Source organism: Spongiibacter sp. C9W (assembly GCF_057370015.1).
On record NZ_CM170672.1, the window covers coordinates 1322280 to 1783652 of the forward strand.

At 54.3% G+C, this 461373-nt stretch carries 416 protein-coding genes, 9 tRNA genes, 3 rRNA genes, 2 pseudogenes and 1 riboswitch (2 of these 431 running past the window's edge); of the genes and pseudogenes, 164 read left to right on the forward strand and 266 right to left on the reverse strand.

All coding sequences use genetic code 11. The annotated features are described in order from the left end of the window. From AC2Q8J_RS06355 to AC2Q8J_RS06375, 5 genes are all read right to left on the reverse strand, one after another. Positions 1–1534 carry the 5' portion of a TonB-dependent receptor gene (locus AC2Q8J_RS06355; RefSeq protein ID WP_486452425.1) on the reverse strand. 986 nt of this gene lie to the left of the window's left edge, so 1534 of the gene's 2520 nt are visible here — the first part of the coding sequence; its start codon is at positions 1532–1534; the stop codon falls past the left edge of the window. 83 nt (positions 1535–1617) lie between these two features. Next, positions 1618–3753: a molybdopterin oxidoreductase family protein gene (locus AC2Q8J_RS06360; protein ID WP_486452426.1), complete on the reverse strand. Its 2136-nt coding sequence runs from the start codon at positions 3751–3753 to the stop codon at positions 1618–1620. Positions 3754–3850: 97 nt separating this feature from the next. Further along, positions 3851–6232 carry a beta-glucosidase gene (locus tag AC2Q8J_RS06365; protein WP_486452427.1) on the reverse strand — a complete coding sequence of 794 codons (2382 nt, stop codon included), beginning with the start codon at positions 6230–6232 and terminating at the stop codon, positions 3851–3853. After that, positions 6229–8505: a hypothetical protein gene (locus AC2Q8J_RS06370; RefSeq protein ID WP_486452428.1), complete on the reverse strand. Its 2277-nt coding sequence runs from the start codon at positions 8503–8505 to the stop codon at positions 6229–6231. Before AC2Q8J_RS06370 ends, AC2Q8J_RS06365 begins: the two co-directional genes overlap by 4 nt. Before the next feature lie 87 nt (positions 8506–8592). Continuing rightward, entirely contained in the window at positions 8593–9327 is a 735-nt protein-coding gene (locus AC2Q8J_RS06375) for an SDR family oxidoreductase (protein ID WP_486452429.1), read from the reverse strand. 58 nt (positions 9328–9385) lie between these two features. On the opposite strand from AC2Q8J_RS06375, the gene AC2Q8J_RS06380 reads away from it, so the two are divergent. The 5 genes from AC2Q8J_RS06380 to AC2Q8J_RS06400 all read left to right on the forward strand — a co-directional run bounded on the left by AC2Q8J_RS06380 (position 9386) and on the right by AC2Q8J_RS06400 (position 16046). Next, positions 9386–10198, forward strand: a complete 813-nt coding sequence (locus AC2Q8J_RS06380; protein WP_486452430.1) for a queuosine precursor transporter — start codon at positions 9386–9388, stop codon at positions 10196–10198. A gap of 149 nt (positions 10199–10347) precedes the next feature. After that, on the forward strand, positions 10348–12537 hold the full coding sequence (locus AC2Q8J_RS06385; protein WP_424142472.1) for a peptidase M19: 2190 nt from the start codon (positions 10348–10350) through the stop codon (positions 12535–12537). Between the two features lie 9 nt (positions 12538–12546). Beyond that, positions 12547–12909, forward strand: coding sequence for a cupredoxin domain-containing protein (locus AC2Q8J_RS06390; RefSeq protein WP_486452431.1), 363 nt, complete (start codon positions 12547–12549; stop codon positions 12907–12909). Then, positions 12906–14330 carry a hypothetical protein gene (locus AC2Q8J_RS06395; protein ID WP_486452432.1) on the forward strand — a complete coding sequence of 475 codons (1425 nt, stop codon included), beginning with the start codon at positions 12906–12908 and terminating at the stop codon, positions 14328–14330. Before AC2Q8J_RS06390 ends, AC2Q8J_RS06395 begins: the two co-directional genes overlap by 4 nt. Before the next feature lie 123 nt (positions 14331–14453). Continuing rightward, positions 14454–16046: an ABC-F family ATPase gene (locus AC2Q8J_RS06400; RefSeq protein WP_204995259.1), complete on the forward strand. Its 1593-nt coding sequence runs from the start codon at positions 14454–14456 to the stop codon at positions 16044–16046. Positions 16047–16060: 14 nt separating this feature from the next. Here AC2Q8J_RS06400 and AC2Q8J_RS06405 read toward each other — a convergent pair whose 3' ends face one another. The 9 genes from AC2Q8J_RS06405 to hemP all read right to left on the reverse strand — a co-directional run bounded on the left by AC2Q8J_RS06405 (position 16061) and on the right by hemP (position 23770). Continuing rightward, positions 16061–16822 (reverse strand): ATP-binding cassette domain-containing protein, encoded by a 762-nt coding sequence (locus AC2Q8J_RS06405; RefSeq protein WP_424142469.1) that lies wholly within the window; start codon positions 16820–16822, stop codon positions 16061–16063. After that, entirely contained in the window at positions 16819–17841 is a 1023-nt protein-coding gene (locus AC2Q8J_RS06410) for a FecCD family ABC transporter permease (protein WP_286836782.1), read from the reverse strand. Before AC2Q8J_RS06410 ends, AC2Q8J_RS06405 begins: the two co-directional genes overlap by 4 nt. Next, on the reverse strand, positions 17819–18688 hold the full coding sequence (locus AC2Q8J_RS06415) for a heme/hemin ABC transporter substrate-binding protein (RefSeq protein ID WP_486452433.1): 870 nt from the start codon (positions 18686–18688) through the stop codon (positions 17819–17821). The genes AC2Q8J_RS06410 and AC2Q8J_RS06415 overlap by 23 nt, the downstream gene beginning before the upstream one ends. Further along, a complete protein-coding gene (locus AC2Q8J_RS06420) occupies positions 18675–19097 on the reverse strand; it encodes an ExbD/TolR family protein (protein WP_372878947.1) in 423 nt (140 codons plus the stop codon). Before AC2Q8J_RS06420 ends, AC2Q8J_RS06415 begins: the two co-directional genes overlap by 14 nt. After that, entirely contained in the window at positions 19094–19663 is a 570-nt protein-coding gene (locus AC2Q8J_RS06425) for a MotA/TolQ/ExbB proton channel family protein (RefSeq protein WP_486452434.1), read from the reverse strand. Before AC2Q8J_RS06425 ends, AC2Q8J_RS06420 begins: the two co-directional genes overlap by 4 nt. Continuing rightward, complete coding sequence (locus AC2Q8J_RS06430; RefSeq protein WP_486452435.1) at positions 19663–20697, reverse strand: hemin-degrading factor; 1035 nt, start codon at positions 20695–20697, stop codon at positions 19663–19665. The genes AC2Q8J_RS06425 and AC2Q8J_RS06430 overlap by 1 nt, the downstream gene beginning before the upstream one ends. A gap of 12 nt (positions 20698–20709) precedes the next feature. Further along, the gene (locus AC2Q8J_RS06435) at positions 20710–21420 is read right to left on the reverse strand and encodes an energy transducer TonB (RefSeq protein ID WP_486452436.1); all 711 of its coding nucleotides are present in this window, start codon (positions 21418–21420) and stop codon (positions 20710–20712) included. Continuing rightward, positions 21414–23543, reverse strand: a complete 2130-nt coding sequence (locus AC2Q8J_RS06440) for a TonB-dependent hemoglobin/transferrin/lactoferrin family receptor (RefSeq protein WP_486452437.1) — start codon at positions 23541–23543, stop codon at positions 21414–21416. Before AC2Q8J_RS06440 ends, AC2Q8J_RS06435 begins: the two co-directional genes overlap by 7 nt. 62 nt (positions 23544–23605) lie before the next feature. Continuing rightward, on the reverse strand, positions 23606–23770 hold the full coding sequence (gene hemP, locus AC2Q8J_RS06445; protein ID WP_084498074.1) for a hemin uptake protein HemP: 165 nt from the start codon (positions 23768–23770) through the stop codon (positions 23606–23608). A gap of 249 nt (positions 23771–24019) precedes the next feature. Between hemP and AC2Q8J_RS06450 the strand changes: the two genes are divergently transcribed. Continuing rightward, positions 24020–24415 (forward strand): GreA/GreB family elongation factor, encoded by a 396-nt coding sequence (locus tag AC2Q8J_RS06450; protein WP_486452438.1) that lies wholly within the window; start codon positions 24020–24022, stop codon positions 24413–24415. Between the two features lie 250 nt (positions 24416–24665). Here the strand turns inward: AC2Q8J_RS06450 and AC2Q8J_RS06455 are convergent, their stop codons facing one another. The 4 genes from AC2Q8J_RS06455 to AC2Q8J_RS06470 all read right to left on the reverse strand — a co-directional run bounded on the left by AC2Q8J_RS06455 (position 24666) and on the right by AC2Q8J_RS06470 (position 30140). Next, the gene (locus tag AC2Q8J_RS06455) at positions 24666–26927 is read right to left on the reverse strand and encodes a TonB-dependent receptor (protein WP_372878953.1); all 2262 of its coding nucleotides are present in this window, start codon (positions 26925–26927) and stop codon (positions 24666–24668) included. A 19-nt stretch (positions 26928–26946) separates the two neighbouring features. Continuing rightward, positions 26947–27831 (reverse strand): DUF1295 domain-containing protein, encoded by an 885-nt coding sequence (locus tag AC2Q8J_RS06460; protein WP_486452439.1) that lies wholly within the window; start codon positions 27829–27831, stop codon positions 26947–26949. 360 nt (positions 27832–28191) lie between these two features. Next, the gene (locus AC2Q8J_RS06465) at positions 28192–29169 is read right to left on the reverse strand and encodes an SMP-30/gluconolactonase/LRE family protein (protein ID WP_486452440.1); all 978 of its coding nucleotides are present in this window, start codon (positions 29167–29169) and stop codon (positions 28192–28194) included. Beyond that, a complete protein-coding gene (locus AC2Q8J_RS06470) occupies positions 29166–30140 on the reverse strand; it encodes a winged helix-turn-helix transcriptional regulator (protein WP_486452441.1) in 975 nt (324 codons plus the stop codon). The genes AC2Q8J_RS06465 and AC2Q8J_RS06470 overlap by 4 nt, the downstream gene beginning before the upstream one ends. Positions 30141–30281: 141 nt before the next feature. Here AC2Q8J_RS06470 and AC2Q8J_RS06475 point away from each other — a divergent pair, with 141 nt between their 5' ends. The 5 genes from AC2Q8J_RS06475 (at position 30282) to AC2Q8J_RS06495 (ending at position 35593) form a co-directional block, all read left to right on the forward strand. Further along, positions 30282–31754, forward strand: coding sequence for a carotenoid oxygenase family protein (locus tag AC2Q8J_RS06475; protein ID WP_486452442.1), 1473 nt, complete (start codon positions 30282–30284; stop codon positions 31752–31754). Between the two features lie 72 nt (positions 31755–31826). After that, on the forward strand, positions 31827–33530 hold the full coding sequence (locus tag AC2Q8J_RS06480; RefSeq protein WP_486452443.1) for an AMP-binding protein: 1704 nt from the start codon (positions 31827–31829) through the stop codon (positions 33528–33530). 5 nt (positions 33531–33535) lie between these two features. Further along, positions 33536–34771: an acetyl-CoA acetyltransferase gene (locus AC2Q8J_RS06485; RefSeq protein WP_424144191.1), complete on the forward strand. Its 1236-nt coding sequence runs from the start codon at positions 33536–33538 to the stop codon at positions 34769–34771. A 71-nt stretch (positions 34772–34842) separates the two neighbouring features. Beyond that, positions 34843–34919, forward strand: a tRNA-Pro gene (locus AC2Q8J_RS06490). Between the two features lie 275 nt (positions 34920–35194). Then, positions 35195–35593 carry a hypothetical protein gene (locus AC2Q8J_RS06495; RefSeq protein WP_204995243.1) on the forward strand — a complete coding sequence of 133 codons (399 nt, stop codon included), beginning with the start codon at positions 35195–35197 and terminating at the stop codon, positions 35591–35593. 36 nt (positions 35594–35629) lie between these two features. Here the strand turns inward: AC2Q8J_RS06495 and AC2Q8J_RS06500 are convergent, their stop codons facing one another. After that, a complete protein-coding gene (locus AC2Q8J_RS06500; protein WP_486452444.1) occupies positions 35630–37069 on the reverse strand; it encodes a sigma-54-dependent transcriptional regulator in 1440 nt (479 codons plus the stop codon). 36 nt (positions 37070–37105) lie between these two features. Continuing rightward, positions 37106–37885, reverse strand: coding sequence for a response regulator (locus tag AC2Q8J_RS06505; RefSeq protein WP_486452445.1), 780 nt, complete (start codon positions 37883–37885; stop codon positions 37106–37108). A gap of 284 nt (positions 37886–38169) precedes the next feature. Here AC2Q8J_RS06505 and AC2Q8J_RS06510 point away from each other — a divergent pair, with 284 nt between their 5' ends. The 7 genes from AC2Q8J_RS06510 (at position 38170) to AC2Q8J_RS06540 (ending at position 48586) form a co-directional block, all read left to right on the forward strand. Further along, positions 38170–40893: a response regulator gene (locus tag AC2Q8J_RS06510; RefSeq protein ID WP_486452446.1), complete on the forward strand. Its 2724-nt coding sequence runs from the start codon at positions 38170–38172 to the stop codon at positions 40891–40893. A 205-nt stretch (positions 40894–41098) separates the two neighbouring features. Beyond that, positions 41099–42340, forward strand: coding sequence for a WecB/TagA/CpsF family glycosyltransferase (locus AC2Q8J_RS06515; RefSeq protein ID WP_486452447.1), 1242 nt, complete (start codon positions 41099–41101; stop codon positions 42338–42340). A 240-nt stretch (positions 42341–42580) separates the two neighbouring features. Beyond that, the gene (locus tag AC2Q8J_RS06520) at positions 42581–43858 is read left to right on the forward strand and encodes a polysaccharide biosynthesis/export family protein (protein ID WP_424144186.1); all 1278 of its coding nucleotides are present in this window, start codon (positions 42581–42583) and stop codon (positions 43856–43858) included. A gap of 21 nt (positions 43859–43879) precedes the next feature. Then, positions 43880–45286 carry a GumC family protein gene (locus AC2Q8J_RS06525; RefSeq protein WP_204995237.1) on the forward strand — a complete coding sequence of 469 codons (1407 nt, stop codon included), beginning with the start codon at positions 43880–43882 and terminating at the stop codon, positions 45284–45286. Further along, a complete protein-coding gene (locus AC2Q8J_RS06530) occupies positions 45226–46533 on the forward strand; it encodes an O-antigen ligase family protein (protein WP_424144185.1) in 1308 nt (435 codons plus the stop codon). The genes AC2Q8J_RS06525 and AC2Q8J_RS06530 overlap by 61 nt, the downstream gene beginning before the upstream one ends. Before the next feature lie 17 nt (positions 46534–46550). Further along, entirely contained in the window at positions 46551–47642 is a 1092-nt protein-coding gene (locus AC2Q8J_RS06535) for a polysaccharide pyruvyl transferase family protein (RefSeq protein WP_486452448.1), read from the forward strand. A 2-nt stretch (positions 47643–47644) separates the two neighbouring features. Then, the gene (locus AC2Q8J_RS06540; RefSeq protein ID WP_486452449.1) at positions 47645–48586 is read left to right on the forward strand and encodes a glycosyltransferase family 2 protein; all 942 of its coding nucleotides are present in this window, start codon (positions 47645–47647) and stop codon (positions 48584–48586) included. A 39-nt stretch (positions 48587–48625) separates the two neighbouring features. On the opposite strand, the gene AC2Q8J_RS06545 is transcribed toward AC2Q8J_RS06540, so the two are convergent. The 5 genes from AC2Q8J_RS06545 to AC2Q8J_RS06565 all read right to left on the reverse strand — a co-directional run bounded on the left by AC2Q8J_RS06545 (position 48626) and on the right by AC2Q8J_RS06565 (position 53389). Further along, a complete protein-coding gene (locus AC2Q8J_RS06545; RefSeq protein WP_486452450.1) occupies positions 48626–49420 on the reverse strand; it encodes a glycosyltransferase family protein in 795 nt (264 codons plus the stop codon). Continuing rightward, the gene (locus AC2Q8J_RS06550; protein ID WP_486452451.1) at positions 49413–50066 is read right to left on the reverse strand and encodes a hypothetical protein; all 654 of its coding nucleotides are present in this window, start codon (positions 50064–50066) and stop codon (positions 49413–49415) included. Before AC2Q8J_RS06550 ends, AC2Q8J_RS06545 begins: the two co-directional genes overlap by 8 nt. A 72-nt stretch (positions 50067–50138) precedes the next feature. Beyond that, the gene (locus AC2Q8J_RS06555) at positions 50139–51155 is read right to left on the reverse strand and encodes a glycosyltransferase family 2 protein (protein WP_486452452.1); all 1017 of its coding nucleotides are present in this window, start codon (positions 51153–51155) and stop codon (positions 50139–50141) included. Positions 51156–51214: 59 nt separating this feature from the next. Then, on the reverse strand, positions 51215–51904 hold the full coding sequence (locus AC2Q8J_RS06560; protein ID WP_204995230.1) for a sugar transferase: 690 nt from the start codon (positions 51902–51904) through the stop codon (positions 51215–51217). Between the two features lie 237 nt (positions 51905–52141). Beyond that, positions 52142–53389, reverse strand: coding sequence for an oligosaccharide flippase family protein (locus AC2Q8J_RS06565; RefSeq protein WP_286836733.1), 1248 nt, complete (start codon positions 53387–53389; stop codon positions 52142–52144). A gap of 303 nt (positions 53390–53692) precedes the next feature. Here AC2Q8J_RS06565 and AC2Q8J_RS06570 point away from each other — a divergent pair, with 303 nt between their 5' ends. The 3 genes from AC2Q8J_RS06570 to AC2Q8J_RS06580 all read left to right on the forward strand — a co-directional run bounded on the left by AC2Q8J_RS06570 (position 53693) and on the right by AC2Q8J_RS06580 (position 55413). Then, positions 53693–54664 carry a DMT family transporter gene (locus AC2Q8J_RS06570; protein ID WP_486452453.1) on the forward strand — a complete coding sequence of 324 codons (972 nt, stop codon included), beginning with the start codon at positions 53693–53695 and terminating at the stop codon, positions 54662–54664. A gap of 88 nt (positions 54665–54752) precedes the next feature. Further along, positions 54753–55169 carry a hypothetical protein gene (locus tag AC2Q8J_RS06575; RefSeq protein ID WP_286836731.1) on the forward strand — a complete coding sequence of 139 codons (417 nt, stop codon included), beginning with the start codon at positions 54753–54755 and terminating at the stop codon, positions 55167–55169. A 118-nt stretch (positions 55170–55287) separates the two neighbouring features. Continuing rightward, the gene (locus tag AC2Q8J_RS06580; protein WP_275587302.1) at positions 55288–55413 is read left to right on the forward strand and encodes a hypothetical protein; all 126 of its coding nucleotides are present in this window, start codon (positions 55288–55290) and stop codon (positions 55411–55413) included. Between the two features lie 45 nt (positions 55414–55458). Here the strand turns inward: AC2Q8J_RS06580 and AC2Q8J_RS06585 are convergent, their stop codons facing one another. From AC2Q8J_RS06585 to AC2Q8J_RS06595, 3 genes are all read right to left on the reverse strand, one after another. After that, positions 55459–55953, reverse strand: a complete 495-nt coding sequence (locus tag AC2Q8J_RS06585; RefSeq protein ID WP_286836730.1) for a nitroreductase family deazaflavin-dependent oxidoreductase — start codon at positions 55951–55953, stop codon at positions 55459–55461. A 56-nt stretch (positions 55954–56009) separates the two neighbouring features. Then, the gene (locus AC2Q8J_RS06590; protein ID WP_486452454.1) at positions 56010–56903 is read right to left on the reverse strand and encodes an acyltransferase; all 894 of its coding nucleotides are present in this window, start codon (positions 56901–56903) and stop codon (positions 56010–56012) included. Between the two features lie 128 nt (positions 56904–57031). Continuing rightward, positions 57032–57913, reverse strand: a complete 882-nt coding sequence (locus tag AC2Q8J_RS06595) for a LysR substrate-binding domain-containing protein (protein ID WP_486452455.1) — start codon at positions 57911–57913, stop codon at positions 57032–57034. Between the two features lie 109 nt (positions 57914–58022). On the opposite strand from AC2Q8J_RS06595, the gene AC2Q8J_RS06600 reads away from it, so the two are divergent. Then, on the forward strand, positions 58023–59972 hold the full coding sequence (locus tag AC2Q8J_RS06600; RefSeq protein ID WP_486452456.1) for an acetoacetate--CoA ligase: 1950 nt from the start codon (positions 58023–58025) through the stop codon (positions 59970–59972). Positions 59973–59986: 14 nt separating this feature from the next. Here AC2Q8J_RS06600 and AC2Q8J_RS06605 read toward each other — a convergent pair whose 3' ends face one another. Both AC2Q8J_RS06605 and AC2Q8J_RS06610 read right to left on the reverse strand, forming a co-directional pair. Beyond that, the gene (locus tag AC2Q8J_RS06605) at positions 59987–60772 is read right to left on the reverse strand and encodes a DUF1295 domain-containing protein (protein ID WP_286694456.1); all 786 of its coding nucleotides are present in this window, start codon (positions 60770–60772) and stop codon (positions 59987–59989) included. Beyond that, positions 60769–61701, reverse strand: coding sequence for an oxidoreductase (locus AC2Q8J_RS06610; RefSeq protein WP_286836726.1), 933 nt, complete (start codon positions 61699–61701; stop codon positions 60769–60771). Before AC2Q8J_RS06610 ends, AC2Q8J_RS06605 begins: the two co-directional genes overlap by 4 nt. A gap of 62 nt (positions 61702–61763) precedes the next feature. Here AC2Q8J_RS06610 and AC2Q8J_RS06615 point away from each other — a divergent pair, with 62 nt between their 5' ends. The 4 genes from AC2Q8J_RS06615 to AC2Q8J_RS06630 all read left to right on the forward strand — a co-directional run bounded on the left by AC2Q8J_RS06615 (position 61764) and on the right by AC2Q8J_RS06630 (position 67001). Next, entirely contained in the window at positions 61764–62354 is a 591-nt protein-coding gene (locus tag AC2Q8J_RS06615; protein WP_286836725.1) for a tRNA-uridine aminocarboxypropyltransferase, read from the forward strand. A 184-nt stretch (positions 62355–62538) separates the two neighbouring features. Then, entirely contained in the window at positions 62539–63486 is a 948-nt protein-coding gene (locus AC2Q8J_RS06620) for an NAD-dependent epimerase/dehydratase family protein (RefSeq protein ID WP_286836724.1), read from the forward strand. Positions 63487–63524: 38 nt separating this feature from the next. Next, entirely contained in the window at positions 63525–66122 is a 2598-nt protein-coding gene (locus AC2Q8J_RS06625) for a TonB-dependent receptor (protein ID WP_486452457.1), read from the forward strand. Between the two features lie 66 nt (positions 66123–66188). Beyond that, positions 66189–67001 (forward strand): SDR family NAD(P)-dependent oxidoreductase, encoded by an 813-nt coding sequence (locus AC2Q8J_RS06630; RefSeq protein WP_486452458.1) that lies wholly within the window; start codon positions 66189–66191, stop codon positions 66999–67001. Positions 67002–67013: 12 nt separating this feature from the next. Here the strand turns inward: AC2Q8J_RS06630 and AC2Q8J_RS06635 are convergent, their stop codons facing one another. The 5 genes from AC2Q8J_RS06635 to AC2Q8J_RS06655 all read right to left on the reverse strand — a co-directional run bounded on the left by AC2Q8J_RS06635 (position 67014) and on the right by AC2Q8J_RS06655 (position 75588). Continuing rightward, the gene (locus AC2Q8J_RS06635) at positions 67014–68306 is read right to left on the reverse strand and encodes a DsbA family protein (protein ID WP_486452459.1); all 1293 of its coding nucleotides are present in this window, start codon (positions 68304–68306) and stop codon (positions 67014–67016) included. A gap of 1 nt (position 68307) precedes the next feature. Beyond that, entirely contained in the window at positions 68308–69273 is a 966-nt protein-coding gene (locus AC2Q8J_RS06640; protein WP_288362779.1) for a PleD family two-component system response regulator, read from the reverse strand. 3 nt (positions 69274–69276) lie between these two features. After that, positions 69277–73512, reverse strand: a complete 4236-nt coding sequence (locus tag AC2Q8J_RS06645) for a response regulator (protein ID WP_486452460.1) — start codon at positions 73510–73512, stop codon at positions 69277–69279. Between the two features lie 186 nt (positions 73513–73698). Further along, positions 73699–74490 carry a polyphosphate kinase 2 family protein gene (locus AC2Q8J_RS06650; protein WP_424142675.1) on the reverse strand — a complete coding sequence of 264 codons (792 nt, stop codon included), beginning with the start codon at positions 74488–74490 and terminating at the stop codon, positions 73699–73701. Between the two features lie 18 nt (positions 74491–74508). After that, a complete protein-coding gene (locus AC2Q8J_RS06655) occupies positions 74509–75588 on the reverse strand; it encodes an ADP-ribosylglycohydrolase family protein (RefSeq protein WP_486452461.1) in 1080 nt (359 codons plus the stop codon). A gap of 165 nt (positions 75589–75753) precedes the next feature. Between AC2Q8J_RS06655 and folE the strand changes: the two genes are divergently transcribed. After that, the gene (gene folE / locus AC2Q8J_RS06660) at positions 75754–76407 is read left to right on the forward strand and encodes a GTP cyclohydrolase I FolE (protein WP_204995211.1); all 654 of its coding nucleotides are present in this window, start codon (positions 75754–75756) and stop codon (positions 76405–76407) included. A 24-nt stretch (positions 76408–76431) separates the two neighbouring features. Here the strand turns inward: folE and AC2Q8J_RS06665 are convergent, their stop codons facing one another. Then, positions 76432–76743 carry a DUF6482 family protein gene (locus AC2Q8J_RS06665; protein WP_204995210.1) on the reverse strand — a complete coding sequence of 104 codons (312 nt, stop codon included), beginning with the start codon at positions 76741–76743 and terminating at the stop codon, positions 76432–76434. A gap of 125 nt (positions 76744–76868) precedes the next feature. On the opposite strand from AC2Q8J_RS06665, the gene AC2Q8J_RS06670 reads away from it, so the two are divergent. Next, positions 76869–77681: an enoyl-CoA hydratase-related protein gene (locus AC2Q8J_RS06670; protein WP_424142673.1), complete on the forward strand. Its 813-nt coding sequence runs from the start codon at positions 76869–76871 to the stop codon at positions 77679–77681. A 20-nt stretch (positions 77682–77701) separates the two neighbouring features. Here the strand turns inward: AC2Q8J_RS06670 and AC2Q8J_RS06675 are convergent, their stop codons facing one another. The 6 genes from AC2Q8J_RS06675 to AC2Q8J_RS06700 all read right to left on the reverse strand — a co-directional run bounded on the left by AC2Q8J_RS06675 (position 77702) and on the right by AC2Q8J_RS06700 (position 84446). Beyond that, entirely contained in the window at positions 77702–79222 is a 1521-nt protein-coding gene (locus AC2Q8J_RS06675) for a SpoVR family protein (protein ID WP_486452462.1), read from the reverse strand. After that, complete coding sequence (locus AC2Q8J_RS06680) at positions 79219–80445, reverse strand: YeaH/YhbH family protein (RefSeq protein ID WP_486452463.1); 1227 nt, start codon at positions 80443–80445, stop codon at positions 79219–79221. The genes AC2Q8J_RS06675 and AC2Q8J_RS06680 overlap by 4 nt, the downstream gene beginning before the upstream one ends. Positions 80446–80478: 33 nt before the next feature. Further along, on the reverse strand, positions 80479–82401 hold the full coding sequence (locus AC2Q8J_RS06685) for a PrkA family serine protein kinase (protein ID WP_486452464.1): 1923 nt from the start codon (positions 82399–82401) through the stop codon (positions 80479–80481). A gap of 271 nt (positions 82402–82672) precedes the next feature. Continuing rightward, a complete protein-coding gene (locus AC2Q8J_RS06690) occupies positions 82673–83380 on the reverse strand; it encodes an SDR family NAD(P)-dependent oxidoreductase (RefSeq protein ID WP_204995205.1) in 708 nt (235 codons plus the stop codon). A 27-nt stretch (positions 83381–83407) separates the two neighbouring features. Beyond that, complete coding sequence (locus tag AC2Q8J_RS06695) at positions 83408–83905, reverse strand: 6-pyruvoyl trahydropterin synthase family protein (protein ID WP_036256633.1); 498 nt, start codon at positions 83903–83905, stop codon at positions 83408–83410. 10 nt (positions 83906–83915) lie between these two features. Then, complete coding sequence (locus tag AC2Q8J_RS06700) at positions 83916–84446, reverse strand: shikimate kinase (protein ID WP_486452465.1); 531 nt, start codon at positions 84444–84446, stop codon at positions 83916–83918. Positions 84447–84591: 145 nt separating this feature from the next. Between AC2Q8J_RS06700 and pyrC the strand changes: the two genes are divergently transcribed. The 3 genes from pyrC to AC2Q8J_RS06715 all read left to right on the forward strand — a co-directional run bounded on the left by pyrC (position 84592) and on the right by AC2Q8J_RS06715 (position 86953). Beyond that, positions 84592–85626 (forward strand): dihydroorotase, encoded by a 1035-nt coding sequence (gene pyrC, locus AC2Q8J_RS06705; protein ID WP_348655288.1) that lies wholly within the window; start codon positions 84592–84594, stop codon positions 85624–85626. Between the two features lie 3 nt (positions 85627–85629). After that, positions 85630–86256 (forward strand): ribonuclease T, encoded by a 627-nt coding sequence (gene rnt, locus AC2Q8J_RS06710; RefSeq protein WP_204995202.1) that lies wholly within the window; start codon positions 85630–85632, stop codon positions 86254–86256. Between the two features lie 112 nt (positions 86257–86368). Continuing rightward, positions 86369–86953 carry a superoxide dismutase gene (locus AC2Q8J_RS06715; RefSeq protein ID WP_027874454.1) on the forward strand — a complete coding sequence of 195 codons (585 nt, stop codon included), beginning with the start codon at positions 86369–86371 and terminating at the stop codon, positions 86951–86953. Between the two features lie 230 nt (positions 86954–87183). Here the strand turns inward: AC2Q8J_RS06715 and AC2Q8J_RS06720 are convergent, their stop codons facing one another. Continuing rightward, positions 87184–87786: a peroxiredoxin gene (locus AC2Q8J_RS06720; protein ID WP_027874453.1), complete on the reverse strand. Its 603-nt coding sequence runs from the start codon at positions 87784–87786 to the stop codon at positions 87184–87186. Positions 87787–88029: 243 nt separating this feature from the next. On the opposite strand from AC2Q8J_RS06720, the gene AC2Q8J_RS06725 reads away from it, so the two are divergent. Then, positions 88030–88227 (forward strand): bacterioferritin-associated ferredoxin, encoded by a 198-nt coding sequence (locus tag AC2Q8J_RS06725; RefSeq protein WP_027874452.1) that lies wholly within the window; start codon positions 88030–88032, stop codon positions 88225–88227. Positions 88228–88362: 135 nt separating this feature from the next. Then, positions 88363–88845, forward strand: a complete 483-nt coding sequence (bfr, locus tag AC2Q8J_RS06730; protein WP_027874451.1) for a bacterioferritin — start codon at positions 88363–88365, stop codon at positions 88843–88845. Positions 88846–88910: 65 nt separating this feature from the next. Here the strand turns inward: bfr and AC2Q8J_RS06735 are convergent, their stop codons facing one another. The 5 genes from AC2Q8J_RS06735 to AC2Q8J_RS06755 all read right to left on the reverse strand — a co-directional run bounded on the left by AC2Q8J_RS06735 (position 88911) and on the right by AC2Q8J_RS06755 (position 96533). After that, on the reverse strand, positions 88911–89378 hold the full coding sequence (locus AC2Q8J_RS06735) for a hotdog fold domain-containing protein (protein WP_286694436.1): 468 nt from the start codon (positions 89376–89378) through the stop codon (positions 88911–88913). 241 nt (positions 89379–89619) lie between these two features. Then, the gene (locus tag AC2Q8J_RS06740; protein ID WP_486452466.1) at positions 89620–91827 is read right to left on the reverse strand and encodes a TonB-dependent receptor family protein; all 2208 of its coding nucleotides are present in this window, start codon (positions 91825–91827) and stop codon (positions 89620–89622) included. Positions 91828–92053: 226 nt separating this feature from the next. Further along, positions 92054–92386, reverse strand: coding sequence for a Grx4 family monothiol glutaredoxin (gene grxD / locus AC2Q8J_RS06745; RefSeq protein ID WP_204995199.1), 333 nt, complete (start codon positions 92384–92386; stop codon positions 92054–92056). 91 nt (positions 92387–92477) lie between these two features. Further along, on the reverse strand, positions 92478–94010 hold the full coding sequence (locus AC2Q8J_RS06750) for a hydantoinase B/oxoprolinase family protein (protein WP_486452467.1): 1533 nt from the start codon (positions 94008–94010) through the stop codon (positions 92478–92480). 126 nt (positions 94011–94136) lie between these two features. Further along, positions 94137–96533 carry a TonB-dependent receptor gene (locus tag AC2Q8J_RS06755; RefSeq protein ID WP_486452468.1) on the reverse strand — a complete coding sequence of 799 codons (2397 nt, stop codon included), beginning with the start codon at positions 96531–96533 and terminating at the stop codon, positions 94137–94139. Positions 96534–96881: 348 nt separating this feature from the next. On the opposite strand from AC2Q8J_RS06755, the gene AC2Q8J_RS06760 reads away from it, so the two are divergent. The 5 genes from AC2Q8J_RS06760 (at position 96882) to AC2Q8J_RS06780 (ending at position 104771) form a co-directional block, all read left to right on the forward strand. Then, positions 96882–98072 (forward strand): acetylornithine transaminase, encoded by a 1191-nt coding sequence (locus AC2Q8J_RS06760; protein WP_286694429.1) that lies wholly within the window; start codon positions 96882–96884, stop codon positions 98070–98072. Between the two features lie 32 nt (positions 98073–98104). Continuing rightward, a complete protein-coding gene (gene argF, locus AC2Q8J_RS06765) occupies positions 98105–99010 on the forward strand; it encodes an ornithine carbamoyltransferase (protein WP_486452469.1) in 906 nt (301 codons plus the stop codon). Positions 99011–99066: 56 nt separating this feature from the next. Continuing rightward, entirely contained in the window at positions 99067–100152 is a 1086-nt protein-coding gene (locus AC2Q8J_RS06770) for an ABC transporter ATP-binding protein (protein ID WP_286837763.1), read from the forward strand. Positions 100153–100546: 394 nt separating this feature from the next. Continuing rightward, positions 100547–103420, forward strand: coding sequence for a ribonucleoside-diphosphate reductase subunit alpha (locus tag AC2Q8J_RS06775; RefSeq protein WP_286694427.1), 2874 nt, complete (start codon positions 100547–100549; stop codon positions 103418–103420). Positions 103421–103505: 85 nt separating this feature from the next. Further along, positions 103506–104771 (forward strand): ribonucleotide-diphosphate reductase subunit beta, encoded by a 1266-nt coding sequence (locus tag AC2Q8J_RS06780; RefSeq protein WP_286694426.1) that lies wholly within the window; start codon positions 103506–103508, stop codon positions 104769–104771. A gap of 245 nt (positions 104772–105016) precedes the next feature. Here AC2Q8J_RS06780 and AC2Q8J_RS06785 read toward each other — a convergent pair. Then, positions 105017–106164 (reverse strand): IS3 family transposase gene (locus AC2Q8J_RS06785; protein WP_486452169.1). Its coding sequence is split into 2 segments (ribosomal slippage): positions 105017–105930 and positions 105930–106164, totalling 1149 coding nucleotides; the frame shifts between segments, so codons are not numbered across the junction. A 150-nt stretch (positions 106165–106314) separates the two neighbouring features. Here AC2Q8J_RS06785 and AC2Q8J_RS06790 point away from each other — a divergent pair. From AC2Q8J_RS06790 to nadS, 4 genes are all read left to right on the forward strand, one after another. Further along, positions 106315–106671 (forward strand): hypothetical protein, encoded by a 357-nt coding sequence (locus tag AC2Q8J_RS06790; RefSeq protein WP_486452470.1) that lies wholly within the window; start codon positions 106315–106317, stop codon positions 106669–106671. 105 nt (positions 106672–106776) lie between these two features. Then, entirely contained in the window at positions 106777–107091 is a 315-nt protein-coding gene (locus tag AC2Q8J_RS06795; RefSeq protein WP_486452471.1) for an HNH endonuclease, read from the forward strand. A 94-nt stretch (positions 107092–107185) separates the two neighbouring features. Further along, the gene (locus tag AC2Q8J_RS06800; RefSeq protein WP_486452472.1) at positions 107186–107527 is read left to right on the forward strand and encodes a type II toxin-antitoxin system RelE/ParE family toxin; all 342 of its coding nucleotides are present in this window, start codon (positions 107186–107188) and stop codon (positions 107525–107527) included. Then, a complete protein-coding gene (gene nadS, locus AC2Q8J_RS06805) occupies positions 107520–107807 on the forward strand; it encodes a NadS family protein (protein WP_486452473.1) in 288 nt (95 codons plus the stop codon). Before AC2Q8J_RS06800 ends, nadS begins: the two co-directional genes overlap by 8 nt. Before the next feature lie 139 nt (positions 107808–107946). Here nadS and AC2Q8J_RS06810 read toward each other — a convergent pair whose 3' ends face one another. Continuing rightward, entirely contained in the window at positions 107947–108303 is a 357-nt protein-coding gene (locus AC2Q8J_RS06810; protein WP_286694421.1) for a DUF3127 domain-containing protein, read from the reverse strand. 138 nt (positions 108304–108441) lie between these two features. Continuing rightward, positions 108442–109101, reverse strand: coding sequence for an alpha/beta hydrolase (locus AC2Q8J_RS06815; RefSeq protein WP_486452474.1), 660 nt, complete (start codon positions 109099–109101; stop codon positions 108442–108444). A 204-nt stretch (positions 109102–109305) separates the two neighbouring features. Here AC2Q8J_RS06815 and mltF point away from each other — a divergent pair, with 204 nt between their 5' ends. Further along, positions 109306–110670, forward strand: a complete 1365-nt coding sequence (mltF, locus tag AC2Q8J_RS06820) for a membrane-bound lytic murein transglycosylase MltF (protein WP_486452475.1) — start codon at positions 109306–109308, stop codon at positions 110668–110670. A gap of 151 nt (positions 110671–110821) precedes the next feature. Next, on the forward strand, positions 110822–111100 hold the full coding sequence (locus tag AC2Q8J_RS06825; RefSeq protein ID WP_486452476.1) for a hypothetical protein: 279 nt from the start codon (positions 110822–110824) through the stop codon (positions 111098–111100). Positions 111101–111116: 16 nt separating this feature from the next. On the opposite strand, the gene AC2Q8J_RS06830 is transcribed toward AC2Q8J_RS06825, so the two are convergent. From AC2Q8J_RS06830 to AC2Q8J_RS06845, 4 genes are all read right to left on the reverse strand, one after another. Further along, on the reverse strand, positions 111117–111422 hold the full coding sequence (locus tag AC2Q8J_RS06830) for a DUF2149 domain-containing protein (protein ID WP_486452477.1): 306 nt from the start codon (positions 111420–111422) through the stop codon (positions 111117–111119). Positions 111423–111426: 4 nt separating this feature from the next. Then, complete coding sequence (locus AC2Q8J_RS06835) at positions 111427–111870, reverse strand: MotA/TolQ/ExbB proton channel family protein (RefSeq protein ID WP_486452478.1); 444 nt, start codon at positions 111868–111870, stop codon at positions 111427–111429. 22 nt (positions 111871–111892) lie between these two features. After that, a complete protein-coding gene (locus AC2Q8J_RS06840) occupies positions 111893–116338 on the reverse strand; it encodes a cobaltochelatase subunit CobN (RefSeq protein WP_486452479.1) in 4446 nt (1481 codons plus the stop codon). A gap of 184 nt (positions 116339–116522) precedes the next feature. Next, a riboswitch (cobalamin riboswitch) is annotated at positions 116523–116750 on the reverse strand. Positions 116751–116846: 96 nt separating this feature from the next. Continuing rightward, positions 116847–117452, reverse strand: coding sequence for a TetR/AcrR family transcriptional regulator (locus AC2Q8J_RS06845; RefSeq protein WP_486452480.1), 606 nt, complete (start codon positions 117450–117452; stop codon positions 116847–116849). A gap of 126 nt (positions 117453–117578) precedes the next feature. Between AC2Q8J_RS06845 and AC2Q8J_RS06850 the strand changes: the two genes are divergently transcribed. Then, positions 117579–118724, forward strand: a complete 1146-nt coding sequence (locus tag AC2Q8J_RS06850; RefSeq protein WP_486452481.1) for an aromatic ring-hydroxylating oxygenase subunit alpha — start codon at positions 117579–117581, stop codon at positions 118722–118724. A 92-nt stretch (positions 118725–118816) separates the two neighbouring features. Here AC2Q8J_RS06850 and AC2Q8J_RS06855 read toward each other — a convergent pair whose 3' ends face one another. Beyond that, on the reverse strand, positions 118817–119356 hold the full coding sequence (locus AC2Q8J_RS06855) for a redoxin domain-containing protein (RefSeq protein ID WP_486452482.1): 540 nt from the start codon (positions 119354–119356) through the stop codon (positions 118817–118819). 24 nt (positions 119357–119380) lie between these two features. Continuing rightward, on the reverse strand, positions 119381–119965 hold the full coding sequence (locus AC2Q8J_RS06860) for an NAD(P)H-dependent oxidoreductase (RefSeq protein ID WP_486452483.1): 585 nt from the start codon (positions 119963–119965) through the stop codon (positions 119381–119383). A 148-nt stretch (positions 119966–120113) separates the two neighbouring features. Here AC2Q8J_RS06860 and AC2Q8J_RS06865 point away from each other — a divergent pair, with 148 nt between their 5' ends. Both AC2Q8J_RS06865 and AC2Q8J_RS06870 read left to right on the forward strand, forming a co-directional pair. Then, on the forward strand, positions 120114–120473 hold the full coding sequence (locus AC2Q8J_RS06865; protein WP_204995175.1) for a winged helix-turn-helix transcriptional regulator: 360 nt from the start codon (positions 120114–120116) through the stop codon (positions 120471–120473). 75 nt (positions 120474–120548) lie between these two features. After that, a complete protein-coding gene (locus tag AC2Q8J_RS06870; protein WP_486452484.1) occupies positions 120549–120842 on the forward strand; it encodes a Dabb family protein in 294 nt (97 codons plus the stop codon). A 73-nt stretch (positions 120843–120915) separates the two neighbouring features. Here the strand turns inward: AC2Q8J_RS06870 and AC2Q8J_RS06875 are convergent, their stop codons facing one another. Further along, positions 120916–122379, reverse strand: coding sequence for an alkaline phosphatase PhoX (locus AC2Q8J_RS06875; RefSeq protein ID WP_424145744.1), 1464 nt, complete (start codon positions 122377–122379; stop codon positions 120916–120918). A 152-nt stretch (positions 122380–122531) separates the two neighbouring features. Next, positions 122532–123434 carry a LysR family transcriptional regulator gene (locus AC2Q8J_RS06880; RefSeq protein WP_486452485.1) on the reverse strand — a complete coding sequence of 301 codons (903 nt, stop codon included), beginning with the start codon at positions 123432–123434 and terminating at the stop codon, positions 122532–122534. 98 nt (positions 123435–123532) lie between these two features. Here AC2Q8J_RS06880 and AC2Q8J_RS06885 point away from each other — a divergent pair, with 98 nt between their 5' ends. Beyond that, the gene (locus tag AC2Q8J_RS06885) at positions 123533–125773 is read left to right on the forward strand and encodes a molybdopterin-containing oxidoreductase family protein (RefSeq protein ID WP_486452486.1); all 2241 of its coding nucleotides are present in this window, start codon (positions 123533–123535) and stop codon (positions 125771–125773) included. A 16-nt stretch (positions 125774–125789) separates the two neighbouring features. Here AC2Q8J_RS06885 and AC2Q8J_RS06890 read toward each other — a convergent pair whose 3' ends face one another. Together AC2Q8J_RS06890 and AC2Q8J_RS06895 are read right to left on the reverse strand one after the other, a co-directional pair. Next, positions 125790–126347: a lipocalin family protein gene (locus AC2Q8J_RS06890; RefSeq protein WP_486452487.1), complete on the reverse strand. Its 558-nt coding sequence runs from the start codon at positions 126345–126347 to the stop codon at positions 125790–125792. 98 nt (positions 126348–126445) lie between these two features. Then, entirely contained in the window at positions 126446–127492 is a 1047-nt protein-coding gene (locus AC2Q8J_RS06895) for an MDR family NADP-dependent oxidoreductase (RefSeq protein ID WP_486452488.1), read from the reverse strand. Between the two features lie 188 nt (positions 127493–127680). On the opposite strand from AC2Q8J_RS06895, the gene AC2Q8J_RS06900 reads away from it, so the two are divergent. After that, positions 127681–127869: a hypothetical protein gene (locus tag AC2Q8J_RS06900; protein ID WP_348655325.1), complete on the forward strand. Its 189-nt coding sequence runs from the start codon at positions 127681–127683 to the stop codon at positions 127867–127869. Positions 127870–127991: 122 nt separating this feature from the next. Continuing rightward, positions 127992–128771, forward strand: a complete 780-nt coding sequence (locus AC2Q8J_RS06905) for an outer membrane protein (RefSeq protein WP_486452489.1) — start codon at positions 127992–127994, stop codon at positions 128769–128771. A 343-nt stretch (positions 128772–129114) separates the two neighbouring features. Here the strand turns inward: AC2Q8J_RS06905 and AC2Q8J_RS06910 are convergent, their stop codons facing one another. Then, positions 129115–129696 (reverse strand): ISL3 family transposase, encoded by a 582-nt coding sequence (locus tag AC2Q8J_RS06910; protein ID WP_486451405.1) that lies wholly within the window; start codon positions 129694–129696, stop codon positions 129115–129117. Further along, positions 129687–130319: a transposase family protein gene (locus tag AC2Q8J_RS06915; RefSeq protein ID WP_486452490.1), complete on the reverse strand. Its 633-nt coding sequence runs from the start codon at positions 130317–130319 to the stop codon at positions 129687–129689. Before AC2Q8J_RS06915 ends, AC2Q8J_RS06910 begins: the two co-directional genes overlap by 10 nt. A gap of 319 nt (positions 130320–130638) precedes the next feature. Here AC2Q8J_RS06915 and AC2Q8J_RS06920 point away from each other — a divergent pair, with 319 nt between their 5' ends. Together AC2Q8J_RS06920 and AC2Q8J_RS06925 are read left to right on the forward strand one after the other, a co-directional pair. Beyond that, positions 130639–131715 carry an acyltransferase family protein gene (locus AC2Q8J_RS06920; RefSeq protein WP_486452491.1) on the forward strand — a complete coding sequence of 359 codons (1077 nt, stop codon included), beginning with the start codon at positions 130639–130641 and terminating at the stop codon, positions 131713–131715. Between the two features lie 30 nt (positions 131716–131745). After that, on the forward strand, positions 131746–132624 hold the full coding sequence (locus AC2Q8J_RS06925) for an alpha/beta hydrolase (RefSeq protein WP_486452492.1): 879 nt from the start codon (positions 131746–131748) through the stop codon (positions 132622–132624). Here the strand turns inward: AC2Q8J_RS06925 and yghU are convergent. Together yghU and AC2Q8J_RS06935 are read right to left on the reverse strand one after the other, a co-directional pair. Then, positions 132621–133463, reverse strand: coding sequence for a glutathione-dependent disulfide-bond oxidoreductase (gene yghU, locus AC2Q8J_RS06930; RefSeq protein WP_288362843.1), 843 nt, complete (start codon positions 133461–133463; stop codon positions 132621–132623). The two genes, AC2Q8J_RS06925 and yghU, sit on opposite strands and share 4 nt — an antisense overlap. Positions 133464–133583: 120 nt before the next feature. Beyond that, on the reverse strand, positions 133584–134489 hold the full coding sequence (locus AC2Q8J_RS06935) for a DMT family transporter (RefSeq protein ID WP_486452493.1): 906 nt from the start codon (positions 134487–134489) through the stop codon (positions 133584–133586). A gap of 349 nt (positions 134490–134838) precedes the next feature. Here AC2Q8J_RS06935 and AC2Q8J_RS06940 point away from each other — a divergent pair, with 349 nt between their 5' ends. Next, positions 134839–135984, forward strand: a complete 1146-nt coding sequence (locus AC2Q8J_RS06940) for an iron-containing alcohol dehydrogenase (RefSeq protein ID WP_486452494.1) — start codon at positions 134839–134841, stop codon at positions 135982–135984. A 7-nt stretch (positions 135985–135991) separates the two neighbouring features. On the opposite strand, the gene AC2Q8J_RS06945 is transcribed toward AC2Q8J_RS06940, so the two are convergent. Continuing rightward, positions 135992–136762: a glutathione S-transferase N-terminal domain-containing protein gene (locus tag AC2Q8J_RS06945; protein WP_424144907.1), complete on the reverse strand. Its 771-nt coding sequence runs from the start codon at positions 136760–136762 to the stop codon at positions 135992–135994. Positions 136763–136980: 218 nt separating this feature from the next. Between AC2Q8J_RS06945 and AC2Q8J_RS06950 the strand changes: the two genes are divergently transcribed. After that, a complete protein-coding gene (locus AC2Q8J_RS06950) occupies positions 136981–139212 on the forward strand; it encodes a prolyl oligopeptidase family serine peptidase (RefSeq protein ID WP_486452495.1) in 2232 nt (743 codons plus the stop codon). A 277-nt stretch (positions 139213–139489) separates the two neighbouring features. Here AC2Q8J_RS06950 and AC2Q8J_RS06955 read toward each other — a convergent pair whose 3' ends face one another. Genes AC2Q8J_RS06955 through AC2Q8J_RS06970 form a run of 4 tightly spaced genes read right to left on the reverse strand, consistent with a single transcriptional unit; the run spans position 139490 to position 143905 of the window. Further along, complete coding sequence (locus AC2Q8J_RS06955; protein WP_486452496.1) at positions 139490–140218, reverse strand: DUF2894 domain-containing protein; 729 nt, start codon at positions 140216–140218, stop codon at positions 139490–139492. Next, entirely contained in the window at positions 140215–140850 is a 636-nt protein-coding gene (locus AC2Q8J_RS06960; RefSeq protein WP_204995153.1) for an OmpA family protein, read from the reverse strand. The genes AC2Q8J_RS06955 and AC2Q8J_RS06960 overlap by 4 nt, the downstream gene beginning before the upstream one ends. Then, positions 140847–143135: a DUF802 domain-containing protein gene (locus AC2Q8J_RS06965; protein ID WP_486452497.1), complete on the reverse strand. Its 2289-nt coding sequence runs from the start codon at positions 143133–143135 to the stop codon at positions 140847–140849. Before AC2Q8J_RS06965 ends, AC2Q8J_RS06960 begins: the two co-directional genes overlap by 4 nt. After that, entirely contained in the window at positions 143132–143905 is a 774-nt protein-coding gene (locus AC2Q8J_RS06970) for a DUF3348 family protein (RefSeq protein WP_288363525.1), read from the reverse strand. Before AC2Q8J_RS06970 ends, AC2Q8J_RS06965 begins: the two co-directional genes overlap by 4 nt. A gap of 308 nt (positions 143906–144213) precedes the next feature. On the opposite strand from AC2Q8J_RS06970, the gene AC2Q8J_RS06975 reads away from it, so the two are divergent. After that, a complete protein-coding gene (locus AC2Q8J_RS06975; protein WP_424144901.1) occupies positions 144214–145017 on the forward strand; it encodes a DODA-type extradiol aromatic ring-opening family dioxygenase in 804 nt (267 codons plus the stop codon). A 158-nt stretch (positions 145018–145175) separates the two neighbouring features. After that, entirely contained in the window at positions 145176–146438 is a 1263-nt protein-coding gene (locus AC2Q8J_RS06980; RefSeq protein WP_486452498.1) for an NADH:flavin oxidoreductase/NADH oxidase family protein, read from the forward strand. Positions 146439–146453: 15 nt separating this feature from the next. On the opposite strand, the gene AC2Q8J_RS06985 is transcribed toward AC2Q8J_RS06980, so the two are convergent. Further along, positions 146454–147488 (reverse strand): esterase/lipase family protein, encoded by a 1035-nt coding sequence (locus AC2Q8J_RS06985; RefSeq protein WP_486452499.1) that lies wholly within the window; start codon positions 147486–147488, stop codon positions 146454–146456. Between the two features lie 105 nt (positions 147489–147593). On the opposite strand from AC2Q8J_RS06985, the gene AC2Q8J_RS06990 reads away from it, so the two are divergent. Further along, positions 147594–148493 carry an alpha/beta hydrolase gene (locus AC2Q8J_RS06990; RefSeq protein ID WP_286694380.1) on the forward strand — a complete coding sequence of 300 codons (900 nt, stop codon included), beginning with the start codon at positions 147594–147596 and terminating at the stop codon, positions 148491–148493. Between the two features lie 16 nt (positions 148494–148509). On the opposite strand, the gene AC2Q8J_RS06995 is transcribed toward AC2Q8J_RS06990, so the two are convergent. Then, positions 148510–150204 carry an NAD-dependent malic enzyme gene (locus AC2Q8J_RS06995; protein WP_486452500.1) on the reverse strand — a complete coding sequence of 565 codons (1695 nt, stop codon included), beginning with the start codon at positions 150202–150204 and terminating at the stop codon, positions 148510–148512. Between the two features lie 292 nt (positions 150205–150496). Here AC2Q8J_RS06995 and AC2Q8J_RS07000 point away from each other — a divergent pair, with 292 nt between their 5' ends. Then, positions 150497–150955 (forward strand): response regulator, encoded by a 459-nt coding sequence (locus AC2Q8J_RS07000; RefSeq protein ID WP_486452501.1) that lies wholly within the window; start codon positions 150497–150499, stop codon positions 150953–150955. Here AC2Q8J_RS07000 and AC2Q8J_RS07005 read toward each other — a convergent pair. From AC2Q8J_RS07005 to AC2Q8J_RS07015, 3 genes are all read right to left on the reverse strand, one after another. After that, positions 150935–152422 carry a PQQ-dependent sugar dehydrogenase gene (locus tag AC2Q8J_RS07005; RefSeq protein ID WP_486452502.1) on the reverse strand — a complete coding sequence of 496 codons (1488 nt, stop codon included), beginning with the start codon at positions 152420–152422 and terminating at the stop codon, positions 150935–150937. The genes AC2Q8J_RS07000 and AC2Q8J_RS07005 overlap by 21 nt on opposite strands. Before the next feature lie 42 nt (positions 152423–152464). Beyond that, on the reverse strand, positions 152465–157330 hold the full coding sequence (locus AC2Q8J_RS07010) for an NAD-glutamate dehydrogenase (RefSeq protein WP_486452503.1): 4866 nt from the start codon (positions 157328–157330) through the stop codon (positions 152465–152467). 128 nt (positions 157331–157458) lie between these two features. Then, positions 157459–157926, reverse strand: coding sequence for a hypothetical protein (locus tag AC2Q8J_RS07015; RefSeq protein ID WP_486452504.1), 468 nt, complete (start codon positions 157924–157926; stop codon positions 157459–157461). A 288-nt stretch (positions 157927–158214) separates the two neighbouring features. Between AC2Q8J_RS07015 and AC2Q8J_RS07020 the strand changes: the two genes are divergently transcribed. The 6 genes from AC2Q8J_RS07020 (at position 158215) to AC2Q8J_RS07045 (ending at position 167059) form a co-directional block, all read left to right on the forward strand. Continuing rightward, entirely contained in the window at positions 158215–160299 is a 2085-nt protein-coding gene (locus AC2Q8J_RS07020) for an LruC domain-containing protein (RefSeq protein ID WP_486452505.1), read from the forward strand. Between the two features lie 27 nt (positions 160300–160326). Continuing rightward, the gene (locus tag AC2Q8J_RS07025) at positions 160327–160842 is read left to right on the forward strand and encodes a hypothetical protein (RefSeq protein ID WP_486452506.1); all 516 of its coding nucleotides are present in this window, start codon (positions 160327–160329) and stop codon (positions 160840–160842) included. Positions 160843–160994: 152 nt separating this feature from the next. Continuing rightward, a complete protein-coding gene (locus AC2Q8J_RS07030) occupies positions 160995–163604 on the forward strand; it encodes a TonB-dependent receptor (protein WP_486452507.1) in 2610 nt (869 codons plus the stop codon). Positions 163605–163640: 36 nt separating this feature from the next. Then, a complete protein-coding gene (locus tag AC2Q8J_RS07035; RefSeq protein WP_204995139.1) occupies positions 163641–164519 on the forward strand; it encodes an SDR family NAD(P)-dependent oxidoreductase in 879 nt (292 codons plus the stop codon). Between the two features lie 96 nt (positions 164520–164615). Then, complete coding sequence (locus AC2Q8J_RS07040; protein WP_286694373.1) at positions 164616–165482, forward strand: alpha/beta fold hydrolase; 867 nt, start codon at positions 164616–164618, stop codon at positions 165480–165482. Positions 165483–165562: 80 nt separating this feature from the next. Continuing rightward, positions 165563–167059 carry a CoA-acylating methylmalonate-semialdehyde dehydrogenase gene (locus AC2Q8J_RS07045; protein ID WP_204995137.1) on the forward strand — a complete coding sequence of 499 codons (1497 nt, stop codon included), beginning with the start codon at positions 165563–165565 and terminating at the stop codon, positions 167057–167059. A 29-nt stretch (positions 167060–167088) separates the two neighbouring features. On the opposite strand, the gene AC2Q8J_RS07050 is transcribed toward AC2Q8J_RS07045, so the two are convergent. Next, the gene (locus tag AC2Q8J_RS07050) at positions 167089–167691 is read right to left on the reverse strand and encodes a TetR family transcriptional regulator (RefSeq protein ID WP_204995136.1); all 603 of its coding nucleotides are present in this window, start codon (positions 167689–167691) and stop codon (positions 167089–167091) included. Positions 167692–167899: 208 nt separating this feature from the next. Between AC2Q8J_RS07050 and AC2Q8J_RS07055 the strand changes: the two genes are divergently transcribed. Further along, complete coding sequence (locus AC2Q8J_RS07055; protein ID WP_286694371.1) at positions 167900–169066, forward strand: alkane 1-monooxygenase; 1167 nt, start codon at positions 167900–167902, stop codon at positions 169064–169066. A 63-nt stretch (positions 169067–169129) separates the two neighbouring features. Further along, a complete protein-coding gene (locus tag AC2Q8J_RS07060) occupies positions 169130–171679 on the forward strand; it encodes a TonB-dependent receptor (protein ID WP_286694370.1) in 2550 nt (849 codons plus the stop codon). Positions 171680–171692: 13 nt separating this feature from the next. Here AC2Q8J_RS07060 and AC2Q8J_RS07065 read toward each other — a convergent pair whose 3' ends face one another. From AC2Q8J_RS07065 to AC2Q8J_RS07075, 3 genes are read right to left on the reverse strand one after another with little or no spacing between them, the layout of a single operon-like run. Further along, a complete protein-coding gene (locus AC2Q8J_RS07065; RefSeq protein WP_204995133.1) occupies positions 171693–172745 on the reverse strand; it encodes a 2-oxoacid:ferredoxin oxidoreductase subunit beta in 1053 nt (350 codons plus the stop codon). Beyond that, a complete protein-coding gene (locus tag AC2Q8J_RS07070; RefSeq protein WP_286694369.1) occupies positions 172745–174592 on the reverse strand; it encodes a 2-oxoacid:acceptor oxidoreductase subunit alpha in 1848 nt (615 codons plus the stop codon). The genes AC2Q8J_RS07065 and AC2Q8J_RS07070 overlap by 1 nt, the downstream gene beginning before the upstream one ends. After that, positions 174589–176376, reverse strand: coding sequence for an FAD-dependent oxidoreductase (locus AC2Q8J_RS07075; protein ID WP_286694368.1), 1788 nt, complete (start codon positions 176374–176376; stop codon positions 174589–174591). The genes AC2Q8J_RS07070 and AC2Q8J_RS07075 overlap by 4 nt, the downstream gene beginning before the upstream one ends. A 279-nt stretch (positions 176377–176655) precedes the next feature. Here AC2Q8J_RS07075 and AC2Q8J_RS07080 point away from each other — a divergent pair, with 279 nt between their 5' ends. Beyond that, entirely contained in the window at positions 176656–177687 is a 1032-nt protein-coding gene (locus tag AC2Q8J_RS07080) for a DUF4382 domain-containing protein (RefSeq protein ID WP_204995130.1), read from the forward strand. A gap of 52 nt (positions 177688–177739) precedes the next feature. Here the strand turns inward: AC2Q8J_RS07080 and AC2Q8J_RS07085 are convergent, their stop codons facing one another. The 3 genes from AC2Q8J_RS07085 to AC2Q8J_RS07095 all read right to left on the reverse strand — a co-directional run bounded on the left by AC2Q8J_RS07085 (position 177740) and on the right by AC2Q8J_RS07095 (position 179644). Further along, a complete protein-coding gene (locus AC2Q8J_RS07085; RefSeq protein ID WP_424145404.1) occupies positions 177740–178300 on the reverse strand; it encodes a PhnA domain-containing protein in 561 nt (186 codons plus the stop codon). A gap of 67 nt (positions 178301–178367) precedes the next feature. Further along, positions 178368–178790, reverse strand: a complete 423-nt coding sequence (locus tag AC2Q8J_RS07090) for a bactofilin family protein (protein ID WP_286836635.1) — start codon at positions 178788–178790, stop codon at positions 178368–178370. Next, entirely contained in the window at positions 178694–179644 is a 951-nt protein-coding gene (locus AC2Q8J_RS07095; protein ID WP_204995127.1) for a M23 family metallopeptidase, read from the reverse strand. Before AC2Q8J_RS07095 ends, AC2Q8J_RS07090 begins: the two co-directional genes overlap by 97 nt. Positions 179645–179856: 212 nt before the next feature. Between AC2Q8J_RS07095 and AC2Q8J_RS07100 the strand changes: the two genes are divergently transcribed. Beyond that, a complete protein-coding gene (locus tag AC2Q8J_RS07100) occupies positions 179857–180798 on the forward strand; it encodes a histone deacetylase family protein (protein WP_486452508.1) in 942 nt (313 codons plus the stop codon). A 44-nt stretch (positions 180799–180842) separates the two neighbouring features. Here the strand turns inward: AC2Q8J_RS07100 and AC2Q8J_RS07105 are convergent, their stop codons facing one another. Together AC2Q8J_RS07105 and AC2Q8J_RS07110 are read right to left on the reverse strand one after the other, a co-directional pair. After that, positions 180843–182312, reverse strand: a complete 1470-nt coding sequence (locus AC2Q8J_RS07105) for a hypothetical protein (protein WP_486452509.1) — start codon at positions 182310–182312, stop codon at positions 180843–180845. Between the two features lie 199 nt (positions 182313–182511). Then, complete coding sequence (locus AC2Q8J_RS07110) at positions 182512–183852, reverse strand: hypothetical protein (RefSeq protein WP_486452510.1); 1341 nt, start codon at positions 183850–183852, stop codon at positions 182512–182514. 320 nt (positions 183853–184172) lie between these two features. Here AC2Q8J_RS07110 and AC2Q8J_RS07115 point away from each other — a divergent pair, with 320 nt between their 5' ends. Genes AC2Q8J_RS07115 through AC2Q8J_RS07145 form a run of 7 tightly spaced genes read left to right on the forward strand, consistent with a single transcriptional unit; the run spans position 184173 to position 190474 of the window. Then, entirely contained in the window at positions 184173–184628 is a 456-nt protein-coding gene (locus AC2Q8J_RS07115; protein WP_286836643.1) for an acyl-CoA thioesterase, read from the forward strand. Positions 184629–184688: 60 nt separating this feature from the next. Then, the gene (locus AC2Q8J_RS07120; RefSeq protein WP_486452511.1) at positions 184689–185069 is read left to right on the forward strand and encodes a PH domain-containing protein; all 381 of its coding nucleotides are present in this window, start codon (positions 184689–184691) and stop codon (positions 185067–185069) included. After that, positions 185066–185365: a hypothetical protein gene (locus AC2Q8J_RS07125; protein WP_286694359.1), complete on the forward strand. Its 300-nt coding sequence runs from the start codon at positions 185066–185068 to the stop codon at positions 185363–185365. The genes AC2Q8J_RS07120 and AC2Q8J_RS07125 overlap by 4 nt, the downstream gene beginning before the upstream one ends. Then, positions 185365–185697 (forward strand): DUF3301 domain-containing protein, encoded by a 333-nt coding sequence (locus AC2Q8J_RS07130; protein WP_286694358.1) that lies wholly within the window; start codon positions 185365–185367, stop codon positions 185695–185697. The genes AC2Q8J_RS07125 and AC2Q8J_RS07130 overlap by 1 nt, the downstream gene beginning before the upstream one ends. A gap of 2 nt (positions 185698–185699) precedes the next feature. Continuing rightward, on the forward strand, positions 185700–187487 hold the full coding sequence (locus AC2Q8J_RS07135; protein WP_486452512.1) for an ABCB family ABC transporter ATP-binding protein/permease: 1788 nt from the start codon (positions 185700–185702) through the stop codon (positions 187485–187487). A gap of 53 nt (positions 187488–187540) precedes the next feature. After that, on the forward strand, positions 187541–188977 hold the full coding sequence (locus tag AC2Q8J_RS07140; RefSeq protein WP_374972246.1) for a wax ester/triacylglycerol synthase family O-acyltransferase: 1437 nt from the start codon (positions 187541–187543) through the stop codon (positions 188975–188977). A 27-nt stretch (positions 188978–189004) separates the two neighbouring features. Next, positions 189005–190474 carry an AAA family ATPase gene (locus tag AC2Q8J_RS07145; RefSeq protein WP_486452513.1) on the forward strand — a complete coding sequence of 490 codons (1470 nt, stop codon included), beginning with the start codon at positions 189005–189007 and terminating at the stop codon, positions 190472–190474. 8 nt (positions 190475–190482) lie between these two features. Here AC2Q8J_RS07145 and AC2Q8J_RS07150 read toward each other — a convergent pair whose 3' ends face one another. Then, positions 190483–191406: a glycosyltransferase family A protein gene (locus AC2Q8J_RS07150; protein ID WP_486452514.1), complete on the reverse strand. Its 924-nt coding sequence runs from the start codon at positions 191404–191406 to the stop codon at positions 190483–190485. A gap of 91 nt (positions 191407–191497) precedes the next feature. Here AC2Q8J_RS07150 and AC2Q8J_RS07155 point away from each other — a divergent pair, with 91 nt between their 5' ends. The 7 genes from AC2Q8J_RS07155 to AC2Q8J_RS07185 all read left to right on the forward strand — a co-directional run bounded on the left by AC2Q8J_RS07155 (position 191498) and on the right by AC2Q8J_RS07185 (position 199513). Then, the gene (locus AC2Q8J_RS07155; RefSeq protein ID WP_424142722.1) at positions 191498–192379 is read left to right on the forward strand and encodes a putative RNA methyltransferase; all 882 of its coding nucleotides are present in this window, start codon (positions 191498–191500) and stop codon (positions 192377–192379) included. Positions 192380–192498: 119 nt separating this feature from the next. Further along, a complete protein-coding gene (locus AC2Q8J_RS07160; protein WP_286694353.1) occupies positions 192499–193455 on the forward strand; it encodes an AAA family ATPase in 957 nt (318 codons plus the stop codon). A 36-nt stretch (positions 193456–193491) separates the two neighbouring features. Next, positions 193492–194409 carry a DUF58 domain-containing protein gene (locus AC2Q8J_RS07165; protein WP_286694352.1) on the forward strand — a complete coding sequence of 306 codons (918 nt, stop codon included), beginning with the start codon at positions 193492–193494 and terminating at the stop codon, positions 194407–194409. After that, positions 194406–194888 (forward strand): DUF4381 domain-containing protein, encoded by a 483-nt coding sequence (locus AC2Q8J_RS07170; RefSeq protein WP_424145188.1) that lies wholly within the window; start codon positions 194406–194408, stop codon positions 194886–194888. The genes AC2Q8J_RS07165 and AC2Q8J_RS07170 overlap by 4 nt, the downstream gene beginning before the upstream one ends. Next, positions 194882–195886 carry a VWA domain-containing protein gene (locus AC2Q8J_RS07175; protein ID WP_486452515.1) on the forward strand — a complete coding sequence of 335 codons (1005 nt, stop codon included), beginning with the start codon at positions 194882–194884 and terminating at the stop codon, positions 195884–195886. Before AC2Q8J_RS07170 ends, AC2Q8J_RS07175 begins: the two co-directional genes overlap by 7 nt. Then, on the forward strand, positions 195883–197844 hold the full coding sequence (locus AC2Q8J_RS07180) for a vWA domain-containing protein (protein ID WP_486452516.1): 1962 nt from the start codon (positions 195883–195885) through the stop codon (positions 197842–197844). Before AC2Q8J_RS07175 ends, AC2Q8J_RS07180 begins: the two co-directional genes overlap by 4 nt. Next, positions 197831–199513 carry a BatD family protein gene (locus AC2Q8J_RS07185; RefSeq protein ID WP_486452517.1) on the forward strand — a complete coding sequence of 561 codons (1683 nt, stop codon included), beginning with the start codon at positions 197831–197833 and terminating at the stop codon, positions 199511–199513. The genes AC2Q8J_RS07180 and AC2Q8J_RS07185 overlap by 14 nt, the downstream gene beginning before the upstream one ends. A 7-nt stretch (positions 199514–199520) precedes the next feature. Here AC2Q8J_RS07185 and AC2Q8J_RS07190 read toward each other — a convergent pair whose 3' ends face one another. Both AC2Q8J_RS07190 and AC2Q8J_RS07195 read right to left on the reverse strand, forming a co-directional pair. After that, entirely contained in the window at positions 199521–200411 is an 891-nt protein-coding gene (locus tag AC2Q8J_RS07190; protein WP_486452518.1) for a DMT family transporter, read from the reverse strand. A 119-nt stretch (positions 200412–200530) separates the two neighbouring features. Next, positions 200531–200902 (reverse strand): HvfA family oxazolone/thioamide-modified RiPP metallophore, encoded by a 372-nt coding sequence (locus AC2Q8J_RS07195; RefSeq protein WP_204995108.1) that lies wholly within the window; start codon positions 200900–200902, stop codon positions 200531–200533. Positions 200903–201099: 197 nt separating this feature from the next. On the opposite strand from AC2Q8J_RS07195, the gene AC2Q8J_RS07200 reads away from it, so the two are divergent. The 3 genes from AC2Q8J_RS07200 (at position 201100) to AC2Q8J_RS07210 (ending at position 202669) form a co-directional block, all read left to right on the forward strand. Beyond that, on the forward strand, positions 201100–201723 hold the full coding sequence (locus AC2Q8J_RS07200; RefSeq protein WP_486452519.1) for an HvfX family Cu-binding RiPP maturation protein: 624 nt from the start codon (positions 201100–201102) through the stop codon (positions 201721–201723). Between the two features lie 95 nt (positions 201724–201818). Beyond that, the gene (locus AC2Q8J_RS07205; RefSeq protein WP_286837529.1) at positions 201819–202433 is read left to right on the forward strand and encodes a sigma-70 family RNA polymerase sigma factor; all 615 of its coding nucleotides are present in this window, start codon (positions 201819–201821) and stop codon (positions 202431–202433) included. Then, a complete protein-coding gene (locus AC2Q8J_RS07210) occupies positions 202427–202669 on the forward strand; it encodes a zf-HC2 domain-containing protein (protein WP_286837531.1) in 243 nt (80 codons plus the stop codon). The genes AC2Q8J_RS07205 and AC2Q8J_RS07210 overlap by 7 nt, the downstream gene beginning before the upstream one ends. Before the next feature lie 5 nt (positions 202670–202674). Here the strand turns inward: AC2Q8J_RS07210 and AC2Q8J_RS07215 are convergent, their stop codons facing one another. Both AC2Q8J_RS07215 and AC2Q8J_RS07220 read right to left on the reverse strand, forming a co-directional pair. Then, positions 202675–203883, reverse strand: a complete 1209-nt coding sequence (locus AC2Q8J_RS07215; RefSeq protein ID WP_286837533.1) for a sensor histidine kinase — start codon at positions 203881–203883, stop codon at positions 202675–202677. Between the two features lie 94 nt (positions 203884–203977). After that, the gene (locus AC2Q8J_RS07220; protein ID WP_486452520.1) at positions 203978–204604 is read right to left on the reverse strand and encodes a lysophospholipid acyltransferase family protein; all 627 of its coding nucleotides are present in this window, start codon (positions 204602–204604) and stop codon (positions 203978–203980) included. 163 nt (positions 204605–204767) lie between these two features. Here AC2Q8J_RS07220 and traF point away from each other — a divergent pair, with 163 nt between their 5' ends. Next, the gene (gene traF, locus AC2Q8J_RS07225; RefSeq protein ID WP_424145182.1) at positions 204768–205889 is read left to right on the forward strand and encodes a conjugal transfer protein TraF; all 1122 of its coding nucleotides are present in this window, start codon (positions 204768–204770) and stop codon (positions 205887–205889) included. Between the two features lie 33 nt (positions 205890–205922). Here traF and AC2Q8J_RS07230 read toward each other — a convergent pair whose 3' ends face one another. Then, complete coding sequence (locus tag AC2Q8J_RS07230; RefSeq protein WP_486452521.1) at positions 205923–207578, reverse strand: GMC family oxidoreductase; 1656 nt, start codon at positions 207576–207578, stop codon at positions 205923–205925. Positions 207579–207702: 124 nt separating this feature from the next. Between AC2Q8J_RS07230 and AC2Q8J_RS07235 the strand changes: the two genes are divergently transcribed. Beyond that, on the forward strand, positions 207703–208359 hold the full coding sequence (locus AC2Q8J_RS07235; protein ID WP_204995100.1) for a TetR/AcrR family transcriptional regulator: 657 nt from the start codon (positions 207703–207705) through the stop codon (positions 208357–208359). Here the strand turns inward: AC2Q8J_RS07235 and AC2Q8J_RS07240 are convergent. Genes AC2Q8J_RS07240 through AC2Q8J_RS07250 form a run of 3 tightly spaced genes read right to left on the reverse strand, consistent with a single transcriptional unit; the run spans position 208341 to position 213679 of the window. Further along, positions 208341–209066, reverse strand: coding sequence for a M48 family metallopeptidase (locus tag AC2Q8J_RS07240; protein ID WP_286694338.1), 726 nt, complete (start codon positions 209064–209066; stop codon positions 208341–208343). The genes AC2Q8J_RS07235 and AC2Q8J_RS07240 overlap by 19 nt on opposite strands. After that, positions 209047–210600: an ATP-binding response regulator gene (locus AC2Q8J_RS07245; protein ID WP_486452522.1), complete on the reverse strand. Its 1554-nt coding sequence runs from the start codon at positions 210598–210600 to the stop codon at positions 209047–209049. The genes AC2Q8J_RS07240 and AC2Q8J_RS07245 overlap by 20 nt, the downstream gene beginning before the upstream one ends. Beyond that, positions 210590–213679: a cache domain-containing protein gene (locus tag AC2Q8J_RS07250; protein WP_486452523.1), complete on the reverse strand. Its 3090-nt coding sequence runs from the start codon at positions 213677–213679 to the stop codon at positions 210590–210592. The genes AC2Q8J_RS07245 and AC2Q8J_RS07250 overlap by 11 nt, the downstream gene beginning before the upstream one ends. Positions 213680–213852: 173 nt before the next feature. Between AC2Q8J_RS07250 and fixJ the strand changes: the two genes are divergently transcribed. After that, complete coding sequence (fixJ, locus tag AC2Q8J_RS07255; protein WP_204995096.1) at positions 213853–214476, forward strand: response regulator FixJ; 624 nt, start codon at positions 213853–213855, stop codon at positions 214474–214476. Positions 214477–214509: 33 nt separating this feature from the next. Here the strand turns inward: fixJ and AC2Q8J_RS07260 are convergent, their stop codons facing one another. The 3 genes from AC2Q8J_RS07260 to AC2Q8J_RS07270 are packed head-to-tail and all read right to left on the reverse strand — an operon-like array spanning position 214510 to position 218150. Continuing rightward, positions 214510–214851 (reverse strand): YqcC family protein, encoded by a 342-nt coding sequence (locus AC2Q8J_RS07260; RefSeq protein WP_486452524.1) that lies wholly within the window; start codon positions 214849–214851, stop codon positions 214510–214512. Between the two features lie 4 nt (positions 214852–214855). Next, a complete protein-coding gene (gene dinG / locus AC2Q8J_RS07265) occupies positions 214856–216979 on the reverse strand; it encodes an ATP-dependent DNA helicase DinG (RefSeq protein ID WP_486452525.1) in 2124 nt (707 codons plus the stop codon). A 19-nt stretch (positions 216980–216998) separates the two neighbouring features. After that, positions 216999–218150: a 1-acyl-sn-glycerol-3-phosphate acyltransferase gene (locus AC2Q8J_RS07270; RefSeq protein ID WP_204995357.1), complete on the reverse strand. Its 1152-nt coding sequence runs from the start codon at positions 218148–218150 to the stop codon at positions 216999–217001. Between the two features lie 255 nt (positions 218151–218405). Between AC2Q8J_RS07270 and AC2Q8J_RS07275 the strand changes: the two genes are divergently transcribed. Both AC2Q8J_RS07275 and AC2Q8J_RS07280 read left to right on the forward strand, forming a co-directional pair. After that, the gene (locus tag AC2Q8J_RS07275; protein WP_204995093.1) at positions 218406–219173 is read left to right on the forward strand and encodes an SDR family NAD(P)-dependent oxidoreductase; all 768 of its coding nucleotides are present in this window, start codon (positions 218406–218408) and stop codon (positions 219171–219173) included. 119 nt (positions 219174–219292) lie between these two features. Then, positions 219293–219369: transfer RNA gene (locus AC2Q8J_RS07280), tRNA-Met, on the forward strand. Positions 219370–219905: 536 nt separating this feature from the next. Here AC2Q8J_RS07280 and AC2Q8J_RS07285 read toward each other — a convergent pair. From AC2Q8J_RS07285 to AC2Q8J_RS07305, 5 genes are all read right to left on the reverse strand, one after another. Then, entirely contained in the window at positions 219906–220415 is a 510-nt protein-coding gene (locus tag AC2Q8J_RS07285) for a Mov34/MPN/PAD-1 family protein (RefSeq protein ID WP_335986488.1), read from the reverse strand. Further along, complete coding sequence (locus tag AC2Q8J_RS07290; RefSeq protein ID WP_286855217.1) at positions 220412–222160, reverse strand: ThiF family adenylyltransferase; 1749 nt, start codon at positions 222158–222160, stop codon at positions 220412–220414. The genes AC2Q8J_RS07285 and AC2Q8J_RS07290 overlap by 4 nt, the downstream gene beginning before the upstream one ends. After that, the gene (gene mblB, locus AC2Q8J_RS07295; protein ID WP_286855216.1) at positions 222135–223355 is read right to left on the reverse strand and encodes an anti-phage 6A-MBL system MBL-fold protein; all 1221 of its coding nucleotides are present in this window, start codon (positions 223353–223355) and stop codon (positions 222135–222137) included. The genes AC2Q8J_RS07290 and mblB overlap by 26 nt, the downstream gene beginning before the upstream one ends. Further along, the gene (locus AC2Q8J_RS07300) at positions 223352–224038 is read right to left on the reverse strand and encodes a hypothetical protein (RefSeq protein WP_286855215.1); all 687 of its coding nucleotides are present in this window, start codon (positions 224036–224038) and stop codon (positions 223352–223354) included. The genes mblB and AC2Q8J_RS07300 overlap by 4 nt, the downstream gene beginning before the upstream one ends. 306 nt (positions 224039–224344) lie before the next feature. Beyond that, on the reverse strand, positions 224345–224629 hold the full coding sequence (locus tag AC2Q8J_RS07305; RefSeq protein WP_472835764.1) for a helix-turn-helix domain-containing protein: 285 nt from the start codon (positions 224627–224629) through the stop codon (positions 224345–224347). Positions 224630–224699: 70 nt separating this feature from the next. Here AC2Q8J_RS07305 and AC2Q8J_RS07310 point away from each other — a divergent pair, with 70 nt between their 5' ends. The 9 genes and pseudogenes from AC2Q8J_RS07310 (at position 224700) to AC2Q8J_RS07350 (ending at position 230425) form a co-directional block, all read left to right on the forward strand. Next, positions 224700–224942 (forward strand): hypothetical protein, encoded by a 243-nt coding sequence (locus AC2Q8J_RS07310; RefSeq protein WP_286855214.1) that lies wholly within the window; start codon positions 224700–224702, stop codon positions 224940–224942. 34 nt (positions 224943–224976) lie between these two features. Continuing rightward, a complete protein-coding gene (locus AC2Q8J_RS07315) occupies positions 224977–226191 on the forward strand; it encodes a tyrosine-type recombinase/integrase (RefSeq protein WP_286855213.1) in 1215 nt (404 codons plus the stop codon). After that, complete coding sequence (locus tag AC2Q8J_RS07320) at positions 226175–226654, forward strand: antitoxin Xre/MbcA/ParS toxin-binding domain-containing protein (protein ID WP_286855212.1); 480 nt, start codon at positions 226175–226177, stop codon at positions 226652–226654. Before AC2Q8J_RS07315 ends, AC2Q8J_RS07320 begins: the two co-directional genes overlap by 17 nt. After that, complete coding sequence (locus AC2Q8J_RS07325) at positions 226647–227168, forward strand: 5' nucleotidase, NT5C type (protein ID WP_286855211.1); 522 nt, start codon at positions 226647–226649, stop codon at positions 227166–227168. The genes AC2Q8J_RS07320 and AC2Q8J_RS07325 overlap by 8 nt, the downstream gene beginning before the upstream one ends. 17 nt (positions 227169–227185) lie before the next feature. After that, positions 227186–227770 (forward strand): hypothetical protein, encoded by a 585-nt coding sequence (locus AC2Q8J_RS07330; protein ID WP_286855210.1) that lies wholly within the window; start codon positions 227186–227188, stop codon positions 227768–227770. Positions 227771–227840: 70 nt separating this feature from the next. Then, the gene (locus tag AC2Q8J_RS07335; RefSeq protein WP_286855209.1) at positions 227841–228077 is read left to right on the forward strand and encodes a hypothetical protein; all 237 of its coding nucleotides are present in this window, start codon (positions 227841–227843) and stop codon (positions 228075–228077) included. Between the two features lie 85 nt (positions 228078–228162). Next, the gene (locus tag AC2Q8J_RS07340; RefSeq protein WP_286855208.1) at positions 228163–228513 is read left to right on the forward strand and encodes a hypothetical protein; all 351 of its coding nucleotides are present in this window, start codon (positions 228163–228165) and stop codon (positions 228511–228513) included. Positions 228514–228768: 255 nt separating this feature from the next. Next, positions 228769–229740: pseudogene (locus tag AC2Q8J_RS07345) on the forward strand (IS5 family transposase). Between the two features lie 175 nt (positions 229741–229915). After that, positions 229916–230425 carry a styrene oxide isomerase gene (locus AC2Q8J_RS07350; protein WP_284450016.1) on the forward strand — a complete coding sequence of 170 codons (510 nt, stop codon included), beginning with the start codon at positions 229916–229918 and terminating at the stop codon, positions 230423–230425. 36 nt (positions 230426–230461) lie between these two features. Here the strand turns inward: AC2Q8J_RS07350 and AC2Q8J_RS07355 are convergent, their stop codons facing one another. From AC2Q8J_RS07355 to AC2Q8J_RS07430, 16 genes are all read right to left on the reverse strand, one after another. After that, positions 230462–231055, reverse strand: a complete 594-nt coding sequence (locus AC2Q8J_RS07355; RefSeq protein WP_486452526.1) for a phenylacetic acid degradation protein PaaY — start codon at positions 231053–231055, stop codon at positions 230462–230464. Between the two features lie 83 nt (positions 231056–231138). Next, complete coding sequence (locus AC2Q8J_RS07360; protein ID WP_486452527.1) at positions 231139–232539, reverse strand: NAD(P)/FAD-dependent oxidoreductase; 1401 nt, start codon at positions 232537–232539, stop codon at positions 231139–231141. A 211-nt stretch (positions 232540–232750) separates the two neighbouring features. Continuing rightward, on the reverse strand, positions 232751–234121 hold the full coding sequence (locus AC2Q8J_RS07365) for a DUF1329 domain-containing protein (protein WP_417765729.1): 1371 nt from the start codon (positions 234119–234121) through the stop codon (positions 232751–232753). A gap of 84 nt (positions 234122–234205) precedes the next feature. Next, entirely contained in the window at positions 234206–236254 is a 2049-nt protein-coding gene (locus AC2Q8J_RS07370; RefSeq protein ID WP_486452528.1) for a DUF1302 family protein, read from the reverse strand. A gap of 39 nt (positions 236255–236293) precedes the next feature. Next, a complete protein-coding gene (locus tag AC2Q8J_RS07375) occupies positions 236294–237307 on the reverse strand; it encodes a WD40/YVTN/BNR-like repeat-containing protein (protein WP_486452529.1) in 1014 nt (337 codons plus the stop codon). A gap of 60 nt (positions 237308–237367) precedes the next feature. Continuing rightward, positions 237368–238759, reverse strand: coding sequence for a DUF1329 domain-containing protein (locus tag AC2Q8J_RS07380; RefSeq protein ID WP_486452530.1), 1392 nt, complete (start codon positions 238757–238759; stop codon positions 237368–237370). A gap of 73 nt (positions 238760–238832) precedes the next feature. Beyond that, on the reverse strand, positions 238833–241322 hold the full coding sequence (locus AC2Q8J_RS07385; RefSeq protein WP_486452531.1) for an efflux RND transporter permease subunit: 2490 nt from the start codon (positions 241320–241322) through the stop codon (positions 238833–238835). A 161-nt stretch (positions 241323–241483) separates the two neighbouring features. Continuing rightward, positions 241484–242488 (reverse strand): MDR family NADP-dependent oxidoreductase, encoded by a 1005-nt coding sequence (locus tag AC2Q8J_RS07390; RefSeq protein ID WP_169530622.1) that lies wholly within the window; start codon positions 242486–242488, stop codon positions 241484–241486. Positions 242489–242768: 280 nt separating this feature from the next. Further along, positions 242769–243755, reverse strand: a complete 987-nt coding sequence (locus AC2Q8J_RS07395; RefSeq protein ID WP_022958323.1) for a helix-turn-helix domain-containing protein — start codon at positions 243753–243755, stop codon at positions 242769–242771. A gap of 100 nt (positions 243756–243855) precedes the next feature. Next, positions 243856–244338, reverse strand: a complete 483-nt coding sequence (gene styC, locus AC2Q8J_RS07400; protein ID WP_486452532.1) for a styrene-oxide isomerase StyC — start codon at positions 244336–244338, stop codon at positions 243856–243858. A gap of 328 nt (positions 244339–244666) precedes the next feature. After that, on the reverse strand, positions 244667–246148 hold the full coding sequence (locus AC2Q8J_RS07405) for an aldehyde dehydrogenase family protein (RefSeq protein WP_286855202.1): 1482 nt from the start codon (positions 246146–246148) through the stop codon (positions 244667–244669). A 122-nt stretch (positions 246149–246270) separates the two neighbouring features. Further along, entirely contained in the window at positions 246271–246585 is a 315-nt protein-coding gene (locus tag AC2Q8J_RS07410; RefSeq protein ID WP_286855201.1) for an EthD family reductase, read from the reverse strand. A 1-nt stretch (position 246586) separates the two neighbouring features. Further along, positions 246587–247771 (reverse strand): thiolase family protein, encoded by a 1185-nt coding sequence (locus AC2Q8J_RS07415; protein ID WP_486452533.1) that lies wholly within the window; start codon positions 247769–247771, stop codon positions 246587–246589. Positions 247772–247781: 10 nt separating this feature from the next. Continuing rightward, positions 247782–249092, reverse strand: coding sequence for a phenylacetate--CoA ligase PaaK (paaK, locus tag AC2Q8J_RS07420; protein WP_486452534.1), 1311 nt, complete (start codon positions 249090–249092; stop codon positions 247782–247784). A 161-nt stretch (positions 249093–249253) separates the two neighbouring features. Then, positions 249254–250018, reverse strand: a complete 765-nt coding sequence (locus AC2Q8J_RS07425; RefSeq protein ID WP_486452535.1) for a nuclear transport factor 2 family protein — start codon at positions 250016–250018, stop codon at positions 249254–249256. Positions 250019–250107: 89 nt separating this feature from the next. Next, positions 250108–250530 (reverse strand): Rrf2 family transcriptional regulator, encoded by a 423-nt coding sequence (locus tag AC2Q8J_RS07430; RefSeq protein WP_486452536.1) that lies wholly within the window; start codon positions 250528–250530, stop codon positions 250108–250110. A gap of 227 nt (positions 250531–250757) precedes the next feature. On the opposite strand from AC2Q8J_RS07430, the gene AC2Q8J_RS07435 reads away from it, so the two are divergent. The 8 genes from AC2Q8J_RS07435 to AC2Q8J_RS07470 all read left to right on the forward strand — a co-directional run bounded on the left by AC2Q8J_RS07435 (position 250758) and on the right by AC2Q8J_RS07470 (position 257068). Beyond that, a complete protein-coding gene (locus AC2Q8J_RS07435; protein WP_286855197.1) occupies positions 250758–251177 on the forward strand; it encodes a hypothetical protein in 420 nt (139 codons plus the stop codon). An 83-nt stretch (positions 251178–251260) separates the two neighbouring features. Continuing rightward, a complete protein-coding gene (gene tatA, locus AC2Q8J_RS07440; protein WP_022958334.1) occupies positions 251261–251446 on the forward strand; it encodes a twin-arginine translocase TatA/TatE family subunit in 186 nt (61 codons plus the stop codon). Between the two features lie 205 nt (positions 251447–251651). Next, the gene (locus AC2Q8J_RS07445; RefSeq protein WP_486452537.1) at positions 251652–252821 is read left to right on the forward strand and encodes an alkane 1-monooxygenase; all 1170 of its coding nucleotides are present in this window, start codon (positions 251652–251654) and stop codon (positions 252819–252821) included. Next, a complete protein-coding gene (locus tag AC2Q8J_RS07450) occupies positions 252821–252991 on the forward strand; it encodes a rubredoxin (RefSeq protein ID WP_022958336.1) in 171 nt (56 codons plus the stop codon). The genes AC2Q8J_RS07445 and AC2Q8J_RS07450 overlap by 1 nt, the downstream gene beginning before the upstream one ends. A 3-nt stretch (positions 252992–252994) precedes the next feature. Then, positions 252995–253156 carry a rubredoxin gene (locus AC2Q8J_RS07455; RefSeq protein ID WP_168451121.1) on the forward strand — a complete coding sequence of 54 codons (162 nt, stop codon included), beginning with the start codon at positions 252995–252997 and terminating at the stop codon, positions 253154–253156. Between the two features lie 12 nt (positions 253157–253168). Beyond that, a complete protein-coding gene (locus tag AC2Q8J_RS07460; RefSeq protein ID WP_022958337.1) occupies positions 253169–255310 on the forward strand; it encodes a PQQ-dependent dehydrogenase, methanol/ethanol family in 2142 nt (713 codons plus the stop codon). A 59-nt stretch (positions 255311–255369) separates the two neighbouring features. Further along, on the forward strand, positions 255370–255996 hold the full coding sequence (locus tag AC2Q8J_RS07465) for a class I SAM-dependent methyltransferase (RefSeq protein ID WP_028968206.1): 627 nt from the start codon (positions 255370–255372) through the stop codon (positions 255994–255996). 82 nt (positions 255997–256078) lie between these two features. Next, a complete protein-coding gene (locus tag AC2Q8J_RS07470; protein ID WP_022958340.1) occupies positions 256079–257068 on the forward strand; it encodes an AraC family transcriptional regulator in 990 nt (329 codons plus the stop codon). Positions 257069–257090: 22 nt separating this feature from the next. Here AC2Q8J_RS07470 and paaI read toward each other — a convergent pair whose 3' ends face one another. From paaI to paaZ, 9 genes are all read right to left on the reverse strand, one after another. Beyond that, entirely contained in the window at positions 257091–257528 is a 438-nt protein-coding gene (gene paaI, locus AC2Q8J_RS07475; RefSeq protein ID WP_022958341.1) for a hydroxyphenylacetyl-CoA thioesterase PaaI, read from the reverse strand. Between the two features lie 39 nt (positions 257529–257567). Next, a complete protein-coding gene (locus AC2Q8J_RS07480) occupies positions 257568–258659 on the reverse strand; it encodes a 2Fe-2S iron-sulfur cluster-binding protein (RefSeq protein ID WP_022958342.1) in 1092 nt (363 codons plus the stop codon). A 27-nt stretch (positions 258660–258686) separates the two neighbouring features. Then, a complete protein-coding gene (paaD, locus tag AC2Q8J_RS07485) occupies positions 258687–259208 on the reverse strand; it encodes a 1,2-phenylacetyl-CoA epoxidase subunit PaaD (protein ID WP_022958343.1) in 522 nt (173 codons plus the stop codon). 18 nt (positions 259209–259226) lie between these two features. Next, positions 259227–259991: a 1,2-phenylacetyl-CoA epoxidase subunit PaaC gene (paaC, locus tag AC2Q8J_RS07490; protein ID WP_417765721.1), complete on the reverse strand. Its 765-nt coding sequence runs from the start codon at positions 259989–259991 to the stop codon at positions 259227–259229. Positions 259992–259999: 8 nt separating this feature from the next. Continuing rightward, positions 260000–260287: a 1,2-phenylacetyl-CoA epoxidase subunit PaaB gene (gene paaB, locus AC2Q8J_RS07495; protein WP_022958345.1), complete on the reverse strand. Its 288-nt coding sequence runs from the start codon at positions 260285–260287 to the stop codon at positions 260000–260002. A 12-nt stretch (positions 260288–260299) separates the two neighbouring features. Further along, positions 260300–261271: a 1,2-phenylacetyl-CoA epoxidase subunit PaaA gene (paaA, locus tag AC2Q8J_RS07500; RefSeq protein ID WP_022958346.1), complete on the reverse strand. Its 972-nt coding sequence runs from the start codon at positions 261269–261271 to the stop codon at positions 260300–260302. Positions 261272–261283: 12 nt separating this feature from the next. Then, a complete protein-coding gene (gene pcaF / locus AC2Q8J_RS07505; protein WP_417765720.1) occupies positions 261284–262501 on the reverse strand; it encodes a 3-oxoadipyl-CoA thiolase in 1218 nt (405 codons plus the stop codon). Between the two features lie 64 nt (positions 262502–262565). Continuing rightward, positions 262566–263357 carry a 2-(1,2-epoxy-1,2-dihydrophenyl)acetyl-CoA isomerase PaaG gene (paaG, locus tag AC2Q8J_RS07510; protein ID WP_022958348.1) on the reverse strand — a complete coding sequence of 264 codons (792 nt, stop codon included), beginning with the start codon at positions 263355–263357 and terminating at the stop codon, positions 262566–262568. 22 nt (positions 263358–263379) lie between these two features. After that, the gene (gene paaZ / locus AC2Q8J_RS07515) at positions 263380–265422 is read right to left on the reverse strand and encodes a phenylacetic acid degradation bifunctional protein PaaZ (RefSeq protein ID WP_417765719.1); all 2043 of its coding nucleotides are present in this window, start codon (positions 265420–265422) and stop codon (positions 263380–263382) included. Positions 265423–265609: 187 nt separating this feature from the next. On the opposite strand from paaZ, the gene AC2Q8J_RS07520 reads away from it, so the two are divergent. Continuing rightward, the gene (locus AC2Q8J_RS07520) at positions 265610–267718 is read left to right on the forward strand and encodes a 3-hydroxyacyl-CoA dehydrogenase NAD-binding domain-containing protein (protein ID WP_486452538.1); all 2109 of its coding nucleotides are present in this window, start codon (positions 265610–265612) and stop codon (positions 267716–267718) included. A gap of 140 nt (positions 267719–267858) precedes the next feature. Then, the gene (gene paaX / locus AC2Q8J_RS07525) at positions 267859–268791 is read left to right on the forward strand and encodes a phenylacetic acid degradation operon negative regulatory protein PaaX (protein ID WP_022958351.1); all 933 of its coding nucleotides are present in this window, start codon (positions 267859–267861) and stop codon (positions 268789–268791) included. A 551-nt stretch (positions 268792–269342) separates the two neighbouring features. On the opposite strand, the gene AC2Q8J_RS07530 is transcribed toward paaX, so the two are convergent. From AC2Q8J_RS07530 to AC2Q8J_RS07555, 6 genes and pseudogenes are all read right to left on the reverse strand, one after another. Further along, on the reverse strand, positions 269343–269894 hold the full coding sequence (locus tag AC2Q8J_RS07530; RefSeq protein WP_486452539.1) for a hypothetical protein: 552 nt from the start codon (positions 269892–269894) through the stop codon (positions 269343–269345). A gap of 53 nt (positions 269895–269947) precedes the next feature. Continuing rightward, positions 269948–270865 (reverse strand): annotated as a pseudogene (locus AC2Q8J_RS07535) (IS3 family transposase); the annotation flags it as partial. A gap of 74 nt (positions 270866–270939) precedes the next feature. Next, positions 270940–272282 (reverse strand): IS3 family transposase gene (locus tag AC2Q8J_RS07540; protein ID WP_486451988.1). Its coding sequence is split into 2 segments (ribosomal slippage): positions 270940–271935 and positions 271938–272282, totalling 1341 coding nucleotides; the frame shifts between segments, so codons are not numbered across the junction. Positions 272283–272336: 54 nt separating this feature from the next. Then, complete coding sequence (locus tag AC2Q8J_RS07545; protein ID WP_486452540.1) at positions 272337–273725, reverse strand: hypothetical protein; 1389 nt, start codon at positions 273723–273725, stop codon at positions 272337–272339. After that, positions 273718–275052: a hypothetical protein gene (locus AC2Q8J_RS07550; protein WP_486452541.1), complete on the reverse strand. Its 1335-nt coding sequence runs from the start codon at positions 275050–275052 to the stop codon at positions 273718–273720. The genes AC2Q8J_RS07545 and AC2Q8J_RS07550 overlap by 8 nt, the downstream gene beginning before the upstream one ends. A 1363-nt stretch (positions 275053–276415) precedes the next feature. Further along, the gene (locus AC2Q8J_RS07555; protein WP_486452542.1) at positions 276416–276979 is read right to left on the reverse strand and encodes a hypothetical protein; all 564 of its coding nucleotides are present in this window, start codon (positions 276977–276979) and stop codon (positions 276416–276418) included. A 438-nt stretch (positions 276980–277417) separates the two neighbouring features. Between AC2Q8J_RS07555 and AC2Q8J_RS07560 the strand changes: the two genes are divergently transcribed. Beyond that, positions 277418–277687 (forward strand): hypothetical protein, encoded by a 270-nt coding sequence (locus AC2Q8J_RS07560; RefSeq protein ID WP_486452543.1) that lies wholly within the window; start codon positions 277418–277420, stop codon positions 277685–277687. Between the two features lie 44 nt (positions 277688–277731). On the opposite strand, the gene AC2Q8J_RS07565 is transcribed toward AC2Q8J_RS07560, so the two are convergent. Continuing rightward, complete coding sequence (locus tag AC2Q8J_RS07565) at positions 277732–277929, reverse strand: helix-turn-helix domain-containing protein (protein ID WP_486452544.1); 198 nt, start codon at positions 277927–277929, stop codon at positions 277732–277734. 131 nt (positions 277930–278060) lie between these two features. On the opposite strand from AC2Q8J_RS07565, the gene AC2Q8J_RS07570 reads away from it, so the two are divergent. The 4 genes from AC2Q8J_RS07570 to AC2Q8J_RS07585 all read left to right on the forward strand — a co-directional run bounded on the left by AC2Q8J_RS07570 (position 278061) and on the right by AC2Q8J_RS07585 (position 281560). Next, the gene (locus tag AC2Q8J_RS07570; RefSeq protein ID WP_486452545.1) at positions 278061–278297 is read left to right on the forward strand and encodes a hypothetical protein; all 237 of its coding nucleotides are present in this window, start codon (positions 278061–278063) and stop codon (positions 278295–278297) included. Next, positions 278290–278688: an Arm DNA-binding domain-containing protein gene (locus tag AC2Q8J_RS07575; RefSeq protein ID WP_486452546.1), complete on the forward strand. Its 399-nt coding sequence runs from the start codon at positions 278290–278292 to the stop codon at positions 278686–278688. Before AC2Q8J_RS07570 ends, AC2Q8J_RS07575 begins: the two co-directional genes overlap by 8 nt. A 60-nt stretch (positions 278689–278748) precedes the next feature. Then, a protein-coding gene (locus AC2Q8J_RS07580) for an IS3 family transposase (protein WP_374964823.1) occupies positions 278749–279905 on the forward strand; the annotation gives its coding sequence in 2 pieces (ribosomal slippage) (positions 278749–278994 and positions 278997–279905; 1155 coding nt in all). Between the two features lie 312 nt (positions 279906–280217). Next, positions 280218–281560 (forward strand): IS3 family transposase gene (locus tag AC2Q8J_RS07585; protein WP_486451988.1). Its coding sequence is split into 2 segments (ribosomal slippage): positions 280218–280562 and positions 280565–281560, totalling 1341 coding nucleotides; the frame shifts between segments, so codons are not numbered across the junction. Between the two features lie 7 nt (positions 281561–281567). Here AC2Q8J_RS07585 and AC2Q8J_RS07590 read toward each other — a convergent pair. The 25 genes from AC2Q8J_RS07590 to merR all read right to left on the reverse strand — a co-directional run bounded on the left by AC2Q8J_RS07590 (position 281568) and on the right by merR (position 303225). Then, entirely contained in the window at positions 281568–282005 is a 438-nt protein-coding gene (locus tag AC2Q8J_RS07590) for a cation:dicarboxylate symporter family transporter (RefSeq protein WP_486452547.1), read from the reverse strand. A 50-nt stretch (positions 282006–282055) separates the two neighbouring features. Beyond that, positions 282056–282322, reverse strand: a complete 267-nt coding sequence (locus AC2Q8J_RS07595; protein WP_486452548.1) for a DUF5676 family membrane protein — start codon at positions 282320–282322, stop codon at positions 282056–282058. A 38-nt stretch (positions 282323–282360) separates the two neighbouring features. Continuing rightward, positions 282361–282831 carry an ion channel gene (locus AC2Q8J_RS07600; RefSeq protein ID WP_015006082.1) on the reverse strand — a complete coding sequence of 157 codons (471 nt, stop codon included), beginning with the start codon at positions 282829–282831 and terminating at the stop codon, positions 282361–282363. After that, a complete protein-coding gene (locus tag AC2Q8J_RS07605) occupies positions 282828–286034 on the reverse strand; it encodes an efflux RND transporter permease subunit (protein ID WP_486452611.1) in 3207 nt (1068 codons plus the stop codon). Before AC2Q8J_RS07605 ends, AC2Q8J_RS07600 begins: the two co-directional genes overlap by 4 nt. Beyond that, complete coding sequence (locus tag AC2Q8J_RS07610; protein ID WP_486452549.1) at positions 286027–287571, reverse strand: efflux RND transporter periplasmic adaptor subunit; 1545 nt, start codon at positions 287569–287571, stop codon at positions 286027–286029. Before AC2Q8J_RS07610 ends, AC2Q8J_RS07605 begins: the two co-directional genes overlap by 8 nt. Further along, positions 287564–288931: a TolC family protein gene (locus AC2Q8J_RS07615; RefSeq protein ID WP_486452550.1), complete on the reverse strand. Its 1368-nt coding sequence runs from the start codon at positions 288929–288931 to the stop codon at positions 287564–287566. The genes AC2Q8J_RS07610 and AC2Q8J_RS07615 overlap by 8 nt, the downstream gene beginning before the upstream one ends. Before the next feature lie 94 nt (positions 288932–289025). Beyond that, positions 289026–289376: a hypothetical protein gene (locus AC2Q8J_RS07620; protein WP_258332818.1), complete on the reverse strand. Its 351-nt coding sequence runs from the start codon at positions 289374–289376 to the stop codon at positions 289026–289028. A 55-nt stretch (positions 289377–289431) separates the two neighbouring features. Continuing rightward, positions 289432–289749, reverse strand: coding sequence for a c-type cytochrome (locus tag AC2Q8J_RS07625; protein WP_486452551.1), 318 nt, complete (start codon positions 289747–289749; stop codon positions 289432–289434). After that, the gene (locus AC2Q8J_RS07630; protein ID WP_486452552.1) at positions 289721–290077 is read right to left on the reverse strand and encodes a hypothetical protein; all 357 of its coding nucleotides are present in this window, start codon (positions 290075–290077) and stop codon (positions 289721–289723) included. The genes AC2Q8J_RS07625 and AC2Q8J_RS07630 overlap by 29 nt, the downstream gene beginning before the upstream one ends. A gap of 26 nt (positions 290078–290103) precedes the next feature. Continuing rightward, positions 290104–290463: a cation transporter gene (locus AC2Q8J_RS07635; RefSeq protein ID WP_486452553.1), complete on the reverse strand. Its 360-nt coding sequence runs from the start codon at positions 290461–290463 to the stop codon at positions 290104–290106. A 107-nt stretch (positions 290464–290570) separates the two neighbouring features. Continuing rightward, positions 290571–290825: a hypothetical protein gene (locus tag AC2Q8J_RS07640; protein WP_486452554.1), complete on the reverse strand. Its 255-nt coding sequence runs from the start codon at positions 290823–290825 to the stop codon at positions 290571–290573. Positions 290826–290916: 91 nt separating this feature from the next. Beyond that, positions 290917–291567: a methyltransferase family protein gene (locus tag AC2Q8J_RS07645; protein ID WP_486452555.1), complete on the reverse strand. Its 651-nt coding sequence runs from the start codon at positions 291565–291567 to the stop codon at positions 290917–290919. A 21-nt stretch (positions 291568–291588) separates the two neighbouring features. Next, entirely contained in the window at positions 291589–291885 is a 297-nt protein-coding gene (locus tag AC2Q8J_RS07650) for a DUF2933 domain-containing protein (RefSeq protein WP_486452556.1), read from the reverse strand. Positions 291886–291889: 4 nt separating this feature from the next. Next, positions 291890–292255, reverse strand: a complete 366-nt coding sequence (locus AC2Q8J_RS07655) for a cupredoxin domain-containing protein (RefSeq protein WP_486452557.1) — start codon at positions 292253–292255, stop codon at positions 291890–291892. 12 nt (positions 292256–292267) lie between these two features. Beyond that, positions 292268–294511 carry a heavy metal translocating P-type ATPase gene (locus AC2Q8J_RS07660; RefSeq protein ID WP_486452612.1) on the reverse strand — a complete coding sequence of 748 codons (2244 nt, stop codon included), beginning with the start codon at positions 294509–294511 and terminating at the stop codon, positions 292268–292270. Positions 294512–294554: 43 nt separating this feature from the next. Beyond that, positions 294555–295001, reverse strand: coding sequence for a MerR family transcriptional regulator (locus tag AC2Q8J_RS07665; protein WP_486452558.1), 447 nt, complete (start codon positions 294999–295001; stop codon positions 294555–294557). 760 nt (positions 295002–295761) lie between these two features. Next, positions 295762–296112 carry a hypothetical protein gene (locus AC2Q8J_RS07670; protein WP_486452559.1) on the reverse strand — a complete coding sequence of 117 codons (351 nt, stop codon included), beginning with the start codon at positions 296110–296112 and terminating at the stop codon, positions 295762–295764. Between the two features lie 16 nt (positions 296113–296128). Continuing rightward, positions 296129–296683 (reverse strand): c-type cytochrome, encoded by a 555-nt coding sequence (locus AC2Q8J_RS07675; RefSeq protein WP_486452560.1) that lies wholly within the window; start codon positions 296681–296683, stop codon positions 296129–296131. A 90-nt stretch (positions 296684–296773) separates the two neighbouring features. Next, entirely contained in the window at positions 296774–297073 is a 300-nt protein-coding gene (locus tag AC2Q8J_RS07680; protein WP_486452561.1) for a hypothetical protein, read from the reverse strand. 56 nt (positions 297074–297129) lie between these two features. After that, a complete protein-coding gene (locus AC2Q8J_RS07685) occupies positions 297130–297882 on the reverse strand; it encodes a copper resistance protein B (protein ID WP_486452562.1) in 753 nt (250 codons plus the stop codon). Positions 297883–297895: 13 nt separating this feature from the next. Further along, the gene (locus tag AC2Q8J_RS07690) at positions 297896–299770 is read right to left on the reverse strand and encodes a copper resistance system multicopper oxidase (protein ID WP_486452563.1); all 1875 of its coding nucleotides are present in this window, start codon (positions 299768–299770) and stop codon (positions 297896–297898) included. 27 nt (positions 299771–299797) lie between these two features. Beyond that, a complete protein-coding gene (locus tag AC2Q8J_RS07695; RefSeq protein ID WP_486452564.1) occupies positions 299798–300307 on the reverse strand; it encodes a DUF411 domain-containing protein in 510 nt (169 codons plus the stop codon). 903 nt (positions 300308–301210) lie between these two features. Continuing rightward, positions 301211–301369 (reverse strand): DUF4917 family protein, encoded by a 159-nt coding sequence (locus AC2Q8J_RS07700; RefSeq protein ID WP_486452613.1) that lies wholly within the window; start codon positions 301367–301369, stop codon positions 301211–301213. 41 nt (positions 301370–301410) lie between these two features. Next, a complete protein-coding gene (locus AC2Q8J_RS07705; protein ID WP_486452565.1) occupies positions 301411–302700 on the reverse strand; it encodes an ISL3 family transposase in 1290 nt (429 codons plus the stop codon). A 78-nt stretch (positions 302701–302778) separates the two neighbouring features. Beyond that, the gene (merR, locus tag AC2Q8J_RS07710; protein WP_006911920.1) at positions 302779–303225 is read right to left on the reverse strand and encodes a mercury resistance transcriptional regulator MerR; all 447 of its coding nucleotides are present in this window, start codon (positions 303223–303225) and stop codon (positions 302779–302781) included. 73 nt (positions 303226–303298) lie between these two features. Between merR and merT the strand changes: the two genes are divergently transcribed. From merT to AC2Q8J_RS07745, 7 genes are all read left to right on the forward strand, one after another. Next, positions 303299–303649, forward strand: coding sequence for a mercuric ion transporter MerT (gene merT / locus AC2Q8J_RS07715; RefSeq protein WP_027965778.1), 351 nt, complete (start codon positions 303299–303301; stop codon positions 303647–303649). Positions 303650–303662: 13 nt separating this feature from the next. Next, positions 303663–303959 (forward strand): mercury resistance system periplasmic binding protein MerP, encoded by a 297-nt coding sequence (merP, locus tag AC2Q8J_RS07720; RefSeq protein ID WP_022519794.1) that lies wholly within the window; start codon positions 303663–303665, stop codon positions 303957–303959. Positions 303960–303961: 2 nt separating this feature from the next. Then, complete coding sequence (merF, locus tag AC2Q8J_RS07725) at positions 303962–304219, forward strand: mercury resistance system transport protein MerF (RefSeq protein ID WP_033988342.1); 258 nt, start codon at positions 303962–303964, stop codon at positions 304217–304219. Positions 304220–304292: 73 nt separating this feature from the next. Continuing rightward, on the forward strand, positions 304293–304532 hold the full coding sequence (gene merF / locus AC2Q8J_RS07730) for a mercury resistance system transport protein MerF (protein ID WP_027965777.1): 240 nt from the start codon (positions 304293–304295) through the stop codon (positions 304530–304532). Further along, positions 304525–306174 (forward strand): mercury(II) reductase, encoded by a 1650-nt coding sequence (gene merA / locus AC2Q8J_RS07735; protein WP_082051506.1) that lies wholly within the window; start codon positions 304525–304527, stop codon positions 306172–306174. Before merF (AC2Q8J_RS07730) ends, merA begins: the two co-directional genes overlap by 8 nt. A gap of 5 nt (positions 306175–306179) precedes the next feature. Continuing rightward, positions 306180–306383, forward strand: coding sequence for a hypothetical protein (locus AC2Q8J_RS07740; protein WP_169516148.1), 204 nt, complete (start codon positions 306180–306182; stop codon positions 306381–306383). A gap of 60 nt (positions 306384–306443) precedes the next feature. Further along, a protein-coding gene (locus tag AC2Q8J_RS07745) for an IS5 family transposase (RefSeq protein WP_486452566.1) occupies positions 306444–307297 on the forward strand; the annotation gives its coding sequence in 2 pieces (ribosomal slippage) (positions 306444–306786 and positions 306786–307297; 855 coding nt in all). A gap of 32 nt (positions 307298–307329) precedes the next feature. Here AC2Q8J_RS07745 and AC2Q8J_RS07750 read toward each other — a convergent pair. Together AC2Q8J_RS07750 and AC2Q8J_RS07755 are read right to left on the reverse strand one after the other, a co-directional pair. After that, positions 307330–307620 carry a signal peptidase II gene (locus AC2Q8J_RS07750; protein WP_442908304.1) on the reverse strand — a complete coding sequence of 97 codons (291 nt, stop codon included), beginning with the start codon at positions 307618–307620 and terminating at the stop codon, positions 307330–307332. A gap of 3 nt (positions 307621–307623) precedes the next feature. Continuing rightward, positions 307624–308520, reverse strand: a complete 897-nt coding sequence (locus AC2Q8J_RS07755; RefSeq protein WP_004574643.1) for a cation efflux transmembrane domain-containing protein — start codon at positions 308518–308520, stop codon at positions 307624–307626. Between the two features lie 95 nt (positions 308521–308615). Here AC2Q8J_RS07755 and cadR point away from each other — a divergent pair, with 95 nt between their 5' ends. From cadR to AC2Q8J_RS07770, 3 genes are all read left to right on the forward strand, one after another. Further along, a complete protein-coding gene (cadR, locus tag AC2Q8J_RS07760) occupies positions 308616–309023 on the forward strand; it encodes a Cd(II)/Pb(II)-responsive transcriptional regulator (protein ID WP_004364961.1) in 408 nt (135 codons plus the stop codon). Positions 309024–309723: 700 nt separating this feature from the next. After that, on the forward strand, positions 309724–310134 hold the full coding sequence (locus AC2Q8J_RS07765; RefSeq protein WP_486452567.1) for a hypothetical protein: 411 nt from the start codon (positions 309724–309726) through the stop codon (positions 310132–310134). Between the two features lie 210 nt (positions 310135–310344). Continuing rightward, on the forward strand, positions 310345–311181 hold the full coding sequence (locus AC2Q8J_RS07770; RefSeq protein ID WP_486452568.1) for a hypothetical protein: 837 nt from the start codon (positions 310345–310347) through the stop codon (positions 311179–311181). Positions 311182–311196: 15 nt separating this feature from the next. On the opposite strand, the gene AC2Q8J_RS07775 is transcribed toward AC2Q8J_RS07770, so the two are convergent. From AC2Q8J_RS07775 to fusA (AC2Q8J_RS07785), 3 genes are all read right to left on the reverse strand, one after another. Continuing rightward, positions 311197–316554, reverse strand: coding sequence for a hypothetical protein (locus AC2Q8J_RS07775; protein ID WP_486452569.1), 5358 nt, complete (start codon positions 316552–316554; stop codon positions 311197–311199). A gap of 384 nt (positions 316555–316938) precedes the next feature. Further along, positions 316939–318162: an alpha/beta fold hydrolase gene (locus AC2Q8J_RS07780; protein WP_486452570.1), complete on the reverse strand. Its 1224-nt coding sequence runs from the start codon at positions 318160–318162 to the stop codon at positions 316939–316941. A 238-nt stretch (positions 318163–318400) separates the two neighbouring features. After that, the gene (gene fusA / locus AC2Q8J_RS07785) at positions 318401–320485 is read right to left on the reverse strand and encodes an elongation factor G (protein WP_486452571.1); all 2085 of its coding nucleotides are present in this window, start codon (positions 320483–320485) and stop codon (positions 318401–318403) included. 537 nt (positions 320486–321022) lie between these two features. On the opposite strand from fusA (AC2Q8J_RS07785), the gene katG reads away from it, so the two are divergent. Continuing rightward, a complete protein-coding gene (gene katG, locus AC2Q8J_RS07790; protein WP_486452572.1) occupies positions 321023–323224 on the forward strand; it encodes a catalase/peroxidase HPI in 2202 nt (733 codons plus the stop codon). A 78-nt stretch (positions 323225–323302) separates the two neighbouring features. On the opposite strand, the gene AC2Q8J_RS07795 is transcribed toward katG, so the two are convergent. Next, entirely contained in the window at positions 323303–323620 is a 318-nt protein-coding gene (locus tag AC2Q8J_RS07795; RefSeq protein ID WP_204995089.1) for a DMT family transporter, read from the reverse strand. A gap of 159 nt (positions 323621–323779) precedes the next feature. Between AC2Q8J_RS07795 and AC2Q8J_RS07800 the strand changes: the two genes are divergently transcribed. From AC2Q8J_RS07800 to AC2Q8J_RS07810, 3 genes are all read left to right on the forward strand, one after another. Further along, entirely contained in the window at positions 323780–324241 is a 462-nt protein-coding gene (locus AC2Q8J_RS07800; protein ID WP_027874935.1) for a 2,4'-dihydroxyacetophenone dioxygenase family protein, read from the forward strand. A 14-nt stretch (positions 324242–324255) separates the two neighbouring features. Continuing rightward, positions 324256–325452, forward strand: a complete 1197-nt coding sequence (locus AC2Q8J_RS07805; RefSeq protein WP_486452573.1) for a cytochrome P450 — start codon at positions 324256–324258, stop codon at positions 325450–325452. Between the two features lie 168 nt (positions 325453–325620). After that, positions 325621–328023 carry a neutral/alkaline non-lysosomal ceramidase N-terminal domain-containing protein gene (locus AC2Q8J_RS07810; protein ID WP_486452574.1) on the forward strand — a complete coding sequence of 801 codons (2403 nt, stop codon included), beginning with the start codon at positions 325621–325623 and terminating at the stop codon, positions 328021–328023. A gap of 73 nt (positions 328024–328096) precedes the next feature. Here AC2Q8J_RS07810 and AC2Q8J_RS07815 read toward each other — a convergent pair whose 3' ends face one another. Beyond that, positions 328097–328636 carry a hydrolase gene (locus AC2Q8J_RS07815; RefSeq protein WP_486452575.1) on the reverse strand — a complete coding sequence of 180 codons (540 nt, stop codon included), beginning with the start codon at positions 328634–328636 and terminating at the stop codon, positions 328097–328099. Between the two features lie 78 nt (positions 328637–328714). Next, positions 328715–331720, reverse strand: coding sequence for an ImpA family metalloprotease (locus tag AC2Q8J_RS07820; RefSeq protein ID WP_486452576.1), 3006 nt, complete (start codon positions 331718–331720; stop codon positions 328715–328717). Positions 331721–331930: 210 nt separating this feature from the next. On the opposite strand from AC2Q8J_RS07820, the gene AC2Q8J_RS07825 reads away from it, so the two are divergent. Both AC2Q8J_RS07825 and AC2Q8J_RS07830 read left to right on the forward strand, forming a co-directional pair. Beyond that, the gene (locus AC2Q8J_RS07825; protein ID WP_286694273.1) at positions 331931–333199 is read left to right on the forward strand and encodes an O-acetylhomoserine aminocarboxypropyltransferase/cysteine synthase family protein; all 1269 of its coding nucleotides are present in this window, start codon (positions 331931–331933) and stop codon (positions 333197–333199) included. A 116-nt stretch (positions 333200–333315) separates the two neighbouring features. Further along, positions 333316–334440: an alpha/beta hydrolase family protein gene (locus AC2Q8J_RS07830; protein ID WP_486452577.1), complete on the forward strand. Its 1125-nt coding sequence runs from the start codon at positions 333316–333318 to the stop codon at positions 334438–334440. Positions 334441–334464: 24 nt separating this feature from the next. On the opposite strand, the gene AC2Q8J_RS07835 is transcribed toward AC2Q8J_RS07830, so the two are convergent. Next, on the reverse strand, positions 334465–334884 hold the full coding sequence (locus AC2Q8J_RS07835) for a BLUF domain-containing protein (protein WP_286837573.1): 420 nt from the start codon (positions 334882–334884) through the stop codon (positions 334465–334467). A 69-nt stretch (positions 334885–334953) separates the two neighbouring features. After that, positions 334954–335913, reverse strand: a complete 960-nt coding sequence (locus tag AC2Q8J_RS07840; RefSeq protein WP_486452578.1) for an AraC family transcriptional regulator — start codon at positions 335911–335913, stop codon at positions 334954–334956. A gap of 97 nt (positions 335914–336010) precedes the next feature. Here AC2Q8J_RS07840 and AC2Q8J_RS07845 point away from each other — a divergent pair, with 97 nt between their 5' ends. The 7 genes from AC2Q8J_RS07845 to AC2Q8J_RS07875 all read left to right on the forward strand — a co-directional run bounded on the left by AC2Q8J_RS07845 (position 336011) and on the right by AC2Q8J_RS07875 (position 344201). After that, entirely contained in the window at positions 336011–337333 is a 1323-nt protein-coding gene (locus tag AC2Q8J_RS07845; protein WP_486452579.1) for a flavin-containing monooxygenase, read from the forward strand. Continuing rightward, the gene (locus AC2Q8J_RS07850; protein ID WP_486452580.1) at positions 337323–338225 is read left to right on the forward strand and encodes a bile acid:sodium symporter family protein; all 903 of its coding nucleotides are present in this window, start codon (positions 337323–337325) and stop codon (positions 338223–338225) included. The genes AC2Q8J_RS07845 and AC2Q8J_RS07850 overlap by 11 nt, the downstream gene beginning before the upstream one ends. After that, entirely contained in the window at positions 338218–339150 is a 933-nt protein-coding gene (locus tag AC2Q8J_RS07855; RefSeq protein ID WP_486452581.1) for an SDR family oxidoreductase, read from the forward strand. The genes AC2Q8J_RS07850 and AC2Q8J_RS07855 overlap by 8 nt, the downstream gene beginning before the upstream one ends. Beyond that, positions 339147–339932, forward strand: coding sequence for an SDR family NAD(P)-dependent oxidoreductase (locus AC2Q8J_RS07860; RefSeq protein ID WP_372879565.1), 786 nt, complete (start codon positions 339147–339149; stop codon positions 339930–339932). The genes AC2Q8J_RS07855 and AC2Q8J_RS07860 overlap by 4 nt, the downstream gene beginning before the upstream one ends. Next, the gene (locus tag AC2Q8J_RS07865; RefSeq protein ID WP_027874923.1) at positions 339932–340663 is read left to right on the forward strand and encodes a sulfite exporter TauE/SafE family protein; all 732 of its coding nucleotides are present in this window, start codon (positions 339932–339934) and stop codon (positions 340661–340663) included. The genes AC2Q8J_RS07860 and AC2Q8J_RS07865 overlap by 1 nt, the downstream gene beginning before the upstream one ends. A 50-nt stretch (positions 340664–340713) precedes the next feature. Beyond that, positions 340714–343077, forward strand: a complete 2364-nt coding sequence (locus AC2Q8J_RS07870) for a TonB-dependent receptor (protein ID WP_486452582.1) — start codon at positions 340714–340716, stop codon at positions 343075–343077. Positions 343078–343193: 116 nt separating this feature from the next. Continuing rightward, a complete protein-coding gene (locus AC2Q8J_RS07875; RefSeq protein WP_486452583.1) occupies positions 343194–344201 on the forward strand; it encodes a cytochrome-c peroxidase in 1008 nt (335 codons plus the stop codon). 65 nt (positions 344202–344266) lie between these two features. On the opposite strand, the gene AC2Q8J_RS07880 is transcribed toward AC2Q8J_RS07875, so the two are convergent. The 16 genes from AC2Q8J_RS07880 to lpxL form a co-directional block, all read right to left on the reverse strand. Next, positions 344267–346417, reverse strand: coding sequence for a PQQ-dependent dehydrogenase, methanol/ethanol family (locus tag AC2Q8J_RS07880; protein ID WP_486452584.1), 2151 nt, complete (start codon positions 346415–346417; stop codon positions 344267–344269). Positions 346418–346500: 83 nt separating this feature from the next. Further along, positions 346501–347937, reverse strand: a complete 1437-nt coding sequence (locus AC2Q8J_RS07885; protein WP_424143197.1) for a coniferyl aldehyde dehydrogenase — start codon at positions 347935–347937, stop codon at positions 346501–346503. Between the two features lie 158 nt (positions 347938–348095). Further along, the gene (locus tag AC2Q8J_RS07890; protein ID WP_486452585.1) at positions 348096–348944 is read right to left on the reverse strand and encodes a universal stress protein; all 849 of its coding nucleotides are present in this window, start codon (positions 348942–348944) and stop codon (positions 348096–348098) included. Next, positions 348944–350437 carry a SulP family inorganic anion transporter gene (locus AC2Q8J_RS07895; RefSeq protein WP_486452586.1) on the reverse strand — a complete coding sequence of 498 codons (1494 nt, stop codon included), beginning with the start codon at positions 350435–350437 and terminating at the stop codon, positions 348944–348946. The genes AC2Q8J_RS07890 and AC2Q8J_RS07895 overlap by 1 nt, the downstream gene beginning before the upstream one ends. Before the next feature lie 178 nt (positions 350438–350615). Beyond that, a complete protein-coding gene (gene rffA / locus AC2Q8J_RS07900) occupies positions 350616–351758 on the reverse strand; it encodes a dTDP-4-amino-4,6-dideoxygalactose transaminase (protein WP_486452587.1) in 1143 nt (380 codons plus the stop codon). A gap of 64 nt (positions 351759–351822) precedes the next feature. Then, positions 351823–352524 carry a NeuD/PglB/VioB family sugar acetyltransferase gene (locus tag AC2Q8J_RS07905; RefSeq protein ID WP_486452588.1) on the reverse strand — a complete coding sequence of 234 codons (702 nt, stop codon included), beginning with the start codon at positions 352522–352524 and terminating at the stop codon, positions 351823–351825. Further along, positions 352524–353603 carry a TDP-N-acetylfucosamine:lipid II N-acetylfucosaminyltransferase family protein gene (locus AC2Q8J_RS07910; RefSeq protein ID WP_486452589.1) on the reverse strand — a complete coding sequence of 360 codons (1080 nt, stop codon included), beginning with the start codon at positions 353601–353603 and terminating at the stop codon, positions 352524–352526. The genes AC2Q8J_RS07905 and AC2Q8J_RS07910 overlap by 1 nt, the downstream gene beginning before the upstream one ends. Further along, the gene (gene rfbA / locus AC2Q8J_RS07915; RefSeq protein WP_486452590.1) at positions 353600–354469 is read right to left on the reverse strand and encodes a glucose-1-phosphate thymidylyltransferase RfbA; all 870 of its coding nucleotides are present in this window, start codon (positions 354467–354469) and stop codon (positions 353600–353602) included. Before rfbA ends, AC2Q8J_RS07910 begins: the two co-directional genes overlap by 4 nt. Next, positions 354466–355542: a dTDP-glucose 4,6-dehydratase gene (gene rfbB, locus AC2Q8J_RS07920; RefSeq protein ID WP_486452591.1), complete on the reverse strand. Its 1077-nt coding sequence runs from the start codon at positions 355540–355542 to the stop codon at positions 354466–354468. The genes rfbA and rfbB overlap by 4 nt, the downstream gene beginning before the upstream one ends. Positions 355543–355562: 20 nt before the next feature. Continuing rightward, a complete protein-coding gene (locus tag AC2Q8J_RS07925) occupies positions 355563–356498 on the reverse strand; it encodes a glycosyltransferase family 2 protein (RefSeq protein WP_486452592.1) in 936 nt (311 codons plus the stop codon). 11 nt (positions 356499–356509) lie between these two features. Beyond that, a complete protein-coding gene (locus AC2Q8J_RS07930; RefSeq protein WP_036256965.1) occupies positions 356510–357553 on the reverse strand; it encodes a glycosyltransferase in 1044 nt (347 codons plus the stop codon). Beyond that, the gene (locus AC2Q8J_RS07935) at positions 357550–358296 is read right to left on the reverse strand and encodes a YrbL family protein (protein ID WP_374961431.1); all 747 of its coding nucleotides are present in this window, start codon (positions 358294–358296) and stop codon (positions 357550–357552) included. The genes AC2Q8J_RS07930 and AC2Q8J_RS07935 overlap by 4 nt, the downstream gene beginning before the upstream one ends. After that, entirely contained in the window at positions 358293–359333 is a 1041-nt protein-coding gene (locus AC2Q8J_RS07940; RefSeq protein WP_027874910.1) for a glycosyltransferase family protein, read from the reverse strand. Before AC2Q8J_RS07940 ends, AC2Q8J_RS07935 begins: the two co-directional genes overlap by 4 nt. 100 nt (positions 359334–359433) lie before the next feature. Beyond that, entirely contained in the window at positions 359434–360582 is a 1149-nt protein-coding gene (locus tag AC2Q8J_RS07945) for a glycosyltransferase family 4 protein (RefSeq protein WP_486452593.1), read from the reverse strand. Further along, positions 360575–361498 carry a mitochondrial fission ELM1 family protein gene (locus AC2Q8J_RS07950; RefSeq protein ID WP_486452594.1) on the reverse strand — a complete coding sequence of 308 codons (924 nt, stop codon included), beginning with the start codon at positions 361496–361498 and terminating at the stop codon, positions 360575–360577. The genes AC2Q8J_RS07945 and AC2Q8J_RS07950 overlap by 8 nt, the downstream gene beginning before the upstream one ends. 6 nt (positions 361499–361504) lie before the next feature. Continuing rightward, positions 361505–362395, reverse strand: coding sequence for an LpxL/LpxP family Kdo(2)-lipid IV(A) lauroyl/palmitoleoyl acyltransferase (gene lpxL, locus AC2Q8J_RS07955; protein ID WP_204995056.1), 891 nt, complete (start codon positions 362393–362395; stop codon positions 361505–361507). Positions 362396–362543: 148 nt separating this feature from the next. Between lpxL and AC2Q8J_RS07960 the strand changes: the two genes are divergently transcribed. Both AC2Q8J_RS07960 and rpsT read left to right on the forward strand, forming a co-directional pair. Beyond that, positions 362544–362918: a diacylglycerol kinase gene (locus AC2Q8J_RS07960; protein ID WP_374961441.1), complete on the forward strand. Its 375-nt coding sequence runs from the start codon at positions 362544–362546 to the stop codon at positions 362916–362918. A 130-nt stretch (positions 362919–363048) separates the two neighbouring features. Beyond that, positions 363049–363321, forward strand: a complete 273-nt coding sequence (rpsT, locus tag AC2Q8J_RS07965; protein ID WP_204995055.1) for a 30S ribosomal protein S20 — start codon at positions 363049–363051, stop codon at positions 363319–363321. 64 nt (positions 363322–363385) lie between these two features. On the opposite strand, the gene proB is transcribed toward rpsT, so the two are convergent. The 4 genes from proB to rplU form a co-directional block, all read right to left on the reverse strand. Beyond that, complete coding sequence (proB, locus tag AC2Q8J_RS07970) at positions 363386–364516, reverse strand: glutamate 5-kinase (protein WP_204995054.1); 1131 nt, start codon at positions 364514–364516, stop codon at positions 363386–363388. 9 nt (positions 364517–364525) lie between these two features. Further along, a complete protein-coding gene (gene cgtA / locus AC2Q8J_RS07975; protein WP_204995053.1) occupies positions 364526–365728 on the reverse strand; it encodes an Obg family GTPase CgtA in 1203 nt (400 codons plus the stop codon). A gap of 99 nt (positions 365729–365827) precedes the next feature. Then, positions 365828–366085 carry a 50S ribosomal protein L27 gene (gene rpmA, locus AC2Q8J_RS07980; RefSeq protein WP_204995052.1) on the reverse strand — a complete coding sequence of 86 codons (258 nt, stop codon included), beginning with the start codon at positions 366083–366085 and terminating at the stop codon, positions 365828–365830. A gap of 18 nt (positions 366086–366103) precedes the next feature. Continuing rightward, positions 366104–366415 (reverse strand): 50S ribosomal protein L21, encoded by a 312-nt coding sequence (gene rplU, locus AC2Q8J_RS07985; protein WP_027874901.1) that lies wholly within the window; start codon positions 366413–366415, stop codon positions 366104–366106. Positions 366416–366686: 271 nt separating this feature from the next. Between rplU and AC2Q8J_RS07990 the strand changes: the two genes are divergently transcribed. Both AC2Q8J_RS07990 and pgi read left to right on the forward strand, forming a co-directional pair. After that, positions 366687–367646 carry a polyprenyl synthetase family protein gene (locus tag AC2Q8J_RS07990; RefSeq protein WP_286694252.1) on the forward strand — a complete coding sequence of 320 codons (960 nt, stop codon included), beginning with the start codon at positions 366687–366689 and terminating at the stop codon, positions 367644–367646. Between the two features lie 117 nt (positions 367647–367763). Then, positions 367764–369401 (forward strand): glucose-6-phosphate isomerase, encoded by a 1638-nt coding sequence (gene pgi, locus AC2Q8J_RS07995; RefSeq protein WP_486452595.1) that lies wholly within the window; start codon positions 367764–367766, stop codon positions 369399–369401. Positions 369402–369476: 75 nt separating this feature from the next. Here pgi and AC2Q8J_RS08000 read toward each other — a convergent pair whose 3' ends face one another. Beyond that, positions 369477–370826, reverse strand: a complete 1350-nt coding sequence (locus AC2Q8J_RS08000) for a phosphohexomutase domain-containing protein (protein WP_486452596.1) — start codon at positions 370824–370826, stop codon at positions 369477–369479. Between the two features lie 3 nt (positions 370827–370829). Further along, a complete protein-coding gene (gene galU, locus AC2Q8J_RS08005; protein WP_204995049.1) occupies positions 370830–371666 on the reverse strand; it encodes a UTP--glucose-1-phosphate uridylyltransferase GalU in 837 nt (278 codons plus the stop codon). Positions 371667–371895: 229 nt separating this feature from the next. Here galU and fabA point away from each other — a divergent pair, with 229 nt between their 5' ends. Together fabA and fabB are read left to right on the forward strand one after the other, a co-directional pair. Then, complete coding sequence (fabA, locus tag AC2Q8J_RS08010; protein ID WP_286837609.1) at positions 371896–372420, forward strand: bifunctional 3-hydroxydecanoyl-ACP dehydratase/trans-2-decenoyl-ACP isomerase; 525 nt, start codon at positions 371896–371898, stop codon at positions 372418–372420. Between the two features lie 65 nt (positions 372421–372485). Beyond that, positions 372486–373709: a beta-ketoacyl-ACP synthase I gene (gene fabB / locus AC2Q8J_RS08015; RefSeq protein ID WP_204995047.1), complete on the forward strand. Its 1224-nt coding sequence runs from the start codon at positions 372486–372488 to the stop codon at positions 373707–373709. 76 nt (positions 373710–373785) lie between these two features. Here fabB and AC2Q8J_RS08020 read toward each other — a convergent pair whose 3' ends face one another. The 5 genes from AC2Q8J_RS08020 to AC2Q8J_RS08040 form a co-directional block, all read right to left on the reverse strand. Beyond that, positions 373786–374976 carry a molybdopterin molybdotransferase MoeA gene (locus AC2Q8J_RS08020; RefSeq protein ID WP_486452597.1) on the reverse strand — a complete coding sequence of 397 codons (1191 nt, stop codon included), beginning with the start codon at positions 374974–374976 and terminating at the stop codon, positions 373786–373788. A 2-nt stretch (positions 374977–374978) separates the two neighbouring features. Next, positions 374979–375500, reverse strand: coding sequence for a molybdenum cofactor biosynthesis protein B (moaB, locus tag AC2Q8J_RS08025; RefSeq protein ID WP_486452598.1), 522 nt, complete (start codon positions 375498–375500; stop codon positions 374979–374981). Next, positions 375487–376323 carry a sugar nucleotide-binding protein gene (locus AC2Q8J_RS08030; RefSeq protein WP_486452599.1) on the reverse strand — a complete coding sequence of 279 codons (837 nt, stop codon included), beginning with the start codon at positions 376321–376323 and terminating at the stop codon, positions 375487–375489. Before AC2Q8J_RS08030 ends, moaB begins: the two co-directional genes overlap by 14 nt. Positions 376324–376425: 102 nt before the next feature. Then, positions 376426–376953, reverse strand: coding sequence for a single-stranded DNA-binding protein (gene ssb, locus AC2Q8J_RS08035; RefSeq protein WP_027874890.1), 528 nt, complete (start codon positions 376951–376953; stop codon positions 376426–376428). Positions 376954–377031: 78 nt separating this feature from the next. Further along, positions 377032–378381 (reverse strand): MFS transporter, encoded by a 1350-nt coding sequence (locus AC2Q8J_RS08040; RefSeq protein WP_288363891.1) that lies wholly within the window; start codon positions 378379–378381, stop codon positions 377032–377034. Positions 378382–378534: 153 nt separating this feature from the next. On the opposite strand from AC2Q8J_RS08040, the gene uvrA reads away from it, so the two are divergent. Then, on the forward strand, positions 378535–381360 hold the full coding sequence (gene uvrA / locus AC2Q8J_RS08045; RefSeq protein WP_286837316.1) for an excinuclease ABC subunit UvrA: 2826 nt from the start codon (positions 378535–378537) through the stop codon (positions 381358–381360). 81 nt (positions 381361–381441) lie between these two features. On the opposite strand, the gene rplQ is transcribed toward uvrA, so the two are convergent. From rplQ to tyrS, 57 genes are all read right to left on the reverse strand, one after another. Further along, positions 381442–381831, reverse strand: a complete 390-nt coding sequence (rplQ, locus tag AC2Q8J_RS08050; RefSeq protein WP_027874887.1) for a 50S ribosomal protein L17 — start codon at positions 381829–381831, stop codon at positions 381442–381444. Positions 381832–381887: 56 nt separating this feature from the next. Beyond that, positions 381888–382889: a DNA-directed RNA polymerase subunit alpha gene (locus tag AC2Q8J_RS08055; protein WP_027874886.1), complete on the reverse strand. Its 1002-nt coding sequence runs from the start codon at positions 382887–382889 to the stop codon at positions 381888–381890. Positions 382890–382922: 33 nt separating this feature from the next. Then, complete coding sequence (gene rpsD, locus AC2Q8J_RS08060) at positions 382923–383543, reverse strand: 30S ribosomal protein S4 (RefSeq protein WP_027874885.1); 621 nt, start codon at positions 383541–383543, stop codon at positions 382923–382925. A 23-nt stretch (positions 383544–383566) separates the two neighbouring features. Next, positions 383567–383959, reverse strand: coding sequence for a 30S ribosomal protein S11 (rpsK, locus tag AC2Q8J_RS08065; RefSeq protein WP_022960548.1), 393 nt, complete (start codon positions 383957–383959; stop codon positions 383567–383569). A 74-nt stretch (positions 383960–384033) separates the two neighbouring features. Further along, on the reverse strand, positions 384034–384390 hold the full coding sequence (gene rpsM, locus AC2Q8J_RS08070; RefSeq protein WP_027874884.1) for a 30S ribosomal protein S13: 357 nt from the start codon (positions 384388–384390) through the stop codon (positions 384034–384036). A 132-nt stretch (positions 384391–384522) separates the two neighbouring features. Continuing rightward, the gene (rpmJ, locus tag AC2Q8J_RS08075) at positions 384523–384639 is read right to left on the reverse strand and encodes a 50S ribosomal protein L36 (protein ID WP_084495682.1); all 117 of its coding nucleotides are present in this window, start codon (positions 384637–384639) and stop codon (positions 384523–384525) included. 32 nt (positions 384640–384671) lie between these two features. Continuing rightward, positions 384672–386000, reverse strand: coding sequence for a preprotein translocase subunit SecY (secY, locus tag AC2Q8J_RS08080; protein ID WP_027874883.1), 1329 nt, complete (start codon positions 385998–386000; stop codon positions 384672–384674). 13 nt (positions 386001–386013) lie between these two features. Then, positions 386014–386448, reverse strand: a complete 435-nt coding sequence (rplO, locus tag AC2Q8J_RS08085) for a 50S ribosomal protein L15 (protein ID WP_204995350.1) — start codon at positions 386446–386448, stop codon at positions 386014–386016. A gap of 12 nt (positions 386449–386460) precedes the next feature. Next, positions 386461–386637, reverse strand: coding sequence for a 50S ribosomal protein L30 (gene rpmD, locus AC2Q8J_RS08090; RefSeq protein WP_027874881.1), 177 nt, complete (start codon positions 386635–386637; stop codon positions 386461–386463). A gap of 19 nt (positions 386638–386656) precedes the next feature. Then, positions 386657–387169, reverse strand: a complete 513-nt coding sequence (gene rpsE, locus AC2Q8J_RS08095) for a 30S ribosomal protein S5 (RefSeq protein WP_027874880.1) — start codon at positions 387167–387169, stop codon at positions 386657–386659. A gap of 10 nt (positions 387170–387179) precedes the next feature. Then, on the reverse strand, positions 387180–387530 hold the full coding sequence (gene rplR / locus AC2Q8J_RS08100; RefSeq protein ID WP_027874879.1) for a 50S ribosomal protein L18: 351 nt from the start codon (positions 387528–387530) through the stop codon (positions 387180–387182). Between the two features lie 10 nt (positions 387531–387540). Beyond that, a complete protein-coding gene (gene rplF / locus AC2Q8J_RS08105) occupies positions 387541–388074 on the reverse strand; it encodes a 50S ribosomal protein L6 (protein WP_027874878.1) in 534 nt (177 codons plus the stop codon). Positions 388075–388100: 26 nt separating this feature from the next. Beyond that, positions 388101–388496, reverse strand: a complete 396-nt coding sequence (rpsH, locus tag AC2Q8J_RS08110) for a 30S ribosomal protein S8 (RefSeq protein WP_027874877.1) — start codon at positions 388494–388496, stop codon at positions 388101–388103. A gap of 52 nt (positions 388497–388548) precedes the next feature. After that, entirely contained in the window at positions 388549–388854 is a 306-nt protein-coding gene (gene rpsN, locus AC2Q8J_RS08115; RefSeq protein WP_027874876.1) for a 30S ribosomal protein S14, read from the reverse strand. 12 nt (positions 388855–388866) lie between these two features. Continuing rightward, positions 388867–389406 (reverse strand): 50S ribosomal protein L5, encoded by a 540-nt coding sequence (rplE, locus tag AC2Q8J_RS08120; protein WP_027874875.1) that lies wholly within the window; start codon positions 389404–389406, stop codon positions 388867–388869. Positions 389407–389419: 13 nt separating this feature from the next. Beyond that, a complete protein-coding gene (rplX, locus tag AC2Q8J_RS08125) occupies positions 389420–389737 on the reverse strand; it encodes a 50S ribosomal protein L24 (protein ID WP_027874874.1) in 318 nt (105 codons plus the stop codon). A 34-nt stretch (positions 389738–389771) separates the two neighbouring features. Further along, entirely contained in the window at positions 389772–390140 is a 369-nt protein-coding gene (gene rplN, locus AC2Q8J_RS08130; protein WP_027874873.1) for a 50S ribosomal protein L14, read from the reverse strand. A gap of 59 nt (positions 390141–390199) precedes the next feature. Continuing rightward, a complete protein-coding gene (rpsQ, locus tag AC2Q8J_RS08135) occupies positions 390200–390466 on the reverse strand; it encodes a 30S ribosomal protein S17 (protein WP_027874872.1) in 267 nt (88 codons plus the stop codon). Position 390467: 1 nt separating this feature from the next. Then, entirely contained in the window at positions 390468–390659 is a 192-nt protein-coding gene (rpmC, locus tag AC2Q8J_RS08140) for a 50S ribosomal protein L29 (protein WP_027874871.1), read from the reverse strand. Further along, positions 390659–391072, reverse strand: a complete 414-nt coding sequence (gene rplP, locus AC2Q8J_RS08145) for a 50S ribosomal protein L16 (protein ID WP_027874870.1) — start codon at positions 391070–391072, stop codon at positions 390659–390661. The genes rpmC and rplP overlap by 1 nt, the downstream gene beginning before the upstream one ends. 11 nt (positions 391073–391083) lie before the next feature. Continuing rightward, entirely contained in the window at positions 391084–391758 is a 675-nt protein-coding gene (rpsC, locus tag AC2Q8J_RS08150) for a 30S ribosomal protein S3 (protein ID WP_027874869.1), read from the reverse strand. A 13-nt stretch (positions 391759–391771) separates the two neighbouring features. Further along, positions 391772–392110: a 50S ribosomal protein L22 gene (gene rplV, locus AC2Q8J_RS08155; RefSeq protein WP_027874868.1), complete on the reverse strand. Its 339-nt coding sequence runs from the start codon at positions 392108–392110 to the stop codon at positions 391772–391774. 25 nt (positions 392111–392135) lie between these two features. After that, positions 392136–392411: a 30S ribosomal protein S19 gene (rpsS, locus tag AC2Q8J_RS08160; protein WP_027874867.1), complete on the reverse strand. Its 276-nt coding sequence runs from the start codon at positions 392409–392411 to the stop codon at positions 392136–392138. A gap of 28 nt (positions 392412–392439) precedes the next feature. After that, complete coding sequence (gene rplB, locus AC2Q8J_RS08165; protein ID WP_204995042.1) at positions 392440–393264, reverse strand: 50S ribosomal protein L2; 825 nt, start codon at positions 393262–393264, stop codon at positions 392440–392442. Between the two features lie 17 nt (positions 393265–393281). Continuing rightward, positions 393282–393578, reverse strand: coding sequence for a 50S ribosomal protein L23 (gene rplW / locus AC2Q8J_RS08170; RefSeq protein WP_027874865.1), 297 nt, complete (start codon positions 393576–393578; stop codon positions 393282–393284). Further along, positions 393575–394195, reverse strand: a complete 621-nt coding sequence (gene rplD / locus AC2Q8J_RS08175) for a 50S ribosomal protein L4 (RefSeq protein WP_027874864.1) — start codon at positions 394193–394195, stop codon at positions 393575–393577. The genes rplW and rplD overlap by 4 nt, the downstream gene beginning before the upstream one ends. Before the next feature lie 11 nt (positions 394196–394206). Beyond that, entirely contained in the window at positions 394207–394851 is a 645-nt protein-coding gene (rplC, locus tag AC2Q8J_RS08180) for a 50S ribosomal protein L3 (RefSeq protein WP_204995041.1), read from the reverse strand. A 111-nt stretch (positions 394852–394962) separates the two neighbouring features. Continuing rightward, a complete protein-coding gene (rpsJ, locus tag AC2Q8J_RS08185) occupies positions 394963–395274 on the reverse strand; it encodes a 30S ribosomal protein S10 (RefSeq protein WP_022960525.1) in 312 nt (103 codons plus the stop codon). A 242-nt stretch (positions 395275–395516) separates the two neighbouring features. Then, entirely contained in the window at positions 395517–396740 is a 1224-nt protein-coding gene (gene tuf / locus AC2Q8J_RS08190; protein WP_486452600.1) for an elongation factor Tu, read from the reverse strand. Between the two features lie 31 nt (positions 396741–396771). Continuing rightward, positions 396772–398880, reverse strand: a complete 2109-nt coding sequence (fusA, locus tag AC2Q8J_RS08195) for an elongation factor G (protein WP_486452601.1) — start codon at positions 398878–398880, stop codon at positions 396772–396774. Between the two features lie 33 nt (positions 398881–398913). Next, positions 398914–399384, reverse strand: coding sequence for a 30S ribosomal protein S7 (rpsG, locus tag AC2Q8J_RS08200; protein ID WP_027875075.1), 471 nt, complete (start codon positions 399382–399384; stop codon positions 398914–398916). A 91-nt stretch (positions 399385–399475) separates the two neighbouring features. After that, positions 399476–399850 carry a 30S ribosomal protein S12 gene (gene rpsL / locus AC2Q8J_RS08205; protein ID WP_027875074.1) on the reverse strand — a complete coding sequence of 125 codons (375 nt, stop codon included), beginning with the start codon at positions 399848–399850 and terminating at the stop codon, positions 399476–399478. A gap of 134 nt (positions 399851–399984) precedes the next feature. After that, positions 399985–404196, reverse strand: a complete 4212-nt coding sequence (gene rpoC / locus AC2Q8J_RS08210) for a DNA-directed RNA polymerase subunit beta' (RefSeq protein ID WP_204997529.1) — start codon at positions 404194–404196, stop codon at positions 399985–399987. Positions 404197–404267: 71 nt separating this feature from the next. Continuing rightward, positions 404268–408344: a DNA-directed RNA polymerase subunit beta gene (rpoB, locus tag AC2Q8J_RS08215; protein WP_204997530.1), complete on the reverse strand. Its 4077-nt coding sequence runs from the start codon at positions 408342–408344 to the stop codon at positions 404268–404270. Between the two features lie 182 nt (positions 408345–408526). Then, complete coding sequence (rplL, locus tag AC2Q8J_RS08220) at positions 408527–408904, reverse strand: 50S ribosomal protein L7/L12 (RefSeq protein WP_204997531.1); 378 nt, start codon at positions 408902–408904, stop codon at positions 408527–408529. Between the two features lie 56 nt (positions 408905–408960). Next, positions 408961–409488 (reverse strand): 50S ribosomal protein L10, encoded by a 528-nt coding sequence (gene rplJ, locus AC2Q8J_RS08225; protein WP_204997532.1) that lies wholly within the window; start codon positions 409486–409488, stop codon positions 408961–408963. Between the two features lie 281 nt (positions 409489–409769). Next, positions 409770–410471 carry a 50S ribosomal protein L1 gene (gene rplA / locus AC2Q8J_RS08230; protein WP_204997533.1) on the reverse strand — a complete coding sequence of 234 codons (702 nt, stop codon included), beginning with the start codon at positions 410469–410471 and terminating at the stop codon, positions 409770–409772. Next, positions 410472–410903, reverse strand: a complete 432-nt coding sequence (gene rplK / locus AC2Q8J_RS08235; protein WP_027875068.1) for a 50S ribosomal protein L11 — start codon at positions 410901–410903, stop codon at positions 410472–410474. A gap of 94 nt (positions 410904–410997) precedes the next feature. Then, positions 410998–411528 (reverse strand): transcription termination/antitermination protein NusG, encoded by a 531-nt coding sequence (nusG, locus tag AC2Q8J_RS08240; RefSeq protein ID WP_204997534.1) that lies wholly within the window; start codon positions 411526–411528, stop codon positions 410998–411000. Between the two features lie 10 nt (positions 411529–411538). Beyond that, a complete protein-coding gene (gene secE, locus AC2Q8J_RS08245; RefSeq protein WP_204997535.1) occupies positions 411539–411904 on the reverse strand; it encodes a preprotein translocase subunit SecE in 366 nt (121 codons plus the stop codon). Positions 411905–411973: 69 nt separating this feature from the next. Further along, a tRNA-Trp gene (locus AC2Q8J_RS08250) sits at positions 411974–412049 on the reverse strand. A 32-nt stretch (positions 412050–412081) separates the two neighbouring features. Then, positions 412082–413305, reverse strand: a complete 1224-nt coding sequence (tuf, locus tag AC2Q8J_RS08255) for an elongation factor Tu (protein WP_486452602.1) — start codon at positions 413303–413305, stop codon at positions 412082–412084. An 80-nt stretch (positions 413306–413385) separates the two neighbouring features. Next, positions 413386–413461: transfer RNA gene (locus AC2Q8J_RS08260), tRNA-Thr, on the reverse strand. 34 nt (positions 413462–413495) lie between these two features. Then, positions 413496–413569: transfer RNA gene (locus AC2Q8J_RS08265), tRNA-Gly, on the reverse strand. A gap of 31 nt (positions 413570–413600) precedes the next feature. Beyond that, a tRNA-Tyr gene (locus AC2Q8J_RS08270) sits at positions 413601–413684 on the reverse strand. 87 nt (positions 413685–413771) lie between these two features. Next, positions 413772–413847: transfer RNA gene (locus AC2Q8J_RS08275), tRNA-Thr, on the reverse strand. 38 nt (positions 413848–413885) lie between these two features. Further along, positions 413886–414320 (reverse strand): SPOR domain-containing protein, encoded by a 435-nt coding sequence (locus AC2Q8J_RS08280; RefSeq protein WP_486452603.1) that lies wholly within the window; start codon positions 414318–414320, stop codon positions 413886–413888. Beyond that, complete coding sequence (locus AC2Q8J_RS08285) at positions 414317–414604, reverse strand: hypothetical protein (RefSeq protein WP_486452604.1); 288 nt, start codon at positions 414602–414604, stop codon at positions 414317–414319. The genes AC2Q8J_RS08280 and AC2Q8J_RS08285 overlap by 4 nt, the downstream gene beginning before the upstream one ends. After that, positions 414601–415347, reverse strand: a complete 747-nt coding sequence (locus AC2Q8J_RS08290; protein WP_486452605.1) for a type III pantothenate kinase — start codon at positions 415345–415347, stop codon at positions 414601–414603. Before AC2Q8J_RS08290 ends, AC2Q8J_RS08285 begins: the two co-directional genes overlap by 4 nt. Continuing rightward, complete coding sequence (locus AC2Q8J_RS08295) at positions 415347–415595, reverse strand: hypothetical protein (RefSeq protein ID WP_486452606.1); 249 nt, start codon at positions 415593–415595, stop codon at positions 415347–415349. The genes AC2Q8J_RS08290 and AC2Q8J_RS08295 overlap by 1 nt, the downstream gene beginning before the upstream one ends. Further along, a complete protein-coding gene (locus tag AC2Q8J_RS08300) occupies positions 415583–416317 on the reverse strand; it encodes a biotin--[acetyl-CoA-carboxylase] ligase (protein WP_486452607.1) in 735 nt (244 codons plus the stop codon). Before AC2Q8J_RS08300 ends, AC2Q8J_RS08295 begins: the two co-directional genes overlap by 13 nt. A gap of 771 nt (positions 416318–417088) precedes the next feature. Beyond that, positions 417089–417203 (reverse strand): 5S ribosomal RNA (gene rrf / locus AC2Q8J_RS08305). 166 nt (positions 417204–417369) lie between these two features. Then, a 23S ribosomal RNA gene (locus AC2Q8J_RS08310) occupies positions 417370–420266 on the reverse strand. 251 nt (positions 420267–420517) lie between these two features. Then, a tRNA-Ala gene (locus AC2Q8J_RS08315) sits at positions 420518–420592 on the reverse strand. Positions 420593–420645: 53 nt separating this feature from the next. Next, positions 420646–420722: transfer RNA gene (locus AC2Q8J_RS08320), tRNA-Ile, on the reverse strand. Positions 420723–420882: 160 nt separating this feature from the next. Beyond that, positions 420883–422420 (reverse strand): 16S ribosomal RNA (locus tag AC2Q8J_RS08325). The 16S, 23S and 5S rRNA genes sit together here with 2 tRNA genes alongside, the layout of an rRNA operon. A gap of 654 nt (positions 422421–423074) precedes the next feature. Next, complete coding sequence (gene tyrS, locus AC2Q8J_RS08330) at positions 423075–424379, reverse strand: tyrosine--tRNA ligase (RefSeq protein WP_486451049.1); 1305 nt, start codon at positions 424377–424379, stop codon at positions 423075–423077. A 248-nt stretch (positions 424380–424627) separates the two neighbouring features. Between tyrS and AC2Q8J_RS08335 the strand changes: the two genes are divergently transcribed. Both AC2Q8J_RS08335 and AC2Q8J_RS08340 read left to right on the forward strand, forming a co-directional pair. Continuing rightward, positions 424628–425971, forward strand: coding sequence for an OapA family protein (locus AC2Q8J_RS08335; RefSeq protein ID WP_204997400.1), 1344 nt, complete (start codon positions 424628–424630; stop codon positions 425969–425971). Then, positions 425968–427089: an anhydro-N-acetylmuramic acid kinase gene (locus AC2Q8J_RS08340; protein WP_486451050.1), complete on the forward strand. Its 1122-nt coding sequence runs from the start codon at positions 425968–425970 to the stop codon at positions 427087–427089. Before AC2Q8J_RS08335 ends, AC2Q8J_RS08340 begins: the two co-directional genes overlap by 4 nt. Positions 427090–427097: 8 nt before the next feature. Here AC2Q8J_RS08340 and AC2Q8J_RS08345 read toward each other — a convergent pair whose 3' ends face one another. From AC2Q8J_RS08345 to AC2Q8J_RS08360, 4 genes are all read right to left on the reverse strand, one after another. Continuing rightward, positions 427098–427766, reverse strand: coding sequence for an OmpW/AlkL family protein (locus tag AC2Q8J_RS08345; RefSeq protein WP_286696211.1), 669 nt, complete (start codon positions 427764–427766; stop codon positions 427098–427100). A gap of 181 nt (positions 427767–427947) precedes the next feature. Then, complete coding sequence (gene erpA, locus AC2Q8J_RS08350; protein WP_027873028.1) at positions 427948–428301, reverse strand: iron-sulfur cluster insertion protein ErpA; 354 nt, start codon at positions 428299–428301, stop codon at positions 427948–427950. Positions 428302–428381: 80 nt separating this feature from the next. Beyond that, the gene (gene argC, locus AC2Q8J_RS08355) at positions 428382–429422 is read right to left on the reverse strand and encodes an N-acetyl-gamma-glutamyl-phosphate reductase (protein ID WP_286696212.1); all 1041 of its coding nucleotides are present in this window, start codon (positions 429420–429422) and stop codon (positions 428382–428384) included. A gap of 15 nt (positions 429423–429437) precedes the next feature. Then, positions 429438–430838 (reverse strand): chloride channel protein, encoded by a 1401-nt coding sequence (locus AC2Q8J_RS08360; RefSeq protein ID WP_286696213.1) that lies wholly within the window; start codon positions 430836–430838, stop codon positions 429438–429440. A gap of 132 nt (positions 430839–430970) precedes the next feature. Here AC2Q8J_RS08360 and hemJ point away from each other — a divergent pair, with 132 nt between their 5' ends. From hemJ to AC2Q8J_RS08385, 5 genes are all read left to right on the forward strand, one after another. Beyond that, positions 430971–431390 carry a protoporphyrinogen oxidase HemJ gene (hemJ, locus tag AC2Q8J_RS08365; RefSeq protein WP_204997406.1) on the forward strand — a complete coding sequence of 140 codons (420 nt, stop codon included), beginning with the start codon at positions 430971–430973 and terminating at the stop codon, positions 431388–431390. Positions 431391–431507: 117 nt separating this feature from the next. Further along, the gene (gene hemL / locus AC2Q8J_RS08370; protein WP_486451051.1) at positions 431508–432791 is read left to right on the forward strand and encodes a glutamate-1-semialdehyde 2,1-aminomutase; all 1284 of its coding nucleotides are present in this window, start codon (positions 431508–431510) and stop codon (positions 432789–432791) included. Positions 432792–432815: 24 nt separating this feature from the next. After that, positions 432816–433826, forward strand: a complete 1011-nt coding sequence (gene hemB, locus AC2Q8J_RS08375) for a porphobilinogen synthase (protein WP_486451052.1) — start codon at positions 432816–432818, stop codon at positions 433824–433826. A gap of 85 nt (positions 433827–433911) precedes the next feature. Then, positions 433912–434649: a TIGR04219 family outer membrane beta-barrel protein gene (locus AC2Q8J_RS08380; RefSeq protein WP_204997394.1), complete on the forward strand. Its 738-nt coding sequence runs from the start codon at positions 433912–433914 to the stop codon at positions 434647–434649. A gap of 106 nt (positions 434650–434755) precedes the next feature. Then, positions 434756–435382 carry a hypothetical protein gene (locus AC2Q8J_RS08385; RefSeq protein ID WP_424142914.1) on the forward strand — a complete coding sequence of 209 codons (627 nt, stop codon included), beginning with the start codon at positions 434756–434758 and terminating at the stop codon, positions 435380–435382. Here AC2Q8J_RS08385 and AC2Q8J_RS08390 read toward each other — a convergent pair. Together AC2Q8J_RS08390 and AC2Q8J_RS08395 are read right to left on the reverse strand one after the other, a co-directional pair. Then, positions 435344–435919: an NUDIX hydrolase gene (locus AC2Q8J_RS08390; RefSeq protein ID WP_204997405.1), complete on the reverse strand. Its 576-nt coding sequence runs from the start codon at positions 435917–435919 to the stop codon at positions 435344–435346. The two genes, AC2Q8J_RS08385 and AC2Q8J_RS08390, sit on opposite strands and share 39 nt — an antisense overlap. Positions 435920–435979: 60 nt before the next feature. Beyond that, positions 435980–437134: a pyridoxal phosphate-dependent aminotransferase gene (locus AC2Q8J_RS08395; protein WP_424142917.1), complete on the reverse strand. Its 1155-nt coding sequence runs from the start codon at positions 437132–437134 to the stop codon at positions 435980–435982. 200 nt (positions 437135–437334) lie between these two features. Here AC2Q8J_RS08395 and dksA point away from each other — a divergent pair, with 200 nt between their 5' ends. The 13 genes from dksA (at position 437335) to acs (ending at position 453238) form a co-directional block, all read left to right on the forward strand. Then, on the forward strand, positions 437335–437772 hold the full coding sequence (dksA, locus tag AC2Q8J_RS08400; protein WP_027873037.1) for an RNA polymerase-binding protein DksA: 438 nt from the start codon (positions 437335–437337) through the stop codon (positions 437770–437772). A gap of 39 nt (positions 437773–437811) precedes the next feature. Then, positions 437812–438681, forward strand: a complete 870-nt coding sequence (gluQRS, locus tag AC2Q8J_RS08405) for a tRNA glutamyl-Q(34) synthetase GluQRS (RefSeq protein ID WP_486451053.1) — start codon at positions 437812–437814, stop codon at positions 438679–438681. A 68-nt stretch (positions 438682–438749) separates the two neighbouring features. Continuing rightward, a complete protein-coding gene (locus AC2Q8J_RS08410; protein WP_486451054.1) occupies positions 438750–438923 on the forward strand; it encodes a hypothetical protein in 174 nt (57 codons plus the stop codon). Next, entirely contained in the window at positions 438916–441906 is a 2991-nt protein-coding gene (locus AC2Q8J_RS08415) for a sodium:solute symporter family transporter (RefSeq protein ID WP_486451055.1), read from the forward strand. Before AC2Q8J_RS08410 ends, AC2Q8J_RS08415 begins: the two co-directional genes overlap by 8 nt. Before the next feature lie 72 nt (positions 441907–441978). Continuing rightward, positions 441979–443412 carry a sigma-54-dependent transcriptional regulator gene (locus AC2Q8J_RS08420; protein ID WP_486451056.1) on the forward strand — a complete coding sequence of 478 codons (1434 nt, stop codon included), beginning with the start codon at positions 441979–441981 and terminating at the stop codon, positions 443410–443412. A 359-nt stretch (positions 443413–443771) separates the two neighbouring features. Further along, positions 443772–445160, forward strand: coding sequence for a polynucleotide adenylyltransferase PcnB (pcnB, locus tag AC2Q8J_RS08425; RefSeq protein WP_204997388.1), 1389 nt, complete (start codon positions 443772–443774; stop codon positions 445158–445160). Further along, positions 445157–445663 (forward strand): 2-amino-4-hydroxy-6-hydroxymethyldihydropteridine diphosphokinase, encoded by a 507-nt coding sequence (gene folK, locus AC2Q8J_RS08430; RefSeq protein WP_424145203.1) that lies wholly within the window; start codon positions 445157–445159, stop codon positions 445661–445663. The genes pcnB and folK overlap by 4 nt, the downstream gene beginning before the upstream one ends. Further along, positions 445653–446318 (forward strand): deoxynucleoside kinase, encoded by a 666-nt coding sequence (locus AC2Q8J_RS08435; protein WP_424145202.1) that lies wholly within the window; start codon positions 445653–445655, stop codon positions 446316–446318. Before folK ends, AC2Q8J_RS08435 begins: the two co-directional genes overlap by 11 nt. A gap of 18 nt (positions 446319–446336) precedes the next feature. Then, on the forward strand, positions 446337–447128 hold the full coding sequence (gene panB / locus AC2Q8J_RS08440) for a 3-methyl-2-oxobutanoate hydroxymethyltransferase (RefSeq protein WP_486451057.1): 792 nt from the start codon (positions 446337–446339) through the stop codon (positions 447126–447128). Positions 447129–447396: 268 nt separating this feature from the next. Then, on the forward strand, positions 447397–448281 hold the full coding sequence (gene panC, locus AC2Q8J_RS08445) for a pantoate--beta-alanine ligase (protein ID WP_027873043.1): 885 nt from the start codon (positions 447397–447399) through the stop codon (positions 448279–448281). A gap of 35 nt (positions 448282–448316) precedes the next feature. Continuing rightward, positions 448317–448697, forward strand: a complete 381-nt coding sequence (panD, locus tag AC2Q8J_RS08450; protein ID WP_027873044.1) for an aspartate 1-decarboxylase — start codon at positions 448317–448319, stop codon at positions 448695–448697. A 252-nt stretch (positions 448698–448949) separates the two neighbouring features. After that, a complete protein-coding gene (locus AC2Q8J_RS08455; RefSeq protein ID WP_486451058.1) occupies positions 448950–451109 on the forward strand; it encodes an FAD-binding protein in 2160 nt (719 codons plus the stop codon). A gap of 191 nt (positions 451110–451300) precedes the next feature. Then, the gene (gene acs, locus AC2Q8J_RS08460; protein ID WP_486451059.1) at positions 451301–453238 is read left to right on the forward strand and encodes an acetate--CoA ligase; all 1938 of its coding nucleotides are present in this window, start codon (positions 451301–451303) and stop codon (positions 453236–453238) included. A 67-nt stretch (positions 453239–453305) separates the two neighbouring features. On the opposite strand, the gene AC2Q8J_RS08465 is transcribed toward acs, so the two are convergent. The 8 genes from AC2Q8J_RS08465 to AC2Q8J_RS08500 form a co-directional block, all read right to left on the reverse strand. Further along, positions 453306–455099 (reverse strand): acyl-CoA dehydrogenase C-terminal domain-containing protein, encoded by a 1794-nt coding sequence (locus AC2Q8J_RS08465; RefSeq protein ID WP_372879797.1) that lies wholly within the window; start codon positions 455097–455099, stop codon positions 453306–453308. Between the two features lie 126 nt (positions 455100–455225). Further along, on the reverse strand, positions 455226–456977 hold the full coding sequence (locus AC2Q8J_RS08470) for an alpha-amylase family glycosyl hydrolase (protein WP_486451060.1): 1752 nt from the start codon (positions 456975–456977) through the stop codon (positions 455226–455228). Further along, positions 456974–458197 carry a glycosyltransferase family protein gene (locus AC2Q8J_RS08475; RefSeq protein WP_372879799.1) on the reverse strand — a complete coding sequence of 408 codons (1224 nt, stop codon included), beginning with the start codon at positions 458195–458197 and terminating at the stop codon, positions 456974–456976. Before AC2Q8J_RS08475 ends, AC2Q8J_RS08470 begins: the two co-directional genes overlap by 4 nt. Positions 458198–458292: 95 nt before the next feature. After that, positions 458293–459120 carry an HAD-IIB family hydrolase gene (locus tag AC2Q8J_RS08480; RefSeq protein WP_372879800.1) on the reverse strand — a complete coding sequence of 276 codons (828 nt, stop codon included), beginning with the start codon at positions 459118–459120 and terminating at the stop codon, positions 458293–458295. Then, positions 459117–460007, reverse strand: a complete 891-nt coding sequence (locus tag AC2Q8J_RS08485; protein ID WP_372879801.1) for a phosphoribulokinase — start codon at positions 460005–460007, stop codon at positions 459117–459119. The genes AC2Q8J_RS08480 and AC2Q8J_RS08485 overlap by 4 nt, the downstream gene beginning before the upstream one ends. Before the next feature lie 173 nt (positions 460008–460180). After that, positions 460181–460645 carry an FKBP-type peptidyl-prolyl cis-trans isomerase gene (locus tag AC2Q8J_RS08490; RefSeq protein WP_027873052.1) on the reverse strand — a complete coding sequence of 155 codons (465 nt, stop codon included), beginning with the start codon at positions 460643–460645 and terminating at the stop codon, positions 460181–460183. Between the two features lie 101 nt (positions 460646–460746). Beyond that, positions 460747–461118: a hypothetical protein gene (locus AC2Q8J_RS08495; RefSeq protein ID WP_486451061.1), complete on the reverse strand. Its 372-nt coding sequence runs from the start codon at positions 461116–461118 to the stop codon at positions 460747–460749. 69 nt (positions 461119–461187) lie between these two features. Beyond that, positions 461188–461373, reverse strand: the 3' end of a protein-coding gene (locus AC2Q8J_RS08500; protein ID WP_204997376.1) for a LysR family transcriptional regulator. 762 nt of this gene lie beyond the right edge of the window; the window shows 186 of its 948 coding nt (coding positions 763–948); its start codon lies beyond the right edge, outside the window; its stop codon occupies positions 461188–461190.

Sequence of the window (461373 nt, forward strand, 5' to 3'; positions counted from 1 at the left end):
TGCTGCCGATCTGGGCATTGAGCCGACTCGCGTATTCATCGTAGTCCGGCGTGCCTTGAATTTGCACCGTACTGCGCTCTTCTTCGGTATAGCGCAAACCCAATGTCAGCTGCAGGGTCTCGGTCATATCCCATGTTCCCTGCGCAAACACTGCCGCAGTGGTGTTTTCGTAGTCGGCCAAGGCAACGGCGTTGGCCTGCACGGGCAACACCAGGGTATTGGGAAGCGGAATGCCCAGATCAACCGCAGCGCCCGGCCCTACCGCCACCAAGCCGTTGTCGCCCACCTCGGTGCCATCAATGCTATTGTCCAAACTCTCCTCGGCGTAGAACACACCAAAGGTGTAGTTCAAGGTATCGTCCCAGGCGGTGCCGTTGAATTTCACCTCCTGACTGAATTGCTCACGCACGGCATCGCCGACCGATGGATCATCAGAGCCATTGAGTACCTGATAACCGGCATCCGGGCCAACCGCCACTGCACGAATCGCCGTGCCATCAGAGTCGCCACTAATTCGGATATTGTCCTGCATCGCGTAGCTGGTAATGCTCTCTACATCTATTCCCGCAACCGAGCCGCGCAAGGTGAGTGCCAGCATATGGTTGTCGATCGCATAGACCGCATCCTCCGCGGTTTGACTGACCTTAAAGGTTTTCGCTAATTCAGAGCTCTCGTTACAGGCGGCCTGTAAATCCGAACCATCAGCCCCTCGGTAAATGCCCTGCGCAAGAATGGCACTGCTGTTTTGAAAAACGCAGTTGTAGGGTGAACCGCGCTCATCGATACGACTTAAAAAGCCGAAGACGTCGACTTCGAACTCATCGTTGACATACCAAATCAGCCGCGATGACACCGCCATGCGGTCCTGGTCAAACAGCGCATAGTCAGCGGCGACATTATCGATTGAGCCATCGCTGCGCTTGGCATTCACCGCGACACGCATAGCGATGCTGTCGCTGAGCGGTAGGTTGGCATCGAGCTTGGCACTTTTCTGCCCGTAATTCCCCGCGCCAAGTTTTGCGCCAAATTCAAAGCCGTCGGTAAACGGTTTTTTCGAATCAACCAGTATGGCGCCACCAATATTGTTCTTGCCGAACAGCGTGCCCTGAGGGCCGCGCAATACCTGTATCGACGCCACATCAACCGCATCGAGCAGCTGGGCATCAGAGCGCGGCACGTAGACGCCGTTCAAGTACATGCCCACCCCCGGGTCCAGCACGGGATTACCCGAGCGCTGGCCAATGCCGCGAATAAAGACCGCCGGCGCTTTGTAGTTAGTCTGCGAGAACTGCAGACTGGGCGCCAGTGTTTCCACGTCTTCAATATCGCTGATACCCATTTGCTCAAGCATATCCGAGCCCAACGCCGATACCGCCAGCGGGGTATCCTGCAAGCTCTCTTCGCGCCGCCGAGCGGTGACCACCACCTCTTCCAGCATGGCGCGATTTTCAGTTTGCGCAAAACTCGGCGCGACGCACAACGTCGATAGCGCAGACATCGCCAGCGGGAACAACACAGCTTTGTTCGTTTTCATTTACAGCTCTCCAGCATTCCATGGAACATGGTTATCTTTTTTTATTATTGGCAAACCCTGCGTGGCAAATCCCGTGCCATCGCCTATGCAACCGCTTCTACGTTCACCGGCACACCGTTCAGTGCCGCATTTCCCGACAGGCTGTCAATAAACTGCTCGTCAGTGAGGTCGTTAACACTCACCCCAGCATTGGCCTCTGCGCGGCGCCAGGCCGTGCCACTGCGGTGGTGGCCCCAACCGTGTGGAATGCTCACCACACCGGGCATCACCTCGTCGCTGACTGATGCCGGTAACTCAACACTGCCAACCCTCGAACTGACTCGCACGGTGTCATCGTCGGCAATATTCAAGCGCCGGGCATCATCGGGGTGAACCAATACCGTGCAGCGCGACTTCCCTTTCACTAAGCGCTGGCTGTTATGCAACCAAGAATTATTGCTGCGCACATCCCGGCGGCCGATAAGTAAGAATGCTGCCGCGCGCTGTTGCTCGAAGAAGCGTTGCTCAACACGGGGCAGGTCAGCCAGGAAAAACGCCGCGCTCAAGTGAATACGCTTATCTTTATGATAAAGCCCCTTCGGCAGCTGCTGCTGCAACGGCCCCAGATCAATACCGTGTGGCGCGGATTTCAGTTTAGACAGCGTCAATCCCTTAAAGGGATGCAAACCTGCACCGTAGGGACCCCGGCGCAATAGGAAGGCCAACAGGCCGCTTGGCCCGAGGCGTTGTTCAACGCGGCGGCTCAGCCGTTCCTTCATCGAGCGAGGCGGTGCGAGGCGGTCCCGCAGGCCCAACAAAATTTGCCAATCGTGGCGGGCTTCAGCACCGGGAGGGAATAATGCTGGCGCGTAGCGAACATTGTTGCGCACCGCCAACAGATTGAAAATCACATCGAAATGCTCGCGCTCAAGCGGGCTGACCGGCGGCAAAATAAAATCGGCATGGCGGCTACTTTCATTCAGATAGAAGTCTACCGACACCAGTAAGTCCAAGCTGGCAAAGGCCTTATCTAACTGGTCGCCATTGGGCGTAGACAGTACGGGGTTTCCCGCGATCAGCACCATGCCTTTAATCTGGCCTTCACCGGGGGTGGTAATTTCCTCTGCCAGCGTGGAGACCGGCAGCTCGCCATTAAATTCTGGTAGCTGGCGAACCCGGCTGTGAAAGCGCCCCATGTTTCCGCGCCCGGTCTGAGGCAAAATGTCGGCTGCGGGCGTGGTGAACATCAAGCCGCCGGGGCTATCGAGCGTACCGGTAAGCACGTTGAACAGCATAATCAAGTACTGACACAGCGCGCCAAACTCCTGCACCGACACGCCCATGCGCCCATACAACACCGGCGCCTCGGCCGCACAAAACTCGTCGACCAGTCTGCGAATATCAGCGGCACTGATGCCAATATGTTCCGCCACCCGCTCGGGAGTGTAGGCATCAAAATGCGGTTTGAGCGCCACTGGGTCGCTATCGAGCAAACTGCGATAGTGACCGGACGTCACCTGCGCTGAGGCAAACAAGTGATTCAACATCGCCAAGAGCAGCAGTACATCGCTACCGGGGCGGATAAAGTGATGCTCATTAGCCAGCTCTGCCGTTTGACTTCGCCGCGGGTCAATCACCACCACTTTGCCGCGCTGCCTTACCTGCTTTAACCGACCGCGCACGTCCGCCACACTCATAATGCTGCCGTTCGACGCCAGCGGGTTACCGCCCATAATGACAAAATAATCACTGCGATCGATGTCGGGAACAGGGATGCGCAATTGATGCCCGAACAGTTTCCAGGCGACCATATGGTGGGGCAGTTGGTCTACCGACGTCGCCGAAAATTTATTGCGCGTTTTTAGCGCGCGCAAAAAACCGCCGTTGAGCAGGGTTCCACCCAGATTATGCACATTTGGGTTGCCCAAATAGACCCCAAGTGCATCCTTCCCATGCTCCTCTTGGAGACTGCGCATACGCTCGGCAACGTTATCCAGCGCCTCCTCCCACTCCAGCTCATGCCACTGGCCATCGCGCTTTTCCATTGGCTTGCGCAGGCGATCGGGATCCTCATACAGGTCTTTTAGAGCCAGCGCTTTGGGGCAGATATGGCCGCGACTAAAAGGGTCGTTTTCATCCCCTTTTATCGCGATAATCTGCTCCTCTTCCAGCGTTATCGCCACACCGCACATGGCTTCACAGAGGTTGCAGGTTCGACAAAACGTACCGGATCGCGGCATAACAGGCCTCTCTTGCACACGCTTATTATTATCTGCGCGCCATCGCGCACAATGTATTCACTGCATACACTCTAGCAGCAAGCGCCGTAAACTGCACTCACAGGCCACCCAGCGATAGCTGCTGTTGCATAACACGGTCGCGAGAGGACCAGCCCAGCGCGAATTGGTAGTCACCGGCCGCCATGGCCCAGTCTTTGGCGCTGTCATCCCAATAGCTCAAATCCCGTGAGCTAAGCTGATAGCGCAGGCTTGCTGACTCGCCCGGTGCCAACCAATGCTTGGAGAAGTCTTTTAGCGCCCACGGCGGCTGTTCAATACCAGCAGCCGGGCTTGGCAGGCCAACATATAGCTGCGGCACCACCCAACCGGCGCGGTCGCCGATATTGCTCGCCCGCGCCGTTACCACGACCCCACCCTCGTCGCGGATAACTCGCAAGTCCGTCAACGAATACTCGCTATATGACAAACCGTAGCCGAAGGGGTAGGCGGGCTCACGCGATTGCTGATCAAACCAACGATAGCCGATAAAAACGCCTTCACTATGCTCCGCTTGATTGGCAAGGCCCGGGTAGCGCCGAGGGTCTCCGGCAACAGGGTTGTCCAGCTCCTCCTCCGGAAAGCTCAGCGGCAGGCGGCCGCCCGGGTCGGTATCGCCAAACAGCAGCCGGGCAATGGCACTACCGCCCTCCTGCCCTGGGTACCAGACCTGCAATAGCGCGTTAACCTGCTCGCGCCACGGCGTGAGCACCGCCCCCGAATTTTGTAACACCACCACGGAATCGCGATTCGCGGCCGCCACCGCAGTGATTAATGCATCCTGGTTGTCGTGAGACACCGGCAGCAACGGCGCGCCTAACAGCAGCGGCGCAAACAGTTGATCAAGTACCTCGCGTATTGGCGAACTGGCAAATACCGGGTCTGTCAGCTGATCCAATAAGGTGGGGGCTCCCCCTTGGAGGTTGTTTAGCAATAGGGAGTCAGGCGCATCGGCGAGTGTGCAGTCGAGTGCCAAACAAAAACGATCGCTGCCCTCGGTTGCCAAATTGCTGGCAAACACCAATGCGACATCTGCCTCGGCGGCGCCCGCTACTGCGGCAGCGATATCACCGCCATCATAGTACGAAACTTCTACATCTTCGCCCGCCCGTTCCGTTACCGCCTCGAGTGGCGTTTTAAAACGAAATGGCGTCACGAAAGAGGAACCACCGCCGCTCGGGCGCGTTTGCGCCGACGCGCCGATCACCGCGATGCGGCGAACATCGTCGTTCAACGGCAACACCCCTTCGTTGCGCAGCAGCACCGCCCCTTGCTCGGCAACATCTTGCGCCAATACCGCATGGGCAGCCTGGTCGATATTGTCGTCGTTGCGCTGATAACGGGGGCGGTCAAAAAAACCGACGCTGAACAAGCGCCGAAATATCTGGGTAAGATTGTCGTTCAGAACCTGCTCAGGCACCGCGCCAGACTGCACAGCCGCCTGCAACAAAGGCTGGGAGAAAAATACGCCGTAGGGCATTTCGATCATGGGCGAGGCATTTGCGGTTTGCACCGTATCTTTCTGGGCAAAGAAGTAATCGGTGACTAAAAAGCCGTCAAAACCCCATTCATCGCGTAATACGCTTTTCAACAAGTACTCTGAAGAACACGCTGGAGCACCGTTCACGTAGTTATAGGCGCACATTACCGAAGCAACATTCGCTTCCTTCACCGCGGCTTCGTAGGGCGGCATATACAACTCGCGCATACTGCGCTCATCCACCACCGCATTCACTACCGAGCGGCCACCCACCACCGCAGCGACGGGCGGCACACTAACGATGCCTTCCTGGGTGTTCATCAAATAGTGTTTGATATTGGCCATTACGCCCTGGGCTTGGCTGCCTTTTACCCACTCGACAACCATTCGTGTTGCCAGCAGGGGGTCCTCGCCAAAGGTTTCGAAGCTGCGCCCCGCCAGCGGGTTGCGCACTACATCGGCCACCGGCGCATGCACGAGATCATTACCCTTGTTACGCACTTCATTGGCGATCGCTGCACCGGTTTCATGCGCCAGCGCCGGGTTAAAACTTGCCGCCAAGGCCAGTGGTATCGGCATCGCCGTGGCCGGACTTCCGCGCACGCCAACCGGGCCGTCGCTCATTCTCAGCGGCGGGATGCCCAAGGCATCGATACCATTAACGATGCCGACATAGGGGTCGCCACTGGCCGAGGCCTGGGGATCATCGCCCGCGAGGTAATCGATTTTTTGCTCTAGGCTCATTGCAGACACCAACAATTCCGCGCGCTGCGCGGCTGATAGCGAGGCGTCACACCACGGTCGTTCACTAAGCTCGCCGCAATGTTGGCTTATTGGGTCTGGCGTTATTGTTTCAGAGGGTGAAGAACTGCCCCCGCAAGCGACTAACAGCGCGCTCACAGCGGCGAGAATTACTAGCCCGTTAACGGGGAAGCCACACTTACTGGGAACACCACGCTTCATGGGAACACCACCTGGCTGTCGCCCGCTGGCATACTCAATACAAGCTCGCCGTTACGCACCTGCCAGCGACTGCCCTCAACCTCAACGCTCTGACCATCATCCAGACCGGTGAGGCGAAGCTGGTAGGAACTATCGCTACTGAGCACCAGACGTTTATCGTCGCGCTCAGCAATACCGGCCTCGCGTAAATTGATCGTTAGCGCTGCCACTTGAACCAGGCTGGCCCGCAGCTCTCCGGTCGTCGCCTCTGCACTCCCTCGCTGCCACAACTGACTGTCGCGCACGGCTGGGCTCAAGGTCGTCGCATCGGGAAAAATCAACTCGCCTACGCTGGGCTCCAGCGAAATACTTGGCTCGGGTAAGGCGCCGGACTGGGCGCGAATTTCGGCAAACTCGGCACCTGCAACGGCCTCAAGTTCTTCCAACCACCACGCCCCAGTAGGCCCGATGCCCCAATCGGCATTCACCTTATCTGGCTCCCAGCGATAAACCAGCTCACCGGGAGCAGCGCGACGCTGACCCTCTGATGCCTGCCAGTCCACCATCCACTGTGCGGCTTTTTCAAAGGCAGAGTAGCCGGCATCTTTCAGGGTCCAGACAATATGGTCCTCCACTAAGTAGTGGTCGAAGACATAGCGATAGCCGAAGTCGCGCATGCCGTCTGCCGTGGCGCGCGCATCCGGAAAGGGCACAAGTTGGTCAAAGGTGCCGTGGGCCTGGTAGTACCCGTTCCATTTCAGGTTCTCCATCAACTCCGGCCCTTTGGGCTCGACGCAGCCGTTATTATCCAGCGAGCACGGCAACAGATTAGCGTTGGCATGGGAGCCGGCAAGGATCACCCCACCGAAAAACACCTCGGGGTATTTCACCATAAGATTGATCGAGCCAATCGCGCCCATCGAGTAGCCGGTGGTAAACACGGCTTCGCTGTCGATATTGAAATGCGCCGCCACATCGCGCCACACCTCCCAGAAATCCAGCTCTGCGGCGGCCTCATAGTAACCGGCTGAACCGCGGCCCAGCGGCGTGACACACACCGACTGGCGAAGATTTTCGCAGGCCGCTAACAAGTAGTTCGGGACGCTGGCACTGTATTGGTTGTGGTTCTGCGTAAAGCTGTGCAGCAACCAGGTAAACAGGCTCGGCGACTCAGAAGATGGCGAGTAACTGCTGGGAATATAAATCCCGTAGGGCTGAACAGCATCGTAGTAACCGGGGTCGGCAACCACCCCCGCCTCGCTGCGATCAACACCCGCCGCGAAGTTGCCATCCCCGAGCTCGGTACCCGCTACCGAGGACAGATACCAGCGATTACTGTAGCCATAGCGCAGCGGCTCGGGCTCCGTCTCGCCCATTCGCGCCCAGTCAATTTGCTGGGAAAAGGCGGAAACATCGCCCGTGTTCAGCGCCGTCGACTGACTTTCATCAAACCAGAAATTAAATAACGCCGGCTCATCGTCGTAGTCGCGAAAAGCCAGGTTAAATACCGGCGGCTGATGAGGTAGGCTGCGAAAGCCCGCGTTATCGTTAAGGAAGCCACCTTCGCCATTGTTGATGCCCGAGGCAACGTACAGCGTCCACGGCTGATCCGTCGCCAAGCTGCTCTGCGGCAGCGCCGCAATAAACGATCGCGATGCCATATCCACAGTGACCGGCGCCACAAACTGCGGGCCACTGCCATCTTTATAATCAATAAAGGCCCCATTCGCCGATAACATCAGTAGGGCATCGACCCCGGGGCTGCGCAGGCCTGCAATACCCGGCCACTCGTCGCTGCCCCCTTCCTGGTTGTCGATGGCAAAGGCCGCCACCGGCACGCTGTGGTCAATGAGCGTTTGCCAATCTACCCGGAAAAATAATTCGCCATTTTTTCGTCCCAGCGCGACAACGAATAAATCGGCGCCGTTACCCGCCATGTTTGCCGCAGGGTAATGCAGGCTGCCGCCGGTGGGCGTGCCAATGCGATAGAACGGCACATTGGGGCCCTTGGCACCATTGGCGTCGTAAATAAAGTCGGTCCAGTAATAGGCGCCGTGGGCATAGCGGCCCGTGCCGGACGTTCGCGGCGCGCCCTCTTCAAAGGGCCAGCTTGCCGGCGGCTGAAGCTGGGGTATGTCCCCAAACGCCGCCGCGGGCGCGCCACTGGGCACGGCACCACGAGTCAGGGCTGTGTCTAACGCTGACGAGACTGTATTTGATGATGAGGAAGACTGCCCACCGCAAGCAGTTAGGCCGAATAGCAGTGCAGCAAGCACCGACGACTGAGCGCGCATACGCAAAACCTTTTGTCACATTATTGTTATCAATGCGATCTTACGCTGCTCAGCCTGCCGCCAGCAAAACCCAAATGGATGAGTCGCTTAGCTGCTGATATGTCCCTGTTGCGGTCGCAGCACAATGTCCTCGGTAACGACATTGCGATCCATCGCGTAGAGGTGCCAGAACGCGCGCGCAACATCTTCAGCTGGCATCAGGGCCTGCTCGGCGATACCGCTATTTTCCCACGACGGCGACCATGTTGGTCCCGGCGAAACGCTGCATACACGAATGTTTTTACCGCGTACCTCTTCACGCAAGGCCTTGGCAAACCCCAGTACGCCATGTTTGGCTGCACAGTATGCGGACACGCCAGCGTAGCCTTCCAGCCCAGCGGTAGAGGCCATATTAAAAATATCACCGCTTTCCCGCTCCAGCATGGCCGGCAAAAATTGGCGACACATCAAAAAGACACTGCGTAAATTACTGGCGATAATCCGGTCAAAGTCCTCTACGGCCATGTCCGCTACCGGCTCTCCGTGCCAGCTGCCCGCATTATTTATCAGCACATCGACGGCGCCCATATCGCGTTGTAGCTGCTGGCCAAGACGCTGCACAGCCGCCGCATCGCTCACGTCACAGGGGTAGATTTCAACCCGTGCGGAACCGCTACACTGCGCGGCAACCTGTTTCAGTTTATCGGCATTGCGCGCCACTAATGCCAACCGCATAGCGGGGTTCTGGCGGCTAAACTCCCGGGCAATTGCTGCGCCTATACCCTGGGAGGCACCGCTTATCAGCAGCACTGGCGACTTGTTCTCAGAAACGCTTCCTGTCATGTTATTTCCTGTTTGGCAGTCCTGCCGAGCGCATTTGCCCCCAAGCAGCAGGCCACGAATGATCGACAATATTGTTAATAACAAAGCTATCAAACTCTTCATCTTAATGGCGGGCTTTTTTGTCGCCAATGCATTAATTGCTGAGTTTATTGGCGTTAAGATTTTCTCGCTGGAGCACAGCCTGGGGATTGAACCACTGTCGCTGAGCCTGTTCGGCGTCGAAAACCTCTCCTTCAATTTAACCGCCGGGGTGCTGCTGTGGCCCTTTGTGTTTGTACTCACCGACCTGATCAACGAATACTACGGGCAGCGCGGCGTGAAGCTGCTCTCCTACCTCACCGTCGGCCTGATTCTATACGCCTTTGCAATGTTCTACGTGGGCATTGAGCTCAGCCCTGCCGACTTTTGGCCCCAGTCTCATATCAGCCCCGCACTACCCAGCGCGGAGCAGCAGGCAATTGCCAGCAAGGTCTCCGATTATGACTACGCCTACCGGCTGGTTTTCGGCCAAGGGCTGTGGATTATTATTGGCTCATTGGTGGCATTTCTTATCGGCCAAATTATCGACGTCGCGGTATTTCACCGTATCAAAGCCAGTACCGGCGAGCGCTTGATCTGGCTACGCGCGACGGGCTCCACGCTAGTTAGCCAGTTTATCGACAGCTTTGTTGTGTTGTTTGTTGCCTTTTACCTCGGCGCCGATTGGGGACTATCGCTGGTGCTCGCCATTGGTGTCGTGAACTACCTTTACAAATTTACCATGGCCATCGCGCTCACCCCGGTAATTTACGCGGCGCACTACGCCATCGACCGCTACCTGGGTGAGCCCCTTGCCACAGAAATGAAAATCGCCGCACAGCGACAAAATTAAACCGCAAACTTTAAATTACTGTTAGATAGATGACAGTGACAACATACTATTGCACACTAGGGTATCGACGAGTTCTTATTGCTTAGAATTTGTCCACTGCGATCGCAGTGCACCAGGAAGGCAAAACCATCACAACCCGGGTAATACGTATGAACGCCAAGCTCTCTATCACGCTTCTCGCCGCCGTGCTGCTCGCCGCATGTGGCGGCTCAAGCTCATCATCGAGTAACAACAATAACAACACCAGCCAACGCGGTATTCCCGAAACCCGCTTTGCCATGGCCAACGGCTGCTACTCTCTGCAATCCAATGCGACCAAGCAATACGCCGCTCTCAGCGACAGCACCTTGCGCATGGACAGCGCGAAAACCAGCGCCGAACGCTTCTATATGAGACCGGCAACTCTCGGCAAATACTTGCTCTATACCAGCGACGAGCGCTTTATTACTGCCAGCGGCGGCAATATCACCGCCGCGACGGAGCCCAGCGACGATGCGATTTGGACCATTGAGCGCGATGCCAGCGCCAAAACCTTTAGCCTGCAAAGCCACAGCGGACAAACACTGAGCGTTGCTGCCGATGGCGCGCTAAGCACAGGCGACGCCGGCGGCGCAGCCAGCCAATTCCTGTTTGCCCCCACAGCAGGCTGCAGTAGCTATCCGGAAATGCCCACCTCTGTGGCTGGCGAAACCTTCAAAGGTCGCGGTATTGACCAACCCGCCATCGGCTTTGCCGACATCCACAATCACATGGGCATGAGCAGCGAGCTGTCCTACGCCGGTGACGTTGGCCCCTCTGCTGGCGGCGTGCTCTACGGGGAGGCCTTCCATCGCTTTGGCGTTACTCACGCACTCGAAGACTGCGAAGAACTCCACGGCCCCAACGGTATTCGCGGTCCCGACCTCATCCTGGAAACCGGCGCATCGCCCAACCATGAAACGCAGGGCTGGCCGACCTTTGTCGACTGGCCGCGCAACAAGTCCCTGTCTCATACCGTGCTGTATTACCGCTGGGTGGAGCGCGCCTGGCTGGCCGGATTGCGTTTGATGGTCAACCACGGCACCAATATTGCTGGTTTGTGCACCGTGGGCTCTATTTATTCACTGACGCCCGATGCCGACTGCAACGATATGAGCATCGCCATCAAACAAATCAAATACATGTATGAAATTCAGGACTACGTCGACGCTCAGCACGGCGGCCCTGGTAAAGGGTGGTACCGCATAGTCACCAGCCCCCAGCAGGCACGCGAGGTCATTAACGAGGGTAAGTTAGCAGTGGTACTGGGAATGGAGGCCGCACAGGTCTTCGACTGCGGCATGACCATGATCGCGGGCAATATCGAAATTCCCAAGTGTGATGAAGCACAGATCGACGCCAAGCTACAGGAGCTGTGGGATCTTGGCGTGCGCCATCTCTACGCCTACCACGACATCGACACAGCGCTGGGCGGCACCGGCCTGTTCAGCGACATTATGAACTTCCTCAATTTGTTGGATACCGGCTCTTTCTGGAAAACCTCTGAGTGCCGCGACTACCCCAGCGAAGAACCCACCGTGCGCGATCCCGGCCTCGCCATTGCAACCGCGCTGCCCGGCAGCGGCAATGACCCGCTATCCAGCATGGTGCTCGATATCACCGGCGGCGCATTGCCAATCTACCCCGAGGGACTGCGCTGCAATGCCCGCACAGTAACCGAGCTGGGTAACTATGCGCTCAACGCAATGATGGATCGCGGCATGGTGATGGATATCGACCACGCCGCCTACCACAGCAAGGATATTATGCTCGACCTTGCGGAACAGCGTACGCCCGCCTACCCGATGGTATCGTCACACGACGCCCACGGCGGCCTGACCAGTGATCAGGCAGCGCGCATCCTTAAAAATGGCGGCGTAATCTACCCCTACAAGGGCAATGGTGTTAAGCACAAAGAGTTTATGGAAAAGCTGAAATTCTGGCGCGAAAAAGCCGGTGTTAGCGACTCCCTGATGGCACTGGGTTATGGCGCTGACGGCAACGGCTTTGGCGGCCACGCCGGACCACGCGGTGGCGACTCCGAACCAGTGCAATATCCCTTTGTGCTGTTCCAGGGTGACGACTGGGGGCCACAGTTCCAAGGCGCCGAGCCCGTCACCGTGCAAATGCTGACCATTCCCGAAAGCGGCAAGTACTGGCACATCGATGAAGTGGGCATGGCCCATTACGGCCTTGTTGCCGACTACGTTGAAGAGGTCCGACTCGAGGGCGGTCAAGAAGCTATCGATGCCCTGTTCAACTCGGCAGAGGCCTATCTGCAAACCTGGGAGCGCTCATACAATCCGCGCAATGCGCAGTAGGCTGCCACCATGCGCACAGTTGCATTAGTTCTCAGTAGTGCGGTGGTGCTGGCGGCGCTGTGGTGGGGGCTGAAACCCACCACCTCAGCACCGAGCGAACCACAGTTGCGACAGTATTCACTGGTATTCAGTGGCCAACAGTACCAAGGCCCAGCAACGCTCACCGCTTATGCCGGCGACACGTTGCGATTGAACGTCGTCAGCGACAGCGACGATGCAATGCACGTACACGGCTACGAAAAACACCTGGTGCTGCCAGCCGGCGAACTGACCACACTGGAGTTCACCGCCGATAGCACCGGCCGTTTTATGCTTGAGCTACATGGTAACGACCTGCAGTTTGGCACCTTGGAAGTGTACCCTCGGCAGTGAAACTTCGACTCGCAACGGCTTTCGCCGCCAGTGTGGGCAGCACCGCCGTGCACGCCCACTCCTTCGCCCAGCCCTACCAGTTACCCATGCCCTATTGGATGTACATCTACGGGGCAATGGCGGCGCTGGCACTTTCCTTTGTTGTGCTGGCGTTTTTCCTGAGAGAAGCCCCCAACGCTCAGCAACCACGACACCTGCTGCTTGGCCAGCTCAAGATGCCGTGGCTGCGGCGGCTGTTTCAGACCGCTATGTTTGCCAGCATCGTGTTGGCCATTGTTGCCGGCCTCATCGGCAATCAGGACAGCTATCGCAATATCAACATGACCTACGTCTGGATCGTGTTTGCCCTGGGCGGCTGCTATTTGAGCGCGCTGGTGGGTGGCTGGTACGACGCCGTAAACCCCTGGAAGATGTCTGTAGAAGTGCTGTCAAAACGCTGGCCCGTTTTTGGCAGCGGCTACATCGCCTACCCAAAGCGCCTCGCCTACTGGCCGGCACTGGCCCAGTACATGGTGTTTATCATTATCGAGCTGTTCGGCGATACACGGCCGTTTTCACTGTCAGTCATCCTGCTCGCGTACACGGCCTTAACCCTGCTGGGTAGCTGGCTGTTCGGAAGTCGCCAGTGGTTTTACTACGCCGACCTGTTCTCAGTGCTATTTCGTGTGATCGGCCATATGGCACCGCTGCAAAAAAATGCTGAGCAGCGTTGGGTGCTGCAGTGGCCGTTTGCCGGCTTAATCGGCCAGCGCGCCACGCACCCGAGTTTGCTGATCTTCATTCTGTTTATGCTGTCGTCCACCGCCTTCGACGGATTAAAAGAAACCCAGTTGTGGTTCAACCTATTCTGGAAAGACCCTTGGAATATTCTCACCCCACTGCTCGGCGAGCACCCAATCTACGCCTACCCCTATTTGCGGCCCTGGTTCATCGCGTACGAAGTATTTTGGTTGCTGCTGTCGCCACTGCTGTATTTGGGATTGTTTCTCGGCTTTTTATGGCTGGGCAAAACGCTCAGCCGCAGCGACCTCCCACTTACTGAGCTTACCGCCCGGTTCAGCTATAGCCTGCTGCCCATCGCGCTGGTCTATCACATCACCCACTACTATACCTTGCTGCTGAATCAGGGAGTGAAAATTCGCGGGCTGATCTCCGATCCCTTTGGCTGGGGCTGGAACATTTTTGGCAATGCCATTACTGGCCGCCTGCCTATCATTCCCGATATGGGTGTGGTCTGGGATAGCCAGGTTTGGCTGATACTGATCGGTCACGTGGCCAGCGTTTGGTTGGCTCATGTCGAAGCTCTGCGCTGCTTCAATAGCCGCCGCCAGGCCACACTCAGTCAATTCCCGATGCTGGCACTGATGATTGTATTTACCGGCTTCGGCCTATGGATTCTGGCGCAACCCCTTAAGGGCTAAACACTGCGGAAATAATGCGCCAAATCGCCCTGGGCGTTCGACCTCGCGCGCTGAAAGGCTTATAGTGCGCGCCTCTCTGCTCATCGATTTACGCACTGCCACGCGCAGGCTCAGGATACTCTGTTGATCTCTACTGCAAACATCACCATGCAATTTGGTGCCAAGCCGCTGTTTGAAAACATCTCAGTGAAGTTTGGCAACGGCAACCGCTACGGGCTTATTGGCGCGAATGGCAGCGGCAAATCCACGTTTATGAAAATCCTTGACGGCAGCCTCAAGCCCACCTCTGGCAATGTGTCGTTAGATCCGAACGAGCGCATCGGCAAGCTGCACCAAGACCAGTTCGCCTTCGAGCAGTATTCAGTGATCGATACCGTGATCATGGGTCACACCGAGCTTTGGGAAGTGAAACAAGAGCGCGACCGCATTTATTCGCAGAGCGAAATGTCGGAAGAAGACGGAATGAAAGTCGCCGAGCTGGAAACCCGTTTCATGGAAATGGATGGCTACAGCGCCGAGAGCCGCGCCGGTGAAATTTTGCTGGGCGCGGGCATCGACCAAAGCCTGCACTTCGGCCCAATGAGTGAAGTCGCCCCCGGCTGGAAATTGCGGGTATTGCTGGCGCAAGCCTTGTTCTCCGACCCCGATATTCTGCTGCTGGACGAGCCCACCAACAACCTCGATATCAACACCATTCGTTGGCTGGAAGAGCTGCTAAACGAGCGCAAAAGTACGATGGTGATCATTTCCCACGACCGGCACTTTCTCAATGCCGTTTGCACGCACATGGCGGATATCGACTATGGCGAGCTGCGCGTCTACCCCGGTAACTACGACGACTTTATGATGGCAGCGACCGCGGCGCGCGAGCGCTTACAGGCCCAGAATGCGAAGAAGTCTGCACAAATTGCCGAACTTCAGCAATTTGTAAGCCGCTTCTCCGCCAATGCCTCCAAGGCTAAGCAGGCGACCTCCCGCGCTAAGCAAATTGAAAAAATCCAACTGGATGAAATCAAAGCCTCCAGCAGGGTATCGCCCTATATCCGCTTCAAGCAGGAGAAGAAGCTGCACCGCCAAGCGCTGACGCTTGAGAGCGTTGGCCACGGCTTCGATGACAAGCTATTTAGCGACGCCACCATGATTATTGAAGCGGGCACTCGCCTGGCAGTCATCGGTGAGAACGGCGCCGGTAAAACGACTTTTTTGCGCTGCTTAATGAAGGAGTTAGCGGCCAACGAAGGCAACATTAAGTGGGCCGAAAATGCCAGCCTGGGCTACTGCCCTCAGGACAGCAGCAATGACTTTGACAACGACCTCAATCTGTTCGACTGGATGGCGCAGTGGCAAAAGCCCAGTCACGACGACCAGATTGTGCGCGCAACGCTTGGGCGCTTACTGTTCTCTTCCGACGACTTCAAAAAGCAGGTTAAGGTCTGTTCAGGCGGTGAGAAGAACCGCCTGCTGTTTGGCAAGCTGATGATGATGGACTGCAATGTTCTCATTATGGACGAGCCGACTAACCACCTGGATATGGAGTCGATTGAAGCCCTGAACCTGGCGCTGGAATACTTTGAAGGCACACTAATCTTTGCCAGCCACGACCGCGAATTCGTATCGTCGCTGGCCACCCGTGTTGTTGAAATCAAAGACCAGAAGCTCAACGACTTCCAGGGTAGCTACGAGGAGTACTTGGCCAGCCAGCAGCTCATCGGCTGAGCGAGGACGAGTGCCTACCTCGCCGCGCAGTCCAGCAGTGATGCCATCACTTTGCGGGGCTGCGCGGGTAACATAAACACCTCGTCGAGCAAGCGCTCGTTAATCACCGCCGCAGCGCCGCCCTGGGCGACGAGCCGACCATTGGATAATACCCAAACCTGGTCGGCAAAACGGTGCGCCAGCACCAAGTCATGAATCACACAGGCAATAGCAAAGCCGCGATCTCGCAGCGACTCAAGTAAGGCCATCAGCGCAAATTGGTGGTTCAGATCCAGGGCATTGAGCGGCTCATCGAGAAACAGATAAGCGGGATCACCTGCCTTTAATGATGGCAGCAATTGCAACAGCACCCGCGCTATCTGTACCCGCTGACGCTCGCCGCCAGACAGGGACAGATACTGGCGATTAATAAGCTCAGCGGCCGAAAAGTATTGCAGGCAGTGTTCGATATCCTCGTCGTTGGCAGCGAGTAAACTCCCCATTGCCACAACATCCCTGACCGTGAACGGAAAGAGCAGGCTTTGCTCCTGGGTTAGCACTGCCCTGCGCCGCGCTAAAGACGCCGCACTATAGGTGGATAGTAATTGCCCATCTAAACTCACTGTTCCGGTATCTGGCCGTTCACCACCGGCTAACAAATGCAGCAACGACGATTTACCCGCGCCGTTGGGGCCAACAATGGCCAGCAGTGTTCCCGGCGCTAACTCGCCGCTGACATCATGAAGGATTTTTTTGCCTTTTTGCGCCCACCCCAGTCCTTCTGCCAGCAAACTCATAGTCGCCTTCCCTGAGACAGTAGCAAATACAGGAAATACGGTGCGCCAAGCAGGCTGGTAATAACGCCCACAGGCAGCTCCGCAGGCGCAACCACTGTCCTCGCCAGCGTGTCGGCAGCCAATAGCAACAATGCACCTAGCAGGGCACTGCCCGGCAATAGCCATCGATGTTGAGGGCCGATAAGCATACGAAGCAGGTGTGGCACCAATAGACCAACAAAACCGATAACGCCGCTCACTGCCACACAACTGCCAACAATTAATGCCGCCAGTATAACGGTGCGGCGCTGTAACTGGCGGGGGTCAATACCGAGGTATTCGGCGCTGCGATCACCCAACTGCAAGACATCCAATTGCCGAGCACTTCGTGTTAGCAGTAACAAGGCGGGGATCAATACACTGCAACACACGGCAATTTGCGTCCACAGCGCGCCGCCCAGGCTACCCATTGTCCAGAAGCTGAGGCTGCGCAATTGCTGGTCATCGCTCAAATACGTGAGAAACCCAATAGCCGCCCCACAAAGGGCGTTTATCGCCAACCCCGCCAGCAGCAGTGCTGCAACACCGCCGCCGCTGCGACGAGCAAAAAGAAATATAACGATGCAGCAAATCAAACCGCCACAAAATGCGGCGATGCTTATGCTGTAAAGGCCCAGCAAACCCCAGCTGGATGGAATGGCAATTAAACTGATGGCCACGGCGAGCGCCGCACCGTTGGCAATGCCCAGCAGGCCGGGGTCTGCAAGCGGGTTGCGAAACAAGCCCTGCATCGCCGCGCCCGATGCGCCGAGCCCTGCCCCAACGATGGCCGCCAAACACAAGCGCGGTAGCCGGATATGCCAGAGTATGGCGGCCTCTGGATTCTGCCACGCCCGCCACTGCCAGTGCTGCCACTCGACACTGGCCGCACCGACAAAGGCAGCCAGCATCAACGCCGCCAATAAACAGGCCATTAATAAGCCAAGCACGCGATACGCCGCATTTGGGTGACGCGTTTCAGTAATCGCGCTGGGCATCATTTTCGGATTCGCCGTGTAGTGCATTGAACAGTGTGGTGGCGGCGTCAGCCGTGCGCGGACCAAAACCCAGCAATAGCAATGCATCCATGCTGAGAATGCGCCGCGACTCAGCGGCCGGTGTTAACGCCATCCCGGGCTGGCGCAACAAGCCGTCGACACCGCCAAACTGCTCCAGCCCCTGGTCAGTCACCACAATCCAGTCTGGCGCCGCATTCACTAACGCCTCTGCTGTCATGGGTTTGTAAGCGCGTATCGCGTTGGCAACATTCCGCCCGCCCATCAGTTGAATCATGCTGTCGGCAGCGGTATCACGCCCCGCTATCATCGGTGCGCCACCACCGTGATTCATCACAAACAGTACCCCAGGGCGATGCGATAACCGCTGACGCCGCTCGGCGAGCGCGGCGAAATCCGCTTTGAGCGTTGCAATAATGTCATCACCGGCGGCTACGGTTCCCAGCATCGACGCTAGCCGGCGAATCTTGTCATACAACTTTTCAGGTGTCGGCGTTGCCTCCACTAGCTCCAGTTGCTGACCAGCGGCCTGGATCTGCTGCTTTACTGCAGGCGGGCCAATGTCGGCATTCGCGATGATACGATCTGCCGACATCGACAATACGCCCTCGGCGGACAGGGCGCGAAGGTAACCCAGCTGGGGTAGCTTACGCACCTTCGGCGGGTAAACGCTGGAGCTATCTACTGCCACCACGCGATCACCGGCGCCGAGCGCAAACACAATTTCTGTTACATCTCCGCCCAAGGTGACCAAGCGCTCACTCGCGTTACCCAGGCTGGAGAGCAATGCCGCGCCAAAGGCCAGTGCCACGGAGCGCTTATTTATTCTCATTAAACATTTCCCTTTGGTGTAATAATTGAACGCGCTCGACCTGCGCTTTTTGCAGGGCATCGAGCAGGCTGACCAAGGCCTGTAATGGCGCCTGCTGGTCACCGGCGATGAGCAAGGTGGCATCCGCGCTCGCCTGATAACGCGCCAGAAGTTTGGGCATCAGTTCAGCGGTGGTGGAATAGCGACGCTCGTCCAATACATAAACGCCTGTCGCATCCACGCTTAACTGCAGCGGGGTATCGGGCATCGGCGACGACTCGCTGCCCTGGGCCTCCACCAGTGCTACCGGCATTGGCGCAACAGCGGCGCCGGCAGTAAGTAAGAAAAACAACAGCAGAATGAAGAGAATATCCATCAACGGCATCAGCTCCATCGCTGCGGGCTCTGCAGAGTCAGGCAGTTTGATCATGCAAGCTCCACGCGCAGTGTCGGCGCTGCCACTTTGGCTCCAGCCATATCCAGAGATCGCTGATTGAGTTTTGCGGCCCAGTTCTGCAGTACCACTCGGCAAACACTGTTTTGCAATGCTGCCAGCACGGCGGCAAGCAGTGCGATGGACAAACCCACAGCGGTCGTTGTTAGCGCCTGCCACAGGCCATCGGCAAGCAGTGCGGGATTCACCGCGCCGCGGTGTTCACTAAGGCGGTGAAAAGCGGCCATCACACCGATGATGGTGCCCAGCATTCCCAGCAGCGGGCTTACCGTGGCCAGGCCACGCAATACGTTTTGACCGCGCAACCACTGCGTGGAGAGCATTTGTAAATGCAGGGCCAGCACTTCATCGCGCAACGCTTTGTCACACTCGCGGTTACTGTCTAGCAAATTCAGGGCACCACTATAGGTTTGTTGCCGATGCCAAACTGCCCACACCGCAAAACACAGGCGCTCTCCCGCTACAGCGAACAACAGTAAGGCGCAGCAGATTAACGGCCACGCGAGTACGCCGAGAGTATCAATGGAAAACATTGCCATCATCAGTCAGCCAAGGTCTGCAACAATTCGCGCCACAGCGGCAATTCGGGTTGACCGGGTTTGCGGCGCCCAAAGAATGTGACGATCAGTTCACCGCCCGCGCCATAGACCTCCAACGCGGAGACCACACCATCGACGGTGGGCTTGCGAGTAAGCCAGCACGCGGCGACCGTATCTTCCTTAAGGTGAAGGTTGAAACGTGGATCCAATACGTTAAACCACCCCGGTGTCGCGCGCAGATTAGTAACCGGGCCACTGTGAATCTGAATGCAGGCGCGGTTGCCTACAAACACCATAATTTCACATTGGCTATCGCGCGCCGCTTCAAGCAGACGACGGGGAGATTCTGTACTGAGCGGCTTCGCAAGATCGTCGCTGACCAAGCGCAAGGCCTGCTCACGTTGCACCTTGTAGGTCGCGAGTAAGGCGTGAAAATCGTGGGTGTCTTTCAACGCCCGCCACGCGCTCTCGAGCCCCTGAATATCAATGTCACTGTCAGCGAGAGGCCGCGACGGCTCGGGGTAGGCCTCCAACGCCAGCTCTTCAACCTGAGGGCAGTCAGAAAATTTGCTGACCAGGGCTCGATACGCGGCGGCGTCCGAAGCGTCGGTCAAATAGATTTTGTGGGCCGCGGTTCCCGAACGATCAAAAAACTGCAGACTGTGACGGCCAGATTCCTCGACCGCGAAAATACTCGACCAATGGTGCATGAATAGTCGCAGGTCAATCTCTTCGTTTACAGCAAGGCCCATGCTGCCGTTGAAACCGATTTTTTGGTAGCAGCCTTTGCGTTCATGCACACAGTGTTCATTACGGGTCAGGGCCATTACCTCGCCCAGTGTTTTTACCTCTTTCAGTATCGCCTTCGCATCATTGCGTAAACGTGTGACGCCAAGGCCAATACGACTGGCGACCAACTCCGCCTCTGACACTCCCAGCGATTCAGCGGCATTGCGCGCTCGAAGTGTTTTCCCTTGTTGCTGCAGTGCTTCGTAGCGCTGCAGCAAACTCTGGCCGTCCTTTACTAAGGTATCCATACACCCTCCATATCAATTGAGTAAAAATTCGATGGGTACTCGCATCCACTGTCCCTGCATGGGGCCTGGGGCAAAGCGCCACCGAGATACCGCGGCAAGCGCGGCCTTATCCAGCAAACCAAAACCAGAAGACTCAGCCACCTTCACATCGCGCAGCGCACCACCACTGTCGATCAACACATGCAGAACCACCATGCCCTGCATACCCAGCTCAACGGCACGGCGCGGATAGCGCGGCGCTCGTCGCTCAACCACCTCGGCCTCGGCCAACGCGGTGGGCGTCGATGCCTGATTTTGGGTTTGCTGTTGCGCGGCAACGGCATCGGCTACCTCGCTTTCCTGCGGTGAGGCTTGTGATATTGGTTCGCGCTGCCGAGTTTGTTGGGCCTCACGTCGGGCGCGCCGCGGTGCCGATGGCGATCGATGGCGGGCCGGCTGTGCAGACGATTTTTCTCGCGGGGGCGCAGCGAGCGCGTGTTGAACCGGCGGCGACGCCAGCGATGGTGGCTCGTTTGCTGTTGCGTTATCCGCCGTGTTTTCTGATACCGGCTGAAATGATGGTGACACCAGATTTACACCCACGGGAACAGCGACGGAAACCGGCGCCGTGTCGAGTAACAATGCCGGCGCAAGTACGTGCATTAGCCACAACGCCGCAAGTGCGCCAGCGGCACTTAGCCCCTGGCACACCCGCGCTGGGTAGGTGCCCGACGACACTACCATTGATAACTCACTCTCGCCGTTAGGTTACGCTCCGGCGCGGCAGTGAGTGCAACGGGCCGCTGGTAGGTCTCATCAGTAAGGTTGTTAACGCCGAGATCAACCGTCAGCGAATCCACCGGTGACCAGCGAGCATAAACATCGTGAACCTGGTAGCTATCGCGACGCAGCTCGTCCTGTGGCACCTTGCTGGTGGAGTCCGCAAAGCGACTACGCAAACCGATCTCGGTGTTAATCGCAGCGACCTCGTAGGCCAGACTGATCGCGGCGGTACGCGGCTGATTGCTAACCAGATACTCGTCGGTTCGGCTGTTCTTACCCGTGCTATATGCCACACTCAAACCCAGTTGCCAGGGCCCAAGTCGGTAGTCGGCAGTGGCATCCCAACCCCGAATAACCGCATCAGAAATATTGCGAGATTGTGTTGTGCCGCAACAGGGCTGACCGGAAAACGGCGGCACGAAGTTCACCTCCAGGTCGATGTAGTCTTCGGCATCAACATTGAAGTAAGCCGCTTTAACATTCAGGGCATCCCCCGCTCGCCATACATTTTGAAAGCTCAAGCCCATCCCCAGCTCTGCGGTCAAATTGGTTTCCGGCTTTAGGTCTGGGTTAGGCACGAAGCGGTTACAACCGCCCGCACCGGGAATGTTTAAGCAGAAGTGATTTCCCGTCGCGTAAATTTCGGTCATCGTCGGCGCGCGAAATGCCCCGGTATAATTGGCAAACAGCAGCAGCCAGTCCTTTGGCGCAAGGCTGACACCAAACCTTGGCGACCACTTGGACGCATCAATTGAGCTCGCCGGATCCGGATCACTCGCACTGCCTGGCAGAGGAAATGGCAACGGCCAGCCCGCGCCACCCGATACGGCCCCCTCGCCCTGACGTTTGGAGCGGTAGCGGTCGTAGCGAGCACCGGCGAGCAGCAACCACTGCCCCGCCGCATTCTGCCACTGCCACTCTTGCTGGGCGTACACGGCGGCAAAGTCCGCCTTGGCGTCAGGGATACCGTTGGCTTCACCGTTTGCGGAATCTGAACCGCGCTGCTCCTCTCGGTAGGCCTCAATGCCATACACCGTGACGCTGTCACCCGACTGCCACAGCTGTTTGTTTTCCAACTTCACACCATCGGTGATCAATTGACGTCGACGCTCGTCACCCTGCGCACCCATGCCGGTAGCAACGGTCAGTGTTTCTTCCAGGTCCGTGTCTACGCGATAGATCTGAGCGTCGAGATTAACGCCCTCGTGGTCTGGGTTCTCATAGCGATAACCAAGGCGCCACAAGGTCGAGTCAATGCGCTTATCCACCAGCTCCTCACTGTGATCGTCGCCAACTCCCAGCTGGGGATTGTTAGGCTCTTCGGCGTCGCCGCGATAGTGCTGGGCACTGAGTTTCAAGCTGTGAAAATCTGCCAGTGTTATGCCCAGCTTGAACAAGCCACTGAGCACCTCATCATCGGCCGGCAGTGTGCTGCCGTCAGAAAGATTGATGTCACCCGACTCGCTCCGACTCACTGACAGCAAGCCATCCATGGCGGCGGTGCGACCAAATACACTGGCGGTCTGGCTGCGTTCGTTGTCGACAGACTGATAACCTGCCGCCAGCTGACCGCCGATCTGCTCGCCCGGCGCCAGCATATCCGCCGCGTCGACCGTTTCCATCGCGACCACGCCGCCGAGCCCGCCGGAGCCATAGAGCATAGAACTCGCTCCGCGTATCACCTCCACCCGCCGCAACAGCGCGGGGTCGACAAAGAAGGCACCGTCGTGCCCGGACTCAAAACGCTGGCGAACACCGTCGAGTAACACCAGCACGCCGTCGCTGTCGTAACCACGCATCACCAGTGTTTGGCCATTGCGGCGCGCACTGCCCGCAACCTCTACCGACGCCAGGCTATCGAAAATATCGGCCACTCGTGAGGCAGAGGCATGCTCAGCCGACCGCGCATCAACAACGTTGCTCATCAGCGGCAAGCGATGGCTGTCACGCGCCGAGCGGGTGGCGTACACGGTTAATTTATCGGTGCTAAGCAGGGCCGTATCGGCGGGCTCACCTTGGCTGTCGGCGAGCACAGGAAGAATAGTAAGACTGCCTGCCAGCAGCCCCAGTCGCGCAATTCGCATAGTTGCTCCAAATACGATGGCTTTGCTGGCGACGTGCTGGCTGGCCTAAATTTGAGATGAAATTACTTGGTTAAAATCAATTTTCCCTGACGAGTAATTCGCAGTTGATATTGCTCGCCGGCGTGCAAAATACGCAACGGGCCTTCCTTGCAAAGCAACTGCGAACTCTGCACAACGTTGTCACGAATCGTGACATAGCGCTGGCTTGAGCGGCGATCCGGTTCCACATCAAACTCCCTAAACGTTAATGCGAACAATTATCATTTAATTATTAGATGCCGTCAACTCCCCAACCGCGCCCTTGCCTTTTATTTTGGCCAGGCTATGCTGTCAGCTCACTCATCGACTTCCCGGCAATCATGAAACGCACGCTAAAGACCTGCACAACACCACTCAAATTTCTCTCCTAAGCCGGAGAGTTAGCTCGCTCTCCGGCATGAAGGCAAACACCTTGTTTTCACCATTGGAGGGTCGACATGTCTTCTCGCGAGACTACCCAAACTATCAAGCGCAACATCGCCGACAAACGTGAATCGCTGCTCCCTGTACAACGCTTATCCGGGCTTCTGTCCGACACGCCAATTTTCAGCCAGCCCGCTGAGTTACTGGCAATATTGTGCCGGCTCGAGCAGGCATCTGTGGGAGATAACCGGGTACAACTGGGTGATCACGTTCTACTTGAATGCGGCGAATTTAGCGAATTACTGTGCGTCAAATTGGTGTTACCAAAAGACGTGACACTCAGGCACTACCACCTTTCTGTGTTTTCGCCGCTGGGCAGGGCCGTTTACCAACAGCCACTCGGCGCGGAGCTGTCGATCAAGATGGCCCGCCGCTCGGTAACGTTCCGACTGCTGCATTTCTACCGCTAATCATCGATGGAGGGAAACCCGTTATGGAGCGTTTATCGCGCCGCACGCTTTTTTATTCATACATGAATGCGATCAGCAGCGCTCGCAACGCGGCGCAGCATGGCGCTGGATCGTGGGAGAATAAACATGGCCAAAGAAAAGCCGAAAAAAACCGCCCAAAAATCGCTGAAGGATAAACGCCGCGAGAAGCGCGAAAAACGTAGAAACAGCGATTAACTTAGCCATTCGGCGCCGCCCCGCGGCGCCGTTTTCAAAGGCGATACTTCAGGCTGACATCTAACTGACGCGGCGCAATCGCCTTTCCAAAATGCGCGCCACTGAGTGTGGGAATATCACCGCTGCCTTCCAGCGCATGTTTGTCACCGGCATTGCGCAAAAATGCCTGCAATGACCACTGCTCGTCGTCATCAGCGACGCGCAGGCGCAGATTATAGGTGCCAAACTCGCTTTGAAAATCTATCGGATCCTGGTCGGCCTGCAGGTACTTATCGTCTTCATATAACACGTCGACGCCAAACAGCACGTTCACCGGCCATTCACCGAGGTCATGAAAATAATTCACGCTGAAATTTGCTTTCCACAACGGCGCATTCGCCAACGGTCGTCCGGTTAGGTCACAGGGCGTGTCTTCACCTGCGGGACAAGGGCCATTTTCATAGTCGGTAAAACTGGCATCAAGATAGGCGACGGCGAGGTTGCCTGAAATACCCCAGGGCGTCACGAAGGCCGACTCCAACTCGGCACCTTTGGAGATCGCCCCCGCTGCATTGGAGATGCGACTCACATTGCCTTCAAAAATAGTAAGTTGAAGGTCTTCAAATTCCGTGTAAAACGTGGCGAAGTTGAGTGAGGCTGCGCCGCCGAAGAAACGAGCTTTCGCCCCTAGCTCATAGGTCAGCGAGGACTCAGGTTCTACTTCGGTTATTTCAGCGCGAACCGCAGAACCACTGTAGCCACCGCTTTTAAACCCCGCCGCCGCGCTACCATAAAACGTAATATCGTCACCCGGAATCCAACTGAGAGACAACTTGGGGCTAACATCTTCATCGACGCGTTTATCGATAAGGCGATATTCCTCAGCGGTGACCAGTTGGGTAAAGATGGGGCCATCGATATCTGTGCCCGCGGTGAACATTTGCAGCTGTTGGTCGACGTCTTTCTCTTCACGCGACACGCGAATACCACCGGTTAGCGTCCACTCCGGCGAAAAATGCCAACTTGCCTGCGCGTAAGCCGCCGTACTGAGGTTTTCCTGGTAGCCGTCAATCAACAGCCTCTCTCCCGGCCCACCGCCAATCACTGAGGCCAAAATGGGGTCGAGACTCGCCAGCAGTCCACTGGTTGCCGATAGTCCCGTTAGCAAATCCTCAGGATTCGGCGCGGCGTCGATAATCACGCGAATACGGGTATCGCTGGTGGCGGCATAAATACCCGCCACGTAATCAAACTTGCCGTCAAACATGCCCAGCGGAGAGACAATGCGCAGCTCGCTGCTCAGCTGTTCATAATCCTCAGCGTTCAAAAAATACAGCAGAGGAATGGGTGAAAAATCCAAGTCGCTATTGGATTCCTCTGCGATGGTGGTCAGCGAATTTATCCAGGCAAATTCATGCCCCCACAGCTGGGCGTTGAATCGGATATCGTATTTATTGCCATTTTGGTAAGTCTCAGCAGGATAATCCTGCGAGCTCAACTCATTGGAGGGGTCCAATTCAACACGCGGGTCATAGAACTGCATCAGCTGAAACTGCTCGGGCGTTGCGGTTTGCACCTGAAAACTACCGAGACGAAACTCCTGATTGGTATCGGCCGCGGCGAAGGTAACATCCAGCCAGTCGGCAATATCCCAGCGCAGCTGCACGCGACCAATACGCGCATCGACACTGCCCTCATCGCGATCCAGGGTGGTGTTGTACACGGCGCCATCGCGCTGGTTAATTAAGCCAGAGGCGCGTAATGCCAGCCTGTCGTTAATAGGAATGTTCGCGGTTACGCTGTATTTATCGAGGTCTTCTTCGCCCGTTACCAGCTCACCTGAGAATTCCAACTCCTGGCTGGGCTGGTTGGAGCGAATACTGATCGCACCTGAGATCGTATTTTTACCAAAAAGTGTGCCCTGAGGGCCTCGCAGAATTTCCACTGAGGCCACATCGAGAAAGGCCGCATCAAGAAACGCCAGGCGGCCGAGGTAGACCCCATCCAAAAACAGGCCAGCCGATTGTTCAAAGCCTTTATCAAAGGGCGAGCCCAAGCCCCGCACCTGCAGGCTGGTAAAAGGCGCATGACTAAAAACGCTGAGATTAGGCGTAAAGTTGGAGATGTCTTCCATATTGCCGATATTGGCATCCGCCATCATTTCCGCCGACATCGCCACCACCGATATGGGCACCTCTTGGAGACTTTCTTCACGTTTTTGCGCGGTAATAACGATCTCTTCGAGCACCGGTGAGCGCGCCATCAAGTCTGTGCTCAACAGACAAAATACACTAGCAAGCAATCGCTTCTTCATCATTTATCCACTGGCCTCAGTCTTATCGCGCTGGCGGGCGCATCACCAATACCGGTGTATTGGCTTTGTATTGTTCGTAGTCCACTTGACCACCCCACTTATCGTCGGCGCGTTTCTCAAGCAGCGGTACGCCGCTAATACGCGTGAGCAGCACCACGACAAACAACGGCGAAATCATCGTCACCCACTGCCAGCCCTGCAGACTGGGAATCGCCACAATCGCGACACCCAGCCAGAGCACAATCTCGCCGAAGTAATTGGGGTGGCGCGACCACCGCCACAGGCCAATATTTATGAATTTGCCGGCGTTCTCTTCTTGCTGGTTAAAACGGGTTTTCTGCGCGTCGGCGATGGCTTCTATCGACAAGCCCGCCAACCACACCAAACCACCAGCAATCGCCCAACTATCGATGTCAGGCGCTCGCGAGCTGGTGATCGCCGCGAGGGCTGCCGCCAGAGTGACGAACACCCAAAGTCCCTGCAGCGTCCAGGTAACCAAGAAGCGAGACCAAATAGGTTTAATTTCATCGAAGCGGCCATCTTTACCCGCACGTTTTACTCGGCGAAATAAGAAAGGCCCGAGGCGCAATGCCCAAATGAATACCATTGCACTGAGCAGTATCGACCGGGGAGCGGCCTCTGCCAATGAGGCCGACGACGCCAGCAGCGCAAGCGTAATAACAGCCAGGTAGGTAAGACTGCCGGTAAGGTCGTAGTAGTGCTCGGTTTGGAAAATATACGATGGAACAAAAATCAGCCACTGCACGAAAAACGCCAACCCCGCGCAGGCCAACATCAGCGGAACACCGGCAACATCCAGGCCACCATCGCCGCCAGCAAGGGCAATTGCCACGGCAATTAGCACCGACACCAGGATCACCGCCAGCGCAATTAATTTCTTCTTCATGGAGCATCTCCTTCAGCTATCCACCGGCTCAGCACCAGACGTTAACTACATGCATACTTCTATGATGAACGATTAAGCTGCCTGCTCCTGGCAGTGACTACGCTGCCAAATGACGCTACCGAAACATCGCGGTTCAATGGGATATTGAGCGGCTTACCCGTGGGCGTAGGCACACACCGAGCGGCCAATTCTCCTGACACCTCGACTTTTATTCTTCGTCATTATCTCTGAAGCAAGGCTCGCACATCATTTGCCAGCGAACCGGCAAATGCAAGTAAGTTACTCAATGCAAAATGCGTGCATTAGGTAAGCCAGCCAAAGGAGGTCTACGTACTCAGCGATAAAATGGATGCGTCCCGCCTAGGGAATACGCCGATAGAGTGACAGCGCATTGCCGTAGGGCAAGGGGTTAGGAATGAGTAAGCCTTTCTCACTGACGAGTATGTCTGTCGGCTCAAAAAGCGGTGGGCGACCCAGGCGTAACTGGCTGGGGCTATCAAAGCTGAGAGGCTCGCTGCGACTAAGCAAGTCGCCGTCCTGACTGACCAGCGCGACAGCGCCTTCACTGAAAAAACTGAGCAACAGTGCATCGCCTGCGACACTCAAGTCGTCGGGAATGCTGGTGAACTGAAACAGCTCTTCCGGCTCGCCGGCGGAGCCATCAGCGGCAATGTCTACCCGCAGTAGCACACCGAGTGCTGGCGGCAGTAGTCGGCTTGCCGTAATAAACAAACTGCGCCCGACACTCGCAATACCATTGGGTTGATAGCCTGTTAGCGAGAGCCAGTCGTTCTGTTCAACAACCTGCATGGCATCGCTGGCGGAAAACTGAACCCTAACCACCTTGGGGTCAGGCAGCGTCAAACCCAGTTCAAGCGGCCCGTTAACAACATATAGCTCCCCACTCGGCCCGGCAACCAGCCCATTGGGCATAGTCAGACCGAGCGGATGGATAAGAGAAAACTCGGGAGCTTCGGTAAGCCGCGCGGCCCACAGTCCGCCGTCGTCGAATACGTTGACATAGAGCGTGTCGCCACGCTGAGCCATACCACCAAAACCACTGCCACCGGCTGTACCCACCGAGCGAGGCAGCGCGCGAAACTCATCAGACTCTTTTACCACTTCATAGATATTGGCGTTACCCGTGACAAACAAACGGCCAGCGTCGGTAAAAAACACATTCTCCGCGCCGGGGATCTCCAATAAACGCTGCTTGCTGCGGCATTGTGCCGTGACACAGCTCGGCGTGAACGTCGTGTTTGCGCTGCCACCGCCAGTGCTACTGTCATTACAGGCGGTCATCATTAGCAAACTTAACAGCAAGAGTGCGTTTTTCATGCGGGCAGCTCCCCTTCCGTTTCTTGCGCAGCGGGGCTGCTGGCGGCAAATTGCACATCCTGTTGCTCGGCAAGCATCTCGCAACTGCCGCACTGCACCTCAATTTTCAGGGCCTGCCCACAGGGTTTATGCGTTAGCGCCAGAACCTCGCCCTGTGGCCGCCAGTCCACCGCCCACTGCCGCAAGGCAATGATGATTGGATACAACGACAAGCCTTTTTTGCTCAGTTGGTACTCATAGCGCGGCGGATTGGTCTGGTAACTTTTGCGCTCAAAGACATTCACTACAGACAACAGGTTGAGGCGGTCCGTTAATATGTTCGATGCAATACCCAACTGCTTCAGAAAGCCGTCGTAGCGGAGCGTGCCGAAAAACGCACAAATCAGTATGAGTAAGGTCCAGCGATCGCCGATCAGATCACTAATCCCCGCCATGGCCAGATCCTCTTCACCGGTAGACTGAGAAACCCGCACACGCCGTTGACCGCTGAGCGACTTAATCGCGGCGATTTGTTGCTCGGTATCTCGCGCCACGGTGGGCAAAGCCATTGAGCCCAGGGTTATTGGTTCATGGCAGTGTCCGCACACAGCAACGGGGTGCATCGGCTGCCCGCAATGCGTATGCAGCAATGTGTAAGGCAGGGCATCGCGATACGCAGCCCCGCCCCACTCCAACTCCCATTGCCATGCCAATAGTGAAACGGGAAACAACGCCCGGCCTTTCTCGCTGAGGCGGTATTCAAAGCGGCTGGAGCCCTCGCCGTAGGCATGCTTTTGCAGCACACCCTCTGCAACAAGGGCATTGAGCCGGCGACTCAGGGTCGCTCGGCTGGCTCCGGTGTGACGCCGAAACTCTTCAAACCGCTGGCGCCCCAAAAAGGCATCGCGCAGGATCAACAACGACCAGCGGTCGCCGATCACATCCAAACCCTGCGCAATACTGCTATTAACAACTAAGTGATTGATATTCATAGATTCTCTATACCCGAGAAGCAGCAGTATAGGGCCAAAGCCACCGTCGCAACAGTCGAAAGCATTGACAGCACAAATTTCAGTATCATAATGCAACTCACTATATCGATTGATTTGGCAAGCCCAACAAGGAATACCACTGTGACGATAAGCTATAAAAACACCGTCAAACACACGCTCAAACCGAGCCTACACCCCTACCTCAACGGTGCCTGGACACCCAACTTTGACGAACTCACAGCCACCGACCTCGAGGTGATTGGCACCATTCCCAGCGATATCGACGGCGTCTATATTCGAAATACCGAGAATCCCGTCCACGAAGCTATCGGCCACTATCACCCTTTTGACGGCGACGGCATGCTGCACGCGATGGTGTTTAAAGACGGGAAAGCTGAGTACAGGAATCGCTTTGTTCGCACCAAAGGCTTTGACGCGGAACAAGAAGCTGGCGAGGCCATTTGGGCGGGCATTGCCAATAACCCGAAGAAATCCAAACGCCCTGGCTGGGGTGCCCAGGGCTATCTAAAAGATGCCTCATCGACGGATGTTGTGGTTCATGCCGGACAGGTTCTGTCCACCTTCTGGCAATGCGGCGACGGCTACCGCCTCGACCCTTTTACCCTGGAACAGCACGGCGCAGAGCGATGGACGCCGCTGGACGGCATCTCTGCCCACCCGAAAGTGGACGAGCGCAGTGGCGAAATGCTGTTTTTTAATTACTCCACCTATCCGCCTTATCAACACTATGGTGTGGTCGACAGCAACAACAAGTTGGTGCACTACACACCTGTACCAACACCGGGGCCGCGCCTTCCACACGACATGGCGTTCACGGAGAACTACTCCATCCTGGTCGACCTGCCAATGTTCTGGAATCCCACTCTGCTCGAGCAAGGCAAATATCACGCGGAGTACCACCCCGAGCTACCCACGCGCTTTGCCATTTTGCCGCGCTATGGCACTGCCGAAGACGCCATTTGGTTTGAAGCGTCGCCCACCTATGTGCTGCATTGGATGAACGCCTACGAAGACGGCGATGAAATTATTTTGGACGGCTACTTTCAGGATGACCCAGATCCAGCGCCGCTGCCGGGCCTACCGCCGGCTGCGGGTAAATTGATGGCCAACATCGACCTGTGCTCGCTAAAAACACGGTTGCATCGCTGGCGTTTCAACCTGAAAACCGGCGAGGTCAAGGAGCAACATCTGGACGAGCGCGCCCTGGAATTCGGTACCTTCAACCAGCGCTATGCCGGCATCAAGTCCCGCTACCTTTACTCCGTATGGAACGAGCCCGGCATGTTCCTATTTTCCGGCCTGGTCAAACACGATCTGGAAACCGGCGACAGTTGGGAGCTGCCCTTTGGCGAACAACGCTACGGCAGCGAAGCACCGTTCGCGCCGCGAGTAAATGCCAAAGACGAGGACGATGGCTACCTGGTTAGCTTTATCACCGACATGAAAGCCGACCGCTCTGAGTGCGTGTTGATCGACGCCAAAGACATTGAGGCGGGCCCCGTTTGCCGAATTATTCTCCCCCACCGGATCAGCAGCGGTACCCACGCGACTTGGGCCGACGGCCAGAGTATTCGCGCGTACCAAAATCCCTGAAGCGCTGGTAGTCTTGACGTTCGTGCCGCCGACAGGCGGCCATAACAACCAACAATAAAAAGTGGGGAACATATGGACGCAGCATTCTGGGACGGCCTCCGCGCGCCGGGTATTCCAAATACCGTAGATACTGAAGCCTACAACAATGTGCTGGAAATCATCGAGCAGGCCTTTGCCGAGCACGCCCAGCGCCCTGCTTTTACGGGCATCAATCACACATTGAGTTACGCCGAGATTGATCAACTTAGCGACGCTTTCTGCCGCTACCTTCAATACAACACCAATCTTAAACCTGGCGACCGCATTGCCATCCAAATGGCCAATCTGTTGCAGTACCCCGTGGTGATTTACGGTGCGCTGCGCGCTGGCTTGGTGGTGGTGAATACCAACCCGCTCTATACCGCCAGGGAAATGCGTCATCAATTTAAAGACTCGGGCGCCAAGGCGCTGATCTTCATGAGCACATTTGGTGACAGCGTCGCAGAAGTCATCGCCGACACCGACATTGAAACGGTGATTGTCACCAATCTCGGTGACCTGCTGCCCACCGGTAAACGCCTGCTTTTCAACTTTGTTGCCAAGCACGTGAAGAAGATGGTGCCAAGCTACCACCTGCCACAACAACTGCAGCTGCACGACGTGTTAGCACAAGGCAAAAAAGCGCCGGCACGCCAACCCGTTTCGCCCAAGCGCGACGACTTGGCCATGTTGCAATACACCGGTGGCACGACCGGCGCCGCAAAAGGTGCAATGCTCAGCCACGGAAATTTGGTGGCCAATATGATGCAAATAAATGGCATTCTGGAGCAGCACAACGAACACGGACAGCCGCTGTTTGATAAAACCAAAAGCGAGAACATCGTTGCGCCGCTGCCGCTGTACCATATTTATGCGTTCTCAATGCACCTAATGTCAGCGGCATATAATGGCCAGCACAATATTCTTATTGCTAACCCACGCGACGCAAACACCTTTGTGCGCGCGCTCAAGCCCTGGAAAATCAACGTCTTCATTGGCCTCAACACGCTGTTTGTTTCGCTGCTCAAACACCCCGAGTTCCGTAAGCTCGATTTCAGCGGGCTGAAGGCCACGAACTCAGGTGGCACAGCATTGGTTCCCGACACGGCGAGCCGCTGGCGCGAACTCACCGGCTGCAATATTGGTGAAGGTTATGGCCTGACAGAGTGCTCGCCGGTGGTTAGCGCCAGTGGCGCAGGCGCCTTCATTAACCCCGAATCAGTGGGGCTACCGGTACCCAACACCGCCCTGAAAACCGTCGATAGCGACGGCAACGAAACGGCGTTGGGCGAACCGGGAGAGCTGTGCGTGAAAGGCCCACAAGTCATGCAGGGCTATTGGCAACGCCCGGATGCCACCGCCGAGGTTATCGATGAAGACGGCTGGTTCCACACCGGTGATATCGCCACCATCGACGAGCAGGGTATTGTGCGCATCGTCGACCGCCTCAAAGATATGGTGCTGGTATCAGGCTTTAACGTCTTCCCCAATGAAATCGAGAACGTGGTACTCGAGCACCCTCAGGTGGAACTGGCTGCGGCCATTGGTGTGAAAGACGAGAAAACCGGCGAGGCCGTCAAATTATTTGTGGTGCCCACTGACCCAACACTGACGAAAGAAACCCTGCTGAGCTATTGTCGGGAACAGCTAACCGCCTACAAAATCCCCAAGTACATCGAGTTTCGCGAGGAGCTGCCGATGACGCCGGTGGGTAAAGTTCTGCGCAAGGAACTGCGCAAAGAAACGGAAGAGGCCTGACGTTCATGAGCCGCCCACGGGTCTACATTTTAGGGGGAACGCAAAGTGACTTTGCCAACAACCTCTACCGCAGTGGCGGTGATATCGCATCGCTCTTTATCAATACTGTGCGGCAGGGGCTCGATGCCTGCGCGCTCGACCCCGCAGACGTAGAGGTGGGGCACGTGGGCAACTTTGTCTCATCGCTGTTTACCGGCCAGTCTCAACTGGGCGGTTTTTTCGGCCATGTTGATCCCGCTATGGCAACCCTGCCCGCCTCCAGCCACGAGGCGGCCTGCGCCTCCGGCTCTATGGCGCTGCTCGCAGCAATGGCAGACCTGCAGGCTGAGCGCTACGGCGTGGCCTGCGTAGTTGGCATCGAAGTTATGCGCAATGTGCCCGGGGACGATGCCGCCAACAATCTGCGCCCCGCCGCCTGGGCGAGCCAGGAATGGCAGGACACACCCTATGTGTGGCCCTGCGCCTTCGACAATATGATTGATGAGTACCAACAGAGATACGGCCTGGATAAACAGCACCTCTACGCCATTGCCCAGCAAAATTTTGACAACGCTAAGCTCAATCCCAATGCCCAAAGCCGGAACTGGCAGTTTGGCCCAGACAGCTTCAGCGACGACGACACCGCTAACCCAAGGATCAGTGGCAATATTCGTCGCCAGGACTGCGGACAAATTACCGATGGGGCGGCTGTGGTGTTTTTGGCCAGCGAACAGCGCGCGAGGGACTATGCCAAGCAGCGCGGTATCGCCCTGGAATCGCTGCCGTATATCAAGGGCTGGGGCCATATCAATGCCCCCATCGCCTTCGCCGAAAAACTGCGCTTGGGCGCAGGCCAGCCGGCCATCTTCCCGCATATACAGCAATTGTTCTCCCAAACCCTGCAACGGGCAGGCATGACAAGTATCAACGACGTCGACGGCCTGGAAGTGCACGACTGCTTCAGCATCACCGAATATATGATTATCGACCACTGCGGTCTGTATTCGCCGGGGGAAGCGTGGAAAGCCATTGAAAATGGCGATACCGCCCCCGGCGGCAAACTGCCGGTGAACATGAGTGGCGGATTAATCGGCCTCGGGCACCCGGTTGGGGCTACCGGTGTACGCATGGCATTGGACGCCAGCAAGCAGGTTCGTCAGACCGCCGGCGGCTACCAAATAGCGGGGGCCAAAAACATCATGACCTTCAACCTCGGTGGCAGCGCAACCACCTGCGCCAGCCTCATTATCGGTCGTGACTAGCGGCTATATTGAGCAGGCGATAGCGCTTTGATATAGTTATCCGCCTCGTCGTTGCCACGCGATTATGCACTCGGAATGTAGCTCAGCTTGGTAGAGCACTGCCTTCGGGAGGCAGGGGTCGGAGGTTCGAATCCTCTCATTCCGACCAATCCCCGAAAGACAAACACGCTTAGTGTGCCAGCCCCCATCTGATTGATTACGGGTGTCATTCCACCCCGAAAGCACCGCCCCTCTTCTGCTTCCTGAACACGACACATCGATGGCTAAGACAGCCACGCCGTTCATCGACGATCGACTCACTGTAACAGTTTGCTAGGGTGCTTCGCGTATATGTTCGTATTGCCATCACCGTCGTACTTGTCAGACTGGCTACACCGTAAAGGCTCTTGTTACAAAATATACGCGAGTAGGAGTTTAGTCTTGGTGGATCACCCAAATAGCGACCCTGCTGTACAACGCTTCTTACAGTCTATGCCCGCCAGTGCGGCGAACAGTTTCAGCACCGAACAGCTGCTCGGGATTCAACAGGCGATTGCCGGTCGGCAAGGGGGAAAACTCCCTGTCGACCTCCGCCTGACACTGAAATTACCGCTGATACCGAGCAGTCTTTTTATCGTGTTGTTGGCGGGGCGAAACCAGCGCACGCTATCGCCGCGCGAGCAAGCCGCGTCGGCAATGGCATTTCTATTCGTGGCGGCGATGGCGCTAACTGTCGCAGTTAGCGTGGGGCTATTGCTGCTGTATATTGCCAAGTCTGCTGTTGGCATCAACATTTTTAGCGAGCAGTCTCTGGGACTCTGGGACTGGCTTAGCAGTTGGTAAACAACACCATCTGCATGCCGTTGAGGTAGCACAAGGCTATGCCTCATCTTTCTCCCAGGCTTTTATTTTTCGATAGATTGTCGATGCACTCACACCAAGGCATGCCGCAGCAAGCGGGATATTGCCATCACACTGCTCGATCGCCGATTCTATGGTTTCTTTCTCCACCATCCACAATGGACGAATACCCGGCTTCGCCGCTACGACGCCTGGCGGCATGGAGTCGGCACCCGTTAACGATTGCGGTGCAGGAGACGATGTCGTCAGCGGCGTTGGCACAACACTGCTCGTCACCACTCGCAGCATTTCTTCATTGACGAATTCTTCATCGTGTACCACCACGATATTTTCGATAACATTTTGTAATTGGCGAATGTTGCCAGGCCACTCGTAGCTGAGTAACAGCTCCATCGCCGCATCGGTAAACCCACGAAATACTTTGTTATTTGCCGCGGACTTCTCTGCCAGAAAATGCGTCGCCAAGGCGATAATATCCCTGCCCCTATCACGCAAGGGCGGCAACTTAACCGGAATAACATTTAAACGATAATAGAGGTCTTCCCTGAACTGCCCCTGCCGAACAGCGTCTTCTGGGTCGCGGTTTGTGGCGCACACAATGCGTATATCTGAGTGCATCATTTTTTGGCCACCGACTCGACTAAACGTCCCGGTTTGCAAAAAGCGCAGCAGTTTTGCTTGCAAGGCCAAATCCATTTCGCCGATCTCGTCGAGAAACAGGGTGCCACCATTGGCTAACTCGGCCGCACCCTTGCGCTGAGACACCGCGCCGCTGAAGGCGCCTTTTTCATGGCCAAAAATTTCCGACTCGAATAACTCAGCGGGGATCGCCGCGCAGTTAACGGGAATAAACGGCCCGGAAGCGCGCGAGCTGGCATCGTGCAGCGCTTGCGCACACACTTCCTTGCCGGTGCCACTTTCGCCGGTGACAAACACACTCGCCTTACTGCGGGCCGCGCTGTCGAGAAGCTGATAAATGCTCTCCATTACCGAGGACTCGCCGACAAAATGCTCTCGTACAGCTCGGATTGGCCGGGGTTTTGATGCCGCCGAGGCACCACCAGTGCCTTGTCCCTGATCTAGGGTAGACTGCTGCGCGGCATCGGCAACGGCGGCGATCAGTCTGTCCTTGGAAAACGGCTTTTCTATAAAATCGAAGCCGCCATCGCGCATCGCCTCAACGGCGATATCGATGGAGCTGTTAGCGGTAATAATGATCACCGGAATATCGGCACGCGCTTTGGTAAAGCGCATTACCTCCATACCACTGATGTCGGGTAGGCAGACATCCTGCACCAAGATATCTGGCATCTTTTCCTTGATAGCTACCAGGGCGGAATGGCCGTCAATAAAATGCGACACCGCATAACCAGCGGCCTCAAGGTAACTGCTATAAAGGGCCCCGCTGGACACACTGTCTTCCACAACATATACCAGCTTTTGCGATCCCTCAGACATTGAATGCCCTCCGCAGATTTTTAAAAAATAACACGACTACAGCAGCTCTACCTGAACTTTCTGACGTGTTTCATGACACACCGCCAGCAACTGTTCGGCAAGCTCGATGATTTGCTCTCGGCCACTTGGTGGCGTTTCATTGATATAGCGGGCCAGACACGACAGGCGCTTGGCGCCGTACAACTCCGCCGAGTTTTTTAGAATATGCGCAACGGCCATTACTTCAGTCTCTGAATTATGATCGATGGCGGTACTCAAACGCGCCGACAATACTGATAATTCGTCAATAAACAGCCCAAACAAACGCGCAACCGTCGCCGGGTCGAACTGTTCCTGCATATCGCGATGCACTGCCACATCGAGCAACGTTTCGTCACCGCCGAAGCCGGCTATGTCATCGCCCTTTACGGATGACTCACTATCGCCCGATTCGCTCAGTACGGACACCAGCGCCAGCTTACTGACCGGCTTCGCCAACATCGCGTCAAAGCCCGCTGCATCCATTACCGCGCGGTGCCCGCTCCCTTGTTCGCCACTGAGCGAAATAATCATGGCGTGCTGGTTAGGGCCCGACTCCCCTCGCAGCGCAACGCATATCGCCGACCCCTGCAGCCCCGGCATGTGCTCGTCTAACAACAGTGCGTCATAACGTTCGTGTTGCGCTTTTGCCAGTGCGCTGTTTCCATCATTGGCGGTGTCGCAGATGATGCCCTCAGCCTCTAGCATGGCCTTTACTGCCAATAAGCCGGGCAAGCTATCATCGGCGACCAAGACTTTGCGTGTCTCTGGTGAGTGGCTTTGCGGTCGGGCCATCATTTTTTACCTCTGCGCTGCGGTGGCGAAAATAATTTTCTCCCTTGACCACGCAATATCGGCACCAAGTACTTACAACAGCAACTTTGCTATAACTATCATGTTGTTAGCCTGCTTTGCGGCGAACGACAGCCAGAACAGCGACAATTTTTATCACCAACATCCTATATTGCTTTGCAAAATGCAAACTGTTCTGCAACTCAGCAATATGGCCAGCCAAGCGGAAATTGACTGCGCCGACCAGATATCAAATACTCAGACTACCTTTCGCGACTACGTAAATGCTTATGACTGACGATCGTCCCTCAAAACAGCCGCAGGCTGGCAGCAGAAGTATTGAAAGCTGGGCTGAATTTGAGATCGACCACGAGGGCACCATTACCCGCATTCTGCACCGCGGCCCTATCGATACACTTCGGTCTCTCGCGTCAGTCAGTCCGGGAGACAAACTACGTGACCGCCTGCCCAGTGCTGCGCTGCATTCACTCAAATCCGGGGCGGCGGCTGGCGTCGCATCGCGAAGCTTTGCCGCAACCATGGATGGCGAGCCGCTTATCCTCCACCTTACGGCCTCTGATGAGCCGTCGGGGCGTTTTCTACTGACGATTTACCCCGATCGATTGGGGCTGAGTCGTATTCAACGCCAGCAAAAGCACCTGGAAATCATCTCCCGTTCACTGTACGAGTCCAGCCTCGACGCCATCATTACCATTGATGACACGAGCGTCATCCATGAATTTGGCAGCTCAGCGGAACAACTCTTTGGCTATACCCGGGAAGAGGTGGTTGGTAAACATGTGGCGGACATCGTCATTCCCCACGGCATGAGAAAATCTCACAACGAGGGCATGGACAACTTCAATAAGACCCGGCAGGGGCCTGTGCTGAATACGCGGATAGAAGTAGAAGCTATCCGGCGAGATGGCAGCCTCTTCCCCTGCGAGCTAACCGTTGTTCCCACTGCCGAATTCGAAGGGCAAACCTTCTTTACCGCAACCATTCGAGACATTACAACGCGGATAGAGCGGGAAAAAGCACTTACTCAGGCAAGGGAAACCGCGGTTGCAAGCAGTAAGGCTAAATCCCGCTTTCTCGCGCATATGAGCCACGAGATTCGCTCGCCCCTGAACGCCGTTATTGGCTGTATGGACCTGTTGCTTGAAGGCGATTTATCCACCGAGCAACGCATGCTGGCAGAGACCTCACTTGCGGCAGGCAATAGTTTATTAAGCGTCATTGAAGACGTATTGGACTTTTCAAAAATCGAGTCCGGACAACAAGAAATTCACTCCAGCAAGTTCAGCTTATTAGAGCAATGTGAGCGCGTGATGGAGGTATCAACCATTCGCGCGGTAAATAAAGATATCGAGATCTCCGCCTGCATCGACCCCCGCATACCGAAAACGGTAATCAGTGACCTGAGCTTTGTACGGCGTATCGTCACCAACCTTCTCGATAACGCGATTAAGTTCACTGACTCTGGCGGCGTAAATCTAAAAATCTCTCAAACCGATGAAAAACTGGCTGACGGCCGACTCGGGCTGGTACTTGAAGTGCGCGATTCGGGGGTTGGGATTTCAGAAGAGGATCAAGAGAAGTTATTTAATGAATTCTCTCAAGTAGATAATAGTGACAGCGCCGTTCACGGTGGCACGGGCCTTGGCTTAGTCATATGTAAAAAACTGACTGAATTGCTCGACGGTCGAATCTCGCTGACGAGCAAAAAAGGCGAAGGCTGCCGGTTCCGCGTTGAGATACCGGTCAATGCAAGCAACACTAACCTCCCCAGCCTGGCAAAGCCAAAACGCGCAACAGGCAAGCTGTTTTTGCGGAGCGACAACAAAACACTGCTTGCCAGCATACTGCAACAAGCGGACTGGCTGGGCATAGAAGCCGTCGCAATTCGTGCCTTAGAGAACCTTCCGAAATTATCTGCACGCGACATACTGATCGTGGACATGCGCTGCTTTGCCACACCGGAAAAATTGAGCACGTTATTGATGGCGCAGCAGATCCCCATTCAACAAGTGGTGCTGTACAACCGCAATTTTTCGGCGGAACTCTTGCAACACAGCAGCAAGGCCGGCTTCCAACATATGATGTATCGCCCCTTTCGGCCGAGCCAGCTCCTTGCCATTCTCGACGGCGACGCCGAATCGGAGCCCGCCAATGAACACATCACCGACGAAATAAACCCAAGCCGGCACAAGCTCCTACTCGCAGAGGATAACGAAGCGAACCAGTTAGTCGCGAAGACTCTGTTGTTGCGCGCCGGCTATCAAGTCGACATCGTCGCCAACGGCATTGAGGCATTAATGGCCGTAACCAGTGGCCGCTACGACTTGGTGCTAATGGACTTGCGTATGCCTGAAATGGACGGTTTAGAGGCAACCCGACACATCCGCCAATTGCCCGGTAAAGAGCGCAACACCCCAATTATCGCAATGACCGCCAATGCCTTCGATACCGATGTAAAGCGCTGTGAAGACGCGGGCATGGATGGTTTCCTGTCTAAACCGGTAAACCGCGATGAATTGCTGAACACACTTGAGTCCTGGCTGCCTGTTGAACAAACCGCTGCGTCCAGTTCCCAAGATGACGCGGGCAACACCGCAACACTCACTGCAGCGCTGTATGCCGCGGAGATAGACACCACGATCCTTGAACAACTCATTGTCGATACAGGGTTAGAGACCGCGCTCATTATTTTAAAAATGGTCGTGGAGCAGCTTGATAAGTTGCAGTCTCTGACAGCAGCGATTGCGGACTCCGCCGATCAACCAGCACTTGCCGGGCTTCGCGACGCCGTACACTCCGCAAAAAGTAATCTTGGTTATTGCGGCGCAACGTCGTTGCAGGACTATTGTTTGCATATCGAAAAATGCTGCGATGCTGAAAATACCCAACTTCTTATGGAGCTACTTTCGGTATCCGGCGAGAAATTCTCGTCAGGCAAAGAAGCCCTCCATCATGCCATCGCTGAGTTAGAAGCGCGGTCAGTCTCAGCCTAATGTTTCGCGCAGTGCGGCTTAGCATCACCGGCAAGCCAGTTGCATTGCAAAATGCAAATCATGCTGGCTATCGAACCACTCTCTGCGCCGTTAAAAACCCACCTAACCCTTTGGCAATCACTTATAAATCATAGACTTAAAATAATTTTACGCGCCTGGCACAGGCATTGCCCCTTTAGCTCTAAACAGCCGAGAGGATGCCAGCATGCGCCATCACACCGTTTACAACAAATCGCTCAGCGCCCAGCCACGCTGTGTAAAAAAAACAGACCGTATATTGGCAGTGGCAGCCGCGTTAGCCTTCGCTCCGTGGCTTTTCGTTCATAGCCTTTTTCGCCTGATTAAAGGCAAAAAAATCGTTGACCGCGTCACCTTGCACAGCGCTGCTGGTGATGGCGTGCCCGCCTTACTGCTGCACGATCAGGTAAATCTCAGTCGCCTGCCGTTGCTCCTAAACGTTATTAAAGGCGAGCTGGCACTGGTCGGTTACCGAGCGCGCACCGAGCAAGAGCCCGCTGCAGCGGGTACCGAAACCCTGAATCCAGGTATGTTTTCACTGTTCGAACTGCGACGAATTTCTGGTATCGACTTTATCGACGAAGAGGCCTGCAATCTCGAATACGCCGACAAGCAGGGATTCAAAACAGACGCTGCCATCATCGGCAAATCGCTGCTGGCGGGACTGCTGTACAACGGCGGCAAAGCCCTGAAAGACGTCGACAGTTTTACGATTTTTGGCGTAAACATCGCCAACATCTCAATGGAAAACGCACTTTCGGTGATTAATAAGCACGTGACACATCGACATCGTGCGACAGTTTTCTTCGCGAACGCCCACACCTTAAATCTCGCCTACAACAACAGCGAACTGCGATCACAACTGAATCAAGCAGACTATATGCTGCCCGATGGCAGCGGTATCGAAATGGCCTGTCGGCGCAACGGTATTCGCCGTAAGGGCAATATAAACGGCACCGATATGCTGCCTTTGCTGTGCGAACAACTCGCCCAACACGGCCAGCGCCTGTTCATGCTCGGCGGTGAAGACGGAATTGCCGATGCCGCGATGCAGGCAATGTTGAAGCAACAGCCACACTTGCGAAGCGCCGGCACACAGCACGGCTATTTCGACAAACAGCACTGCCAGGACATCGTCGATAAAATTAACGATAGCAGGGCGGACGTGCTGCTGGTCGGCATGGGTCAACCCCTACAGGAACAGTGGATTCTCGCGCACCGGGAGCAACTGAATAGCCCAGTCGTCATCGCCGTTGGCGGCTTGTTCGACTTCTATGCCGAGAAGGTCTCCCGGGCGCCCCTGTGGCTGCGTGAGTTGGGTATGGAATGGATTTGGCGGCTACTACAAGAACCGGGCCGGATGTGGAAGCGCTACATCATTGGCAACCCTCTGTTTCTAATCAGGCTGCGGCAGGCCAGCCAGAGCTAAGGATCGCACCACATCGTATACCGCCACTGCGGTGGCGCACCCTCCAGCAATATGATTCGCAAAATGCAAACGCAAGGCACGATTTGCATTTTGCAATTTCCCGCCCTCGACAAAAAACACTATCCTACTGTTTTTAAAGCATATTTTTATTCACGCCAGCTGGCACGCCACCTGCAATATTCAAGATATGCCGTCTCACAATAGCAGTGAGATCAACCTAATCAGCAGCAGGAAAGCGCTATGAACATTGCCAAATGGACCCTATCTGCACACCGCCTTTTCACGCCGCGACGCTGCCGTCGCGCCGTCCTCGCCAGTGTCGCATTAACACTGGCGGCCTGTGCGTCGATGCCGGATATTTCGACAAGCCTGCCTGAGCGCGACAAGTCAGAGGTGGAACAACGCCACGAATTTAGCAGTCGCATGGCGGTGAATACCTGCTCGACCGATGGCAGCGGCATGGCGCTGAACAGTGCGGACTATCGTGTCGATGAACCCTTAGCACAGCAGTGGCGAAATCCCGGTACCCCGCGATCGTTAAACAGCCAAGGCCGGCGCTTGCTGCCACTGTCACCCGGCGACAGGATCGAAATTCGCATCCATGAAGGGGAGGAGTTCAGCGGCGAGTACTTGGTTAACCACGATGGCAATATTGAGCTTCCCTACCTCGCTCCGGTGCAGGTGGTTGGACTGGACACCGAAGAAGTGGAGAACCGCCTGCGCATCATGCTGGTTGCCCAACAAATGTTTCTCGCCCACACCCTTCACATCAGTGTGCGCCCGCTTCAGTGGGCCCCCATTATGGTTTCGGTGTCAGGCGCTGTATTTGAGCCTGGCCGCGTACTCATCAACGACCTGATTCCCGCGCAGACCGACGACAGTAAAATTCGCATCAGCGGCGACTACCCCACCAAACGCTACCTCAGTGAAGCCATACGCGCAGCAGCGGGTGCACGCCCTGACGCGCGTGTAGACAAAGTTCTGCTGATTCGCGACGGCTGGCAGCAAGAAATCAATCTCGCAGGGATATTTTCGGGCCAGCACACCCACGACGTGCCGTTGATTGCAGGCGATCAAGTGATCGTTCCCTCAGCAGGCTGCATGCAAGCCGAGCTGATTCGCCCGAGTCAAATCACGCCAAAGGGAATACGGGTGTTCATTTCAAATTTGACCAATCCAGCAAGCAACAACGCCTCTGCGGCAGTGGGCAAGTACAGCAGCAGCATGCCCTACGGCACTCGGTTACATCAGGCGGTGGTATCGGGCAACTGCAGTGGCGGCACGCAATTCACCAATGCCTCACGCTACGTCGTGTTGGTGGGCACTAACCCCATCAGTGGCGAGAGCGAAATTATGAAACGCAATGTCGAAGAACTGCTGCGCAATCCAGATTCCGACGATATCAATCCCTATTTACTACCCAACGACACCGTTAGCTGCTATGACTCTACAATAGGGAATTGGCGTGATATCGCCAGAGCGATTGTCGACGTCGCCACTCCCTTTTCACTCTTTTGATCTGCGCGGCTGAGAAGTGACATGACACCGACGATACAGCCAAATCAAGAGCTGCAACTCTACAAGGCGCCCGCTGACAAACCGCGCTGGACGCGATACATCGTGGTGGGGGTGATCTCCTTTGCAATGATTTGGGGAATGGTATTTCTCTACATTGCCTCGGCGCCCCAGTACGTCAGTAAATTCGCGTTTATGCTGCCGGGCAAGGCAGTATCCACCAAAGTTAATTTGGAAAGCATCGGTGAGGCCAGCAGCAGTAGTAGCTCACCGTTTGGCACCAGGGGTGTTAACCCGAGAGTGAATTACAAGGAAATCCTGCTGAGCACCAGCGTGATTGGTGGCGCGGCGAAAGCCCTGAATATCGACTACGCGGATTTTCGCAAGCCTGTGGTAAAGCTCGTAGACGAGACCACCATTATCCAAGTGGCAACCAAAGCGGGCTCTCCCCGCCTCGCACAGGACCAGGCACAGGCGCTAATTTCGGCATTTAACACCCGAATAGAAATCCTCCGCGCTGATGAGCTCGACCGCCGCGAGGCAGGTATTGCGCAAGCGCTAAAAAGCTATAAAGAGCGATTGGAAGCCGCGCAACGCGCCTTAGTATTGCACAAGCAAAGCTCTGAATATGTGTCTGGCCGTCAGTATGAAGAGCTCAGCCTGCGCCTAGAGCGTTTGAAAGAGGAGCAAGTACGAGCCGAGGCCGAGCGCGACCGAGTCAGCAATTACGTCGACCAACTTTCTCGCAACTTAGGCATTACTCCGCAGCTGGCAGCGAGCGCGTTTATCCTGAATGCCGACCAACAGTTTCGGGAGCATTTAGAAAATTATCAAAACGCGACAACCACGCTGGCGGTGTATCGCTCAAAGTGGGGACAGGCTCACCCTCAGGTGGTAAAAGAAAGCGCGAGACAAGACAACACGCTCAAAGCCCTGCAACAGCGCAGCTTAGAATTGGTCGGCCACAACGACATGGGCACCATCAAGCTGATCAGCATGAATGATGCAGGCAAACAGAGTGCTCTCTTTCAAGATTTGCTGGTGTCATTCGCCAAAATTGAAGGCCTCATTGGCAAAATTCAACAGCTCTCAAGCGCTATCACGAAGCATGGCCTGAACTTAAAGCGCTACGCTGAAGAGGCAGCAATCCTTGAGAACCTAGAGCGCGACTATCAAATAGCCGAAGCGGTTTATACCTCGGCGATCACGCAGATCGATACCAGCAAAACCGATATCTTTGCGTCCTACCCGCTAATTCAGGTACTTGCAGCCCCTTCTCTTCCCAGCCAACCGGCGTCACCCAATAAATTACTGGCCATTATTGGCGGTGTGCTGGGTAGCGGCATGGCCTTATTCGGATTATTTCTTCTGTGGAAACGCAAGCAATTGCTCCAGAAAATATTATCGAAAAGTGGATTTGGTACGCTCTAATTCTTACCTATCCCTTTTACGCCCTCGGCGCGGTATACATTATCGCGCCGGTGCTCGGTTGGGTTCTGCTCGGCTACTGGGCCTACAACCTGTGGCTACCTGCGCCGATGCGCGCCAGATCAATTCAGGTTGAACCGCACCCCGTTGTTATACTGTGGGTTGTCGCCATGCTGGTGATGGAAGTGGCCTTGATTATGGGGCATTTGGATTTCTATCTCGGCCTACCCGCGATGATCAAGTCCACGATCGGCTGGGCAAAAGGCTGGGCACTGCTGGCCATTTTCATACTAATTGGCGCCACCTTACCTATCCGTGCAGAGCTGGTTTATCGCGCCTGCTGCGTTATTTGCCTGCATACGCTGTTGTTAATTCCGCTATTTGTTATCGCCGCGTATACCCCCATTCCCGGCACTATTTATATCTCGCCACTCAAAGCAATTGGTGGCCCCGGCCCAGAGTTCTTCGAGTTCCAGCTCTATGGCATTAACCCCGAATCCCTCGGCCCCCGCTGGCGCTTTTTCACCCCCTGGGCACCGGCTGCCGGCCTACTCGCCAATTTCTACTTAGTCTTTGCACTGCAGGAAAAAAATATCCGCTGGCGCTGGATCGGCATTATCGGCAGTGTCGCGATGGTGCTTATGTGCCAGTCTCGCGCCGGACTGGTTGCAATGCTTTTCGTATCACCAGCGGTCTTTTTCATTTCCCGCCTCAACTCACCGGCACTGTGGCTGACTGGCGGTGTGGGCATATCAGCAATGGCCGTTGTAGCCACCCAACTCATGGCCTTCGCTGAAAGCTCCATTGCGGAATTCAAAGCTGCCCGCGCAGGTTCGAGCCGAGTCCGCTCGGCGCTGGCAAGAATTGCAATACAGCGCTGGCGAGATGAAGCGCCTGTTTGGGGACACGGCGTTGTAGAGAGAGGGCCTCACCTGGTGGAATATATGCCTATTGGCTCCCACCACAGCTGGTACGGCCTACTATTCGTCAAGGGCGCCGTTGGCTTTCTGGCGTTGCTGATTCCCATGCTTGTCACCCTATTACTGTTACTCATGCAGGCCCAGCGGTGCTGCGTATCTCGCGCGGGCTTAGCCTGTATGCTAATACTCATTATGTTCAGCTTTGGTGAAAACCTGGAAATTCTTGCGTATCTGTTTTGGCCGGCGCTGGTGTTAATCGGCATCGCCTTTCGCAATGACACCATCGCACAAAGTATTCTCCGCCAGCGTTCTTCGGCAACGCATCACTGATTAGGAACCCCAAAAAAATGGCTGCCTTCGACACCCTGCTTATCGGCTATTACGGCATGCAAAATACCGGCGATGATATGCTCATGGCCGCCGCTGCTGAGGGCGCGCGCCGCCGATATCACAGCCGGCATATTGCCGCCACTGGCGCCAGAGGCAGTGAGGCCTTGCAGCAACTGCAGCTAAGCGCCGTGCAGGCAAAAAAGCAGCGCTTCAAAGGCCAGGATCGACTGCTCAAGTATTGGGCCGCGGCGCGCAGCGAGCACATTATCATCGGCGGCGGATCTGTCTTCCATACCGCAAAAGATATTGCGCAAAAAACCCACTATTTAAAACTCGCTACCAGCAACCAGCATTGTGCAGCAGGCGTCGGCCTGGGCCCATTCAATGACGTAGCGGCAGAAAAAGCCTGCGCAACATTCCTAAATGCCTGCACCTTTACCGGGCTGAGAGACAACACCAGTCTCGATATCGCCCGCAGTATCGCTCCCAACGCCAATACCGCACTGACCTTCGACCTGGCCCCTAGTATGATCAGCCAGCCCGCGTTCCAGCAGGCGCTAATGCCCGAGCGCGACAACGCTATCGGCGTTGCCCTTTGCCCCGTCGAACGGCTCACCGGCGATGAGAACGCTGAACATGTGCGCAACCAAATACTCGCCGACGCCCTGATTCAACATCATCGCGAAACCGGCGCGGAGATACGCTTGATCGACTTCAATGGGCACCCCACATTAGGAGATCAACAAGTACACCGTGATTTATGCGCGCGACTTGGCGAGACGCCCTGCAAGATTATTCCCTACAACTCAAACCCCTATGAGGCCGTTAGGGAAATCAGCAAGCTATCAATGATCGTGGCGATGCGACTCCATGCGGCGGTCTTTGCCTATCTCAGCAATACCCCGTGTATTTCCCTGAACTATCACCGCAAATGCGAAAATTGGTGCCGCGATATTCAGCAATCGACTGACTTTGCCATTGATAGCCGGCATGTCGACAAAGACTCGCTAAGTACCGCAATAGCGACGATACATCGGGGCGACTATGTCCCGCCCCGCTTGCCCCTTGCCGACGCGGAAAAAATGGCCCTCAGTAACTGGACTCACTAGCCATGACGACCTCAAATGTTGACAGCAGCACAGACAAACAACCTCGGTTTTCCGTTCTTATTCCCCTGTACAACAAGGCTGCACACATTGGCGATGCGCTGCGTTCCATACAGGCGCAGAACTATGACAACTTGGAAATTATTGTTGTCGATGACGGCTCCAGCGACGACGGCCCGGAGAAAGTTCGCAGCATGGCGACATCTGACTCGCGTATTCGCCTTATCGAACAAGAGAACGCCGGTGTTTCCGCCGCTCGAAATACTGCCATCAGTGCAGCAACCGCCGACTACCTGTTGTTTCTGGACGCCGATGACCTATGGAAACCCGGGTTAATACAAGAAATCGAGGCGCTAATTCACCTATTCCCCGAATGCGGCGCCTACTCAACGGCCTACTCCCACTATTACGAAAACAGCGGAACAGAGCGTCCCATCCACCCGCGCTTTCCAGCGAGCACAAAAAATCACAGCCAGTTCAGCTATGATTTTTTCGAAGTCGCCAGTCGGGGCGAGCTACCCATTACCCCGTCGAGCTGCTGCATTCCAAAATTCGTATTCGAGGAGATTGGTGCATTTCCTTTGCACGAGCCAATGGGAGAAGACCAGGACCTTTGGGTGAGAATCGCCTATAAATACCCAATGGCCTTTTCCCGGTCATACAAAGCACTCTACCGACAAGATGCCGACAATCGTGCGTGTATTAGTAATCCCCCCGATCAGGAGTGCCCATTCAGCCTGCGCCTGAGAGCCACAGCCGAGGCAAGCAACGATCCGCGAAGCAAGGCAATGCTAAGGCTTACCGCTAACCATATTCTTCACATCGCGCAGCTAAACATACAGGCCGGCGAATATGATAAAGCGCGGGCCTTACTACGTGACAAACGTTGCTGGCTACTGCCAAAACGGAAATTGAAATGGGAACTTGCCTTGCTACTGAAGCGTTAGCCTGCACCGTCCATTGGCGGGCGCTATTTAGCCACGGCGTTATTTTTTGTGGGGCAAACTATTTTCGCAATAAATGTGCGGCGTAATCCGGGAAGTGGCTGTCGACAGCGCACTGGTGCGGGGAAGATTTGTGCGGACAGCTTTGCACAACGCTTCCAGCTGCTGTGAGGGAGAGCCGCCTGATTCAGCCTTTGCGATACTGCGTAACAATCGCATGATTATACGATAGCCATAAAAGCCAATGACTTCGCTTAATCGCGGCTTGAACATGTCGCGCAGCGGGCCAGCGCTGTAGTGGCGAATATAGTCATCCATCTGCGGGCAATAATTATTATTCCAGCGCGACGAGATACGCTGAAAGCGGCTCTCCGTTTTCAGGAAATGAATAATGTGCCCGTTTTCGCCCCAGCCCACCTCATCCTCTTGTGGCAGTGTCATTGTCATTGCAGCGATTACACGGTTTAAAAACGCCAGTGATTCAGGCCCAGCGCGAAATATCAACACCCCCGAATTAACACGACACGAATACCCGTTGGCCGCAAATATCGATTTTCCGACGGACATAGCCTCGCTAAAGTCAGGGGCGTCTGCACGCGGCTGCGCATCGGCATCTATAAACATGACCTCGGCGTAGCCGCATTGCAAGGCGTCTCGAATCAAGTACAACTTTAGCCAGGCCACCTCATTGCACAGCGAGTGCACACTTGGCTTGGTAACAGCTAGGTACTCGGCGCCGACACGCTCGGCGTATTGCCGCTGAGCAGCAATGCACTGCCGATAGCGTAAGTGATAACCGTTAAGGGCCAACGTGAAGATCAAGCGTGGTTTATTCATAGTGGTCGCCCAGAGCCGGTGGAGTACGACGCCCAATATGTGCCGGCTCGCGAATACTGCGGCTGGAAAGTTCTACACAGAACTGACCCCAGAAAAAAATACCCAGCAGTTTCGCTCCCTCCTCTAGCTGCAGTAGCGCAACACCATTGCTGATACCGCTGTCGATCAGTACATCAACGCTAACGGAAATACCCCAGCACATCGCCGCAGTCAGTGCATAGCGTCGCGACCGGCCGACAACCCCGCGAAACAGCCAAAGTAGAAGAAGTGCTAACAAACCCAACGCCGCTTGGAAACAGGCTCGGATAACATCAAGCACAACACTGTCGGTTGTCATCGGCGCAGAGAATAAATCATGCAAAAGCAATAACAGGGTATAACTTGCAAACCAAAAGCTGGCGCTACTGCGACAATGGAAGCGCTCATCCTGCCGCCGCAGATACACCGCAAATAGCAATATGGCGGCACTCATACCCAAGACTATGGTACTGAGTTTCGCCAGCAAACCATCGTACCAATCCGCCTGGCCACTGCCGCCGGTGCGGCCATCTATGAGCGCCTCTGGCGACACGCCCAGGGTATTCGACAGCATCAGTACCGAGAATAAAATCGCCAGGCTCAATGTCAGTGGCCACAAGGAGGGCAAAGCGAGCCACCGCCGATAATGCGGGGCGCGCCTAACAACAAGCTTTGTTAAGGACTCCATTTGTAGGCGCACCTATGACGGCATTGACGACATAATCAGTCGCTCAACGGTGTCGTATCCGCGAGTGGGAAGAATCAGCAACAGCGATGCGCACCCGGCCGTTAGCACCGTTTTTACAGGATCCCTAAGCGAGATCGTCCAGTCACTGCGCAGTGATTTCACCAATAACAGCGCCGCATTCTTCGCATCTCTCGATTGAATGGCACGCCGGCAAAGGTAGCGATACTGGTAGGCACGCGCCAAGCCTTCGTGGTCGTTAAAAAATGATGGCGACAGTGCGCGATTTTTGTCGACATTGCGCTCCCAGGCGGCCAATTGCTTGACCCAGTTCGCCGATAAGCCGTCTCCATTTACGCGGTAGTTCGTTAAGGCCTCCGCCAGCCCCTCGAATCGCCACGACGTCGAGAGCGCAATCCGTAACCAACATTCCACATCCTCGGACTGTCTAAAGGATTCATCGAAGAATTGCGGGTCGCGATGGCCAACAGCGGCGTTCGTGAAGGCGATGTCCTTAAATACGCCTGCGCGGAAGACGGGCGCAGAGCCATTGCCCACCGGGTTTCTACAAAATATATCGACTGCCGTGACGCCCGTTGTTTTCGGGTACTGGCCGATCCCCATATCGACACTGGCTTCGTTCATAAACCGCGATGCACTGTAGCTAACACCGATGTCAGGGTCGGACAGGAGATGATCTACGTGCCTGGCAATTTTCGTTGAATGCCAACTGTCGTCAGCGTCTAGCAGGGCAATAAATTCGCCGTGCGCGTGGCGAATACCGGTATTGCGCGCACCGGCCAAGCCCCTGTTTTCTTGCTGAATAACCACAATGCGCGAGTCCTGGTAGCCCCGCACGATGTCGGCACCGTTGTCCGGAGACCCGTCATCCACCGCAATTATCTCCAGGTGTGGATAGCTCTGCGCAATAACAGAGTCAATACATTCGCGAAGATAGGCCGCTGCGTTATACATTGGAATAACAACGCTTACTAAGGGCTGATCGCGGTGTGCTGAGTGAGTATTTTTCATCGCTGGTTCCTCATTCGCTATTACTGGCAGTGCCGGGCAGATACCCGACAGCCCGCTCTTCAATACGCTCCGCTTCCCGACAACACTGCGGGTACCGTTTTCAACGCTATTCGCAAATCAGTGGCCAGGCTTTGTTGGCGGATATACTGCAGATCCAGCTCCACCTGCTGATCAAAATTCAAATCTGCTCGACCAGACACCTGCCATAGGCCTGAAATTCCAGGTAATGCCTTCAAACGTCCGCGCTGATACTCGCTGTATTGAGCCACTTCTGCAGGCAGTGCCGGGCGAGGGCCGATCATCGACATTTCGCCGCGCAGTACATTAATCAGCTGCGGCAACTCATCGATTGAGTATTTGCGAATAAACTGCCCTACCCGTGTCACGCGAGGGTCGTTTACGAATTTCTTGCAGATACCATCCCGGTCACCTGACATTGATTCCACTTGTCTATGCAGTGCTCTGTCAGTACACATCGACCGAAACTTATAAATTGAAAACTGCTCGCCATTCTTTCCGACACGCTGCTGACGGAAGAAAATTGGGCCGCGGCTTTCAAAAAGAATGGCCGCCGCTGTAACGACGAGTAGCGGTGACAGCAGCAATAGCAATCCGCCACTTAATACAATGTCGTAGCTACGCTTATAACCACTGCGTAGAAATTTCCGCAGAGATAACCCGGCGGGCATGAACAGACTGGAAATAAAAATTAGGTAGGCACTGGAGACCTGATTCTTTATTGCTTGCATATCAATTACCCCATTGGTGTTCGCTTTCCAGGGAAATTGCAACCGCTATGCCAAACAAAAAAATTAAATTAACTTTATGTTTTTATTATGTTTTTATTATGTTTTTTTAAAAATAATCGCTAAAAAACTTTACCGCTACTGCAAAGCTATTCGCATTTTGCAAGGCAGCTTGCCGACTAAAGCGACGATCATCAGGGGAAAATAAAAGACGGGGTAAGCACGCCGAGCGCAGTGGCGCTATGCGGCAGATAAAGGCGCGCGAATAACACCGCGAGGTGCGCGGTGTATCATCACGAGTACCGCCCACGCGCCGCCGAGATAGCAAATAATCATCGCCAGGGCGACGGCTTGCGCTCCCAGAAAACTCGACGCCGCGATCACCGCACAAAACAGCGCGGTGAAGGCCACGGCAATGTGATTTTCACTGCGTAAGTTGTCAGCCGCACGAAAATACATACTGGCAGACTCAAACACCATTCGAGGAACCGCCGACAGACACAAAAGCGCAACAAGCACACTGGCTGGCGCCCATTTCTCGCCGAACAGTAACGGCACGTATAACGGCGCCAATAGTGCCTGGCAAAGAATCACTGGCGCGATGAGTCGCATCGCCGTTTTTAAACTTGCGTAATAACTCGGCTCCAGTGCGCCACCCTCGCGACGGGTATCACACAGTTTCGGCAGCAAGGCCGTATTAAAGCTGTTTGTCAGCGACAGACTGATTCCCAGACCGGCATTGCGCGCAAAGGCATAAAGTCCAAACAGGTCAGCTGGTAACAGGCGGCCGAGGATAAATAAGTCAAATTGACCGCGGCCGTTTTTTAAGCACTCTGCGAGCAATACCCCTCCGGAATAGCGTCGCGCGGTCACCAGTTCCTGCAATGAAAATTGCAGCTTGGGCACCCAGCGGATACGCCGATTAATCACCACTACCCACACCACAGCGGCAAATAACTTGGGCCAAATGACGGACCAGACACCGAATCCGCTCAGCGCCAGTGCGGCACTGATCAAGTTATCCATTGTCACCGTGGCCCCCATAATCAGACCCGCTTCCTTCATGCGGCTATCACGCTGTAAGAGGTTAAATTGAACCATCGCAAAGGGGTAAATTAAGTGACTAAATGCCAGCGCCTGTAACAGCGAGGCCAAAACGGGAGATTGGTAAAGGTCGGCGATAAGGGGGGCGAGGAAAAACTGCAGCGCAAACATCGCGATGCCGATAGACAGGTTAAGCCAAAACACCGTCTGCGAAACCCGCCCCAGTTTGTGCTCCTCAGCTTTGACGATTAGGTTGCCAATGCCATTGGCAGCAAGAATTCTCACAATCTCCGCGGTCGCTAGCGCGAGCGCCGCGAGTCCGTAGTCCTGCAAACTCAAACAGCGAGCCAGGATGAGTGTCGTGATCAATCGCGACACGCGAACCATCAGTTCGCCGGTTGCCAGCCAACTGAGATTACGCCGAAAACTGCTTGCTGATTTCATGCCCTTGCCCTGAAACACCACTAATAAATGACTGGTCCGTTTACTCAGCAAAAGCCAGGCCAACCTTTTCCTGATTAAAAATTGGCGCTAAAGGCCATTACCACGGGCGTTGAACCCGAAACGTCCGGCAAAATGCTAGCCAAGCGCGGATAAATCTGGCTTGATTCGCATTTTGCGAAGCAACCTACAACGCGAACAGGGTCGTATCGACGCAAAGCGTGAAATGCCATTTCGTCTAAGCAGCGATAAGAGTCTGCTAACAGCGTGCTATTCACCCGAGCAAACCTCTATTAGGACGTTCCAATGATTGAAAATACGGCCAATGCATCCAACAAGCTGCCCGCAGATGCCATTTTCATCATCGTTACGCTGTTGGCAGCCATCAGCTGGATCTTCTCCAAGGAAGCCGTCGCCATCATGCCGCCGCTGCTGTTCATGTCGGTACGCTTCCTTATCGCCGCCGTCATTCTGGCGTTGGTGGCAAGAGCGGAGTTGCGGGTTCTCAGCCGCGCGCACTTTATCCGCTGCGTGAAGGTCGGGATGGTCTTTGGCATTGCCATGAGCCTTTGGGTCGAAGGGCTCGCGGCCTCCAACCACGTCGGTGAAGCGGCGTTCATCGTCAGTTTGGGCGTCATTCTAGTGCCGGTCATTGCGGCGCTGTTATTCAAGGAGTCGGTTCCGCGCAGCACCTGGGTCGCGCTGCCAGTTGCCTGTGTTGGGCTCGCCCTCCTTTCTCTGAATCAGCAATTGCGGCTAGAGTTATCGCAACTGCTATTACTCTGTGCTGCGGCGCTATTTGCGCTGTATTTCAATTTGAACACGCGCGCGGCCAACCCGATGTCACGCGCCGATAAACACGGACACGCTCAACACGTTCCGCAGGTGCCAGTATTGGCACTAACGACCTTGGTATTGACCACCGTCGCGGCGGTTACCGGACTACTATCAGCACTGCTCGAGACCTGGCACATCAGCGTATTGGCCGGGCAACCGATGGTCTGGCTATGGGTCACGCTCTCTGCAACCGTTGGCACGGCGCTGCGCTTTTACCTGCAAACCTACGCACAGAGCCTGTCGCCGTATAGCAACGGCGTTATTATCATGGTGCTTGAGCCGGTGTGGACGGCACTGATCGCGGCGGCATGGTTTATGGAGCGCCTTAGTGCAACGCAATTGCTAGGCTGCCTGATGATATTCCTCGCGCTGATGATTACTCGGTGGCGAGCGCTTCAAGGTTTACTGAAATCTGTCTTTCGCAAACGCCGAAGTCCTTAACTCTATCTGCGTTGAGCCGCATCAAGATACTTCCAGCAAAAATGCGCTAAAGTGCGCGTTTACTCACTTGCCGCTGAAGAGATTGTCTATGTCACGAGGCATGAAGATTTACGCGTTTTTTATCGCCGCGCTCGCCCTCACCGTAATGGTAAATATCTTTTACGAGCCCTCGGAGGTTCGCGCATTGAATGCGGTATTGAAGCAAGACGACAAACTCAATAGCTACCCCTACCGCTTTCGCGTTTTAGCGGTAAAAAACGGTGTCGCGGTAATGACGTCACCTCGCTCAGCAGATGTGCCAGTGCCCGTCATCATTAAGGTTATTGACCCTTCTTTGCAGAACGTCTCTGTCAGCGAAGAGCGTTTTTTTGAGGCTCAGCAAATCTTGGCCGACCTGCAAGCCTACGCCAGAGAGCAGGTTATGGCTCAGGAGGGCATCAGCCGCGTTATCTGGAAGCTGGACGAGGAGTGGCTGCTCAGCCACGGCGTTAAACTGCCCCACTAAAACCCTGCGCACACACCTAGTAGCCTGAATATGCTCGACTATACTGTTACTCGTTAGTATCGGTGGGCACACCGTTTTTCCCACCATACTCAGTGGCCTTTAAGCAGAGGAAGACACCATGTCGAAGAAAGCGAAAAAGAAAATCACCAGTCTGAAAAAAGCCATCAAGCAGCGAAAATCGAAAATAGCCAAGCACGAAGGCAAACTCGCCAAACTCAAGAAAAAGCTGAAGAAGGCGGCTTAGCAACAACGGATCAGGGGCGTAAAGCAGCCCCTACCATTGCGCCGTTTATGGCGCTGTCGGCTCGCAACAAAACACGGGGATATCTCGGTCAGTGCGCGCCTGGTATTCATCGAAATCGGGATATAGGCTAACTAAGTGAGGCCAGAGTTCCCGCTTGGTATCAGCGTCCACTTCTCGCGCCGTGTAGGCGAGGCGCTCGCGCCCAACTTGAATCGTAATCGCCGGGTTCGCCTTGATATTGTGATACCACAAAGGGTGCGATGCCATGCCTCCTTGGGAGGCAACCAGCAGCTTCTTGTCACCCAGCGGCAGATGAATCAGTGCGATCTCTCTGGCTTTACCCGTTTTTTTGCCCGTCATACCAACAAGACAAATGGGATAACCGCCGGGAAAGTTTTTCATCAACCTCCCGCCACTTTTCTTATACACCCAGACATTGAAGCGGGTGTAGTGACGCATAACGGTCTTTATTACGCCTGACCAGCTCTCTGGAATACTGGCTACATCCTCGCGTCGTGTTTTTACATAGTCGAATTTCATATTCTGCCTGCCCCTATTTTATTGTTATTGGCCATGGGTCTTTTCACCTCAGAGAGTCATCGGTGAAGCTCTTCCATCAATTGGTCCTTTTCCTTCCACAGTGCGCTAACCCATTGCTGGAACTCATAGCGGAAGTCCTCATCGTCGCTGTAGCTACGACCCAAAAATTCGCTGGGAATCTCTCGTTTCTGCACGCGAACCTTAACGTTATCCACCCGTCCGCAAAGGAAGTCGCCAAAGGACGGCTGTGTGTGGCCGGGGTAAGCAATAGTAATATCGACTAAGGTTTTGACACTTGAGCCCATTGCTCCCACAACAAAGCCGATGCCACCTGCCTTGGGTTTTAGCAGCCATTTATAAGGGGACTGCTGCGCGTCATGTTTGGCAGGGGTATAGCGCGTACCTTCCAGGAAATTGAAGACCGACACGGGTAAATGCTCAAACTTCTCACAGGCGCGGCGGGTGCTTTCAAAGTCTTGGCCACGTTTTTCTGGGTGCTTTTCCAAGTATTCCTTGCTGTAGCGTTTCATAAACGGGAAGTCCAACGCCCACCAGCACAAGCCTATTACCGGCACCCAGATGAGCTCCTGCTTCAGAAAGAACTTGAGCATTGGAATTTTTCGATTCAGCAAATGCTGAAGAATAAAGATATCGGCCCAGGACTGATGATTAGAGGTCACCAGATACCACTGGTCCTTGTCGAGTTGTTCAATACCATCCACTTCCCACTGCCTGCGCTGGGTTAAGCGCATCCACTGAGAGTTGATCGCGATCCACAATTCGGCAATCCACACTGCCGCCGCTGTGCAGCGGCGTTGAAAGCCCACTAGCGGCACAAGAAAGCGCAGTAGCGATACCGCCATCAAAAACGGCGCCAGTACAACGGTATTCATGGCCAACAGGCACGCAGCGAGAAATCCTTTTACCACAGGCGGTAAAAAACTGAGCATCCGTCCTTCCCCTCTATTGTTGTCATCACCCCAGCTATCACCCGAGTTGTCACTGGGTCGCGGCCGTATTTTAGGGTATCCCTGCGGGGGAAGGTAGCGCTGCTAACATCACCCACCTCGGCAAGCCCCTAGCGTTCCATCAATAACGCTCGCATCGCCACTGCTGCGGATGACAGCTGCTGTCGTCGGCGCCTGATAATACCCACTCTGCGCTCGATGCATCGCCCGTTTATCGGCTTACAGCGGGCGCCCAATTGATGCATCTGCTCCTCACACAACGCAGGTACTAGCGCCACCCCCAGACCAGCGGCCACCATTGCACCCACGGTAGTGAGCTGGAACGCCTCAAAGATCGCCGGGGGCGAAAGTGACTCCCTGGCAAGGGCATCTTCGGTCCAGCGGCGGGTGCTGGAGCCCCTGTTCAGGGTAATCACCGTATCGCCGAGCAGGTCTTTTATCCGCAGACGACTGCGCGTCAGTAAGGGGTGTGCCTCTGGCAGTACCGCCACAAAGCGGTCGGTGAAAAGCGCTTCAAATTCCAGCCCTTCACTATCGTCTGGCTCAAAGGCCACGCCAAGTTCAACACGGCCAGCGCGTACCGCTTCAATAAGCTCTTCCATCACAATATCGCGCACCGCGATATCAATATTGGGGAACTGCTGCCGGTAGGTCGCCAACACAGCAGGCAGGCGTGTGCTGGCAAACGAGGGCATTGCCGCGATGGTCAACTTGCCTTGTTGTAAGCTATACAAACGCTGCAAGTCGGTAAAGGCATCGGACCAGTCCCGCAGCAGGCGCTGAGCGGTTGGCAAAAATGCACTGCCCTCGGGGCTTAAACTCAGCGACCGGGTCGAGCGCAGAAACAGGCTTCCACCCACTTCATCCTCGAGGTTCTTCACCGCCATGCTCAGCGCCGGTTGCGATATATTCAATTGCTCACATGCCTGCGCGAAGCTGCCTGTCTCGGCCACAGCAACAAAGGCGCGCAACTGTTTAATACTGACATTCATAAGAAAATATTATTAATTAATAATTATTATCAATTTGATAAAAATATCTCAACAAGGCAGTCTACGTCAATTACCCTATCACTCGCTCCAGCTATAGAGACATCGAATAATGAAGAACTGTCTTTGGGAACCTTCGGCGGCGCGCATTCAGCGCAGCCAATTGAGCCAATTCTTGCAGCAGCTCGACCGAGAGCAGCAACGCCAGTTCGACAACTACGCCGACCTGCACCGCTGGTCGGTGGAGTCCCCCGAGGCTTTTTGGCAATCGGTGTGGGACTTTTGCGATATTCGCGCCTCACAAACGAGCGACCAGGTTCTAGTAGACGGGAACCAATTTCCCGGTGCGCGATGGTTTCCCGATGCTCGTCTGAATTTCACTGAAAACTTGCTGCGTAACCGCAGTGATAAAACCGCGCTGATTTCCCGGCTGGAGAACGGCCGGCGCGAGACGATCAGCTACGCCGGCCTCTACCAACAAGTCAGCCAGTTAGCCCAGGCGCTGCGCAATGCCGGTGTTGGTCGCGGCGACCGCGTTGCCGGCTTTATGCCTAATATCAGCGAAACCGTCATCGCCATGCTGGCGAGCGCCAGTATTGGCGCAGTCTGGTCATCGTGTTCCCCGGACTTTGGCATTAATGGCGTGATGGATCGCTTTGGCCAAATCCAACCCAAAGTACTATTTGCCTGCGACGGCTATTTCTACGGAGGGAAAACCCTCGACAGCTTACCGCGCGTGTCGCAGATCAAGGCGCAGATCAGCAGCATAGAGACGCTGATCATTGTCCCCGTCAGCCGCACCGCCGAGGAAATATCGCTGCCCGAAGGGGCAACATTGTGGGCGGAGACACTCGCCGCGTATTCGCCGAACGATATTGCGTTCGAGCAGCTGCCTTTCGACCACCCGCTTTACATCATGTACTCGTCGGGCACCACCGGGGTACCGAAGTGCATCGTCCACAGCGCCGGCGGCAGCCTCATTCAGCACATGAAGGAGCACCGCTTACATACCGATCTGGGCAGTGACGACACGCTGTTTTACTTCTCCACCTGTGGCTGGATGATGTGGAACTGGCTGGTAAGCGGCCTTGCCTGCGAAGCAACCCTTGTACTATACGACGGCTCTCCCTTTTACCCACAGCCGCAATCGCTGATGGACATGGCCGACGAGGAAGGCATTTCTATTTTTGGCACGAGCGCCAAGTACATCGAAGCGCTGCAAAAAGCCGGGGTAAAGCCCGCTGAAAGCCATCAACTCAGCGCCTTAAAAGCCGTGTTATCAACCGGTTCGCCATTGTCCGACGAGAGCTTTCGCTATGTGTACCGGCACATTAAACAGGATATTTGCCTGTCATCGATTTCCGGCGGCACTGACATCCTGTCGTGCTTTGTTCTCGGCAACCCCTGCCTTCCCGTTTACGAGGGTGAGATTCAGTGTCTCGGCTTGGGTATGGCAGTAGAGGTTTGGGACGATGATGGCAACGCCGTTGTCGGTGAGAAGGGCGAAATGGTCTGCACTCGCCCCTTCCCCAGCGCCCCCATCGGGTTTTGGAATGACCCCGACAATGCCAAATACCGCGCGGCCTACTTCGACACCTACCCCAATGTCTGGGCCCATGGAGATTACGGCGAGATCACCGAACACGGCGGCATGATTATTCACGGCCGCTCCGACGCCGTGCTCAACCCCGGCGGCGTGCGCATTGGCACCGCGGAAATTTACCGCCAAGTTGAAAAGGTGGCCGACGTTGTCGACAGCATCTGCATCGGGCAACAATATCAAGGCGATGTGCGAGTTGTACTATTTGTAGTGCTGCGTGAAGGCTGCACGCTGGACGACTCCCTGCGCAATACCATCCGCAATACCATTCGTCAGGAAACCACGCCGCGCCATGTACCGGCAAAAATTATCGCAGTGGCAGAAATTCCACGCACGATCAGCGGCAAGATTGTCGAGCTGGCGGTGCGCGATGTGGTTCATGGCAAAACCGTGAAAAACGTCGATGCTCTGGCCAACCCCGATGCGCTGGCCCTCTTCAAAGATTTGCCAGAACTCCAGTAACCCAGGGTCGCCCTCTACAAAATACCCGGAAATACCGCTTTGCGGTGTGCCGGGTAATTGTCGAAGGTCTGCCGATACCACTGGTGATTACTGAGAGCACGGGGAAGCAAGTTCGCCAAGGTCCACAATAGGAAAACGGCCCCCGCCGACGACCACGTTGCGAGCGCCCAACCACACCACACCATGATTTCTCCCAGATAATTGGGACACGACACCCACTCATACAGCCAGCCACGCGGTATTTTGTAACCGCTCTCTCCCGGCTTGCGCAGTGCGGCCAACATGGCATCGCTGCGACGATTGACGTAATAGCCGACGAAAAACAGCGCAACACCTAAGATCAAGCGTGGGTCAGTAAGCCATGCCGCGGTGTAATCCATCGCCAACGACGACCAGGACAGTATGCTGGCGTTGAGAAACGAAATGCCAAAGTTGGTGAACAGCGCGATCAGCGGCAGTAACAAGGGAGTTTTATCGCCCGGCTTAACGCTGCGCTTAAACGGGTAGATAAAACTGCGCTGGAAGTAATGTACCTGCCACAGCGCAAACAGTAATAACGGCACGGGCTGCCAAGCGTTGTCACCCAGAAAATAGATCACCGCAAAGCCGATTGACGACGGCGCCTCCATGATCACCCATGCCACGCGCGTCGGCACTCCCGGCCCCCACCACCAGGCGCGATCCTCGGTATCGTGGCGACCGTACGATGCCTTAATAAAAAACTGCAGTACCACAAATACCAACACCGACATTGCCGCGTAGGCCATTAGCAGGCCGTCGTGCCACTGTATAACCGTCATAACAACCTCACACCACATAAGTCTTCAGACTGGCGCCACAGCTCCGCTGCCAACGCCGGATCCTGCGCTGCCGCCACCGCCGCCACCTTGGTGGGCGGGCCGCGAAATTCAAAGGGGCCGGCTGGGCCGATATAGTCACCACCGCTAACCACTGGCGACGTCGCCGCATACAGCGTTGGCCAGGCTCCCTGCTCTGCTGGCTGCGCCAAAATTCGATTCCCCAAATACGCAATCCACTCCCACAGACGCCGCCGCAGCCCCGCCGGCGCATCGCTGGCATAGGCGACGTTGGTTGCCGCATAGCCCGGGTGGGCGGCAAGACTGAGGGCCTCCATGCCCGCGGCGTCAAAGCGACGCTGTAACTCCAGTGCAAAACTCAGATTCGCTAATTTGGCGCGCGCGTATGCCGCGACTTTGGAGTAAGGCGTGTGCTGCCAATGCAGATCATTCATTAGCAATTGCCCCTTGCGCGCAGCGAGGCTGGAAACCGTGACCACCCTCGCCTGTGTCGCCGCACGCAGTGCCGGCAACAGTTGCGCGGTAAGTGCAAAATGACCAAGGTGGCTGACAGCAAACACCATTTCATGGCCGCGCGCATTGCGCAGCAGCGGCAGACCCATCACCCCGGCATTGTTTACCAAACAGTCGAGTTGCCCATGTGTGGACAAAAACACGTCAGCCGCACGGGCAACTGAATCCAGGTCAGACAGTTCCATGGTTATCGCCGATAGCTGCGCGCCAGGCACAAGCTGCTGAATGCGCTGCAGCGTTTGATCGGCCTTTTCCTGGCTGCGGCAACTGACGACTACCCGCGCTGAGCGCGCCGCCAACTGCGCCGCCGTTTCAAAGCCGATGCCGCTATTCGCGCCAGTGATCAGCACAGTTTTGCCCGACAAGTCGGCAATTTCATTCGGGGTCCAGTGCGCCATGAATTCCTTTTCCTCTATAGTGGTAGCCTCAACGACGCGCGACATCTTAACCGGAGACTCCATTGGCACGCTCACACTGCGACGCATGCAACCGCCCAACGAAAACCTGCCTGTGCGACGTTATTGTCACGCGCCGCTGTGCATATGAGCTGATTATTCTACAAGACCCGAAAGAGGCACGGCATGCTCTCTCCTCGGCCCCGTTACTGCAGCGCTCAATACAAGATAGTCGATTAGTCGTCGGCGAGTATTTTCAGCCCGAGGCCTTGTTGGGCCCAGACTGGCGCAAGCAATGCCTGCTAATCTTTCCCGGCGAAAACCCGCTCAGCGCGGCGCAAGCACAGCAACGTCAGTTCTCCCAGATACTGTTGCTCGATGGCAGCTGGCGAAAAGTACGGCGACTGTTGCACTTGAACCCCTGGCTCACAGAGTTGCCCTGCCTCGCTATTAGCCCTTCGGCGCCCAGCCACTACCGTATCCGAAAGTCCCCCCGCAGTGACGGTCTATCAACCATCGAGGCCGCTGTGGCCGCGCTGAATGCGCTTGACCACAGCAGCAACTATAGCGACATCCTCGCCGCCTTCGATCAAATGATCGATTACCAAATTGCCGCCATGGGCGCCGCCACCTTTCGCAAAAACTATCCCGCCTAACCCCGCCTATTTCTTCCTATGCACGCCTTGTATGGCGAGCGTGGCGTCGACGCCGCGACGTTGACTTATGTAACGCAATTATATATCTTGCCGAGTAACTTATGTAAACCAGTTACAAAAAATAACGAGACATTATGCAGTCGCACTGTTCACAAGCTCGCCGTAAAGGCAAAGGCCTCGCCCGATGAAAGTACTGGTAACAGGGGCGTTTGGTAACCTGGGGCAATTGGTGGTGGAACAGCTATTGGCCGACGGCCATCAGCTGCGCTGCTGCGACCTGGATGCGCCACAACAGCGGCAATTAGCCAAACCCTATCAAGCACGCTGTGAAATCCTGCTGGGCGATATCACTGATAGCACCCAGCACGCGGCGCTAGTCGACGACATGGATGCCATCGTCCACCTCGCCTCAATGCTGCCCCCCTTAACCGAGCGTGCACCCGCTGTCGCTCATCGGGTAAACGTCGACGCTAGCTGTTCACTTATCGACCAGGCGCAAGCGCAGTCGCGGGCCCCGCTGTTTATCTTTCCATCGTCGGTAACCGTGTTCGGACACTCACAACGCCAGGCGCCACTGCGCCATTGTGCAGACCCGGTGATCGCCACTGACAAATACACCGAGCACAAGCTGGCAGTTGAGCAATACCTTCAGCAATCGGCTATTCCCTGGGTGATTATGCGAGTGGGGGTCTCGGTAGATGCTCGCACCACGCGAACAGAGCGCGAGGTACTTCGACAGCTGCTGGCGATTCACCCTGACACGCCGCTGGAATACATTCACCCCCGCGATGTCGCGCTAGCGATTAGTCGAGCACTGAGCTGCCCCGCCGCGCAAGCCAAAACACTTTTACTCGGTGGCGGGGAACGCTGCCAAATCAATCAACGGCAATTCATCAATACCGCGTTTCAAGCGCTGGGATTGCCACTACCAGAGGGTATTCACGGACAGGCAAATTTCTACACCCATTGGATGGATACGCGCGAGTCCCAGGCACTGCTGAATTATCAACGGCACAGCTTCGAAGACTACCAGCAGGAAATGCACATGCTCTTTGCCAACGTCAGGCGTCTACTCTGGCCACTTCGGCCGATATTGCGGCCGCTTCTGCCAACGGTGCTCAAGCAACTTTAACCCTTAAACCTATGCAGATAATGATAAAGGTGTGTTCTATGAAAACGCAGAAAAACCACCGCCTTCCTCTCACACTGGCAGGACTCATGGCGGCAACCCTGCCCCCCGCCGTGGCGGCGAACCAAGGCAGCTCCGCGGGCATGATTGAAGAAGTGATCGTCACCGCGCGAAAACGCGCTGAGAGCATTCAGGAAACGCCGGTCGCCGTCACCGCGATCACCGGCGACTCGCTACGTGAGCAGGGCATACTCGGTGCTCAGGAGCTGAGCAAGTCGGTGCCCAGCCTGCAAATCAACAACAGCACATCGCCACAAATTTTTATACGCGGCATCGGCCAACGAGCGCCCTTTGCGCGCTTCGACCCGTCAGTGAGTGTCTATTTAGATGGTATTTTCATCCCACGTCCGGATGGCCAGCTCTTGGATACCATCGATGTAGACAGCGTTCAGGTTCTGCGTGGGCCGCAGGGAACGCTGTTCGGTAAGAACAATACCGGGGGCGCCCTGGTCTTCACCCTGACCAAACCGGGAGAAGAATTCGGCGGCTATATTGAGGGCAGTCTCGGTAACTACAATGAGCAGCGCCTGCAGGCCGCGGTCGACTTACCCATCAATGATGAATTGCTGACCCGCATATCGGTAAACACCCGCCGCCGCGACGGTTTCCTGAAGGACGCCACCGGCCGGGAAAATCAGTCGATCGATCGGCTGTCTGCCATTTTCCAAACGCGCTGGCTAGCAAGCGATGATTTAACCATCGACGGCTTTGCCTTTGTCGGCCGCACGCGGGAAAACTTTCCGTCTTACCACTGCCGCATTATTAATGACGACGCCCTGTTTGTAGACGGCCTCGGGATACTCTGGCCGGGTGATACCGACCCGAACAACCCCAGCGCCTATCGCGACAACTGCGCCGCGAACGCCCGCGAATCCCAGAAGGATTTGCATACCAACCAAGGCGACAGCCAGCGACAGCATAAGGATCAGGATGAGCTCATGCTGGGCCTGACCTTCGACTACCAGTTCAATGCCGACCACAGCATGAAGTCGATCATCGGCTATCGGGATGCCACCAAATACAACCCTCAGACAACCGCAGACGAAGGCGGCCCTGCTGAGTTTCTGCGGGCAGATTTGCTGGACGACAGCCTTCAGGAGTCCCTCACATTCGAGCTGCAATTTAACGGCGTGTTGTTCGATAGCATCGATTATGCCGCCGGTATTTTCTGGCAGGACGAGTACAAATCGGAGCGCTTTAACACCGCCAACCCGCTCGTTGGCTCTGAGCCCATTGATTTTCTCGGGCTCGCTGCCGGACAGGCCGGGTTAGACCTGGACATGCTCACCGACCTTCTCAGTGGTATCACTGGCCTCATTCCCGGTGGCACTGTGCCGCTCGTGGCCGCCGCGCTGCCATTGGCCACCGTTCAAGACTTTGACATCGACGGAGAAACCTTCGCCGCCTTTACACAGGCAACATGGCATATCACCGATCACCTAGAACTGACGGTAGGTGGCCGTTACACCGAAGAAACCCGCGATTCTTATCTGGTAACCCGCAGCGCCGACCTGGCGGAAGTAACCTCTATTGTGTCCAGCGCCGACCCGCGCTTTGTGCCGCTTTTACCGTCCATGGGGGCGATGGCCTTCCTGGGCCGGTGGTCACAGGACCCGCTCAGCATTGCCAACAATATTCTGCGCGAGCGCTTCCCCGGCGATATTCGGGCACCACTGGGCGACGCCAAGATTGATGAAAGAGAGGATACTTTCCGTCAATTCACGCCCATGGCATCGGCCGCGTATATTTTCCCTGAAGAACTGCTCGACGGCAGCCTGATTAATTCAGCAATGGTCTATGCGACGTGGAGCAACGGCTTTAAATCCGGCTTTCAGGAGCCCTTTGGTTTAGACGGCCTGAGCGTAGTTGAACCCGAAGAGCTCGAAAACCGCGAAATCGGTATCAAGATCGATGCGCTAGAACGCTCTCTGCGGATCAATCTTGCGGCCTACTCCATGACGTTTGAGAACATGCATCTAATCACTGTAAATGTTGATTCGAACAACACCTTGGTAGTCGGGTCACAAAATGCTGGCGAATCGCTGATCGAAGGTGCCGAGCTGGAAGTCATGTGGTTCCCGTCGATGAACACCATGGTGAACTTCACCTACAGCAACAATAACTATCGCTACGAAGAGTTCATGGACAACGACTTGAAGTCGCTGGCGTTGCGTGGCGAATTCGTTCCCATCGACCGTTCTGACGAAGAATTTGCAGTATCGCCGGAAGAAACAGCGGCACTGGGTATCCAGTACACGCTCAATACCGAGTTCGGTCGCTTCGTGCCGCGACTAGACGCCAGCTATAAGAGCGATATTTACCTCGGCCTGGACCGAGGCGCGTGGGAGGCGTCAAAACGCAAGGAAGCACTCACGTATGCCGATGCCTATGTGCTCTTCGACGCGCGCCTGAGCTGGAGCAACGACGCCGATGACCTGAGCATTGCCGCCTACGTGAAAAACCTGACCGACGAGCGCTACGACATTGGTGCGGTAGCCGCCGGCGACAGTATCGGCACACTCACTACCGTGCTCGGCGACCCGCGCACCTACGGCATAGAACTTCGTAAAACCTTCTAACCTTCCTGTCATTCGGCAGTGTTCGGCCCACCCTCCGGCCACTGCCCTTTTTTTACGAGCGAATTGATGAACCCTTTTACAGCTAAAACGGCCTTGATCACTGGTGCCGCCGGTGGCCTCGGCAGTGCGCTGGCGGCGCTTCTGGCCAGTAAAGGTTGCCACCTCGCGCTGGTTGATATCAACGGCGACGCACTCAAACAGTTAGCGGATTCACTGGAGGGACAAGGTGCCACAATTTCTTGTCACACCGCCGACCTCTGCGACCGCCATCAGCTGATTGATCTAGTCGATGCACTGAAAGAGCAGTACACATCGATTGATATTCTGATAAACAACGCAGGGATCACTCTGCAGAAGAGTACTGAAAATCACCGCCAAGCGGATTGGGAAAAGGTTTTCCAACTGAATTTTTTTAGCGCTGTGTTTCTCAGTCGAGAATTGCTGCCGCTGCTCAGAAACAGCGGGCAAGGACACATCGTCAACCTATCTAGCATGGCAGCATTCTTCGGCCTTCCCAGCCAGTGTTCGTACAGCAGTAGCAAAGCGGCCCTGCAAAAATTCAGTGACTCGTTACGCGCGGAACTAAGTGGCGAGGGAATCGGCGTCAGCTGTATTCATCCGGGAGCCATTAAGACCAATATGATTCTGGCCACACTCAAAGAATCGGACGATGTACAGCAGGCAGAGAAAAATATGCGACTGGCGCAGCGCGTTGGCGTGAGTGCACATCACGCCGCGCAGCGCATTGTAAGTGCGATAGAGCGCAACAAGCGCAGTATTTGTATTGGCGTCGACGCGAGGGTATTTAAAATTGTCAGCGGCGCATTTCCCGGCCTGTTATCACAGCTGCTGGCAAAAACATTTGCTCGCCTGAGCTAAGCGACAAGTCGCTTAGCAGCGGTGCAGGGCTGCGCTACCAATCATGGCATTTTCAACAATGCCAATGCGGTCCTGCCCCCATAGCACTAACTCGCCATAGCGAAAACTCGGCACGCCCCAGCAACCCATGGCATACATCTCTTCCAGGTTTTTTTGCACCGCGCCCCGCCAGTGTTCATTGCCGAGTTGTTGTCGCGCCGTCTGCCAATCCAAACCACAGCGCTGAATAATGCGCTTGAGTCCACGATCGCTGGCGGCATCAATACCTTGAGCATTTACGCCGCGGGCAAAACTGAGCAAAAACGGTAGCAAGCGTCCACTAGACTCCGCGTAGTCACAAAGTGCATAGCAACGCTCCACGGCATTGCCCAGCGGGTCGGCAACAAAACCGTACTCCAGGCCCTGCTTTTTCGCCTCCCGAACCGTGTCATGAAAAATATACATTTTCTTGTCAGGAGGTACAGGCATCCCGCGCATCATCATCGGCAGCACCGGCTTCACCTCAAGCGCGATGCCGTAGTGCTCACTCAGCTGCGCCGCCTTCTCTAACGCCAAGTATGAATAGGGGCTGCGTGCAGACCAATAGAGCACCAAGGGCAGATCGGGATCGACAATATCGGCGCGCTCACCGCGACAAAAACCGCTGTAGCTGCGCGTATACACCGCCTTTTCATCCGGCCGCTTTGCACCGCCTTCGGCAATAAGCCGCCGCTCAAGGTGATCCAGCCGGTCCACGCCCCAATACCATTCCGGCGCACAGTAAATCATCGCCCCAGCGTAATGCCCCAGCGTTTGTAAGCGTTGAGAATTTTCCGTCAGGCACTGACTGGCCCAGGAATCCAACGCAAGTAATTGCGTCGGCATCCGCCCCTGCCAAAGCGCCGCCAGCAGGGCGCGCGCTTGCCGCGGAAAATCGTCTACGGGTAACGACAGCAGGGATACCGCCGTATGGTCGATAGCGGCCTGCTCTAACGCGGGCAATTGTGAGGGAAAGTCTAAGTTGTATAGCCTGGCAAGATGTTCAGCGTCGCGACAGGCATACTCCCGCCACATGGTTTTTTCCGGGTACATGTCCTCGGGCGACTCGACGATCACCCACCACTTTACCTCGACATTAAAGCGCGAGCAGACATCGTCCATTACCTGCAATAGTAAATAGCTGTAGGGGTCATCAACGCGAATGAACACATCGAGCGTATGCAGCCTGCCGGCCAAACGCCGCTTCGCGCTGTGGTAGCCCCGCCGCAAGGAAAGTAAGGACGTACTTGAAAGCACCCGGGCAAGGTGGGGCATTAGCGGGTTCATGTCACGACTCGGCTTGCTGAGCTAGCGGAAATTGCACGCCACAGACGCGGTTGCGGCCAGATTGCTTGGCAAGATACAACTGCTCATCGGCAACTTTGAGCAGGTCCGGTGGCTCCAGTGCATCGCACTCGGCGGTGGTCGCAACCCCGAGACTCACCGTTACCGTTGCCGCTGTTTTCGATTCAACGTGGGGGATCGCCAGCCCTTCAACGGCCTGGCGCAATTTTTCGGCAATATGTTTGGCGCCCTCCAGGTCGGTATCCGGTAACAGGCAGACAAATTCCTCACCGCCGAAACGGGCGAGCATATCGCGTCCGCGCTCAACGCTGGAAGCCAACGCCGATGCTATTGCCTTCAAACACTGGTCACCGTCCAAGTGGCCATAGTGGTCGTTGTAGAGTTTGAAGTGATCAACATCAACCATTAGCAACGAGAGGGGCGACCCTGAACGGCGACATGCCCGCCACTCGGCATCCAGCCGCTCATCGAAAATGCGTCGATTGGGCACGCCGGTCAAACCATCCAGGGAAGCAAGCATGCGCAGCGCATCGGTTTGCGCTTTCAGTGTGAGCTGCGTTTTTACCCGAGCTCTAACCACTGCGGGGTTTACTGGCTTGCTAATAAAGTCGACAGCACCCACCTCCAGGCCGTGGGTCTCCTCTTCGGGGCTATTTTGCGAGGTTACAAAAATCACAGGAATGTCGGCGGTATCGGCATCCTCTTTCAAGCGTTGGCAGGTTTCCAGGCCATCCATACCCGGCATGATCACGTCCAGCAATACCAGATCGGGCTGTTTGTCTCGACACAGCGCCAGCGCTTGCTCACCACTCGTCGCCATGAACACTTCGTGATCGTCAGCGAAAATCTGATAGAGGGTCTGGATATTCACCGGCTGGTCGTCGACGAGCAGTAGCTTTGGCAGCGACCGCAACATCGGCTTCACCCAGTCGAGTGCCTTTTCCGTCATTGTTTACAGCTCCGTATTACTGTTTTGCGCGTCGAGCTCTGCCTTAACACGCTCCAGCGCAGCAAGGGCACCGGCAAAATCGAGACTCGCTATGGATTCCGCCAGTATCTCGGCTCCGGCGACCGCTGCCAAGCCCCCTTCCGCGCGGAGCGTATCGTGCACGGCCATCGCGCGCATATTACTGTCCCGAAGGAGGGCTTCTAGCTCCTCACAACCCTTGAGTAGCTGCGCGGCATCCACCTTGGTATGCCCTTCATCGCCTGCACTGGGCGCGGGCGTCAACTGGTTCGCCAACTCACTAAAAACGGCACACGCGCGTTTTAATTCAGCGTCTGCATGCTGAAGATCCTCAGCAAGGGCATCGGCACTTGCCCCCTGTTTACAAGCATCCTCAAGATCACCCAACATCTGCGCCAGCGCCGAAGCCCCCAGCGTGGCGGCAACACCGCGCACAGTATGCAGTTCACGAGTCGCCAGCGGCGCGTTATTTCCACGCAGGCTTTTTTCAACCAGTTTGAGATCGCCGCAATGCCTGTCGGCAAATCGTCGCGCCTGCGTGGCCAGCAAGCCGCGATTATTCCCCATGCGCAGCAAGGCTTCCTTAAAATTGAAGCCCTCCGGTGACGCTGGCAAATCGGGCTCGACACGCTCAACCACAACTGACTCATCGGTCACTGCCTCTCGCCCCGCGGCCTTTAACACGGCATCAACCAATTCAGACAGCTCAAATGGCTTGCCTACATGATCATTCATTCCTGCGTCTAAGCAGGCCTTGCGATCAGATGGCAGGGCGTTGGCGGTCATCGCGATGATGGGCAGATCTACCAGACCCATTTCCTGGCGAATCTTCCTGGTCGCTGTCAGGCCGTCCATCTCAGGCATTTGCAAATCCATCAATACAGCATCAAAGGGCGATGCACTCGTGCGTATTTGCTCCAGCGCCTCCAAGCCGTTTTCAGCCAACTCGATCTCAGCGCCCTCCAATGCCAACAGCTCCCGCGCCACTTGTTGGTTGGTGAGATTGTCCTCCACTAATAACAGGCGCATACCTGCCAGCGAACCCTTCGCCACTGGACTGACAACCTGGTTCTTGTCGCTGTCATCCACCTCGGAGACTGCCTCTACCGGCTTCGGCTCCGCCCTCGCCGGCAAGCTCGGTGCCACAGCATGTGTCAGCGCTTCGCTAACCGCATTGAAAATATCTGAGGCGGTTACCGGCTTCATCAAAAAACCATCCATCGGGCTGCCGCCCTCGCGCTCTTCCTGCGCGTATACATCTTTCGCGTGGGCGGTCACCATCACCAGTTTTGGACAGCGCTCACCCTGTTCGCGGCGGATCGCCTCAGCGGTTTGCCAGCCGTTCATGCCCGGCATCATCCAATCGATAAACACGACGTCGTATGGCGCCGAGGCAGCGCGGATTTTTTCCACGCCGGACTCGCCATCCGCCGCTTCGTCGCAGTGCCAGCCCATCGACTCGCAACTGGTAGAGATGATCTGTCGCGCGTTGGCGTTGTCATCAATACACAGTATACGAAGACCCTGTAAACCCTGAGAGAGTTCACGCGCACGCGGTGCCGAGCGCTCTGCCCCTTCGACATTTTCTAACAACAGGCTAAATGAAAACGTACTGCCGCGGCCTTCCTCACTGTCGACTTCGAGTTCACCACCCATCATGCGGATCAAGCGCTGACAGATCACCAGGCCGAGCCCCGTGCCGCCATATCGACGGGTCGTTCCCGCCTCGGCCTGGGAGAAAGACTGAAAAATGCGCTGCTGCTGTTCAACCGACATGCCAATACCGGTGTCGCGAACGCTGAAACCCAAAACAATGCGCTGGCGCTGCTGGTGCTGCACCACCACACTGATCATCACTTCGCCGCTATCGGTGAACTTCACGGCATTCCCGGCGAGATTGATAAGCACCTGCTTGATACGCAGGGCATCACCACACACCTGACTGGGAATGGCCGGGTCCACATTGAAGAGTATTTCCAATTGTTTTTCGTCAACATTCATACTCAGAATATTGGCGATATCGCGCAAGACCTCGTCCACGCTAAAGGGGTGAGGGTCCAGCAACAGCTTACCCGCCTCGATTTTGGAGAAATCCAGAATATCGTTGATGATCCCCAGCAAGGCCTCGGCAGCGCCACTGGCCTTTTGCACATAATCGTGCTGCCTTGCATTGAGGCCGGTATGATCCAATAGGTTTAGCATCCCCAGCACCGCATTCATCGGTGTGCGAATTTCATGACTCATATTGGCGAGGAATTCGCTCTTTGCTTTGCTGGCGTCCTCCGCCACCGCCCTGGCGTGCTCCAGCTCGCGCTGTTCTTGCTTGCGGGTGGTTAAGTCCACGGCCACGCTGAGGAAGCCCAGTACATCCCCCTCGTCGCTGAGCATCGATACGGTTTTTAATAACACTGGGAACTCTTGCCCATCCCGTCGACGAAATACCCACTCTCGTTCATCGCTGAAACCCGCCTTTAAAAGCGAATAGGTATCCAGCTCACCGCCCTGCTCAATCGCCTTGTCACGCAGGGCCTGGTTAAATTCGTCGCCGACAAAGAAGCTGTTGATATAGCGCTGGCCTACCACCTCTTCTTGGCGATAGCCGAGCATTTTTTCCGCAGCGGAATTAAACAGGGTGATTTTGCCCCTGGGGTCGCTGGCGATAATTCCGTAGCCGGCCTTTTCAAGAATTGCCCGCTGAGTTGCCAGGGTCTCACTCAGGTCCTTGGTACGCTGGGCCACCACCTCTTCAAGGGACTCATTGAGCTGGCGCAATTTGCTGCGCGATTCCTTCTCCTGGCTGATATCCCGGACGATCATCGCCGCGCTGGTTATTTTACCCGCGACCTTCACAGGCGAGACATTAATAGCGACCTCAATACGGTTACCCGATTTATCTTTCCGGTGCGTTTCCACATGCGGCACAGGCACACCCGCGCGCATCTGCTTTAGAAAAAGCTGCTCTTCATCTCTGCAGTCATCCGGCAAAATCAGTGACGCCGTCGTCTTCCCTACCACCTCGTCTTCGCGATAGCCGAACAGCAACTCTGCCGCTGCGTTCCAGCTAATCACCACGCCATCCAGACTGACCGCGATCACGGCATCGTTACTGCCATCGATAATCGCGACTCGCTCCGCATTTCGCTCAATGGCTTCGTCGCGTCGGCGCATATTCACAACGAACTGAAGAAGTAATATGAAGGTGATCAGCGTAAAGCACACAAAAACCGCCGCATTAAAACGCAGCATGCGAAATACCGCATCATCAACCAGCGCTTGATCGGCGGCGACAACCAACGTGACCCAATGGCGGTCATCGTAGGTCAATCGCTGTTTCAGTGAGTACCAAGTGGCTTCCCCACCGCGCTCACGATAGGGCCTCAGGCCATCGGCCATCGGCGCATCGAAGGCCTGCCCCCACTGATAGGACGGCCCAAGTTCGTAGGCCAGGGTTTTTTCACTGTAGGGATGCAACAAAAAATGCTGCTCTTCATCGAGGAGGTAAACTCGGTAGCCCTGCGGCAGATCTTCCCTGATCAATCGCTGGCTGTAGCTAAAATCCAGATTCATCACGACCACGCCGAACAGACGCTGTTGCGCGTCGAAAACCGGCGTCGCTATTCGCAGCGTGGGCCAAAGTGGGCGCTCGATCTTCCCGCGCTCGCGGTTAAAATTAACCCGCGAAAAATACACCTCGCCTTCATTGAGCTTGCTCGATTCTTTAACGTAGTCACTGTGGCCTTTTTGCTGCAACTGAGACTGGGGGATAATTTGAACCGACTCGCCATCACTGTCGACGCGCACTAATTCCCGCCCACCGTCATCCATTCCGATAAAGCGCAGCTGACGCACCTCACCGCGGCTGTACATGTAGGCACTAAAAATCTCTTGTAAGCGCTGCTGCCAGTCTTGCAGGTTGCTGCGGGTGTCGGGGTCTTCCCCGGAATTTTCCGAGGCGCGCATAATGCCAGAGATGGGCGGCGTGTTAGCCAGGAAAAGCGTGTCGCTTTCGTACTGGCCTATGTGGTTATCCAGCGCTCGCGCGCGGGCATCGAGAAGGCTGCTCAACACCTCGCCAACCGCCGACACTTCCTGTTCATAGGCACGACGCTCCGCCAGCGGAAACATCACAACAAATACACAGAGGAAGACCAGCAGCACACCGGCGAGTAATCGCGGGCCAAGCGTGTTGTAGATGTCCTTCAAGCGCTTAAAAATCAACATGCGTCCTTTTGATATCGCGTTTCATCCGTAGGGGTCACAACGGGATGTTACCGTCATTCTCGCACACCCTCCTTTAAAACATAGTGCACCGCCGCACAGCAGAGCTGTATTCGTATTGGCCCCTAGCCTTCTACCGGTATTGGTAAGAATCAGCGCGATAACGCTCACAATAACAACGCCTTGAATTCAATCGGCGCTGTCTTCCCGTCGTCGCTCCAGCACGCGCCGAGCCCTTGCGACAAAGGCCGCGTTGGCCTGCGGGTGTGCCGGCTCTCCGAGGTGCTGACGCCACTGCTCACTCAGGGCCTCCATACCGGCAACCCGGGCATGGTACTTGTCGTTCGCCGCAACAAGCTGCCACGGTACCGGCTGGGAGCACTGCTTCAACATGTACTCATAGGCCTGGCAATACTGATGATGAAACGGAAAGCTATTCAGGTCCGCATCGGTGATCTTCCAGTGTTTCTCCGGGCTTTCCAAACGGGTCAACAGACGATTGCGCTGCGTTTCTTTATCGATGTAAAACAGCACCTTAACCACCATAATCTGGTCGTCAACTAACATCCTTTCAAATTCGGCGATCTCGCGACACGCACGCTCCCGCTCTTTGTATCCGTGCTCGACATGTTCCACCAGAATACGCCCGTACCAAGAGCGGTCGAATACACACAATTGACCGGAGGTAGGCAGGCGCCGCCAAAATCGCTGCAGGTAGTGCTGCCCCGCCTCTATGGCATCCGGGGGCCCAATGGCATGGACCCGCACCCCTCGGGGGTCCATATACCGCAGGGCACGTCGCAAAAATCCCCCTTTCCCCGCCGCATCCGGGCCCTCTACCACGAGTATTGCACGGCGTCGGCTTCGGTATAATTGCAGCTGCAAAGCCATTAGATCGAGCTGGAGTTGATCGCGCCGCTGGCGGTAGAGTTTCTTTTCTAAAACAGGGTGTTGTAACGACGACAAGTCAATTTGAGTCAAAGAGCGCCCTTCCCTTAATTAACCACCATAACGTTGCTTCATTAGCGGGTCTTCGGGGGACTTCAAAAAGTCCGCTGCCAAGCAGTCTAGCAGCGCTTTATGCTCAAGGTCTTGTAGCCAATGCTGCGGAATATCATCGAGGCCGCGCCAGGCACCCAATAGCTGCCCCGCCAACGCGCCGCAGCTGTCACTTAAACCACTGTGATTAACCGACAGCACCAGACCAGAGGCAAAGTCCTCGGCGCACAGCAGTGAGTACAAGGCAACGGAAAACACGTCCAGGGCCATAGAGTCGCCACAGAGGGATTCTGCGGCACTGGCCGAGTTCGGCTGGGCATTGGCCAATTCAACGGCATGATCGATAGCTCGGCGCAAGGCTTGGCTGTCCTTATTGGGGCGCAGCTGCTCGTCGATCCGCGCCAGGCACGCCTCAGGCGGGTGACCATACAACAAGCCAAGCAACAGTATGCCCAGCGCGCCGCCGGTTAAACGACCATTAACGTGGCCATCGCTGAGGGCGCTGATATCGGCGCTGAGTGAGAACATTTCAGCACGCAGCGCCTCTCCCCAGAATTTGCGCATATCACTAACAAAGTGCACGGCGAGGGGCGCAATTCGGCTCAAACCGGCACCGAACTGGTACTGGTTGTCAGCCGTTACGCCGCCCTGCTGACTTTTACTTAACACCGCCAGAAAGCTATCGCGCGCTGCTCGCTGACTGTAGAGCCCGCGCTCTGCCAATAAGAAACTGCGCTGCTGCCCTGTGGTGGTTGTGGTCTGCGTGGATAGCCAACGTAAGTCCGCGCGATGAATAAAACTTCGCAAATCTGGCTGCTCGCCTCTCGCGCTCGCCACGCGGTAGCGGAGTATGCCTTCGGAGGTGAACATAAGGCGTTGCGTGTCGTCAGTGACCGCTCCCTTCCTTCCGTAGGCCGGCATATAGTCGAGTACGCCCCGCTCTCCGTATTGCTGCACAATATCGTCGAGACTAAAGAACTGCACCGGGGCGCCCAGCGCGTCACCTACCGCCCCGCCCAGCAAGCATGCTCTTTGGTAGTCAGCACTGTTTGCTGCCCAGTGCTCGCTCTGTTCGGCCATCTTTTCGCCTCACCTTTTTCCATCCTCTCACCAGTGTAGGCGCAAATACTGCGGCTTGCGGCTGAGACACAAACCGATCGATACGAGTACTAACTTGATTTACCGGTCAGGAAACCAAATATCTGTAAATTGCGTAAACGATGAAAAACAACACGAGACAAAAACATGATTTCCAAGGAAGCCAATGCCGTACACAGCGCATTACTGGAAGCGGGCCTAGAAACACCGATGCGCCCCCAAAGCTCACTGAATGACGACCAAAAAAAGCAGCGGATCGCCGACTTGATGCTGGGTGTTATGGAAACCCTCGGCCTCGATCTCAGTGATGACAGCCTTGAAGAAACCCCATCGCGGATTGCGAAAATGTATGTAGATGAAATTTTTTGTGGCTTGGATTACAACAACTTCCCGAAAATCACCAATATCGACAACAAAATGCGTGTCGAAGAAATGGTAAAGGTCAGTGGCGTTAGCGTAACAAGCACCTGCGAGCACCACTTCGTTACTATCGATGGCGAAGCCACAGTCGCCTATATTCCCGGCGAGAAGGTGATTGGACTGTCGAAGATTAACCGTATTGTGCGTTTCTTCGCACAACGGCCTCAGGTGCAAGAGCGCCTTACCCAACAAGTGTTGGTCGCTCTGCAAACCCTGCTGGAAACGGAAGATGTTGCCGTTACCATCGATGCGATTCACTACTGCGTGAAAAGTCGCGGCGTCATGGACACTAACTCACGTACACAAACCACAGCCCTGGGTGGCAGTTTTAAAAGCGACCCCAGCACGCGAAATGAGTTTTTAAGCCAGAGCTGCCGCTAATGCGGCAGCCGTCTTCACCCCGTCTTAAATTAAATGCTCGTCGCTGAGCGGCGCTATTGCGATGCGCATTTCCGTCTCTTCACTCTTAACTGGCTGGCCCAGCATTTCGTCATAGGCACTGCGCTGAATTAGAAAAAACGTTTGGCAACGGCAGTCGGCCAGGCGTCTTCGCAGGCTTGTTATGTCCCGCGTTACCATTCTCTTACCGCGCTCATAGACCGGGAAACTCCCGCCGTCAATAATCGCCGAAAGTACATACATACCGCCATCGAGAGAATGCACCTCGATCTCAGATACAGGGTAATGATTCAGGTCGTCAAATTCACATTTCGTCATAGGTCACCTCCGACTAGGTATACGCAGGCAAGGTAAAAGGTGTTTCGCTATCCGTGTGAACACACTGCTATCGATGGCGGCCGCTATGGCATAATTGCCGCGACGTAAACGAGGGAGAAAACCAAATGGCCATGCCAACGCTGCGCGATGCAACCTTGACCGTGGACGGGCGAGTCGCACTATTGTGTTTCCAGCGCGACGACATCCGCAACGCCCTAACGGGCAGCGCGCTCATCGACGACATCTGCGATACCGTCACTTGGGCAAACCAAAACCCCGCTATCTCCTGCTTAATTCTCACTGGTGAAGGCCGCGCCTTTAGTGCTGGCGGCAATGTAAAGGAAATGCGCGACAAGCAAGGTATGTTTGGCGGCAACCCGGCTGAGATCAGCGCCAGTTATCGCAATGGCATTCAACGCATCTCAAGAGCAATGCACAACGCCGAGGTGGTTACCATCGCTGCGGTAAATGGCGCTGCGGTCGGCGCTGGCTTTGACCTCGCCTGTATGTGCGATCTGCGTATTGGTTGTGACAGTACCCGCTTTGGTGAAACCTTCATCAATTTGGGGATCATTCCCGGTGACGGCGGGGCCTGGTTTCTGCAGCGCTTAGTGGGCTACCAACGAGCCGCCGAGTTGAGCTTCAGCGGGCGTATTATTGAGGCAGAGGAAGCGCTCTCTCTCGGCTTATTGTTGGAAAAGGTCTCAGACGACACACTCTTGTCCTGCGCCCAGGGCTATGCAAACACCTATGCCAGCAAGCCGCCACAAGCACTTAGGCAAACCAAACGTCTAATGAAGCTTGCACAACGCCAGGAACTGGACGATTTCCTGAGCGTTTGCGCCGATGTTCAGGCCCAGTGCCACCAAACAGAGGATCACATGGTGGCGGTAAATGCATTTTTTGATAAAACCAAGCCCGAGTTCAGCGGCCGCTAATTAGCACTTGCTGCTAGGCCCTAGCGCGCTGGGTTGACGTCGATGCGATCGACAACGCCCTCGCGCTCGTCAAACACTTCCATGCTGACCGTAAAGCCCCATAGCTTAGATAAATGCTTCAGCACTTCTTTGGCATCGTCGGTAAGCGGTCTGTCGCGCAGCCGGGTGTATCGCAGTAGCAGCGAGCGGTCGCCCATATGCTCATAGCGAAGTACCTGGATGTCCGGCACCGAAATATCGCGATTGTATTGCCGTGACAGCAGGCGCCGGACGTCACGGTAGCCCTCGTCATTGTGAATTGCGGCCACCTCGACAAAGTCGTTTTTTGCTTGATCTGCTATGGCAAAAAGGTGGAACTCGCGGATTAATTTTGGCGACAAATACTGCGCGATGAACGACTCGTCTTTGTAGTTACGCATCGCAAAATCAAGCACTTCGCGCCAATCTCGCCCCGCAATATCGGGAAACCAGGCGCGGTCCTCAGCATCCGGCGACTCGCAGATACGGCGCAAGTCGCGGAACATGGCAAAGCCGAGGGCGTAGGGGTTAATGCCGCTGTACGCGGGGTGATCAAAGCCCGGTTGCATGACCACATTGGTATGAGACTGAAGAATCTCGAACATAAAGCCGTCATCAACCAAACCGCGGTCGTACAGGGTGTTGAGCAAGGTATAGTGCCAAAACGTCGCCCACCCTTCGTTCATCACCTTAGTCATGCCCTGCGGGTAGAAATACTGCGCGAGCTTACGCACGATCCGAACGATCTCACGCTGCCACGTTTCCAGGGTGGGTGAATATTTTTCGATAAAGTACAGCAAGTTTTCCTGGGGCTCAGGGGGAAAATTTGCTGCCTCAGCAGGTGCATCGTCATCGCCCTGCTTTTCCTTGCGCGGCAATGTTCGCCAAATATCATCGAACTGCTTGCGCGCGTGTTCTGCGCGCTCGTGCTGACGACGCAATTCGTCCTGCGCTGAAAGTGGTGAGGGCCGGTGGTAGCGGTCCACACCATGGTCCATCAAAGCATGACAGGCATCGAGGGTTTCCTCCACACGATCAATGCCATATTTTTGCTCGCACTCAAAAATATACTTACGGGCAAATACCATGTAATCGACAATCGCATCAGCGCTGGTCCACTGCTTAAACAGGTAATTCCCCTTAAAAAAGGAATTGTGTCCATAGCAGGCATGGGCAATGACTAAGGCCTGCATCGGCATACTATTGTCTTCCATCAAATAGGCAATGCAGGGGTCAGAATTAATCACCAGCTCATAAGCCAAGCCACGCATTCCGCGGCGATAGGCTTCTTCGTTACGAATAAATTCCTTTCCGTAACTCCAGTGGGTGTAGCTGATCGGCAAGCCCACGGACGCGTAGGCATCGAGCATTTGCTCAGAGGCAATTACCTCAATTTGATTAGGGTAAGTGTCCAAGCCAAACTCTTTGGCGATGCTCGCTATCTCGCGGTCGTAGCTGCGCAGCAGGTCAAAATCCCAGTCGCCGCCCCGGGACAATTCGCGGTCTTTCACCGTCTCGCTCACGCCGCCTCCCGCTGGAATAATTCCCGCAGTACTGGATAGACATCGCGCCGCCCCATTACTTTGGCGACCGCAAAGTTTTCGCTGTGGATTTGGCTGTAGGCGGCACCCAGCGGCGTGATGCTACTGGCATTGTCCGGCACCTCTACGTAGGCGTAGTAGCGACAGTGCGGCAAAATATCGTCGCGCAACTTAGCCGCGCTGCGTTGCGGATCGCTGCCAAAGGCGTCGCCATCTGATACCTGCGCGCCGTATATATTCCACTGGTCTGGCGCATAGCGATCTTTAATAATTTCTTCGGCCAAATTAAGCGCCGACATCACTACCGTACCGCCGGTTTGGGGGTCGTGAAAAAATGCGTGTTCGTCAACTTCTTCGGCGTTTGACGTATGCCGAATAAATACCAGCTCGACATGTTCATATTTTCGATTGAGGAACAAATACAGCAAGGTAAAAAACCGCTTGGCCAGGTCCTTTTTTTGTTCCGACATCGACGCCGATACATCCATCAAACAAAACATAACCGCGCGACTAATTGGCTTGGGCTCCTTAACTTTATGCCGGAAGCGGAGGTCGTACTCATCCAAAAAGGGAATTCGATCGATGCGGTCTTTTAAGTCTTGAATTTCTTGTGGATCAGCACCGCTTTCCTCAAGCTCACGCAGTTCTCGTTTCAGCGGTGCCGCCAGTGCAATCTTCCTGGCCATGGCATTTTGCAGGCTGCGTCGCACCGACAAGTTAGACGGCACCCCCGACGGGGTATAGCCCGCGCGACGAAAAGTGAATTGTTTAGCGTCCCCCAGCACATTACGCGCTAAACGTGGCAGTTCCAGGTCGTCGAAAAAGAGGTTCATAAACTCCTCTTTTGACAGGGTAAACATAAAGTTATCCTGCCCCTCACCGCCTTCACCCTGGCCGTCCCCGCCCTCGCCTTCACCGCCACTACCCCCTTGGGGTTTAGCGATGCGATCTCCGGGGGAGAAACTGTGGTTGCCTGGGTGAACCATCTCCCGGTCGCCACCCTGGCCAATACGGAACTTCGGTTCGGAAATATCTTTTACCGGGATTCCCACCTCGCCACCACGCCCCATATCGGTGATGGAGCGCTCGGCGACAACGTCTGCCACAGAGCGCTTCAGCTGGGATTTATATCGCCTGATGAACCGCGCGCGGTTCGTCGCATTCTTGTTGCGGTCGTTCAGGCGGCGGTCAATAATCATCGACATATTCGCACCTTGCTTTAGACGTGGCAGTGTTAACTAGCCAGCTTTGCGTACGCGCAGATACCACTCTGACAACAAACGTACTTGCTTGGGGGTGTAGCCCTTCTCGACCATGCGGGTAACAAAGTTTTCGTGCTTTTTCTGGTCCTCATCGGAGGCTTTGGCATTAAAGGAAATGACTGGCAGCAGCTCTTCAGTGCTGGAGAACATTTTCTTCTCTATCACTTCGCGCAGTTTTTCATAGCTCGTCCAGTTCGGGTTGCGGCCCTCATTTTGAGCGCGAGCACGCAGCACAAAGTTAACGATTTCATTGCGGAAATCTTTCGGATTAGCGATCCCGGCGGGTTTTTCAATTTTCTCCAGTTCACCGTTTAAGGTGGCACGGTCGAAGATCGCGCCGGTTTCCGGATCTCGGTAATCTTCGTCCTGAATCCAGTAATCCGCAAAGGTCACGTAGCGGTCAAAAATGTTCTGACCGTACTCTGAATATGATTCGAGATAGGCCGTTTGAATTTCTTTACCCACGTATTCAGCGTAGCGTACCGCGAGCCAGCCCTTGATAAATTCTAGGTAGGTACGCTGCACATCCTCGGGCAGCTGCTCGCGCATAATGCGCTGCTCCAGCACATACATGAGGTGCACGGGGTTAGCCGCTATCTCGGCGTTGTCGTAGTTAAATACCGCCGACAGCACCTTGAAAGCAAAGCGCGTTGACATCCCGGTCATGCCCTCATCGATACCGGCATAGTCGCGGTACTCCTGGAAGGACTTCGCCGCCGGGTCGGTGTCTTTCAGTGACTCACCGTCGTAAACACGCATTTTGGAATAAATGCTGGAGTTCTCCGGCTCGCCAAGACGCGTCAATACCGAAAACTGCGCGAGCATTTCCAGCGTTCCCGGTGCACATGGCGCATCGGCCAGGGAGCTGTGGCGCAGCAGCTTCTGGTAAATTTTGACCTCTTCTGACACCTGCAAACAGTAAGGCACTTTGACGATGTATACCCGGTCGAGAAATGCCTCATTGTGCTTGTTGTTGCGAAAGCTCTGCCACTCGGATTCGTTGGAGTGAGCAAGTATTACGCCCTGGAAGGGAATCGCGGAGAAGCCCTCGGTGCCCTTGTAGTTTCCTTCTTGCGTCGCCGTCAGCAGGGGATGCAGCATTTTGATAGGCGCTTTGAACATCTCGACAAATTCAAGCATTCCCTGATTCGCCAGGCACAGGCCGCCGGAGTAGGAATAGGCATCGGGATCGTCTTGCGCGTAGCTCTCGAGCTTGCGAATGTCCACCTTGCCGACCAGAGTGGAAATGTCCTGATTGTTCTCATCGCCTGGCTCAGTTTTGGTAATCGCCACTTGCTTTAACACTGAGGGCTGAATGCGCACAACGCGGAACCGGCTAAGGTCGCCTTCATACTCGTCCAGGCGCTTGATCGCCCAAGGTGACGCCAGGCCACTGAGATAGCGCTCGGGAATACCGTACTCTTCTTCAAGCTGCTTACCGTCGCGCTGGGGGTCAAACAACGACAGCGGCGACTCGTTAATGGGCGAGCCTTTCAAGGCGTAGATCGGGTAGGCTTCCATCAATTTTTTCAGCCGCTCGGCGATCGACGATTTACCACCGCCTACCGGGCCAAGCAGATATAGCACCTGTTTGCGTTCTTCCAGGCCCTGCGCGGCATGTTTGAAAAATGCGACGATCTGCGCGATCACATCTTCCATGCCGTAAAACTCTTCAAAGGCTGGATAGCGGGCAATCAACCGATTGGAAAAAATTCGTGAAAGCCGAGGGTCACTGCGGGTATCTACAAGTTCTGGCTCGCCAATGGCTGCCAGCATTCGCTCAGCCGGGGTGGCGTAAGCAAGCGGATCGCTGCGACAAAGCTCGAGGTAGTCAGTCAATGACATCTCCTCGTCCTTCGCCTTCAGATATTGCTCGCGGACGTTATCAAGGATACCCATCGGTGCAATCTCCTTTCTGCGTTAACGCCACGTCGCTGACATTCCACTCGCGACGTAGCGCGACGACAGTTTCATGTGTGTGCGTCTTCACTCTACTCTGCTACGCAGAGATCATCTACTTCGATCCACAAAAAAAGACTACGCGATTACCGAAGTGTGGCTAGTGCATGTGCCAATAGAGTGCTTGGGAAAACGCTCGGCCTACAACTAGTGTAGACCGTAAAAACGCAGGGAAAGTGCCGCAGTAAAATTTACTGCGGGCGGAGAAATGCTAGTGCTCTATTTGACCGAGATTGGCATGGATTACCGCGCCACTAATCACCGGAGAGCGCGCACAAAAATACAAGGTATCGGCGATTTCTTGTGGATCTATCAAGCGCCCAGCCGACACATTGGCGGTGATTGCGGCAATCACCTCTGGGTCGTTGTTGATGTGCCCGCGCAGCATGGCGGTATCGGTAAAACCGGGACAAACACAGGCACTGTGGATACCGGTGCCGGCCAAGTCCTGCACCGTTGCTCGCATCAGCCCCACCAGACCATGTTTACTGGCCACGTAGGAAGCGCAGCCGCGCACGGCTTTTTCAGCGAGGGTTGACCCCACATACAAAATTGATGACCCCGGTTTCATGTAGGGAATCAGCACAGCATTGAGCTGCTGCGGAGCGACCAAATTGATCTGCAGTACCGCGGCAAAATTCTCGGCGGCGAGCGTGGCAACGGTATCGCTGTCTTGCCGCGCAGCATTGTGGATCAACACGATTTCGTCGGCACTTTCTGCAGCAATACTGAGCGCCTCCGCGGCCATACCCTCTAGCCAATCGATACGCCCCATGTCCACCGACAACTGGAGAACGCCCTCAATGTCCAGCGACCGCCGTGACAGGTTGATTACCCGGTACCCTTCCGCCAAAAAGCGCTCCACTGTCGCGCGGCCTATACCCTGGCTTCCACCACTGATTACTACTAATTTATTCACAATACCTTTCCATTCACAGTCGCCGAATCAATCGCGAGTCCAGCTTGCAGAGCCCCACTGACCCGGGCCCGAGGAAACCTTCATCACCAACTCGCTGATCTCATTGCCATCAATGAAAGGGGCGTCGTCGAGCAGGCGCTCCAGCACATAGCGAGCAAACTCTTCAACCGTGGTGTTGCGCAATGGCAGCAGTAAGGTGTCGGCCTTTAAAAACAGCAATTCCTCACCGTTAAATTCGGCGCGATAGTACTTGCCCTGTTCCTCAACACGCATATACGGCGACTGCGCGGGCAGCAGCGTGTACTCATCTAACTCTGCGCACAGCTTGCGCAGACGTTTTTTAATCTCCACGTAGCTAAAGCACATACCGTCCTCACCCACCTCCGCGGTCAGGTCGAGGCTAACCCGAAAATTATGGCCGTGCAGCCGCTCGCGGTCGGTCGCCGAAAAGATAGTAAAGTGAGCGCCGGAAAACTTCAGATCTTCCTTGCATATTTCAATACAGGTATGTCGCTTGATGGGCATCCGCCCCTCCTTATTCTTTGGTGTCGCTCTGGCGTTGTTGCCATTCGGCCGCTGCCAGCAAAATTTCTTCCGCCAGCTGCTGCTCTCCCCGGTCCAGCGCCGCCACGCGCACATCGGCCTCGCGTTCATATAAGGGCTGGCGTTCGGCGTACAGGGCCGATAAATCTGTTCCCGGTGCACAGGCAACGCCGCGCTCGGCAAAATTCCCCAGTCGCTTGGCCAGCTCGCTCTCTATAACATCAATAAAGACCACAGGCCCCAGGCGGTGCAGTTTCTTCATCACCGGCTGGCTGTATACGGCGCTTCCGCCGGTTGCGAGCACCACCCCGGAAAAATCCTCCGCCAATAATGCACGCTCCTCGGCTTCACGCAGGCCTAAATACCCTCTTTGCGCTAGCATCTGCGCCAGTGTCTGGCCTTCACGCTGCTCGATAAGCCGATCGCCATCCACAAACCGCAACCCGGTGCGCCGGGCTATATGCCGCCCGAGCGTGGACTTACCACAGGCGGGCATACCAATAAGACTAAGGGAATTGATCACTGAACTCGCTACCGCTGCTAATCTGCTATCTAGAGTGCCACAGAGCGCGAAGCACACGCAAAACAAAGCGCTGTTGCCCCGCAGTGACTTTAATCAAGCCCCTGAATCCTGTAGCATTTCGGCTCTACACAGCACAGGCTCAAGCATGCAAACCCTGCACATTACCCGCCCCGATGATTGGCATATCCACCTGCGCGATGGCGATGCCCTGACACAGACAGTTAGTGACGCGAGCCGCTATTTTGGCCGCGCCATTGTGATGCCGAATCTTACCCCGCCGGTTCGCAAGCTCGATGAAGCACGCGCCTATCACGAGCGCATTCTCGCAGCGATACCGGCCGAGCGAGCGAGCTTCACCCCGCTAATGGTGCTCTACCTTACAGACCGCACCCAGCCGGCCGATATTGCCGAGGCCAAGGCATCTGGTCTGGTTTATGCGGCGAAGCTATATCCCGCGGGCGCCACAACCAATTCCGACGCCGGCGTTACCGACGTCGATGGCCTGTGGCCGGTACTGGATGAAATGGCGAAGCAGGGTATGCCACTGCTGGTCCATGGCGAAGTCACCGATGCCGATATCGACATCTTCGACCGCGAAGCAGAATTTATAGAGCGCCACCTCAAACGTATTGTCGCCGCCTTTCCCTCGCTGAAAGTCGTTCTGGAGCACATTACCACTGCAGATGCCGCCGAATTCGTCGCCAATGCCGGCGAAAACGTCGCCGCAACAATTACCGCCCACCACTTGCTTTACAATCGCAACGACATGCTTGCCGGCGGCATTCGCCCGCACTATTACTGCTTGCCCATTTTGAAGCGCAACCGCCACCAACAGGCGCTTATTGCGGCGGCAACCTCGGGCAGCCCGAAATTTTTCCTCGGCACCGACTCCGCCCCCCACGGCCGCCATCGCAAAGAGGCCGATTGCGGCTGTGCCGGTTGCTATACCGCCTACGCGGCCATAGAGATGTACGCGGAAGCGTTCGAGGCAGCCGGTGCGCTGGATAAGCTAGAGGCCTTCGCAAGCTTCCACGGCCCGGACTTCTATGGTCTACCACGCAACCAGGATCAAATCACCTTACAAAAAGCCGACTGGCAAGCCCCTGAGGCACTGCCATTGGGGAACGACACGGTACGTCCGCTCCGCGCTGGAGAAACCCTGCGCTGGCAGGTAGCTTAAGCAATGAATGGCGATAAAAGCTTGATTGCACAGCGATTTCGGGGATTCCTGCCAGTGGTCATTGACGTTGAAACCGGCGGTTTCAATTGTCACACCGACGGCATTTTAGAAATTGCTGCCACCCTGTTGAGAATGGATGACGCGGGCAACCTCGAGCCCGATGAAACCCTCAGCTACAACATCGAACCCTTCGAAGGCGCGAATTTAGAGACCGCCGCCCTTGAATTTACCGGTATCGACCCCCATCACCCTGACCGACAAGCCGAGAAAGAAGTCACTGTGATGGGCGAGCTGCTGAAGAAAATCCGTCAGCAAGTCAAAGCCCACGACTGCACACGCGCAGTACTGGTAGGACACAACGCCCACTTTGACCTGGGGTTTGTAATGGCCGCGATTAACCGCTGCGGCATAAAACGAAACCCTTTCCACCCGTTTTCGGTGATGGATACGGCTAGCTTGTCAGGCCTGGCATACGGACACACAGTACTGGCCCGGGCCTGCCAACTGGCCGATATTGAGTTTGACAACAATGAAGCGCACAGCGCCGCGTACGACGCGGAAAAGACCGCAGAATTGTTTTGCCAGATCGTTAACCGCTGGCAAGACCTTGGCGGCTGGCGCTGGACATAAATTAAGTTATTGGAACTCCGGCACAGATCGGCGTCCAACACCGTAGAGATAACGCGGGCGAAAATACGCCCTCGACACCGTAAACACCCACTAAACGTCAGGAGAGACCCACATGGCTTTTGAATTACCTGCACTGCCTTACGACAAAAACGCACTTGAGCCCCACATTTCAGCGGAGACCCTGGACTTTCACCACGGCAAACACCACAACGCCTACGTGACCAAGCTGAACGAACTGACGGCCGGTACCGACAACGAAGGCAAGTCACTGGAAGAAATCATCAAATCGGCAAGTGGCGGCCTGTTCAACCAAGCAGCCCAGGTTTGGAACCACACTTTCTACTGGAACAGCCTGAGCCCCAACGGCGGCGGCGCACCCACTGGCGAGCTGGCAGCAGCCATCGACGCTAAGTTTGGCTCCTTCGACGAGTTCAAAGCCGCTTTCAACGCTAGCGCGGTCGGCAACTTCGGCTCTGGCTGGACCTGGCTGGTAAAAAACAGCGATGGCAGCCTCGAAATCGTTAACACCGACGACGCTGACACGCCTATCGCTCGCGACGGCCAAACGCCATTGTTCACCGCCGATGTTTGGGAGCACGCCTACTACATCGACTACCGCAATGCGCGTCCCAAGTACCTTGAAGGCTTCTGGAACTTGGTGAACTGGGAATTTGCTGCCGCTAACTTCGCAGCCTAATCCCCGCGACACTGCGTGTTGCAAAACCCCACTTCGGTGGGGTTTTTTGTATCTGCCTCCCGCGCCCCCTCACCTCACCACTCCGTCGCCACAACAGCGTTTAGCGCGGGGGGTTCTGTATACGCGCTTACACCTCGTCACCAGGACAGTCACCCACAAAAAAGCCCGATCACCTTGCGGTCATCGGGCTTTTTATAGGAACTTGCGGCTCGCGCCGCAGAGTCGCCGTATTACAGCTTGTCAGAGTTCTCTGACAGGTAAGCCGCTACACCAGTCGGTGATGCGTCCATACCTTTGTCGCCTTTATTCCAGCCAGCAGGGCAAACTTCACCGTGCTCTTCGTGGAATTGCAGTGCCTCAACCAAGCGCACCAGCTCATCAACGTTACGGCCGAGAGGAAGGTCGTTAACCAGCTGAGAGCGAACCATGCCTTCTTTATCGATCAGGAACGCGCCGCGGAATGCCACGCCACCTTCAGCTTCAACGTCATATGCACGGCAAATGTCGTGACGCACGTCAGCAGCCATGGTGTAGGTTACAGGACCGATGCCGCCATCTTTGATCGCGGTGTTGCGCCAGGCGTTGTGAGTGAATTGAGAGTCGATCGATACACTGATCACCTCAACACCCAGCTCGCGGAATTTGTCCATACGGTGATCCAGAGCGATCAGCTCTGAAGGGCAGACAAAGGTGAAATCCAGCGGGTAGAAGAACAGAACCGCGTATTTGCCTTTAGCCGCTTCGCTAAGCGTGAACTCATCAACGATCTCGCCGTTGCCAAGTACTGCCGCACATGTGAAGTCAGGAGCTGGTTTACCTACGAGTACACCCATGATGTTTACCTCCGGTTGTTTTCATTAGACAGTGCAATCACGCACTCTTAAAAAGGAGTAGACCGGCAATCATACACGCCGTCACAAACCAATCCCATTGAAAATTCTAATCGCCCCCATAGCCTGCAACTATGGCAACACCAACAAAAAATACCGAACACCCAAAAAGACAATTGACAAGCATTCTCATTTTCATTAACTTTAGAATCCTGAACACAACGACACCACACAGGTTCCAGCAACATGTACGTTTGTCTCTGCAAAGGCATTACCGATACACAAATTCGAGAAGCGATGGACAATGGCACCAGCAGCTTCCGTGAATTGCGCCGTGAACTTGACCTCGCCAGCCAGTGCGGAAAGTGCGGTTCCCTGGCTCGCAGCGTTTTTGACGCCCATCTCAGCAACTATGACGAATCCCTCTGTTACGCCGTTGCCTAAGACGAAAAGTAATTGAGAACGATTGGCTTTACCCTTCTAACATACCATTTAAAATCAACAACTTAGCTTGACTCACCCCCATAGCGCGTCCACACTATTGGCTATTCATACGCCACGATAATTAAGGACACAGCAATGAAAGGTGACGCTCAGGTTATCGCCCATCTCAATAAGGCACTTGGCAACGAACTGGTCGCCATCAACCAGTATTTTCTGCATGCGCGCATGTACGAGGACTGGGGCCTGAAAGAGCTCGGCGAGCACGAATACCATGAATCCATCGACGAAATGAAACACGCTGACAAGCTGATCAAGCGTATTTTATTTTTGGAAGGCATCCCCAACCTGCAAGACCTTGGCAAGCTGATGATCGGCGAAAATACCAAAGAAATGCTCGAGTGCGACCTCAGCCTGGAGCTGAAAGCCGTACCGGACCTCAAGGAAGGTATTAAGTACTGCGAATCAGTCGGAGACTTCGGCAGCCGGGAGCTGCTTGAGGAAATTTTGGAGTCTGAGGAAGAGCATATCGATTGGCTGGAAACGCAACTGGGCCTTATCGAGAAAGTGGGTATCCAAAACTACCAGCAGTCCGTTATGGGCGGTCTTGGCGACTCATAAGCCGCCACGTCACACTGCTAAGAAAGAAGGGCCCGCTCCTTATTGGAGTGGGCTTTTTTTGCGTGTTAGCTCTTCGGCTTCACCGGCGACACATGCATGCCGATCTCAGCGGTGAAGACGACCGTACCATCTTCTTCCTTTACCTCGACCTGCACCGGCACTTCGCCTTTTTCACCCACCTCGATCTCGCGCATGCTCGCATAGCCGCGCAGCACCCCTTTAGCAGGCTTTAAATAACGTACTGTCATTCCGGCGGGGATCCAGCGCATACCTTTGGGCATAGAGACTTCAGCGGTGATGCCGCCAACGACTTCGGCCAGATTACAAAGCGCGATCGCGTGAACCGTACCAATATGATTGTGAATAGAGCGACGCTCACGAATACGCACAACGCCATAGCCAACGCCCAACTCTTCAAAACGCGGAGAGATCGTGGAGAAGTAAGGCGCTTTCATGCATATCGCCTTAGAGAAAGCCAGCTTGCCACCGGGGTACGCTGACAACTTACGCCACATTTTCAATACAGAATTCATAATACTGCCTCCAGAACAAGGCCATCAGACTAGCACCGCGGCTAGTGCAAACCATTGACTTAAGCGCCTATCCGCTTTGTATTTAAAGCCAAGATTTTTCTGACGCGAACCTACAAACTCCCGCGATGAAGCCAACGCAATATCGCAGATGAAGCCGCCTTCTCTCAAATGCAACGCACAAATAAAAATGCCGCGACAAAGACCCCCTTGTCGCGGCAACTTATCCACACTCTTTGAGCGATCAGAAGTTTACACGGATACCCGCATAAGCGGTGCGCGGTAGATTGACTCTAGCGCCAGCAGGACTGCGCGCAACAATAGCTTGCTCGTCGAGCAAGTTGTCGATCCGAGTGTAAACCTCGACACCCTGCGCGATGGGCATACTGGCAGCCAAATCAACCGTTACATAGTCCTCAGTGCTGCGATATCGCTGATCGACATTCCGATTACATTGATTATCGACACACATCTCATCAACGTAGCTAGCTGATAAGTAAGCCTTCTTACCATCCTCGGCCTCGACGCCCACGCTGATGTTCAATACATTTTCAGGGAGGTAAGGAAGGTTGTCCCCCTTCAGAACACTGCCTGTATCAGAATCCTGGGTAACTTCTGCATCAGTGTAGGTATATGCCATTGTAAGAGGCACCTGAATGCCTCGCACCTGCGCAAGCACACTGCGCAAACTGACCTCTAAGCCCTGAATTTCTGACTCACCAAAACTCTCGGTCCCTGAATTCGCGCCATTGCTGCATGGGTTAGCAACCGAGCAATTATTAACGGTATTTTCATAGTCGCTGAAAAATGCAATCACGTCTGCAGAAAAGCGGTCTGCGCGGTAGCGAGCGCCAAACTCGTAGTTCACACTTTCCTCTGCGCCAGTGCCTCGGCTTGCACCACCTCCTGGAGGGGCAAAGCCTTCGTGAACACCCGCCAAAATCTGCCAGTTGTCAGACAAGCTATAGGTAACACCCAAGCCCGCCATTATCTCATCGACAGAATTGTCGCGTCGGCTAGCAACCGTTGTGCGCTGGAGATCCCCGTAACGCGTTTGTTTGGTGTCGATATCCTCACGTCTAATTGACGCTGTCACATCAAAATCACCGATTGTAATGCGATCAACAAACCAGAGAGAAAGAGTTTCCGCCTCCCCTACTCGGTTATTGCTAGAGCTAGGCTGAATAATGGAGTCAAACTGCAAGCTACCATTGACCTGATTGAAGACCGTCGTCGGTTGGAAGCGGTCGACTTCGTCCTCATGACGACGAATACCCAGTACCCAGTCATGGCTAACACCCATTGCCTCAGATTGACCGGTCAGCTCGATCTGAACACCCCGCCCAAAGTACTCCCGTGCATTGTCTTTTACGCGCACATCCGCGACGTCCAGGCTACCTTCTAAAATGCCAATGGCTGCAGCATCACCCGCATTTGCCTTGCTTATCAGCGCCGATATGCTGTCACCCCCGACGCGATCTAATTTGAACCAGCTTCGCTCAAAATTGTTGCGGTATACAATACTGTTGAATGCGACAGACTCGCTCAACGCAATGTTGTAGTTAATAGATATACCCGATTGACGGGTATTCATTTGATCCTGCTCGGTGAGTCCATAGCGACGGAAAGGGTCTCGTTTAAACTGTTGGTCGGTCACCCCTAAATATGTCGCGTTCGACTGCTCTTCCGTATAGTTCAGCTTTAGGTCGAGCTGCTGCGGGTGCTCGGCCCCTTCAGCACTGCGCCAACGAAGTTTGGCAACATAATCTTCTTTATCGTAGCCAGTGTCGCGATTGGAACGATCGATGTCTTTGAAACCGAGCGTTTCTTCTTGATAGCTTTCAAGGAGGAAGCCCCACTGACCTTGCGTTGCCCCGTAATGGACGTGGGACTTCTGTGCACTGTTTTCGCCAATTTCAACGTTAACAAAGCCTTCAGCCTCTTCAGGAATCGGTGTTGAAATTAGATTGATCGCCCCTCCTACAGTGAAAGGACCGTACCTGAGCAGTTCAGGCCCCTTGAGCACCTCAATAGCCGACATTCTGCCACTGGTAGGGAAGTAATAGGCTTCGGGAGCCGCATAGGGAGCGGGAGCGATCAAAACACCGTCTTCCATGAGGGTGACTTTTCCACTGCGACCGCTACCTGAGCCGCGAATACCGATGTTGGCGCGCAGACCGTAACCATCTTCTTCTTGGAAATATACGCCTGGAACCTGTTTCACCATGCGGTGTATATCTGAGTACTCAAACTTTTCTAGCTCTAGCTCATCCACCACATATGCCGAGCCCGCTACTTTTTCGACGCGCTCACCGATAATAGAGACGTGCTCTATTTTAAGATTTTCGCGAGCCTCACTTTGATCATTAATGGAGCCCCTAGTATCAATAACCTCACCAACTGCCATCATCGGCACGGTCGTTATTGCTATTGCTAGCGCCGTTTTTTTCATTTCGGTGTATCTCCAATCTCGATAGCCAATGCTGCCCGCCCCTCTTTGTGGGCCTAGCAGGTTCTAATTCGAGGTGGATAATAGCAAGCAATAACTCAAATAAAAAGCATTCTCATTACCAATTTCATAAACGCCTTTCCTCTCCCCGTTATCCCCGATATCTGGGCACAAAAAACCCGGCGCTAGGGCCGGGTTTTCAAGAGGCGTACTTGCAAGCCAAAAGGCGTTAACCTTCCGCGGCCTCGCCAGCCGAGGTTTCTTTCAGCAGGGTTTGCAACTCACCGCTCTCATACATTTCGCAAATAATGTCGCAGCCGCCAATCAGCTCGCCCTTAACCCACAGCTGGGGGAAGGTCGGCCAGTTAGCATACTCAGGCAGTTTTGCGCGAATATCGGGGTTAGACAAAATATCCACAAAGGCGAATCGCTCGCCACAACCCATCAGTGCCTGAGAGGCGCGTGCAGAGAAGCCACACTGAGGCTGATTGGGTGAACCCTTCATATAGATAATGATGGGGTTGTTTTCGATTTGCTGTTTAATTGCGTCGATCGTATCCATTGAGTACCTGCCGTATCGGCGTCCGGCAAACCGATGAATAAAAGCCCGGACCATTTCAGAGCGCTATTCTAACAATTCCCGGCGCGAAAAGTCATGCCTGCCCCCAGCCACCCCCGCCGGGCGTGGCAATGCGCAAGCGGTCACCGGGCTTTGCCAGCGCACTTACTTTTGCTGGTAAGCGCTCGCCATTCAGGCTGTTTTCCCCGCAGCGACCCGCGTCCCCCCCTTGCAAGCCCCAGGGCGCGACATAGCGGCGCTCGGTAAGCAAGGTAAAGCGCGCGGTCGCCAGGAATTCAAACTCGCGCACCAGGCCGTCGCCTCCGCAATGCCGCCCGCCGCCACCGCTGCCGCGGCGCACGCTGTATTGGCGAATGCGCAACGGGTAGTGCATTTCCAGGCTCTCCACCGGGGTGTTCAGCGTATTGGTCATATGGCACTGCACACCACTCAGTCCAGCGCCCTCGGCATGACCGCCGCTCCCCCCCGCCAGGGTTTCATAGTAGTGCCAGGGCTCGCCCTCTAACGAGCCCATCGCCACATTGTTCATGCTGCCGTGCGCCGCGGCGGGAATACGCTCCGGCAGAGCCTGCGCGAGCGCGCCCAATACCGCGTCGCACGCGCGCATAGAGGTTTCCACATTGCCCGCCGCCACGGCCGCCGGCCGCCGTGCATTCAGCAGGCAACCTTCGGGAACACGAAGACTAATGGGACTGAACAAGCCCGCGCATACCGGCGCCTCCTTGGGCATCAGACATCGAAACGCGTAATACACCGCCGCCGCAGCCACTGACCGCGGACAGTTAATATTGCCCGGTACTTGTTCAGCGGTGCCGGTAAAGTCCACCGTCGCCCGGCCGCCCCCCAGGGACAACAACACCTCAATCGTCAGGTTTTTCTGACCAAAGCCATCATCGTCCATAAGGTCTTGAAAACGGTACTCCCCAGCCGGTAATTCGCTTAAGCGGGAGGTCGCCAACTGCTCGGCATACGCCTGTAACTGAGTAACGGCCGCAGGAAACGGCAGCGGCAACGCCTCGACAACCTCGGCTAAGCGCGCCAGGCCACAGCGGTTCGCACTAAGCTGGGCGACAAAGTCGCCGTGCTCACCCTCGCCAAACCATTCGTCCAGCAGGTGTCGCTGAACAACACCATCGCGCTGCAATAGCGTGGGCGGGATCACAACGCCCTCTTCATCCAGGCTTTTTGACAGGGGCATCGAGCCCGGCGTCGAGCCGCCAATATCCGCGTGATGGGCGCGGTTCACAACAAATGCCAGAAACTCGCCGTGCAAAAAATACGGCGCAATGACCGTGACATCGGGTAGGTGGGTACCGCCAAGAAACGGGTCATTCAGCACCAACATATCGCCTTCTGACCAATCGCAGGCGCCGACAATATCGGCCATCGCATAGGCCATACTGCCGAGGTGAACGGGAATATGCGCCGCTTGTGCACACAGCGCGCCACCGGCATCAAAGATGGCACAGGAAAAGTCGAGCCGGTCTTTAATATTGGGTGAAAAAGCCGCCCGCTGCAGTACCGCCCCCATTTCCTCGCATACCGCTTCCAGGCGGCTTACGAAGAGCCCGAGTTTCACTGGGTCGAGCTGGGCGGTGTGAGTCATACCATCATCCTGTTAGGGCTAGCAAAACACTATTATCCCCAAAGCCACCAACATTCGCCAAACGCACCTGAAACAAAAACGGCCCCGAAGGGCCGTTAAGTCGATTATGTGTCAGTCCATGACGACCTAGAAGTTATAACGCGCGCTAAAGCCAATGGTACGTGGCTGGTTGACGTGGTGACCAACGCGGGCATTGCCGCCGCGCTCGGTATCCAAGGACAGCTCAGCACGTTCATTGGTTGCATTGCGCACAAACAATGCGGTATCCCATTGATCGTTTCTCGCGCCCAGGCGCAAGTTGACGATCTGATAACCACCCTGCTCGCGATCATACTCGTAGGTCGGCTGGGTCAAAGGACCACCCACATTGGCGTACAGGCTGGCAACACCGCGCCCGCCGTTTTCCTGATCCGCAAGCTGGGTGTAGCGCGAACCGACGTTTTGATAGGTGGTGTTGAAGTAGCCTTCCCAGGTTTCGAATACCGGGAAGTAATAGGTAGCCGTCGCGGCAAGCTCAAAGCCCGGCGCCGTTGGCAACTCATTACCTTCGCGAATGCCGCCGACAATGCTCGTCACATTGGCGTTGTCGGTAGAGGTAACATCCGAATCAATCTCGGCGCGCACGTAGCTGGCCGACAGACCAAACTCGAAATTGCTCATCGGGCGCACGAAGAACTCAACTTCCACCCCGGTGCTGTGGGCCTCAGGCACGTTGTAAACGATCCGAGAGGAACAGGTACCCGCGTTTACGGTTGCCTGCAGATCTTTAATGTCGCTGTAGAATGCCGAGACATTAAAGGTACCCGCACCGCCGAACAGGCGCATTTTACTGCCCACTTCATAGTTCGTCAGTGTTTCATCTTCAAAGTCATCGCGACCGCCAAAGGTGGCTTTATCGGCAGGTGAACACAGAGGTTCATTCAGCGGGTCGTTAATACCCCCCAAACGGAAGCCCTTCGACACCTGCGCATTGAGCATCACATCGTCATTCATGTCGTAGCGCAGCATCACCCGCGGCGACACACCGTCCGACGACACATCGCTCTTCTGTCCGAGCACGCTGGCGTTGTAGATACCATCAAAGTTCAGCGTACGCTTTTCCTCATAATCGAAGAAACGGGCGCCCACCACGATCATGGTTTTCTCGTTCAGGTCATAAGACACCTCGCCGAACACCGCGTACTGCTCCAGCTCGTAGGGAATGTCTGAATAGAACAGTTCATCAACCGCATTCGCGCCCAGGGTCTCGCCGGGGTCGGTGGAATCGGGCGCCGTGGTGCGCGCACTGGCATCGTAACCGGCCACTTGCAGAGACTGGCCATAGCGACGCTCGATATCGCTGTAGAAGATACCGGCCACCCATTGCACGGGGCCATTCAGGCCACTCAAGCGCAGCTCCTGGGTCAGCACCTCAGCTTCCGTTTCGTCATACAGCGGCGCATCGAGGGTATAAACCGCCTCGCTTTCACCGAAGGAGCCGCCGGTGATACTACCGTTCAGGGCCGTGGCATCGCGCAGCACCAACACATCGCGATCGGTATACGAGGACACCGACGTCAGCGTCATATCTTCAGTCAGATCAATGGTGGCGGTCAGATCAACCAGCAAGAAGTCGTCCTCAAAACTCTCTTCAAGCTGAGTAAACTGCTCGTAATCACCCAGGGTCACCGCCGGGCGGCTGGTAGTGTAGGGGTTGGCAAGCACATTGTAGTCGTCTTCGCGGTTGAAGCCGTCCATGTCGATGCTCTGGAAAATAACCCGGGGCGTGATAACCACGCTGTCAGATGGCTGAAAGCGCAGTGCGATGCGACCGCCGCTGCGGGTGCCTTCGTTAACATCGTCCTTGGTGCTTCCGTCGGGCTGCAAGGCATCGATGTAACCCGCGTATTGCTGAGCGTAACCCACGGCGCGGAGCGCCAAGGTGTCGCTAAGCGGAATATTAATATGTCCCTTAATATTGCCGCCTTCACTGCCTTCATCGACGGTTTCACCGCCCACCTGCACAGAGCCGCTCAGCTCGTCACTGTTGGGCGCATTGCTGATATAACGCACCGTGCCCGACAGCGAGCCGGAGCCGAACAGCGTGCCCTGCGGCCCGCGCAGCACTTCCACACGATTGATGTCGTAAAAATCCAAGTCGGGCGTGAACAGCGACATCGAGATCACTGACTCGTCAAAGTAGACCCCAACCTGCTCTTTAACGCCGGGCTGATCGCGAACAATTTGCCCGGCAGAGATACCGCGAATCGAGACCTGGCTCTGACCCGGCCCCAGGTTTTGGATCGAAATACCAGCCACGTTTGTCGCCATCGACTCCAGATCCGTCGCCCCACTCTGCTTTAATTTTCCCTCTGTCATCGCCGCAATAGAAAACGGCACATCTTGCAAGGTTTCCGACTGCTTCCGCGCGGTTACCAGCACCTCTTCCAGAACATTGCCGTTGTCCTGGGCCGAAACGGCCACTGGCAACGCCAACATGGCAAGGGCAAGCTTTGATCGTTTGAACATACGCTTGTGTGTCATCTGTAGAAGTCTCCCCGACTACAATTATTATTGGCACCAAAAACACTGGCGCAGCATTTTGAGTCAATCTACTTATAGCAAACATCTCGGAGATTGCCGTATTGCACTTTTACGGCCCCCATGTTTTCAGGTAAAACATTAACAATAAATTTCCCCCCATCCAAGCCGCACCCGCTTCGCCCAAAACCACGGCTGACCCATCGCCCAGCGCCATTGACAAATTACCGCGGGCTATGGAATTTACAAAAGCTTCCTTATATGATTACTCCCTTAATTCTCGGGCAGCAGGCGCTGCCCTTTTGCGTTTTGGGGTTCGCTCAAATACCCCGCTAGAGGAGATACGCTGCAATGACATTGCCCGCACTGATGAATACTTACGGCCGCCTGCCTGTCAGCTTTGTGCGCGGTGAAGGTGTTCGCCTGTTCGACGAGCAGGGCAAGGGCTATATCGATGGCATCAGCGGCATTGGTGTCAATGCACTCGGCCATGCCCACCCCGGCGTTACACAAGCCATTACCGAACAAGCGGGCAAGCTGCTGCACACCTCCAACTTGTACAATGTGCAGCGCCAACAGCAGCTCGCCGAATCTCTGCGCGATGCCAGCGGCATGGACAACGTATTTTTTGCCAACTCGGGGGCAGAAGCCAACGAAGCGGCCATTAAACTGGCGCGTATGCACGGCCACCAGCGCGGTATCGACATCCCCCATGTTGTGGTGATGGAGCAGGCCTTCCACGGCCGGACTCTGGCCACGCTTACCGCCTCCGGCAACCGCAAAATTCAGGCGGGCTTCGAGCCGCTGGTGCGCGGCTTTATCCGCGCGCCCTTCGGCGATATTGCGGCCCTGGAAAGCATTGCCAACAACAATGACAGCGTAGCCGCCGTGTTACTGGAGCCGATCCAGGGTGAAGGCGGCCTGCACGTATTACCGGAAGGTTTCCTGAAACAACTGCGCGAGCTATGCGACCGCAACAACTGGTTGTTAATGCTCGACGAAGTACAAACAGGCAATGGCCGGACCGGCAAATATTTCGCCTACCAACACGACGGCGTACTGCCCGATGTTCTGGTTACTGCCAAAGGCCTGGGCAACGGCCTGCCTATTGGCGCCTGTCTGGCACACGGTAAAGCCGCGTCGCTGTTTCACCCCGGCAACCACGGCTCTACCTTTGGCGGCAACCCACTGGCCTGCGCGGCGGGACAAGTAGTCGTCGAGACCCTCAATACCGAGGAAATGCGCAACCACGTCAGCGACATCGGCGACTACTTACAGGCCGGTCTGCGCGAGCGCTTAGCCGATGCCCAGCACGTTGTAGAGGTGCGCGGCCGCGGCCTGATGGTGGGCGTTGAATTAAACAGCCCTTGCGCTGGCCTTGTTAAACAAGCGCTCGACCAGGGCTTATTGATTAACGTTACTGCGGAACGGGTCGTGCGCCTGCTTCCCCCTCTTATTATTAGCCGGCAGGAAGTCGACGCGCTGCTCGACATCCTCTGTCCACTGATCCTTCAGTGGCCCGCCCAGTCCGATGCCGCGTAAGGCAGCAATCGATGCAGCAAAGGTAGCCACTTATGGCCTTGAGACACTTTTTAACCCTTAACGACCTCAGCCCCGCGGAACTTGACCACGTCATTGCGCGGGCAATTGAGCTGAAAGCCGAGCACCGCGAGCGCCGCCAGAGCGTGCAATTTCCCAACTACGTGCTGGGCATGATCTTTGAAAAAGCGTCTACCCGCACGCGCATTTCTTTCGAGGCGGGCATTGCCCAATTTGGCGGCCACGCCATCTTCCTGTCACCGCGCGATACGCAATTGGGGCGCGGCGAGCCGACTGAAGACAGCGCACGCGTGATCTCGTCAATGTGCGACATCGTGATGATCCGCACCTTCGAACACAGCATTATTGAAAAATTTGCCGAGTACTCGTCAGTGCCGGTCATCAACGCCCTGACTGATGACTACCACCCCTGCCAGCTCCTCGCCGACATTCAAACCTTTGTCGAGCACCGCGGCAACATTAAAGGCAAACAAGTCACCTGGGTTGGCGATGGCAACAATATGTGCCAGTCCTATATCAATGCCGCAATCCAGTTCGACTTCAAACTGAAGATCGCCTGCCCTGAGGGCTTTGACCCGCGCGCTGATCTGGTCGAGGCCGCTGGCGACCGCGTGGAAATCATCCGCGACCCTGCCGAAGCGGCAAAAGGCTCCGACCTGCTGGTTACCGATGTCTGGGCATCCATGGGCCAGGAAGAAGAAAAGGCCGAGCGCCGTCGCAAACTGGCGGGATACCAGATCAATGCCGAACTGATGTCCCACGCCAACCCCGACGCGCTGTATATGCACTGCCTCCCCGCCAAGCGCGGTGAGGAAATCAGCGCCGAGCTGATGGACAGCCCCGATACCGTGATCTGGGACGAAGCAGAAAACCGCCTGCACGCCCAGAAAGCACTGATGGAATTTTTGCTCACCCAGTAGATTGTTGCTTGCGGCGAGGCGTATCGGCCCGCCGCATAGCAAGCGAAGGAGCAGCCTTGCTAAAAATTCAGGACATTCACTGCCGCTACGACACCACCCCCGTCGTCAATGGCGTCAGCTTTCACGTCCACAACGGTGATATATGCAGTCTGCTAGGGCCTAGCGGCTGTGGCAAAACCACTATCCTACGCGCGATTGCCGGCTTCCAGCCCCTTCACAAAGGGCAGATCCTGCTCAACGAGCAAACCCTCAGCCAACCCGGTATGCAGCTGCCACCCGAGCAGCGCCACATCGGCATGGTGTTTCAGGACTACGCCCTGTTCCCCCATTTGAATGTTATCGACAACATTCGTTTTGGCTTAAAAAAACTGCCGCATAAAGAGCAACAGCAGCGCGTTCGCCGACTGCTTTCCCTCGTTCGCCTGGACGGCGTGGAAAAACGCTACCCGCACGAGTTATCCGGTGGCCAGCAACAGCGCATTGCACTGGCCCGCGCGCTGGCCCCCAACCCTCAGCTGTTGTTGATGGATGAGCCCTTTTCCAACCTCGACGCCGAACTGCGCAAGAAGCTCAGCCTGGAAGTCCGGGACATTTTAAAAGAGCTTGGGATTAGCGCTATTTTGGTCACCCACGACCAACACGAAGCCTTCGCCTTTAGCGATCAGGTCGGTCTGCTGCACGGCGGTCATCTGCAGCAGTGGGATACGCCCTTTAATCTCTATCACGAGCCGACCAACCGCATCGTTGCCGACTTTATCGGTGAAGGCTGCTTCCTGCCCGGGCTGATCGGCACCGAGTCCAACACGGTGAATACCGAGCTAGGCGCGCTCATTGGCAACCGCGCCTATCCCTGGCCTAGCGGCACCCCAGTGGACGTGTTGCTGCGCCCCGACGATATCGTATTGAGTGACTTCGGCGGCTTGCGGGCAACGGTAGAGCGCAAAGTCTTTTCAGGCAGCGCCACGGTCTACACCCTGCGCCTGCCCACCGGCAGCGTGGTAGAAGCCTTACTGCCCAGCCACCGCGACTTCCAACTCGGCGAAACGGTACAGATCAGCACCGAGCTGGAACACCTCATCGCCTTCGCTCAGGAAGGTGCAAATTTTGAGCACGCGCCCCGGCCTCATAGCGGCGCTGCATAAAAAATTTTTTGTTATAAACATTCCGTCTAGCGGCTGTGTCCGCAGCAATTTTAGTGGCCACTCGGCGCTAAAGCCCGCCCCGCGGGCACTTGCGAGCAAGGCAAATTTCACCCCCTGCTTACCCACACTTTATCCACAGCTCATTCACATCATATGGTGCTTGCACCCACCCGAAAACCGCATTATCTTGTATCCCGATTTCCAAAAAACCCCATATATGGGTGGCGGCGTCAACATTCACCTAGCATTGAATAACGCCTGAGATCAAGCTGTAGACAAAAAAAACCTCGCCCGAATACGGGTAAATAAGCCAAGCAGCGCCCCGCAAACATCCGTTTTTTTGCGGCATTAACACCAACAACACGCGATCAGCATAGCAAGGGCCCTAAATACCATGCAGACCACCCAAGATAGCAGCACCAGCAACGCGCCGGTTCCTCCTACCGCCCCCAAGCAAGACGAGCTCAGTGCCACCGCACCCGGGCAAATCCGCGTTATCAAACGCAATGGGTCAGTGGTGAGCTACACCGATGACAAAATCAGTGTCGCCATCACCAAAGCGTTTCTGGCTGTAGAGGGTGGCAATGCCGCGGCCTCGACCCGTATTCATGAAACCGTAGCCAAGCTGACGGATCAGGTTTCCGCCACCTTCAAGCGCCGCATGCCCACGGGTGGAACCATCCACATTGAAGAAATTCAAGACCAGGTCGAGCTGGCTCTGATGCGCAGCGGCGAGCACAAAATTGCTCGCGCCTACGTACTGTACCGCGCAGCCCGCGCCGAAGAGCGCGCCCAACAAAGCCCGGAAGTGGCCGAGAAAACCCACCCCAGCATTCGCGTTAAACACGCTGACGGCAGCGAAGTACCGCTGGACCTGGGCCGCTTGGAATTTATCGTGAATGAAGCCTGTGAAGGCCTCGAAGACGTCTCTGCCAATGCCGTGCTCGACGAAGCACTGAAGAGCCTGTTTGACGGCGTGTCCGAGAAAGAGATCAACACCTCGCTGGTCATCGCCGCCCGCGCCATGGTGGAAAAAGAGCACAACTACAGCCTGGTTACTGCCCGCCTGCTGCTGGACAAACTCCGCGCCGAAGCACTGAGCTTCCTCGGTGTGGCAGATAGCGCCACCCAGCACGACATGGCTGTTTACTACCCCAAAGCCCTGCCGGTTTACATTGAAAAAGGTGTCGAGCTGGAGCTGCTGTCGCCCGAGCTGCGCGACTACGACATGGCCGCCCTGGGCGCTGCCATCAAACCCGAGCGCGACCACCAGTTCCAATACCTCGGTTTGCAAACCCTCTACGACCGCTACTTTATTCACAGCAATGAAGTACGTATCGAGCTGCCACAAATTTTCTTCATGCGCGTTGCCATGGGCCTGGCCATGCGCGAAGAGAATAAAACCGCGCGCGCGATCGAATTCTATGACCTGCTGAGCTCCTTCGACTACATGAGCTCCACCCCCACGCTGTTTAACGCCGGTACGCTGCGTCCCCAACTTTCCAGTTGCTACCTGACCACCGTACCCGACGACCTGCACGGCATTTACGGCGCTATTCAAGACAACGCCATGCTGTCTAAATTCGCCGGCGGCCTGGGTAACGACTGGACGCCGGTACGCGGCCTGGGCGCTTACATTAAAGGCACCAACGGCAAGTCACAGGGCGTTGTCCCCTTCCTGAAAGTGGTCAACGACACCGCCGTTGCGGTTAACCAGGGCGGCAAGCGCAAAGGCGCCGTCTGCGCCTACCTGGAAACCTGGCACATGGATATCGAGGAATTCCTCGAGCTGCGCAAAAACACCGGTGACGATCGCCGCCGTACCCACGACATGAACACCGCCAACTGGATTCCCGACCTGTTCATGAAGCGCGTATTCGAAGACGGCGAATGGACACTGTTCTCACCAAACAATGTGCCCGATCTGCACGACCTCTACGGCAAGGCCTTCGAGGAGCGCTTCGAACAATACGAAGAAATGACCCGCACCGGCGAGCTCAAGCTCTACAAGCGTGTTAAAGCGGCTGACCTGTGGCGCAAGATCCTGTCTATGTTGTTTGAAACAGGCCACCCCTGGATCACCTTCAAAGACCCCTGCAACCTGCGCAGCCCGCAGCAACACGCCGGTGTGGTGCACTCGTCTAACCTGTGTACCGAGATCACGCTCAACACCAACAAAGACGAAATTGCCGTATGTAACCTTGGCTCGGTGAACCTTGCCCAGCACATCATCGACGGCGAGCTGAATCTGGCCAAGCTGGAAAAAACCATCAAAACCGCTGTGCGCATGCTCGATAACGTTATCGACATCAACTACTACAGCGTGCCGCAGGCCGAAAACTCAAACCTGAAGCACCGCCCTGTGGGCCTGGGTTTGATGGGCTTCCAGGACGCGCTGTACAAACAGCACATTGCCTACTCATCAGACGCGGCAGTGGAATTTGCCGACCGCTCAATGGAAGCGATCAGCTACTACGCTATTAAAGCCTCTAGCGACCTGGCCGTTGAGCGTGGCAGCTACCAGAGCTACGAAGGCTCACTGTGGAGCCGCGGCATTCTGCCCATCGACTCGCTGAAACTGTTAGTGGAAGAGCGCGGCAGCGACTACATCGAAGTCGACCACAGCCAGACTCTGGACTGGGACAGCCTGCGCGAAGTCGTTAAGCAACAAGGCATGCGTAACTCCAACGTGATGGCCATTGCCCCAACCGCCACCATTGCTAACATCACCGGTGTGTCGCAGTCGATCGAGCCGACCTATCAGAACCTCTACGTGAAATCGAACCTCTCGGGCGAATTCACCGTGGTGAACCCGCACCTGGTTAAAGACCTGAAAGCGCGCGGCCTGTGGGACGCCGTTATGGTTAACGACCTCAAGTACTACGAGGGCTCACTGCAGAAGATCGACCGCGTACCCGACGACCTGAAGGCCATGTACGCCACCGCCTTTGAAGTTGAGCCACGCTGGTTGGTGGACTCGGCAAGCCGCCGCCAGAAATGGCTGGACCAGGCCCAGTCACTCAACCTGTACATAGCCGGTGCATCGGGCAAAAAGCTCGACATTACCTACCGCATGGCGTGGTTCCGTGGCCTCAAAACCACCTACTACCTCCGTGCATTGGCGGCCAGCTCTACCGAGAAATCCACGGTAAACCAAGGCTCCATGAACAAGGTATCGGCAAGCGCCGCCGCACCATCGGCGCCACAGGCCGCGCCCGTACCACAAGCCTGCTCGCTAGATGATCCAGATTGCGAAGCTTGTCAGTAATAGAACTAGCAGCACCCGGGGCGCCACGGCGCCCCACCCAAATAGCAGCGAACGAACACACACTTAATACCGAGGTAACTCACTAATGCTTAGCTGGGACGATTTCGATAAAGACGACGCACAAGAAGCGGCAAAACCTCAAACCAAAGAAGCACCACAACAGGCCGCCCCACAGGCCCCTGCACCTGAAGCGCCCAAACCTGCTGTAGCCAGCCAAGCGGCTCCTGAGCAGCCCGCGGCACCGGCCGCCAGCGCACAAGCCGTTATGGAAAAAGCCAGCGCCTCACTCGACAACCTCGACGTTGCCGCCGGCCTGGAAGACCTGGAAATGGGCGCCGCCCGCCTGCGCGTTGAAGACAAGCGCATTATCAACTGCCACCTGGACCTCAACCAATTGGTGCCCTTCAAGTACGACTGGGCATGGCAGAAATACCTGGACGGCTGCGCCAACCACTGGATGCCGCAAGAAGTTAACATGACCGCCGACATCGCCTGCTGGAAAAACCCAGAAGGCCTGACCGACGACGAGCGTCGCATTGTTATGCGCTCGCTGGGCTACTTCTCTACCGCCGACTCACTGGTTGCCAACAACCTGGTACTGGCTGTTTACCGCCACATCACCAACCCCGAGTGCCGCCAATACCTGCTGCGCCAGGCCTTTGAAGAAGCCATCCACACCCACGCCTACCAATACTGTGTAGAGTCACTGGGCATGGACGAAGGCGAAGTCTTCAACATGTACCGCGAGCTGCCCTCCATCGCAAAGAAAGCGGCATGGAGCCTCAAACACACCCAGGCACTGGGCGACCCCAACTTCAAAACCGGCACCCCGGAAGATGACCAGGAACTGCTGCGTAACCTGATTGGTTTCTACGCCGTTACCGAAGGCATCTTCTTCTACTGTGGCTTCACCCAGATTCTGTCTATGGGCCGCCGCAACAAAATGACCGGCGTCGCCGAACAGTTCCAGTACATCCTGCGCGACGAGTCCATGCACCTGAACTTCGGCATCGACATGATCAACCAGATCAAACTGGAAAACCCACACCTGTGGAGCGAGCAATTCCAGGCTGAAGTCACCCAAATGATCGTGGAAGGCATGCAGCTGGAAATCGAATACGCCAAAGACTCCATGCCCCGCGGCGTACTCGGCATGAACTCAGCTATGATGGAAGAATACCTGCAATTCATCGCCAACCGCCGCCTGTCGCAGCTTGGCCTGAAAGAGCAGTTCCCCAATGCGCAAAACCCCTTCCCCTGGATGAGCGAAATCATGGACCTGCGCAAAGAGAAAAACTTCTTTGAAACGCGCGTGATTGAGTATCAAACAGGTGGTGCGTTGAGCTGGTAAGGCCAACACCGTTACCACCCAAAGGCCCTCATCTGAGGGCCTTTTTTATTGGGCCTCTAAACAGCTCCCAATTCACCTCAATCAAACAGCACTGACATTGCCCCCGCCAAGAACAAACTAGGCGGAAAAAGCTTGCGGGATTCGTGCTACGAATTTATGGTAAAAGCCTAACGCAGTTAAGGATGTACTGCCCCAGTACCCAAGGAACGGTGTGCAATTCCTTCTACTGAATCGCCACCAATCTTCTAGGTACTCGCCAGCCTCTCGTGGTGCTGCTTCTCAAACTCTACAGGTGACAGCTGGTTATTAAAACCATGGCGACGCCTGCTGTTGTAAAACAGTTCTATGTAATCAAATATGTCACTGCGGGCTTCGTCCCGGGTGCTGTAAATTTTACGCTTGATTCGCTCGCGCTTTAGTAGCTGGAAAAAGCTTTCAGCCACCGCATTGTCGTGACAATTTCCCCGCCGGCTCATACTGCCTTCCAATCCATGAGCTTTAAGAAAGGCGCTCCAGTCGTGGCTGGTGTATTGGCTTCCTTGGTCAGAGTGCACCGTCACCATCGATTGGGGATTCCGACGCCAGACAGCCATGAGCAATGCATCAAGCACCAGCTCTTTGGTAATCCGTGATTGCATAGACCAGCCAATCACCCTCCGGGAGAACAAGTCGACAACTACCGCCAAGTACAGCCAACCTTCGTGCGTACGGATGTGGGTAATATCGGTGACCCAGCTCTGATCTGGTGATTCAGGACTAAATTGCCGCTGTAACCGGTTAGGAGTAACAATATGCACCGTGCCGCCAGGTGCTCTGGGTTTCCTATAACCAACCTGAGCCCGTAATCCTGCCTGCCTCATGAGCCGGCGGACGCGATTCGGCCCACATTGCTCCCCATGATCGCGCAGGTCGCTGTGTATCTTGCGATAACCGTACACACCGCCAGACTCAAGCCAGAATTGTTTGATCATCCCAGTCAGGCGCTCATCAGCTTTGCTGCGCTTGGACTTAGGCTGCTTTAACCAAGCGTAGTAGCCGCTTGGATGAACATCCATCAAGCCGCAGAGGGTGAGAACGGGCAGTCTGGAGGCCTGCTCACGAATAAAGGCGTACCTCACTCGGGGTGGCTGGCGAAGTACGCCGCGGCTTTTTTTAAGATGTCACGCTCCTCGGTGACACGCTGGAGCTCTTTCTTTAATCGCCGAATCTCTGCCTGCTCGTCAGTTTTGGCTTGGTAATCGTTCGCTTCAGGCCCGTACTTCTTGATCCAGGCATACAGACTATGCGTTGTGGTGCCAAGTCGGCTGGCAACCTCCGCGACACTGTGACCGCGATCGGTAACCTGTTTAACCGCTTCTATCTTGAATTCTTCTGGGTAACGCTTGTTGCTCATACATACCTCTCTTTAAGCCATTTTCTCTGGCCGGGAGGTATCTAGCAAACTGGGGGCGATTCAGAGATTATTAAATTCTATTTGCTCCTAGCAGTAGCGGGCGGAGCACTCTCTTTTATCGGCTATTGTTTTCTTGGTGAGCAACGTTTTGTGGAGCTATCCAAATGGTATTTCGCAGCGTTCTTCCTTTTCTTCGTTTCATTCGGCGTTCTCGCAAGCATTCCCGGAAAAGTTGCAGCCTATATCCGAACTATAAATGGAGCTTTATTGTTTCAGTCTTCATTTACTATGAGCATAGCCATGTTTTTGCACCCCGGTTGGCAGAGCAAGTTTTTTGGTACAGGCGGCGGTTGGCGAGGTCAGTTAGTTTCCATCATTGGAAATGCAATCTATAACCTCGGAGCAAGGGGTGTTGGCGCCGTATTTTTAATTTTAACTTGCGTTGCAATCATATTGTTGTGGGCAGATTTTCAGCGAATTAAGAATGGCAGCTATGAAGCCATATGAGCACATAACAAGGCCAGGCAGCGCGACCCATTTTTCGTTGCGCTTTGCTCCACTACAAATGGTCGCCTGCTGGCGGCGTTATGCGTAAAGGCATCGAGATCGAGTATGGCGAATAATTGGAATATTCCGGCAGAGCTTGAAAAGGAAGTCCGAGAAAGAGATAAGGTCTGCGTGTATTGCGGTAGTGAGTTCTTATCTCACAAAGAGTCGGCCAAGGCTGCTGCTAGCTGGGAGCACATCATTAATGATGCAAAAATAATTACTAGAGAAAATATCACGCTCTGTTGTCGCGGCTGTAATGCCAGCAAAGGGCAAAAGCAGCTTTCTGTTTGGCTGCAAACAAAATACTGCAAAGAGCGTGGCATTACACCAGAGTCAGTTGCACCAATAATCAAGCAGGCAATTGCAAATGGGGAGTAACGTCACGCATAACAAGGTGCTGTTGTCGCAGCGCAAAGAGCGCGCCCCCACGCCCTCTTGACCAAGGGTAATCCAATGGATTACCCTTGGCGTTATGCAGACAATCGTAGAGCTACCTGAATTCCTCAAGCGAGCATTGAGCCTTCTGAGCCAGGAAGAGAAAGCCAGCATTATCAATTACTTGGCTTTTCATCCCCAATCTGGAGACCTAATGCAGGGCACGGGTGGGATTCGGAAGCTGAGGTGGTCTGCCCAAGGAAAAGGTAAAAGTGGTGGGGTTCGCGTAGTTTACTACTACCACAATGGCACGATGCCGCTGTTTTTATTAACCGTATTCGGGAAAGGTGAGAAAGCGAACCTGAGCAAGTCAGAGAGAAACGAACTTGCGAAGTTCACCGCCCTTTTACGCAAACACTATGGTGGCAATGATGACTAATGCATTTTCAAGTATTAAACACGGGTTGGCGGAAGCAATAGAGTTTTCCAAAGGAAAGCCCGGCAAAGCTGTTGTCCATGAATTTGGCCCGCTGGATGTTAAGAAAATTCGAGCAAAAGTCGGCATGTCACAAAACGAATTTGCTTCTGCTTTCGGTATCAGTGTAAGCACTCTACGTCACTGGGAGCGTGGTGATCGCACCCCGCAAGGGCCAGCATTGGTGCTATTGAATGTCGTCGCTAAAGAACCTGAAGTCGTGCTTCGTGCGCTGGCATCGTAACGCTAACAAGCGCAGGCATCGCCGCGACGAGAATCAATAGGATCAAAGCCATTGATTCTAATTCTAGCCGCCACCTACCTATGACTGCCGCGCCCCTATAGCCCTTGGGTAAGGTCTGCACTACCGACGGCTCAAGGAATCAAAACGGAATGTCGTCATCGGTGTTGCTAAAGGATTGATCATATGGCGTGTTGTCTGCCGGGGGGTAGGGTTCACTGTCAGCGGCACTGGCGTCTGACTGGATTTTCCAGCCGACCAGATTATTGAAGTAGCGCCCGTTGTACTCGCGCCCGCGAATGTCGAAGCTCACGGTAACGTTCTGCCCAACACTGAGGCTGTCCAGCAGGCTGATCTTTTCTTTTAGGAATTCCAGGCTGATATCCTGCGGGTAGTTGCCGTCTTCGACGGTGACCACCATTTCCCGCTTGCTAAAACCGCTATTGAAGGTTTGTGTTTCCTGAATCAGCTTAATTTTGCCGGTGAGCTCGTATGACATGCTTCTCTCTCGGGGGTTACGTGTGTGCCACTAAATGGCCAAACGCATTGTACCAAGGCCCCATTGAATCACCAGACTTGGCGTCAATGGGCAAACGTGATTCATTGCCGCCCTCTGGCTATCTCCTCTGACTACCCCTCAGTCCAGCCCCAACCACGCTTTGAGGCTGTTCCCGATATCGATGATTTCCTCCATACAGACTTCATGCTGCATGGGGTAGCTGCGGTAGGTGGGTTTAAAGCCCATGCTTTGCAGGATTTGATCGGCAGTATGGCCCATCACTTCGGGCACCATTGGGTCTTGGCTGCCGTGGAAAATATGGATAGGCAGGGCTTTATTGGCCTCGGAGAGCGTTACTTCCTTGGCGGTGGCGAAGTAGGTAGACATTGTCAGTAAACCCGCCAGCGGTTTGGGATAGGAAAGCGCGGAGTGGTACACCACTGCCCCGCCCTGGCTAAAGCCTGCCAATACGATGCGCTCGCTGGGAATACCGGCATCCAGCTCACGCTGAATTAGCTCGCGCACGGCCGCAGAGGAGGCTTCTATCTGCTCGGTATCAATCTCGCGCTCAAGCGACATGGCGAGTATGTCGTACCAAGCGGGCATGACCATGCCGCCATTGATTGTGACGGGAATCTCCGGCGCATGGGGGAAGATAAAGCGCACGCCGTGATTTTCCGGTAGGCCAAGGTGAGGCACCACCGGCACAAAGTCGTGGCCGCTGGCACCCAGACCATGCAACCAAATAACGGCGGCATCGGCCGTCGTTTGCGGTTCTATTACTTCACATTTGAGCAAAATTCGGCTCCTAAGGGTTTGTCCGTTGCGGGGAGAATATCACGTCCAGACGAGTCCAGCCTGTTCTACAATAGCTTACGGCCCTACATAGAGAACGAGCATTAGAGAGAACCCGCAGGCGGCACTATGTACACCAGAAAACCCACTGAATCGGAACAGCGTCATCTTTCGTAGCGCTACAAAATAACTCCACAAGGCCTATTAATGAGCACACGTTTGATTTTCGCAGCCCTTGCGTGCCTCGGCTTAATCGCCTGTAGTCACGACGGCACGTCGACCACCACTAGCGAGCCCCGAACACTCAGTGACATTAAAACCTCGGGGGAGCTGCGGGTACTGATGCGCAATGCGCCTACGATTTACTACCTGGACAAAAATAGCCACGCCGCTGGGCCGGAATATCAGATGGCGGAGGCGTTTGCGGAACACCTCGGGGTAAAACTGGTGGTTGTGCTTGAGGAAACCATTACCGATACCCTGAATACCCTAAAAGCGGGAAAAGCCGATATAGCGGCGTCGGGACTCACGGTCACCGACCAACGGGAAGCCCAGTTCCTGTTCTCAAAGCAGATAGAGCGTGTTACCGAGCAACTGGTATGCCGTCGCGGCGGGAACGTGGCGAAATCGCTAGATCAACTTCATAAGGTCTCGCTGGAAGTGGTTGCTGGCAGCAGCTACGAAGAGACTTTGCAAACCCTAAAGCTTAGCAACCCTCAATTGAGTTGGAAAAGTAATACCCAAACCGGCACCGAAACCTTATTACAAAAAGTGTGGGACAGTAAAATTGACTGTACGATTGCCGATTCCAATATCGTCGAGGTGAATCGCCGCTTTATGCCGGAGCTGGTTGTTATGCTCGATGTGAGCCAACCCAAGTCACAGGCGTGGATGCTGCCCAAAGGCAGTTCGTCACTCAAATCTGCAGTGAACACCTGGCTGAACAGCAACACCGGCAAGGCCACTGCCCAGTTAGTCCACGACCGTTATTACAGCTATATAGAGCAGTTCGACTTTGTCGATATACGCACGCTAGTCAAACGCATTGAAGATCGCCTGCCCAAGTATGAGTCGATCTTTGCGAATGCCGCCAAACAACACAACCTCGACGAAACCCTTATCGCCGCGCAAGCCTATCAAGAATCTCATTGGGACGCTCATGCCAAGAGCCCCACTGGCGTGCGTGGCATTATGATGCTGACGCAAAACACCGCAAAGTCATTGGGTGTTAAAGATCGCCTGAACCCTAAAGAGGCCATTCCCGCTGGCGCGCTATACCTGCACAAGATGCGAGAGCGCTTTGACGACACTATCCCAGAGCCAGATCGCACGTATATGGCATTGGCTGCTTACAATATCGGTCGTGCTCATATGCATGATGCGCAAACCCTGGCTCGCAAATTAGGCAAGGACCCTGCGCGATGGTCAGATATGAAGGAAGTACTGCCATTGCTATCGGATAAGCGCTATTACAAAGACTTAAAATATGGCTATGCACGGGGCCTGGAACCTGTGCGCTATGTACAACGGATAAGGAACTACGAAGACATTATCAAAGGGTATGATGAGTAGGATGCGAAGCCACAGCGTCTCGCAGCAATAGAGCAACATGCTCTACAGCGGCCTTTCAGGGTGAGGTCGATGCAAACTCACGCCTACGTGCACGTTTAGTCCGCCTTTATTTGCTAGCATAGGCGTATTCTTGGGTTTGAGGCGGGCACGCGTGAAATCACTATTACAGAAAATTTTCTGGCCAATTCTTAGGGTTTTTGAAACAGAAGAAGAGCTCGCCAACTATAAGCCCTCTCATCGGGTGATTTTAAATATTGTAGGGTCACTGTTTGTATTGTTATCGCTGGGGTCCGCAGCAGCGGCACTCAACAGTGACCAACTTGGCGCGCTCGTTCCCGTCGTCGTGTTTTTCTGTATCGGCTTTGTTTCGCTGCTTGTCGGCGCTTTGGGCTCGGACAACGCAGTGGCCAAGATCTGGGGCAATAAATAAGCGTTTGCAGGCCGCCTCACTCGCCGATCAGAATCAGCTTTCCGGTTTCCGGGTCGCGATATACAGTGCCCAGAGATTCGTAGCCGCTGCCGTCTTGCAGCTGTGACTGCATACTGTCCGGCGCCTGGGGCAGCTCTTCACCCAGTGATAAATCCCGCTGCTGGCGTGTGCTGTCAAAGTGCTGCTGTAGCTCGGGGCTATAGGCCACCAGCGCGGCGATAAGGCCGCAGGCAAATACCAGAATTATGTCCACCAGGTTCGCCATGGGCCCCAGTGGGTCGTCGTCGTGCTCAAAGAAGTGACTGCGCCGCCAATCATCCATTGTGCTATTCCCCTGCGTCTGTCGACGGCGTTAGTGCCAGCAGCGCTCGGTCGTACCAGCGGCGGCGCAAGCGGCCAAGTACAAAGCCGATCATGCCCGCCAACAAACCGATAACCGTGGTATCAAAGGCCGTGATCATCGCCGTGGTGAGCACCTGCAAGTCGCCCTCACCCAACGCGGCCAGCCCTGGCCCCAATGGAATCAGTGTGCCCATGAGGCCGAGCATGGGCGAGAGTCGCGTAACAAAATCTGCTCTCTCGATGCGCCGTCGTCCCGTTGCCAGTAGCGCGGCGCGGCTCATGCGTGCAATGCCGCCAAAGCGCTCACCCAGCGCCAGGCCACACTCAAACACTGCCACTGCCAGCATCATCAACAGCGCCCACACCACAGGCTCTAACAGCAGGCCAGATAACGTATGTAAAACATCCAGCGATAAACTCGAAAACATAGCGATCTTCCTTTTCTAACGGTTACGCATTAGCGCGCAAACCGCGGCGAATACCCGCACCAAATATCACGACGACAATTGCCAGCAGCCAATACCATGTTGGCGACATGGCACTGCGCGCCGGCTCACTCTGTTCAGCGCCGCCCTTCTCTGCCGACGACTCCTTGGCACGCTGGTCCGGCGCTAGCTCGCTAGGTGCCACTTGCACTTCACGAATGGTGCTGGGCTGAGCAGCCGGTTGCTCAGCCGCCGTGCGGCTGCGCGCCAACACGGCCTCAAGCTCCGCAGCGCGCTCGACGCTGAGCTGGGCTTTTACTAGCTCATACATTGGGTGATTGGCATGGGTGTGGCCGCTGCCAGGGTTGCCGTGCTCAATAATATTGCTGGCAAACTGCTGGGCGAGCTGGGCGGTGATTTGCTCACCGGCCTGCCAGAAGCCTTTGTCGATGGCCACCAACATCACCGCCAAAATATTGGTTTGCACATAGCGTTTATCACCTTCGCTCAGGAAGATATCCAGCCCGAGGTCGCGGCTGTCGTCGATGTAAACGTCTTTTAGTTCGTTCCACACCGCGTCGCTGATTAACTCCGGGCTGGTGACTTCCCAGCCCCAGAGGTACTCGACGAATTCACTGCCCATGGTGCGCGCACCGGCGTAACCCTCTTCCATTAAGGGTTTGATCCATTGAGGATTGAAGAAGCGACCGCGCAACTCGGTGGCGAGCGTTTTCTGTAGGCTATCCATGCGCAGCGCATCGCTGCGGGCATGATTGATCACAGCGCTTTCCGGCTGGCGGCCGGTGACGGTTTCCACGGCCAAATTAAAACCGCCGAGGTAGTCGAAGGCGTCGTTATTGTCGATCAAACCGTAGAGGTTACTGGCGCGCCCGAGAAAGGTTTTGGATACACCCGCCAGCTGGTCGCGAAACACTTGCTGCGCCGCCTCGCCCTGTAAACCCACGCCGAAGGCATGCCCCATACGCTTAAGGTAGACCTCGCCCAGTTCTTTCCGGTCTTTCCAGGCACCTGAACGCTCAACCAGTCGGTTAATACCTGCGCCGTAACCGCCCGGCGCAATACCAAAGACGCGCAGGCTGGCTTGCCGCCCCACTTCACTGGCATGCATCCCCGGCTGCGCGGCGAGCATCGCGCGCGCCTCTGCCACCCAGTTAGTCGCCACTTGGTTTTTCTCCAGCGGCTCGCGACCACCGGCGGCGGTGTCTTCGATCAGCGCCAGCGCGGCGTTGAGGGCGGGCCGTAAATTCGGGTATCGCTCTGCGATGGTGTCGCGGCTGGCATCCAGCGCCATTAACACGGCGCGATCAAGCAAGGCCATATGTCGCCCGTATAAATCGCGAAACAGCCCAGAGGCGGTAAACAACACGTCCATACGCCGGGCCTGATCCTCGCCCAGTTCGATGCGCTCCAGCCCTTTTACAATGCCGCGACTGTTCCACACCGGTCGCATACCCAGCAGTTTGAGGCCAAAGGCCACCATCGCCCCCTCGTCTCGCACCGCATCCGAAGCCCAAAGAATCACGCCCTGTTTATTGGCAGGACCCGCTTCGCCGTATTTGGCGGCAACGCGCTGGGCTTTTTCACGCAGCAGAACCTCGTCGCCTTGCTCACCGCGAAGCACCTGATCAGCCAGCTGGCGCCCAACCTGATAGCCGAGCTTGCTGGGAATAAGACTGCCGTCCAGGGCGTGAAAGTTGCGCCCGGTGGGCAAGGCCTCGGGGGTTCGAATCGGGTCGTTGCCTTTACCGGGGGCAACAAAGCGCCCATTCAAGCCATTGAGTAGCGCGGTCATCTCGGCTTTGGGAGAACGCGTCAGGTCTCGCCGCCACACCGCTTTTTCAGCCTTAGTCGCGCCGCTGTCGGCCATCGAAGCCAACATGGTATCAACGCCGGTCGTGCTCCAATCGCGACCCAATACATGCAGGCCCAGCGGCATAAAGTCTTCCTGAACATGGGTCAGGTAGTGGCCGACTTCGTGGAGAAAGAGCTCTTCATCAATCTCTTCAAAACCGATACCTCGCACTTTTAGCTCTTCGTCCATAGACGCTTCCAGCTCATCGCGCAGACCATATTCATCGATTTTCGCCCTGAGCTGCGCCAGCGCGCCGCTGCGGATGAACGGGTCACTCGCGGCCTCGGCGCTCTCCACTAACTGCCGCACTTCCAATAGCTCATCGTAAAGCTCAGTAACTGCCAGAGGCGGTGTTAAGTGATCCACCATCACCGCTAAGCCACGGCGTTTGGCTTGAATCCCTTCGCCAACACCATCGACGATGTAGGGATACACCCCCGGCAAATCACCCGCGATAATGCTCGGGTAGTCGTCTTCCCCCAGGCCCACACCCCGGCGCGGCAAAAACTCGTAGGTGGAATGACGACCCACATGCACCAGCGCATCGGCGCCAAAGTCATCCTGCAAGTAGCGATAGAACGCTAGGTACTGATGCGGCGGCGGAAAACTCAAATTGGCGTGCAACAGCTCTTCGTTCAGTTCCCAGCCCCGCGGTGGCTGCGGGCCGACGAAGACATTGCCAAAGCGAACGCCAGGCACCAGCAAACGCTCGTCCCAGACCATCACCTTACCGGGAGCGTCGCCCCAGCCGCGAATGCCTTCAATGCCCAGCGCAACCAGCGCTGCCACCCGCGCCTCGGCGGCCCGCCATGACGCCTGGCCACCACTGGCCACAGCATCAATTTGCGCCTGGTATTCGCTCTCTAGCTGCTCCAATAAATCCAGTGCCCGATTGCGGCTTTTTTGACGCACACCATCGAGGGCGTGGTGAAGATTCGTGACGGTATTGTGCATACTCTCGGTGAGTAGCGTTAAACGTTTCTGGCGCAGGCGAAAATCCTGAAGTGCGCTGAGCCGCTCAAGCTGACTCACCATACGCTGGTGTAACTCTCCCAGCGGGCCAGCCACCATTTCCTGCTGTACGACCTTGGGCAGCGTGGCAAACCACTTCCGGTAATCGTCTGCACTCAGGCTGGCGACCTTGCCAGACATCTCCGCCAATGCCTGGCGATCTTCAGGTAAATTCACGCCCCGTTCCTGCAGCAAACTCAGCAAGGCCTCGGTATTCTCCGGAAGCTTTCCGGTGTGATAGCCCGCAGACTGCAATGCCTGCAGCATTTCCAGCAAACTGTCGGGCACATTGAGATTATCTGCGCCGATATTGTGGCGACCGGGAGGGTGGTTGTAGTAGACAATGGCGATCCGTTTATCGACGTTGCGCTTGTTTTGCAGCGCCAACCAACGCTCTACCCGCCGCAGTTGCCGGGCCAACTCAGCGCCCACCACTTTGCTGCGACGCAGCTTGGCACCGGTGGCCGGGTCGATACCGGAGTCTGACGCCAGCGAGAGAATTTGCGCCTGTCCAATGCCCTGTAGTTCAGGCATGGCCAACCGGTAGTGCACTGAATCTGCGGGCAAACCCTGAGCGGAAAGCTGCCAGTCACTATAGCCCCAGTCCAGCACCCGCAGGCCTTTCAACACAGGCAGGTTAAGCGCTTGCAGTGCATCGAGAACCGCTTGGCGACCTTCACCGCCGCCGACGACAAAGTCCTGCAGAGAAATAATGACCGAGGGCGTCGCCGCACGCTTACCGGCCATTAGCGTTGCGATGGTATCTACAGCGTCGACGCTGGGCTCACCCCATGCCGCCAATAACGAGACGCACTGCCACTGCTGGTTTGCGCAAATAGCGCGATGCAACGCCCATTCACCGTTGAGGTCGCCGGTGTTGTGGTCGAGCACCCAAACAATGGGTTTATCGGCAGACAGTGATTTATCCAGCTCGTCACTCGTCAGCCAACGCTCCCCTTGTTTACCGTGTAAGGCCAAACGCAGCGGCGCCTGTTCGCGCAGTGGTGCGGCATCCCCATCATTCAGCAGCGCAATCAACGACTCGGCATTCACCGCCGAGCGGTGAATCCAATACGCCCGCGCCTGCAACCACGCGCTGTACTCAGGAAATTTTTGCTGACTGGCCGCCAGTGACTCAGCATCCAGCGCCAGGCCCTCGCTGCCCACAAACTGCTGACTAACGGCGCTGGAAAACGGCTGCCCATTGGCATCGCGCTGCAGCGCCATAAGCCGGTTGTCACTGTGCAATACAAAGCGGCGTTGACCGCGCGGATACGCCATTGCCAGCAGGCGTTCGACGGATTCGCCGAACACCCCGGCGAGAAGTAAGGAATGATGACTCAGCAGCAGCTGTTGTAAATCTGCGTCGTTCAGGCGCTCTACTTGGCTAACGGTGCGAATCGCTATATCCGCCTGCGGCTTCTTATCAAGATAGCGGTGAGCGCCCGCCACCAGCACCGAGGAAGAGCGGTCGGAGACGATCACCAGGCTCGCCTGCGCCGCCGAGCACAACACACTCGCTGTCAGTGCGAGAAGGAATACCAGTAACGCCTTAGTCCGGTGCCACTTATTAAAATGCTGATTCACCCGAAGTCCCTTCCTGTACGGCAGCCAAAGTAAGGCTGTGATACCGCGTGCAAATGGACATCTCGACAACTGGCATAACCAGCTATTGCGCTCGCATGCCCACCCGCATGTGATTGATAAAACGCGGTTGTCGAAAAGGGAGGAATTTAGAAGGGAAAACTGACCCTGCTACGTCGCCCACCGCAACTACGCACTGTGTTCAGGCCGGTCTCCGGGCTTACAGAAGTGGATCTCTCCAAATGTTTGACGCCTTCCCGTCGTGAGACAGTGGCCGTGCCAAACTACTTCTGATTACCGTTGCGGGGGCAGCACAGGGCTAGCATGCATGGCCAGAATCAGCACAGTATGCGCACCTGTTTCCCGTTTAACCCAAGTAAAACAACAATTGGGCACCTGGAACAGGGAGCGATCATACCGACTTAATTAACTCGGTCAAGACAAAGGCGCGGGCACTAAGTACCGGGTAGCAGACGCCAGGCGATATTTAATCGCGCGAAATTTGTGTGGGTCAGCCAATGGCTTGCGAGATCAATACTCTGAGTTTTTCCTCGTAGCCGCTGCGCAGTTCGCGATACATTTCCTCACCAAACATCTGGCTCAATGTCGGCTCGGAAACCAAAAAGTAATTCATCGCCCCGAGCAGCTGATACACGGTAATTAAGGCCTGAGCATCGGACGAAAAGGTGGACGGCGAGGCCTGCTTGGCCAACGCGATAAGCGACTCCAAAAATGGCCGCAAGTACCAGACATTGGCAGAGGTTGCGCGGTGTTTGTTGTCCAGGAGTTCGCGCATTAGCAGCTGCGTTTTGTGGGTCTGCCCTTCCAGCAGGCGGTAAAAGCGTATCAGCGTGTCTTCCAAGGCACTGCTACCCTCGCCGCTTGTGGCATCGCGCGCTGCCTCTAGTTCTGCCATCAACTGGTCAGAAATTCCTTTAAGCACTTCGCCATATAGCTTTTCCTTGCTGCCAAAGTGGTGAAGCAGGGCCTGCTTGGTATAGGGCAACTCGTCGGCAATGGCCGCAATGCTGGTGCCATAGAAACCGCGCTCGGCAAACAGACGTGTTGCCACCGACAAAAATTGCTGTCGCGTATCCGCTGCCTCACTCGTCACCATGCGCTCCTACTGTTTTTTTCAAACGGGCTGTTTGCCACACTTTATTGCCGCTTGACAGCTTACCATGTGGTAAGCATGGTTTCACTTACCACATGGTAAGTCGCGTAAATCGCAAGGGGTCGCAGCGTGAAACACACAACTGAAATCCATCGCATTAACGAGTTGCTGAAACTCAATGAAGAAAAGTCTGCCTTTCTTGACGCCAGCGTTAGCCATAACCCTGTTGAGCACTACTATTCGGCGTCGATTTTCGAGCGGGAACAGGCCGCCATTTTCCGGCAACTACCCCAGCCTCTGGTGCACAGCAGCGAGTTGAAAGAACCCGGCGCCTTTCTGCGCCGCACACTGGCCGGCTTACCTCTGCTGATCACCCGCGATGCCGATGGCCACGTGCATGTTTTCTTAAATGTTTGCCGCCACCGGGGCACGCGATTGGTAGATGAACAATCTGGCTGCAAACACCGCTTCACCTGCCCCTACCACGCCTGGACCTGGGACAACCGCGGCGAGCTCATTGGCGTACCCCATCAAAAGCTGGGCTTCCCCGATCTGGACCGCGCCCAACACGGCTTAAAACGACTTGGTTGCAGCGAGTTTGGTGGTTGGCTGTGGGTAAATCCGGCCGGCGAAGAAGCGCCGGATATCCCCGCCTTTTTGCAGGACTACGCCCCGGACTTTTCATGGTTTGGCGGCGAGTCACTGCAGCTTCTTCATGTAGAGGAGCAAACCCGTGAGGTGAATTGGAAGTTGTTGGTGGAGGGCGGCATAGAAGCCTATCACTTCCGCGTGGCCCACCGAAACACCATCGCGCCTTACTTCTTTGACAACTTATCGAGCTACGAAAGCAGCGGGCCGCACCTGCGCTCCATACTTGCCAAGCGCTCAATGGCCGACTTGCGCACGCAAGCTGAAGCTGACTGGCAGCTGCGCGACCATGCTCAGGTGGTCTACACCTTGTTCCCAACCACCCAGCTCCTGGTGCAGCCTGACCATATTGGATGGGTGCACTTTGAGCCACTCAGCGCGTCGTCTACGCGCATGCGGCTGTGTACACTGGTGCCGGCAAACCGCGTCGAAACGGACAAAGACCTAGCGCACTGGGCGAAAAATCATGCGATAACCGTGAAAACGCTCAGCGAGGATTTTGAAATTGGCGAGAGCATACAACAGGGGCTGCGCTCAGGCGCAAACGAAGCACTAAACTTCGGTCGGTTTGAAGGGGCACTGGCGGTATTCAACCAGCAAATCAATGATCGACTCTCGCCAGAATAGCGATAACACAGGGTTGCGATAAGAACGCAGTCCTTGCTGCCAAGGTGAGGTGAGCGCGCTCGCTCACCGCTTGTTCCGTTTGCCCAACCGTATCATTGATAGGCTCGCTTACCTCTTACCGGATAGTTGTTGTCCGGGTCTCGTATCCAGCGCAAACCGGAAACCAAGGTGCTTATCTCTGGGCGAACGAAGGGGTTATTTGAGATATCCACCACATGTAGCTGGCCCTCAGCATTGATAACGAATATACCGGGCTCCGCAAAGGGATGGTCGGTTTCCTGCGCTGATCGCGGGTCAGAAATATACAGGCCCAGGGCCTGCATTTGCTCGACAGACAAGCCAGTGTACAGGGGGAAGTTAACCTTGAGTTCGGCTTTGTGCGCTGCCAGCTGCTCAGGGCTATCGGCGGACACCGCGGCAATATCTACCCCACTATTTCTGAGCGTCTCTCTGACCTCCTCCAGACTGTTCAAGTACCGCGTACACAGAGGGCAATGCTTGCCGCGATAGACGACAATCATCATCCAGTCACACCCATTCTGTGGCGCAGTAATATCGCGAGTCGTTTGATCTTCGGCGGTAACGTGTATGCTCGGAAAAGGCATACCCGCTTCTAGTTTAGGCGTTGTCATAATGGCATCTCCCAGGTAAAACCATTAAAGGTGAGTGGCGAGGTGGCGTTGAAAACGCGTAAAGTCACTGTCGATATCAGGCGCCTTCATCACATCGTGCGCAGAGAAAGTAGGCAGCGGCGTCGCGGCAAAAAACTTCATATTTAAATGAACTGGTGCGAGTAAATCATCGACACTCATGCCGCTAAAAAATGGCTCAGCGGGATCGTCAAAGGCCTCCTTTGGGGCATTGAACGTCACCGACAACATGTAGCGTGTGTTCGCCAACACTCCCCCAGTGCCATAGTTGCGCTTGGGCTCAGCGGCGCTGCGGCCGTCCCCTTCGCACAGTCGCCCATCCATGCCTGCGGTATACACCTCGTCCATGTACTTTTTGAAAGACCAGGGTACCCCCATCCAGTTCGCGGGGAATTGCATCAGCACAACATCTGCCCACTGATGGTTAGCCACCTCCTCATCAACATTGTAGCCATCGGCAACAACCGTCTGGCGCACGGCGTCGCCGCACTCGCCAAAGTAGGCTGCAGCGGCGGCAACGAAGGCTGCGTTTAACTCGCCCTTTGCGAAGTCATAGGGCTGATGCCCATTGATAATCAGAATATTACTCATGAAACCCTCCAGTCAGGTCAGGACTTGATTAAGCCAAGCAATGAGAGGACGATATCGGCAGTGGTTACCAAAAACAACCAGTTACCTTTTAGTTACCTTTGAATCAGCCCAACGGGTACAGTTGGGCGAAGAACGGGGAAAGCACACAATGAAAGCACGGGTGAACGTTGACGAACGAGGCCGCCGAACCGCCAGTGATGCCTGCCTGGAGCCCTGCTCGATTGAGCGCGGCATGAGGGTGATTGGTGGAAAATGGACTGGCTCAATTATTTACCACCTAAAAGACGGCCCAGTACGGTTTAATGACCTGGTACGAATGCTCGGCGGGGCAAGTAAGAAGATGATAGATCAACGCCTGAAAGAGCTTGAAGCGCGCAATATGGTGACGCGTACCGTGATCAGCGAGCGCCCGATCGCCGTCAATTATGCGCTGACAGACTTCGGCCGCAGTGCGCTGAAAATTTTGGACGATCTGCGCATATGGTCGGAGTCCAACAATATTACTTAACCACCATCGCGAATGGGTCTGCAGCGGCCACACAGGCGCCCAGGCACGCACATCCACTATGTTTACGGGATTAAAATGATTAAACACATCGTACTACTCACGTGGAAGCCCGAAACCACGCAAACTGAAATAGACGCTGTTAGCCAGGGGCTAGCCCGCCTTCCAGAAGATATTCCAGAGATGGTCTCCTACCACTTTGGCCCCGATGCAAAACTGTATCGCGGCAATGCCGACAACGCGTTAGTGGCCGAGTTTCTCTGCGAGGCTGACTTAAAAACCTATGTTAATCACCCCAGCCACCAGCGCTTTATGAAAGAGGTGGCAAGCCCCGTTCTCGACACCTTCCAATCGGTACAAATTGAGCTCTAAATAGGCCGATATAAACCAGTTTTAATCATAAAAAAGGCCGCGTATGCGGCCTATCGAATATGAGCAGTTGTCGTTAGCTCAATGCCTTCGCCAGCGGACGATCCACTCTCACTTTAAACGGCATTTGAATTTCATAGGTGACGCCTGCCACGCGGGTTGGAATAGGCGAGCCGGGTTCCAATTCCGGCGGCAACAAGCCTAAAGGACGGCTGCGCTGCCCGGATACGTATAAGCGGTCCCCAGTGGGGGCAATGGCAATGCCAGTCACCTCAGTGAGGCTAGGGTTGCCGGGAAGCTGTAACAGCGGAATGGTGGTTCGGTCCGGCAACAGCACCATGCAGCGCATAAAACCGCCGTCTTCCACCACCAGCATTTCACCGTCCAGGGTCATGGCAATATTGTCCACCCCTGTCATCGGCTCTTCGGCATTGTCGAAGGGGGAGCCTGCCACGTCATCCCGAGGGGCGTAGATGCTCTCGATGGTTTCGCCGTCAATATCAATGGCCCAGATATTGTCGTCACTCTTCGTGGAGAAGAAGATAAAGCCATTGAGGTACCAAACGCCTTCATTGCCACCAAAGATCGTGGCGTCGACCTCACCCACCGTTGCAGGCTGAGCGCGGCCGTCGTCAATGGCATCGTTCCATACAATCGGCGTGGGGCCGGCACGCGCGGCATCAATGCCCGCAGGCACATACAGCACCTGCAGTTTCCCGGCAGCCATGTCGGGGCGCTCATTGGCTACCGGCCAGCTGCTGCTCGTCCAGGCGGTGCGATAGAAGCGGTCGGTCTCGCTGTCGATATCTTCGGTGTGGTAAATCGCTCGGCGCTCGGCATCAACCGCCACCATTTCGTGGGCTTTGCGGCCGAAGCACGGCAGCTCAACAGCCTCGCCGCCGTCGCGAAGCGGGCTGCATTCAAACATCTTGCCGTCCCAGATCTCCTCGCCGTTAATCCAGGTTCCCCAGGGGGTGGCGCCGCCAGAGCAATTCGTGGTGGTACCGCGCTGGCAGGGGTAGGCATCGACAAGATTACCCGCCGCATCAAAGCGCAAGGCACTGACCCCGCCGCCGAAAAATGGCGGCAAGAACGCGGCGGTATCGCGGTCTAGATTGCGTCGGAATTCCCCAGTCGGGTCCTGGTCGCGAATCGTTGTCAGGTCGCGCGCTTCGGAGTTACTAACGTAGATCCAGCCACCGTCGTCGGTTCTGAATGTGCCGCCGCCATCGGGGTCTGAATGCCAGAAGAACAGCGGGTCAACACTGGGTACTGGCGGCTCGCCAAATACCGCCAACTGACGGGAGGTGAACCCCAGGGGCAGGCGAATGCCGTCGTCATTGGGCTCTTGCAGAGGGCCTATGTTGCGAAATTTACTGGAGAACGTCGCACTACCATTGCTGCTGGAACTGGACGAACTGCCACCACAGGCGGTCAACCAGCTTGCCGTGGCAACACTGCCTGCCGAGAACAACAGGTTGCGCAGAAATAGTCGCCGCGACCAGCCCTTGCGCTCCGCTTCTTTAAGTAATGGATTCATCCAACCTTCCCCTCTAGTTTTCTAACTAATATTTTCTATTACTTGACCGCAGCGCCCAGCGCTAAAAAATGGCAGCCGTGTGACACCGAGATGACAGCCCTATAGGTTTTAGCATAGTTATATGACAGCGAGATAACATTCCGGGCTGACCCTCAGGCCAGCAGCGCCTCTGCACGCAACAGCTTGCGCACCCAGCGGTGGGCGAGATCATGGTCCAGGCGCGGATGCCACGCTGCGGCGACGGTGATCGACGGCATCGTCGCCGCAATCTTTACCTCACTCAGCGGGCCAGACATTACCGATAACAGCCGGCGCGGGATCATCGCGATGAGATCGCTGCCCGCCAGCAAACTCGGCAACACCGCAAAATTGGGCAGCGTAACCGCCACTTTGTCGAGTAACGGCGAGTGATGCAGGTCGCGGAACAGGCCTCCCTCAAAAGCAAACCCCGTGGGCGAAACAATGACATGGTCGTAGCGTAAAAACGACTCTGCGGAGGCTTGCTGGTCTGCCAGCGGGTGCCCCTGCCTTGCCGCCGCGATATAAGGGTCGGTAAAAAGCTCTTCGCTGGAAAAGTCGGCAGGCAGGGCCTGCGGAAAACTCAACATCAGATCCAGGTCGCCGCCACGAACGCGCTCGGCAGCCGCCTTGCTGTCCAGATCGAACAGGGCAACTTTCACCTTTGGCGCGAGGGCACGAATTCGCTGAACCAGCGGCACTAACAGGGCGATTTGCAGGTAGTCATTCGCGGAGACCGACAGTGTGAATTCAGCCTCCTCGGGGACAAATAGCGGCGGCGCGATCAACTGCTGAGCATCGCTGAGCAACTGTTTGATGGCAGGCCGCAGTGATTCAGCACGGGAGGTTGGCGTTAACCCCCGGGGGTTGCGCACAAACAAGGGGTCGTCGAACAAATCGCGCAGTTTTTGCAATGTGTAGCTGACACTCGGCTGGGTGACATGCAACCGCTTTGCCGCCTGAGAAACACTGCACTCATCCAGAAGCACATCCAGCACCTTCAGGGCATTCAAGTCGGCCTTCAAGATATCGTTCATTTTTATATCTTTTATAAAATTTAATAATTTGATTTATACCATGTGCATTTCTATAGTCCAGCCACGCTCCACACCTCTAGCCTTTTTGGGAGTCGACGATGTCCTCGCGCAGCCAACATGCCTCAATTTGCCGAATGTGCCACGCCGCCTGTCCGGTCATTGTGGAAATGGAAGATGGCCTCCCGGTTAAGGTGACTGGCAACAAGGCCAGCCCCACCTATCACGGATTTTGCTGCAGTCGCGGCCAGGCCTCGGTGGAGCATATTCGCCACCCCGACCGCTTGCTGCACTCGCTGAAACGCATGCCTGATGGCCGCTTTGAGCCCATCGCGATTGAGCAGGCGATGGACGAAATTGCCGAAAAATTGCGGGTCATCGTCGACCAACACGGGCCTCGCGCACTGGCCGCTTATTTCGGCACTTACTCCGGCCCCTACCCCGCCGCCGGTACGTTGCTTGGCTCACTGGTGGCCTCGCTGGGATCACCGATGATATTTGCCAGCGCCACCATCGACCAACCGGGCAAAGATATCGCCAACGCCATGCTCGGTCACTGGAAAGCCGGCCCCCAGGCCTTTGCCGACTCCGATGTTTGGCTGATGCTTGGCGGCAACCCCATGGTGACGATTGCCGGCGGCGTGCCCAGCCAAAACCCCGCGCGACGCCTCACCGACAAGATCAAAGATGGTATGAAACTCATCGTGATCGACCCGCGCAAAACCGAAACCGCCGCGCGCGCACAAATTCACCTGCGCCCAACGCCCGGCGAAGATGTCGCGGTGCTGGCGGCAATGCTGCATGTCATCATCAAAGAGCAGTTATACGACGACGCCTTTATTACCGAAAACGTAAAAGGTTTTACCGAGCTGAAAAATGCCGTTGCCCCCTACACCCCAGAGCATGCGGCTGCCCGCGCCGACGTTCCCGCTGAGCAAATTGTTGAGGCTGCGCGGGTATTTGCTATGGCTAAGCGCGGCGTCGCCACGGGCCTAACCGGCGCCAATATGTCCGGCCACAGCTCGCTGACCGAATATTTACTGCTGTGCCTGAACACCCTGTGCGGCCGCTTCGTGCGCGAGGGCGAGCCCGTCGCCAACCCCGGTGTACTGCTGCCGCGGGCAACGCCCATCGCCGAAGCGGCCGACCCCGCCCCCTATCACAATGTTGGCGAAGCATTGCGCGTGCGCGGCCTTTCGCAGAGCGCGGCAGGCATGCCCACCGCGGCATTAGCAGACGAGATTTTGCTGGAAGGCGAAGGCCAGGTGAAGGCGCTTATCGTCAACAGCGGCAACCCCGTGGCGGCCTGGCCCGACCAGCAGAAAACCGTGGCGGCGATGAAAAAGCTCGAGCTGCTGGTTCACGTGGATATCAAAATGTCGGCCACCGCCAAACTGGCCGACTACATTATTGCTCCGAAAGTCAGCTACGAAGTGCCAACCATTTCGCTCGCCGTCGAGCACCTGGAAAACTTCTCCTACCACTGGGGGCTGTGTGAGCCCTTCGGCATGTATGCCCCGGCGTTGATGGACACGCCCGAGGGCTCCGACTTAATCGAGGAGTGGGAGTTTTATTACGGCCTGGCCCAGCGTTTAGGCATTGGGCTATTCAGCTTCCCAATGCAATCGCGCACGGCGACGGTGCGTGAGGAGCGCGACTTTGTGATGCTGGATATGGACAACAAACCTACCAGCGACGACATGCTGGAGCTGTTGTGCAACCGCTCTCGCATTCCCTTGGATGAAGTGAAAAAGCACCCGAACGGCGCGCTGTTCCCCGAGAAGATTGTCGCCGCCGCCAAGCGCCCCGACTGCACAGCCCGGCTGGATATTGGTAACCCCGATATGATGGACGAACTTGACGCCGCAGTGGCGGCCAGGCCGCGCGATGACCGCTTTCCGTTTACATTGGTGTCGCGCCGAATGAAAAACGCCTACAACTCATCGCTGCGGGATCTGCCACGCTTGGTGAAAACCAAACGCCCGTACAATCCAGCCTACTTGCACCCGGATGATCTCGCAGCACTCGGCCTCAATGATGGCGATTACATTGAGATTCGCTCGGCGCATGGGGCGATTGTTGGCATTGCCAACGCCGATAAAACACTGAAACCCGGCGTACTATCGATGGCCCATGCCTACGGTGACGGGGCGTTTTCTGAAAACGCGACTGCCCCTGAACAGAAGGATATTTTGTTCCGTGAGGGCAGCAACACCTCGGCATTGATCAGCACGGATGATGACTACGACCGCTTCTCAGGCATTCCCCGTATGAGCGCCCTGCCGGTTGCCATTCAGCCCTACCACTGTCACCCCGTCCCCAGTCAGCCCTCTCCGCAATAGCGGGTGGAGTGCGGCACTATTTCGGAAAAGCAGACGGCCGCGGCTGCGCCTCTGGCCAGCGTTGCGGCTGACGCTTAAATTCGCTGAGGTCGTAGCCCATCTCGGCGATGCGCACCAGAAGCTCCTGATAACGTGTCTCCGACAACTGCGGTGAACGCGCCATCAGCCACACGTAGTCGCGCTTCTCTCGCCCGATAATGGTTTCTGAGTAATCCTCAGAGATATAGGCCACCCGATAGTCTGCCTTGAACGGCCAAAGGAACTGCATCTTCCACTGGGTGTTCGCTGTTCCCTCCACAACCGTTGCCGAGGGGCGATACGTTTTGAGCGGGGCATTGAAACTGCCATCGCGAAAATGGTAAGCCACGGCGATACCGCCGTCGTCCTTAAGCTGGTAGCTCTCTATCCCGTTGTGAGCATCGCGCTCGGGGAACAGCGGAATAAAACCGATCACATACCAGTCTCCCATAAAGCGCTGAAGATCGAGCGAAGACGGTGCCGGGAGCGCGTCACGCGCCGTGGTGCAAGCTGAAAGAATCGTCATTGAAAGTCCGAGGATGGCCATACGTAACATGTCACACTCCTTTGCCAGTGAATGCCTGCTGTACGTAATTTGACCAAACTCAGAGCATTGAGAAATACGCTCGTATTAATATCCCCATCTACCAATAATTAAGGGGTATGTGAATACTTACCTACATAGACTGCCAGCTTGCCGGTATTTCCGCCCTCTGCCAGCGTCGCTAGAGCTTTGGGCGCATTTTCCAAACCGTGGAAAAGCTGATTTTGGTTTACCAGTTTTCCAGCCAGAAACCACTGCTCAAGCTGCTGCAATATAGCAGGCACCTCAGCCATGTGATCCAGAATTAAAAAGCCTTCCATGCGCAAGCGGTGCAGCGTCACCAGCGGTAAATTCTTCACGCCGTAGCTGTCCTGCTTGCCGTATTGCGACACACTGCCCGAGGCAACAATACAGCCGCCGATAGTCATTGTGGGCAGCACGGCATCAAGGATTTCGCCACCGACATTGTCGAAAAACAGCTCCACGCCGTCGGGGATCATTTCGCGAATGTCGGCGGTCAAATCGCGACTTGCCCGATAATCAACGGCGCCGTCCAAGCCCAGCTGCTCGGTGAGGAATTCACATTTACGGCTGCCACCGGCGATACCAAACACCTGAGCTCCGGCAGCCTTGGCCAATTGCGCAGCCATTAACCCAGTAGCACCCGCCGCCCCGCTAATCAGCACCCGCTGCCCCGCTTGCAAACGGCCGACCGTCATCAAGCCAATATGCGCAGACCAGGCAGTGAGCCCCAGCGTTCCCATGTAGGCATCCAGTGGAATATCAGTGTGGGGAGAAAACCTCAGCGTAAAGCCGTCGTTAAGCAGCTCATCACCGCTTACCACCTTGTAATCGGCCCACGACTGCAGACTCATCACATAATCACCAAGCGCGAAGTCGGGGTGGCGCGACGCGACCACTTTTGCGATCACATTACCGCGCATCAATTCGCCCAGCTGCAACTGCGGCAGGTAGTCGCGCTTCTCGCTAAGCCACAGTAAATTGGATGCATCGAGCGACAATAGGCAGGTTTCCAGCAGAAGCTGCCCCTCCCCCAATTCGGGTAACGGCTCGCTCACCCAGCGCAGCTCGTCGCCAGCCAGGGTGTTGTCGAGATAGCGGGCAATACGCCAGCCGTTGCAGGATTCCGGTGACATGACTCATCCTTTTTTAGCTATTGTTAACGATGCCAGCGCACTATACGTGGCGCATAAAATTGCCCGCAATGTGTATCCACGACGAATCTACCCCGCAACGACGACAGCTTTGCCCCCATGCGCCTGGGCTGCACCGCCCTGTTTCAGACTGATAAACTGCATCTCACACCAACGGAGCGATAGCCGCGATGAAACCCCACACACCGGCCCCTACATGCAGCGAAGACACCGGGCAACGCCCCCGTGAGCGGCGTTTCCAATTTTCCAGTAACCGCGGCAACGCCACCCACCGCGTGCGCTATGTTGAATCCGGTGGCGGCAACGCGGACCAGGCATGCCGCCTTTGCCAGCCAACACTGCCTCCCAAGGCACGGTAAGCGGCGAAAATTACCCCCCGAGTACTTGCAGAAAAAACACGGAAAACAGCCCCAAATCCGCCCCACTACGACATACGTAACAGTATTTTGTGCTGTAAATAACAAGATAGTTTGGGGGATTTATGAAAAGAACCACGTTTGCGCTGCTATCGATGATGGCGGCGAGCGGATCTGTACTTGCCGTTGAAAACTGGCAGGGACTCTACACCGACCTACGCGCAGGCGCGGGTTTTAATCCAGGTGACAATGGTGAGTTGGAATTTCGCCGAGCAGATGGCAGCGACAACCGCGCCGCAATAGACAGCGCCTTTGGCGAGAACTTCAACGGAGAATTTAACGCGGGCAGCTTACTGGGCGCCGCGATCGGCTATAAATTCCAGCAAGATCGCTGGGTCTATGGCGCCGAATTCAGCCTTTCCTCAGCTGATTTATCGCAGGATCAAAGCGCCTTCTCGGCCACGCCCGCCACGTATGTCGAGCGCCGGGAAATCGACCTACTCACCCATGCCTCGTTCAACATCGGCTATGCGAGCGAGCTGCCTATTCTGCCCTTCTTCAGCTTCGGCGCGTCCTATGGCGACGTCGATTACAGCTGGCAGGGTAACTCCGGCGCTTTTCGTGGTGACAACGGCAAGGATGACCGCAACATTGGTTACCACGTTGGTATTGGCGTTGAAGTGAAGCTTAACGGGCCGCTGTCGCTCACCTTCGAATATCAATATGTCGACCTCGGCGATGCTGACTTCTCCACCAACTTCAGTGGCGAGCAGGACTTGCTGGGGCAGAATAACGGCGCCTTCAACGCCTTTGGCAATGCCGCCTCCGGGGGCACCAACGCACAGGGCAGCGACGACGACTTCGATTTTCAAACGGTCGGAGCGGCACTGCGCTACCGCTTCTAAGGCGTTTCTTCTAGCAGCGTGTCACGAACCGACACGCTGCTTGGCCACCCACCTCACATGCCTTGCTATCGCTTCATCGTCGCGTAAGGCCTCTAAGCTCGAAAACTGCTGCCCGAGAGTCAGCTCATCATAAAGCTGGTGGATACCGCTGTGGCATGGGCGACACAGCCATACCCCTGCGTTTAATTCATTGCGGTTAAAGCGCTTGTAAAAGCGTGGCCGACGATGGAGTTTTCGAGGGATCAAATGATGAAAGGTCAGCGCTACCTGCCTTTCGCAAAGCTGACACGGTTGTTGGGCGGGGCGGCGGCGAGGCATTGATATTTAACCCAAAAAAAAAGGTTCATCGTAAATCAGGGTGGAACGCCGCCCTGATCTTCATGAAGAAATAGTCGTTATCCCGATACCCGTATGCCATTCGCTTGATCACCTTTATCTTGTTGTTCATTCCCTCCAGCTTGCTGGTACTGAGTGGGTGGATGGCTGAGGCAAGAATACCGGGAAGGTAAGGCTTTAGCTTTCTCGCAAAGTCTTGCAAGGGCTTGATAGCGCTATCTTGTACCTGCTTCCACCAGAGCTTCCATTGCCGCAGAGCCACTAATTGAGACCGGCAGTACCAGACCTCTTTGAGCTGCTCCTTGAGGAGGTATACGGTCATGAGGGATTGGTTGGCGGCCAATAGCTCCTCGAGATAACTCTGCTGGTCACCCGTCATGTTCTCTCGATTTTTCAGTAATACCCAGCGGCTGCGCTTGATCCATTTTCGGGCTGTCATGTTCCCCTTGAGTTGATTGGCCTGATCTACCCTGACTCGATCAATCACCTCTCGGCCATATTTGGCGATGACATGAAACAGGTCATAAACAACCCTGGCTTGGGGGCAATGCTGCTGAACCTCGAGGTCGAAGGCGGTATTCATATCCATGGCGACTGCCTGGATATGCTGGGCAGACGGCCCATTTGTTTAAAGAATGGGCGAATGGACTCTCGGCTACGGCCTTCACCGACCCAGAGTACTTCCTGTGTATCCGCATCTGCGACCACAGTGGCGTAGCGGTGCCCCTTAAAGAGGGCAAACTCATCCATCATCAAGCGCGTTACAGATGACCAGTCGGGATCACCGAGCTCTCGCTCTAATCGCTGCTTGTCGATGGCTTTAACAGTGTGCCAATTCAGCGCCAGCAACGAGGCAACATGCTTGATAGGCAAAAGACGGCACAGCCCCTCTACATGGCTCTGTAGTCGGCGTGTCAGACGCTTACAAGGAGAAAGCCAGGCAATCCGCTGAACACGAACACCGCAGGTATCACAGCGAACGCGCCCGATCTCAATGTGCAGCATGACTTGATAACCAAAGAAGTCCCGGTCGCGAACACGCCGGTGGCGGTGGTCATGAACCTGTCGGCAGGCTCTGCCACAGTTTGAGCAACGAGGATGAACCCCGCGATCGCGGGACAGGTGAAGGTGTAGCCAGCCCCCCTCTATCTTGTGTGTGTCGGCTTGAAAACCTTCAAATAAATGCTGAGATAGCGCAGAATCAGTAAACACAGGCGGGAAGTCGGTTGCTGGTGGTTTTGGTCGATTACTATCAACCGATAACCCGCCTGTTTTTGCAACCTACCCACCTGAATTTACGAAGAACCAAAAAAAAGCCCCTGGGGGAGGGGCAAGAAGCAGGATCATGAAAAGCAACTACTCTTATGCGAAATCCGCCCCTTTGGATCACCATTGACAACGTGTGCTAACGCACAACTTGCCCAGCGCGACGACAAGCGCCCACCACTACTGCACTAAATTGTCTACTCGGTCACTTACACAGCGCGAGGCAACTCTTAGTATTGCCGCCTCTATTTTCCAGGCTGGCCCGGTGACTTCTCAAACAACATCTCAGCACCATATCGCTCATCTGCACGCTTTTCGCGGTTTCGCCATTTTGAATGTGATCGGCGCCCACGCCTGGACATCGCTAATGTTCCGGGTTGGGGGCTACGAAATGGCCGACAGCATGCGGCCACTGTATTCATTGATCCAGACCGTTTTCCACGATGCCACGCTGTATTTTGCGGTGATATCGGGCCTGCTGTTCACCAAAGTGTTGCGCGGCCGGCCCTGGGCAAGTTTTTACCGCGCCAAGCTTAAGAACGTCATCCTGCCGTATGCCGTTTTGAGCGTGTTTTTTTTAACGGCGCTGTGGGATTGGTATGTTGGCTACGCTGCCGACAACGGCTTGCCCACCGACTACGCCACCGCCCTGCTACGCGGCTTGCTACTCGGACAAACACTGCCCCAGTTTTGGTATATCCCGGTGCTTGCCGTGCTGTTTGTGATCACGCCGGTATTGGACGCACTTATCCAACACCCACAACGTCGCTGGCTGGCCGTAGCGTTGGTTATTCTGCCTTTGTTTATCTCGCGCACGGGCATGGCGAATTCAGTCAGTGTGCAGACGATTGTCTATTTTAGCGGTGCCTACCTCTGCGGTATGTTGATGGGCCAACACTATGAGGCCGTTCAGGCTGCTATCACCCGCAACACTCTCAATCTATTCTTACTGGTATTGGCAAGCTCGGCGGCACTATTCGTTCTTTATGCCAACGGCTATAAAAGCAGTGGCTGGCTGTCGTACACCGAAAGCCTGTTCTATATACAAAAGCTGGCGATCACCGCGCTGATTCTGCATACCTTCCTTTGCCTGGAGGGTGGACTACCAAAGCTGTTGCACACGCTGGGCGACTACGCGTTCGCGATTTACTTTTTGCACTTAGTGTTTATCTTTTTACTGGCACAACTGCTCGTCGAGCCACTGCGAGCGCATCTGCACAGCGGCTGGATGTTCGCCGGGGGGCTCTTGGTCATGGTGGGCAGTGCGGCATTGACCCTGGGCGCCAGCGCAATGTTAAAACGCTTGCTCGGCAGGTATTCAAGGATGATCATAGGAAGCTAACGCAGCCAAAACGTAAGCAAGGGAGTTGCTATGCGCTATGTATCGCGCGGCCTTGCCGCTTTCATGATCGCCCTGATGGCCGCACTCAGCGCGCTTGCTGAACCGCCAACACCAAGCCCGCATGCCTACCGCGATGGTTTGTATTGGCTGCCAGACCTACCCTACGGCGACCACTCTCGTCAGCGCATGGATATCTATTTGCCCAGTGTGACTCAGGGCGCACCAGTGATCGCAATGGTGCACGGCGGCGCGTGGCGTTTCGGCGACAAACGTCACCGCGCCGTGGTTAAGCACAAGCTGGCTCACTGGTCATCAAAGGGCTTTATTTTTGCGTCGATCAATTACCGGCTTTTGCCGGATGCCGACCCAAGCGTTCAGCGCGACGATATCGCCCGCGCCCTCGCTCACTTGCAAACCACCGTTGGTCAATTGGGCGGCGACGCCGAACGCCTGATATTGATGGGGCATTCTGCCGGCGGTCATCTTGCCGCTTTACTCGCCGCGCGCCCCGATATTGCCTATGCCGCTGGCGCCACGCCGTGGCGAGCGACCATCGTCCTCGACAGTGCCGCCGTCGACCTGGAAACGCTAATGGGCGCACCGCATGCCAAACTCTACGACGCCGCTTTTGGCGATGGGCCCAAGCATTGGCAGCGCCTGTCACCGCTTCGCCAATTACAGCCTAACGCCAGCGACTTTTTGCTGATCTGCTCCCAGCGTCGCGACAATGCCTGCCCCGCCGCACAGCGCTTCGCTACCGCAGCAGAGGCGGCCGGCAGCCACGCCGAGGTCAGCCCTCAGCCATATACGCACACGGGAATCAATGCGCGCCTGGGCCAGGCAAACGCCTACACAAGCGCGGTAGATGCCTTCATTCAAAGGCAGTTGTCGGGGAGCGATAAGCGCTAGTCAAAATCCACGGCGCTGTGACGTTCTGCCATTTGCTCCTCCTCCGGCCCCCACACGCGGTTTACGCGGCGACCGCGCTGCACCGCCGGGCGCTCAGAAATCTGTTCTGCCCAACGTACAACATGGGTATATGAGGTGACATCGAGAAATTCTGCCGCATCGTAAAGATGGCCCAGCACCAAAGCGCCGTACCACGGGAAGGTGGCAATATCAGCAATCGTGTACTCATCGCCGCACAGGTAGGTATTCTCAGCCAGACGCTTATCCAGCACATCCAACTGGCGCTTCACCTCCATGGTGTAGCGTTCAATGGGGTATTCCAGTTTCTCTGGGGCATAGGCGTAGAAGTGACCAAAGCCACCACCCAGGAAAGGCGCACTGCCCATTTGCCACATCAACCAGGACTGACACTCGGCGCGCGTCGCCACATCTTTCGGGTAAAAAGCGTCAAACTTTTCAGCGAGGTAAAGCAGGATCGCGCCGGATTCAAACACCCGCGTTGGCGGCGTTGTGCCGCGGTCCAATAAGGCCGGTATTTTTGAGTTGGGGTTGATGTCGACAAAGCCACTGGAGAACTGGTCGCCCTCCATAATATTCACCAGATAGGCGTTGTATTCAGCCTTACTGATACCCAGCTCAAGTAGCTCTTCGAGCATCACCGTCACTTTCACGCCATTGGGGGTTGCCAGCGAGTAAAGCTGCAAATCGTGGTCGCCGCTGGGCAGGGCTTTTTCGTGCGTCGCACCGGAGATCGGCCGGTTAATATTGGCAAACTTACCGCCACTTTCACTGTTCCATGTCCAGACTTTGGGGGGGACATAGGGCTTGGATTCCGACATACACACATTCTCCACGTTGTTGTAGTAATGGCTCACCGCAGCACCTCGCGGTGAGCCTACCTTGCCACAATAGATGCAAGAGTACATAGCTTGTTACATCTCTCGTACTCCGGCTTTCTGCTATGACCGCGTGTCCATGACCGTGTTCATCGGCGAGCGCTCACGCCACAAACCCTGGTGAACGGCCAAGGCGGTAATAATCATGCCCGCGCCCAGTAGCATCGCTGGCGTGATCGGCTCGTCGACAACCACACTGCCAATGGCCAGCGCCAGCACCGGCGACACCAGCGGGATCAACGACACGGTTTCCACTGGCATGACTTTCAGAATGTAGTAATAGGCAACAAAGCCGACCAGCGACGCAAACAGAGCAAGGTACAGCAGGGATGCCAGCGATACAGCACTGAACACCAGTGGCTCAAAGCCAACCCACAGCCACCAGCTCAACAACATACCCGGCAACGCGAAGGCCATTGCACCCAGCGCCTGCTCCACCGGCGACACAACGATGGTAGCGTTGAGTTTTTTCACCCACACCGCGCTGCCCGAGAACAGTAAATTAGACAGCAGCATTAGCGCGATACCGGTGTAGCTGTCGCCGGTGATTACCACATCGTCGGCCAGAATACACAGCAAGCCCAGCGCTGCCAGTGCAATGGCAAACAGCTTGCGCGGCACCAGCATGCGCTCCCCCAACATCGGCCACGCCAGCGCCGCTGTAAAAAACGGCGACAAGCCAAACATCAGTGCGATCAGTCCCGAGGGAATATATTGCGCAGCCAAGTACACCAACGCCATATTGGGAAACAAGCTGATGGATGCGGCGAAGTAAAGCTTCCAGTGGCGGCGAATATTTAAACCCGCCACACCAAACAGTGTGCACAGCGCACTGCCGACAAAAAACGCAATAAGAATACGCAGGCTCAACGCCGCGATGGGGGCCAACGAATCGCCACCGAGTTTTATCGACAGTGGCGTCGTCGCCCAGATAAGAATAACCAGTAGATAGACAAACCGTACAAGCATGGCGCTTTACTCACGTATTTGCCGAGACATGTCCCCGAGGCCCCCAACGAAAAAGGCCGCAGATGAAATGTCTGCGGCCTTTTGGAATTGGGTATTTTCTAACCTTGTATCAATTCTCCGCCGCACACCATCGCGCCACACGCACAATACGGCGCATGGCAGCGAGAAATTTGGCGAAACACCACTGATACATAATTTACATACTACATTCGTTAGCAACGCCAACACTATATGCCAGCGGCTTCCGTCAGCGCAAGACCTCTACAAAAAATCCATGACGACAATGCTATATTGGGTAGTCGAGCAACCCAATAGTGCCTCGCTTTGATTTAACAAATAGGACAGCCCCATGCCCGTCGCCAAATTTCGATCCGCGCAACAGCTACTCACCGGCTCTGGCGCGATAGATCAGCTCAGGGACTACTTACAATCGCAAAATATCCAGCATCCGCTGCTTGTAACTGATAAGGGTGTTCGCCGCTCAGGGAGTCTTGCATACATCACCGAAGCCGTGGGCACTAGCGACATGGGCATCTTCGACGAGGTACCCGCAGAGCCAGAAGTCGATGTTGTAAAAGCCTGCGCAAACTATTTTGGTAATCACAACTTTGACGGCATTATCGCGGTCGGCGGCGGTAGCGCAATCGATATCGCAAAATGCACTGCGGTGATGGCTAGCCATGAGGGGCCGCTGGAATCTCTCTTTGGCGAAGGAATGGTAAAGCAGCGCAATGTGCCACTTATCGCGATCCCCACGACAGCAGGGACTGGATCAGAGGTCACGAATATTGCGATATTGTCAGACCCTAAAGCACAACTTAAAAAAGGCATTGTTAGCGATTATTTACTGCCAGACCTCGCTATTGTCAGTCCCGAAATGACCCTCACTTGCCCGCCTTCCGTTACAGCCGCTAGCGGCGTAGACGCTTTAGTTCACGCTATTGAGGCCTACCTCTCTAACTTTGCCAGCCCGATTACTGACGCTCTGGCCACTAAGGCGATGACGCTAATCATCAATGCACTGCCAAAGGCGTATGCCAAGCCCGATAAATTGTCAGCGCGAGAAGACATGGCCACTGGCAGCTTACTGGCTGGATTGGCTTTTGGTAACGCTGGTGTGGGGGCGGTGCATGCCTTGGCGTACCCACTCGGTGGCCGCTACCACATCTCTCATGGTGTGAGTAACGCCCTCTTGCTCCCCCATGTCATGCAGGTAAACAAAATGGCGTGCATAGAACGCTTTAGTGACATTGCCATCGCGTTTGGAGAAAGCCCAGAGCTAGATCACCACAGCGCAGCAAACCGAGTCATCGAGCGTTTGCACGCCCTGTGCAGGGATGTAAACATTCCCGCCAATTTGCGAGCACTCAATATTCCGGAACAAGACCTGCCCAGCCTCGCAGAGGAGGCGCTCGGCGTTGAGCGCTTACTGCGAAATAACCCCAGAACACTGTCACTACAAGATATTCTGGGTATATACCAGGCGGCCTTCTAACCAGCCGTTATTCGGCGTAGGTTTCATTCAGATAGTCGATAATGTCTGCCGACTCAAACATGGCTACCCCCGTGTTGGGGTCGACCAAGTACGGCACCTGACTGCGGCCGGTTAGCTCCCGCAAACGCAGCCGGTTATCGCTGGTTATTGGCGCATCAGGGAAGAATTTTTCACGCACAATTGGCGGCCCCATTTCCTGCCAACGAGACTTGGCGAAATTACGCAGGCGGTAAGGAATCTCCAACTCGCTTAAACGCTCTCTAACCAAACGCGCGTAGGGGCTGGACTCAAAGCTATACAACTCCAGCGGCTCAGCGGGCGCTGTGGACTCCGCCGCATACATACCGCGTGGTTTTGGCGACGATCGCAATGCCGTTGCCGCCAGCGACGACAACATATCCACCTGACGCAATACTCCCCGCGAGGCGCGACGGCGACCACCACCATACTGGTGATAGAGGTAGTCGATGATCTCTGCAGACTCCAGTAGCACCACATCATTGTTAGGGTCGACCAGCAGCGGGAACTGGCTGGCACCGCTCAAATCGATTGCCGTGCCACGAAAACGCATGCCGCCTTTCGGACAGGGGTAGATCATCGCATCCAGGTCCAGCTCACACAGTACTTCTCGAACGAGCCGACAGAACGGACAACCCTCATACTCGTAGAGCTCAAGTAATTTTTCCGGCTTGCTCGGGGTCGATGCAAAGGCGGCGGTGCCGCGCCAGGCACGACTGGAACTGGCAAAAACAGATGTCGCGATATCGAGCGCTTTCATGATGGCTTCCTCATAAAATTTGCCCGCTACCCTAACATATGGAACACCCCGAAAGCCTGTGCCGTTTAGCACTACTCAAGCGTTACGCACAATGGGTCTATAGTACGACTAGGTCTCGCGACTCAATATGTGCGCATTTTTGAACTTTTGTGCCATAGAACAATAAAGCTCAATGCTTAGGATCTGAGCACAAACAATAAAAACTGTAAGAGTAAAAGATGAAAACATACGCCGCTGTTTTGCTTACCTTGAGCTTGCTGACCTCCGCCTGTGGTGGTGGCTCATCAGGTTCAACGAACCCCACGCCGACGGAACCCAACGATGACGTTTTTACCGTTGAACGTCTATGGCGCGACGCCGGTTTTGGCCTCGCCGCCGCAGACGAAGTTGTCGATAATGTCTATATCGCGATGGACTATGTCTACGACGACAAAGGTGCAAATACCAATGGCCTGCCAGGCGGTGATAGCAGCTATCCACCTGGGGAGCCCTACTTCGGTAATGCCGCCGACATTGTGGAAATACGTCTGGGTCACCAGCCCGACAGCGACAGTTTATGGTTTGGCAGTAGATTAAATACCGTTCAAAACCCCACCGTAGCAGTAGTGGCAATTGGTATTGATGATGGCAGTAGCCCCGAGATATACAACGACTGGCCGTTCGCTGCCGGTGTTAAAGCGAAAGGGGTTCGTTATGTCCTTACCCTTCGCGGCACGACCGCGACACTCACAGATTTAACGACTAACCAAAGTCAGGATTTTTACGCAGAAAATTATAATGACACAGGCGAAACGGCACGCAACCTAGAAAATACCTTGTCGGTCGAAATTCCCATGGCGGCTTTAGGCCTCAAGCGTGAGCAAATGCCTTTGGAGTGGAGAGTCTATGCGGTTTCTGGTCTATGGAATGGCAGCCAATGGAGCGCCCCGCCTTTCGACGTGGCTTTCTACGAGGACGATTTCACCAACTGGCAACAAAACAAACAGGCCGACTTGCTAGCAAGCGGCGACATCAGCGAGGCGAATGCACATGTTCATTTCTCAGAATTCCCCAATCGCCGCTCACCAGTTAGAACCGGACAGCAAGCACGCATTTACCCTTCGCCAATAAGTAAAATTATCGGCGAGGGCATTACGGAATGGAAGCAGGGCATACAGGGCTTAGAAATTCCAACGCTCAATCACTACCGCGGGCTCTACTTACCATATAGCGTTTGGATACCGGAAAGCCTGGGCGAAGCGTCAACGCCACAGGCATTGTTCCTGTTCTTGCACGGTGCCAGTCAAAACCATTTAGATATGCTCAATGCCTTTGAAAGCGGCACTGTAAATGTGCCCGCCTATACCATCGCCCCCCTCGGCGCTGGCGAACTCAGTTTCTACAAAGAAGAGGGTGAAATCGACGTATTATCTGCCATGCAAGACTTTATGACCCATTACCCCATTGATGCAGACCGCGTATTTCTTTCTGGCTTGTCGATGGGCGGCCAAGGCACATTTAGTATTGCCACCCATTGGCCCGAGCTCTTTGCTGGCGCCATTCCTTTTATAGGTACCGGTCAGTCGACCTTCAATGAAGACATCCCTATTGATGAAATCGGAAATGAAAAGATCCCTGAACAGCGCTGGATGAACTCAACGGGGCGAGAGTTATTAGAGAATGCGCATAACCTACCCTGGCGCATGCAAAACGGTATGCTTGACCCCATTGTCAATCCAACTTGGCCCGCCCAGGACGTCATGCGTATGCAGGAGCTAGGCAACGATTACCAGTGGGCGCTATTTCACACCGAGACCCACAACGTTAATGCGAGTTATCAAAACGCGCTTTACCACCAGGTGCTAAACGGCTGTCAAAGTGCCGAAATACCGGGCTGTGTGCTAAGCCGAGATCCAAATGGGTTGCGTCGCGACACCAACCCCGCGCGAGTCATATATAAAATTATCCCCTTTCACTTCACCGAGCGATTGGGGCTACGCTATGAAGGGGCATACTGGGTGTCGGGAATGGAAGTTAAGGAAACGCCTTCAGACGGATCTTTCGGCTTGGTAGACGCGACCAGCTTTGCACTGGCGCACAAACTCAAAACCGGTCGCGAGACGCTAGGGCCAGACCCCCTAGTGATATTTGAACCAACGTTAGGTAGCTACCAATTCCAAGGGGTTCGTCACTTAAATAACGAAGAACAGACGAGTCCAAGACTAGAAGCCAGACTCGAAAACCTTTCCGCCATCACCTTCGACATGGCACGTGCTGGGCTTGCGCAAAATGAAAGTAGAGAGGTCATCATTAACACGGATACTGAAACGCAGGTTACTTTCAAAAACCTAAAAGCGGGCACAGCGGTTTATTACCCTGACAAAGATCCAATGCTGGTCAACGACAGCGGTTTCATATCATTTACTGTACCCGCCTCTCAGGGCGAAATGTATCGCGTTGAGCTAGAGTGATACCTGTTTAACCCCACTTTCCTGACCAAGGCGCGCGCTGGGTATCTTTCGAGCACGCCCTTGAGTTCAAACACGGCTATCGTTTTGCTGCGTTAAATAGAAACCTTTGGAGAAGAATTACTTTATCCAGTCGGCATAAAAGGGAAACACATTGCGATAATTTCATATCATTGACGCAGGGCGCAGTTTCGTTTGTTTGGAAAACATAAAACTGTCGACTCACGCTTCACTTCAGGAATAAATCTATCGGTGGGCGTCAAAACACGTAGTAACGCCACTATCGCGCTTTGCGACGCTTGCCCTTACCGGCTTTACCGCTTTCTTCACCCGGCAGCTGCGCCTCTAACCACAATAAGGTATCGAGGTAGCCAACAAACTGTTTCAGGTAGGCCGGCGAGCGTTCGCGCATATTGGTCAACGAGCGAATAGCCAGCATTTGCGGGTTGAGAGGGCCGGGATCTTGAGGCGCGTTTTGAATGGCCTGATCGATGCGCTGCTCGATATCCTGATGGCGCTGGCGGCTGCGCAATTGGCGCAATGCGCGCAGCTCTTTTGGCGGCTCGCTGGTCGCCTTATCGGGTGCATGGCTCTGGGAAGCGCCCAACAGCGAAAATTCCTGCTGGCGGAGCAAGGCACTGATCGGCGAACTTGCTTCGTCGCTGGCGGCGTCATCCGGGGTGTCTCGGTTTAGCTGTGCTTGCAGAGCTCGCAGGGCTGAAGCCGCCCCACCGCGACGAGTCGCCAATTGCTGGCGGTGAGTCGCCAGCACACCAGCCAGTCGGCTCGGCTGCTCGCTGAATTGCTCACAGTCGCGCCGGTAATCAGCAAGCATTGATGCCGCGCGGCGCAATAGTGGCGCCTGCACTGACGGTCGCTGCTGCTGCGCCTTCTCCAACAGACTTTCCACGCCGCGCAGGCGCGGTGGGTCGAACTGAGGGCACTGCCCTTGCAGCGCCGCCAGCGTTGCCTGCAATTCAGCCAGCGGCATACCGGGAGCGGGAGTCACTTCGCCTCCTGCTTCACGCGGGGGACGGGCGCCATTTCCACGCGGCGGTTTTGGGCGCGACCATCTTCGCTATTATTGGCAGCCACCGGTTGCTGGTCGCCAAAGGCGGCGGCAAACACGCTGTCGGCGGGCATGCCTTCGTCGATCAACGCGCGGGTAACCGTTAGCGCTCGCTGCGCAGACAGCTCCCAGTTGTCAGAGAACTGCAAGTTGCCCTGCTGAATGGGCAGGTCGTCGGTGAAGCCGCTCACCATCAGCAGTTGATCATTTTCCTGCACAAACAATTTGAGCGGCGGGATCAGGCTGCGCAGCAGTTCTCGGCCTTCTTGCTGGAGTTCCGCCGAGTTCAGCGAAAACAACACACTGCCGCTTATGCCAATACGGCCATCGCGCAGGGTCACTCGGCCACTGGCCAAGGGCGCAGCAAGCGCTTCTTCCAACACGGCGCGGCGCTGTTGCTCCACCTCCCGCTGGGCGACTTCTTTTTCCAGGCTTTTCGCCAGTTCCAGCTGAAAGCCCAGCGCCCAAATGAGCAGCAGCACGAACACGCCCACCATGCCGGTCATCAGGTCGCCAAAGATCGCCCAGATTGGCGGTTCTTGGCTCAAGCCGTCGTCAAGTTCGCGACTCACGCCTCGGCCCCTTCGGCATTCATATTCAGCTCAAGTTGCTCGGCACTGTCGGTAAGGGCTTGCAGGCGCGCCAAAATATCCTGATGGGTGAGCAGGTTGTGGTCGATAATTTCCCGCGCTTGGGCAACGTAGTAGCTCATTTGCTCATCGCTGCGCTCGCCGCTTTCCTTGAGGGTTTGTTCGACACTAGCCAGCGCCGCCAGCAGTTCGCCGTTACTGTCACCAAACTGCTGCACCGCGGCGGCAAAGGTGTCGCCCACGCCAGACAACTCCAGCGCGCTACCCGCCAGTTGGTCGCCAAGCTCGGCCAGCTGACCGGCGCGCTGCTCAATGCTGTCACCCAAACGCTCACCCAGCTGCTTGAGAGTATCGCCGCTGTTAGCGAGCAACTGCTCAACCGCTTCGCGCTGCGCCTGACTGTTGTCGCGCAGGCCATCGGTCAAATTGGCCAGCTCCGACATTAGCTCTCGGCGCTCATCGAGCAGGCTGTTATCGCGTTCAATGTTCTTGGTAATTTCGCCGCGCAATTGCTCCATCAGCTCAGCCGCAACGCGCGGCGCCTCCGACGCGGATTCGATCAGATTGGCCAGCGGCGCCTCTAATGAATTGCCCAGTTCGGCCAATTGCGTCGCCACCGCGGCTTGCAAGGTTTCCAGTCGGCTCACGGCGGCATCGCCGCGCTGCGCTTCCTCGTCGCGTAGCTGTTGCAATTGACCTTGCAGGGCATCGATCAGTGCACTGCTGCGCTCTGCGACATTTGCTTGCCAGCGCTGCTCCGCGGCCTGTTGCTGGCTCAGTTGCTCGGCAATGGCTGCCTGCAGCGTTTCCAAACGGCTCACCGCAGCGTCGCCGCGCTGCCCTTCTTCATCACGCAGCTGTTGCAACTGGCCCTGCAGGGCATCGATCAGCTGCGTGCTTCGCGCCGCCACACTTTCCTGCCAGCGCTGCTCAGCCGCTTGCTGTTCTTCAAGTTGCTGGCGCTGCTGCTCCAGTAACTGTTGGTTGACGCTGTTCAACGCCGCATTGCGGGTTTCGGCATCCTCGCCTAGGGAGCGGGCCACTGCCGACAACATGGTTTCGGCATTGGCAAAGGCCGCCTGCCACTGCTGTAAGCGCTCGGCTTCGGCATCGCGCTGGGCCTGCAGCGCCTCGGCACTGCGCTGGGCCGCATCGTCCAGCAACTGGCGGCTGTCGCGGGCCATCTGTTCGGCGCTACTACTGAGGCTTTGACCCACCGCATCGGCCAATTCACGATTGGCGCGCTGCTGATTTTCCAGGCCTTTTTGCCAGGTGCTATCAATGGTGGCCGCGCTTTGTTCAAGCTGGCTAGACATCGCTTCAAGGCGCGCATTGGCCGCCTCGTCAAACTGTTGGTGGCGCTGCTGTAGGTCGCGCTCCAACCCTGCCAGCAGCCCCTCTACAACCGGCTTGATAGTTTCGCCAGCCTGACGACCGCTGTCCGCCAAACTGCGATTGAGTGACTCGGCCACCGCATTGGCCAGTGATTGAAAATCCTGTTGCACGCTCTGCTGAAACTGCTGCTGGTTGTCGAGCAATTGCTGGCTGAGCTGCTCGCCCATCGCACCGAGGCGCTCACTCAGTGCCGTGAGCTGGCTGGCAACGGTGGGCAGCGCATCGGCTTGTTGTTGCAGGGCGGAATAGGTTTGTTGGCGCTGATGACTGAGAGAGTAATTACGGAAGCGGCTGTCGCGCTGTTGATCCAACTCGCGGGATACGTCAATACGCTCGCGCCGGCTGAGCGTAGCGATAAAACCCAGCATCGCCGATGCCGCCACACCGGCCACAGAGGTACCAAAGGCCATGCCCAGACCCTTGATCGGTGTGGTCAAGCCGTCGCGAATAGCGCTTAGCTCGGTGCTACCCTCCAGCGCCTGTACGGCGCCGCCCAGGGTTTCGACCATACCGACGAAGGTGCCCATCAAACCCAGCATGACCAGCAGGCCAACCAGATAGGGCGTGAGCACGGGCACCGGCAGCCCTACGTATTCCCCTTCGATACGCTGACGCACCGGGTTGCGCAGCGACGCGGGCAAGGCATCCAGCCAGCGATTCAGCTCCACATCGCCGCCCTGCGCCAGGGCCGCGTGCAGCGCGCCAGTGGCCTGCTGATAGCGCAGCAATTCTGCCCCGCCGGTAAAGTAGGCCAGCGCGATGAGTAACATCACTACCGATGCCAGCAAGTGGCCGGCGGCAACAGCCACCCCCATCCACAGAATAACCAGCGCGCCAAGAATAAAGGCAGCCAGGGAAAGCAATCGTGTCATGGAGTGTCCTCGTGTTCGGAGTTCAGGGCTTCCAATAGGCCCTGTAGCGGCTGCAGGCGCAGCGCGAGTTCAGCAAGTAGCAAACTCTGCATGTCGGTATGAAATTGCCAGAGCCAGCCCCCGTCCGCGAGCCACTGCTCACTGGTAGTTGGTTGCTCGGTATCGGCATCGATGTTTTGTTGCTCACTGCGCAGCGCGAAAAAATGCTGCGCCAGTAATTTAGGTAAGGCAGAAAGTGCACGACGGCTGTATACCGCCAGCGTGCCCTCCATCATGGTATCCAGCGCGGCCAGCTGAGCCAGCGCCTCGGAGCGACCCGCCAACAGCTTGCGTAACTCGCCGCGCAAGCTGATGACCCGATGGTCAATTTCACTTTGATGCAGGGCATAAAAGCGTTGATAAGGCGCGTACCCAGCGGCATCGCTGCCAAAAGTGTCGGCGTTTGGCGAGGGTAGAATAAATCCCGCCGGACTGCTCGCCATCGCCTCCGGGTCGAGGGTGAAACTCGCGGAGATCGCCTCAATCATGTCGGCGCGACGCGCCATAAAAAGGGCTTGGGCATCATCGCCAGCGGCTTCGCCGGTCGCCTTCACGCGTCGCAAGCCGCGCAGTGACTCCGACAGGGCAATCGCTCCGGAGAGGTCAATCAATTCGGCCAGTTTGTCGGCAAAACCCGCGCGCGGCGCAGCACTCGCCGCCACACCCAAGGCATTGAGGGTATGGGCCAGTCGCGAAGGTGTCGGCGGGGCGTGCGCGGCGGCCTTGGGCATAGAATCCTAGTGCGAGTTCTCATCGAACACGATGAGCGAGTTTATTCGGGACAGGCCATTCTGCCAGCGTGACAAAATTTAGAGTGGTCACTGACGCCTGTTACAGGCCACAGCGGAACGGCGTTGCTTCTACTTTCTTGGCTATGCTTTTGCATTTTTGCGCCCCATTATCGCCATTTTACCGCCCGATTCAATACAACTGCACAGGCGATGTATTGGCTTTTCTGCCCCTTTTAGACGATTTTTTGCGCCAGACAGCCCCACGGGAATTCCGTACTATGGCGGAATTACCCGTAACGGAGCAGTCAATGAGTACCACAGCTGGCGCGAGCATTCTGTTTATTCCCCACGGCGGCGGCCCGCTGCCCCTGCTGGGCGACCCCGGCCATGCCCGGCTGTGTGCCTTTCTAACGCAAATGGGGCAAAGCCTGCCAAGGCCGCAAGCGATTGTACTGATCAGCGCGCACTGGGAGGCCGAGCAAGCCCGGATTACCAGCGCCGCTCGCCCCGAGCTGATTTACGACTACAGCGGCTTTCCGCCGGAATCTTATCAACTGATGTATCCCGCCTCAGGCCATGCGACGCTGGCTTGCGAGCTGCAGCGCGCCCTCAGCAACGAAGGACTAATCGCTCATCTTGATGCAACGCGCGGCTTCGACCACGGTATGTTTGTGCCGCTAACGCTGATGTACCCCAATGCAGATATTCCCGTTGTGCAGCTTTCGCTGTTGAGCAGCCTCGATGGCGCAGAGCATATCGCCATGGGACGCGCCTTACGGGTATTGCGTGACCGCCGACTATTGGTGTTAGGTAGCGGCGCCACCTATCACAACCTGCAAGCCTATTTTGCCGGCACGATGGACCGCGACGCCCACCACCAGTTTGAAAACTGGCTGGCGCAACAGTGCTGCGACGAAACGCTCTCCGACGATACCCGACAAACTGCACTTGCCCACTGGCAGCGCGCGCCGGGGGCACTTCACTGCCACCCTCGCGCGGAGCATTTAATGCCACTGCAGGTCTGCGCAGGCATGGCCCGAGGCCCCGCTCAACGAGTATTTTTTGACGAGGTCATGGGCGAACTCAGCAGCGCATTTTTGTGGCAATACTAGGGCTGGCCCACCCTCATCGCACTGCAGCTGCTAAGGGCAAATGGCACCTGTCCTTTGGATCGCCACTAATGAACACTTGTTAATTTATTTTTATCCGCCAGCCGACTACACTGGGCCTCGCCACCGATCACCACAACAATAAACACAGGACCCCGGCTATGCCAAAACTCAGCGACCCCCTTACGCTTCCCTGCGGCGCAACACTGCCCAACCGCTTGCTGAAATCTGCGATGACAGAGGGCCTCGCCGACGAGCACGATCACGCCACCCCGCGGCTCGCCAGACTTTACCAAGCATGGTCGGAGGGCGGCACAGGCACCCTGGTAACCGGTAACGTGATGGTCGACCACCGTTTTTTAGAGCGCCCGGGCAATGTGGTGATCGACCACAACGGCGGCGAAGAGCAGCTGAAACACTGGGCAAAAGCCGGGCAGGTCGCCGGTAACCAGTTGTGGATGCAAATCAACCATCCGGGGCGACAGTGCCAAAAGGTCGTATCGCACCAGCCACTGGCCCCCTCGGATGTGGGCATTGACCTAGCCGGGATGTTCGGCAAACCGCGCCCCATGACCGAAGACGACATCGAGCGTGCAATCAGTGGCTATGCACGCGTTGCCGGCATCGCCAAGGAAACCGGCTTTAGCGGCGTACAGATTCACGCTGCCCACGGCTACTTGATCAGCCAATTTCTGTCGCCGCTGGCAAACCGCCGCCAGGATCAGTGGGGCGGTAGTCTGGAGAATCGCGCTCGCTTCCTGCTGGAGGTTATTCGCCGCTGTCGCGAGGCGGTCGGCCCCGAATTCCCGATAGCCCTGAAACTCAACTCCGCCGATTTTTCCAAGGGTGGCTTTAGTCACGACGAAAGCCTGCAAGTCGCGGCTTGGGTGTCGGAAGCCGGCATCGACTTGCTGGAGATTTCCGGAGGCACTTACGAAAAACTGGCACTGATGGGCGACCAGGAAGAAGGCGCCGCCGCCAGCCAAGCGCGGGAGGCCTATTTTTTGGACTACGCCAAAGGCATTCGCGACGTCACCTCAATACCCCTAGCGGTTACCGGCGGCTTCCGCAGCTATAACGCCATGCAAGCCGCACTGGATAGTGGCGCGATGGATGTGGTGGGCATCGCGCGGCCACTGTGCATGGAGCCCGATGTAAAACCCCTGTTGCGTGGAGAAAAACTTGGTTTTCGCGCCTGGGAAAAAGAGCTGCGCATCGGCCCCGGCTGGCTCGGCCCCAACAGCCCCAACCGCACCCTTCGCACCCTGAATTTTGGTCTGGCGACCCAGTGGTACTACCAACAAATCATCAACCTCGCCGAGGGCAAACCGCCAGTCGAAGACACCGGCCTGCTGCGCCGCGCCGCCAAGCACATGATCGGCGAACGCAAATTGGCGAAGCGCCGAGTGGCGCGGAACAGCTAGAGCGATTGCAGCCCTCTACTCAGGCTGCACTGCCGACTGCGCATAGGGTTTCAAGGGCGGTTCTTCGGTCACTAATGATAGGTCGGGGAAACCCTGACCGCCTTCGCTGGCAAACACATCGATAAAATCGGTAAGCAGGCTTGGCGATAGCGCCGGCTCGGGTAAAAATGGCAGTAAACCACATATCTCGCCGCCGGCCCGCTCTGGGCTGGCTGGCCCATTGTTGGCCAGCGCGTCGAGCACCAGCTCGTAGGTCGCACGGTCGGTCAAACCGATCGTTGCATGCTCGACGATGCGTCCCGGGCAAACATCTTGAATCAGAATATTGGCAACTCTGGGGTTGTCCTGCTGCCAATCCAACGCCGCCGTTGGCACTGGTGACACCGGCTGCACCAGCTCGTCAAACTGGGTGTAGATATTGGTGTAATCAATATCACCCGGCGTTTCATCGTCGCTATTCAGCGCCTGCATATAGTTCGACTCTTGTCCGAACTGAAAAAATACTGCCGGCATAGGCAGGCCAAGCGCTGTTAATTGCGCAAATTCCAGGCCGTGGTTAGGCGTAGCCAGAAGAATCATATCCTCAATCTTGTCGCGCAGGCTCGGCCACCAACGCACTGCCCAGCGCGGCCCCATACCGCCCTGACTATGGCCAACAATGGATACCTTGCGCCCGGAGTCGGCAATTTGATCAATCGCATTCACCACATATTCGGCGGCAATCTGCGCATCACTTAACCCGCGGTTGGGGTAGGTCACAATACAAACATCGTAACCCTCGCCCAACAGCAGGGGCTCGTAATTCCACGTCCACTGCTCTTCGCCGTGGGTAAACGTGCCGTGCACCAGCAGCACAACAGGCCCGCTCTCGGTGAAGGGGTTACAGACCAGCCCCTCGTTGAGCACCGACATTTCTGTTTCAAAGGTCGGCTCAGAAAAACGCTCACCGGAGGAACCGGAGCCCGACGAGGAGCCTCCACAGGCGGTTAATACCGCGATGAATAACAACCCCAGTGTTGTGAGACGTCCTTTTTTCACATGGTCAAACATGGCTTACCCTCGGTAGGTTTAGCGCTTGGCGCTGCGAGATCGCTCATTGTTTGGCAAGGCGCGCAGCTGATCAATCGTCCGTTTACATAATTATAGAGAGACGCTATGAGCCTACCACGCAAGGATGTCGAATTTTTAAGCCAGGGCACTCGCTGCCGCGCATGGCATTACCCCACGGCCACACCACAAGCCTGCATTGTGATGGCGCACGGTTTGGGCGGTACACGGGATGCGGGCCTGGAGCCCTACGCCCAGCGGTTTGCCGACGCGGGCTTTGCAGTGCTGCTATTTGACTACCGCCACTTTGGCGCCTCTGACGGTGAACCCCGGCAATTGCTGTCTGTTTCCAAACAGCTGCAGGATTGGCGCGCCGCCATCAGTTTTGCTGAAACCCTGCCCAATGTTGACGCCAAGCGCATTGCGCTGTGGGGCAGTTCGTTCTCGGGTGGACATGTGATCAGTACGGCGGCCGCCGATAAGCGTGTGGCAGCGGTGGCTGCTCAGGGGCCGATGATGGACGGTCTGGCCTCGGTAGCGGCCATGCTCGGCTATGCAGGCGTCGGCCGGCTACTCAAACTCAGCGCCTACGGCGTGGCCGACCTGGCCAAATCCGCCCTTGGCGGCTCACCGGTGATGGTGCCCATTATCGCTAAGCCCGGTGGCTTTGCCGCCATGAGCAGCCACGACGCCTGGAGTGGCTACCGCGCTATTCAACCCGACAACTGGCAAAATGCCATGGCTGGCCGCCTGGCCCTGGCGCTAGGCACCTATCGCCCCACACTCAAGGCAAAGCAAGTCCATTGCCCTGCGCTGATTCAAGCCTGTTTGCGCGACACCGTGGCACCGGCTTCGGCAGCGATCAAGCTGGCGCATAAGCTCGGCGCGAAAGCCACGCTCAAACAATACGATATCGGCCATTTCGATATTTATGTTGGCGAGGCGTTTGAACAGGCGGTGAGTGATCAGATCGCCTTTTTCCAAAAGCACTTAAACGGCACTCAATAACCAACCTGCACCGGCGTCAACGCGCTCTCGCCGCGATGCGCCGGTATTCTCGGTAACTCGGCGTCCAGAAGTTGCGCTCTATATCTGCGCGTAACTCTTCGTCACTGCGCTCGCGGGCCAGGCCTTGCGCCTGAGCCACTTTGGCAACGGCAAAGGCGATGGCACGACTCAACTCAGCGAGCTCGGTTAGCGGCGGCAGCACCCTATTGCGTTTATCGTGATACTGGCTAGCGGCTTCAGCGAGGCAACGACTGGCGGCCATTAACATTTCGTCGCTGACGCGGCTGGCCCGACTGGCCACCACTCCCAAGCCAATTCCAGGGAAGATATAACTGTTATTGCACTGCGAAATCTCGTAGCGTTGCTGCGCGTATTCCACCGCTGAGAACGGGCTGCCGGTGGCGACGATAGCCTGCCCATCGGTCCATTCAAGAATCTGCTGCGGCCGCGCCTCAACATGCTTTGATGGGTTACTTAATGGCAGGATGATGGGCCGCTCACAACGCTGGTGCAGACGGCGAATTGCCTCTTCGGTAAACAGACCAGGCTTGCCGGAAACACCTATCAGCACACCTACATCGAGATTACTCACGACATCCAACAGACTGGGATAGTCGCCATCATACTGCCAGGCCGATACCGCCGATTCGGGCTGAGCCAGCGCCGCCTGAAAATCCAACAGCCCGTCCATGCGCTGCATAAGTAATCCAAAGCGGTCGATCATGTAGAGTTGGGCGCGAGCTTCGGCGTCGCTCAAGCCCTCTTCCACCATTGCACGAATCAATTGCTCGGCAATGCCACAGCCCGCCGACCCCGCACCGACGAACACGATATTCTGATCCCGCAACCGTTCGCCCTTGCGCTTACACGCGGAAAGTACCGTCCCCAGAGTGACGGCAGCGGTTCCCTGAATATCATCGTTAAAGCAACAAACACGCTCTTTATGCCGCTGTAAAATCGGCATGGCATTGGGCTGAGCAAAATCCTCAAACTGAATCAGCACACCTGGCCAGCGCTGTTGCGCCGCGTCGATAAACTGGTCGACAAAGGCGTTGTACTCATCCTTTTCAATACGCGGGTGACGCATACCCATATACATGGGGTCGTCGAGCAATGTTTGATTATTCGTGCCCACATCCAACACAACCGGCAATGTGTACGCGGGGCTAATTCCACCGCAGGCGGTATACAAAGATAGTTTGCCTATGGGAATGCCCATTCCGCCAATGCCCTGGTCGCCCAGACCCAACACACGCTCACCGTCGGTGACCACCAGCACTTTTACTCGGTCCTTGCTGACACTGTGCAAAATGTCATCCAAGTAGTCACGGTCCTCATAGGAGACAAAGATGCCGCGGGCACTGCGATAAATGTCGGAAAAATGCTCGCAAGCCTCGCCTACCGTCGGGGTGTAGATAATGGGCAACATCTCTTCAAGGTGATCATTCAGCAGGCGATAGAACAGGGTTTCATTGTTGTCTTGCACCGCCCGCAGGTAGATATGTTTATTGATCGGCTCATCGAAGCTGCAGTACTGCATATAGGCACGTTCGACTTGCTCGTCGATATTTTCGTAGCGCGGCGGCAACAGCCCCATCAAGTTAAAGCTGCGACGCTCCTTTTCAGTAAATGCCGAGCCTTTATTTAGCAGCGGGGTTTCCAACAACATGGGGCCTGCGTAAGAGATATACAGCGGTTTCTCAGAATTCATAATGGACTCGTATCGGAGGGGTATAAACAGCTTCTCGGCGCGTCATTCTACACATGAATAACGCCAATCACAAAATAAATACCACTAAAGTCTATGCGACGATTGCCAAGCTCGCACAGGGTAACACGCCCCATGCAAACTGCTATGCAAGCTGCGACGCAAGCACAAAAACGGTAACGAAATAAAATAAATACTCTTTACTTTCAATGACTTAAATAAGGAACAAAACTTGCAACCAATTACCTCAGGAACTTCACACTGCGCAGTAGATATGCGCGCCGGAGCGTTTTGGATGCGTAACATTGCGAATCACCCCAGCCCGATTGAGTCGTCACGCATACTCATTATCGATGACTCTCCCGTAGAGCTGTTCCGAATGGAGGCCTTACTAACGAGGCATCACTTTGAAGCCCTGTGTTGTAACGACCCCAGCAAAGCACTGCAAATTTTACTGACTGAGCATATCGACATTGTGCTTTGCGACTGGCAAATGCCCAAGATCACTGGATTAGCGCTCTGCCAAACCATTAGTCAGAGCCCTGCAATGGGCGCACCCTATTTCATTATGCTAACGGGGCGGAAAGACCGGGCAGACATGATCGCAGCCATGGACGCGGGCGCCGACGACTTTATCTGCAAGCCCGCCGCCAGCGAAGAGCTTCGCGCTCGCATTCAGGCAGGCTTGAGGCGCTTGGACAGGGAGCGTTCCATGATGATGCGCCAGCAACCGCTACTTCTCTGCGGAGAATAAATACACCATTAACGCCTCGCGCTGCGCTTCATTTAAATTTAGCTGAGGCATCGGTGGTGTCGGCGTTATAAAAAAGCTCATCAAGCTCTGCGCAGAATAACGCTCTGCCAACCCTTGCAGGGGGCGCAATCCTTTACCCTCATGACACTCGGCGCAGGCATAGCGTTCATATAAGCTACCACCCATTGCCACAAGCCGCTCGCGATCGCGCTGACTGTAGTCGCGCAGTGGATCGGTTTGGTCGCGCTCACCACGGGTATTAACCGCTGCGCGACTGGCTTCACCGCGGTGCACACGATAGACCCGGCCACTGTAATCATCGGAGATAAATATCTCTCCGCTTGCCGCCTCCACAACATCCACTGGGCGACCCAGCAAGCTGTCGGCCTGCAGGAAGTCACTTAAAAAGTCGCGCTGGATAATACTGCCATCTTGCTGCCAGTGAAGTGACACCACCTTGTAACCATCTGGCTCACTGCGATTCCAGGAGCCGTGCAAGGCCACAAGGGCCGAGCGCGCGTAAGGCCTGTCCTGGTGCCGCAAAAAACGAATACCGAGGGGGGCATTGTGCGCGGGGAAATTATGGGCAGGCGGTCTGTTTTGTGGCAAACCTTGCGGAATTTTCTCACCGAAGTCCGGGTCCAGCTGATCCGCATTGTAGTAGGGCCAACCATAGAAGCCGCCCTTCACCACCTCATTCAGCTCGCAGGGCGGGAAGTTGTCACCCAATAAATCGCGGCCATTATCGGTGGCGAAAAGCCGCTGATCCCAGGGTGTCCAGTCAAAGCCAACACTGTTGCGTAAACCGCGCGCATAGATTTCCAGACCACTGCCATCCGCTTGCATGCGCATGATCGTCGCGCGTTGCGGATCACTTTCTTCACACACATTGCAGGTGGACCCAGAGCTGAGATACAGCCAACCATCTGGGCCAAACGCTATGGTTTTTGTCCAATGGTTGCCGCCATCGCCAAATCCACTCACCAACCGCTGGTAGTCGCCTTGGATGCGGCCATCACTGCCCAGCGCCACGCGACCAATTGCATTCGACTCGGCAACGTATAAGTGATTTTCTCGCAATGCCAGGCCATGCGGCCGCGTCAGCCCTGCCAGTACGACCTCTTGAGCGTCGGGCAAGCCATCACCATTGCGGTCTGCAGCAAGACGCAGCACTTCACCGGTGCGCGGGCGACTGACAAAAAGATCGCCACCTGAGGTGATGGCAAGAAAACGAATATTTCCCAGACCACTGGCATACACATCAACGCGATACCCCTCCGCGACTGTCAGATCAGTACCGCCATCCATCGGCGCGGCATCGCTGTAGCCGACGGCCGCATGCAACAGCGCCCGAGAGGCCGTCGCCATACCCGGCGAGCCAAATTGAATCAAGACAAACGGGCTGGCGACAATCAAAATCAGGCAGAGTAACAGCGCAGAAAAAACAAAGACCAACGTGCGTTTCAAAAGTGTATTTCCCCTTAGTATATATTTCGGCTCAACAGCGCCTTATGACGCCTCACCGGCTTCGCCAGTAGCGTATGGCAGCGACGAATCAGGCAGTTGAGCCAACGACGCGTCAACCAAATCCTGAAGCTCTCGCAACACCACAGTGAACACCGACAAATCCTCGGCTGCCGCAATTCTGACACTGTCGATGATGGTATTGTAACGGCTCAAGCGCGACTGATTGCCAGTTTGCCAGCTATCGAGTATGTCAGACAAAGTCCGTTGCGCGTCGCTCAATAGGCCAATGCTTAGCTGGCGCAACAACGACTCCAGGCTATCCACATAGGACTCCCGCGCCAGGTCCTGCCAACGCCCACCCGGCTGCCAGGAAATTAACACCTGCAGCGCCCAATCCATTTGCAAGGTTTCTAGCAGAGCGAACTGCAACTTGCTGAAACGCTCTGCCGGGCAATTAACTTCCAGGGCTGCATCCACGCAGCCTGGCAGCATAAAATAGGCATCAAATGCCGCAATCGTGGTCGCCAATTCTTCCGGCACCCCGGCATCTATCCAGCGCGCGCTTCTGCTGCGGTATTCCTCTGCCCATACACCGCGCAGATTCTCCACCACGCCCGGCATGAGCGCGGCGAAGCCCGGCTGCATTTTTTCAATCAATCGCGACGGCTGTATGTTGTGGATATTTCGCAAAAACCAGCGCGTGCTGCGTCGCCCAAGGCGCATAATCTGGTGAAACAAGGCGTACTGCACGGTGCTATCGACACCTTGGTCCAACGCTTCTACGCGGCGCCACAGCCCCTCAATGCCAAATAACTCGACGACGGTGACAAACGCACAGGCTGTCTCTACTGCTGTTGCCCCCAGGGAGATTTCCTGACGATGGCTGTAGCGAAAGCCCATGATGTTCACCAGCTCATTGGCCAACTGCGTGGCAATGATTTCCCTGGCCAGACGGTGGTCGCGAATTTGTGAGGCATAGTCGCGACGAAGACGCTGAGGGAAGGCCCTGTATACACGCTCAAGCAACCAGGGGTCGTCGGTATCCGCCAGCGCCATTAACTGTTCCTTAAGCTCAACTTTGGCGTAGGAAACCAGCAGCGCTAATTCCGGTCGCGTCCAGCTTTTCCCCTCGCTGTGCAGCTCGTTAATACGCTCGTTATCAGGCAAAAACTCCAACTCTCGATTCAGCGCCCCCGTCTCTTCCAGATGCTCAACAAAGCGAAGGTAGTCGTGGTGGTGCTTATCGCGGCTATAGCTTGCCAGGCTGATTGCCAGGGTCTGACGGTAGTTGTTATGCAATACCAAGGACGCCACATCATCCGTCATATCGGCAAGCAGCTGATTGCGCTGCTTGGATGTTAAGTCCTCGGACTCGAGCTGTGCATTGAGCAGAATCTTTATATTTACTTCGTGATCGGAACAATCCACACCAGCAGCGTTATCGATAAAGTCGGTATTACAAATACCGCCATTGCGACAAAACTCCAGACGCCCGAGCTGGGTAACGCCGAGATTTCCGCCCTCGCCAAATACCCGGCAACGCAGCTCGCTGCCATTTATCCGCAACGGGTCATTGGCGCGATCACCAACATCGGCATGACTTTCTTCCGCGGCTTTTACATAGGTGCCAATGCCGCCGTTCCAAATCAGGTCTACCTTGGCCTGCAGCAGGCGGCGAATCAGTTGCGTGGGAGTGAGTGCGGCGTCGTCACAGGCTAGTAGCTGCTGCATTTCCGGCGACAATGGCACCTGCTTGGCGCTGCGCGAGAAGACGCCACCGCCCGTCGAGATCAATTCGGTACTGTAGTCGGCCCAACTCGACCGAGGCCGCTCAAATAGGCGTTTGCGCTCCTGCCAGGAAGCTTCTGCATCGGGCGCTGGGTCAATAAAAATATGCAGGTGGTTGAAGGCGGCAACCACCTTCAGCGACTTGGACAACAACATGCCGTTACCAAATACATCCCCGCCCATGTCGCCGATACCAATCACCGTCACCGGATCGCGCTGCACATCAATACCAAGCTCACGGAAGTGCCGCTGCACCGCGACCCAAGCACCCCTGGCAGTAATTCCCATCGCTTTGTGGTCATAACCGTTACTGCCCCCGGAGGCAAAGGCATCGCCCAGCCAAAAGCCGCGACTGAGGGCAATATCATTGGCAATATCGGAAAAACTCGCCGTGCCCTTATCCGCCGCAACCACCAAGTAGGGGTCGTCGTCATCGCGACAAACGACAGACTCGGGCGGCACCACACGATCACCCTCGCGGTTATCGGTAATATCCAACAGGCTGCCAATAAACAATTTGTAGCAGGCCACGCCCTCGGAAAACAGCTCCTCTCGCGACTCAAGCTGCGCCGAGCGTCGGGCGACAAAGCCCCCTTTAGCACCGGTGGGAACTATGACGGCATTTTTCACCTGCTGCGCTTTTACCAGCCCCAGGATTTCGGTGCGGTAGTCCTCCAGACGGTCGGACCAGCGTATGCCGCCGCGCGCAACTTTGCCGCCCCGCAGATGGACGCCTTCCACTCGCGGCGAAAACACAAATATCTCGTACTCCGGGCGTGGTGCTGGCGCAAAACTAAGATCGCGGGTGCTGATCTTCAACGCAATACAATCGCGGTATTGCAGCGCGTCATCCTGTTGAAAGAAGTTACACCGCAGCGTGGCGTCGATACACTCAAGGTATTGCCGCAGCACCTGATCCTCATTGAGGTTTTGCACTTCATCCAGCGCATGAAGAATGCCGTCTCGTAGCTTATTTTCCCGCTCTTCACTGCTTTTTTGCGCGCCGCGCCTCGGATCAAACAGGCAGCGAAACAAGGCCATTAAATCACGAGTAATATCGACATTGCTGCTCAACACCGAGGCGATAAAGTCCAAGCTCAACAGTGAGCCGAGCTGCTTGATGTAGCGCGCATAGGCGCGAATCAGCGCCACAGAACGCCAGTCCAATCTGGCGCCAATGACTAGACGATTGAAGCTGTCATTCTCGGCCTTGCCCTGCCAGATCGCGCGCAAAGCGTCTTCATAGCTGTCGCGCACTGACTCCAGATTAAGCTTCCTACCGCCGCCCAGATCGTGCTCCAACACGAAGTCGTGCATCCAGATATCGCTTTCACCGTCGGGGCAAATTTGATACGGGTGCTCCACCAATACCCGCGAGCCCATTTTTTCCAACATCGGCAATATATCTGATAGCTGCAGCGATTCTTCGCGATGAAACAGCTTTAAGCGCAAGCGATTATCGTCACTGCCGGCCTGATGAAAAAGGCTGATGCTGATATCACTGCTGTCTGTAAGGCGCCGACAGAGCTCAATATCATTCACCGCCAGCAGCGGCGAAAAACGATCCCGATAAGCCGCCGAAAATGCCTGCTGGTATTGCAGGGCTAGCGAGCGACCGGTTTCCTCGCCATGACGCTCAATACACAGCTCGGTAAAGCGCTGCCGCCAGTCCCGGCACAATTCAATAATCTCAGCTTCCAGGGCTCCGCGATCAAGCTGACGAAATTGCTGATCGTGAATGCGGTAAACCAACTGCATGCGCGCCAGCACCGATTCCGAAAGAAACTGCGTGGACAACTCACAATCGCTACTGCCAATGGCTTGCCCAAGCAGTCGTTCGATGTCCTTTTCCATCTTTACCGCTTCGCGCGGCAAGTAAACGATGCAGCTCACGAATTTTTCAAAGCGATCAACGCGCAGCACCAATTTCACTGCGCGCCGCTCGTAAATTTTCCAAATTGCCAGGAGCGCGTCGAGCAGGTCGCTTTGCTCAGCCTGAATGAGCTCGTCTCTGGGGTGGCGCTCAATGATCAGCGCGAAGGTTTTGCCATTGTGGCTGGCGCCATCAAGCTGGGAGTGGTGTCGCAACCATTGCGCCTTGCTGCGCAGTAGCGGTATTCGCTCGACACTGTGGTAGTACATACCAGCGGTATACAGGCCGAGCACCCTTGTCTCACCAACCGCCTGGCCCTGCTCATTGAAACGTTTTATCACGATATAGTCGGCGTAAACGTGGCGGTGTACCGTCGATTTTTGCGAGGTTTTCGTAAACGCCAATGCCGATCGCTGGGCGTAGAAGTCGGCAAAGCCCTGGCACAATTCAGTCAAGGCAACAGCGGGCAGTGGCGCGCGCTTACCCATTAGGCCCAACTGATTATCCGGTACCTCGGCAATGTAGGGTTGATCATTTTGGCTGGAGAGAAGAAAGTCCGACATCCCCAAAAACGTGAAATTGCCATCGCGCAGCCAACGCAGAAACACGGCCTCTTCGTTATCCTCCCCAAAGGTTCGCTCACTTTCGTCGATACAGGCCTGCAAACGCTCAAGCATCGCCGGGAAGTGCTCGACAACTCGCTCAACGTCGTCACTGGCGGTGCGCAGATCGGAAGTCAATGCATGAAGCACGCTCTGATCACTGCAGGTGTCTATCAATACATAGCCGACACTTTCGCAACAGGCGTCACTATTGCGATTCGTCGAGAGCGACTCCAATATTCCCTCAGGGCTGCGTTCAACCCACATTAAGTTGCTCTCAAACACGTGCACATTGAGATTGGAGTTATTCAACGCGATACGCAGAGAATCAACGAGAAATGGGCGATCGGGCTGGCAGTAGTAGATTACGGTGTGCTTACTTAACCAACCGTCGCTTTCCAGGTCCGGATTAAAGACTTTGACCAATGACTCCGATTCAGCGCGCTGGGAGACAAAGTCATACAAGCCATATAACAAACCGAAGTTAGCATCAGCTTCCCAACTCAGCTGGCTCTCGTCAGGGTGAACATGTACCACCTGATCGAGAAACTGACGAAAAACCTTCGCGTCACTCCCATCCAGCTGTTTATCCGCAACCGTTGCGATACGCTTGAGTAATTGCTGCCTAATGTTCAGGTTAGTCATATCAACGGTCTCACTCTGCAAAAAAGCAAAGCGGCCTGCCAGACACGCCGCTCAACCTGAGTCTAGCAGCTGTCTGGCAGGCCGCCCGCAAGGCCGCAAGCGCCGTCACACATGGCAGCAAAGGCGCATTAGTATTCGCGAATAATCACCCGCGTGCTCCAGTCATTACCCTTACCATGAACCCGGTGGTTTTTGTGGGGACGGTGGCCGCCCTTGTGATAGTGCCGGTCGTAGCGGCTGCTGTGGTGACGCCAATAGTCGCGTTTGTGATGGTGTTTGCCATAGTGGGGGCGGCTGTAATCGTAAGCGCCATCATCGTAGCCATCTCGATAGCCGGATCGATAGGCATGCTGATAACCGCGCCGGTAATTAGGGTGCTTCGCCACCCGGTGACCACAATGTGCATGGTGACGGTGCACATATCTGGCGTCGCTATCGTGCGCGGCGTAAACCACTGCGGCACCCAGCAACACCGCGGCAGCAACCTCAGCATTGTCGGCACGCGCCTGGCTTGGCAATGCCATTGTGCCGACCAACAACACGACCACCGCCGCCAATAGATGGTTTTCTGACGACACTCTACCTGTCTTGTTCATCGCTATATCCTCCATTAGAGTTTTTAGCCTAATCAGGTTTGCCTTAACCCCAACTGAAGCACCTAACCTCCACACTTTTGTGCCTGCCGGACCAGGCCCGCCCTCAGCGCCACTCGGTTCACAACACCGCCCACTTGAGCGAGGGACTACGCATTTAGCGTCGTAATTTGCGAAAAACCGATAGAGCTTCCCGCCAAAAACCCCAAACCCATGAAATAAAAGGATTTTTTAATTGGTATCAATTTTGCGATTAGTAGGACATCTGCCAACGAATAAGTGATGACCAATATGAAACGCAAAATTCTGGGCCTTGTAAGCCTGCTTTCATGCACCACCTCGCTGACGTATGCCCTGCCCTTTGAGCGCTGCCCCGGGGAGGCCTTTCTTATTCAAGACAGGATGGCGCAGCTGTACAGCGTCGATCTCGCCACCGGCTTCAGTAAGCCGCTGAGCACGCCGGGTTGGACGAGTGCCAAAATGAATGCTCTCGCCTTCAATTTAAGTGACAGCTATCTCTACGCCTACAACTACGAAACGGGCTCTATCAGCCGCCTTGGCGCTGACAACAGCGTGGCGGAACTCAATGCCAATATGCAGGGCTTAAGTTTTTTTGTCGGTGATATATCGCCCACGGAAAACGCCTACTACTTCTACCGAAGCGGTAGCGATTACGGTCTGTATCGGCTCTCGTTGGACAGTCTCAGCGATGACTATCTATCGCTGCAGAAAGTTATTTCCGGCGCGGCACTGAATCTCAAGATTTACGATATGGCCTTCCACCCCAGCAACGGCATGGTCTATGCCGTGGATAACCAAGGCGCACTTTGGAAGATAGATATTTCGAACAACACCGCTGAAAAGCTCGGCAATACCGGCGAATCAGGAACGTTTGGCGCCGCCTATTTCGACGTTGATGGCAACCTCTATATTTCCCGCAACAACGATGGCCTCATCTTCCAAATTGACGTTTCACAAAGCACGCCGAAAGCCGTTCGCTTTGCCTCTGGCCCGGCCTCCAGCAACAACGATGGCGCCCGATGTGCGCTGGCCCCTATCGTTACCAGCGGCATCGCCATTGCGGATTTCGGCAGCGCTCCGGACAGCTACGCTAGCTCGCTGCAAAACAACGGTGCCCGCCATGCCAAGGGCAACGGCGAGCTATATCTGGGCGCGAGCATCAGCTACGAAGCCGACGCCAAGCTGTCCGAACTAGGCAACGCGACAACCGAGAATGATGGCGTTGCCTTTCTTAATACGCCTCTGCGTGGGAAAAGCGCATTAGTGTCAGTTGAAAGCAGCGGCGCAGGTTTGCTCAGTGCCTGGGCGGATTGGAATGGCGACGGCAATTTCAGCGACGACGAACAGTGGTTGGTGGACCATCCAGTCGCGGCCGGAGCGGCAATGCTCTCCTATACCGCCCCCACCGATGCAGCGATCGGTGGTAGCTGGATGCGCTTTCGCTTGAGTACCACACCCGGGCTGACCAGTCAGGGGGGTGCACCCGACGGCGAGGTGGAAGATTACGCCATTGAGATTGCTGAACAGCCCGCCACCACCATTTTTTACCCCGGTGAAAATGACCGCGCGACACTGGCCTTTGAGGATAATTGGCCGCTGACGGGCGACTACGATATGAATGATGTAGTCATTCAATACCGCTTAGCCAAACGCCAACTCGGCGACTCGCTGACCCATATCGAGATAGAAGGGGAAGTCGTCGCACATGGCGCGAGTTACCACAATGGCTTTGCTTTCCGCCTTCCCGGACTTAACCGCGACGATGTTATCGAAGCGTTGAGCCACCTATCGATCAACGGCCTTCCACAAGCCAGCGTCATGGAGCCAGATCAAGATGACGCCATTGTGATCATCGCAGAGGACCTTCACCAATACACCACCCCGGGGGAAAACTGCCGCTACTACCGCACCGAGCCCGGCTGCGGTTCGAACATACAAATGCGTTTTAGTGCCACGATCACGCTGCAAACAGGCGTGCCATCAGAGCGCCTTGGCGACTTCCCCTTCGACCCATTTCTTTTCGCCACGCCAGGCTACGCAAGAAACTATCTGTTTGGAGAAGCACCGGGACGCCGCTTCGAAATTCATCTCAGGGGTATGGCCCCAACAAGCGCCTTTCAACAGAATTTTCTTGGCAGAGGTGACGACGCCAGCAATACCAACGTGTACTACGTCAACCAAAACAACATGCCCTGGGCAATGAACATACCGGCAAAATGGGACTACCCCTCAGAGTACATGGACATTCACTACGCCTACCCCAAATTCCACGACCACATACGCTCGTCGGGAAAAGAACACCTGGACTGGTACAACCGTGAAAACGCCAACACCAAAAACATTTTCAACCGCTAAACACGGCGACACACCGAGGTCACTATTATGAGCAGCCACTCACTTATCGCACCACTCTGCCTTAGCCTTGCCATTACCGCCTGTGGTGGTGGAGGTGGTGGCGGCGGCGGCGGTGGAAACAATACGGCAAGTACTGCCGACAGCGACAGCGCAAACATCACCCCAGCGCCCGTTCAGCAGCCCGTCGCTGTCGACGAACCGCAGCCGCCCGCGGAAACCACCGCCGATTTACAAGTGCCCGAGGGCTTTGATCTTCGCCAAGACTACACGCTGACCGTCACCAGTTACATTGGCGACAGCGGTGGCAATGAATTCCTGACTATTTGCCGCAACTACAGCGAAAATGCCGACGGCTTCGACGTCGACTTAAAAAGCTGCCTATTGAAAACCTACGTCGCAGGAAACAGCGATTACACCGTGCAAGCTAGCAATACTGACGACACCTTGCTGGTGAGCATCTGGAAACTCGATACCCCGGATCAGACCCAGCATCGCGTCTGGCAGCGGCAGTACCGCGATGAGGAATTTATTGAAATTCGCTAAGGCCCATCACCCCTACATGACAAAAAGTTATAGCACCGGCACTTGAAGTATTTTTACACTATGGTGTAAAAATACTTCAAGGTAGAAAAAATACTTATAACAATAATTAAACGGCGGCGTATTACAGCCCGCCAATTCGCCGGAGAGTCATCGTGGATTATTTTGCACGCCCTAGCCTCAGTGCTATCGCCGGGGGCATCGCCCTCGGCCTAAGTATTAGCCCGTTTACCAACGCCGAGTCAGCCGCTGACAACACCTTACAAAAAGGTGTGCTGGAGGAAGTGCTGGTGACAGCGCGAAAGCGCAGCGAGAGTATGCAGGACATCCCTATTGCCGTTACGGCAATTAGCGCCGACAGTCTCCGCGAGCGCGGCATTAGCAACACCAGCGAGTTAACCAAGTCGGTTCCCAGCCTCGAGATTCGCAAGGGCCAGGCCAATCAAATTTACATTCGCGGCATTGGTGAACGCACCGGTTTTGCCCGCGTTGATCCCACGGTAGGCGTGTATTTAGACGATTTATTCCTACCCCGCTCAGACGGCCAGCTACTCGATACCGTCGACATCGCCAGCATTCAGGTATTGCGTGGCCCACAGGGAACTCTTTTCGGGAAAAACACCACCGGTGGCGCCATGGTGGTCAGCCTGCAAAAGCCCGACGCCGAGCCCGCAGCGTATGTGGAAGCAGGCGTCGGCAACTACGCCCAGCGACGCTTGAAAGCCGGTGTAAACTGGCCAATCGGTGATCACTTTTTCACCCGCGCGGCGATTAACATCACCAAAGACGATGGCTACTTCGAGAATGTAGCCACCGGCCAGAACAACCCCACCAATGACCGTCAGTCGCTGTTGCTGCAAACCCGCTGGGAAGCCAGTGAGCATTTCAGTCTGGATACCCAGGCATTTCTGGGGAAAATCCGCGAAAACCTCAGTGGTATCAACTGTTCTGTGCCCAGCCAGGAGGCCCTGTATATACAGGGCCTTTGGGTTGCCCACCCCGGCGACACGGATCCTGCAAATTTGCGGGCCTTTCAGGAAAACTGCGACGCCAACTCCCGGGAGCGCCTGGGCGATTTAAAATCGAACCAGGGTCCCAACCCGCGCTTGCAGAATGATCTTGATACCGCGCTGCTCGCGGCGACCGCTGACTGGCAGATCAGCGACACCTTGAGCCTGAAGTCCGTTATCGGCCTGCGCGGCGAGAAGGAGGGCCCAATACAGGCCAGCGATCCCGATGGTGGCCCCGCGCTGTGGAGTAGCTACATCAATACCGAGGACAGCGACCGGCGTTCCTACAGCTTTGAACTGCAGCTCAATGGTTCAGCCTTTGAACAACGCCTGCGCTATACCGCCGGCCTATTTGCCATGCAGGAAACCAACAGCGAGAACTTCACCGTCTCTAACAGTATTCGTGGCATCGACTCGCAGACCCTGGCAGAGCTTGCCCTCAGCCAGTCGCCCACACGCCCCGTGCCGGGCGGCACCGTGCCCTTGGTCGGTTTTATCGGTGCCCCGCTGGTGGTTTCGGACTTCGAATTGGAAAACACCACCCTCGCCGCCTTTACGCAAGCCTCCTTTGATATCAGCCAACAGTTAGAGCTCACACTGGGCTACCGCATTACCGAGGAGCAGCGGCAATCCGAACTCAGCACCACCGAGGCCGACATGGCGGCAATCGAGCAGCGCCTGCTCGGCAGCGGCCTGTTTGGTAACGGCACTAACATCGGCGTGTTTGGCCCCGGTGCCGGCGGCTTTTTCCCCTACCTCGGCCCCCTGGGCTGGCGAGACGATCCAGTGAGCATTGCCGCGGCCCTGTTCCCAGACGCCGACGGCGATGCCCTTCACGACTATCCCTTAGACCCGAATACCCGCCGCAAGGATATCGGCGACGAAACCTTTCGCCAGGCCACGCCAATGGTGTCATTGGCCTACACACTGCCGGACCACTGGCTAGACGGAGAGTTGCTCAACAGCGCAATGTTTTACGCCACATGGAGCCGCGGCTTTAAGTCGGGCTTTTTCGAGCCGCGGGGCGTCGACGGCCTGCAGCGGATCAACCCGGAGGTCGTCACCAATAACGAGATCGGCTTTAAGATCGATGCCTTTGAGCGCAGTGTTCGTATTAACGGCGCGTTCTACCACATGGACTTTGACGACCAACAACTCATTGCCGTTGGCTCAGACTCGGCGCAGAACGTTGTTGTGGTATTCGGCAATGCCGGCCAGTCTGAAATATGCGGCGCGGAGCTGGAACTGTTATGGCTTCCCAGCTCGGCACTGCAAATTAACGCCAGCCTCAGCATCAATAACTATCGGTACATAGAATTCACCGAGCTGGACCTGCAGTCGGCCATTGTTGGCCAGGAAAAGTTCGTCGATCGCAGCAATGAGACCTTTCCTGTCTCCCCGGACAAGTCAGCCTCGCTTGGCGTGCAATACACCTGGTCCGGCGACATCGGCATAGTGACCTCTCGCCTCGACCTCAGCTACAAAAGCGACGTTTTCTACGGTTTTGACCCGGCATCCTATGCCGCCTTCAAGGACTCACCGGAAAAGGCCGGCCAGCCCGCCTATGCATTGCTGGATGGGCGCCTTACCTGGCAAAACACAGCGGGTGATCTCACCGTTTCGGCCTGGGCAAAGAATCTCACTGACGAGCGATACCGCATCGGCGTCGTCGCCGTTGCCGACTCATCCGGCACCTATAACCAGGCCTGGGGCGAACCCAGAATGTTCGGTCTGGATCTTCGACAATTGTTCTAACACTGGCAACACACTATTTATAACAAGGAGAAAACCATGCAAAGCTTCAAAGAAAAAGTCGTTGTCGTTACCGGCGGCGCCAGCGGCATTGGCCGCGCACTCGCCAATGCATTTTTAGAGGAAGGCGCCAAAGTGGTGATCTCCGACGTGGAGAAAACCGCACTGGATAAAACGGCAACTGAGTTAGCCGCCAAAGGGGGCGTGGTTCGCGCAGTTGTCACCGACGTATCCAAACCCGAGTCGGTCAATGCTCTGGCCGATGCGGTGTTCAGCGAATTTGGTGCCTGCCACGTGCTGTGCAACAACGCCGGGGTTAGCGTACCCAACAATAATGTGTGGGACACCACGCCCAACGACTGGCAGTGGGTATTAGGCGTGAATCTGCGCGGCATCGCCCACGGCGTTCAGGCCTTTGTGCCACGCATGCTGGAGTCCGGTGAAGAGGGCATTATTATGAACACCAGCTCTGGGGACGGCGGCATTTCACCGCTGGCAGACCAATCTGTCTACGCCTCGAGCAAAGCCGGGGTGTCAATCATGACGGAGTGTCTAAACGCACAGCTTGTTGGCCAGGAAAGCAAATTGCGCGCCTGCATCTTCTATCCGTCCGGCGGTATCTTGCCAACGGGCATTTGGACCACGCGCCGCAACCGCCCCGCTGAGCTCGCGCGAGAAAAGCCTGCCCCCGAAGGCGCAGAAATGACCTTCGACGAGTTTATGGAGGGCATGAAGCAAATTGGCGTAGACCTGCCAGTACAAGACCTGGACGAATTGGCACGGTTTGCTCTGGATGGGCTGCATCAGGGCGACTTTGTGATTATGATTGGCCGCGAGTCGATGGAAGACACACTGGTGGAGCGCGCGCGCAAACTCGCTCGAGGGGAATGCCCGATAGAGCACGGCTTGCACGCATAGTTACTGAAACCACGCCCACCCCAGGTGTAAGAATGCCCCATGTGGATGCGCCGCCGATGCGCCCACATGGGCAACCACAGCAACCGGGAGGGCGCCATGTTAACGCGCGTAGAACACGATTTTGGCCGCGGCCCCGCGGCCTGGCTCCACGGCGGAAAGGGCGAGCAGCCACTGCATTTCGCTGCCGCTAACGGCTTTCCCGTTGCCAGCTACCAGTTCTTTCTACGCCACTTTGCCGACGACTTTTCTCTGCTTGGCATGGAAAACCGCGGAGCCTGGCCGCATGCGCAGCCACCGCGAGGTTTTAACTGGCAAGATCACGCCGACGACCTGATTGCCTTTCTCGAGCACCAACAAACAGCCCCGGTCGTGGCACTGGGACATTCCATTGGCGCATCGGTAAGCGCCCTTGCCGCCGCGCGTCGGCCGGATTTATTCAAAGCGCTGGTGATGTACGACCCCGCCACATTGCCCGGCCGCCTACTGCCTAAATTTCCAAAGCTGATTTCCCCGTGGGTCACACGCCATATCGGCCTCGTCAAACGCACACGCGGGCGGCGGCAACAGTGGACTGACCACCGCGAGTTCATCGACTATCACGCGCAAAAACCTATATATAAGCGCTTCTCTGAGCAGGCTTTTGTCGATTACGCCAACGCTGTACTTAGCCCCGTCGACGATGGTTACCAACTGAATTACTTACCGGCGTGGGAAGCACACAACTTCAGCCATGTTGACTCCCCCTGGCAGGCGTTGAAAACCATTAAGGTGCCAACGCTGTTGCTGCGCGCCGAGCACAGTTACCTCTACCCACCCAGCGTATTTGAGTTTCACGCGCGGCGGTGCTCGCCCTGCGTCGACCACTCTGTGATCGCAGGCGTCGGCCATATGGCCCTGCAAGAGGATGACGAACAGGTTGCCGCCATAACCCGGCGCTGGTTGAGCGAGCAACAATTGCTGTAGATCAACGCTGTCCGCACTTGGCATTCTTTTTATGGCGCCAGCCTTGCTACACTGAGCCACTTTCCACAGCGAGGTGAGCCATGACGACCATCATTCCGCAGTTCATTAACGGCGAGTACCTGCCGGGACAATCCACTGAGTCGCAAAGCATTGTCGACCCCGCCACACAGCAGCACCTTGCCAACCTTCCCTACAGCAGCGAGGCCGATATTGAACGCGCTATTGAAGGCGCCGAAAAAGCCTTTGCATCGTGGCGGAAAGTGCCAGTACCCGAACGCGCACGGCTGATGTTGCGCTATCAGCACCTACTAAAAGCCCACCACGATGAACTGGCGGAAATTCTGGCCCAAGACAACGGCAAGACCTTTGAGGATGCCAAGGGCGATGTCTGGCGCGGCATTGAAGTTGTCGAGCAGGCCTGTAATATCCCCAGCTTACTGATGGGCGAAACCGTTGAGAATGTCGCCCGCGATGTCGACACCTACAGCATCACCCAGCCACTGGGAGTGTGCGTAGGCATTACGCCGTTTAATTTCCCGGCGATGATTCCACTGTGGATGTTCCCGCTGGCAATCGCCTGCGGAAATACCTTTATCCTCAAGCCCTCTGAACAAGTGCCAATGACCGCGCTGCGACTTGTTGAACTCTTTGAGGAGGCGGGCTGCCCAGCAGGCGTATTGCAAATGGTTCACGGGGGCAAACAGCAGGTCGACGCCCTGCTTGATGCGCCACTGACCCGAGCGATTTCCTTTGTGGGATCGGTTCCCGTCGGTGAGCATATTTATCGCCGCGGTTGCCACCAGCTCAAACGCGTGCAGTGCATGGCCGGTGCGAAAAACCACATGGTGATCATGCCCGATGCCGACAAAAACACCGTGATCAATAATTTGCTGGGCGCTGCTGTCGGCGCTGCTGGTCAGCGCTGCATGGCAATAAGCGTGGCGGTATTCGTGGGCGATGCGATTCAGTGGCTGGACGAACTTACTGAGAAACTCCGGGCAATTCGCCCCGGACATTGGAAAGATCCCGAGGCCGGCTACGGCCCCTTGATCAGCCCGGCAGCCAAACAGCGCGTGGAGGCCTTAATTGCCGCTGGCGTGGATGAGGGGGCAAACCTGAAACTCGACGGCCGCCAATGCCAGGTTGCGGACTTCCCCGACGGCAACTGGCTTGGCCCCACGGTATTCGCCGATGTCACCACCGACATGCGCATCTATCGGGAAGAAATTTTTGGCCCGGTACTGTGCGCCATGCAGGTTGCCAACCTCGACGAAGCGCTGGCACTGGTCAACAGCAGCCCCTTTGGCAACGGCACGTCGATCTTCACCGCCTCTGGCGCCGCGGCTCGCCGCTACCAAAGCGAGGTTGAAGTGGGTCAGGTGGGCATTAATATTCCCATTCCCGTCCCACTGCCGTTCTTTTCATTCACTGGTTGGAAAAAGTCATTCATGGGCGATCTGCATGCCTACGGCAAACAGGCGGTGCGCTTTTATACTGAGACCAAAACCATCACCGCGCGCTGGCCTGAAGACGACGCCAGCTCAAGCGCGCCGAATATGACCATTTCTCTGAAATAATTAGAGGGGTCGCCAAAAAGGCGGCCCCGCTAAAACAAGATGAGCTTTACTTGATTTTCAAATTCAGCAAGTAGGCGATCGCCCTCGCTGGGTGAGTCCCGCGATACATCGAGAATGTCGGGGATCAAACTGAGGCCCAGTGAAATAATGGCGGCCACAGCGGCATACTTACTTTCGAGGTCAAAGCGTTCAAAGAGCCCACGCCGATGGAAGTCGGTCGCCATGTCCTCAACAATTTCCCGCACCTCATTGCGAATCGCACCTCGCAATAGCGAAGAACTCCCCGCCCGTTCTCTGGCGATCAAAATAAACAGCGGTTCATTGCCGCGAATATACCCAAACGCCGCCTGCACTGACGCCTCGATAACCGCTTCCTCTGACTCCGCGTCCCTGACGCTACTCAACACCTCGCGCAGGGTGCTGCCCACTTCATTAACGAGCGCTAATCCCAGTTCCTCCACCGAGGAAAAGTGGCTGTAAAACGCCGGGGGACTCAAACCACAGGCCTTGGTGATCTGTCTCAGACTGATACCAGACAAACCACTCTGATCTTCCGCCAAAAGGTTCAGGGCCGCATTCATCAACTTTTCCTTGTTCCCCTTGCGACTCTGTTTGGGCTTGCTCTCGCTCATTTTCTCCTCAACTGAGAACGCATTTTTACAAATGTTAACACCATCACACGACTACCGCCCAACAACATCCACACAAACCGTTGATAACACAACAAAAATAGAACATATCAGAGAACAGTAGCGCCTGGCATAAAATCTTGACACCCGTTAAGTTAATGGACTAAAGTCCATCTTAACACATGTTAACTTCAATAAGAGGCGATTTCGGATGTCTGCAAGCACTTCACACTGGCGCGACCCCAAGCGCTATATGTGGGCCTTGGGCCTATTGGTTCCACTGTTCCCCATTGTTGGCGCCGCCATCTACATGACAACGGGACAAATATGGGGCTGGTGGTTTGCTCCCTTCATGGTGTACCTGGTGATCCCGATGATGGATTTCGTCATTGGCACTGACCGCTCAAACCCACCAGAGAGCGCTGTTGCGCAACTCGAGGCCGACCCTTATTACCGATACATTGTTTACGCGTATATCCCGCTGCAATACGTGGGCACGTTAATCGCTGTGTGGTTTGCCTGTACTGAACTTGGCCCCTGGGGTATCGCTGGCGCCCTGTTAAGCTGTGCTTACGTAAACGGCATCGGCATCAATACCGGCCATGAGCTTGGCCATAAACGCGACGCTCTCAGCCAGTTTTTGGCGAAGCTGGCACTGGCCCCCGTCGCCTATGGCCACTTTTATGTCGAGCACAACTTCGGTCATCACCGCAACGTCGCGACTCCCAAAGACCCCGCCAGCTCAAGGATGGGAGAGAGCTTTTGGCGCTTTCTGCCCCGCACCGTCATTGGCAGCTTGCGCTCAGCATGCGAAATTGAAAAACAGCGCCTCGAGCGCAAAGGCCTCAGCTTTTGGCACTGGCGCAATGACGTGCTTCAGGCATGGTCGATGACGATTGTACTGTTCGCGGCATGCACCCTCTGGCTGGGCTGGCCTGCCCTGGCGTTTCTGGTGGTTCAAGCGGCCCTCGGCGCGTCATTGCTGGAGGTCATCAACTATGTTGAACACTATGGCCTGCTGCGCCAGCAAGATGAAAAGGGTCGCTATGAGCGCTGCCTACCCAAGCACTCGTGGAACAGCAACCACATCGTTACTAACCTGTTGCTCTATCAGCTGCAGCGCCACTCCGACCACCACGCCCATCCCAACCGAGCGTTTCAGGCCCTGCGACACTTTAGTGACAGCCCACAGCTGCCCTCTGGCTATGCGTCGATGATGATCCTCGCCTACTTTCCGCCGCTGTGGTTCCGAGTGATGGACCCGAAAGTTGTCGCTCACCATCAGGGCAATCTCAGCCAGGCGCATTTGCACCCAAGTAAGGCGCAGAAGCTGAAACGCCGTTACCCAACGTCAAGCAATCAGGGCCGAGCTGCCTAATCAACGCGAAAACACCTGTCGCCGCCGCTTAGGCGGCGCCTCAGTTTGTAATGGAGAACCATAATGATAAGAAAGACTGCACTATACAGCGCACTATCTATCGGACTCTGCCAAAGCCCGCAGCTTTTTGCCGCACAGCTGGAAGAAGTTATCGTTACCGCGCAACTGCGCGAGCAAAGCCTGCAAGACGTACCGGTTTCGGTCAGCGCAATCGGTGGTGAGAAATTAATGGAAGCCGGGCTGGCAAAAATTGAAGACCTGCAGGCCTACGTCCCCAACTTTACGATGACCGAATCCAGTATCGGTACCGACATTTATATTCGCGGTATCGGCTCCGGTGAAAACCAAGGCTTTGAGCAATCGGTTGGCATGTACGTAGATGGCGTGTACTACGGCCGCGCCCAGCTGGCGCGCGCGCCCTTCCTCGACCTAGAGCGTGTCGAAGTATTGCGTGGCCCACAAAATATCCTGCTGGGTAAAAACAGTATTGCCGGCGCCATCAATGTCGGCACAGCCTCGCCCAGCCAGGAACCCGAGCTGTTTATTCAGGGCACCTACGAGCCCGACCTCGGTGAACGAGTGATCGACTTTGTTGCCTCTGGCCCACTGACCGACGCACTGAGCATGCGCTTTGCAATGCGCCAGCGCCAGATAGACGGCTTTGTGGAAAACCAGGTTCTCGACCGCGATGAGGCCGAGCGCGACGAGGCAACCTATCGACTGAAAGTCGGCTGGGACCCAGGCGATGATTTCAAGGCCATGCTGAAACTGGAAATTGGCAGCTTCGATGTGGTGGGTCGTCAGTCGGAGATTATTAACGACACTCCCTCTGACTCAGACATCTTTATCTTCACCGGGCGCACTTATGGTGAGATTCTCAACAACACTGTATTCCCTGACTTCGGCGCCGCCAGCGGTGTTTTCGCTGCCCTGCCAGCGCCGGTGCGCAACCTGCTGCAACTGCAGGACAACGGCTCCATTCTGAATATGCAGGCCGATGACTCGGTGCTCGACACCAAGGCCGATCGCAAGCGCCACGCCAATGGCGACTTCAGCTATAACGATACGCAAAACGTCACCCTGAATATGGACTGGTATAAAGACGGGCACACCTTCTCGTCGACTACCGCCTACATGGCCTACCAGTACGATGAAGAGTGTGACTGCGACTTTACCGGCTCACCCCTTTTCCAGGTGGTCATGGAAGAGGAATACGAGCAGTTCAGCCAGGAATTTCGCTGGATATCCCCGGCGGGCGAGAACTTCGACATGATCGCCGGCACGTACTTCCAGTACAACGATGTCTACTTTTTCGACTCCATTGTGCTGCCCTCCACGCTGATTCCCCAGCTGATCAATGCTGCCGACCTGCTTGAAGGCGGCGCACGCGGCGACATCGACCCCGGCGCCAATGGCAGCAGCGGCTTTGAACTACTGGGTATTGGCGATGCGGGTAACTCGCTGATCGATATTCGCTCACCGCGCGATTTCAAAAGCGACTCGATTATTGCCTCGGCCTTTATGCAAGGCACCTGGATCATCAACCCGAGTTGGCGCCTGACTCTGGGCGGCCGCTATACCTACGAGAAGAAAAGCGGCAGCAGGAAGCTAGAGTTCGGGCTGCCGGATGGCTCTCGCCTGCCGATCGGTGAAACCGATACCGCCGCTGCGGTGACCTTTGCCGCTGAGCGCCACGACTTAAAAGGTAAGCGCACCGAGTCACAGTTTGCACCGCTGGTAAATATTCAGTGGGACATCAACGACGCGGCAATGAGCTACTTCTCCGCTCGCCGAGGCTTTAAATCGGGCGGCTACGATGCCCGCTCCAACTCTTCGCCCAGTGCCGACCCCACACCGAGCAACCCCAATGCCGTTGGGCCTAACCCGCAGGTATTAATCGGTAGCTTCGAGTATGAGGAAGAGCGCGCCACGTCCTACGAGTTAGGTTTGAAAACCACCTTGTTCGACGGTGTTGCCGAGCTGAATACCGCACTGTTTTACACCCAGTTCGACGATCTTCAGGTCAGTGTGTTTGATGGCACCCTGGGCTTCAATGTCGGCAATGCCGCCAGCGCTGTGACCCAGGGTATTGAATTCGACGGCCGTATCGCACTGAGTGAAAACCTGATGCTTGCCGGTGGCTTGGCGTTTTTGGACTTTGAGTTTCAAAATCACGAATTCGGCACCTGTATTCAGGACCAGATTCCCGACAACCCCAATGGCATCAACTGCGATTACTCCGGTAAAACCAACCAGTATGCCGCCGACTTCTCGGGCAACTTATTGCTCGCGTACGAAAGCGCACTGGGTGACAGCTTAATGCTGCGGGCAAACCTGGATGCCATCTTCAGCGACGAGTACCACCCGTCGCCAAACCTGGATGAGCGCGTAAAACAAGACGCCTTTATTCAGTACAACGGCCGGGTATCACTGTCTGCGGCAGACGGCACCTGGGAGCTGGCGCTGCTGGGTAAAAACCTCACCGACGAGCTGATAGTGCTGTACGCGGTTGACACCCCCGTGGCCAAGAAAGTCATCGCAGGCACCACCAGCCACCACGGCTTTACCAACCCACCCCGGACGCTCGCCCTGCAAGCCTCCTATCGCTGGTAAGCCGCAGACAAGCTCAACGCAAACTGTCGTTGAGCTTGTCTAATACCTTCTGACCGGGGCAAAGCTCTGCCTCGGTCAAGGCCTGCAACGGTGTCTTGCTGGTACCGATAATTTCATGCAGGTCCTGAGAATCCTCATCCATATACAACAGCCCGGTGAGAATTTGCTCTTTGGCTCGGTAATCCTTTATCAAGCGCAACGCCGAGCGCCGGCTGTTTAGGTCCAGCTCTGGATCCGCCTTGCGAAGCTGCACCACTGAGCCGTCATGCAGCGTTACCGCCTTGCTTTCACCCTCGGCATAACTGGCCGAAATTTCCTGCTTAAACGGAACATAATCCACCGTCCCCGTCGCCGCCAAGTGGTCGCGCACATACTCATACCCCTTGGTCGAAGCCGGATTATTATTAAAGGTGACACAGGGTGAGATCACATCGATAAAGGCAAAACCGCGGTGACTGATCGCTGCCTTGATCAACGGCACGAGTTGCTCGCGATCCCCCGAGAAGCTCCGCGCAACAAAGCTGGCACCGAGCTGCAGGGCGATGCTGGCCAGGTCGATGGCCTCAAAGGGATTGGGCTCACCCTTTTTACTGGCCGAGCCAACATCGGCGGTCGCGGAGTCCTGCCCCTTTGTTAAACCGTAGCAGCCGTTGTTCTCGACCACGTACATCATATTCACGTTGCGACGCACGGCGTGAGTGAACTGCCCCATACCAATGGATGCTGAATCGCCGTCACCTGAGACGCCAACGTAGATTAAGTCGCGGTTCGCCAGGTTCGCACCTGTCGCGACCGATGGCATGCGGCCGTGAACCGAGTTGAAGCCGTGAGAATTGCCGAGAAAGTAGGTGGGTGTCTTCGAGCTGCAGCCAATACCGGAAAGTTTGGCCACCTTGTGTGGGGCGATGGATAACTCGAAACAGGCCTGCACAATCGCCGCGCTAATCGAATCGTGGCCACAACCCGCACAGAGTGTCGATAGCGCGCCTTCATAATCCTTGCGGGTAAAACCCAACTCGTTAATCGGCTGCTCTGGATGGCGGAAACTCGGGCGTAAATAGGTCATTACACGGTCTCCTTGGCGGCGCGCAGCGGTTGTACTTTGTTCTCGTCAAGGTGGCGACAAATATCGCTCTCAATCTGCCGAGCGGTAATCGGCATACCGCCGTAGTTTAAAATAGGCACTAAACGACGCGGCGATACCAGGCATTCGTTGACGATTAAGCTGCGCATTTGCGCGTCACGATTTTGCTCAATAATAAAAAGTTGCTTGTGGCTATCAATAAACGCGGCCACACAATCATCGAAGGGAAAGGCCTTTAACCGCAGCGTGTCGACGGCAATCCCCGCTCGCGACAAACTGTCTACCGCCTCTCGCGCTGCCTCGTGGCTGGTTCCGTAGTAAATCACCCCTACATCTGCAGCGCCGCTCGCGTTGCACTCCTCCGCTTTGGGCACCTTGGTGGATGCCGTTTGCCATTTCTTCAGCAGGCGCTGCATATTCAATTCGTATTGCGCGCTGTCTTCGGTGTACACGGCGTACTCGTCTCGGGAGGTGCCGCGAGTGAAGAATGCGCCCTTCTCCGGATGGGCACCGGGGTAGGTGCGATAGGGAATACCGTCGCCATCGGTATCGAGATACCGGCCAAAGCGCTCCGACATCGCCTCTAGTTGCTCGCCGCTGTACACCTTGCCACGACGGTATTCGCGCTGGTCATCCCAGCTCAACGGCGGCGACATACTGTCATTCATACCCAGATCCAAATCGCTCATCACAATCACTGGGGTCTGCAACTCTTCAGCTAAATCGAAAGCCTCCGCCGTCATGGAAAAGCACTCCTGCGCCGTGGCCGGAAACAACAGCACGTGTTTGGTATCGCCGTGGGAGGCATAGGCGCAAGCCATCACATCCGACTGCTGTGTTCGCGTCGGCATACCGGTAGATGGCCCGGCTCGCTGAACATTAATAAGCACACAGGGAATTTCGGCAAAATACGCCAGCCCCAAAAACTCACTCATTAGCGAAATTCCCGGGCCACTGGTTGCCGTAAATGCGCGGGCACCGTTCCAACTGGCACCAATCACCATGCCAATTGCCGCCAGCTCATCTTCAGCCTGCACAATGGCGTAGTTCTTATTGCCGCTGGCAGGATCAATGCGCAAGCGCTTGCAGTATTTATCAAAACCATCGACGACCGAGGTCGAGGGCGTAATGGGGTACCAGGCCGCAACGCTTGCGCCACCATAGATGGCCCCCAACGCCGACGCCGTGTTGCCGTCGATAAGGATCGCGTCACCCACGGCGTCGCGACGCTCCACGCGAATACCCAGCGGGCAGTCGATGCTCTCCGCAGCGTAGTGGTAACCCAGTTCCAGGGCCCGCACATTGGAAGTAATCAGCTTTTCCTTGCCCTGAAACTGGTCGGCCACCAGGCCGGTAAGCACATCAAACTCGATATCCAGCAGCGCGGCGAGCGCCCCCACATAGACCACATTGCGAAACAGCTGCTGCTGACGCGGATCGCTAAATTCCCGACGGCACAAGTCGCGAAGCGGAATACCAATGAAGGTAACATCACTGCGCAGTAAACGCAGGTCGAGAGGCTTGCTGGAGTCATAGAGGAAGTAACCTCCGGACTCTAATTCTTTGATGTCTTTCGCCATGCTCTGCGGATTCATGCAGACCATCATATCGATGCCGCCACGGCGACCGAGAAAGCCCTTCTCGTTCACCCGCACCTCGAACCAGGTCGGTAGCCCCTGAATATTAGAAGGAAAGATGTTTTTGGGGCTTACCGGCAGACCCATACGAAACAGCGCCTTGGCAAACATATTGTTGGCACTCGCCGAGCCGGTGCCGTTAACATTGGCGAATTTGATGACAAAATCATTGACCGCTTCGATACGCTTCATGGCTGTACTTCCTCGCCGGCTTTGCTGACGCTGTAATAAAACTGCTGCATATCCCAAGCCGCAGTAGGACAGCGCTCGGCACACAAACCGCAGTGCAGGCAGACATTTTCGTCTTTAACCATGGCCCTGCCAGTTGCGAGGTTGTCGGATACATAAATGGCCTGATCAGGATTGTTCGCAGGCATCCGCAGTTTCTGACGCAGCGTGCTTTCTTCGTCGTCGTTAACAACAAAGCTCAGGCAACTGGTTGGACATATATCCAAGCAGGCATCACACTCAATGCACAGTTTCTCGGTGAAGACGGTTTGCGCATCGCAATTCAGGCAGCGCTGCGCTTCGTGAAAGGCTGTTTCGGCATCGAAGCCTAACTCAACCTCTAAGCTGCGGTCGGACAATGCCTGATCCAGGTTGGCATGGGGAACACGATAACGGGCGTCATCTTCAATTTGATTGTCATAGCTCCATTCGTGAATACCCATCTTCTGGCTGACCAAGGTCACCCCCGGCGGCGGGCGCTGTGTCACCGACTCGCCGCGGCAAAACAGATCAATAGAAATCGCCGCTTGGTGGCCATGGGCAACAGCGGTAATCACATTTTCCGGGCCAAAGGCGGCATCGCCACCAAAAAACACATTGGGCAGCGTCGACTGGAAGGTGTCCTTATCGACAACGGGCAATTGCCACTGATCGAACTCAATACCAATATCGCGCTCAATCCAGGGAAACGCATTCTGCTGACCGATGGCGACCAGCACATCGTCGCAGGCCATATCGACTGGCGGCTCGCCGGTGGGTATCAGTTGCCGCTTGCCGTCTTCGTACACGGCCTTCACTTTCTCAAAGCGCATGCCAACCAGCTTGCCATCTTCAACAAGAAACGCCTTGGGGACATGGTTATCGTAGATCGGAATGCCTTCCTGCTGGGCGTCTTCCTTTTCCCAGGGGGAGGCCTTCATCTCTTCAAAGGGGCTGCGCACCACCACGCGCACGTCTTCGCCCCCCAAACGTCTGGCTGTTCGGCAGCAGTCCATGGCGGTATTCCCGCCGCCGAGTACCAGCACTCTGCGCCCAACTGTCTGCACATGACCAAACGCCACACTGGCCAGCCAATTGATACCAATGTGGATATTCGCGTCGGCGGCTTCGCGACCAGAAATATCTAAATCGCGTCCCATGGGCGCGCCGCTGCCAACAAACACCGCATCGTAATCGCTCTGTTCAAGCAGCGCCTTCAAACTGTCGACATAGTGCCTAAAGTGGCTGACCACCCCCATATGTAAAATGGTATCGACCTCTTCATTCAGCACCGACTCAGGGAGCCGGAACGCCGGTATCTGGCTGCGCATGAATCCGCCGCCCGCTGGCTGCTCGTCAAATAAGTCGATGTTGTAACCAAGAGGCATGAGGTCGCGGGCAACTGTCAGCGACGCTGGCCCGGCACCCACCAAGGCTATTCGCTTACCGTTTTTCTTTTTCGGGATGACCGGCAAGCGGTCCTGTATATCCGCCTTATTATCGGCAGCCACGCGCTTTAACCGGCAAATCGCAACGGGTTCTTCTTCCACCCTGCCACGCCTGCACGCGGGTTCACAGGGGCGGTCACAGGTGCGCCCAAGCACACCGGGAAAGACATTCGACTCCCAGTTAACCATATACGCATCGGTATAGCGCTGAGCCGCGATCAGGCGAATATATTCGGGAACGGGGGTATGGGCAGGACAGGCATATTGGCAATCCACCACCCTGTGGAAATACTCCGGGTCTTTTACATCGGTCGGTTTCAATGTTCCCCCTAAATACTATTCTTATTTGGGTTTGAGGAAGCAAAAACGTCTTGTTAGCGGCGATTACAGCATAGCGGCATTAAAAATTCACCAGAAAAATACCGCCATAAATGGCGATAACCGATCAATTTTTGAGGAGGCACCCACACAACTTCTGCAAAGCATGAGCAGCGCTGAACTTTCTGGGCTAGGGTTTACCTAACAGGGTGTGACGCAAAATTAAGCTGTCACCAACAGCAGGGAGGCGACAATAAAACCTACGCAATGCTGGAGAGAGCAATGATGACCCAACAAGATAAAGCCCCTTTTTATAAACCTCTGGCAATCGCCATTACCAGCGCCATTCTGTTGAGCGCCTGCGGTGGAGGCTCTAGCGGTTCTGGCGGCTCAAGCACCACGACATTCTCTGTGACCGATGCCCCGGTCGATGATGTCGAGGCAGTAAAAGTCACGTTCACACGCATTGACCTGAAAGCCGCGTCTGGCTCCGAAAATGATGTCTCCATCACCTTCGATGAGCCCGTTACCATTGAAAACCTGCTCGACCTTACCGGTAACGCTTCAACACCTATCCTCTCAGAGGCAAGCATCCCTCCCGGCGACTACAACCAACTGCGTATTTTTGTTGATGGCGGCTTCCCGAACTCAACCGTCACCCCAGAGGGCGGCAATGAAACCGACCTGTATATTCCGGGCCAACAAAATGGCAACCCCAACGGCAACCCACAGTTTCTGCGACTTGTGTCAGGTTTCACGATCGCCGCGGGAAGCAAGTCAGATTTCACTATCGACTTTGTCTTACGCAAGGGCCTGACCAAACCGGCAAACCAAGACTACTATCTGCTACGGCCTGCATTACGACTGGTAAATAACCTCGAAGTGGGCAGCATCAGCGGCTCTGTCAGCTCGACCGTGGTCAATCACCCCGAATGCCTTTTAAACGAGGGCAATGGTGCGGTTTATCTCTACGATGAGGACCTGACAACGGGTGATGCTATGCCGGAGGACTACTTCGATAGCGAATTGGCAACCGGGGTGCGACCTATTGCCAGTGCCGAAGTGGGGCAGAACGAAAGCGGCGAATTTACCTTCACCATCGGCTTTGTCGAAGCACGCGAAGCGGCTTACAGCGTCGCCTACACCTGCGAACCCGCAAATGACGAGCCAGGTACTGATGACGATATAGATTTCACGGAAGTGCAATCGACCACCGTCACTGCTGGTGAAGAAAGCACGGTTAGCTTCACCGTGGAGCCCGAAGTCGCCGTTGAAGAGCAACCTTCTCAGGAAGCAGAATCAAACCCTGTTTAGCGCCGCAACCAACCCCGTGCTCTTGGCTTCTAACCCGGAGCACGGGCGAGACTCAGCTGGACTTCTTAACAAACTTACTAATAATCACAATGCGCGTGCCATTGACACGCCCTTCAATATGCTCGGGGTTATCGCTAAGGGAGATATTGCGAACGGCAGTGCCGCGTTTGGCGGTGAAACTGGTGCCTTTGACGTTAAGGTCTTTGATCAGGGTAACGCTATCGCCGGCCTGAAGTACCGCACCGTTGGCGTCAACAGTTGCCACCTGGTCGCTATCGGCCAGCCCTGCGTCCGCCCATTTCTGCAGGGGCTCATCAAGAAACACCATATCCAGCAGGTCTTGCGCCCAGGGCTCGCTACTCAGGCGATGTAACATTCGATAGGAAAGCACCTGAACAGCGGGCTCAGTGCTCCATACACTTTGATTCAGGCAGTGCCAGCGCGCCGCTTGCAGGGCATCGTCACCGGCAATCTGCGCAAGGCATTCACCACAAAGCACCACCGACGCTGGCTGCTCTGAACCGCTAACCTCATACGCGCTGAGCCCGTCACTACTGCCACACAGCTCGCACTGTCCCTGGCTGCGCTGCATTAACGCCTGATCGATTGCCATGATTGCCTCCAAGCAAAAGCCGCGCATTATAAACGATCTGCAACCGCTGCGGTGAAGGCGCTGACAATCAGCCAGCCGCACGGTCGCTACTGTCTGCCTCGGCACTGGCGTCGACGGGTGTCAGTACTGGCGTGTCGTGTTTTTTAACATGGCTTGCGCCAATAAACTGACCTCCCGACTCAATGGCCAGCTCGCGCACCCGGATATCGCCATTCACCTGCCCTGATGCCACAATTTCGATGTAGTCGGCATCAACCTTGCCATCGAGCCTGCCGCTCACCAGCACGCGTTTGGCTTTAATGTCGCCCTTAAAATGCCCGCTCACACCGATGGTCACATCAGCCTGCGAGGTGATATTGCCGTCTACCGACCCATCTAAGTGAAAGCTGTCTTTTAACTCGAAGTCCCCGACGAAATGGGTCCCCGCAGCGATAATCGTCGTTCGGGTAGGGCTATCTGATCTCTTACTGTTTTTGCTAATGAGTCCCACTTTATCCTCTCCTCGCGCGTGAAAAGCCCGTCATAATTTTCCAGCGACCACTCCATAAAACTTCTCGGAGCGAGACGCCGATGCAAGTGGCGAACTTCGTAGTGCAAATGGGGAGCGCTGGACAAGCCTGTATTCCCGCTGTAACCAATCAGCTCTCCCTGCTTTACATAGTCGCCAACAGCCACTGTCGACTTACTTAAATGCCCGTATACCGTAGTAAAGCCAAAGTTATGACTCAACTTCACCATCTTCCCGAAACCGCCATCGTTGTACCCTGCCCACTCCACAACACCATTGGCCGTGGCATACACCGGGGTACCAATGCGGGCGCGCAGATCGGCCCCGCCATGCAATTTCATTTTTCCCAACACCGGGTGCTTTCTCATACCGTAGAAGCTCGTGACTTTGGCCTCTTCCAGGGGGTAGCCACTGGGAATGGCGGTGAGCATATAGCGCTTTTCCTGCGCTGTTTGGCTTGCGGTATCCAAGCGAAATTCAATCTCCGCATCCGGATTAGGAGACAGGCCCATCATCGCCTCAATGCTGCCTAATTCCTCGCCCATCATAGACAGGGCTGCCACTTTTTCTTCAACGGAATTTTGCAGTCGTTGCTGCTCTTGCAGTAAAGCCGTATTCTCTGCGCGAATTTCGGATTGCTGGACATGAAGGCGAGAAAGCTCCTGGTCCATTGCATCGAGCTTATTGCTGAGTACGTAAATAGCCAGCACACCGCCGGCAAATAACAGTCCAAGCACAGCAACAAAGCCCGTGGCAAAGTGCTTAATAAATTGTGGTACGCGATAATGCCGCGTTCGCTCAAAACTCGTAACGGTTATTTGGTAGTGATCCCGCATAGCCAACCTGTCATCGCTGCACCGATTTAGAGCGCAATTAGTAGGGACGCCCCGGAGTGTGCACCCGCTCAAAACGGTGAGCGAGATGCGCAAAATGAGGCAATACTACACAAAGACTGACCGACGGGACAATCTTCGCGACCACCGCCCGACAGATCGACAGCCGTTGCGGTGCGCTTTCGCCCAACAGCAACGCACGATATGTGCCAATAATGACAGAACGATTACTCTCACCTATGAAGCAACTGCCATTGGTCACCAACCCTGTCTACAGCTATTCCTTTGATCAAAAGCACCGCTTTCCGATGGAAAAATTTGGCCTGCTAAATCAGTATTTAGCCGCTCAACATATTCTCTCTGCAAGCAACGTCTATCGGCCGGGAAAAGCCCGACCCGAGCTGTTGCAACTCGCTCACTGCGGTGACTACATCAAGCGCTTCACCAACAATACCCTGGACAAACAGGCCTCGCGGCGCCTGGGACTGCCCTGGAGCGAGGGCTTGGTTACGCGCAGCTGGATCTCGCCGAATGGCAGCTTCTTGACCGCGCAGTTGGCCCTGCGCCACGGCATCGCCTGCCACCTTGCCGGCGGCACTCACCACGCCCATCGCGACTTCGGCTCTGGCTTTTGTGTATTCAACGACTTGGCTGTCGCCGCTAAAGCCCTGCTTGCTCAGGGCCGGGTGAAGCGCTTGCTGATCTTTGATTGCGACGTTCATCAGGGCGATGGCACGGCCACCATTCTCGCCGACGAGCCCGCCGCCTTTACCTGCTCCGTACACGGTGCGAAAAATTTTCCCGCGCGCAAGGCCTGCAGCGACCTGGATGTTGAGGTGGCCAGCAACTGTGAGGACGATCAATACCTGAGCATCGTCAGCGACACCCTGGAAACGGCATTGGCCAGCGCCCGCCCGGAGCTGGTGATTTACGATGCTGGCGTGGATATCTATGCCGGCGACCCATTGGGCCTGCTAAAGGTCAGTGAAAACGGCATTCGCCAGCGCGACCGCATGGTCATCGAGCGCTGTCGCTCAGCGGGCATCCCGGTGGCAACGGTCATTGGCGGTGGCTACGACGATGATCGCCAAGCACTGGCCAGACGACACGCCATCGTTGTTGAAGAAGCCCAGCGCCGCTTTTTGCAAGAGCAATAAAAAGGGCGGCTAACAAGCCGCCCTGCAGGGGGTCGCCGAAACGCTTAGGGGATCAAACCACCCAGTAGACCTTTCAGGGTATCTGTCAGCAGTGCCAGCGGGTCTGCCCCCGGCTGCTGGGAGACTGCCGACTGAAGCTGATCCACTGCCGAACAGAGTACTGCTAGCGGCGTCCCCTCTAGCGGGCACCCGCCACCACTTAACGCCGACGCAATGGGATCCAGCAGCAAGTCCAGGGGCGTGCCAGTCAACCCACCATCACTACCGCCGCCCTGCAACGCCGCAGCCAGTGACTCGAGTGGAGCAAGCAGAGCATCGAGAGGCGTACCCGTGGGGCCAGCGCCAGAACCGCCGCCATTCACACTGTCGCTCAGCACCTCACCCAATGGGGTCAAAATGGTATTCACGCCAGCGAATAACTGTGCTGCGGCACCACCAAACAACTGATCAAAGGTGGGTGCCAGCACAACCGCCAAACCACCGAGAAGCTGCGAACTTAACGCCTCGACACCGCTATTGATCTGGTCGGACACAACACCCTGCTGCCCGGCCTGCTCTTCGATAAACGTGACTGGAACAATGCCGGTCAGTACATTTTTTAGCAGGTGCTCAACGGTCTGCGACACGCGAAATGCCGTCAATACGCCGTTGCCACTGTCCAGAGCCACCACGGTATTATCAAGGTCGGCGAAGGTCACACGCAGGGTTGTCAGTGCGCCACCCAAGACCGGCGCCGACATCACCTCGGCCGGCAAATTGCTCAAACCTTCTTCGAATGCATCGCTTAACTGGCCGGTGAGTACGGTCAGTGCGGTCAGGTCGAGATCGCCATCAGCGCTGCCACCACCACCGGCATTCAGCAGCGGTGCAAGGGCTTCACCCAAGGGCGCCAGGGGTGTTCCGGCAAGTGGGTTGTCACCGCCGGGGCTAGCGCTACCGTCGCAATCGCCCTGCCCTGCAAGCGACATTAACAACCCCGGCAAATCAGCCAGTAGCTCGTTACTCGCCAGCTGCACATTCTCCGCCGCTGCCGCAAAGGCTTGCTGCGGATCCGCCGCCGATTCGGGGTTTACGGCGGCGAGCACCGCATCCAGAATATCGACAGTATCTTGCGCGACGACTTGATCCAGACAACTGATGCTGGCTTCTAACGGCGTGCCTTCAGCTGCCGACGCCAAGCCACCAAACACCTGCTCAGACAGGGGCTGCTGAATCACATCCAGCGGTCCTTCTACTCCCTGATAACGGCTTGTCTCGTCTCCGCCATCATTTGAGCCGCCGTTGTCGGAACCCGACCCGGACCCGCCGCCATCAGAACCACCATCATTGCCACCATCATTGCCGCCATCGTTACCGCCATCACCGGAGCCGCCGTCATCGGCGCCATTACCGCCATCGGGAATACTGCTGGGGTTATTACTGCTACTGCTGCTCGAGCCTCCGCAGGCACTAAGTGCCAAACTGACACTGAATGCCAGTATGAAGGCGCGATTTAATGAGGATAATTTCAACATAGGCTTTACTCCCTTAAGTCGCCACTCGGTACAGAAAGGCTCTGCACCCGGCGCCGATCATCGTTTTCCCTTCCCGACGCCACACTGTATTCAACCAATACGGCACTGTTTTCGATGTACGGAAAAACCGAGTTATTCATAGTCGCGGGCAAAAAAAAGGCGACCTGTTGGCCGCCTTTTCACCACTGACGCGAAGCGCTTAGCCCAGACCACCCAACAAGGGGCCCAGAATGGTGTCGAGCAAATCTGTCAACAGATCCAGTGGGTTGCCGCCACCACCAAGACCGGATAACAGGCCATCAACCACGGTGCAAAGCGGGTTCAGAGGCGTTTCTGCCAAGGGGCAAGAACCACCGCCGCCCAATGCTGAAGCCAGCGGGTCGAGCAACAGGTCAAGCGGTGTGCCAGTCAGGCCGTCGCCACTACCGCCACCAGTCAGGGCAGCAAATACACCTTCCAGGGGTGCCAGCAAGGCATCGAGAGGTGTGCCAGTTGGGCCAGCGCCAGAGCCGCCTGAAGCCAGACCGCCAGTAATTGCCTCACCAATCGGTGTCAGCAGCATGTTCAAACCGCTAAACAGTGGGTCCAGAGCGCCACCGAACAGTGCACCGAATGTAGGGTCCAGCACCGCGCCAAGACCGTTGTCCAACTGCGCCGTTACCTGACCGATACCATCTTTAATCTGGCTGCTAACCGCTCCCGGTTGACCAGCTTGCTCTTCGATGAACTCGACAGGAACAACTTGAGTCAGCAGGTTACTGAGCAAGTTATCCAGCGTCGTCGCGATAGCGCCAGCCGTCTCGTCGCCAGAGGCATCGTCGAGGGCACCGATAGTCGTGTCCAAATCGTTAAAGGTCGTTTGCAGGGTGGTCAGCAGACCGCCAAGAACTGGCGCGTCGGCCACTTCTGCGGGCAGATTGGCCAAGCCTTCATTAAACGCTGAAGACAGTTGATCAGTCAGTGCTTGCAGTGCCGTCAGATCAAGATTTTCACCATTGCCAAAACCGCTACCGCCTGCTGCAGTTAACAGCGGAGCCAGCGCGTCACCCAGCGCAGCTAAGGGAGTACCCGCCAGCGGGTTGCTGCCCATCGGTGCGCCACTCGGGCCAGTACAGTCGCCTTGTCCTGCCAGAGAAGTCAGTAATGCAGGAAGGTCAGCCAACAACTCGTTCACAGCCAACTGAATATTCGTTGCAGCATCGGTAAACGCTTGTTGAGGATCATTAATAGAGTCGGGGTTAACTGCTCCCAAAATACTATCAAGTACATCGACAGTGTCTTGTACTACTACTTGGTCGACGCACTGCACAGCCCCTTCCAAAGGAGTGCCTTCGGCTGCAGAGGCAATTTGCCCCAGCACTTGCTCAGACAACGGCTCTTGAACCATGTCTAATGGGCCTTCTACACCTTGGTAGGTCGCTTGCTCGCTCGAGCCGCCTGAGCTCGAACCGCCACCACCGCCGCCACCGCAAGCGGTAAGAAGCACCGCAGCGCTTAGGCCGAGCAGGCCAGCGCGATTAAATTTATTAAGTTTGAACATGTTCTGTAACTCCGTAAAAACAGGTATCGAGGTGCCTGCCAACAATAGGGGGAGAGCTGTGCATTCACACCGCCATGCCAACGCCGAAGCGCCTCATCCACTGATGGGGCATGTGTGTACATTGAACCAGCAGTGGGAAATAGGCGAAGTAAGGGAAAACCGAAGTAGACGCGGAAAACCCCGCGCTTTTTGAGACCTGCATCACAAAAAAACGAGTTAACTAAGCTGCCACTCTGCTCACTGTGACACAAACCCACAGTTCACACGCTTCCCTTCTTCGCGGCAGTCGCCATAATACCGTTTTGGCAAAGGGAAAGGCTATGACAATTGTAAACTCCGATTGGGACCTGCCCGCCCCGTTTACCCAAAGCCTGAGTGTCGGCCGCGACGATATTGACGGCTTGGGCCATGTGAACAACGGTGTGTACGTGAGCTGGTGCCAGCGGGTTGGCTGGCAACATTCCGTTGAGCTGGGGCTAAATCTGGACGACTACCATCAACTCGATGCCGCAATGGTTATTCGGCATGCGGAGTATGACTATGTCGCTGCAGCTTTTTTAGATGAAGAGTGCGAAATGGCCACGTGGTTAACGGCTAGCGACCAGCGCCTTACGATGGAGCGACGCTTTCAATTAAAACGCTCTCGCGACGGCGTTACCCTTCTTCGGGCGCGCTGGCAGCTGGTATGCATTCGGCTGAGCAACGGCAAGCCGCGCCGCATGCCGCCGGTATTTAACCAGCGCTACGGACCAGCGGTTATCGCCACAGAAACGTAATTCACAGCCTCCAGATAGCGTGTAGAATGTAGCAACCCTGTAGAATAAAGAGAGATACAAGTGAGCCAACAATACGCAGAACACCCCGCCATGTTTCGCAACAAGCCATTCGGCTTCATTCTCGCGCTGCTGTTGGTGCCGGTTGGGATTGGCATTTTGATCCTGCTGTATTGGTACCTTAAGTGCAAAGCCACTCGCCTTGAAATTAATGGCAACGAGATCGTGCTTGAGCAGGGACTGCTGAATAAAGACCGCACCGAGCTCAACACGTCGAGTATTCGCACCGTAAAAATCAGTCAGTCTCTAATGAACCGTATGTTCGGCGTTGGCACCCTGAGCATCTTTACGGCGGGTGACAAGGCCGAGGTACAGGCTAGCGGCATGCCCCGCCCCGAGGTATTCAGGGAACTGGTAAAAGCCAGCCAAGTTGACGAGCAATGAGCACAGACCGCCAGCAAGTCTTAAAAATTGGCGGCCTGCTGCTTGGGCTGCTGCTCCTGCTGGGCGCTGCGACAGCTATGATGCTGCCATTGGTTGCCGGCTTCATTGACCAGCACTTCACCCCCGGCCTCGACTTGCGCAATGCCGCCGTCATCGCTTTTTTTGTCACGGTGGCCACCTTAGTCGTGTTCGCCTTTGCGGCAGGGGATGGCCTGCTCGGTGAGCTGCAGTTCATGCTTGGCGGCTTTGTGAGCTTCTTCCTGATATTTTGGCTATTCATTGCCTGGATATTTTAGTGTTGCAACTCAGCGACTTGGTCGCCCTTATTCTTCTTTGCATAGTGCTCTACCACCTCTGGGCATCGGTCGGGGTACGAGAGCACTGCCTGATCGCTGTTAAGCGACACTTGGCCGCACATCAGCTGCAGTTACTCGATGAAAATATTGCGCTCCGCGCACTGTGGTGGAAGCGCAATCGCAGGGGGCAGATTCATGTGTGGCGCCGCTATCATTTCGAGTTCAGCGCTCAAGGTGACGAGCGCTATCAGGGCCGCATTATTACTCTGGGCAAGCATATTGAAAATATTGAGCTGCAGGCACACCGGCTTCCCGACGAGAGACTTCACTAGCTATGCACGGGCACACTCCCTATTCTGAAGACCAACGGGTAAGCGCCCGTACCCTGCTAGAGCTGGTACCCTACCTCCGCCCCCATATGCCGCGCATCGGCCTGGCACTGCTGTGCCTCATCGCGGCAAAGCTGGCCAGTGTCGGCCTGCCCTTTGCCTTAAAACATATCGTCGACTACCTGGACACCAGCGGGCTGAACGCACTGACACTTGCACCGATCGGCCTGCTGCTGGCCTACGGCGGTCTGCGCTTTGCCAACGTATTATTCGGCGAGCTACGCGATACTCTGTTTGGCCGCGTTACTGAGCGTGCGATGCGGCGCATTGGTCTGTCGGTATTCAAGCACCTGCACCAACTGGACCTGGATTTTCACCTAAACCGCCGCACTGGCGGCCTGTCTCGCGATATCGAACGCGGCACCAATGGCATCAGCTTTTTACTGCGCTTTATGGTGTTTAACATCGTGCCGACATTTATTGAGATCGGCATGGTATTGGTACTACTGGGCTGGCAATACAGCGTGTATTACGCCCTGATCGTACTCCTTGCCGTGGTGAGCTATGTCGGGTTTTCCGTGGTGGCAACAGAGTGGCGCACCGGCTTTATACGCCGCGCCAATGTTGCCGAATCGCGCAGCAGCAGTCGCGCTGTCGACAGCCTGCTCAACTTCGAAACCGTGAAATACTTTGGCAATGAAGACTACGAAGCCCAGTGCTACGACAACGAGCTGGCGCAGTGGGAGCGAGCGAGACGTCAGAACCGTCTCAGCCTGTTTGCCCTGAACGCCGGCCAGGCCTTTATCATTGCAACCGCGATGACATCGGCAATGCTGCTGGCCGCCAAAGACACCCTGTCGGGCAGCATGACCATCGGCGATTTTGTGTTGATCAACGCCTTTATGATGCAGATTTTCATGCCGCTGAATTTTCTTGGCTTTGTCTACCGGGAAATGAAAGGCTCAATGGCGAATATTGAAGCGATGTTCGCCCTGCTGCGCCAACGTGCCAGCGTTACCGATAAGGCCGGCGCGCCCTCGCTATCGGTTCGTGATGCAGAACTGGAGTTCAGCCAGGTTTGCTTTGCTTACGACCGCGACCGGCAGATTCTCCGCGATATTAGTTTCCGCCTACCGCCGCGCAAAAAAGTCGCCATCGTCGGCAGCAGCGGCGCGGGCAAGTCCACCTTACTGAAACTGTTATTTCGTTTTTACGATGTCGACAGCGGGCAAATTTTGATCGATGGCCAGAACATCGCCACCATCAGCCAACAGTCGCTGCGCAGTGTTCTCGGCATCGTCCCTCAGGATACCGTGCTATTCAATCAGAGCATCCGCGACAATATTCGCTACGGCCGGGTCGATGCCAGCGATGAGGACATCGACGAAGCCATTCGCCTTGCCCACTTGCAAGACTTTATTCAAAGCCTACCCGCTGGTGCCGACACGCTGGTGGGCGAGCGCGGCTTAAAATTATCAGGCGGCGAGAAACAGCGCGTGGCAATTGCCCGGGCACTACTCAAGGGCGCGCCGATTATTGTCTTTGATGAGGCTACGTCATCACTGGACAGTAATTCAGAGCAAGCCATTCTTGCCGCCATGCGAGACATTGCCAGACAACACAGTATGCTTGTGATCGCGCACCGGCTATCGACCATTGTCGATGCCGATACCATTGTGGTGCTGCACGAAGGCCGTATTGTTGAGCAGGGTAATCATCAACAATTGCTTGCAGCCGAGGGCCACTATGCTCAACTATGGTCACTACAACAACGCCAGCGGCAAGGCGACTAAGGGCCGAGAAAAGGCTCGAGACACAACAATAAAATTCAGCAGGGGGTAGCACTATGCACCAGCTTTCCGGCCAAGATGCCATGTTCATCCATACCGAGGCAGCGGGCATACCGCAGCATATCAGTAGCCTCGGCATTTACGACCAATCCAGCGCCGACGGCGGTTTGGTTCGCTTCAAACAGATTATTGAGTTAATCAGCGCCCGGGCGCCGCTGTCGCCGATCTTCACCCGCCAACTGCAGCGCGTGCCCTGGGGCCTGGACCAGCCGTGGTGGGAAGAAGTCGAAGACCCCGATGTCGAACGCCATATCCACCACATGGCGCTACCCAAGCCGGGTGACTGGCGGCAGCTGTGTATTCTCGCTGCCCGCATCCACTCGCGCCCGCTCGATATGGAAAAGCCGCTGTGGGAAATGTACGTCATCGAGGGTCTGGACAACGTCCCCGGACTCCCGGAGAACTGCTTCGCAGTGCTGCTAAAAGTTCATCATGCCGCTATGGACGGCGCCACGGGGGCGCGCCTGTTGCCATTGCTGCATGACCTCAGCCCAACCGTTGAAGATATCCCGGTGCCGGACACTGAGCATGAATCCATACTTACTCGAAGCGACATACTGAAGAAGGCCGCGGCAAATAATCTGCGCAAACCCCTTAAGACCGCCAAACTGGTGGGCAATTTGGTGCCCGCCTGGCAGCGTATCCGCCGCGGTAGAAAAGAGAATGACTTCCGAAGCCTCGACGACAAACAGCGCACACGCTTTCAGGGAAAACTGTCCCCCCACCGCGTGGTCGACTCTGTGAATTTTGACTTCGCCGAGCTCCGCAGCATCAAACAGCACTGCGAGGGTGCCACGATTAATGATGTGATGCTATGCATCGTGTCGGGCGCGCTGCGTCACTACCTCAGCGCCAAGGGGGAATTGCCGGAAAAAACCCTGGTTGGCGGCTGCCCCATTGATGTGCGCAGCGCCGCCGAGCAAAACAGCGGCGGAAATATGGTCGGCTTTATGACCGTGTCACTGTGCAGCACCATCGCCGACCCTATGGAGCGCCTCACCCACATTCAGCAAGCCTCGCTGGAGTCCAAAGCCTATGCCAACGCGCTGGGGCCTCGTGTTGCGGTGGATGTCACCGATGTATTACATGGCGGAGTTCTGCAGCTCGCGCTGCGCGCCGCCTCAAGTACAGGCCTGTCCGAGGCAGCGGTAATCTTTAACACCGTGATAACCAACGTTCCCGGCCCGCGCGAGCAGCTGTATTTCTGCGGCGCCCGCTTAGTTAATGGCATGAACTTTGGACCGCTGTTGCCCAACGTCGGCCTGTTCCACATTGTCTATTCCAGCGTGCAAAACAAGCGCGGCATCATCGCCCTGTCGTTTACCGCCTGTCGCGATATGATGCCCGACCCCGACTTTTACCGAGAGTGCATCCAGCGCGCTTACGACGAGCTGCGCGAAAGCGCATTAGCCAGTACCGCAGAGCCGGCATAAGTTACCGCGAGTACGCATTAAAGCACTATGAATAATAGCCACGACCTGCGACTCATCATCGAGTCGCGCATCCCGATTATTGTTATCGAAACCTGGGAGGAGCGCCGAGCACTGACCCTGCTAAGCAAACTCGGCGTTCAACTCGCGAAACCGCTCTATGCCTGGTCAGCGAGCGACGGTTTGCGGCGTGCCGACCTCGTGGACTCACCATCGCTGCCGCAAACAACGTCGCCAGAGGCTGCGCTCAAACATATTCGCGCCGCCAATTCACCGGGGCTATACGCCTTGTGTGACTTCCACCCGTATTTGGTCAATGAGCCGCTGAATGTGCGCTTGATTAAAGACATTGCCATGCAAGCAGAGGCGGCAAAGCAGTGTCTTATTTTTATCAGTCATGCATTGCAGATTCCCGCTGAATTCAAGCGCATGACGGCGCGCTTCACGCTGTCGATGCCCGAAGACCACAAACTGCTCGCCGCGATTCACCGCGAAGCCCAGCAATTTGCCAAGGACAAGGGGCGCAAGGTCCGCACCGACCGCCGCGCCCTGGACAAGCTGGTCAGCAATCTTCGGGGGCTGCCACTGCAAGACGCGCGAAAACTGGCGCGCGGCGCCATCTATCAGGACGGCGCCATCACCGAGTCAGATATTCAGGCCGTCAACAAAGCCAAGTTTCAACTCCTAGATATGGACGGTGTTCTAAGCTTTGAATACGACACAGAGAGTTTTGCCCATGTCGGTGGCCTGCTGAAACTGCGCGACTGGTTGCAAAAGCGTGAGGCCGCGTTTCTGCAAAGCCAGACGGATGCACCCAAGGGTATTATGCTGGTTGGCGTTCAGGGCGGTGGCAAGAGCCTGGCCGCCAAGGCCGTCGCCGGTATGTGGGGCCTGCCCTTGCTGCGCATGGATATGGGAGCGCTGTTTAACAAGTATTTTGGCGAGTCGGAGCGCAATGTCCGCGAGGCGCTTGCACTTGCCGAAACCATGTCACCCTGTGTGCTGTGGATAGATGAAATTGAAAAAGGCATTGTCGCCGATAGCAATGATGGCGGCACCGCCAAACGGGTGTTGGGCACCCTGTTAACGTGGATGGCAGAGCGCCAGCAAGCTGTTTTTGTCGTTGCAACCGCCAACGCCATCCAACACCTGCCGCCCGAATTGATCCGCAAAGGGCGCCTGGATGAAATATTCTTCGTCGACTTGCCCAAACCGGTAATACGCGAAGACATCTTCGCCGTTCACCTGGAAAAACGCGGCTACTCAGCCGACAGTTTTTCCTTGGAGGTACTGGCTGAGGAAAGCGCAGGGTTTACCGGCGCCGAGATCGAACAGGCTATTGTTGCCGCGGGCTACACCGCAAACGCCCGCGACGAAGCGCTAAGCACCGCCCATATCGTCGGTGAACTGGGTAACACCGTGCCGCTGTCCATTACAATGAGTGAGCGTATTGACGCCCTTCGCCAATGGTGCAAGGAACGCGCGGTACCCGCCGATTAGCCCCGGCGCTACATGCCGGGCTCGCGCGCCGCTACCTCACGCAGCACAGGCAGCAAGCCGTAGGCTTCAAACACGGCTTTGATCTGCTCATCATTGCCGGTGCGCTTGCTCTTGTTGCGCCGCTTTAACGACACCTCCTGGCTGCCTGCAATCACTGGAAAACGCTGCATCCACACCCCACGCCCTTCCAACATGGTGCACACGGTACCCGCTTTCAGGCTCATGGCTTTCAACCATACGTCGTCGGCATTGGGAGCCAGACGGGAAAAGGCCTCAACGTCGTCAATGCTGTCGTCAAAACAACCGGGGAAATACAGCACACCACCCACGCCAGTGGGGAAAATCATTAGCGAGCTGTCGCGGTCATCATTGCGCCGCCACCATTGCTTATAGGGCAGCAGCTCGCCCTTTTCGTCTAAGCGGATACGGTGGCCGCGCGTACAGTGAATCTCATTGGGCGCTTGTAAGTGAGCGCGATAGAGCTGGTCGACCATGTCCTGTGGGTAAAGAATATCGTCGTCAACCGTGAGTAATAACGCCTCGGGGTATTTCTGCAGGGCGTAGAAGAACTTGGTATAGGGGCCGAGATCTTTCTCAACAAACTCGATGTCCAGCCCGCGCGCGCATTGACGCTTCAGAATTGCCGGAATGTCGGCATCGCTGAACTCCTCGGCAGACAGCCACAACACGATACGATCCGGTTTATGAGACTGCTGAAGCAGACTCTCTATCGTTAAATACACATCGTGAATGCGCTTGCTGAAACTGGTTAGCGAAACAACGATGGGGCGCGGCGTATTTTCCGCCACACCCCGTTCTGTGCGATGCAAGGCATCGGCCTCAAAGCGCTGGGTCAAGGCCTCAACTCGGCGGTCAATCGCCTCGGCCAATGCGCGTTTTTGGCGCTTTTCCTGGCGGAGTTTTTTCAACATTGTGTAATGATTCCCGTAATCTCTGTCAGAGCGATGGCGTCGCCCAGCCGTGTCACTGTATGCTGCGCACTGTATCAAACCGTGAACAACTATGCCCTTACTTGCTCTACAACACCTCTGCTGCCCCATTGATGGCGAGGCCATGCAGCGCAGCGATCAACAGTGGCGCTGCCCGCGCGGTCACAGCTTTGATATTGCCCGCCAAGGTTACATCAACTTGCTGCCGGTACAGCACAAAAAATCCAAGGACCCCGGCGACAGCAAAGCCATGGTCAATGCGCGCAAGCAATTTTTGGATCGCGGTATATACCGGCCCATTGCCGATGCCATCACTCAGTTATTGCTCGACGAATTTGGTGAGGCAGCGTCATGCAGCGTCCTGGACGCCGGCTGCGGCGATGGCTACTACCTCAACACGCTCGCACAAGCGCTGGCCGACCGGGGCGGCAACGTCACGGCAACCGGCCTGGATATTTCAAAGTGGGCGCTGCGTTGCTGCCTGCAGCGCAACCGCTCACTAAACGGCATTGTTGCCAGTAATCGCAGCGTGCCGCTGCCCTCCGCCAGCCAGGACATAGTTCTCTGCGCCTTCGGTTTTCCGGTGTACAACGAATTTTCACGGCTACTGCGCGACGGCGGCTACTATCTTCAGGTGGACAGCGGCCCCGACCACTTACTGGAATTGCGGGAAAAGCTGTACGCCGAATTGCGGCGCAGCGAGCCACCGAGCCTGGACAAGGCAGAACAACTTATCGGCCCCTTGCATAGGCGAGTGCGCGTCCACCAACAAACCCGCGCACTGTCACGCAGCGAGCTTGACGAGCTGCTAAGCATGACACCCCACAACTACCGCGCCACCCACGAGGCTCGGCAAGCGCTGTTAAGCAGTGCACCGATGTCACTAACCCTGGATGTAGAGCTGCGGTTATTGCGCTGCCATGGCGCTGTTGGGGAAGATCAGGGGAATGAATAGTGCCGCTCGCGGTCTATTGATCGCAGCGCACTGCTAAACCTCGCCCCAGCAGCGCTTGAAAATGGCACAAATGCCCCCACCATCGGGCACATAAGAATATTGTCACAGGTAGACCTTAAATGACCGAACACCAACACATCAGCCAGCTCCACGACTGGTTGAACAGCCAGATTATCGGCCAGCAGCAACTCACCCAACGCCTGCTTATTGCCCTGTTGGCAGACGGCCACCTGCTGGTTGAAGGCGCCCCCGGCCTGGCGAAAACCAAGGCGATCAAAACCCTCTCCGATGCCATTGAGGGCAGCTTCCAGCGTATTCAGTTCACCCCGGACCTGCTACCTGGCGATGTCACCGGTAGCGAAATCTATCGCCCCGAAACCGGCGTGTTTGAGTTCCAGCGCGGCCCCATATTCCACAATCTGTTGCTGGCCGACGAGATCAACCGGGCCCCGGCTAAAGTGCAGTCCGCACTGCTGGAAGCCATGGCGGAAAGGCAGGTCAGCGTCGGCAGCCACAGCTACGCCCTGGACTCCTTGTTCTTGGTAATGGCAACCCAAAACCCGCTTGAGCAAGAGGGTACCTACCCACTGCCAGAGGCTCAGCTCGACCGCTTCCTGATGCATGTCAATGTCGACTACCCCAGTGCAGAAGCCGAGCTGGCCATTCTGCGCAGCGTACGCAACGAGGCACAGGGCGAGCAAAGCGCTGCCCCGCAAATCAGTCAGCAGGCGATATTTTCGGCAAGGCAGCAGGCTTTGGATATTCATATGGCCGACGCCGTGGAGCAGTACATCGTGCAACTGGTCGTCGCGACGCGCAATGCCGGCCAGTGGGATCAACAGCTCGACCAGTGGCTCGATGTCGGCGCCAGCCCGCGAGCAACCATCGCTCTGGACCGCTGCTCGCGTGCCCATGCCTGGCTGGCCGGCCGAGACTACGTTAGCCCGGATGATGTCCAAGCTGTTGCCCACGACGTGCTCCGCCACCGTTTAATTATCAGCTTCGCCGCTGAGGCCGAGGGCGTTGCCCGCGACCAATTGATAGACCGACTGATTCATTGCGTACCCGTTGCCTAAACCGCTATGGCCAAAGCGACGTCTTCAACAGAATCGATGAACTACGTAGTTCGCGGCGCGAGTGTTAACCGCGCTGCGCTGATAGCCGCCAGACTGACCGCGCGGCAACTTCGCCTGCGCCAACAACGGCGCCACGTCGCCCGACAAACCGGCAATCACCCGGCGCCCTTCAAAGGTCGCGGCTTAAGCTTCCAACAACTTCGCGCTTACCAGGGCGGCGACGAGATTCGCCACATCGACTGGCGGGTAACCGCGCGCACCACCAAGCCGCACACCCGCGTGTTTGAAGAAGAGCGCGAGCGGCCGATTGTTATTTGCCTGGACCAGCGTCGGCCGATGGCCTTTGGCAGCCGCCATTGCTTTAAGTCAGTCATGGCCTGCCACGCCGCGGCGCTGCTGGCATGGAATGGTCTGGACAGCAATGACCGAGTCGGCGGCCTTATTTTTTCCGACGACCGCCACAACGAGTTCCGGCCTAAGCGCAGCAGCCGAGCAGTACTGCATTTGTTAAACAGTGCCTGCGAGTACAGCGAGCGGCTACTCCAAGCACCCGCAGAGGATAAACAACAAGCCCTGTCCTCAGCGCTGGAGGAGCTTCGGCGCATCACCAGGCCGGGCTCATCAGTGTTTATCTTGAGCGATTTTCACGACTACGATGACGAGGCCCACAAGCAATTGCTGCTGCTGTCACGTCACAACGACATTGTCGCGCTGGGCATCAACGACCCGCTCGAGCTGCGCTTGCCGCTGCAAGGTGCGCTGCCCCTCAGCGATGGCCAGCAGCGTTCGGTCATTAATATCGACCAGCGGCTACAACAGCACTACCGCGATCACATCGCACAGGCCCAGCAAACGCTTCAACAACAACTTCGTCAGCTGGGCGTTGTTTTCTTACCACTGCATACCGATGACGACCTACTGGACATCCTCAGCAGGGAGATCCGGCTAACATGACGCCAAGGCCCACTGACCCATTGGCCCGACTCGCCGACATCCACCTACCGCCACCGCCAGCTGATTTTCCCTGGGCCTGGGGCTGGTTTGCCCTGCTCGGACTGCTGTTGTTGGTCGCCCTCACCGGTGCGCTGTATTGGCGCCGCCGCTACAACCGCAACGCCTATCGCCGCGCCGCGCTGGCGGAACTCGAAAGGCTCACGCAGCAAAGCGATGACAGCCTTTACGCCGCGAGCGCCAATCAATTGCTGCGCCGAGTCGCTTTACAGCTTGATGGCCAACGCGCCGCTACTGCACGAGGCGACGCCTGGTGCGAGCTGTTAAATAGTTACTGCAAGCACCCTGTGTTTACTACCCAGCAGTTTGCCGAACTGGAGACCGCCGCTTATCAGGCAACGTCGCAGCTGACTGATCGCGACGGGCTGCATAGGTCAGTAAGCACATGGCTGCGCACGCACAGGAGAGCGAAGGGATGCTGAGTTTACAGTGGCCATGGCTGTTGTTGCTGCTGCCCCTGCCACTCATCGTTAGGGCACTGAGCAAACCCGCAAGCGAGCAGGCCGTGCGAAGCGCCCTGCGGGTGCCGTTTTACCACCAACTGATGCAGCTTCGCGACCGCGAAAGCCTCAGCATAAAAAACACCAAAAGCCCGCTTGTCATTGCACATTGGCTGCTCTGGCTCAGCCTGCTTGCCGCCGCCAGTGGTCCACAGTGGGTGGGTGAGCCTCAGGCGCTTCCCAGCACCGGCAGGGATCTAATGCTGGCAGTCGACATCTCAGGGTCGATGGCTCAGCAAGATATGAAAGTTCAAGGCAGCGCCCTGCCTCGCATTACTGTCGTAAAGGCAGTCGTCAACGAATTTGTCCGCCAGCGCCGAGGCGACAAGCTCGGACTCATCCTATTCGGCTCGCGCGCCTACATTCAATCCCCGCTCTCCTTCGACTTGGCGACTCTCGGCCAGCTAATGGATGAAGCCGAGGTTGGCTTCGCTGGCAAACAAACCGCCATCGGCGATGCCATTGGCTTTGCCATCAAGCGACTGCGCAAACGCCCTGAAAATAGCCGCGTGGTAATTTTATTAACCGATGGTGCCGACACCGCCAGCACCCTACCGCCCTTAGAGGCGGCTGCCGTAGCCCAGCGTGAGAATATCCGCATTTACACCATTGGTGTCGGGGCAACAGAAATGGAAGTACCAGGGCTTTTTGGCAGTCGGCTAGGGGCGCGAAAAATTAACCCCTCTGCCGACCTGGATGAAAAAACACTGCGCGAAATCGCCCACCAAACCGGCGGAGAATATTACCGCGCGCGCAATACAGAAGAACTGCAAGCGGCCTACAATGCCATTGCCGCGTTAGAGCCAATTGAGCAGGAACAGCAACAGATTCGGCCGCGACGCTCCCTCCTTCACTGGCCATTGACCGCAGCGCTAATCGCCGCGCTGGCGATTGCGCTGGCGCAAAGGAGATCGCAATGATAACGCTACACTGGTTGCGTCCCGAGTGGGTGTGGAGCGCACTGCCAATACTGCTGTGCTTATGGCTGCACCTTCGCCAGCAGCGCTCGGCGCAGCAGTGGCAACAATTTATCGACCCTGGCTTATTGCCCCACCTCCTTGAGCAACCGCGAGGCCGCTATTCTCGGCGCCTGTGGCCAGTTTTCTTGGCGGGATTATTGTGCTGGCTGGCACTGATGGGACCGAGCTGGCAACGCCTGCCAAGTCCCGTATTGGAAGACCGAGGCGGCTTGGCGATTGTGCTGGACCTGTCCCCCTCCATGCTTGCCGAAGACCTACAACCGTCGCGCCTGCAGCGGGCTAAATATGCCATACGCGATCTGCTGGCACTGCGCGCCGACGGCCAAACAGGCTTGGTGGCCAGTGCGGGCGACGCCTTTGTGGTAGCGCCGCTCACCGATGATGGCAACACCCTCAATACGCTGCTGCCCGCCCTCCATCCAGCTATGATGCCTGTGCAAGGCAGCAACCCCCTTAGCGGACTCGTCCAGGCGCAGCAGCTACTCGACAATGCGGGTAGCCCCAGCGGCCACATTCTTCTTATCGGCGATGGCTTTTCTGCACAGCAGCTAAAGGGACTGGAGGGCTTTGTCGACCAGTCCTCTTACCCGGTTTCAATTATCGGTGTGGGCAGTGAACAGGGCGCGCCTATCCCCCTGCCGGAAGGGGGCTTTTTAAAGGACTCACAAGGCAACACCATTGTCGCCAGTATGCCAGAGGCCTTGATGCAGGCCCTGGCCCGCAAAGCCGGGGGCCAGTACATTAACTTACGCGCGCCCCGGAGCGATTCCGCCCTGCGCAAACTGGCCGCTGGCAGCCAACAATTTGAAGAGAGTACACAGCAGCAAACCTTCGAGCAGTGGCAAGACGGCGGCCAGTGGTTAGCCCTGCTCCTGCTGCCCTTTGCCCTGCTGGCCTTCCGGCGCGGTGCCATGCTGATTGTATTCCTCGCGATACTCACCCAGCCCGAGCACAGCTATGCGCTGGACTGGCAGCACCCGTGGAAAACCGCCGATCAACAAGCAATGCAGCGCTTTCAGGATGCGCCCGCAGAAGCCGCAGACATGTTCCGCGATCCAATGTGGCGCGGCAGCGCCCACTATCGCGCCGGCAACTATGCCGCGGCGGCGGATGCTTTCGCAGAGCGAGACTCCGCTGACGCTCACTATAACCGTGGCAACGCACTGGCCAAGGCGGGAAAACTGGACGAGGCCTTGAAGGCCTACGATCAAGCGTTGCACCGCCAGCCCGACATGGCCGATGCCAAAGCCAACAAGGCATTAGTAGAGCAATTAACAAAACAACAGCAGCAAGGCGGCGACCAAGGATCTGAAAACCAGGGTTCTAAAAACGAGGGTTCTGAAAACCAGGGCTCTGAAAACAAAGGTTCTGAAAATCAGGCCTCTGAAAACCAGAGCTCTCAAAATCACGACGCTGAAAACCAAGAACAAGGCGGCGACCCGCAAAGTAACAACGCCGCGGCTGACAACAATGCCACCAGCGCAGGCGGAAATAGCAAAGGCGAAAACCCGCAACAGTCATCGGGGGAACAGCAAGCCGCCCCATCAGAGGATCCAGGCACCGACGACTCCGACGCCGCACCTGCTTCAGAAAACACGGCGAACCAGAAGGCTCTCGCCGAGCAGCACGCGCAACAGCGCGGTGAGAATGACGATGCGCGAAACGACGCCGTCGCCCGGCAAAGCGACAGCACTACGCCCCCAGAAAATGCCGAAGCAGCGTCTGCTGCTGGCGCCGTTCAGGCGCCGCTGTCAGAGGAAGAACAAGCGCAAGAACAGTGGCTGAGAAATATTCCTGACAGCTCGGATACGCTGCTTCGCAACAAATTCCAATACCAATATGATCAGCGCCGCCGCCAAGGCGAGCTGCCGGAGGCCGAAAACTATGCCCCGTATTAAGTATCTAGCGACCTTGTGGCTGAGCTTTTTTGCGCTTTGCTGTAGCGGCCTCGCGCAGGCCGAAACCACAGTACGTGCCTCGGTCGACCGCAATCAAGTCGCCCTGGAGGAAACCCTCAACCTCACCTTGTCGGCCGACAGCATTTTATTCAGCGGTGAGCCCGATGTAAGCGAGCTGAGCAATGATTTCCATATTCTGAACCGACAGCAGAGCAGCCGTACCAATATCGTCAACGGCAAAATCAGCAGCAGCCGTCAGTGGGACTACACGCTGGCCCCGAAGCGCGAAGGCGACCTGACCATACCCGCCATCACCATGGGCAACAAACAAACCAAGGCGATAAGCATCCGCGTCACGCCGTCAAACAGCGCGCGACGCCAGAATACTGACAATCGCCAAGTGTGGTTAGAAGCGGATATCACGCCGCGTCGCGGCTATGTTCAGCAAATGCTGGAATACAGCGTCAAGCTATACAGCTCGGTGAATTTTCTCGACGCCACCCTGGATCCCCTGGAAGTCGACAATGCCCTGGTCGAATCACTCGGGGAGAGTCGTTACCGCCAACGCATTGATGGCCGCAGCTTTCAGGTTATTGAACGCCGCTACGCCGTTTTCCCTCAGCGCAGTGGCACATTGGAGATACCTGCGTTGACGCTGCAAGCGCGCGTGGAAAGCTACCGCCCTTCACTGTTAGACCCAGGCCGTTTACTGGTACGTCGCAGTCCGCCCATGGAGATTGATATTCAATCCCCCCCCGCAGACTTCGACGGCGCGCTATGGCTGCCCGCAGGCAACGTAGAGATATTTGAAGAGTGGAGCAGCGACCCCGAGCAACTGCAGGTGGGCGAGTCGATTACCCGTCGCGTGGATATTCGCGCCGAGGGGCTGATGGCAGCGCAGCTACCTGCACTGCCTCGCTACGACCTGGCAGGGGCCAAGCTCTACCCTGACCAGCCAGTGCTGCAAAATAACAAAGATGAACAAATACTGGTTGGCCTGCGCAGCGAATCCACAGCGATGATCGCCAACGAAGCCGGGCGCTACACCCTGCCCGAAATAAAGCTTGCCTGGTGGAACACGCGCACTAACCGCGCCGAGCTTGCGGTATTACCCGCCCGGGAGTTAGTTGTAAGCCCCGCACCGGGCGCGTCCGGCGATGAGGCTATCGAAACCGCAGCGTCGCAAGCTGCGCCCTCGGCAACCCCGCTCAGCGGCCCAGCAATTTCCACAGACACTCCACTGGCGCCCTACCAGATAATTATTGCCCTATTAATTTGCACCAACCTTCTCTGCCTGTGGGCGCTGCTACGCCGTCGTGATCGCACAGAGCCTCCTCTCCGGGATGTTGAGAAGAAGAATGACCAACACGAAAAGGCGGCTTACCAAAGGCTGAAAAAGGCCTGCAAACAGCGCGATGCCCGCGCCGCGAGAGCGGCGTTACAAGACTGGGCCTCTCACCAGCAAGACGGCTATCGCAGTTTAGCGGAGCTCGTCGCCCACGAACCCGCCTTTGCCACTCACGTTGACAATATCAACGCCGAACTTTATCGCGCCGCCGAGCCCTGTGTGGATTACGCCGCGTTGCTACAGACCGCAGCGGCCTACAGAAAGCAGCAGGCCGAGAGTCCCGCCAAACCGGCCCTCGCGCCACTGTACAAGAGCCTATGAGCACCGCTTATGTTTTTGCATCGTCGCGGCCGCCGACAACCATCACACCGCCAAGAATCACCAGCGCAATGCCAATCAGTGTGAGCGTATCTGGCAGCAGCCCCCAGATCAGCCAATCCAGCAGCCCGCCAAAGACCACCGCAAAATAACTGGTCGGCGCGAGCACCGATGCCGAGGCATAACGATAAGCCCAGGTGTACAGTAGAAAGCACAAGTAGATCACCACCCCCATATACAGCAACCAAGGGTAGGCCGAGAGATGCACGTCGCCGCCCTGCCAGAGAAAAAACGGCACGCTGACCATCAGGGACACGGCGAAGTAATAGAACAAGATCCGATTTGCGGGTTCAGTGGACGCCAACATACGGGTGGTAATCATAGAAATAGCCAGGCCCAAGCCCGAGCCCAGCGCAACCAAATGCCAGATGCTCAACTCCGCAAAGCCCGGCCGCAGCACCAACACCACCCCGGCAAAACCCAGCAGTAACGGTGGCAAGCTGCGACGGCTCACCGGCTCTCGCAACGCCAAAAATATTAACAGCGGCACCATCAATGGTGCGCTGTTGCGCAACAGCGTGGCTTCTAACAGTGAAATTTTACTGAGCGCAAAAAAGTAGAAGTAGAAGCATGCGACTCCGCTTAAGCCCCTCAACAAATGCATGGGCAGGCGCTCACTACGCAAGCTGGAAACGCCGCCGCGCGCAACACTGGGTAGGGTAAAAACAAAGGATATGCTGTACTGAGCAACGATCATTGCCGATACCGGCACCTGCATTCCCGACAAATGTTTACCGACCGCGGCAACGCTCGCCGACAGGAAAACAGTGAGCAGGGACAAGCCAACGCCAATGGCTAAGCGCCGCCTGTCTTGTGAAAATCGAAAAGGAAAACCTGCCACAACACCGCCCAACATACCGATAATAGGACTGCGCTGTGGCGCAGCCGCCGAACACTATAAATAGCGCTGGCGACCTTTACCAGAAAAGAGGAGTGGGCGGCGCTATTGCCGCCACGAATTTAGTGGCCGCACTTGCCTTCGCCACACTTGCCTTCGTCACGGGCTTTGTTGCCGCCACATTTACCCTCGCCGCACTTGCCTTCGTCACGGGCTTTGTTGCCGCCACATTTGCCTTCGCCGCACTTACCTTCGTCGCTGGCTTTTTTGCCACCGCACTTGCCCTCGCCGCATTTACCTTCGTCGCTGGCCTTTTTGCCACCACACTTGCCTTCGCCGCATTTACCCTCAGCGTGCTTACCAAAATCCACTTGTTGATAGCCACTGCTCAGCGATTGCGCACTGAAGGGGTTGCCGCTATCGCTCACCGCAGCGGAAGCAAGACTTGAAGCGAACATGGCGGCGGTCAGTGCTGTCATTTTTGATTTATTCATGGATGTACTACCTCGTTTAGAAAGTTTAATTGACGCCAGCGAAAAGCACCTGCGTTACAGCATAGATGACTCACAGAGAAAGTTGTTACAGCGAATTAATAAAATTTATTGGCATCGCTGGAATATTTCCAGACGGTGTAACAATGGCGAACGCGGTTCGTCTATGGCGCATACCTATATAAATAAGGATGCTCGCCATGACGTTTCTCCAGATCGCTACTGACACGGTCACTCGCCTACACAGCGGACTAGGGCGCCTGCTGACACCGCTCTCTGGTCTGCCGTCACTGCTGATTCGGCTCTATCTGGTACCAATATTTTGGATGGCAGGCAGCAATAAGTACCGCCATTTCGACGATACCGTCGCCTGGTTTGGCAACCCCGAGTGGGGCCTGGGGCTACCCATGCCAACACTGATGGCAGGCTTGGCTACTGCCACTGAGCTGGCGGGCGCCGCACTGCTACTCGTTGGCCTGGCCACACGCTGGATAGCGGTGCCGCTCGCCGTCACCATGCTGGTGGCCGCCACCACCGTGCACTGGTCCTTTGGTTGGCAGGCGATCGCCGATGCGAGTGCCCCCTTTGCAAATGCCCGTGTTGACGCCGCAGCGGAAAAACTGGACGCGGCAAAATCCATTCTTCAGGAGCACGGCCATTACGATTGGCTGACCGAGAGCGGCAACTTCGTGATCCTCAACAACGGCATCGAGTTCGCAGCCACCTATTTCATTATGCTACTGGCCCTGATCAAAATGGGCGGAGGGCGCTACGTGAGTATCGATGACGGCCTCCACCGTTATGTGACGCGACAACGCCGCTAAAGATGTCAGCAATTTTACCGTCATGCATTGCCGTCGGGTCTCGTTATCAGGGACACTATGGCCTACGTTTCGCAATAAAACGAAGGCCACTACGCGTGTCACAAGTAACGCAAGACGACGCCCTGCTCGAGCGCCTGCAAAGCGGTGACAACGCCGCATTCAGGGACCTTATTGTGCGCTACAATCAGCGCCTGCTCATTGTAGCCCGCGCCATTATTGGTGATGTTTTTGCCGAGGATGTGGTACAGGAAGCCTGGACCTCAATATTCAGGGCGATAAACCGCTTCGAGGGACGCTCTGCACTATCGACCTGGATGATCCAGATCGTCAGTAACGAGGCCAAATCGCGACTTCGCAAGGAGAAGCGCCACATGAATGTAGCCGATACCGAACAGCTTCCTGCGGCGCTCGCGGAGAGCCGTTTCGCCGCCGATGGCCACTGGCAAATCCCGCCCGCGCATTGGGAACTGGGCACGCCGGAACGCCTGCTAGAGGAAGACCAGTTGCGCTGTTGTATCGAGCACACATTAACGTTGCTACCGGAGAACCAAAAAGCGGTGTTTATGCTGCGTGATTTAGAGCAAATGCCACTGAGTGATATTGCCGATCAATTGCTGCTAAGCGAAAGCAATGTACGCGTATTACTTCACCGAGCGCGACTCAAGCTATTAGACGTTGTCGACCACTTTCAGGAGACGGGGGAATGCTAAGCTGCAAGGAAGTAAGCCATTTGGCCAGTGACCACCTCGATAACCCGCCGCGCGGTTGGGCAGGCCTGCAATTTAAAATGCACCTGATGATTTGCGGCCCCTGTCGGCGCTTTCGGCAGCACCTAGTGACAAGCCGCGACACCGCAGCGAGGTTAGCCCGTCAACTCTGGCAAGAGGACAACGACACCGCTACCCGCATTCTCGACAAAATCGACGAGTCAGCGGGCAAAAAGTGAGCGGATTATAGCAGCGGGAATTCAACGCGGAACTCGCTGCCACTCTCACCGTCACTGATAACACTGACACGGCCACCATATTCACTAACGAGGCGGCGAATAGACGCCAGGCCAACACCCTCGCCCTCCGAATGAAATTGCTCGAAGAGCGCAAAGACACGCTTCTGCTGGGCAGCGGGAATCCCGCGGCCGTTATCCCGTACAAACAGCGCGAGGCCACCCGTCGTGGGGTCGGGTAAGCGGCCGATATCCACTCGCAATGGGCGCTGGCCACTGAAGCGTTTGGCGTTGCGCAATAATTCTCTGATAACCAAGGTCAGCGTTCCACCCGGCAGCACGGCGGTACCCAAGCCGGGCGGTTGAATGCTCACGACATCGGCCATCGCCTCGTCGTCGATAATTCGCGACACCAAGCTGTCCAGGCTCAATTCCTCAACGGGCTCATTCAAGGGCAGCTGGCTATAACGCTGCAAGCCGGCATTCAAGCGCGACGCCTGGCTGCTTGCCTCACGGACTTTGCTTAACCATTGCCGCGATTCCTCGCTCAACTCCTGGCCAGCGCGCTCTTGCAGGCGCTTGCTGTATACATCGATAACCCTCAAGGGCTCGACAAAGCCCTCGGTACTGGCGCGCGAGAATTCTTCCAGTGCCGTATTGCTATTGCTGAGCGACTCATTGGTCTTTTCGAGTAGGGTTTTATTCAACCGCGCTTCGGCGAGCTCTTCGGTGCGCTGGGTAACAAGGCTCTGCAAGTCTGCCGACAAACGCTCCACCTCTTCTTGTTTACGACGGTTCTCCGCAATTTCATTCTGTAACTGATTGTTCAGCTCGACCAACTGCGCGTTACTCGGCAACGCCAGGGCTTTGGGGATCAGGGGCCACACAAGTATTGCCGTGCCGACAGAGGCGATGGCCGTTATCGCTTTTATGGTGCCGCTTAACCAATAAGCGCCGTACCAAACATTCAGAATATTCACTAAGTGCGTGGTACCACAGGCAAAAATAAACACCGCGAACATCAAGAACATGTAATTGAACTTGAGATCGTCACGCCGCTTAACGAGGACAATCAAAGCAATGGGAATCGTGAAGTAAGACAGGGTAATTAAGGTGTCGCTAAGAACGTGCAGAAACACCAGCTGCTCATTCCATAGGTAGCAGTGACCATGGGGTGGCATTTCCGGCCCCAGGATACTGCGCCAGAACTCATTCATGACTTGCTGCCTCGCTGTGGTAATGCGCTGAGTGTAGCTGTTTTAGGTAAAATTACATTGTCAGCAAGCACACCGCCCAGGGTTATTGGGTAATCTACCTACCTTTGGCGGGGTGGCTGCTATCGCCGGAGGGATGACGAGCAGTGACGCGCTCATAGCACTGCTGGATATCGACCATATCCGCGTCCATATCGCCGGTAGGCATACACGGCGACGCGAAGCCAACCCGTTTTTCCGCGTAATCAAGATACACCGGCACAATGGGCACACCCGCCCCTGCAGCAATGTGGTAGAAGCCGCCCTTCCAGCGCTCTACTGCTTTGCGTGTACCTTCCGGGGCAATAATTAGCACCATGTCATCGGTATTGTGAAATTGCTCAACCATATGCTCAACGAAGTTATGTCGACTTGTGCGCTCTACAGCAATACCACCTAACCAACGCAGCAAGCTCCCAAGCGGACCGAGAAATAAGCTGTGCTTGCCCATAAAGCGCACCTGTCGCCCCAGCGCCGCGCCAAGCGCTACCATCAAGAAAAAGTCCCAATTACTGGTATGCGGCGCAACGACCATCACATATTTGCGCGGCGCCGGCGCAGGCATCTGAAAACGCCACCCTCGCAGCCGAAACACGCCGCCGACCAACCAGTGAATAGCTGTTAAAACCCGGGGATAACTGCACACCGTTTTACGCTGCGCTATCTCAGAAACATAGGAAGTCATGAGTCGCTCTACATCGTTATTGTTATTTGTCGGTCATCGCCGACGCTCAGAATCATACACAAGAATCTACGCCGACGCTTGCCGCCCTGAGCTGCCCCCGCTATCCTCGCCAAAACACCATAATATGCGGCCTAGCTGTCGCGCCGCGACACCGGAGCCCCAAGTGAGCCGACTTCTTAAGCTACTGCTTATCCCCTGCTACCTGTACAGCTGTATTGCCATCGCACAGCACTCAAAACCCGTGGACCTGCGCGCACTGGACAACAATCCGGCTGACGCACAAACCAGCCGCGACCCAAAAGAAACCCTGCTCTACAGTTACGGCGAGATCTACTTCGACGACAGGGACGACCTGCTGGACAAAGCACTGGAGGTAAAAGAAGAAGGCGAAAATCTCGAGGCGAGGTCGCGAGGCCTATTGTTGATTCCGGGTGACGAACAAGATTTAGTCGACGCGCTCGAAGCCTTGGACGGCGCAACCACCAGCCTGCGCAGCCGCGGCACAATTATTCTGGCAACATCCAATGAGAGCCCGTTTCACTACCGGCTGGGCAGCGAGCTGCGTGGCACTGCGCGCTTTTACTATGACGAAGGCGATGAAAATCGCCTGCGCTTCGCCGGAATAACCGGCCTGTTTGGCGGCCCCGACCTAGAATCCTACATGGATATCTCCGCCGTGCTGGAAAACCACGCAGGCATTAATTATCACTTCCGCCTGGACGCTCTGCCGAATACTGAATTTGGAATTCTGGGCAAGATACAGGTCATCAGCTTGCTTGAGCGTCGCATCGATTACGATGACTACGAAAAGAATAAAGTGTTCGACTGGGACACCGACATTAAGAACCGCGTGCAGCTCAATGCTGACCTCGGCATGCGGCATACCATTGGCCATGTCGGCCTGCACCTGTTAGTCAAAGACTTGTATACCGAATCCCTGCGAGGTGCCAGCGGTGACCTCTACCGCCAACGCAGCCGGGTGATCGCCGGGATCGACTATCGACGCCCCTGGGGAGATGTGCAGATCATGGGTGACCTTGTGCCAAGAGCACGCTTTGGCGAGGCGCCACAGCGTCGCGACGTCAACCTCTCGGCGAGCTTGAACGTTACCCGACGATTTGCCCTCGTTATGGGTTACAACTACGCTGAGCACCGCTACGAGCGAGATACCGGCAACGCCGGCATCCGCTATACCCTCGGCCGCTCGCTGAGGGCGGAAATCAGCGTGACAGCAGCAGGCAAACGCGAGCTCGGCGGCCACGCGTCACTACAACTGCCACTCTAAGCCTGGACCCTGTTTTCGGGGCGGAGGCTGCCCCTAGGCAGCAGCGCTGCTAGGGGCAGCGTTTTCGTCGGCGAGCTCCTGCTTGGCGGGAATGTGACTCATGGCATGCTCAGTCAAGGCTGTGATGGTGAGCGAGGGGTTTACACCCAGGTTCGCGCCCAGCATGGAACCGTCACAGATATACATGTTTTGGTAGCCAAACACCCGGTTGCGGTAGTCAATCACCCCCTCGTCAGCAGAGCGCCCCATCGCCGCACCGCCCATACAATGCGCGGTGGCCGGAATATTAAAGAGCACCTCTGTAAGCAAACTTCCCGCCATTCCACCCAGCTTTTCCGCCGCCCGCTGGGCGAAATCGCTGGCCTGAGGAATATACGTGGGAATGCGTTCGCCATGACTTAGCATTTTCTTGCTAAAGGGCCAGTACCAAGGGCGCCGGTAGCGCATATCGATATGCCCTTCCAGGGTTTGCATACACAGAAAAATAATCGTTTGCGAGGCCATACCAAAGGGGATCAGCATGCGAATCCCCTGCAGGGGACGGGTTAGCAGGAGCTTGAGTACGGTCTTGATCCACACAGCGATGCGCGTGGCACTTGTATCGCCGCGCGTCATTGCCGTAACCAGCATGCCCATCGCGTCGGACCCTTTTGGATAACGCGTTGCTTCGATATGCGTGTGCTCATCCAGGTACACCCCCGAACCTATCGCAATCCCCTTATCCATTTCCGGATTGCCCGGCACACGAACCCCAATCAACGACTCTGCATTGGTTCGCACCCGGCGACCCAGTTGCGACGAAATATTTGGCAGCGACCCTTTGTCGCGCAGTTTAAATAACAAGTCTTGAGTGCCCAGTGACGAGGCCGCGAACACAACCGAGCGCACTCGCCAGCGACGGACATTTTTGCGAAATAAAGAGGTACTGCTTATCGCCGTGACGTCATAGCCCTGCGAGCCTTGGGCATCGCCGAGTGGTCGCACATCGACGACCTTGCTCTCGGCAAATACTTTTGCGCCCTGCTTTTCTGCAAAGTAAAGGTAGTTTTTATCCAGGCTATTCTTGGCATTGTGCCGGCAACCAACCATGCAACCACCACAGGCGATACAGCTGTTACGCGCCGGACCATCGCCACCAAAGTAAGGGTCGTTATAACGGGTGCCCGGCTCATCCTTTTCGTTGCCGAAAAACACGCCCACCTGTGTTCGGTAGAACGTGTCACCACAGCCCCAGTCGTCAGCAATCTCTTTCAGCGCATGATCTGCGGGCCCAAGGATGCGATTTTCTGTGACCCCTAACATCGCCCTGGCAGAATCGTAATGCCGGGGCATAACCTGCTTCCAGTTAGTCAGGCCCGCCCAGCTGCCGTCATCCCACACCGTTTCCTTGGGCACCAACAGCGTGTTGGCATACGTCACCGACCCGCCGCCAACAGCGTTGCCCTGCAAGATCAGCACATGCCGGAACCAGCGAATATTGAAGAAACCTTTTAAGCCAAGCAGAGGGCGCCACAGCCAACGCCAAAAACGCCAGTTGCTGGCGGGCAAGTTGTCGGCATTCCAACGCTTCCCCGATTCAACCACGGCAACCGAATAGCCCTTCTGCGTGAGCCGGTGAGCCGAAACGGAACCGCCGAAACCTGACCCCACCACCAAATAATCAAAATCGTAGTCTTGTTGTTTGCTCATTGTTCTCTCAGCGCCGCTGCGCCGCTCTTTGGTAAAAGACTCTCCGTCCGTCAGAACCGATGCCATTCTGACAATGCATGTTGTCACTTTACATTTGACAACGCGCCATGTCAAAATTTTGCCCATGACAAATTCAAGCCCCGCACGCCGCCGCTCTTATCGCGGCCAAAGCCCCGATGCGCGACGCGCTGAACGCCGCCAGCTTCTTCTGCAGGCGGCGCTGGAAGTGGTGTCTTCTCAGGGATACAGCAACGCAACCGTTCGCAGTCTGTGTGCGTCGGCGGGGTTAACAGAGCGTTATTTCTACGAGTCGTTTGCAAACCGCGAGGCGCTGCTTGGCGAGCTGTATCAACAGCAAACCGCCCTGCTTCGCGACGCGATGTTGGATGCCATTGCCGCTCCCGGCTTATCGACTGAGCAAACCATGCGCACCGGGCTAAGTGCGTTTTTTGAAACCCTGGAGAAACAACCGGAGCTGGCGCGGGTCATCCTGTTTGAGATCTTTGGCGTGAGCAAAGCGATGGATACGCTCTACTATCAAGCGATGGAAGAGTTTGCCGAATTGATCGGCGAACTTGCTCAGGTGCTGGGTATTGCCGAGTTCAGCAAACCCGCCAATGACAGCATGGTCTATGCAGGGTTGGTGGGCGCCGTGGTGCAAATGGCGCGGCGCTGGGTGTTAAATGGCTATCACGAAAGCCGCGAGTCGTTAATAGAAAGCAGCGTGCTGCTGTTCACCGCCGTGTCGGCACATCACCAGCGTCAATCAACCAGCAGCTGATCACTCAATGCATCCAGCTGTCGGCTCGCGTCTCGCCAGCCCGGCATGGCCGCATCCATCAACGCGTAAAAAGCGCTGCTGTGATTCATCTCGCGGATGTGACACAGCTCATGAACAATGACCATATCAATGCACAGTGGCGGCGCCTTCATCAGGCGGGTATTCAAGCAAATACCGCGCCTTGAGCAGCTCCCCCAGCGCGAACGCATTGCCCTGACACGCAGCGGCGGCAGCGGCTGCGGCCACGGCAGGCTCGCCGACAGCTGCGTTAGGCGAGCGGCAAAATAGTCGCGGCTGCGATCGCGTAACCAGCATAAAAACAAGCGGCGAATATTTTCCGGGCTTCGATCTCTGGCTTTGATAACCAGCAAGCGCTGTTCGGGAAAAATACTCGTGCCACGCCCCGGCTCAACGCGCAATTGCCAACGCTCACCCAGATAGGAAAAATAGTCGCCACAGCGATATTGAGGAGCCGGCGCCGCCGGCACTGCCTGCTCAATACACGACCTCAGCCACCGGCCGTGACGGCGAAGCATTGCATCAATTTCGTGCTGGGGAGTATGTTGCGGCACGCGAACTTCAACATCGCCGCTCGGGGAAACGCGCAACGCCAAGCGCCTGCGGCGTTGCGACTGGCGACGCACCACGTAGCGCACCGACAGGCCCTCCAGCTCGAGCTGCCCCTGTTCAGTCGCTGGCGGAGTCACGCGAATCCGTCAACGCTGGATCTTGTGCAACGGGAAATTCGCAACAGAAAACTGCCCCGCCACCCGGGTTGGCCTCGTAGGCGATATCGCCGCCATGGCCCTGCATAATCGTCTGGGACACTGACAGACCAATCCCCATCCCTCCCTCTTTGGAAGTGACGAAGGGGCTGAATAACTGCTCTTCCACTTCCTTTGCGAGACCGAGACCAAAATCACGAACGCGAAAACCAACCCGGCCGTTGGCGAAAAACGTACTCACCTCAACCGGCCTGGTGCTTTGCGCCGCCGCGGTCGACTCCATCGCATTGCGAATCAGGTTCAGGGCGACTTGCTGAATCTGCACTTCGTCGCCATAGACTGCTGGCAGGTCATTGGCGCCCATAAACACTACGCGAGTACGGTTGACCTTCGAATCCACCTCCGCCAGCGCCAACACGTCCTCCAGTAATTCATTGAGCGACAGTGTCGCCTTCGCCCCTGAGGGTTTTTTCACGTAACTGCGCATCCGCTGAATCACCGCCGACGCGCGCTCGGCCTGCACGCCGATTTTACTCAGCACATCGTCCAGTTTACTGCGCTGCGCCTCGGGTAAGTCCGCCAGCAGGCGCTGGGCAACGCGGGCGTAATTACTCACTGCGGTAAGTGGCTGATTGACCTCGTGGGCGATACCCGCTGCCATTTCGCCCCCGGTGCTTAAACGCTCAATATGCGCCAGGTGCTGACGCTGGTGGTCCACCTCGTTTCTGGCCGCCTCCAGCGCTTGTTGATTTGCCAGCCATTCGCCAATATCGCGCAATACCAGCACTGCCCCACCCTCTGCGCTGGCGCTGCCGCTCAAGGCGACCTGAACCAGCTCGCCGTCCTTGCCGGTTAGCTCAACGTGGTTCTTGCGCAAGCTCACACCGGCTTCGCAGAGCAGCGACAAGGCTTGGTTTAAGCCGTCGTCACCGGGGAACAGTTTCAGTGCCAGCAGCGGCTCGCCCAGCGCGTCAGCCTGTGGCCAGCCGGTGAGCTCTGCGGCACGCGCGTTCATCGAGGAAACCCTTCCGGCGCTGTCGAGGCCAAAAATCCCCTCATCCACGGCGTTGAGAATACGCTGATTCTCATCTTCCAGTTCGCTATTTCGCTTGGCGAGCGCTCTCTCCAGGCGCTGCAACTTGATGTGCGTGCGCACCCTTGCGAGTACTTCATCGGCCTGGAAGGGTTTGGCGATATAGTCGACACCACCAATGGCCAGGCCGTGTACTTTGGACTGACTATCGGTCAATGCCGAGAGGAAAATAACGACGATATCTTCGGTTTCGGGGTCCGCTTTTAAGCGCTCACAAACCTCAAAGCCGTCGACCCCCGGCATCATGACATCCAGCAGTATCAGCGCGGGCTTGGCGCGCTTTGCCGTGTAGAGCGCTGACTCACCGTCGCGCGCGGCCAACAGCCGGTAGCCACTGCCTTCAAGCGTCTTAAACAATACCTGGAGATTGGTGGGATTGTCGTCGACGAGCAGTATCTGCTCTCCGCCGCGATCAGGTGCCATCGACGGCGGCTCCTTCATTTACTGACTTGAACAATTGCCCTAAGCGCTCAAAGTCGAATTCACGCAGGAGGCGCTCGGCCTCTTCGCTCAATTCGCGCTGCTCTGGGTGACGCTTACGCAGCACCTCAAGCAGTTCTCGCAACCCGGTGACATCACCGAGGTCTACCGCGTGGGCTAATTTTTCCAGTAATTCCTCGGGCAGCGGCACATCCTCAGACGCTGATGCGTTCGGATAAACATCGATATATCCCGCTTTTAACGCCGCCGGCGCAACGCTCGCCACCGGTGAATCGTCCGGCACGGCGGTATCGCAGAATCGCGCCATTACCTTGTACAGGTCTGCCATGCTAATCGGTTTGGGAAGGAAATCATCACAGCCGAAGGAGCGCGCTTCTTCCACCATTCCCTCGTCGGTGGTGGCCGATGCCATAATAATGGCAACATCGTGTTTCATTTCCTGCTTAATGATCCGCGTTGCTTCCATGCCGTCCATTTCCGGCATTCGCAAATCCATCAAAATAACGGCGGCGTCGCGCTCCTTCAAACGCTCTATCACTTCAAGACCGTTCGCCGCTTCTCGAACGTCGTCGGTAATATCTTCGAGCATGCCCAGCAATACCTGGCGATTCACCGCAACGTCGTCGGCAACAATCACCGCAGGATTACCCGATATTTCGGCTTCTTCAGCGACGAGCTCCGGCGTTTCGGGCGCATCCAATAACGGCGAGCTTTGTTCTGACACGGGCATTAGCGGGATGTGGAAGTAGAAACAGCTGCCAACACCTTCCTCGCTGCGCACATTCAAACTGCCACCCATCGCCTCTACCAAGCGGCGACAGATCGACAGGCCGAGCCCCGTTCCCTTACCGTCTTGAGGATTCACTTGGCGGAAGGGCTCAAAAACATCTCGCAGCTTGTCGGCGGGAATACCTATACCGGAGTCGCGAACCTCAAACTGCAAGCTATCGTCAACTTCGTTAACACCAACCTTCAGGCCTACCTGTCCGCTGTTGGTGAACTTGACGGCGTTATCGAGCAGGTTAACCAATACCTGCCGCAGTTTTACGGCGTCGAATTGCAGCTTGCGCTCAACATCGTCGGCAACCTCAATGATGAACTCCAGGCCTTTCGACTTCGCGCGATGGCCGACAATATCGCCAACACTGGCGATAACATCATCGAGGTCATTCGCTTCGCATACGATATTGATATTGCCACTTTCAATTTTTGCCAGATCAAGCACATCGTTAATCAAGTTCAACAAGTGCTTGCCGCAGCTTTCGATAGCGCGCAAATACTCTTTGCTGTCTGGCGGGAAGCCCTGCTCTTTTTGCAATAATTGCGCGTAGCCCAGTACGCCGTTAAGCGGTGTGCGCAGCTCGTGGCTCACGCTTGAAAGGAACTGGCTCTTGGCATGAAGCGCATCTTCGGCGGCAATACGCGCATCCACCAGATCCTGCTCCATGCGCTTGCGCTCAGTGATATCGGTCATGATACCCATGGCGCGCAGGGGCTGGTCGCGCTCGTCGTTTTCGACAACGTCGCCGCGACTGTATATCCAGTGGTAATTTCCGTCGCTGTCGCGAACCCGAAACTCGACACTATTGCCAGTTGCCAAACCCAACCAACTATCAACGGCAGAGGCAATAATCTGCAGATCATCCGGGTAGGCAATTTCTTTAAATGCCGCCACGGCATAGGGCTCGCTCGGAGGGGTGTAGCCCAGCGAGCGAAAGAAGCTGGCACCCACAGTCACTAAGCCAGTGCTTAAGTCGAGATCCCAGAGGTGGTTTTGGGCAGCATCCAAGGCTAGTTGGAAGCGCCGTTCACTCAGTTTAAGCGCGCGCTCCGTTTGGGTGCGCTTCTCGACCATGAAGTTGGCATCTTCCGCCAAGTGTTGAAACTCGGCAAACGGCAGCCGCTCCACGTCGATAAATGTTGAACGCTTGCTGGCGTCGGCAAAAAACTGCTGAAAGATATTGAAGCCGTGCGCACTGCGCCGGGCCAACCAGCGCGCCGCGATCATCGAGAACAACATCAGGCCGAAGGCGATGACCAAGATGAATAAAATATGTTCTTCTACACGGCTCTGCAGGGCAGAGCGCTCAGCCAACAGTTTGGCATTGAGCTCGTCCAAAAACACTGCCGAGCCCAGGGTCCAGCCCCAGGGCTGGTAGCGACGGATATAGGAAACCACCGGCTGCTGACCGCCTTCCCGGTCTCGCCAATTCAGCTCGGTAAACAAGCTGTTGTTTTCGGCGTCCAAACCCTGAGTAACGGCAAGCACGTCCGGCATTGGCTGGCCCACTGCCTCGGGGTCATAGCCATTGACCAACTGCCGCCCATCACCGTCCACCATAAACAGGATTGAGTTTTCGGTATCGACGGGCACAGCGGCTATACGCTCAACAACTTCTTTCTGAACGCGCGCAATCTCGTCATGCAGGTAAACACTCGCCCCCATGTACAAGCCAAGCGGCTCAAAGTAGTACACAAAGCTGAAGTTGCGCTCACTGGTGCCAGGGCGACTGCTGTCAGTGACTCGGTATTCTACAAAGTCGTAATTTTTCTTTTGTGTGACCGAGCGTATCTGTTCGGCAAAGGCATTAAGTACCTTGCCGTCGCTCAGGCGTTTATCACCAGCAGGATGCATGGGCGGCAAAATTGCCCGCCCGGCGGAATCGAAAAGAAAGAAAAAGCCGTTGTTGTCGTGAAAGCTGAGCGAGCTCATTGTGGTGCGCAAGCGGCTCAGCTGTTCCTTACGGCTCTCCCCCACATATTCTTTGCGTGTGTTTTCTATGAGGGACAGACCAATGGCCACTTGGTGGCGCAGGTCGTTGTAAAGCTGACGATTGAGCTGAGTGCGCCTAAACTCTAAGTACTCAACGGCCTTGTCGACCTCGCGACGCAGCAGTTCACGGCGCGACTCGATATAACTGTCGCGCCAATCCTCACTCTGCTGAGTGTAGCGCTCGTACTCTTTGGCGATCCAGATGTAACCCAGCACAGCCAGCGGAATTGCCGACAAGGCAACCAGGCTGAGGAGGTATATCTGTACTAAACTGCGCTTCGATTTCATGCGCACCCTTTCTTCTTCATATTGGTGGCCCGAAGGCATATAAACCAGAAGCTTATCGGCTCAGATCGCGCTTCGCCAGTATCGCAGTGAGGAATTTCTGCATGAAGCTGGCAAAACCCCATAGATTTCGGCTAATCTGGGCGAAAGACGCCTGACAAAGCAAGGACGGGATAATGACAAAAGAAGCAACTGTCTACTTGGTTGAAGACGATGACGCCGTTCGCGACTCACTGCAAATGGTCTTGGAATCGGTAGGCTACCACGTTGCCGCGTACTCTCGCGCAGATGCCTTTTTAGAGGATTTCTCCACTGATATGGCCGGCTGTATGGTACTGGACATCCGTATGCCCGGCATGAACGGCATGGAGCTTCAACGCCAGCTGAACATGCGAAACTCCATTTTGCCGATTATCTTCGTTACCGGCCACGGCGATGTTCCGATGGCCGTTGAAGCCATGCAGCGCGGCGCTGTCGACTTCGTGCAGAAGCCCTACCGAGAGGAAGAGCTACTGGGTAAGATTCAGCAGGCGATCGCAGCGGACGCTGAAAACCGCGCCGACCTGGAAGAAAAGCACAAGATTATTGAACGTCTCGCCGAGCTAACCCCCCGCGAGAAACAGGTTATGGAGCTGATGATTGAAGGCAAGGCCAATAAGGTGATTGCCTATGACCTGGATATCAGTCAACGCACTGTGGAAATTCACCGCGCCCGGGTGATGGAAAAAATGGGCGTGCGCTCACTGGCCCACCTGGTGCGCATGGTAATGGCCGCCGAAGACAACAGCAGCGCAAGCTAAGTAGCCCCTTCCTCTGAGCGCCGGAGCGATGAGTTATCGCGTCGGCGCGTCGCCGCCATGACTTAATAAGCTGTCGATATGTCGCAGCGCAGCCAGCAACTCCGCCACGGGCAGATTCTGCCCGCGATAAAACTCCTCCTCCATTGGCGAAATATTACACGCCCCCGGCAGGCTCTGCTTCTGCTCAGCAAGAAAGCGTATTCGCGGAATAAAGATAAACTGCAACCACTGGCTGAACGTCAAGGTATCCACGGCAAAGGGTTGCTCGCTGCGCAGTGCCTGCTCGGGCGGCCGCTGGCTTTCCCAATGCCCGATGCGACGCAGCTCAGCTTCAATATCAATCAGGGTCGCAGACACGCGGTAATACACACTCACAGCTTTACTCTATCACTTGTTGGTAGGGCGGCATTGAATCGAGCATTTTGCGGCCGTACTGACGGGTGACTATACGCCGGTCCAGAATACTGATTTTTCCCCGATCAGACTCACTGCGCAGCAAGCGCCCACTAGCCTGAATAAGACGAACCGCCGCATCCGGCACGGTTATTTCCATAAAGGGGTTGCCGTTATTGGCGCTTATCCACTCTGCCAGCGCCTCTTCTACTGGGTCCTCTGGCACGGCAAAGGGAATTTTCGCGATCACCACATGCGAGCAGTATTTGCCCGGCAAATCGACCCCTTCTGCGAAACTGGCCAAGCCAAAAATAACGCTGCCCTTTCCGGCATCCAGACGCTCGCGATGCTGCCGCAGAATGTCATGTTTCGGCAATTCTCCCTGCGCCAGTATCAAGCTGCGCAACGACAAGGGCACTCCCTCATAGACCGCATTCAGCTGTTTTCGCGATGCGAACAGCACCAGGCTTCCCACCGCCTTGTCCAGCAGCTGCGGCAGCATCTCAATTAATGCGTCGGTATGCGCCTGGGCATCGCCGGCATCGCAGCTCATCGCAGGCACATGCAATTGCCCCGCTTCGGCGTGATTGAAAGGGCTGGGCACCACCTCAAAGCTGGCATCTTCGTATAAGCCAGCGCGCATACTAAAGCGCTTAAAACTGCCGAGCGCCGTAAGCGTAGCCGATGTTAATACCGCGCCATAACAGCGCGACCACAGTGACGACTGAAGGGTTTTTGCCGCCAAAATAGGGCTACTGTTGAGCTCCATATCCCTGAGCCCCTGACCGGCATCAACCAGCGTCAGCCAGCGGGCGATAGGCGGCTTTTCCATGCGGCTATCGCTGGCGTAGGACTGCCACAGGGCCAGCATATTCTGGCAGCGAAAGCGCATCGCCGACACATCGCCCAACCACTGTTCCAACTCGTCGCGGCGCTGCTCTAATGTGCCTTTATCTAAACCGTCCTGGAGGGTGTCGCTCATGGCCTCGCAATGCTGCACCAGTGCAGCAAAGGCAACGCGCAACTCCCGCGCTCGCTCAGCCAGTCGCTCGGGAACCCTGCCCTCTTCAAAGCGCAGCTGCTTATTGCCCTGCCGCTCAACGGCCCCCTCTAGCAATTCCACCAATATCGGCCTGAGCGGATTAAGCGCCTCTCGCGCGGCAACGAGCAGGTTCAATAGGGAGTCAAACTGGCCCCTGAGTGACTTTTGCATGGCCGGTATGGCCAGAATAGGCGCAATACTGCGCTCCGCTTGTTCCAGCCATCGCTCACTGGCGCCGAGGCGAAAGTTCGCACTGAAATGATTGATCACCTTGTCGGGAAGGTGATGGGCTTCGTCGAAAATATAAATGCACTCTTCCGGCGGCGGCAGTATTGCGCCGCCACCCAAGGCTAAGTCGGCCAGCACGAGGTCGTGGTTTGCCACAACCACCTCGGCTTGAGCCATCGACTCCCGCGCTTTAAAGAAGCTGCACTGCTTAACATGACTGCAACGCCGACCGCTGCACTGCGCGTGGTCGGTAGTGACGCGCTGCCACTGTTCCTCGGGCAAGACGCTGTCCCAGTTATCGCGATCGCCGTCCCACTGGCCACTCGCCAAGGTATCGGCAAAACGCGTATACAGCGCCAACGCGCTGTTGTCAGGCGCGGCGCTGCGCTCATCAGGATAAAGCGGTAGGGTTGCGGCATCGCCACCACTGAGAATCTGGTCAAGTTTAGAGAGGCACAAATAACGGCGGCGCCCTTTGGACAAACTCAAGGTGAAAGACAGGCCACTGTGCTGCAAAATATCGGGCAAGTCACGCTGCAGAATCTGCTCCTGCAAAGCCACGGTCGCGGTGGCAATCACCAGTGTTTTGTCACATTCCCGCGCAATGGGTATCGCTGCCAATGCATAGGCCAGGGTCTTACCCGTACCCGTGCCAGCTTCCACCACACACAGGTGGTCCCCACCGCTGCGCTTGTGGTCTTGATTGCGCTTAATCCCACCCAGCACGCGCGCAATATGGGCAATCATTAAGCGCTGCCCGAGCCGCGGCCGCAGCGATTTGCTATCAAGAAACTGGCGGTACGCGCCCTGAATCTGCTGTTTTAGCGCATCACTCAGCACTATTGTGCTCCCGACAAATTCACGCAGAGGTGCTCTCTTGTAATGCCAATTGGTTAATCAGCGGTCGCGCATAGATCTCTAGCGCCTTGCGCCGATAGTCGGGCGGCATATTGGCGAAGTGCTCGTCAAAGTGCGCCACCTCGGCGGCGGGCACATCGGCGGTGGTGACCGAGCGCCAGCGCTCGTCGTTAAACAGGCGCATATAGGCCAACAGGTTGCTGCCGTGTAAGCGGTAGTTGCCAATGATCTGGGCATCGATGGCCTGGGCAAGCTCGCTGGCATCGCTGTAGTCGCCACTCATTGGCGTACCGAAATGCACATGCACATGCCCCTTTTGCCCAACAATCCCTGTCGCGATGCTTTTCAGATCCTCGTGTTCGGCCTTTTCATAACGGCCATCCATTTCTATCTGCGCCAGCTCATGGGCCTTGGCCGCATCCAGCGGGTCCCATTCATAGCTGATGCTCACCGGCACAATATTCATCGCCGCAATAAATTCGGCATAGCTCTCGTCAGCCTTACGCTGCGACATACCGATCATCTTTAGCAGCGCAACTTCGGTCGCGTCGTTGCCGTCCTTTGCGCGCCCTTCCCGCTGAGCGATCCATATCGAGGAGCGCTCTTGGTGCAGAGAATGGCGAATGTAGCTGGACAGCTTCTTAAATGCGGCCAGCATCTGCCTCGGCCCCTTGGCACTGCGCTGCACGATGAAGCTCTTATTAATACGCATCAAATCGGCAGCAAAAGCCTTGGACAACAAGTTATCGCCAATCGCGATACGCACAGTGTCCATGCCGTTGGTATGGAGCGCATAGTTCACAAATGCGGGGTCGAGAGCGATATCTCGATGGTTACTGATAAACAGGTATGCCTTATCCGCCGAGAGGTTTTCCAGCCCCGATACCGTGAATGCACTGGTGGAACGAGCGATCATGCTATCCATATAGCTTTTCACCCGCTGCTGAAAATCTGCCACAGACACAACGCGCTTAAACTGCCGGCGCAAAATTGCGCTGATCAGCGGTCGCAGCAACTTTGGGAACCAACGGCTGGCTTTTGGCATGCGCAGCGCAGCAACGGCGTTGAGTAATTCATCGTCAACTAACAGGCGATCCAGCACCTCCCGCACCTCACTGTCGCGGTAGGGCCGAATATCGGCAAATTCATCCATCGTATTCACTCATCGCAGACCTCGGCGGCTGCGTCGTCGCGCCGAAGCAGTATCGCCCCATCGGGGGAGAGGTATTATTTGAGGGCAGAATTCTACCTCAATTGCTGAAAAGATGCGCAGCCGCGCCAGGACGGTCCTAACGCGACATCGCCGCCGTGCAATGACACACCAGGGCATGAAAAGAGCTTCCTATCGGCGCCGAAAGCCGCTTTAATCGGGCACACTTTCAATAACTAAACAGCGAAGGATAAGCGAATGAGCCTGCAACGTTTCTCTCTGCAAAACCGTCGAGTACTTATTACCGGGGCTTCATCGGGCCTGGGCCACGGCATCGCCAAAGGGCTGGCCGAGGCTGGCGCGGAAATCATTGCCTGTGCCCGCCGCGAAGAGAAACTGCACGCACTGGTGGAAGAAATTCGCGCCGCAGGGGGCGTTGCCCATGCAGTCGCCATGGACGTCGCCGACCGCAGCAGCGTCAATGCCGCCTATGACCGCGCCGAAGCGCTGTCGGGAACACCCGACATCATCATTAACAACGCCGGTGTTGCCGACCCGAAGAACTTCCTTAAAATTGACGACGCGTCTCGCGATTTCGTTATGGGCACCAACTTCAATGGGGTTTGGAATGTAGCGCAGGAAGGCGCCGCACGCATGGTTGCCGCCGGACTACAGGGCAGCATTATCAACATTGCCTCGGTACTAGCGATTATGGCGCAGAGTGGCCAAACCACGTACTGCGCCTCAAAAGCAGCAGTCGCCCACCTCACTCAGGCAATGTCACTCGACCTAATGCGTCACGGCATTCGCGTAAACGCCATCGCACCCGGCTGGTTCCTAACCGAAATGAACCAAGACTTCTTCGCCACCGACGCCGGCAAAGCCTATATTCAGCGCATGCCTGCTAAACGCCTTGGCAATATCGACGAGCTTGTTGGCCCGGTCATCTTGCTCGCGAGTGACGCGGGATCCTTCATCAACGGCACCGTGCTACCTGTCGATGGCTCCATTCGCCACAGCGGTTAATGTGCTTTAAATATCGGTATTTTCAAAAATTTGAAACAAAACGCACATAAGGCTTGCAAGCCCCCAAAGCCATCCCTATAATGCGCGACCTGTCTTAGAGAACAAGACAACCAGTCAATTGCGGGGTGGAGCAGTCTGGTAGCTCGTCGGGCTCATAACCCGAAGGTCGTAGGTTCGAATCCTGCCCCCGCTACCAACAAAAAGAAAGGCAGATCAGCTACTTAGCGATCTGCCTTTTTTCATTCTATACCTTCAGAAACTTCCTGTGACATATCTGTGACACATATGTGCCAATTCCACGCCGGCACAAATTCTACCGATCCAAATTCCGACCTTAAGGCTGCGGGCTCTACCCCATTATCGGGGGATGGCACTCATCCAACCGGCTCTACCCAATAAACGGGAGACGGCACTCAGCTCCCGCCTGCCTATAAGACATCACAACCACAATCGGTCTAGATCATATCGCATCAGCTTGGTTTATATGGTGGATTCAAGCGATCGACGCAAAATCAGTCTAATGAATGCCGGTGCCCCCCATTTATGATGAAGAGCCAAATGTGGTCCACGTACTTCTCATGCTGAATACAGACACTGAAAAGTAACCGTCACGCCTGCCGAGCGGATAAGTCTCTCACGCCAGATCCAGCTAGAATAACTACCGTTGGAAAATTTACAGCCAACTATGCCTCCCGCTGGGAGGGGCTGACACGCCCTGATTTAAACAAAGGCCTATCCGTAAGGCTCGGAGCGATTCGCTTGTCTAGATAATGTGAAAAACGCCCCATTGCACCATGAAACACTGAGACTCTCTTCCACAGGGCGGGTCCCCACAACCACAAGGATGAGCCCGGGGCCGGGATCGATAGAAGTCCTAAAAATGTCCTGAATAGCTTCGCGGTCTTCTGATGAAGGCTTGGCGATTGGTTCTGGATGAGTATGCCAATCCCCTAATAAATAAAAACCCTTTTCATAGTGTTCATCGATTTCCGTTTGTTCTTTATTCGGGTCGGCCTTATAGGATGTGCGGGTGCGGAGATCCGTTCGCCTGGGGCCGGTGATTGCGCCTACGCGTTTGTGTCCGCTCTGAGTGTATTCCCAAAATAGCTGTCCACCGGCTTCCCTATGCCATCTCCGCTTTTGCTGATATTTTTCAAAATGCGCAAGAATAGAAGGGGTAAATTCAATTTCCCCGAAACTTGGAATATGGTACCAGAGTGAGCTTCTATTCAATGTGGTCATTGGCAGTTATGGCATTCACCACACGGATCAACAACGGAAGTATATTCAAATGGGCCCTCGTATCCATCTGGGCGGTGACCCTTATGATAATCGGTCCATTCTCCGCCCAATTCATGCAGATCCTCACTAGAGCAAGCGTAAACCTTATGGTGCGGAGCGGATACTTTGCCAGTCAGGATATCAATTGTCGCTCGCGTAACAAGAAGTTCAACCTGTCCTGCTGCTAATGGTCCGTAGGGCTGAAACTCAGTTCCGCAAGCTGGTTCTGCCCGCCGCCGATCATCACCTCGGAAGTCAGTGTCGGGGCACTTTAAAAATCCGTCCAAGTCGAAGAAACAGGACAGCGCGGAAACGCCGGCTTTCAAAGCAAGGGCGTGGCCTGTCGTGCCCTGCGTACCCAGCCATCCATACACGATTGGAGTATCTGCGAATGCTCCAGACTGATGTCGGGAGTCCAAGGCAAGATCCTGATCTGCCTCTCCCATGCAACTTACCACGATATCCGCTTCTTCGAATATCTCGGGGTAGTTTCGCAATACGTCCTGCCACCCAGTTGGGTAGCCCGTGAACCTCCCATGCGGGTATCGCTCCGACAATAACAAAGCCAAAGACTTCGCTTTATTGGCATTAATGCTCGTCATGCCCAATGCATGGCGCCCCACGTTTGCAGGATCCAGCGCCTCCGGATCTACAATACTGATTCGTCCAAGCCCTGCCTGTGCTAGACGGGATGCGATTTGCGAGCCTAAAGAACCAGCCCCCAAAAGGAGCGCGTGGCTTGCAGACAAGGTCGCATGACCTTCGTTATCCTGGTCCCGCCCATGAATCCATCCGCTGTCTGCCCGATTTACTCGAACAGGCGAGTAGCCGCTCACGGAACCCCATATTTGCTTTAGTTGTGCTGCCTTTCTAATGCTTCTGAAACCGCGCTTTGGTGCCGCGTGCATTTTGGTACCGAATAGTGCAACGCCATTGTCCGATTTTGAGGCGAGGATCACCAAAGTTGATTCGAACGGAGAGAGTGTGCCTAAAAATCCGTTGAGCGCTGGAGCTTGGTTTAATAGCTCGCAGACAAATTGTCGAGTTGTTCGGGGTAAAGGTATTGCGGGTGGCTCGTCAATAAATGCGAAAACTGCCTGAATGCTAGGGCCGCTTTCTTCGACACCTGAATTTACGAGCCAATCTTCAATCTGTTCGTCACTTTCGCCAACGAGATAGTGACCGTTATATAGCTTGGCGGATATTTTTCTGGCCTTCGTGTTTCTTGGGTCAATAATGCTAACTGCAGATAGCTTCTTGTCCTGACGGCCCCAGTAAGTTAGAAATTCCCGTTCCGACTCCGATTTTATAAATTCCTCTGATTGGCAGTTCGTGATCAAATCTGTGGCTTGTGATAAGCGCTGGGAAATACTATGTTCAAGATTTTCACAGGGGCGCCAACCCTCATCGGGAAGGCACAGGAAGTTGTGTTCTTCGATGTGAGGCCACTGTAAATACCTGCTGTCCCCATGGTAGGCGATCTGGATCCTAGAAAAAGGGAAGGAATCGTTTAGGAGTACGAAAAGCTGCGTATCGGAATCGGGCAGCCGAATTTGCCATCCAGCCACCACTTTTTTCCATGCATATTTTTCGACGTCCTCAAACGTTAGAGCTCTAACATCGCACACATGGGTATGCAGCCAGCTGCTAAGCTGGCGCTGGTACCGAGCGAATTCACTCTCATAGCCGGGTCGTGAAGCGGGCATATGACTTTTCTGTGGTACCTTTTTGGGTTTTGGGCGGAACGGCAGGAATTGGCCCCTTTTTGCGTGGTGATTCAGGCCCGCGCTCGGTAATTTCGAGTTTCAAGGGCTCGTCCTTGGAATCCGTCATCGTGCCAAGGAACTTGCCATTAGCATTTTCGGCTATAGCTTCGTAGAGTCGTTTAGCTAGGTCTTTCCCGCTCTTTTCTGCAGGCTCCTCGCTGCTAGCGACGATATATGCTGCAGTTTCTGCTTGCGACAGAGCCGAGTATGCTTCTTTATCGATATCGCATTCCTCGCCTTTTCCCTGTTTCCCGGCTTGGTCGTTATAGTTGTCGTAAGACAGGGCGCCCAGAGAGCAGTGATGCGGTGTCTGGAGAATATGGTAAGCGAGATTTTGAGTGGTTTCCTCATTGCGGTGCCAGATGCGTTTCCAGATGTTAATCTCGGCATCGCCGCCAGTAAGGAACCGTGTGGCTGTCTTCTTATCTAGGGTGCTGTCACTCGGTGAAAAACTGAACTGCATGACAATACTAGAATTATTCTTGCCGGGAAGCGCATCTGCCTCTTCCTCTGTGACGACCTTTGGTGAAAGCAAGAGCGCTGAGAATGAAGGGTCCGCCTGCCCGCATATCGTATTTGTGGATTCACCGACCTTCTGAATGAGATGTTCGATGCCTTCAGTTTTGTCGTGGTGAACGTCTTCGCCCATGATTTTGATCAAGTTCCCTAGCTCATTGGCGGATGCCTCACCGTCCTTGGCCAGTTTTACACGCCTCTTCGCCTCTTTTTTCCAGGCTTCTGCATTCGGAACGAGATTGCCGTCTACCCTATCGGCGCGGCGAAAGGTAAGGGGAGCGGACCACATTTCGTGTATTAAGATTTTTTCGAGTTCCTCGCCCTCGGGCTTTTTCCATGTGGATGGGGCGCCAAGATGGAAGTGGTTCTGCAGGCCGCCACAATGGTCCTGGTCTGGATGTGTCAGGACAAATGCATCAACGTACAGCCTATTATCGTTGTCGGCATCGCGCTCGAGCCGGTCCTTAAGCATTTTGGCGACGTCCGGGTAGTCGTGCTTATTCTGATCATCGGCGTCGTTCCTGATGTTGATGTCAATCAGAATCGTCCTACCAGTGGCGAGGCGGATAAGGGTCATATCCCCGTTACCTACTGGGAAGAACTCTATGCTGGCTGTCATTGGTCACCCCCAATGTGTTGAGTGTTCGAGAAGTTTGCGATTGCTCCTGCGACCATCCTGTTTCCCGCCACATTCGCAGCGATCATAGCTAGGCCGAGGTAGGCTAGAAGTACTAGATAGGCTGGCCCGAAGATTAGGGGCTCCCCGAGAATAAGCCTGCTTCCAAGGTCGGTGAGGCTTGAGAGAACGATGACCAGCGCGACACCTGCAGATGTGTCCCGGTGAAGCAGGTACTGCCGATGACTATTTAAAATAGCCGGGGCATTGCTCACTGGGCGGTAGATATCACGATACCAGCGCGCGTTTCGCTCCTTGGGGGATAAGGACCTATCTCTTAGGGCCTCGACCTCCGGAGGTAAATTTGCAAGATCGACCCTGGCATCCCTCGCCATTATTTGATCACAGCGACTTCCCGGCAGGGGGTTGCTCCAGCGAAGATGGACAAGTCGTTCCTTCCACTGGGGGGCAATCACGCTGGCAAGTAGCAAGAGGACCGCCTTCAGGCATAGCAGCGGGCCGATACCTATTACGGCGAGCTGGCTAAAAGCTATCCATGGCTGGCTTTCAGCAACTTGCAGGAGCCGCTCTCCTTGGGCAATTGCCAATGAAACGTAAATCGGTACTACGGCGACCAGCAGATATGTCATCAACGCCTTTTCGTTTTCTTTCTTTAAGTCGACCACAATCGGATTAGCCTCTTGCTTTAAAGTACATCAATATTCTCGCAGCGGACGTCTGTTTGGTACCAGAGGCGGAGGCGGATCGAAGTAGCAGCGATGCTGGCTTCGAGCTGTTACCTGCCATATTGATCCAGGCCAGCCGTCCGCTTATTACCATTGCCCCCCATTCTGAGCACGAAAGGTAATCGGGTTTAAGGGGACTACGAACAAAGCCAAAACCCTTAACTTCTCGAGGTCGCAAGTTCAGACGCGATGACTCACATATTCACAAGCTTTCTATAACTAATACCGCGTTACCCAGATGAATCGCTAATCTTCTACATACTCCAATAAATCTCCGACTCCACATCCAAATAATTTGCATAGCCTCTCTAGCGCATCCAAGTCGATACGCTGGCTGGTTTCTTTATACAGAAGGGTCACAGTATTTCGGTTCAAACCCGTTTCTCTGGCTACGTCGACAATTTTCATCTTACGTTCGCCCATGAGCCTGGCTAGGTGGCACTTAATCACCAATGCTTCTCCAGATATAAAAAATTCACCCAGAATCGCAAAAAATACTTGCGGGTGGCATTTTGCTGTGTAAAATGTCACTCAGGATGGCATTTTGATATTAAGAATGTCTTTTCGCCACTTAGAATACCTGACGTCGAGGCTAATTGCGATGACTGATTCATATACATATCTCACGACGGAAGAGCTCGCCAGCCGTATCAAATATGACTGCCGGACAATCCGCCAGCGCCTAAAAGATAGCGTTCTTCTTGAGGGCAAGCATTACATCAAACCCTTCGGCGGCCGAAAGATTCTGTTTCTTTGGGAGGCCGTTGAACAGGAGATGCTTAGGACCGCTAATGATAGGGGCGCGCTCATTCCCATGGCCAGCGGAGGCTACTGCAATGGGTAAAGTGAGAGCGCGAAAGGAGACCGGGAAGCTCTACATGGACTTCTTCTATTTGGGAGTACGCTGCCGTGAACAGACAGCGTTGACGGATACCTCTCAGAATAGAGCTCGTGTAGAAAAGCTTCTTCAACGTATTGAGGCAAAAATACTGTTAGGAGAGTTCGAGTACTCGGAGTTCTTTCCAGAAAGCCCAAATGCCAGGAAGTTTGCCGCCCAAGAGGCCGGCTTATCAACCAGTACAGGCGTAGCATCAACCCCTACCTTTAGGGAATTCACGGATCTGTGGTTCGCTGAAATGAAAGTCCAGTGGCGGGCATCCCATACCCGCAATGTTGAGTCGATCCTGGAAAGCTCCCTTAAGCCCGCCTTCAAGAATAAACGCGTCGGCGAGATCACCAAAGCGGAAATCCTGAAATTTCGCGGCCAACTCGCCGCCAAGAAAGGCCGAGGCACCAATACGACCTTGTCACCCAAAACCGTCAATAACCATATGCTGATACTGAGTTTGATTCTGGACGAGGCGGCTGAACGGTTCGGTTTTGAGTCCCCCTACAAGAATATCAAACCGCTCAGGCTCAAAAAGCAGCATATCGAACCCTTGTCGCTGCAGGAAGTGGAGCTGTTTATCGAGCGTGTTCGCCCGGATTTCAAGCATTACTACACCGTTCGGTTCTACACGGGACTGCGCACAGGCGAAATCCACGGGCTGAAGTGGAAGCATGTGGATTTTGAGCGCAAAGAGATACTAGTGCGCGAGACCCTGATCAGGGGCGAAACCGAGTATACGAAAACAGACGGATCCCAGCGGGAAATCCCGATGATGGGGCCGGTGTTTGAGGCGCTCAAAGCCCAGTATCAAGCGACCGGAAAGCTTTCCGGGTATGTGTTCTGTAATAAAGAAGGCCAACCTCTGGATAACTGCAACGTCACGAATCGCGTGTGGTATCCGATGTTGCGCTACTTAGGGCTAAACAAACGGCGCCCTTACCAGTCCCGGCATACCGCTGCCACGTTGTTGCTGGCTTCCGGGGAGAACGCCGAATGGGTAGCTCGTGTATTGGGCCATTCATCAACGGAGATGCTCTTCAAAGTCTACTCCCGCTATATCCCCAACCTTACTCGCCAGGACGGATCTGCATTTGAGCGGCTATTGGCATCCCGATTTCCTACCGCGCTATCAGCAACTGGGCAGAATGGGGTCAACCACAACGAAAACCCCACGGAGGCTACAAACGATGAGCAAAGATCCTAAAGACGCATTGGAGGCACTTGCCGGTGGCGACATACCCATCTTCACGGTTGGCGATATGCGGCTGTTGAACCTAAAAATCCCCAAGCAGCTGGCGGATGCTGCAGATGACGACGTCATGGTCGCCCCCCGGGCTGTGGCTGAGAACATGTTCTCTAAAGCCCTCGTGCGCTGGCGCATACCCGAAGAGGAAGCGGCTGATTTTACATTGACAGCCGGCGCCATCGAAATCATGCGTGTACTGCAGATTCACCATTATCTTCGCCTGGTCTTTCCCAACACAAAGCCCGACTCCTTTGTCTGGCTTCACACGCAAAACAGTGCATTCGAGGACAAGACCCCGTGGTCCGTCATTCGCGACGGGGGTATCAACACCGTCTTTCAATACCTCGACGACTTCGTGTTTGGTGGTTGGTCGCCTTATATCAACCCCATGCCGACGCCCCGGGAGGCCGATGATGAGTAAAGAAAAACCGAACACCGCGCATAAATCTGGCACGGCGCGGCACTTCAATCCCGAGAGCCGCCGCATCTACATCGATATGGACGACACCTTGTGTGATTTCGTCGGCCACTACCACAAGATTAAGACTCAATTCCCGGAGTTGGCCTACCCGCAAAGCCTGCCGGGCTTCTTTCTGGATTTAGAGCCATTACCGGGGGCCATAGAAGCCTTTGATAACCTCAGTCGGGCACCCAACACTGAGGTCTTCATATTGACCGCCCCCTCCGTCCTGAACCCCCACAGCTATACGGAGAAGCGCTTGTGGATAGAAGCCCACCTCGGGCTTGAAGCTGCCTACCGACTAATTCTTAGCCCGAACAAGGGCTTACTTCAGGGCGATTTCCTGATTGATGACTTGAGCGAGGGCAAAGGCCAGGAGTTCTTTGCCGGAGAGCTCATCCACTTTGGCTCAGCTCGCTATCCAGACTGGACCAGCGTGCTGTTTCATCCTGATTTTGGCCTTTTCTCAGAGTAAACCGCGAGGTACATAACATGGTACATACCACATCACCCACCATTGAAGTCATTGCAGTACTCTTGGCGCGACACTATCGAGGTGCCTTTAAAGACGGTTTGGTCATGCGCATCGGTGAAGGCTGGGAGGTCAATAATGCGGAAGCTATTGCCTCCTGGATTCAGGCTCGCTACGAATGCCAACGACTTTATATTGACCTGGGAGAGGAACAAGACCCCTTCAGCCGCGACGTCACGATTGCTATAGGGCTCGAGCAAGAAAAACTGACCGAGGTGCTACGGAGCCAATCAGAGCAGGTCTGGGAGCGCCTGAGCTGCCCATCCCCAAAGGGCCATTCATTTCTCCCCCAGCGGGCACTCACTGCCGACGAGTGCCGAAAGATGGCGCACGCCCTTCTCGAGTTGCTGGCCACCTGGCAAGCTCCTCAATCCTTGGAAGCTGATTGTGCAAGGGGCCTGCCTGGGGAGGGCGGGGGTGTAAGAAAACTTACAGACTGGATCGAACAACAAGGCGCTCTCTATACACACCACCCGTCCGAGCTTACAAACCCACTAGCGCATGAGCTGGTTCGGATTTTGTATCCCGACTGCGTACCCGATTGACGCGCAGGCTACGGACAACACCATAGGGCAAGGACATATAACCGACAACTAGTAACGAAAGGATTACTTCATGAAAACACATACCCAATTACAGCTAAACCTGAACTTTATCAGCGACATTATCGATGAGTTTCTGGGGTCAGTAGGTGCCACACCGACCGGAATAGCTCTTGTTCCGATATTCGGTGAAGGATACGAATCAGATAACTGGGAAGCGCTATACTATTTTCTGGACCAGCAGGATGGCCGGGTTACTGCAAATCCTAGTCGCCTGTTTAAACTTATAAACGACCGCATTAACAGGTGACACAACTTACTGCAAAGGATAGGTACATGAAAAAAATAATGAATCCGACCGCCAAATACAGATAATACGACTTGGCGAGCTAAAGATGCTTGGTATCGAACCACCTGATGCTGTGCGTGATGCGCCTGACGAGGATATGCTCACCATGCCTCGACCTGCCGGCCAGAAGTGGGCAAGCCAGATTCTTCAGCAATGGCATGTACCAGACCTCAAAGCGGCAGCTTTTGTCAGTACTATCAGCAGCGATGACCTAAGCAACATCATAGTCATCCACCAATTTGTCCAGGTGTTGCTCCCTAATCTTCATCCCGCGGACTACATACATACCGAAATAAGTGCTTTTGAAGAGAGATCGCCGTGGCAACTCGTGCAATCTGGTGAATCATCACGGGTGCGCAAATATCTTGCCTACCATGCTTTTGGCGGAGGTTGGTAATTTACTGTAATCACTTACATTGAAAATTGAATTTTAGTGACTTTCTCAACATAAGCTACCCTCGCAATTCGGGCATAAACTCCGCTCAGCTGACATAATCCAAAATATTTGCCATTCATAAATAATTGTTTTAAATGACGATTTTAATTGATTTTGGCCGATATTTCGTTATATCTATATAAATCTAAGGACACTCTGATTAATTCGAGACTTCAGCGATAATACTACATCGCTTCGATCACGGTTATTAACTGCATGAAACAGACATCGCTTACAGACAGCTTCGAGAAATACTGCAAGAAAACGCGTAAAGAGCAGTTTCTTGAGGATATGGAAACCATTACACCCTGGAAAGAGCTCTGTGAAGCCATCGAACCGTTCTATCCCAACCCTGCTGGGGCTGGACGACGTCCTGTAGGCATTGAGCGAATGCTGCGTATTCATTTCCTGCAACACTGGTTTAACCTGTCTGATCCTGCGGCCGAGGAGGCTCTGTACGATTCCCGTTCCATGCGTCAGTTTGTCGGTATCGATCTGGGTGAAGAGCCCGCTCCCGACGAGACAACGATCTACAAATTCCGTCATTTGATGGAGCGTCATAATCTGGGCGACCGTCTGTTTTATATGGTTAATCAGTACCTCAAGGAAAATGGCTTGAAAGTAAGCCGGGGCACCATCGTCGATGCCAGTATCATCAATGCGCCGAGTTCTACCAAGAACAAGAAAAAGTAGCGCGATCCGGATATGCATCAGACGAGAAAAGGTAATCAGTGGTACTTCGGCATGAAGGCTCATATCGGAGTCGACAGCAAAACCAAGCTGATTCACTCGGTTGTGGCTACGCCCGCTAATGTTCATGACTCTGCCATTCTGGGAGATCTTCTTCACGGTGATGAAAGCCGTGTCTGGGGTGATTCGGCCTATGCGGGTCAGGGCGATGTAATTGCTAATCATGCTCCGCTGGCTAAAGACTTCACCAACAAGAAAGGCAGTCGTTACGTAACTCTCAGCGACAGAGACCGCGCCAAAAACCGGAACAAATCGAAAGTACGAGCCAAAGTCGAACACCTCTTTGGCGTCATGAAGGGCCAGTTTGGCTATACCAAAGTGCGGTACAAAGGATTGGACAAAAATGCCCATCATTTATTTACATCCTGTGCACTGGTGAATTTGGTCATGGCGAAAAAGACTCTGCTACGACAACAACGGTTATTAATGCAGGCGTAGTATGCCTGCTGTATGCCCATCGGGCCGGAAATAGCGACTTGATGGACAAAACGGTATTATTTAAGGCCTAAAACTAACGAAAACGGAAAAGGTTCTGCGCAAATTTATGGCAATGTCGTTATAGGCATCAATTTTTCAGACCTTCCTTAATTAAAAACCAATACGCGAAATAACAATGAAAAACTCAAACGTAATAGATGACAAAACTAGAGTTTTATTCTTTATAAATGGCTTTGGCTTACTGGCACTAAGCCTGTTGATTGGGTGGGTATGGTTTTTTGCCCTACTAGAAAGGATCGTACTCTGGCCGTTCCCTATAGACATATCAGTAAACATACCCAATGACAGTCGGGCATGGCGAATGGCGCATATGGAAGCAATTACACAGGGACTAATGCTTATCGGAGTCGGGGCAACCAGCAAGTTTCTCTCTTTAAGAAAAAGACAAACGACATGGCTTTTCTGGTCTGCAATAGTCGCGGCCTGGGTATTTACTGTAGCGGCAACCCTAAATGCGATATTCGGAACAAGAGGGCTGGCCTTTGGCGGCGGACCATTCGAGGCCAGCACAGTAAATGACCTTATATACCTAATGGGATACCCCCCCATAATAGGCATTCACATCATGATAATTCTCATTATGCTGGGGCTCTTTCGCACGAAAAGCCAGCTAACCGACGCCTGATCAGCTTTTCACTCCACATTGAGAGAGACAAGAATACTACTTTAGCGGCTTATGAGATGATTTAAGATTCAGTGAAGGCCTCCCATCCTCAATTTCTGTAAGAGCTTCGGTTGGTTTCAATGTAGCCAGGCTACGCTTGCATAACTGGATATACTCTTCTGTTCCCTTAGCTTTCCAGCCTAACTCGTGCTCGCTAAGCTCGCGTACAAATTTAGCCGGCATCCCCGCCACCAAAGATGAAGCAGGAACACTGTCGTTAGCTTTTACGAACGAACATGCAGCGACAATAGCGCAATCTCCGATAACAGCACCGTCCATCACGACACTATTCATTCCGACAAGAGCATTCTTTCCTACAACACACCCGTGCAGTACCGCACCATGCCCGACATGGCCATAATCTAGAATCTCAACCGTTTTTCCGGGAAAGGAATGGATCACGCAGGTATCCTGAACATTCACCCCATAACCCAAAATGATCGCCCCAAAATCCCCCCGAAGACATGCGGCCGGGCCGATATAACAATCCCGCCCAACAACAACATCCCCAATCAGTATTGCGTCGGGGTGAATGAAGCTAGATGGGTGCACGACGGGAACGACGCCATCTATCTCATAGACTTTAGCCATTCGTAACTCCGATTAGACTCTAAAAATATTAAAAAAACGCCCCATAAGGGGCGCAAAGAGAGACTTGGGACTGGCAGCATGACTCACTCGCCACGCATGCCCTCTTCAAGCAAAATTTCCATCTTGGGAATTGCTTCGTGGATCAATTCACCCATAGCTTGAATACTTTTCGCCACTTCGGGATCCTGGAAGTCCAACAGCGGACTGAACAGGTCTGTACGAGCCTCATTAATCCATTTAACTACGGCAGGCTCTGTCAACCAAACGGCCATATTCTTGGTGTTCTGAAGCGCGCAGCGGAGATAGTCAATTTCAAGATAGGGCAGAGGAACCGGATGACAAAGCTCGTTCTTACGATCCTCATCCGCGTCGACATTGCACTCTACATTGCCGATAAAACCGGCACTGTATACCTGCTGACACATCCGAACTGTCTGGAGAGTAATTTTATCTCCATCAAACACTTTGGCATCCGGGACTTTGGGCAAGCCGTCTGCAGCACAATCGACATAGACTGCATTGGCGGGTGCAGGGCAGACGCCGTCAGACAAGGTCATCTCACTAGAAGAAACAGCCTCAACATACCCCATACGAATAATATTTTTCACTCGCCGCAACTGTTCGAGTTCAAGCTCGGTGAAAGTTGCGCAGCGCCAGCGAGTTGGCTTGTGATTTCGATCCAACTGCTTAATCAGCTCACGCCCATCGAGCAGATCATAAAAATCACGGTAGCTCTTGGCCTCAAGTGCACACTCTAGAATACCGATAGCATACTGTGTCACCGGATCGGAAAATTTACGGCCTGGATCAACGGTGAAACGGTCAAACATCCACGCGTCTGCCGGCATTACCCATGTAATTCGGTCTGGATCTATGCCGTTACTGAGCAAAAACAGAACCGCATCCATACCGGTTTTACCCGATCCCACAATGACAAAATTTTCGTAGTAAGGTGCAATCCTGGGCAGATCATTTACGGCTACCGCCTTGGCACCCTCTGCAACATCGAATGTTGGTGGACGTTGAGATGGCACCGTTACGTTCAGATAGGTCGAATCAACTGTTTTCTTTACCTTAAACTCATACTCACTGCCGCTGACGGTATTTCTTGCTCGCCCTGAATCCTTGTCATACTCACACATCGAGAGGAACTTTACTCGCCCGGAAGGGATAAACCGACGTCGCATAACGTTATCGAAGTAGGCTACGACTTCACTTCCGCTAGCCAGCTCATAGCAGCCTTTGTTGAGACCAAATTCATCTCTACGATCACCGCCCAACTCCGTAGAGTTGACGCCATAGCACGTCGATGTTTGATGAAGGCGACAGAATGGGTACACATAATTCCAATGACCACCGGGCCGAAAGTTCTTATCTACCATTACAACTGTGGCATCGCTATGAGTTAGGATTTCGTCTACGAACGCCATCCCCATACCACCAGCCCCAATCACAAGGTAATCTGCTTCAATAACCTCAGCCATTTATCTTTCCTCGAATGTACATCTTTATTTTAATCCGGCACACACTGAGCTACCGGCGGTCTAAGCCATTTCTAGTCATAGCTTAAACCCTACTGAGGCTATTGTTACGATAAATCGGCCACAATTATTAGTCCTCCGTGCAAAATCATAGACAGACCGTGCAAATGCCATGCGTCAAAGAACGCGCCCACCATAATTCACAGCGACAAGCTCAATCTCGCCCAAGCCTTTGCAGCGCAGCCTGCGTCAGGTACTCATCGTAAATACTCTGGTCGTTCGCTCGGCTCCAGTGGCCTCCATCCAGCTCCTTAACCTGCTCAATTCGAGTAATTCGACCTGACTGGAATTCATAGGCATGGAGGTATGTCCAAGACCAATACGCATGCTTGCCGTCCATGACTCTCCGGTTACCATCATCATAGATGCTGTAACATCCATCAAAAGAACGGAACGGATTTCCCTTCCGGTCATACGTAACCATAGCAACGGGCATACCATTCCTCGCGTCAAACCATACTCGCTTTTTACTCACAGGCGCTCTCGAAAATGCGACAGGCTCCGCTTCACAAACAATTGTCTCCGGGATTAATTCAACGACACTATCGAAGAAGCTTTCTCCTTTCTCGCCACCGTGAACACCGTGCTCCCAATTACTATGAGACGAATTCCACCCCCCGGAAACACCACCCAGTAACGGCTGCCTACCAATCACCTTGTAATTACCCCAGGTAAGGAGCGGATCTCCTGCTGCCCAAGCGTCTGAAAGATAGAGCGCGGAACCCGGCACCAGCGGCTCAAAACGTTGATTCGTCGGGAATTGCCTAATTCGTCTGAAGCTCGGCACATAGCCATACAGCGTCGGAAATTTATTCTGATCATACGGCCATATATTCAAATAGCTCGCACCACGTTCAGTGTTTGGCGATAGGTATACAACGGTGTTGAATCGCAGCTTATCCTCATGCTCAGGCCAATATGGCTTAGGGTCTGAAACCAGTCGTCCTACAGGGGAAAGTTCTGCCCATACCAAATCATATTCGTAGTCGACAATGCCACCGCGGCTTATGTCATACTCACGCATAGCGTAGAGGCTCGAATCATGCCTTCCCCACGACAATGTGAGCCCGGCGAACAACTCCAAAGCATTGGTCGTTCCGGGAAAAGGATGACCACCGATCCACGGTCGCCCATCATCATTTACGACATTCCCAGAGTCATCAAATCTCGCTTTTCCTCGATTCGATAATGTAGCCTCAAGATATTCCCAGGGGCCAAGCCTCATCCAGTCAGTCGTTGTTGGAAGCAACTTTAATCGCCTACCCATATTTTTCACATGGTGGAATTTTGCAGGCTCCAACAAGTCTTTAACCGCCTCGACATTCGAGGCATCGATATACGCACCGGTAGATATCTTCCCACGAGTGTATTCCTCTATAGAGAGAAGCTCATCTGGGTATACACCCTCAATACTACCGGCCGCCTCCACAGCAGCAGACAAAGGCTTTAAGAATCCCGCACAGCTTCCCGCCAGCGCATACTTCAAAATACTTCTTCTGCTCGAATGAATATTCCAACCAGTCATTTATATACCCTCAAAAAAAAGCCGGCTGGGAACACAGCCGGCAAAAGGGTGACAGACATCACCCGTCCCTTTCAGTTGAGGAGGTTACAGCTGATAAGTGAATCGCATACCTACTTCCTGCACATGATCTAACGCCCTAGTGAGGGTCTTGCTGCCATCTCCGTGCAAGTCTCCAGTAACATAGTTGTAGTAAAGATCGACGCTCATACCTCGCCCAGGATTCCACTTCAGCAACGGCTGGAATAGCAGCCCGCCTTGAACATCATAGAGAATCGCCCATTCCGCGATATACTTTTTATTAGGCCAGGGCTGGAACCCGGCGAAAACCAAATAGTTTGCGCTAGAAATGCCTCCAGGCTGCTTCGGATCGGTATTGCCGACGTTACCGCCGTAGCCATCCAAATGAAGCCCTACCAAGTCACTCTCACTGCGGTGCATGAACTGCCCCACCAAGTAGGCAGCAGGGAAGCTCTCGCTCCATCTGTGCCACTTCTCAGCCACCAGCGTCAGTATGTATTCGTCTGACGTCAGACCATCCTTACCCAGATCTGGAGAGGTAAATACACGCTCGGGGGTATACTGGACCTCCATATTCAGAATAATCTGGTTCCAGAATGACTTGTTATCCTCCGTCTCCGTCACATAGCTAAGCCCAAAACCGAAGACATCCTCTCGGAAATAGTCGCGCTGGACATTGCCTCGAATGCTGCCGCCAGCACCAATAAAGAATGTATTCAGCAATGCGCTTGCTTCCTCCACGTTCGCTACCGGAGACGCAAAGACATCTCTCAACGCCGGGAAATCCCTGATAGCGGCATTGATAACATCGACACCGTCCAAACGTACGCTGTGAGCTGTGGCGAACCACTCTTTGTCACTGTAGACGCCGCCAGGACCGACAGTAAATGGCGCGTGTGAAAGTGCCTCGCCAACGCTATCATAGAGCCTACAGAAATTATCATAGGGGTTTTGACTGCCGCTGCATTTAGGCTTTAGCAAATAGCCAGTCTCAACGGCCGTACCCACAGTTCCCCCCCACGGGGTCAGCCCTTTGTTAACGCCACTTTCTGCCCAGCGAAACACACCCAACGGGTTGTATCGGCTGACATACATTGCTTGCCAACCCCAGTTCCCATAATCACCTTTTAAACGGAATCCGGCATCAAGTTTATTGTCGTAGCCACCGGTATGATAGTTGTCTAGGGGCCGATAAAACTGAGACGGAATAACGTTGTAAGGCGTATTCGGATTGGGGAGAATGTCCGGCTGAAATTTACCCACAAAGCCATCGAAAAGGATATTGTTGGTCGCTTGAACCGTTGCACGCAATGCCAACTTCGGCACACGCTCATCCTCAAATTCTTCAATGGCTCGATCGAGAATAAGATGTCGGCGCAAATCTAAACCATTGGCCACATCAAGCGTACGGAAGAAGATTGCCTGCCCCCAGGCAATCTGCTGATTACCGAAGCGAAGATCGTATTTACCTGATTTGTAATTGATAATAAACGTGGGGAAGTCGACCATATAATTTCGGCCAGCAAACTCAAGCGGATTTATATTCTCCCCATTCCGTCCTTTAGCCTGATAGAAATTGGTCTCACCGGTATCCGCATAGCGATCATAACGCCCTTTGGATATACCACCTTGATCACCCATCACATCGTAGGCGTCAAAACCGTCATGTACGACAGGATCGAACAAAGCCCTCAATTTCACGTTCAACCGCCACTGACGATTAAACCTCATGTCCATTTCACCACTAAAGCGGAGATTGACCTGGTTCCAATCGTAGTCTTCGCCCGTAGCCCTGTCGTTTCTAACCACGGTGTCATTCGTATCCAGAACAAATGGTAACGAAGGAATTTCTGTATTACCCCATCGACCGCCACCTAGGTCGGGCGGCAGATATGCCTGCCGTGAAACCGCTTCATTTTGATATGGGAACGCATTCTGGTTATATGGATTCTGCTCGTCGTTTGTCTTAAAGGCAGCGTCAACCCTAAACTGCCCAAGAAAAGTCGTCTTTTCGATGATGCTTTCAATAAGACCTTCAGCATGGACCACGGAAGTTCCAAGTGCGCCAGCTGCCGAGAGCATAACCGGTGCGATTGCAGTACCTATCTTTCTCATTTTTATATCCCCTTAAATACCGGCGATCTATTTTTAGATTCAAAATGGATTTACTGAAATAATGCGACCACCATGCCCCACTGCCGTAACACGCTCCGAATCTGATACTTCTGTGATCGAAATACCCGAGTACCAATTCAGGCTGATATCCAGCGCGTCGAATGTTTTCCAACTCTTTCCATAATTTTTGCTTACAACAGCGACGCGTTGCCCAATCGCAAAGATATTCCCCGCCTCGTCGCCGCCGATTGCGAACAGGCTAGATTGAGTCGGAGTTTGTAGCGCCTTCCATGTCATGCCTTTATCTTGAGATATCAGCACTGTTCCCGATTGTCCGGTTACATATCCGGTATTACCGTAGAATTTGGAATCGAAGAACGTTGGAGCAATAACGTCACCCTCTTCCGGATGTCGATAGATCACATTCCAGGACTCTCCGCGGTCTACTGAGGTCAAAATTTGGCCATACTCTCCGCCAATCAGGATTCGACCATCCTCGAGTACTTGAACAACGTAGTTCGTCGGTTCATCACGAATAACGGCGGTATCACCGGCACCCGAGTCATACAGAGGAGCCCAATCAGGCTGAATGCTTTTCCAGGTCACACCGTGATCGACAGAACGAAGTAAAGTCCCGAAGGCCCCCACGGCAACCGCGAGTCCTTCACTATTCATGTCCACGCCTAATAAACGCATGCGTGAACTGGAACCAACCTTTTTCCACCCGGACCAATCAACATTAACGATCACCTCGCCGAGCTGACCTACTGCAACTGCCCCATTTTCGGTGACAGCAACGCTTGTTAATGCGAGTGTTGTAGGGGTGTCAATTTCCGACCAGCTTTTACCGCTGTCAGACGTTTCCATCAACAATCCAGCTTCGCCAACAGCATATCCATGAGACCCACTGATATCGATGTCATACAGGCGATCGGTTGGTGTATGTGCAACCAAAAGTTCTCCTGCATGAGCACAGATAGAGAAAAATATGCCGCAAATAGCTATCTTAAATTTAAGAAGATAATTGCGTTTAGAAGAGAACGACATTCTCATCCTAATCTCCCGAAAAAATCCAAACTCCTGTGCGGATAGTCCGCACAGGGTTCATTGTTTTTATGCACGCCCCAGAGACTGAAGTGCTTGCTGAGTACAGTAAGTTTCGAACAACCAGTCCTCATCAATCTGGAAGAGGGACTCTGTACCAACACCCTTCTTAGCGTGGTGGGTTCTGGACATACGCTTGTTCTGGTGATCGTAGATAAGACAGTATACCCAAGACCATGCCGGCGTCTTTCCGTCAGCACTCAAGACGACTCGATTACCGTCAGCGCCACCACCAACAAACTGACCGAATGCCATTTCGAAGTTAGCCCACAGTTTCCCCTGACGGTCGTAACGCATACATCCATTCGGCACGCTGTTACGAGCATCGGCGTATACTCGCTTCTTGCTTACCGGTGATCGCGGGTATCCGACGGGCTCACATTCGGTAACAATGACATCTGGAGACATTTCATATTCTGTCTCCCAGAACTTGGGATTATTGGCTTGTTCTTTAGGCTTCCAGTTATCATCGGTATCAGCGAAGTTGCCATTACAGGCGAGAAGCATCGGCTTGCGATCAATGATTTTGTGGTTGCCCCACGTCAGGTATGGGTCACCTGCAGCCCAAGGATCAGTCAGGAACCAAGTCGCGCCTGGAATCAACGGCTCGAAGCGCTGGTTTGCCGGGAACTGACGCACACGGCGGAACTCGGGCAGGTACCCGTACAAATCAGGTATCTTCGTCTGGTCATAGGACCAGTTACTCAGGAAGGACGTACCGCGAACATCTTGTGAGTTGCTGAAGTAAACACACTGGCGCCGGATTTCATCTTCATATCCGCGAAATACCTTGCGGTCGGTACGAGCCTGCATCTGCAACTCGACCCACTGAAAATCATACTCGTACTCCAGATTTCCGTCCGCGCCATAGTCCCACTGCTTGATCGCATAGGTGTTGGCGTCCGCCCGCCCCCAACTCATAGCCATATTTGCCCAGATTTCCTGGCCATTTTTTGGACTTGTGAAGGGTAGGCCACCACTCCAGGCTTTCCCATTCGAATCTACAACGTTTCCTTTACTATCAAATTTACCGCTACGGCCTTCTGCAATATTTCTCTGCATGGCTTCGTAGTAGGAGTTATTAAATAGCTGACGCAGCTCAGTGGTAGGAGCACGAACTTTAATCCGACGACCTTCATTTAGAATTTGATCGTAGATTGAAGGATCCAATAAGTGCTTTGCGTATTCGACGTTATCTTTGGTGATATAGTCACCAACGCTAATCTTACCTTTTGTCTGATCGTCGATTGAATAAAGCTCGTCAGGATATGCTTTCAGCAAGCTCAAATCCTTTGCGAATACCTTTTCGAGAGGCATCAGGACTCCCGCCGCCGCTCCATAGGCCATCCCTTTGAGCAGCTGCCGCCGGCTAAAATTCATATCGTATTTGCGAATGTGCATAACAACCTCCGAATTTATTCTTAAAAAGGCCGAACCTTAACCGTCGTCGACAAAACGGGTTAAATCATATTATTCAAATTACTCGATCAGCATTCATTTCATTTTTTTTTAGATCGAGATTACTTTCCTTTGTCTCTGCCTCGCCCTGATCAAACCAAGACATATCAAGGCTTTCGCCTACCATAAGATCGTTGCGTGTAACGAATTTTGGCTTGAGGACATATACAATTAACGGCAGGACAAGCAGCGCGAGAACCATATTGATCAGCATTACCGAGGACAGCAGCAAACCCATGTCAGCCATGAACTTGAGATCTGACAAGAAATACCAAGGCAAGATACCGACCAGCATGATTGACGCTGTGAACATGATTGCCTTACCGGTTGTTGTAAGGGACTCAACTATCGCCTTTTCCCAGCTTTCGCCTTGCGCGCTGTACTCTTCACAGATTCGTGACATGAGATAAATGCCGTAATCAATACCCACACCGACACCGAGAACCGCAACCATGACAGAATTTATGTCAAGGCCTATGCCCAGCATGTGCATAGCCGCAGTCAGATAGAAGTTTGCAAGCACAACAGGAACAAGCAGCACCAATGACGCAACAAATGACTTGTAGGCGAATGAGGCGATAAAGAATATGGCGACGCATGCCAGCGCCAGCATTATCCATTCATAACGCTTGACAACCTGGTTCTGGGCTTCTTGCAGCGCAATAGTTCCTGATGCCATTCGTACATTGATAGTTTCGTGATCATCACCCAGCTCTGAGACCGCTTGTTTTGCCGCGGCCAATGCTTTGTCGATCGTTTCCTGCTTGTTATCTCGATAGAACAGCGACACGGCACTGTGCTGGAACTGAAAGTCAGTGACATCTGCAAAGTTCAGGGGGTTTTGACCAAAGGCCACAGCCACGCCCGCGGCGTTCACAGCGCGATCCGTGGGATCAAGAGAAAGCCATGCAGGGTGTCCTCCAGAATAAAGACGAGATCCCTCTTCCATGAAGTCGGAAAATGAACGCGTTGCTTTCGCCGGATTGTCGCCGCTCATGACGCTTCGAACGATAGCTTTGGAGACCTCATAGGCTTCTTTACTTCGGGCCGCACGCGCCTGAACATTCCCAGGGTCTTTTGATTCCAGGATTATCTCCAGTGAGTTCACACCAGGGAAATGGTCATTAACATCCCGAGTACCAACATTGAACTCGGACTCATCCCACAGGAGATTACTGCCTTCCGTCGGGTTTCCTATTGCCACCTGCCTAGACACAATAATCACCACGACAGACACCAGACAAACTACTGTAGCTGTTAACTTCGTTCTCTTTTCATTGCCGGTGATTAACCGGCCCACACTTGTCAGAACTCTCTTCTGCACACCGTGTATGCCTTTCTCTTTCTCTCCCGCACCGATTATGGAATCGATGTTCTTGGGTGTTGGCAGATAGGACAACAAAACAGCAATCAGCATCACACCTGTTGGAATCAGGAAAAATGCCCAAAACCCGCAGAACAGCGCAAATCTCTGCATAGCTGGAATTGGTGCAACACCGATACACAGGATCGCGAGCGTATCGGTAACAATTCCAAATACACTGGGCGCCATCATCACGGCTAGTGTCGCCTCTGAGGCAAGTTTTTTATCTTTCAGCTCGCTGAAGATCTCGTAGTATCGCTCCGTGTACTGAACACAGTGGGAGAACGAGCGGGCAATCAACAGCAGCGGAACTACCATTAGCAGCGGCTCGATAGGCGACTCAAGCCAGCCTACAAGCCCAAAACCCCATGTCGCAGCAACGGCACTGCACAATATCGGCGTGGCAATACCCGCGAGATTTCGCATATAGAATGCCAGCGCAAGGAGAAGGAGGCCGACAGTGACAGCGAAAATTGCATAGGTCTGCTCTTGAAGCAGATAGATCCAGCCCGTCAATACTGGCTGCCCTACGACCCTGATAGTGTGGCTACCGTCACTCGCCTCTTTTGCCAAGCGCTGGACCTCACTGAATACGTGGCCGTAGTCGAGGAGGTGTTCATGGAAGCCCGCCCGTATCAGGGTTGCTTTCTCGTCAGACGACACGAGATACGTGCGCGCCATTGGCGACCTTTCCACACGACGCTGAAGATCCTTCAATTCTGCAGCACCCTGGGGAATTCTGTCGCCCATCAAGGGCTGCATTTCTACACCCATCGATGTTGCTTCGGCGTAATTTGCTTTTTCAGTAGTGATTGAAATGATTCGGTCGTGATCGACACCCTCTATCAAATCGATATCACGAGTGAGATCCCAAACTTTCTGCAGCGTCTTTTCGTTATAGATGAGCTCCCCATCTGTCCGCTTGACCATAACAGTGATAGTCAGAGGGTTACCGAAGTTTGGATGCTCTTTGAATGTTTGAACAAACGGATCATCTGCTGGCAGCAAATCCGCAAAGATTGTGCGGATGTCCACCTTGGGCACACCGAATGCAAAGAATATTGTGATAAGAAGGAAGGCAAAAGCGACGTACGCCCGCTTTGCAATAACTTGCCTTGCTATCTTAAAGCTTAGATTGTTCATATCAATACTACTTCGTATGGTTATTTTTTTACCTCGACCCCGGCCTGGCGGACCATAGAAGTCTTGAGGTAACGAAATCTTCAACTTTCATTATCAGTATTGCGCCAACGTCCAGCCTATCTCACAGTGCAAAGAGAGTGACGTAATGTGCACCTGACCGACTAATCACTGACAGAAACAATGGACTTCCCGACATTCTTGCCCTCGAACAGCTCTCGGAGAGCAGATGGCGCATTCTCCAGCCCTTTAGTGATGTGCTCTACAGGCTTGACAGCGCCAAGCCGAATCCAAGAAGACATTTCCTGAAGAAATTCTCTATGTATATCCGTGTTCAGATAATCAAGAACGAGCGAGCCCTGAATGCGTAAACGCTTCAACAGAACCTCGTTTAGCAACGTCATATTATTGTCATTTCTCGCCGGACCTGACGTCGATGTATACAAAGCCATCAAACCGCAAATAGCGACACGGCCGTTCTTGTTCATTAGCGGAAAAGCGGCATCGAAACTTCGCCCGCCTGTCGAAACCACCATTGCATCAATCCCATCTGGAATCGCAGTTTCAAGCCTCTGCGAAAGATCACGACTGGAGTGCTCGATACAATAGTCATATCCCATCGAAGTAGTCGCCAGTTGGCATTTCTCCTCCGTACTCGCAGTACCTACAACTACACCACCCTTCAGTTTTGCTATCTGGCCAATTATTTGCCCGAGGGCGCCTGTAGCTGCACTGCAGAACACCACATCTCCGGGCTGCACATTGAGTACGTTTCTGTTGGCTAAGTAGGCCCCAAACCCGGCGGCCCCTAGCGCACCTAGCATATGCGACGGCGAACTCACTCCCGAAGGGATCTTGCTTACGTCCGAGCCGTCACTGATGTGGTAATCCTTCCACCCCCACAAACCGTGGACATAATCTTCTTCTGAAAAACCCGCCAGGTTCGAAGCGACGACTCTTCCAACAGCAGCTCCATACATAACCTCACCGATCTCAATCGGCTTCGCCTGGTCAGATACTTTTTTCACCCTGGAGAATAGATACGGGTCCATGCCAAGCCATACGGTCTGAATCAAGATCTCGCCCTTCCCAGGCGCATTGATATCTGCCTCTTCAACGCGAAAGCACTTTTCAGTCGGCACCTGGAAGCGCGGCCGCTCCTTCAGCACTACCCTCTGACTCTTCATCCTGACTATCTCCCTGTTATTTTTTTCAGAATGCATGCATACACGCGGATTGTTCTCCACGATTCGTGCAAATAGGGTGTCAATCAGTGCGGGTAGAAAAGTGCGAACACGGCGCCTATGGTGTTGTCAGGCTGCTCCTTGGCCGGCACAAATGGGATGATAGAAAAGGATTGAATAGGGACTGGGGGCAATGCCATTACGGAACGCAGGAGGCCAAAAGGAAGGCGTGACACGCCTCCCGTTAATCGTAGTACTTTGACGCTTATTTTGAAGAATCTTCTCGAAATTCCCTCGGCGTTTTTCCGTAGCGTGTCTTAAACAAGCGCGTGAACGTAGCGTACTCACCAAATCCCGAGTCAAAGGCGATGTCAGTTATCTTTCTATTTTTTTCGCGACTATCCAGCAATGCTCTCACCGCGGTTTCCAACCGCAGTTCACGAATTAATTTGACTGGTGTCGTGTCGATTTCCTCGAACAACATATAAAGCGACCTGCGAGACATGCACATGGCTGACGCCAGATCGTCAGGCCCAAAACTGCTGTCGCTTAAATTCCGGATTATATGATCTCGAGCTTTGTTGAGGCGGGGGTCGTTGTAAGCCTGTAGACCGGTCTGCTCAGCCGACCGGTACAATAGTTTAGTCACCATCAACTGGATCGCGTCCAATACCGCGCCAATGTCCTCTTCGCCTTCATCTCGATCGGCAGCAGTAAGCGCCATCAATGTTCCCAATACCGACCGCATCGATGCGCCCTTGTATAAGGTCGTCGCACAGATCGACTCTGAAATATGCTCCCAGCCAGCACAATAATCATGAGGCAACATTAGTACAGCAAATTTAGACTGGTCAGACATCTGAATTCTATATGGTCTCGCACTATCGCATACCGTCGCCTGACCAGGCGAGAGACTGCAGCTACGGTCATCTTGCTCTACCATCAGACCACCACTAAGCTGCCACATGATCTTTATCGATCCGCTGTCGGTCATTTCGGCGAGGTGACGCGTCCGTTTCACCTCACCAGCCGAGGTGCGAATCATACTCAGACCAGAGCAACCCACCTGCTGAGAGTAGATTTCTGCATCAAACTGACCAGATGCTCTATTTCTAAATTCAAGCCAGGGAAAGTTATCTCGAACGAAGTCTTTCCATTCTTTGAACGACTCGACCTGACGGGTAGATGCCGGCAACCAGCCCAACGTTGAAAGCGCCGTTTCACCGGCCATTTGCCCCTGTATGACACTCATAACACACCATTTTAATAGTTATTTTGGATATTCTTCGGTCACTTTTACTTAGAACAGACATATCGGGGGAGCAAAGCTCCCGCGATATCGTAACAATATTTCAGCTCTCTCTTGCCTGCTTCAAGGCCGCAAGACCGATAACGGCCAGCGCCCAAAGCGCCAGTACACCAAATAAGTAGGCTGGCGCTAGCCCCAAGAAGCTGAACAAACCACCTTCGCCGAGAGAACTGTCGCCAAAGCTTAGCGCTCGGTTATCACTCAGGTTTCCAAAGAAATAGAACGCGATATTTCCCCAACCATCCAGAAGCACGATCCCACCCAGCAACTTCGCTTTCTTGGCGGTAAAATCCAGATGAGGCATCACCAATGCGACGGCTATAACCATCATGCCATTTAGTGCTGGCCCGGAATGAGCCCGCTTCCATCCTTCGGGCGTCCCTGGCATATCGAAATGAATGATATAACCAGGAATGATTTCGAACCCACCCAGTAAACTCATCCAATAAAACACGCCAAACAACAATGCCGAGAACATCATGAGAACTCCATGTCCCAGCATTTTTTTCTGAAATGAATCTGGCATTACTTGCCTCCCCACTATTTTTTAAATTTATGCTTGTGCTGCGAGGGCATTTCGCAAAATCATGTAACCAGCTGTACTCCCCTCAAACATGCTTCACACTTCTGGAAGCACACTTGCGCATACCACTGACATTTTGTGCAATAATAAAACTACATAATACATATCAATTTTTCTTTGTAAATACTTTTTTTTGTATCACTTCCCTTCGGCACCTCCCTATCCTTTTCTCGATTAAGCAGACCGTTACCGATCTACCCATACTCAACGTACTGATAAAAAAGCCGCAAGAAATGCTACTGGGGGAAGCACAACTCGCGGCAAGAAGCCCTTAATCGGTAACGACGGTAATAACCTTTTCTTCAGTGTAAGCCATTACTCCAGATAAGCCGCACTCACGACCACTGCCACTCTGCTTAACGCCGCCCCACGGCAGCCTCGCATCAATGGGAGCCCAACAGTTAACCCCTACTGCTCCAGCCTTAATTTTCTTAGCCATTCGATGAGCACGCTTTACATCAGAGGTCCAAACGGTAGCGCCTAACCCGTATACCGTCCCATTGGCAATTTCTACAGCATCCTGTTCGTCATCAAAGGGAATGACGGTAGCCACGGGGCCGAAAATTTCTTGTTGCGCGATAGCCATGTCATTGGTGGCCGCAGCAAAAACTGTTGGACGAACAAACCAACCCTTCTCGTACGGACACTCACCACCCGCCAGCAGTGACGCCCCTGCCGCGACGCCCTCGCGGATATAGTAGTTAACTCTATCCAGCTGTGCTTTTTTGCACACAGGCCCCATTTGGACGCCTTCCTCCTGGGGGTTACCAACGACAATATTGCTGGCCACGTCAGCAAGCTTCTGCGCAAACTCATCGGCGATATCTCGCTGCACTAGTATTCTAGACCCTGCTGCACATATTTGCCCCTGATTAAAAAAGATCCCCATCGCGCATCCAGCCAGCGCCTCATCCTGATCTGCATCAGAAAATACAACTTGCGGGCTTTTTCCGCCAAGCTCTAAAGATACTCGCTTGAAGTCTTTTGCGGCTTCAGTCTGAATATGCTGACCCACAGCCGGACTACCTGTAAACGTGATCTTGTCTACACCAGGGTGACGTACGAGGGCATTGCCAATGACTGAGCCAGACCCCGTGACGACATTGACCACGCCATCGGGAATTCCGGCTTCCTTAGCAAGCTTAGCCAAATGTAACGCCGACATCGGGGTTTCTTCTGAAGGCTTGATCACCACAGTACACCCAGCCGCCAATAAAGGAGCGACTTTCCAGCATGTGATCATGAAAGGCGTATTCCAGGGCGTAATCGCGGCCACCACGCCCACAGGCTCATTTACCGTATAAGACAATGTAGCCCGACCAAGATAACCCGGAGTGGGAATTGTCCGACCCTCGATCTTGTCAGCCCAACCTGCCGAGGTCCGGATGGTTTGGATAGCATTGGGCAGATCCAGGATTCGCGGCTCCATGGGAACCCGACCAATACAAACGGCATCCATATCTGCAATCAAGTCAGCATCGCGCTCCACGAGGTCTGCCAGCTTGTTTATCAGGCATCCGCGCTGATAGCCGCTAAGACCGGACCAGACACCATTATCGAACTCTGATCTCGCTGCAGACACCGCGGCATCAACCTCGGCAACACCCCCAAATGAATAGCTTGCCAACACGGTTTCATCGACGGGGTTTATCAACTCCCCCCGGGCACCATCTGAGGACTCGACCTCTATCCCATTGATAAAATGGAACATTTCTGTAGGCAACAGGCCAGCTTCTGACTGTAATTTCGTCACTATGTAATCTCCGCTTTTTATTCGCGATATCTTGTCTTTTCAGCATTTCACCCGAATTTGAGTGACACAACGTACCGACATGTGCAGAGACAGTGACATTTTGTGCAATTGCCTGCCCGACCTTACAGGCTAACAACCTCGCTAAACTGCATGCTTGGCATAATATTCGTGTAATTCTTTATATCTCGAATAATTTCCTTCTGCGCCACAGAAAACTTTTCGTTAAAATCATCGACACTGGTAACGTATAATTGAACCGCAGCGACAACTTCAGCCTGCTGTTCGGACTTCGCTCCGAACATGCCTTTATCAATCTCACAACGCACACAGACATCCCCAAGAACCTCTTTCACCATCGGAATATGCGTTGACAAGTAGTAGTCATGATCAAAGCAACCATCGTCAGATCTGAAGTAGCTGATACTTACCTTTATCATTTTATCTCTCTGTCTTATTAAGGAATTGTGTATTTTCCAGGATAATCGCAATACCATGTCCACTGTTTGAAGACGCAGCGCACAAAGCGTATCGAAGATTTTTTGATTGCATACTGTTTATCGCAGTGACGACCAGCCTAGCGGATGAGGCTCCCGTTGCCTCACCAATGGCTAGGTCGCCCCCGCTACCATTTAGCTTCGCCAGTCCCAATGGAACGCCCAGGTCCTTCATTACGCTTATCGCCTCCACCGCACAAACCTCTCCAACCTCGATCACATCAAGGTCCTTGGGCCTGAGACCGGTTTCGGCAAATACTTTTCTGATAGCCGGGATACAATAAGGCGAATCAGCCGCCAGTGGGCTTTCTACTACGGCGTGGGCCAGAACCCTCGCTCGCGCTCGCAAACCCAATTCTTCCACACCGGACATAGACGCCACCAGCAGGCAACACGAGCCATCAACCGTCGGCGCGAACCCCTCATGCAATGACGGATGGATATCAACCAAACTGTCGACAAACCTGCGGCCATGCTCACGCAGTCGCAAGCCATCAAGCTCATCTTCACTAAAATAGCCTCCACCCAGCTTCTGATCATTGCTAATCAGCATACACTCACGATCAAAGAATCCCCGTTGACGCGCAGCCATCGTCCGTCCGTAAGCGGCTACGATATACGAGTTAATATTTTCATTTGATATGGCGTAGTTTTTCGCCAACATTGATCTGCGCGCAGCCTTCTCCGACAGCCTCGTGAACTTGAATTCCCCTTCTGAGCCGCTGTAATCGGCATTAGTGGCAGGCCCTCTCGCCTTAGAACTTGAGCTCACGCCGATAACCACTGAAAGATTTGACGCGCCAGTACCTATGTCGCCGGCTGCCCGTTCGATGGCAGCCATACCCGTACAGTGCAACCAACCTAACGGCGTTATGCTTACATTGCGCTCGATTGAGGTCTTGTCAACGCAAACGTCGACAAACTTCTTTGCGCCCTCTAACGTGCATAAATTTTTATTATTGGAGCCCACATACAGACGATCCACTCGACGCCAGTCAAGCTTTGGATTCCTTTTGACCATATCCGCCAACGGCAATGATGCAAGCTGAGCAGTCGAGTATCGCTCAAGGTAGCTATTTCGGATGGCAAAAGGTGTACGCACGGCTCCACATATGAATGCAGAGCTCATATCATTATTACTACCGATAGTCCTTGACGCGTTTTGCCTTCCCTTCTGAGCGCGCTAAGCCTTCACCCTCGACCAGCTTCACCTTGATAGAGATCCCCACATAGGTCTTAACCAGATGCTTGAGCCGACTGACGATCTCTTCTCTAGCTTGCGCTCCCAACTCCTGATACTCCGGATTAAGCTCAACCGAGACCGTTACAACATCTAGATTTCCGTCTTTAGAAACTTCGATGAAGTAAATCGGCGCCAACTCCGAGACCTTTAGCAGCAACTCTTCTATCTGAGTGGGAAACACATTGACGCCACGTATGATAAGCATGTCATCCGAGCGACCAGTAATCTTGCCGATGCGTCTCATGCCCCGAGAAGTAGGCGGCAGCAACTTGGTCAAATCGCGAGTTCGATAGCGTATAACGGGAAAGGCCTCCTTCGTCAGGGAGGTGAACACCAACTCCCCGTCTTCCCCATCTGGCAAGACCTCTCCCGTCACAGGGTCAATGATTTCGGGAAGAAAATGATCTTCCCAGATCACCGGCCCGTCCTTACTTTCGACGCATTCGCTTGCAACGCCCGGCCCCATGACTTCAGAAAGACCATATATATCTACAGCGTCGATACCCGCTCGCTCTTCAATTTCTTCCCGCATCGCATTTGTCCATGGCTCTGCGCCAAAGATGCCGATCTCCAAGCTCGTTGACCTAGGATCGATACCCTGCCGCTCAAACTCTTCTATCAGGTTCAGCATATAAGAAGGGGTAACCATGATGATGCGGGGCTTAAAGTCCTGAATAAGCTGCACCTGCTTTTCAGTCTGCCCACCAGACATTGGAACCACTGTGCACCCGAGACGCTCTGCACCATAGTGAGCGCCCATCCCGCCAGTAAACAGGCCGTAACCATAGGCATTATGGAGAATATCTCCCGGACGCCCACCCGCCGCTCTGATACTTCTGGCAACCAAATTCGCCCAGTTATCAATATCCGCCTGGGTATAACCGACAACTGTGGGCTTACCCGTCGTCCCGCTAGACGCATGGATTCTGGCCACCTTTTCTCGCGGAACAGCGAACAGGCCAAATGGATAATTGTCTCGTAGATCCTGCTTCCCCAAAAATGGGAATTTATTCAGATCTGACAAAGAGTTAAGATCATCAGGAGTGACGCCGGCTTCGTCAAACTTCTTCTTGTAGAACGGTACGTTTTTATAGGCGTTTTCTAATGTATTTTTAAGTCGTTCTAGCTGAAGAGCCGAAATTTCTTCTCTACTAGCCATCTCGATCGGTTCCAACTCGGGCTTGGAACTATTGGATAGGGTAGGCATTTTTATTCCTCCGTTTTCGAGGAACTTTGCCCGATTCCCGATGCATAAGCGTCACATAATGTGCAGCGCTGGAGGCATTGTGTGCAAAAGCATGACACAAAAAATGAATGACATCCTGTCATTCATCCTTCAGCACGAATAGATCTGCGCAGCCAACAAATCTAGAACTTCCCATTGTCATTTTGCCACTGCTCTTTGGGCGGAACCTCTTCCACCACATCCCAATGCTCGACAATTTTTCCCTTAGAAATCCTAAACATGTCATAAAATGCCACGGGAGCTCCGTTAAACCTTCCCTCCGTAACTACAAGAACAAAATCACCTTTACCAAGGACAAAATGGATATTTTCGTAACAGACCTCCACCCCCGAAGACATCCAATCAGCAAAGGCCTCACGAAGCCCATCCAAACCATCTCTTACCAGCGGGTGATGCTGAAGGTACTCTGGCCCGACATATTCCTCAGCAACTGACAGATTCCCGCTCATTAGTACATTTTCTACAAATGCTCTTGCTACTCCTTTGCTATCAGCCAGGGACACACCCGCATCGCCAATATCTTCCTGACCATCAAGCAACGTTCTGCCGCTCGGATTCGGATCCAACATCGGCTGAGCAGCATCCCAATGCTCGACAATGCGCTCTCCATCAAACTTAAAAATGTCGAAGACGGCCAGAGTCTGATCCGCCGCTAACTCGCTATGGGCGACCACGTACTCCCCATCCTCGAATACACGCCTGGTGCTGACTTTGGGCATACCGTCAGGCATCGAAAAAACAAAATCCAAAAAGCCCTGTCTTCCGTCAGCTACATGTAGGTTATGTTGCCTGTACTGGCTCTGACTGATAGCCGAAAAACCCTCAACATCCTTGCTCTCAATGGACTTCAGCAAGTTAACGATCAACGTTTCCCGATGAGTTCTCATATCACCCACTCCTCTATTCCGATAGGTAGTTCACGACACAATATATGTATCTTTAAATGTTACATTTATAGGTAAATTTTTTTTTCCCTTTAACCTCCCTGCTTTGAAATTGAAACCGCCAAACTCGCTATAGAGTGCTGCTTCATCACCGAACGGTAGGCCTCAAAGCCATCCGAAAAAATGGCGTCCAACACGCCCGCAATACTCTTACCGACAGGGCAAGCCGGGTTAGGATTGCTGTGCATTTTTGTCATTTCATTAGAAGTGACAACGGCGTCAAGCACATCAGTCAGACTTATTTCACTCGCCGGACGCGCCAGTCTCGCCCCACCGGCTTTTCCCCTGTCAACGGAAACCAGCGACGCTTTCGACAACATCACCAACAGCTTGCGAATGACCACCGGGTTAGTGCCAACACTGGCGGCGAGCACTGACGATGTGACGGGCTCTCCATCGCTGACACATAACACCGACAGAACATGCACAGCCACAGAAAATCGCGTGTTGTTCAAGTGATCACCTCAATCATTCAATAAGAAACAAATATAGTTACATTTACAGAAATGTCAACCGTCAAGATCAATTCCGGCTCAAAATTCTTGATACATTAATTTGTCGTAACTTTATTAATGTGTTACATATATGGGCGCGCCAGCTTTGAGGCGCAATTGATTCGATAAACGCGCCCCGCAAAAGGCTGCTTTATATGCAAAATTTGTAATGAACATAGGGAGAAGTTATGACTATAAAAAAAATTAAGGCTTACGGCCTTGGCCTTACTTTGCTTCTAAGTGCGAATATTGGCCACACCCAAATATCCGCTTTGATCACAACCCTGAACGACATCACTGCAGTGATTCCTGCAGCTCCTGGACTGGATGCAATCCTTCAGCAAGGAGCAGCATTGAATAGCCAACTGCTTGGATCATTAATTCCTCTATCCAACGACTTACCATTAGTCGGTCCGCTCGTTGGCGAACTCGTACCCATTGGCACACAAATCGTGCTACCGCTGCTCCTCAACCCACCGGCGGACCTCCTGGCAATAGACCAGCTTGTCACAACAGCGCCTTCGTCGTTACTCGATGTAAGCTTTTTGCTTCCCGGCCAGGAGCTGAGCTTAATTGGACTACCAATGGATTTACTGCCTAATCAGTAAAGTAACTCACATAGCTGAAACATTAACCGAATGGAGAAGTGCCTGTTTGTCACTTCTCCATCACCTCAACCTGGGAGACTGAAATGGGACTAAGTGGAATTAGTATTTGGCAGCTTCTTATCATACTGACTATTGTAGCCATGCTATTTGGTACAAAAAGACTGAGAAACATTGGCTCTGATCTTGGTGGCGCAATAGCGGGCTTCAAAAACAGCCTAAGCAACAAAAACGACGAAACACAAACTCTATCACCGCATGACAAAGAATAATCCACACGCTCCAAACCCTTGCCCCAATACCGAAATATATCCAACCGCGCATAGATAAAATTCTATGGCGAAACAACAAATATTCGCAATCCTGACATTACCTTCGCAAAGCTGATAGCCCCCTTTCCTTCTCATTAATATCATTTGCCAGTAACGGCTTAACGGCCGACTCGAAACCTAAGTTACCAATAAAAAGGTGGTATAAATGAGTGAAGTAATGAATCGCCAAAAAACACGAAATTTGGCTACCCGAGACAAAAAACGATACTTTTGGTGGCTTCCGCTTTTTATTGCGATCTCCCCCATTGTTGGAATCGAATTTTATAAAACCACCGGAAACTCCATCTATGCCTGGTTTACACCGATTCTATGGTATTTATTTGTCCCTCTAGGTGACTTTTTGTTTGGTAGAGACGACAAAAACTATAGTGCACAGCGTGCCGACGAGCTAGAGAATGACAACTACTACAAATGGTTGGTTTTCCTGTCGGTCCCCCTGTTTTTTGTAACTTGGGTGTATGGTGCTTGGTGGGTGTCAACCCAAGCTGTCTCCGTATCCGACTACCTTGGTATGACGATCGGTGTTGCCTTGACCAATGGACTGGCACTGGTAGTTGGACATGAGTTGGGACACAAGAACAATCGCCTGGAAAAGAACCTAGCCAAATGGGTTCTGGCAGTACCCGCTTACGGGCATTTCTCTGCTGAACACAATCGCGGCCACCACAAAGATGTCGCTACCCCTGATGATCCCGCATCTGCAAGGATGGGAGAGTCATTGTACCGCTTTGTTCTTCGAGAAATTCCTGGTGCTTTTGTCAGAGCCTTTCATGATGAAAAGGTACGACTCGAGCGAAAGGGTAAATCCGTAATCAGTGCCGAAAACCAGATCCTACAGTCATTCGCGATTACCTTTGTTCTCTATGGAGCTGCACTGACACTATGGGGCACTGTTGTTATTCCTTTTATGGTCATATCAACTTTGTGGGGCTGGCAGTTTCTATCCACGTCCAACTATATCGAACACTACGGCCTACTGCGCCAGAAACAAGAAGACGGTCGCTTTGAGCGCACACGCCCTGAGCACTCATGGAACGCTGATTTTCGAGTTTCCAACCTCGTAACCTACCACCTCCAGCGCCACTCAGACCACCACTCCCGACCAACCCGCCGTTACCAGGTATTGCGCAGCGACGACGCCCCCGAACTTCCCACTGGTTACGCTGGCTGTTTCACCATGGCTTACTTCACACCGATCTGGCGCAAAGTCATGGATCCAAAAGTACTCGAGGTCTATGGCGGAGACATTCTCAAAGCTAACCTCGACCCCAAACACCGCGATGCACTCATTGCGAAATATGGGAGAGCATCCTAATGGCTAGTTATCGCTGCCCCGGTTGTGGCTATACATATGACGAAGATAAAGGCGATGAATTCGAAGGCTTTCCTGCGGGTACTCAATGGCAAGTGGTTCCCGACGACTGGTCCTGCCCCGACTGCTCTGTTAGAGACAAAATAGATTTCGAAAAAGTCGAGGACCAATGAAGAATGGCCAAATACGAATGCATCGTGTGTGGGTTTATTTATGACGAAGCACTTGGTCTTCCTGAGGACGGAATCCCCCCAGGCACAAAATGGGAGGACATACCGGACGACTGGACATGCTTTGAATGCAGCTGCCCCAAAACCGACTTTGAACTACTTAAATGAAAGATCATTACAATGAAAAACAATAAACTTGGAATATCACTTTTTCCACTCCTAACCGCTGCGGCGGTTTTAACCCTGAGTGCCTGCTCGAACGGGTTCAACAAATATATTAGCAATGGCATAGACGCCACACCGCAGAAGAGCACAGCGAATACCGACTGGCCGATGCACGGGAACAACCGCTACGAACAACGCTTTTCTGAACTTACCGATATCAACGCTAAAAATATCTCTGAACTTGGGCTTGCCTGGTATATCGACCTTCCTGAAAATCGCGGCCAGGAAGCAACGCCTCTGATTATCAATGGAGTGATGTATACGACCTCAGCATGGAACCATGTTCATGCATTGAATGCCAAAACCGGTGAAATACTCTGGCAGTACGACCCGAAGGTTCCGAAAAAACAAGGAATTAAAGGCTGCTGCGATTCAGTCACCCGCGGCCTGGCCTACGACAAAGGCCGCGTTATTCAGGCTACCCTCGATGGCCGCCTGATCGCCCTGGATGCCAAATCTGGTATTCCATTATGGGAAACCCGCACCTTCAAAAACACACTCAACTACACAATCACTGGTGCTCCTCGCGTGGCCAGGGGAAAAGTTTATATCGGTAATGGCGGAGCAGAATACGGGGTTCGAGGCTATATCTCAGCCTATGATATAAATAGCGGTAAACTTGTGTGGCGCTTTTATACCGTCCCCAGCTCCAAAAACTTAGATTCTGGCGTTGAGCCAGAGGCGTTGATGGCCAAAACCTGGTCGGCACAGGGCAGCGATCTGGAGAAAGGTGGTACAGTCTGGGACAGCATCGTTTACGACCCTGACACCAACAGTATTATCTTCGGTGTCGGCAATGGGTCTCCCTGGAATCCGAATATTCGCTCACCTGGCGGCGGCGATAATCTATTCCTTTCCTCTATCGTGTCGGTGAACGCCGACACCGGCAACTACAATTGGCACTATCAGACTACACCAGGGGAAGCTTGGGACTACACCGCAACGCAACCGATCGTCCTTGCTGATATGGAATTCGATGGCACGATGCGTAAAGTCGCCATCCAGGCTCCAAAGAACGGCTTTCTTTACATCCTCGACCGCATTAACGGCAAGTTGCTATCAGCTAAACCCTTTGTAGACGTCACCTGGGCCTCGCATGTCGATATGACAACCGGCCGACCGGTAGTAAATCCGGAAGCCGAATATTGGAAGACTGGGAAGCCGGCTCTGGTCATGCCGTCATGGATGGGAGGACACAATTGGCACCCGATGGCCTTTAACCCCAACAACAATGTCATCTATATCCCCACCCAAACATCAGCATTTCCCTACCTTGCTGAAGATGAACAAACACCGTCAAAACTGGCAGTAAACCTCGGTGTCGACACAAAGGCTGCGAACCTGCCCGATGACCCAAAAGTTATCCAGGCAGTTAAAGATGCAACCAGCGGGGCACTACTCGCAAGAGACCTAAGAACTGGAAAGGATTTATGGAAGGTCGGATATCCCGGCGTCTGGAACGGCGGTGTGCTAGCCACTGCGGGTGAAATCATTTTTCAGGGATCGGCGACTGGTTACGTAAACGCCTACCGCGCCGACAATGGTGAAAGGTTGTGGCGTTTCAATGCGCAAACCGGCGTCGTGGCACCACCGGTGACATACAAAATTGATGGCGAACAATATATTGCGGTCAATGCTGGCTGGGGTGGTATTATGCCATTGATGACTGGTGAGCTGACAAAGGATGCCGCTCAGCAATATCCACGTAACATCAGTCGACTACTTGTCTTCAAACTCGGTGCTAGTGCAAAGTTACCTGTCGATGATCGCGTGGCCCTACAGATGGCTCCAGTCACAACACAGATCGACAAAGATGCCGCACACAAGGGTTTTGAGACATACGACCGCTACTGCGTCGTCTGCCACGGAGGTGGTGGTGTAGGTGGTGGAGTTGTGCCGGACCTTCGCTTTTCAGGCATTACCCAATCGGAAGAAGCCTGGGCTTCGGTAGTTCTAGGCGGCATACTCGAAAGCCGCGGCATGGTGTCATTCAAATCTGAACTGGATGCCGGGGATGCGGAAAATATTCGCCAGTTTATTCTTGATCGAATTCGCTATGCACACGAGGTTGGCGATACCAGCCGGCCGTATCGTTAATCCAATAGTGAACGTTGTCCCTCGTCAGTAAATAATAACAGCGTTTCCCGAGGTTCCAGATGAGTTTTTACGATAATAAAATCCTTCCTCATATTCTAGATACCCTCTGTAGCCACGGGGCAGTGATGAGCCAACGTGAACGTGTTGTACCACGTGCACGCGGAGTGGTTCTCGAAGTCGGTATGGGTAGTGGCATCAATTTGCCGCTTTACAACCCTGATATCGTTGATTTCGTCTGGGGACTTGAACCAGCAGAGGGAATGCGCAAAAAAGCCCTGCCCAACTTGGCCAAGTCACCAGTCGAAGTAAAATGGCTGGATCTGCCAGGGGAGAAAATTCCACTCGACGACGAGAGCGTCGATACAGTATTGCTGACCTATACCCTTTGCACTATATCCGACTGGCAAAGCGCCCTTGAACAAATGCATCGTGTGCTTAAACACGAAGGGAAACTGCTGTTTTGTGAACATGGCCATTCGTGTCATGAACCGGTCTCAAAATGGCAACACAGGATTACACCAATGTGGAAGAAACTAGCCGGCGGCTGTCATCTGAACCGATCGATCAGCGAAATGATTTCGTCAAGTGGATTCACCATTACCGAGCTCGATAACTGCTATATGGAGAGCTTTCCGAAAATCACCGGTTATATGTATATCGGTGAAGCAGAAAAACAGATCGATTGATACATACGCCCGCCGTTTCTAGACAATAACTTGCGGCGGGGTGTAGTATCAGGATTCTGGTAGCGACGTATGCAACTCGACTATGATGAATAATAATATTGACGAGGTTTTACAATCGGTCTTCGAAAACAGCTCCGATCCTGACGATGCTTGTGAGCGAGTCAGCGCGTTGTACCAGCCCCATGATCTGAAGCTATGCCACCCCAGAGACCAACTACGCGCACAGATGAAACACCGCGACGTTCGCGACACTTCCCTGAGCCGCCTACTCTACAATGCTGAAATCCAAATAGACTCCGAGCCGTTTAAAGATTTTTATCTGGTCATGCTGCCAAGTAGTGGCCATTTCAATGTAAAACAAAACTTCATCGAAGGAGTTGCCTCCCCAAGCAAACCGATCATCCTCGATGCCGACAAACACATCGATATGCGTTGGTCTGAGGACTGTAGTAACCTGATATACAAAGTTAACCGACGACTGCTCGATGAAACACTTTATCAGAGTTATGGCATAGAAGCTAAAAACGCGGTTGAATTCAACTCATCAACAACCGGACTCGCCTCACTGTCTGAATTTTCGGAAGCACTGGGAAATTTTCTGATTAACAACCCCTACGCAAATGACATGGCGAAAAATCCCGAACTGTTCGAAAAAATTGAACAAGTGCTTGCGTTATCTCTACTCTCACAAGGAAACAGTTATAGCGAAGCAATCCTCAACGCTAAGTACGGGGTTAGACCTCGGGTGGTCATCAGGGCCAAAGAATTTATTGAAGAAAATTACACCCGCAAGCTGACAGTGTTGGATATCGCTAACGCAGTTGGTGTAAGTGCAAGAAGTCTACAGAAAGGCTTCGAACAGTACGAGCACACCACCCCTATGCTGTACCTACGTAAATGGCGTTTGCGTCGGGCGCGGGAACTGCTGGTTTTTTCTAGAAACCAGAATATTCGGGTCAAAGTTTCAGATATCGCCATGAGTTGCGGCTTTTTTCATTTCGGCAATTTCAGCAAACTCTACTGTGAATCATTTGGGGAAACTCCGTCCAAAACCCTGTCTGGAAGGCTTTGAGCCTACCCTTTATAGAAGACTTTCAGGACAGCAACGCCGTCCCAAGCTGATAAGACTTACCTCGCATCACTGCGATAATCAGTCCCTCTTGATTTTCCACGCAGACATCATAGACCCCGGTTCGACGGCCACGGGAGACTTCACAGCAACTTGCCCTCAAGGTATCGCCAAGCTTACCGGGTTTAACATATTCGATACTACATCCCTGCGCTACAGTCACTTTATTGTATGTGTTGCATGCAAAGGCAAATGCGGTATCCGCAAGCGAAAAAATGTATCCACCGTGACAACTGCCATGTCCCTGGATCATGTAATCCTGCACTGACATCGTGATTGTAGCGGTGCCGGGCGACACCGATTCGACATTCATCTGCAGGTGGCGGCTGGCGTCATCTCTTTGCATCAAGACCTCCGCACAGCGCTCCGCGAGCTCCTGAGCAGTGAGGCTTTCTACTGCCATGAATAGTTCTCCCACCTAGCCGCTATTTTGGTGATCGACTTACTTCTCATCAAAGTTGACGACGACCTTCTCGGAAATCGGGTGCGCCTGACAAGTCAGTATATAGCCACGTTTAAGATCACTTTCTTCGAGGCCATGAGTAATATCCTGATCCACCTCGCCTTCAACCAACAGAGCCTTGCAGGTAGAGCAAACGCCGCCTTTACAGCTATACGGTAGATCCATACCGTGACTCATGCCGGCATCTAGGATATTTTCGCCATCGGCGGCGAGATCGAAGGAACTTCCACGACCATCAAAAATAACCGTGACCTCGCTGGTCTTTCCAGCGTAAGCGTTAGCGCGAGCATGGTGTTTCTCAATTACGGCACTGGCATCGTCGGCAGAGGCCCCAAATAGCTCATAGCGTATACTGTTCTCTTCAATACCCAGTCCACGCAGGCCCCTTGATACCTCAGAGATCATCGACTCAGGGCCACAAATGTAATACTCATCATAGGATTTCAAGTCGATTAACTGTGTACCGAGAGCGCGCCCTTTGGCGTTATCGATACGTCCGTTGAGAAGATCGACGCCCTGGTCTTCACGGCTGAGAATATTGATCCACTGAAAACGCGTCAGATACTGGTTTTTAAGAAAGCTGAGTGCGTCGCGAAACATGATCGACGTCGTGCGCTTGTTGCCGTAGATCAGTGTTAACCGGCTATTGCTCTCAACATCTAGGATCGACTTGATATTGGATAGAATCGGAGTAATACCACTACCGGACGCAATAAACAGATAGTTCTTCCTATTCCCCTGACTGATATCAGCGCAGAAGTTGCCCTGTGGCGGCATAACCTCAATCTGTGCTCCTGCGACTAGAGCGTCATTCGCAAAATTAGAGAACTTACCACCCTCGACACGTTTTACCGCGATCGTCATGGCAGCATCGTTGATACCAGAGCAGATCGAATAGGAACGTTGTACCGACTCACCGTCGATATTGGCCCGCAGGGTGAGGTACTGGCCCGGCCGATATTTGTACAGTTCAGCTTGTTGCGCTTCGACATTAAAGCCAATCACAACGGCCGAATCCGTTTCTTTCTGCACACTGGAAATGGTCAGCGGCTGGAATCCTCTCGTACTCATTATCCCGATTCTCTCTTATCTTAATCGTTACAGATTCTTAAAATAGTCAAACGGCTCACTACAGCTTCGGCACTGATAGAGTGCCTTACACGCGGTGGAGCCAAAGTGGCTTACCAGTTTGATATCGAAGGAACCACAGTGCGGACAAGCAATACCTTCATCATCTTTTTGCGACGGCGCTATACCGTAATCCGCCAGCTTTCGCTTTGCCTCAACAGACATCCAGCTGGTCGACCAGGCCGGGTGAAGTTGACGCAAGACCTCAACCCGTTCATAGCCTGCATTTTTCAGGCAGAGCTCAATATCCTCCGCCATAGCGTTAATGGCAGGGCATCCGGAATACGTCGGCGTGATGGATACGGTTACCGCTCCGTCTGTTACCAGCACATCCTGAAGCACGCCCAGCTCCCAGATACTGATTACCGGCACCTCGGGATCCTTGACACTGTCGAGCAGGTTCCATATCTCCGGCACTACTGAAGAATGTCGACGCTCACGGCGCTCAAACTCTTCCTGCGGCAGAATCGGGATAAGGTTGTTTTCACTCACAAACCGGATCCTCGTCAGTTACCAGGTACAACCCGGGTACGCACGCTGAACAAACTGCATTTCCGACAAGAGGTGTCCCAAGTGCTCCGTGTGAAAACCTGTACGCCCGCCTTTTACGCGCCAGGCCACATCCGGTAAGGTCACGCCGGCCTCGGCAAAGGTGGCATCACAGGCTGAACGCCAACCCTGTTCAAGACTCGCTCTGTCTACAGCAACACCCTTCTCAGCCAGCTCCGTTTCCAGCGCGTCCATTTCAAACAGTTCGGGCGTGTAGCCAATCAACTGTTCCAGCGCAGTTTGCAGCCGCGCCCTGCTCTCCTCAGTTCCATTCCCCAGGCGCAACATCCATTCTTTGCTACGACGCAGGTGGTAGAGAGTTTCTTTCAGTGACTTTTCGGCAATTGCCGCTAGTGTTTCATCAGCGGACTGCGTCAGTGCCGTCAGGAACAGCAGTTCGAATTCATCCAGCAAATACTGTCTTGCGGTGGTGAAGGCGAAGTCGCCTCGCGGTAATTCATAGATCAGCAGGTTGGTGTAGTCCAGACAGTCTCGGTCGTAAGCCAGTGTGTCTTCAGTAACACCTTCACCCGTCAATTCTGCCGCGTAGGTCAGGAAGTTACGTGCGCGACCGATATAGTCCAGAGCCACATTGGTCATAGCCAGATCTTCCTCGAGGAAAGGGCCGTTACTGCACCACTCGCTCAGACGATGGCCGTGAATAACGGAGTCATCGCCAAGCCGGATGGCATAAGCCGCAAGATCTTGTTGGTTATCAGTAGTCATACGCGGGCTCACATATTGTTAACTTTATCGGGAAGCTGGTAATGCGTCGCATGGCGATATGGCTTGTCATCCAGCGGGTCATAAAAGCTATCGCAGTCGCTTTCCTGAGAAGCACAAATGTCCGACGAATTAACCACCCAGATGCTGATACCTTCCCCGCGACGGGTATAGACATCACGCGCGTATTCCAAGGCCTGCTCGGCATCTTCAGCGTGCAGACTACCGACATGCTTGTGATCGAGACCGCGACGGCCGCGAACGAACACTTCATACAACTTCATATTGGATTGAGACATGGTTTCTATTCCTCAAGCAGTGCGGGCTGCAGATCTTTTACTTTCGTAGGCATCGAGCGCTTCGCGAACCCAGGCGCCCTCGTCATGGGCGCGGCGATGATGTGCAACACGGTCGCGGTTACAGTGTCCGTTTCCGGCGATGACTGAATAAAACTCCTCCCAGTCGATTTCGCCGAAATCGTAATGCCCACGCTCCTCATTCCAGCGCAGATCCGGGTCTGGCAGCGTCAAGCCAATCGCTTCTGCTTGCTCTACACTTTGATCTACAAACTTCTGACGCAACTCGTCGTTGGACTGCCGTTTAATTTTCCAAGTCATAGACTGACCAGAGTGCTGGGAATCCGAATCGTGGGGGCCGAACATCATCAGCGATGGCCACCAGAAGCGATTCACCGAATCCTGAGCCATCTTGCGCTGACGCTCGTCGCCCTCCATCAGGGTCATCAGAATGTGGTAGCCCTGACGCTGATGGAAACTTTCCTCTTTACAGATGCGCACCATGCCTCGGGCGTAGGGACCATAGGAGGTCCGTTGCAGCGAAACCTGATTTACGATGGCAGCACCATCAACCAGCCAGCCAATTGCGCCCATATCTGCCCAAGATAACGACGGGTAGTTAAAAATAGAGGCATACTTGGCAGCCCCGGTATGCAGCGCATCAATCAGCTCTTCCCTTGAAATACCCAGGGTTTCAGCAGCGCTATACAGATACAGGCCATGACCGGCTTCATCCTGAACCTTAGCCAGCAATACCGCTTTCCGATGCAAACTTGGCGCACGGGTAATCCAGTTACCCTCGGGCTGCATGCCAATCACTTCCGAATGTGCGTGCTGTGAGATCTGGCGAATCAGATTTTTGCGGTATGCCTGCGGCATCCAGTCTTTAGGCTCGATTTTTTCTTCGTTATCTATGCGGCGTTGAAATTCGGCTTCCAGCGTCTTTTCATCGGCAGAACGATTCATTTCATTCGTTGATAAACTCATGGCTCATTCCTCTTAGTCAGAAACACGTTCAATAACCAGCGCAATGCCCTGGCCTACCCCGATACACATAGTGCACAGCGCATAACGCTGCTTTTTTTCAATCAATTCATACATGGCGGTAGTCACCAACCGTGCGCCGCTCATCCCGAGAGGATGGCCGAGCGCGATGGCTCCGCCATTGGGATTAATACGCGGATCGTCGTCCTTCAACCCGAGGGCCCGGATAACCGCAAGCCCCTGGGACGCAAAAGCCTCATTCAACTCGATCACGTCCATATCATTGATACTCAGACCCACCAGCTCCAGTACCTTCTTCGAAGCTTCATAAGGGCCAAACCCCATTATCGCGGGTTCAAGACCACTGGAAGCCATACCCAAGATCTTGGCTTTTGGCTGCAGACCATGCTGCTTTACTCCATCAGTGGAGGCGATCAACAGCGCGCAAGCGCCATCGTTAACACCAGACGCATTACCAGCGGTCACACTGCCACTCTCCCGAAACGGGGTCGGCAATCCTGATAATTTCTCGTAGGTTGTCCCGGGGCGGATATGCTCATCCTTGTCAAAAACCACCGGATCACTCTTACGCTTTGGAATAGTGACTGGCGTCACTTCAATGTCGAAACGACCCGAGGTTTGCGCTGCATGGGCTTTGGCGTGGGAGCGTACTGCAAATGCGTCCTGGTCCTCTCGACTGATATTAAACTTGGCGGCCACGTTTTCTGCGGTCTCAGGCATGGAGTCTATGCCGTACTGCGCTTTAATGGACTTGTTAACAAAACGCCAACCAATGGTGGTGTCGTAGATTTCCGCTCGACGATCAAACGCCGATCCGGCTTTCGGCATAACAAATGGCGCGCGGGACATGGATTCAACCCCCCCGGCAATCGCCAGATTAATCTCACCGGCGCGAATAGCGCGCGCTGCCGTTCCAACGGCATCAAGCCCCGATCCACAAAGCCGGTTTATCGTCATACCCGGCACGCTCGCAGGCAGTCCCGCCAGCAGGGCACTCATTCGCGCAACGTTGCGATTGTCCTCACCAGCCTGGTTTGCGCAGCCGTAAAATACATCGTCGACTTTTTCCCAGTCGACAGAGGGATTTCGTTCCATAAGTGCCTTCATAGGCACGGCGCCCAAATCATCGGCGCGAACCTCGGCAAGCGTACCGGCATATCGACCGATCGCCGTGCGCTGAGCATCGCAGATATAAGCGACTAGCGGCTCCATTGATTATCTCCGTTCATCTTCTTGTCTTATTGACGCGGCGCGAGCGAAACTCGCATTCTAAAAACTAGCGACCGACAAATTCAGGGGTGCGCTTATTCATAAACGCATCGACTCCAGCCTTGTAGTCTTGTGTTTGCCCGGCTGCACGCATCAACTCTTTTTCCAACTCGAGCTGCTCATCCAGTGTATTTGTGGCCGACGCATACAAGGCTTGCTTAGTAAAAGCAAAGCCCTTCGTCGGCTGTGCAGCAAGAGTGGTCGCCATCTCACGAGACTGCTCAACGAGTTGATCGTCATCAATAACGTCCCAAATCATGCCCCACTCTTTTGCCTGCTCTGCCGAAATTTTTGGGCCGAGCATCGCCACCGCTTTGGCGCGCGCCATGCCTAGAAGACGTGGTAAATGCCAGGTACCACCGGAATCCGGGATCAAACCCAGCTTGCAGAACGACTCGATGAAGCTAGCAGATCTCGCGGCAATCACGATGTCGCAGGCCAACGCGATATTGGCACCCGCACCGGCAGCAACACCATTCACTGCACAGATCACCGGTTTTTCCATACTGGTAATCATCCTGACAACGGGGTTGTAGTACTTCTCTACCGAATCCCCTAGGTCGGGAGAAGCCTCACCCGGCGCGACCGCTCGGTCGTTCAAATCCTGTCCTGCACAAAAACCGCGGCCTTCGCCGGTTAGCAACACACAGCGTATCGATTGGTCATCGGCGCAACGCGTCAACGCATCCCTAAACTCCAAATGCATTTCCACAGTAAAACTGTTCAGTGCCTCAGGACGATTTAGCGTAATGAAGGCAGTACCGGCCTCAACCACGAATCGAATATTTTTATAGTCCATCGTCTTCCCCCCTATCTGCGAATCAATCGTCGCGACGCTCAACCAGCGTCATGATGTCGTACACAGCAACGGGTTCGTTATGTTGATTAACAACTTCGATAGCCCACTGCACAACACCGTTGGCTTTTTCGTCACCACGTTTTGCTTTTTTGATCTTCTTTTTCACTGTCAGTTTGGCTTGGATCGTGTCGCCGATTCCCACCGGCTCAATAAAGCGCAGACTCTCCAGACCATAGTTGGCAATAACCGGCCCCTTGCCGGGATCAACGAACATGCCTGCTGCGGCGGAAAGCACAAAGTATCCGTGAGCGACGCGCTTACCAAAGAACGAGTCTTGGGCAGCAATCTCGTCGAAGTGGGCATAGAAATGATCACCGCTGATACAACCGAAGTTAACAATATCGGCTTCCGTCACTGTACGGCGATGTGTTACCAGCGTTTCGCCAATAACGAGATCTTCAAAATATTTTCGGAACGGATGTACGCCATCAGATTCCACCAAGGCGCCGCGATGGTATTCAGACGTGACCGCCATTAGTGAGCCAGGTGAACCCTGAATTGCTGTGCGCTGCATATAGTGCTTAACAGCCCGCAGGCCGCCCAGCTCTTCACCACCACCCGCGCGTCCCGGACCGCCATGGACCAACGGCATCAATGGCGAGCCATGACCTGTAGATTCTTTCGCGCAATCGCGATTCAGGATAAGCATACGGCCGTGCCATGCGGCCGCCGAGGTAACCAGCTTCTTGGTTTCGACGTTGTCGTAGCTGTAAACAGATGCGACCAGACTACCCTTGCCTAGCTTGGCAATATCAATGGCGTCGTCCAACTCGTCGTAAGGCATAACGGTAGTGACCGGACCGAAGGCTTCAACTTCGTGCACCAGTGTCTTTTCAAACGGACGGTCGCAATACAACACGGTTTTTGGATAGAACGCGCCTTTGTTCTTGTCTGCACCGATGACCTCAAAGTCATCGCTGCCGCCGTGTACTATTTCGCACTCTTGAGTCAGGCGGGCGACCTGTTCCGCCACATCACGTACCTGATCGCGACTGATCAACGCCCCCATGCGAACACCTTCCTGGGAGGCATCGCCCATCGCGATCTTATCCAGCTTTGTCGACAAACCATCAATGACTGCTTTAACCTTTTCACGCGGCACAATCACACGGCGAATAGCCGTACATTTCTGACCGGCCTTGATGGTCATTTCTTTACTGATTTCCCGTAAGAACAAGTCGAACTCAGGGTCGTCTTCCGACACCGTTTTACCCAGGATGGCGGCATTGAGAGAATCCGCTTCCATAGTAAATGGGATGGAGTTTTCAATAATGTTGGGATGCGTGCGCAGCTTTCGCCCGGTACTGGCCGAACCAGTAAACGTCACCACATCCTGCTCATTCAGGTGTTCGAGCAAATCCCCAACCGAGCCACAAATAATCTGGATTGCACCTGCAGGAAAATAGCCACCATCAACGATATCTCTGACCATGGCTTCTGAAAGATAAGCGCTGGGCGTTGCGGGCTTAACAATCACAGGAACCCCGGCAATCAAACTGGGAGCGATTTTTTCCAGCATCCCCCAAATCGGAAAATTAAACGCATTGATATGTACCGAGACACCCGGCTTAGACGTGAGAATGTGTCTCCCCAGAAAACTACCGTGTTTAGATAGCGTTTCCGTCTCCCCCTCAACCAGCACGGTATCGTTTGGCAGCTCGCGGGTAGCAAGGCTTGCATAAGAAAAAACTGTACCCAAACCACCTTCAATATCGACCCATCCATCAGCACGGGTTGCCCCAGTCTGTGCGGAGATTTCGTAGAACTTCTCCTTGTCAGCCATCAACGCCTTAGCCATGTTCTTCAGAGCCAGCGCGCGATCATGGAAGGTCATTTCACGAAGGGCTTTGCCACCGACTTCGCGACCGAAGCGAACCACTTCCGCGAAATTGATGCCTTCACTACTGACGTGACAAACGGCTTCACCAGTGACGGCATTAAATGTTTCTACCCCTTGGCTGGTGCCCTCGTACCACTTTCCACATACGTAGCTGCTGAGCTTCATAGAACTGACTCCAATGCGCGAATTTTCCAGTCTTTATTAGCGGCACCCGTCGAACAGTGCCGAATTATTCAGGCGATCGATGAATCGGCCTTTTTCATTATGATACATAATTTTTACCTTTGGACAAGTTTTATGTAACATATGAATCATCGAGAAGACGCTACATCACCGCAACAGGGGCACAGATATGTCTGCAGAAAACCCGTCAATATCTTTAGAATCAGCCAGTTACGAGATCATCGACGGGATTGCCGTCACCGCAATCAACAATCCACCCATCAACGCCATTTCAGCGACCGTGCGACGCTCCCTGCTCGCCGCACTAAAAAAAGCAGAAGAAGATGGTGCGTCATTGCTGATGATTTACTGTGAGGGGAATACCTACATTGCCGGTGCAGACATCTCCGAATTCGGTAAACCACAGGACTTCCCACAGCTCCCAGATGTTGTTGCAGCGATTGAGAACGCGACTATTCCAGTCATGGTCGCCATGCACGGCAATGCTCTGGGCGGTGGGCTTGAGATAGCGATGGCCGGACACTACCGAAGCGCCCTAAGCGGCACCAAACTGGGCCTTCCAGAAGTTAAGCTGGGAATACTGCCGGGATCGGGAGGCACCCAGCGATTACCTCGATTGGTCGGCGCCGAGAAAGCGCTCGCAATGATATTGGAGGGTAAATCCATTAGCGCGGAGGAAGCACTTCAGGCTGGTCTGATCGACCGCACCCTCGACGGAGATCTCCGCGAATCAGCACTTAGCTATGCCAGAGAACTGGTACAAGCCAACGCATCGACCAGGCGTACCGGCCAGCTGTCAGTGGAAAACCCGGCACCCGAGTTGTTTGCTGCAGCGCGTGCAAAACAGGAGAAAAGTCGCAGCCAACTGCTTGCCCCTAACTACATTATCGACCTTATCGAAGCGGCAACATGCAGCTCTATAGAACTAGGTCAAAAGCTGGAGCGCGAACGGTTTGTAGAGTGCCGCGCCTCGTCGGGCTCCCAGTCACTTCGTCACCTATTCTTCGCGGAGCGCACTGCCGCCAAGCCCAAGGGGATTGGCAACGATATCCCGCCGCGCAGCATTGACCGGGTTGCCGTTATTGGCGCGGGTACCATGGGGGGCGGTATCGCCATGTGTTTTGCCACCGCAGGTTACGCGGTGACATTGGTCGAGTTGAGCAGCGACAACCTGCAGCGGGGGCTTGGCGTTATACAGGGCAATTACCAAAAAGCGGTCGATCGCGGCATTACGCAAAAAACGATTGCTGAAGAGGCCTTCAGGCGTATTACAGGCACCACGGACATTGGAAATATCAGCGACGCAGACTTAGTCGTTGAGGCAACATTCGAAAGCATGGATGTCAAAAGCGATGTATTTGCCAAGCTCGATGCCATTTGTAAACCAGGCGCCATCCTCGCTACAAACACCTCGTATCTCGATATCAATGAGATCGCAAGCATGACATCACGCCCACAGGACGTAGTAGGCGCTCACTTCTTCAGTCCAGCCCACATTATGAAACTATTGGAGGTCGTCCGCAGCGATAAAACCGCACCCGATGTCATCAAAACCCTGATGCAGGTCGCTAAGCGGATCGGCAAAATCCCCGTCACAGTTGGCGTGTGCTATGGGTTTGTCGGTAACCGGATGCTTCAGAAATATGCGCGCCAAGCTCAGCTTCTCCTCATTGAAGGCGCCACACCCGCGCAGGTCGACAATGCAATCAAAAGCTGGGGAATGGCGATGGGACCGTTGTCTGTCGCGGATCTTGCCGGATTGGATATCGGTTACTTCTCCCGTCGTAATCAGGGTATCGAGGTGGGTAGTCAGCCAGAATGCTCCGTACCCGACGAGCTAGTCGACGAAAAAAGGCTCGGAAGAAAGACACTGGCTGGATTCTACGGATACGACGCCGTTAGCGGGACACAGTTTGAAGATGACTACGTCGTCGAAAAGATAAAATCCCACTCAAATAGATGGGGAATTACCCGCCGGGCGATCTCTGATGAAGAAATTGTTGATCGTCTTATCCTGGCACTGGTCATAGAAGGCATCAAAATTCTGGAGGAAGGCGTTGCCGATAGATCCAGCGATATCGATGTCGTCTACGTTAACGGCTATGGCTTCCCCCGTTGGCGAGGCGGCCCAATGTTCTATGCGGAGACGATTGGACTGGAGACTGCTCTTCAGCGCATCAGACAATTCCAGCAACAGACCTTGGATGATTTTTGGGAACCACCCACACTCCTGATCAAAGCAGCTGAGCAAGGGTCTGCAACGCTGGCTATACGCTAAGGAGAGCCTGGGCTGGCCCGACAATCGACTTCAGCTTGCAAGTTGCCTAAACTGCCGCCTAGGCGTTGGAGGTAACAGGGCCATAACAGGCTCCAGGGTCGCTCTGTTCGCCGGTATAGAGACAAGGAAAAGAATCAGTAATGCCGAAGATTACTCGAAGTCCATCACTCGTCAGCTGGATAGAACGCTATATTGCAACGGAGCAACCACGCTCAAAATCTCTGATCATTACCGTATTTGGCGATGCTATCTCGCCCTTTTCCGAAGGCATTTGGCTGGGTGAGCTTATAAAGCTCATGGAAGCTTTTTCAGTGAACGAACGCTTGGTCCGTACCAGCGCATTTCGTCTGGCGGACGAGGGCTGGCTATCGTCAAGAAAAGAGGGCAGACGTAGCTTTTACTCACTGACCGACGCAGGAACACGGCGCTTTGAGTCGGCGTATAAGCATATTTACCAAGAGTACAGTATTGATTGGGATGGAAAATGGACCCTGGTGGTTCTGCAGAAGAACATCGAAGCCACGACAGAGCGATCTGAGCTACGGAAAGAACTTGAGTGGAATGGTTTCAGCCTTCTCTCGAACGGTATTTTCCTCCATCCCCTCGCCACCCTTGATACCGCTAGGCAAATCATTGAGCGGAATGGCTATCAAGACCTAGCTATCCTATTCAGAGCTGAGTCCGCTGGAGATAGCAATGGTTTGAACAGCCTCACGAAGATTAGGGAGAGCTGGAATCTTGAGGAGGTTGAGCACCTCTACCGGAAATTCATCAATGACTTCACGCCCGTTCTGGACCTGGTACATGAGGATAAACTATCACCATTAGTCGCCTTTCAATTACAAACACTCATGATCCACTCATTCCGGCGAGCAAACTTGCATGACCCACTCCTGCCCACCGAACTGCTTCCCGAAAACTGGCCCCACACTCAAGCCTACGAGATATGCAAGGATATCTATAAGGTAACGTGTGAACATGCACACGCCTTTCTCGCCATGCATGCAGATGTTCCGGCTGACTTGCGCAAGGGAAACAGACTGAACATTTCCGTTGTTGATCGATTTAAATAGATTCACTCATCTTGCTGCTGTCTTTGCCGCTTGGCTCATTTTCACACATGCTATATTCACTCACACAGCTCCCTAAGGCTGGGCTGGCTTAGCAATCGACCAAGCGCTCGAGCACAAAAGCTCCCGCCGCGTTTTACGCTTTTTGTTCTGGTATTCGGCTTCGGCGAAGGTAAGCTGGCTCATACAGTAGTCCGGTTGAAATTGGGGCGCAGAATTATCTCAAATTACGGGGGTTATGCAGAGATTCCCTAGCTTATCAAGACGGCGGATGAGGCTTGAAGACCCTGATATCGCGAACATGAAACTTGGGCGCTTACCGTCGCCCACCGGATTGGACGTTACGGTAGTAGGTTGTGGGCTGGTAACAGACCTCCCTGGTTTTTATTGGCCAAACAAGCCCTTTTGTAAGCCAGAAAACCACATTAATTATCAGCTTGAACCCCAAACAATTAGCCCGCCTACTGCAATAGTCAAAACGCCCCACATAGGCGGAACAATGAAAAACGCACCGATACCAACAACAATTAAACCAACACCCAATAACGGCATAATCAACCTCTTCCTATCAATTTATTAACTGAAAATGCTTTTAATTCTTCCCGATACTTTTCTGAATCAATCGGCGCGCGTATTACCATATAAACAACTATTAGAATTGGTATCCAAAAAACATAAGGGTACATACCATCGACATAAATCAAGCGAATAATGACCAAAAAAACAAGCCCTAAGATGGCTATCTGGCTGGTAACTCTGTCGCCAAAAAGATAAATCCCCGCTGCAAACGAGCCTGCGTAGTACACAGCACTTGCACCGGTACCACTAAAAATGAAAATATTTATGAGCACTGAAATAACCAAATAGTCCAGAATAAGAAGCCCAAGTAAGTGCAGATTTATTTTCTGGGGAAAATTGACTAAACCTTTTAAAACCATGAACGCAACGATTAGTGCTGAAGCTAACCCTACAAATCCCGTAGGCAGCTCAGCCCCTAAGGTGTTGGTGTGGCCAAATCCAGTCAACGCATGCCAAATATTTGAATAATCACGCTCCCATATTGGAGTAAAAAAACTATTCTGCTTGAATTTTTGCATCCCCATCATGAAAATTAACGGGGCTAATAGGAGTGCAATAATCGACCTGAAACCTGTAGTGGTCAAGTATTTTTGGCCACCCGCTTTTGAGCATTCCAGTACTTCTTTTCTGCCACATTCGGCGGTAATCCATCGTTGTGCTTGTGCGGTCTAAGACTGCTGTAGTAACCAATCATATACTTGGTGATAGCTTCCTTCGCTGCCGTAGGATTTGGGTAGCCAATTTCAGGCACCCACTCCGTTTTCAGGCTTCTAAAGAATCGCTCGGTCGGCGCGTTGTCCCAACAGTTGCCGCGTCGGCTCAGGCTCTGCTCCATCCGATAGCGCCAGAGCAACTGTCGGAACCCCAAGCTTGTGTATTGGCAGCCCTGATCCGAGTGGAACAGAACGCCATGTGGCTCACCCCGCGACTCATAAGCCACTATCAACGCTTTCTTTACCAGCTCCGTGTTCGGCGATAGAGATACAGCCCACCCCACTGGCTTGCGTGCAAACAGGTCGATCACTACCGCCAAATAGGCCCAGCGAGCCCCCGTCCAGATATACGTAATATCACCCGCCCAGACTTTGTTCGGGGCTGCTACATTGAATTCCCGGTCGAGTGCATTCGGGATATCCAGGTGAGGCTGCTCTGCCTTCTTGTAGGCGTGACTTGGTGGCTGTGTGCTAACCAGTCCCAACTGTTTCATTCGCCTGCCCGCACGATAGCGACTCAGTGGTATTCCTGCCTGAGCGACCATCTTTGCTATGCTGCGGGCTCCCGCAGAACCATTGCTAGCTGCATGCACATCGACCATCTTTTGCAGCAGTACCTGCTCTTCATTACTCAGCGCAATATCTCTACCACGCCATGCTCGGTAACTACTGCGGTGCACCCCAAACACCTCGCACAAGCGCTGCACCGCATAGCTCTCTTCAAGACGCTCGATTATCGAGAACTGTTCAGGGAGTCCGACATCAAGAGAGCTGTAGCCTTTTTTAGTTGTAAGTCGTCAGATGATTTGGGACACGTCGCCTGAGTTTTTGAAGGAGACATTCTTAGTATAGTTTTCGGTTAATGGATTGAACAGGCTTTCTGATTTTCCTCCTTTCTGCGTTGCAAGGTGTGTTGTTTGATTAGCGCTCGTCGATCCATGATTTCCTCCTTGCGCCCATAAAACATATCCGCAGGCGTAATGTTATCCAGTGCCTCGTGATAGCGTTCGTTATTGTAGTGATTCACAAACTGGCTGATGGCTTTCTCAAGCTCCCAGGGATAGTAGTAATTCTCCAGCTTTACAACGTTCTTCATCGTGCGGTGGTACCGCTCGATCTTGCCCTGCGTTTGCGGGTGGTATGGTGCGCCACGCGTATGCTCCATACTCTGAGTACTGAGATAGTCTTTCAGCTCCTGTGACAGGTAACACGGGCCATTATCACTGAGTAATCGGGGGCGATGTTTGACGGCCACCTGATCGACGCCTGTCTTGGCAATTGCGTCATCTAATGTCAGCTTTACATCATCGGCCGCCATGGTTGTCGTCAACTTCCAGCTAATGATGTAACGGCTGTAGTCATCAAGCACCGTGGACATGAAGTACCAGCCCCAACCTACGATCTTGAAGTAGGTAAAGTCGGTCTGCCATAACTCATTGACCCGCCGTGTTGGCGTATGGAATCTGTCACCGGCCTGCATCAGTATGTATCCTGGGCTAGTGATCAGGTCATACTGCTTTAGCAGCCGGTAAACGGTCGACTCCGAGATAAAGTACTCGTGCTTATCGGTGATATACCAAGCCAGCTCACGAGGAGACAGCTCCGGGCGCTCCAGTGCAACATCGATGCATTGCTCTTTCACGCTCTCAGGCAATCGATTCCAGAACTGTCGGGGCGAACGGCTCTTTGCTACTAGGCCGTCATATCCATCATCTTGATAAGCTTTATACCAGCGATAAAACGTACTCCGGTTGATGTCCAATTCTTCCAGAGTACGCTTGACCGAGAGCTCGGAGCTTTCGACTAAGCGGATCACCTCGTATTTCTCCGAGGCTGACAGCGTCATTCGTCGTCCCAAGTCAATCCCGAGCCAAGCACACTTTTTTTGAGAACATTGTTCTTGAGCATCGTTTCGGCCAGCATTTGCTTGAGGTGATTATTTTCCTTTCTCAAGTCCGTGACCTCACGGCTATTAGCCTGACGCTTTGTATCCCCAGCTAGACGTTGCTTACCCGCTTCCAGAAACTCCTTGCTCCAGCTGTAATACTGGCTGGGAACAATGCCTTCGCGGCGGCATAATTCAGCAATGGATTCTTCACCACGCAAGCCTTCCAGCACAATCCTGATCTTTTCTTCAGGCTCATGCTTCTTGCGTGTTTTGCGGCGAATGGTTTTAACTAGGTTTTCAGTTGTATCAGTCATCGTAGACTCCTTGCTTCAGTAAAATGTAGCAGAAGTCTCCTTTAGCGTTAGGCGCTAATGTGTCTCATATGCTCTGACGGGATACAGCTCTAACGCACCCTTCGAGTATACGCCACTCCCCCCGACCGTGAGAAAGAGTGGCCCCCCAATTGCAGACAAATAGCGATAGATCGTGCTGTTTTTTAGCTTTTCTCGGTGGAGCTGAATTGCCCATAATGATAGTGCATGCACAATAGGCGCTGAAGATCTCGCCTTAGCTTCGACCGCCTTAAGCAACCGACTAACTTCTTTATAAGACGACTTTCTCTCATTTCGTCTTTTATATACAACGGCTTTTAATGATCGAAGCGTCTCCGCACTAATACTAAGGTCAGCTCCGCTACTAAAGCTCTCATTCAGCGATACTTTTAGCGTACCGATTCCAGCACTACTAGCATTCTCCGGGTCTACGCTAGGCTCCACACAACGGCCACCGAGCAGCAACTGCCTCCAACGAGATTCGGGTAATGAAGTACTAACGTGCTTTCCGCATGCACTGTCGACCAAATAGGGCGGAAAAGTAAAACCATAATCTACCGAGAGGGAGGAGATAGTCTCCGGCATGCTTTTGACCTCTATACCCAAGTGTTGACACATCGTTTTCCACGAGTGGTCAGTAAATTTTCTCGCTTCAAGTGCATTAGTCAAACGCGGGAAACCAAACCGGCTAACATGCCCCACTAGCAGCGCAAGACTTGGAGCGCTGAGCAGCCATCGCCACCGAATTTGTATCTTAGCGTCATTTACAACCTGCTCATCGACTGGAGGCTCATCGAAAAGCGTAAGCCAGGCTTGCTTCTTACCTATACAGAGGGTATCTACAAAGAGCGGAAGGGCATATAGATACTTTTTATTGAGAACCGCATCACGCGTTAGTGCGCTGTACAAAAATACGCCCCAGCTGACATGTTCTTGACGCTCTCTTTGCGTTACTTGACGACGCTGATCGACATCATGAATAGTCATTGATGCAATCTTGGCCTCTAAGCTATCTTGCCATGCCCTGAACTCGTTAAGGCGAGAAAAAGAACCGACAGTAAATCGGCTAGACTCACGCTTCAGCATGTGAATTGGCGCGACTTGTCTAACTTTCCAGCCTAACTGTATTCTCCCCCTCTCTAAGTTTGATGCTAAAAAATTGATTTGATCTCGAATGTCATAAATTGACGCTGTGCCGTCAGCGCTGATTTTAGACACCCATCTATTCAGGACGGTATCGGGTATCACAATATCTCGAGCGCCATGAATAAGTTCAGGGAAGTCTGCAGCCACGATATCCAGTACATCTCTCTGGCGGCGGTATTTTTTTCTCAAACGATTGTAAGTGCGCGCCGATGAACCACCGGCGGCTCGCTCTGGCTCAACCAGTTTCCATCCACTCCATATCAACGGTTCATTAAGCATTCGCAAAACCCGTTTGAGGTGTCCACCCACCCTCACGGAGCAGAGTTTCCAAATATGGAGCCATAACCGTGAACATCTCTATTGGACTCATAGACGAATAACGCCCAAAAGGCTCTTGACCGATCTGCCAATGCCCCAGATATGCATTCACATATTCGGCATTACACTGAAGCGCGCGAAGCCTAGGCCTGAGGTAATGCCGCCCTAGGTTGATCGGAAGCGAATAGCCGGGAATTTGTTCGCGTAAGTTTTCCGGTGTCAGACGCTGTACGGAGCACTCGTCTTTGAGAAAGAATAGCAGTGGAGCGTCGGAGCTGGTTTTATCTCTCAGCTTATAGATATGTGACCAAGCGCGGGATCCACACGGCAACATCGCTTGTATGGCATCAAGATGTTTTAGGTAGATATCTATCTGTTTCAACAGCTTATTTGGGAGCCAAACAAGGCGGGAATTTGACTGATAGTCATCATCTTTATCTGAGATGACTACCATGCCAGTTTTCCAATCAATTTCTTGAATGTCGAAAATCAGGTCATTGACCGCCCGATAGCCAGTAATGAATAGAATCCAAAATGCGATGTAGGTCACCAAGGCGTTGTGACACGCCTCGACGCCGCTACCCCTGCGTTTAGCCATTGCCAATTCGTGCTTAAAATGCCGAACTAGCTCATGAACAAGCTTAGGCTTTACGTTCAGCTTACTACCGTGCTCCTCTGGGTTACTCATTTCCTGTTCAAAATCATAGAAATGATCGCGACTTATACCCAAGTAGGGTGCAAGTCGACACTGCAAAGACCGGACGGCAGAGTGATAGAGGTTTTGCAGCGCGTCACCACTAACGGAGTAGTAATGAGATGCCACTTCGGTGATGGTGAAAGTATGACCAGTCAACAACGATGCATCGACCCAGTCACTAGATATCTGACTAATTTCATCGAACAGGACCTGACTGATTCGGAGGGGTGTTAGACGATACCCGGTAGTTCGATTACTGTGAGACAAAATTTCTCGAAGTCGGCTCTCTATATTGCTGCGGAGGTCCTTAGGGAATAGATAATTGCTCCGACCATGCCCTACCTCCCCGTACGCGCCTTCAATACTCCGAATCATTCGAGAAAACCGCACCGGACAAGATACTTCGATACGATGATCAGTCGTCATTTCGGCAGACCCGCCAATGCAGTCTAGGATATAGCGATCATTCTCACTTAATTTTCGCTTCCACTCAGGGGATCTAATTGGCAGGATAAAAATGTCCTTTTGCCGCACATAAGCGAGGTCTTTAAGAGACTTAGGCACATCTTCGAATCGGTTATAAAAACGCATGCTCAGTGTTTCATGAAGAGGGCGACCCAACCACAAGAGCAGCTGAATAAGTGTGGCAACATATGGATCAAGTACCTCACCCGGTATTTCCCCCCTAGTACCCCGCTCCCTCTCAGCATTCCACTTAGATAGTATCTTCACAGGGAGCCCAGCTGCGACGGAAATCTCGATGCACGTAAGCTGTTGATATCGGTAAGGTAGACGCTGATTTAAGGAACTCAGATGCTGAATTTGGCTAGATTGACGCCTAGCGTGATCTCGCAAGTTGAAATTGGCCGTGGAGTTATTCGTCGAGTAGCTCACTCCAACCGCTCTTAACCCCTCAAGCTCCCCAGGATGTAGCCCCGAGCCCCTGGCTCTGCTCCTCTCCTCCTCATCTCCTTGAGATTGGTAGACATGTATTTCTGAAACTGGACCCTCAGGACTTACATCGTCACTATCAGCCCGGCCTACACTCATCACCACACTACCTGAAACGCTGCGTCCAGATACGAATCGTGTCTTACCAAGATTTTCGACAACTTTGTGTACAAGACTCCTCACGCCTCGCCAGACCTCGGCTTGATCCTCCGACAGATTGTCTAAAGCAGCTAAATAGTCACTTATACGCCAGTCCCGACGCACAGCAAATAGCGCCGACGCTGGGGTTATACCAGTCGCTATTTTCCGTAAAACGAGGCAGGACACATCGATTTCGGCTCCTAGAATTTTATGCCTTTGTCGCTGCAAAATGGCGCAGTGCAACACGATGTAGAGATGTATGAAGTAGAGCGAATTCTGCTGAATTTGATTTGACGCAGAGATGATCAATGCAGCCCACTCAGGGTGGTCACTGATGATACCCCGCTGCTCAGCGGATTCATCAACCCACTGTGGTTCCGGCGAAAGCCTTGACGCAGTCGCACCATCTAACTCGTCAATTAAATCCCCTATGTCTTCCATTGGGAATGAGAAGGTATCAAACCCATCGAATATCGATTCATGGAACGTGCTACCGACCCGAACTGCTTTCCTAAGATTGCTAAGAACTAGCCGCAACCTTGTCAGTGACCCCGGGGCATGGAGGTACCTGAGCAGCGAATCAAGGCGCTCCTCGTCTATTCCGGACGCAGCGGACAGGCGGTAAACTGTATCCTTATCGACCATCTCTCACCGATAATTGGTAGCGCACGTTTTCGCGGTGATTTATTAGCCATCCTTCCACACTGCATTCCGGCATAGGCAATATCAGAAATGGCTGCCAGTGATGGAGTTCCACCATCAACTGCATTAAACCAGTCTCTCTACTGTGTGCTCTCGCATTATGAACGCACATAAGGATACGCTCCACATATAGCGGGCCCTATAGCGCTGTCTTTTCGAGCTAGGAGCGCGCTTTTCGTACCACCCTCCCTTTGGCCTGCAACATGACAAGCTTAGAGAAATCAGATTGTCTGGCCCTTGGTTTTTTTACTTGATTAGCATCAATATTGAGCGCCGCCCTGAGACTCCGAGGCCCAAGGACGTTCGGAACTCTCACTTTTGAATACTTGTTGAGACTCTGCGCAAGGCTCTTCAATTCGCGATAGATAAGCCTCCTTTCTTCAAGACTCCCGTGCGCGCAATCGAGCACATCCATAACGAGCGCCGCGACAGCTAATTCTGCGTGATGCTCGCTTGTCCCCTTGACCACTTCGACAGGAACCAACGTTTTTGGATTTAGCATGGCCGAGGCAATGTGAAAAGACCGAAACTCCCCCACTATTTCGAAGTGTCGCTTCACGGAACGAACACGTATTGGGCGAGCGGCAAGGAGGCAGTCAAGCAGCGACATATCAACAAATGTTGACAATGACAACTTCGAGTTAAGGTTACGTGTGGCGCTCTCAATCAGAGACAGCGGCATACTCGGTAAACAGAGATCTGAAATCTCTACTTCTTCGCGCATTTTCGCCTCGGGATACCCAATATGGGAAACACTGAGGGTCATCGTTTCTGATTTTAGGTATAAAATCAACTATATTTTTTGTGACACTTAAGAGTGGCATTAATTTTCTTCATTTGCACTTATCTTGAGACAAGAATTTATATAACCTATTGTTTTTGATACATTAATGTAAATTTTGTATGTTTGGAGGGTTTTTAGGTAATCACGTAAAATCAGCCTCATAACCCGAAGGTCGTAGGTTCGAATCCTGCCCCCGCTACCAAAAAAGAAAAGGCGAATCAGTAACTTACTGGTTCGCCTTTTTTATTGCCTGCGAAAAATGTCGGCCTGTGACGTTTTGTGACGATTTCTGTGACGGTTTTTAAAATCCATACTGCACTTACACTGCTTACAATGACCTTCGGGCATCGACCATACATTTTAAACAGGAACGACAAAATGAATCATGAGCCAGAATTGGAATACTCCGCCCTCTCTCAAGAAATCGCCAGTGATGGCAAATCCGTTAGCGTCGAGATTTATCGTACGATTGGCGTCGAGCAGTGGCTTCTGGAGGTCGTCGACGAGTATGGCAACTCCACTATTTGGGATAAGACCTTCTCAGACGAGTCTGACGCATTGACTGAAGCGAAAAAGGTGATTCTCTCCGATGGAATCGACTCTCTGATCGGACCGGAAGGCGATGAGGGCAAAGAAGGCTGGGGATAATTTATTTCCCCAGCCTATTATCGGCCAAGAATTGATGTGGATTACTATTCTATAGTCAACAAATCAGATATATCGCAGTCCAGATAGGCGCAAAGCTTATCAAGCACATCAAATTCTACTCGCACGGCAGTCTCGTGGTACAGCCGTGTAATTGTCCCCCTATTGATGCCTGTATCACGGGCAACATCCGAGATTTTTAGCCTCTTTTCGCCAAGTATTTTTGATAGGTGGCACTTAACCATTAGCTTTCTCGAGACCTAAATAACCCCTTATAGACCAAAAAGACTTGCAAGAGCACTTTTTGCGATATTATGATCTACAGGAGATCAAATTGATCTTTTGAGGATTCTACTGGTTTTTTGGAGATCTGATTATGTCACACACCTACCTCACTACTGAAGAGCTTTCTGAGCGTATCAAATACGACCCCCGCACAATTCGGCAACAACTGAAGGATAGCGTGCTCCTAGAGGGAAAACACTACATCAAGCCTTTCGGGCGCCGGAAGATTCTCTACCTTTGGGAAGCAATTGAGGCCGAGATGCTTTCTCTTCAACCAAGCCTTGATATGAATGTTCCGATGGCTAATGGAGAAATTTGCCATGGGTAACGTGCGAGCGAGAAAAGAAACTGGAAAATTGTACCTAGACTTCCATTGTGAAGGTCAGCGCTTCCGAGAACAGACCGCGTTGGTAGACAACGCGAAAAATCGGAAAAGGGTGCAAAGCATACTCGACAAAGTCGAGGCCAAACTCAAACTGGGGGAATTTGTCTACGAGGAGTTTTTCCCAGGCAGCAAGAATATTCAAAAGTTTAAAACTATCGCTAGCCAGGGCAGCCAACAAGCCGCAGCAAATCCAGCGAGGATCATTCCAGAGCCGAATAGACCCGCTGCACCAGGTTTTGCTTTATTTGCTCGACAATGGCAGCAAGAGAAGCAGGTAGAGTGGCGCGCTTCTCATGCACGCAACATTGAGTGTGTTCTCAACAGTTCACTCTGAATCGCCCCCAGTTTGCTAGACACCTTTTAGCCATAGAAAATGGCACAAAGAGAGGTGTTTATGAGCAAGCAGCGTTATCCAGAAGAGTTCAAGATTGAAGCGGTTAAGCAGGTCACGGTATCGGGTCACAGCGTAGCCGATGTGGCCCAACGGCTAGGCACAACAACTCATAGCCTTTACGCATGGATTAAGCGTTACGGCCCTAACTCAGAAGCGCATCGCAAGGAGTCCGATGATGCTGCGGAGATCCGACGTCTACAGAAGGACTTGAAGCGCGTTACTGAAGAGCGTGACCTGTTAAAAAAAGCCGCGGCGTACTTCGCAAGCCACCCCGAGTAAGATACGCCTTTATCGCTGAACACCACAGCTCTCATTCTGTACGGCAGTTATGTCAGCTGTTTGGTGTTCAACCCAGCGGGTACTACGCCTGGAAGAAACATCCAAAATCCAAGCGACAGATTGATGATGAGCGTCTTACTGGTCTCATCAAGCAGTATTGGCTTGAATCAGGCTGCGTCTATGGCTATCGCAAGATTCATAGAGATCTAAGGGACGCGGGTGAGCGTTGTGGCCTAAATCGCGTACATCGTTTGATGAAGCTTGAAGGCATTAAGGCTCAGGTTGGGTACCGCAAGCCCAGACAGCGCGGTGGAGAACGACATGTCATCACACCCAATGTGCTAGACCGGCAGTTTGATCCGGTCATGCCAAATCAGGCTTGGGTTACCGATATTACGTACATCAAGACCCATGAAGGCTGGCTTTACCTCGCAGCGGTGATGGATCTCTTCTCTCGCCGTATCATTGGTTGGTCTATGCAGTCTCGCATAACCAAAGAGCTTGTGCTGGATGCATTACTAATGGCTGTCTGGCGTCGAAAACCTATAAAGGGAGTGCTGGTTCACTCGGATCAGGGCAGCCAATACACAAGCCATGACTGGAGCGAGTTTCTCAGAGAGCATGGCTTGGAGGGGAGCATGAGCCGCCGAGGCAACTGCCACGACAACGCGGTTGCGGAAAGCTTCTTCCAGTTACTAAAGCGAGAACGAATAAAGCGCAAAATATACGCGACACGAGATGCAGCAAGGAGCGATATATTTGATTACATCGAGATGTTCTACAACACAAAACGACAGCATGGTTCCAACAATGGGCTGTCGCCTGTAGATTATGAGCGTCAGTATTTAAAAGAGGCTGAAAAGCGTCTAGTGAACTAGTGGCGATTCAGAGATAACTTTCATCAAGTGCCGCACTCAATAGGTTAGACGGTATTAGACCGACTATGCGGTCATGAAGTGTTATTACTTCCTGACTTTCGCTCACCTTCACAGGTGCTGTTTCAGAGAGTGCTGCAGTGAGTGCGCTTGGATCAATGTACTGTCCTGGCTCAATGAATGTCGCGAGCACTACACCAATAAGGACAGCGACAGTTGTTGTAGCTATTGTATCCCGTCAGAGCATATGAGACACATTAGCGCCTAACGCTAAAGGAGACTTCTGCTACATTTTACTGAAGCAAGGAGTCTACGATGACTGATACAACTGAAAACCTAGTTAAAACCATTCGCCGCAAAACACGCAAGAAGCATGAGCCTGAAGAAAAGATCAGGATTGTGCTGGAAGGCTTGCGTGGTGAAGAATCCATTGCTGAATTATGCCGCCGCGAAGGCATTGTTCCCAGCCAGTATTACAGCTGGAGCAAGGAGTTTCTGGAAGCGGGTAAGCAACGTCTAGCTGGGGATACAAAGCGTCAGGCTAATAGCCGTGAGGTCACGGACTTGAGAAAGGAAAATAATCACCTCAAGCAAATGCTGGCCGAAACGATGCTCAAGAACAATGTTCTCAAAAAAAGTGTGCTTGGCTCGGGATTGACTTGGGACGACGAATGACGCTGTCAGCCTCGGAGAAATACGAGGTGATCCGCTTAGTCGAAAGCTCCGAGCTCTCGGTCAAGCGTACTCTGGAAGAATTGGACATCAACCGGAGTACGTTTTATCGCTGGTATAAAGCTTATCAAGATGATGGATATGACGGCCTAGTAGCAAAGAGCCGTTCGCCCCGACAGTTCTGGAATCGATTGCCTGAGAGCGTGAAAGAGCAATGCATCGATGTTGCACTGGAGCGCCCGGAGCTGTCTCCTCGTGAGCTGGCTTGGTATATCACCGATAAGCACGAGTACTTTATCTCGGAGTCGACCGTTTACCGGCTGCTAAAGCAGTATGACCTGATCACTAGCCCAGGATACATACTGATGCAGGCCGGTGACAGATTCCATACGCCAACACGGCGGGTCAATGAGTTATGGCAGACCGACTTTACCTACTTCAAGATCGTAGGTTGGGGCTGGTACTTCATGTCCACGGTGCTTGATGACTACAGCCGTTACATCATTAGCTGGAAGTTGACGACAACCATGGCGGCCGATGATGTAAAGCTGACATTAGATGACGCAATTGCCAAGACAGGCGTCGATCAGGTGGCCGTCAAACATCGCCCCCGATTACTCAGTGATAATGGCCCGTGTTACCTGTCACAGGAGCTGAAAGACTATCTCAGTACTCAGAGTATGGAGCATACGCGTGGCGCACCATACCACCCGCAAACGCAGGGCAAGATCGAGCGGTACCACCGCACGATGAAGAACGTTGTAAAGCTGGAGAATTACTACTATCCCTGGGAGCTTGAGAAAGCCATCAGCCAGTTTGTGAATCACTACAATAACGAACGCTATCACGAGGCACTGGATAACATTACGCCTGCGGATATGTTTTATGGGCGCAAGGAGGAAATCATGGATCGACGAGCGCTAATCAAACAACACACCTTGCAACGCAGAAAGGAGGAAAATCAGAAAGCCTGTTCAATCCATTAACCGAAAACTATACTAAGAATGTCTCCTTCAAAAACTCAGGCGACGTGTCCCAAATCATCTGACGACTTACAGTAGCTATGAAATAAGGAGCAATTCGCAACCCCATTTTTCGAAGTTTGGTCAGGTCGTCAGCGCCTGCTATACCAAGCACAATTGATGACACGACAAGCGGCAGCACAATCATTTGAATCAATGCCAAAAACAGATGCCCAGGCAACACAAGCCAACCGGTAATAAGTTCAGCTGTTTGACCAGACACCAAGGCCACACCTTCCGGAGACACCAGCAAGCCAATGCCTATGCCCAACAGCATACAAACAACAATCTGTAGCCACAGTTTACTGCGGATCAGGAATGCCAGTTTCTCAGCCAGTGCTCCCAGCTCTGAGACAGTTTCAATTGTCGACGCAAAGCTTGGCTGAAAATATCCCTTCTTTTCAACCATTAGCAGTACCGCTCAAAATAATTTCTCTTCAGCATACCCAAAAAATTAGCCTAACTAGCTTCACTGCCAACCATCTGGTTATAGATAACTGCCAGTAACACTCCTGCAACACCGGCAAGGATCATCCAACCGACTAACCCGACCAGAAACCCAGACCATGTCAACGTCCATCCCATCTGTGTTATATCGACGTGAATCATATGCGCTGTCATTAGCAGCATGTAATGAGGAAAAAGGGCTACAAGAATGCTACATATCACCCACAATAGCCCCGCACATAGTCCGCTTGCCACCGCAAATTTATTCCTGTTGATCATATCCTCCTCCTCGTTCGTTGACTCCAAATGCGTCGCGACTAATCGGTGCTATTTCTTTGCCCATCGATTCGACCAGTGCACGAGTCATCCCATGGCCATAAACGACCCATTGCAAGAAACGTAAACGACGCAGACCAGGTGATTAAAAGAAAACCATTCAGTGCTTCCATGGCGGTTATAAAGCGAATGTGCCCTTCGGGCTGTATATCTCCCAAGCCCAGTGTTGTGTAAATAACCCCTGAGTAATATAAATAACTCATTGCATCACCCACTGGTGCCCCTTGAAACATACCCAACTTAAGCGAAGATACACACCAGCTGTAAGTTATTGCGTAGAAAGCAATCTCAACGATATGTGTTAGGAAAAGTACGACGACAATAACTAACACCTGCGTTTGTGTTGGCAAATTCATCTTTGGCGTATTCAAACCAAGCCAAAGCAGCACTCGGTAATGAAATGTAAAAGTGACCGCAACCAGACTGAATGCCAACACAATCGCAAATATCATGCAGTGTCTCCTTTTTCAGTTAACACCTGGTATTCAGCATTCGCAGGTAGCTCTCGGTGCTTCTCTTGGTACTGTAGAATGAGGCTATAAATCACAGGCAGCACCAAAAGATTCAGTATCATGACTGTCAACATCCCGCCTAACATCGGCGCGGCAATACGGTGCGTAACATCGGAACCAGTGCCGCTACTTAGCATGATAGGAATCAGTCCAGCCATCGTGGATATCGCCGTCATCGCCACAGGTCGTACCCGCTTTGACGTTGCCGACAGTACTGCATCCTTTATTTCCTCTAGCGATAGCAACTGCCTCTTCTCGGCGCGTCGTTTGGCGACCTCGACATCAATAAAGCTTAAGACCAGAACACCAATTTCTGCCGCCATCCCTGCCAACGCAATAAAGCCCACAGCAACAGTCACCGACATATTGTAATCATTGATATAGATAAGCCAGATTCCGCCTACGAGACCAAACGGAATCGACATCATCACAACTAATGGCTCGGTGATGTTTCGGAAATTGAAGTACAGAAGTAGGAAAATAATGAGCAGCGTTGCTGGAGCCACAATACTTAAACGCGCAGCAGCTCGTTCCATATATTCGAACTGGCCGGACCAGGTAATAGTGTATCCCGCTGGAACCGTAACTTGTTCATTCAACACCTGCTTAGCTTTGGCAACATAACCACCAATGTCCGAAGTGGAGATATCGACATAAATCCAGGCGTTAGGCCGCGCATCTTCGCTTTTAATAACGGGCGGTCCACGCTGATAATCAATATCCGCCACCATCGCCAGGGGAATCTGGGTGCCCGTAGGCGTGGGTATTAATACACGCTTGAGGGTTTCCAGATCATCGCGCAACTCACGCGGGTAGCGTAGATTGACCGGATACCGCTCAAGCCCCTCGACAGTTTCGGTGATATTCATACCGCCAATCGCGCTTTGAATAATATCCTGAACCGCTCCAACCGTTAGCCCGTAGCGCGCTGCGCTTTCCCGATTAATGTTAAAGTCCAAGTAATAGCCCCCAACCGCCCTGTCACCAAAGGCCGAAGTAGTCTCCGGCAGTGTTTTCATGGCTTGCTCAATATCCTGAGACACCTGTTGTAAGACATTCAGATCGGGGCCGGAGACTTTGATACCAATAGGCGTTTTAATACCCGTCGATAACATATCGATTCGGGTTTTGATCGGCATTGTCCAGGCGTTAGCCAATCCGGGAAATTGAATCGCCTTATCCATTTCATTCATCAAGTCTTTGGTTGATTTTTTGGGGTCTGGCCATTCGTCCTTCGGTTTTAATCGAACCGTGGTTTCTATCATGGCCAAAGGTGCCGAGTCTGTTGCAGATTCTGCGCGCCCTACTTTGCCGAACACATGATGCACTTCAGGGAAGGTCGATAATATTTTGTCGGTTTGCTGCAACAACTCCTTGGCTTTGGTAATGGAGATACCGGGGAAGGTAGTCGGCATATACAAAATATCGCCCTCATCTAACGGTGGCATAAACTCGCTACCCAGCTTGGAATAGGGATAGTAGGTCACTGCCAACAAGCCTACAGCCACAATTAAAGTAATGCTTCTCCACCGCATCGCCAGCGTCAATGCAGGTTTATGCAACGCATGTAGTGCCCGATTAATCGGATTCTTGTGTTCAGCAATGATTTTCCCTCGTAGGAGATAGCCCATCATCACTGGTACCAAGGTAATGGCCAAAATTGCCGAAGCGGCCATGGCATAAGTAGCAGTAAAGGCCAGCGGGCTAAATAGCCGACCTTCCTGGGCCTGCATAGTAAAGATCGGTAAAAACGATACTGTAATGACCAACAGAGAGAAAAACAGGGCTGGGCCGACTTCATGGCAGGACGCGCCAATCGTCTTCCAGCGCTCATCCAGTGTCAGTTCGTTGCCTTTTCCTTCACTTGCCTTTTTTTCACTGGCTTCGGCTAACCGGCTATGCGCATTCTCGACCATCACAATAGCCCCATCGACCATGGTGCCGATGGTAATAGCGATACCACCCAAGGACATAATATTGGCGTTGAGCCCCTGGATGCGCATGACGATAAAAGCCATCAAAATACCCAATGGCAGCGTAATGACCGCCACGAAAGCCGAGCGCGCATGTAGCAGAAACAGGATAACCACTAAACTGACGATTATCAGTTCCTGCATCAGTGAGGTGTTCAGGCTTTTCACTGCACGCTCGATCAAGTCACCACGATCATAGACTGGGACAATCTCTACACCGTCTGGTAAACCGGCTTTCAATTCCTCTAACTTAGCACGCACCGCTTGGATAGTAGCCAGAGCATTTTCGCCGAATCGCATAATCACCACACCACCGGCAACCTCGCCCTCGCCATTCAAATCTACGAGACCTCGACGCAGCTCAGGGCCAATTTGAACATGCGCCACATCCTGTAGGCGTATGGGCGTACCGTTCGCATCAACAGCTACTGGAATACTGTTGAGATCATCAATCGACTGTATGTAACCCAGGCCCCGAACCATATATTCGGTTTCCGCCATCTCAACCAGACGCCCACCCACATCCTTGTTGGACATTTTGATGGCCATCTTAATTTTGTTCAGCGGGATGTTGTAACGCAGCAAGGCATTGGGATCGACTTCTACCTGATATTGTTTAACGTAGCCTCCCACTGAGGCGACCTCTGAAACACCCTCAACGGCCTGCAACGGGTAACGTAAATACCAATCCTGCAAAGAGCGGAGTTGGGCTAAGTCATGTTTACCCGTTTTATCCACCAGTGCATATTCGTAGACCCAACCAACACCTGTTGCATCTGGCCCTAACGTCGGTGTAACGCCTTGCGGTAATCGGCCACTGACATAGTTAATGGATTCCAGCACCCGAGAACGTGCCCAGTACATATCGGTGCCATCTTCAAAAATGATGTACACGAAGGAAAGACCAAAGAAGGAGTATCCCCTAACCACTTTGGTACGAGGTACCGCCAACATCGACGTGGTTAGCGGGTATGTAACCTGATCCTCTACTACTTGTGGCGACTGGCCGGGATATTTGGTAAAGATGATGACCTGTACATCCGATAAATCCGGTATTGCATCTAGCGGGGCGTTTTTATAAGCAAACAAGCCGACTAGCGCAATAATGACAGTCGCGATCAGCACCATAAAACGATCGCGCAAGGAGGCATTGATAATGGCATTAATCATGGTCATGCACTCCATGCCCTGAGCCATCCATCTGCTCATTCATTTCTATATCAGCGTGACTTTCCATCTGCATCTGGGAGTGATCAGTCATCTCCTCACTGCCGTGAACCATCCCCTTGTGGCTTTCTACGCTCCTCGAATCATCTTCTGAAGTACCTTCGGAGTTGTTTAGCGCGTCCATCATTTTGGCCGTCGCTTCCCGCAACCTGGATTCGGAATCTACCAGGAACTGGGCGGAGGTCACGACCTCCTCGCCCGCCGAAATACCTTCCAGTACAGCCACTTGGCCGCTGGACTCAATACCCAACTTAACGGTTCTCGGTTCGAATTTACCGGGGCCTCTGACAACAAAAACTTGCGTCCTGCCACCGGAGCGGATAACCGATTCAGCGGGTACAACGACGGCGTAATCCAGCGTATCGGATTGTATGCTGACCTCCGCAAACATATCCGGGCGTAGTAACAGTTCACGATTATCAAACACCAAACGTACTTTCGTGGTCCGTGTTTTCGATTCCGCATAGGGGTAGATATAGTCCAGAGAGCCTTTAAAGGTTTTACCGGGCACGGATGCCAAAGTCATCTCGACTTCATCGCCAAGCTTGACCCAAGGTAATTCGTATTCATAGACATCGGCGTAAACCCATACCTGGCTAAGGTCAACCATCATGTACAACTCGGTTTTTGGCGTAACATATTGCCCTTGGCGGGAGCCAATACGAATAACCGTACCGGCTACCGGTGAATGTATATGCAAACTTTTCTTAACTTTTCGGGTTTGTTCTAGCTCTTGAATCTGATGCTCAGGCACGTCCAGTAATTCCAAGCGTTCGCGAGAACTCTTTACCAGATCCTCTGCACCTTGCCTGATTTCATCAAATTGGCTTTTGCTCAAAGCAGACAGGTTATTGAGTGCCAATAAATATTCCTGCTGAGTCGAAACCAACTTGGGCGAGTAGATGCTTAGCAAAATATCGTCCTTAGCCACATTCTGCCCCGTCTTATCAACACGGATTTCTTCGATCCATCCTTCAACCTTGGGGTGCAATCGCGCCATAGTTTCTTCATCAAAATCCACTCGACCAACAGCACGAATGGTTCGGCTGATTGACTCTTGCTTGGCTATGGCGGTACGAACACCAATATTCTGAACCACCACCGGGTCGATCTTCACTGTACCTGCAACCTCACTGACTTCGTTGTCGGCGTAAACTGGCACATAATCCATTCCCATCGAATCCTTAGCCGGTACAGGCGAAGTCACTGATGGATTCATGGGGTTTCGATAGAAAAGGATTTTCCGTTCGGCCGATGGCTTATCTTCATCCGCATAGACAGGTATGTAATCCATACCCATGGAGTCTTTTGCTGGTACCGGCGATGTAATACTCGGGTTCATCGGATTGCGATAAAACAAAGGCTTTTTATCCTGATCTGTTACTGCCACTGTCGAGCCGCTATTACCGGACAACCAGTAACCAGTGCCGAGCCCAATGCCTAGCATCAGCACGGCGATTAAAAGGGTAGATTTATTCATAAACAGTTTCCTCGCCAACGGCGGCCTCAAGGCGGGCTAATGCTTGCTTGGCATCACTTAACGCCTTCCAGTATTGCAGTTCGTAATTAAAAAGGGTCATTTGGCTTCGCACCAAGTTCAGGAAGTCCACTTCACTGACCTGGTAACCTGCCAACATTGATTGAACCGTTTGTTGAGCCTGCGGAACAATGCCGCCACCATAGAGCGAATATTGTTGCTTTGCCCGGTGGTAATCTGTAACGGCGGATGAAATTGCCGCCGTCACCAAGCCTTTTTCATCGAGCAGTGCGTAGCGGTTTTTCTGTAGTTCCAAACTTTTCTGCGAAACTGCCTTGGATTGCTTCCGGCCAGCGTAGAGTGGTATTTTTACTCCCACCATGACAGAAAGAAAATCTGAACGTGCTCCACCTCGGGGTAGTGGATTGTCCCCGGTTCGATCACCGTAGGTCACACCCAGTTTAAAATCAGGATAATAATCGCGCTTGGCCAGATCGAGACGAGATTTCGCAGCATCAATCTGCGTTTCCATTTGTTTCAAGCGCGGTCGCACGGACGCCGCCTTCTGGTAAAGCTCACTCTCATCAACAAGATTTGGCATCATTTTAGAAACCTTATCCGGTAGCGTTATAGGATCGTTAGCAGGTCTATCCATCAAGATATTGAGCTGTATGGCCTGATTGCGCCGTATGGCTTCTAGCTGAATTTCCTGATCCATCAATCGGGAGAGTTCCAGCTGTGAAAGCAATACATCCTGTTGTAAACCCTTACCTGTCTCATATTTGGTTTTAGCGACGCTAATAAACTGACGCAACAAAGCTTGATTGCTGTCCACTGTCTCTAGGGCACGATCCATATAGTAAAGCTGCCACCATTTGCTCTTCACATTCTTTATAAGCTGCAAACGCAACTCATCGACAGAATGCCCCGCCGCCCGCGCATCGTACTCGGCTGCCTCTTCCTTTAAACTCAACTTTCCTGGAAAAGGAAAGACCTGACTGAAACTCACCTGGAGCTGTGTCATCGCTTCCTGATCTCTCTCAAAAGTGTCGGTGGGAAAATTCATCGCATTGACACTAACCATGGGGTCCGGCAACGTGCCCACCTGTGAGGGAACTTCCGCCAACGCTTCATAGCGTGTTTGCATTTCGGCAAGGCTAGGGTTGTCCCGGATTGCGACTGCTACCGCAGAACCCTCGGTCAATACTGGAGCACTGTCATATTCGCTGGCGTATGCAGTACTATTCGCGGCACCTAGAGCGATTGCACTTAAGAAAAGCCAATGCCTGTGGATCGTTACTTGCGCGAATCTCTTCAACAGGCAGGTCTCTACCCTCGAACAGAAACTAATATGTCGTTTCATAGTGATTCATCCTCAAGTGCGAGCTCCCAAGCAGATACAAACTGCTTGGGAATAGAGAATGAAAACATGCCTCTGTGGTCTCGCTTCTTTTTCATCATTTTTTAAGTTCTACAATGTCGTGCTTCTTAACATTGCCCTTCGTGCTTATCGCCCGTGCAAAATGGTCATTAACTACGGACTTGATCTGTAAAGTGCCAACATAATCAACTCGATAGTCATCATCACCTTCCTCAACAGCGCCCTCCCAAACATAACGGTATACCTGGAGTTCTTGCCCCGTTTCAGCACCATCCTCACTGCCTATGCAGACAACAACTTCGTCATTATCGATGCCGACCACCTGACCCCTCATAATGTTTTCGTGATAGAACTGACTGCCCGCACAAGCGGTTAAAAGCCCTACAAAAACCACCAGAAAAGTTACCTTCATAATTTTGTATAACATCTTAAGTACTCCTTTGAGAAAAATTGATTAAGCACGTACCTAGTCGCGCTCAACGCTATTCTGAAAATGATGCTTTGATATATTTCAATGCTGCATTCAGGTCAGTATCCGAGAGCTGACTATTTCCACCTCGCGGCGGCATTGGCATTGAGCTACCCGGACTTTGAATACCGGTGATGATATTGCTGAGTAGTTCACTATCACTTTTCGATAGGCGGCCATTTTTTGCGTTAAAGTCTGGTACGCTTGGTATGCTGCCTTTGCCGTTCGCACCGTGGCAGGCCAGGCAATTGCTTTCATAAACCTGCTTTCCAGAGATGCTGGCTGAATCAGTTGTCATGGACTCAACTTGACCCAAATCGATATTTTCCACTCTGGCATTTGAGCCTTGTAAAAAGGTCAGAATATCGCGTGTCTTCTGACTCCGAGTCGGTATAACCCACATCGGCATAGCCCGCCATGTGAATCAACGTATCAGGCTGCAACCGTTCGCCAGCCGTCGCGACATCCTTTTTGATAACCTGAACCTCTTCTTTAGTCGCACTCTTTTCAAGATGCTGTTTCAGCTCATCCATTTCCTGTTGCATGCGCTCAAGACGTTCGGCCAATTCTTCAACCGTGGATTCCGCTAATGCCGTCATTGAAAAACTGGAAGCGGCGGCAGCGAACATAATGGATTTTGCTAGTTTGTTAACTTTCATAACTTGTCTCCGTTGTTAGGTTGGACTTACCTACCGGGCGGCCGCTTATGGCAACTCCATGGTTCATGAATGGCGTTGTCTTTCACATTCTGATCGACGAACTTGTAATAGCCTTCCTTAAAATGCGTCCACCAATCATGCGCAATGTCACATTCATACTTTCTGACGATTTCTTCAATTTCTTCTAACTGTCGTTTCGTTGCGTCATAGGCGACATTGAGTAAACTTTCTGTTGCGTTTATCGAGACAGCATCGACACCTAACAACTGATCAATTTCTTGTACGATTAACTGATGATTGCTTTGCACGGGGCCTTCTAACCGCAAATGACGTATCATCAGAGAACCTTCATTAACACCGAATTTGTGCTGTTGCTTACTGTTCATTACAACCTCCTTTAAATGCTTTTCTCCCACCTAACCGCCCAGTTAAATCAGGGATAAATTAGGCAAGGAGAAAAGCTGCACACTTTTGATAACTATTGAATGAACCACTATTTGTGTACTTTCTTGTGGTTATGCACTTTCTTCTTTTTCGGTTTTTCAGTGCTTTCATCGTTATCAGCTGTATCCGACCGGGAGGCAGATGGCAGTCCCTTGTGCTTTCGGTGATCGTGCTTGAACTTATTCTTCTGTTCAGCCTGATTCACTTCAGGTTCCTGGCCAGATGTTTGTGATTCGTGAGCCATCGTCATTGAAGACAGGCCTAACGTAATTAGTACAACTATCGGTAGTAATAAGATTTTCATGGGTATTCTCCATTAATCATTTAGTGGTTTGTTCGTGCTCATTGGATATTGAGTTTTGATCTCATAGGCACTTACCTCTCATTCCAATCGATTAATATTGCTCCACGGAAACCGGTCCCATCTTGGGAATAAACGCCGGTGTGCTATTTCTGTAATGAATGTACTGATCACCAAACTGTTTGATTGCTTGACCTTCTTCTGCTTTAGCAAGACGGAGATACACCACCAGCAAAATGGGAAACATTACCAGCGTAGGAATGGTTGGCCATTGCAACAAAAATCCAAACATAATCAGTACAAAAGCGACGTATTGAGGATGGCGCATGCGTGCATACCATCCCGACGTCGCAAGTACACCAGCCTGCTGTGCCTTGTGTAAAACGCTCCAGGCAGACGCCAATAGGAAGAACCCCAACACGATCAGCACATTACTGGCGATATGTAACGGATCAAAATGTGCGTTGCCCTCAAAACCGAGGAGTGTATGCAGCAAGTGACCATTTTCATGGGCTAAAAAATCGACGCCTGGGTATTTTTCTGCCAACCAACCGGACAGGAAGTAAATGGTTAGCGGGAAGCCATACATTTCCGTAAACAAGGCGACAATAAACGCGGAAAAAGCCCCAAGACTACGCCAGTCCCGCTGAGTCTTTGGCTTGGTGAAACTGAATGCAAAGAAGATAAATATTGCCGAATTCAGGATCACCAAGACCCATAAACCGTATGATTCGTGCTCATGCATGACGCTGCTCCTCAACCAAACCTATTGGTTTTTCTCTTGTTCTTCGCGATCACGAAGGCCATCTTCATAACCCTTTTGATAACCAAGATCGTTTTGCCCATTTCGGGCGTTATCTTCTCCATGCCCACCGTGTCCCCCATGACCATGGCCTCTATGCATAAAGATGTGCATCAGCGGGCACAGCAACAAAATCAGAAAAGGCAAAAACTGAAACAGGTGTTCACGATGCTCCATAAACAGGAAATAGCTGGTGGCACCAATTAAAGTCAGGGCCGCCAAGTCATTGGAGCTAAACCAAAATGATTGTTTTTGTGCCATGACCTTAATCTCCGTTCTCGTTAACAATCAGCGCGCCTCGATACATTTGCATTTGGGAAGTGAAAGAGTATTCACCTGATGCCAGGGGCGGCAGGCTGATGTCTTTGGGTTTGTTTAATGGCAACTCTTCACTGATATCGAAATCTGCAAAAACCACGGTCGCCGCACAAGGCGATGCATCTTTGCGGAGGAAGCGTAGCGTCGTGTCCTGGCCTGCCAATAATCGAATTCTTGATGGCTCATAGGTGCCGTTATCCACAACGACCGTTACGGTATTTTTGTCCGCTATAACTGCCTGTGGCTCATAAAGCCAAAACCACCATACAATCAGTGCGATCAGTAGTAGGCCCAGCAGGTTAATGATCATCATGTCGATCTCTCCCTAGTGCTTCTGCGCATTAAATAGGCGCAGACGATTTGCATTGGTCACCACAGTCAGCGATGAAAAGGCCATCGCTGCACCTGCAATGACGGGACTTAGCAGCAATCCCAGGAACGGATAAAGCACACCAGCCGCGACCGGCACACCGGCCACGTTATAGATAAAGGCTCCCAAGAGGTTTTGCTTGATATTGCTTAGCGTCGCCTTACTGACGGCTATGGCATCGGCTAAGCCATGCAGAGAACCCCGCATCAAGGTAATATCTGCACTTTCAATGGCGACATCCGTTCCCGTGCCAATGGCAAAACCGACGTTCGCCAAGGCCAAGGCTGGGGCGTCGTTAATACCGTCGCCGGTCATACCTACGATCTCGCCTTGTCCTTGCAATTCAGCGACCTTGTCAGATTTCTGATCGGGCAGAACTTCGGCAAAATACTCGGTAATGCCGACTCTTTCGGCGACTGCTTTTGCTGTAGCCCGGTTGTCGCCAGTCAGCATGACGACGCGCACACCGTTGTTTTGCAGGCGCTTTATCGCTTCAATGGAGTCCTCTTTAATGGGGTCAGATACGGCGATAATCGCGGCTAGCTGATCATCAACCGCTAGATACATTGGCGTTTGTGCAAGCGATGCCATACGCTGTGCGCTTGGAAGGTATTGCTCAATATCGACTCCCCTATCACGCATCAGTTTTTCATTACCAAGCATCAAGGCATGACCATCGACAACACCCTCGACACCATGACCGGCAACTGACTGAAACTGTTCAACGGAACCGACCTCCAGACCGCGATTTTTTGCCGACTCGATAATCGATAACGCCAACGGATGTTCAGATCCGGCTTCCAAGCTGGCTGCCAACCGCAGCACCTTACTCTCGTTGTTTCCGTTTACTAGCTCAATATCAGTAACGGCAGGTTCACCTAGCGTGATAGTTCCTGTCTTATCCAAGATCATGGCCGTGACTTTCGATGCGGTCTGCAACGCTTCGCCATTGCGGATCAGCACACCCGCTTCGGCGGCTTTGCCTACTCCCACCATTACTGACATAGGAGTAGCTAGGCCCAGCGCACAGGGGCAGGCAATAATGAGTACGGTCGTTGCCGACACAATCGCAAAAGCTACTCGGGGATCAGGGCCGAAATTGAGCCAAACCAATGCGCTGATCACAGAAATAATCATCACGACAGGGACAAAGTAAGCTGAGATGACATCAGCTAAGCGGCCAATAGGTGGCTTTGAATTTTGCGCCCTTTTCACCATGTCTATGATCTGCGCCAGAGCGGTATCTTTACCCACTCGCGTGGCTTGAAAGAGAATCGAACCACTCTTATTGATCGTACCGGCAACCACTTCATCACCTACCGCTTTTTCAACGGGCATGGGTTCACCGGTCAGCATGGATTCATCTACCGCTGTCAGGCCGTCCGAAACAATGCCATCAACCGATATTTTCTCGCCGGGGCGCACTCTAACGTGATCACCGAGTTGCACCCGTTCGATGGCAATGTCCACCTCTTCACCATTGCGCACAACCCTAGCCGTTTTTGGCTGCAATCCAATTAAGCGCTTTATTGCTTCCGATGTCCTACCACGCGCTTTAATTTCCAGCGCTAGGCCAAGGTTGATCAAGCCGATAATCATGGCTGTCGCTTCAAAATAAACGTGCCGCGCCATTTCCGGCACCAATGAGGGAAAGAACACGACAAACATGGAGTAGATCCATGCGGTGCCTGTACCCAAAGCAATCAAGGTATCCATGTTGGCGCTGTGATTGGCAAAAGACTTCCAGGCACCGATGTAGAAATGCTTGCCCGCGAAAAACATCACGCCAAATGTCAACAGGCCGACAGCCAACCACACCCCTTGTTCCATCGCTGTTGTGACCGTCATCTCACCTATAACCAGACTGTAGATCATCAAAGGCATACCAAGAGACAGCGCAATCCACATCTCTCGCATCAAACGTTTGTAATAGGCCTCGTCAGCTTTTTCCTTTTCATCGAGCACACTCTGATCGGAACTGTCGGTAATGCCTTCCGCGTCATAACCTGCAGCCTCAATGGCATTGATCAGTGCTTCGACAGAGGCACCTCCAGCAACAGAAACCGTGCTTTGCGCCAGGTTCATTGCCGCCTCTTTTACACCTTCAACCTCTTGTAGCGCGCTTTCAATCTTGCTCACGCAGCTAGCACATGAGGCACCGTGTATACGGAGATATTTGATGTCTCGTGAGCTATTCACCTGGCCTTTATCTAACGCTTCACTATTGTTCGATTGCATCGCTCTAGTCCGCTGTGGAGATAACATGATCGCCAAAACTGTTGGCGCTATCCCAGGTTTCGATTAGGTGACAAATACTCTCCCCTGATGGAACACGATCAGGCAAATCACGCCACTCACTGGAAGCCGACTCCATACGCGCCATCAATTTCTGCGCATCGCGCATCTCTTCGCGTATGGACTCTAATCGCTGGTCAATCAGTTTTCGGACTATTGGACAAGGGGTATCGCCGGACGCCGCCATATCAAGGATTTCTCGAATATCCTTCAAGCTAAAACCCAGTCTTTTGGCCGACAACAGAAAGCGCAAGCGTCTTTCTTGCTCTATTCCGTAGCGTCGATAGCCATTGACTGTATCCCTTTCCGGGGAGAGTAAACCCAGCTTTGTGTAATGCCGGATCGTGTCGGCACTCACATTAAATCGTCTGGCAATTTCAGTTACCGTTTTCATAACACCCTTCATCTTGATGTGTATGCGCAACCAACTAGCGGTATCGCAAATACTTTCCAGTTACTTTCCGAGTGCTGAAATTAGGCGCACCCGGTCAAGGAATTGATCGTACAACCTGGGTGTAACACCTAGGTCAATAGGTCAATGTTTAGGAATTCCGAAATAACAGGCGCAGTGACGCCTATCGGAAAATCAGGTGTGTTTTGGAGGATGGAAAATACGAGAAGGGAGCCCGTAGGCACGTGCTCCAGAGGAAGCAGCCCCTAGGGTACTGCTAAACAGATCGAGATTAATTGATGATTTCTGGAATGCAGCTGCCCCACTGATCACACAGGACGAGGCGCATATTCCATTCATGCAATCGATATCGCAATTGTCGCAGGATTCGGAGGAAGCAGTGTCAGTGGTATTTTCGTGGCAAGGAGCTTTCGATGGTTCTTCTTGATTCCCATGATGCGCCATGGCAGAGGCCGCTATACTAGGATCCACCATGATAAGGGAATGGGAGCTATCGTCCGTCATTGGTGCAGGCATAGCAGCCATTAGTGGCTGAGCAATCAACCCCCAAATAACCAACACCATGCCTATCGAACGAAACATAAACTTTCCCTTATATTGAGCAATTGCAGCATATACCCAGTGTAGGCTGCAAGTTTTGACTTAAATCAAGCGATACACACTTAGGTTTTAATCCTAGGAGTCACTCCTGCAATAACGGCAGAATGAATGCGAGCAGCTAGTGGCCATGGAATATAGTGGATCAACTGTCTACCGCTGCCTCTAGTTGCTTAAGTAACTTTTTCATGTCTTTCAGACTGTTCTTTATTGCCGCCAAATAGTCTAAATCATACTTACTTAAATCAGAACGAACTGACCGATTCTCTTTAACCAGCGAATTTCTCAGTAATAAAATTGTACTTTGTAGCGTAGACACTTGCTTCTTGATGTTACGAATTAGCTCTTCTTGACTTGTCGCAGCTGGGTATTCCTTCTGATACTGGAGTACATAGGATCGCTTTTTTACTACTTCTGCGGCTGGATCTTCACCGTTGTGCGCACTAGCTGTCATGGATAAAAATAGTACAGCTATTGCAGGAAAAATTGTTTTCATTGTTCTCTCGCTTTGATTAGTGATTTGACGAACCATTGGTTTCGTCTCGTGCTGTAAGGATTTGATATTGCTCTGGGGTTAAGTCGGGCAATTTTTGCAAAAACGCGACCATTGCCCAAATGCGCTGATCGTCATGTGTCGGCCCCCAAGCCGGCATACCGGACGCCTTAATTCCGTGCTTAATAATCCAGAATTGACGTCGAGCGCTTTGCTCGGAATCAGCATGATCGTGCCCATGCTCATCTTCTTTTTTACTGAGATTAGGCGGTGCGGGATACAAGCCTATACTCATATCACTCTGCATTTTTCCGGGTTTTAGATGGCAAGCGACACACATGTCGTTATAGTCCGGCCCTCCTGCGAGAAGCAACTCGGGATCATCTAACGAAGGAACACTTATGTTTTGTGCTGCCCTATTGATTGATTGTTCGCGCACCGTCTCCAAGAGCCAATAAGTCAACTTATTGTGGGGCACATCGGCTCCCATTGGATAAGCACCGGAATACACATAAATTGCTCCACCTGCGAATACACCGATGACAATAAGAATGAGGTATTTCACTGTTTTCATTTTTATATCCCTGGCGACATCAGTGGTCGCGCTTGTCAAAATTGGCTGCGGCAAGCCTGATTACAACACGCCACATCTCAATAGTTCAGGCTAGTGATTATGACCATCATTATGTTGATCCTCTTTGTTAGCATCGCTGTCATCGGTTGTATTTCTTTCAGTATCACCACCATGATGGTTTTCAGCAGATTCTTCACTCATACACTTTTTCATCATTGCCATCATAATTGGATCTTTGGTATCCAATTTAGAGTGATCCATATTTTTCATGGCTTCACATTTTGGCTTTTCCATCTTAGCCGCATGCTCAGACGGGTCGTGAGCATGAACAGATGCGATTGAAAATAAGCTGACTAACAAAAAGCAAAAAGTGACTTGTATATTCTTCATTGGTAAATCCTCATATTGATTTAGAGTATATTTAGTTAATTAAAGTGGTATAGGCGTTAAAACCATGCCCGCACGCCTATCACCCATTGGAGATCATCGGTGTCCCCTCCTTCGGCACGCGCAAAGTCAGCGGTATTACCAAAACTTTTGTTCCAGTTAACACCTATGTACGGGGCGAACTCTCGCCGAATTTCGTAACGCAACCTTAATCCAGCCTCAACATCAGAAAGACCGGAACCTATGCCGAGATCTTCATCGTTTTGCCCATATAAATTGACTTCGATCTCGGGCGTCAAAATCAGTCGCTGGGTAAACAACAGTTCATACTCGGCCTCCAGTCGTAATGCAGTACGCCCACTTTCTCCGACAAACAATGCTGTATCGATTTCAAAAAAATAGGGGGCAAGACCTTGAAGACCAATGACCGCCCAGCTCCGATTCGGAGTGGGCTGAAAGTCCTGTCGAAACCCCACCTGTACATCCCAAAACGGCGCAATTGCCCGACTATAGAGTGCCTGTAATTCAGCCTCTTCGGTTTCTCCATCGTTTCGTTCTACTTCTGTCTTGAACCATAGTTTTTGCAAATCCTTTCCAATCCAGCCTTGTCCATCCAAAACCCACGGATCGCCATCATCCGCGTCGCGTACTTCAAATTGATCAATTAACACCTTAGTTAACAGTGGATCATCCTTAGCGCCCGCTAACACATGGTTTGCAGAACCCAGCAACAAAGATACGATAAGTGTGGATGAGCAGAATTTCCTGTTAAACAAGAGTGAGTTTGGTGGTCGCCTATTAAATAACTTCATCGATTGATTCTCCTTAGCTCACTCGGACTTCGCGGAACATACCGGGCATGTGATACACCAAATGACAGTGGAAAGCCCAACGTCCAATGGCGTCAGCAGTGACTAAATAGCTAATTTTTGATCCCGGCTGAACGATCACCGTATGCTTGCGAGGAATAGACTTCGGATCACCAGTTTCCAGCTCACTCCACATGCCATGTAGATGCATGGGATGGCTCATCATGGTGTCGTTTACCAGTGTGATTCGGACGCGCTCGCCATATTTCAGCTGCAATGGCTCGGCATCGGTGAACTTGATACCGTTCATCGACCACATATAGCGCCCCATATTCCCGGTTAGGTGGAGTTCTATTTCACGACTGGGTTCACGTGGATCAGATGTTGGATATAGATTTTTAATGTCGCCATAAGTCAGCACCCGCCGCCCATAAAGCTGCTGGTGATTCCGCAGGCCGATGCCTGGGTCGTGCAAGCCGCTTTGAGGGCTCTCGGCGCGCATATCAACATGCGGCCCTGTTTCACTCGCAACATGCGTTATTTCACGAGTACTGCCAAAGCCAGCCTTTCCTAACGATTCCCCATGGTTTTTGTGCTCCATGGTCTTCATACCGTTCATCTGATGTTGACTATGATCCATATCCGACATTTCGCTCATGTCGTGCGCGCTGTGATCCATAGCAACTGTTCCCGCCATACCAGTCATACCAGTCATACCGTGCATGCTGTGATCCATACCCATGCCCATATCACGGTGCCCTAATGTTGGTGCATCATCCATTGGGGGTACCGATGGGGTCAGCCCGATATCCGGTGTTAATGTGCCACGGGTATAACCTGTACGGTCAATGCTTTGTGCAAAAACGGTATACGCGCTGTCATTACTGGGCTCGACAACAACATCGTAGGTCTCGGCAACACCGATTCGAAATTCGTCAATCGTCACCGGCTCAATATTCTGACCATCAGCGGCCACTACTGTCATTTTTAAACCAGGAATACGCACGTCAAAAATGGTCATTGACGAGCCATTGATAAATCGTAAACGTACCTTTTCACCGCGTTTGAACAGGCCGACCCAGCCCTCATCAGGGGTAACACCGTTCATTAGATAGGTATAGGTATAACCCGTAACGTCGGATATATCGGTCTCACTCATGCGCATTTGATTCCACATGGATCGCTCATTCCATGTTTGCGCGACACCTTTATCCTTAATATCCCGCCAGAGATCACCAACTGTGCGTTCACGAAAATTGTAGTAATGACTGAGTTTTTTTAACTTGGCGTAAATCGCCTGTGGGTCTTCATCAGACCAATCCGACAACATGACCACATAATCACGATCATAGCTAACGGGATCGGGGTCCTTGGGATCAATAATGATTGCTCCGTACATCCCTGTCGGCTCCTGAAAGCCCGAATGACTGTGGTACCAATAGGTACCACTTTGATTAATATCGAACTGGTACTCAAAAGTTTCACCCGGCTTTATGCCGTTAAAGCTAAGGCCAGGCACGCCATCCATGTCCGTTGGTAAGATAATGCCATGCCAATGAATAGAACTATCTTCAGCAAGGTTATTCTTAACCCGTAGCGTCACTCGATCACCCTCGCGCCAACGCAAAACTGGCGCTGGCACTGAACCATTGATAGCTGTCGCCATACGACTCTTACCAGTGAAATTAACCGGCTGATAGCCTATGTTCAGATCAAACTCATTTCCTCTTAGTATCGTTGGCCCCAGACGGTTTGAAGGCGAGGCGATTGACAATCCCGATGTAAGCCCTAAACCCAAAAGGGCGCCACCCGCTGCAACGCCTGTCACAAAACGTCGGCGAGACATTAAAGGCGACTCCAACAGTGTCTCGTCTTGCAAACTGTTTTTCATTTCATACCTCTCAAAATCAAATGCCAGCTAACGCTTTCCATTGACATGTTCATAAACTGTGTGGCCACCATCCTTGCTTAATAGCAATACGTCGTAGGGGTCGAAGCGATCACCCACCTCCATACCAGGGCTACCCACAGGCATACCAGGCACAGCCAAACCAATGGCATCTTTAGGAGGATCAGCAAGAAACTGTTGGATGATATGGCCAGGGATATGGCCTTCAAATACATAACCATCACTTGAGACAGCGGTATGGCAGGACTGATAACGTGGGTCTATGCCTTTATCAGATTTTATCTTGTTCAAATTCGCCGGGTGATGCACTTCGGATTCAAAGCCGAAATCCTCGATATGTGAAACCCATTTTTTGCAGCAACCGCACGTTCGACTTTTATAGACATCCAGCGAGACTGTTTCGTTGGAAATTGAATTTGATGCAGTGGTTGAATTTTCCTGATCAGAACACGCAACAACACTCACAAACAACAGCATGGTGGTGGCAAACCACCCCAAACTTCTAACAACCCATTTCATGGTAACTCCCACAGAGTACAAGGCCTTTTCAGGCTTTATATTTGGGAGTTTGGTGACTCCCGCCAACAACTATCGAGCAAGAAACGCCGAATTTCAGGCGCACTTACCCTGTTTTAGCGGGTAATAGGGGGACGAAAGAGAGAAACAACTAACTGAGAATCCGTCGACTCGTCATAGTGACCAGTTGCCGAGTTCAGACTAGAAGAAAAAGTGGACTGGTAGGCAGGCAATGCCACAGAGGAACACCCACCCAAGCTGCAATCGCAGTCAGGACAGCAGTCGGCCGTAACCGCACCATCTAACGAAAGTACATTTGAGCTCATATGCTGAGAGTGATCCATCATACCCGAATCCATCATCTGCTCCTGAGCTTGCAAAGGGGCAGACAGGCTTTGGCAAGACATGCTCGTAGACGCAACGACCTGACCGATGAATGCCATCATCAGTAGCGCAACGATCAACTGTCTGTATTTTGCTGTTCGCATGATTCGGTTTATTGCAAGTAGTGGGTCAATTTAGCTTCAGCTTACGTAGAACACATCGCGGCTAGACTAGTTCAATTATTTTCGTTCCGCAAGGACTTGCCCCTCCCTATCACAAGGCACCTGACCTCAAAAACAGTCTTAACCAACTGTTTTTATATGATTTATTCCAAATATACACCGATCACATTTTGATCACCCTTCAGCCTCATCAGTCTATTCCGCACTGGGCAGTTTATAGCTATTACGTGCGTCCTTATCAATTAGCCCTGCCAAATACAGGTGCATCAGTACTTGTCTGATTGCATCAATATCAAGCTCATATTGCGCTGCCTTGATCTTCCGAATGACCGGCTGCATCTGGCCTCGAATAATCGTTAAGTACGCCCAGGAATTTTGATTTGGTGACTAAGAATCAGTGTTACGGGTGACACCAGCAACCATCGCTCTCGCTATCAAAAAATCTAACATCTACCTTTTCTCCTAGCTCATCCGCTATAAGCTGCGCCACACGTGTACAGTAGCCCTGATCATTTCCAAATATTGAAAGTGCTACTTTTTCGGGGTATACGGATTTAATGGTTGATGGGGCACCTTCACCCCATCAATCTGATACCACCCTCAGATGGTTGATAGATCGACTCCGTAGTTGAGTTCCTCTGCGAAGTCCGGCAGTCCGTAACCGATGGTTTTCTTGTAGAAAGGAGAGACCTTCGCAGTCGGTGCCTTCTTCTTGTGCTTCGTGGTGTAGAGCATTCGTGCCCGCATCACCTCGAAGGAGTAACCGCGCCCTTCACGGTTCTTGTCCTTGGCCAGTCGGTTGATGGACTCCGTGTAAGCGTTGGTGACGGGCATGTCCGTCTCGAAGTAGGTCATGGTCTCTTCGCGCCAGTTTCCCACTGCCCTGACCAGATCGCTCCAGACTTCCTTTTGGCCCTTCGGGATGGTGGCTATCCACTCGTCCAGGGCGGCTTCTGCCTGGAGCCGTGTGGTGGCGTCCCAGATGCCGTAGAAGCGCTCCTTGTGCTCGTAGGCGGCCAGCAGTTGCGGGAACGCGCCTGTCCAGGTCTCCATGATGAGGCGCTCCCGGTCTGAGACTTCGTGAGCGCGTTTCAGCAGGATTTTCCGGTCTCCCTTGAGAGTCCGGCTCTGGGACGGTTTCAGCTCCTTTCTGAGGCCCTTGCGCACTCTCTCTAGGGCATCGTTGGCCATGCGCACCACATGGAACTTATCGACCACGATACGGGCCTGGGGCAGCACAGCCTTGACCGCTGCCCGGTAGGGGTTCCACATGTCCATGCTGACGATCTCGACCTTCTGCCGGTCTTTCAGCTTCATCAGGTAGTTGGTCACCACGTCCTGGCGGCGGGTGGCCAGCAGGTCGAGCAGGGTTCGCTCCTCAATGTTGGTCAGAATGCAGCGGTAGCGCTTGTTCAGGTATAGCTCGTCAATGCCCAGGATGCGGGGCGTCTCGAAGCGGTGCCAGCGCCCCAGGAACTCGGCGCGGGCGTTGAAGATGTCGCGCACCGTCTTCTCGTCCAGGCCGGTCTGTGCCGCCACAAAGGTGTAGGGGTGGTTGAAGGATTCCTTCTCCACGTACTCATGCAGCCGCAGTGTCATACGGAATCCGTCCACCATCTCCGGTAGCTGGGGCCTGAATGTTGTCTTGCAGGCCCGGCAGGTGTATCGGCGGCGGACCACCCAGAGAGTGACCCGCTTGCCGTGGATGGGTAGGTCGCGATAGGCCACATCGCGCTTGCCGAACCTGACAAACTCACTCTCAACGCCGCATTCCTCGCAAGCTAGAGGCTCAGGAGCTTCGACCTGGTAGTGGAGATCATGCTCTTCCATCTTGGTGCCTAGGACGTGGTACTCGGGAAGGTGAAGGATGTTGTCAGGCAAGCTAGTCATGCAAACTTTCCTTGTCGACATGGTCCATAGATGATCGCGACTCTTTGACCGCGTTGTTTTCAACGAACTGAAGGTGAGTTACTCCCTTGGGTCTTCTGCTTCTCTGAGCCCTTCATGCAATGACGCAATTAGCGGGCAAGTGATATTGCCTTGTTGTGCATGGCATCTGTCGACCATTTCGCTCAGCACCTTCTCAATTCTTTCAAGCCTGTCGATCTTCTCGCGAACGTCCCCTAACTTGTGCTCTGCGAGAGCACTGGCTTCTTGACAGTGGGCGCCATCTTCCAGCCGAAGTAGGTCACTGATCTCATCCAGACTAAAGCCCAGCTGCTGCGCCGTTTTCACGAACGTCAACCTGTCGATATCGGCGGCACTATAGCGTCGAATACCTCCGGGAGGGCGTTCGGGCTCCGATAATAGCCCTCGTCGCTGGTAATAGCGGATTGTCTCGACATTGACGCCGGCCGCCTTGGCCAGGCCGCCAATGGTCATGGTGTCCGCCACTTTATCTGCATGTCTCTTCATGATGCTTGACTCCGTACCAAGCTACGGAAGTAACCTTATCGTAGCTCCCCCCATCCCGAAAGGAGAATCGTCAATGCGGACATCTAAAACGGGGCGAGGGCCCCTGGCCGCCGGAGGAGTCGCGGCCCTCCTGGCCTCGGCGTGTTGCCTCGGCCCGCTGGTGCTGATCACGCTGGGCGTTTCCGGCGCCTGGATCAGCAATCTGGCGGCGTTGGAGCCCTATCGCCCGCTCTTTATCGGCGTCGCGCTGGTGGCGATGTTCTTCGCCTGGCGTCGCGTCTTTCGGCCAGTGGAAAAGTGCCAGCCGGGAGAGGTGTGTGCCGTGCCACGGGTCAGGACGGGCTACAAGGCGATCTTCTGGCTCGTATCGCTGCTGGTGCTAATCGCCCTGGTATTCCCCTACATCTTGCCCCTGTTCTATTAAAAGGAGATCTACCATGAAAGCTCGTTTCGCCTTCATCGCGCTACTCGCCCTGCTCAGCACGCCCGCCTTAGCGGCCCTGCAGACCGTGACGCTGTCGGTGCCGGGCATGACCTGTGCCGCCTGCCCGATCACCGTCAAGGCCGCCCTCAACAAGGTGGACGGCGTCTCGCAAGTCGACGTGAGCTACGCGGATCTCGAGGCCGTGGTCACCTTTGACGACGCCCGAACGTCGGTGGAGGCATTGACCGAGGCCACCATCAACGCTGGGTATCCATCAACCCCGACATCCTCGCAAGCGGATCGAGAGTGATCATGAAGAATCCCAAGCCCCTGCTGCGCGTGAGCGTGATCGGCACCGTCCTGGTGGCATTGTGCTGCTTTACGCCGATCCTGGTGATCCTGCTTGGCACGGTGGGCCTGGCGGGGCTGACGGGCTATCTCGACGTTGTGTTATTGCCGGCCCTGGCCTTCTTCATCGGCCTGACCATTTATGCGATTTGGCGTAAGAAGCAGTTCGACGCCTGTTGTGACAACGGCTCTATCAAATCAAGGAATACGCCCCCTGAGTGACATCAAGCAGCTGCACATCGCGGTCATCGGGTGAGTTGTTTACGAGCTTGCCCGCCACGGTGAAGGAATAAGCGTGAAAGATTCGCAGAAATTTTTAAGCGTCGTGCTTGGCACCGGGTTGATGGTGCTGTGTTGCGCCGCGCCAATCGCCCTGGTGCTATTCGGTACGGCGGGCCTGGCCGCGTTGGCAGGCTATCTCGATTACCTGCTGTTTGCCGCCCTGGCCATCGGCTTACCTCTCTACGCGCGATACCACAAGCGGAAGCAGGATGCCGGCTTTACTAATGAAGACTCGGAGAAACGTGATGATTGAACTCAACGTGAGTGGCATGACCTGTGACCGCTGTGCGGATCATGTCAGGGAAGCCCTGGAGAAGCTGCCCGGCGTGCAGTCGGTGGAGGTATCCTATCCTCAGGGGACGGCATCGGTAGCCGTTGATCCGGAGACACCGGCCTCGGCGTTGACGTTTGCCGTGACCCGACTTGGCTACCAAGCTCGACTGGCCAACAGTGGGCCCACTTCCCCGGCAGGCGCATCGGTGTCCAAGGGCCGTGATGAAGACGCCCCGCACATCGCGGTGATCGGCAGCGGCGGCGCCGCCATGGCGGCGGCCCTGAAAGCCGCCGAGCGCGGCGCCCGGATCACCCTGATCGAACGCGGCACCGTCGGCGGTACCTGTGTCAATACAGGCTGTGTGCCTTCGAAGATCATGATTCGCGCGGCCCATATTGCCCACTTGCGTACGGAAAGTCCCTTCGATGCAGGCCTGAGCGCCCAGGCGCCGGTGGTGGATCGGGCCAAGCTGCTCGAGCAGCAGCAGCGACGTGTCGAGGAACTGCGTGACGCCAAGTACGAGGGGATTCTGCGCGACCACCCGGCCATCACGGTCCTGCACGGCGAGGCCCGGTTTATCGATGCCCATAGCCTGATGGTCAAGCTGAACGAGGGCGGCGAGCAGGTCGTCCACTTCGACCGCGCCTTAATCGGTACTGGCGCCCGACCGGCAGTACCGCCGATCCCGGGTCTTGCCGACACCCCCTACCTGACCTCTACCAGTGCGCTGGCCCTGGACACCCTTCCCGAGCGGCTGATTGTGATCGGCGCCTCGGTGGTGGCCCTGGAACTGGCCCAGGCCTTCGCCCGGCTGGGCAGCCGGGTCACGGTGCTGGCCCGCAGCCGCCTGCTCTCCCAGGAAGACCCGGCGGTAGGGGATGCGGTGGAGGCGGCGTTTCGCCGCGAGAGCATCGAGGTCCTCAAGCAGACCCAGGCGAGCCGCGTGGACTACACCGACAATGAATTCATTGTCGACACCAACGCCGGCACCTTGCGGGCGGATCAACTGCTGGTGGCCACCGGACGGACACCCAATACCGAGGCCCTGAACCTGGCGAGCCTCGGCGTGGAAACCGCACGTGGGGCGATTCTGGTCGATGAGCATCTGCACACCACGGTGCCGGGGCTCTATGCCGCCGGTGACTGCACCGATCAGCCGGAGTTCGTCTATGTCGCCGCCGCCGGGGGCAGCCGGGCTGCCGTCAACATGACCGGGGGCGAAGCCACCCTGGACCTGAGCGCCATGCCGGCGGTGATCTTCACCGACCCCCAGGTGGCCACCGTCGGCCTGACGGAAGCCGAGGCCATCGAGCAAGGCTTCAGCGTCGATACCCGCGAGCTGGACCTGGAAAACGTGCCGCGTGCGCTGGTGAATTTCGACACCGGTGGTTTCATCAAGCTGGTGGCCGAACGCGACTCGGGCCGGTTGCTGGGGGTGCAGGCGGTGGCGGGGGAAGCCGGTGAGCTGATCCAGACGGCGGTGATGGCGCTACGCGCACGCATGACCGTACACGACATCGCCAATGAGCTATTTCCCTACCTGACCATGGTGGAAGGGCTCAAGCTCTGTGCCCAGACTTTCACCAAGGATGTGACGCAGTTGTCCTGCTGTGCCGGGTGAACGATATGAGCGCGACCGTGGTGCCACTGGGCGGCGGCACCACGGGTTTTGGGCATGGACACCACAGGGAGCTCTGTCACGATGAACACGACACTACCCGATTGCGGGATGATGGGGGCGATGGGCTGGATAATGCCAGTGATCGGAATTGCCCTACTATTGCTGCTGGTCCTGGGCATCGCCTGTTTGGTGAAGTATCTGCTCTCTAGGCTTTGTTCGAAAACTCGAATTTGCTAATGTCACCTATGCCTCAGCAGCATAGGTGACCCATGGCAGGACGCTACGAGATCTCCGACAACGGCTGGGCCCTCATAGAAGACATCGTGTCGCCACCCCAGAGAACAGGGCGCCCCCGCCGCGATGACCGCCAGGTGCTGAACGGTATCTTTTGGATACTCTGCTCAGGCGCCAAGTGGCGTGACCTCCCGGAGCGTTACGGTCCTTGGAAGACGGTCTATGACCGCTTCCGTCAGTGGCGCGACGATGGCACCTTCGAGGCCATCCTGGCGCGTCTCCAGCTCTGCTTGCGAGAAAATGGCTTGATGGACCTGGACACCTGGATGATCGATTCGACGTCGATCCGCGCCACCCGTGCCGCCTCTGGAGGCGGCAAAAAGGGGGACACCAAGAACCCGTAGACCATGCGTTGGGCCGTAGCCGTGGCGGTCTGACAACCAAGATCCACATGATCTGCGATCGGCATGGATGGCCGCTGGCCTTCACGCTCTCACCCGGGCAGGATTCGGATACACGGCACTTCATTCCGGCCATGGAACACGTTCACCTGCCTGGAACCAGAGGCAGGCCACGTAAGCGCTGTCGCTACATCGTGGCGGACAAGGGCTACGATAGCGACCCGCTTCGCCGCTACTGCGACCGGCACCGCATGAAGCCGATCATCGCCCGGCGCAAGATGAAGCGAAAGCCGCGCCCTGGCGCCCCACGAGTCTTCGATAAGTCTCGCTATCGAGAGCGAAACATCATCGAGCGCTGTTTCGGCTGGATCAAAGAATTGCGCCGCGTCTGCACCCGCTACGACAAGTTGGCCAGCAGCTTCAAAGCGATGGTATGCCTGGCCTGCATAGATCGTTGCTTGCGTGCCAACTTTTCAGACAGAACCTAGCAAGTGAGCGTACTGAGCGAGCCATCAACCAGCTAATCCGTTGTGGGTTGAGTTTGTCGGCCACCTTTCTCTCTCGCATACCAACCAGATAATCCGGATACCCTAAAAAAGTAGCGCTGCCAGCCTCCACCATTCGCAAAAAGACTGAATGCGGCACCGGTGTTCCATAGGTGCACCCAGTTAAAGAACGGGGTCACCGAAACATACTCGCCATAGGCCATTGATTGCTGCACCAGCCACTTTACAGCCTGATCAGACGCTGCCAGCAGGCCCGATATGGACAATAGGGCATACGGCGAGAGCTTTTTGCCAATAATGAGCATTATTTAACCCTTCAACGCCAAAATGCGTCTGGCACCGTTAAGTACAATGCCCCCCGCGATGGTGCCGATAATCAGATCCGGATAATTGGAACCGGTCCACGCGACCAGGGCGCCGGCGGTGATGACCCCCAGGTTGATCACCACGTCGTTGGCCGAGAATATCCAGCTTGCCTTCATGTGCGCCCCGCCTTCCCGATGTTTGGATATGAGCAGCAGACAACTGGTATTGGCAATCAATGCGACGAATGCGATAGCCATCATCACCAGCGATTCAGGCTCACTACCGAATACAAAGCGTCTCACCACCTCTACGAGCACGCCCACAGCCAAGATCAGTTGCAGTACACCAGCAAGATGCGCGGCACGTACCTGCATTTTCACGCTATGTCCAACCGCATAAAGGGCAAGCCCGTACACCGCCGCATCGGCAAAATTGTCCAGGGATTCTCCAATCAGGCCGGTGGACTGGGCGATCAGACCGGCAGTCATTTCCACCACGAACAGAAGTGCATTGATGCCGAGCAACCAGCGCAGGGTCCCGGATTCTTGCTTAGCAGAAGCTGCCGAAAACTCGGCGGCCTTGATGGTCTCCGGATTTGCAGCGACGGTTTCCTGAAGCGAGGCGCCTAGCCCCAAGGTCTTCAGTTTCGAGGTGACGGGCTCGACCTCGCCGTCATGCACGACCTTCAGCCGGCGGTTCGACAAGTCGAAGGACAGCGCCCGAATCTCCTCAAAGCCGTTCAGGGCTAGGCGAATCATTCGTTCTTCTGATGGACAGTCCATCTTCGGCACGGCATAAACACTGACCCATCTCCCTGGCGCCTCGGAGGAGGCCTGTATATCGGTATCCGCTGCGGACGTTGCATCACCGCCACAGGCGCCACCACAGGATTTGCTCATGATACGACTCCACTTGAACAATGTTGTGGTACCATTTAAAACTATAAAGCTACTATAAGGTCAATAGAGTAAAGAATCCGTTGGGGAGGAGGCTGATGCGCATTGGTCAGTTGGCGCAGTTGGTAGGGGTCGAAACACAGACGATCCGCTTCTATGAACAGCAGGGCTTGTTGCCGCCGCCTGATCGGCAGGACAACGGTTACCGTGTCTATACCGAGAAGCATGGTGAGGGGCTGGCCTTCATCCGTCGCTGCAGAATCCTGGGCCTGTCACTGGCTGAGATTCACGAACTACAGAGCTATCAGGACGACCCTCATCAGCCTTGTACCGCCGTCAACGCCTTGCTCGATGATCACATCTCTCATGTGCGGTCGCAGATAACCGCTCTGCAAGCGCTTGAGAAACAACTCGTTTCACTGAGAGCGAGTTGCAACGATGACCGGGAAGTTGAGGCGTGTGGGGTTCTTGCTGGAATTAGCGAAGGAAACATGCACCAGCAGTAGGTGAAGCATCAACCAGATAATCCGATGAGATGCCGGTCTGTCTCACTCTCATGCAAAGGTAAGATCAACCATTTAATCCGCTTACCCTATATTTGGAGACGGCGTCAAAATCACCTGCGACCTCTGCCAACACTGCCTCAAGGAAAGACTTGGGGATGCCATTAACACCACGCCAATGCAGGAGCGCGCGTAGACTATCAATTCAGGGAGGAAAGACGATGGGCGAATTGACTGCACTGCTGTTAGCGCTGCTATTGGTAGTCGCGGCAATTAGCGTACCACTCATATTTTACCTAAACGCAGAGCGACTAGCTGCCTATATCCAAAAGAGGCGGGCTCAGAAGAAGCCGTGATGCCAGTCTTTCTTGGTACACAGCCAAAGGTGTGAGAACAGTTGCGAAACACGCTCAAATCATCGCGCTGACTCACCTATCACTCACACCATCAGCAAAACGGTGGCATACATGATCTCAATGGGTTTCGTTCTGTTCAACGCTGCAATTGTACTCATTGCTAGTCTGACATTCGTGGAGCTGAACCGGTACTACACCAGAGCGTGGCGAGACTTGCTTTTTTCTAAAGATTCCTACGGATCAATCAACTAGGCCAGAATACGTCGTAGCGCTGCGGCGCCCACTACCGCACTTTGCAGAAGCCTCTAGAATAGGGGGTGACACAACTTACTGCAAAGGATAGGTACATGAAAAAAACTAATGAATCCGACAGCCAAATACAGATAATGCGACTTGGCGAGTTAAGAATGCTTGGTATCGAACCACCTGATGCCCTGCGAGATGCGCCTGACGAGGATATGCTCACCATGCCTCGGCCAGCCGGCCAGAAGTGGGCAAGCCAGATACTTCAGCAATGGCGTGTACCAGACCTCAAAGCGGCTGCTTTTATCAGTGCTATCAGCAGTGATGATCTAAGCAACATCATTGTCATCCACCAATTTGTCCGAGTGTTGTTCCCTAATCTTCCTCCCGCGGACTACATACATGTCGAAATAAGGGCTTTTGAAGAGAGATCGCCGTGGCAACTAGTGCAATGCGGTGAAGCATCGCAGGTGCGCAAATATCTTGCCTACCATGTGTTTGGCGGAGGTTGGTAATTTACTGTAACCACTTAGATCGAAAATTGAATTTTAGAGACTTCCTCCACACAAGCTACCCCCTCAATTCGGACACAAACTCCGCTCAGCTGACATAAACCAAAATACTTGCCATTCATAAATAATTGTTTTAAATGAAGTTTTTTATTGATTTTGGCCGATATTTCGTTATATCTATATAAATCTAATAATTATTATGGATCTATCATTATGAGTAAATATAGCGAATACAAATTTGGCGATTCACGGAATATTTGCATTATTCAGCCGCACGAAGGTGCCGTATCCAAGGTGGAAGATGACTATATCGAATTTGATAGCAAGAAGTTAATCAGCCGCGAAATACAGAAGTTTTCAGATTCGCTAATCAAATCTTTGAATGACTTTGTGGTCGAATTTTTTACCAACGACCTACTGAGCATTGCAAGCAAGGACAGAGTATTTTTGAAGCGAGATGACAACCATGATCATGGGACAGTCATTTCAATTTATGGTGGAAAAATATCAAATTCGATATTTAGCACCATTCTTTCTGCGACTAAGTACTTTTGTCGATCCGTCATTTCCCAGATGGAAATCGACGCCGATTATAGCGACAGCCTGTCTGATGACCATCGTGAACTTCTTGACTTAGCGATATCTAGATATCGCTCATCTTGCGCAGGAAAACGCATCAAAGATCCCTTTACGGTCTCCTTTCCAGCTGAAAAATCAGATAACGGCATTGTATTCCAGGGTAATTTTGACGAACCTCTTCTAGCAGAACAAACGACAATGATAATGAAAGGCTTGGCTAGACCAAACGGATTTTTGATCGACTCGAATATCGTTTCGCTTACCCCACTTGACGACAACAATATTCCGACTGACAATCCCATCAATTTCATCATTAAGAGAATAGATATGATTCGACAAACTAACGACGCGATCTCGCAGGGAAAATTACTTGAGTTCAAAGGAGTACAAACTGTTGATACTGCCAAGAATAAAAAGCAGTATCATCTCACTGATTTAACCCTGACAGATGCATCTTATGACTTATTCTAGGGCTGTTTTAACACGTCAGGCGCTAAATATAGACGTCAAAGCTCCGTAGGCCAGTAAAGCGACTGATAGTTCGTAGCTATTTCGCACAACACCTGATGCTCGACGCTCAAAACACAAGCCGCCGTATTCCATGCATCTGTGTTCCACCCCACTAATGACGACAGGATACGGATCTAACTGACGCGACGCATAGCTCCCTTCAGATATCACGCTGAAGCCATTTTTGCTTAGTAACTCAGCCACTTTTTCGTCACCATTTTTTACTACCACGGCGAAATCAGCATGATTTAGCGCTAATTTTTTAAACAACTCGATAACAAGTGAGCATTGCTCAGCACAATTTATCAGAATCTGACGATTCCGGCTAATTAAAAAAGGAAGATCATTTATATCCAGAGAACTTGCCACTCCCTTGTCATCACTGACATCAACGCCCCCACCCCACTCGATCAGTCGGCTCCACCCTGCCTCCGTAATGAAATCAAGTACCGTCCCTGTATATTCCTCACCATTAATCCATCGAGTGCCTTTACCTCGCTCTCTAAACCGCATCAATTTACTGGCTACATCTACCAATGTCGCTATTTTTTGATAGTCATCTGGATGCAGGTTAAGACGCCTCCCAGCCCTCATCACGCCCATTCCCTGAGAGGCGAGCCGCATCGTCTTTAATATCAATAGCATATTTATCGGCTGGTAACTTATTGGGCGAACGCAAGGTTCTGATTTTTCTTTATATATCCCGAAGCTCTTCGTACTAACTGCATTGGCCAACAAGCCTGCTCGTTGAGTTTTTACCGGGGTCAATGCATCAGCCCAATCGGTAAGTAAGTGATTGTAGTTTTTTAGTCCGATAGCAGGGAGGCTATGCCCAACAAGTCGAGCGAGGGCCATACCTGAGCGACGAGTAGTAGCATGTTGCTCCCCGAGTACGATACGCCTGACGACTTCCCTATTGAGCTCCCCCGCGAGTAACTGCGTCAGTGGTGTATCCAGGCCCAGCAGCGGAATCGCAAGTCGGTTATAAAAGCTATGGCGACAGTGGTGTAACACTAATGTGGTATTGCCAGTCACTTGACGCGCCAGCTCGATTACCTGAGTGGGTAGCTTCTCGGCCATCGACGTTAATTTTATACTTTCTTTGTGTATTTCACAGAATATTGGCATGCTGTGGCTCACACCTGACAGGCTATCGTAGCGCGTCATGATGTTATCGATTAAGGATCTTTCGCATGTAGAAAGTGGAAATAGTAATGGGACGGCGCGCCGGCTCGAGGTGCTTTTTAGCGTTCTATACGTATTGTTCCGAATCAATACCCAAGTAAAATCCTCTGAGTGACACCAATCTTTTTTACGAAGACCTAAAGCCTCATTTCTGCGCAGGCCAAAGCGATATGTGAGTAACAATAAAAAACCCATGAAAAGGCGTTCTTCGTTACGTCCCCACAATCCATCTTCAAGTACCGTCAGACACGACTGATAATCTGCCTCGCAAAGCACTCCGGGACGTACGTGCCGGCCCTCATTCTCTATATCTATATCCGCCCAATCTGGGTCATCAACACCACATTCACTTGCCCATTGGTGGAACTCCTTCAATCGTTTACCTGAGTAAGTAGTATCACTACCTCTACGTCGATGAAAATCGAGTACGTTGTTATAGAACTGCGTGATCTCACCCTCATCGGCGGCTATCAAGTCCACATCGTAGGCAAGTGTTAAAAAGGCCTTATTGAGCCGACTGAAATAGGTCTCAATTGTATTAAGCGCGTAAGGCTTTGAGCCCATTTTTCGCCCGTAACCCCGTCGCATTAAAAAGGCAAGCCAGTGACCCAGCATCAAGACCGTTGTACTGACCTTGCCCTCATAGGACTTACACAATGCCTCAACGGCTTTGGCGGACACGCGGTGTGTGGCCTTTTTATAGTCACGTATGAGGTGATGAATACCGTCAAATAGCTGTTTTGCCTGTTCCTGCAGTAGGCTTTTATCCACCTCTGACAGCAGGCATTGATTGAGCCGTAAGCGACGATAATCAACATCGGTGCGAACCTCTCTTACTGCAATCGGCACTACTCGCTTTTCAGATTCCTTAATCCGCAAATAATCCTGGATTGGCAGACTTGTTGGCGGCGAGCGCTCACTTAACGCACCGGCGACCATACCCGGAAAGAGTACCAAGTTAGTTTGTTCAATAACCCGCGTCAGTCTTCTCAGAACAACGACTAAGTGTGGATTAGGATTCTTACAATTATCGATATCAAGCAATTCAACCAGTGGATTTAGCTCAGCAGGACTGGGATTCGTATCAGGATTTAAATTGGATTTTATCCCTTGGCCGTAGCAAAGAAAGCTAGCGACCTTATAACTGATTTCATGACGCTGAATAGTAGCGACGAAATCCCCAGGATCAAGGATTTCACTGTATTCTAGGAAGTACATCCGTTTGTGCTGAATAATGCGGTAGTGCCTGCCGCAACTGATATCACACAGCATGCGTAGGTAACTAATTCGTTTCTCAATGCAGAATAGCACCGCACCAAGGATTAGCGCTTTCCGCTTTGATAGCTTGGCTTTTATTGTTGATGACTGTGTACTTGTCGCCCAAGCTTTTATCGCGTCCAATGTATCCATACTGCGAGGAAGGCTTGGTGATATAAGAGCGCGCTCCGGTCGCACTGCCGCTACACGGCGTTTAATGGCAAACCGCGCCGCACCGCCGCTCCTCTCAGCTTCTTTGATAAGCACTCGCAACCTAAGACCCGCGTAGGGATGGGGAAGCGTGCCCTCCTGGTACAGCATGCGCTGAACAAGCCTCTCCATGCCCTCGGCAGTTAATGAGGCCAATGGCTGAGCATCCGTCGTCAAGGCGATATCGTTCTTCGCAATACGAATGGCATTCTTGGCGTTTTGACTTCTGTTCCATTTACGCAGAGCGTCCCCAAAGCGCGTCGGCTCGCTGTAGGAAGACCTAGATAGCCGAATCCGGCTGAAGTCGGGCTGCACATTAACGAATGAATCCATATCGAAGGGAAGTCTCTCATACACCTCATTCAGTTCCCGGCGGTACGTTGAGGCATCTGACAGCCAACACCGAGGAGAATAGTCACTGTATGTGGAGACGCCACGTTCAGCGTGCCCCAACCAACCGTCAATCACCTCCGTCGAAATGGCTGTCTGCGAAAGTAGCTGTGCAAAGCGGTGCCGAAACACATTTGGCGGGAAGTCCCAGTTTAACAAGGCACCCCCAGGAAGGTCGGTATCGCCCATCGAATGCCATTTCATAGCCCCGTCAAGCTGGAAAAAGAGCGGTAGTCGCTCCGATTTCCCCTCTATCACTAGCGACAGGTCATCTGCGAGATTAGGACTGAGATGATTAATTGCTTTGGCTAATTTACGCAGGTAGTTCAAATAGGTTTGGGTTAGCCGCACTACCCTTTCCGGCAATGGCACCAGTCGACCAGCGTGCAGCCCCTCGTCAGCTTTGTCGTTAATGTAAACAAAGCGGTATTGCCAGTTAAAATGCAAGACCGACTCAAATGGGTCTCGCAGATAGCGACATCCAGTCGCAGCGTATAACGCAAGGACACAATACTGCGCAAATTGGTTGTGGAAGGCTAGCCAATCACCGGCGTCCTTCGTTCGCTTTAGACGCCGACCCGCCTCTTCAATTTCATTTTCAACAACAACTTCAATTGGCGCTAAGAGACTACCCATTACATTGGGATTTGGCGGGAGGCCCGGCTCGGCGAGAGCCGAAAGGGAAATCCCTTTTTCCAAAGTTTGGATATCCCATGTTGCATAACCGCACGCACCCGGCAGGCCACTATTAGGGTGAGACGTCAGCACTCGACTAAAATTGTGATCCCCGGTCCGCTGGAAAGCGTTCAACCCAGCGGTTTGAGCCAATTTGGCTGAGGTAATGCGCGGAAAGTGTTGCCGGGCAATAACGTTAAACCAAGATTCCAACGGTTCTCCACTTTGGTATTGCCACAAATGCGCTAAATGAGTGACTTGGCTGTCAGCATATCCCGCCGCCTTTTTGAGCACCTTTGTAATATTTACTGGAAGGCTGACCCGAATTTCTTGCGAGCGTGGCTTCACCAGTTGCTGAGTGGTTGCACCGGGTTGCCAGGAATTTTGACGCCTAGGGGACAGCCGGTGAGCCAATTCAAAACAGGGAGTAAGTGCCCACTCACCCCCAGACTCTTTATTTACCGCAACCAACTGGACAAAATGGAGTGTTCGCCCTAGGCGGCAAGACATCCAGATAAGCGCCGCTCCGAGCGCGACTTTATTATCTGTCGAAGCAAGTGAGTTACCTAGCCATGTTTCCAGCTGCGGCAATTCGGGGGGCAACACCCCATCATAACTCCAGGGTAAATAATGGGATGACTCTATCCTCTGAATGAAAAAACTATTGGTTTTGAGTTGTTGCAGCTCCGAGCTGTCCGTAGGATCAGTCGGGACGACCCAGGTGGGCTCAAGCTGCTCTTCAGCGGTATTCAGTCCGGGTAGTAGCTCATATTCACCATCATCTGTTTCAAATGATATTAGAGGGCTAGGCCGCCTTTTACTGAAATGTCCTGAGAACTTTGGCTTATACTCGATATCCAGGTAGGGCGTACTTTTCCCCATCGTGATGGCACGAATGGCATTGAGAACCGGAGGGATTGCCTTGTCGTCTTGGTAGTCTGGGTAAATCTGATCGGCTGCTAATCGCAAAGACTCCGTGAAACGCTCAAAGCTCTCTGGTGAGCTCGCGCGAAATCGCCTAGCTGAACCCAGCAATTGGTCAACGAACTGCCAACGGGGGGAGCTATGGCCAAGATTCAAGAAGCGAGAAACGCGACTGATCGAACTGTCTGCAATGTTATCTTCGTTAACAACGCGTATCGCAGCTTGAACAGCTAGCCACATGCGAAGGCGCCGCCGCTCAATGAAAGTTGCAGGATCTTTACTAGGAGAAAGAGGATAAGTATAGAGCGTGAGTAGGAACGTCCGTTTCTTTAACTCAGGAAACTGCCGGCGAACTTGATCAACTGTTCCGCGAGGAGAAATCGCCGCATAGTCTCTCGACATTTCGACTGATTCTGAAAAGGCAGAAGCAAAACGCCTAATTCGATCCGCCTGATAATTCTCCCCCCAGTCCTGAAGTATCTCTCTGGATTCTGGATGATCAAATTCTTCGACGAGGTTTGCGATCCCAACAATACTTGGGGTCAGCCCGAGAAGAAGGTATATAATCTCGAGCTCTTCATACAAGTCATTGTCATAAGACCACTGGCAAAGCCTCGCAAACCGCTCCCCTAGCCTTAAGGTCAGCTCATTAACTGGGGAATTGTGCCAATCCTCAACCGCCTCTTCCGACATAAAGTGCCCTTATGTCCGTGACCCAAAAGGACCAAAACTGCATTAATCATAAGGATTAATGCCGCATAAGGCAAAATGAGAACATTTTTCATGTTTTTACAAGATGAGGCTCATAACCGTCGTAGGTTCGAATCCTGCCCCCGCTACCAAAAAAAGAAAGGCGAATCATGCACTTAGCAGATTCGCCTTTTTTGTCGCCTGAGTAAAAGTCTCTCTGTGCCCATTCTGTGCCCATTTCCAAATTTAGCTTGCAGCAAACACAACGCACCATGACCTTCGGGCACCCTATTCGCCTAAATCACTGTAAAAATTCATGCATGGCACTTTAGATACCGCGCACCTCGCGGGGGCAATAAGAGTAAGAGGGGAAAATTGACCGACAAGTCACCCGCCGCCTGGGCCCTGATATGGTCGCTGCTTGGAGCGCGACACCAGCCAGTCAGCCGCAGGCGCCCATACGCTTTCCAGTGCACTTTTTCCAAGGATTACCCCCATGTGTCCTCCGGGGGCGATGTGGAATGCTTTGTCATGATTCCCCACATCCACACCGACTACGTCCATGATTTTTTCGGCGATGGGCGGCTTCACTAACACATCTCCCGCACCGGCGAAGGCGAGCAGCGAACTTTGAATATTCCCCAGTTCAGCCACCCGCTCACCAACAACAATGCGGCCACTTGCCAAGTCATTATCCACAGCAACCTTGATTGCAAAGTCTCTCAGCATGCCTGCTGGATACATAAGCATATTGTTCAGATAATTTGCGGTGGTCGAGTGCGCAACCACAAACTCGCGGTCCCACGAGCGCATCAACAAATCCCAATAGGTTGTGACGCTTCCAATCGGGTCGGTGAGCTTAAAGATGACTGTCGTCGCCCAGGCGGGCAATTGAAGCTTGCTGGGGTCGAGGTTTTCGAGGCGAAAATCAGAATAGCGCCGAACGATTTGCGCTGGCGCATTGATGGCCTGTGCGGCCCCCGCCACGATTCCGCCACCGCGCAAATTTATTGGACTGGCAACGGTAATTAAGTTTCGAATTCTGGGGTCTTGCTGCAATCCAAGGTGGATCAATGACAACAACCCACCCATGCACCAACCCATTAACGACAAATCCGTTTTACCCGAGTGCTTTCGAACTTCGTCCAGTGCGGTAGTAAACATCTCGTCCGCGTAGTCAAACAAGCCCAGGTGGGCATGGCGACGCTGAGGCTCCCCCCAATCGATCAGGTAGGTTTTAAAACCGCGCGCCGCCAGATATCTCACTAACGAGCGTTGCGGCAGCAGGTCAAATGTCTCTACGGTGACGCCCAAAGGCGGCACCAACACCAGGGGAACACTGTGCTGACGGCGACGCACCGGCATCCGGCTGCCATCTTCCAACTCGATCTCGTCTTCATCGTCGAGGGAGTAGTAACGCACCTTCATTAGATCCCCCGCGTAAACCGTTTCATACTCGGTCAACCCAGACTTCACCAATTGCTTTGGGCGCAATACCCAGTCATAAGTATTCACGGCAGCCTGCACCGCCCGCTGATTCATCAGCAACGCTTGGCTACGCAGTTCCGCTAATAGTGGCCGTTTGTTTTTCGACGCTTTGGGCTTAGACATGAACACTCTCTCCTGAGGGAAGAGGAATTTTACCAGCGCGGATAACGCGGTAGTCGACAAAGCTCGTGAGTATTTAACACGTTTTACGCACCCTGTGCTGCGTATTTAATAGGGCTGGGACCCTTTACCCGCGCAGGCACGCCAGACAACAGCGTCAAGACCCAACACAATTTCAAAAGGTAAAAAAAAACCCCGGCGGATTCCCGCAGGGGCTTTCGAAAAGAACTAGTCAGCGGTGTTATTTCGCTGCTTTTTTCTCTTTCTCTTTGGCAATAACTTCTTCAGCTACGTTAGCCGGGCAAGCCGAGTAATGCGAGAACTCCATAGAGAATTGGCCACGACCTGAGGTCATTGTACGCAGGGTGCTGATGTAGCCAAACATTTCAGACAGAGGCACATCGGCTTTAACGCGAACACCTGTTACACCTGCTTCCTGACCAGAAATCATACCGCGACGACGGTTAAGGTCACCGATTACGTCACCGACATTGTCTTCAGGACTGAACACGTCAACTTTCATTACCGGCTCAAGCAACTGTGCGCCTGCTTTTGGCATAGACTGACGGAAAGCGCCTTTCGCAGCGATCTCGAAGGCCACTGCCGAGGAGTCAACCGCGTGGTAGGCACCGTCATGAACGTTAATAGCAACGTCCAACACGGGGAAACCAGCCAGTGGGCCGTTGTCCATCATCGACTTGAAGCCCTTCTCAATTGCTGGGAAGAATTCCTTAGGTACGTTACCACCCACAACAGAGGTGCTGAAGGTGAAGCCAGAGTTAGGCTCGCCAGGCTCCATGGTGTAGTCGATCTTACCAAACTGACCAGAACCACCAGACTGCTTCTTGTGAGTGTAGCTGTCTTCGATCTTCTGAGTGATGGTCTCGCGGTAGGCTACCTGAGGCTGACCCACTTCCAGTTCAACACCGTAGGTGCGCTTGAGGATGTCGACTTTGATGTCGAGGTGCAGCTCACCCATACCTTTAAGGATGGTCTCACCAGAATCTTCGTCTGTTTCAACGCGGAATGAAGGGTCTTCTGCAACCATCTTGCCGATAGCGATACCCATTTTCTCAGTTGAACCCTTATCTTTCGGAGTTACCGAGATAGAGATAACAGGCTCTGGGAATACCATCGCTTCCAGTGTACATGGATGGTCAACATCACACAGTGTGTGACCAGTCTGTACGTTCTTCATGCCCACGATAGCGATAATGTCACCCGCTTGAGCGCTGCTCAGCTCGTTGCGCTCGTCGGCCTGCATTTCACACATACGACCGATACGCTCAGTCTTACCGGTGAATGAGTTAAGAATGGTGTCGCCTTTGTTCAGCTTACCGGAGTAGATACGCACGAAGGTCAGGGCGCCAAAACGGTCGTCCATGATTTTAAATGCCAGCGCGCGCAGTGGCTCATCGGCAGAAACAATGGCGTACTCACCAGTAGGCTCACCTTCTTCATCAGTCAACGGCTGCGGGTTAACCTCGGTTGGGCTTGGCAGGTAGTCAACAACGGCGTCCAGCAGCAGCTGCATACCTTTGTTCTTGAAGGCCGAACCACAGTAGGTGGGGAAGAAAGCCAGTTCCAGCGTACCTTTACGGATACAACGCTTGATGTCATCAATAGAGGGCTCTTCGCCTTCCATGTATGCCATCATCAGGTCGTCGTCCATTTCTACAGCTGTTTCGATCAGCTGCTCGCGATACATGGCAACATCTTCTTCCATGTCCGCAGGAACGTCGGTCACTTCATAGTTTTCTGGCTGGCCAGAGTCATCCCACACGTAGGCTTTGTTGCTCAGCAGGTCGACAACGCCGGTAAACTCATCTTCACGGCCGATAGGCAGTGTCATGATCAGCGGATTGGCCCCGAGAACGTTTTTCACTTGATCGGCAACACGCAGGAAATCCGCGCCAACGCGGTCCAGCTTGTTAACGAAGATCAGGCGAGATACTTTTGATTCGTTGGCATAGCGCCAGTTGGTTTCAGACTGGGGCTCAACACCACCAGAACCACAGAATACGCCGATGCCGCCGTCGAGAACTTTCAATGAACGGTAAACTTCTACGGTGAAGTCAACGTGTCCCGGGGTGTCAATAACGTTCAGTCGGTGGCCATTCCACTCACAGGTGACAGCGGCTGACTGAATGGTAATACCACGCTCAGCTTCCTGCTCCATGAAGTCGGTCGTCGATTCACCCTCGTGAACCTCACCAAGCTTGTGAATTTTACCCGTGAGCTTGAGGATACGCTCAGTGGTGGTGGTTTTTCCGGCATCAACGTGGGCGAAAATACCGATGTTGCGGTACAAGGATAAGTCAGTCACGGCAGTCTCTGAATAAGCTGTGGTTGAAAATGGTTGGCTACGATACTGGAAGTGAGAAAAAATTTCTCTCTTATTTTGCGGAATTATGCTAAATCTGGTGGAATTTTTCCAAAACAACTGAAAAATCCGCTAAGAACACGGGCTTAAGCGCCATATTCAAGGTTACAAACAGCCTTCAGCCCCCCAGTTTCGGGCATTTCGCTTGAACGGGACACTGGGCACACTTGCAGAAAATCCTAAAAATTTCATTAAAACTCAACCAATTACAAACTAGGAACATCCACCTACGGTTGTTTTTCAGCTTAGCAGCACGCCCTCAACTCTCAAAAGCCAGCTTTGCCACCAAAACTCCTCCTATCGATAGTCATTAGCTATTAAGTCAGTAGAAAAAATCAACACGCGTCAGATCAATAAGTGAACTATGTTGAATAGGGCGAGGTACCAGCGTCTGCTTGGGTTGCACACTATGCAATTGCCCCCCTGCGCTGGAATCACGCTCGACATACCCATAATTTTCGCGCTAGCTAGGAGAATCCAATGCAAAAACAAAAATTTCCACCTCTAGCCGCAATAGCACTGAGCGCAGCAATCGCGACAACATTCGGCGCCAGTGCTTTTGCAGAGAACATGTTTAGCGGTAAAGCGAAACCAAACAGCTTCTGGTGGCCAAACCAAGTTGACCTGTCGGCACTGCGTGACCACGATCGACAATCGAGCCCCTACTCAGAAGACTTTGACTACGCCGCCGCTTTCGAAAGTGTTGACCTTGGCCAACTGAAAGCAGATATCGAAGCAGCACTCACAACCTCCCAAGATTGGTGGCCAGCAGATTGGGGGCACTACGGCGGCCTGATGATTCGCATGGCTTGGCACAGTGCAGGCACTTACAGAATCCATGACGGGCGCGGTGGCGCAGACGGTGGTCAACAGCGCTTTGAGCCTCTGGGCAGTTGGCCAGATAACGCCAACCTCGACAAAGCGCGGCGCCTACTATGGCCAGTAAAACAAAAGTACGGACGGAACGTCTCTTGGGCTGACCTAATGATTCTGGCGGGTAACGTGGCGCTTGAGTCGATGGGCTTTAAGACACTGGGCTTTGCCGGTGGACGCGAAGACGATTGGGAAGCTGACCTCGTCTACTGGGGTCCGGAAACAGAGATGCTTGGCAACGACAAGCGGTTTAATAAAGAAGGGAAACTGGAGAAGCCGCTCGCAGCCGTTCATATGGGACTCATTTACGTAAACCCAGAAGGGCGCAACGGCAATATGGACCCCAAAATGGCTGCCGAGGATATTCGGCAGTCGTTCTATCGCATGGCCATGAATGACGAGGAGATTGTCGCGCTAATCGCTGGCGGACACACCCTCGGAAAAATGCACGGTGGTAGCAAAGGCTCGTGCGTTGGCCCAGAGCCCGCGGCAGCACCGATAGAGCAGCAAGGATTGGGCTGGAAAAACAAATGTGGCAAGGGCCACTCCGAAGACACCATGACCAGCGGCCTAGAGGGCGCATGGACACAAACCCCCACTCGCTGGTCGATCCTCTATCTCGACAACCTGTTTCGCAATGAATGGAAAAAACACACCTCCCCCGGCGGCGGGGAAGTCTGGGTTCCGGTAAATAAAGCCCTTCACAATAGCGTCCCAGACGCCCATGTAGAGGGCAAGCGTAACCCCCCAGTCATGCTCACTACCGATTTAGCATTGAAGGAAGATCCAGCGTTCCGAAAAATCGCAGAACGCTTCTGGAAAAACCCCAGCCAATTTGATGAGGCTTTCGCAAAAGCCTGGTTCAAACTCACTCACAGAGACCTGGGGCCAAAAACACGATATCTGGGCGACAACGTTCCCTCTGAGACATTCCTCTGGCAAGACCCTGTTCCAGCCGGCGAAAAAATAGGTAAACGGGAAGCCCGCAAACTAAAAGCCAAGATTCTCGACTCTGGGTTGACCGTTTCTGAGCTGGTTCGCACAGCTTGGGCCTCAGCCTCAACCTATCGCTACACCGATATGCGTGGAGGCTCCAACGGCGCCCGAGTGCGCCTAGCCCCGCAGAAAGACTGGCCCGTCAACAACCCCGGCGAACTCGCAAAAGTGCTGGCTACTTTGCAGAAAATCAAAGAGGACAGCCGCAGCGATATTTCGATGGCCGACTTGATCGTACTTGGCGGTGCTGCCGCTATCGAAAAAGCCGCGAAGGACGCCGGGCACAAAGTTGATGTGCCCTTTGATTCAGGCCGTGGCGACGCCACCCAGAGCATGACCGACGTCCAGTCCTTCGCCGTACTTGAACCAAAGGCTGACGGCTTTCGCAACTACTACAGTGATGGGGCTTACTACAAACCCGCGGAGATGCTCATAGAAAAAGCAGACCTACTCGGTTTAACGGTGCCGGAGATGACCGCATTAATCGGCGGTATGCGCGTTCTCGATGCCAATGCAAATGGCTCGAAGCACGGCGTACTCACTGACCGGCCAGGACAGCTGAGCAATGACTTTTTCGTCAACCTCGTCGATATGTCAACGCAATGGAAAGCGAAGTCAGACAACCTTTACGAGGGTGCCAGCCGTGATACCGGCAAGGTAAAGTGGACGGCTACGACTGTAGATCTTGTCTTTGGGTCCAACTCAGAACTTCGCGCCATTGCTGAAGCCTATGCGGCGAAGGACGGCGATAAGCTCTTTATCAAAGACTTTGTAAACGCATGGCATAAAGTGATGAATGCCGGACGTTTTTAAGGCTGGGAACCTTATAGATACCTACGTTCATTCGAGCGTAGGTATCTGCTTAGGCGAGGATCACCCAACACTGTTGCTCTAATGCGCTAATTTAAGCGTTGCCACCCCGGCCACAATCAACGCGATTCCCACATAGCGCAACAGGCTGCTAGCGTCACCGAAAAAAAACACCCCCACCAGAAAGGTTCCCGCCGCGCCTATCCCGGTCCACACGGCATAGGAGGTGCCAATGGGTATCTGCTTCTGCGCCAACCACAGCAACATACCGCTAACGCCCATAAATACGACGGCAACAACTACCCCCAGGAGTCGCGTTTTATCCTCCTGAGCAAGTTTTAGGCCGACCGGCCAACCAATCTCAAACAAACCCGCTAACACCAGATAAACCCAAGCCACAACCACTCCTTATCGATCGTTCATTTACTGGGCGCACTTCTCCCCGCGGCCTCCTCCAGATGGAGGTGTTCAAGTCGCCACAGCCTGTTCATAGTAGGGGCTGATGGAAGTGTGCACCACCGATAACAATTCAAAAGCGACCCAACATCAGGAGAGAATATGTCTATCCCCGAGGCCATCCACCCTGAGGCCATCCACATCGGCGCCGACGAACTGCCTTTTATCGACATCGGCGACGGCAGTTTGTTGCGTGTATTGCAGGTTAAACGCGGCGAAGGATTATGGATTATCGAGAATGTCTTCAAGGCAGGCTACGAAGTAGAAACCCACAAACACACCGGGCCAGTCTGGGGCTATACCACCTCTGGCGCCTGGAAGTATAAAGAGTACGACTACGTAAACCGGGCTGGGTCGTTTCTTTACGAGCCCGCAGGTTCTGTACACACCCTGCAGTGCATCGAGGACAACACCCGGGTTTGGTTCCAGATGTATGGCTCCAATATCAATTTGGATGCCGAGGGCAATATTACCTCGGTGGTCGACGGGCAAATGACCCTCGACTTTTACCTGGCCATGTGTGAGGCAGAGGGCTTACCCACCCCCAAGGTGCTGGTGGAATAGCTCAGGAGCCAATGATGAACATAGATGTATACAACCCTGACAACTATCTAAAGGGTATTCCCCACGACCAGTTCCGGTGGCTGCGCGAGCATGCCCCGGTTTATTGGCACCCTCATCCCGATGGCAGCGGCTACTGGGTCGTTAGCCGCCATGCTGACGTAATGGCTGTATCGCGGGACTTTAAAACATTTTCGGCAGAACAGGGCTTTGTGCTGGTTGACGACCTCCCTGAAAGCACCCTGGAAATGACCCGCAACCAGCTGCTCGGCATGGACCCGCCGCGCCACGCCAAACCCCGCCGTGCGGTGATTAGCCGTTTTACGTCAAACCGCCTCAAAGCGCTAGAGCCACAAATTCGCGAGATTGCCCAAGACATTATGCGCTCCGCGCGCGAGCGTGAAGAGGTCGACTTCGTTGAAGACCTGGCCGGCGACTTGCCCACCGCGGTTATCTGCCAGCTGATGGATATTCCGCGAGACATGTGGACGCAAATTCGCCAATGGTCGGACATGCAAACCTCGTCCTCAGACCCCGACCTCGGCGGCCCTGAGGAGGAGGTTTTGCAAGCAAGCATTGAAATGGGCACCTACGGCTTTGAGCTTGCCTGTGAGCGCAAAGACAAAAATGGCGACGACTTAATATCACTGCTCATCAACCAGGAAATAGACGGCGAGCTTGTCAGTGAAGCAGAATTTGCCAGCCTGTTCGTGCAAATTGCGGTTGCCGGTAATGAGACAACACGCGGCCTGATCAGCTCCGGCATGCATGAGCTGTTGCAACGCCCGGCCTTGTACCGTGAGCTGGAGGCAAACCCTGACAAACTCGGCAACGCGGTCGAGGAAATGCTGCGCTGGACATGCCCGTTGCATTACTTCCGACGCACCGCCACCTGCGACACAGAAATTGCGGGTACCGCGATCAAGGCCGGTGACAAAGTGGTTATGCTGTACAGCTCAGCCAACTTTGACGAGTCCGTATTCGAGCAAGCAATGACCTTCGACATACACCGCCAAAATAACCCCCACATGGCCTTTGGTCACGGCATACATTTATGCCTCGGTGCGAATTTAGCGCGTATGGAAGCGCGGATATTCTTTGAGGAATTCTTCAAGAACTTCTCAGCAATTGAGGAAACAGCACCTCCGCGTTACATCCGCTCCAACTCCATCCACGCATTTAAGTCGATGCCAGTAAAACTGTCAGTACGCTAGAAAGCCCAGCCGTCGAGCGAACTGACCATCAGTTCGCTCGATATTCTGCCTATCGACACAGTCACAACATAAAAGTAACCTAAGAACTTAGGCGCTATAACTCACCGCACGCACATCGCGCAAGAGCCAGCGCAGAGAACCAGTCTCGCCCCCAAAAAAGGATTTACCATGCCTGCCAATTCATCACTGGCCAAGCCACTAATCTACGCTTTTAGCCTATTGCTTGTCGCCTGCGGGGGAAGCAGTTCCAGCAGCAAAAATTCACCGGCAAGCGAGCAGGTGAACCGTTTTGTCGACGCAGAGCGAGCGCAATGTATGCGCGATAGTGAGTACTTAAACGTTGGGGAAGGCATCGACGCCCCCAGCAAAACGCTCGCGATTACCCCAGCGGCCGCAGGCACCGCTACCGGCAAACCCACCGGGAGTTGCGCTGACAATAACGAGTACCGTTTCGGTTCAGGCATTCACGACATCACCGGGCCCGTTGCCAATACCAGCGGCATGGGCTGGGAGAGCCCTACCCAGGTTCTCAGCGGTCTGCATCAGCGCCAGTACGCTCGCGCCTTCGCCATCGAGTCCCCCTGCAACGGCAAGCGCGTATTATTCATGTCCACCGACACCGGCATGGTATTTGGCTCCATGCGTCAGGCTGTGTTGCGCGAAGTTGCCCAAGACCCAGAGCTGTCTCAACACTATGGGCCCGACAATATCATGCTGTCAGCGACTCACACCCACCAGGGGCCGGCGGGGTACTCCCACTACGAGGGCTTTAATACCTTCCACTTTGGCTTTGACAAGCTGGTGCTCGACACGATCGTCAACGGTATGATGGCCGCACTGAGAATGGCCCACCAAAATATCCAGGCGCACCCAGAGACCGCCCCTATTCAGTTAGCGGTAGACGAACTCTTAAATACCAATATCAACCGCTCCTTGATTGCCTTTGAGCAAAATAGCCAGCAAGAACGTGAGGAATTTATCAATACGCGCGGTGAAGAGATCACTGTCGACAAGCGCGTCGTGCAGCTGAATATGGTGCGCAAAAGCGGCTCAGCTGTCGGTGTTATCAACTGGTTTGGCGTCCACCCAACCGTGCTCGGCTCAGAACTGGACTTAGTCAGTTCAGATATCAAGGGCTATGCATCGCTCGGCTTCGAACGCATTATGAATACTCGCTACGGCGAAACCGGCAATGGCGAAGACAACTTTGTCGCGGCCTTCGCTCAAAAGGATGAGGGCGATGCCTCGCCGAATATCTTTATTGTTGAACGTCCCCACCCCGACCCAACGCGTGGCGGCGGCGCCGACCCCTACGAGTCCAACGCCATCTCGGGGACAAAACAGCTCGCCAAAGCGCTGGATCTTTTCCAAACAGGCAAGGCGCTGAACGGCCCTATCGACTACCGCTTTTTCCACGTAAAAATGGACGAGGTCAGCGTTACTGACCCAGCCGTTCTCAATGCGCTTAACCACCCAGCGGAGCTGGATGCCGAAGAAATTCGCACGTGCTTGGCGGCAGTTGGCCCTGCCTTTGGTGCAGGTGCCGAAGACGGCCCCGGCTTCACTCGCGAAGGAATTAGCTGCGACAGCGACCCCGACCTCATCGCGGCAGCACTTAGCGATATCGCAACGGCAACACAGGGTTTGATACCGCCAACACTGCTATCCAATGCGGTGCTGTGCAACCTTGACCAACTGCCTCTTCTCGATCTCTCCTGCCACGCCGAGAAGCCCATCCTCATTCCACTTGGCCCACCACTTTCCGCTGAGCCCAGCATCGTTCCTTTCCAGCTATTCCGCATGGGGAATCTAGCGATTCTCGGTATTCCCTGGGAAGTGACCACGATGTCGGCGCGACGCATTCAAAAACAACTATTCCCGCTGTTGGCGCCAGTGGGCATCGACACCATTGTCGTCGCCGGTTTGGTCAACGAGTACTCCCACTACCTGACAACCCGCGAGGAATACTCAGTTCAACAGTATGAAGGTGGGTCGACTATCTTTGGCCCATGGTCTTTGGCTGCCGTGGAACAAGAAAGCCGGCGTCTGGCGCGCTCACTTGCCGAGGGCCAGGCCTCGCCCGAGGGGCCAAGCTACGTTGATGGCTCGCCAATTTTGATTCGCCTGCCCTATATTCCCAGTGACTTACCGGGCCTGGGCAAAAGCTATGGCGATGTTGTTACCGACGCGCCCAGCAGTGCGGCGCCCGGCGACACCGTTACCGCCAGCTTCCAGGCCGGCCACCCACGCAATGATCTGAAAATACAATCCAGCTACGTGTATGCCGAACGCCTGGGAGAAGACCAACAATGGCAGGTTGTCGCTACCGACAAAGACCCCGAGCTGCTGTTCTCGTGGCAGCCTCTATTGCCCTCGCCACTACCCATAGAGCTACCGGAAGTTGGCCCCTCTACGGCTGAGGTCACTTGGCATATCCCCCGCAACACGCCCGCGGGCACGTACCGCCTGCGTCATGAAGGTGCCGCACAAACGCTGGTATTACCAAAACAAACCTACTCGGGGGTGTCGAGCAGTTTCACCATCTCCGAACCTATCTCAAACTGCCCCTAAGCACTTGCCCGACCTCTGTTTCCACAGAGGCCGGGCATCGCCGTGATATTGATCCGAAAGGTACGTTGGCGTGCTATTTCATCAGTGGCAACATGGCTTTGAACTCTGGCCGCGCCGAATCCTTCAACAGCTCGTAAACCGCCATCTCAACGCTACTTAGCCCCGCACCATGCTCATGCATTTTTTGCAAAGCGAGCTGGTGATTACTAGCGGCTCGAGAGGATACTGCATCACTAATAACCTCTACCTGATAACCCCGCTGCAACATACCCACCACGGTTTGATACACACAGATGTGTGCCTCAATGCCACACACCATCCACTGCTTGCGACCGGAGGCTTCAAGGGGCTGAAGTGTTGATTCACAATCGCAGACACTAAACGTCGACTTAATGTGCGGCGTTAAGTCTACGAGTAATTCCGATAATTCCTCGACGGTTTCACCAAGCCCTTGTGGGTACTGCTCTATCCAAACGATAGGCACTGACAGTATTTGGCAGGCGCGAATCATCCGCCTTATATTGGCGATCATCGCTTCGCTGTCGTGCATCATACGTGCAAGCTTGCCCTGCACATCAATAATCAATAAACCGGCGTCGTGCTCATCCAACATGGGCGCCCTCTCCTCTGGCATGTGAATACCACAGGGTAAGGGTTTTCAACGCCCAGTTCAGCTGGATTAGACCAAGGTCTAATCCATTGCCATCGACGCTGGCTGGAAATTACTACAGTAGTCGCGGGCCCCGCTATCGAAGTAGCGCAGCGGCATGCTTGGATAAGCAAAACTGGCCACCTGCGCAGCAGCCTTATCACTGATGGCTAAGCCCCACATTGCCAGGTATTCACGCATATCTCGCGAGGTACTCTGTGACAGCGCAATGGCCAACCAATTATTATTTGAAAGTGCGCGCGCCTCGGCGCGGGAGTAGGAAGAAAAGCCCAAGGCCTCACGCTCTGCCAGCCAGCTTTCGTCACTGTTGTCAGCACGATTAAAAATGCGATCCATAATGTGTAGGCGAGCCAGCAAGTGCCAGCCATCACTGAGCACACCTTCTGCCTGAGCCGACATCATCATTTGTATTATTATCGCTACGCCCTCAGACCAGCCGTTCAATTGTCGACGCTGCATATCTGCGAAGGGGTCCGCACTGGCGCGGCTTTCAAGCAAGGCTTGCTTTAACGAATCAAACGGCAGTGCCTGACACCCGGGGCCCTCACCCGTGTCGAGAAAATACTGCGATTTAGCATAGTAGGAGTAGGGATTAGTGCTGGCATGGCCGTCCCAACCCGCGAATCTAAAGCGCCCACGCTCTAAGCCATGACCCAATTCGTGTAGGTCACCGTGCCCTATCGGATTAAAAGACCAGTACGCATCGTAGGGATTTCCGGAACAACCGTAGCCGCACGTCGCTTGGTCGGCGTTCATATGCTTCACCATATCGATGGTGTCTAGCTGCCAACCCCGTTGCTCAGCGAATTGGTGAATCTCGCTGACACGGTCTATTCCCTCTCCTTGAAAGCCCGCCAGTACATGAGCAAAGTTATACATATAGCGCTCCGTCGCTTGGGCCAGCTCGGCGGCGCTGCGCCACTCGGCGATAGAGCTGCGCATTTTTTCCAGCTTGGAATGCACTTCAAAGCCCGGTGTGGAGAGTTCTGCCCAGTCATAGTCGCCACGTGCCATCGCGGCGGCAAAATCGGCATTGTCACCCTCTCCCGCCCAGTAAGGGTGCTCTCCCACCTCGCTGAATTCAAACTCTACCTGCTCGTCATTGCGGTCAAAGCCAATCTGGATAGGGCCGCCGTAGGCAGAGGTAAATCGCAAGGTCTGACCGGGCGCCAGCGCCAAAGCCTGACCCCGCAAAAATTTCGGACGCGAATAAGCATTCTCATTGAAGGGGTGGGTCGCGCCACTGCGCAGGGTATTCACAAAAATGGTGGTGGCTACCGCAGCGCTGTCGATTCGCCTAACTGTCACCGTTCTGCCGGGCAACGCGTAGACACCCGCCGCACGAAAGTGCCGCCGACTAGTTAGCTTCACCCTGCGGCTAACTGGCCGAATGTGGCTGAAGTCACTGCGGCTAAAGTTCCCCATATCAGCCGGTACTGGATTAATATCCCGGCGCTGATACTGAACATGGTCGGCAAAATACCCCTGCAAAAACACCGGTGTCGGGGTTGTCAGTTTATCCATGGGAAAGCGCACTGTCTGCCGATAGCTATCAGCCAATAACAACAGCGACTTGTAATAACGCATTCCACCGCGATCAAAGAGTGGCTGAGACTGGCTATCCAGTTGCCGGAAAAACTGCTGCGCATACTCCGCCGCCTCACCGAACTCCTGAGCATACCCACTCTCGGCAGGGCAGCTTTTATCTGCACAGAGGCCCAAATCCACGCTGAAATCACCGGATTCAAACCGGGCAATGAGGCTATTAATCGCCTCCACTTCTACTGGAACACGATCTAGTTGCCCCCTCACGTCATAGCCCTCAACACTGAGCCGCCGCCAGTAATTATCGCCCGCATAGGTCACGCCAAGCTGCTCGAAGATCGCCTCTCCCAGTGGCTTAAGGTCGCCATCGTGATGCATATATAAAAGTGGTTTACCTTCCGCCAACCACTGTTCAATCGCTCTGCGAGCGTCGTCGCCCGCCGCTCCTTCAGCAGATACTTGCGAGACAATCAGTAGGTCGGGCTGCGCTGCCAAACAGCCTGCCAGTTCCGAACCATCGCAGCTTTGAGGCTCATTGTAGGCCACTTGCTCGGGGTAGTTTTCCTCCAGCCACTGCCGGGTAGCAACGCGGTCTGGGAAATAGTAGCTTTGACTCATCTGGGCAATCACTACGTTAAATGTCGCCCGCGTGTCGCCGCCCCGCAACCAGTCCACGCTGTTGCGCAGCCATTGCTGCATCTGGCTATTTACCGCTGCGCTATCGCGATAGACATTGCGCATTGGATTACTCGCCAGCGCGACGAAAGCGGCATTGCGGTTCTTCCCCGCCTGCTCACCTGCGACAGCCAAGCCCTGCGATTGCACCGTGTAATCTGAGTGCGTTACCGAATTGCTAAACAGGAGCGTCGTATTCTCACCAAACGTGGCGGTCAGCAGCCCTGCATCGTGAGTCGGGTTCCAAGACACATCCGTCAAGCTACTGCCATCGCTGCGCGCCTGCCCGTGAATGTCTAAGTTAAACAACTGTTGACGCTGTATCGCGCCTTGCGCCACAGCGTCATTGGATGCCGCCTGCATGCTGTCGATAAAACGCTGTGGCCGGTCAACATAGCGCGCATCACCGGTACGCAGTGCCTGTTCCAATGGCTCAAAGGCAACATCAATCACAAACTCTACTGTCGCGGTCGCGCGGCCATCGCTCGCGGTCAAGGTGATCAATTCACCGCGCCCCACATCGCTTGCGGTCGGCACACCGCTCAAGACATGCGTGGATTCGTCAAAGTTTAACCACCCGGGCAGTCCCACAGCCCTTACCGTCACCGCATCACCATCGGGGTCGATCACCGTGGGCGAGAAGGAAAAAGCCTGCCCCTCTTGAGCGATGCCTGGCTGCCCCTGAATCTGTGGGGGCTGATTCCCGGCTGCCGGTGCAGGCTGGCCGCCGTCACTTCCACTGGAACCACCACCGCCACATGAAGCGAGTGTTAGTAGCATCAGAAAAATCTGTGGATTGAACTTCACGGCGAAACGTCTCCAAACACGCAGCACTGCACAAGGGCCGCAATGCTAAGTTTATTTTATTGTGCTTAAGCCTAGCGGAAATGCGTTTGAACAACTGCGACATGTCACCCAGTTCACATCGAGCCGGCGCACCAAAAGGTGGCATCCACAGATAGGTGCGGTATATTCACAGGCTTTGCCCCACCGGGACGTTTTACCAGAGGGATATTTATGCGCGACGAAACCATTGCACTGCATCACGCCTACGAGCCAGATAATCAAAATGCCGTTGCCGTGCCGATCCACCAAACCTCGTCTTACTCGTTTGACAGCGCCCAGCACGCGGCCGACCTGTTCGACCTCAAGGTGGCTGGCAATATCTACAGCCGTATTATGAACCCGACATGCAGTGTGCTTGAGCAGCGTATTGCCGCCCTCGAAGGCGGTGTCGGCGCCCTGGCAATGGCCTCAGGCATGGCAGCGATTACCGCCGCCATCCAAACCATCGCTGAAGCTGGTGATAACTTTATTACCATTAGCGAACTGTACGGCGGCACCTACAACTTATTTGCCCACACCCTGCCTCGCCAGGGCATTGAAGCGCGCTTTGTCGACAAGGACGACTTCGATGGTATGGCGGCGCAAATCGATGCGCGCACCAAGGCCATTTACTGTGAGTCCATCGGCAACCCCTCTGGCAATATCGTTGATATTCGCCGCCTGGCTGATTTAGCTCACGCCCACGGCCTTCCCTTAATTGTCGACAACACAGTGCCGTCACCCTTTGTGTTGAAGCCCATTGAGCATGGTGCCGACATCGTTATCCACGCCGCTACCAAATACATTGGAGGTCATGGCACCAGTATTGGCGGCCTGATTGTCGACTCAGGCAAATTCCCCTGGGCTGAACACGCCGAGCGCTTCTCACTGCTGACGACACCTGATGTGTCGTACCACGGCGTAAATTACGCCAAGGATGTTGGCGAAGCGGCATTCATCACCCGTGCCCGCGTAGTGCCGCTGCGCAATATGGGCGCCGCGATGAGCGCCTTCAATGCCTTTCTGTTTTTACAGGGGCTGGAGACGCTGGCGCTGCGCATGGAACGCATTAATGACAACACGCTAGCCATTGCCCAATTCCTACAGGACCACCCCAAGGTCAACTGGGTTAGCTACGCGGGCCTACCCAACCACCGCGATCACGCGCTGGCCAAGCAGTATATGAAGGGTCAGGCGTCGGGCATCCTCAGCTTCGGCATTGACGGTGGCCGCGAAGCCGGCGCGCGTTTTTACGATGCCTTGCAACTGATTATCCGGCTGGTAAATATCGGCGATGCCAAGAGCTGTGCGGCTATTCCCGCCTCTACAACTCACCGCCAGCTCAGCGACGAAGAATTACTAAAAGCCGGTGTTAGTGCCGACATGGTGCGCCTGTCGATTGGTATCGAGCACATCGACGACCTGAAGGCCGACTTAAGCCAGGCACTAGAGCACGCGTAGCGTGCTCAAGGCGGCAGACATTGACACAAATTATAAATACCGTGCAATAATCATCGGCCAGTCATTTTAATAATAAGCAGGGCGCCTACGCGCCCGGCAAACAACGGTGGCCGCCTATGACGTTTCTTCGATGTAGCGCAGCGATTGCTGCGCTCCTTGTCGCCGCTTGCAATAACAGCAGCGATAGCCAAACCCAAAGTGACAATGCCATTGTCGAGACCTTTGTCACAGCGTCTCAGCACACAATAAGTCCCCTGGATATCAACCCCTCGTGCGCCCCCGACAGCGCGTCGAACTCGCCACTGCCTGAAGGGCTGCTGGTATTTAAGCGCGGCGAACAGCCTACCCGGCTCGTGGTGTTTAGCCATGGCATCGGCCACACCGTCCAGGCTAGCTGGCTGCCCCACATGCGGCGCGAATTGCGCCTAGCCCAGCACTATGAAAACAGCCCTGGCGGCGTTGCTTTTGTGGCCACCGACTACCGCGACAACCTGGGCTTTCCCACGCTACGCGGAGCCTATGACACCATTGCCGCCACAGAGTATGCACTGGAAAAATTTCCCTCCATCGACACGGTATACCTGTTTGGCGTGTCGATGGGCGGCGCAGTTTCGGGCACCGCCATCGTCGAATCAGCCACCATCAGTGACGACGGCAAGGCGCTGTATGACTATTGGATTACCGCAGAGGGCGTCAGCCAACTCGTCGAAACCTATGGCGAGGCAAAGGCCGCCGCAGAGGCAACCGGCAATGCCACCGCCATGGCGGCAGCAGCGGGCATAGAACGCGACACCGGCGGCACACCGGCAGAGTGCCCACTGGCCTATCAACGTCGCTCCCCCGCCTTGCACGCGGCGCAAATGCAACTGGGTGGCGTACAGGCCGCTACGGTTATTCACCCGGTCAACGATGGCTTAGTGCCCCACAACCAGGGCCGCGAGATGGCAGGTGCTTTGACGACGGCGGGCATCGCTACACAGTTTTTCACGGTGGTGGGCATTCCCGAGGGCCAAGACCCCGGCACAACCGGCACAGGCACTCTCGGCGCGGGGGAGGCAGATGGTATGCTCAATTTAGCCGGCCACGGCAGTGAGGCCGATGCCACCCATCCCGTGATGCGCACCGCCTTTGAGCAGTTGCGCAAAATGCTGGACGGACAGTACAACACTGAAGTGCCCTATTTCGAGTGTATCGTCGACCATCGCGCCCCTGAAGACAGCTGTCAGGTCGATCAATTTTAGTCCGCCCCCATCAGTGAGCAGGCCTCACAGCATCGGTGCGGATGTCGCCATCTGTTTAAGCAGGCGATAGCAGCTTTCACCAGACATTCGATAAGCATTGAAGTCGCTCACCGGCGAGAACTGCCGATAAAGGTCGCGTGTTTTCTGCGTCTCTGCGATGTAGCCCATTTGCCAGGCGCTAAAATCCCGCTCGGCAATTTCACGATAATCGAGCAAAACCGGGTTTGTGTGACGCGAGTCGTTGAGAATACGGTGGTAGATTGCGTTGATATTACTGCGGGAGCCCTCCAGGCACTGGAGGAAATAACGGCTGTTAAAAAACAACACCCCCGTAACATTCAGTGCGGCATTGCGCTCGCGGGCCACACTCAAGATACTTTCAATATCGAGTTGGTCGAAGCCTTCAACAACCTCACTGGTATAAATCAAACGGGCTAAAAACATAATAGCGCTCCGCAGTCAGAGCCTCTTATGAAGACACAAGCGGTGATGCAGGTTGATACGTAGTTACCGTCACTGCTCGCGATACTGCGAAGGGGTTTGCCCCGACCAGCGCTTAAAGGCCTTTGCAAAGGCGCTCTCATCCGAGAAACCTAACTCCTCTGCTATGCCCGACACCTGCTCACCACGTTGCAATCGCTCTTCCGCCATTTTTTGTAACAAGCTGCTGCGCAACAGCTTGAAAGTGACGCCCTCATGCTGGAGCTTACGTACCAAGTGGCGACCACTCATACCCAGTGCTTCGGCCACTCGCTCCTTACCCCACTGAGGCTGCTGGCGAAGCATTCGCTGCACGGCCATGCTGTATTCGCCCCGCTCCATGTCCTGCAACAGTTTATCGGCCAGCTTTTTCAGCTGGTCTCGAATCTCAGTATTTGCCTGGATAAGCGGCGTGGCAACTAAGGCGGGGTCGAAAACCAGCGCATCCTCGGGTGCGTCAAACTGCAGCGATGCACCCAGCATGCGCTGATAGTCGGCCATAGGCGCGGCAGCGGCCGAGGTAAATTGTAGACATCGCACCGCAAACTCCCCACCACTAACCCAACGCGCTAAATTCAGTACGCAGGCCAGCACCGCTTCTACGCGCTGGCGGCGGCAAGTTTGATAATGGGGCTGATAGATTAACAGGCAGTTGCCACCAGCGTGACGCAGAGCAAAGTCGCCCCCTTCGCCCACAATGGGGTGATATTCCAGTAGCAGGTCGAGTGCCTCGCCGAGGGTTTCGCAGCTCATCAGAAGCATGCCGACAAGGTCCAGGTGGCCGACCTGCAATCCCAGGCCAAGCTGTAAACCGACTAAGGGGTCATCAACGGCATCGCAGTAGGCCTGCCACAACTGATCTTGCACCGCCAAAGGCGTGCGCCCGGTTTCCGGCACACGACGACTCAACGCGGGAGGAAGCTCAATACCCCGGCGCTCGGCGGCCTGCAACAAGCCTTGGGTAAACCGCAATGTGACGGTGGGTTCGGTCATAGTCCTGAATTGGCAGATTGCCGTCCTGAAAAAGCCGTTACGCGCAATAGCTGTTCAATTAAGCTGTATTGCAATAATGATAACAAGAGTATGTGCTATGTACGCATTAATTGGCGCTGGCCCGATGGGCTTGGCGGCGGCCCGGAATTTACAAAAGTACGACATCCCCTTTACCGGATTTGAGCTGCACAGCGATGTTGGCGGCCTGTGGGACATCGACAATCCGCACAGCACTATGTACGACTCGGCCCACTTGATCTCGTCGCGCCACATGACCGAGTTCAAAGAGTTCCCCATGGCCAAAAGCGGTGCACCCTATCCGCATCACAGCGAACTGCGCCAGTATTTCCGAGACTTCGCCCAGCACTTCCGCCTCTACCCTCACTACCGATTTCACACCAAAGTGATTGATGCTAGCCCGCTCGACAATGGCGGCTGGCGGATCGTTAGCGAGCAGCATGGCAAGCGCCATATCGAAGACTTCGACGGCCTGCTAATCGCCAATGGCACCCTGCATCACCCCAACGCACCAGCGCTGCCCGGTGAATATACTGGTGAGCTAATGCACTCCGCAGACTACCGCAATGCCGAGGTCTTTGCCGGCAAGCGGGTATTAATTGTCGGCTGCGGCAACTCCGCCTGCGACATTGCCGTGGATGCCGTGCACCGTGCCAAATCTGTGGACGTATCGGTGCGCCGCGGCTACTACTTTCTTCCCAAGTTTATCGCTGGCCGCCCCACCGATACGTTAGGCGGTCTGATCCCGCTACCGAGGCCAATAAAACAGCGCCTTGACGCGTTGATGATTCGCCTTGCGGTGGGCAAACCCTCGGACTACGGCCTGCCCGATCCCGACTACAAAATGTATGAGTCACACCCGGTGATCAACTCACAGATGCTGCATCACCTCGGCCATGGCGACATCACCGCCCGTGGCGACATTGCCAACACTAACGGTCTGAGTGTCGAGTTCAGCAATGGCGAATGCGCCGACTACGACCTGATTTTGCAGGCGACTGGTTACCAGCTCCACTATCCATTTATCGACCGCAAGCACCTCAACTGGCAAGACGGCGGTGCGCCCTCACTGTATTTAAATGTGTTCCATCCCGAGCACCGCAATTTGTTTGTGATGGGCATGATTGAAGCAACGGGGCTTGGCTGGGAGGGTCGTAGCGAGCAGGCCGAGATGGTTGCTCTGTATATTCGTCAGCAATTAGCCGGCGGCAAAGCCGCGCTGCAACTCGAACGCGACATTGCCCGCCACTGCGGCCAGCGCCTCGATGGGGGTTATCGCTACTTACAGCTCGAGCGCATGGCCTATTACGTGCACAAAGACAGCTATCGCCGCAGCGTGAATCGGCATATTCAACAACTGCAGCGCGATCTGCCACAGAGCGACGCCGCATATGTACGCTGATATTCAAGTCGCGTTCAGCCCCCAGAGCCTAATCCTGCTTAACGGGATTCTAGCGGGCATGATCTTTGGTGTGTCCATGGGCCTGCGCCGTAACGACTTCGTTCGCGTATTGCGGCAACCCCACGCGCCCGCTGCCGGCTTGGTGGCACAGTTTCTTCTGCTGCCAGCGGCGACCTGCCTGGCGACAATCGCCTTCGCCGTGCCGGCAGAATTAGCACTGGGTATGATACTCATCGCCTCCTGCCCTGGCGGGACATTCTCCAATATTATGACCTGGCTGGGCCGCGCCAGTGTGCCCGTCTCAGTCAGCATGACCGCCGTTTCGAGCTTGGCGGCCATCGTGATGACTCCCCTTAATTTTGGCCTTTACGCGCAACTCAACCCCGCCACCCGAGAGTTGCTGCGCGGCATTTCTCTGGAGCCAATGAATATCTTGCTGCTGGTCGCATTGGTATTAGTGCTGCCCATGCTGCTGGGCATGGCCGTTGGCAAACGCCACCCTGAATGGGCCACCCGCGCCGAAAAGCCCATGCGCGCGGTCACCCTGCTGGTGTTTCTGTGCTTTGTCGTGATCGCCTTCTCCCGCAACCAGCAGCTATTTATGGAGTACGCCGACCGCATCTTGCTGCTTGTTGCCCTGCAAAACGCTGGCGCACTGCTACTTGGCGACTTGGCAGGGCGCGTTATCAAACTTCCCCAGGCCGAGCGCCGCGCCGTCACCATGGAGGTCGGCATACAAAATTCAGCACTCGGCCTGTCGATCATTTTCACATTTTTCCCCCAGGCGGGCGGCATGATGCTTATCGCAGGCTTCTGGAGCTTCTGGCATTTGGCTGCCGGCCTTTGTTTGGCTTTTTACTGGTCGCGCAGCGCGGAGACTGTCCATGCCTAAACGTATTCTCATTACCGGCGCCGGCGGCTATATCGGTCGCCAACTCAGCGAGCGACTCAGTGAAGATTACACCGTGATTGGCGTTGATATTCGCCCTACTGACGACGCGAATCACATCCAGTGCGATATTCGCGACCCGAAGCTGGCTGACATTCTGAGCGAGCACCAGGTCAGCCACGTTGTGCACCTCGCCTCAGTACTCGAAGCCAGCGGCGACGAGCAGCGCGACTACGATATCGACGTAAACGGCACGCGCAATGTTGTGCAATGTTGCTTGAAGGCCGGTGTACAACACCTCACCGTCACCAGCTCCGGCGCGGCCTATGGCTACCACCCCGACAACCCCAGCTGGATCGATGAAAGCGACCCGCTGCGCGGCAACGACGAATTTGCCTATGCCCGCCACAAGCGTTTGGTTGAAGAGTATTTAGCCGAGCAGCGCCGCGCGCACCCGGAGCTCAAGCAGCTCATTTTGCGCCCAGGCACAGTACTGGGGCGCCAAACCCGCAATCAGATTACCCAGCTCTTTGAAAAGAAACGCCTGTTGGCTATTCGCGGCTCTGACTCGCCCTTTGTCTTTATTTGGGACGAAGACCTCCTTCGGATTGTGGAGAAAGGCATTATTGAATCCCAGGTGGGCGTGTTTAATCTCGCCGGTGACGGCGCCCTGCGCATTGATGAAGTGGCCGAGCGTTTAAACAAGCCCCTGTTGCGCCTACCTGCGGCGCTGCTTAAAACCGCCCTCGCAGTGGGTCATCGACTCGGCCTAAGCCGCTATCGGCCCGAGCAGATTAACTTTTTGCGCTATCGCCCGGTACTGAGCAATCGCCGCTTGAAAGAAGAGTTTGGCTATCAACCGCAGTTGAGTTCAGCGCAAGTATTGGAACTGTTTATCGACCACGCCCGCGCCCGGGGGCAGCTATGAAGACAGTACTCATTACTGGTGCCGCCAGCGGTCTAGGCTGGGCGATGGCGCAACAGTTTTATCAACGCGGTGACTGTGTGTGGCTCGTCGACCGCGACGCCGAGGGACTGCAGCAACGCAGCGCAGCACTCGGCAACGAGCGTGTGCACACCGTTGTTGCCGACCTTGCCGATACAGCCGCCATCGACGCTGTCGCTCGCGCCATCACCGCAAGCGGACGCTTGGATATCCTGGTGAATAACGCGGGCATTACCCACCGCTCTCTCGCCGGCCACACTGATCCGGCGGTGTTTAAAAAGGTAATGGCCATCGACTGGCAAGCCCCTGTATCCCTTAGCATGGCCTTGCTCCCGCTGCTGCGACGCAGTCGCGGCAGTATCATCAACATCGGCTCAATGGCGGGTTGGATGCCGGTGCTCGGCCGAGCCGCGTATTGCAGCGCCAAGTCTGCGCTGAGCCAGTTCTTTGAAGTACTACGCGGCGAAGAACGGGACAATGGCGTGCACATACTGATGGTCTACCCCGCCTTTGTGAACACCAATATCGAACAAAATGCCCTCGGTGCCGATGGCAACGCTGCGCGGCACGCACGCTCCACCCTCGGCGGCATTGGCGAGCCCGAACCGCTGGCGGCGGCAATTTTACAGGCCGCCGAACGGCGCAAACCACACTTGTTTCCCCATCGCGGCATTTGGCTGGCAAGCTTGTTGTGGCGCGTTGCGCCAACAACCTTCCACCGCCTAATGCGGCGTAAATTTGCCGTGGAACTGGAGCAGCATTAATGGACCCTTGGATTCTCTTGGCGATTTTCGTTTTTGTCGCCTACAGCATTGAAGCGATCACCGGCTTTGGCAGCATTGTTATCGCCCTATCACTGGGCGCGTTGCTGCTACCTATTGAGGCCATGCTACCCGTGCTGGTACCGCTGAATATCTGTATGACGGGCTACCTACTGGCCCGCCACCACCAACACATTCATTGGCCCACCTTGCTTAAGCTGATTCTGCCGTTAATGGTTAGTGGCACCTTGGCGGGCTATCTACTGAGGCCCTGGCTCGGCGATCAGCTTTTGCAATTATTATTTGGCGCCCTGGTCGTCTGGTTTGCGGGGCGCGAGCTGCTGCGCGCCTATCGCGGTTTGAGCAGCCGCCGTCACGGCGCGCTGTGGACACGGGGATGGATGCTGGGCGCCGGGATTACCCACGGCCTCTACGCCTCTGGCGGCCCGTTACTGGTCTATGCATTGACGGGCACCCAACTTGATAAGGCGGCTTTTCGCGCCACACTGATCACCGTGTGGTTCAGCTTAAACAGCTTACTCACCGTCGTCTTCGCCATAGATGGAAGCCTCTACCCCGCGCTACCCAAGGTCGCCGCAATTGCCCCGGTGTTAGTCGCTGGCGTCGTCGTAGGTGAATATCTCCACCACCGGGTAGACGAGCAACGTTTTCGCAATGTGGTTTACGCCCTGCTGCTTTTTACCGGTAGCTTGCTGATCATTACCGGCTTTTAAGCACACCAAAACACAAAAAAAACGATACATAATAAAAACGAGAAAACGCCATGACAACGCACAGCAATAGTAGAACGACCGCCCTAGGCATCCTTGCCTTGGCCCTGCTCAGCCCCAACGCCGAAGCCGAAAACCGCCCTCGCGTTTTAGAGGAAGTGGTCGTCACCGCGCAGAAGAGCCAACAAAGTCTGCAGGACGTTCCAATTTCAATCAGCGCCCTGTCTGGCGACTTTATGCAGGACAACGCCATCGGCGATTTGGTCGCCGTGTCAGCCTACGTACCCAATGTCAGAGTCGAATTCACCAGCCCGTCCTCACCTCAGGTATTCATTCGCGGCTTTGGCACCAACAGTTTTAATCCCAGCTTCGAGCCTGCGGTAGGTCTGGTTCAGGATGAGGTGTTCTACGGTCGCCCCAGCTACTTCAGCGAGTCGATGTATGACCTTGCGCGGGTGGAAGTGCTGCGTGGACCACAAGGCACGCTGTTCGGTAAAAATACGATCGCCGGTGTATTCAATGTCAGCAGCCAAACTGTCCCCGCCAAGGAAGGCAGTGAAGGGAAGCTGAGTTACCGCGACGAAGAATACGGCGAACAACGTCTTGAGGCAGGCGTCGGGTATCGCTTTAGCCCCAGTCTCGGACTGCGCGTGTCAGCCATGAAGTGGCAGCGCGACGGCCGCCTGGAAAACACCAAACTCGAGCGAAAAGAGGACGACCGCGACCAAGACGCGCTGCGAGCAAAGCTCAATTGGCAACCGAGTGAGCGTAGTGAACTGGAGTTGATTGCGCAGCAATCCGTCACCCGCGTTAACTTCTGGCCAAGGCAGTTAATGAAGCTCGACGACGATACTCGGGACTATTTGCAAAACTTCGATCCCGAAATCGAAGATGACCCTTTCAACTTCCAAACCAGCTTTAATGAAGACGGCAAGCTCTACCAGCGCTCAAATAGCCTGGCCCTGCGAGGTAGCTATGACTTTGGTGAAGTGGCTGGCTTATCGCGACTGGACACCACCGCTGTCATCGGCCTGTCCTGGCTGGATGTCGAACAACGACAGGATCTGGATGTCTCCCCCGCCGATTTATTGACCTTGGACGAGGTCGACGATTATCGCCAACAAACTTTCGAATGGCGCTTTAGCGGCGCGGCAGACAGCTTATTTGGGCTAGGTGGGAATGTTGAGTTTATCGGCGGTCTGTATTATTTCCAGAGTGACTTTCGCATCATTGCCGACATTATTGCTGGCCAGGATATTGCCTCCTACGTGCTAACCAAAGATGCCCAACAGCTACTAAGTGGCAGTAGTAATGTGCCCGGCAACCCTTTGGCCGGCACCTTGGCCGCCATCCTGCCGCAATTGACCAACCTACTTCAGGAAACCGATTACTACCGTTTTGACTATCGCCAGGACACCGCCGCCACCGCATTGTTTGGCCAAGTAAGCTGGGATATTAGCGAAAAGTGGGTACTTACACCGGGACTGCGCCTGAACCGGGAAACGAAGAAGTCCACCCCCACTGGCCAAGGCGTGTGCAGCAACCCATTACTGCCCTGCATTACCGCGACCCTCACCGGCGGCCAGGACTACGCCCCCGGCGAGATTGAACGCACTGAAACCCAGTTATCCCCCAAGCTCACACTCAGCTACTTTTTAAACGACGATATTTCCTTTTTCACCAGCCTCTCCCGCGGCTTCAAAAGCGGTGGCGTTAATGCCATTTCCTTCACTGGCGAGCAGCTGGAGTTCGAGCCGGAAGAGGCACAATCTTTCGAACTGGGCCTGCGTAGCCGCTGGCTCGATAACAGCCTACAGCTCAATATGACTGCCTACCGCATGGACTTTGATGACCTTCAGGTTCTTGCATTTAACGGTTTACTGTTCGACGTTACCAATGCCGCGGCTGCATTTTCCGAGGGTATCGAGAGCGAGATTCAGTGGCTCACTCCGTATACCCCGCTCAGTATCAACGCCTCACTGGGCTACCTGCGCGCCCGTTACAAAGAATATGAAAACGGTCCGGCACCCATTAGCGATGGCATCGGTGCCAAACAAGACCTCAGCGGTAAACGCCTGGCTTTCGCGCCGGAGTTAACGGCCACAATAAGCCCAACGCTGGAGTATCAGCTGGGCAGCCTTCTGCTGCGTGCCAGCATGAATATTCAGCATCAGGGCGAGCACTACACTGACACCGACCTGGACGACAATACGCGCATTCCCGACACCACAACCGTCGCCGCAAATCTGACACTGCGCAGTGACGAGCAAGGCTGGGCGCTGACGGTTGGCGGCAAGAATTTAAGTGACGAGCGCAGCCTCAACCAAGTGATTGATACCGCGATGTTCCCGGGCACCTATAACCCAAGCCAAAACCCCGGCCGGAGCGTATTCGCCAGCATGAGCTACCAGTGGTAGGCAGCGACGCTAACCGCTATTGCCAAATCCTATGAGAACGATAGATTTTTAAGATTTAATCTTAGCGATTCGAGCACGTATGATGCCTCCTTAATTTACCCAAGGAAGTAATACCCGTGTTTAACAACAGCGTTAAAAATACCCTCGCGGTCGTCGGCCTGTGCCTTGGCGGCCTTGCTACCAGCGCAACAGCCAACGCCGATGCCGCGCTTCGCGCCCAGGCCCAAGCCTTTTTCAAACCACTGCCCGCGGCAATGCCTGGCAGCGAAAATGACACGCCCGAGCGCATTGCCCTAGGTGAACAGCTCTATTTTGAAACGGCGCTATCGACCAATGGTAGTCAGTCTTGCAACAGCTGCCACCAAGTGGACAACAACGGTGCCGGTGTCGACAACGAGCCCACCTCGCCAGGCGCGCTCGGCGAACGCGGCGGTCGCAACTCACCCACCTCGTTTAACGCCGGCTTTCACATTGCACAGTTCTGGGACGGCCGCGCCGCCGACCTGAAAGCCCAGGCAAAGGGCCCCATTCTCAACCCGGTAGAAATGGCCATGCCCGATGAAGCAACCGCCGAACAGCGGCTGCGTGACGCGGGTTACGCAACAGCCTTCGCCAAGGCCTTTCCCAATGCTGAGCCCGCGCTGAGCTACGACAATATGGCCGAAGCGATTGCCGCCTTCGAGCGCACGTTGATTACCCGCGACCGTTTTGACGAGTTCTTGGCGGGCGACGACCAAGCACTGAACGCAGCGGAAAAGCAGGGCTTGAAAACCTTCATTAGCACGGGCTGCATCGCCTGCCACAGCGGCGCGACACTGGGCGGCACCATGTACCAAAAAATGGGCGTGGTGAATGCCTATGCCAATACCAGCGACATTGGCCGTCAGGAGGTAACCGGCAAGGCGAGCGACCGCTTTGTGTTTAAGGTGCCAGCGCTGCGCGATATTTCACGCACCGCGCCCTACTTCCACGATGGCGCGGCCAAAACGTTGGACGAAGCGGTAAAACAGATGGCGTGGTTACAACTTGGCCGCTCACTCAGCGACGCTGACACGGCGAGCATTGTCACCTTCCTGAACGCATTGGAAAATACCCGGCCAGTGACCTTAAGTTCAGTTAAATAAGTTCAGCGAAATAAGCGCGCAAAAAAACAGCGGCAAGAGCCGCTGTTTTTCCCTCTGCGGATAGGCTATTGTGCAGCGCCCCTTATCAAGCGCTTCTCGCCACGCTCGTGTCCTAAGCGCGCCTGCTCGACAACATAGTGCTTGATCGCGATGGCTTCATCGTTATCAATGAACTCACCTCTCGCGGGCATGCCCATGGAAGCCAACGCACCGTCGCGCACAATCGCAAGCCACGCCTCGTCGAGGTCATTAATGCGGTAACGCAAATCGGAAATCAGCCCCGCACTAATGGCATTGCCGCCGTGACAGACCGCGCAGTAAAGGTTGAACAGCTCACGTCCTTTCGCAATGTCTTCATCGCTTGCCGCCGCCAATGCGGGTTTTGGCAGGGCTTGCTCAACAACCGGGATGCGCGGCAGTTCGGTATTGGCGCCGAGCTTAAAGACCAGCACGCGGCTAATATTGATCATATTCCTGGGGCCAGACACGGCGCCGTAGGGCAGGCCACTGATACCGCCCCAGCCCTGGGCAATAGCAATGTACTGCTCACCATCAAGCTCATAGCTCATCGGTGCAGCCATCAAACCGCCCTGTACATCTTTTTGCCAAAGCAACTTCCCGGTATCGGCCGCGCGGGCGCGAAACTGCCCGTCCAAGTCTCCTTGAAATAGTAAGTTCCCAGCCGTGGACAGCAAGCCGCTGGCCGAGAAGTAGCCGCCCTCAATTCGCCAGGCATCGGTATTGGTGACCGGATCCCTCGCGATCAGCACCGACTGCAGCAGCATTTCACCCATTGCCTTGCGTTGCTCTACCGTCACCTGGTCGGGCACCTCGAGCATTGCTTCAACAGCGTAGTTGGTATTCCAGGTGCCCTTGCGGTCCTTCGCGGAAAAGTCGTCCGAATAGATTGCCCCCGAACTCATTGCCGGAATGTATACCAAGCCCGTTTGCGGGCTGAATGACATGGGCTGCCAATTGTGGGCGCCGCTGGGCGCGGGCCTCACCATGCCCGGGAAAGTACCATCGCGCAGGCCCGCGGCTTCCACCGGCCGCCCCGTTTCCATATCTACATGGCTCGCCCAGTTTACGGGCATGTATTTCTCAGCTGACAATAGTTCGCCGCTGCGGCGATCGAGCACATAAAAGAAGCCGTTTTTCGGCGCTTGCATAATGACCTTACGCTCGACGCCATCAATCTCTAACTCGGCGAGAATCATGTGCTGTGTCGCCGTGTAGTCCCAACTGTCGCCGGGGGTCGTTTGGTAGTGCCAGACATACTCTCCTGTGTCGGCTTTCACGGCCACAATTGACGACAGGAATAAATTATCGCCTTTGCCATCACTGCGCGCTTTGCGGTTCCAGCTCGAGCCATTACCAACCCCAATGTAAAGCAGGTTCAGCTCGGGGTCGTAGGCGAAAGAGTCCCAAGCGGTACCGCCGCCCTTGCCATTTTCCCACCACTTACCGTGCCAGGTTTTGGCGATCATTTTCTGGGTGTCGTCTTCAAAACCCTTAGCCGGATTGCCGGGCACCGTATAAAAACGCCAGTCCAGCTCACCGGTCTTTGCGTCAAAGGCACTCACATAACCGCGAACGCCGAGTTCGGCACCGCCGTTACCAATAATGACGCGGCCGTCGACAATGCGCGGCGCACCGGTAACGGTGTAGGGGTCTTGCTGGTTTATTCGGGTATCCACCTGCCATTGCAGCTCGCCTGTGTGCCTGTCGAGGGCACTCAAGCGGCCATCATAACTGGCGACGTAAACAGCGTTGCCCCAAAGTGCCACCCCGCGGTTAACCCCGTCGCAGCAGCCATTGACGCCGTAGTCCTTGGGAACCTTGGGGTCGAAGTGCCAAAGCAGCGCGCCGTTACGTGCATCAAAGGCGAGTACGTGGCCCCACGACGCCGTTACATATAGCACGCCGTCTGCCATTAGCGGCGTGCTCTCAATGCCGCGACGCGTGGGCAAGTCGGCATACCACGCCAGGCCCAGCTCACTTACCGTGTCATCGTTGATCTGCTTGAGCGGACTAAAACGTTGCTCGGCATAATCACGTCCGTGGCTCACCCACTCACCGGGCGCGGCAGCAATGATTCGTTCAGCATTAACAGGCTGGCTATCAGCGCTGACCTTCGTGTCAACATCGCGGCTACAGCCGCTTAGGGTCATCGCGAGCAGCACAGTACTGCTCAACAGGCGCATTGCAGTCTTCATAGCAATTCCTATTTATTGGTTTTCTGGGAAGCACGGGGAGCAGCTAAGCTCCCCTATTGAGACACTGGCTAAATGACGAGCGATCAGCCCTTGAGTTTTAGCAGCAGGTTGTAGAAGCGCGTGGCGAAATTGCCATAGGGTGGGCGCAACCACTCCATCGGTGAGAAACCGGGCTGATAGTAGATCGGACGCAGCTTACTGAAGGTGATAAACCCTTCATAGCCGTGATAGTGACCCATGCCACTGCCGCCCACACCACCAAAGGGCAGATCGTGCTGGGCAAGGTGGAATAGCGCATCGTTAACCGTTACGCCACCCGACATGACCCGCTCAATATACATGTCGGCCAACTCGCGCTTTTTGGTGAAAGGGTAAAACGCCAGCGGGCGGTCATGGGCATTCACGTAGTCGACCACTTCGGACGGGCTGTCGTACTCCAACACCATTAACAGCGGGCCGAAAGTTTCGCGCTGGCGAATGGTCATTTCGGGCGTGGTGTCCAACACCAGGTGCAGCGGCAGTTTTCGCGCCTCGATATTCGCGTCTTGGTCGTTCAGGTTGATGACCGTTGCACCCTTTGAACGCGCATCCTCAAGGGTAGCCTGTAAACGCTGCATTGAGCGGTCGTCAATAATTGAGGTGTAGTCTTGATGATTAATATCAGGGCAGTGCTTGGCAACGTAGCGTTTTGCCTCGTTCACAAAGGCTTCTCGTTGGCTGCTGTGCACGAATACATAGTCGACGTTGGTGCAAATTTGCCCGGCATTGAATTGCTTGATGAACATGATTCGTCCAACGGCTTTTTCAATCGGGTAGTCCGGATCAATCACCGCAGGGGCCTTTCCGCCTAGCTCTAACACCACCGGTGTCAGATTTTGCGCCGCGGCGGCCATCACCGACTTGCCGGTCTGGCCTGAGCCGGTAAACACGAGCAGGTCGAAGGGGATCTTCGAAAATTCGATGCCGACACCGCCGGTTTCATCAAAAAACTGCAGCTTGTCTTCAGCGAAGTACTTGGCGGTCAACTCGCGAAGCAAGGCGCTCAGTGCGCGCGAGTTCTCAGACATTTTCACCATGGCGCGGTTGCCTGCGGCAAAGGCTTGGGCAATGGGCACAAAGCTGAGGTTTACCGGAAAGTTCCACGGTACGATGATTCCCACCACGCCCAAGGGCTGGGGAATGACACGGTTGCGACCGCCGGGAAACATGGTGTGATCGACGTGGCGTTTTTGTACGCGCATCCATTTTTTTAGATGCTTGATCACATCGTTGATGGCATCGGTTACTGCGATGATTTCCGCAAACAAACTCTCGTGACGCGAGCGATTGCCATAATCCTGACAGATCGCATCAATAATCGCTTCGCGGTTGTCGCTAAGCATGCTCTTCAAGCGCTGAAGGTCTTGTTTGCGCTCGCTGTAGTTGGGCACTGGCGCGGCCAGATAGGCCTGGCGCTGTAGGTCGAATGCCTGGTGAAGTGGTGCAGCAATCTCATTGACGGCGGGTTGTATTGCGTTCATAGCCTTCCCCTTGTTTATCGTTTTATCAGGTTTGGCGATCGCACAACGCTTGGTGGCGAGTTTTCACCCTCCAAGTGCGACCGAAATCATCACTTGAGGGCGATGTTACCGCCGAACACACCGCTAGGCGATGTGAAGAGCGGACAGATTCAGCCAGCCTAGCGCAATAGCAGCAGCGGCTTTTGCGTCTTGCTGAGCATTTTTGCCGTAAAGCTGCCCAGCAGCACATCGCGAATGCGGTGGTGGCTGTACGCCCCCATTACGGTGAGATCGATCCCTTCTTTCGCCTGATAACTGATGAGTGCCTCGTCGATCTTTCCCTGCAGCTGCACACTCTCGTGCGCTATGCCCGCCGCCGTTAGTCGGCGACTGCCATCCGCTAAAATCTCCGCCGCCCGTTTGTCGTCGCCAACGTAAACCAGCTTGCAGGGAATGTCTTTGAAGAGCGGGCTGGCGGCCACCATGTCCAGGGCCTTCTGAGACGCCTCGGTGCCGTTGTAGGCAAGCATGACGTTCTTCGGTGCACTAAACGCACTGTTCACCACCAGTACCGGCCGGTGCAAGCCGCGAATAACACTTTCCAAATGCGCACCTAACTGCCCCGCGTGGTGCTCCTCACCGCGCACGCCCATCACCAGCACGCGGATATCCTGCTCGTTCTCAATCAGCGATTCCTGCAGACTGCCGTGACGCTGCCAGCACTCAACCTGCTCCACGCCATCTGCATGCACCCGTTCTTCAGCTGCCTTGAGCATCAATTTGCCCTTCTGCATCAACAGACGGCTGCGCTCCTGCTCAACCCGGATGAGCTCTTCCAGCAGCTCTTCCTGACTGCCAAGGCCAATACTGCCGCTTAAATCGGCCACCGCCGCCTGCGGGCGATGTTCAAGATTGTGCAGCAGCTTAACCGGCGCCTGAACGCGGCTGGCGATCCACGCCGCGTAGTCGCACACGGCGGTGCTAAGTGCGGCGCCATCAATGCAGGCCAAGACATAGTTATCCGTCATCAGTGGGCTCCCAGCACTTTTTCAATTTCTTCGGGTTTGTCGTGAATACCAAAGCGATCGACAATGGTTGCCGTGGCATCGTTTAAGCCAATCAACTCAACCTCTGCACCTTCTCGGCGAAATTTAATAACCACCTTGTCCAAAGCGGCAACGGCAGAAATATCCCAAAAATGGGCGCGACTCAGGTCTATTACCACCTTATCAAGGGCTTCCTTAAAGTCAAAGTTTGCCGCGAAGCGATCCGCTGAGTTAAAGAATACCTGACCGACGACGCGGTAGTTGCGCTGGCCGCCGCCCTCTTTGAGCACGCTGTCCACATACATGAAGTGGCTAACCTTATTGGCAAAGAACAGCGCCGCCAGCAGCACGCCCGTCAGTACCCCGAAGGCCAGGTTATGGGTCCATACCACCACCGCCACGGTGGCGAGCATAATGATGTTGGCCGACAGCGGGTTCGTCTTCAGGCCCTTGATGGAGGACCAGTTAAAGGTGCCGATCGACACCATAATCATTACCGCCACCAGCGCAGCCATCGGAATACGCGACACCCAATCGCTGAGGAAAACCACCATTGTCAGCAACATCGCCCCAGCAAAGAAGGTCGACAAACGGCCTCGGCCACCCGACTTAACATTGATAACCGACTGACCGATCATGGCACAGCCCGCCATACCACCGAGCAAGCCCGAGAAAATATTGGCAATACCCTGGCCTTTACACTCGCGGTTCTTATCGCTGCCCGTATCCGTGAGATCGTCGACGATCGTTGCCGTCATCAGCGACTCCAGCAGCCCCACCACCGCCAACGCGGCCGAGTAAGGAAAGATGATCTGCAGTGTTTCCCAGTTCAGCGGCACGTCTGGCCACAGGAATATAGGCAGCGTGTCGGGCAGCTCACCCATGTCGCCTACCGTGCGAATATCCAAGCCTACCATCAGGCTAAATGCAGTGAGCATCAGGATACATACCAACGGCGACGGAATAACCTTGCCCACTTTAGGCAGTAGTGGGAACAGGTAAATTATTCCCAGACCCGCCGCCGTCATAGCGTAGACATGCCACGTTACGTTAGTGAGTTCGGGCAACTGCGCCATAAAGATCAAAATGGCCAGGGCATTCACAAAGCCGGTGACTACCGAGCGCGATACAAAGCTCATCAGCTGGCCTAGCTTTAGGTAGCCTGCAATGATCTGCAATACCCCGCAAAGCAAGGTCGCGGCTAGCAAATACTGCAAGCCGTACTCCTTAACGAGGGTAACCATCAGCAGCGCCATCGCCCCCGTGGCCGCCGAGATCATCCCCGGGCGGCCGCCGACGATGGCAATGACCACCGCGATACAAAACGACGCATACAGGCCGATTTTGGGGTCTACGCCCGCGATGATGGAAAAAGCGATCGCTTCGGGAATCAGCGCCAGCGCAACCACTAAACCAGCGAGGATATCGGCGCGGATATTGCCGAGCCAGTCTTCTTTTTTCGACAGTAGTAACATGAAAAACTCGATTTCTTTGGGGGTAATTTCAGAGCTGTCGACACAATGGCCGCAGCGAGCCGAAGAGGCATCAAGCCAGCTCCGGCGAGGAATTTTCGGCGATTATACAGAGATTGACCGGGGGCTTCCTCCGGTCATTGTGGGGAAATGTCGCAGCCAGCGGCGGCAGCGGGCGCAGCTATGCGAAGAAGTCATTCACCGCCCGGCAGACCCGGTCGATATCCGCTACCGACATTCCGTAGTACAGCGGCAGGCGCAATAGGCGCTCACTCTCGCTGGTAGTATAGCGATCGGCGCCATGAAAACGGCTGTATTGACTGGCGGCATCGGCAGAGTGCAGCGGCACATAGTGGAAAACAGCGAGGATGCCTTGAGCCTTTAAATGTGACAGCAGTTGCCCGCGCTGTGCCAGGTCAGCCACCTTCAGATAAAACATATGGGCGTTGTGATCACAATGAGAAGGAATCGTCGCCAAACTGACCACCCCCTTCTGAGCCAGCGGCGCTAGCAATTCGTAATATCGCTGCCAACTTTGCAAGCGATGTTCGGTGATTTGCTCAACGCGCTCTAATTGCCCCCACAGGTAGGCAGCCTGCAGCTCACTGGGCAAATAACTGCTGCCGACATCCACCCAGGAATACTTGTCGACCTCGCCGCGAAAAAATTGACTGCGGTTAGTCCCCTTTTCTCGAATAATCTCCGCGCGTTGCGCAAATTTCTCGTCGTTAATGATAAGCAGGCCGCCTTCGCCGCCGCTCGTCACATTCTTGGTTTCATGGAAACTGAAAGCAGATAGATGCCCGTGGGTGCCGACAGCTTGGCCGCAGAAGCGCGACTGCACGGCTTGAGCCGCGTCCTCAACCACATACAATTGATAGCGCGCCGCCAGATCCATAATGGCATCCATCTCACAGGCAACACCGGCATAGTGAACGGGGACAATCGCCCGCGTTTTTTCCGTAATCGCGGCTTCGATCAACGTCTCATCAATATTCATGGTATCCGGGCGCACATCGACGAAGACGATTCTAGCCCCGCGCAGGGCAAAAGCATTCGCGGTACTAACAAACGTGTAGCTAGGCATAATAACTTCATCGCCTGGCTGAATATCGATTAGCAACGCCGCCATTTCCAAAGCATGCGTGCAAGACGGCGTAAGCAGCGTCTTTGGCACTGCTAAGCGTTCTTCAAACCATTGCTGGCACCGCTTACCAAACTGGCCATCGCCGGATATTTTGTCGCTGGCCATTGCCTGCATCACATACTGCTGCTCATTGCCTGTGAGCGGCGGCTTATTAAACGGAAGACTTTCTTTTTCCACGCTAGCAAAACCTCACTGTGGCGGGTTAACTAAAATTTGCTGAGTCTCGACATCGCAAACCAATCTACTTAGCAAAGAAGCGCGTTTCGGCATCATTTTGAACGACCGGGCGAATAACTCGAGCGGGCACCCCGGCTACCACAACGCCATCGTCAATATCCTTTGTCACCACCGCGCCAGCGCCGACAAAAACACTCCTGCCAATGCGAAGATCAGGTAAAACGGTCGCATTGGTGCCAATCGTAGAATAGCTCCCTATCTCAACACGGCCGGCAATCGAAGCGCCGCCCATCACGTGCACACCATCACCCAGGAGGCACTCATGGTCCACCGTGGAATTGGTGTTCAATATGCAATACCGTCCGAGCGACGAGAACTTATGCACCACTGCGCCGGGCATCGCCTGCACGCCCTCGCCAAGGGACGAAACATCGTCAAAAATAGCGTATCGGCTAATGAGTGACAGGGGCTTCAAGCCCTCGGACATCAAGCACTCAGAAATCGTATATCTTGCATAGCCGTTTTCGCCGCCAATACAAACAACAAAATGACTGCTTTGCGCAAGGAGAAAAGAAAGCTCTTCCCCATTTGAGTATAGTGGGCAGTCTGCAGCGAAGTTGAGAGTAGAGATGTAGGGGTCGAAAATACCTACAAGCGACGCCCTGTCACCATAGAGCTCTTCAATCATGCGCATGACAATTCGCGCCTTGCTCCCGCCACCCCATATCAAAATTCGCAGCTGATCCGCCTGCACACTACCTGTCATTATCTGCGCTCACTTTTTTGGGTTACAAAAAGCTGTTGATACTGCAACACCAGCTTCTCCTTAGAAAAAAAATCAGCGATTACTGACTCGTTCCTTTGCGCTTCATTTGTATCTAAGGCATCTAGGCTGAAGCATTCAACATCAAACACCTTCGCACCGATATCGGCAAGAAACTCCCAGGTTGTAATATCTGAGCGTATATACACCTTTTTCTTCATGCCAAGCAACGAGACAATATTCCCCATAGCCTGCTGCCTTCGATGGTTGAAAATCGCCACGTCCACCTGAGCAAGCAGGTGGATGTAATCGTCAAATGCCATAAAGTCGGTAATCGCTTCGAATTTATCGCCAAACAAGCGGCGTCCTTCAATAATCACCGACTCCGCATATTTTTTGTTCCCGTATGAAAGAGGCACAACCACCCGAATATTGTGCGCAGAGAACGGCGCTAGCCGTGTAAAGGCATCGAGGTGCTCATTGCGTTTATCTGCGGAGTTACCGACCAAGATAACCACTTCGCCACCCCTTTTGTCAGCATCGACAAGGGAGAGCGGCTTATAGAGATTACTCGGGTACATTAGGCAGCTGTACGACTGTCCCGAAGCGCCATACCACTCCCTGGCCAATGCAATATCGCCATCAATATAGCTAACGAGGTGGCCGATGCGACGAATAACAAATGCCCGCACGCGCTCAAAAATATTTGCACGTACGCTGCGTTTGCGGAAGATAAAATGATAGAGGTCAGCCCCCCACATAATCCAATAGCACTTCTTGAGCACCCAATATTGCAGTGCCAGTATTTTAACGAGGTCTTTGGCAAACAAACCGTGTAGAAATATCTTCTCGGCAGACTTGAACTCGGTGTAATAAAGTTTAAGCAAGGCAATGCGGCCTATCGATTTAGGCACCAGGACAACATTTTCACGCGCTTTGACGACAAACTTATCGTCCTCCCGAATTATAAATCGGTGCTCACTGCTATCGAAATGCTGCTCAACGAAATCGATGAAAGGCTCGGTAAACTTCTGAGCATTCATACAGTGAACGATGCGCGCTGCGCCACTAGCCGTGCTCATTCATGCTCCAGCAGCGACAGCAGGTAGTCACCATATCCACTTTTTCCCAGAGACTGCCCCAAGCGTTCAATATCCTGACTGCTCAGCCAGCCGCGAAAATACGCGATTTCTTCTAAGCAGGCGATCTTGTAGCCCTGCCGCGACTCAATGGTTTCAACGAAGTGCGCCGCCGCCAACAAACTGTCATGGGTACCGGTGTCTAGCCAGGCAAAGCCGCGCCCCAATAACTCGACTTGAAGATCCCCACGCTCGAGGTAAACATTGTTGACGCAGGTAATTTCCAGTTCACCGCGCTCAGAAGGTTCTATCTGCTTGGCAATATCCACCACATCATTGTCGTAAAAATACAAGCCGGTAACCGCAAAGTGACTCTTCGGCTTTTGCGGCTTTTCTTCTATCGACAGCGCCCGCCGCTGCTCATCAAACTCAACAACACCAAAACTCTGAGGGTCTTTAACTTGATAGCCAAATACGGTTGCGCCTTTGCCTCGCGCAGCCGCGGACTCAAGCATTGGCCGAAACCCTTGGCCATAGAAAATATTATCCCCGAGCACTAAGCATACGCTGTCATTGCCTATAAATTGCTCGCCAATAATAAGCGCCTGCGCCAAGCCCTCCGGTTTCGCCTGTACTGCATAGCTCAGGTGAATGCCAAAATCACTGCCATCACCCAACAAGCGCTGAAATGATGATTGATCTTCAGGGGTAGTGATGATCAAGATGTCACGAATTCCCGCCAGCATTAACACCGATAGCGGATAATAAATCATCGGCTTGTCATAGACTGGCAGGAGCTGCTTAGACACCCCTTTAGTAATCGGGTGCAATCGGGTGCCGCTGCCCCCGGCTAATACGATCCCCTTCATGAAACGTCTCCGTCTCCAACGCCTAAGCGTTGCCTCTGATAGCTACCGTCCTGAACACGCTGGCACCACTGCGTATTTTGCAAGTACCAATCTATAGTCTTGTTCAGGCCACTTTCAAAACTCTCTACCGGCACCCAGCCCAACTCGCGCTCGATTTTGCCTGCATCGATGGCGTAGCGCTTATCATGGCCAGGACGGTCGGTAACAAAACAAATCAACTGACGATAACTGGCGACACCTGGGGGGTGTTGCGGGCACTTTGCATCAAGCAAATCACAAATACGCTCCACCACCTCAAGGTTCGTTTTTTCATTGTGGCCACCGATGTTGTAAGTCTGGCCAACCGCTCCCTTTGTGAGCACCGTCACCAGTGCTCGGGCGTGATCTTCCACATACAACCAGTCCCGCACTTGATCGCCCTTGCCATATATCGGTAGCGCCTTTCCTTCCAGCGCATTAAGAATCACCAGCGGGATCAATTTCTCTGGGAAGTGATATGGGCCGTAGTTATTAGAGCAATTCGTCAGCATAACGGGCAGGCCGTATGTGCGACCCCAGGCGCGCACTAGGTGATCAGAGCTCGCTTTACTCGCTGAATAAGGCGAGCTAGGGGCATAGGGCGTCTGCTCTGTAAACAACTCTTCTGGTCCTTCGAGGTCGCCGTAAACCTCGTCGGTAGATATGTGATGAAAACGGAACGCCGGTTTGCGTTCTTCGTCTAGGCCAGACCAATAGCCGCGCACGGCCTCGAGCAGCTGGTATGTACCAACGATATTGGTTTCGATAAATGCTGCAGGGCCATCTATCGAACGGTCGACATGGCTCTCCGCCGCCAAGTGCATTACCGCGTCAGGCTGATGTTCTCGAAGTACCCCCGCCATCGCCTGGCCATCACAAATATCGAGTTTCTCAAACTGGTAACGCGGATTTTGTTCTGCACCGGGCAGTGATTCTAGATTGCCCGCGTAAGTTAGTTTGTCGACATTGACGACGCTGTGATCAGTGTTTGCTAGCAGGTGCCTCACAACAGCCGAACCAATAAAACCAGCGCCGCCGGTGACCATTATTTTCATCGTCGTTTCTCGTCTAGGGCCTATGCCCCTTCAATTTTCTGGTAGCTGTCGGTGGTTGCCCCCATCAGCCCACTCAACACCCCTGCATTTCGGGACATTTTCATCAGCGCCTTGTAGTACGCCACGCGCTGAAACAGTACAGCGGATAGCAATATCAGCAGGCCGTTTAGCACGACTTGGAAAGTCGCCGACAGCAACAAACCCACCGCCGAACGGCCGGCTTCGCGTTTTCGCCGAGACAAGGTGATACCCGCGCGATATTTTCGTTTCGCTAACCAACGGCTGCTCAACCTTGATGTAGGGATCTCTTCATGAACACGCGCCTCTGCGCACTCAAAAATTTCCACGCCACGCTCTACCGCCGCACAGAAAAAAAGGGTATCGGTGCCGCCAGCCAGCGGGCGACTCTCATCAAAGCGCAGGCCCAGCTCTTGGGTCACATAAATCGGTATCAGCACATTGTTTGTGGCGCAACTGCCCAGTGCTGTACCCGTTGGGCGCCCTTTATCAAAAAAGATCTCCCCCATATATTGGGGTGCCCCTTGCGGCAGCTCGGGCACTACCGCGCCGTGCACAACGGCTTTGCCACCGAGCGACAGAGCATAGCGGTAAAGTTCACATAGCCAATCGGACTCCACCCATTCGTCATCGTCGATAAATACCAAATAGTGGGCACCGAGCTGATGGGCAACATCTATAGCCCGATTGCGAGCAAGCGGGATACCCCGCTGAGGCTCGTGCTCATAATGCAGCGCAACACCCAGTTTGGTTTGCCAATCGCGACATACCGTTTTTGCAGACTGCTGAGGGTCGTTATCAATAACGCTGACGATAACCTCCGTCCCCTCGGGAGAAGCCATCGCCGCAATACTGGCCAACGCCTTCGCCAGCAGCTTTGGCCGCTGGCAGCTGCAGATGGCAATGTTAATTCGCACTACGCTGGTGTCAGTCATCATCTGCAAGCCTGTTAGCGCTGCTCAGCAATGCGGCGGTAAAAATCGAGGTAGGCATCCACGATGACCTGGCGGCTGTATGTTGTGGCATAAACCTGCGTCGCATTTTCTACCAGCCTCTCGCGAAGCGCTGCATCTGTCAGCGCAAGGTTCATCGCTTCACTAAGCTGGCCGACGTCGTCAATATCCGTCAGTAAACCCGAGTAGTCATGTTCAATTACCTCGCCGGGGCCCTGAGAGCGGGTGGCGATAATTGGGCAGCGATGGGCAAAAGATTCCATCACGATCGAGCCCAGACCTTCATGTCGCGAGGGGCAAATAAAGGCATCGACGCTGCGCATAAGCGCAGTAACATCATTCCGCCAGCCCAAAAAGCGAACACGCTTATCCAGCCCCAGTTCACTGCACAGCGACTTTAAGGCCTGCTCTTCCGGGCCGCTGCCAGCCAGCCACAAGACTGCGTCGGGCACATTAACCAATGCGCGCAGCAGGGTATCAAAGCCCTTGTTTACGTGGAGACGCCCTGCAGCGAGTAACAATGGAACATCAGCAGGCGTGTCAAAGCTGTCTCGCGGCAGAGGCTCGACCGGGGTTTCATCGGCGAAATTGGGAATGTGAACCACACGCTCCTCCGGCATTCCCCCCTCGATCAGGTGCTGGCAAATTCCTTTGCTGATCCCCACCCAGTAGTCAGCCTGCTGGTAATACTTCAGTTTGTAATAATGGCCGAGCCGGTTCACCAGTACGTAATCACCCTTTGGCGTTGCATCGCTGGCGCGCCCCATCCAGGTCATGACCACGTCTGGCTTGAAAGCACGCAGACGACGTCGATACACCCAGGCGTCGTAAAAATCGAATTTACCACCAAATCGAAAGCCCTCTGCTTCCACGCCCTGGCTACGCAGGGCGTCCAGGCGGTGAGCATGGCGGCGAATAAAAGCGCGCTCGTGAATACTGCCCGATGCCTGCAGTGCGGCACTCAAGCGTACAAAAAAGTTTTCGGCACCGCCGTGCTCGGCGCCCGCTAGGACTTGGGCGATGCGCAGGGATCCACTCATGATGCGTCAGGGTCCTTCATATTTGTCGACGAGGGCACAGCCTCGTTCTGGCTGAGCCCATCGTGAAACAGCAAGCCATGGGTGCCAGGGAAGCTGTCTCGACTTCGGGTTTGAATCAGAGTGTCTATTCTCTGGTGGAAGTTATCGATTTTCCGCTGCGTCTTTTTCTGCTGCAGTGCTCTTGGCTGCCACCGCAGCGGAATGAGGTTGGAACTACCGAGGCCGTCAATCACAACCAGCCGGCGAATATTCTCGCCAGCCTCGCTAACGTCGCGCTGCACGACAACATTGTGAACAAGAATATCGCGCGACGGCACGCAATGCGCGAGCCAATGCTTGCAAAGCACGTCAACCGCGGCCTGGCAGTCTGGCGTATAACCACGCTCCCAGACATATTGTTTCAGGGTAATGGAAATGCGCCCATCACTGTCGCGAATGAGTTCCGAGCTAAGGCCCCTCCCCATATCGGTGTCGACAAAGCCAAAGCAGCGACTAACGTGGTCGAAAATACTCTCCGGATAGTGGCGCTCAAAGCCCTGCATAACGTGAAACTCTTCCAAACTGTCATCAAAACTAGACAGTGGCTTGAGGTTCTTGGGAAAACCCTTTTTTCGACGACAATCCTCGAGCGTGAAGTCGGGGCGCCTCACTTTAATACAGCGATCGGCATCAGCGGGGTCGATAAAGCACAGTCGATTCCCGCCCTGTGCAAAGGGTTTCTGCGAGCTCAGCGCAATTGTCATTTCATCGACCCGTCGAGGTGGATATCCCGCGCCCACACATAGTCATGGCTGAAGGGGATTCCCATACTGGCTTCAACGATATATTGAGCATAGAGCCGTGAATTCATTTCCTGGTGATAGAACTGCCGCGCCCGTGATGCCCAGTGCTGTCGTTTAGCATCGTCAAAATGAAACTCGCGAATTTTCGCCAGCAGATCATCTTCATCATTAAAATAAACGGCGGACTCTTCGGGAAGAAGCTCGTCGAAGCGCGGGCCACTGTGGGTGAACTGCAAAATGCCATTGCCCGCCAACTGCGCCATTCGCGCGGATGAATACCAATAGTCACCCTCTTGGCGGTTCAGGTTTAGCCCCATTTTTGTTTCGGCTAAGGCGCGATCGTAGTCGCGCCCCCACACCGGCGCCTCGCCAAAACTGCCATAGGTTTTGAAATTCATTTGGTCTTTTACCGCCTCTTTTATACGGCCGACCATTTCAAGACGCTGGGTAAATTTGGTGGCATTACTACAGAACAACAAATCGATGGGCAGATCAGTTTTCCGCGAGTTATCCAACACCTCAACGGAAGCTTCCACGGGGTTAGGCATGTGATAAAGCCGCGCACCAATGCCTTCAAATTGTTTGAGCTCGCGCCGACCCGTAGAGACGAAAACGGCATCGCTAACCGAGGCGCGCGAAGCGATACGCTCAACATTGCTGGGCACAAACAGCGGGTCATTATTGCAGTGGGCAATAAAGCAATTCGGGGCGAGTTTTTTCACCTCTCGCAGAGTGTCGTTACTGATCATGTCGCAATGACCGGCGATGACAAGGTCGGGCTCCATCGCATCGACCATCTCCAGCAAGCGCTTGTTGGCCTTGCCCACCCCCAGATCGCGAATGCCCAGGGGCGCCTCAAAGGCAGCGATATCTCGGTCGCTGAACGTTTGCAGGTAGTGATCGTTCTTAATCAGACCAAAGCTGAGTTTCTGCGCCCAACTCACCCGAGTCTGGCCGTAGCGGCGCAGCTGTTGATAGGCGATGTGCAGTACTCTCATAGTTATCTCGTTCTTGTCATTGTTGCGCGGCATTGCTGCCAGGGAGTGCCGCCCTGGAGCGGCCGACTATATCACCACCACCTCGCGGCGTCAGGGCGCGCTAGTGGGCAGAATTGCCAAGTAATTGCTCGTACACATTCAGGGTACTGGCCACTTGGTGATCCAAATAGTATTCAGGCGGCAGACTAATCTGATTGTCGGCCTCTAACAAATCGGCAACACGCGCCGCAAACGCCACCACATCGTCGGCAGGGACGAGCCCCTGACGAAAACCGGCGTTCAGTGACTCACTTGCGCCACCGCGGTCATAGGCTACCACCGGCGTACCGCAGGCGAGGGACTCTGGCACCGTGCGACCGAAGGGTTCTTCTTTATTAGAAAGATGACAAGTAACAGCAGCCAAGCGATAGAAATTGGCAATATCACTGCGGTGACCAACAAAGGTGACGGCCTCGGTGAGCCCCAGCGACTCACGCATGGCAAGCAGTTCTTCCAAATAGTGCTGCTTGCCGGGCTCGGCATCTCCCACCACCACCCCGTGGACATCCGGACGCAAGCTCACTAAACGGGCCATCATTTGCAGGAAGGCCTCTTGTCCCTTCCACCGCGACAGCCGCCCCGGCATTAATATTATCGGTTTGCCATTGAGCTGCGGATACTCCGAAAGCAACGCCTCCAACCACTGACCATCGGCATCCTGACGAACGAAGGCCTCGGCGTCCAAGCCCCGCGGAATCAGCGTTATCTTGCTTTCGGGAATCTGGTAATTATCGACCATGTAGCGTTTAACGCAATGTGAGATGGCAATGCAATGCTCCGCCTTTGCCATAATGGCACTGTAGGCGTTTACCGAATACATGCCGTGAAACGTGCTCACCAAGCGGGGGCGGCTAGCCGGGTCCATCTTTCGCCACGCCAACCAGGCTATCCAGGCCGGCACACGCGAGCGCACATGGATCACATCCGCCTGCAGTGTTTCCAGCAATCGCCGCAGCGGCCGAACCTGCCACAGCGAGCCCAGAGACTTGCGATGAATGGGCATGGCAATATGCTGGCTGCCTTCGGCCTCTAGCTGCTCGACCATGCGGCCACCGTGAGAAATGACTACCGATTGATGGCCCAGACGAACCAACTCTCGCGCAAATTCGACGGTACCACGCTCAACGCCGCCGGAATTTAGCGCGGGCAGCAACTGCACGACCTTGAGCACGCGGGGGCTCGCTTCAGTCTCGTTAACCGCATCAAGCATGTTTTTTTCCTTCTAAGGTGTTGAGCAGCCAATCGGCGGCACGATCTGCCTCCCAAACCTGTTCAGCAGGGGGTGGCAATGGCTCGCCAGCGGACCAAGACTCATACCCCTTGGCCAGACCTGCCGCCAGCACGCTCGCCATACTTCGCGTTACCCGCGAATCTCGCAATGGTGGGAGCGCTAACAAGCCGGTCGGCACCGCCGAGGTAATACTCTCGTAGACCATCGACACGCTGTCGCGACTGACCCAGGCCTCGGCAACTGCGGCTAACTGCGCTCTCAGCCACCCGGGTGGGCAATCACTGAAGGGCAGGGTATCTATATTAGCCACCGCCTCTGACGCCAATGCTTCCAGTAGGCCGGGCGGAGTACGCGGCGAGTCTGATACGGTCCAATGCAAGTCTGAGCGCCCGTTGGCAATCGCCAGCACCTGCGCTAATACTGCGTCGTTATCCCAGGCGAAGTGTTTGTTTACCCCGCCCAATACAATCAAGCCACGCCGCTTATCCCTATTTTCAAAAGTCGGCTGCATAACATTGAGCACGCCCCTGGTAACCAGTATTTTCGGTGATACCGGCGGCGCATCATGCTCGGGAATAATCGCGGCATCAAATAAGCATCGCGGCAGACTGGGCTTCATTAATACCAAAGAGCGAGCGCCGCTCACCTTCGCGGTCCACAGCAGGGGCAGGTGACAACGACTCCCGGCGGCCACCACCCAATCGGGGAGCGAGCTGGCAGCGAACTGCCCGCAAAGCCCGCTGCGGCCAGCCTTGCGAAACCCCTGCTGAGAAATATCCAACCAGTGAATTTGGCACGGTACTTTTGCCTCGAGCCGCTCGGCAAGCCCGCGCAACTGATTTAGGTGGCCGGGGCGCCCGTCAGTGATAAACCACAATCGCAAAGTCGTCGCCATAGGGCCTCAATACACCTTCGCAGCGCCTTCGGGGCGCGTTTTGAAACGGCGATGGACCCACATATACTGCTCCGGCGCTCGGCGAATATTCTCTTCAATCACAGCGTTCACCGCCCGCGCATCGGCATCGGGATCGCCACTGGGAATATTTTCCAGCGGAATGGCCTCCAGGCGAATTCGGCGCCCTTTCTCTAAGCGCTGTTGGTCGATATATACCACTTTCGCGCGCCCACCCTTAGCCAGGGTAGACGTCGCCACGGTAGTGGCGGCAGGGTTATTGAAAAACTCAACAAATGCCGCCGACTTGCGGCCGTAATCTTGATCCGGCAGGTAGAACAGCCGGTTCCCTTTGCGAAGGGATTTTAGTGCGCGTTTAAAATCGCGCCGGTGAATCGGCTCACCATAACGCCCGCGCGCTCGACTCAAAATCCACTCGATCACCGGGTTCTTTTGCTTGCGATAGAACGAGTCAGAACGCTTACTGCGCGCAATTAAGGCTGCGCTCAAATCGATAAAGGTGAAATGCGCGCCCAATACGATGACGCCCTGGTCGTCGCCGTCGAGATGCTCTTCACCGACGAATTCCAACTCGACGCCCAGCTTGTCAATTGGGGTAAACCACGTTCGCAGCATTTCGAGCAAACCGATACCCTGATCCTGCATGGTTTTTTTGAGCAGGCGACGACGTTCCGCCTCGGTAAGTTCCGGAAAACACAGCGCCAGATTTCGCGCGGCAACATGGCGTCGACCACCGGCAAAATAGTAAAACAAACTGCCCAGCAGCTTGCCGACAAGGTAGTTCAATCGCTGAGGCAACTTTGCCAGCACGAACATAAATGCCACACCCAGCCAGGTTGGCCAGTAGCGCGGATGTAAGAGTTGTCTCTGAATTGTCATCGTCCTGCTATTACACTGTGTCTTCTCGGCAGGCGGTTCTACCGGAGCTCGCGCGCCTACGCCCTTATATAACAGCCCTGCATAAGCATAGCGCTGAGTATTGTACACCGATTGAGACACAGACCTGGCTAACAGCTGTGAAATTACCATGATGAATAAGCCCGGCCGACACGGCCTCTGGCGACTGATTGACGCCACTCTCTATTCTCGCAAGGGGCTCGCCGCCGCGTGGCGCCATGAAGAGGCCTTCAGACAAGAGTGCATGCTGGCCGCCATTCTGCTACCCGCAGCGTTTTGGCTGGGGGAAAATGCGATCGAGCGCAGCCTGCTCATTATCCCGGTTTTGCTGGTCTTGATCGTCGAGCTGATAAACTCGGCGATAGAAGCAGCGATAGACCGTATTGGCACCGATCGCCACCCACTCTCTGGGCAGGCCAAAGATATCGGTTCAGCCGCCGTGATGATTAGTCTGATGCTTTGCGTAACGTGCTGGGGCCTGCAGATCGTCGAGCGATTGCGCTGAGGGCCAGGCGGCCTCACCTTCCCTCGCAAATAATCCCCAGCCAAGCCCCGTTTTCCCTTGACATAGGCGGCGCAAAACTGAATAATCCACGGCCTAAATTTTCAGCGCAAGTTCTAGAGGAGTAATAAGGGTGGCAAATTCCCCGCAAGCAAGAAAACGCGCACGTCAGGCGGAGAAACGTCGCACTCATAACGCCAGTCTGCGCTCAATGGTTCGCACTTACCTGAAGAAGGTTATTGCTGCAATCGAGTCTGGCGACCAAGAAGCGGCAAAAGCAGCCTACGCAGCCGCAGTACCTGTTCTTGACCGCACTGCCGACAAAGGCATTTTCCACAAGAACAAAGCTGCTCGTCATAAGAGCCGCCTGAACGCTCGCATTAAAGCCATGGGCGAAGCTGCGTAAAACCAGCAAGCCAGGCATAAAAAAACCCGCTTTATGCGGGTTTTTTTATGCCTGGCATTTTCGGTTACGACATCACGACCATATTATCGCGGTGGATCAGCTCCGGCTCAGCCAAATAACCCAAAATCTCGGCGATCTCAGCAGTCGGCTTGCCAGCAATTCGAACAACCTCGTCCGCACGGTAATTAACCAAGCCCCGCGCAACCTCCCTACCTTCCGCATCAATACAGCTCACCAAATCACCGCGCTCAAACTGCCCCCGAGCGGCAACCACTCCAACAGAAAGGAGACTGCGCCCCTGTTGGCGCAATACCCGCGCCGCGCCGTCATCCACCACAACACTGCCACGCAGCCGCAACTGCCCCGCCAACCATTTCTTGCGTGCCGTCATCGGCGGCTCCTTGGCAAGCAACAAAGTACCCAGCGCCTCCCCCGACAGGGCGCGGGACAGCACATCGGGCTCACGCCCGCCCGCTATCAGGGTATTTGCACCCGAGCGCGCCGCCAAACGCGCCGCCCGCAACTTGGTCATCATACCGCCACGCCCCAAACTCCCGGCACTGCCACCGACCATCGCATCCAGAGACTTATCGGCAGCATCGGCTTCACTGACAAGCTCAGCCTCGGGGTTGTAGCGGGGGTCACTGCTATACAGGCCGCTCTGGTCCGTCAGGATCAGCAGCGCATCAGCATCAATTAAGTTGGCAACCAGCGCAGCCAAGGTGTCATTGTCACCAAAGCGGATTTCATCGGTCACCACGCTATCATTTTCGTTGACGATCGGCAGCACGGAAAGCCCCAGCAGGGTCAACAAGGTGCCCCGAGCATTCAAGTAGCGATCCCGCGCGGAAATATCGTCATGCCCCAACAGGATTTGCGCCGTCTGTAAGCCGTGCTCTCGGAATCGCGCCTCGTAAGCCTGAACCAAGCCCATCTGCCCCACAGCCGCCGCTGCCTGCAGGTGATGCAGGTCCTCTGGGCGGCGCGACCACCCGAGACGGGTCATTCCCTCGGCTACCGCCCCGGAAGACACCAGCACAATCTCACAGCCTTTTGCTCGCAGACCCGCTATCTGCGCCACCCAGGCGTCCAGGCCTTCAACGCAGAGCCCCTGACCATCGTTGGTAAGCAATGCCGAACCGATCTTTACAACAATACGCGTCGCACGCGAGAGCTGCTGCCGTCCCTCTGTCACGCCATCACCTCAAGGCCTGTAGACCACTTCAACATCATAATCATCATCGTCGCCGTCATCGCCATCATCTTCATCGCCGTCAGCCTGCTGGCGCGCCTTTCTGGCTGCATGCAATGCCGCAATACGGTCACGCGCCTCTTGCTGCATTGCCTCCTGAATTTCTCGCTCGCGCTCCGCAGCGTCCGGGTCCTCACTCAAGCGCTCGGCCTGCGCCTCAACAAAGGCCAGAATGTCCTGACAAAGGCGCTTGGTATTCTCAGCGGAGATTGCCGCAATTTTGTATACCGGCCCTTCCCACGCCAGCGCATCAACCACCGCCTGACAGCGCGCCTCGCGCTCCTCCTCTGGCAGCAGGTCAATTTTATTCAGCACCAGCCAGCGATCGCGATTAGCCAACAGCGGGCTAAACTGCTTGAGCTCTTCGGTGATCACCGAAACCGCCTCTTCAGGCGTAGAGCCATCGTAGGGCGCCATATCAACAATATGCAGCAGCAAGCGAGTCCGCGTTAGGTGTTTCAGAAAACGAATACCAAGGCCAGCCCCGTCGGCTGCCCCCTCCACCAGACCGGGAATATCCGCAATCACGAAGCTGCGATGGGGCTGCACACTCACCACCCCCAGATTGGGCACCAAGGTAGTAAAGGGGTAGTTGGCAACTTTTGGCTTTGCCGCAGACACCGCGCGAATGAAGGTCGATTTACCCGCATTCGGCAAGCCTAACAACCCGACGTCAGCCAACACCTTCAGCTCCAACCGCAGGCTTCGTATCTCGCCGTCGCTGCCGCGCGTAAACTGGCGCGGCGCGCGATTGGTGCTGGATTTAAAGCGCGTATTCCCCAGGCCGTGAAACCCGCCCTGAGCGACCTTTAGCTCATCGCCCGCCTCGATAAGATCCCCCAAGACCTCGCGAGTGTCTTCATCAATCACGGTTGTCCCTACCGGAACGATCAACACCAGATCCTCGCCGCTCTTACCCCGACAATTGCCACCACGCCCAGGCTCGCCAGACTGAGCCTGATAATGCTTTACAAAGCGGTAGTCCACCAGGGTATTGCTGGCGGAGTCTGCGCGCAGAATAATGCTTCCGCCATCGCCGCCGTCTCCACCATCCGGGCCACCTCGGGGTATATATTTTTCGCGACGAAAACTGAGACAACCATTGCCCCCGCGCCCCGCGGCTACGCGGATTACCGCCTCATCGACAAATTTCATTACCTTAACCTCGGTGACTGACACAGCCCGTTATGTTGTGTACAGAAACAAAAAAGCCCCGTCAACCGACGAGGCTTTGCGAACCAATAGAGCCGGAAATTACGCAGCGACGATGCTGACGAACTTGCGGTTCTTAGGGCCTTTAACTTCAAACTTCACTACACCGTCTGCTTTTGCAAACAACGTGTGGTCTGTTCCGCAGCCTACGTTTTCGCCCGCATGGAACTTGGTGCCACGCTGACGCACGATGATGCTACCTGCGCTAACAGCCTGACCGCCGTAGCGCTTAACACCAAGGCGTTTACTCTCGGAATCGCGTCCGTTACGGGTACTACCACCAGCTTTCTTGTGAGCCATGAGTCTCTCCTCGTATTCTTAGCCGCTGATACCAGTGATTTTCACTTCCGTGAACCACTGGCGGTGACCGGCTTGTTTCATGCTGTGCTTACGGCGGCGAAACTTAACGATTTTCACCTTAGCGTGACGACCTTGAGAGATAACCTCTGCAGTCACTTTACCACCCTCAACATAGGGCGCACCGATTTTGAGTTCTTCACCGTTCTTAACCATCAGTACTTTATCAAAAGTAATGGCTTCACCAGTGGCGACTTCAATTTTTTCCAACTTGAGGGTTTCACCCTCAACTACACGGTGCTGCTTACCACCGCTTTCAATAACTGCGTACATGGGCATAATCTCCAAGAGCCTGCTTGCAATGCATATTGAGTGTTTGGCCACCACCAGCTTTTACCGGCCGTGGGACAAGTCCAGGCACCGCTGCAACCTCACTTTTAAGCCGGGCTGGGCGGTTTTGCTTCAGGGGCGCGAATTTTACTGGCTTCAGCCAATAAACACAAGTGCTTTATCCAGCGCTCAGCCTCAGGTACGCTCAACTTGACAGCCTAGCCCACCCCCCATACGATGCCAGCCGATTCCACCGCCGCAAGTCAATAAGTCCATGCAACATATCCGCCAGGTCGTAGATAGCGAGTTCAACTCCGTCAACGATTTTATCGTCGAGCAATTGCACTCCCGAGTCGCCCTTGTGGAGAACATTGGCCATTACATTATTGATGCTGGCGGCAAACGCCTGCGCCCCCTTCTCAGCCTGCTGAGCGCCGGCGCGCTCGGCAAGATTGACCACGACCACATTCGCCTAGCAGCCGTTATTGAATTTATCCACACAGCGACCTTGCTGCACGACGACGTTGTAGACCTTTCTGCACTGCGCCGGGGACGACCGACGGCCAACGCTGAATTCGGCAATGCACCCAGCGTTCTGGTTGGCGACTTCCTTTACTCACGCGCGTTTCAGGTATTGGTTAGCATTGGCAACATGCCGCTCATGGCATTACTGTCTGACACGACCAATACCGTTGCCGAGGGCGAGGTACTTCAGCTCGCGAGGGCAGGCAACCCCGACACCGATGAAGACACTTACTTCAATGTCATTCGCAGCAAAACCGCTGTGTTATTCGCGGCCGCGTGCTCGGGCGCCGCGCTGCTGTCAGAACAAAGTAGCCAACAACAAGCCCTGTATGACTACGGCTTAAATCTCGGCATTGCCTTCCAGCTGATTGATGACATTCTGGACTACGAAGGCGACCCCGCCGAGACTGGTAAAAATGTCGGCGACGACCTGGCAGAGGGCAAACCGACCCTGCCACTGATCTTCATATTGCAGAACGGTAGCGCTACACAAAAGCAGCAAGTTCAACGTGCCATTAGTGAAAAGTCGGCGGACGAGCTTGACAGCATTGTTGCAGCCGTTAAGCAAAGCGGCGCTCTAGACTATTGCCGAGATGCCGCCCAGAAATACAGCCAGGCTGCTATTCATGCACTACAGTCCCTCCCGCCGAGCGCCCACAAAGACGCTCTTAGCAAGCTGTGCGAACTGGCCCTTCAAAGAAAAAGCTAGGCAGCGGTCGCAAAAGGACGGCGATTTCATATAACGGTATGAATATTGCGTTATTATCGGCAGTAATGGGCTGCGATAATGCGAAGAGCGCCCACCACGGAAGAACGGGAGAAATCAGTGGCACCAGCAACACCGAGTCGCCGAGGCGAAATCTGGCAAACACTCGCCTCACTCAAGAGTGCGTGCTCAAAGCAACCATTAAAACAACGCTTCGCCGAACATGCGGATCGCAGCACGCAATTCAGCGCGGAGTTGGGCGCCCTGTTTATCGATTACTCAAAGCAGCATATCGATAGCGACATTGCCAAAGCCCTACATGCCCTCGCCCTCGATGCAGGCCTACCGGAAAAGCTTAACGCTATGCGCAGCGGCGCGCTGTGCAACAACACAGAACAACGCAGTGCAAATTACGCCGCACTGCGAACATGGGCGCACTCCCAACACAGCAGCGATCCCGCGATTCACACAATGTACGAAAACATGGCGGCGATCAGCGCAGGCCTGCGCAGCGGCGAACTGTGTGGCTGCACCGGCAAACCCTACAGCCATATCGTCAACATCGGTATCGGCGGCTCTGACTTTGGCCCGCGCCTGTTTACCGAAGCCCTGAAAGAGAGTGCAGAAGCCGCTTTTGAATGCCGCTTTTTAGCCAATATTGATCCGAGTTGCGCCAACGAAGCCCTCGCCGATTTGCCCGCCGAGAGCACCCTCTTCATCGTTGCCTCGAAATCTTTCGGCACGCAAGAAACCTTAGCCAATGCCGCAGCGGCAAAGCGCTGGTTGGAACAGGCTCTACCGGGGCAGGATATCAGCAGGCATTTTATTGCCATAACCGCCAACCCCGACGCCGCTGCCAAGCTGGGGATTGCACCAGACCTCACCCTCGCCGTGCCGAGCTGGGTAGGCGGGCGCTTTTCCGTCTGGTCTGGCTTTGGCCTTATCGTCGCCGCCAACTACGGCTGGCCCTGCTTCTCGGAAATATTGCTAGGCGGCGCGGAAGTTGACGAGCACATGGCAAGCAGCAGCCTTGAGAGCAACCTGCCTGCTACACTCGCGCTATTGGATGTGTGGTATCGCAACAGCTGGAATATCAGCTCTCACGCCATCCTGCCCTACTGCAACCGCCTCAAGCAGCTCCCCGACTATCTCCAGCAGCTGTTTATGGAAAGCGCCGGAAAAACGGTGGACCGTAGCGGCGACGCCCTGCCGCAACAGAGCGGCGGCGTAATATGGGGTAGCGAAGGCACCAATGGCCAGCATTCCTTCCACCAATTACTCCACCAAGGCAGCGACATCATTCCCTGCGACTTTATTGCCACGCTCAAAAACAGTGGCAAAGCTCTCGACCAACAGCAAGCCTTACTGGCGAACTGCTTTGCACAAAGCCTAGCGCTTATGCAGGGCAAATCTGCCAAAGAGGTGGAGCAAGAGCTACTACGGGACGGCTTCAGCCCTGACGAGGCCGCACAACTTGCCAAACATAAAGCCATGCCAGGCAACCGCCCCAGTACCACAATTTTGATGGACGAGCTCAGCCCCCGCGCACTCGGCAATTTGATCGCGCTGTACGAATATCGACTGATCTGCGCGAGCTTCATCTGGGACATCAACCCCTTTGACCAATGGGGGGTAGAACTTGGCAAGCAGTTAAGCCACCAACTACTGGGGAGCCTCCGAGGCGACACAGACAGCGACACCACCCCCGACAGCTCGACAGCGCAACTCATCGAGCGAGCCCGACGCGCCAATAGCTAATAACCGGACGCACTCACCACAGAAACAAAAAAGCCGGGCTATGCCCGGCTTTCTAACAAGCAACAGAAACCGCGCTTATAGCTGGGTTAGCAGCTCCTCTGTTTTCTGCTTCATCAGCGCCATGTCCGCCTCACTCTCAACGTTCAAGCGTACAACCGGCTCGGTGTTGGACATGCGCACATTAAACCGCCAGCCGTCAAAATCCATACTCAGACCGTCGGTATAATCAACGCTGCTAGCCTGCTCGGCATATTTTGCTTCAATGGCAGCAATACTGGCGCGCGCATCGTCGACCTCGCGATTAATTTCACCACTGCAGGGAAACTTGGCAACGCGCTCTTCGACCAGCGACGACAAGGCCGCAGACCTCACCGACATCAGCTGAGTAACCAGCAACCAGGGAATCATGCCACTATCGCAGTAAGCAAAGTCCCTGAAGTAGTGGTGGGCACTCATTTCACCGCCGTAAACCGCATTTTCCTTGCGCATTCGTTCTTTAATAAAGGCATGACCGGTTTTGCTCTGTACCGCCTCGCCGCCGCGCGCCTGAACAATATCCACGGTGTTCCAGGTTAAACGCGGGTCGTGAACCACTTTTTCGCCTGGAGCATTCAGCAGGAAGGTCTCGGCAAGCAAGCCCACAACGTAATAGCCTTCGATGAACTCGCCGCGCTCATCGAAAAAGAAACAGCGATCAAAGTCACCGTCCCAGGCAATACCCAGGTCAGCACCGTGCGCCTTAATGGCATCAATAGTGGGTTGACGATTCTCCACCAAAAGAGGGTTCGGCACGCCGTTCGGGAAGTTGCCATCAGCTTCGTGATGAACACGAATAAATTCAAACGGCAAATGCGGTTCCAACAAATCAACCACACGCCCAGCGCCACCATTGCCGGCATTGACGACGATTTTGAGCGGCTTGAGGTCAGATACATCTACGTAGCTCAACAAGTGCTCGACATAGGCCGCACTCGTATCAAGCGACTGAAGCTGGCCACGCACCGCTGCCGGGGCTGAAAATTCGTTCTTCTCAGCAAGGGCTTTAATATCCAACAGGCCAGTGTCGCCGCTGATTGGCTTCGACTCCTCACGCACGAACTTCATGCCGTTATAATCTTTGGGATTATGGCTCGCGGTGACGGCAATACCGCCATCCATTTCTGCATGCGACGTGGCAAAGTAAATTTCTTCTGTTCCACACAGGCCGATGTCGTACACATCGACCCCTGCATCGCGCAAGCCATTAGAAACGGCTGCTTTTATTGCCTCACTACTCAGGCGAATATCGTGCCCAACGACAACCTTCTTTGGCTTGATCACCTCAGCAAAGGCGCGACCAATGCGGTAGGCAATATCTTCGTTGAGCTGATCGGGGATGCGACCGCGAACATCGTAGGCCTTAAAACAGCTTAGTTCTTGCACCATGAATCAACCCTGCCCGTCTTGATAGATGTTTTCGTAGACGTAGTTTGTCGCTTCGATAAATCCGGGCACGCTGCCGCAGTCAAATCGGCGGCCTTGGAATTTATACGCCAGCACGCAGCCGTTTTGAGCCTGGGTCATCAGTGCATCTGTCAGCTGAATTTCGCCGTTTTTACCCGGAGGAGTGTCGCGCAAAATATCGAAAATATCGGGCGTTAGAATATAGCGACCAATAACGGCGAGGTTACTCGGCGCGTCTTCAGCCTTGGGCTTCTCAACCATATCTTTTACTCGGTAGAGACCACCACCCATATCATCGCCGGCAATAACACCGTATTTCTCGATGTTCTCCATTGGCACTTCCTGGATAGCGACAATGCTACAGCGGAACTGGTTGTACAGCTTCACCATTTGCGCCATCACACCATCTTCGCCCGGATTCACGCACAGGTCATCAGAAAGGATAACGCCGAAGGCCTCATTGCCCACCAGGCTTTCACCGGTAAGAATGGCGTGCCCCAAGCCTTTCATTTCGCGCTGGCGCGTCATCATAAAAGTGCCTTCGCTCAACACTTTCCGAATACTGGTCAAGTAGGACTCTTTGCTGGTGCCCGCTATTTGGTTTTCAAGCTCAAAACTAATGTCGAAGTGATCAGCAATGGCGCGCTTACCGCGACCCGTTACCAGAGCAATTTGCTTAAGCCCCGCCTCAATAGACTCCTCAACACCGTACTGAACCAGTGGCTTGTTGACGATCGGCAGCATTTCTTTGGGCATCGACTTCGTCGCGGGTAGGAAGCGGGTACCGTAGCCGGCAACCGGAAAGAGACATTTCCTGATCATATTATTTATCCAATTTTTGTTGTTCGATTATCCAGCCTCGCAGCAAGGCCATCATGTGGGTAAATTTTCCCAGCAGTACTGCAGATTCGCAATCACCGCGTAGCCTACTTTGCCCTGCTTACCAAATTATTACAGCAATGATCAGGCCAATGTTGACATTTTTGTGTGCTCAGCAGGCCCTTATGCTACTATGCGCGCTACAAATTTCTCACTGGCAAGTCTTTTTCTTATGTCTCTTACCCATAAAAATAGCTTTACAAAAGAAGAACTCATTGATTGCGGCCACGGCCGGCTCTTTGGCCCGGGCAACCCCCGCCTTCCCGTCGACAATATGCTCATGTTAGACCGCATCACTCATATTAGCGGCGAAGGTGGCGAATACGGCAAAGGCCAACTGATCGCCGAGCTCGATATCAACCCCGACCTATGGTTTTTCGACTGCCACTTTGTTGGCGACCCGGTCATGCCCGGCTGCCTGGGGCTCGATGCCATGTGGCAGCTGGTGGGCTTTTTCCTCGGGTGGCGCGGCAACAGTGGCAAAGGCCGCGCGCTGGGTGCCGGCGAAATTAAGTTCACTGGACAAATTTTACCCGACACCAAACTCGTTACCTACACACTCAACTTCAAGCGACTCATTGAACGCAAACTGGTTATGGGTATCGCCGACGGCGAGGTCGCTGTCGACGGGAAAGTTATCTACACCGCTAAAGATCTGCGGGTTGGCCTGTTCAAAGACGACGCCAGCTTCGCGTAATAACAATGCCACTAGCGTGGCAAACAAGACTCACTGACAGAACAAACATACGCTACGAGGTAGACATGAAACGTGTTGTAGTTACGGGGATGGGTATCGTCTCCAGCATTGGCAACGACATCAAACAAGCTTTGGCTTCGCTCCAAAATGGTGCATCCGGCATCACACATAACGACACCTACAAGGAAATGGGCTTTCGCAGCCATATTTCAGGCTCCATTAAAGACCTGGATTTAAAAGCCCACATTGATCGCAAGCAACTGCGCTTTATGGGCGACGCGGCAGCCTATGCTTACATCGCCATGCAAGAAGCGATTGCCGACTCCGGACTTGAAGACAAGGATATCGACAACGAGCGTACCGGCATTATTGCGGGCTCTGGTGGCGCCTCTTCCGCCAACCTCATTGAGTCTGCCGATACACTGCGCGAGCGCGGCGTAAAACGTATTGGGCCCTACCGGGTTACCCAAACCATGGGGAGCACCGTATCTGCCTGTCTGGCCACCCCCTTTAAAATAAAAGGTGTCAACTACTCCATCTCTTCAGCTTGCGCCACCAGCGCACACTGCATTGGCAACGCTGCGGAACTGATTCAGCTGGGTAAACAAGATGTTGTTTTTGCCGGCGGCGGCGAAGAAGAGCACTGGTCGCTGAGCTGCCTGTTTGATGCCATGGGGGCGCTGTCTACGAAGTACAACGACACCCCCCAGCAGGCCTCCCGCCCCTATGATGCTAACCGCGACGGCTTTGTTATTGCTGGCGGTGCCGGCATGATCGTTCTGGAAGAACTCGAGCACGCCAAAGCGCGCGGCGCGAAAATTTATGGCGAATTAGTCGGCTACGGCGCCACCTCCGACGGCTATGACATGGTTGCCCCGAGTGGCGAAGGCGCGGCGCGATGCATGCGCCTGGCCCTGCAAAATGTCAGCAGTGAGGTCGACTACATCAACTCACATGGCACCTCGACGCCGGCCGGCGATATGCAGGAGCTCAAGGCCATTAAACAGGCCTATGGCGAACACCCCATCCCCGTTATCGGTTCAACCAAGTCACTGGCCGGGCACTCTCTGGGGGCTACCGGCGTTCAAGAAGCCATCTTCTCGCTACTGATGATGCAAAATAACTTCATTGCCGCTTCCGCCAATATCGAGGAGCTGGATTCGGAAGCCGCCGGCATTCCAATTGCAACAGAAAAGCGCGAAAACGTGACGCTCAATACCATTATGTCTAACAGCTTTGGCTTTGGTGGCACTAACGCGAGCCTGGTGTTTAGTCGAGTTAACGACTAACCCAAAAGCACTTGCGCATAAAAAAGCCCGCTTCTGCGGGCTTTTTTGTATGCCAAGTACGGTTATTCTTTTCGCTCTAGGCACCCAACTCAGCGAAAGAAAGGCAATCGATAACCTCTCCACGCTCAAAGGTTGTACCCGGCGGTACAATTGCCAACGCATTCGCCCACGCCACTGAACTTAGCGCCCCGGAGCTTTGCTGCGGATGCAAGCTCAGCACGCCCCCCTTCAGGCGCACACGCAGATACTCCTGCCGACTACCTGGCTTTGGCCATTCGAAGTCCACCTTCGCCTGAACGACGTCGGGCATCGGGTCGCTGACGCCTTGCATGGCCAACAAATACGGCCTGACGAGCAGGCAGAAGGTGACAAAACTCGACACCGGGTTGCCCGGCAAACCAAAAAACGGCACGCCTGCAATTCGGCCGTAGGCCAAGGGCTTACCCGGCTTAATCGCCAGTTTCCACACCTTGAGCTCACCCAAGCGCTCTATCTGCGCCTTAACATGATCCTCCTCACCGACAGAGACACCACCACTGCTTATTACTACATCGGCCAACTCAGCCGCTTGAGCCAAGGCCTCCGCAGTCGCCTCTGCCGTATCGGGGACAATTCCCAGGTCGATAAGCTCACCGCCCATTGCTGAAATCAGCGCAGCCAGCATCGGCCGATTGGAATTGTAAATTTGCGCGATGCCGAGCGCCTCGCCGGGCTCTCGCAATTCATCCCCAGTCGACATCAAGGCAACTTTTAAGCGTTTGGCAACACGACAGGCCGGCACCCCAACGGAGGCCAACAAGCCGAGGTCCGCGGCGCCTAGCTTGCGACCGCGCGCTACGACAACAGCCCCCTTAGCGATGTCCTGGCCACGCGGGCGAATATGCTGGCCAGATACTGGCGTTATCGCAATCTCAACGCCCTCGTCGGATTTCTGGCAATCCTCCTGAGCAACAACACAGTCTGCCCCCGGCGGAATAACCGCACCGGTAAAAATTCGCGCCGCAGTTCCCGGCAGCAAGGCATCGGGGGCATGGCCCGCCGCTATACGCTGGCTGATAGGCAGGGTCCGCCCTTCGGCAAGATCAGCGACCCGCAATGCATAGCCGTCCATCGCGCTATTGGCCGCCGGCGGCACATCTGTTGCCGCGACAATATCCTCCCGAAGAATGCGCCCAAATGCGGCATTCAGATCACAGCGCTCATCCCCACACAGGCTCGCATCTGCCAGTAACTCAGCCTGTACTTCCGCCACCGGGCGCAGCGCCATTATTAGTGACCTCTGCGAGTATTTAACACACCCACAAAATTGCAGGGGCGATGACGGCTATCGAGCTGCTCCGCGATAAGCCGCGCCCACGCGGTTCGGCATGCCCCCGTAGAACCTGGCATGCAAAATATCACGGTATTATTAGCAAAGCCGGCAAGGGCTCGCGACTGGATGGTCGACGAGCCAATTTCTTCGTAAGACACGGCGCGAAAGACCTCGCCAAAGCCTTCAATGTGCTTGTCAAAAAGTACCGACACCGCCTCTGGCGTGGAGTCCCGGCCAGAAAATCCGGTACCACCAGTGACCAGCACAGCGTCGATGTTTTCATCGGCGATCCAAGCGGATAGCGCAGCGCGAATTTGATAAATATCGTCTTTCACTATCTGCTTATCCGCCTGCCGGTGACCGGCCTCTTGCAGAGCAGTACATAGGTAGTGCCCGGAGCTATCAGAAGCCTCATCTCGAGTATCCGATACGGTCAGCACCGCGATCGACAGAGCTGAAAACGCGTCAGAGGCGCTCATCGCAATCATCCTCACAAAGGGTTTTAATCATTTTGGGCAACCAGGACCGCCACGCTAATTGCTTAATGCCGAAATTACGCAATAAACGCTCACAGCGGAGTACCCGCGAATCCGTCACCCACCCCCAGCCATCGCCATCAATTGAAATATCGGGAGGAGTCGCCAGATATTGCCCGGCATGGGCGTAGGCCACTTCGGCAAATGCATAGGCGCTAGTGGCACCGCTGCTTTGATAGTGATAGATACCCCGGCACAGCGCACCACAGGAAAGCTGGTCAATCATTGCCGACAACACCCGGGCAAGGTCACCAACCGGCGTCGGAGCACTCTGCTGAGAATCATCAAGACCAAGCGCTTGGCCCGCTTTAAGCGCTTTGATAAAGACAGACAGTAAATTATCACCGTCGGTCGCAATAAGTGGCCCCGTGCGCAGGATAAGCGCCTGCAAGGGCGCAGATAGCATCTGCTCTTCCATTGCCGCCAGACGGACAGCATCCCGACCTTGAGGGGCTGGGGTGGCATTTTCTGCCACCGGCTCTTCGCGATCCAACGCCGCGACAACCCGGGCATCACTCAGCCCCAAATAACACCGCAGTTTCGGGCCTAAAGCACTTATTAGCTCCGCCTGAATATCAACGACGGCGTCAGTGACGGGTTCGCCCGGTGTTAAAAGGGCGTTAACGAGAATCGCACCGTCGGCCAAGTGCGGTTGCGCCAATAATTCAGAGGGCTTTAGTTGCAGCAATTCCCGGCCCCGGGAGTTCAGCTGCGCTTGCAGGGCCGCCGCTAACGCGGAGTCTTCACAGAGTAATAACACGCTCACCGTTTCGCCCACTGCCGCCTTCACCTAGACATTGCACAACACTTTTCTGGGACGTTAATCCCGCCGCCGTCCATCGGCGCTCACCAACTGCGAAGACATCTCTTAGAACGGAATATCGTCATCAAAGTCGTCAAAACCAGGAGCAGGGGCGTTTTGCTGAGCGGGCGCTTGCTGTTGCGGAGGGGCTTGGCGCTGCGGTGCTGATGGAGCAGGTGCTGCTTGGCGACGCTGCTGAGGCGCCGGCGCTTGGGAGTAGCCATCGTCGCCATATCCACCAGACATGCCACCACCGCTACGGCTGTCGAGCATTTGCATTTCAGCGGCAACAATCTCGGTGGTGTAACGGTCTTGGCCACTTTGATCCTGCCATTTGCGAGTGCGCAGAGATCCCTCAACGTAGACCTTTGAGCCTTTTTTCAAATACTCACCCGCGATTTCAGCCAGCCGATTGAAGAACACCACCCGGTGCCATTCTGTACGCTCTTGCGGTTGGCCAGTTTGCTTGTCCTTCCACGTCTCACTGGTCGCGATGGTGACATTTGTCACGGCTCCCCCAGAAGGCATATATCGAGTCTCTGGGTCTTGGCCAAGATTCCCCACCAAGATAACTTTGTTGATACCTCGCGCCATGCGCACTCTCCTATTATTACTGTCTGCGGCCTGCCAAATGACAGTCACCACTATACCGGATTCTGCCGGAACCCGTCATTAGTCCCGGCGGTAAAGCTCCGCGGGCAACTGAGCTAAATCAAAGCCCTTGGATACTCGCAGATAGGCCTGGCGCTCGTCCTCAAAGACCGTCACGTCTAATGTGCCCGGCAGACACAATACCTCGTTTCGCAAACGCTCATACCCCCAACCGCCCTGCGGCCAGCTTAAGGTAACGCTAATATTCTGAACAGGAAGCACCATGCCGACGGTGCACGCCAGCCACAGTAAACCGGCAAGACCCGCCGCAAGAAATACTGCAGCTTCTCCCCAGTGTCCCAGCACCCATCCCCCTAGCGCACCGCCGCAAAACGCGCCCATAAATTGGAAGCTGGCAAAAACGCCCATCGCCGTGCCCTTGCCCCCCGCATATACGCTGCGACTCAACAACGCAGGCAAGGATGCTTCGAGGTAGTTAAAAGCCGTAAAGAACAGCAGCAACACTGCCAAGACCGAAACCAAAGAGAATGGTAATACCGACGCGAGCAGCAATACCCCCGCCAAGAGGGCGATCGCAAGGCGTAAAATCACCGCCTGCCATGACTTTTTCTCGGCAACAATTAATGCCGGAACCATCAACACAAACGCGGCGGCCATAACAGGCAAGTACACCATCCAATGCTCGGCAGGTGCCAGCCCCAGCTCCATAAGGCGAGCTGGCAACACCAAAAATAGTGCCATCATGGCCATATGCAGGACGAAAACCCCCACATTCAAACGCATCAAAGACGGGCTGCGAATACAGCGCAACAACAAGCTTGCCAATGGTCGGGCGCTCGGGTCGCGAGACTGGATGCGCGAGGACGGCACCACAAACACGGCCACCACCACCCCAAGAATAGCGAGCGCCGAGGTCAACAAGAATAACGCCGGAACACCAAAGCTGGCCGCGACGCCGGGGCCAACCACCATTGCTACTGCGAAGGAAACCCCAATGCTGACACCGATTGCGGCCATCGCCTTACTGCGGTGCTGCTCTCGCGTTAAGTCGGCAACGGTCGCCGTAAGCGTACTGGCTATTGCCCCCGCCCCCTGCATAAGCCGACCAAATATCACCGTAAATATCGATTCAGCAGATGCTGCAAGCACACCGCCAGCGGCGAACAATAATAAGCCCGCCACGATAACCGGCTTGCGACCAATCCTGTCCGACAGCATACCGAGCGGAATTTGCAGCACAGCCTGCCCGAGGCCATAGATACCCAGCGCAAGACCAACCAAAACCGGTGTGCTAAAAGCGTAGTCCGCAGCATAGAGAGGCAAAACCGGCAGCAGCATAAACAAGCCGAGCATGCGGAATACGTATAAACAGGCCAACGCTGCAACAGCGCGACGCTCCAGCGCAGACATGGAGGAGTTCAAGTGCGGAAAATTCCCGAGCGGTGATCAATGAAGTAACGGCCGGTAGTCTACCAGTTTGCCGCCCCCTAAAAAACCAGTTGGCCTTTGCGCCGCCTTGATTCCGCCCCGTATAATGTTGGGTTTGTTTTATCGGGGTTTGTAATGGATCGGATTATCGTTCGCGGTGCTCGCACCCACAATCTGAAGAATATCGACCTGGAGATTCCCCGTGACAAGCTGGTTGTCATCACCGGCTTGTCTGGCTCTGGCAAATCGTCCCTCGCCTTTGACACGCTGTACGCTGAAGGCCAGCGGCGCTACGTTGAGTCGCTGTCGACCTATGCACGGCAGTTCCTGTCCATGATGGAAAAACCCGATGTCGACCACATCGACGGTTTGTCGCCAGCCATTTCTATTGAGCAAAAGTCGACCTCTCACAACCCGCGCTCGACCGTGGGCACCATCACCGAGATCTACGACTACTTGCGCCTGCTGTTCGCCCGCGCCGGCGAACCGCGCTGCCCCGATCACGACGCGCCACTGGCCGCACAGACGGTGAGCCAAATGGTCGACACCGTTTTATCTCTTCCCGAGGGCAGCAAGATGATGATGCTCGCCCCAGTGATCAAAAACCGCAAAGGCGAACACCTTCATGTGCTAGACAAACTACGCAGCCAGGGTTTCGTGCGTGCGCGTATCGACGGCATCGTCGTCGATTTGGATGACGCCCCCACGCTCGATAAGAAAAAGAAACATTCCATAGACGTAGTAGTCGACCGCTTCAAAGTGCGCAGCGATTTAGCCCAACGTCTGGCCGAGTCTTTCGAGACCGCCCTGGAGCTCACCGACGGCATTGCCAGCGTTGCCGACATGGATGACCCAAGCAAAGCAGAGCTTAGCTTCTCCGCTAAATTTGCCTGCCCTCACTGTGGCTATAGCTTAAGCGAATTAGAGCCCAGACTGTTTTCCTTCAACAGCCCGCTCGGCGCATGTGGCAGCTGCGACGGACTCGGCGTTAGACAATTCTTTGATGAGTCACGCATTGTGCAGCATCCCGAGGCCAGCCTCTCCACAGGGGCGATCCGCGGCTGGGATCGGCGCAGCGTTTATTATTTTCATATGTTGAAGTCACTGGCCGAACACTACGATTTCGACATTGACGCGCCCTTCGAATCCCTGAGCAAAGCAAATAAGCAGCGCATTTTGCACGGCAGCGGTGACGAGGAGATCAGCTTTACCTATATCAATGATCGCGGCGACAGCTTCCAACGCAAGCACCGCTTCGAAGGCGTTATTCCCAATATGGAACGCCGCTATCGAGACACCGAATCGCAGACCGTACGCGAAGACCTGAGTAAATTCCTGAGCACTCACGCGTGCCCGGACTGTCAGGGCACGCGGCTGCGCAAGGAAGCCAGGCATGTCTTTATCGAGGAGCAAACGCTGCCCGATATTGCCTCGATGCCGGTGGGCGCCGCCAAACAGTATTTCGAAAATTTAGCGTTGAGCGGTCGCCGGGCACAAATAGCTGAAAAAATATTGAAAGAGATCAACGACCGCCTGCGCTTTCTGGTGGATGTTGGCCTGAATTACCTGAGCCTCGACCGCAGCGCCGATACCCTTTCAGGGGGTGAAGCACAGCGCATCCGTCTCGCCAGTCAGATCGGCGCAGGCCTCGTAGGCGTGATGTATATCCTGGATGAACCGTCGATAGGCCTGCACCAACGCGACAACGAACGACTTCTCAACACCCTGCGCCACCTGCGCGATATCGGAAATACCGTCATTGTTGTTGAACATGATGAAGACGCGATACGCACTGCCGACCACATTATTGATATCGGCCCCGGGGCAGGTGTTCACGGCGGCCAAGTCGTGGCAGAGGGAAGCTTGGACGACATACTGAGCAGTGAGCAATCCCTTACTGGCGATTATTTGTCCGGGAAACGCTGTATCGCGATCCCCACAGCGCGTCACCAGCCGGATCCCGAACGCTACATTCACCTAGAGGGCGCCATAGGCAACAACCTCCAAGACGTCGACTTGCATATCCCCTTGGGCTTGATGACCTGCATTACCGGTGTCTCAGGCTCAGGGAAATCAACGCTGATCAACCACACCCTGTACCCGATTGCGGCGACTGTGTTGAACGGCGCCACCACGCTGAAACCCGCACCATATAGCGACATCAAGGGCTTGGACCTCGTCGATAAATGCATCGACATCGACCAGAGCCCAATAGGCCGAACCCCTCGCTCCAACCCGGCGACCTATACCGGAATCTTTACCCCTATCCGGGAGCTTTTTGCCGGCACTCAGGAGGCGCGATCCAGAGGCTACAAAGTTGGCCGCTTTAGCTTTAACGTCAAGGGCGGCCGCTGCGAAGCCTGCCAAGGTGACGGGGTTACTAAGGTGGAGATGCATTTCCTGCCAGACATCTACGTCGCCTGCGAGGTTTGCCAGGGCAAACGCTATAATCGCGAGACACTCGACATTTTATATAAAGGAAAAAACATCCACGAAGTGCTGGAGATGACCGTCGAAGACGCCAACAGCTTCTTCGAAAATGTGCCAGCTATTGCGAAAAAGCTTCAAACGCTAATGGACGTCGGCCTGAGCTATATTCGCCTGGGCCAGGCGGCAACAACCCTGTCGGGTGGTGAAGCGCAGCGCGTAAAGCTTGCCAAAGAACTCTCCAAGCGCGACACCGGCAAAACCCTTTACATTCTCGATGAGCCAACCACCGGCCTGCACTTCGAGGACATTCAACTGCTATTGACGGTACTCCACCGGCTGCGTGACCACGGTAACACCGTGGTGGTCATCGAACACAATCTCGATGTTATTAAGACCGCCGACTGGCTTGTTGATCTGGGGCCCGAAGGCGGCAGCGGTGGCGGTCAAATCATCGCCGAGGGAAGCCCTGAAACACTTGCACAAGTTGCCGCGTCCCACACCGGGCGCTTTTTAAAACCCATGCTCAAGTAATACGGCAAGCTATTACTAATCAACAGGCATAAAAAAAGCCGGCATAGCCGGCTTTTTTATGCTGTCGAAACAGCGAAGAGCTTACTCTTCGTCGTCTTCGATCTCATCCGCAACTGGGCGATCAACTAGCTCGACGTAAGCCATAGGAGCTTTGTCGCCAGTACGCAGACCACACTTCATAATGCGAATGTAACCGCCTGGGCGAGCCGCGTAACGCGGGCCAAGCTCGTTGAACAACTTACCCACTGCCTCGTCGCTACGCAGACGCGCAAAGGCCAAACGGCGGTTTGCAACACTATCTGTTTTTGCGAGAGTAATCAGTGGCTCCGCGTGACGGCGAAGTTCCTTGGCTTTAGGCAGAGTCGTTTTAATCAATTCGTGCTCTACCAATGAAGCCGTCATATTGCGAAACATCGCTTTGCGATGCGAGCTATTGCGGTTCAGTTGACGGCCGCTATGACGATGACGCATGGCTTTTTCCTTTAATAAACGTTGCTATCTCAGCAAAATAATCTTCGGCTCAATGCTTACGCAAGAACCCGGTCGTCGTTTCTCAGGCTAGCCGGTGGCCAATTGTCTAGGCGCAAGCCCAATGACAAGCCACGAGAAGCCAATACATCTTTGATTTCAGTTAGAGACTTCTTGCCTAGGTTCGGCGTTTTCAGAAGCTCAACTTCGGTACGCTGTACCAGGTCACCGATGTAGTAAATATTTTCAGCTTTCAGACAGTTCGCACTGCGCACGGTCAACTCGAGATCGTCGACTGGGCGAAGCAGGATAGGATCGACTTCGTTCTCTTCACGCGAGGGCTCTTTCTCACCTTCGCTTTCAAGATCAACGAACACCGCCAGCTGCTGCTGAAGAATAGTCGCCGCGCGACGGATCGCCTCTTCAGGATCAATGGTGCCGTTGGTTTCGAGATCCAGTACCAACTTGTCGAGGTCGGTGCGCTGCTCTACCCGCGCATTTTCTACAACGTAGCTAACGCGGCTGATTGGGCTGTAGCTAGCATCCAACTGCAAACGACCGATAGAGCGTGTCTCTTCCTCGCCACCGTTGCGAACGTCGGCGGGGACATAGCCACGACCGCGAGCAACCGTGAGGCGCATATTCAGCTCGCCACCAGAATTCAGGTTGGCGATGACGTGATCCTGGTTGACGATTTCAACTTCATGGTCAGTCTGAATATCACCAGCAGTTACCGGGCCTTCGCCTTTTTTGCTGAGTGTTAATACAGCTTGGTCTTTACCATGAAGAATCACCGCCACTTCTTTCAGGTTAAGCAGGATTTCGATAACGTCTTCCTGAACACCTTCCATTGCGCTGTATTCGTGCAACACACCGTCGATTTCAGCTTCGGTCACCGCACAACCAGGCATTGAAGACAGCAAAATACGGCGCAAGGCGTTACCCAGGGTATGCCCAAAACCACGCTCAAGCGGCTCCAAGGTGACTTTCGCGCGAGTTTGACCCTGCTCTTCAACCTGGATCACTCGCGGTGTTAAAAATTCATTCACTGCACTTTGCATAGATCACCTGTAGTGAGAATGTCCGGAAATAACTTACTTCGAGTAAAGCTCAACGATCAGCTGTTCATTGATCTCTGAAGACAAGTCGCTACGGTCTGGTGCATTTTTGTAAACCGCTTCCATTTTGTCGCTGTTTACATCAATCCAAGACACGTCGCCGCGCTGTGCTGCAAGTGCAAGTGCGGACTGAACACGAAGTTGCTTCTTCGCTTTTTCACGCAGGCTAATCACGTCACCAGGCTGAACCTGATAAGACGGTACGTTAACAGTCTGGCCATTAACGAGGATACCTTTATGTGATACCAACTGACGCGCTTCGGCACGAGTAGAACCGAAACCAATACGGTATACAACATTGTCCAAACGGCCTTCGAGGTATTGCAGCAGGTTTTCACCAGTTGCGCCCTTCTTGCTTGCCGCTTTCTTGTAGTAGCTACGGAATTGCTTTTCCAGAACACCGTACATACGACGAACTTTTTGCTTTTCGCGAAGCTGAACGCCGTAGTCGGACAAACGTCCGCGACGCGCACCGTGCATACCGGGAGCGTTTTCGGCTTTGCACTTAGAATCCAGAGGACGAACGCCACTCTTCAAAAACAGGTCAGTGCCTTCCCGTCTTGCTAATTTACAGCTCGGGCCTAAATATCTAGCCATGTTAACTATTCCTCAACTGTTAATTACACGCGACGTTTCTTGGGAGGACGGCAACCATTATGGGGGATGGGCGTCACGTCTGTGATGTTGGTGATCTTGTAGCCGCAGTTGTTCAAAGCGCGAACAGCCGACTCACGGCCAGGTCCGGGACCTTTAACTTCCACGTCAAGATTTTTAAGACCGTAGTCTTTCGCAGCATTACCCGCGCGCTCTGCTGCAACCTGTGCCGCAAAGGGGGTGCTTTTACGCGAACCCCGGAAACCACTACCACCAGCTGTTGCCCAGCTCAGCGTGTTTCCCTGGCGATCTGTAATGGTGATAATGGTGTTGTTGAATGACGCATGAATATGCGCGACGCCATCGACAACGGTCTTTTTGACCTTCTTGCGAGGCGCTTGCTTGCCTGGTTTAGCCATGTTTACTTCCTGCTTCTAATATCAACACTACACTAGTGGTGTAGCTACACTAAAGGCGCTTTGCTGCTTCGCAATTACTTGCGAATCGGCTTACGTGGACCCTTGCGAGTACGCGCGTTAGTTTTCGTACGCTGACCACGCAGGGGAAGACCCTTACGGTGACGCAGCCCACGGAAACAGCCAAGGTCCAGCAGACGCTTGATGTTCATAGATACTTCGCGGCGCAGATCGCCTTCTACCGTCATTTTGGCAATTGCGTTACGCAGTGAATCGAGCTGCTCTTCAGTCAGGTCAGCGATTTTCGCGTCTTCCGCAATGTTGTTGCCCGCGCACAATTTTTTAGCAGTTGTGCGACCAATTCCGTAGATATAAGTCAACGAAATAACGGCATGCTTGTTATCTGGTATGTTAACACCCGCAATACGAGCCATTCAGATTACTCCAATTAAAGCTTTAACTTTTAACGCTTGACAAAATCTGGCCAGATGAACAGACCCCGCGCGAAAGGCGCCGTAGTCTATCTACAACCGGGCCGGGTTTCAAGCCCAGCGACCAAATTTTGCTCAGCCCTGCCGCTGCTTATGACGTGGCTCTGCGCTACAGATAACGCGAACAACACCTTTGCGACGAACGATTTTGCAGTTGCGGCAAATTTTCTTTACCGATGCACGAACTTTCATGACGACACTCCAAACAAATTGCTGCGCCGCGATTAGCGGGCGCCGCTACCGTAATTTTTCAGGTTAGCTTTTTTCATCACCGAGTCGTATTGGTGAGACATCATGTGCGACTGTACTTGTGCCATGAAGTCCATAACCACGACCACTACGATCAGCAGCGATGTACCACCCAGGTAGAACGGAACGTTCCACATAACTACCAAAAACTGTGGCAGCAGGCAGACACCGGCGATATATAGCGAACCAAACATTGTCAGGCGAGTAAGCACATCATCAATGTAACTTGCCGTCTGCTTACCAGGGCGAATACCTGGCAAAAAAGCACCTGAACGCTTCAAGTTATCCGCGACTTCATCCGGGTTAAACATCAACGCGGTGTAGAAGAAGCAGAAGAAGACAATCAAGGCTGTAAATAGAATGATATTGAGTGGTTGACCGGGCCCAATAGCCAATGCCAACTCTTGCAGCCACTCCATACCCTCATTACTTTGTCCTACCCACTGCGCGATAGACGCAGGAAACAGCAGAATCGAGGATGCGAAAATAGCAGGTATAACACCGGCCATGTTCACCTTCAGAGGCAAATGGCTTGACTGAGCCTGATACATCCGATTGCCGCGTTGCTGCTTGGCGTAGTTCACCGTGATGCGGCGCTGGCCACGCTCGATGAAGACCACCAAGTAAATTACCGCAACTGCCAGAACCAAAATCGCCAGCAATACCAGTACGTTCAACTCGCCTTGACGAGCCTGCTCCAAAGATTGCCCAACAGCCGAAGGCAGCCCTGCAACAATACCGGCGAAAATCAGCATAGAAATACCGTTACCGATACCTCGCTCGGTGACTTGCTCGCCGAGCCACATCATGAAGACAGCGCCCGTTACCAGAGAAACCACCGCGGTGAAGTAAAAGCTGATATCCGCATTAAAGGCGAGGCCCTGGTTAGCCAGGCCAACCGTCATACCTGTCGCTTGCAATAAGGCCAACACCACCGTCAAATAGCGGGTGTACTGACTAATTTGTCTGCGGCCGGCTTCACCTTCCTTCTTAAGGGCTTCCAGCTGCGGGCTCACGGCGGACATTAGCTGCATAATAATGGATGCAGAAATGTAAGGCATGATACCCAAAGCCAGAATACTCATGCGCTCTAGTGCACCACCAGAGAACATATTAAACAGGCCAAGAACCGTACCCTGATTTTGATTAAACAGGGCGGCGAGTTGATCCGGGTTGATGCCGGGCACCGGAATGTGGGTGCCGATGCGATAGACAATTATCGCCAACAACAGAAAACGAAGGCGAGCCATAAGCTCGCCTAGTCCGGACTGCTTTCCAGTTGTCAAAGGACTGGATTTCGCCATGGGTTATAGTTCCCTATTCTTCGACTTTGCCGCCAGCTTTTTCGATAGCTTCGCGGGCGCCTTTAGTCACAGCCAAACCTTTAACTGTAACAGCCTTGGTCACATCACCAGAGAGAAAGACTTTCGCTCTCTCAATGTTGTTTGACACCAGGTCAGCACGCTTCAACGCATCCAGATCGACAACATCTTCGCCAACAGCATTCAGCTCAGAAGTACGAATCTGTGCGGTTACAGAGGCCATGCGAGAAGTAAAACCATACTTCGGCAGGCGTTTCTGCAAAGGCATTTGGCCGCCTTCGAAACCAGGACGTACGCTACCGCCTGAACGAGACTTCAGACCTTTGTGGCCACGACCCGCAGTTTTACCCAAGCCGCTACCGATACCGCGTCCAACCCGCTTGCCGTCTTTAACACGACCTGGGGCGGGGCTCAGCGTGTTTAAACGCAACTCGCTCATTTTTTAACCCTCAACACGAATCAGATAGTTAACTTTATTGATCATGCCACGTACTGAAGGAGTGTCTTCCACTTCGACAGTGTGACCAATGCGACGCAGACCCAGGCCCGCAACGCAGGCTTTGTGAGCCTTCAATCGGCCCGCTACTGAGCGGACCTGTGTAACTTTAATCTTGCTCATAATGAATCCTGCCCCTTTTTTAGCCCAGGATATCTTCTACCGATTTGCCGCGCTTCGCTGCGACTTCTTCAGGAGAAGAGATACTTTGCAGTGCCTTAATTGTTGCACGCACTACGTTTACCGGGTTGGTAGACCCATAGCACTTGGCGAGTACGTTGTGTACACCCGCAATTTCAAGCACAGAACGCATCGCACCACCGGCGATAACACCAGTACCTTCTGACGCCGGCTGCATGTAGACCTTAGAGGCCCCATGAACACCTTTTACTGCGTATTGCAGGGTATCGCCCTTGATATCCACCTGGACCATGTTGCGGCGAGCCGCTTCCATTGCCTTCTGGATGGCGACAGGCACTTCACGAGCCTTGCCGCGGCCGAAACCCACTTTGCCGTTGCCGTCACCTACCACGGTCAGCGCGGTGAAACTGAAAATACGACCGCCCTTGACCACTTTGGCAACACGGTTAACCTGAACCAGTTTTTCCTGGAGGCCTTCTGTGTTTGCTTTGTCTTTCTGCTCGTTGTACGCCATCGCCTAAACCTTAGAATTCCAATCCGCCTTCACGGGCAGCATCTGCCAGCGCCTTGACTCGACCGTGGAAACGGAATCCACTGCGATCAAAAGCGACCTTTGTTACACCCGCAGCCTTAGCACGGTCTGCAATCAGCTTGCCAACGCCAGCCGCTGCACCGATATTGCCACTTGATGCGCTACGCAACTCTTTGTCCAGTGTTGAAGCACTGGCAAGAACGCGATCACCTTCTGCTGCAATCAGTTGCGCATACATATGGCGCGGAGTGCGATGAATGCACAGACGAACCGCTCGCAGTTCGCGCATTTTAGCGCGAGCTCGGCGTGCACGACGTAATCTTGAAACTTTCTTATCGCTCATATGCTAGCCTTTACTTTTTCTTCGCTTCTTTACGACGAACAACTTCGTCTTCGTAGCGAACACCTTTACCTTTATAGGGCTCGGGCGGACGGAAGGCGCGGATTTCCGCGGCAACCTTGCCGAGAACCTGCTTATCACTACCTGTCAGAACAATTTCCGTCTGAGAGGGAGTTTCTGCTTTAACCCCTTCGGGCAAATCGTAGTCAATGGGGTGGGAGAAACCCAGCACCAAATTGACAGACTTACCGCTTGCTTTCGCACGATAACCAACACCGTTCAGGATCAACTTACGCTGAAAACCTTCGCTGACGCCGATCACCATGTTGTTGGCCAAGGCGCGAGTGGTTCCCGCCATTGCCCAACCATTTTTTGCACCTTCACGGGCAGCAAATACAAGCTGACCATCTTCTTGTTTAACTTCGACGGACTCGTGCAGCGGCATGGACATGTTGCCATTCTTGCCTTTAACCGCAATGCTGTCGGCGCCGAGTGTGACTTCAACCCCTTTTGGGAGAGCCACTGGACTTTTCGCTACTCTGGACATTTTAGAAAACTCTTCTAACCGTCGATTTAGAAAACAGTGCAGAGCACTTCGCCACCAACACCCGCTGCACGTGCAGCGCGGTCTGTCATCACACCACGGCTGGTGGAGACAATGGCAATACCCAGTCCGGCACGTACTTCCGGAAGATCTTCTTTACCCGCATAAGCGCGCAGACCTGGGCGGCTAACACGCTGAATTTCAGCGATAACCGGTTTACCTTGAAAATACTTCAGCTCGATGCTCAGAGTGGCTTTACCAGCGTTATCGTCTACACGAGAACCGGCGATGTAGCCTTCCTGCTCAAGTACATTGGCTACCGCCTTTTTCAGCTTAGAAGAAGGCATTTGAACCTCAGTCTTCCCAGCCATCTGAGCGTTGCGGATGCGGGTCAGCATATCCGCTAAAGGATCTTGCATGCTCATGTTTTGCTCCCATTTATCGCCGCGTTATCGCGCGACAGCAAAATTCTCAATCTTACCAGCTGGCCTTAACCAGACCAGGCACATCGCCACGCATCGCAGCTTGGCGCAGTTGGTTACGGCACAGGCCGAACTTGCGGTAAACACCGTGAGGGCGACCAGTTACCTGGCAACGACGGCGCTGACGAACAGGGCTCGCATCACGCGGCAGCTTCTGCAGCTTAACCTGGGCGTCCCACTTTTCTTCATCGCTTGCGTCAACGCTGGCGATAATAGCCTTAAGTTCAGCGCGCTTAGCGGCGTATTTGGCGACTGCGCGAGCACGTTTTACTTCGCGCGCTTTCATTGACTGCTTTGCCATATCCCTAACCCCTTAAGCTTTGAACGGGAAGTTGAACGCTTTCAACAACGCTCGACCTTCATCATCGTTACGCGCTGACGTGGTGATAGTAATATCCAAGCCACGTAGGGTATCGACTTTATCGTAATCAATTTCCGGGAAAATGATCTGCTCAGTCACACCCATCGCAAAGTTACCGCGACCGTCAAATGACTTAGGGCTGATACCACGGAAGTCACGTACACGTGGGATAGCAACAGAGATCAAGCGATCCAGAAATTCATACATGCGCTCACGGCGCAGCGTGACTTTACAGCCAATCGGCCAACCGTCACGAATTTTAAAGCCCGCAATTGATTTACGCGCTTTGGTTACCACAGGCTTTTGACCGCTGATTTTCTCAAGGTCAGCCAGAGCAGCTTCCAATACTTTCTTGTCGCCCGCAGCTTCACCCACACCCATGTTCAGAGTGATCTTGGTAATACGGGGAACTTCCATCGCGTTAGCGAGACCCAGCTCTTCAATAAGCTTGGCGCGCAACTCGTTGTTATACAGTTCGCTTAATCGTGCCATTTTCTAATAACCCCTACGCGTCGATCGCTTCGCCGCTGGATTTAAATACGCGGGTCTTAGTGCCATCTTCAGCAACTTTGAAGCCCACCCGATCCGCTTTATTCGAAGACGGATTATAAATCGCGACGTTCGACACCTGGATAGGCGCCTCTTTCTCAACGATACCGCCGGCCACACCCAGCTGGGGGTTTGGACGTTGGTGCTTCTTGATCATATTGATGCCGGAGACCAGCACGCGATTTTCGTCCAGTACTTTCTGTACCTTGCCGCGCTTGCCTTTGTCTTTACCGGTTAAGACGATAACTTCGTCTTCACGTTTAATCTTGCGCATTATGCTGACCTCAGTCTTCTCTTCAGCGAACCAATTACAGTACTTCAGGTGCCAGAGAGATAATCTTCATGAACTTCTCACCACGCAGCTCTCGCGTCACCGGCCCAAAAATACGAGTGCCGATAGGAGCCAAACTGGCGTTCAGCAGTACTGCTGCATTGTCGTCGAACTTAATCAGCGAACCATCGCCGCGACGAACGCCTTTCTTGGTGCGAACTACGACCGCTGTCATTACCTGACCTTTTTTCACTTTGCCGCGAGGAATTGCCTCTTTGACAGTGACTTTGATCAGATCGCCGACACGAGCGTAACGACGGTGTGAGCCGCCAAGCACTTTGATGCACATAACGCGACGCGCGCCACTGTTATCTGCAACTTCCAAATAGCTTTCTGTTTGAATCATTTCTTACTCCAAAGCAGTCAACTGTGCATCAAGCCATTGAACACAGGCCGCCGGCCAAATTAAATCTGCTTAGCCGTCTCTTCAACGCGCAGCAAAGTCCATGACTTACTCTTAGACAGCGGACGCGTCTCACAAACTGTTACCACGTCTCCAGTCTTGCACTCATTATTCTCATCATGAGCGTGGACTTTAGAAGAACGGGTCAAGTACTTACCGTAGATTGGGTGTTTCACACGACGCTCTACCAGTACAGTGATGGTTTTATCCATCTTGTCGCTAACTACCTTACCGGTGGCGGTACGAGCGCTCTTTGCTGCTTCTGACATTTTAATTACCTGCCTTTTCCTGGAGCACAGTCTTAATGCGCGCGATTTCTTGACGGGTCTGCTTCAGCAGATGCGTCTGCGCCAACTGGCCGGTACTTTTCTGCATGCGCAGCTTGAATTGCTCTTCGAGCAACTTCAGCAGCTGGGCATTGAGCTCGTCTACTGACTTTTCGCGTAATTCAATAGCGTTCATTACATCACCACCCGCTTAACAAATTGGGTTGCTACCGGAATCTTAGCTGCTGCCAGTGCAAAGGCTTCACGCGCCAACTCTTCGGGCACACCTTCAACTTCATACAGCACTTTACCGGGTTGAATTTGGGCAACCCAATATTCAACGTTACCCTTACCTTTACCTTGACGAACCTCGAGAGGCTTCTCAGTAATTGGTTTATCCGGGAAAACGCGGATCCAGATTTTACCGCCACGTTTAATGTGACGAGTCATGGCACGACGAGCTGCCTCGATCTGGCGAGCGGTGATACGACCGCGTCCGACTGCTTTCAGGCCGAAATCACCAAAGCTGACCCGGCTGCCGCGTTCTGCCAGACCGCGATTGCGGCCCTTCTGTACCTTGCGAAACTTTGTGCGCTTCGGCTGTAACATGTGCGTAACCCTTACTCTGAACCTTTCTTAGCCTTGGCTTCGACTGCTTCGTTTCTGTTCCCCAGGATTTCACCCTTGAAGATCCAGACCTTGACACCGATGATGCCGTAAGTAGTCGCTGCCTCGTATGTGGCGTAGTCGATATCTGCGCGCAGAGTGTGGAGAGGTACACGACCTTCCCGGTACCACTCAGTACGTGCGATCTCAGCACCACCAACACGGCCACTAACTTGTACTTTGATGCCTTCCGCGCCTTGGCGCATTGCATTCTGTACCACACGCTTCATCGCGCGACGGAACATAACGCGGCGCTCAAGCTGCTGTGCAACATTCTGTGCAACCAGCTTCGCATCAAGATCCGGCTTGCGAACCTCTTCAATGTTAATGTGCACGGGTACAGACATGCGCTTGCTGAGCTCTTTGCGCAGCTTCTCAACGTCTTCACCCTTTTTGCCAATAACAATGCCAGGGCGTGCAGTGTGAATAGTAATGCGTGCGGTTTGTGCCGGACGCTCGATCACAATGCGGCTAACAGAAGCGTGCGCCAACTTCTCTTCCAAGTACTCGCGAACTTGGATGTCAGTCACCAGCTGTTGTGCGTACTGTTTGCTGCCTGCATACCAGACAGAGTTGTGATCTTTTACAATTCCGAGCCGGATGCCGGTCGGGTGTACTTTCTGACCCATTTGGTCTCTCCTACTAACCTTCGCCGTCGGCTACTTTAATCGTGATATGACAAGACCGCTTCAAGATGCGATCGGCCCGGCCTTTTGCACGGGGGCGCAGACGCTTCATCGTCATACCCTCGTCGACAAAGATTGTCGAAACTCGCAACTCATCAACATCAGCACCTTCGTTGTGCTCGGCGTTGGCGATTGCAGAGTTCAGCACCTTCTTAATGATGCCGGCTGCCTTTTTGGAGCTAAACGTCAACAAATCCAGCGCTTCTTCTACACCCTTGCCGCGAATCTGGTCAGCAACCAAACGGGCCTTTTGGGCGGAGATACGTGCGCCTTTTAAACGTGCCGCTACTTCCATCGTTTATGCCTCTCCCAGCCCAAGCTTAACGCTTGGCCTTTTTATCAGCCACGTGCCCCTTGTAGGTGCGAGTCGCGGCGAATTCACCCAATTTGTGCCCAACCATATCCTCGGTAACCATCACCGGAACATGTTGACGACCGTTGTGTACCGCGATGGTTAAACCAACCATCTCGGGGAGAATCATAGAACGACGCGACCAGGTCTTGATCGGACGACGATCGTTTTTCTCAACCGCTGTCTCTACCTTCTTCAAAAGATGAAGATCGATAAACGGTCCTTTCTTCAATGAACGTGGCACAAGCTAATCCTCTTTACTCTGACTGCGCTTATTTTCTGCGATCACGCACAATCAGCTTATCTGTACGCTTATTTTTACGGGTCTTATACCCTTTAGTCGGAACACCCCAAGGAGTTACAGGATGACGACCACCAGAGGTACGACCTTCACCACCACCATGTGGGTGATCAACGGGGTTCATAGCCACACCGCGAACGGTAGGACGAACACCACGCCAACGCGCCGCACCGGCTTTACCCAACTTACGCAGGCTGTGCTCGCTGTTTGACACCTCGCCCAATGTGGCGCGGCACTCAGCAAGAATCTTGCGCATTTCGCCGCTGCGCAAACGCACAGTGGCATATTGGCCTTCACGTGCAACCAACTGCACTGATGCACCCGCACTACGAGCGATCTGAGCACCTTTACCAGGCTTCATCTCGATGCAGTGAATTGTGCTACCAACTGGAATATTACGCAGCGGCAGCGCGTTACCGGGCTTGATCGGTGCTGACTCACCTGAGAGCACTTCATCACCTGCGGCAACACCTTTAGGTGCAATCACATAGCGACGCTCACCGTCCGCGTACTTAAGCAGTGCAATATACGCAGTACGGTTAGGGTCATATTCCAAACGCTCAACAACAGCAGGAATGCCATCTTTGTTGCGCTTAAAATCGATAATACGGTAGTGCTGCTTGTGGCCACCGCCAACGTGGCGAGTTGTGATACGCCCGTTGTTGTTACGACCACCATTGCGCGACTGACTCTCAAGCAAGGCCTTATGCGGAGCGCCTTTGTGCAGCTCTGCATTAACCACTCGAACGACGTGACGGCGTCCGGGAGAGGTCGGTTTACTTTTTACAATTGCCATTTGACTCAGCTCCAGACTTATTCAGCGACTGCAAAGTCGATATCTTGACCCTGCACCAGGCTTACATAAGCCTTCTTCCAGTTTGGCTTTTTGCTCAGGCCAAAACGGTTACGCTTAACTTTGCCTTTCATGTTCACGGTCCGCACGTCAACAACGTCCACCTTGAACAGCTTTTCGACTGCGTTTTTGATTTCCAGCTTGGTAGCGCTGGGCAGCACACGAAAAACGACCTGATTGCCCGCTTCAGCACTCATTGCGCTTTTTTCAGAAACGTGAGGACCGAGCAATACTTTGTAAATGCGCTCCTGATTCATCCCAACATCTCCTCAAACTTTTTCAATGCCGCAACGGTAACCACAACTTTGTCGTAACCGATCAAGCTAACGGGATCGACACCGTTCACATCACGAACATCAACGTCGTGAAGGTTGCGCGCCGCCAGGTACAGGTTGCCAGTTACTTCTTCAGTAACAATCAACGCACCTTTTACATCCAGCTCAGCCAGCGACTTAACAAGCAGCTTGGTCTTAGGTGCTTCAAGTGCCATTTCTTCAACGACAACCAGACGCTCCTGACGAGCCAGCTCAGACAAAATAGAACGCAGAGCCGCGCGGTACATCTTGCGGTTTACTTTTTGACTGTGATCTTGAGGCTTCGCCGCAAAGGTCACACCACCGCCAGTCCAAATCGGGCTGCGGATGGTACCAGCACGCGCGCGGCCAGTACCCTTTTGACGCCATGGCTTCTTGCCGCCACCACTCACTTCGGAGCGGGTTTTCTGTGCACGGGTACCCTGACGAGCACCAGCCAAATAGGCAGTCACAACCTGATGAACCAGGTCTTCATTAAACTCACGAGCAAAGGCCACATCGGAAACCTGGATAGTTCCAGCCGCTGCACCGTTACCGGGTTTCGCAATATTCAGTTCCACTGCTTAGCCCCCTAGGATTTTTTTGCTTTAACAGCAGGACGTACAAACACGTCACCACCTGGCGCACCGGGAACCGCACCCTTGATCAAAATCAAGTTGCGCTCTGCATCGACACGTACAACTTCCAGCGTCTGAACAGTCACACGCTCAGCACCCATGTGACCCGCCATCTTCTTACCTTTGAAGACGCGACCAGGAGTCTGACATTGACCGATAGAACCCGGCGCACGGTGCGACAATGAGTTACCGTGAGTAGCGTCTTGCATATGGAAGTTCCAACGCTTAACACCACCTTGGAAGCCCTTACCTTTAGACTGCCCAGTAACATCAACTTTCTGACCTGCTTCAAATGCAGCAACAGTCAGCTCAGCACCAACCTCTGGAGCCTCATCACCTTCTTCAAGGCGAAATTCCCAAAGACCGCGACCAGCTTCAACACCTGCTTTAGCAAAGTGCCCAGCTTCAGCTTTTGAAATACGTGACGCCTTACGAGCTCCAGCCGTCACTTGAATAGCGCGATAGCCGTCAGCATCGTCTGCTTTGACACGAGTAACGCGATTGGGCTCAACCTCAATCACCGTTACCGGAATAGATACGCCGTCGTCAGTAAAAACGCGAGTCATGCCGCTTTTACGACCGACCAAACCAATAGTCATTGCTCCAACCTCTCAGTGTACGGGGCTTAACCCTCTACGGCCGCGCTCTCACGCGTTACACAACCCAGGGCCAGCCCCTGAGCGGGTCTGAATATATTCAGTAAATTTTAATTAGCCGAGGCTAATTTGAACTTCTACACCAGCCGCCAGATCTAGCTTCATCAAAGCGTCTACAGTTTTTTCTGTAGGCTCTACGATATCCAACATGCGCTTGTGGGTGCGGATCTCATACTGATCTCGCGCATCCTTGTTTACATGTGGAGAGACCAGAACCGTGTAACGCTCTTTGCGAGTAGGCAGCGGGATTGGACCCCGAACCTGCGCGCCAGTGCGCTTAGCGGTATCTACGATCTCTTGCGTAGACGCATCGATAAGGCGGTGATCAAAAGCTTTTAAACGAATGCGAATCCGTTGATTTTGCACCTGATCAAACTCCCATCCCGAAATACCTTCGAGCCACTATCGGCGCCAACTGGCCGAGACAACCCGAAAAAAGAAGCGGCATATTAATGACCTAACCGCCCCGTGTCAACAACTATTCGACACAAAGGCAATTAAAGACGCTACCGCGCGTTTTAGGGCGCCAGTTGCACCCATTGTTACCCAGAAAGGGAGGCCGAAGCCTCCCTCCCACACTGCTGCGCGAATACCATCGCGCGTCAGTATTACTCTACGATTTTCGCTACCACGCCGGCGCCGACAGTACGGCCACCTTCACGGATTGCAAAACGCAGACCTTCTTCCATCGCGATAGGCGCAATCAGTGTCACGTCCATTTTCACGTTGTCGCCAGGCATTACCATTTCTGTACCCTCTGGCAGCTCACACGCACCCGTTACGTCTGTGGTACGGAAGTAGAACTGTGGACGGTAGCCTTTGAAGAATGGCGTGTGACGACCACCTTCATCTTTGCTCAGTACGTACACTTCGGCTTCGAAGCGAGTGTGCGGAGTGATTGAACCAGGCTTAGCCAATACTTGACCACGCTCAACTTCGTCACGCTTAGTACCACGCAGCAGAACACCAACGTTCTCACCAGCACGACCTTCGTCGAGCAGCTTGCGGAACATTTCAACACCAGTACAAGTAGTCTTGGTGGTGTCTTTGATACCAACGATTTCGATTTCGTCACCAGTGTTCAGGATGCCGCGCTCGATACGACCAGTTACTACGGTACCGCGACCAGAGATCGAGAACACGTCTTCGATTGGCATCAGGAACGGCTGATCGATAGCACGCTCGGGCTCAGGAATGTACTCATCCAGAGCTTTAACCAGCTTGGCAACAGCAGATGTGCCCAGCTCGTTGTCGTCTTCGCCGTTCAGCGCCATCAGAGCAGAACCCGCGATGATCGGCGTGTCGTCGCCTGGGAAGTCGTAAGTGTCGAGCAGCTCACGCAGTTCCATTTCAACCAGCTCGAGCATTTCGTTGTACTCTTCGCTGCCTACACCGCCACAGTCTTCAGCCAGCAGGTCGGCTTTATTCAGGAAGACAACGATGTAGGGAACACCAACCTGACGAGACAGCAGGATGTGCTCACGCGTCTGAGGCATTGGGCCGTCAGTCGCACCACATACCAGGATCGCGCCGTCCATCTGAGCGGCACCAGTGATCATGTTCTTAACGTAGTCAGCGTGCCCTGGGCAGTCGACGTGGGCGTAGTGACGAATGTCTGAATCGTACTCTACGTGAGAGGTAGCGATGGTAATACCACGCTCACGCTCTTCAGGCGCATTATCGATACCGTCGAATGCTACCGCTGTTCCGCCGAAGACTTCTGCACAAACGCGTGTCAGCGCTGCAGTCAGAGTCGTTTTACCATGGTCAACGTGACCGATGGTGCCCACGTTGACGTGGGGCTTACTACGTTCAAATTTTTCCTTTGCCACGATTTTTTCCTCGTTCTAAAGTTTTGGCGAATCAGCCCATGTTTTTACTAATAATTTCGTCTGCGACATTCTTCGGTGCCTCGGAGTACTTCTCAAACTCCATGGTGAATGTCGCGCGACCCTGGGTCGCACTGCGCAGATCGGTTGCGTAGCCAAACATTTCTGCCAACGGCACTTCTGCGTTGACAACTTTTCCAGATACGCTTTCTTCCATGCCCAAGATAATGCCGCGACGGCGATTCAGATCACCCACCACGTCACCCATATTTTCTTCCGGCGTTACCACTTCAACCTTCATTACCGGCTCAAGCAGCACGGCACCACCACTCTGCGCCAGCTTTTTCGTTGCCATCGACGCTGCCACTTTAAACGCCATCTCATTGGAGTCGACATCGTGGAAGGAGCCATCGTAGAGCGTCGCTTTAAGGCCCAATAGCGGATACCCGGCTACTACGCCGTTCTGCATCTGCTCTTCAATACCTTTTTGCACCGCCGGAATATACTCCTTCGGCACCACACCACCGACGATCTCGTTCACAAATTCGAGACCTTCGGCATTGGCGTCTTCGGCAGGCTCGAAGCGCACCCAAACGTGACCGTACTGACCGCGACCGCCGGATTGACGAACAAACTTGCCTTCGATTTCACAGTTATTGCGAATGGCTTCGCGGTAGGCCACCTGGGGCTTACCAATATTCGCCTCAACACTGAATTCACGACGCATGCGATCAACAAGAATATCCAGATGCAGCTCGCCCATACCAGAGATGATCGTCTGCCCGGTTTCCTCGTCCGTCTTAACCCGAAACGACGGATCCTCTTGCGCAAGCTTACCCAGCGCGATGCCCATCTTTTCCTGATCAGCCTTCGAGCGAGGCTCCACGGCCACGGAGATAACCGGCTCAGGAAATTCCATTCGCTCCAGAACGATCACGTTATCCGGGTCGCAAAGCGTATCCCCGGTCGTCACGTCCTTTAAGCCGATAGCGGCAGCGATATCACCCGCCAGCACTTCTTTGATTTCTTGACGGTCGTTTGAGTGCATTTGCACCATCCGACCCACACGCTCTTTCTTACCCTTAACCGAGTTAAATACGGCCGTACCACTTTCCAACTTGCCGGAATAAACCCGGAAAAAGGTCAGAGTACCAACAAAGGGGTCAGTCGCGATTTTAAAGGCAAGCGCTGCGAACGGCGCATTGTCATCTGCCTCACGCGTTTCGACGGTTTCCGCTTTATCGTCAAGCGTACCCTCGATCGCCTTAACCTCTTCCGGCGAAGGCATGTACTCGATCACCGCATCCAGCACAGCTTGAACGCCTTTGTTTTTAAAGGCAGAGCCGCCAAATACCGGGATAATTTCATTCGCCAATGTGCGCGCACGAATGCCCGCTTTAATTTCTTCCTCGCTCAGCTCACCGCCCTCGAGGTATTTATCCATCAGCTCTTCGTTGGCTTCGGCAGCAGCCTCTACCATGTACTCACGCATTTCCGCACACTGATCTTGCAGATCAGCGGGAATATCTTCGTAAGTAAAGGTCATACCCTGGTCTTCGGCGCTCCAGATGATCGCCTTCATTTTGACCAGGTCAACAACCCCTTTGAAATCTTCTTCTGCACCGATGGTCATTTGCATCGGCACCGCATTCGCACCCAATCGCTCTCGCAACTGGCTGACGACACGCTCAAAATCAGCGCCGGCACGGTCCATCTTGTTGACGAACACCATGCGCGGCACTTCATATTTATTTGCCTGACGCCACACAGTCTCAGTTTGAGGCTGAACACCGGAGGAGCCACACAGCACCACTACCGCGCCATCAAGGACGCGGAGTGAGCGCTCCACTTCAATGGTAAAGTCAACGTGCCCAGGGGTATCGATAATGTTGACGCGATGCTGGTCGAACTGCTGCTGCATGCCCGCCCAAAAACAGGTAGTCGCGGCCGAGGTAATGGTGATACCCCGCTCTTGCTCCTGCTCCATCCAGTCCATGGTGGCAGCGCCATCATGAACTTCGCCAATTTTATGAGACAACCCCGTGTAAAACAGGACGCGCTCGGTAGTCGTCGTCTTACCGGCGTCTACGTGAGCGCAGATACCGATATTGCGGTATCTTGAAATAGGTGTTTTACGAGCCACGATGTACTCCCCAGATTGAAGCCAAATCCATCATTAGAAACGGAAGTGGGAGAACGCCTTGTTAGCCTCAGCCATACGATGCACGTCTTCACGCTTCTTAACTGCAGAGCCCTTGCCCTGAGATGCATCGATAATTTCACCAGCCAAACGCTGACGCATGGACTTCTCACCACGGCCACGTGAGTAATCCACCAACCAACGCATGGCCAATGCTGTACGACGGCTTGGGCGTACTTCTACCGGCACCTGATACGTGGCACCACCGACACGGCGAGACTTAACCTCTACCATTGGCGCAATATTTTCCAGCGCTTCGTCGAATACTTCGATGGGGTCTTTGCTTAAACGCTCCTGCACCAGGTCCAGAGCTCCATAGACAATGCGCTCTGCAACCGATTTTTTACCACTCACCATAACGTGGTTCATGAACTTGGCCAGGGTAAGATTTCCGAATTTCGGATCTGGCAGGATCTCCCGCTTAGCGGCAACGCGTCTTCTTGGCATGATTACTACTCTCTCTTCAGGGTAATCCAGGCAACGATCGCCATTGCGATGACCTGGCCTTACTCAAATCTATGTAAAAACGTCCGATCAATTAAGACTTAGGACGCTTGGTTCCGTACTTAGAACGACCTTGCTTACGGTCGTTAACACCTGATGTATCCAGGCTGCCGCGAACAGTGTGGTAACGCACACCCGGCAAATCCTTAACACGGCCACCGCGAATCAGCACAACACTGTGCTCCTGCAGGTTGTGGCCTTCACCACCGATGTAAGATGAAACTTCGTAACCGTTAGTCAAACGTACACGACACACTTTACGAAGCGCCGAGTTCGGCTTCTTAGGTGTAGTGGTGTAAACACGAGTACAAACGCCACGACGCTGAGGGCAAGCCTGCAATGCAGGAACGTCACTCTTAGCAGTCTTGCGCTTTCTCGGCTGACGAACCAACTGGTTGATCGTTGCCATTGATAAGACTCCAAATACTAAAGGCCAGCACCTTATGTGCTGACCGACCGTACGCCGGCATCCGCCGACGATATAAAAAAAGCGGAGCGCGAATTCTAAAGACGCACCCCGCCCCCGTCAAGTAGCCGGAATAGTTAGCTTTGGTCGCTAAGTGCTTCCGACAGCGCCGCTTCTACTTCCTGCGCCGACACAGAACTGCTGGTGTCGTCGCGTTTCAGTTTGCGATCGCGATGGTATGCCAAACCTGTTCCCGCCGGGATCAGACGGCCAACTACCACATTTTCTTTCAATCCGCGCAGATAATCGCGCTTGCCAGTTACCGCGGCCTCGGTGAGTACACGGGTTGTCTCCTGGAACGATGCCGCAGAAATAAACGACTCTGTTGCCAAGGAGGCTTTGGTAATACCGAGCAATTCACGGTCAAAGCTGGCAGGCACTTTGCCTTCCGCAACGAGGCGCTCGTTCTCTTCAGCAACTCGCACGTATTCAACCTGCTCGCCCTTAATGAACGATGAGTCGCCCGAGGTCATAATGTTGACCTTGCGCAGCATCTGGCGGCTAATGACTTCGATATGTTTATCGTTAATTTTAACGCCCTGGAGACGGTAAACGTCTTGGATCTCGTTAACGATATACTTCGCCAGCTCTTCCACACCCTTCAGGCGCAGAATATCGTGAGGGCTCAGCGGACCTTCCGAAACAATTTCACCTTTTTCAACTTGCTCACCCTCGAACACTGTCAGCTGACGCCACTTGGGAATCAGTACTTCGTAGTGATCGCTACCGTCAGCCAGCGGCTTGCCGTCAGCTGGGGTGATGATCAGGCGACGCTTGCCCTTGGTTTCTTTACCAAAGGACACGGTACCGCTGATCTCAGCAAGAATCGCAGGCTCTTTAGGCTTACGCGCTTCGAATAGGTCGGCAACCCGTGGCAGACCACCGGTGATGTCCCGCGTTTTCGAGCTTTCCTGAGGAATCTTGGCAATAACATCACCAACTTTCACTTCAGCACCATTCTCAAGGCTGACAATCGCGTGGTCAGTCAAGAAGTAGTGTGCTGGCACATTGGTACCCGCCAAACACAGTTCTTCGCCGTTGGCATCGACCAAGGTGACCGCCGGACGCATATCTTTACCCGCTGCTGGGCGCTCAGACTGCTCCATCACGGCGATACTGCTCAGACCAGTGAGTTCATCAGTTTGACGCTTAACGGTAATGCCTTCTTCCATACCGGACATTTTCACAATACCCGCCACCTCAGTAATGATGGGGTGGGTGTGTGGGTCCCAGGTCGCGACGATATCGCCTGCGCTAACCTCTGAGCGGTCCGCAACTTTGATGATGGCACCGTAGGGCAGCTTGTAGCGCTCGCGCTCACGGCCGCTGCGATCGGTAATTGCCAGCTCACCGGAGCGGCTTACCGCAACCAAGTTGCCATCTTCACGCTCAACGAATTTCAGGTTGTGCAGACGCGCTTTACCGTCCTGCTTAACTTGAATATTGTCGACAGCGGTTGCTCGCGATGCCGCACCACCAATGTGGAAGGTACGCATGGTCAGCTGGGTACCCGGCTCACCGATCGACTGCGCCGCAATAACACCGACTGACTCACCGCGGTTAACAAGGTGTCCGCGGGCCAGGTCACGGCCGTAGCACATAGAGCAAACGCCGTGCTTAGTGTCACAGGTGATGGGCGAGCGAACTTCGATTTCATCGATACCCATCTCTTCAAGCTCGATAACGCCCTTCTCGTCGAGCATGACACCGGCTTCTACAGCAACGTCGTCTGTACCGGGCTTGAGCACGTCTTTGGCAACAATACGGCCAAGTACGCGGTCACCCAGGGTTTCGATAATGTCGCCACCTTCAATAACAGGCGTCATCAACAGACCGTGGTCGGTACCACAGTCGTCTTCAGTGATAACCAGATCCTGAGCGACATCCACCAAGCGGCGAGTCAGATAACCGGAGTTCGCTGTTTTCAATGCGGTATCAGCAAGACCTTTACGCGCACCGTGAGTCGAGATGAAGTACTGCAGTACGTTCAGACCTTCACGGAAGTTAGCGGTAATCGGCGTCTCGATGATCGAGCCATCTGGCTTGGCCATCAATCCCCGCATACCCGCCAGCTGACGAATCTGCGCCGGCGAACCCCGTGCGCCTGAGTCAGCGTAGATATATACCGAGTTGAAGGAGTCTTGCTGCTCTTCTTCACCGTCGCGGTTAATTACGCTTTCTTTCGACAGACCTTCCATCATCGACTTGGACACCAGGTCGTTGGCGCGAGACCAGATATCGATAACCTTGTTGTACTTCTCACCCTGCGTTACCAGACCTGAGGCGTACTGTTTTTCGATCTCAACGACTTCGGCGTCCGCGGCGGCAACAATTTTCGCCTTCTCTTCGGGGATTTCGAAATCGTTAACACCAATTGAGCTGCCCGAACGAGTCGAGTACTCAAAACCGGTGTACATCAACTGGTCACCGAGAATTACCGTGGCCTTCAAGCCAACTTGGCGATAACACTCATTCAACAGGCGAGAAATAGCCTTTTTCGCCATTGCCTGGTTTACCAGGTCAAACGGCAAGCCATCGGGAACGATGCGCCACAGCACCACACGCCCTACGGTGGTATCAACAATGCTGCGATTTTCCTGGCGCTCGCCGTTTTCGTCGAAGCTCACTTGCTTGATACGGCACTTAATGCGTGCTTGCAGGTGCACCTTGCCACCGGCGTAGGCGCGCTGTACTTCCTGCGGGCTTGAGAACGCCATACCCTCACCGAGGGCATTAACGCGGTCGCGCGTCATCCAGTACAGACCCAATACCACGTCCTGAGAAGGCACGATGATCGGCTCACCATTTGCAGGCGACAGGATGTTATTGGTCGACATCATCAGCGCGCGGGCTTCAAGCTGGGCTTCCAGTGTCAGCGGTACGTGTACCGCCATTTGGTCACCATCGAAGTCGGCGTTGTAAGCGGCACATACCAGCGGGTGGAGCTGGATCGCTTTACCTTCGATCAGCACAGGCTCGAAGGCCTGGATGCCCAAACGGTGAAGGGTAGGTGCCCGGTTCAGCAACACGGGGTGCTCGCGGATAACTTCAGCGAGAATATCCCACACTTCCGGCGGCTCGCGCTCAACCATCTTCTTAGCGGCTTTGATCGTTGTCGCTAAGCCACGCGCTTCCAACTTACCGAAGATAAACGGCTTGAACAGCTCCAATGCCATCTTCTTGGGCAGACCACACTGGTGCAAACGCAGGGTGGGACCAACCACGATAACCGAACGGCCGGAGTAGTCGACGCGCTTACCCAGCAGGTTTTGACGGAAACGACCCTGCTTACCTTTGATCATGTCAGCGAGCGATTTCAGCGGACGCTTGTTAGAACCGGTAATAGCGCGACCGCGACGACCGTTATCGAGCAGGGCATCAACAGACTCCTGCAGCATACGCTTTTCGTTGCGCACGATAATATCAGGCGCATTCAGGTCCAACAGGCGCTTCAAACGGTTATTACGGTTAATAACACGGCGATACAGATCGTTCAGATCAGAGGTCGCAAAACGGCCGCCATCCAGCGGTACCAGCGGACGCAAATCCGGTGGCAGAACCGGCAGAACCTGCAGGATCATCCACTCTGGCTTGTTGCCAGAATCTGCCAACGCTTCGATCAACTTCAAGCGCTTAGACAGTTTTTTGATTTTTGTCTCGGAGTTCGTTGCGGGAATCTCTTCACGCAGACGCTCGATTTCCTCATGCATATCCAGCTCGATGAGCAAGTGCATGATCGCCTCGGCACCCATTTTCGCGGTGAAGTCATCACCGAATTCTTCCATGGCCTCGAAGTACTGCTCATCGCTAAGCAGCTGCCCCTTGTCCAGGGTGGTCATACCGGGGTCGGTAACAACGTAAGATTCAAAGTAGAGAATCCGCTCGATGTCACGCAGGGTCATGTCCAGCAGCAAGCCGATGCGGCTTGGCAGTGACTTCAAGAACCAAATGTGGGCAACGGGGCTAGCCAGCTCGATGTGGCCCATACGCTCGCGGCGCACTTTGGCCAGCGCCACTTCAACGCCGCATTTTTCACAAATAACGCCGCGATGCTTCAGGCGCTTATATTTGCCACACAGGCACTCGTAATCTTTGACGGGGCCAAAGATTTTCGCGCAAAACAAGCCGTCGCGCTCGGGCTTAAAGGTACGGTAGTTAATAGTCTCTGGCTTTTTCACTTCGCCAAAAGACCAAGAGCGAATCAGCTCTGGCGACGCCAAACCGATACGAATTGAATCGAATTCGTCAGTTTGCTGTCCCTGCTTAAGTAAATTCAATAAGTCTTTCAAGGCCGTTCCTCCGCAAGGGTATTAAATAGGCGCCGCGTTAACCGGCGCCCCTTGCCAATCGTTGTTGATGCTTATTCCGTATCCAGCTCGATATTAATACCGAGCGAGCGGATTTCTTTAACCAGTACATTGAAAGACTCGGGCATGCCCGGCTCCATGCGCTGGTCGCCATCAACGATGTTTTTGTACATCTTGGTGCGACCGTTAACGTCATCCGACTTAACAGTAAGCATCTCTTGTAGAGTGTAGGCAGCACCGTATGCTTCCAGTGCCCAGACCTCCATCTCCCCGAAACGCTGACCACCGAACTGCGCTTTACCACCCAGCGGCTGCTGAGTAACAAGGCTGTACGAACCGGTGGAACGGGCGTGCATTTTGTCATCGACCAAGTGGTTCAGCTTGAGCATGTACATGTAACCAACGGTTACCGGACGATCAAACTCCATACCGGTACGGCCGTCGCACAGGCGCAGCTGACCGCTGTCTGGCAAGTCAGCCAGTGTCAGCAGGCTCTTGATCTCAGCTTCATTCGCACCGTCAAAGACCTGCGTTGCCATTGGCACGCCGCCTTTCAGGTTCTTCGCCATTTCCATGATTTGCGCATCGCTAAAGCTGTCGAGGTCTTCGGTTCGACCCGCACCGTCATTGTAGACTTTGCCAAGGAATTCACGAACTTCAGCCACTTTGCGCTGTTCACGCAGCATGGTGTCGATCTTATTACCCAAGCCTTTCGCGGCGAGGCCGAGGTGGGTTTCAAGGATCTGACCAACGTTCATCCGCGACGGTACACCCAGTGGGTTGAGAACGATATCAACGGGCTCACCGGTTTCATCAAAGGGCATGTCCTCTACGGGCATGATGACCGAGATAACACCCTTGTTACCGTGACGACCCGCCATTTTGTCGCCAGGCTGAATACGGCGCTTGATAGCAAGATACACTTTGACGATTTTCAGTACGCCAGGAGCCAGGTCGTCGCCGGTTGTCAGCTTGCGCTTCTTGTCCTCAAAACGCTCTTCCAAGGTCTTGCGGTGCTCGCCAAGTTGCTTGTCGGCATCTTCCAGAGCAGCGTTGATTGACTCTTCTGCCAGGCGCAGCTTCAGCCAGTCATCACTCTTCAGGCCGTCGAGTACGTCGCTGGTCAGCTCGTCATTCTTTTTCAGACCTGGGCCGCTGAGGACTTTTTGGCCCTCAAGCAAGCTACGCAAACGCGCGAAGGTCGCTTCTTCAACAATGCGGTATTCCTCGTTCAGGTCCTTGCGGAACTGGTCGAGCTGCATTTTTTCAATCTCTAGGGCGCGCTTATCTTTTTCCAGACCATCACGTGTGAAGACCTGAACATCAATAACGGTGCCTTTCGTGCTCGACGGCACACGCAGCGACGTGTCTTTTACGTCGGATGCTTTCTCACCGAAAATCGCACGCAGCAGCTTTTCTTCTGGCGTCAGCTGGGTTTCACCTTTCGGCGTAACTTTACCCACCAAAATATCGCCAGGGCCAACTTCAGCGCCGATGTAAACGATGCCGGACTCATCCAAATTCGCCAGTGCACCTTCACCGACGTTCGGGATATCCGAGGAAATCTCTTCGGGGCCCAGCTTGGTGTCACGCGCAATACACGTCAGCTCTTGAATGTGAATCGTTGTGAAACGATCCTCTTTCACCACGCGCTCTGAAACGAGGATAGAATCCTCGAAGTTGTAACCATTCCAAGGCATGAATGCGATGCGCATGTTCTGACCCAGAGCCAGCTCACCCAGGTCTACTGAGGGGCCATCTGCAAGGATATCACCGCGCACGACATCATCACCTTCGCGAACGATAGGACGCTGGTTGATGCAGGTGTTCTGGTTAGAACGGGTGTATTTAGTCAGGTTGTAGATATCAACCGGCGGCTGACCTGACTGCACTTCGTCGTTGTTAACACGTACAACGATGCGCGAAGAGTCCACGCTGTCGATAACACCGCCGCGGCGGGCAACAACACAAACACCGGAGTCAGACGCTACATAGCGCTCAAAACCTGTACCGACAAGTGGTTTGTCTGCCTTCAAAGTCGGCACTGCCTGGCGCTGCATGTTCGAGCCCATCAATGCCCGGTTCGCATCATCGTGTTCCAGGAACGGAATCAACGACGCAGCAACCGAAACCACCTGCTTTGGAGAGACATCCATGTAGGTAACTTTTTCCGGCGGCATAACGGTGAATTCGTTCATGTGACGAACCGCTACCATCTCATCGGTCAGCTCACCTTTGTCGTTCATTGCTGCCGACGCCTGAGCGATAACCTGCTCCGCTTCGTTGATCGCAGACAAGTACTCGATTTCTTCACTGACTTTGCCGTCAACCACTTTACGGTAGGGGCTTTCGAGGAAGCCGTACTCGTTCGTTCGGGCGTAAGTTGCCAGCGAGTTAATCAAACCGATGTTTGGCCCTTCAGGCGTCTCGATAGGACAAACCCGGCCGTAGTGCGTTGGGTGAACGTCGCGAACCTCAAAGCCTGCGCGCTCACGCGTCAGACCACCGGGCCCAAGTGCCGACACACGACGCTTGTGGGTGATCTCAGACAATGGGTTGTTCTGATCCATAAACTGAGACAGCTGCGACGAACCAAAAAACTCTTTAACGGCCGCTGCAACGGGCTTGGCATTGATCAGATCCTGGGGCATCAAGCCTTCGCTTTCCGCCATAGACAAGCGCTCTTTTACTGCGCGCTCTACACGAACCAAGCCCACGCGGAACTGGTTCTCTGCCATTTCACCAACCGAACGGATACGGCGGTTACCCAGGTGATCGATATCATCGACGACACCTTTACCGTTACGGATGTCAACGAGGGTCTTCAGTACGGCGACAATGTCGTCTTTATCCAGCGTGCCTGCGCCGGTGATTTCCTCGCGGCCCAAACGGCGGTTGAACTTCATGCGACCGACAGCGGACAGGTCGTAACGCTCAGCTGAGAAGAACAGGTTCTGGAACAGGTTCTCAGCAGAGTCTTTGGTCGGCGGCTCACCGGGACGCATCATGCGGTAGATTTCTACCAGTGCTTCCAGCTCTGAATTGGTTGGGTCAGTGCGCAGGGTATCGCTGATGAACGGACCGCAGTCCAGCTCATTGGTGTACAGGGTCTCAATTTCTGAAACACCGGACTCCTGCAGTTTTTCAACCATCTCCAGTGTGATTTCGGCGTTACAGGGGTACAACACCTCACCGGTCTTGGTGTCCACCACATCTTTCGCCAATGCGCGGCCTACCAGGTATTCAACGGGCACTTCCAGCTCTTTCAGCTTGGATTTTTCCAACTGGCGAATATGACGCGCGGTAATACGGCGACCAGTTTCAACGATAACTTCGCCATCTTTGCCGCAGATATCAAAGGTCGCAACCTCACCACGCAGACGCTCTGGAATCAGTGCGATGGTAAATTTGCCGTCTTTCGATACTTTAAATGTGTTGACGTCAAAGAACAGTTCGAGGATTTCTTCCGCGGTCATGCCCAAGGCGCGCAACAGGATAGTTGCCGGCAACTTACGGCGGCGGTCGATACGCACGTACACCAGGTCTTTAGGGTCGAATTCAAAGTCCAACCAAGAACCACGGTAAGGAATCACTCGCGCTGAGTAGAGCAATTTACCTGAGGAGTGTGTCTTGCCACGGTCGTGATCAAAGAACACGCCGGGAGAGCGGTGCAGCTGGGAAACAATAACCCGCTCGGTACCGTTGATGACAAAGGTACCATTCTCCGTCATCAGGGGGATCTCCCCCATGTAGACTTCTTGCTCTTTAATGTCTTTGATGCTTTTGTTCGCTGAATCTTTATCGTAGATGATCAGCCGAACTTTAACGCGCAACGGCACCGAAAAGGTCACCCCGCGCAGCTGGCATTCATTCACGTCGAATGCCGGTGCTCCCAGCACATAGTCAACGTACTCTAACGCTGCATTGCCGGAATAACTTACGATTGGGAAGATTGATTTAAAAGCAGCGTGCAAGCCGTGCTCGCCGCGCTCAGCAGCGGGAATACCCTGCTGTGTAAATTTCTTGTAAGAATCTAACTGAATCGCAAGAAGGTAAGGCACGTCCATAACGTGTGGCAATTTGCCAAAGTCCTTGCGAATACGTTTTTTCTCAGTGTACGAGTAAGCCATCAGTACTCCCCAGCATCATTACCTGACCCCTGCGCAACCGGCGCTGGCATCGTTTGCGCGGTGGTCAAGCCACCGCTGACCAGAACAATCGCCCCGGCCCAATGTCTCAAACAGCAAAAGGCCGGCGGGATAAACCCACCAGCCTCACTTGAGATCGACCTGTAAACAGGTCTATCAGCAACTTACTTAAGCTCGACAGATGCGCCAGCTTCTTCCAGTGCTTTTTTAGCTTCTTCAGCGTCGTCTTTAGAAGCGCCTTCTTTAACAGTTGATGGAGCACCGTCAACCATTTCTTTCGCTTCTTTCAGACCCAAGCCGGTGATAGCGCGAACCGCTTTGATGACGTTTACTTTCTTGTCACCAGCGCCAGTCAGAACTACGTCGAACTCAGTCTGCTCAGCGGCAGCAGCGCCACCTTCAGCAGCGGCTGCAGGAGCAGCAGCAACGGCAGCAGCGGCAGTTACGCCAAACTTCTCTTCCATTGCTTCGATGAGTTCAACCACTTCCATAACGCTCATTTCAGCGATTGCATTGAGGATATCGTCTTTAGACAGAGCCATTTTCAACTCCCTACTGTATCAAATTGTGAAAAAATTAATCGTTAACTAAGCTGCGATTAAGCAGCTTCTTTCTGATCGCGAACTGCAGCCAATGTACGTACCAGCTTTCCTGGGACTTCGTTCATTGTCTGTACCAGCTTGGTCGCCGGCGCCAACATCACACTCATCAACATAGACAGAGCCTGATCGCGCGTCGGCAGTTTCGCCAATACATCCAACTGTTCCGAACCCATTAGCTGGCCACTGACCGCCAGTGCTTTCACTTCAAAGTTTTCGTTTTCTTTAGCGAAATCTTTGAAGATACGCGCCGCAGCACCTGGATCTTCCATCGAAAATGCCAACAGAGAGGGACCTTTGAAGGCCTCTTCTGCGCACTCGAATTCCGTTCCTTTCAACGCAATTTTCGCCAGGGTGTTGCGCACTACACGCAAATCAACCTGAGAATCCCGCGCCTGCTTACGGAGCTCAGTCATTTCGGCTACTGAACACCCACGGGCGTCAGCAATAACCAATGACAGTGCACTCGCGGCAGTCTCGTTAACATCAGCAACTATCGCTTTCTTGTCTTCGAGTCTTAATGCCACTTGGATAACTCCTGGATTTGTCAGTTACTTACCGTAGACAGCTTGCCTAGGCTCGCTGCCGTTCATGTGGTGAACAAATCCGATCCACCATCTGCGTAGGCCGGTGCCGGTAACGCTGCATGCAGCACACCTATTAAGAGCGTCGATGCCTTACGACACCTCGGCTCACCTACGGTCTTTGATGGTCTTTGTCTTTTGACACAGTAGGTCGATTGTCAAAGACCACAAAGTCTTGCCGGCATAACGCCAGCGCCGGGCCGAAGCCCGAATTCTGTTATTGATTACTTCGCTACAGACAAGCTGCTCTGGTCGATAACCAGACCGGGGCCCATCGTAGAAGAAAGCGTAATCTTCTTCAGGTAAACACCTTTTGCAGACGCAGGCTTAGCTTTCTTAAGGTCAGCCAGCAATGCTTCCAGGTTTTCCTGAAGCGCAGCAGCGTCGAACTTGATGCTACCGATAGCGCCGTGAACGATGCCATTTTTGTCTGTGCGGTAGCGAACCTGACCCGCTTTCGCGTTCTTAACGGCAGTTTCAACATCGGGTGTTACTGTGCCGGTCTTGGGGTTAGGCATCAGGCCACGGGGACCCAGAACCTGGCCCAACTGACCCACTACGCGCATTGCATCAGGTGACGCGACGACAACGTCGAAGTCCATCATGCCGCCTTTAACCTGCTCGGCGAGCTCTTCCATGCCAACAAAATCTGCGCCAGCAGCCTTTGCTTTTTCAGCGTTTTCACCCTGAGTAAACACGGCGACGCGAACGTCTTTACCAGTGCCGTTTGGCAGTGTCGTTGCACCGCGAACCGCTTGGTCTGATTTACGCGCATCAACACCCAGGTTGATTGCAACGTCAACAGCCTCGCTGAATTTAACGCTAGAAACTTCTTTCAGCAGCGAAACCGCTTCTTCGATGCCGTATTGCTTGCCAGCAACAACTTTTTCACGGATTGCCTTTTGGCGCTTGCTCAACTTAGCCATTTACACACCCTCCACTTCGATACCGGCAGCACGTGCACTTCCGGCGATGGTGCGCACAGCGGCATCCATATCTGCCGCAGTAAGGTCTGGCATCTTCATTGTTGCAATTTCTTCCAGCTGGGCACGGTTAACCTTGCCGACTTTTTTCGTGTTCGGAGTGCCTGAGCCACTTTTCACACCCGCTGCTTTCTTCAGCAAGAATGATGCTGGCGGCGTCTTGGTTGTGAAAGTGAAGCTGCGGTCAGCGTACACAGTAATAACAACAGGAATTGGCATACCGTTTTCCATGCTCTGAGTTTGAGCATTGAACGCCTTACAAAATTCCATGATGTTAACGCCGTGCTGACCCAGCGCAGGACCAACCGGGGGACTTGGGTTAGCGCCGCCTGCGGGCACTTGAAGCTTGATATAAGCCTGGACTTTCTTAGCCATTGTTTTCTCCTTTTGGGTATTAACGCCTCTGGGCCTCGCGGCCTGTCAACGGCTCCCCGTTACTTTCAAAACCTGCGTAATACGCAGGTTGTGCTTAGGTCTTTTCTACTTGGCCGAAATCTAATTCGACGGGCGTAGAACGACCGAAAATCAGTACCGCCACATGCAGACGGTTTTTCTCGTAATTCACCTCTTCAACAACCCCATTAAAGTCATTAAAGGGGCCATCAATGACACGAACCATTTCACCTGGCTCGAACAAGGTTTTGGGCTTGGGTTTATCACCGCTTTCTACGCGCTGCAGGATTGCGTCTGCTTCTTTCTGCGTAATCGGCGCAGGCTTATCCGCCTTACCGCCTATAAAGCCCATGACACGAGGTGTCTCTTTCACCAAGTGCCATGTGTCGTCATCCAGTTCCATTTCAATCAAAACGTAACCGGGGAAGAACTTGCGCTCGCTCTTGCGCTTTTGACCGCCGCGCATCTCAACCACTTCTTCAGTGGGAACAAGCACTTCTCCAAAACGGTCTTCAAAGCCCGATAGCTCAATGCGCTCTTTCAGCGCAGACGCTACCTTTTTTTCGTAGCCGGAATAGGCGTGAACTACATACCAACGTTTAGCCATAATCTAGCCCTCAGCCTATTACCAACGAGGCCAACCAACCGAGCAGGGTATCGAGCCCCCACAAAATCAGTGCCGCCACAATCACAAACGCAACAACGATTAACGTCGTTTGCGTGCCTTCTTGGCGGGTCGGCCAAACAACTTTGCGAATCTCGTTGCGAGCGCCTTTCAGCAGGTCAAAAAATGCTGCCCCGCGGCTGGTTTGCGCAGCGACAAAGCCGGCAACGACTGCCAGCACCAGCAACGCAATTACGCGATACAGCAATGACTCATCGGAGAAGTACATATTGCCGCCAACACCTGCGGCAACCAGCAGGGTTACAACTACCCACTTCAAGCCATCAAGGCGACTTTCGTCTTCTGCCTTCGCTACCATCTTGTGACCGTATCCTTTTTGCTAAGCGCAAAACACCACTTCGCATGCGCGAAGCGGTGTCAGCGTAAGTGGCAGGCCAGGAGGGACTCGAACCCCCAACAGCCGGTTTTGGAGACCGGTGCTCTACCAATTGAACTACTGGCCTACAAACGCCGACCCAAGGCCGGCATTTACTCTTTACTCTACGATTTTCGCTACCACGCCGGCGCCGACAGTACGGCCACCTTCACGGATTGCAAAACGCAGACCTTCTTCCATCGCGATAGGCGCAATCAATGTCACGTCCATTTTCACGTTGTCGCCAGGCATTACCATTTCTGTACCTTCTGGCAGCTCACACGCACCGGTTACGTCTGTGGTACGGAAGTAGAACTGTGGACGGTAGCCTTTGAAGAATGGCGTGTGACGACCACCTTCATCTTTGCTCAGTACGTACACTTCGGCTTCGAAGCGAGTGTGCGGAGTGATTGAACCAGGCTTAGCCAATACTTGGCCACGCTCAACTTCGTCACGCTTAGTACCACGCAGCAGAACACCAACGTTCTCACCAGCACGACCTTCGTCGAGCAGCTTGCGGAACATTTCAACACCAGTACAGGTAGTCTTGGTGGTGTCTTTGATACCAACGATTTCGATTTCGTCGCCAGTGTTCAGGATGCCGCGCTCGATACGACCAGTTACAACAGTACCGCGACCAGAGATCGAGAATACGTCTTCGATTGGCATCAGGAACGGCTGATCGATAGCTCGCTCGGGCTCAGGAATGTACTCATCCAGAGCTTTAACCAGCTTGGCAACAGCAGATGTGCCCAGCTCGTTGTCGTCTTCGCCGTTCAGTGCCATCAGGGCAGAACCCGCGATGATTGGCGTGTCGTCGCCTGGGAAGTCGTAAGTGTCGAGCAGCTCACGCAGTTCCATTTCAACCAGCTCGAGCATTTCGTTGTACTCTTCGCTGCCTACGCCGCCACAGTCTTCAGCCAGCAAGTCGGCTTTGTTCAGGAAGACAACGATGTAGGGTACGCCAACCTGACGAGACAGCAGGATGTGCTCGCGAGTCTGAGGCATTGGGCCGTCAGTCGCACCACATACCAGGATCGCGCCGTCCATCTGAGCGGCACCAGTGATCATGTTTTTAACGTAGTCAGCGTGCCCTGGGCAGTCGACGTGTGCGTAGTGACGAATGTCTGAATCGTACTCTACGTGAGAGGTAGCGATGGTAATACCACGCTCACGCTCTTCAGGCGCATTATCGATACCGTCGAATGCAACGGCTTCACCGCCGAAGACTTCTGCACAAACGCGCGTCAGCGCTGCAGTCAGAGTCGTTTTACCATGGTCAACGTGACCGATGGTGCCCACGTTGACGTGGGGCTTACTACGTTCAAATTTTTCCTTCGCCATTGCGACAGCCTCCTAGCGGACCTTTTCGTCAAGTCACTACAAAAAGACAAAAACCACCCCGGGCTTTTGTCGCCAAAAATTGGAGCTCATAACCGGACTTGAACCGGTGACCTCTTCCTTACCAAGGAAGTGCTCTACCGACTGAGCTATATGAGCACCGCTAACCTTTTCACATCAGCCAGCGCAAAACTGGAGCGGGTAGCGGGAATCGAACCCGCACCATCAGCTTGGAAGGCTGAGGTTCTACCATTGAACTATACCCGCTGAAAAACCTTCCGCTGGTACATCTAAATAATGGTGGTGGGGGGTGGATTCGAACCACCGAAGCTTGCGCGTCAGATTTACAGTCTGATCCCTTTGGCCACTCGGGAACCCCACCTCGAAAGAGCGAAACATTCTGCTTATGCAGCAATAACTTGTCAATTATTTATATTGCAAGCTATGAACTCTACAGCGCTTAGAAAAGTGGAGCTGGCGAGAGGAGTCGAACCCCCGACCGGCTGATTACAAGTCAGCTGCTCTACCAACTGAGCTACGCCAGCACATTTCTAGCACGTCGCTTTCGAACGAGGGCGGCATTCTAGTCGAACTCTTTGTAAGACGCAATGCGATTGCAGCTTTTTTTCTCTACTGTTTGCCCTTCTCCGGCCAACACCTGCAAATAGGCAATGCCAGAGCGATAATTTCCACTATCCGACTCGGCTTTTAATACCAGCCAGAGGCGCTGAGCAAATTTTGATATTTTGCGGATATCCGCTCCATAGCCCCTAGCCTGCATGCGCTGCTGATGTTTTTCTGCGCGTCTTGCGTCGCTAAACACCCCCAGAGATACTGCTTTATTTAGTTCGCCACGGCGTATTACATAGCTATCGATACCCTTACGTTTTAGCTCCCGGCTTATCGCGCTGGCCGCCGCCACATCAGCGTATGGCCCAAGGTAGACCCAGTAGTCGGCATCACGCTCATATTCCTCGCGGCGCCACTCAAGCCCGACAGGCAAATCACCCCCACTCACGGTGGTAAAGGCCCCAGTAGCCAGCACTCTAATGGCGCAGTCGGCGTAACAGCATTCTGAGGCAGCGCCAGGTCAGTATGTATGCTGGACACCGCCGCCGGCTCTGGGTCGCGCACCCCACCCGAGACCTCCGGCGCAGCCGCCCGCTCAGACAATAGAACGATATTGCCCTTTACGGCGGGCATTGCCATCGCCTCACTGACTTCCTGATAACCGCTATCGTACCGCTGCCAGAGGTATAAGCCTGCGTTCAGCATAATCAGCGCCAACAGCAAGGCCCTCATCCCTCAGCCTCCCCATCAGCCAAGGCAAGCGCCAAGCCGTCTAATACCAACTCTTCTTTCAGCTGCCAGTCGCATTCACCAGCGAGTCGCATCAAGCTAGGCGCATCACCTCCAGTAAGCACAACGCGGGGCACACCTCCACTGAGTTGGCAACAATCCGCAACGACGCCTCGAACGGCAGACAACAGGGAAAGCCAGCTACCGTGCTCAACGCATTCCGCTGTTGTCACACCGGGAGCGATCGACGGGTCGGGCACCCCTTCATAGCGCACCCTCTCCGTGCTGCCCGTTAGCGATTCAAGGATCAACTTTCGCCCCGGTAAGATATAGCCACCTGAATGACAGCCATTTCGGTCAATCAGATCGATAGTGAGGGCGGTGCCTGCATCCACCACAACGACCTCACTCTGCACTAAGCGCCAAGCTGCCAGCATCGCCAGCCAACGATCAACGCCCATCTTCGAAGGGTCTTGGTAGCTATTCGTTAAACCACCGCTAATGGGTTGGCTGCGCGCAAAGTAGCACGGTATGCCAAGGCTCCTGGCAACGGCGGACACCATATCCTCAATAGCCTGACCGGCCACCGAGCCGACTCGAATTGCAGAGATTTGGTGCTCGTCCAGCAACATGCGCAAGGCGCTATCAGTCAACACTATACGCCCACCAGCCAAGCGCTCTGGCGCTAACACCCGCCACTTCGCAGAGCTGTTACCGATATCAAGCTCCAATACCACAGCAGACATCAGGGCAAGCTCCTCAAACTGACCTCACCGCCATTGAATACGCGGGTGCCCGTGTCGGTACGTAGCAGCAGCCCACCACCTTGATCGACACCCTCTGCCACACCACTCACCCAGGTATCACCGAGTTGCACCATAACCTCTTGCCCTCGGTAAGCATCGAGGCTCTGCCATTCGTCTCGGTACAGTGCAAAGCCGCCGCGACTATATTGCGTGAGCACATCAACTAAAGCGTCAATTAATAGAGACAACAAGCAATTCCTATCGTCAGCGATGTCGTAGCCCCCAGATCCGCCCAGGGCTGCTGAATACCTGATGTGTCCGCACCGGCCATTTTTACATTCACCCCAACACCAATAACCACCTGACAGAGCCCGGCCGGATCGCCCTGCATCTCCAGCAAGATGCCGGCAAGCTTTCGGCCGTCGAGCAAAATATCGTTGGGCCATTTCAGCGCGACGCCATCTACCCCGGCTCTATTCAATGCACGCGCAACGGCCACACCAATACAAAGGCTCAAACCTTCTAGCGCCGACGCACCAGAATGAAACTGCCAAACCATAGAGAAATAGAGGTTTCTAGCAAACGGGCTCACCCACTGCCGGCCCCGCCGCCCCCTTCCGGAGCGTTGCAACTCAGCCGTACAGCAATATCCATGCGCATCGCCTTCAGCAATCTTTGCTAACGCGACTTCATTGGTTGACGCCAGCTCATTAAAAATATCCATGGACTCGACAAACGGCTTTGATGCTTCCCCGCTAGAAGCCAGCACCGCCTCCCGTGACAGCAGGTCCAAGCCCCCAACAATGCGGTAGCCGCGGCCTTTCTGAGACTCCAGCTCAATATTTAGCGCCTCAAGCTTCTGAAGCTGCTTCCAAACGGCAGCGCGGCTAACGCCCAACGCCGTTCCAAGCTCTTCACCCGAGTGAAACTCACCATCCGCTAAAACCTGGAGTATCTTTTCTGTGCTCAACGCCTATCCCCTCGCGCAACCGAGAGCCGATCATAGCAAAATTTTTCAATAAACTGACGGAACCGACTCCCTGCGTTAATGCGGCGTTCCTTAATACAAAGAATTGGTTTAATAGTCCCAGAACCACTAAGGCAGCAAAGGCCTGCATAGCTGACGCAGCTTGGCACACTTAAACCGCCCTGATAGCTAAGCGATCAATTGCATACCAGTTCATTTACCAGCTCAATGCGGCCCTGACCACAGGAGCGGGACTGCAGATTCGCACCTAGTAGACACCACTTCCAGAGCCCCATAAAAAAACCCGAGACTCAGATGAACCTCGGGTTTTTTATCTAGAAGCCTGGCGACAAACCTGTGCAACAGGTTTGGACAGCCGCAGGCTGCCCGTAGGGCGAGCGCTACAAGCGCGAGTCATTGCCGTCGGTCAGCGCCAGTTGCCCAATTTTTTCTAGCCACATAGCAAAGTGCCCCAACCGAACTCGGCTGGGGCACTCAGTGTGGCCCGCGACCAATGGGAGTGTTTTGGCCATTAGTTTAGAAGCCTGGCGAGGGCCTGCCCCGCGAGCGTAGCGAGTGCTTTGGCCATGACCTACTTTGACCAGAGGCGGCGCCTCTGGCCCTTCGGGCGCCTCCACTGCGTTGCGGCGTCCAACGCGGTTCCTGCGGAACATCGCGTTGTCACATGGGCCCAATATTTAGTGGCAGAAGTTCCTCGCATCCTAAATAAAAAACCCCGGACAGCTAATGCTGACCGGGGTGTTTTATTTAGAAGCCTGGCGATGACCTACTCTCACATGGGGAATCCCCACACTACCATCGGCGATGACACGTTTCACTTCTGAGTTCGGGATGGGTCAGGTGGTTCCATGTCTCTATGGTCGCCAGGCAAACTGGCTTGTGTTGCTTCGAGTCTGACTGTCACGTTGACATGCTCTCACAATCACAAATAGGGCGGTAAATAAGCTGAATACTGTTTTCTCATCCTGTTTCCAGGGTTGCAACAATCCGCTGCAGTTTCTTGATTTCTTTCGATGGCTAAACCACTTGATTATATGGTCAAGCCTCACGAGCAATTAGTACAGGTTAGCTCAACGCCTCACAACGCTTACACACCCTGCCTATCAACGTCCTGGTCTTGAACGGCTCTTTAGGGGAATCAAGTTCCCAGGGAGATCTTATCTTGGAAGAGGCTTCCCGCTTAGATGCTTTCAGCGGTTATCCCGTCCGAACATAGCTACCGGGCAATGCGATTGGCATCACAACCCGAACACCAGAGGTTCGTCCACTTCGGTCCTCTCGTACTAGAAGCAGCTTTCCTCAAATCTCCAACGCCCACGGCAGATAGGGACCGAACTGTCTCACGACGTTCTGAACCCAGCTCGCGTACCACTTTAAATGGCGAACAGCCATACCCTTGGGACCGGCTTCAGCCCCAGGATGTGATGAGCCGACATCGAGGTGCCAAACACCGCCGTCGATGTGAACTCTTGGGCGGTATCAGCCTGTTATCCCCGGAGTACCTTTTATCCGTTGAGCGATGGCCCTTCCATACAGAACCACCGGATCACTATGACCTACTTTCGTACCTGCTCGACTTGTCAGTCTCGCAGTTAAGCGCGCTTGTGCCATTACACTAACCTCACGATTTCCGACCGTGATTAGCGCACCTTCGTGCTCCTCCGTTACACTTTGGGAGGAGACCGCCCCAGTCAAACTACCCACCACACAATGTCCTCGAACCAGATAATGGTCCAGAGTTAGAACCCCAATAGTACCAGGCTGGTATTTCAAGATTGGCTCCACCTAAGCTAGCGCCTAGGTTTCAAAGCCTCCCAGCTATCCTACACAAGTAATATCAGAGTCCACTGTGAAGCTATAGTAAAGGTTCACGGGGTCTTTCCGTCTAGCCGCGGGTATACGGCATCTTAACCGCAATTTCAATTTCACTGAGTCTCGGGTGGAGACAGCGTGGCCATCGTTACGCCATTCGTGCAGGTCGGAACTTACCCGACAAGGAATTTCGCTACCTTAGGACCGTTATAGTTACGGCCGCCGTTTACCGGGGCTTCGATCAAGAGCTTCGCTTACGCTAACCCCATCAATTAACCTTCCGGCACCGGGCAGGCGTCACACCCTATACGTCCACTTTCGTGTTTGCAGAGTGCTATGTTTTTGATAAACAGTCGCAGCCACCTGGTCACTTCGGCCAGCCTCAGCTTAGGGAGCAAGTCCCATCACCAAAACCGGCGTACCTTCTCCCGAAGTTACGGTACCATTTTGCCTAGTTCCTTCACCCGAGTTCTCTCAAGCGCCTTGGTATTCTCTACCTGACCACCTGTGTCGGTTTGGGGTACGGTTCGTTATAACCTGAAGCTTAGAAGATTTTCTTGGAAGCATGGCATCAACGACTTCGCTCAAAAGAGAGCTCGTCATCACCTCTCAGCCTTAAGGACCCGGATTTGCCTAAGTCCTCAGCCTACTAGCTTAAACGCGGACAACCAACGCCGCGATCGCCTAGCCTACTCCGTCCCTCCATCGCAGTTATAACAAGTACGGGAATATTAACCCGTTTCCCATCGATTACGCTTTTCAGCCTCACCTTAGGGGCCGACTAACCCTGCCCTGATTAGCATGGGGCAGGAAACCTTGGTCTTCCGGCGAGGGGGTTTTTCACCCCCTTTGTCGTTACTCATGTCAGCATTCGCACTTCTGATACCTCCAGCAAGCCTCTCGACTCACCTTCGCAGGCGTACAGAACGCTCCTCTACCATGCACATAGTGCATCCGCAGCTTCGGTTCTACGTTTAGCCCCGTTACATCTTCCGCGCAGGCCGACTCGACTAGTGAGCTATTACGCTTTCTTTAAAGGATGGCTGCTTCTAAGCCAACCTCCTAGCTGTCTGAGCCTTCCCACATCGTTTCCCACTTAACGTAGATTTGGGACCTTAGCTGGCGGTCTGGGTTGTTTCCCTCTTGACGACGGACGTTAGCACCCGCCGTCTGTCTGCCATGATTGCACTCCGCGGTATTCGGAGTTTGCATGGGGTTGGTAAGTCGGGATGACCCCCTAGCCCAAACAGTGCTCTACCCCCGCGGGTAAGACATGACGCTCTACCTAAATAGATTTCGAGGAGAACCAGCTATCTCCCGGTTTGATTAGCCTTTCACTCCGATCCACAGCTCATCCCCAAATTTTTCAACATTTGTGGGTTCGGTCCTCCAATGCCTGTTACGGCATCTTCAACCTGGCCATGGATAGATCACCGGGTTTCGGGTCTAATGCCAGCAACTAATTCGCCCTATTAAGACTCGGTTTCCCTACGCCTCCCCTAAACGGTTAAGCTCGCTACTGACATTAAGTCGCTGACCCATTATACAAAAGGTACGCAGTCACAGAACAAGTCTGCTCCTACTGCTTGTACGCATACGGTTTCAGGATCTATTTCACTCCCCTCTCCGGGGTTCTTTTCGCCTTTCCCTCACGGTACTGGTTCACTATCGGTCAATTGGTAGTATTTAGCCTTAGAGGATGGTCCCCCTATCTTCAGTCAAGATAACACGTGTCCCGACCTACTTATCGCAAGCTTAGTACCACAAGTGCGTTTTCGTGTACGGGGCTATCACCCTGTATCGCCGGACTTTCCAGACCGTTCCACTAACACACAAGCTATCACTTGCAGGCTGATCCCCGTTCGCTCGCCGCTACTAAGAGAATCTCGGTTGATTTCTTTTCCTCAGGGTACTTAGATGTTTCAGTTCCCCTGGTTCGCCTCTCAAGACCTATGTATTCAGTCAAGAGATACCTAGCTTATGCTAGGTGGGTTTCCCCATTCGGACATCTCTGGATCAAAGGTTGGTTGCCACCTCCCCAGAGCTTTTCGCAGGCTCCAACGTCCTTCATCGCCTCCAATTGCCAAGGCATCCACCGTATGCGCTTAGTCGCTTGACCATATAAGCAAATAGACTAGCCATCGTTATATCATCAAGAAACTGCTATCTGATTACACGCGACTTGCTGCGTAATCAGTTTTCGCCGGATTATTACAACACTTGAGAAAACAGTGTTTTATTTCAGCTTATTTACCTTGTTAAAGAACATCTGATTGTAAAAACCAGAAACAAAAACTCTTCACATACATGCAAAAGCTTTTCTTTCTGACTTCTTGGCGATAATCTGGTCACCCTCCCCAAAGCGGGAAGTGGTGGAGCTATGCGGGATCGAACCGCAGACCTCCTGCGTGCAAGGCAGGCGCCTCCCAGCTGAGCTATAGCCCCATGTCAATGCCCAACTCTACCCCGCTTACTTTTCAGTAACTGCCGCGAGATAGTGGTGGGTCTGGGAGGACTTGAACCTCCGACCTCACCCTTATCAGGGGTGCGCTCTAACCACCTGAGCTACAGACCCAATCTTGCATATCCAGCCAACCAACAGCTGAATCAAGCAATTCTGCATTCTCATGCAGAGGGCTTTATCACGTAACCCAGTGGCCCGTGAAATTATCGCTTTCAATCAATTGAGATCTAAGTAATTCGTGTGAGCACTTGCCAACTTCTTGCGCTCAAGTTAAGGAGGTGATCCAGCCCCAGGTTCCCCTAGGGCTACCTTGTTACGACTTCACCCCAGTCATGAACCACACCGTGGTGAACGTCCTCCCGAAGGTTAGACTATCCACTTCTGGTGCAATCCACTCCCATGGTGTGACGGGCGGTGTGTACAAGGCCCGGGAACGTATTCACCGCGACATTCTGATTCGCGATTACTAGCGATTCCGACTTCATGGAGTCGAGTTGCAGACTCCAATCCGGACTACGAACGGTTTTAAGGGATTGGCTTGCTCTCGCGAGTTTGCAGCCCTCTGTACCGCCCATTGTAGCACGTGTGTAGCCCAGGTCGTAAGGGCCATGATGACTTGACGTCGTCCCCACCTTCCTCCGGTTTGTCACCGGCAGTCTCCTTAGAGTTCCCAGCATTACCTGATGGCAACTAAGGACAAGGGTTGCGCTCGTTACGGGACTTAACCCAACATCTCACGACACGAGCTGACGACAGCCATGCAGCACCTGTCACTGCGTTCCCGAAGGCACTAATCTATCTCTAGAAAATTCGCAGGATGTCAAGACCTGGTAAGGTTCTTCGCGTTGCATCGAATTAAACCACATGCTCCACCGCTTGTGCGGGCCCCGTCAATTCATTTGAGTTTTAACCTTGCGGCCGTACTCCCCAGGCGGTCTACTTAGTGCGTTAGCTGCGCGCCACTAAAGAATCAAGTTCCCCAACGGCTAGTAGACATCGTTTACGGCGTGGACTACCAGGGTATCTAATCCTGTTTGCTCCCCACGCTTTCGCACCTCAGCGTCAGTATTGGTCCAGACAGTCGCCTTCGCCACTGATGTTCCTCCAGATATCTACGCATTTCACCGCTACACCTGGAATTCCACTATCCTCTACCATACTCTAGCTCCGCAGTATCAAATGCAGTTCCCAGGTTGAGCCCGGGGCTTTCACATCTGACTGACGAAGCCGCCTACGCGCGCTTTACGCCCAGTAATTCCGATTAACGCTCGCACCCTCCGTATTACCGCGGCTGCTGGCACGGAGTTAGCCGGTGCTTCTTCTATAGGTAACGTCACAGTTGCAACGTATTAAGCTACAACCTTTCCTCCCTATTGAAAGTGCTTTACAACCCGAAGGCCTTCTTCACACACGCGGCATGGCTGCGTCAGGCTTTCGCCCATTGCGCAATATTCCCCACCACTGCTGCCTCCCGTAGGAGTTTGGGCCGTGTCTCAGTCCCAATGTGGCTGATCATCCTCTCAGACCAGCTATAGATCGTCGCCTTGGTGAGCCATTACCTCACCAACAAGCTAATCTAACGCGGGCTCATCCAATAGCGCGAGGTCCGAAGATCCCCCGCTTTCCCCCGTAGGGCGTATGCAGTATTAGCTCGAGTTTCCCCGAGTTATCCTCCACTACTAGGTAGATTCCCACGCGTTACTCACCCGTCCGCCACTCTACTCACACCGAAGTGCTTTCGCGTTCGACTTGCATGTGTTAGGCCTGCCGCCAGCGTTCAATCTGAGCCATGATCAAACTCTTCAGTTCAATCTTTTACATCAGCCAAAGGCATGATGAGATGGTTACGCAAAACCTGCTTTACCATCTAAAATCTCGGCTCAGAGACGTGTTAATCGATTCTTCAAAATTTGAATTGTCGAGTTACTTATCTCTGAATATTTAATGTCGCAATATCCATCAACAAGTACCCACACGAATTACTTGATCTCATCTTTTTAAATAACTCAAAACCGCCAGGGCTTTGATATTCGCTTCAAGTTATCCCCGAAGCGAGGACGCGTATTATAAATACTTCGTCCTGTTTGGCAAGCGTTTTTTGAAAAGTTTTTAAAGCGTTTTCAAAAGCCGTTTTGCCGTTTCGCTTACCTCTTCAACCAGCACTTCCAACCTCAGCTGAAAGCCCGTCTCCGTAAGCGAGGGAGCGCATTATAGAGCCGCCCCTGGTAGAGTCAACCGCTTTTTGAAAAAGTTTTTAAACCGCCTCAAAAGCACCTTGAAACCACCCTCGCAAACCTCAGCAACACCACCTTCCAAACTTCCCGAAAGGCCCGTCTCCGTAAGCGAGGTGGCGCATTATAGAGACCCAAACCCCAGAGTCAACACACCGCAACAAACTAATTACAAAAAAATGACAATCGATCAAAACAGCAGCAATTAACGGTCAAAACAACAGCAAGTTGATCAGCGAATCACCAGCAGCTGGTACTTCTTCTTCCCTAGACGCACTACATAGTAGCCATCGCCCAGCGCCTTTTCCGCCGCAAAGACCTCTGCAGCCTTCATATTGTCATCCATACCCGCAGCGACAGTGTTCACCCACACTGCATTTCGCCCCAGCGCATCCTTTACCTGCTTGCCCGCCGCCATTCCAACATCGGCAAGCAGCTGCGTGAGCGGTCGCTCCAGTAAGTCACCTCGCGACAACTCAGCCGAGGGCAAGCCATCCAACCGTAATTGCTCCAGATCGGCCACCGAAAGATCTGCCAGTTCGCCGGAGAACAACGCCTCCGTAATACGCTGCGCCGCCGCGACCCCGTCATCGCCGTGAATCAGCGCCGTCATCTGCTCTGCCAATACGCGCTGCGCTTGAGGGCGACCTCCCGCCTGCGCGTCTTGGGCTTCTATTTCAGCGATCTGATCAACACTCAGGAACGTGAAGTAGCGCAGGAATTTGTATACATCGGCATCGGCGGTACCCAACCAGAATTGATAGAAGGCGTAAGGCGATGTCTTTTCCGGATCCAGCCAAATCGTGCCGGACTCCGTTTTACCGAACTTCGTACCATCAGCTTTGGTGACGAGCGGCATTGTCAAACCGTGCACAGCACCGCCATGCATTCGGCGAGTCAGGTCGATACCCGCTGTGATATTCCCCCACTGATCTGAACCACCCAACTGCAAGCTGCACCCATGCCGCTTATGCAACTCTGCAAAATCCAGAGCCTGAAGCAGCGAGTAGCTAAACTCGGTAAATGAAATCCCAGAGCCCTCACGATCGATTCGCTGCTTCACAGACTCCTTGGCAATCATGCTATTCACCGAGAAGTGCTTGCCGACATCACGCAAGAACTCAAGCGCTGTCATGGGCCCAAACCAGTCCAGATTATTCGCCATCTCCGCGGAATTATCACCGCAGTCAAAACTCACGAAGCGCGATATTTGGGAGCGCAAACGCTCAACCCACCCCGCCACCACATCAGGCGTGTTCAACTGCCTTTCCTGTGCTTTAAAGCTGGGGTCACCAATCAAACCGGTCGCACCACCCACCAACGCTATGGGTTTATGACCGGCATCCTGAAAACGCTTTAGCGCCAATAGCGGCACTAAATGGCCAATATGCAAACTGTCTGCAGTGGGATCAAAGCCACAATACAAGGTCCGAGGAGCTTCAGAGAGGTACTCCGAAAGACCGTTTTCGCCGGTCATTTGCGCGATGAGCCCACGCGCCTCCAAATCGGCCAGTAACCGAGTATCGAGCCTTGTCATGTTTAAAGAACCTTAATTCACTATTTCTGTCATACCAAACGCAGGGTACTGCGTCGACGCGAAAGGCAGGGACTGCCTAGGGCCGAGCACGATACAACAAGCCCTGTAAAAATGGAACGCGGCCCCCAGACCGCAGGCGCCACAAAAGCTAGAAATTACGTTAACATTCGGTAAATACGCCTTATAGCACCACAAGTCTTTGTTATAATGGTCAAAAAAACGCCAAATGACATTTACCCGGAACCACGATGCTTGACCGCCAAAAAAAACGACACGCAGCCTTCCGGGAAGGCCCTCGCTTCCCACGGCGGCATTTAGCTATTGCCGCGTCAACGCTGATCGCCTTGGGGATCTCCCTGCTGATGCTGCCCGGAGAAAATGCCGAGGCCAAACGCACAGCGATTCCTCTTAACCTGGAACTCACGCCGATCAGTCCGAGCGAACAGGAACCGGAGCCCCTCTCACCCATAGAACCGCAGCGCGAGTGGCTGGAGATCGAGGTTCGGCCAGGCGACTCGCTCTCAAGCATTTTCAATCGCGCCAAGCTGAGCCCGCAAGACCTACACGAGCTGATAAGCACCGCTAAGAAAACCAAGGCATTGAATCGCATTCGCCCCGGCCAGAAACTCGGCTTTCAGATTAGCGACCAAGGCAAGCTGGACGCGATGAGCCTGCAAGTTGATAAGCTCAACAGCCTGATATATGAGCGCGGCGTAACCGGCTTTTCTACGACAGAAGTCAGCGAAACCCCAGAGGTTCGACAACGCGTCGCGAGTGCGACCATTACCAGCTCTCTATATAAAGCAGCGCAAGAAGCCGGGGTCAGCCAGAGCATCATCATGGAGCTTGCCAATATTTTTGGCGGGGTTCTGGACTTCGTCTACGATGTGCGGAAGAACGATTATTTCATCGTCATCTATGAGGAACTCTACCTCAATGGAGAACACCTTGGCAGCGGCCAAATCCTCGCGGCCCAGTACTTTAACCGCGGCGACTCCTTCCAAGCGTACCGCTATGTGAACAAACAGGGTGAGATCGACTACTTCTCGGAAAGCGGCGAGAGCATGCGCAAGGCGTTTTTGCGAGCCCCACTCGATTTTACCCGCATCAGCTCCCGCTTTGACCCCAAACGCCTTCACCCCGTCTTTAAAACGGTGCGCCCGCACCGAGGCGTTGACTACGCAGCCCCCCGCGGCACACCGGTATATGCGGCAGGCGATGGCAGAGTGCTGGAGGCCGGCTACTCAAGAGCAAACGGCAACTACGTTTTTATCAAACATGGCGAAGCGTACGTGACCAAATACCTCCACCTGCACAAACGCGCCGTATCTCGCGGAGAACGAGTTCGGCAGCGGGAGACTATTGGCTGGGTAGGCTCAACAGGCTATGCCACGGGGCCACACTTGCACTACGAATTCCTGATGAATGGCGTGCACCGCAACCCCGCCACGATCGTCGACAAATTGCCGCCGCCTACTCGCGTCGGGCGTAACGACATGCCGGACTTTTTACAACAGATCAGCGGTCTGCAGTTACAGCTGCGCACCTATGCCGCACAGCGCAACTACAACAGCCCCGGCTCCGAAGGGTGAGCAGCTCGCTATATATTGGGCTGATGTGTGGCACCAGCCTCGATGCAATAGACATTGCCCTGATTGACACCGCGAACCAGTGCAAACTACTTGCCGCCGCCGAGGTGCCACTGCCCAGTGCGCTTCGCAACGCTCTGCTCGCACTGTGCAGTGCTGGCGACAACGAAATTGAGCGAATGGGCCAGGCCGATCGCGAGCTTGCCCTCGCCCTTGCGCAAGCGGTGAATCAGTTTCTGCGCTCCCAAAGCTTAAACGCTCAACAGATCGCCGCCATCGGCTCTCACGGCCAAACAATACGCCACCGCCCCACAAGCCCGCAAAGGCCTGTTGAGCAGGCATATACACTGCAGATTGGCGACCCAAACACACTTGCCGAAGAGACCGGCATAACCACCATTGCCGACTTCCGTCGCCGCGATATCGCCGCTGGCGGCCAGGGTGCACCGCTCGTCCCCGCCTTCCATGCGGCCGTCTTCTCCCGCGCGGGCAGCAATCGGGTGATCGCAAATATCGGTGGTATGGCCAACATCACTGTATTGCACAAGAACGGCAGCGTTAACGGCTATGATACCGGCCCTGGCAATGTCCTTATGGACAGCTGGATTCAACATCGCAGGAATAGCGAGTACGACCGCGATGGCGACTGGGCCCGCAGCGGAACCGTAAACACCGGCTTACTCGAGAAGCTGCTCGACAACCCCTATTATCGGCAAACCGGCCCCAAAAGCACCGGCCGAGAGCACTACAACCTTGCCACCCTGACGGCACTGTTAAATACACTCCCACCAATACCCGACAACGACGTTCAGGCAACGCTGCTTGAAGCAACAGCGGTAACATTGAGCGATGCAATTAAAGCTGAAAACTTGGAGGGCAAGGTATCGCTATTTCTTTGTGGCGGAGGAGCATATAACAGCGCATTGCGGCAGCGGCTTGAAGAAAAACTATCAGAAATGGTCGTTGAAAAGACAGATGCTCTCGGCATTCCGGCCAACGCAGTAGAGTCTGCCGCATTTGCGTGGCTGGCCTATGCCGCGCTCAACGGCAAGCCCGGCAATGTGCCAAGCGTAACGGGCGCCAAAGGCGCCCGCATACTAGGGGCTATCTACCCCAGCTAAGTTAGCGTTTAAAACTTGTAACCCACGCTAATGGTGTAAACCATCGGATCCACATCAATATCAGCGGTGAACTTACTACCACCGTCAGTGCGAATTTCTGCCTCAGTTTCCAGGTCGAGCCAACGCGCCGACGCATTCACTAACCAACGCTCGTTCACATGGTAGTCAGCACCCACTTGCAAGGCGATACCGAATGAGTCTTCAAGGTCGATACTGCCCTTGTCGACCGCGCTTTCGAATTCAGACGTCAGGTCCTCGTCAAACAGCACTGTATAGTTCAAACCCACACCAGCGTAGGGTTGAAAGCCGTTCACCGATGCAAAGTGATAAACCATGCTCAAGGTGGGTGGCAAATGTTTGAAGGTAGCGATATCAACACCGGCTAACGCACCGCGACCTGTCGCCGTATGTTCGAACGGTGTTGCCGCTAACAACTCGACCCCCCAGTTCGCATCCAGCATATACTCGGCGGTAATACCCAGCTGCGTGTCGCTGTCCAGGCCCACTTTCGCGGCCATCGGGCTTCCATTCGCAACGATATTATCGCTGCTTTCCCGCGGGTCAGTCGTGGTAACACCACCACGCACCACCCAATCACCAGCTTCGAAACTGTGTGCGGCAATTGGCGCTACCAAGCTACCAAGAAGAAGGGGAACCCATGCTTTCATCTGCTTCATATCGTCATCCTCATGAGGAGTTATCTTCGTTCTGGGTTCCATTAGAACGAATTTTCTGAGGGCGACTCTTGATCTAGATTAAGCCTTACTAAAAATAAGGGAATTTAGCGATTGCATAAAAAAATACTGGCTGGCGCCAGTATCTTAAATGCGCGTCAGCGCAGATTTACTCAGACGAGTGTTAAATAGAAAAGGACGAACCACAACCACAGGTGGTACTGGCATTTGGGTTGCTAACAACAAAACGCGAGCCCTCCAAGCCTTCGGTATAGTCGAGCTCAGCACCTTCAATATACTGATAGCTAAGCGGATCGACCAATACAACGACGCCCTCTTTCTCAACCAGCGTATCGTCTTCCTCTGCCAATTCGTCGAAGGTAAAACCGTATTGGAAACCAGAGCATCCACCACCGGTGACAAACACCCGAAGCTTGAGGTCATCATTCGCCTCTTCTTCCATCAGGTGTTTAACCTTCGCCACAGCACGCTCCGTTAACTGCAATACTGACGGCGTATACTCTTCTACTACTGACATACCTTACCTCACTGCTTTTACCCAAAGGGCAGGACACAATTATCCTCTTATCCGAGTAAAACAGTCAAGAATGCCAGACACTAGGGCAACAGCGCGACACCATCCAGGCCCGCAGACTCATCCAAGCCGAACATCAGGTTCATATTTTGGATGGCCTGGCCCGAAGCACCTTTTACGAGGTTGTCGATCACTGACAGCACCACCAGGGTGTTGCGGTTTTGCGGGCGATGCAGCGCAATGCGGCAGGTATTTACACCGCGCACTGTCCTTGTTTGCGGCAGACTTCCCAGCGGCATTACGTCGACAAAGGGCGCATCGGCATAGCGCTTTTCGTACATAAATTGCAGCTCGTCCAAACCCACGGCGGGGTCCAACAGCTCTGAGTACAAAGTGGCGTGGATACCGCGCACTTGTGGTAACAAATGCGGTGTGAAGGTCAACTGCACGGGCTTACCAGATGCCGACGACAACTCCTGCTCAATCTCAGGTAAATGGCGGTGGCCCGCCACGCCATAGGCTTTAAAGCTACCATCTAACTCGGCAAACAAGGTATCCACCTTCGCCTGCCGGCCAGCGCCACTCACCCCAGACGCCGCACTAGCAATAAGCCGCTGATCGTCAATTAGTTGCTGCTCAAGTAGTGGCAAAAACCCTAACTCCACCGCCGTTGGGTAACACCCCGGGCAGGCGATCAAGCGTGCGCCTTTTATCGCGTCGCTGTTGCGCTCTGGCAATCCGTACACCGCCTCGGCGAGCAACTCGGGGCAGGCGTGCTCTTCGTTGTACCATTGTGACCACAACGCGGCATCGCGGATACGGAAGTCGGCCGACAAATCAATCACCCGCGTGCCGCCAGCAAGCAGCTCGGGCACCAGCTGCATTGCGACGTTGTGGGGGGTCGCGAAGAACACAACGTCACAGGAAGACAGTGCTGCCACATCAGGCACTGAGAAGGCGAGATCACAAACACCGCGCAAACTTGGAAAGAGCTGATCAACCGGCACGCCGTCTTCGGCCCTTGAGGTAATCATTGCCACTTCAGCATTGGGGTGGGCGGCAATAAGGCGCAGCAGCTCCGCACCGGTATACCCCGTTCCACCAACAATCCCAACCTTTAACACGGGCCTATCTCCTATTCACTTATCTGTCGTCGATGAAGTATTGCTAGCGACCTCATCATCTTGCTTGCTTTTGAGCAAATGCTCCCAACTGCGAACTAAATCCTGTGCGAGCACGTGGTATACCGGCTGCGGCATTACCAGCTTTGAAACGACCGTTGCCGCTAATGCACTCACCATTAAGGCCGGTAGTATATCGTGATTATTCCCTGTTAACTCTAAAACAATCACGAAGGCGGTGATTGGCCGCTGCACCACGCCAGCGAAATAGCTCGCCATGCCGACGAGTATCAATGCTGTCGCCTGCACATTGGGGAAGAGGCTCGTCATCGATGCACCCAACTCCGCCCCCGCCGCCAAGCTGGGCGAAAAGATCCCGCCGGGAATACCACTGAAATAGGTAAGCATCGTCGCCAGAATCCGGCCAAACGCCGTCCACCAACTGCCCTCCGCTTGCTGAGCCAGCAGCGCTTTTGCCTCCACGTAGCCACTACCCATGGTCGCGCCGCCGGATACCAACCCCATCAGCGCCAACACCACGCCAATCACCATTGCCACTCGCATTGGTCGCGCTCGCACCAAAGGCGCCACCGCACGACTTCCTTCGACCAAAAAGAAACTGAACAGACCACCGAGTAATCCGCAGACGACACTGGCAGCAATAATGAAGGGATAGTCTTCAAACGGCATCGCGGTGACATCTGGCACGCCGAAGTAACTGTAGTGACCAGCAAACATGAGCACGACAACACCCGAGAGGATGATTGCCATAATCAACGTCCCCGTTGTGCGCGCCTCCATCGACTGCTGCAGTTCTTCGATGGCAAAAACGATACCGGCCAACGGTGCATTGAACGCAGCAGACACTCCAGCGGCACCCCCGGCCACAATCAGGCTGCTTTCAATTTGTTTTTGCTTCAACTTTGCCCAATGGCCAAATTGATACATTAGCGCGGCGCCAACATGTACGCTGGGACCCTCACGCCCCACTGTTGCCCCCAACAGCAACGCGGCACAGGTTAGCAGTACTTTTAATATCGCGACCGGCAGCGATAGGAAGGGGCCTCGAAGCCAGTGATAACTCTGTTTGTGCACCAACAGCACCTGCGGTATCCCACTGCCTCGCGACGCCTTGGCCAAACGGTTCATCAACCACACAATCGCCATCAGGCCGAGTGGCGTTATCACCAGAAACGCATACGGATACTGCGAGTGCGCGTGCTCAAAAAGAGAAAAACTCTCCTCAGAGAGCCAGGCGAACCCCTGTATCACCAACCCCACAGTTAAGGCGCCAAGCCAAAACACTGCACGCATTTTCCAATCTTCCAGCGTACCGAGCTGACGCCGAGTGTGACGACGGTTCAATATCCACCACAAACGCAAGCGACGACGAGCGCGAGCAATGATGCTGTATTCCATGCCAATAAAGCCTGCGGGTAATTGCGAGAAGTGAGATAGCAGCCGAGCCAGACTGCCCAATAAGCGCGCAACTATTGTATGCTAAAGCCACCTACCGCCCAACTGCTGAGTAACATAAGCGAGCCCCACCCCATGCTCTGGTTTAAAGCCCTGCATATTATTGCCGTTGTTTGCTGGTTTGCCGGCATATTTTACCTCCCCCGCCTGTTTGTTTATCACGCCATGGCTGAAGACGCCGCCACCCAGCGTCATCTCTCGACCATGGAGCAAAAGCTCTACCGCTTCGTTAGCCCGTTTGCGATATTGACCGTCATCTTTGGCATCGCCATGATGGCGTACAACCCCAATTACTACCTGCACGCTGGCTGGCTGTGGCTTAAGCTGGCCTTTGTCGCCTTCTTAATCGTTTACCACCTATACTGCGGCAAACTCGTAAAACGCTTTGCGAATAACGAGAACCAACGTGGCCACGTGTTTTACCGCTGGTTCAACGAAGCGCCCGTTATTGCGCTGTTCGCTATTGTATTTCTTGTTGTACTCAAACCCTTTTAAAACCCGTATACCCAGTGAAGCCGACGACAAGATGTCGCGCTTCCCTAGGAAAAATCGCCCCAAGTCGGGATAATACCCGGCGCTTATCTGCCCAATATTGAGGTTCTCGCATCCACCATGAGTCGTTCAGAGCAGCTATTCCAGCAAGCCCGCCAACACATCCCCGGCGGTGTAAACAGCCCCGTCAGAGCCTTCAAAGCCGTTGGCGGCACCCCGCGCTTTATTGAGCGCGCAGAAGGGGCCTATGTCTTTGATGTCGATGGCAAACGCTATATCGACTACGTTCTCTCGTGGGGGCCTATGCTGCTCGGTCACGCCCACCCCTCAGTGATTACTGCGGTAACGGAACAAATTCAAAAGGGCCTCAGCTTCGGCGCGCCCACCGAAATAGAAACACGACTGGCAGATCGTCTTTGCGACATCGTTCCCGGCATGGACATGGTGCGCATGGTGAACTCTGGCACCGAGGCAACGATGAGCGCGATACGCCTGGCGCGAGGTGCCACGGGGCGAGATAAAATTATCAAATTCGAAGGCTGCTACCACGGTCATTCCGACTCCCTGCTAATCAAAGCTGGCTCTGGAGCACTGACCTTTGGCGTACCCAGCTCACCAGGGGTACCGGCCGCACTCGCCGAGCATACCGTCACCCTCAGTTACAACGATATTGAGGGCGTACAAAAGGCGTTTGCTGAGTTTGGCGACCAAGTTGCCTGTGTGATCGTTGAGCCCGTCGCGGGCAACATGAACTGCGTTCCCCCGCTGCCCGGCTTCTTAGAGTGCCTGCGCGAGTGTTGCGACGCTCACCAAAGCCTGCTGATTATCGATGAAGTAATGACCGGCTTCCGCCTTGGTCTGCAAGGCGCTCAAGGCTATTACGGCGTAACAGCAGACATCACCTGCCTGGGCAAAGTGATCGGCGGCGGCATGCCGGTGGCTGCCTTCGGGGGTCGACGCGACATTATGGAACAGCTGGCACCCAGCGGCCCCGTCTATCAAGCGGGAACCCTGTCCGGCAACCCCGCGGCCATGGCCGCCGGTCTGGCGATGATTGACGCCATTTCTCAGCCGGACTTCTACAACATACCCTTCGCTCGCACTGACATGCTTATTAATGGCTTACATGCACGCGCTGAAGCGGCTGGCATTCCCCTGAGCAGCAACCATGTTGGCACCATGTTCGGTGTGTTCTTCACCGAAGAGAAACGCATCAGCAACTACCAGCAGGTCATGGCCTGTGACACCGACCGCTTTAACCGCTTCTTCCACGGCATGCTGGAGGGCGGAGTATACCTCGCCCCAGCGTCCTATGAAGCAGGCTTTATGTCGGCGGCCCACACTGAGGCCGATATTCAGGAAACGCTGGATGTTGCTGAGCGCGTGTTCGCCAACCTTCGCTGATCCCACATTACAAGGATGCAAATCATGACGACCTCCCTGCAACGCGGTGCTTTTCCTGCCACGCGGATGCGTCGCTTACGCGCAGCTGATTTCAGTCGCCGCTTGGCGCGCGAAAGCTCACTCACGCCGGACGACCTGATATACCCGATGTTCGTCCACGAGGGTGAGAATCGGCGCGAGGCCGTGGCGTCCATGCCCGGAGTCGAGCGGTTGAGCATCGACCTGCTTGCCAAAGAAGCGAAAGCCCTGGTCGAGCTAGGCATACCGGCGATTGCCCTGTTCCCTGTTGTCGGCGAAGGCGGCAAATCTCTTCACGCCGAAGAAGCTTACAACCCCGACGGTTTGGCGCAGCGAGCGATCAAAGCCGTCAAAGATGCCGCGCCCGAACTGGGCGTGATTACCGATGTCGCCCTCGACCCTTACACCACGCACGGCCAAGACGGCATCATTGATAAGCACGGCTATGTACTCAACGACATCACCACCGAAGTACTGTGTAAGCAGGCTCTCGCACAAGCGGATGCTGGCGCCGACGTCGTGGCCCCCTCTGACATGATGGACGGCCGTATCGGCGCCATCCGCCAGAGCCTCGAAGCCGCAGGACACATCAATACCTGCATACTCAGCTACGCCGCCAAATATGCATCGAGTTACTACGGCCCGTTCCGCGACGCCGTCGGCTCAGCGGGCAACCTGGGTAGCGGCAACAAGTACAGCTATCAAATGGACCCCGCCAACAGCAACGAAGCACTTCATGAATGCGCACTCGACCTTGCCGAGGGTGCCGACATGATCATGGTGAAGCCCGGCATGCCCTACCTGGACATTGTTCGCCGAGTGAAAGATGAGCTGCGTGTCCCCACCTACGCCTACCAAGTGAGCGGGGAATACGCCATGCACTGCGCAGCATTCGACAATGGCTGGCTGAATCGCGAAGCAGTCATTTTGGAATCACTACTGTCATTCAAGCGCGCTGGCGCCGACGGTGTTTTGAGCTACTTTGCCAAAGAAGCGGCAATATTACTGAACCGCTAGTCTTTACCCTGTAACAGGGAGGACTTATGGTTCTAAAACAATAGTTACGCACAACAAGAAATAACGACCACAACAGGGGAAGAGCATGATCAACAAAAAATTGATGACCGCAGCAATGCTAGCGACATTCGCGGCCGGCACACAGGCCGACATTCTCGGTGCCACAGCAGGTGCCTATCAGTGGAAGCAAAGCTGGGAAGGTGACGTTCAATCAGGCCCAGACGCCATCGACATGAACGACGACCTGGGCTACGACGACGAGACGGGCACCAGTATTTACGTCGCCCTGGAACACCCCATTCCGGTACTCCCTAATATCCGCCTGCAGCGCACCGACCTGGATATTTCTGAGCGCAACAACCTGTCTCGTACTTTCACGTTCGAAGGAGACGTCTACACCGCGGCTGATACCGTCGATTCAACGACCGACCTCACGCATACCGATGCCACGTTCTACTACGAAGTGTTGGACAACTGGGTAAACCTGGATGTCGGCCTGACGGTTCGCATGTTCGACGGTGAGGTTCGCCTGGCCACCACCGGCCGCGAAGGTTCGATCGAGCTGGATGCGCCGGTACCGATGCTCTACGGTAACGCACGTTTCAACCTGCCCTTAACCGGTTTGTATGCACAGGCAGTGGGCAATGTGATTAGCTTTGGCGACAACAGCGTGACCGACATGGCAGTAGGACTGGGCTACGAAGTCGCTATCGTGTCTCTGGAAGTCGGCTACCGCAACTTTGACGTCTCGCTGGAAGATGACGACGAAGAAGCCAGTGTGACTGTCGATGGCATTTACTTTGGCGTTAACATCGACATCTAAGCCCCGCGGTAAATAGAGGCTTCACAAACGCGCAGTCCGGGGAACCGCTGCGCGTTTTTATTTGTCTGATGATCACATAGCCCTGCGATAACCCGAGTACGACAACATGCTCAGATTATTCGGCCCACTGCTACTCTCATTGCTAAGCCCATCAGTCCTCGCCTGCGACTGCCTGTGGCAGGGCCCCTTCAAAGCCGTATACGACAACGCCGACCTGCTAGCGCATGTGCGTGTTGAGGCCACCAAAGGCAATAGCGCCGACCTCAGGTTATTAGAGACCCTATCCGGAAAAGAGTACCGTGAGAACATTCGCTTGTGGGCAGACACTGGTGAACTCTGCCGCCCGGAAATCGACCAGTTCAGCGAGGGCAGCGAGTGGGTAATTGCGGCGCAGCGCATCGACACCCCGCCCGAAGATGGCTTTAACCCCTTCAAGCCCAACATCAGTTTTGGCCGTCGAGGTGATTACTTTTTGTCCAACTGCGGCGTGTATTGGCTCCCGGTCAAAGGCGGACGCGTCAGTGGCAACATATTAACGGCAACCCGTTGGCAGTACCTCGACCCCAAAAAAACGCCAGTCATCATGCCCTTGTTTTACCAGTGGCTAAATGGCGAAGTCAGCGACGCCACGCTAAACGAAGCCGTTCGTCCGCAGCCAGCCTCTCGCCAACTGCTTAACGATACAAAAATATTCCTATGGCAGCTTGAGCGGGAGCGGAGCGAGACCGAGTAACTCGTCCAGCATCGCCAGGGACATTCCCCATATCCGCCGACCACCATAAAAGTAGCAGGGTAAATTCAACGCCAGCTTTCCCCTGCGCCACTCCATTCGCTCGCGGTTACTGTGGTCCATTAAAAATGCCAGCGGCACCCATACTGCTTCGGCCACTTCGTGATTGGGGGTAATACCCACCGGCGTATGCAAGCGGTAAACGTAGGGCGAAACCACCATTGGCCGGCGCCCGGAGTGAGGCCTGCTGACCAAATCCGACAATCGGCCAATGCAATGACCGGCCTTTTCCAAATCGACACCCAGTTCTTCCAAGGTTTCGCGCTCTGCAGTGCGAATGCCCGTTATGTCATCTGGATCCATGCGCCCACCGGGAAAACCCATGTGACCGGACCAGGGGTCGCCCTCCCTTTCGGCCCGCTTTATCATCAAAACCTCTAACTCATCAGCATGCTCGCGAAGCACAAGCGCCACCGCCGAGCGCTTAACCCAACGACGCCACCAGCGGCGGCGCGGGCGCGATGCGCTGAGTGCCGACATGAGATGTTTCAGGGTTAATTTGCTGCCTTTCACCGTTTTCAGCCTCGCGTTTCCCAGAACTTAGCCATAAAGGCGTTGCAAGCGATCTACCGCTTTTTCCAGTTGCGCCATACTGGTGGTATAGGCAAACCTAACATGCTTCTCTGCACCGTAACGGCCGAAGTCTGCCCCCGGTGTTATTGCAATGCCGTGCTCCTCGAGTAATTCCAGGCAAAATTGCTGGCTGTCCTCGGCAAACCGGTCAATGCCCGCGTAAAGGTAGAACGCCCCAGCGGGACAATGTGGAATCGAAAAACCGAGGTCGCGCAGCGCTGGGTACAAGAAGTCGCGGCGACGGGCAAACTCGTCTCGACGCGCATCCAGAATCACTCTGCTTTCAGGGGCAAACGCTGCCAAAGCGCCGTACTGCCCCATCGTCGACATGGAAATAAATAAATTCTGCGCGAGCTTCTCTAAATGAGGCACTGCCCACTCCGGCGCCACCAGCCAGCCCAGCCGCCAGCCGGTCATACCAAAGTATTTTGAGAAACTGTTGATCACAAAGGCCTCGTCGGTAATCGACAGGACACTCGGTGCCGCCTCGCCAAAACTCAGGCCATGATAAATTTCATCAACAACGAGGTGGCCGTTGCGCTGTTTGCAGAGCGTGTGCAGATCGCGCAATTGGCTGGCGCTCAGTATCTCGCCACTCGGGTTGGCGGGCGAGGCCACCATCACCCCGCAGGTATTGGGGCGCCAGTGCTGCTCGGCAAGTTGCGCATCGAGCTGATAACGCTGCTCGGGACCAACCGGCACCAATTGACCCTCACCCTCGACCAAGCGCAGGAAGTGACGATTACAGGGGTAGCCTGGATCGGTCATCAACATTCCCTCACCAGGATTGACCAGCAGGCCCGCCAGCAACATCAGCGCTCCGCTCGCGCCCGGCGTGATCATGATGCGCTGCGGATCGATATCCAATCCGTAGTCACTGCGGTAATAGTCAGACAGTGCCTGGCGCAGCTGAGGAATTCCCGCAGCGGGACTGTATTGAGTCTCGCCACGCGCCAACGCCTGCTGCGCAGCGACAACAATGGGCTCTGCCGTTGTGAAGTCAGGCTCACCGGCCGCCATGTGAACAATATCCTCACCGGCCTGCTGCAGGGCCTTGGCGCGAGTGAGAACCTCTACAACACGAAACGGTTCAATATCAGCGAGACGATCCGCGAAACGCATTACCACAACGACCTCCAGTCCGTTTTTCAGCCCCCTAGTGTAACAGCGCCCCTCACCCACCGGCAGCGCTACATTGCTTTCTGCGCGTTTTTCTGTAGCACCAACTACACTTATCTGGTAGTTTTGCCGGTTTGGCGGCACAGCGTCGCGCGCACATCCGCGGTCTGCGGTTAACGGCTTGTTAATAAAGAGGGCCAAGCATGCCTGCAAAGGACACAGCACAAGAAAGCCTTAAGTCATTTGTTCCCTACGTCCCCAAAAAGGGCGAGGAATACATGAACGAGGCGCAAAAAGATCATTTCCGTAAAATCCTGTTCAGCTGGAAGGCCGAACTGATGGAGGAAGTTGATCGCACGGTAACTCACATGAAAGACGAGGCGGCGAACTTCCCCGACCCCGCCGACCGCGCCACCCAAGAAGAAGAGTTCAGCCTGGAACTTCGCACCCGTGATCGCGAGCGCAAGCTGATCAAAAAGATCGACGCCACGCTCGACCTTATTGATGAAGACGACTACGGTTTCTGTGATACCTGCGGTATTGAAATCGGCATTAAACGTCTAGAGGCACGCCCAACGGCGACACTGTGCATTGATTGCAAAACCCTGGACGAAATTAAAGAGCGCCAGGAGCGCGGTTAAACGACAGGGCGGCCACCGCCGCCCCATAAGTCTCTGTGTATGGCCCACTCCCACGCTGGCTATGTCGGCCGCTTTGCACCTTCGCCCACCGGCCCCCTGCATTTCGGCTCACTGTGTAGTGCGCTGGCAAGCTATTTAGATGCCCGCGCTCACAACGGCCACTGGCTGCTACGTATAGAGAACCTAGACCCTCCTCGCGAACAAGCCGGCGCCGACCACGCCATTATCGAGTCGTTAAAAGCCCATCGACTGCTCTGGGATGGCGAAGTACTCTGGCAAAGCGATCGCCTGAGAGCCTACCAAGATGCACTGAACCAACTCCTGACAGCCGAACACGCCTTCCTTTGCAGTTGCTCGCGCGCCCAGCTGGCAAGCCGTAACGGCATTCATCTCGGTAGCTGCATTGCCCCCCTGGACCGCAACGACGCGGCCGTCAGGCTGCGCACAAACCACCAAACCTATACCATTGAGGACCGACTGCTAGGCCCACAGCAACATCGCGTCGAGGACGGCGGCGATGTAGTGCTCAAGCGCCGCGATGGTCTGTTCGCCTACCAACTTGCCGTCGTCGTGGACGATGCCTACAGCGGCATTACCGATGTCGTTCGCGGCAGCGACCTGCTCAGCTCCACGGCTTGGCAATGGTTGCTGCAAGAGCGCCTGAACTACGCGCACCCAAGGTACCTCCACCTCCCCCTGCTCACCGACGACAAAGGGGACAAACTCAGCAAACGCAGCCACGCCCCGGCGCTAGACAACAGCTGCGCTGAGGACAATATTCGCACTGCGTTGCGCTACCTGGGGCAGCCATCGCCGCCACCACTAGGGAGCCTTGATGCAGTGCTAACGTGGGCGGCTCAGCATTGGTCTGCCAGTGCGATTCCCCACAGCGATATCGTCGTGCGCTAACACAGGCTTTGCAGTTTGCCGATGCGGCAGTAATAATTCGCACCATTACCTCTGCACACGGCTCACTCATGCGCTTACAAGCCCCACTACTATTGCTGCTCTGTTTCATGGTGGTGTTCACCCCCACGCTGAACCACTGGATATACAGCGGCGGGCAGGCCTGGTACCGACTGCATTTACTGTGGCTGGCCGTTATTATTTTTGTTTTCCTGGCCAACTATCGGCGCAAGCGCGATGTTTGAACCCAATGTTCTGCTGCTCTGCGCGCTCGCCTATCTGCTCACTTTGTTTGCCATCGCTTATGCCAGTGAGCATCGCTGGCTGCCGAGCAAGTTAATTGATCACCCTGCGGTCTATGTTTTGTCGCTCGGCGTCTACGCCAGCGCTTTCGCTTTTTACGGCGTAACGGGTATGGCCAAGGCCTATGGCCTGGGTTACCTGAATTATTACCTTGGCATTTCAGCTGCACTGTTTTTGTTACCGATCGTTATTACCCCGCTGTATCACATCTGCAAAAACTACCAGCTGCATTCGCTGGCCGACTTGTTGAGCTTCCGCTATCGCAGCCAGTGGGTAGGCTCTTTAACAACTGTTTTCTGCAGCATCGCCATGTGGCCGCTGCTGGCGATGCAAATTCAAACAGTCTCCGATGCCACGCTACTACTTACGCCCTCAGCATCGGAGACTGACAGCAGCACGTTCAGGCACCTGTCTGCATTTATGTTCTGCCTGATCATTAGCCTGTTTACCATCCTCTTTGGTTCTCGCAATTTATCCTCGCGCGATAGCCACCAGGGGTTAGTCGTCGCACTGGCATTCGAGTCGCTGGTTAAACTTGTCGCTTTTCTTTGCCTGGGCGCTGCAGCGATATTTGGCATATTCGGCGGCTTCAGCGACATGCAGAATTGGTTGCAAACTCAGCCTGAATTAATTGAAAAATTACGAGATGCCAGCCAGCGAGAAAATGCCCGCATGATGCTGGTGCTGTTCTTCTCGGCATCGCTGTGCATGCCACATGTCTTCCACATGCTCTTCGCGGAAAACCCCAGTGGCAAAAAACTCTACGGCGCAGGCTGGGGCCTCCCCCTTTATTTATTGCTTATCAGCCTGCCCGTACTGCCACTTTTGTGGGCAAGCACGGCAATTGGCGGCGGGGAAAGTAGCGGCGACTATGCCGCGCTGCACGTGCTGAGCGCGCTTGATAGCCCTTTACTTACATTGCTTGTATTCATTGGCGGGATCTCCGCGGCCAGCGGCGCAATTATTGTCGCCACCCTGGCAACCGCCTCCATGAACCTCAACCACATTGTCCTGCCGCTACACAGCCCCCAGCGCCGCCCAGGCGATATTTATCGCCAATTGCTCTGGTCGCGACAGCTGCTGATATTCACCACTATCATGCTGGGCTACTTGCTATACGTCCTTATCCCTGAGCGGCAAGTGCTCAGCTCACTGGCCGTCATTTCCATCGCCGGTTGCGCGCAGTTTCTACCCGGTTTGCTGGCGGTCATGTACTGGCCCTCTGCAAACAGAAACGGCTTTATCGCCGGACTGCTTACCGGCTTCTCTGTCTGGCTACTCGGCCTGCTGATACCAGCATTTGGCCTGGAGACACCCGCGCTAATCCTTGCCCTGCCAGGCATCGACCCCAACCGAGGCCCGCAGTGGATGGAGATCGCCACACTCTCACTCGGGCTAAATGCCTTTGTAATGATCCTCGTCTCACTATTAAGCGAAACCTCCAAAGAAGAGCAAAGCGCCGCAGAAGCCTGCGCTATTGACGACTTAAACCGCCCCGGCCGCCAGGCACTGACGCTCAAGAGCGCTCACGAGATGCGCCACCGCCTTACCGAGTCGCTCGGCAGCGCCGTCGCAAAGGAAGAGCTGGATCGGGCTCTGGAGGAACTCCAACTCGACGACAATGAGACCCGCCCTTACGCCCTGCGACGTATTCGCGACCGCATAGAGGTCAACCTCTCTGCGTTACTCGGCCCGACGATCGCCCGCAGGGTCATCGACCGCAGCCTGCCTTATGCCAGCAATTTGATGGGCGAGGGCGAAGACATCAATTACATCGAAGATCGCTTAGAGCATTATCAGGCCCACCTCACGGGGCTGGCCGCCGACCTCGACGCCCTGCGGCGGTACCACCGCCAAACCCTCGAAGATTTACCCACAGGCGTCTGCGCCTTGGCCGCCGATCAGGAAATCCTGCTGTGGAATAAAAGCATGGTGACCATCACCGGCGTGGCCAGCGGCGATATCACCGGGTCCAGCCTCAGCGGGCTCCCCGCCGAGTGGCAAACCTTGCTGCGAGATTTCAGCGCGAGCAAAGACCAACACTGGAGCAAGGCAGGCATTGTTGTCGACGGCGCGCCCCGCTGGCTAAATCTCCACAAAACGGATTCCGAGCTGCCCGGGCGCGACGAGCTGATTATCGTCGTTGAAGACATCACTGACACCCAGCTGCTGGAAAAAGAACTCGGACACCAGGAGCGACTAGCCTCTATCGGCCGACTGGCCGCTGGCGTTGCTCATGAAATCGGCAACCCGGTCACCGGTATCGCCAGCCTGGCCCAGAACCTGCGCTATGAAACCGACGACCCCCTACTACTGGAAAGCGCCGAACAAATCGTCAAGCAGACCCAGCGCATTAGCAGCATTGTGCAAAGCCTGGTCAACTTCGCGCACAATGGCCGCGAACACCCAACGCGAGCGAAAGAGGCGGTTGCGATACGCAGCTGCATCGCCGAGGCCATTCAGCTACTCGAGCTCGATCGCGCCGCCGAGCAGGTCCGCTTCGTGAATCAATGCCCCACTGACCTCGACGTCGCCGGCGACCAGCAACGGCTAATGCAGGTATTTATTAATTTGCTCACCAACGCCCGGGATGCCAGCCCCGGCGGCGGCCAGGTGACTATCGATGCCAATGCAGACGACCACCGTCCCTGGGCACATATTCGAATCAGCGACCAGGGCAGCGGCATCGATGCAGATTTGATCGAGCAGATATTCGAGCCATTCTTTACCACAAAAGAACCTGGCAAAGGCACCGGACTAGGCCTTGCTCTGGTCTATCGAATCATCGATGACCTCGGCGGCGAAATCAGCGTAGAAAGCCCCTATAACGACGGCGCTGAGCGCGGCACCCGCTTCCATATCCGGCTGCCTCTGGCCTGTCACCTCAGCGGCGACTGCGCTCCCCCAACACCCTCTGAAAAGTAGAAATATCGAGCCGGACGCGTTATGTTGTTCGGCTGAACTCAGGCAAGCAAATGTAGCGATGGAGTCCTCAATATGCCTCGTATTTTGATCGTTGAAGACGAAGATGTCATTCGCCTTGCGCTGCGGCGCCTGCTTGAACGCAACGACTATCGGGTAGACGAGGCCGGTTCGGTTCAAGAGGCCCTGGAGCGCTTCGACCTCAATAGTTACCAGCTACTGATCAGCGACCTGCGGCTGCCCGGCGCACCGGGCACGGAGCTGATTAGCAAAACCGAGCGCCCGGTTCTTATCATGACCAGCTACGCCAGCCTGAAGTCCGCCGTCGACTCGATGAAACAGGGGGCTATTGACTATATTGCCAAACCCTTTGACCACGATGAAATGCTGGAAACCGTCGCGCGCATCATTGCCGATAACGCCAGCAACCCGCCGCCGATGCCTGGCCAGCAAAAAGCTCTGCAGGCAGACACCAGCGGCATGATCGGTAGCTGCAAACCCATGCAGCAATTATATGAATACATCAACCGCGTAGCCCCCACCGACACAACCGTACTGGTACATGGTGAAACCGGTACCGGTAAAGAGCTGGTGGCCAGAGCCATTCACAGCCAAAGCACCCGCGCAAGCAAACCCATCGTTTGCGTGAACTGCGCAGCAATACCTGAGACTTTAATTGAGTCAGAACTTTTCGGGTACGAGAAAGGTGCCTTTACCGGGGCGAACGCCAATCGCATCGGCCTTATCGAAGCCGCGGATGGCGGCACGCTCTTCCTCGACGAAATTGGCGAGCTGCCACTGGAAGCGCAAGCGCGCCTGCTGCGCTTCATTCAGGAAGACGAAATCCGCCGCATCGGTTCCGTGGAGTCAAACAAAGTCGATGTACGGCTGATTTGTGCCACGCACCGCGACCTCAAAGACATGGCCCACAATGGCCGCTTCCGCGAGGATTTATATTACCGCATCAATGTGATGAAGCTGGAACTCCCACCTCTTCGCGAGCGCGGCAAGGATATCCTGGAAATCGCGGAAACACTGCTTAGCCGGCGCTGCGAGGCACTGGGGCGGGGGCCACTCAAATTCAGCCCCAAAGCCATCCAAGCAATTACCACCTACGTCTGGCCCGGCAATATTCGCGAGCTGGAAAACGCTGTGGAGCGCGCGGTGATTCTCTGCGAAGGCGATGAGATCGACAACGAGCTATTGGATATCGATCTGGAGCTGGTAGACATCAGCCAAATTCGCGGCCGCAAACCCGAGCGCAATCGCAGCAGCAATAATCTGGGAAGCGATCGCAAAGACAGCCGCCCCAGCAGAGTACGAAGCCCGGATCCCGCGGAAGACCTGTCACTCGAAGATTACTTCCAACGCTTTGTACTGGAACATCAGGACAGTATGAGCGAAACAGAGCTCGCACAGAAACTCGGTGTTAGCCGAAAGTGCCTGTGGGAAAGAAGACAACGCTTGGGCATTCCGCGCAAGAAGAGCTCGCGCTCCAGCAGCAACTGACACCGTTACCCAAACCAGCTACGCGTAACAAACACCGTTTACTAAGGTAACAACCGGCCATAAAAACCACGTCGCCGCCAACCCCAAAAAAACACAACTCATTGATTTACATATAAAATAAAAAGTTGGCACAGGCAGTGCATTTATAAGCGACAAAGAAGAATAACAAATACAATAAAAATAATAAGAACGCGGAAAAATAAAAATAATAGACGTAGTAAAAAGACCTGGGTGGGGAAGACATTGTTTTCCCCTTCTTCATTTCTGGCCCCTCGAAACCTTTCCCCTTCCAAAAAGCGCCTTCAGCTCTGCTTGTGCTAGAATACTCGCTTTGCCCTTCCAGGCTGACATCGAGAGCAATGAGCGCAAACACCGTTTCAGGACTTTGGAAAAAACTCGCTGGCAAACTAAGCCGTTCCAACAAAGGTTCGCATAGCCCGACTATTATCCCCCGCGACGACCACGGCGTGTCGCGCAGCATGATCAGCGACAGCGCCTTAAAGGTTATTCACCGCCTCAACCAATCGGGACACGAGGCCTACCTAGTAGGCGGCGGCGTCCGCGACATTCTGCTGGGCGGCGACCCCAAAGACTTTGACGTCGCCACCGACGCCACCCCCGAGCAAGTAAGGGGCTTATTCCGCAACAGTCGCATCATTGGCCGGCGCTTTCGCATAGTCCACGTCCGCTTTGGGCGCGAAGTTATCGAGGTGACCACCTTTCGTGGCAGCCACGATGCTCCGACTTCGCAGAGCAGCCCGAAAGGCAAACACTCTGCACGCAATGAAGCCGGCATGCTGCTGCGGGATAATGTCTATGGCAGCATCGATGAAGATGCCATGCGCCGCGACCTCAGCATTAACGCGCTGTACTACTCCAGCCGGGACTTCGCCATCTACGACTTCGTCGGCGGCATCGAAGATTTGGAACGCAGACTGATACGCGTAATCGGCGACCCCGAAACACGCTATCGAGAAGACCCTGTGCGCATGCTGCGCGTTGTGCGCTTTGCCGCCAAGCTAGACTTCGACATTGAAGCTGCAACAGAGGCGCCCTTGCGGGAACTCGCGCCACTGCTTGGCGATATCGCCGCCGCCCGTATGTTTGACGAGGTGCTAAAACTATTCATGGGTGGCCGCGCTCTGCAAACGTATGCCCTGATGCAGCGCTACGGGCTATTCGCCCCACTATTCCCTGCCACTCAGCGCTTGCTTGATGAAGAGTGCCCGGAAACGCAAGAACTCATCCATCAGGGCCTGGCAAATACCGACGCGCGCATTGCCGCAGGCAAGCCAGTCACCCCGGCCTTCCTTTACGCGGTACTGTTATGGCCAGTCGTGAAGAAGCTGCATAAAGAGGTGCTGGAGGATGGCGTCCCGCCGATTCCGGCCCTTCATCAAGCCGCCGAGCGCTGCCTCCACAAGCAGCAGCAACGCATTGCTATTCCCAAGCGCTTCTCGCTGCCTATGCGCGACATTTGGGAGCTACAGCTGCGCTTTGAGCGCCAGTCTGGCAAACGCGCCTCGCAATTAGTCGAGCATCGCTATTTCCGCGCCGGTTACGATTTCCTGCTATTGCGTGAGCAATCCGGCGAGGTCAGCGAGCAGCTCAGCCAGTGGTGGCAAGCATTCTATGAGGCGCAGCCAACAACTCGCAGCGATATGCAGAAGCACACCAACGACGCCGCCGAGCGGGAGCGCAACCGCCGCCCCAGGCGTCGACGCAGAGGTCCGCGCAAGCCATCATGATTCGCTGTTATATAGGCCTGGGCAGCAATCAGGCCTCTCCGCTCGCACAAATTTACGGCGCCCTGAACGCACTGCGGCGGCTGCCGGGCAGCCGCTTAGTGGAGAGTTCACGGTTCTATGGCAGTCGCGCTATCGGCCCTGGCGAACAGCCCGACTACATCAATGCCGTCGCCGCGCTAGACACCGCGCTCTCCCCTGAAGACCTGCTCGCCGCCCTGCAACGCATTGAGCATCAGCATGGTCGCAAACGTGATGTACGCTGGGGGGCGCGCACACTAGACCTGGACATTCTGCTGTACGGCGAACAACACATAGACAATAGCACGCTGCAGATCCCGCATCCGCGCATGCCCATGCGCCCCTTTGTGCTCGCCCCACTGGCAGACCTGTCTGAGGAGCTTGCCCGGCAACACAGCCAGCTCAACGCGCCGGCCGACCATTGGGTAGGCAGCGAAGAACTCTGGCTTATAGGCACTGAAGAACTGTCGCAATATGCAGAATAGACCGCTGTTCAAGTCCGACGTACCACCACGCCATATCGCTATAGAAGGCCCGATTGGTGTGGGTAAAAGCACACTGATGCGGCGCCTTGCTGAATCATTAGGCTACGCAACCCTCGAAGAGAAGGCGGACGAGAACCCCTTTCTGGAGCGCTTTTACAGCAATCGCCAGCACGCCGCTCTCGCCACACAGCTGTTTTTTCTGTTTCAGCGCGCCCAGCAGCTCAGCGATCTGCAACAAAGCGACCTCTTTGCTCAGGGCTACGTCGCCGACTTCCTCTTTCAAAAAGATCCGCTATTTGCACAACTCACCTTAGACGCCAACGAACTTGAGCTGTACCAAAAGGTTTACCAACAACTTGCCGTCGACCTGCCACCGGCCGATCTTGTGATTTACCTACAAGCGCCGAGCAAGGTACTCAAGGATCGCATCCAGCAGCGCGGCGTTCGCTTTGAGCGCAATATCGACAGCCATTACCTGGAGCAGGTAAACGAGGCGTACAGCGAATATTTTCTTCATTACAGCGCCTCGCCACTCTTGATCGTGAACGCAGAAGATATAGACTTCGCCCACAACGACCGCGATTATCAGCAACTACTCGACTATTTGCTGGAAATTCCCAGCGGCCGCCATTACTTTAACCCCACCTTCTTCTGAGTCTCCGCGAGGCCCACTATGAGCAAAATCAGCATCCCCAGCCTGATGCAGAAAAAACAGCGTGGCGAGAAATTTGCCGTTGTCACCTGCTACGACGCCAGTTTTGCCCGCCTGGTGGAGAAAGCCGAGATTGAAGTCATTCTTGTTGGCGACTCCTTGGGAATGGTCCTGCAAGGCCACGACTCCACCATCCCCGTGACCGTCGATGACATGGCCTACCATACCGCCTGCGTGGCCCGCGGCTGCTCAGCACCACTCATCATCGCCGACCTGCCGTTCGCCAGCTACCACAGCACTCAGCAATGCCTCGACAATGCAACGCAACTGATGCGTGCCGGCGCACAGATGGTCAAATTAGAGGGCGGAGACTGGCTCTGCGACGACATCCGCCTGCTAAGTCGTGCAGGCATTCCGGTTTGCGGACACCTTGGGCTTACGCCTCAGTCGGTGAATGTGCTCGGTGGATACCGCGTACAGGGGCGCGACGATGACCAGGCCCAGCGCATCATCAACGATGCAAAAGCACTAGAAGCTGCCGGCACCGCAATGCTGGTGCTGGAATGCGTACCCCGCCAACTGGCCAAACAAATCAGCCAAGCCCTTGCCATCCCCGTTATCGGCATTGGCGCCGGCGCTGACACCGACGCGCAAGTACTGGTGCTGCATGACCTGCTTGGCATCACCGAGAAAACCGCCCGTTTTGTCCGCAACTTTGCCCAGGACAGCTCCAGCATCGAACACGCCCTGCAGCGCTATCGCAGCGCAGTACTTGATGGCAGCTTTCCCGCCGCCGAACACGGTTTTGACTAAGCGGCTGAAATCCCTGAAACTGTTACCCAGCGAAACACTTTTGAGCGGTAACAATGCCATGAATTTTTTGTTACCAAGGCATTGAACGGCCATTGCTCTTGGGGCATACTTGCCCGCCACCGTAGAACTGGTCAGTTTGTGACCAATGTAAGCAGTGTAAACGCACCGCGGTGGAAAGGTCGCCAGCCCGCAGAATCAGCGGACTGACTTCACAGCAAACTGCCTTTACGCAAAGCGCGTAAAGATCGAGATTGGGAAGTTAGGTGGTATGAAAACATACAGCACAACCGCAGCGCTCAGGGCAGCACTTTCCGCCGCTCGCCGCGCAGGTAAAACTGTTGCCTTCGTTCCCACTATGGGTAATCTGCACGAAGGCCACTTATCGCTGGTGAGACGCGCGGCCCGCGAGGCCGATGTCGTTGTCGTGAGTATTTTTGTCAACCCGCTGCAGTTTTCCGCTAGCGAGGATCTCGGCAATTACCCGCGCACCCTGGCGGCTGACAAAGAGAAACTGTTCGCTGAAGGCGTCCAGTTCCTGTTCCAACCTCAGGTGGAAGAAATCTACCCAGAAGGCATGGAGCAGCACACCAAAGTTTCCGTTCCCGCCGTGTCGGAACAGCACTGCGGAGCCAGTCGCCCAGGCCACTTCACCGGTGTGGCGACTATTGTGAACAAACTGTTCAATATGGTTCAGCCAGACACTGCGGTGTTTGGTGAAAAAGACTTTCAGCAGTTGAGCGTGATCCGCAAGATGGTTAAGGATCTCTGCATGCCCATCAACATTATTGGTGTGGCAACTGCCCGAGCTGAAGACGGCCTGGCACTGAGTTCGCGCAACGGCTACCTAGACGATAGCCAGCGCAATACCGCGCCCCTGCTGCACCGGGTGCTGCAAGAAATGCGCGAAGCCATCGCCTGCGGCTACGACAGCTACAGCGACCTTGAACTCTACGCCAAACTGGCGCTCAAGGACGGCGGCTTTGAACCCGATTATGTAAATATTTGTGATGCCCGCAGCCTAGAGCAGGTTCGCCCGGACACAGAAGAAGTTGTTATACTAGCCGCCGCTAAGCTCGGCTCGACGCGGCTTATCGACAACGTCACCCTGACCCTGAATCCCAGTGCCGACTGGGGCATGCTGGCGGCTAACTAAGCCCCGGCCGAGACCGAAGAGAAAGGAACAGCGTTATGCAGTCCGTTATGCTGAAAGCCAAACTCCATAAAGCTCGCGTGACCCATGCGGTATTAAACTACGAGGGCTCGTGCGCCATAGATGGCAAACTGCTGGACATGTCTGGCATTCGTGAGTTTGAACAGATTCAAATCTACAACGTCACCAATGGTGAACGCTTCACGACCTACGCCATTCGCGGTGAAGATAACAGTGGCATCATCTCCATTAACGGTGCAGCCGCCCACAAGGCCGGCGTCGGTGACACTATTATTATCTGCGCGTACGCGAGCTATACCGAAGCGGAACTGCTTAACTTCAAGCCGCGCCTGATTTATATGAACGAAGACAATACCGTGAGCCACTCGAGCAACGCCATCCCTGTACAGGTTGCGTAAACTCGCTCACAGACTTCCTTAAAAGGCCCCTGATGGGGCCTTTTTTATTGCCAATTTATAGACTTGCTCACATTTCGCGAGGCTGAGACATGGCCTTGCCCCCCTACCTCGTTACTATTTGCCAGCACCTGCCGGGGCCGAGCGCCTGCGGCAGCATAACAACAATAACAACGGCAGCACCGCGCGCCATCGCAGTGATCCATTCGCTGTATGCGGCTGCGCCTTGCCTCCAATACAAAAATAAGGAAATCTATGAAGCACTTTCTTAGCAGTCGCTTGCCTGATCTGCGCCGCTGCGCGGCAGCCTGCGCTATGGTGACTGCCAGCATGTCAGCACAAGCACTGAACTTAGGCGCTCTATTCGGCGGCGGCAGCGAAACACTACCGCTCCCCCGAGCGGTTAGCTTTACCTATACCGCAGGTGAGCAGCTTATTCCCGACAAACTCACCGCGGAGGGGATTGAGTTGACCCCCGCCGCTAACGGGGAGACCCTTACGCACTACCGGCTGTACTGGGCAGATACGCAAGGCAACAAAATCCTCAGCCTACCGCTGCTCGGCACACCCGCCCTGATTACCGAGCTCCCCGCCGAGAGCGGCGAACTCAACTATCGGTTTGACGAAGACACCATTGTGCCCATTCAAGCTTTCTCGGTGCTCGCCTGCTCGGTGGGAGCAAATGGGGAATACTGTGGCGGCAGCGCTGAGGACAAGGTCGTCTATCGTTTCCGGGATAGCGATCTGCCTGGCCTACTGACCGAGCTCCCTCTTTTAGTTGGCGATATCGGCGGGCTTGCCACATGCCCTAGCCTGGAGATCGCCGCCAGCTGCGGCAACCAGATGTGCGACGCGCTCGAGACCGCCGACAACTGTCCCGCCGACTGCGGAGATTGGCAGCTCGCCTCTTACAACTACCAAACCCTGTGCGACGACATTGAAACACTGCACACACCCAGTAGCGTTGACGAGGTAAAGCAACTGGTGAGTGCAGCTGCCGCGGCTGGGAAACGCGTGAAGGTCACAGGCAAAGCCCATTCCGCGACCGATGTAATGTGCACCGACGGCGTGTTAATCAGCACCGCACAGCTCACGATGCACAACCCCAATATGGGCATACAACTGGAGACCTTTGAAGGCGTCGACGTTGTCAACGTGCCCGCGGGCACGCTGATGTGGGATCTCTCGGAATGGCTGCATCCTCGCGGCAAGTCCATTGGCTACACCCACCTGGGTTACGCATTTCCCACTGTGGCAGGGCACATTGCAACCAGTTCACACGGCAGCTCTCCCAAGCATCGCACCGTGCTTTCCCACAGCGTGGTCAGCATGGACGTCGTGACCGCAGACGGGCAGTTGCGACACTTCTCTCGCGGCACAACGAATAAAGACGAATGGAAAGCCCTGACCGCCAACCTCGGCTACCTCGGCGTTGTCACCCGTCTGAGAATCGAGGTGCAAGACACTAAAAACCTTCACGTCAAAGTCACCTACCACGATGACGACTACTTGTTTAACAACGGCCCCGACTCAGCCTGGGAGAACATTAAGCAGTGTGATTTCGGCCAGTACAACTGGTATCCCGGTGTTGGCAAGGTCGTGCGAACCTGCGGCAAAGAAACAACCGCCGCCGCCGAGCCCGGCGCCCAGAATCGCCTATTGAACCCCTCCGTGCCCGCGCAGATTTTCCCCTTCTTCAAACAGGCCATGCACACCGCCGCGTGTAACCCTGGCGGGTATCTCGACGGGGTAATGGAGCGATTCCGCTATCTGCAGTTTGTGAATCAACCGCCCTTCACCAAAGAGCAAGACGGAAAAACGGTATTCAGCGCCGATGTTATTGGCCCCCAACACCGAATGATTACCAGCCCCCTGGTCGACGGCCAAGACGGCTTCTTCCAAATGGACTGGGAAGTCGCGGTTCCTCGCGCCAATGCTGCCGCCGCCATGGAATATATCAACCGCTTCCTGCACGGCCAGAACCGCAAGAACCTTGACGTTCGGCTTCCTCTTGTCGGCGTCTTCACTCGATACGCAAAAAGTGAAGACCACACTCTCATGGCCTACACAGGCACCGGCGGCCCATTTGAAGACAACAGCCATGTCGTCCACATTGAGATGCCGATCTACGTGCCGGCCGGTTTCAGCGACGCAGAGCTGGAAACGTATATGGCACCCTTTGTGGAGTATGTCACGGTATTGATTGAAGACTTCGGCGCTCGAGCCCACTGGGCAAAGAATCGTGAATGGGCCTTCGACCTGCAACGTGAACTCGGCGTTTACGACTACGGCAAACGCCTCAGCCGCTTTAATAAAGTGCTGGCAAAATTGGACCCCAATGGGGTTTTCGCCAATGAATACGCCAAGCGCATCGGGCTTGAATACCCCAACTTCGACTACCCCGAACACTGGTAGCTCGCGCACAGGGCCTTCGGGCCCTTTTGCCCCACCATCCGCCCATTCGAGCGGAAATATCGCTAAAAAACCCCCTTCGACTTTAGTCTATTTGGGCTTCAACGGCGTGTTATCAGCAGGTATGCTCAACGCATCGGTCGCTGCCTAATGGATTCCGGCAGCCACAATAAATGCAATAAACAGGATGCGCCATGACGACTTTTACTCCCCATTCCGTACCCGAAGCCTTTGCCCGTGATGCGCATATTGATCGCGATCGCTACGAAGAAATGTATCGGCAATCCATCGACGACCCAGACACCTTCTGGGCGCAACAAGCCAGTGAAATGCTGAGCTGGGACACGCCTTGGAACAATATCTGTGAGTACGATTTCCCCAAGGGAGAAGCCAGCTGGTTTGACGGTGGCAAGCTGAATGTGAGTTATAACTGCATCGACCGGCACCTGGAAAGCCGCGGCGAACAAACGGCGATTATCTGGGAGGGCGACGACCCCAGCGACAGCGCTCATATCAGCTACCGCGAACTGCACATCGCGGTGTGCAAACTCGCCAACGTGCTGAAAGCACGCGGCGTGACGAAGGGCGATCGAGTATGCATTTACATGCCGATGATTCCCGAGGCGGCGTACGCCATGCTGGCCTGCGCCCGCATCGGCGCCGTGCACTCAGTGGTATTCGGCGGGTTCTCCCCCGAGGCACTGAAAGACCGCATTCAAAACGCCGAATGCAAAATGCTGATCACCGCTGATGAGGGTGTTCGCGGCGGCAAGGCAATTCCCTTGAAAGAGAATGCCGACAAAGCCCTCGCCGACTGCCCCACCGTCGGCAGCTGTATTGTGGTGCGCCGCACTGGCGCCGATGTCAGCTGGCAGGAAGGCCGCGACGTTTGCTACGAAGAAGCCACCCAGGCGGCAAGCGCCGAATGTGCCCCTGAGGCCGTCGAGAGCGAAGCGCCTCTATTTATCCTCTACACCTCCGGCTCAACCGGCAAACCCAAAGGTGTGCTGCACACCAGCGCTGGCTATCTGTTGCAGTCAGCCATGAGCCACAAGTACGTGTTTGACTACAAAGACGGCGAGGTCTACTGGTGTACCGCCGACGTCGGCTGGGTAACCGGACATAGCTATATCGTATACGGCCCACTGGCTAATGGCGCGACCACGCTACTCTTTGAAGGCGTGCCCACTTACCCCGATGCCTCGCGCTTTTGGCAGGTCATCGACAAGCATAATGTCAGTATTTTCTACACCGCACCCACAGCAATTCGTGCACTCATGGGGGCAGGCGATGAATTTGTGGAGCGCAGCTCGCGCAGTAGTCTGCGACTGCTGGGCACCGTCGGTGAGCCGATCAACCCAGAGGCCTGGGAGTGGTACTACCGCGTTGTTGGCGACAAACGTTGCCCGATCGTAGACACGTGGTGGCAAACAGAAACCGGCGCGCATATGCTCACCCCCCTGCCCGGCGCCACCGACATGAAACCGGGAGCAGCCACCAAGCCCTTCTTTGGCGTTGAGCCCGCACTGCTGGACACCGAAGGCAAGGAAATTGAGGGCCCCGGTGAGGGGCTGCTGGTAATCAAACGCTCCTGGCCTAGCCAAATTCGCAGCGTCTACGGCGACCATCAACGGATGATCGACACCTACTTTAGCGCCTACCCCGGCTACTATTTCACCGGTGACGGCGCGCGCCGCGATGAAGACGGTGACTACTGGATTACCGGCCGCGTCGATGATGTGCTGAATATCTCCGGCCACCGCATGGGTACCGCCGAGGTTGAAAGCGCGCTGGTACTGCACGATAAGGTCGCCGAAGCGGCGGTGGTCGGCTACCCCCACGATGTGAAGGGCCAGGGTATCTATGCCTACGTCACGCTAATGCATGACGTAGAAGGCAGCGAGGAACTGGTTAAAGAACTCACCGCGCTCTGCGTGCAGGAAATCGGCCCCATCGCAAAACCGGACCTGGTTCAGTGGGCTCCGGGGCTACCCAAGACCCGCTCCGGCAAAATTATGCGGCGCATCTTGCGCAAGGTTGCCGCCAATGAGCTGGAGAACCTCGGCGACACCTCAACACTGGCCGACCCCTCGGTTGTCGACCAGCTGATCGACCAGCGGCTCAACCGCTAACACCATAAGCTGAAACAAAAACGGAGCCATAAGGCTCCGTTTTTTATTGCTGGCAGACAGCGTTGTCTCAGTAGACAAACTCATCTTCGCTAACATCCATCAACGCGTCAGCCCCCGCTAGCATAGCCGCCTTGTGGGTTGCGGTGCGCGGCAGCAGGCGCTGGAAGTAGAAGCGCGCCGTTTTAACCTTACCTCGGTACAGGCCGTTGTCTTCACCGGCATCCAATTTCTGCTGGGCCACCTCGGCCATTTGCGCCCAAATGTAGGCAAATGCGACATAACCGGAGTACATCAGGTAATCCACCGACGCCGCGCCGACTTCGTCAGCATTGTTCATCGCTTTTTCACCCACCGCCATGGTGAGCTCGCCCCACTCTTTGTTCAGCGCCGCCAGCGGTTCAACAAATTCAGTCATCGCACTGTTGTCTTTGTGAGACTCGCAGTACTTGTGAATGATTTTGGTAAAGTGACGCAGCACTTCGCCACCGCTACCCATTACCTTGCGACCAATCAAGTCCAGCGACTGAATACCAGTGGTTCCTTCGTACACCGTTGAGATGCGGTTATCACGTGCGATGCGCTCCATGCCGTGCTCACTGATGTAGCCGTGACCACCAAATACCTGCATGCCGAGGTAGGTAACTTCCTGGGCCGTTTCCGTACAGAATGCCTTAGCAATGGGTGTCAGTAACTCCAACAACTTGCCCGCGTGTGCCTGCTGCTCTTCATCGCCGTGCTTGGTTAAATCCACCTGTTGAGCCAACCAGTAGATGAACGCGCGCTGGCCTTCCACAAAGGCCTTCTGAGTAAGCAGCATACGGCGCACATCGGGGTGGACGATAATCGGATCGGCGGGGCCATCTGGGTTCTTCGGCCCTGTTAACGAGCGCATCTGCAAACGCTCGCGGGCATAATCCATCGCGCCCTGATAGGCGATCTCACCCATGGCCAGCCCTTGCAGGGCTGTTCCCAAACGGGCGGAGTTCATCAGCTTGAACATAATTTCCAAGCCGCGATTCTCTTCGCCCAACAACACCGCCCGCGCGCCGTCGTAGTTCATTACACAGGTCGCCGAGGCTTTCAAACCCATTTTCTTTTCAATGGAGCCACAATTGATGTTGTTGAAGTCGCCCATTGAGCCGTCTTCATTCACCCAGTATTTCGGCGCGATAAACAGTGACACACCCTTGGTGCCCTCCGGCGCCCCGTCAACACGCGCCAAAATGGCGTGAATGATGTTGTCGGTCATATCCTGCTCGCCACCCGAGATAAAGATCTTGGTGCCCTGCAGGGTGTAGGTGCCATCGTCATTCTTGGTGGCCTTTGTGCGCAGCAGGCCGACGTCGGAGCCGCAGTGCGCCTCGGTCAGGCACATTGTGCCTGCCCACTCGCCGCTCAGCAGTTTGGGGAGATAGCGCTGTTTTTGCTCCTCAGTGCCGCCGTTAAGCAGGCAGGTAACGGGAGCCAATGCGAGGCCGCCGTACATACTGAATGCCCAGCTCGGGGCGCCGACCATTTCACCGATCACCGTGCCAAGCGACGAAGGCAAGCCCTGACCACCGTCTTCAGCAGGTACACCCAAGGCCTGCCAGCCGCCTTCGCCCCACTGGCGAAAGGCTTCCTTGAAACCATCTGGCGTAGAGACCTTACCATCAACGAATTTACAGCCCTGCTCATCACCAGTAGCGGCAATGGGGTTGACGACGTTCTCTGCGAACTTGGCCCCTTCGCTAATGATCGCATCCATCAGGTCACTGCTAAGCTGCTCACAGCCCTGCAGACCAGCATAGTGTTGTTCACTATTAAGGAAGTCATTCAAGACAAAATCGATATCACGCAGGGGAGCTTTATAATCGGCCATCACGAACCTCGTGGTGCATAATCTATTGGACAAAACGAGGCCGAAGCATAGCAGATACGCCCAAACGGTTGAGTAACATTGGGGGTCAATACAAGAACAGTTCGTGCGCCTAGCGGCCGACCACCCTTACTCGGCTTCCGCCGCCAGCCAGCAGTACGCATAGGGCGGCAGCATTAGGTCGCCGCGCTCGGCGCCAATCTCCGCACCGCTGAGCAATTCCCGCCAGCGCAAACCAGCATCGAGATTCAGCTCGGCAAGGGGCAGTCGCTGCATGTCCGCACTGAGGTTGTAGATTGCCAGTAAGGTTTGCTCTGCGCCCTCAACAACGCTCTCTCGGCGCAGGCCAAACAGGGCGCTGCCCAAGTGAAGCGGGTACTGGGCAGCATTGGGGTGAAACGCCGGTTGCTGAGCGCGCCGACGAATCATCGCTTTAAGGGTATCGAATATCCGCCGGTGATGACTGCCCTCCGCCAGCGCGCTGGCGAGCTCGTCAGCCTGCCACTGATGACGATTAATCGCTCGGTTGTGATTGCTGTGCGCAACCCGCTGCTCGTCGTTTGGCGTCGCCAATAGGCTGTGAATATAAAACGCGGGTATGCCCTGCAAGGCCAGCATCAAAGCGTGAGCGCAGAGAAAACGCGCCTCTTGGAAGCCATCCTCGCCCGCGCCCTGGCGCTGGCGCATCGCATCGAACAAGCTAATGTTAATCTCGTAGGGGCGGCTGGCACCACTACCCAAGGCGCGCCACGACACCCGGCCACCGCTGCGCTGCATCAGCGCCACCAGGTCATCAATTTCGGCATCGCTCAACAAGCCCTCGGCCGGGCGCAAGCCAATGCCGTCGTGAGAGGCAATAAAGTTGAAGTAACTGGTGCCGTCCTGCGCCGCTGGCATTCCCATCATCCAGTTAGTCAGCGCGGCGCTGTCACCGCTGACCAGTGCATTGAGCAGCAGTGGCGGCAATGAGAAGTTGTATACCAGATGCGCTTCATTGGCGTTGCCAAAGTAGGCCAAATTTTCTCGCAGCGGGATATTCGTCTCTGTAATCAGAATGGCATCTGGCGCGGCGTGCTCAACCAAGCTGCGAAACAGCCTGACAATTTCGTGGGTCTGGCTCAAATTTAGGCAGCTGCCACCGACCTCCTTCCACAGAAAGGCAACCGCATCTAGACGAAAAATTTTTACCCCCTGATCCAGGTAATGCCGAATAATGCGCACGAACTCCAGCAGCACCTCGGGGTTGCGAAAATTGAGGTCGACCTGGTCGTGGCTGAAAGTGCACCAGACATGGCGCTTACCGTCGAGCGTTTGCACCTCCGCCAGCAAATCGCTGGTTCGCGGCCTGACCACCGCAGACAGGTCCCATTGCGGGTCGCCCTCTACGAAGTAGTCCTTTCCCGGGTGGCGGCGCTGCTTATAATTTTCAAACCACTGACTGCGGCTGGAGCAATGATTGACGACCAAGTCAGCCATGAGATCGAAGTCGCGAGCAATGGCGCTCACGTCCTGCCACTCACCCAGCGCCGGGTTCACCTCAACGTAGTTGATAACCGAAAAGCCGTCATCGGAACTCCAGGGATAGAACGGCAAGATATGCACACCACTGATCACCCCACGGCATTCGCTGCGCAAGAAATCGTGTAAGGTATGCAGCGGCCATTCCCCCTCTTTGAGCAGAGAATCGCCGTAGGCAATCATTAAACAGTCGCGCTCGTCCCACAGGTTCTTGTGTGGCTCAGGCATAAAACAGCGCTGATTGAGGTCCATCAGCGCGATCATTTTTTCTACGAGCTCGTCAGCATTTTCAGCGGGGTAGATATGCTCGACATGCGCATAGAGCTTGTCTTTCAAGTGCTGCTGGGCGTCGCTACCTGTCATTGGCTGTACTCGGCCATATCAGCGTCGACCGCCGCCAGCAGTTCGCCGGGAAGTCGCGGCTCAGCGCTACACACGCGGTTCCAGCTGGGAATGAAGGGCGTCTCCATCGGGTTGTCGAGAAAATCATTGCCCGCTTTAACAATATTGCCGGCAAACAACTCCACCGCCTCTTCCTCTCGGTGAAGATCCAGGTCCAGGCCATTCATCACGGCGTCATTGCGATAGCTCTCGACAAAGTCCAAGGCCACGCGAAAATACGTTGCTTTGATGGAGCGGAAGGTCTCGCTGTTAAACACCACGCCGGTAGTCGCCAACTTACGAAAAATCGCCTTGGATATATCGATAGACATTTTCGACAAGCCACCGGCGTCGTTATCGGCAGACAGTGATTGATGCTTGTGATCGTAGGCATCCGCGATGTCTGCCTGACAGAGGCGGTTCGTCGAGTAATTGCGGTACATCTCCGACAGCACGCCGATCTCCAGCCCCCAGTCGCTGGGAATACGCAGATCATTGAGCACATCTCGTCGCATGGAGAACTCACCGGACAAGGGGTAGCGATAGCTATCCAAATACTCCAAGTAATCCAGATCACCAAAAATCTTTTTGAGTGAGCGAATCAAGGGAGTCACCAACAGGCGACTGACCCGTCCATTCATCCTGCCGTCGGCAACCCTCGCATAGAAACCCTTACAAAACTCGTAGTTGAAAGCGGGGTTGGCAACCGGATAAAACAACTGTGCAAGCAGGCGTCGATCGTAGGTCAAAATATCGCAGTCATGCAGCGCGATCGCCTCACTGTCGCCCGACGCCAATATGTAACCGAGGCAATACCAAACGTTTCGCCCCTTGCCCGCCTCTAGCGGCGCCAGCCCGCGCCCTTGCAGTTTGGCATCCAGGGCGCGCAGGCGCGGCCCATCATTCCATAACACTCGGTGACGCTGAGGAAGGCGGCTGAAAAAGGCCAAGGCGTGGCGGTACTGCGCCTCATCCGCTTGGTCTAAGCCGATCACCACCTCGTTGATGTAGGGAACTTTGGCGATTTCATCAATGATATTCGCCAGTGCCGGCCCCTCAAGCTCGGAGAACAGCGATGGCAACACCAGCGCCATCGGCCGATGTTGCGCGAATTGGCTGAGCTCTGTCTCAAGGGCCTCAATGGGGCGATCAACCAGGTTATGCAATGTGGTGATGATGCCGTTTTGATAAAAATCTGCCATGGGGTTTCCCTGTCGTTATTGTCCGTCTGTGCATGCCGCCTCGCTGCCCCAGCATTGTCGAGGTGGCGACCAGACGCCCGATTACCTATACATTACTAGGCATTTTCCGTGCCGTTTCTAGCGTTGTCGCCCAACAGCGCTAATACAGCGCTATTCCACCCCTCAGGGCCTACAGCATCGGTTAATTGTAGGCGCCCCCTCGGCGCAGGAACCGGCGGTGGCTCATTGGCATGGGAGCGAATCAACACCGCCTCATCCGCCAGCGCGAGCATGGGCACATCGTTCCCGCCGTCACCCAAGGCAATGGTGCGAGGGGCCTGGCAGCCCTCGACCAGACGAGGCGCCAGCCAGAGCATGGCCTGCCCCTTGTCGCAGTGGTCGCTGATATGAATAAATCGTCCGCCACGCTGAGCTCGGAGCCCCTCCGCCGTTAACCGTCGCTCAAAGCACTGCCAGCTCGCGTTGTCGCCCTGCCAGACAATCGGCTCGGAGTATTCCCGCTGCAAAGCTGCCTCTGCTTCATTTTGGGTCAAACCGGTTTCGTCGCACAATTCTGGTGCGCTCATATCCGCAAAGCCGCGAAAGCGAAACCCCTCCTCCGCTCGCCACTGGTGCAAGCGTGGAAGGAAGCACTCTCGACAGCGGGCCAACTGCTTTACTCGCCCCCAGCGACACTCGCGCAAGCCGTCCGGCCCATTCTCCGGGTAAATCACCGCCGCGCCATTCTCAACAATGTAGGGATAACGATTGTTCAGCTGTTGGCGAAGCACTGACATCTCGGCGGCCGTTTTGCTGCTATTCAATATCCAGGGGATGTTGCGCAACGCCAGCAACGCCAGCGCTTGCGCGGCCGCCGCAAACGAGTAGCTGTCGTGGTCGAGTAGGCTGCCATCTAAGTCGGTAAACACAACGCTGGGCTTCACGAACCTGCCTCCCGGTACTGTAATGCTCGCACTCGGCGCTGAGCGTCAAGCACCATGCAGGCATCGGCCTGCGCCGGCAGCACGGCAATGGCATGCCGCGTTATGCGCTCGTAATGGCTGATAAACCGATGTATCTGCGCGGCGCTCATAAACTGTGCGTTGGGGTCATTCGCTCGCCGAGCCATTAGCTTTTTTTCCTGTTCACTGCGCCAGTGTGCCACACAGTCAAAGCTCGGCGCCTGCAGCATCAATAAATAATCGAGCTCAGCAAACAGCGGTTGATAAACCGCTTGCAACTGCTCATTCACCCAGCGGCGCCAGTTTCCCGAGGCATCTTCGCCATGCTCAAGGGCGTTAATCGGGTCACGTAATTCGGCATCCCGCTGAGGGGGCACCCCCAGGCACCAGCCTTCGAAAATCACCACATCGACACCGCTCACCTGAGGCCATTCGACTGAGGGAAAGGCGCGATCCCGCGCTTTATCAAATCGCGGCAACGAGCACGCCTGGCCTGCCCGGAGCGCGGACAAGGTGCGACGAGCCAAGGCAACATCATGCGTGCCAGGCACGCCTCGGGTAGCGAGTAAGGGGTGAACCTGCTGCGCCAATTGTTCGCGCTGTTCAGGGGAGAGGTAGAAGTCATCCAAAGAGATAGCCGCCACGCGAAGGCCACAACACTCACTCAAATACCATTGATAAAAGGCCGTTAACGTGGATTTACCACTGCCTTGCGCGCCGTGAATACCCAGCACGCGAACACCCTCGGTCGGGGCTGCCAGATACCCCTGAATAAAGGGCAGAAAATACTCATGGATTTGCTGGGAATACCTGGCCGGCAACGACTCACGCTGCAAAAACGCTGCGATACCAAGTTCTAATTGAGACACTCAATGCTTCTCCTTGAATTCTTATAAGCATAATAGCCACCAATAAAAGCGGCCGCTCAAGGTAAACAAGCAGGTTTCTTGCCAGCAACAGGGTGAAACGCGGGGGAAAATACGAAAGTGGGGAACGCAGGGGGGGGACAGGCCGATGGCTACCGGCCCATCAAACCGCTCAATCAGTGCACGTGACCGTGAGCAATTTCCTCTTCGCTTGCCTGACGCACGTCGGCAATGCTGACTTCAAAGTGAAGTGTTTGGCCTGCCAGTGGATGGTTGGCATCGACCGTGACGTTCTCGTCATCAACCGCTTTTACAACGACCATCTGCACTTGACCACCAGCGCCCTGCGCCTGGAACTGCATACCCACCTCGATCTGCTCTACACCCTGGAAAGCGTCGCGGGGCACAGCTTGAATCAGCTCGGGGTTGAGCTCGCCATAGGCGTCGCCTGGCTGAACAGTCACTTTCAATTCATCACCCGCGGCTTTGCCTTCCAGCTCGCGCTCAAGGCCGGGGATAATGCCGCCATGGCCATGCAGATACGCCAGGGGATCCTGACCTTTTGATGAATCGAGTTCCACACCGTTGTCGTCGGTGAGGGTGTAGTGAAATGCCACCACGCAATCGTTGGCAATATTCATGGGAACCTCCCGTTAAAATGAGGCGGCAAGCATGACAGCTTTAGCCGACGAGGTCACGCGAAGCGGCGGTTAAGGCCTGGGTTTGGGGAATATTTGTCCGATTAATTGGTCACGACCAAGTGTTCTCTAAGCCACTTGCAAGCGCTGTCGCGCGAGGGAAATAGCTCTAGTTTCAGTACGTGATCGCGCGGCAGACGACGAATAACATCGAAAACCAAGTCACTACGCGGGAATTGTCGAACGATGGCGATAGCCTGTAAGCCCGCAACATTCCCCAAGTCGGCCTGTGCCTCAAAGCCCAGCGAGAAATCTAAGGAGCCTGTGACCAACACCGCAAACCGCGGGGGCATATGCGCGCCTATCCACGTGCGAAATTCAGTGAGGGACTGGAGTGTCAATTCACGCCCCTCGTCAATACAGAGTTCGACAATATTGCCGACTGGTCGAACGCGACCAAAACTCAACTGGTGCACCCCGGATGTCCTGCAGATAAAAACAGCAGTGTACGCAGTGCAAGCAGGCAGCTATATAAGTAAATCTCGCTAGCCGTGTTCAATCATTTCCTGGCCCATATCAACGATGCGGCGGCGCAGCCAGATGTGACCGGGGTCGTGCTGCAGGAGCGGACTCCAAGCCAGTTTCAGCTCGATGGGGATAATCATAAATGGCGGCTTGCGAACTGCCAGCCGTGGATCTTCGGCATACAACTTGGCGACCTGGGTAGGCAG

Bases quoted from the DNA above. Each gene is read 5' to 3' on its own strand.
- AC2Q8J_RS08385 (WP_424142914.1), top strand. From the start codon at position 434,756: ATGCTCAGATTATTCGGCCCACTGCTACTCTCATTGCTAAGCCCATCA.
- AC2Q8J_RS06365 (WP_486452427.1), bottom strand. From the start codon at position 6,232: ATGAAGCGTGGTGTTCCCAGTAAGTGTGGCTTCCCCGTTAACGGGCTA.
- AC2Q8J_RS07890 (WP_486452585.1), bottom strand. From the start codon at position 348,944: ATGACGGATAACTATGTCTTGGCCTGCATTGATGGCGCCGCACTTAGC.
- AC2Q8J_RS07020 (WP_486452505.1), top strand. From the start codon at position 158,215: ATGAAACGCAAAATTCTGGGCCTTGTAAGCCTGCTTTCATGCACCACC.
- AC2Q8J_RS07040 (WP_286694373.1), top strand. From the start codon at position 164,616: ATGTTAACGCGCGTAGAACACGATTTTGGCCGCGGCCCCGCGGCCTGG.
- erpA (WP_027873028.1), bottom strand. From the start codon at position 428,301: ATGTCAGTAGTAGAAGAGTATACGCCGTCAGTATTGCAGTTAACGGAG.
- argF (WP_486452469.1), top strand. From the start codon at position 98,105: ATGGCCTTGAGACACTTTTTAACCCTTAACGACCTCAGCCCCGCGGAA.
- AC2Q8J_RS06895 (WP_486452488.1), bottom strand. From the start codon at position 127,492: ATGTCACCGGAATCCTGCAACGGCTGGCGTATTGCCCGCTATCTCGAC.
- AC2Q8J_RS06725 (WP_027874452.1), top strand. From the start codon at position 88,030: ATGTACGTTTGTCTCTGCAAAGGCATTACCGATACACAAATTCGAGAA.
- mblB (WP_286855216.1), bottom strand. From the start codon at position 223,355: ATGACAGCCAGCATAGAGTTCTTCCCAGTAGGTAACGGGGATATGACC.
- AC2Q8J_RS07945 (WP_486452593.1), bottom strand. From the start codon at position 360,582: ATGCTTGATGCGGTTAACGAGACTGAAGCGAGCCCCCGCGTGCTCAAG.
- AC2Q8J_RS08410 (WP_486451054.1), top strand. From the start codon at position 438,750: ATGCGCTTACAAGCCCCACTACTATTGCTGCTCTGTTTCATGGTGGTG.
- AC2Q8J_RS07385 (WP_486452531.1), bottom strand. From the start codon at position 241,322: ATGAACAATCTAAGCTTTAAGATAGCAAGGCAAGTTATTGCAAAGCGG.
- AC2Q8J_RS07575 (WP_486452546.1), top strand. From the start codon at position 278,290: ATGGGTAACGTGCGAGCGAGAAAAGAAACTGGAAAATTGTACCTAGAC.
- AC2Q8J_RS06600 (WP_486452456.1), top strand. From the start codon at position 58,023: ATGAAGAACTGTCTTTGGGAACCTTCGGCGGCGCGCATTCAGCGCAGC.
- AC2Q8J_RS06990 (WP_286694380.1), top strand. From the start codon at position 147,594: ATGAGCCTACCACGCAAGGATGTCGAATTTTTAAGCCAGGGCACTCGC.
- AC2Q8J_RS07250 (WP_486452523.1), bottom strand. From the start codon at position 213,679: ATGAAATCGAAGCGCAGTTTAGTACAGATATACCTCCTCAGCCTGGTT.
- rpsC (WP_027874869.1), bottom strand. From the start codon at position 391,758: ATGGGTCAGAAAGTACACCCGACCGGCATCCGGCTCGGAATTGTAAAA.
- AC2Q8J_RS06610 (WP_286836726.1), bottom strand. From the start codon at position 61,701: ATGGCGCACTGGACCCCGAATGAAATTGCCGACTTGTCGGGCAAAACT.
- rpoB (WP_204997530.1), bottom strand. From the start codon at position 408,344: ATGGCTTACTCGTACACTGAGAAAAAACGTATTCGCAAGGACTTTGGC.
- AC2Q8J_RS06670 (WP_424142673.1), top strand. From the start codon at position 76,869: ATGGCCATGCCAACGCTGCGCGATGCAACCTTGACCGTGGACGGGCGA.
- paaX (WP_022958351.1), top strand. From the start codon at position 267,859: ATGCCGAAGATTACTCGAAGTCCATCACTCGTCAGCTGGATAGAACGC.
- AC2Q8J_RS07450 (WP_022958336.1), top strand. From the start codon at position 252,821: ATGGCTAGTTATCGCTGCCCCGGTTGTGGCTATACATATGACGAAGAT.
- AC2Q8J_RS07805 (WP_486452573.1), top strand. From the start codon at position 324,256: ATGAACATAGATGTATACAACCCTGACAACTATCTAAAGGGTATTCCC.
- AC2Q8J_RS07150 (WP_486452514.1), bottom strand. From the start codon at position 191,406: ATGTTGAAAAAACTCCGCCAGGAAAAGCGCCAAAAACGCGCATTGGCC.
- AC2Q8J_RS06575 (WP_286836731.1), top strand. From the start codon at position 54,753: ATGTCACGAGGCATGAAGATTTACGCGTTTTTTATCGCCGCGCTCGCC.
- AC2Q8J_RS08395 (WP_424142917.1), bottom strand. From the start codon at position 437,134: ATGCGTTTCGCGGATCGTCTCGCTGATATTGAACCGTTTCGTGTTGTA.
- AC2Q8J_RS07045 (WP_204995137.1), top strand. From the start codon at position 165,563: ATGACGACCATCATTCCGCAGTTCATTAACGGCGAGTACCTGCCGGGA.
- AC2Q8J_RS06810 (WP_286694421.1), bottom strand. From the start codon at position 108,303: ATGTCATACGAGCTCACCGGCAAAATTAAGCTGATTCAGGAAACACAA.
- rplP (WP_027874870.1), bottom strand. From the start codon at position 391,072: ATGTTACAGCCGAAGCGCACAAAGTTTCGCAAGGTACAGAAGGGCCGC.
- AC2Q8J_RS07395 (WP_022958323.1), bottom strand. From the start codon at position 243,755: ATGAGTGTCATACAGGGGCAAATGGCCGGTGAAACGGCGCTTTCAACG.
- AC2Q8J_RS06360 (WP_486452426.1), bottom strand. From the start codon at position 3,753: ATGCCGCGATCCGGTACGTTTTGTCGAACCTGCAACCTCTGTGAAGCC.
- AC2Q8J_RS07460 (WP_022958337.1), top strand. From the start codon at position 253,169: ATGAAAAACAATAAACTTGGAATATCACTTTTTCCACTCCTAACCGCT.
- AC2Q8J_RS06655 (WP_486452461.1), bottom strand. From the start codon at position 75,588: ATGGCCGAACAGAGCGAGCACTGGGCAGCAAACAGTGCTGACTACCAA.
- AC2Q8J_RS07100 (WP_486452508.1), top strand. From the start codon at position 179,857: ATGACAGAACGATTACTCTCACCTATGAAGCAACTGCCATTGGTCACC.
- AC2Q8J_RS07105 (WP_486452509.1), bottom strand. From the start codon at position 182,312: ATGTTGAAATTATCCTCATTAAATCGCGCCTTCATACTGGCATTCAGT.
- AC2Q8J_RS07350 (WP_284450016.1), top strand. From the start codon at position 229,916: ATGAAAAACTCAAACGTAATAGATGACAAAACTAGAGTTTTATTCTTT.
- AC2Q8J_RS07655 (WP_486452557.1), bottom strand. From the start codon at position 292,255: ATGATGATCATTAACCTGCTGGGCCTACTACTGATCGCACTGATTGTA.
- hemB (WP_486451052.1), top strand. From the start codon at position 432,816: ATGACGACCTCCCTGCAACGCGGTGCTTTTCCTGCCACGCGGATGCGT.
- nusG (WP_204997534.1), bottom strand. From the start codon at position 411,528: ATGGCTAAACGTTGGTATGTAGTTCACGCCTATTCCGGCTACGAAAAA.
- AC2Q8J_RS06845 (WP_486452480.1), bottom strand. From the start codon at position 117,452: ATGGTGACGAGTGAGGCAGCGGATACGCGACAGCAATTTTTGTCGGTG.
- AC2Q8J_RS08345 (WP_286696211.1), bottom strand. From the start codon at position 427,766: ATGAAGCAGATGAAAGCATGGGTTCCCCTTCTTCTTGGTAGCTTGGTA.
- AC2Q8J_RS06900 (WP_348655325.1), top strand. From the start codon at position 127,681: ATGAAACCCCACACACCGGCCCCTACATGCAGCGAAGACACCGGGCAA.
- AC2Q8J_RS08000 (WP_486452596.1), bottom strand. From the start codon at position 370,826: ATGGTGCAAGAACTAAGCTGTTTTAAGGCCTACGATGTTCGCGGTCGC.
- AC2Q8J_RS07935 (WP_374961431.1), bottom strand. From the start codon at position 358,296: ATGACAATTGCGCTGAGCTCGCAGAAACCCTTTGCACAGGGCGGGAAT.
- hemJ (WP_204997406.1), top strand. From the start codon at position 430,971: ATGCTCTGGTTTAAAGCCCTGCATATTATTGCCGTTGTTTGCTGGTTT.
- paaA (WP_022958346.1), bottom strand. From the start codon at position 261,271: ATGAGTTTATCAACGAATGAAATGAATCGTTCTGCCGATGAAAAGACG.
- AC2Q8J_RS06925 (WP_486452492.1), top strand. From the start codon at position 131,746: ATGCGCTATGTATCGCGCGGCCTTGCCGCTTTCATGATCGCCCTGATG.
- AC2Q8J_RS07665 (WP_486452558.1), bottom strand. From the start codon at position 295,001: ATGAAAACGGTAACTGAAATTGCCAGACGATTTAATGTGAGTGCCGAC.
- AC2Q8J_RS07195 (WP_204995108.1), bottom strand. From the start codon at position 200,902: ATGAATAAATCAAAAATGACAGCACTGACCGCCGCCATGTTCGCTTCA.
- AC2Q8J_RS06555 (WP_486452452.1), bottom strand. From the start codon at position 51,155: ATGAAAAATACTCACTCAGCACACCGCGATCAGCCCTTAGTAAGCGTT.
- AC2Q8J_RS06510 (WP_486452446.1), top strand. From the start codon at position 38,170: ATGACTGACGATCGTCCCTCAAAACAGCCGCAGGCTGGCAGCAGAAGT.
- AC2Q8J_RS07435 (WP_286855197.1), top strand. From the start codon at position 250,758: ATGACTATAAAAAAAATTAAGGCTTACGGCCTTGGCCTTACTTTGCTT.
- AC2Q8J_RS07740 (WP_169516148.1), top strand. From the start codon at position 306,180: ATGAGCGCGACCGTGGTGCCACTGGGCGGCGGCACCACGGGTTTTGGG.
- AC2Q8J_RS07050 (WP_204995136.1), bottom strand. From the start codon at position 167,691: ATGAGCGAGAGCAAGCCCAAACAGAGTCGCAAGGGGAACAAGGAAAAG.
- AC2Q8J_RS06515 (WP_486452447.1), top strand. From the start codon at position 41,099: ATGCGCCATCACACCGTTTACAACAAATCGCTCAGCGCCCAGCCACGC.
- rplV (WP_027874868.1), bottom strand. From the start codon at position 392,110: ATGGAAGTAGCGGCACGTTTAAAAGGCGCACGTATCTCCGCCCAAAAG.
- gluQRS (WP_486451053.1), top strand. From the start codon at position 437,812: ATGGCCCACTCCCACGCTGGCTATGTCGGCCGCTTTGCACCTTCGCCC.
- AC2Q8J_RS07545 (WP_486452540.1), bottom strand. From the start codon at position 273,725: ATGCTTAATGAACCGTTGATATGGAGTGGATGGAAACTGGTTGAGCCA.
- AC2Q8J_RS06860 (WP_486452483.1), bottom strand. From the start codon at position 119,965: ATGAGTAATATTCTGATTATCAATGGGCATCAGCCCTATGACTTCGCA.
- AC2Q8J_RS06425 (WP_486452434.1), bottom strand. From the start codon at position 19,663: ATGATGGCAATGTTTTCCATTGATACTCTCGGCGTACTCGCGTGGCCG.
- AC2Q8J_RS07480 (WP_022958342.1), bottom strand. From the start codon at position 258,659: ATGAGTACGAGAGGATTCCAGCCGCTGACCATTTCCAGTGTGCAGAAA.
- AC2Q8J_RS07600 (WP_015006082.1), bottom strand. From the start codon at position 282,831: ATGATATTTGCGATTGTGTTGGCATTCAGTCTGGTTGCGGTCACTTTT.
- AC2Q8J_RS07860 (WP_372879565.1), top strand. From the start codon at position 339,147: ATGAAGACAGTACTCATTACTGGTGCCGCCAGCGGTCTAGGCTGGGCG.
- paaI (WP_022958341.1), bottom strand. From the start codon at position 257,528: ATGGCAGTAGAAAGCCTCACTGCTCAGGAGCTCGCGGAGCGCTGTGCG.
- AC2Q8J_RS08335 (WP_204997400.1), top strand. From the start codon at position 424,628: ATGCTTGACCGCCAAAAAAAACGACACGCAGCCTTCCGGGAAGGCCCT.
- dksA (WP_027873037.1), top strand. From the start codon at position 437,335: ATGCCTGCAAAGGACACAGCACAAGAAAGCCTTAAGTCATTTGTTCCC.
- AC2Q8J_RS06685 (WP_486452464.1), bottom strand. From the start codon at position 82,401: ATGGGTATCCTTGATAACGTCCGCGAGCAATATCTGAAGGCGAAGGAC.
- AC2Q8J_RS06795 (WP_486452471.1), top strand. From the start codon at position 106,777: ATGGCGAATAATTGGAATATTCCGGCAGAGCTTGAAAAGGAAGTCCGA.
- AC2Q8J_RS07830 (WP_486452577.1), top strand. From the start codon at position 333,316: ATGACGTTTCTTCGATGTAGCGCAGCGATTGCTGCGCTCCTTGTCGCC.
- AC2Q8J_RS07095 (WP_204995127.1), bottom strand. From the start codon at position 179,644: ATGCGGGATCACTACCAAATAACCGTTACGAGTTTTGAGCGAACGCGG.
- AC2Q8J_RS07455 (WP_168451121.1), top strand. From the start codon at position 252,995: ATGGCCAAATACGAATGCATCGTGTGTGGGTTTATTTATGACGAAGCA.
- AC2Q8J_RS07170 (WP_424145188.1), top strand. From the start codon at position 194,406: ATGACGCCAAGGCCCACTGACCCATTGGCCCGACTCGCCGACATCCAC.
- AC2Q8J_RS06520 (WP_424144186.1), top strand. From the start codon at position 42,581: ATGAACATTGCCAAATGGACCCTATCTGCACACCGCCTTTTCACGCCG.
- AC2Q8J_RS07055 (WP_286694371.1), top strand. From the start codon at position 167,900: ATGTCTGCAAGCACTTCACACTGGCGCGACCCCAAGCGCTATATGTGG.
- AC2Q8J_RS07670 (WP_486452559.1), bottom strand. From the start codon at position 296,112: ATGAAAACAATTTTTCCTGCAATAGCTGTACTATTTTTATCCATGACA.
- AC2Q8J_RS06680 (WP_486452463.1), bottom strand. From the start codon at position 80,445: ATGTCGATGATTATTGACCGCCGCCTGAACGACCGCAACAAGAATGCG.
- rpmD (WP_027874881.1), bottom strand. From the start codon at position 386,637: ATGAGCAAGATTAAAGTTACACAGGTCCGCTCAGTAGCGGGCCGATTG.
- AC2Q8J_RS06885 (WP_486452486.1), top strand. From the start codon at position 123,533: ATGTCCTCGCGCAGCCAACATGCCTCAATTTGCCGAATGTGCCACGCC.
- AC2Q8J_RS07520 (WP_486452538.1), top strand. From the start codon at position 265,610: ATGTCTGCAGAAAACCCGTCAATATCTTTAGAATCAGCCAGTTACGAG.
- AC2Q8J_RS06565 (WP_286836733.1), bottom strand. From the start codon at position 53,389: ATGAAATCAGCAAGCAGTTTTCGGCGTAATCTCAGTTGGCTGGCAACC.
- AC2Q8J_RS08465 (WP_372879797.1), bottom strand. From the start codon at position 455,099: ATGGCCGATTATAAAGCTCCCCTGCGTGATATCGATTTTGTCTTGAAT.
- AC2Q8J_RS07680 (WP_486452561.1), bottom strand. From the start codon at position 297,073: ATGAAGAATATACAAGTCACTTTTTGCTTTTTGTTAGTCAGCTTATTT.
- AC2Q8J_RS07145 (WP_486452513.1), top strand. From the start codon at position 189,005: ATGAATAATAGCCACGACCTGCGACTCATCATCGAGTCGCGCATCCCG.
- AC2Q8J_RS07910 (WP_486452589.1), bottom strand. From the start codon at position 353,603: ATGAGCACGGCTAGTGGCGCAGCGCGCATCGTTCACTGTATGAATGCT.
- AC2Q8J_RS07135 (WP_486452512.1), top strand. From the start codon at position 185,700: ATGCACGGGCACACTCCCTATTCTGAAGACCAACGGGTAAGCGCCCGT.
- AC2Q8J_RS07865 (WP_027874923.1), top strand. From the start codon at position 339,932: ATGGACCCTTGGATTCTCTTGGCGATTTTCGTTTTTGTCGCCTACAGC.
- AC2Q8J_RS07705 (WP_486452565.1), bottom strand. From the start codon at position 302,700: ATGACTAGCTTGCCTGACAACATCCTTCACCTTCCCGAGTACCACGTC.
- merT (WP_027965778.1), top strand. From the start codon at position 303,299: ATGCGGACATCTAAAACGGGGCGAGGGCCCCTGGCCGCCGGAGGAGTC.
- fixJ (WP_204995096.1), top strand. From the start codon at position 213,853: ATGACAAAAGAAGCAACTGTCTACTTGGTTGAAGACGATGACGCCGTT.
- tatA (WP_022958334.1), top strand. From the start codon at position 251,261: ATGGGACTAAGTGGAATTAGTATTTGGCAGCTTCTTATCATACTGACT.
- AC2Q8J_RS06830 (WP_486452477.1), bottom strand. From the start codon at position 111,422: ATGGATGATTGGCGGCGCAGTCACTTCTTTGAGCACGACGACGACCCA.
- AC2Q8J_RS07310 (WP_286855214.1), top strand. From the start codon at position 224,700: ATGACTGATTCATATACATATCTCACGACGGAAGAGCTCGCCAGCCGT.
- AC2Q8J_RS06625 (WP_486452457.1), top strand. From the start codon at position 63,525: ATGAAAACGCAGAAAAACCACCGCCTTCCTCTCACACTGGCAGGACTC.
- AC2Q8J_RS08020 (WP_486452597.1), bottom strand. From the start codon at position 374,976: ATGGCGCTGCGCCCGGTGGCGGAAGTACAGGCTGAGTTACTGGCAGAT.
- AC2Q8J_RS06905 (WP_486452489.1), top strand. From the start codon at position 127,992: ATGAAAAGAACCACGTTTGCGCTGCTATCGATGATGGCGGCGAGCGGA.
- rplB (WP_204995042.1), bottom strand. From the start codon at position 393,264: ATGGCAATTGTAAAAAGTAAACCGACCTCTCCCGGACGCCGTCACGTC.
- AC2Q8J_RS07835 (WP_286837573.1), bottom strand. From the start codon at position 334,884: ATGTTTTTAGCCCGTTTGATTTATACCAGTGAGGTTGTTGAAGGCTTC.
- AC2Q8J_RS06755 (WP_486452468.1), bottom strand. From the start codon at position 96,533: ATGACACACAAGCGTATGTTCAAACGATCAAAGCTTGCCCTTGCCATG.
- AC2Q8J_RS06635 (WP_486452459.1), bottom strand. From the start codon at position 68,306: ATGAACCCGCTAATGCCCCACCTTGCCCGGGTGCTTTCAAGTACGTCC.
- AC2Q8J_RS07445 (WP_486452537.1), top strand. From the start codon at position 251,652: ATGAGTGAAGTAATGAATCGCCAAAAAACACGAAATTTGGCTACCCGA.
- AC2Q8J_RS07470 (WP_022958340.1), top strand. From the start codon at position 256,079: ATGATGAATAATAATATTGACGAGGTTTTACAATCGGTCTTCGAAAAC.
- AC2Q8J_RS06780 (WP_286694426.1), top strand. From the start codon at position 103,506: ATGCTTAGCTGGGACGATTTCGATAAAGACGACGCACAAGAAGCGGCA.
- AC2Q8J_RS07590 (WP_486452547.1), bottom strand. From the start codon at position 282,005: ATGGTTGAAAAGAAGGGATATTTTCAGCCAAGCTTTGCGTCGACAATT.
- rnt (WP_204995202.1), top strand. From the start codon at position 85,630: ATGAATGGCGATAAAAGCTTGATTGCACAGCGATTTCGGGGATTCCTG.
- rpsD (WP_027874885.1), bottom strand. From the start codon at position 383,543: ATGGCTAGATATTTAGGCCCGAGCTGTAAATTAGCAAGACGGGAAGGC.
- AC2Q8J_RS08415 (WP_486451055.1), top strand. From the start codon at position 438,916: ATGTTTGAACCCAATGTTCTGCTGCTCTGCGCGCTCGCCTATCTGCTC.
- folK (WP_424145203.1), top strand. From the start codon at position 445,157: ATGATTCGCTGTTATATAGGCCTGGGCAGCAATCAGGCCTCTCCGCTC.
- AC2Q8J_RS06945 (WP_424144907.1), bottom strand. From the start codon at position 136,762: ATGAAAGCGCTCGATATCGCGACATCTGTTTTTGCCAGTTCCAGTCGT.
- folE (WP_204995211.1), top strand. From the start codon at position 75,754: ATGATTTCCAAGGAAGCCAATGCCGTACACAGCGCATTACTGGAAGCG.
- rfbB (WP_486452591.1), bottom strand. From the start codon at position 355,542: ATGAAAATAATGGTCACCGGCGGCGCTGGTTTTATTGGTTCGGCTGTT.
- AC2Q8J_RS07165 (WP_286694352.1), top strand. From the start codon at position 193,492: ATGAACTACGTAGTTCGCGGCGCGAGTGTTAACCGCGCTGCGCTGATA.
- AC2Q8J_RS07615 (WP_486452550.1), bottom strand. From the start codon at position 288,931: ATGAAACGACATATTAGTTTCTGTTCGAGGGTAGAGACCTGCCTGTTG.
- AC2Q8J_RS06580 (WP_275587302.1), top strand. From the start codon at position 55,288: ATGTCGAAGAAAGCGAAAAAGAAAATCACCAGTCTGAAAAAAGCCATC.
- AC2Q8J_RS06440 (WP_486452437.1), bottom strand. From the start codon at position 23,543: ATGCGAATTGCGCGACTGGGGCTGCTGGCAGGCAGTCTTACTATTCTT.
- nadS (WP_486452473.1), top strand. From the start codon at position 107,520: ATGACTAATGCATTTTCAAGTATTAAACACGGGTTGGCGGAAGCAATA.
- mltF (WP_486452475.1), top strand. From the start codon at position 109,306: ATGAGCACACGTTTGATTTTCGCAGCCCTTGCGTGCCTCGGCTTAATC.
- AC2Q8J_RS06465 (WP_486452440.1), bottom strand. From the start codon at position 29,169: ATGAAAAACGCACTCTTGCTGTTAAGTTTGCTAATGATGACCGCCTGT.
- AC2Q8J_RS06935 (WP_486452493.1), bottom strand. From the start codon at position 134,489: ATGCTTGTACGGTTTGTCTATCTACTGGTTATTCTTATCTGGGCGACG.
- AC2Q8J_RS07990 (WP_286694252.1), top strand. From the start codon at position 366,687: ATGCAACATATCCGCCAGGTCGTAGATAGCGAGTTCAACTCCGTCAAC.
- uvrA (WP_286837316.1), top strand. From the start codon at position 378,535: ATGGATCGGATTATCGTTCGCGGTGCTCGCACCCACAATCTGAAGAAT.
- AC2Q8J_RS06875 (WP_424145744.1), bottom strand. From the start codon at position 122,379: ATGAATCCATTACTTAAAGAAGCGGAGCGCAAGGGCTGGTCGCGGCGA.
- katG (WP_486452572.1), top strand. From the start codon at position 321,023: ATGCAAAAACAAAAATTTCCACCTCTAGCCGCAATAGCACTGAGCGCA.
- AC2Q8J_RS07675 (WP_486452560.1), bottom strand. From the start codon at position 296,683: ATGAAAACAGTGAAATACCTCATTCTTATTGTCATCGGTGTATTCGCA.
- AC2Q8J_RS07780 (WP_486452570.1), bottom strand. From the start codon at position 318,162: ATGTCTAAGCCCAAAGCGTCGAAAAACAAACGGCCACTATTAGCGGAA.
- AC2Q8J_RS07060 (WP_286694370.1), top strand. From the start codon at position 169,130: ATGATAAGAAAGACTGCACTATACAGCGCACTATCTATCGGACTCTGC.
- AC2Q8J_RS07555 (WP_486452542.1), bottom strand. From the start codon at position 276,979: ATGCGCGAAGAAGTAGAGATTTCAGATCTCTGTTTACCGAGTATGCCG.
- AC2Q8J_RS08490 (WP_027873052.1), bottom strand. From the start codon at position 460,645: ATGAATATTGCCAACGATTGCGTGGTGGCATTTCACTACACCCTCACC.
- rpsK (WP_022960548.1), bottom strand. From the start codon at position 383,959: ATGGCTAAACCAGGCAAGCAAGCGCCTCGCAAGAAGGTCAAAAAGACC.
- ssb (WP_027874890.1), bottom strand. From the start codon at position 376,953: ATGGCGCGAGGTATCAACAAAGTTATCTTGGTGGGGAATCTTGGCCAA.
- AC2Q8J_RS06865 (WP_204995175.1), top strand. From the start codon at position 120,114: ATGAAAGCACGGGTGAACGTTGACGAACGAGGCCGCCGAACCGCCAGT.
- galU (WP_204995049.1), bottom strand. From the start codon at position 371,666: ATGATCAGGAAATGTCTCTTTCCGGTTGCCGGCTACGGTACCCGCTTC.
- AC2Q8J_RS07180 (WP_486452516.1), top strand. From the start codon at position 195,883: ATGATAACGCTACACTGGTTGCGTCCCGAGTGGGTGTGGAGCGCACTG.
- AC2Q8J_RS08040 (WP_288363891.1), bottom strand. From the start codon at position 378,381: ATGTCTGCGCTGGAGCGTCGCGCTGTTGCAGCGTTGGCCTGTTTATAC.
- AC2Q8J_RS06645 (WP_486452460.1), bottom strand. From the start codon at position 73,512: ATGTTGATTTTTAAGCGCTTGAAGGACATCTACAACACGCTTGGCCCG.
- AC2Q8J_RS06695 (WP_036256633.1), bottom strand. From the start codon at position 83,905: ATGCCCATCAAGCGACATACCTGTATTGAAATATGCAAGGAAGATCTG.
- AC2Q8J_RS07940 (WP_027874910.1), bottom strand. From the start codon at position 359,333: ATGAGAGTACTGCACATCGCCTATCAACAGCTGCGCCGCTACGGCCAG.
- lpxL (WP_204995056.1), bottom strand. From the start codon at position 362,395: ATGACAATTCAGAGACAACTCTTACATCCGCGCTACTGGCCAACCTGG.
- rpsQ (WP_027874872.1), bottom strand. From the start codon at position 390,466: ATGTCAGAAGCAGCAAAGAGCGCTCGTACCGCCACCGGTAAGGTAGTT.
- rplX (WP_027874874.1), bottom strand. From the start codon at position 389,737: ATGCGCAAGATTAAACGTGAAGACGAAGTTATCGTCTTAACCGGTAAA.
- AC2Q8J_RS06870 (WP_486452484.1), top strand. From the start codon at position 120,549: ATGATTAAACACATCGTACTACTCACGTGGAAGCCCGAAACCACGCAA.
- AC2Q8J_RS07550 (WP_486452541.1), bottom strand. From the start codon at position 275,052: ATGCGTTTTTATAACCGATTCGAAGATGTGCCTAAGTCTCTTAAAGAC.
- AC2Q8J_RS07690 (WP_486452563.1), bottom strand. From the start codon at position 299,770: ATGAAAAACAGTTTGCAAGACGAGACACTGTTGGAGTCGCCTTTAATG.
- AC2Q8J_RS07220 (WP_486452520.1), bottom strand. From the start codon at position 204,604: ATGACTTCCTATGTTTCTGAGATAGCGCAGCGTAAAACGGTGTGCAGT.
- merF (WP_033988342.1), top strand. From the start codon at position 303,962: ATGAAGAATCCCAAGCCCCTGCTGCGCGTGAGCGTGATCGGCACCGTC.
- AC2Q8J_RS06980 (WP_486452498.1), top strand. From the start codon at position 145,176: ATGCCAAAACTCAGCGACCCCCTTACGCTTCCCTGCGGCGCAACACTG.
- tyrS (WP_486451049.1), bottom strand. From the start codon at position 424,379: ATGACAAGGCTCGATACTCGGTTACTGGCCGATTTGGAGGCGCGTGGG.
- moaB (WP_486452598.1), bottom strand. From the start codon at position 375,500: ATGAGCGCCTCTGACGCGTTTTCAGCTCTGTCGATCGCGGTGCTGACC.
- AC2Q8J_RS07825 (WP_286694273.1), top strand. From the start codon at position 331,931: ATGCGCGACGAAACCATTGCACTGCATCACGCCTACGAGCCAGATAAT.
- AC2Q8J_RS07560 (WP_486452543.1), top strand. From the start codon at position 277,418: ATGAATCATGAGCCAGAATTGGAATACTCCGCCCTCTCTCAAGAAATC.
- AC2Q8J_RS07610 (WP_486452549.1), bottom strand. From the start codon at position 287,571: ATGAATAAATCTACCCTTTTAATCGCCGTGCTGATGCTAGGCATTGGG.
- AC2Q8J_RS07375 (WP_486452529.1), bottom strand. From the start codon at position 237,307: ATGAGAATGTCGTTCTCTTCTAAACGCAATTATCTTCTTAAATTTAAG.
- merA (WP_082051506.1), top strand. From the start codon at position 304,525: ATGATTGAACTCAACGTGAGTGGCATGACCTGTGACCGCTGTGCGGAT.
- AC2Q8J_RS06480 (WP_486452443.1), top strand. From the start codon at position 31,827: ATGGACGCAGCATTCTGGGACGGCCTCCGCGCGCCGGGTATTCCAAAT.
- AC2Q8J_RS06500 (WP_486452444.1), bottom strand. From the start codon at position 37,069: ATGTCTGAGGGATCGCAAAAGCTGGTATATGTTGTGGAAGACAGTGTG.
- AC2Q8J_RS07645 (WP_486452555.1), bottom strand. From the start codon at position 291,567: ATGCATGAGCACGAATCATACGGTTTATGGGTCTTGGTGATCCTGAAT.
- AC2Q8J_RS06535 (WP_486452448.1), top strand. From the start codon at position 46,551: ATGGCTGCCTTCGACACCCTGCTTATCGGCTATTACGGCATGCAAAAT.
- AC2Q8J_RS07200 (WP_486452519.1), top strand. From the start codon at position 201,100: ATGACGTTTCTCCAGATCGCTACTGACACGGTCACTCGCCTACACAGC.
- AC2Q8J_RS06950 (WP_486452495.1), top strand. From the start codon at position 136,981: ATGAAAACATACGCCGCTGTTTTGCTTACCTTGAGCTTGCTGACCTCC.
- AC2Q8J_RS06970 (WP_288363525.1), bottom strand. From the start codon at position 143,905: ATGCCCAAGGCCGCCGCGCACGCCCCGCCGACACCTTCGCGACTGGCC.
- AC2Q8J_RS08055 (WP_027874886.1), bottom strand. From the start codon at position 382,889: ATGCAAAGTGCAGTGAATGAATTTTTAACACCGCGAGTGATCCAGGTT.
- AC2Q8J_RS06570 (WP_486452453.1), top strand. From the start codon at position 53,693: ATGATTGAAAATACGGCCAATGCATCCAACAAGCTGCCCGCAGATGCC.
- rplR (WP_027874879.1), bottom strand. From the start codon at position 387,530: ATGAGCGATAAGAAAGTTTCAAGATTACGTCGTGCACGCCGAGCTCGC.
- AC2Q8J_RS07370 (WP_486452528.1), bottom strand. From the start codon at position 236,254: ATGAGAAAGATAGGTACTGCAATCGCACCGGTTATGCTCTCGGCAGCT.
- AC2Q8J_RS06715 (WP_027874454.1), top strand. From the start codon at position 86,369: ATGGCTTTTGAATTACCTGCACTGCCTTACGACAAAAACGCACTTGAG.
- AC2Q8J_RS07160 (WP_286694353.1), top strand. From the start codon at position 192,499: ATGACCGAACACCAACACATCAGCCAGCTCCACGACTGGTTGAACAGC.
- AC2Q8J_RS07640 (WP_486452554.1), bottom strand. From the start codon at position 290,825: ATGAAAATCTTATTACTACCGATAGTTGTACTAATTACGTTAGGCCTG.
- AC2Q8J_RS06385 (WP_424142472.1), top strand. From the start codon at position 10,348: ATGAACGCCAAGCTCTCTATCACGCTTCTCGCCGCCGTGCTGCTCGCC.
- secY (WP_027874883.1), bottom strand. From the start codon at position 386,000: ATGGCGAAATCCAGTCCTTTGACAACTGGAAAGCAGTCCGGACTAGGC.
- rplA (WP_204997533.1), bottom strand. From the start codon at position 410,471: ATGGCTAAGTTGAGCAAGCGCCAAAAGGCAATCCGTGAAAAAGTTGTT.
- AC2Q8J_RS07340 (WP_286855208.1), top strand. From the start codon at position 228,163: ATGCTTGGTATCGAACCACCTGATGCTGTGCGTGATGCGCCTGACGAG.
- AC2Q8J_RS06975 (WP_424144901.1), top strand. From the start codon at position 144,214: ATGAGTACCACAGCTGGCGCGAGCATTCTGTTTATTCCCCACGGCGGC.
- rpsE (WP_027874880.1), bottom strand. From the start codon at position 387,169: ATGGCGTACAACGAGCAGAAAGACAAAGCAAACACAGAAGGCCTCCAG.
- AC2Q8J_RS07365 (WP_417765729.1), bottom strand. From the start codon at position 234,121: ATGACTGGTTGGAATATTCATTCGAGCAGAAGAAGTATTTTGAAGTAT.
- AC2Q8J_RS07140 (WP_374972246.1), top strand. From the start codon at position 187,541: ATGCACCAGCTTTCCGGCCAAGATGCCATGTTCATCCATACCGAGGCA.
- AC2Q8J_RS06545 (WP_486452450.1), bottom strand. From the start codon at position 49,420: ATGAATAAACCACGCTTGATCTTCACGTTGGCCCTTAACGGTTATCAC.
- rpsG (WP_027875075.1), bottom strand. From the start codon at position 399,384: ATGCCAAGAAGACGCGTTGCCGCTAAGCGGGAGATCCTGCCAGATCCG.
- AC2Q8J_RS07025 (WP_486452506.1), top strand. From the start codon at position 160,327: ATGAGCAGCCACTCACTTATCGCACCACTCTGCCTTAGCCTTGCCATT.
- AC2Q8J_RS07650 (WP_486452556.1), bottom strand. From the start codon at position 291,885: ATGGCACAAAAACAATCATTTTGGTTTAGCTCCAATGACTTGGCGGCC.
- rplU (WP_027874901.1), bottom strand. From the start codon at position 366,415: ATGTACGCAGTTATTGAAAGCGGTGGTAAGCAGCACCGTGTAGTTGAG.
- AC2Q8J_RS06540 (WP_486452449.1), top strand. From the start codon at position 47,645: ATGACGACCTCAAATGTTGACAGCAGCACAGACAAACAACCTCGGTTT.
- AC2Q8J_RS06760 (WP_286694429.1), top strand. From the start codon at position 96,882: ATGACATTGCCCGCACTGATGAATACTTACGGCCGCCTGCCTGTCAGC.
- AC2Q8J_RS06430 (WP_486452435.1), bottom strand. From the start codon at position 20,697: ATGGATACCTTAGTAAAGGACGGCCAGAGTTTGCTGCAGCGCTACGAA.
- AC2Q8J_RS06720 (WP_027874453.1), bottom strand. From the start codon at position 87,786: ATGGGTGTACTCGTAGGTAAACCAGCTCCTGACTTCACATGTGCGGCA.
- rplQ (WP_027874887.1), bottom strand. From the start codon at position 381,831: ATGCGTCATCGTCATAGCGGCCGTCAACTGAACCGCAATAGCTCGCAT.
- rpsN (WP_027874876.1), bottom strand. From the start codon at position 388,854: ATGGCAAAGCAGTCAATGAAAGCGCGCGAAGTAAAACGTGCTCGCGCA.
- AC2Q8J_RS06890 (WP_486452487.1), bottom strand. From the start codon at position 126,347: ATGTTACGTATGGCCATCCTCGGACTTTCAATGACGATTCTTTCAGCT.
- AC2Q8J_RS07635 (WP_486452553.1), bottom strand. From the start codon at position 290,463: ATGAACAGTAAGCAACAGCACAAATTCGGTGTTAATGAAGGTTCTCTG.
- AC2Q8J_RS06985 (WP_486452499.1), bottom strand. From the start codon at position 147,488: ATGTTTGACCATGTGAAAAAAGGACGTCTCACAACACTGGGGTTGTTA.
- AC2Q8J_RS06800 (WP_486452472.1), top strand. From the start codon at position 107,186: ATGCAGACAATCGTAGAGCTACCTGAATTCCTCAAGCGAGCATTGAGC.
- AC2Q8J_RS08435 (WP_424145202.1), top strand. From the start codon at position 445,653: ATGCAGAATAGACCGCTGTTCAAGTCCGACGTACCACCACGCCATATC.
- AC2Q8J_RS07210 (WP_286837531.1), top strand. From the start codon at position 202,427: ATGCTAAGCTGCAAGGAAGTAAGCCATTTGGCCAGTGACCACCTCGAT.
- AC2Q8J_RS06630 (WP_486452458.1), top strand. From the start codon at position 66,189: ATGAACCCTTTTACAGCTAAAACGGCCTTGATCACTGGTGCCGCCGGT.
- rpsH (WP_027874877.1), bottom strand. From the start codon at position 388,496: ATGAGCATGCAAGATCCTTTAGCGGATATGCTGACCCGCATCCGCAAC.
- AC2Q8J_RS07290 (WP_286855217.1), bottom strand. From the start codon at position 222,160: ATGCCCGCTTCACGACCCGGCTATGAGAGTGAATTCGCTCGGTACCAG.
- AC2Q8J_RS07315 (WP_286855213.1), top strand. From the start codon at position 224,977: ATGGACTTCTTCTATTTGGGAGTACGCTGCCGTGAACAGACAGCGTTG.
- AC2Q8J_RS07230 (WP_486452521.1), bottom strand. From the start codon at position 207,578: ATGAGCAAACAACAAGACTACGATTTTGATTATTTGGTGGTGGGGTCA.
- AC2Q8J_RS06735 (WP_286694436.1), bottom strand. From the start codon at position 89,378: ATGAATTCTGTATTGAAAATGTGGCGTAAGTTGTCAGCGTACCCCGGT.
- AC2Q8J_RS07185 (WP_486452517.1), top strand. From the start codon at position 197,831: ATGCCCCGTATTAAGTATCTAGCGACCTTGTGGCTGAGCTTTTTTGCG.
- AC2Q8J_RS07595 (WP_486452548.1), bottom strand. From the start codon at position 282,322: ATGATCAACAGGAATAAATTTGCGGTGGCAAGCGGACTATGTGCGGGG.
- AC2Q8J_RS06415 (WP_486452433.1), bottom strand. From the start codon at position 18,688: ATGAGAATAAATAAGCGCTCCGTGGCACTGGCCTTTGGCGCGGCATTG.
- AC2Q8J_RS06420 (WP_372878947.1), bottom strand. From the start codon at position 19,097: ATGATCAAACTGCCTGACTCTGCAGAGCCCGCAGCGATGGAGCTGATG.
- AC2Q8J_RS07630 (WP_486452552.1), bottom strand. From the start codon at position 290,077: ATGAAAGTTAACAAACTAGCAAAATCCATTATGTTCGCTGCCGCCGCT.
- AC2Q8J_RS06390 (WP_486452431.1), top strand. From the start codon at position 12,547: ATGCGCACAGTTGCATTAGTTCTCAGTAGTGCGGTGGTGCTGGCGGCG.
- AC2Q8J_RS06775 (WP_286694427.1), top strand. From the start codon at position 100,547: ATGCAGACCACCCAAGATAGCAGCACCAGCAACGCGCCGGTTCCTCCT.
- pyrC (WP_348655288.1), top strand. From the start codon at position 84,592: ATGCAAACCCTGCACATTACCCGCCCCGATGATTGGCATATCCACCTG.
- AC2Q8J_RS07840 (WP_486452578.1), bottom strand. From the start codon at position 335,913: ATGACCGAACCCACCGTCACATTGCGGTTTACCCAAGGCTTGTTGCAG.
- rpmJ (WP_084495682.1), bottom strand. From the start codon at position 384,639: ATGAAAGTTCGTGCATCGGTAAAGAAAATTTGCCGCAACTGCAAAATC.
- grxD (WP_204995199.1), bottom strand. From the start codon at position 92,386: ATGGATACGATCGACGCAATTAAACAGCAAATCGAAAACAACCCCATC.
- AC2Q8J_RS07360 (WP_486452527.1), bottom strand. From the start codon at position 232,539: ATGGCTGAGGTTATTGAAGCAGATTACCTTGTGATTGGGGCTGGTGGT.
- AC2Q8J_RS07880 (WP_486452584.1), bottom strand. From the start codon at position 346,417: ATGAAGACTGCAATGCGCCTGTTGAGCAGTACTGTGCTGCTCGCGATG.
- AC2Q8J_RS06455 (WP_372878953.1), bottom strand. From the start codon at position 26,927: ATGATGAAGAAGCGATTGCTTGCTAGTGTATTTTGTCTGTTGAGCACA.
- AC2Q8J_RS07065 (WP_204995133.1), bottom strand. From the start codon at position 172,745: ATGACCTATTTACGCCCGAGTTTCCGCCATCCAGAGCAGCCGATTAAC.
- AC2Q8J_RS06880 (WP_486452485.1), bottom strand. From the start codon at position 123,434: ATGAACGATATCTTGAAGGCCGACTTGAATGCCCTGAAGGTGCTGGAT.
- rplE (WP_027874875.1), bottom strand. From the start codon at position 389,406: ATGGCACGATTAAGCGAACTGTATAACAACGAGTTGCGCGCCAAGCTT.
- AC2Q8J_RS06370 (WP_486452428.1), bottom strand. From the start codon at position 8,505: ATGCGCGCTCAGTCGTCGGTGCTTGCTGCACTGCTATTCGGCCTAACT.
- AC2Q8J_RS07285 (WP_335986488.1), bottom strand. From the start codon at position 220,415: ATGACCACATTGAATAGAAGCTCACTCTGGTACCATATTCCAAGTTTC.
- AC2Q8J_RS06640 (WP_288362779.1), bottom strand. From the start codon at position 69,273: ATGACGGAAAAGGCACTCGACTGGGTGAAGCCGATGTTGCGGTCGCTG.
- AC2Q8J_RS06605 (WP_286694456.1), bottom strand. From the start codon at position 60,772: ATGACGGTTATACAGTGGCACGACGGCCTGCTAATGGCCTACGCGGCA.
- pcnB (WP_204997388.1), top strand. From the start codon at position 443,772: ATGAGCGCAAACACCGTTTCAGGACTTTGGAAAAAACTCGCTGGCAAA.
- merP (WP_022519794.1), top strand. From the start codon at position 303,663: ATGAAAGCTCGTTTCGCCTTCATCGCGCTACTCGCCCTGCTCAGCACG.
- AC2Q8J_RS06750 (WP_486452467.1), bottom strand. From the start codon at position 94,010: ATGACTCACACCGCCCAGCTCGACCCAGTGAAACTCGGGCTCTTCGTA.
- rpmC (WP_027874871.1), bottom strand. From the start codon at position 390,659: ATGAACGCTATTGAATTACGCGAAAAGTCAGTAGACGAGCTCAATGCC.
- rplC (WP_204995041.1), bottom strand. From the start codon at position 394,851: ATGACTATTGGTTTGGTCGGTCGTAAAAGCGGCATGACTCGCGTTTTT.
- yghU (WP_288362843.1), bottom strand. From the start codon at position 133,463: ATGTCGGAATCCAAGCCCTATGTCCCCCCCAAAGTCTGGACATGGAAC.
- AC2Q8J_RS07845 (WP_486452579.1), top strand. From the start codon at position 336,011: ATGTACGCATTAATTGGCGCTGGCCCGATGGGCTTGGCGGCGGCCCGG.
- AC2Q8J_RS07750 (WP_442908304.1), bottom strand. From the start codon at position 307,620: ATGCTCATTATTGGCAAAAAGCTCTCGCCGTATGCCCTATTGTCCATA.
- AC2Q8J_RS06595 (WP_486452455.1), bottom strand. From the start codon at position 57,913: ATGAATGTCAGTATTAAACAGTTGCGCGCCTTTGTTGCTGTGGCCGAG.
- AC2Q8J_RS06485 (WP_424144191.1), top strand. From the start codon at position 33,536: ATGAGCCGCCCACGGGTCTACATTTTAGGGGGAACGCAAAGTGACTTT.
- AC2Q8J_RS06460 (WP_486452439.1), bottom strand. From the start codon at position 27,831: ATGAAGAAGAAATTAATTGCGCTGGCGGTGATCCTGGTGTCGGTGCTA.
- AC2Q8J_RS06590 (WP_486452454.1), bottom strand. From the start codon at position 56,903: ATGCTCAGTTTTTTACCGCCTGTGGTAAAAGGATTTCTCGCTGCGTGC.
- paaB (WP_022958345.1), bottom strand. From the start codon at position 260,287: ATGTCTCAATCCAATATGAAGTTGTATGAAGTGTTCGTTCGCGGCCGT.
- panB (WP_486451057.1), top strand. From the start codon at position 446,337: ATGAGCAAAATCAGCATCCCCAGCCTGATGCAGAAAAAACAGCGTGGC.
- AC2Q8J_RS08420 (WP_486451056.1), top strand. From the start codon at position 441,979: ATGCCTCGTATTTTGATCGTTGAAGACGAAGATGTCATTCGCCTTGCG.
- AC2Q8J_RS07335 (WP_286855209.1), top strand. From the start codon at position 227,841: ATGAAAACACATACCCAATTACAGCTAAACCTGAACTTTATCAGCGAC.
- rpsM (WP_027874884.1), bottom strand. From the start codon at position 384,390: ATGGCTCGTATTGCGGGTGTTAACATACCAGATAACAAGCATGCCGTT.
- AC2Q8J_RS07565 (WP_486452544.1), bottom strand. From the start codon at position 277,929: ATGGTTAAGTGCCACCTATCAAAAATACTTGGCGAAAAGAGGCTAAAA.
- AC2Q8J_RS08470 (WP_486451060.1), bottom strand. From the start codon at position 456,977: ATGACAGGTAGCGACGCCCAGCAGCACTTGAAAGACAAGCTCTATGCG.
- AC2Q8J_RS07275 (WP_204995093.1), top strand. From the start codon at position 218,406: ATGAGCCTGCAACGTTTCTCTCTGCAAAACCGTCGAGTACTTATTACC.
- hemL (WP_486451051.1), top strand. From the start codon at position 431,508: ATGAGTCGTTCAGAGCAGCTATTCCAGCAAGCCCGCCAACACATCCCC.
- AC2Q8J_RS07070 (WP_286694369.1), bottom strand. From the start codon at position 174,592: ATGAAGCGTATCGAAGCGGTCAATGATTTTGTCATCAAATTCGCCAAT.
- rplL (WP_204997531.1), bottom strand. From the start codon at position 408,904: ATGGCTCTGTCTAAAGACGATATCCTCAATGCAATCGCTGAAATGAGC.
- AC2Q8J_RS07570 (WP_486452545.1), top strand. From the start codon at position 278,061: ATGTCACACACCTACCTCACTACTGAAGAGCTTTCTGAGCGTATCAAA.
- fabA (WP_286837609.1), top strand. From the start codon at position 371,896: ATGTCTCTTACCCATAAAAATAGCTTTACAAAAGAAGAACTCATTGAT.
- AC2Q8J_RS07080 (WP_204995130.1), top strand. From the start codon at position 176,656: ATGATGACCCAACAAGATAAAGCCCCTTTTTATAAACCTCTGGCAATC.
- AC2Q8J_RS08380 (WP_204997394.1), top strand. From the start codon at position 433,912: ATGATCAACAAAAAATTGATGACCGCAGCAATGCTAGCGACATTCGCG.
- pcaF (WP_417765720.1), bottom strand. From the start codon at position 262,501: ATGGAGCCGCTAGTCGCTTATATCTGCGATGCTCAGCGCACGGCGATC.
- AC2Q8J_RS07605 (WP_486452611.1), bottom strand. From the start codon at position 286,034: ATGATTAATGCCATTATCAATGCCTCCTTGCGCGATCGTTTTATGGTG.
- rpmA (WP_204995052.1), bottom strand. From the start codon at position 366,085: ATGGCTCACAAGAAAGCTGGTGGTAGTACCCGTAACGGACGCGATTCC.
- panD (WP_027873044.1), top strand. From the start codon at position 448,317: ATGCAGTCCGTTATGCTGAAAGCCAAACTCCATAAAGCTCGCGTGACC.
- AC2Q8J_RS07215 (WP_286837533.1), bottom strand. From the start codon at position 203,883: ATGAATGAGTTCTGGCGCAGTATCCTGGGGCCGGAAATGCCACCCCAT.
- AC2Q8J_RS07885 (WP_424143197.1), bottom strand. From the start codon at position 347,937: ATGAACGCAATACAACCCGCCGTCAATGAGATTGCTGCACCACTTCAC.
- AC2Q8J_RS06965 (WP_486452497.1), bottom strand. From the start codon at position 143,135: ATGACACGATTGCTTTCCCTGGCTGCCTTTATTCTTGGCGCGCTGGTT.
- AC2Q8J_RS07765 (WP_486452567.1), top strand. From the start codon at position 309,724: ATGAAAAAAACTAATGAATCCGACAGCCAAATACAGATAATGCGACTT.
- AC2Q8J_RS06410 (WP_286836782.1), bottom strand. From the start codon at position 17,841: ATGATGCCCAGCGCGATTACTGAAACGCGTCACCCAAATGCGGCGTAT.
- AC2Q8J_RS06910 (WP_486451405.1), bottom strand. From the start codon at position 129,696: ATGGATATGAATACCGCCTTCGACCTCGAGGTTCAGCAGCATTGCCCC.
- rpsL (WP_027875074.1), bottom strand. From the start codon at position 399,850: ATGGCAACGATCAACCAGTTGGTTCGTCAGCCGAGAAAGCGCAAGACT.
- AC2Q8J_RS06940 (WP_486452494.1), top strand. From the start codon at position 134,839: ATGCCCGTCGCCAAATTTCGATCCGCGCAACAGCTACTCACCGGCTCT.
- AC2Q8J_RS07155 (WP_424142722.1), top strand. From the start codon at position 191,498: ATGCCCTTACTTGCTCTACAACACCTCTGCTGCCCCATTGATGGCGAG.
- AC2Q8J_RS07125 (WP_286694359.1), top strand. From the start codon at position 185,066: ATGAGCACAGACCGCCAGCAAGTCTTAAAAATTGGCGGCCTGCTGCTT.
- AC2Q8J_RS07330 (WP_286855210.1), top strand. From the start codon at position 227,186: ATGGTACATACCACATCACCCACCATTGAAGTCATTGCAGTACTCTTG.
- AC2Q8J_RS07870 (WP_486452582.1), top strand. From the start codon at position 340,714: ATGACAACGCACAGCAATAGTAGAACGACCGCCCTAGGCATCCTTGCC.
- AC2Q8J_RS07110 (WP_486452510.1), bottom strand. From the start codon at position 183,852: ATGTTCAAACTTAATAAATTTAATCGCGCTGGCCTGCTCGGCCTAAGC.
- AC2Q8J_RS07000 (WP_486452501.1), top strand. From the start codon at position 150,497: ATGCGTAACATTGCGAATCACCCCAGCCCGATTGAGTCGTCACGCATA.
- AC2Q8J_RS07775 (WP_486452569.1), bottom strand. From the start codon at position 316,554: ATGTCGGAAGAGGCGGTTGAGGATTGGCACAATTCCCCAGTTAATGAG.
- AC2Q8J_RS06740 (WP_486452466.1), bottom strand. From the start codon at position 91,827: ATGAAAAAAACGGCGCTAGCAATAGCAATAACGACCGTGCCGATGATG.
- AC2Q8J_RS07620 (WP_258332818.1), bottom strand. From the start codon at position 289,376: ATGTTATACAAAATTATGAAGGTAACTTTTCTGGTGGTTTTTGTAGGG.
- AC2Q8J_RS08285 (WP_486452604.1), bottom strand. From the start codon at position 414,604: ATGAGGGCCTTGCTGTTGGCGCTGATTATGCTGAACGCAGGCTTATAC.
- AC2Q8J_RS07270 (WP_204995357.1), bottom strand. From the start codon at position 218,150: ATGGATGAATTTGCCGATATTCGGCCCTACCGCGACAGTGAGGTGCGG.
- AC2Q8J_RS06405 (WP_424142469.1), bottom strand. From the start codon at position 16,822: ATGAGTTTGCTGGCAGAAGGACTGGGGTGGGCGCAAAAAGGCAAAAAA.
- bfr (WP_027874451.1), top strand. From the start codon at position 88,363: ATGAAAGGTGACGCTCAGGTTATCGCCCATCTCAATAAGGCACTTGGC.
- AC2Q8J_RS08360 (WP_286696213.1), bottom strand. From the start codon at position 430,838: ATGGAATACAGCATCATTGCTCGCGCTCGTCGTCGCTTGCGTTTGTGG.
- AC2Q8J_RS06525 (WP_204995237.1), top strand. From the start codon at position 43,880: ATGACACCGACGATACAGCCAAATCAAGAGCTGCAACTCTACAAGGCG.
- AC2Q8J_RS07685 (WP_486452562.1), bottom strand. From the start codon at position 297,882: ATGAAGTTATTTAATAGGCGACCACCAAACTCACTCTTGTTTAACAGG.
- panC (WP_027873043.1), top strand. From the start codon at position 447,397: ATGAAAACATACAGCACAACCGCAGCGCTCAGGGCAGCACTTTCCGCC.
- acs (WP_486451059.1), top strand. From the start codon at position 451,301: ATGACGACTTTTACTCCCCATTCCGTACCCGAAGCCTTTGCCCGTGAT.
- AC2Q8J_RS07530 (WP_486452539.1), bottom strand. From the start codon at position 269,894: ATGATGGGGATGCAAAAATTCAAGCAGAATAGTTTTTTTACTCCAATA.
- AC2Q8J_RS06835 (WP_486452478.1), bottom strand. From the start codon at position 111,870: ATGTTTTCGAGTTTATCGCTGGATGTTTTACATACGTTATCTGGCCTG.
- cadR (WP_004364961.1), top strand. From the start codon at position 308,616: ATGCGCATTGGTCAGTTGGCGCAGTTGGTAGGGGTCGAAACACAGACG.
- AC2Q8J_RS07465 (WP_028968206.1), top strand. From the start codon at position 255,370: ATGAGTTTTTACGATAATAAAATCCTTCCTCATATTCTAGATACCCTC.
- AC2Q8J_RS06620 (WP_286836724.1), top strand. From the start codon at position 62,539: ATGAAAGTACTGGTAACAGGGGCGTTTGGTAACCTGGGGCAATTGGTG.
- AC2Q8J_RS06855 (WP_486452482.1), bottom strand. From the start codon at position 119,356: ATGACAACGCCTAAACTAGAAGCGGGTATGCCTTTTCCGAGCATACAC.
- AC2Q8J_RS06560 (WP_204995230.1), bottom strand. From the start codon at position 51,904: ATGCAAGCAATAAAGAATCAGGTCTCCAGTGCCTACCTAATTTTTATT.
- AC2Q8J_RS06375 (WP_486452429.1), bottom strand. From the start codon at position 9,327: ATGACAGGAAGCGTTTCTGAGAACAAGTCGCCAGTGCTGCTGATAAGC.
- AC2Q8J_RS07755 (WP_004574643.1), bottom strand. From the start codon at position 308,520: ATGAGCAAATCCTGTGGTGGCGCCTGTGGCGGTGATGCAACGTCCGCA.
- AC2Q8J_RS07960 (WP_374961441.1), top strand. From the start codon at position 362,544: ATGATGAATAAGCCCGGCCGACACGGCCTCTGGCGACTGATTGACGCC.
- AC2Q8J_RS07895 (WP_486452586.1), bottom strand. From the start codon at position 350,437: ATGTTACTACTGTCGAAAAAAGAAGACTGGCTCGGCAATATCCGCGCC.
- rplW (WP_027874865.1), bottom strand. From the start codon at position 393,578: ATGAATCAGGAGCGCATTTACAAAGTATTGCTCGGTCCTCACGTTTCT.
- AC2Q8J_RS07950 (WP_486452594.1), bottom strand. From the start codon at position 361,498: ATGGCGACGACTTTGCGATTGTGGTTTATCACTGACGGGCGCCCCGGC.
- AC2Q8J_RS06380 (WP_486452430.1), top strand. From the start codon at position 9,386: ATGATCGACAATATTGTTAATAACAAAGCTATCAAACTCTTCATCTTA.
- AC2Q8J_RS08475 (WP_372879799.1), bottom strand. From the start codon at position 458,197: ATGGCAGATTTTTATCAAAACGGCATCATCACCACATTGCATAACCTG.
- AC2Q8J_RS06450 (WP_486452438.1), top strand. From the start codon at position 24,020: ATGTCTTCTCGCGAGACTACCCAAACTATCAAGCGCAACATCGCCGAC.
- paaZ (WP_417765719.1), bottom strand. From the start codon at position 265,422: ATGAAGCTCAGCAGCTACGTATGTGGAAAGTGGTACGAGGGCACCAGC.
- AC2Q8J_RS07425 (WP_486452535.1), bottom strand. From the start codon at position 250,018: ATGAGAACTCATCGGGAAACGTTGATCGTTAACTTGCTGAAGTCCATT.
- AC2Q8J_RS07325 (WP_286855211.1), top strand. From the start codon at position 226,647: ATGAGTAAAGAAAAACCGAACACCGCGCATAAATCTGGCACGGCGCGG.
- AC2Q8J_RS07035 (WP_204995139.1), top strand. From the start codon at position 163,641: ATGCAAAGCTTCAAAGAAAAAGTCGTTGTCGTTACCGGCGGCGCCAGC.
- AC2Q8J_RS08290 (WP_486452605.1), bottom strand. From the start codon at position 415,347: ATGTCTGCTGTGGTATTGGAGCTTGATATCGGTAACAGCTCTGCGAAG.
- rplK (WP_027875068.1), bottom strand. From the start codon at position 410,903: ATGGCTAAGAAAGTCCAGGCTTATATCAAGCTTCAAGTGCCCGCAGGC.
- paaK (WP_486452534.1), bottom strand. From the start codon at position 249,092: ATGCCTACCCTATCCAATAGTTCCAAGCCCGAGTTGGAACCGATCGAG.
- AC2Q8J_RS07015 (WP_486452504.1), bottom strand. From the start codon at position 157,926: ATGAACAAGACAGGTAGAGTGTCGTCAGAAAACCATCTATTGGCGGCG.
- rplN (WP_027874873.1), bottom strand. From the start codon at position 390,140: ATGATTCAAACAGAAAGCTATTTGGAAGTTGCAGATAACAGTGGCGCG.
- AC2Q8J_RS06435 (WP_486452436.1), bottom strand. From the start codon at position 21,420: ATGGTAGTGTCGTCGGGCACCTACCCAGCGCGGGTGTGCCAGGGGCTA.
- cgtA (WP_204995053.1), bottom strand. From the start codon at position 365,728: ATGAAATTTGTCGATGAGGCGGTAATCCGCGTAGCCGCGGGGCGCGGG.
- AC2Q8J_RS07695 (WP_486452564.1), bottom strand. From the start codon at position 300,307: ATGAAATGGGTTGTTAGAAGTTTGGGGTGGTTTGCCACCACCATGCTG.
- AC2Q8J_RS07085 (WP_424145404.1), bottom strand. From the start codon at position 178,300: ATGGCAATCGATCAGGCGTTAATGCAGCGCAGCCAGGGACAGTGCGAG.
- AC2Q8J_RS06665 (WP_204995210.1), bottom strand. From the start codon at position 76,743: ATGACGAAATGTGAATTTGACGACCTGAATCATTACCCTGTATCTGAG.
- AC2Q8J_RS07175 (WP_486452515.1), top strand. From the start codon at position 194,882: ATGCTGAGTTTACAGTGGCCATGGCTGTTGTTGCTGCTGCCCCTGCCA.
- AC2Q8J_RS07850 (WP_486452580.1), top strand. From the start codon at position 337,323: ATGTACGCTGATATTCAAGTCGCGTTCAGCCCCCAGAGCCTAATCCTG.
- AC2Q8J_RS07415 (WP_486452533.1), bottom strand. From the start codon at position 247,771: ATGAGCTCTGCATTCATATGTGGAGCCGTGCGTACACCTTTTGCCATC.
- AC2Q8J_RS08455 (WP_486451058.1), top strand. From the start codon at position 448,950: ATGAAGCACTTTCTTAGCAGTCGCTTGCCTGATCTGCGCCGCTGCGCG.
- AC2Q8J_RS07115 (WP_286836643.1), top strand. From the start codon at position 184,173: ATGACAATTGTAAACTCCGATTGGGACCTGCCCGCCCCGTTTACCCAA.
- fabB (WP_204995047.1), top strand. From the start codon at position 372,486: ATGAAACGTGTTGTAGTTACGGGGATGGGTATCGTCTCCAGCATTGGC.
- AC2Q8J_RS07380 (WP_486452530.1), bottom strand. From the start codon at position 238,759: ATGCACATTCGCAAATACGATATGAATTTTAGCCGGCGGCAGCTGCTC.
- AC2Q8J_RS07770 (WP_486452568.1), top strand. From the start codon at position 310,345: ATGAGTAAATATAGCGAATACAAATTTGGCGATTCACGGAATATTTGC.
- tuf (WP_486452602.1), bottom strand. From the start codon at position 413,305: ATGGCGAAGGAAAAATTTGAACGTAGTAAGCCCCACGTCAACGTGGGC.
- AC2Q8J_RS07245 (WP_486452522.1), bottom strand. From the start codon at position 210,600: ATGGCACCTGATCGCGGCGGAGAGCAGATACTGCTCGTCGACGACAAT.
- merR (WP_006911920.1), bottom strand. From the start codon at position 303,225: ATGAAGAGACATGCAGATAAAGTGGCGGACACCATGACCATTGGCGGC.
- AC2Q8J_RS07930 (WP_036256965.1), bottom strand. From the start codon at position 357,553: ATGAGTGGATCCCTGCGCATCGCCCAAGTCCTAGCGGGCGCCGAGCAC.
- rfbA (WP_486452590.1), bottom strand. From the start codon at position 354,469: ATGAAGGGGATCGTATTAGCCGGGGGCAGCGGCACCCGATTGCACCCG.
- AC2Q8J_RS06995 (WP_486452500.1), bottom strand. From the start codon at position 150,204: ATGAATTCTGAGAAACCGCTGTATATCTCTTACGCAGGCCCCATGTTG.
- AC2Q8J_RS07925 (WP_486452592.1), bottom strand. From the start codon at position 356,498: ATGATGACTGACACCAGCGTAGTGCGAATTAACATTGCCATCTGCAGC.
- secE (WP_204997535.1), bottom strand. From the start codon at position 411,904: ATGGTAGCGAAGGCAGAAGACGAAAGTCGCCTTGATGGCTTGAAGTGG.
- AC2Q8J_RS08390 (WP_204997405.1), bottom strand. From the start codon at position 435,919: ATGTCGGCACTCAGCGCATCGCGCCCGCGCCGCCGCTGGTGGCGTCGT.
- AC2Q8J_RS07905 (WP_486452588.1), bottom strand. From the start codon at position 352,524: ATGACAGGTAGTGTGCAGGCGGATCAGCTGCGAATTTTGATATGGGGT.
- AC2Q8J_RS07810 (WP_486452574.1), top strand. From the start codon at position 325,621: ATGCCTGCCAATTCATCACTGGCCAAGCCACTAATCTACGCTTTTAGC.
- AC2Q8J_RS07320 (WP_286855212.1), top strand. From the start codon at position 226,175: ATGAGCAAAGATCCTAAAGACGCATTGGAGGCACTTGCCGGTGGCGAC.
- AC2Q8J_RS06585 (WP_286836730.1), bottom strand. From the start codon at position 55,953: ATGAAATTCGACTATGTAAAAACACGACGCGAGGATGTAGCCAGTATT.
- paaG (WP_022958348.1), bottom strand. From the start codon at position 263,357: ATGGACTATAAAAATATTCGATTCGTGGTTGAGGCCGGTACTGCCTTC.
- styC (WP_486452532.1), bottom strand. From the start codon at position 244,338: ATGCCAGATTCATTTCAGAAAAAAATGCTGGGACATGGAGTTCTCATG.
- AC2Q8J_RS07815 (WP_486452575.1), bottom strand. From the start codon at position 328,636: ATGTTGGATGAGCACGACGCCGGTTTATTGATTATTGATGTGCAGGGC.
- AC2Q8J_RS06505 (WP_486452445.1), bottom strand. From the start codon at position 37,885: ATGATGGCCCGACCGCAAAGCCACTCACCAGAGACACGCAAAGTCTTG.
- AC2Q8J_RS07410 (WP_286855201.1), bottom strand. From the start codon at position 246,585: ATGATAAAGGTAAGTATCAGCTACTTCAGATCTGACGATGGTTGCTTT.
- rplF (WP_027874878.1), bottom strand. From the start codon at position 388,074: ATGTCCAGAGTAGCGAAAAGTCCAGTGGCTCTCCCAAAAGGGGTTGAA.
- AC2Q8J_RS07355 (WP_486452526.1), bottom strand. From the start codon at position 231,055: ATGGCTAAAGTCTATGAGATAGATGGCGTCGTTCCCGTCGTGCACCCA.
- AC2Q8J_RS07800 (WP_027874935.1), top strand. From the start codon at position 323,780: ATGTCTATCCCCGAGGCCATCCACCCTGAGGCCATCCACATCGGCGCC.
- AC2Q8J_RS07010 (WP_486452503.1), bottom strand. From the start codon at position 157,330: ATGACTAACCTGAACATTAGGCAGCAATTACTCAAGCGTATCGCAACG.
- AC2Q8J_RS07235 (WP_204995100.1), top strand. From the start codon at position 207,703: ATGACAAATTCAAGCCCCGCACGCCGCCGCTCTTATCGCGGCCAAAGC.
- AC2Q8J_RS07855 (WP_486452581.1), top strand. From the start codon at position 338,218: ATGCCTAAACGTATTCTCATTACCGGCGCCGGCGGCTATATCGGTCGC.
- AC2Q8J_RS06470 (WP_486452441.1), bottom strand. From the start codon at position 30,140: ATGAATATCAATCACTTAGTTGTTAATAGCAGTATTGCGCAGGGTTTG.
- paaC (WP_417765721.1), bottom strand. From the start codon at position 259,991: ATGACTACTGATAACCAACAAGATCTTGCGGCTTATGCCATCCGGCTT.